The organism is Chitinophaga sp. SVR4-12A (genome assembly GCF_056754765.1).
Window position 1 is genome coordinate 5,858,868 of record NZ_JBPGWP010000001.1, and the last position, 461,373, is coordinate 6,320,240.

At 49.7% G+C, this 461,373-nt stretch carries 332 protein-coding genes, 5 tRNA genes, 3 pseudogenes and 1 riboswitch (2 of these 341 running past the window's edge); of the genes and pseudogenes, 222 read left to right on the forward strand and 118 right to left on the reverse strand.

The window, feature by feature from the left end:
* From ACR9Y8_RS23820 to ACR9Y8_RS23835, 4 genes and pseudogenes are all read left to right on the forward strand, one after another.
* Positions 1-1,438, forward strand: partial view of a T9SS type A sorting domain-containing protein gene (locus ACR9Y8_RS23820; protein WP_481215756.1) — the 3' portion only. 116 nt of this gene lie to the left of the window's left edge; only the last 1,438 of its 1,554 coding nucleotides appear in the window; its start codon lies beyond the left edge, outside the window; its stop codon occupies positions 1,436-1,438.
* Positions 1,439-1,702: 264 nt separating this feature from the next.
* A pseudogene (cmk, locus tag ACR9Y8_RS23825) lies at positions 1,703-2,325 on the forward strand ((d)CMP kinase).
* A gap of 1,036 nt (positions 2,326-3,361) precedes the next feature.
* On the forward strand, positions 3,362-4,897 hold the full coding sequence (locus ACR9Y8_RS23830) for a tetratricopeptide repeat-containing sensor histidine kinase (protein WP_481215757.1): 1,536 nt from the start codon (positions 3,362-3,364) through the stop codon (positions 4,895-4,897).
* Between the two features lie 47 nt (positions 4,898-4,944).
* On the forward strand, positions 4,945-5,712 hold the full coding sequence (locus ACR9Y8_RS23835) for a LytR/AlgR family response regulator transcription factor (protein ID WP_481215758.1): 768 nt from the start codon (positions 4,945-4,947) through the stop codon (positions 5,710-5,712).
* Between the two features lie 268 nt (positions 5,713-5,980).
* Here the strand turns inward: ACR9Y8_RS23835 and ACR9Y8_RS23840 are convergent, their stop codons facing one another.
* Entirely contained in the window at positions 5,981-7,207 is a 1,227-nt protein-coding gene (locus ACR9Y8_RS23840; RefSeq protein WP_481215759.1) for a 4-hydroxy-3-methylbut-2-enyl diphosphate reductase, read from the reverse strand.
* Positions 7,208-7,353: 146 nt separating this feature from the next.
* Positions 7,354-8,244, reverse strand: coding sequence for a rhomboid family intramembrane serine protease (locus ACR9Y8_RS23845; protein WP_481215760.1), 891 nt, complete (start codon positions 8,242-8,244; stop codon positions 7,354-7,356).
* Between the two features lie 175 nt (positions 8,245-8,419).
* On the opposite strand from ACR9Y8_RS23845, the gene rpsA reads away from it, so the two are divergent.
* The gene (gene rpsA, locus ACR9Y8_RS23850; protein WP_481215761.1) at positions 8,420-10,327 is read left to right on the forward strand and encodes a 30S ribosomal protein S1; all 1,908 of its coding nucleotides are present in this window, start codon (positions 8,420-8,422) and stop codon (positions 10,325-10,327) included.
* 82 nt (positions 10,328-10,409) lie between these two features.
* On the opposite strand, the gene ACR9Y8_RS23855 is transcribed toward rpsA, so the two are convergent.
* A complete protein-coding gene (locus ACR9Y8_RS23855; RefSeq protein ID WP_481215762.1) occupies positions 10,410-11,294 on the reverse strand; it encodes a helix-turn-helix domain-containing protein in 885 nt (294 codons plus the stop codon).
* Positions 11,295-11,440: 146 nt separating this feature from the next.
* Here ACR9Y8_RS23855 and ACR9Y8_RS23860 point away from each other — a divergent pair, with 146 nt between their 5' ends.
* From ACR9Y8_RS23860 to ACR9Y8_RS23880, 5 genes are read left to right on the forward strand one after another with little or no spacing between them, the layout of a single operon-like run.
* Complete coding sequence (locus ACR9Y8_RS23860) at positions 11,441-14,575, forward strand: SusC/RagA family TonB-linked outer membrane protein (protein WP_481215763.1); 3,135 nt, start codon at positions 11,441-11,443, stop codon at positions 14,573-14,575.
* Between the two features lie 20 nt (positions 14,576-14,595).
* A complete protein-coding gene (locus ACR9Y8_RS23865; protein ID WP_481215764.1) occupies positions 14,596-16,131 on the forward strand; it encodes a RagB/SusD family nutrient uptake outer membrane protein in 1,536 nt (511 codons plus the stop codon).
* Positions 16,132-16,171: 40 nt separating this feature from the next.
* Positions 16,172-18,871 (forward strand): family 78 glycoside hydrolase catalytic domain, encoded by a 2,700-nt coding sequence (locus ACR9Y8_RS23870; protein ID WP_481215765.1) that lies wholly within the window; start codon positions 16,172-16,174, stop codon positions 18,869-18,871.
* Positions 18,872-18,892: 21 nt separating this feature from the next.
* Positions 18,893-22,024 (forward strand): glycosyl hydrolase, encoded by a 3,132-nt coding sequence (locus tag ACR9Y8_RS23875; protein WP_481215766.1) that lies wholly within the window; start codon positions 18,893-18,895, stop codon positions 22,022-22,024.
* Positions 22,025-22,028: 4 nt separating this feature from the next.
* Positions 22,029-23,441 (forward strand): arabinose isomerase, encoded by a 1,413-nt coding sequence (locus ACR9Y8_RS23880; RefSeq protein ID WP_481215767.1) that lies wholly within the window; start codon positions 22,029-22,031, stop codon positions 23,439-23,441.
* A 3-nt stretch (positions 23,442-23,444) separates the two neighbouring features.
* Here ACR9Y8_RS23880 and hxpB read toward each other — a convergent pair whose 3' ends face one another.
* Positions 23,445-24,101, reverse strand: a complete 657-nt coding sequence (gene hxpB, locus ACR9Y8_RS23885) for a hexitol phosphatase HxpB (RefSeq protein ID WP_481215768.1) — start codon at positions 24,099-24,101, stop codon at positions 23,445-23,447.
* A gap of 189 nt (positions 24,102-24,290) precedes the next feature.
* Between hxpB and ACR9Y8_RS23890 the strand changes: the two genes are divergently transcribed.
* The 5 genes from ACR9Y8_RS23890 to ACR9Y8_RS23910 all read left to right on the forward strand — a co-directional run bounded on the left by ACR9Y8_RS23890 (position 24,291) and on the right by ACR9Y8_RS23910 (position 30,440).
* Positions 24,291-25,148 (forward strand): methylated-DNA--[protein]-cysteine S-methyltransferase, encoded by an 858-nt coding sequence (locus tag ACR9Y8_RS23890; RefSeq protein WP_481215769.1) that lies wholly within the window; start codon positions 24,291-24,293, stop codon positions 25,146-25,148.
* Positions 25,149-25,577: 429 nt separating this feature from the next.
* Entirely contained in the window at positions 25,578-27,695 is a 2,118-nt protein-coding gene (locus ACR9Y8_RS23895; protein ID WP_481215770.1) for a nitrite reductase, read from the forward strand.
* Between the two features lie 22 nt (positions 27,696-27,717).
* Positions 27,718-28,494 (forward strand): uroporphyrinogen-III C-methyltransferase, encoded by a 777-nt coding sequence (cobA, locus tag ACR9Y8_RS23900; RefSeq protein ID WP_481215771.1) that lies wholly within the window; start codon positions 27,718-27,720, stop codon positions 28,492-28,494.
* Positions 28,494-29,084, forward strand: coding sequence for a precorrin-2 dehydrogenase/sirohydrochlorin ferrochelatase family protein (locus ACR9Y8_RS23905; protein ID WP_481215772.1), 591 nt, complete (start codon positions 28,494-28,496; stop codon positions 29,082-29,084). Before cobA ends, ACR9Y8_RS23905 begins: the two co-directional genes overlap by 1 nt.
* Before the next feature lie 690 nt (positions 29,085-29,774).
* On the forward strand, positions 29,775-30,440 hold the full coding sequence (locus ACR9Y8_RS23910; RefSeq protein ID WP_481215773.1) for an HD domain-containing protein: 666 nt from the start codon (positions 29,775-29,777) through the stop codon (positions 30,438-30,440).
* Positions 30,441-30,478: 38 nt separating this feature from the next.
* On the opposite strand, the gene ACR9Y8_RS23915 is transcribed toward ACR9Y8_RS23910, so the two are convergent.
* Positions 30,479-31,009 carry an acyl-CoA thioesterase gene (locus ACR9Y8_RS23915; protein WP_481215774.1) on the reverse strand — a complete coding sequence of 177 codons (531 nt, stop codon included), beginning with the start codon at positions 31,007-31,009 and terminating at the stop codon, positions 30,479-30,481.
* A 313-nt stretch (positions 31,010-31,322) separates the two neighbouring features.
* Between ACR9Y8_RS23915 and ACR9Y8_RS23920 the strand changes: the two genes are divergently transcribed.
* From ACR9Y8_RS23920 to yidC, 3 genes are all read left to right on the forward strand, one after another.
* Positions 31,323-32,414, forward strand: coding sequence for a CTP synthase (locus ACR9Y8_RS23920; RefSeq protein ID WP_481215775.1), 1,092 nt, complete (start codon positions 31,323-31,325; stop codon positions 32,412-32,414).
* Positions 32,398-32,979, forward strand: coding sequence for a glutamine amidotransferase-related protein (locus ACR9Y8_RS23925; RefSeq protein ID WP_481215776.1), 582 nt, complete (start codon positions 32,398-32,400; stop codon positions 32,977-32,979). The genes ACR9Y8_RS23920 and ACR9Y8_RS23925 overlap by 17 nt, the downstream gene beginning before the upstream one ends.
* 137 nt (positions 32,980-33,116) lie before the next feature.
* Entirely contained in the window at positions 33,117-34,943 is a 1,827-nt protein-coding gene (gene yidC, locus ACR9Y8_RS23930; RefSeq protein ID WP_481215777.1) for a membrane protein insertase YidC, read from the forward strand.
* Positions 34,944-35,020: 77 nt separating this feature from the next.
* Here yidC and ACR9Y8_RS23935 read toward each other — a convergent pair whose 3' ends face one another.
* On the reverse strand, positions 35,021-37,402 hold the full coding sequence (locus ACR9Y8_RS23935) for a transglycosylase domain-containing protein (protein WP_481215778.1): 2,382 nt from the start codon (positions 37,400-37,402) through the stop codon (positions 35,021-35,023).
* A 200-nt stretch (positions 37,403-37,602) separates the two neighbouring features.
* Entirely contained in the window at positions 37,603-40,578 is a 2,976-nt protein-coding gene (gene porW / locus ACR9Y8_RS23940; RefSeq protein WP_481215779.1) for a type IX secretion system periplasmic lipoprotein PorW/SprE, read from the reverse strand.
* Positions 40,579-41,087: 509 nt separating this feature from the next.
* On the opposite strand from porW, the gene ACR9Y8_RS23945 reads away from it, so the two are divergent.
* From ACR9Y8_RS23945 to ACR9Y8_RS23965, 5 genes are all read left to right on the forward strand, one after another.
* Complete coding sequence (locus ACR9Y8_RS23945; RefSeq protein WP_481215780.1) at positions 41,088-41,372, forward strand: hypothetical protein; 285 nt, start codon at positions 41,088-41,090, stop codon at positions 41,370-41,372.
* Between the two features lie 72 nt (positions 41,373-41,444).
* Positions 41,445-41,888, forward strand: a complete 444-nt coding sequence (locus tag ACR9Y8_RS23950; protein ID WP_481215781.1) for a bactofilin family protein — start codon at positions 41,445-41,447, stop codon at positions 41,886-41,888.
* Positions 41,839-42,084, forward strand: a complete 246-nt coding sequence (locus tag ACR9Y8_RS23955; protein WP_481215782.1) for an AtpZ/AtpI family protein — start codon at positions 41,839-41,841, stop codon at positions 42,082-42,084. The genes ACR9Y8_RS23950 and ACR9Y8_RS23955 overlap by 50 nt, the downstream gene beginning before the upstream one ends.
* The gene (locus ACR9Y8_RS23960) at positions 42,077-42,463 is read left to right on the forward strand and encodes a hypothetical protein (protein WP_481215783.1); all 387 of its coding nucleotides are present in this window, start codon (positions 42,077-42,079) and stop codon (positions 42,461-42,463) included. The genes ACR9Y8_RS23955 and ACR9Y8_RS23960 overlap by 8 nt, the downstream gene beginning before the upstream one ends.
* A 7-nt stretch (positions 42,464-42,470) precedes the next feature.
* Positions 42,471-43,088 (forward strand): SprT-like domain-containing protein, encoded by a 618-nt coding sequence (locus tag ACR9Y8_RS23965; protein WP_481215784.1) that lies wholly within the window; start codon positions 42,471-42,473, stop codon positions 43,086-43,088.
* 89 nt (positions 43,089-43,177) lie between these two features.
* On the opposite strand, the gene ACR9Y8_RS23970 is transcribed toward ACR9Y8_RS23965, so the two are convergent.
* The 3 genes from ACR9Y8_RS23970 to sucC form a co-directional block, all read right to left on the reverse strand.
* Positions 43,178-43,588 (reverse strand): OsmC family protein, encoded by a 411-nt coding sequence (locus tag ACR9Y8_RS23970; protein WP_481215785.1) that lies wholly within the window; start codon positions 43,586-43,588, stop codon positions 43,178-43,180.
* 53 nt (positions 43,589-43,641) lie between these two features.
* Positions 43,642-44,652 (reverse strand): DUF4407 domain-containing protein, encoded by a 1,011-nt coding sequence (locus tag ACR9Y8_RS23975; RefSeq protein WP_481215786.1) that lies wholly within the window; start codon positions 44,650-44,652, stop codon positions 43,642-43,644.
* Positions 44,653-45,016: 364 nt separating this feature from the next.
* Positions 45,017-46,231: an ADP-forming succinate--CoA ligase subunit beta gene (gene sucC, locus ACR9Y8_RS23980; RefSeq protein ID WP_481215787.1), complete on the reverse strand. Its 1,215-nt coding sequence runs from the start codon at positions 46,229-46,231 to the stop codon at positions 45,017-45,019.
* 201 nt (positions 46,232-46,432) lie between these two features.
* Here sucC and ACR9Y8_RS23985 point away from each other — a divergent pair, with 201 nt between their 5' ends.
* The 5 genes from ACR9Y8_RS23985 to ACR9Y8_RS24005 all read left to right on the forward strand — a co-directional run bounded on the left by ACR9Y8_RS23985 (position 46,433) and on the right by ACR9Y8_RS24005 (position 52,119).
* On the forward strand, positions 46,433-47,260 hold the full coding sequence (locus ACR9Y8_RS23985; RefSeq protein ID WP_481215788.1) for a purine-nucleoside phosphorylase: 828 nt from the start codon (positions 46,433-46,435) through the stop codon (positions 47,258-47,260).
* A 75-nt stretch (positions 47,261-47,335) separates the two neighbouring features.
* Positions 47,336-49,312, forward strand: coding sequence for a putative porin (locus ACR9Y8_RS23990; RefSeq protein ID WP_481215789.1), 1,977 nt, complete (start codon positions 47,336-47,338; stop codon positions 49,310-49,312).
* Positions 49,313-49,401: 89 nt separating this feature from the next.
* The gene (locus ACR9Y8_RS23995; RefSeq protein ID WP_481215790.1) at positions 49,402-49,629 is read left to right on the forward strand and encodes a hypothetical protein; all 228 of its coding nucleotides are present in this window, start codon (positions 49,402-49,404) and stop codon (positions 49,627-49,629) included.
* A gap of 96 nt (positions 49,630-49,725) precedes the next feature.
* Positions 49,726-50,232, forward strand: coding sequence for a helix-turn-helix domain-containing protein (locus ACR9Y8_RS24000; protein WP_481215791.1), 507 nt, complete (start codon positions 49,726-49,728; stop codon positions 50,230-50,232).
* Between the two features lie 228 nt (positions 50,233-50,460).
* Positions 50,461-52,119 carry a L,D-transpeptidase family protein gene (locus tag ACR9Y8_RS24005; RefSeq protein WP_481215792.1) on the forward strand — a complete coding sequence of 553 codons (1,659 nt, stop codon included), beginning with the start codon at positions 50,461-50,463 and terminating at the stop codon, positions 52,117-52,119.
* 99 nt (positions 52,120-52,218) lie between these two features.
* Here ACR9Y8_RS24005 and ACR9Y8_RS24010 read toward each other — a convergent pair whose 3' ends face one another.
* Both ACR9Y8_RS24010 and icd read right to left on the reverse strand, forming a co-directional pair.
* A complete protein-coding gene (locus ACR9Y8_RS24010) occupies positions 52,219-53,451 on the reverse strand; it encodes an NADP-dependent isocitrate dehydrogenase (RefSeq protein ID WP_481215793.1) in 1,233 nt (410 codons plus the stop codon).
* A gap of 164 nt (positions 53,452-53,615) precedes the next feature.
* The gene (gene icd, locus ACR9Y8_RS24015) at positions 53,616-54,881 is read right to left on the reverse strand and encodes an NADP-dependent isocitrate dehydrogenase (RefSeq protein WP_481215794.1); all 1,266 of its coding nucleotides are present in this window, start codon (positions 54,879-54,881) and stop codon (positions 53,616-53,618) included.
* Between the two features lie 163 nt (positions 54,882-55,044).
* Here icd and ACR9Y8_RS24020 point away from each other — a divergent pair, with 163 nt between their 5' ends.
* From ACR9Y8_RS24020 to ACR9Y8_RS24040, 5 genes are all read left to right on the forward strand, one after another.
* The gene (locus ACR9Y8_RS24020; protein ID WP_481215795.1) at positions 55,045-55,824 is read left to right on the forward strand and encodes a LiaF transmembrane domain-containing protein; all 780 of its coding nucleotides are present in this window, start codon (positions 55,045-55,047) and stop codon (positions 55,822-55,824) included.
* 33 nt (positions 55,825-55,857) lie between these two features.
* The gene (locus tag ACR9Y8_RS24025; protein ID WP_481215796.1) at positions 55,858-56,205 is read left to right on the forward strand and encodes a DUF4288 domain-containing protein; all 348 of its coding nucleotides are present in this window, start codon (positions 55,858-55,860) and stop codon (positions 56,203-56,205) included.
* 97 nt (positions 56,206-56,302) lie between these two features.
* Positions 56,303-57,364: a sensor histidine kinase gene (locus tag ACR9Y8_RS24030; protein ID WP_481215797.1), complete on the forward strand. Its 1,062-nt coding sequence runs from the start codon at positions 56,303-56,305 to the stop codon at positions 57,362-57,364.
* Positions 57,342-58,097, forward strand: a complete 756-nt coding sequence (locus tag ACR9Y8_RS24035; protein WP_481215798.1) for a LytR/AlgR family response regulator transcription factor — start codon at positions 57,342-57,344, stop codon at positions 58,095-58,097. Before ACR9Y8_RS24030 ends, ACR9Y8_RS24035 begins: the two co-directional genes overlap by 23 nt.
* Before the next feature lie 125 nt (positions 58,098-58,222).
* Positions 58,223-59,899 carry a cellulase family glycosylhydrolase gene (locus ACR9Y8_RS24040; RefSeq protein WP_481215799.1) on the forward strand — a complete coding sequence of 559 codons (1,677 nt, stop codon included), beginning with the start codon at positions 58,223-58,225 and terminating at the stop codon, positions 59,897-59,899.
* 54 nt (positions 59,900-59,953) lie between these two features.
* Here the strand turns inward: ACR9Y8_RS24040 and ACR9Y8_RS24045 are convergent, their stop codons facing one another.
* From ACR9Y8_RS24045 to ACR9Y8_RS24060, 4 genes are all read right to left on the reverse strand, one after another.
* On the reverse strand, positions 59,954-60,220 hold the full coding sequence (locus tag ACR9Y8_RS24045) for a hypothetical protein (protein ID WP_481215800.1): 267 nt from the start codon (positions 60,218-60,220) through the stop codon (positions 59,954-59,956).
* Between the two features lie 107 nt (positions 60,221-60,327).
* On the reverse strand, positions 60,328-60,717 hold the full coding sequence (locus ACR9Y8_RS24050) for a thioesterase family protein (RefSeq protein WP_481215801.1): 390 nt from the start codon (positions 60,715-60,717) through the stop codon (positions 60,328-60,330).
* A 14-nt stretch (positions 60,718-60,731) separates the two neighbouring features.
* A complete protein-coding gene (locus ACR9Y8_RS24055) occupies positions 60,732-62,600 on the reverse strand; it encodes an Nramp family divalent metal transporter (RefSeq protein ID WP_481215802.1) in 1,869 nt (622 codons plus the stop codon).
* A gap of 12 nt (positions 62,601-62,612) precedes the next feature.
* A complete protein-coding gene (locus ACR9Y8_RS24060) occupies positions 62,613-63,272 on the reverse strand; it encodes a metal-dependent transcriptional regulator (RefSeq protein ID WP_481215803.1) in 660 nt (219 codons plus the stop codon).
* Between the two features lie 216 nt (positions 63,273-63,488).
* Between ACR9Y8_RS24060 and ACR9Y8_RS24065 the strand changes: the two genes are divergently transcribed.
* Positions 63,489-64,436 (forward strand): hypothetical protein, encoded by a 948-nt coding sequence (locus ACR9Y8_RS24065; protein ID WP_481215804.1) that lies wholly within the window; start codon positions 63,489-63,491, stop codon positions 64,434-64,436.
* A gap of 65 nt (positions 64,437-64,501) precedes the next feature.
* Here the strand turns inward: ACR9Y8_RS24065 and ACR9Y8_RS24070 are convergent, their stop codons facing one another.
* The 3 genes from ACR9Y8_RS24070 to ACR9Y8_RS24080 form a co-directional block, all read right to left on the reverse strand.
* Positions 64,502-65,107 carry a DinB family protein gene (locus ACR9Y8_RS24070; RefSeq protein ID WP_481215805.1) on the reverse strand — a complete coding sequence of 202 codons (606 nt, stop codon included), beginning with the start codon at positions 65,105-65,107 and terminating at the stop codon, positions 64,502-64,504.
* Positions 65,108-65,199: 92 nt separating this feature from the next.
* A complete protein-coding gene (aat, locus tag ACR9Y8_RS24075; protein WP_481215806.1) occupies positions 65,200-65,850 on the reverse strand; it encodes a leucyl/phenylalanyl-tRNA--protein transferase in 651 nt (216 codons plus the stop codon).
* 1 nt (position 65,851) lies between these two features.
* The gene (locus tag ACR9Y8_RS24080; RefSeq protein ID WP_298740066.1) at positions 65,852-66,160 is read right to left on the reverse strand and encodes an ATP-dependent Clp protease adaptor ClpS; all 309 of its coding nucleotides are present in this window, start codon (positions 66,158-66,160) and stop codon (positions 65,852-65,854) included.
* Positions 66,161-66,321: 161 nt separating this feature from the next.
* Between ACR9Y8_RS24080 and ACR9Y8_RS24085 the strand changes: the two genes are divergently transcribed.
* Positions 66,322-68,481, forward strand: a complete 2,160-nt coding sequence (locus ACR9Y8_RS24085; protein ID WP_481215807.1) for a cation:proton antiporter — start codon at positions 66,322-66,324, stop codon at positions 68,479-68,481.
* A gap of 8 nt (positions 68,482-68,489) precedes the next feature.
* Positions 68,490-68,843, forward strand: coding sequence for a hypothetical protein (locus tag ACR9Y8_RS24090; RefSeq protein ID WP_481215808.1), 354 nt, complete (start codon positions 68,490-68,492; stop codon positions 68,841-68,843).
* A 143-nt stretch (positions 68,844-68,986) separates the two neighbouring features.
* Here ACR9Y8_RS24090 and ACR9Y8_RS24095 read toward each other — a convergent pair.
* The 4 genes and pseudogenes from ACR9Y8_RS24095 to mtaB all read right to left on the reverse strand — a co-directional run.
* Positions 68,987-69,058, reverse strand: a pseudogene (locus ACR9Y8_RS24095) (hypothetical protein); the annotation flags it as partial.
* An 83-nt stretch (positions 69,059-69,141) separates the two neighbouring features.
* Positions 69,142-69,216 (reverse strand) — tRNA-Val (locus ACR9Y8_RS24100).
* A gap of 23 nt (positions 69,217-69,239) precedes the next feature.
* Positions 69,240-69,317: transfer RNA gene (locus tag ACR9Y8_RS24105), tRNA-Val, on the reverse strand.
* 101 nt (positions 69,318-69,418) lie between these two features.
* Positions 69,419-70,678 (reverse strand): tRNA (N(6)-L-threonylcarbamoyladenosine(37)-C(2))-methylthiotransferase MtaB, encoded by a 1,260-nt coding sequence (gene mtaB / locus ACR9Y8_RS24110; protein ID WP_481215809.1) that lies wholly within the window; start codon positions 70,676-70,678, stop codon positions 69,419-69,421.
* Positions 70,679-70,866: 188 nt separating this feature from the next.
* Here mtaB and ACR9Y8_RS24115 point away from each other — a divergent pair, with 188 nt between their 5' ends.
* From ACR9Y8_RS24115 to priA, 3 genes are read left to right on the forward strand one after another with little or no spacing between them, the layout of a single operon-like run.
* Positions 70,867-71,301, forward strand: coding sequence for a DUF4258 domain-containing protein (locus tag ACR9Y8_RS24115; protein ID WP_481215810.1), 435 nt, complete (start codon positions 70,867-70,869; stop codon positions 71,299-71,301).
* 57 nt (positions 71,302-71,358) lie between these two features.
* Positions 71,359-72,135 (forward strand): lysophospholipid acyltransferase family protein, encoded by a 777-nt coding sequence (locus ACR9Y8_RS24120; protein ID WP_481215811.1) that lies wholly within the window; start codon positions 71,359-71,361, stop codon positions 72,133-72,135.
* A gap of 13 nt (positions 72,136-72,148) precedes the next feature.
* Positions 72,149-74,593: a replication restart helicase PriA gene (gene priA, locus ACR9Y8_RS24125; protein ID WP_481215812.1), complete on the forward strand. Its 2,445-nt coding sequence runs from the start codon at positions 72,149-72,151 to the stop codon at positions 74,591-74,593.
* Between the two features lie 137 nt (positions 74,594-74,730).
* Here the strand turns inward: priA and ACR9Y8_RS24130 are convergent, their stop codons facing one another.
* On the reverse strand, positions 74,731-75,399 hold the full coding sequence (locus ACR9Y8_RS24130; RefSeq protein ID WP_481215813.1) for an NAD(P)H-binding protein: 669 nt from the start codon (positions 75,397-75,399) through the stop codon (positions 74,731-74,733).
* A 132-nt stretch (positions 75,400-75,531) separates the two neighbouring features.
* Here ACR9Y8_RS24130 and murB point away from each other — a divergent pair, with 132 nt between their 5' ends.
* Positions 75,532-76,548, forward strand: a complete 1,017-nt coding sequence (murB, locus tag ACR9Y8_RS24135) for a UDP-N-acetylmuramate dehydrogenase (protein WP_481215814.1) — start codon at positions 75,532-75,534, stop codon at positions 76,546-76,548.
* 98 nt (positions 76,549-76,646) lie between these two features.
* On the opposite strand, the gene ACR9Y8_RS24140 is transcribed toward murB, so the two are convergent.
* From ACR9Y8_RS24140 to ACR9Y8_RS24150, 3 genes are read right to left on the reverse strand one after another with little or no spacing between them, the layout of a single operon-like run.
* Positions 76,647-77,615 (reverse strand): YpdA family putative bacillithiol disulfide reductase, encoded by a 969-nt coding sequence (locus ACR9Y8_RS24140; protein ID WP_481215815.1) that lies wholly within the window; start codon positions 77,613-77,615, stop codon positions 76,647-76,649.
* A gap of 10 nt (positions 77,616-77,625) precedes the next feature.
* Positions 77,626-78,519, reverse strand: a complete 894-nt coding sequence (locus ACR9Y8_RS24145) for a class I SAM-dependent methyltransferase (protein ID WP_481215816.1) — start codon at positions 78,517-78,519, stop codon at positions 77,626-77,628.
* A 17-nt stretch (positions 78,520-78,536) separates the two neighbouring features.
* Positions 78,537-79,064, reverse strand: coding sequence for a DinB family protein (locus tag ACR9Y8_RS24150; protein ID WP_481215817.1), 528 nt, complete (start codon positions 79,062-79,064; stop codon positions 78,537-78,539).
* Positions 79,065-79,245: 181 nt separating this feature from the next.
* Here ACR9Y8_RS24150 and ACR9Y8_RS24155 point away from each other — a divergent pair, with 181 nt between their 5' ends.
* The 13 genes from ACR9Y8_RS24155 to ACR9Y8_RS24215 all read left to right on the forward strand — a co-directional run bounded on the left by ACR9Y8_RS24155 (position 79,246) and on the right by ACR9Y8_RS24215 (position 97,422).
* On the forward strand, positions 79,246-81,426 hold the full coding sequence (locus ACR9Y8_RS24155) for an outer membrane beta-barrel protein (RefSeq protein ID WP_481215818.1): 2,181 nt from the start codon (positions 79,246-79,248) through the stop codon (positions 81,424-81,426).
* A 23-nt stretch (positions 81,427-81,449) separates the two neighbouring features.
* Positions 81,450-84,578, forward strand: coding sequence for a lantibiotic dehydratase (locus ACR9Y8_RS24160; protein ID WP_481215819.1), 3,129 nt, complete (start codon positions 81,450-81,452; stop codon positions 84,576-84,578).
* The gene (locus ACR9Y8_RS24165; RefSeq protein ID WP_481215820.1) at positions 84,571-86,754 is read left to right on the forward strand and encodes a peptidase domain-containing ABC transporter; all 2,184 of its coding nucleotides are present in this window, start codon (positions 84,571-84,573) and stop codon (positions 86,752-86,754) included. Before ACR9Y8_RS24160 ends, ACR9Y8_RS24165 begins: the two co-directional genes overlap by 8 nt.
* A 27-nt stretch (positions 86,755-86,781) precedes the next feature.
* Entirely contained in the window at positions 86,782-87,285 is a 504-nt protein-coding gene (locus ACR9Y8_RS24170) for a hypothetical protein (protein WP_481215821.1), read from the forward strand.
* A gap of 130 nt (positions 87,286-87,415) precedes the next feature.
* Positions 87,416-87,592 (forward strand): class I lanthipeptide, encoded by a 177-nt coding sequence (locus tag ACR9Y8_RS24175; protein WP_481215822.1) that lies wholly within the window; start codon positions 87,416-87,418, stop codon positions 87,590-87,592.
* A 96-nt stretch (positions 87,593-87,688) separates the two neighbouring features.
* Complete coding sequence (locus tag ACR9Y8_RS24180; RefSeq protein ID WP_481215823.1) at positions 87,689-89,104, forward strand: S41 family peptidase; 1,416 nt, start codon at positions 87,689-87,691, stop codon at positions 89,102-89,104.
* A 10-nt stretch (positions 89,105-89,114) separates the two neighbouring features.
* Complete coding sequence (locus ACR9Y8_RS24185) at positions 89,115-90,218, forward strand: sensor histidine kinase (protein ID WP_481215824.1); 1,104 nt, start codon at positions 89,115-89,117, stop codon at positions 90,216-90,218.
* Positions 90,196-90,924: a LytR/AlgR family response regulator transcription factor gene (locus tag ACR9Y8_RS24190; RefSeq protein ID WP_481215825.1), complete on the forward strand. Its 729-nt coding sequence runs from the start codon at positions 90,196-90,198 to the stop codon at positions 90,922-90,924. Before ACR9Y8_RS24185 ends, ACR9Y8_RS24190 begins: the two co-directional genes overlap by 23 nt.
* A 65-nt stretch (positions 90,925-90,989) precedes the next feature.
* Complete coding sequence (locus ACR9Y8_RS24195; protein ID WP_481215826.1) at positions 90,990-92,201, forward strand: lanthionine synthetase LanC family protein; 1,212 nt, start codon at positions 90,990-90,992, stop codon at positions 92,199-92,201.
* 228 nt (positions 92,202-92,429) lie between these two features.
* On the forward strand, positions 92,430-92,612 hold the full coding sequence (locus tag ACR9Y8_RS24200; RefSeq protein ID WP_481215827.1) for a class I lanthipeptide: 183 nt from the start codon (positions 92,430-92,432) through the stop codon (positions 92,610-92,612).
* A gap of 256 nt (positions 92,613-92,868) precedes the next feature.
* On the forward strand, positions 92,869-93,045 hold the full coding sequence (locus ACR9Y8_RS24205; protein ID WP_481215828.1) for a class I lanthipeptide: 177 nt from the start codon (positions 92,869-92,871) through the stop codon (positions 93,043-93,045).
* An 80-nt stretch (positions 93,046-93,125) separates the two neighbouring features.
* Positions 93,126-94,277, forward strand: coding sequence for a lanthionine synthetase C family protein (locus tag ACR9Y8_RS24210; protein WP_481215829.1), 1,152 nt, complete (start codon positions 93,126-93,128; stop codon positions 94,275-94,277).
* A 10-nt stretch (positions 94,278-94,287) separates the two neighbouring features.
* Positions 94,288-97,422, forward strand: a complete 3,135-nt coding sequence (locus ACR9Y8_RS24215; RefSeq protein ID WP_481215830.1) for a lantibiotic dehydratase — start codon at positions 94,288-94,290, stop codon at positions 97,420-97,422.
* A 55-nt stretch (positions 97,423-97,477) separates the two neighbouring features.
* On the opposite strand, the pseudogene nagB reads toward ACR9Y8_RS24215, so the two are convergent.
* From nagB to ACR9Y8_RS24250, 7 genes and pseudogenes are all read right to left on the reverse strand, one after another.
* Positions 97,478-99,406, reverse strand: a pseudogene (gene nagB / locus ACR9Y8_RS24220) (glucosamine-6-phosphate deaminase); the annotation flags it as partial.
* A gap of 180 nt (positions 99,407-99,586) precedes the next feature.
* Positions 99,587-101,908, reverse strand: a complete 2,322-nt coding sequence (locus ACR9Y8_RS24225) for a glycoside hydrolase family 20 protein (protein WP_481215831.1) — start codon at positions 101,906-101,908, stop codon at positions 99,587-99,589.
* 73 nt (positions 101,909-101,981) lie between these two features.
* Complete coding sequence (locus tag ACR9Y8_RS24230) at positions 101,982-102,752, reverse strand: endonuclease/exonuclease/phosphatase family protein (protein WP_481215832.1); 771 nt, start codon at positions 102,750-102,752, stop codon at positions 101,982-101,984.
* 140 nt (positions 102,753-102,892) lie between these two features.
* Positions 102,893-103,645 carry a copper homeostasis protein CutC gene (locus ACR9Y8_RS24235; RefSeq protein ID WP_481215833.1) on the reverse strand — a complete coding sequence of 251 codons (753 nt, stop codon included), beginning with the start codon at positions 103,643-103,645 and terminating at the stop codon, positions 102,893-102,895.
* 149 nt (positions 103,646-103,794) lie between these two features.
* A complete protein-coding gene (locus tag ACR9Y8_RS24240; protein WP_481215834.1) occupies positions 103,795-104,844 on the reverse strand; it encodes a glycosylasparaginase in 1,050 nt (349 codons plus the stop codon).
* A gap of 84 nt (positions 104,845-104,928) precedes the next feature.
* Entirely contained in the window at positions 104,929-105,894 is a 966-nt protein-coding gene (locus tag ACR9Y8_RS24245; protein WP_481215835.1) for an ROK family protein, read from the reverse strand.
* The gene (locus ACR9Y8_RS24250; RefSeq protein WP_481215836.1) at positions 105,866-107,290 is read right to left on the reverse strand and encodes an MFS transporter; all 1,425 of its coding nucleotides are present in this window, start codon (positions 107,288-107,290) and stop codon (positions 105,866-105,868) included. The genes ACR9Y8_RS24245 and ACR9Y8_RS24250 overlap by 29 nt, the downstream gene beginning before the upstream one ends.
* A gap of 269 nt (positions 107,291-107,559) precedes the next feature.
* On the opposite strand from ACR9Y8_RS24250, the gene ACR9Y8_RS24255 reads away from it, so the two are divergent.
* The 3 genes from ACR9Y8_RS24255 (at position 107,560) to galK (ending at position 110,761) form a co-directional block, all read left to right on the forward strand.
* Positions 107,560-108,888, forward strand: coding sequence for a sugar MFS transporter (locus ACR9Y8_RS24255; RefSeq protein ID WP_481215837.1), 1,329 nt, complete (start codon positions 107,560-107,562; stop codon positions 108,886-108,888).
* Between the two features lie 22 nt (positions 108,889-108,910).
* Complete coding sequence (locus ACR9Y8_RS24260; protein ID WP_481215838.1) at positions 108,911-109,180, forward strand: hypothetical protein; 270 nt, start codon at positions 108,911-108,913, stop codon at positions 109,178-109,180.
* Positions 109,181-109,615: 435 nt separating this feature from the next.
* Positions 109,616-110,761 (forward strand): galactokinase, encoded by a 1,146-nt coding sequence (gene galK / locus ACR9Y8_RS24265; RefSeq protein WP_481215839.1) that lies wholly within the window; start codon positions 109,616-109,618, stop codon positions 110,759-110,761.
* Positions 110,762-110,819: 58 nt separating this feature from the next.
* Here the strand turns inward: galK and ACR9Y8_RS24270 are convergent, their stop codons facing one another.
* Together ACR9Y8_RS24270 and ACR9Y8_RS24275 are read right to left on the reverse strand one after the other, a co-directional pair.
* Positions 110,820-112,199, reverse strand: coding sequence for a Gfo/Idh/MocA family protein (locus ACR9Y8_RS24270; protein ID WP_481215840.1), 1,380 nt, complete (start codon positions 112,197-112,199; stop codon positions 110,820-110,822).
* A gap of 14 nt (positions 112,200-112,213) precedes the next feature.
* Positions 112,214-112,591 (reverse strand): four helix bundle protein, encoded by a 378-nt coding sequence (locus ACR9Y8_RS24275; RefSeq protein WP_481215841.1) that lies wholly within the window; start codon positions 112,589-112,591, stop codon positions 112,214-112,216.
* Positions 112,592-112,795: 204 nt separating this feature from the next.
* Here ACR9Y8_RS24275 and ACR9Y8_RS24280 point away from each other — a divergent pair, with 204 nt between their 5' ends.
* The 10 genes from ACR9Y8_RS24280 (at position 112,796) to argH (ending at position 124,405) form a co-directional block, all read left to right on the forward strand.
* Positions 112,796-114,877 carry an alpha-L-fucosidase gene (locus ACR9Y8_RS24280; RefSeq protein ID WP_481215842.1) on the forward strand — a complete coding sequence of 694 codons (2,082 nt, stop codon included), beginning with the start codon at positions 112,796-112,798 and terminating at the stop codon, positions 114,875-114,877.
* A gap of 419 nt (positions 114,878-115,296) precedes the next feature.
* On the forward strand, positions 115,297-116,097 hold the full coding sequence (locus ACR9Y8_RS24285; RefSeq protein ID WP_481215843.1) for a GNAT family N-acetyltransferase: 801 nt from the start codon (positions 115,297-115,299) through the stop codon (positions 116,095-116,097).
* 27 nt (positions 116,098-116,124) lie between these two features.
* Positions 116,125-117,321 carry an argininosuccinate synthase gene (locus tag ACR9Y8_RS24290; protein WP_481215844.1) on the forward strand — a complete coding sequence of 399 codons (1,197 nt, stop codon included), beginning with the start codon at positions 116,125-116,127 and terminating at the stop codon, positions 117,319-117,321.
* A 20-nt stretch (positions 117,322-117,341) separates the two neighbouring features.
* Positions 117,342-118,319 carry an N-acetyl-gamma-glutamyl-phosphate reductase gene (argC, locus tag ACR9Y8_RS24295; RefSeq protein WP_481215845.1) on the forward strand — a complete coding sequence of 326 codons (978 nt, stop codon included), beginning with the start codon at positions 117,342-117,344 and terminating at the stop codon, positions 118,317-118,319.
* A 23-nt stretch (positions 118,320-118,342) separates the two neighbouring features.
* Positions 118,343-119,470 (forward strand): aspartate aminotransferase family protein, encoded by a 1,128-nt coding sequence (locus ACR9Y8_RS24300; protein ID WP_481215846.1) that lies wholly within the window; start codon positions 118,343-118,345, stop codon positions 119,468-119,470.
* A 112-nt stretch (positions 119,471-119,582) separates the two neighbouring features.
* Entirely contained in the window at positions 119,583-120,536 is a 954-nt protein-coding gene (locus tag ACR9Y8_RS24305; protein ID WP_481215847.1) for a Rossmann-fold NAD(P)-binding domain-containing protein, read from the forward strand.
* 5 nt (positions 120,537-120,541) lie between these two features.
* Complete coding sequence (gene argB / locus ACR9Y8_RS24310; RefSeq protein WP_481215848.1) at positions 120,542-121,324, forward strand: acetylglutamate kinase; 783 nt, start codon at positions 120,542-120,544, stop codon at positions 121,322-121,324.
* A 2-nt stretch (positions 121,325-121,326) separates the two neighbouring features.
* Entirely contained in the window at positions 121,327-122,391 is a 1,065-nt protein-coding gene (locus ACR9Y8_RS24315; RefSeq protein WP_481215849.1) for a M20 family metallo-hydrolase, read from the forward strand.
* A gap of 1 nt (position 122,392) precedes the next feature.
* Complete coding sequence (locus tag ACR9Y8_RS24320; RefSeq protein WP_481215850.1) at positions 122,393-122,974, forward strand: GNAT family N-acetyltransferase; 582 nt, start codon at positions 122,393-122,395, stop codon at positions 122,972-122,974.
* A gap of 99 nt (positions 122,975-123,073) precedes the next feature.
* Positions 123,074-124,405, forward strand: a complete 1,332-nt coding sequence (argH, locus tag ACR9Y8_RS24325) for an argininosuccinate lyase (protein WP_481215851.1) — start codon at positions 123,074-123,076, stop codon at positions 124,403-124,405.
* 178 nt (positions 124,406-124,583) lie between these two features.
* Here argH and ACR9Y8_RS24330 read toward each other — a convergent pair whose 3' ends face one another.
* Positions 124,584-126,962, reverse strand: a complete 2,379-nt coding sequence (locus tag ACR9Y8_RS24330) for a TonB-dependent receptor (protein ID WP_481215852.1) — start codon at positions 126,960-126,962, stop codon at positions 124,584-124,586.
* A 231-nt stretch (positions 126,963-127,193) separates the two neighbouring features.
* Here ACR9Y8_RS24330 and ACR9Y8_RS24335 point away from each other — a divergent pair, with 231 nt between their 5' ends.
* The 5 genes from ACR9Y8_RS24335 to ACR9Y8_RS24355 all read left to right on the forward strand — a co-directional run bounded on the left by ACR9Y8_RS24335 (position 127,194) and on the right by ACR9Y8_RS24355 (position 130,637).
* On the forward strand, positions 127,194-127,595 hold the full coding sequence (locus ACR9Y8_RS24335) for a single-stranded DNA-binding protein (protein ID WP_481215853.1): 402 nt from the start codon (positions 127,194-127,196) through the stop codon (positions 127,593-127,595).
* A 185-nt stretch (positions 127,596-127,780) separates the two neighbouring features.
* A tRNA-Met gene (locus ACR9Y8_RS24340) sits at positions 127,781-127,852 on the forward strand.
* A gap of 156 nt (positions 127,853-128,008) precedes the next feature.
* Entirely contained in the window at positions 128,009-128,875 is an 867-nt protein-coding gene (era, locus tag ACR9Y8_RS24345; RefSeq protein ID WP_481215854.1) for a GTPase Era, read from the forward strand.
* A 129-nt stretch (positions 128,876-129,004) separates the two neighbouring features.
* Complete coding sequence (gene der / locus ACR9Y8_RS24350) at positions 129,005-130,321, forward strand: ribosome biogenesis GTPase Der (protein ID WP_481215855.1); 1,317 nt, start codon at positions 129,005-129,007, stop codon at positions 130,319-130,321.
* Positions 130,322-130,433: 112 nt separating this feature from the next.
* Positions 130,434-130,637 (forward strand): hypothetical protein, encoded by a 204-nt coding sequence (locus ACR9Y8_RS24355; RefSeq protein WP_481215856.1) that lies wholly within the window; start codon positions 130,434-130,436, stop codon positions 130,635-130,637.
* Between the two features lie 192 nt (positions 130,638-130,829).
* Here ACR9Y8_RS24355 and ACR9Y8_RS24360 read toward each other — a convergent pair whose 3' ends face one another.
* Entirely contained in the window at positions 130,830-132,428 is a 1,599-nt protein-coding gene (locus ACR9Y8_RS24360) for a S41 family peptidase (protein ID WP_481215857.1), read from the reverse strand.
* Between the two features lie 143 nt (positions 132,429-132,571).
* Here ACR9Y8_RS24360 and ACR9Y8_RS24365 point away from each other — a divergent pair, with 143 nt between their 5' ends.
* From ACR9Y8_RS24365 to ACR9Y8_RS24400, 8 genes are all read left to right on the forward strand, one after another.
* Positions 132,572-133,429, forward strand: a complete 858-nt coding sequence (locus tag ACR9Y8_RS24365; RefSeq protein ID WP_481215858.1) for an N-acetylglucosamine kinase — start codon at positions 132,572-132,574, stop codon at positions 133,427-133,429.
* A 20-nt stretch (positions 133,430-133,449) separates the two neighbouring features.
* The gene (gene murQ / locus ACR9Y8_RS24370) at positions 133,450-134,271 is read left to right on the forward strand and encodes an N-acetylmuramic acid 6-phosphate etherase (protein ID WP_481215859.1); all 822 of its coding nucleotides are present in this window, start codon (positions 133,450-133,452) and stop codon (positions 134,269-134,271) included.
* A gap of 16 nt (positions 134,272-134,287) precedes the next feature.
* Positions 134,288-134,851: a hypothetical protein gene (locus ACR9Y8_RS24375; protein ID WP_481215860.1), complete on the forward strand. Its 564-nt coding sequence runs from the start codon at positions 134,288-134,290 to the stop codon at positions 134,849-134,851.
* 121 nt (positions 134,852-134,972) lie between these two features.
* Complete coding sequence (locus ACR9Y8_RS24380; protein WP_481215861.1) at positions 134,973-135,659, forward strand: succinate dehydrogenase cytochrome b subunit; 687 nt, start codon at positions 134,973-134,975, stop codon at positions 135,657-135,659.
* A 20-nt stretch (positions 135,660-135,679) separates the two neighbouring features.
* Positions 135,680-137,653: a fumarate reductase/succinate dehydrogenase flavoprotein subunit gene (locus tag ACR9Y8_RS24385; protein ID WP_481215862.1), complete on the forward strand. Its 1,974-nt coding sequence runs from the start codon at positions 135,680-135,682 to the stop codon at positions 137,651-137,653.
* Between the two features lie 26 nt (positions 137,654-137,679).
* Positions 137,680-138,444, forward strand: coding sequence for a succinate dehydrogenase/fumarate reductase iron-sulfur subunit (locus ACR9Y8_RS24390; RefSeq protein WP_481215863.1), 765 nt, complete (start codon positions 137,680-137,682; stop codon positions 138,442-138,444).
* Positions 138,445-138,636: 192 nt separating this feature from the next.
* On the forward strand, positions 138,637-140,016 hold the full coding sequence (locus ACR9Y8_RS24395) for a Gfo/Idh/MocA family protein (protein WP_481215864.1): 1,380 nt from the start codon (positions 138,637-138,639) through the stop codon (positions 140,014-140,016).
* Positions 140,017-140,142: 126 nt separating this feature from the next.
* Positions 140,143-142,197, forward strand: coding sequence for a S9 family peptidase (locus tag ACR9Y8_RS24400; protein ID WP_481215865.1), 2,055 nt, complete (start codon positions 140,143-140,145; stop codon positions 142,195-142,197).
* 95 nt (positions 142,198-142,292) lie between these two features.
* Here the strand turns inward: ACR9Y8_RS24400 and murI are convergent, their stop codons facing one another.
* From murI to ACR9Y8_RS24415, 3 genes are read right to left on the reverse strand one after another with little or no spacing between them, the layout of a single operon-like run.
* Entirely contained in the window at positions 142,293-143,114 is an 822-nt protein-coding gene (murI, locus tag ACR9Y8_RS24405; protein WP_481215866.1) for a glutamate racemase, read from the reverse strand.
* A 9-nt stretch (positions 143,115-143,123) separates the two neighbouring features.
* Complete coding sequence (locus ACR9Y8_RS24410) at positions 143,124-143,774, reverse strand: carbonic anhydrase (protein ID WP_481215867.1); 651 nt, start codon at positions 143,772-143,774, stop codon at positions 143,124-143,126.
* 34 nt (positions 143,775-143,808) lie between these two features.
* Positions 143,809-144,528 (reverse strand): EcsC family protein, encoded by a 720-nt coding sequence (locus ACR9Y8_RS24415; protein ID WP_481215868.1) that lies wholly within the window; start codon positions 144,526-144,528, stop codon positions 143,809-143,811.
* 91 nt (positions 144,529-144,619) lie between these two features.
* Between ACR9Y8_RS24415 and ACR9Y8_RS24420 the strand changes: the two genes are divergently transcribed.
* Positions 144,620-146,266 (forward strand): ABC-F family ATP-binding cassette domain-containing protein, encoded by a 1,647-nt coding sequence (locus ACR9Y8_RS24420; RefSeq protein WP_481215869.1) that lies wholly within the window; start codon positions 144,620-144,622, stop codon positions 146,264-146,266.
* Positions 146,267-146,340: 74 nt separating this feature from the next.
* Here ACR9Y8_RS24420 and ACR9Y8_RS24425 read toward each other — a convergent pair whose 3' ends face one another.
* Together ACR9Y8_RS24425 and ACR9Y8_RS24430 are read right to left on the reverse strand one after the other, a co-directional pair.
* Positions 146,341-146,739: a response regulator gene (locus ACR9Y8_RS24425; protein WP_481215870.1), complete on the reverse strand. Its 399-nt coding sequence runs from the start codon at positions 146,737-146,739 to the stop codon at positions 146,341-146,343.
* 297 nt (positions 146,740-147,036) lie between these two features.
* Positions 147,037-147,999 carry a zinc ribbon domain-containing protein gene (locus ACR9Y8_RS24430; protein WP_481215871.1) on the reverse strand — a complete coding sequence of 321 codons (963 nt, stop codon included), beginning with the start codon at positions 147,997-147,999 and terminating at the stop codon, positions 147,037-147,039.
* Between the two features lie 163 nt (positions 148,000-148,162).
* Between ACR9Y8_RS24430 and ACR9Y8_RS24435 the strand changes: the two genes are divergently transcribed.
* Positions 148,163-148,828 carry a ribonuclease H-like domain-containing protein gene (locus ACR9Y8_RS24435; RefSeq protein WP_481215872.1) on the forward strand — a complete coding sequence of 222 codons (666 nt, stop codon included), beginning with the start codon at positions 148,163-148,165 and terminating at the stop codon, positions 148,826-148,828.
* Positions 148,829-148,842: 14 nt separating this feature from the next.
* The gene (gene holA, locus ACR9Y8_RS24440; RefSeq protein ID WP_481215873.1) at positions 148,843-149,838 is read left to right on the forward strand and encodes a DNA polymerase III subunit delta; all 996 of its coding nucleotides are present in this window, start codon (positions 148,843-148,845) and stop codon (positions 149,836-149,838) included.
* Here holA and ACR9Y8_RS24445 read toward each other — a convergent pair.
* Positions 149,835-150,755, reverse strand: a complete 921-nt coding sequence (locus ACR9Y8_RS24445; protein ID WP_481215874.1) for a bifunctional riboflavin kinase/FAD synthetase — start codon at positions 150,753-150,755, stop codon at positions 149,835-149,837. The genes holA and ACR9Y8_RS24445 overlap by 4 nt on opposite strands.
* 102 nt (positions 150,756-150,857) lie before the next feature.
* On the opposite strand from ACR9Y8_RS24445, the gene ACR9Y8_RS24450 reads away from it, so the two are divergent.
* Positions 150,858-152,036, forward strand: a complete 1,179-nt coding sequence (locus ACR9Y8_RS24450) for an AIR synthase related protein (protein ID WP_481215875.1) — start codon at positions 150,858-150,860, stop codon at positions 152,034-152,036.
* A gap of 185 nt (positions 152,037-152,221) precedes the next feature.
* Here the strand turns inward: ACR9Y8_RS24450 and ACR9Y8_RS24455 are convergent, their stop codons facing one another.
* Complete coding sequence (locus tag ACR9Y8_RS24455) at positions 152,222-153,670, reverse strand: TonB family protein (protein WP_481215876.1); 1,449 nt, start codon at positions 153,668-153,670, stop codon at positions 152,222-152,224.
* A 3-nt stretch (positions 153,671-153,673) separates the two neighbouring features.
* Positions 153,674-154,054 carry a BlaI/MecI/CopY family transcriptional regulator gene (locus ACR9Y8_RS24460; protein WP_481215877.1) on the reverse strand — a complete coding sequence of 127 codons (381 nt, stop codon included), beginning with the start codon at positions 154,052-154,054 and terminating at the stop codon, positions 153,674-153,676.
* Positions 154,055-154,300: 246 nt separating this feature from the next.
* Here ACR9Y8_RS24460 and ACR9Y8_RS24465 point away from each other — a divergent pair, with 246 nt between their 5' ends.
* From ACR9Y8_RS24465 to ACR9Y8_RS24495, 7 genes are all read left to right on the forward strand, one after another.
* Entirely contained in the window at positions 154,301-154,921 is a 621-nt protein-coding gene (locus tag ACR9Y8_RS24465) for a cell division ATP-binding protein FtsE (protein ID WP_481216244.1), read from the forward strand.
* Positions 154,922-155,107: 186 nt separating this feature from the next.
* On the forward strand, positions 155,108-155,380 hold the full coding sequence (rpsO, locus tag ACR9Y8_RS24470; protein WP_481215878.1) for a 30S ribosomal protein S15: 273 nt from the start codon (positions 155,108-155,110) through the stop codon (positions 155,378-155,380).
* Positions 155,381-155,466: 86 nt separating this feature from the next.
* Positions 155,467-157,761, forward strand: a complete 2,295-nt coding sequence (locus tag ACR9Y8_RS24475; RefSeq protein WP_481215879.1) for a polyribonucleotide nucleotidyltransferase — start codon at positions 155,467-155,469, stop codon at positions 157,759-157,761.
* A gap of 229 nt (positions 157,762-157,990) precedes the next feature.
* A complete protein-coding gene (locus ACR9Y8_RS24480; RefSeq protein WP_481215880.1) occupies positions 157,991-158,800 on the forward strand; it encodes an NIPSNAP family protein in 810 nt (269 codons plus the stop codon).
* 39 nt (positions 158,801-158,839) lie between these two features.
* Positions 158,840-159,658 carry a 50S ribosomal protein L11 methyltransferase gene (gene prmA, locus ACR9Y8_RS24485; RefSeq protein ID WP_481215881.1) on the forward strand — a complete coding sequence of 273 codons (819 nt, stop codon included), beginning with the start codon at positions 158,840-158,842 and terminating at the stop codon, positions 159,656-159,658.
* A 124-nt stretch (positions 159,659-159,782) separates the two neighbouring features.
* The gene (gene plsY, locus ACR9Y8_RS24490) at positions 159,783-160,433 is read left to right on the forward strand and encodes a glycerol-3-phosphate 1-O-acyltransferase PlsY (protein ID WP_481215882.1); all 651 of its coding nucleotides are present in this window, start codon (positions 159,783-159,785) and stop codon (positions 160,431-160,433) included.
* Positions 160,434-160,586: 153 nt separating this feature from the next.
* Complete coding sequence (locus ACR9Y8_RS24495; RefSeq protein WP_481215883.1) at positions 160,587-161,387, forward strand: M48 family metallopeptidase; 801 nt, start codon at positions 160,587-160,589, stop codon at positions 161,385-161,387.
* Between the two features lie 96 nt (positions 161,388-161,483).
* Here ACR9Y8_RS24495 and ACR9Y8_RS24500 read toward each other — a convergent pair whose 3' ends face one another.
* Both ACR9Y8_RS24500 and ACR9Y8_RS24505 read right to left on the reverse strand, forming a co-directional pair.
* On the reverse strand, positions 161,484-162,431 hold the full coding sequence (locus ACR9Y8_RS24500) for a LysR substrate-binding domain-containing protein (protein ID WP_481215884.1): 948 nt from the start codon (positions 162,429-162,431) through the stop codon (positions 161,484-161,486).
* A gap of 121 nt (positions 162,432-162,552) precedes the next feature.
* Complete coding sequence (locus ACR9Y8_RS24505; RefSeq protein WP_481215885.1) at positions 162,553-163,824, reverse strand: hypothetical protein; 1,272 nt, start codon at positions 163,822-163,824, stop codon at positions 162,553-162,555.
* Between the two features lie 141 nt (positions 163,825-163,965).
* On the opposite strand from ACR9Y8_RS24505, the gene ACR9Y8_RS24510 reads away from it, so the two are divergent.
* The 4 genes from ACR9Y8_RS24510 to ACR9Y8_RS24525 are packed head-to-tail and all read left to right on the forward strand — an operon-like array spanning position 163,966 to position 166,997.
* Positions 163,966-164,703: a glycosyltransferase family 2 protein gene (locus ACR9Y8_RS24510; RefSeq protein WP_481215886.1), complete on the forward strand. Its 738-nt coding sequence runs from the start codon at positions 163,966-163,968 to the stop codon at positions 164,701-164,703.
* A gap of 23 nt (positions 164,704-164,726) precedes the next feature.
* On the forward strand, positions 164,727-165,524 hold the full coding sequence (locus ACR9Y8_RS24515) for an O-methyltransferase (protein ID WP_481215887.1): 798 nt from the start codon (positions 164,727-164,729) through the stop codon (positions 165,522-165,524).
* 54 nt (positions 165,525-165,578) lie between these two features.
* The gene (locus ACR9Y8_RS24520; RefSeq protein ID WP_481215888.1) at positions 165,579-166,364 is read left to right on the forward strand and encodes a carboxylesterase family protein; all 786 of its coding nucleotides are present in this window, start codon (positions 165,579-165,581) and stop codon (positions 166,362-166,364) included.
* Positions 166,365-166,421: 57 nt separating this feature from the next.
* Positions 166,422-166,997: a FecR family protein gene (locus tag ACR9Y8_RS24525; RefSeq protein ID WP_481215889.1), complete on the forward strand. Its 576-nt coding sequence runs from the start codon at positions 166,422-166,424 to the stop codon at positions 166,995-166,997.
* A 74-nt stretch (positions 166,998-167,071) separates the two neighbouring features.
* On the opposite strand, the gene hemL is transcribed toward ACR9Y8_RS24525, so the two are convergent.
* The 7 genes from hemL to hemA are packed head-to-tail and all read right to left on the reverse strand — an operon-like array spanning position 167,072 to position 174,246.
* Entirely contained in the window at positions 167,072-168,364 is a 1,293-nt protein-coding gene (gene hemL, locus ACR9Y8_RS24530) for a glutamate-1-semialdehyde 2,1-aminomutase (protein ID WP_481215890.1), read from the reverse strand.
* A gap of 26 nt (positions 168,365-168,390) precedes the next feature.
* Positions 168,391-169,359 carry a porphobilinogen synthase gene (gene hemB, locus ACR9Y8_RS24535; protein ID WP_481215891.1) on the reverse strand — a complete coding sequence of 323 codons (969 nt, stop codon included), beginning with the start codon at positions 169,357-169,359 and terminating at the stop codon, positions 168,391-168,393.
* Positions 169,360-169,399: 40 nt separating this feature from the next.
* Positions 169,400-170,311, reverse strand: a complete 912-nt coding sequence (gene hemF, locus ACR9Y8_RS24540; protein ID WP_481215892.1) for an oxygen-dependent coproporphyrinogen oxidase — start codon at positions 170,309-170,311, stop codon at positions 169,400-169,402.
* A 5-nt stretch (positions 170,312-170,316) separates the two neighbouring features.
* Positions 170,317-171,342 carry a uroporphyrinogen decarboxylase gene (hemE, locus tag ACR9Y8_RS24545; RefSeq protein ID WP_481215893.1) on the reverse strand — a complete coding sequence of 342 codons (1,026 nt, stop codon included), beginning with the start codon at positions 171,340-171,342 and terminating at the stop codon, positions 170,317-170,319.
* Positions 171,339-172,079 (reverse strand): uroporphyrinogen-III synthase, encoded by a 741-nt coding sequence (locus ACR9Y8_RS24550; RefSeq protein WP_481215894.1) that lies wholly within the window; start codon positions 172,077-172,079, stop codon positions 171,339-171,341. The genes hemE and ACR9Y8_RS24550 overlap by 4 nt, the downstream gene beginning before the upstream one ends.
* Positions 172,069-172,989, reverse strand: coding sequence for a hydroxymethylbilane synthase (gene hemC / locus ACR9Y8_RS24555; protein WP_481215895.1), 921 nt, complete (start codon positions 172,987-172,989; stop codon positions 172,069-172,071). Before hemC ends, ACR9Y8_RS24550 begins: the two co-directional genes overlap by 11 nt.
* A gap of 3 nt (positions 172,990-172,992) precedes the next feature.
* Positions 172,993-174,246: a glutamyl-tRNA reductase gene (hemA, locus tag ACR9Y8_RS24560; protein ID WP_481215896.1), complete on the reverse strand. Its 1,254-nt coding sequence runs from the start codon at positions 174,244-174,246 to the stop codon at positions 172,993-172,995.
* Between the two features lie 224 nt (positions 174,247-174,470).
* Here hemA and hemH point away from each other — a divergent pair, with 224 nt between their 5' ends.
* The 7 genes from hemH (at position 174,471) to ACR9Y8_RS24595 (ending at position 182,660) form a co-directional block, all read left to right on the forward strand.
* Positions 174,471-175,508, forward strand: coding sequence for a ferrochelatase (gene hemH / locus ACR9Y8_RS24565; protein ID WP_481215897.1), 1,038 nt, complete (start codon positions 174,471-174,473; stop codon positions 175,506-175,508).
* A gap of 10 nt (positions 175,509-175,518) precedes the next feature.
* On the forward strand, positions 175,519-176,865 hold the full coding sequence (gene hemG / locus ACR9Y8_RS24570; RefSeq protein WP_481215898.1) for a protoporphyrinogen oxidase: 1,347 nt from the start codon (positions 175,519-175,521) through the stop codon (positions 176,863-176,865).
* A 156-nt stretch (positions 176,866-177,021) separates the two neighbouring features.
* A complete protein-coding gene (locus ACR9Y8_RS24575) occupies positions 177,022-178,164 on the forward strand; it encodes a Re/Si-specific NAD(P)(+) transhydrogenase subunit alpha (RefSeq protein ID WP_481215899.1) in 1,143 nt (380 codons plus the stop codon).
* A 9-nt stretch (positions 178,165-178,173) separates the two neighbouring features.
* Positions 178,174-178,482: an NAD(P) transhydrogenase subunit alpha part 2 gene (locus ACR9Y8_RS24580; protein WP_481215900.1), complete on the forward strand. Its 309-nt coding sequence runs from the start codon at positions 178,174-178,176 to the stop codon at positions 178,480-178,482.
* A gap of 19 nt (positions 178,483-178,501) precedes the next feature.
* The gene (locus ACR9Y8_RS24585) at positions 178,502-180,013 is read left to right on the forward strand and encodes an NAD(P)(+) transhydrogenase (Re/Si-specific) subunit beta (protein ID WP_481215901.1); all 1,512 of its coding nucleotides are present in this window, start codon (positions 178,502-178,504) and stop codon (positions 180,011-180,013) included.
* Between the two features lie 130 nt (positions 180,014-180,143).
* Positions 180,144-181,538 (forward strand): methyltransferase RsmF C-terminal domain-like protein, encoded by a 1,395-nt coding sequence (locus ACR9Y8_RS24590; protein ID WP_481215902.1) that lies wholly within the window; start codon positions 180,144-180,146, stop codon positions 181,536-181,538.
* 90 nt (positions 181,539-181,628) lie between these two features.
* Entirely contained in the window at positions 181,629-182,660 is a 1,032-nt protein-coding gene (locus ACR9Y8_RS24595; protein ID WP_481215903.1) for a DPBB and LysM peptidoglycan-binding domain-containing protein, read from the forward strand.
* A 73-nt stretch (positions 182,661-182,733) separates the two neighbouring features.
* Here the strand turns inward: ACR9Y8_RS24595 and ACR9Y8_RS24600 are convergent, their stop codons facing one another.
* Positions 182,734-183,807, reverse strand: coding sequence for a LacI family DNA-binding transcriptional regulator (locus ACR9Y8_RS24600; protein WP_481215904.1), 1,074 nt, complete (start codon positions 183,805-183,807; stop codon positions 182,734-182,736).
* A 285-nt stretch (positions 183,808-184,092) separates the two neighbouring features.
* On the opposite strand from ACR9Y8_RS24600, the gene ACR9Y8_RS24605 reads away from it, so the two are divergent.
* From ACR9Y8_RS24605 to ACR9Y8_RS24625, 5 genes are read left to right on the forward strand one after another with little or no spacing between them, the layout of a single operon-like run.
* Entirely contained in the window at positions 184,093-185,832 is a 1,740-nt protein-coding gene (locus ACR9Y8_RS24605; protein WP_481215905.1) for a sodium:solute symporter family protein, read from the forward strand.
* A 51-nt stretch (positions 185,833-185,883) separates the two neighbouring features.
* Entirely contained in the window at positions 185,884-188,169 is a 2,286-nt protein-coding gene (locus tag ACR9Y8_RS24610; protein WP_481215906.1) for an FAD-dependent oxidoreductase, read from the forward strand.
* Positions 188,170-188,206: 37 nt separating this feature from the next.
* Complete coding sequence (locus tag ACR9Y8_RS24615) at positions 188,207-191,233, forward strand: SusC/RagA family TonB-linked outer membrane protein (RefSeq protein ID WP_481215907.1); 3,027 nt, start codon at positions 188,207-188,209, stop codon at positions 191,231-191,233.
* A 29-nt stretch (positions 191,234-191,262) separates the two neighbouring features.
* Complete coding sequence (locus ACR9Y8_RS24620) at positions 191,263-192,756, forward strand: RagB/SusD family nutrient uptake outer membrane protein (protein ID WP_481215908.1); 1,494 nt, start codon at positions 191,263-191,265, stop codon at positions 192,754-192,756.
* 5 nt (positions 192,757-192,761) lie between these two features.
* On the forward strand, positions 192,762-197,261 hold the full coding sequence (locus ACR9Y8_RS24625) for a hypothetical protein (protein ID WP_481215909.1): 4,500 nt from the start codon (positions 192,762-192,764) through the stop codon (positions 197,259-197,261).
* A 10-nt stretch (positions 197,262-197,271) separates the two neighbouring features.
* Here the strand turns inward: ACR9Y8_RS24625 and fmt are convergent, their stop codons facing one another.
* Together fmt and ACR9Y8_RS24635 are read right to left on the reverse strand one after the other, a co-directional pair.
* On the reverse strand, positions 197,272-198,189 hold the full coding sequence (fmt, locus tag ACR9Y8_RS24630) for a methionyl-tRNA formyltransferase (protein ID WP_481215910.1): 918 nt from the start codon (positions 198,187-198,189) through the stop codon (positions 197,272-197,274).
* 148 nt (positions 198,190-198,337) lie between these two features.
* Positions 198,338-199,507: an exo-beta-N-acetylmuramidase NamZ family protein gene (locus tag ACR9Y8_RS24635; protein ID WP_481215911.1), complete on the reverse strand. Its 1,170-nt coding sequence runs from the start codon at positions 199,505-199,507 to the stop codon at positions 198,338-198,340.
* 95 nt (positions 199,508-199,602) lie between these two features.
* Here ACR9Y8_RS24635 and ACR9Y8_RS24640 point away from each other — a divergent pair, with 95 nt between their 5' ends.
* On the forward strand, positions 199,603-200,031 hold the full coding sequence (locus ACR9Y8_RS24640) for an FKBP-type peptidyl-prolyl cis-trans isomerase (RefSeq protein ID WP_298732614.1): 429 nt from the start codon (positions 199,603-199,605) through the stop codon (positions 200,029-200,031).
* An 88-nt stretch (positions 200,032-200,119) separates the two neighbouring features.
* Here ACR9Y8_RS24640 and ACR9Y8_RS24645 read toward each other — a convergent pair whose 3' ends face one another.
* The 3 genes from ACR9Y8_RS24645 to metE form a co-directional block, all read right to left on the reverse strand.
* On the reverse strand, positions 200,120-200,527 hold the full coding sequence (locus ACR9Y8_RS24645; protein WP_481215912.1) for an acyl-CoA thioesterase: 408 nt from the start codon (positions 200,525-200,527) through the stop codon (positions 200,120-200,122).
* Positions 200,528-200,529: 2 nt separating this feature from the next.
* Positions 200,530-200,772 carry a cysteine-rich CWC family protein gene (locus ACR9Y8_RS24650; RefSeq protein ID WP_481215913.1) on the reverse strand — a complete coding sequence of 81 codons (243 nt, stop codon included), beginning with the start codon at positions 200,770-200,772 and terminating at the stop codon, positions 200,530-200,532.
* 106 nt (positions 200,773-200,878) lie between these two features.
* Positions 200,879-203,188, reverse strand: coding sequence for a 5-methyltetrahydropteroyltriglutamate--homocysteine S-methyltransferase (gene metE / locus ACR9Y8_RS24655; protein ID WP_481215914.1), 2,310 nt, complete (start codon positions 203,186-203,188; stop codon positions 200,879-200,881).
* Between the two features lie 317 nt (positions 203,189-203,505).
* On the opposite strand from metE, the gene pepT reads away from it, so the two are divergent.
* The 3 genes from pepT to ACR9Y8_RS24670 all read left to right on the forward strand — a co-directional run bounded on the left by pepT (position 203,506) and on the right by ACR9Y8_RS24670 (position 206,052).
* Positions 203,506-204,753, forward strand: a complete 1,248-nt coding sequence (gene pepT, locus ACR9Y8_RS24660; RefSeq protein ID WP_481215915.1) for a peptidase T — start codon at positions 203,506-203,508, stop codon at positions 204,751-204,753.
* A gap of 160 nt (positions 204,754-204,913) precedes the next feature.
* On the forward strand, positions 204,914-205,633 hold the full coding sequence (locus tag ACR9Y8_RS24665) for a MotA/TolQ/ExbB proton channel family protein (protein ID WP_481215916.1): 720 nt from the start codon (positions 204,914-204,916) through the stop codon (positions 205,631-205,633).
* A gap of 8 nt (positions 205,634-205,641) precedes the next feature.
* The gene (locus ACR9Y8_RS24670; protein ID WP_481215917.1) at positions 205,642-206,052 is read left to right on the forward strand and encodes an ExbD/TolR family protein; all 411 of its coding nucleotides are present in this window, start codon (positions 205,642-205,644) and stop codon (positions 206,050-206,052) included.
* Here ACR9Y8_RS24670 and prmC read toward each other — a convergent pair.
* On the reverse strand, positions 206,030-206,905 hold the full coding sequence (gene prmC, locus ACR9Y8_RS24675) for a peptide chain release factor N(5)-glutamine methyltransferase (RefSeq protein ID WP_481215918.1): 876 nt from the start codon (positions 206,903-206,905) through the stop codon (positions 206,030-206,032). The genes ACR9Y8_RS24670 and prmC overlap by 23 nt on opposite strands.
* A 49-nt stretch (positions 206,906-206,954) precedes the next feature.
* Between prmC and ribD the strand changes: the two genes are divergently transcribed.
* The 5 genes from ribD to ACR9Y8_RS24700 all read left to right on the forward strand — a co-directional run bounded on the left by ribD (position 206,955) and on the right by ACR9Y8_RS24700 (position 216,514).
* Entirely contained in the window at positions 206,955-208,004 is a 1,050-nt protein-coding gene (gene ribD, locus ACR9Y8_RS24680) for a bifunctional diaminohydroxyphosphoribosylaminopyrimidine deaminase/5-amino-6-(5-phosphoribosylamino)uracil reductase RibD (RefSeq protein ID WP_481215919.1), read from the forward strand.
* Positions 208,004-208,615 (forward strand): IMPACT family protein, encoded by a 612-nt coding sequence (locus tag ACR9Y8_RS24685; RefSeq protein WP_481215920.1) that lies wholly within the window; start codon positions 208,004-208,006, stop codon positions 208,613-208,615. Before ribD ends, ACR9Y8_RS24685 begins: the two co-directional genes overlap by 1 nt.
* Before the next feature lie 385 nt (positions 208,616-209,000).
* Positions 209,001-212,132: a SusC/RagA family TonB-linked outer membrane protein gene (locus tag ACR9Y8_RS24690; RefSeq protein ID WP_481215921.1), complete on the forward strand. Its 3,132-nt coding sequence runs from the start codon at positions 209,001-209,003 to the stop codon at positions 212,130-212,132.
* A 16-nt stretch (positions 212,133-212,148) separates the two neighbouring features.
* On the forward strand, positions 212,149-213,648 hold the full coding sequence (locus tag ACR9Y8_RS24695; RefSeq protein WP_481215922.1) for a RagB/SusD family nutrient uptake outer membrane protein: 1,500 nt from the start codon (positions 212,149-212,151) through the stop codon (positions 213,646-213,648).
* A 100-nt stretch (positions 213,649-213,748) separates the two neighbouring features.
* Positions 213,749-216,514 carry a glycoside hydrolase family 78 protein gene (locus tag ACR9Y8_RS24700; protein WP_481215923.1) on the forward strand — a complete coding sequence of 922 codons (2,766 nt, stop codon included), beginning with the start codon at positions 213,749-213,751 and terminating at the stop codon, positions 216,512-216,514.
* A gap of 208 nt (positions 216,515-216,722) precedes the next feature.
* Here ACR9Y8_RS24700 and ACR9Y8_RS24705 read toward each other — a convergent pair whose 3' ends face one another.
* Together ACR9Y8_RS24705 and ACR9Y8_RS24710 are read right to left on the reverse strand one after the other, a co-directional pair.
* Positions 216,723-217,613, reverse strand: a complete 891-nt coding sequence (locus tag ACR9Y8_RS24705) for a 3-hydroxyacyl-CoA dehydrogenase family protein (RefSeq protein ID WP_481215924.1) — start codon at positions 217,611-217,613, stop codon at positions 216,723-216,725.
* Positions 217,614-217,712: 99 nt separating this feature from the next.
* Positions 217,713-218,360 carry a carboxypeptidase-like regulatory domain-containing protein gene (locus tag ACR9Y8_RS24710; protein WP_481215925.1) on the reverse strand — a complete coding sequence of 216 codons (648 nt, stop codon included), beginning with the start codon at positions 218,358-218,360 and terminating at the stop codon, positions 217,713-217,715.
* A 133-nt stretch (positions 218,361-218,493) separates the two neighbouring features.
* On the opposite strand from ACR9Y8_RS24710, the gene ACR9Y8_RS24715 reads away from it, so the two are divergent.
* Positions 218,494-219,591, forward strand: a complete 1,098-nt coding sequence (locus ACR9Y8_RS24715) for an Mrp/NBP35 family ATP-binding protein (protein ID WP_481215926.1) — start codon at positions 218,494-218,496, stop codon at positions 219,589-219,591.
* Position 219,592: 1 nt separating this feature from the next.
* On the forward strand, positions 219,593-220,210 hold the full coding sequence (locus ACR9Y8_RS24720; RefSeq protein ID WP_481215927.1) for an FMN-binding negative transcriptional regulator: 618 nt from the start codon (positions 219,593-219,595) through the stop codon (positions 220,208-220,210).
* A gap of 168 nt (positions 220,211-220,378) precedes the next feature.
* On the opposite strand, the gene ACR9Y8_RS24725 is transcribed toward ACR9Y8_RS24720, so the two are convergent.
* Positions 220,379-221,731 (reverse strand): Gfo/Idh/MocA family protein, encoded by a 1,353-nt coding sequence (locus ACR9Y8_RS24725; protein ID WP_481215928.1) that lies wholly within the window; start codon positions 221,729-221,731, stop codon positions 220,379-220,381.
* A 240-nt stretch (positions 221,732-221,971) separates the two neighbouring features.
* Complete coding sequence (locus tag ACR9Y8_RS24730) at positions 221,972-222,673, reverse strand: sugar phosphate isomerase/epimerase family protein (protein ID WP_481215929.1); 702 nt, start codon at positions 222,671-222,673, stop codon at positions 221,972-221,974.
* A gap of 405 nt (positions 222,674-223,078) precedes the next feature.
* On the opposite strand from ACR9Y8_RS24730, the gene pyrF reads away from it, so the two are divergent.
* Positions 223,079-223,897 carry an orotidine-5'-phosphate decarboxylase gene (pyrF, locus tag ACR9Y8_RS24735; protein ID WP_481215930.1) on the forward strand — a complete coding sequence of 273 codons (819 nt, stop codon included), beginning with the start codon at positions 223,079-223,081 and terminating at the stop codon, positions 223,895-223,897.
* Between the two features lie 361 nt (positions 223,898-224,258).
* Here the strand turns inward: pyrF and ACR9Y8_RS24740 are convergent, their stop codons facing one another.
* The 4 genes from ACR9Y8_RS24740 to ACR9Y8_RS24755 all read right to left on the reverse strand — a co-directional run bounded on the left by ACR9Y8_RS24740 (position 224,259) and on the right by ACR9Y8_RS24755 (position 230,092).
* A complete protein-coding gene (locus ACR9Y8_RS24740; protein ID WP_481215931.1) occupies positions 224,259-225,554 on the reverse strand; it encodes a RagB/SusD family nutrient uptake outer membrane protein in 1,296 nt (431 codons plus the stop codon).
* A 17-nt stretch (positions 225,555-225,571) separates the two neighbouring features.
* Positions 225,572-228,673, reverse strand: a complete 3,102-nt coding sequence (locus ACR9Y8_RS24745; protein ID WP_481215932.1) for a SusC/RagA family TonB-linked outer membrane protein — start codon at positions 228,671-228,673, stop codon at positions 225,572-225,574.
* A gap of 41 nt (positions 228,674-228,714) precedes the next feature.
* Positions 228,715-229,461 carry a DeoR/GlpR family DNA-binding transcription regulator gene (locus tag ACR9Y8_RS24750; RefSeq protein WP_481215933.1) on the reverse strand — a complete coding sequence of 249 codons (747 nt, stop codon included), beginning with the start codon at positions 229,459-229,461 and terminating at the stop codon, positions 228,715-228,717.
* A 202-nt stretch (positions 229,462-229,663) separates the two neighbouring features.
* Positions 229,664-230,092: a YciI family protein gene (locus tag ACR9Y8_RS24755; RefSeq protein ID WP_481215934.1), complete on the reverse strand. Its 429-nt coding sequence runs from the start codon at positions 230,090-230,092 to the stop codon at positions 229,664-229,666.
* Positions 230,093-230,166: 74 nt separating this feature from the next.
* On the opposite strand from ACR9Y8_RS24755, the gene ACR9Y8_RS24760 reads away from it, so the two are divergent.
* Together ACR9Y8_RS24760 and ACR9Y8_RS24765 are read left to right on the forward strand one after the other, a co-directional pair.
* A complete protein-coding gene (locus ACR9Y8_RS24760; RefSeq protein WP_481215935.1) occupies positions 230,167-231,345 on the forward strand; it encodes an acyl-CoA dehydrogenase family protein in 1,179 nt (392 codons plus the stop codon).
* A 59-nt stretch (positions 231,346-231,404) separates the two neighbouring features.
* Complete coding sequence (locus ACR9Y8_RS24765; protein ID WP_481215936.1) at positions 231,405-232,397, forward strand: FAD:protein FMN transferase; 993 nt, start codon at positions 231,405-231,407, stop codon at positions 232,395-232,397.
* Between the two features lie 67 nt (positions 232,398-232,464).
* Here ACR9Y8_RS24765 and ACR9Y8_RS24770 read toward each other — a convergent pair whose 3' ends face one another.
* From ACR9Y8_RS24770 to ACR9Y8_RS24790, 5 genes are all read right to left on the reverse strand, one after another.
* Positions 232,465-233,106 (reverse strand): outer membrane beta-barrel protein, encoded by a 642-nt coding sequence (locus tag ACR9Y8_RS24770; RefSeq protein ID WP_481215937.1) that lies wholly within the window; start codon positions 233,104-233,106, stop codon positions 232,465-232,467.
* A gap of 29 nt (positions 233,107-233,135) precedes the next feature.
* Positions 233,136-233,804: a DUF4136 domain-containing protein gene (locus ACR9Y8_RS24775; protein ID WP_481215938.1), complete on the reverse strand. Its 669-nt coding sequence runs from the start codon at positions 233,802-233,804 to the stop codon at positions 233,136-233,138.
* Positions 233,805-234,086: 282 nt separating this feature from the next.
* Positions 234,087-234,701: an HAD family hydrolase gene (locus tag ACR9Y8_RS24780; RefSeq protein ID WP_481215939.1), complete on the reverse strand. Its 615-nt coding sequence runs from the start codon at positions 234,699-234,701 to the stop codon at positions 234,087-234,089.
* Between the two features lie 55 nt (positions 234,702-234,756).
* Positions 234,757-236,052: a DUF2130 domain-containing protein gene (locus tag ACR9Y8_RS24785; protein WP_481215940.1), complete on the reverse strand. Its 1,296-nt coding sequence runs from the start codon at positions 236,050-236,052 to the stop codon at positions 234,757-234,759.
* Positions 236,053-236,230: 178 nt separating this feature from the next.
* A complete protein-coding gene (locus tag ACR9Y8_RS24790) occupies positions 236,231-236,509 on the reverse strand; it encodes a hypothetical protein (protein ID WP_481215941.1) in 279 nt (92 codons plus the stop codon).
* 413 nt (positions 236,510-236,922) lie between these two features.
* Between ACR9Y8_RS24790 and ACR9Y8_RS24795 the strand changes: the two genes are divergently transcribed.
* From ACR9Y8_RS24795 to ACR9Y8_RS24885, 19 genes are all read left to right on the forward strand, one after another.
* Positions 236,923-237,444: a hypothetical protein gene (locus ACR9Y8_RS24795; RefSeq protein WP_481215942.1), complete on the forward strand. Its 522-nt coding sequence runs from the start codon at positions 236,923-236,925 to the stop codon at positions 237,442-237,444.
* Between the two features lie 253 nt (positions 237,445-237,697).
* Positions 237,698-238,063, forward strand: coding sequence for a hypothetical protein (locus tag ACR9Y8_RS24800; protein WP_481215943.1), 366 nt, complete (start codon positions 237,698-237,700; stop codon positions 238,061-238,063).
* 146 nt (positions 238,064-238,209) lie between these two features.
* On the forward strand, positions 238,210-239,877 hold the full coding sequence (locus tag ACR9Y8_RS24805) for an RICIN domain-containing protein (protein WP_481215944.1): 1,668 nt from the start codon (positions 238,210-238,212) through the stop codon (positions 239,875-239,877).
* A 62-nt stretch (positions 239,878-239,939) separates the two neighbouring features.
* The gene (locus tag ACR9Y8_RS24810) at positions 239,940-242,210 is read left to right on the forward strand and encodes a GH92 family glycosyl hydrolase (protein WP_481215945.1); all 2,271 of its coding nucleotides are present in this window, start codon (positions 239,940-239,942) and stop codon (positions 242,208-242,210) included.
* A gap of 94 nt (positions 242,211-242,304) precedes the next feature.
* Positions 242,305-242,925: an RNA polymerase sigma-70 factor gene (locus ACR9Y8_RS24815; RefSeq protein WP_481215946.1), complete on the forward strand. Its 621-nt coding sequence runs from the start codon at positions 242,305-242,307 to the stop codon at positions 242,923-242,925.
* A gap of 47 nt (positions 242,926-242,972) precedes the next feature.
* Positions 242,973-243,959, forward strand: a complete 987-nt coding sequence (locus ACR9Y8_RS24820; protein ID WP_481215947.1) for a FecR domain-containing protein — start codon at positions 242,973-242,975, stop codon at positions 243,957-243,959.
* Positions 243,937-247,260, forward strand: a complete 3,324-nt coding sequence (locus ACR9Y8_RS24825) for a TonB-dependent receptor (protein ID WP_481215948.1) — start codon at positions 243,937-243,939, stop codon at positions 247,258-247,260. The genes ACR9Y8_RS24820 and ACR9Y8_RS24825 overlap by 23 nt, the downstream gene beginning before the upstream one ends.
* Positions 247,261-247,276: 16 nt before the next feature.
* Complete coding sequence (locus tag ACR9Y8_RS24830; RefSeq protein WP_481215949.1) at positions 247,277-248,761, forward strand: RagB/SusD family nutrient uptake outer membrane protein; 1,485 nt, start codon at positions 247,277-247,279, stop codon at positions 248,759-248,761.
* Between the two features lie 7 nt (positions 248,762-248,768).
* On the forward strand, positions 248,769-251,198 hold the full coding sequence (locus ACR9Y8_RS24835; protein ID WP_481215950.1) for a glycoside hydrolase family 38 C-terminal domain-containing protein: 2,430 nt from the start codon (positions 248,769-248,771) through the stop codon (positions 251,196-251,198).
* Positions 251,199-251,208: 10 nt separating this feature from the next.
* Positions 251,209-252,585, forward strand: a complete 1,377-nt coding sequence (locus ACR9Y8_RS24840) for an SGNH/GDSL hydrolase family protein (protein WP_481215951.1) — start codon at positions 251,209-251,211, stop codon at positions 252,583-252,585.
* A gap of 5 nt (positions 252,586-252,590) precedes the next feature.
* Positions 252,591-254,903 carry a GH92 family glycosyl hydrolase gene (locus ACR9Y8_RS24845; protein ID WP_481215952.1) on the forward strand — a complete coding sequence of 771 codons (2,313 nt, stop codon included), beginning with the start codon at positions 252,591-252,593 and terminating at the stop codon, positions 254,901-254,903.
* A gap of 102 nt (positions 254,904-255,005) precedes the next feature.
* The gene (locus tag ACR9Y8_RS24850; RefSeq protein ID WP_481215953.1) at positions 255,006-256,715 is read left to right on the forward strand and encodes a RagB/SusD family nutrient uptake outer membrane protein; all 1,710 of its coding nucleotides are present in this window, start codon (positions 255,006-255,008) and stop codon (positions 256,713-256,715) included.
* Positions 256,716-256,726: 11 nt separating this feature from the next.
* On the forward strand, positions 256,727-257,164 hold the full coding sequence (locus ACR9Y8_RS24855; protein WP_481215954.1) for a DUF5004 domain-containing protein: 438 nt from the start codon (positions 256,727-256,729) through the stop codon (positions 257,162-257,164).
* Between the two features lie 21 nt (positions 257,165-257,185).
* Entirely contained in the window at positions 257,186-258,148 is a 963-nt protein-coding gene (locus ACR9Y8_RS24860) for a DUF4961 domain-containing protein (protein ID WP_481215955.1), read from the forward strand.
* A 10-nt stretch (positions 258,149-258,158) separates the two neighbouring features.
* Complete coding sequence (locus ACR9Y8_RS24865) at positions 258,159-261,068, forward strand: SusC/RagA family TonB-linked outer membrane protein (RefSeq protein ID WP_481215956.1); 2,910 nt, start codon at positions 258,159-258,161, stop codon at positions 261,066-261,068.
* A 22-nt stretch (positions 261,069-261,090) separates the two neighbouring features.
* The gene (locus tag ACR9Y8_RS24870) at positions 261,091-262,800 is read left to right on the forward strand and encodes a RagB/SusD family nutrient uptake outer membrane protein (protein WP_481215957.1); all 1,710 of its coding nucleotides are present in this window, start codon (positions 261,091-261,093) and stop codon (positions 262,798-262,800) included.
* Between the two features lie 32 nt (positions 262,801-262,832).
* Positions 262,833-265,895, forward strand: coding sequence for a SusC/RagA family TonB-linked outer membrane protein (locus ACR9Y8_RS24875; RefSeq protein WP_481215958.1), 3,063 nt, complete (start codon positions 262,833-262,835; stop codon positions 265,893-265,895).
* A gap of 9 nt (positions 265,896-265,904) precedes the next feature.
* The gene (locus ACR9Y8_RS24880; protein WP_481215959.1) at positions 265,905-267,305 is read left to right on the forward strand and encodes a DUF5005 domain-containing protein; all 1,401 of its coding nucleotides are present in this window, start codon (positions 265,905-265,907) and stop codon (positions 267,303-267,305) included.
* Positions 267,306-267,420: 115 nt separating this feature from the next.
* Complete coding sequence (locus ACR9Y8_RS24885; RefSeq protein WP_481215960.1) at positions 267,421-267,855, forward strand: DoxX family protein; 435 nt, start codon at positions 267,421-267,423, stop codon at positions 267,853-267,855.
* A gap of 42 nt (positions 267,856-267,897) precedes the next feature.
* Here ACR9Y8_RS24885 and ACR9Y8_RS24890 read toward each other — a convergent pair.
* Both ACR9Y8_RS24890 and ACR9Y8_RS24895 read right to left on the reverse strand, forming a co-directional pair.
* Positions 267,898-267,981, reverse strand: a tRNA-Leu gene (locus ACR9Y8_RS24890).
* Between the two features lie 60 nt (positions 267,982-268,041).
* Positions 268,042-269,190 (reverse strand): sensor histidine kinase, encoded by a 1,149-nt coding sequence (locus ACR9Y8_RS24895; protein ID WP_481215961.1) that lies wholly within the window; start codon positions 269,188-269,190, stop codon positions 268,042-268,044.
* Positions 269,191-269,370: 180 nt separating this feature from the next.
* Between ACR9Y8_RS24895 and ACR9Y8_RS24900 the strand changes: the two genes are divergently transcribed.
* From ACR9Y8_RS24900 to ACR9Y8_RS24910, 3 genes are all read left to right on the forward strand, one after another.
* Positions 269,371-270,396: a glycosyltransferase family 2 protein gene (locus ACR9Y8_RS24900; protein ID WP_481215962.1), complete on the forward strand. Its 1,026-nt coding sequence runs from the start codon at positions 269,371-269,373 to the stop codon at positions 270,394-270,396.
* Positions 270,397-270,530: 134 nt separating this feature from the next.
* Complete coding sequence (locus ACR9Y8_RS24905) at positions 270,531-270,731, forward strand: hypothetical protein (RefSeq protein ID WP_481215963.1); 201 nt, start codon at positions 270,531-270,533, stop codon at positions 270,729-270,731.
* Between the two features lie 63 nt (positions 270,732-270,794).
* A tRNA-Gly gene (locus tag ACR9Y8_RS24910) sits at positions 270,795-270,867 on the forward strand.
* 66 nt (positions 270,868-270,933) lie between these two features.
* Here ACR9Y8_RS24910 and ACR9Y8_RS24915 read toward each other — a convergent pair.
* Entirely contained in the window at positions 270,934-275,277 is a 4,344-nt protein-coding gene (locus ACR9Y8_RS24915) for a hybrid sensor histidine kinase/response regulator (protein WP_481215964.1), read from the reverse strand.
* Positions 275,278-275,445: 168 nt separating this feature from the next.
* Here ACR9Y8_RS24915 and ACR9Y8_RS24920 point away from each other — a divergent pair, with 168 nt between their 5' ends.
* The 6 genes from ACR9Y8_RS24920 (at position 275,446) to ACR9Y8_RS24945 (ending at position 288,102) form a co-directional block, all read left to right on the forward strand.
* Positions 275,446-277,866 carry a glycoside hydrolase family 31 protein gene (locus ACR9Y8_RS24920; protein ID WP_481215965.1) on the forward strand — a complete coding sequence of 807 codons (2,421 nt, stop codon included), beginning with the start codon at positions 275,446-275,448 and terminating at the stop codon, positions 277,864-277,866.
* 202 nt (positions 277,867-278,068) lie between these two features.
* Positions 278,069-279,397, forward strand: a complete 1,329-nt coding sequence (locus tag ACR9Y8_RS24925; RefSeq protein ID WP_481215966.1) for a glycoside hydrolase family 88/105 protein — start codon at positions 278,069-278,071, stop codon at positions 279,395-279,397.
* Positions 279,398-279,428: 31 nt separating this feature from the next.
* On the forward strand, positions 279,429-282,587 hold the full coding sequence (locus ACR9Y8_RS24930; protein WP_481215967.1) for a SusC/RagA family TonB-linked outer membrane protein: 3,159 nt from the start codon (positions 279,429-279,431) through the stop codon (positions 282,585-282,587).
* A 4-nt stretch (positions 282,588-282,591) separates the two neighbouring features.
* Positions 282,592-284,100, forward strand: coding sequence for a RagB/SusD family nutrient uptake outer membrane protein (locus tag ACR9Y8_RS24935; protein ID WP_481215968.1), 1,509 nt, complete (start codon positions 282,592-282,594; stop codon positions 284,098-284,100).
* A 203-nt stretch (positions 284,101-284,303) separates the two neighbouring features.
* Entirely contained in the window at positions 284,304-285,365 is a 1,062-nt protein-coding gene (locus ACR9Y8_RS24940) for a glycoside hydrolase family protein (protein WP_481215969.1), read from the forward strand.
* 4 nt (positions 285,366-285,369) lie between these two features.
* Positions 285,370-288,102, forward strand: a complete 2,733-nt coding sequence (locus ACR9Y8_RS24945) for a glycosyl hydrolase (protein WP_481215970.1) — start codon at positions 285,370-285,372, stop codon at positions 288,100-288,102.
* 696 nt (positions 288,103-288,798) lie between these two features.
* Here ACR9Y8_RS24945 and ACR9Y8_RS24950 read toward each other — a convergent pair.
* The 7 genes from ACR9Y8_RS24950 to ACR9Y8_RS24980 form a co-directional block, all read right to left on the reverse strand.
* Entirely contained in the window at positions 288,799-289,566 is a 768-nt protein-coding gene (locus ACR9Y8_RS24950) for a hypothetical protein (RefSeq protein WP_481215971.1), read from the reverse strand.
* Between the two features lie 23 nt (positions 289,567-289,589).
* On the reverse strand, positions 289,590-291,149 hold the full coding sequence (locus ACR9Y8_RS24955) for a RagB/SusD family nutrient uptake outer membrane protein (protein WP_481215972.1): 1,560 nt from the start codon (positions 291,147-291,149) through the stop codon (positions 289,590-289,592).
* Positions 291,150-291,186: 37 nt separating this feature from the next.
* Positions 291,187-294,276, reverse strand: a complete 3,090-nt coding sequence (locus ACR9Y8_RS24960; protein ID WP_481215973.1) for a SusC/RagA family TonB-linked outer membrane protein — start codon at positions 294,274-294,276, stop codon at positions 291,187-291,189.
* Between the two features lie 106 nt (positions 294,277-294,382).
* On the reverse strand, positions 294,383-297,232 hold the full coding sequence (locus tag ACR9Y8_RS24965; protein WP_481215974.1) for a TIM-barrel domain-containing protein: 2,850 nt from the start codon (positions 297,230-297,232) through the stop codon (positions 294,383-294,385).
* A 546-nt stretch (positions 297,233-297,778) separates the two neighbouring features.
* On the reverse strand, positions 297,779-299,083 hold the full coding sequence (locus ACR9Y8_RS24970; protein WP_481215975.1) for a hemolysin family protein: 1,305 nt from the start codon (positions 299,081-299,083) through the stop codon (positions 297,779-297,781).
* Positions 299,084-299,296: 213 nt separating this feature from the next.
* Entirely contained in the window at positions 299,297-303,400 is a 4,104-nt protein-coding gene (locus ACR9Y8_RS24975; RefSeq protein WP_481215976.1) for a hybrid sensor histidine kinase/response regulator transcription factor, read from the reverse strand.
* Between the two features lie 711 nt (positions 303,401-304,111).
* Positions 304,112-304,897 carry a hypothetical protein gene (locus tag ACR9Y8_RS24980; RefSeq protein ID WP_481215977.1) on the reverse strand — a complete coding sequence of 262 codons (786 nt, stop codon included), beginning with the start codon at positions 304,895-304,897 and terminating at the stop codon, positions 304,112-304,114.
* Positions 304,898-305,005: 108 nt separating this feature from the next.
* Between ACR9Y8_RS24980 and ACR9Y8_RS24985 the strand changes: the two genes are divergently transcribed.
* The 3 genes from ACR9Y8_RS24985 to ACR9Y8_RS24995 all read left to right on the forward strand — a co-directional run bounded on the left by ACR9Y8_RS24985 (position 305,006) and on the right by ACR9Y8_RS24995 (position 310,313).
* Complete coding sequence (locus ACR9Y8_RS24985; RefSeq protein ID WP_481215978.1) at positions 305,006-305,491, forward strand: DUF6934 family protein; 486 nt, start codon at positions 305,006-305,008, stop codon at positions 305,489-305,491.
* A 121-nt stretch (positions 305,492-305,612) separates the two neighbouring features.
* Positions 305,613-308,087 carry a glycoside hydrolase family 95 protein gene (locus ACR9Y8_RS24990; RefSeq protein ID WP_481215979.1) on the forward strand — a complete coding sequence of 825 codons (2,475 nt, stop codon included), beginning with the start codon at positions 305,613-305,615 and terminating at the stop codon, positions 308,085-308,087.
* Positions 308,088-308,102: 15 nt separating this feature from the next.
* Positions 308,103-310,313, forward strand: coding sequence for a hypothetical protein (locus ACR9Y8_RS24995; protein ID WP_481215980.1), 2,211 nt, complete (start codon positions 308,103-308,105; stop codon positions 310,311-310,313).
* 101 nt (positions 310,314-310,414) lie between these two features.
* On the opposite strand, the gene ACR9Y8_RS25000 is transcribed toward ACR9Y8_RS24995, so the two are convergent.
* Both ACR9Y8_RS25000 and ACR9Y8_RS25005 read right to left on the reverse strand, forming a co-directional pair.
* On the reverse strand, positions 310,415-312,880 hold the full coding sequence (locus tag ACR9Y8_RS25000; protein WP_481215981.1) for an ABC transporter permease: 2,466 nt from the start codon (positions 312,878-312,880) through the stop codon (positions 310,415-310,417).
* Between the two features lie 135 nt (positions 312,881-313,015).
* Positions 313,016-314,038 (reverse strand): LacI family DNA-binding transcriptional regulator, encoded by a 1,023-nt coding sequence (locus ACR9Y8_RS25005; RefSeq protein ID WP_481215982.1) that lies wholly within the window; start codon positions 314,036-314,038, stop codon positions 313,016-313,018.
* Positions 314,039-314,126: 88 nt separating this feature from the next.
* Here ACR9Y8_RS25005 and ACR9Y8_RS25010 point away from each other — a divergent pair, with 88 nt between their 5' ends.
* The 7 genes from ACR9Y8_RS25010 (at position 314,127) to uxaC (ending at position 328,071) form a co-directional block, all read left to right on the forward strand.
* A complete protein-coding gene (locus ACR9Y8_RS25010; protein ID WP_481215983.1) occupies positions 314,127-315,758 on the forward strand; it encodes a glycoside hydrolase family 43 protein in 1,632 nt (543 codons plus the stop codon).
* A gap of 215 nt (positions 315,759-315,973) precedes the next feature.
* Positions 315,974-318,937 (forward strand): SusC/RagA family TonB-linked outer membrane protein, encoded by a 2,964-nt coding sequence (locus ACR9Y8_RS25015; protein WP_481215984.1) that lies wholly within the window; start codon positions 315,974-315,976, stop codon positions 318,935-318,937.
* Positions 318,938-318,954: 17 nt separating this feature from the next.
* Positions 318,955-320,607, forward strand: coding sequence for a RagB/SusD family nutrient uptake outer membrane protein (locus ACR9Y8_RS25020; RefSeq protein WP_481215985.1), 1,653 nt, complete (start codon positions 318,955-318,957; stop codon positions 320,605-320,607).
* 78 nt (positions 320,608-320,685) lie between these two features.
* Positions 320,686-323,022: a glycosyl hydrolase family 28 protein gene (locus ACR9Y8_RS25025; protein ID WP_481215986.1), complete on the forward strand. Its 2,337-nt coding sequence runs from the start codon at positions 320,686-320,688 to the stop codon at positions 323,020-323,022.
* Between the two features lie 29 nt (positions 323,023-323,051).
* Entirely contained in the window at positions 323,052-324,953 is a 1,902-nt protein-coding gene (locus tag ACR9Y8_RS25030) for a glycoside hydrolase family 88 protein (protein WP_481215987.1), read from the forward strand.
* Between the two features lie 117 nt (positions 324,954-325,070).
* Positions 325,071-326,597, forward strand: a complete 1,527-nt coding sequence (locus ACR9Y8_RS25035) for a tagaturonate reductase (RefSeq protein ID WP_481215988.1) — start codon at positions 325,071-325,073, stop codon at positions 326,595-326,597.
* 40 nt (positions 326,598-326,637) lie between these two features.
* Positions 326,638-328,071, forward strand: a complete 1,434-nt coding sequence (gene uxaC / locus ACR9Y8_RS25040; RefSeq protein WP_481215989.1) for a glucuronate isomerase — start codon at positions 326,638-326,640, stop codon at positions 328,069-328,071.
* Between the two features lie 79 nt (positions 328,072-328,150).
* Here the strand turns inward: uxaC and ACR9Y8_RS25045 are convergent, their stop codons facing one another.
* Positions 328,151-329,041, reverse strand: a complete 891-nt coding sequence (locus tag ACR9Y8_RS25045; protein WP_481215990.1) for an EamA family transporter — start codon at positions 329,039-329,041, stop codon at positions 328,151-328,153.
* 286 nt (positions 329,042-329,327) lie between these two features.
* Between ACR9Y8_RS25045 and ACR9Y8_RS25050 the strand changes: the two genes are divergently transcribed.
* From ACR9Y8_RS25050 to ACR9Y8_RS25080, 7 genes are all read left to right on the forward strand, one after another.
* The gene (locus ACR9Y8_RS25050) at positions 329,328-330,329 is read left to right on the forward strand and encodes a LacI family DNA-binding transcriptional regulator (RefSeq protein ID WP_481215991.1); all 1,002 of its coding nucleotides are present in this window, start codon (positions 329,328-329,330) and stop codon (positions 330,327-330,329) included.
* A gap of 262 nt (positions 330,330-330,591) precedes the next feature.
* Complete coding sequence (locus ACR9Y8_RS25055) at positions 330,592-333,579, forward strand: SusC/RagA family TonB-linked outer membrane protein (protein WP_481215992.1); 2,988 nt, start codon at positions 330,592-330,594, stop codon at positions 333,577-333,579.
* A 20-nt stretch (positions 333,580-333,599) separates the two neighbouring features.
* Positions 333,600-335,201, forward strand: coding sequence for a RagB/SusD family nutrient uptake outer membrane protein (locus ACR9Y8_RS25060; protein WP_481215993.1), 1,602 nt, complete (start codon positions 333,600-333,602; stop codon positions 335,199-335,201).
* A 77-nt stretch (positions 335,202-335,278) separates the two neighbouring features.
* Positions 335,279-337,129, forward strand: coding sequence for a glycoside hydrolase family 13 protein (locus tag ACR9Y8_RS25065; RefSeq protein ID WP_481215994.1), 1,851 nt, complete (start codon positions 335,279-335,281; stop codon positions 337,127-337,129).
* A gap of 4 nt (positions 337,130-337,133) precedes the next feature.
* Entirely contained in the window at positions 337,134-337,790 is a 657-nt protein-coding gene (gene pgmB / locus ACR9Y8_RS25070; protein WP_481215995.1) for a beta-phosphoglucomutase, read from the forward strand.
* A 17-nt stretch (positions 337,791-337,807) separates the two neighbouring features.
* Entirely contained in the window at positions 337,808-340,132 is a 2,325-nt protein-coding gene (locus ACR9Y8_RS25075; protein ID WP_481215996.1) for a glycoside hydrolase family 65 protein, read from the forward strand.
* Between the two features lie 45 nt (positions 340,133-340,177).
* Complete coding sequence (locus tag ACR9Y8_RS25080) at positions 340,178-341,554, forward strand: MFS transporter (protein ID WP_481215997.1); 1,377 nt, start codon at positions 340,178-340,180, stop codon at positions 341,552-341,554.
* Between the two features lie 12 nt (positions 341,555-341,566).
* On the opposite strand, the gene ACR9Y8_RS25085 is transcribed toward ACR9Y8_RS25080, so the two are convergent.
* A complete protein-coding gene (locus ACR9Y8_RS25085; RefSeq protein WP_481215998.1) occupies positions 341,567-341,947 on the reverse strand; it encodes a SnoaL-like domain-containing protein in 381 nt (126 codons plus the stop codon).
* 122 nt (positions 341,948-342,069) lie between these two features.
* Here ACR9Y8_RS25085 and ACR9Y8_RS25090 point away from each other — a divergent pair, with 122 nt between their 5' ends.
* Positions 342,070-342,945, forward strand: coding sequence for a carbohydrate kinase family protein (locus tag ACR9Y8_RS25090; RefSeq protein ID WP_481215999.1), 876 nt, complete (start codon positions 342,070-342,072; stop codon positions 342,943-342,945).
* Here ACR9Y8_RS25090 and ACR9Y8_RS25095 read toward each other — a convergent pair.
* Entirely contained in the window at positions 342,942-344,918 is a 1,977-nt protein-coding gene (locus ACR9Y8_RS25095; protein ID WP_481216000.1) for a glycosyl hydrolase family 18 protein, read from the reverse strand. The two genes, ACR9Y8_RS25090 and ACR9Y8_RS25095, sit on opposite strands and share 4 nt — an antisense overlap.
* Before the next feature lie 286 nt (positions 344,919-345,204).
* On the opposite strand from ACR9Y8_RS25095, the gene ACR9Y8_RS25100 reads away from it, so the two are divergent.
* The 17 genes from ACR9Y8_RS25100 (at position 345,205) to ACR9Y8_RS25180 (ending at position 365,869) form a co-directional block, all read left to right on the forward strand.
* A complete protein-coding gene (locus tag ACR9Y8_RS25100) occupies positions 345,205-345,777 on the forward strand; it encodes a Pvc16 family protein (RefSeq protein WP_481216001.1) in 573 nt (190 codons plus the stop codon).
* Positions 345,778-345,805: 28 nt separating this feature from the next.
* Complete coding sequence (locus ACR9Y8_RS25105) at positions 345,806-346,615, forward strand: hypothetical protein (protein WP_481216002.1); 810 nt, start codon at positions 345,806-345,808, stop codon at positions 346,613-346,615.
* An 18-nt stretch (positions 346,616-346,633) separates the two neighbouring features.
* On the forward strand, positions 346,634-348,136 hold the full coding sequence (locus tag ACR9Y8_RS25110) for a phage tail sheath family protein (protein WP_481216003.1): 1,503 nt from the start codon (positions 346,634-346,636) through the stop codon (positions 348,134-348,136).
* A 46-nt stretch (positions 348,137-348,182) separates the two neighbouring features.
* Complete coding sequence (locus tag ACR9Y8_RS25115; protein WP_481216004.1) at positions 348,183-348,662, forward strand: phage tail protein; 480 nt, start codon at positions 348,183-348,185, stop codon at positions 348,660-348,662.
* Between the two features lies 1 nt (position 348,663).
* Positions 348,664-349,116, forward strand: a complete 453-nt coding sequence (locus ACR9Y8_RS25120; RefSeq protein WP_481216005.1) for a phage tail protein — start codon at positions 348,664-348,666, stop codon at positions 349,114-349,116.
* A 2-nt stretch (positions 349,117-349,118) separates the two neighbouring features.
* Entirely contained in the window at positions 349,119-349,286 is a 168-nt protein-coding gene (locus ACR9Y8_RS25125; RefSeq protein ID WP_481216006.1) for a DUF5908 family protein, read from the forward strand.
* 12 nt (positions 349,287-349,298) lie between these two features.
* On the forward strand, positions 349,299-349,979 hold the full coding sequence (locus tag ACR9Y8_RS25130) for a CIS tube protein (RefSeq protein WP_481216007.1): 681 nt from the start codon (positions 349,299-349,301) through the stop codon (positions 349,977-349,979).
* Positions 349,980-349,982: 3 nt separating this feature from the next.
* Complete coding sequence (gene vgrG, locus ACR9Y8_RS25135) at positions 349,983-351,797, forward strand: type VI secretion system tip protein VgrG (RefSeq protein ID WP_481216008.1); 1,815 nt, start codon at positions 349,983-349,985, stop codon at positions 351,795-351,797.
* Between the two features lie 7 nt (positions 351,798-351,804).
* Positions 351,805-352,107, forward strand: a complete 303-nt coding sequence (locus ACR9Y8_RS25140; RefSeq protein ID WP_481216009.1) for a PAAR domain-containing protein — start codon at positions 351,805-351,807, stop codon at positions 352,105-352,107.
* Between the two features lie 3 nt (positions 352,108-352,110).
* Positions 352,111-352,530, forward strand: coding sequence for a GPW/gp25 family protein (locus tag ACR9Y8_RS25145; protein ID WP_029464639.1), 420 nt, complete (start codon positions 352,111-352,113; stop codon positions 352,528-352,530).
* Entirely contained in the window at positions 352,530-356,351 is a 3,822-nt protein-coding gene (locus ACR9Y8_RS25150; RefSeq protein ID WP_481216010.1) for a hypothetical protein, read from the forward strand. Before ACR9Y8_RS25145 ends, ACR9Y8_RS25150 begins: the two co-directional genes overlap by 1 nt.
* Before the next feature lie 12 nt (positions 356,352-356,363).
* A complete protein-coding gene (locus ACR9Y8_RS25155) occupies positions 356,364-357,152 on the forward strand; it encodes a hypothetical protein (RefSeq protein ID WP_481216011.1) in 789 nt (262 codons plus the stop codon).
* A gap of 11 nt (positions 357,153-357,163) precedes the next feature.
* Positions 357,164-359,806 carry a hypothetical protein gene (locus ACR9Y8_RS25160; RefSeq protein WP_481216012.1) on the forward strand — a complete coding sequence of 881 codons (2,643 nt, stop codon included), beginning with the start codon at positions 357,164-357,166 and terminating at the stop codon, positions 359,804-359,806.
* A gap of 9 nt (positions 359,807-359,815) precedes the next feature.
* The gene (locus tag ACR9Y8_RS25165) at positions 359,816-363,760 is read left to right on the forward strand and encodes a contractile injection system tape measure protein (protein WP_481216013.1); all 3,945 of its coding nucleotides are present in this window, start codon (positions 359,816-359,818) and stop codon (positions 363,758-363,760) included.
* Positions 363,745-365,097, forward strand: a complete 1,353-nt coding sequence (locus tag ACR9Y8_RS25170; protein WP_481216014.1) for an ATP-binding protein — start codon at positions 363,745-363,747, stop codon at positions 365,095-365,097. The genes ACR9Y8_RS25165 and ACR9Y8_RS25170 overlap by 16 nt, the downstream gene beginning before the upstream one ends.
* Positions 365,098-365,226: 129 nt before the next feature.
* Positions 365,227-365,682, forward strand: a complete 456-nt coding sequence (locus ACR9Y8_RS25175; RefSeq protein ID WP_481216015.1) for a DUF6934 family protein — start codon at positions 365,227-365,229, stop codon at positions 365,680-365,682.
* 10 nt (positions 365,683-365,692) lie between these two features.
* Positions 365,693-365,869 (forward strand): hypothetical protein, encoded by a 177-nt coding sequence (locus ACR9Y8_RS25180; protein ID WP_481216016.1) that lies wholly within the window; start codon positions 365,693-365,695, stop codon positions 365,867-365,869.
* A 3-nt stretch (positions 365,870-365,872) separates the two neighbouring features.
* Here the strand turns inward: ACR9Y8_RS25180 and ACR9Y8_RS25185 are convergent, their stop codons facing one another.
* Positions 365,873-366,442 carry an eCIS core domain-containing protein gene (locus ACR9Y8_RS25185; RefSeq protein ID WP_481216017.1) on the reverse strand — a complete coding sequence of 190 codons (570 nt, stop codon included), beginning with the start codon at positions 366,440-366,442 and terminating at the stop codon, positions 365,873-365,875.
* Positions 366,443-366,564: 122 nt separating this feature from the next.
* Between ACR9Y8_RS25185 and ACR9Y8_RS25190 the strand changes: the two genes are divergently transcribed.
* The gene (locus tag ACR9Y8_RS25190; protein WP_481216018.1) at positions 366,565-366,966 is read left to right on the forward strand and encodes a hypothetical protein; all 402 of its coding nucleotides are present in this window, start codon (positions 366,565-366,567) and stop codon (positions 366,964-366,966) included.
* Between the two features lie 160 nt (positions 366,967-367,126).
* Here the strand turns inward: ACR9Y8_RS25190 and ACR9Y8_RS25195 are convergent, their stop codons facing one another.
* The 5 genes from ACR9Y8_RS25195 to ACR9Y8_RS25215 are packed head-to-tail and all read right to left on the reverse strand — an operon-like array spanning position 367,127 to position 371,762.
* Positions 367,127-367,666 (reverse strand): DUF1349 domain-containing protein, encoded by a 540-nt coding sequence (locus tag ACR9Y8_RS25195; RefSeq protein WP_481216019.1) that lies wholly within the window; start codon positions 367,664-367,666, stop codon positions 367,127-367,129.
* A gap of 17 nt (positions 367,667-367,683) precedes the next feature.
* Positions 367,684-368,835: an MFS transporter gene (locus ACR9Y8_RS25200; protein ID WP_481216020.1), complete on the reverse strand. Its 1,152-nt coding sequence runs from the start codon at positions 368,833-368,835 to the stop codon at positions 367,684-367,686.
* On the reverse strand, positions 368,798-369,475 hold the full coding sequence (locus ACR9Y8_RS25205; RefSeq protein WP_481216021.1) for an HAD family hydrolase: 678 nt from the start codon (positions 369,473-369,475) through the stop codon (positions 368,798-368,800). Before ACR9Y8_RS25205 ends, ACR9Y8_RS25200 begins: the two co-directional genes overlap by 38 nt.
* Positions 369,472-370,494, reverse strand: coding sequence for a zinc-dependent alcohol dehydrogenase (locus ACR9Y8_RS25210; RefSeq protein WP_481216022.1), 1,023 nt, complete (start codon positions 370,492-370,494; stop codon positions 369,472-369,474). Before ACR9Y8_RS25210 ends, ACR9Y8_RS25205 begins: the two co-directional genes overlap by 4 nt.
* A gap of 32 nt (positions 370,495-370,526) precedes the next feature.
* Entirely contained in the window at positions 370,527-371,762 is a 1,236-nt protein-coding gene (locus ACR9Y8_RS25215; RefSeq protein WP_481216023.1) for an aspartate aminotransferase family protein, read from the reverse strand.
* Positions 371,763-372,158: 396 nt separating this feature from the next.
* Between ACR9Y8_RS25215 and ACR9Y8_RS25220 the strand changes: the two genes are divergently transcribed.
* Positions 372,159-372,836, forward strand: a complete 678-nt coding sequence (locus ACR9Y8_RS25220; protein ID WP_481216024.1) for an immunoglobulin domain-containing protein — start codon at positions 372,159-372,161, stop codon at positions 372,834-372,836.
* A 65-nt stretch (positions 372,837-372,901) separates the two neighbouring features.
* Here ACR9Y8_RS25220 and ACR9Y8_RS25225 read toward each other — a convergent pair whose 3' ends face one another.
* Positions 372,902-375,343 carry a carboxylesterase family protein gene (locus tag ACR9Y8_RS25225; protein WP_481216025.1) on the reverse strand — a complete coding sequence of 814 codons (2,442 nt, stop codon included), beginning with the start codon at positions 375,341-375,343 and terminating at the stop codon, positions 372,902-372,904.
* Positions 375,344-375,628: 285 nt separating this feature from the next.
* Between ACR9Y8_RS25225 and ACR9Y8_RS25230 the strand changes: the two genes are divergently transcribed.
* The 16 genes from ACR9Y8_RS25230 to ACR9Y8_RS25305 all read left to right on the forward strand — a co-directional run bounded on the left by ACR9Y8_RS25230 (position 375,629) and on the right by ACR9Y8_RS25305 (position 405,979).
* A complete protein-coding gene (locus ACR9Y8_RS25230) occupies positions 375,629-376,219 on the forward strand; it encodes an RNA polymerase sigma factor (RefSeq protein ID WP_481216026.1) in 591 nt (196 codons plus the stop codon).
* A gap of 122 nt (positions 376,220-376,341) precedes the next feature.
* Positions 376,342-377,349: a FecR family protein gene (locus ACR9Y8_RS25235; protein ID WP_481216027.1), complete on the forward strand. Its 1,008-nt coding sequence runs from the start codon at positions 376,342-376,344 to the stop codon at positions 377,347-377,349.
* Positions 377,350-377,880: 531 nt separating this feature from the next.
* Positions 377,881-381,501 (forward strand): SusC/RagA family TonB-linked outer membrane protein, encoded by a 3,621-nt coding sequence (locus ACR9Y8_RS25240; protein ID WP_481216028.1) that lies wholly within the window; start codon positions 377,881-377,883, stop codon positions 381,499-381,501.
* A gap of 10 nt (positions 381,502-381,511) precedes the next feature.
* Positions 381,512-382,966: a RagB/SusD family nutrient uptake outer membrane protein gene (locus ACR9Y8_RS25245; protein WP_481216029.1), complete on the forward strand. Its 1,455-nt coding sequence runs from the start codon at positions 381,512-381,514 to the stop codon at positions 382,964-382,966.
* Positions 382,967-383,002: 36 nt separating this feature from the next.
* Positions 383,003-383,911, forward strand: coding sequence for a zinc-binding metallopeptidase (locus ACR9Y8_RS25250; protein ID WP_481216030.1), 909 nt, complete (start codon positions 383,003-383,005; stop codon positions 383,909-383,911).
* Positions 383,912-383,953: 42 nt separating this feature from the next.
* Entirely contained in the window at positions 383,954-385,249 is a 1,296-nt protein-coding gene (locus ACR9Y8_RS25255) for a DUF4302 domain-containing protein (RefSeq protein WP_481216031.1), read from the forward strand.
* Positions 385,250-385,289: 40 nt separating this feature from the next.
* The gene (locus ACR9Y8_RS25260; RefSeq protein ID WP_481216032.1) at positions 385,290-394,229 is read left to right on the forward strand and encodes an Ig-like domain-containing protein; all 8,940 of its coding nucleotides are present in this window, start codon (positions 385,290-385,292) and stop codon (positions 394,227-394,229) included.
* Positions 394,230-394,250: 21 nt separating this feature from the next.
* Positions 394,251-398,348, forward strand: a complete 4,098-nt coding sequence (locus tag ACR9Y8_RS25265; protein WP_481216033.1) for a PKD domain-containing protein — start codon at positions 394,251-394,253, stop codon at positions 398,346-398,348.
* A gap of 20 nt (positions 398,349-398,368) precedes the next feature.
* A complete protein-coding gene (locus tag ACR9Y8_RS25270) occupies positions 398,369-399,376 on the forward strand; it encodes a PorP/SprF family type IX secretion system membrane protein (RefSeq protein ID WP_481216034.1) in 1,008 nt (335 codons plus the stop codon).
* A gap of 13 nt (positions 399,377-399,389) precedes the next feature.
* Entirely contained in the window at positions 399,390-401,159 is a 1,770-nt protein-coding gene (locus ACR9Y8_RS25275; protein ID WP_481216035.1) for an OmpA family protein, read from the forward strand.
* A gap of 171 nt (positions 401,160-401,330) precedes the next feature.
* The gene (locus ACR9Y8_RS25280; RefSeq protein WP_481216036.1) at positions 401,331-402,368 is read left to right on the forward strand and encodes a PorP/SprF family type IX secretion system membrane protein; all 1,038 of its coding nucleotides are present in this window, start codon (positions 401,331-401,333) and stop codon (positions 402,366-402,368) included.
* Between the two features lie 43 nt (positions 402,369-402,411).
* On the forward strand, positions 402,412-402,975 hold the full coding sequence (locus ACR9Y8_RS25285) for a hypothetical protein (RefSeq protein ID WP_481216037.1): 564 nt from the start codon (positions 402,412-402,414) through the stop codon (positions 402,973-402,975).
* A gap of 103 nt (positions 402,976-403,078) precedes the next feature.
* A complete protein-coding gene (locus ACR9Y8_RS25290) occupies positions 403,079-403,669 on the forward strand; it encodes an RNA polymerase sigma factor (RefSeq protein ID WP_481216038.1) in 591 nt (196 codons plus the stop codon).
* Between the two features lie 33 nt (positions 403,670-403,702).
* Positions 403,703-404,104, forward strand: coding sequence for a hypothetical protein (locus ACR9Y8_RS25295; protein WP_481216039.1), 402 nt, complete (start codon positions 403,703-403,705; stop codon positions 404,102-404,104).
* 103 nt (positions 404,105-404,207) lie between these two features.
* Complete coding sequence (locus tag ACR9Y8_RS25300; protein ID WP_481216040.1) at positions 404,208-405,035, forward strand: KilA-N domain-containing protein; 828 nt, start codon at positions 404,208-404,210, stop codon at positions 405,033-405,035.
* Positions 405,036-405,115: 80 nt separating this feature from the next.
* A complete protein-coding gene (locus ACR9Y8_RS25305) occupies positions 405,116-405,979 on the forward strand; it encodes an SDR family NAD(P)-dependent oxidoreductase (protein WP_481216041.1) in 864 nt (287 codons plus the stop codon).
* Positions 405,980-406,045: 66 nt separating this feature from the next.
* Here the strand turns inward: ACR9Y8_RS25305 and ACR9Y8_RS25310 are convergent, their stop codons facing one another.
* Complete coding sequence (locus tag ACR9Y8_RS25310) at positions 406,046-406,324, reverse strand: hypothetical protein (RefSeq protein ID WP_481216042.1); 279 nt, start codon at positions 406,322-406,324, stop codon at positions 406,046-406,048.
* 254 nt (positions 406,325-406,578) lie between these two features.
* Between ACR9Y8_RS25310 and ACR9Y8_RS25315 the strand changes: the two genes are divergently transcribed.
* The 4 genes from ACR9Y8_RS25315 (at position 406,579) to ACR9Y8_RS25330 (ending at position 409,311) form a co-directional block, all read left to right on the forward strand.
* Complete coding sequence (locus tag ACR9Y8_RS25315; RefSeq protein WP_481216043.1) at positions 406,579-407,688, forward strand: DUF2911 domain-containing protein; 1,110 nt, start codon at positions 406,579-406,581, stop codon at positions 407,686-407,688.
* 98 nt (positions 407,689-407,786) lie between these two features.
* Positions 407,787-408,104, forward strand: coding sequence for a thioredoxin (gene trxA / locus ACR9Y8_RS25320; RefSeq protein ID WP_481216044.1), 318 nt, complete (start codon positions 407,787-407,789; stop codon positions 408,102-408,104).
* Between the two features lie 31 nt (positions 408,105-408,135).
* Positions 408,136-409,101: a YheT family hydrolase gene (locus tag ACR9Y8_RS25325; RefSeq protein ID WP_481216045.1), complete on the forward strand. Its 966-nt coding sequence runs from the start codon at positions 408,136-408,138 to the stop codon at positions 409,099-409,101.
* 30 nt (positions 409,102-409,131) lie between these two features.
* A complete protein-coding gene (locus tag ACR9Y8_RS25330) occupies positions 409,132-409,311 on the forward strand; it encodes a hypothetical protein (protein WP_481216046.1) in 180 nt (59 codons plus the stop codon).
* Here the strand turns inward: ACR9Y8_RS25330 and ACR9Y8_RS25335 are convergent.
* From ACR9Y8_RS25335 to ACR9Y8_RS25350, 4 genes are read right to left on the reverse strand one after another with little or no spacing between them, the layout of a single operon-like run.
* Positions 409,301-410,278, reverse strand: a complete 978-nt coding sequence (locus ACR9Y8_RS25335) for a hypothetical protein (RefSeq protein WP_481216047.1) — start codon at positions 410,276-410,278, stop codon at positions 409,301-409,303. The two genes, ACR9Y8_RS25330 and ACR9Y8_RS25335, sit on opposite strands and share 11 nt — an antisense overlap.
* Before the next feature lie 4 nt (positions 410,279-410,282).
* The gene (locus ACR9Y8_RS25340) at positions 410,283-411,401 is read right to left on the reverse strand and encodes a DUF5074 domain-containing protein (RefSeq protein WP_481216048.1); all 1,119 of its coding nucleotides are present in this window, start codon (positions 411,399-411,401) and stop codon (positions 410,283-410,285) included.
* Positions 411,402-411,413: 12 nt separating this feature from the next.
* The gene (locus ACR9Y8_RS25345) at positions 411,414-413,426 is read right to left on the reverse strand and encodes a TonB-dependent receptor (protein ID WP_481216049.1); all 2,013 of its coding nucleotides are present in this window, start codon (positions 413,424-413,426) and stop codon (positions 411,414-411,416) included.
* Positions 413,419-414,537: a DUF5074 domain-containing protein gene (locus ACR9Y8_RS25350; protein WP_481216050.1), complete on the reverse strand. Its 1,119-nt coding sequence runs from the start codon at positions 414,535-414,537 to the stop codon at positions 413,419-413,421. Before ACR9Y8_RS25350 ends, ACR9Y8_RS25345 begins: the two co-directional genes overlap by 8 nt.
* Before the next feature lie 183 nt (positions 414,538-414,720).
* A riboswitch (cobalamin riboswitch) is annotated at positions 414,721-414,936 on the reverse strand.
* Between the two features lie 74 nt (positions 414,937-415,010).
* On the opposite strand from ACR9Y8_RS25350, the gene ACR9Y8_RS25355 reads away from it, so the two are divergent.
* Positions 415,011-415,856: a rhomboid family intramembrane serine protease gene (locus ACR9Y8_RS25355; RefSeq protein WP_481216051.1), complete on the forward strand. Its 846-nt coding sequence runs from the start codon at positions 415,011-415,013 to the stop codon at positions 415,854-415,856.
* A gap of 320 nt (positions 415,857-416,176) precedes the next feature.
* Here ACR9Y8_RS25355 and ACR9Y8_RS25360 read toward each other — a convergent pair whose 3' ends face one another.
* Entirely contained in the window at positions 416,177-417,463 is a 1,287-nt protein-coding gene (locus tag ACR9Y8_RS25360) for a DNA recombination protein RmuC (protein WP_481216052.1), read from the reverse strand.
* 12 nt (positions 417,464-417,475) lie between these two features.
* Complete coding sequence (locus ACR9Y8_RS25365; RefSeq protein WP_481216053.1) at positions 417,476-421,783, reverse strand: AAA domain-containing protein; 4,308 nt, start codon at positions 421,781-421,783, stop codon at positions 417,476-417,478.
* 500 nt (positions 421,784-422,283) lie between these two features.
* Here ACR9Y8_RS25365 and ACR9Y8_RS25370 point away from each other — a divergent pair, with 500 nt between their 5' ends.
* Entirely contained in the window at positions 422,284-423,174 is an 891-nt protein-coding gene (locus ACR9Y8_RS25370) for a polysaccharide lyase (RefSeq protein WP_481216054.1), read from the forward strand.
* Positions 423,175-423,430: 256 nt separating this feature from the next.
* Here the strand turns inward: ACR9Y8_RS25370 and ACR9Y8_RS25375 are convergent, their stop codons facing one another.
* Genes ACR9Y8_RS25375 through ACR9Y8_RS25390 form a run of 4 tightly spaced genes read right to left on the reverse strand, consistent with a single transcriptional unit; the run spans position 423,431 to position 429,473 of the window.
* Positions 423,431-426,379: an FAD-binding and (Fe-S)-binding domain-containing protein gene (locus tag ACR9Y8_RS25375; protein ID WP_481216055.1), complete on the reverse strand. Its 2,949-nt coding sequence runs from the start codon at positions 426,377-426,379 to the stop codon at positions 423,431-423,433.
* An 18-nt stretch (positions 426,380-426,397) separates the two neighbouring features.
* Positions 426,398-427,234, reverse strand: a complete 837-nt coding sequence (murQ, locus tag ACR9Y8_RS25380; protein ID WP_481216056.1) for an N-acetylmuramic acid 6-phosphate etherase — start codon at positions 427,232-427,234, stop codon at positions 426,398-426,400.
* A complete protein-coding gene (locus ACR9Y8_RS25385) occupies positions 427,215-428,696 on the reverse strand; it encodes a sodium:solute symporter (protein WP_481216057.1) in 1,482 nt (493 codons plus the stop codon). Before ACR9Y8_RS25385 ends, murQ (ACR9Y8_RS25380) begins: the two co-directional genes overlap by 20 nt.
* 30 nt (positions 428,697-428,726) lie before the next feature.
* Positions 428,727-429,473, reverse strand: a complete 747-nt coding sequence (locus tag ACR9Y8_RS25390) for a DeoR/GlpR family DNA-binding transcription regulator (RefSeq protein WP_481216058.1) — start codon at positions 429,471-429,473, stop codon at positions 428,727-428,729.
* A 196-nt stretch (positions 429,474-429,669) separates the two neighbouring features.
* On the opposite strand from ACR9Y8_RS25390, the gene ACR9Y8_RS25395 reads away from it, so the two are divergent.
* The 4 genes from ACR9Y8_RS25395 (at position 429,670) to ACR9Y8_RS25410 (ending at position 433,157) form a co-directional block, all read left to right on the forward strand.
* Entirely contained in the window at positions 429,670-430,215 is a 546-nt protein-coding gene (locus tag ACR9Y8_RS25395; RefSeq protein ID WP_481216059.1) for a TetR/AcrR family transcriptional regulator, read from the forward strand.
* A 655-nt stretch (positions 430,216-430,870) separates the two neighbouring features.
* Positions 430,871-431,284: a nuclear transport factor 2 family protein gene (locus ACR9Y8_RS25400; protein ID WP_481216060.1), complete on the forward strand. Its 414-nt coding sequence runs from the start codon at positions 430,871-430,873 to the stop codon at positions 431,282-431,284.
* A gap of 228 nt (positions 431,285-431,512) precedes the next feature.
* A complete protein-coding gene (locus ACR9Y8_RS25405) occupies positions 431,513-431,950 on the forward strand; it encodes a nucleoside deaminase (protein WP_481216061.1) in 438 nt (145 codons plus the stop codon).
* Between the two features lie 172 nt (positions 431,951-432,122).
* Positions 432,123-433,157: an MBL fold metallo-hydrolase gene (locus ACR9Y8_RS25410; protein WP_481216062.1), complete on the forward strand. Its 1,035-nt coding sequence runs from the start codon at positions 432,123-432,125 to the stop codon at positions 433,155-433,157.
* A 2-nt stretch (positions 433,158-433,159) separates the two neighbouring features.
* On the opposite strand, the gene ACR9Y8_RS25415 is transcribed toward ACR9Y8_RS25410, so the two are convergent.
* The 6 genes from ACR9Y8_RS25415 to ACR9Y8_RS25440 all read right to left on the reverse strand — a co-directional run bounded on the left by ACR9Y8_RS25415 (position 433,160) and on the right by ACR9Y8_RS25440 (position 438,884).
* Positions 433,160-434,794: a serine hydrolase domain-containing protein gene (locus ACR9Y8_RS25415; protein WP_481216063.1), complete on the reverse strand. Its 1,635-nt coding sequence runs from the start codon at positions 434,792-434,794 to the stop codon at positions 433,160-433,162.
* Positions 434,795-434,941: 147 nt separating this feature from the next.
* Positions 434,942-435,712, reverse strand: coding sequence for an alpha/beta hydrolase (locus ACR9Y8_RS25420; protein WP_481216064.1), 771 nt, complete (start codon positions 435,710-435,712; stop codon positions 434,942-434,944).
* 117 nt (positions 435,713-435,829) lie between these two features.
* Entirely contained in the window at positions 435,830-436,804 is a 975-nt protein-coding gene (corA, locus tag ACR9Y8_RS25425; RefSeq protein WP_481216065.1) for a magnesium/cobalt transporter CorA, read from the reverse strand.
* 288 nt (positions 436,805-437,092) lie between these two features.
* Positions 437,093-437,632: a YSC84-related protein gene (locus ACR9Y8_RS25430; RefSeq protein WP_481216066.1), complete on the reverse strand. Its 540-nt coding sequence runs from the start codon at positions 437,630-437,632 to the stop codon at positions 437,093-437,095.
* A 163-nt stretch (positions 437,633-437,795) separates the two neighbouring features.
* Positions 437,796-438,245: a carboxymuconolactone decarboxylase family protein gene (locus ACR9Y8_RS25435; RefSeq protein WP_481216067.1), complete on the reverse strand. Its 450-nt coding sequence runs from the start codon at positions 438,243-438,245 to the stop codon at positions 437,796-437,798.
* A gap of 63 nt (positions 438,246-438,308) precedes the next feature.
* A complete protein-coding gene (locus tag ACR9Y8_RS25440) occupies positions 438,309-438,884 on the reverse strand; it encodes a Crp/Fnr family transcriptional regulator (protein WP_481216068.1) in 576 nt (191 codons plus the stop codon).
* Positions 438,885-438,970: 86 nt separating this feature from the next.
* Between ACR9Y8_RS25440 and ACR9Y8_RS25445 the strand changes: the two genes are divergently transcribed.
* From ACR9Y8_RS25445 to ACR9Y8_RS25475, 7 genes are all read left to right on the forward strand, one after another.
* Complete coding sequence (locus ACR9Y8_RS25445; RefSeq protein WP_481216069.1) at positions 438,971-440,602, forward strand: tannase/feruloyl esterase family alpha/beta hydrolase; 1,632 nt, start codon at positions 438,971-438,973, stop codon at positions 440,600-440,602.
* Between the two features lie 113 nt (positions 440,603-440,715).
* Entirely contained in the window at positions 440,716-442,848 is a 2,133-nt protein-coding gene (locus tag ACR9Y8_RS25450) for a T9SS type A sorting domain-containing protein (RefSeq protein WP_481216070.1), read from the forward strand.
* Positions 442,849-442,950: 102 nt separating this feature from the next.
* Entirely contained in the window at positions 442,951-443,250 is a 300-nt protein-coding gene (locus tag ACR9Y8_RS25455) for a hypothetical protein (RefSeq protein WP_481216071.1), read from the forward strand.
* A 150-nt stretch (positions 443,251-443,400) separates the two neighbouring features.
* A complete protein-coding gene (locus tag ACR9Y8_RS25460) occupies positions 443,401-443,847 on the forward strand; it encodes an ORF6N domain-containing protein (protein ID WP_481216072.1) in 447 nt (148 codons plus the stop codon).
* 147 nt (positions 443,848-443,994) lie between these two features.
* Positions 443,995-446,346: a GAF domain-containing protein gene (locus tag ACR9Y8_RS25465; RefSeq protein WP_481216073.1), complete on the forward strand. Its 2,352-nt coding sequence runs from the start codon at positions 443,995-443,997 to the stop codon at positions 446,344-446,346.
* A gap of 203 nt (positions 446,347-446,549) precedes the next feature.
* Positions 446,550-451,775: a HAMP domain-containing protein gene (locus ACR9Y8_RS25470; RefSeq protein WP_481216074.1), complete on the forward strand. Its 5,226-nt coding sequence runs from the start codon at positions 446,550-446,552 to the stop codon at positions 451,773-451,775.
* Between the two features lie 6 nt (positions 451,776-451,781).
* Entirely contained in the window at positions 451,782-453,011 is a 1,230-nt protein-coding gene (locus tag ACR9Y8_RS25475; RefSeq protein WP_481216075.1) for a sensor histidine kinase, read from the forward strand.
* Between the two features lie 108 nt (positions 453,012-453,119).
* Here the strand turns inward: ACR9Y8_RS25475 and ACR9Y8_RS25480 are convergent, their stop codons facing one another.
* Positions 453,120-456,155: a T9SS type A sorting domain-containing protein gene (locus tag ACR9Y8_RS25480; RefSeq protein ID WP_481216076.1), complete on the reverse strand. Its 3,036-nt coding sequence runs from the start codon at positions 456,153-456,155 to the stop codon at positions 453,120-453,122.
* 83 nt (positions 456,156-456,238) lie between these two features.
* Between ACR9Y8_RS25480 and ACR9Y8_RS25485 the strand changes: the two genes are divergently transcribed.
* From ACR9Y8_RS25485 to ACR9Y8_RS25495, 3 genes are all read left to right on the forward strand, one after another.
* Positions 456,239-457,036 carry a HipA family kinase gene (locus tag ACR9Y8_RS25485; protein ID WP_481216077.1) on the forward strand — a complete coding sequence of 266 codons (798 nt, stop codon included), beginning with the start codon at positions 456,239-456,241 and terminating at the stop codon, positions 457,034-457,036.
* Positions 457,014-457,397, forward strand: coding sequence for a DUF3037 domain-containing protein (locus ACR9Y8_RS25490; protein WP_481216078.1), 384 nt, complete (start codon positions 457,014-457,016; stop codon positions 457,395-457,397). Before ACR9Y8_RS25485 ends, ACR9Y8_RS25490 begins: the two co-directional genes overlap by 23 nt.
* Before the next feature lie 204 nt (positions 457,398-457,601).
* Positions 457,602-458,567: a DUF5996 family protein gene (locus tag ACR9Y8_RS25495; protein ID WP_481216079.1), complete on the forward strand. Its 966-nt coding sequence runs from the start codon at positions 457,602-457,604 to the stop codon at positions 458,565-458,567.
* An 83-nt stretch (positions 458,568-458,650) separates the two neighbouring features.
* On the opposite strand, the gene ACR9Y8_RS25500 is transcribed toward ACR9Y8_RS25495, so the two are convergent.
* From ACR9Y8_RS25500 to ACR9Y8_RS25510, 3 genes are all read right to left on the reverse strand, one after another.
* Positions 458,651-459,094 (reverse strand): glycine zipper domain-containing protein, encoded by a 444-nt coding sequence (locus ACR9Y8_RS25500; RefSeq protein WP_481216080.1) that lies wholly within the window; start codon positions 459,092-459,094, stop codon positions 458,651-458,653.
* 151 nt (positions 459,095-459,245) lie between these two features.
* Positions 459,246-459,551: a GNAT family N-acetyltransferase gene (locus ACR9Y8_RS25505; RefSeq protein ID WP_481216081.1), complete on the reverse strand. Its 306-nt coding sequence runs from the start codon at positions 459,549-459,551 to the stop codon at positions 459,246-459,248.
* A 67-nt stretch (positions 459,552-459,618) separates the two neighbouring features.
* Complete coding sequence (locus tag ACR9Y8_RS25510; RefSeq protein ID WP_481216082.1) at positions 459,619-460,005, reverse strand: SPW repeat domain-containing protein; 387 nt, start codon at positions 460,003-460,005, stop codon at positions 459,619-459,621.
* A gap of 263 nt (positions 460,006-460,268) precedes the next feature.
* Here ACR9Y8_RS25510 and ACR9Y8_RS25515 point away from each other — a divergent pair, with 263 nt between their 5' ends.
* Positions 460,269-461,373, forward strand: partial view of a S41 family peptidase gene (locus ACR9Y8_RS25515; protein ID WP_481216083.1) — the beginning only. The gene runs 2,129 nt beyond the window's last position; the window shows 1,105 of its 3,234 coding nt (coding positions 1-1,105); its start codon is at positions 460,269-460,271; the stop codon falls past the right edge of the window.

Here is a 461,373-nt window from a genome sequence, read left to right on the forward strand (position 1 = left end):
CCCTAACGCATTATTTTACTTCCTCGGCAAACGCTGGGTGAACGGCAGTGCCGCCTCCCTGCCCGACGAAAGCGCCGCTGGTCTCAACGGCACCGGTGGTATCTTTCGCTTTTCTTCCAACAACTCATTATACGGTAATACCGGTCAGCAAAGCATCTTCGGCGCTTACAGCGTAGCCGGCGCTACAGGGGCCAGCTTCCCCAACCTGGAGCTGAGCAATTCAGCCGGCCTGATCCTGGAAGACCTGAGTGATCTTAAAATCCGTAATACGCTTAATTTCACCAGCGGACATATCTTCCTGAACGGCTGGAACCTGGCCCTGGGACAGAACGCCCCCGGCAACATCACCGGTTACAGCGATCAGCGCTTTGTGGTGACAGGCACGGGCGCAGCAGGTGGCTATCTCTATCGCGAAGGCCTTACCGGCGCCGCAGGCAGGGTGGTCTTCCCCGTAGGTACATCCGTTGGCAACTATGCCCCGGCAGCGATCGCTACCCAGGGCGCCCCTGACAATTTTAAAGTGCGCGTGTTCGACAACATCTATCAGAACGCCGTTAGCGGTGCCCTCATGCAGGACACCTTCATCTACAAAACCTGGGACATCGGGCATTCCCAGACAGGTAAAGCGCAGACAGACGTGATCCTGCAGCATATGAACGTTGCCGAAATGCCCGTGTATGCAGCTAACCGCGATAGCAGTTATATTACCCATTATACTGGTACTGCCTGGGACAAACTGCCGCAGCTGCCTTACCAGCCGCAAGCAGGTACCCTTACCACACAAACCATGGGAGCGGGCGCTACCATGCACCTCCGCAGCTTTCCCAGTGGTCTTGCCAGCCAGGAATATTTCTCCAAGACCATCGGCTTCCCTGTGCTCCAGCCCCCGGCAGACTTCATCCTGTTCAATGCCTGGCGTATATCTGGCGACCAGGTCCGCCTGGAATGGTCTACCCGCAAAGAAGTTAACAATGCACGCTTTGAGATCGAACGCCGCTTTGAAGGAGAAAGAGACTTTACTACTATCGCCAGGGTACCTACCCGGGCGCCCGGCGGATACAGCAATTACCGTATCGACTATCCTTACCTGGATGATAACAGCTTCGATGACTGGACCTACTACCGCATAAAGGCTGTATCACGCACCGGTCAGTATATCTATACCGAGATCAGGGCCGTACCGCCGCTGATCAAGATAGATGTCTATCCCAATCCTAACATGGGCCAGTTCCATGTACGTATCCGCGGCATCCGCACTCCGCTCGTTATGCAGCTGATGAACACCTGGGGACAGGTACTGCGCGAGTACGATGTGCAGCACGATGCAGATGTGGAGATCCGTGAAGTGCCCGCAGCCATGTATTTCCTGGTACTATATCACAAGGCAACACAACAGGTTGCATACCGCTGCAAGGTAGAAGTGCTGGGACAACAATAGTAGTTTGAGGTTTGAAGTTTGAGGTTTGAAGTTCGTTTGAAGTTACAGGTTAAGGGCAAAGATCTTGCCTGTCTCGGCCTCCTGCGTGAGGCAGGAGAACATGTTTTTAACATCTAACCTTTAACGAACTTCAAACCTCAAACTTCAAACCTCAAACTTTTTCAGCTTTTTACTACATTTGTATAAACAACAACTGTTTTGAAGAAGATCATCATCACGATAGACGGTTATTCCTCCTGCGGAAAAAGCACGCTGGCAAAGCAATTGGCCAGGGAGCTGGACTACATTTACATAGACAGCGGAGCAATGTACCGGGCTATCACCTTCTACTTCATTCAGAACCGTGTGGATTGGTCGGATACAGCAGCTGTAAAAGAAGCGCTGGAAAATATCCACCTGGAGTTTGAGTATAATGAAGAAACATCCCAGTCAGACATTCATCTCAACGGAGAAAATATTGAACATCTCATCCGCGATATGCTCGTAGCGGAGAAAGTGAGCGAAGTGGCTGCTATCCGGGAAGTACGCGAGTTTGCAGTAGCGCAGCAGCAGAAAATGGGAGAGAAAAAGGGCATCGTGATGGACGGGCGCGACATCGGTACCACCGTATTCCCCATGCCGAACTGAAGATCTTCATGACCGCAGATACCGCGGTGCGCGTAGAACGCCGTTTCAGAGAACTGTACGCAAAGAACAAGCATATTACCCTGCAGGAAGTAAAAGAAAATCTCGAACTGCGCGATTATATCGACTCCAACCGCGAGATCAGCCCCCTTCGCCGGGCCGATGATGCTATCATACTGGATAACAGTGAGTTAACTATGGATGATCAGCTCAGGTTAGCCCTGCAATGGGTAGAGGATGTAATGATAGTACAACCTTCATAACTGTTTCGTTCATAAATATTATTTCTGTTTTAGAGAAACGTTTTATACATTTGTTTTGATTCCGTAACCTACGGGAGCCTCAGATAATTTACCACATCCTTCGAATTTCCTTTTACAATTTTTTCCACCTTATCCGTATGTAAAGCCATGCTTTTGGTCTTATTGGTACTCAATAAGTGATAAAGTTTTTGTGCAGACAGTAGAACATAAGCATAACGGGTATTTGTATATAGTCAGTACTTGATCATAATGTGTTGCTTTTGGAAAATTTTTACCCTGGCTGTATCCAAGAAGGACCTCTAAGCTATTAACCGTATATAGAGCATTTGTATATAAAAAACAACGCCGGACAGGTTGCCAGGACGGCTGTTATAAACTTAATGTGGAATAGGATTGGGAAACCGGTCTTATTTCATGTTTTCAGTAGGTGTATTCGGTTAATAGGAAGAAGGGGCGAATTCTTTCGCCCTTTCGCTTTTTTATTATTAATGAATAATTAATAATTAACAATTAGCAGCCGGACACTACCTGCTTAAAGGCAACTAATCCGCTCGCATTCATTAATTATTCATTCTTAATTATTAATTATTTAAATTGTGTTAGTTCTATTACCCTACTGATCCATGTTCAGAAAAGGTGTATGTATCTTATTTAGTTTAGCCGTTTGGGCAATTGGAAGCGTACAGGGGCAGGACTCATTGCTGGTACAACGTACGCTGGATTCTGCCAGAGCATTGCCAAATGACACCAACAAAGTGAAATGGTTCATTGAAAGGGGGAGGGCAATGGCGCATTTTTACGATGTAAAAAAGAGGAGAATACCTTCCTCCAGGAAGCTATCAGCCTCGGACTGCGCCTTAAATATGCGCGGGGTCTTACTAATGCCTATAACGAAGTAGGCACCTCCAAACGGAACAAATCACAATATATACTGGCGGCAGACCTACATGAAAAGGCCATAAAATATGCAGAGGAAACAAAAGATGACCGCCTGATCAGTATTGCCCTGAATAATGCCGGTGTAGATCATCGCCGGATGGATGAGTTACAGAAAGCCTTTGATTTCCACTTCAGGGCCCTCCACGCAGCAGAAAAAGTGAATGACGTCCGCAATATCTGTGTAGCAATCAATAGCATTGGCAATATAGAACTGTCCACCGGAAAATATATGGATGCCCTCGGGCACTTTACCAAAGCCCTGGCGCTGGAAGAACAGAGTAAAAATGACCTCGGCGTGGCCATTAACCTGGGCAATATCGGCTATGCCTACCAGGGCCTTGGCAAAACAGACCTGGCCATTGAGTTCTACAAACGCTCCCTGGAGGTGAATCGGAGGCTGAAGAATCCCACCGGCATGGTGATCTGCTACAACTCCCTGGGCGCTGCCTACCAGGAAAAAAAGGACTATCCTCATGCCATGGACGCCCTGCAAAAAGCCCTGGCGGTAAACGACAACGTGGATGACAAAGTACACACCGCGGAAAGCTACCTGAATATTGGTAAATTGCTAAGTAAAGAAGGCAGGCACGATGAAGCCAACGCCTATTTTCAGAAGTCTATCGACCTGAGCCTTTTCTGGCGGTTCAAATCCATGTTGTACGAGGCCTATAAAGCCCAGGCTGCAGACTATAAAGCCAGCGGGGATTTCGAGAAGTCGCTGTCCTCATTGGATAAATCGCTCTTGTACAAGGATAGCATATTGGATGAAAATTCAGCGCGGGCCCTGGCGCAGACAAGGGCCATCTACGATGTAGACCGTAAAGACAACCAGATCAAATTATTAGAGCATGATAAACAGATAAGCGAACTGCGTACCAGGCGGAATATTGTATATATACTTTCCACTGCAGGCTTTTTATTCATGTTGGCAATAGGCGGATTTTTCTATATCCGTCACCGTAACCTGGAAGCCAACAAACACACCCTGCAGCTGGAACTGCGTTCCCTGCGTGCACAGATGAACCCGCATTTTATCTTTAATTCATTAAGCTCTATCCACCGGTTCATATGGAGCAATAACCAGGAAGAGGCGTCAGACTATCTTACCAAGTTCTCCCGGCTAATGCGTATGATCCTGGATAATACCCAGCATACTTTTATATCGCTGAACAAGGAAGTGGAATCGTTACGCCTCTACCTTGACCTGGAAAGGTTGCGCTGTAACGGGGTCTTTGAATACAACATCACTGTAGCAGATGAGATCAATGATGAAGAAGTGATGATCCCCCCTATGATCATCCAGCCCTATGTGGAAAATGCAATATGGCACGGGTTGGTGCATAAATCAGGCAAGGGGCTGCTGACGATCGATATGATGCTGAAAGGCCGTACCCTCGTATGTATAGTTACTGATAATGGAATCGGTCGCAAAAAGGCCATGGAGATAAAGGCTAAAAAAGGAGTGACCCATCGTTCAATGGGCATGCAGGTAACAGAAGGCCGCATAGATCTGATCAGGAAGATCAATAACAGCAGGGACACTAACGTAACAATTACAGATCTGGAGGATGAGGAAGGCAAGCCTGCAGGCACACAGGTAACAATTACCCTGCCCGTAGAGCTCATTTTTTAGGAAAACTGACGTACAACCAAAACCACTAACCACTAACAATTGAACGCATGAGCGAAATCAAAGCTATCATTGTGGACGATGAGCAACACTGTATAGATGCCCTGCAAACGATGTTACAGAAAAAATGCCCCGAGGTGACCGTCATAGCAGGTGTCAACAGTGTAAGAGAGGCCAAGGCCCTCATCGATGAGGCACAGCCCGACCTGGTGTTCCTGGACGTGGAAATGCCCTACCAAAATGGTTTTGAACTGCTAAAACTGTTTGAACGGATATCCTTTGACGTAATATTCACTACCGCCTTTGAACAATATGCCTTAAAAGCCATTAAATTCAACGCGCTTGATTACCTGTTGAAGCCCTTCAGCGTCCAGGAGCTGCAGGAGGCCGTACAGAAATGCCGCGAGAGAAAAGCCGCCGGCCGCCCGAAAGAGAATGGTATCTCGCCGCTCGATGTGTTCCTGTCCAATATGAAAACACTGCATCAGACCCATCGGAAAATAGCCCTGCCTACCATCAATGGCCTCGTGTTCATGCCCGTGCAGAACATCGTTCGATGCGAGTCTACAGGTAACTATACCAAGATATTCTTTACAGATAAAAAACATCTCCTGGTATCAAGGCCCCTAAAGGAGTTTGAGGAAATGCTGTCTGATATGGATTTCTTTCGGGTGCATAACTCACATCTCATCAATCTTCAGCAAATGCAGTCCTATATACAGGGAGAAGGGGGCTTTGCGCTGATGACAGATGGTACACAGGTAGAGGTATCACGAAGAAGAAAAGCGGAGTTCCTTAAAAGGGCGATGCAATTCTAGCCATCCGGATTTATCCGTTTTTACGCCACTTATTTGGAAATCTCTGCCGGATAATAAATGTCAGTTGTATAGATTTTTGAGAACAGGTATTTTTGTTTCAGTTAGTTACACGATTACAATTATAACCTTATATAAACTCTTTTTTTCTCTGCATTACTAGCATTGAGTAGCCCCAAAGAAAAAAGGCACCTTATAGGTGTCTTTTTTAATTGTATTGTTTGCAACCGATGTCAATCTATTGGATCCCGCAACTGTCAACTGCTAACTGCTAACTCCACTCGTCTGCCAGTTCATCCGCTTTATGTTCCAATCCGTAAAATCCAAGCAGCTTACGGATCACGCCTTCCACCAGTGCATCCGGACAGGAAGCGCCGCTGGTCAGCATAATGGTCACCGGTGTTTGTTCAGGCAGGAAACGGAAACTGTGCAGCTCCTGTTTGTGATGAAAATCCCAATGCATGATCTCATCGGCAGAAAGGATCTTTTCTTCAGAAGAGATAAAGTAAGTAGGCAATTTTTCTTCACACAGCTCCACCAGGTGAGAGGTGTTGGAACTGTTATATCCACCCACCACGATGGCCAGGTCGCCGCTCTCCTGTAAGAGGCCGTTCACAGCGCTTTGGTTGTCATTGGTGGCATAGCATAAGGTATCACGGGTATCGGCAAAGCGTTCTGCTGCATTGTCTTCTGAAGCTGCATACTTGCCTATGATCACGCTGCGGATATAATCGGCAATGGCCTGGGTTTCGGTGGCCAGCATAGTGGTCTGGTTCACCACACCCACTCTTTGCAGGTCGGTTTCCACGTTAAAGCCGGAAGAATACTGCCCCTTGAACAGCTCGGGGAACTCGGCCGCCGGCCGCTCGCCGGTAATAAACTCTCCCAGGATCTTTGCCTCGGCTATGTCCTTTACCACCACGGTAGGCGTGTTATGCCGGCTATGGGAAAAAGTGGCCCGGGTCTCTTCATGCCCAGGCTTGCCATGCACAATAACGGTATAGTCCTTCTGGCCGATCTGTTCTGCCTTATTCCATACCCGCTCCACAAACGGGCAGGTGGTATTGTATTGTAAAGGGGAGATGCCCAGTTCATTCAGCCGGGCTTCTATCTCCAGGGTAGTGCCAAAAGCAGGGATGATCACAATATCATCAGGTTGCAACGCTTCCCAGGGTACCAGCTGTTTGCCCGCAGTATCCATAATGAATTGCACGCCTTTCTCCAGCAGATCATTATTCACGTGCGGGTTATGGATCATCTCACTGAGCAGGAAGATCCGCTTGCCCGGGTTTTCTTCAACCGTTCTGAAAGCGATCTCGATGGCGTTCTCCACACCGTAGCAAAACCCGAAGTGACGGGCCAGCAGTATTTTTAACGTCCCAAAATCAAGCACGGTAGGCTTGAAATCTTTCTTCATCTTGTCCTGCTGCTTGCGCTTGTTCTTGATTGCGGTAATGAGTGGGCTGCGGTATATAATGGGAACGTTAAATGTCTTCATGCTGCAAATTTAGTTAATTCAGTCGTTAGTCGTCAGTCATCAGTCGTCAGCTGTCAGTCGACAGTTGTCAGTCGTCGGCCGTTAGTCGTCAGGGCAGCGCTTTTACTCGCTTCAATCACTGACAACTGACCACTGACGACTGTCAACTATTCCTTACTGTGTTTATCCAGCCATGCCTTCTCTTCCGGGCTCAGGCTACCGATCCCTTTTTCATTGATCTTGTCCAGCAGCTGGTCCAGTCTGAGCTGCCTGTTCTCATCCTGGGCCTTCTTCACCACTTTCAGGGGCGATTTTTTAGGTTTGAACGGGCGCTTCGCCTTGGGTTTGGAGGCATTTGCACCAGAGAGGGCGTCAAACACCCATATCAGCGGGTGGCAAAGGTCTGCCCCGTTCTTCAGGAGGCGGATATATACAAACCCCAGGGCAGCTCCGCCCACATGGGCAATGATGCCGCCCAGGTTTCCCTGGGTGGGGATAGAGATCAGGTCAAGCGCCAGAATGGCGATAGCCAGCCATTTCAGCCGGACGCTTCCCAACAGTAACAGCCCGATCTCGTAATTGGGCATGAGGGTGGCGCAGCCAACCAGCAAACACATCACAGCCGCCGAGGCGCCCAGCATGGTGGTATCTATTTCGGCAGGGTACAGCAGGTTAAAGCTCAGCACATACAGTACGCCGCCCATCAGGCCGCCCAGCAGGTACAGCGGCAGGATCCGCTTATTCCCCAAAAAATCCCGGAACAGGTTGCCAAACCAGTATAGGTTCAGCATATTGAAGAATATGTGGAAAATATTAATGTGTGCGAACATATAGGTGAAGAGTCCCCAGGGTTTCTTTAACAGCACGCCCAGGTTACTGTGCAGCACGATCTGGTCCGAGACAAAGAAATAAATGGTTTCAGACTTACTGAAATAAGCGATCAGGCGCAAAATGCCCAACGCAAGGAAGATGGCGATATTCCAGAAAAGCAGGTGGTTAACTGTGTTTCCTTGTCTCAGCCAGTACCGAATATCCGATTGAAAAGAGGTTCCGTTCATAACTGAAAATTACTACTTACCGGGCAAATGAGTTGGCCAAAAATTTTCACTAATTTAAGGCTTCCGCCCCTTTTTTTTAGTATCTTTGCCGTCCCGTTAAAGGGTAGTGGCCCGTCCCGGTCTTAATCGGTAGGCTAACGCCCTGGGAAATTAAATCAAATGGAGGAACCAAATTTTGGCAGAAAACAACATTATTAACGAACAAAACGCTGAACAACAGGCACCGCAGGCAGCACCTGCCGCGGCAGAAACAGCGACACCAAAGGCCCCTGTTGCCGTTACCGCTCACGATGATTTCGATTGGAGCGTAGACAAACGTAACGTATCTTCTTACAGCAAAGAAGAAAAAACCAAGTACGATCAAACGTACGAAAGCACTTTTAAAGTGATCGAGGAGAATGGCCTGATCAACGGTACAGTGGTTGGCTTAACCAAAACCGACGCTGTCATCAACATCGGCTTTAAATCCGACGGTCTGATCTCCCTCAACGAATTCCGCGACCTGCCCGGCGTTAAAGTGGGCGACGAAGTGGAAGTGCTCGTTGTAGAAAAAGAAGACCGCGACGGTAACCTGCACCTGAGCCGTAAACAGGCTCGCCAGCAACGTGCATGGGAAAAGATCGTGGAAGTTTACAAAACAGGCGAAGTGGTTACTGGTATCGTTACCAGCAAAACCAAAGGCGGCTTGATCGTAGATGTTTACGGAATGGAAACATTCCTGCCCGGTTCTCAGATCGATGTGAAACCGGTTACAGACTACGACCAGTTTGTAGGCAAAACCATGGAGTTCAAGGTGGTGAAAGTGAACGAAGCCATCCGCAACGCCGTAGTTTCCCACAAAGCGCTTATCGAAAGCGATATCGAACAACAGAGAGTGGACATCATCTCCAAACTGGAAAAAGGCCAGGTATTGGAAGGTACCATCAAGAACATCACCGACTTTGGTGCGTTTATCGACCTGGGCGGCCTCGATGGTCTGTTATATATCACCGACATCAGCTGGGGACGTATATCTCACCCGAGCGAAATACTCCAGATGGATCAGAAGATCAATGTGGTGGTACTCGACTTCGACGACGAGAAAAAACGTATCAGCCTCGGTTACAAACAACTGACCCCGCATCCGTGGGATACTTTACCGGCTCACATCACCGAAGGTGCTAAAGTGAAAGGTAAAGTGGTGAACATCGAAGATTACGGCGCGTTCCTCGAGATCCTGCCCGGCGTAGAAGGCCTGGTGCACGTTTCCGAGATCTCCTGGGCTTCTACACCTATCAATGCAAAAGAATTCTTCAAATTAGGCGAAGAGTACGAAGCAGTGGTAGTGACCCTGAGCAAAGACGAGCGTAAGATGAGCCTGTCCATCAAACAACTCACTGAAGATCCCTGGGCCACTATCGAAACCAAATTCCCGCTGGACAGCCGTCACAAAGGTATCGTGAAAAACATCACTCCTTATGGCGTATTCGTAGAGCTGGAAACAGGTATCGGTGGTATGATCCACATCTCCGACCTGAGCTGGATCAAACGCTTTAATCACCCCAGCGAATACACTAAAGTAGGTAACGAAATAGAAGTAGTTATCCTGGGCATCGATAAAGACAACCGCAAGCTGAGCCTTGGTCACAAACAGATCGAGGAAGATCCCTGGAACACTTTCGAAACTATATTCCCCATCGGTTCTATCCATGAAGGTACTGTAGTGAAGAAAGATGAGAAAGGCGCTACCGTTCAGCTGCAGTATGGCCTGGAAGCTTACGCTCCTGCACGCCACCTGAGAACCGAAGATGAGAAACCCATCAACGTGGAAGATGTGAAAGAATTCATGATCATCGAATTCGATCGCAGCGAAAAACGTATCCTGGTATCTCATACAAGGGTTTGGGAACAGGCTAAGGCAGAAGAGAAAGAAGCCGTTGCCAAAGAAAAGAGAGCAGATGCTGACAAAACCCGTAAGGCAGTGAAGAACATCCAGAGCAAAGTAGAAAAAGCTACTCTGGGCGACCTTGGCGCACTGGCCGAACTGAGAGAAAAGCTGAAGCAATCTGAAGGTGGCGAGAAAAAAGAAGGCGACCAGCAATAACCTGTAAGCTTTAAAACACTCATATAAGATCCCTTCCTGGTGAACCCGGGAGGGGATTTTTTTTGCCGCTGCTTTTTATGCACTAATCATTTACCAGCCTGCTCGCCTTCCTGAACTCCTGCGGGGTCATCCCCGTTTTCTGCTTGAAGAATGCATTGAAATAATTCGCCGATTCAAAATTCAGCACATAAGCAATTTCCTTCACCGTTTTATCTGTACTGATCAGCCATTCCCTTGCCTTCTGCAGCTTCAGCTGCTGCTGGTACTGTGCAGGAGCCAGTCCCGTATACTGGCGGAACATCCGCCTGAACCACGAATAGCTCATGTTTAACGACTGCGCGATCGCCTCCGGCTTCACATCTCCACCGGGGTCTTCGCGCATCAGCAGCCGCGCCTTTTCAATTTGCTGCACAATGTCCTTGTCCGCAAACGCATTGTTCCGGATCGTATAATATACCAGCCCCAGTATATGCATCGTAATGCCCGAGATCACCTGCTGAAACCCCGCCCGCTCCTGTACAGCATAGCCGTTCACTTCCCGGAATAAGCCTATCAGCTGCTCATTGAAGCCGATATTGTGCACCGGTGCAGCCGGTGTAAAGAAGTTATGCCGCATGATATTGGCGGCAAAAGCGCCCTTGAAACCGATCCAGTGCGTATGCCAGCCGGTCTCCTGCAAGGGCTCATAAGAATGCCATTCCCCCGGGAAAAGCAGCAGGAACATCCCCGCGCCCACCGTCATATTCTGCTGGTGTTTCGACCGGAACTGCCCACGGCCGCTGGTAATATAGATCAGCTGGTACTCCTGCAATACCCTGCCCGTCTTTGGATGGAACAGGTAGGCAGATGGATGTTCCCGCGAAGGATAGCTGCTGTGCGGCGTAATATGCTGGTATCCCACAGTGGTGACGGTCAGCCCCCAGTTAATGTCATTTTCATTAATGGCCAGATATTTAATAGCTGCCATAGCAGACTGTTTATGCATACTCCCGTTTTTACTGTGTCAGAAATTATACTTTTTCGGTCAAATATCGCAATTACAGTGCTACCGCTTTGACCACATTTGTATCAGTATTCATCATTCCACATTACTCACGGTTAAAATTCTGCGTTATGTTAATACCATTGTCCTATCCGGTCTGCCGGAAACGCTTGTGGCAATTGGGCATAGCCGGGGCGCTCCTGGCACAGCCGTTTCATCTCAAAGCTTCTTCCATCCGCCACCCCCTCGCCAGCTGGCAACAGGCCCCTGCACAAAAGATCAGCGGACAAATCCTGGACGCCGCGGATCACTCCCCGCTGCTGGGCGTTACCATCGCCGTCAAAGGTACCAGCCAGGGAGCCACCAGCGATGCCGAAGGCAAATTCACATTAAATGCGCCCATCGGCAGCACCCTTGTTATCACCTACGTAGGCTATGAAACCAGGGAGCTGCCCGTAACAGATGCCTCCGCACCACTCACCATCCTGCTTTCCAGGAGCAGTAAAAGCCTCAATGAGATCGTGGTGGTGAGCTACGGCACCCAGAAACAACGTAATATCACCGGTGCTATCAGCACGCTGAATGCAAAGGAAGTGGAAGATATGCCCGTCGGACAATTCGCGCAGAAACTACAGGGCAAGGTGCCGGGCGTACAGATCAACCAGAGCACCGGCCGTCCCGGACAAGGCATGAGCTTCCGTATCCGTGGCGCTGCCTCTCTTAACGCGGGTAACGGCCCCCTGTTCGTGGTGGACGGACAACCCATCGTAGGCGGCATCAATAATATCAATCCCGACGAGATAGAAAGCTTCTCTGTGCTGAAAGACGCTTCGGCTACCTCCCTGTATGGCTCCCGTGCAGCCAATGGGGTAGTGCTCATTACCACCAAACAGGCAAAGCCTGGCCAAACCCGCGTGCAGCTCAACGCCAGCTACGGTGCACAACAGGTGCCGCAGCGCGGCCGCCCGGATGTAATGAACGGCCGGGAGTTCGCGGCCTTCAAAAAAGCTTATTATGAAGACAAGATCCGCTATGAGAACTGGACAGACCCTGCTACCGGCCAGGCAGCCGTGCCCGAAGAGTTCCGCAATCCCGAACAGTATGGCGAAGGCACCAACTGGTTCAATAGCCTCATAAGATCCGCCCCCATCCAGAACTATACAGTAAGCGTATCCTCCGGTACGGAGAAGTTCTCCTCCAGCGTGGTGGCCGGTTATTTTAACCAGCAGGGCGTATTGTATAACTCCGGCTATAAACGTTATTCCTTCCGCGCCAATAACGAGTTCCGGCCTAATGACCGCCTGAAGCTCGGCTTCAATATAGCGCCCACCCAGATGCAGGAACATAACACCCGCGTGAACACCGATGGCTATTGGCAGATCATCCAGGCAGCAGTGATGTCTACACCCCTGAAACCAGCGGTAAATCCCGATGGCTCCCTGCCGCTCACCGCTACCTCTATAGGCATGTTCCCTAACCCGAACTGGTACCGTGTATTGCAGGAGAAGCTGGATGATTTCAAGACCAACCGCCTGCTGGGCAATATGTATGCAGAACTGGAACTGCTGCGTGGCCTGAAATTCAGGACCCATGTAGATGTAGACCTGGCCAGTGAAACGCATAACAACTTTGTGCCTTCCACCTCCGTTGGCCGCGTGTTTGTTGCGCCGCCGCAAAAGGCAACCGGTACCTATGGTACGCTGAACTATGACTCCTGGCTAAACGAAAACATGTTCACCTATCATACCGTGATAGGATCGCACTCGATAGAAGCCCTGGCTGGTTATACAGCCCAGCAATACAGGGAAGAGTCCAGCTTTATTAACGGTACCGATTTTCCGGACGATGACATTCCCTGGCTGAGCAACGCCGCTACCAAAACAGACGCCTCCAGCAATACCTTGTCATGGTCACTGGTGTCGATGATAGGCCGCCTGAACTACGCCTTTAAGGATAAATACCTGCTGTCTGCCGCCGTGCGTCGTGATGGATCTTCGCGCTTTGGCAAGGACCGCAAATGGGGATGGTTCCCCTCTGTATCCGCAGGCTGGGTGCTCACGGAAGAGCCTATACTAAAATCGCTTCCTGCCGTGAGCTTTTTGAAGCTGCGCGCCAGCTACGGCTTAACAGGTAATAATAACATCGGTAACTATACTTCCATCTCCGGTATGGATGTTACCAATTACGTCTTTGGCAATACACTGTCTCCCGGTAAGTCCATCACCAGCCTGGGTAACCCAGACCTGAGCTGGGAAACCACCAAACAGTTTGATGGTGGGCTTGACATTGGCTTGTTTGACGACCGTATCTTTTTCACATACGACTATTATCATAAGATAACCGACGGTATGTTATACCCCATAGAGCTGCCACGCGCATCCGGCTTTTCATCCATACAGTACAACGTCGGCAAGTTTAAATTCTGGGGTCATGAGATCGGCATCAGCTCCAGGAACCTCACTGGTGAACTGAAATGGAATACGAATTTCAACATTACGTTTAACCGTAACAGTGTGATGCAGCTCGGAACCAACAACACGCCTATCGGCGGTTATGCAGAACAGGGCGACTACTGGCGTACGGCTGTAGGCAGGCCCATGGGCCAGTTCTACGGCTACGTGTTCGACGGCGTATATATGAACCGCCGCGAGTTTGAGAGCCAGCCTAAACATGCCAGCTCCGACGTAGGTACCGTGCGTATGAAAGATACCAACGGCGATGGCGTGATCGACATCAACGACCGTACCTTTATTGGCGATCCTACACCTAAATTCCTCTTCGGTCTCAGCAACGATCTTAGCTATAAGAACTTTGATTTCAACATCGTTGTTTCCGGCGCCGTAGGCGGTAAGATCATGGACGTGTCTTATGAAATGACGCAAAACCTGGATGCCGTGTTCAATGTGCGGAAGGCGATGGGACATCAATGGCGTTCTGAAGAAGATCCCGGGAATGGCCTCGTACCGCGCACCAAAGACGGCACCACTGCACTGTACCGCTTTACGAATGACAGCTGGATCTTCAGCGGCACCTTCGCTACCATCAAGAATATCACATTGGGATATACCCTTCCGGTCCGTAATCTGCAATACCTCAAAAGCGTTCGCCTGTATGCCAGCGTGCAGCAGGCACTGGTATTGACCAAATACCCGGGCATGAACCCTGAAGTAAGCGCCAACGGCCTGGATGGCCTTCGCCAGGGCGTCGATAATACGGCTTACCCCGTACCAAGAACCTGGTCAGCCGGCCTCAATGTTAATTTCTGAACCACTTAACCGCGACCATCATGAACAAACATATCTGCTATATCCTGATCCTGGCGCTGGGATGGATGTCCTGCCAGAAAGATTTCCTGGAACTGTCTCCGGAAGACAAGCCCAACGCGAACAACTTTTACAAAACAGAAGCCCAGTTCCAGCAAGCCCTCACGGGCGCTTATGCAGGCCTGCGGGGCCTGGTAGCCCAGAGCGGCTACCTGATGGGAGAGATGCGCTCTGATAATACCCACTATGATTTTTATGCAAAGGATCGTGGCATTCACATCATCCGCCGCGAAAATATCGCCAACTTCCTCGATGATGCGCAAAACCAATGGACCAGCCAGTTCTACTTCGACGCTTACACCGGTATAGCGCGCTGCAATACCATTATCACCCGGCTGGAAGGGGCGGATATCGATGAGGGCGCAAAGAAGACTATGACAGGGGAGGTTAGATTTCTGCGTGCTTATTATTACTTTAACCTCGTGAGGTACTATGGCGGCGTGCCATTATATCTCGAAGAAGTGACCCGGCAGGAAGACGCTTTCCTGCCCCGTTCCACGGTAGAGGAAACGTATAATGCGATCATTGCAGACCTGCAGGAAGCGATCGGCAAACTGCCGCCGCCAGCACAGTTCCCGCAATCAGGCAGGGCTACGCTGGGCGCCGCCAAAACGCTGCTTGCAGAAGTATACATGACGCAAAAGAAGTTCGCAGCAGCAGAGCCCCTGCTCCGCGAAGTGACACAAATGGGCTATGCGCTGCTGCCCAGCTACGCCGATGTATTCGCGCTGCAGAATAAGAACAGCACAGAGTCTGTACTGGAAGTACAGTTCCAGATGGGCGACCAGGACCAGCAAAGCCAGTTCATTTACTGGTTCATGCCTAAAACAACAGACGCCAAACCCATTACCGGCGTAACGGCCAATACCCTGCTCACCGGTGGCTGGAACGTACCTACACAGGATCTCCTGGACGCATACGAAGCGGGAGATAAGCGCAAGGACGCCTCCATCGCCGTAGCAGAAGGGGTAATAGACGGGGATGGCGAGTTCAGGGCAGAAGGGGTGAAAAGTATTGTAAATTACCAAACCCCTGCTGGCAAAGCATCCAGGCTATTCATCCGTAAATATCTGCATGCGCATACCCGGGAAGCCAATACAGATGATAACTGGCCGCTGTACCGCTATGCAGACGTATTGCTGCTGCTGGCGGAAAGCCTGAATGAACAGGGAAAAGGGCAGGCCGCACTGCCTTACCTCAACCAGGTAAGGGCCAGGGCAGGATTGAATGCCATCACCACCGGCGACCAGGCAGCGCTGCGAGAAATCATCCTGCATGAAAGGCGCATAGAGCTTGCCTTTGAGAACCATCGCTGGAACGACCTCTTACGCACCGGTAAAGCGATCTCCGTGATGACGGCGCACGGGAACAGGCTGAAACAGATCTACAATTATCTGCCAGCCAATTCCTACCAGGTAACACAGCAACGCCTGGTATACCCGATCCCGTATTCGGAGCTGCAGTTAAACAAACAGTTGGTGCAGAACGATGGTTATTAAACAGGACGATTGACATCAACATATTTTAAGCAACAACAGCATGACACTGAAACACTATTTCCACTTATGTACCCTTTTACTATCGTTATGTTTGCAAAGGGCAGCCGCCCAGTCTGTCACCCTGGAAGACCTGCGCTGCGAAGCGAAACAATCGCCCATAGGTATAGATGTAGCGCAGCCGGTTTTTAGCTGGAAGCTGGCTTCCTCCGCCAAAGACGTGGTACAGACCAGCTACCGCATCCTGGTGGCCAGCTCCCCGCAACTGCTGAACACTCAACCAGATCTGTGGAACTCCGGCAAGATCACCGGTGCCCAAAGCGCCTTCATTCCCTATATGGGAAAGCCCCTGAAGAGCGCTGGTACGGTTTACTGGAAAGTAGAAGTGGAAAGCAACAAAGGCCACGTGCCTGCAGTAAGCGATCGTTTCACCACCGGTATCCTGCATCAGCAGGAATGGTCATCCGCTCAATGGATCGGTTATGAATCCCTGCCGGATAGTATGAAAGTATACCCCGGCGTGCATGGCAACGGTAAAGAATTAGGTAATAAAGCGGTAAAGCGTTCAGTGGCGCCCTATCTGCGCAAGTCCTTCGCTGTGCAGAAAAAAGTGCAGCAGGCCCTGGTGTTTGTCAGCGGCCTCGGACAATATGAACTGTACCTGAACGGCAGCCGCGTAGGCAACGATTTCCTGGCCCCGGGCTGGACCACCTACTCCAAAACCTGTCTCTATAATACGTTTGATGTAACCAACCAGCTGCGGCAGCAGGAAAATGTTATCGGCGCCATCGTTGGTAATGGCTTCCTCAACATCAACCGGGAACGCTATCGTAAACTGGTGATCGCACAAGGCTACCCGATGCTGCGCCTCAAGCTGCTGATCCGTTATGCAGATGGATCTTCTACTGAGATCGTTACAGATAATTCCTGGAAAGCAGCTCCCTCACCCGTAGTGTTCACCAGCATCTATGGCGGAGAAGACTATGATGCGAATCTCGAACAACCCGGATGGTGCAGCGCAGGCTTCAATGATGCAGCCTGGCGCCCGGCTCAGACGGTAAAAAGCCCCGGTGGCGAAATGCGCGCACAACTGGCCTATCCGCTGCAGGTGATGGACTCCTTCGCTGTTAAAACAGCCGCCACTTCCAAAACGGGTAAATACGTGGTCGACTTCGGGCAGAATGCTTCCGGCATCATTCGCCTGAAAGTAAAAGGTACCAAAGGCGCCACTGTGCGCATCACGCCCGCCGAATTGCTCGGCGATAACGGAGAGCCTTACCAGAAAGCAAGTGGCTCGCCTTATTATCTTTCGTATACCCTTAAAGGTGATGGCGTGGAAGAATGGACGCCCCGCTTTACTTACTATGGTCTCCGCTACGCGATGGTAGAAGGTGCAGTGCCCACGAATGCTTACAAACCAGGAGACTCCGCACAACTGCAGGACATTACCTTCCTGCATACCCGTAACAGCGCGCCTGCCGTGGGTTATTTCGAATGTTCAGATACCCTGTTCAACAGGATCCATACACTGATCGATTGGGCCATCCGCAGTAATATGGCGAGCGTATCTACCGATTGCCCGCACCGTGAAAAGCTCGGCTGGCTGGAGCAAACTTACCTGCTCCGTGCCTGTGTAGGATACAACTATGATATCCTGCACCTCTACAATAAAACAGTAGACGACATGATCGCTGCACAAACACCTGATGGCCTGGTGCCGGATATCGCCCCGGAATACGTGGTGTTCGACGGCGGCTTCCGTGATTCACCTGAATGGGGCAGCGCCAGCATACAGATCCCCTGGTTCCTGTACACGTGGTATGGCGACAAACAGGTATTGACCAGGGCCTACGATATGATGCAGCGCTACCTGGTCTATCTTCGCCAGCGCTCAACGGATCATATACTGGATTATGGGCTGGGCGATTGGTTCGACATGGGCCCTGGCCGCCCCGGCTATGCACAGCTTACACCGCTGTCACTAACAGCTACGGCTATATATTTTCAGGACGCCGATGTGATGTCGAAAATAGCGCATGTATTGGGTAAGGCTGGCGACGAACGCCGCTATACCCTGCTGGCCGACAGCATCAAACAGGCTTTTAATAACAAATTCTTCAACCCGGCCACCGGCTTATATTCCACCGGCAGCCAGACAGCATACGCCATGCCCGTGTACACCGGTTTGGTAGACAAGAAATACCGTGCAAAGGTGATCAGTAACCTCGCAGACTCCATCCGCAGCGGTAACTATAAACTCACCGCCGGTGACATTGGCTATCATTATCTCGTAAATGTATTGAGCAATGGCGGACAGTCGCAGCTGTTATACGATATGAACAACCGCGACGATGTGCCAGGTTATGCTTTCCAGCTGAAACACGGCGCCACGGCGCTCACAGAATCCTGGCCCGCCCTGCGTTTCGTATCCAACAACCACATGATGCTCGGGCATCTGATGGAATGGTTGTACAATGGCCTTGCAGGTATCCGCCAGGCTGCTGGCGATATCGGCTTTTCTACACTCGAAATTGCGCCGCAGCCAGTAGAGGGCATGGATTGGGTGAAGGCTGGCTTTGAGACCCTCCATGGCAAGGTGCAGGTACACTGGCGTAAGAACGGTAAACAGTTCACGCTCGATCTCAGTCTGCCAGCCAACACAAGCGCCAGGGTAGTGCTGCCAGGCAGCAACAAGGTGATGAATGTAGGCTCCGGCGAGCATCATTTTACTACACAGCTATAGTTTAAAAAATTAATTCCCGTTATGAGAAAATTCAGGTCCGCCAGGCATTTCATATACATTCAGTTTATCATCCTGCTGTTGGCGCTCATCAGCATATCAGCATGTAAGCAGGATAACAGCACATCAGAAAAAGACGATCTGGCCTATCTGCAGCAACAGTTTGCACAGCCAGACGCTGAATATGGCAGCGCGCCGCTATGGGTATGGAATACCGCCGTCACGCACAACATCATTGATTCCATGCTTGTGCAATTCAAGGACAAAGGTTTCGGCGGCGTCTTCGTACATCCCCGGCCTGGATTGGTAACAGAATACCTGGGCAATGAATGGTTCGATAACTGGCAGTATGCCCTGCAAAAGGCCAAACAGCTGGGACTGCAGATATGGATCTACGATGAGAACTCCTATCCCAGCGGTTTTGCAGGCGGCCATGTGCCTGAACAAATGCCGTCATCCTGGAACCAGGGACAGATGCTGCACCTTACCAAAGTAAACAGCCTGCCTGATACCGCTGCACAGTTCTACTGCGTCCTTAAAGCTACCGGCAATGGGTTTGAGGACATCACTGCCCGCACCGGCGAAGAGAAAAACAAAACAGGCAATTACTATCTTTTCAGCAAGGAAAATTATGGCCGCTCCGACTGGTACGGCGGCTACTCCTATGTAGACCTCATGGTGAAAGGCGTTACAGAAAAGTTCATCGAAGTAACCATGAAAGGCTACGAAAAAGCAGTAGGCAACGAGTTCGGTAAAACACTCAAAGGCGTGTTCTCCGATGAGCCCAATATCGAAACGCAAGGCCCAGGCAATGTACGCTGGACCCCTGCGCTGTTTGACCGTTTTCAGCAAGACCATAGCTATGATCTCAAAACAGTGCTGCCTTCCTTATTTGAAGAAAGCGGCAATTGGAAAAAGATCCGGCATGATTACTACCAGACCCTCCTCCAGCTGTTCATTGACGGATGGTCTAAACCCTGGAACCATTATACCGAAGAAAAAGGCCTGGAGTGGACAGGTCATTATTGGGAACATGCCTGGCCCAACCCCAATCACGGCGGCGATAATATGGCCATGTACGCCTGGCACCAACGCCCTGGCATTGACCTGCTCTTTAACCAGTTCGACGAAAAGAGCCCCAACGCGCAGTTCGGCAACATCAGGGCGGTAAAGGAGCTGGCCAGTGTAGCCAACCAGCTGGGTAAGAAAAGAACGCTCTGCGAGATCTACGGCGGTGGCGGATGGGAGCTGACCTTCATGGATATGAAACGCCTGGGCGATTGGTCCTTTGTGCTGGGTGTGAACACCATGAACCAGCACCTGGCCGACATGACCATCGCAGGAGCACGCAAATATGACTATCCGCAATCTTTCTCTTACCACAACCCATGGTGGCCGCATTACGGGCCTTTGAACCGTTACTTCGCGCGTTTGTCGCTCGCCCTTTCCAGGGGACAGCAGCAGAACAACATCCTCATCCTGGAGCCTACCACCAGCGCCTGGATGTATGTAAGTCCCACAGGTAATAACCCGCGCTTTCAAAACATTGCAGAACAGTTCCAAAGCTTCGTTACACAATTGGAAAGACTCCAGGTGGAGTACGACCTCGGTTCTGAAAACATTATAAAAGACCATGGCAAAACTGCTAATGCTAAGTTTATCATCGGTCAGCGTACATACGCTACCGTTATCATACCGCCCGGTATGGAAAATCTCGACAGCGTCACCTTTGCTTTGCTGCAAAGCTATACCGATAGCGGTGGTAAAGTACTGATGCTCGAAACGCCGCAGTTCGTTGACGGAGCCGCCAGCCCCGCATTGACCAGCTGGTTGCAGCGCGCAAAGTTGCAGGCAGTCAACATAGAACAGGCGATTCCTGCACTGCCCCCGCCTGCTGTATCTTTCTCACAGCTGGATACCGCCAAAGCTAAACTATATCATCATCGCCGAGTATTAGCTGACGGCCAGCTCCTGTTCCTCAGCAATGCCAGTATGACGGAGCAGGCCACAGGAGCAGTGAAGCTGAAAGGGAAAGAAGCGCTCCTCATGGATCTCTCCACTGGCAAGGTGCGGGATTACCCCGCAGCCGCCAATGGCGATACGCTCTCCCTGCATTATGATCTTCCTCCCGCAGGCAGTATGCTGTTCTTCGTATCAGATCGCAGCGTACATACAGGTAATCTGTATAAACCAATGCCTGCCGCTACGCCGGTGAGCGCTTCTACCACCACTTTGCAACGCCTGGAACCCAATGTGCTCACCATTGATTTCTGCGATGTGCAGTTAGGTAAGGAGGTGTATCATGATGAACATGTGTACAATGCAGCAGACAAAGCCTTTAAATATTTCGGCTTCACCAACGGCAATCCCTGGAACACTTCCGTGCAGTATAAACGTAACATCATAGACCGCGATACCTTCAACGCAAACAGTCGTATAACCGCACGTTATTATTTCACACTTGGACAACATGTAAGCCCGCAACAGCTGCAGGCAGTAGTAGAGCGGCCCGATACCTGGAAAGTGAAATTGAACGGACAGCCGCTTACGCCCAAACAAGGCCAGTGGTGGCTCGATAAAACATTCGCCGTTTACGACATTGCTACCGCTGTTAAACCAGGCCAAAACACCATCGAGATCACAGCAGCCCCGATGAGCATCTTTGCAGAAATAGAACCGGTATACATCTTAGGCGACTTCAGCCTGCGCTCCGAAGCCAAAGGCTGGAGCCTGCAAGCTCCGGTGCCCCTGCAACTGGGCAGCTGGAAGGAGCAGGGCTTGCCATTATACGGGCATGAGATAGCTTACCGTAAAACATTCAGCGGCAACAATAATAAGGGTTACTGTGTTAAGTTGGATAGCTGGAAAGGTACCGTGGCCGCTGTAAAAGTAAATGGAAAGAACGCAGGCATTATTGACGTTCCACCCTATACATTAGATATTTCTGAGCAGGTAAAGCCTGGCGACAATACCGTAGAAGTAGTAGTAACAGGCAGCCTGAAGAACACGCTGGGACCGCATCACAATTCGCCTGTCCCCGGGTTGGTATCTCCCTGGCATTGGCGGAACGTGAAAAGCTATCCCGCAGGCAGCGCCTATGATTGCTATGATTATGGGCTCATGTCCGACTTCAGTATTATGAATTATAACAAGTAAGTACATGCAAATCGGTTTATTCGGAATTGGGCTGGAAACATACTGGCATCAATTCAAAGGCTTGAAAGAACGGCTGGAAGGGTATCAACAAACAATTGCTAAGCAACTGGAGCAACCGGGCATCCGGGTGCTGAACCTTGGCCTGGTGGATACGGTAGACAGAGCCCGTGCCGCCGCCGATACATTTAAGCGGGAAGATGTATCGCTCATCTTCCTGTACGTGTCTACCTATGCTTTGTCGGCCACCGTGCTGCCGGTGGTGCAGAAAGCAAAAGTACCCGTGGTGATCCTCAATCTGCAACCTGTAAAAGCCATCGATTATAACTGGTTCAACAGCCTGGGAGATCGTGGCCTCATGACCGGCGAATGGCTGGCGAACTGCCAGGCCTGTGCAGTGCCTGAAATAGCGAATGTGTTTAACCGCAGCGGTATACAATTCTACCAGGTTACCGGTACACTCGATGATATGGAGGCCTGGAATGAGATCAACGAATGGGTATCTGCAGCTGCCGTGGCAGAAGGCATGCGGCAGAACCGCCTCGGTGTGCTGGGGCACTACTACAACGGTATGCTGGATATTTATTCAGATCTCACATTGCAGGCGGCTACCTTCGGCGGCCATATACAACACCTGGAAATGTGCGAGCTGGCAGCATTCAGGAAACAGGTAAGCCCGGAAGAGGCAGCCCAAAAAAAGCAGGATATTTTCGCGTCTTTTGAAGTATTGGCTGAATGCCCGCCGGAAGAAATAGACCGGGCGGCGTTAACCGCCGTAGCGCTGGACAAGCTGGTGGCTCACCATCGCCTGGGATCACTGTGTTATTATTACGAAGGAACGCCAGGCGGCGAGTATGAAGATCTCATCTCTTCCGTGATCACCGGCAATTCCATGTTAACAGCGCGCCATGTGCCGGTAGCCGGCGAGTATGAAGTGAAGAACGCCCAGGCCATGAAGATCATGGATCTCTTTGGTGCAGGTGGCTCTTTCACAGAATTCTATGGACTGGATTTTAATGATGATATCGTCTTGATGGGCCACGATGGCCCCGGCCATATTGCCATTGCAGAAGGGAAAACATTATTGAAGCCCCTGGGCATTTATCATGGTAAACCAGGCAAAGGTTTATCTGTAGAAATGAAAGTGAAATACGGACCGGTTACTTTGTTATCGGTAGTAGAAACAGGTGATGGCCGCCTGAAGCTCCTGGTTGCAGAAGGCGCTTCAGTAGAAGGTCCTATCCTGCAGATCGGCAATACCAACAGCAGGTACCGCTTCCCACTCGATATAAAATCTTTCGTGAACAACTGGTGCAAGGAAGGTCCTGCCCATCACTGTGCAATAGGCGTAGGGCATATCGCCGGAAAGATAGAAAAGCTGGGAGCCTTACTGGGCATGCCCGTGGTAAAGGTATGTTAGCGTTTATATCAGCAGTTTCAGCTGCTCGTCATTGAACTCCCTCAGCGAATCAAGTTTGATATCGGCAAGCGCGTAACGTTTATCACCACGTTTATGCGCTTCCGGTACTACTACCACTTTCATGCGGGCAGCCTTGGCGGCGATCATACCGGTAACAGAATCTTCAAAGGCCAGGCAATGCAGCGGATCGCTGTTCAGCGCTTTGGCGCAGGCCAGGTAAACGGCCGGGTGAGGTTTCCCGTGTGATTCAAATTCAGCGGAAGAAACAGCGTGAAAATAAGGTGTGATATCTAAATGATCCAGCGCAGACTTGATCAAACGCATAGGAGAGGAGGAGGCAAGTCCAATCTTCCAGTCTTTGCCACGGAAGTATTCCAGTATATAATGCAAACCGTCCATCGCAGTACCCTGGGCCAGTATCTTCGCAGTAACAGCATCAATGATCTCTGTGGCCACCTGCTCTTTGCTTTTTCCCGTCCATTTGAAATAGTTATGCCAGTAATCCACTACTTCTACTGTGCGCAGGCCCGTGGTGAGTGAGCTGAGCTCTGAACTGAGCTCCACGCCAACCGTAGCAAATACTTCCCGCATGGCTATTCCCCAAAGAGGTTCGGAATCAATCAATAAGCCATCCATATCAAAAATCACCGTGTTCATCATAAGTTTTGTCTGTTTGCGCCGCAAAGTTACGCTAAAAAGTCGTCAGTCGTTAGTCGTAAGTAATGTCTGGTCTCCCCGTTGATCCTAACGACTTGCGACTAATGACTAACGACTTACGACTTTTCGCAAGAAGCAGGTTGATCCCCCTTCCAATCTGGCCTACTTTTGCGATATTACAATGGCAATACAATGGAAACACAGGAAAAACTGAACTACGAACGGATAGCCAAGGCTATCGAATACCTGTCTGAGCATTTCTTGGAACAGCCAGACCTGGATGAAGTGGCGGCGCAAGTGCACCTGAGCCCTTTCCATTTCCAGCGCCTGTTTACGGCCTGGGCAGGTGTAAGCCCGAAGAAATTCCTGCAATACCTGACCACTTCCTACCTGAAAGGCAGGCTGGCAGAAAGCTCTAACCTGATAGAAGCCGCAGAAATGGCTGGTCTCTCCAGCCAGTCCCGTGTATACGATCTTTTTGTGAACATAGAGGCGGTCACACCCAATGAGTTCCGCAACGCTGGCGCCGGATTGACCATCCAGTACGGCTACCATGATACACCTTTCGGCAAATGCTTCATCGCAGTAACTTCCCGCGGTGTCTGCGGTCTGAGCTTTGTGGAAGAAGGCCAGGAGCAAGCCGCCCTGGAAGACTTTAAGCAGCGCTGGGCCTTTGCCACCATCGTACCCGGACAGGAGGCCACCGCGCCTTATATCCAGCAGATCTTCCCGGAAGGCAATTTACCCGCTGGCAAACTGCACCTCCTGGTACAAGGCACTAATTTCCAGGTAAAAGTATGGCAGGCCCTCCTGCAGATCCCGCCCGGAGCCGTTTCTACCTACCGCCAGATCGCCCGCAGCATCGGCCATCCCAACGCTTCCCGTGCCGTGGGCACCGCCATCGGCCACAACCCCGTTGCCTGGCTGATACCCTGCCACCGCGTGATCCGCCAGGAAGGCATCCCCGGTGAGTACCATTGGGGCGCCATCCGCAAAAAAGCCATCATCGGTTGGGAAATGGCTAAGCTGGAGCTGAAGCAAATAGCATAATTAGTCGTAAGTCGTAAGTCGACAGTTGTCAGTCGTAAGTTGTCAGTCGTAAGTCATTAGTCGTTAGTAATTGAAGCGAACTGATGTGCTGACGACTAACCACTAACGACTTACGACTTACGACTAACGACTAACGACTTACGACTAACGCCTTACGGACTCCGCCCCTCCCCATAACCACCAGTTATCACTCATAATTAATAGTTATCTATCATACCCTCTTTTTACCCCAAAAAAGTTTTGAAATCCTACCTCCACACTCTATCTTTGTAATAGTCCACTAATACTATAGGAATATAGGATGGTAAGGAGGCGAGCTGTATATCACGTACGACCAACGTAATTGAATTTCAATTATATATACAAGCCCTCCATTGCAGGAGGGCTTTTAATTTTTAACAAAATTTACCACCACGTAAATAAATTAGCATGCAAAGCTTCAGAACAGAACTGGAAAATCCCGTTGTAGAAAGAGATATCATCGAACTGGAAAAAAAGATCCGTTTGTTCCGTGAGGGCCAGATCCCTGATGAAAAGTTCCGTAGCCTGCGCCTGGCCAGGGGTATCTACGGACAGCGTCAACCCGGCGTACAGATGGTCCGCATTAAGCTGCCCTACGGTAAGATGACCCTGCAGCAATGGCATCGCATCACCGAAGTGTCTGACGAATATGCTACCGGCAACCTGCACCTCACCACCCGCCAGGATATCCAGATCCACTACGTGAGCCTGGAAAGAACGCCTGAAATGTGGACCAAGCTGGATATGGATGATATCACCATTCGGGAAGCCTGCGGTAATACCGTGCGCAATATCACTGCTTCTGATAAGGCTGGCATCGATCCGGATGAGCCATTTGATGTAGTTCCTTATGCTGATGCTGCTTTCCGCTATTTCCTGCGTAACCCTATCTGCCAGGATATGGGCCGCAAATTCAAGATCGCTTTCTCTTCCAGTGATAAAGACACCGCATGGGCATTCATGCACGATGTTGGCGTAATTCCTAAAGTTCGCCAGGTGGATGGTAAAGAGGTAAGAGGCTTTAAGGTGATGGTAGGCGGCGGCCTCGGTGCGCAGCCTTACCTGGCCCACACCGCTTTTGAGTTCCTGGAAGAAGACCAGCTGATTCCTTATATAGAGAACGTGCTCCGCGTATTTGACCGCTACGGCGAAAGAGCCAGCCGTCATAAAGCGCGCCTGAAATTCCTGATCCAGAAGATAGGCTTCGAAGAGTTTGAAAGACTGGTGAAAGAAGAGCACAAAGCACTGAAGTCAAAGACCTTCGTAGTAGATACCACCGTTCAGCCAACGGAGCTGCCCGATGCAAATCCCACGCTGCCTGCTTTTACCATCAGGGATGCGAAAAAGTATGAAGCCTGGAAAACCACCAACGTATTCCGTCAGAAACAGCAGGAATACTATGCAGCTTACATACGTGTGCCCCTGGGCGATATCAGCAGCGTGATCTCCCGTCAGCTGATCGCAGCGCTGAAACCGGTAATAGCCAACGATGTACGCGTAACCGCTAACCAGGGCCTGCTGCTGAAATATATTCAGCCGGCGCACCTGCCCTATGTATACAGCGTGTTGGAAACGGCAGGCTTCGCAGAACCTGGTTTTGACAGCATCGCCGATATTACGGCCTGCCCTGGTACAGATACCTGTAACCTGGGCATCAGCAGCAGCACCGGTATCGCAGCCAGACTGGAAGAAGTGATCGCAGACGAGTTCCCCGACCTGGTATATAATAAAGACATTAAGATAAAGATCAGCGGCTGTATGAACTCGTGCGGTCAGCATGGTATCGCCTCCATCGGCTTCCATGGCAGCTCCATGAAGAGCGCTGGCAAAACATTGCCTGCCCTGCAGGTACTGCTGGGTGGGGGTATCGTAGGTAACGGCGTAGGCCGTGTAGCCGACAAAGTGATCAAAGTGCCCAGCAAACGTGGTCCCGATGTACTGCGCGCCCTGCTGCACGATTACGAAGCCAACGGACAGGAGAACGAACTGTTCAACGATTATTATGACCGTCAGGGCGAGCGTTATTTCTACGACCTCCTGAAACCGCTGACAGATCTCGCCACCCTGCGCGATGAGGATTTCATAGACTGGGGCAAGGAAGAAAATTATGCGACTGCCATCGGCGTAGGCGAATGCGCTGGCGTGGTGATAGACCTGATAGCCACCCTGCTCTTTGAAGCAGAGGAAAAACTGGCCTGGGCGCTGGAAGCACTCGCTAATAACCAATACGCAGATGGTATCTATCATGTATACTCTTCCTTTGTACAGGGCGCCAAAGCGCTGCTGCTCAGCGAAGGCATCAGCTGCAATACCCAGCATGGCATTATTAATGATTTCGACAAGCATTTTGTAGCCACCGGGAAACTGGTAGTAGCAGGCGGTTTTAAACCCCTGGTACTGCAGATCAACGAGCATGAGCCTACAGAAAGCTTCGCTAAACAATATTACCAGCAGGCAGAAGAGTTTTATAAACAGGCACAGGAATACAGGCAGTCAATAGCTGCCGCAGCACAGGTAAATGGGTGATCGTCACTTTAAAAATTGAATTATGCAGAACATAGTCCCGAAATTAACCCTGGTTGGTGCAGGCCCCGGAGACCCGGACCTGATCACAGTGAAGGGCCTGAAAGCGATCCAGCAGGCCAGGGTCATATTGTACGATGCCCTTGCCAATAACGAACTGCTGGATCACGCCCCCGCAGACTGCCTGAAACGCTTTGTGGGCAAACGCTGCGGCATGCATATCTATAGCCAGGACGAGATCAACCGCATGATCGTGAAATACGCCCTTACCTACGGCAGCGTGGTAAGGCTGAAGGGAGGAGACTCTTTTGTTTTTGGCCGCGGCCAGGAAGAGATTACCTTTGCTCAACAGTTCGGGATAGCCACCGAAGTGGTGCCGGGCATATCCAGCGCCGTGGCGGTACCGGGTATCAATAATATCCCGGTTACCGCACGCAATGTCAGCGAAGGCTTCTGGGTAATAACCGGCCATACACAAACCGGCGCCCTGTCCCGCGACCTGGAGTTTGCCATCCAGGCCAACACCACGGTAGTGATCCTCATGGGAATGAGCAAGCTGGCTGAAATAGCCGGGATCTACACCGCCAGGGATAAGGGCAACATACCTGCTGCCATTATCCAGAACGGTAGCCTGCCCACGCAAAAGGTAGGCATCGGCACCGCCGGAGAACTGGTGCAGATCGCTGAAAGGGAAGAGCTGAAGAACCCTGCCATTATCGTAGTGGGAGAGGTTGTACGCTTCCATGAGGCGTTCAGGGCCATGCAGGCAAAGCTGGCCGACGAGCTTAAATTAGCGGTATAATGGAAGAAAATCATTTATTCCCCGTATTCTTCAAACTGAACCGTTTGCACGTATTGGTAGTAGGCGGCGGCAATGTGGGTCACGAAAAAGTGAACGCCATGCTGCAGAACTGCCCCGACGCCAATATCACGGTAGTGGCCACCTGGTTCTTACCGGAGCTGGAAGCCCTGGCCGCTCAGTATCACACAATTACCCTCATAGAGAAGGAATTTTCCTGTGGCGACCTCCTGGGAAAAGACCTGGTCATCGCCGCCACCAATCTCCCCGATCTCAACAGGTCCGTCTGGGAAAAGGCCAAATGCAGCAAAGTGCTGATCAATGTGGCAGATACCCCCGAGCTCTGCGATTTCTACCTGGGCTCTATCGTACAGAAAGGAAACCTGAAGATCGCCATTTCTACCAATGGTAAATCACCCACCATTGCCAAGCGCCTGAAACAGGTATTGCAGGAAGCTATTCCTGATACCCTCGACGAAGTGCTGAATAAACTACAGATCATCCGCGATAAGCTGAAGGGCGATTTCTCCGAAAAAGTGAAGCAACTGAACGAGATCACGGAGGTATTGGTACAGGAAAAGAACAAACACTGACCCTTTCTTATCCGAAACATTACATTATAAATAATTCAATGTGTTTAAATCCGGAGCAATCCGGGTTTTTCATTTAAAGGCATTTTTACCATAAAATGCTTAGGTATAGCTACTTGTGTGTCTTTTATCACTGGCTACGAATATATTGTAAATAAAAATATATAAACAAATATAGCCTCATACGTTAAAATATTAAGTTTGTGTTGTAAATTTATCATAGAAACGAGGGAAGGGAGATAATAAACTAACAAGGTTTAAAATGAATAATGCCTAACCAACCAATTATCAATTTTCTTTATTGAAAAACCGGGCAACCGGGGGTTACAACACAAATGAATACCGAAAGATCACAAAACCAACCTGAGGAGCAGAACCACTAAACAAAAGTTAACCAGGCAAACGGTTACTGGTTCTGCTCCACCTTTTTTAAAGATCTTAACTTTCAGAGAGATAAAAAAGAACTAGCGGTCATAGGCGGGGGAGCATTGAATATCCGGGCAGCTAAGGCCATGAAAGAAACTTGCCTTGATATTTACCTCCGCTTTATGCCGCGCCAACTAACAGAAAAGGATGCACTTACACATCCCTTACCTTTATCAACCAAGGATTCCCGCTTCCCTATAGTTTACCTTCTACCGGGCCTGAAAGGGGCGCCGGTAAAGGTGTTTTATCGTATCTTTGTACTGACTTATGGACGACTCTACGTTAACTGCAAATTATATCGAAAGGACTGTTACCTATGTCAAACAGGAGTTAATTCACGCTGAAGGTGGGCACGATTGGTGGCATATTCACCGCGTATGGCAGCTGGCCAAGCACATCGCTGCAAAAGAACAGGTGGATCTGCTGGTAGTAGAACTGGGAGCCCTGTTACATGATATTGCTGACTCCAAGTTTCATAACGGGGACGAAAGCATCGGCCCGGAAAAGGCGCGTAGTTTTCTGCAAAGCATGGATACCCCGGACCCTGTAACCCGGCACGTTGTAAATATCATTCAGCACATTTCCTTTAAAGGAGGTAACCACCGGCAGGAATTTTTCTCGCCTGAACTGGCTGTTGTCCAGGATGCTGACCGCCTGGATGCGCTCGGCGCCATCGGCATTGCCCGTACTTTCAACTACGGCGGCTTCAAGAACCGCCCCCTGTACGACCCCACCATCCAGCCCAACCTGCAGATGACCAAAGAGCAGTACAAGCATAGCCTGGGCCCTACTATCAATCACTTTTATGAAAAGCTGCTGCTGCTCAAAGACCGCATGAACACCCCCACCGGGAAGGCCATGGCAGAAGAACGCCATCAGTTCATGGAGCAATTCCTCCGCCAGTTCTATGCAGAATGGGATGGAAAGGCGTAAGATCCGGGTCTTTTCAAGCTTAGTAATAAGTGCATGGGTTATTTTCCGGCTGTTTCAAAAAACAGCGCTTTTAACTCTCCGGCGTCCTCGGGTTTCATCTTACCACTCAGGATCAGGCGTAACTGCCTCCTTCTCAAGGCGCCGTCATATAATTTTTTTTCTTCTTCCGTGTCCGGGATAATAGCCGGTACAGGGCGTGAATTACCATTCGGGTCCAGGGCCACAAAGGTCATAAAGGCTTCGTTCGATTTATAACGGTACTGCTGTACCGGGTCTTCCCCCCACACCCGCATATGTACCTCCATAGAGGTGGTAAAGGCACGGCTCACCCTGGCTTCAATATGCACCACATTGCCCAGTTTGATCGGGGTCTCAAAAGAAATATTATCTACAGAGGCTGTTACCACCGGCGCACTGCAATGTTTCATGCACGCAAGCGCTGCGGCAATGTCCATCCAGTACATCAGCCGGCCCCCCATTAAGTTGCCAAAAGTATTGGTATCATTGGGCAGTACCAGCTCCGTCATCCGGATTACCGAGTCTTGTGCATGTTTGGGCGTCAGTGTCATATGAAGTTGTCAGTTTTCAGTTGTCAGTCGCTGGTTGTCAGTCGTTTGTCATTAAATCGCATTAATCACTGACAACTGATAACTTACAACTGACAACTATTTTTCGGGCGCAAAGATACCGAAATTCCAGGGGGTAATTCACATCATCTGGATAATTAATCAGGGGAATAAAACCCGGTTTGAAGGTTCGTAAAAATTTTGTGTTAACTTTGCCTGACCTTCGGAAGTAATTCTACATGATGACAGGAACAGGTTACACCAAACATCCGGCGCTTCCCTTTTAGGTCATGTATCGTTTCAGAACTTAGTTTTTATGGCAAAATATATCTTCGTTACGGGAGGTGTTACTTCCTCATTGGGTAAAGGAATTATAGCCGCCTCGCTGGCTAAACTATTGCAGGCGCGTGGCTTAAGAGTGACTATTCAGAAATTTGATCCATACATTAACGTGGATCCGGGAACATTAAACCCTTATGAGCACGGGGAATGTTACGTAACCGAAGATGGCGCAGAAACCGATCTGGACCTTGGTCACTATGAGCGCTTCCTCAATACGCCCACCTCTCAGGCCAACAACGTGACCACCGGCCGTATCTATCAGACAGTTATCAACAAGGAAAGGGAAGGAGCCTACCTGGGCAAGACCGTTCAGGTAATCCCCCACATCACCGACGAGATCAAACGCCGCATCTTGCTCCTGGGAAAAGATGGTAAGTATGATATTGTGATCACCGAGCTGGGTGGAACCGTAGGCGATATCGAGTCCCTTCCTTATATAGAGGCAGTTCGTCAGCTGCAATGGGAACTGGGAGAAGAGGACTGCCTGGTGGTGCACCTCACCCTGATACCTTACCTGCGCGCTGCCAAGGAGCTGAAAACCAAACCAACACAGCACTCCGTAAGGCTCCTGAGCGAAAACGGTGTACACCCTGATATTATCGTTTGCCGTACCGAAGAGCCCATGTACCGCGACCTGAAGAAAAAGATCGCCCTCTTCTGTAATGTACAGGTAGACGCCGTTATTGAAGCGAACGACGTAAGCACCATCTACGAAGTGCCCCTGGAAATGATGCGCGAGAAACTGGATGTGATCTGCCTCCGTAAGCTCAACCTTCCAATCGAGAAGGAACCAGAGCTGATCAAATGGCGCGAGTTCCTCGATAAGCTGAAATATCCCAAGTCAAAGGTGACCATCGGCCTGATCGGTAAATACGTAGAACTACAGGATGCTTACAAGTCCATCCTGGAATCATTTATACACGCCGGCGCCGTGAACGAGTGCAAGGTGGTAGTACAAAACCTTCATTCTGAACATATTACTCCTGAGAATGTGGCAGAAAAGCTGAAAAACCTGGACGGCCTCCTGGTAGCTCCAGGTTTCGGCCACCGTGGTATCAGAAGGTAAGATCACCGCTATCCAGTTTGCCCGTGAGAACAACCTGCCTTTCTTTGGCATCTGCCTCGGTATGCAGATGGCCGTGGTAGAATACGCCCGCCACGTAATGAACTGGAACGACGCCCATTCTACCGAAATGAACCCGGAAACCGCTCACCCGGTGATCGGTCTCATGGAAGAACAGAAGAAAATCACCGCCAAAGGCGGCACCATGCGCCTGGGCGCTTACACCTGCGAGCTGCAACCCGGTTCCAGGGCCGCTGAAATATATGGTTCCACCCTCATCAGCGAAAGGCACCGCCACCGCTACGAGTTTAACAGCCAGTTCCAGAATGATTTCGCGAACGCAGGCCTGGTATTATCCGGCCGCAACCCCGAAAGCACCCTGGTGGAAATGATAGAACTGCCTGATCATCCGTTCTTTGTGGGCTGCCAGTTCCACCCTGAGCTGAAAAGCACCGTGGAAAGGCCTGCGCCCCTGTTCGTACACTTCATAGCTGCCGCCAAGCAGTATGCAGAGAGCAAGAACGGGAAGATAAAAGCCGAAGAAAAGAAGATCGTGCATCACGATTGATAAGATATGAGCTATTAGCCTTTAGCTATTAGCTTTTAGCCCGATTAGCCGCCGGTTTATTAACTAAAGGCTAACAGCTAAAGGCTAATAGCTAATTTCTTTTCACTACCTTTGCTGCCTAAATTTTAATTCATTTCATGGACAGAAATTCGGTCATTGGTTTTATCCTGTTAGGCGTTTTGCTGGTGGGGTATATTATCTTCAATCAGAAACAGCAGGTGAAATCCCTGAGAGAAAAAGCCCGGCAGGATTCCATAGCTAACCTTAACAAGCCGAAAATACTTACCGATACCGCGGGAACGGTTGCTACACCCGATTCCGCTCAACTGGCAGGCGAATATGGCGCTTTTGCCAATGCAGCCACCGGTAACGAACAGAATGTCACCCTGGAGAACGAACTGGTGAAGATCACCTTTACCAATAAAGGCGGACAGCCCGAAACCGTACAGCTGAAAGACTTCAAAACCTCCGAGGGTGATCCGCTGATACTGATGAAAGGCTCCTTTAACCGTCTTTCCCTCCAGCTACCGGTAAATAATCATACATTAAATACAGCCGACCTGTTTTTTGCCGCTTCACCCGTACAGAAACAGGCAGACGGTAGCCAGACACTGACTTACCGCGTAGCCGTTACACCGGCAGAATACCTGGAGCTGATCTACACCCTGAAGCCGGGCAATTATACGGTAGACTATACCATCCACGGCGTAGGACTGGAAAATGTGCTGCCTGCTTCGCAGAAAACCCTCTCCCTGCAATGGAACTGGGAACTGCACAAACAGGAGCTGGATATGGACAACGAACGGCTGAACAACCAGGTACATTATAAATATGTAGACGGTAAACACGATTACTTTACCCTGCAGCGCACCAGCCACGAAAAGCTGGAAGGCCAGCAGCAATGGGTGAGCGTAAAACAACAGTTCTTTAATACTTCCCTCATCGCCCGGAAGGCAGCTTTCGCTGGCGTAGAGGTGAATACCAAAGTACCGCAAAGCGGTAATATCGTAGGGCAAAGCTTTGCCACCCTCGAAATTCCGTATACCCGTACACATGATTTCAGCTTCCCGGTAGAGATCTACTATGGTCCTAACCACTATAAAACGCTGAAATCCTTTGACATCGGGCTGGAAAATATCATTCCCCTCGGCTCGGGCATCTTTGCATTCGTAAAGTATGTGAACAAGTGGATCATCATCCCCGTATTCAACTTCCTGAGCGGCTTCATTGGCAACTACGGTATCATCATCATACTGCTTACAGTATTTATCCGTCTGATCATCGCGCCTTTCACCTACCAGAGCTATGTGTCCCAGGCCAAGATGAAAGTGCTGAAGCCTGAGCTGGATGAGCTGCGGAAAAAACACGGCGATGATCAGCAGGCCTTCGGTATGGAACAGATGAAGCTTTTCAAGAGCGCAGGCGTAAACCCCCTGGGTGGATGTTTGCCCGCCTTGCTGCAGCTGCCCATCCTGGTAGCGATGTATAGCTTCTTCCCATCCTCTATCGAACTGAGGCAGGAAAGCTTCCTGTGGGCAAAAGACCTGTCTACCTACGATTCTATCCTGAACCTGCCCTTCACCATCCCGTTCTATGGTAATCACATCAGCCTTTTCACCCTGCTGATGACGGCTACCAGCCTGGTGCTGGCCTTCTACAACCGTGGTATGGCCGATCAGAGCAACCCGGTAATGAAATATATGCCCTACATCTTCCCGATCATGCTGTTGGGCATCTTTAACCGTACGGCAGCAGCCCTGACCTTCTACTACTTCCTGTCAAACCTGATCAGCATCGGCTTACAGTGGGTATTACAAACATTTGTGATCAACCACGATAAGATCCACGCACAGATCCAGGAGAACAAGAAGAAGCCGGTGTCAAAATCCAAATGGCAGGAGCGCCTGGAGGACATGCAGAAACGCCAGCAGGAAATGCAGCAACGCCCCGGAAAGAAAAAGTAAAAAGTAAAAAGGAAGAAATAAAAAAGGACGCGAAGATCAATCGCGTCCTTTTTCTTTTTTATTTTTTCTTTTACTTTTTAATTGTCTCTTTTAGGCGGCGCCGTATAAGTAGCTTTCGGTGCAGGCTGCTCTTGCTTCGGATCTTTCCGCTCATTCTCTTTCTCTTTGTTCTCTTCTTTCTTAGGTTCCGGTGCAGCTTCTTCGCCATACTGTGTTACGTCAATGTAGTCGCTGGCGCTGCCTGATCCTACATCTTCCGCTTCAGCGCCCGGTTGTACGTTGGAATCGTAATTCAGGTAAATGTCGTTATGCAGGGTGGCCGGAATTGGGAATTGTGCCTTGTCGTCTATCTTCAATGTTTTATCTGCATATACTTTCTGCATGAAATACGCCCATATCGGCAGGCCGGTGTTGGCGCCCTGACCAGCGGCAGTGGTGTTAAAGCGCAGGAAGTTGTTTTCGCAACCTACCCAGGCGCCCGCCAGCAGCTGGGGAGTATAGCCCAGGAACCAGCCATCGGTGTTATCATTGGTGGTGCCGGTCTTACCCGCCAGCTCACCTTCTATCTTATAACGGAAACGCATACGCGCACCGGTACCGCCGGGGCCAACCACGCCTTCCATCATCTTCACCATGGTATAAGCTTCGCTTTCGCTGATCACTTCCCGTTTCTCAGGCGCAAATGTTTGCAGTATGTTGCCGTTACGGTCTTCTATACGGGTAATGTAAATAGGTTTGGAGATAAAACCTCTGCCCGGGAACATGGTATAGGCCTGCAGCATTTCATACAGGGATATTTCAGGCGTACCCAGCGCAATAGACGGGTATGGCGGAATATCACTGCTGAAGCCGATCTTGTTCTTGGCGAAATCGGCAAATGCTTTTGCGCCCAGCTGTTTGATCAGGTAAGCAGATACCAGGTTCAGTGAGCGGGCCAGCGCGCCTGCCATCGTAATGCTGCCGCCTACACTGCCCTCTGAGTTACGGGTCAGGGTCCAGTCGCCAATGGTGATCGGCTCATTGGGCAACATAGTATTGGGCGACATACCATTCATGATCGCAAAGCAATACAGGAAGGGTTTAAAGGTAGAGCCTACCTGCCTGCGTGTTTTGGCCACGTGGTCGTTCTTGAAATAACGGAAATCCGGACCACCCACCCAGGCTTTTACTTCACCGCTCTCAGGGTCCATGGCCATAAAGCCGGCCTGTAAGATGGCGCGCATGTACCTGATAGAGTCCAGCGGCGTCATTACCGTGTCTATTTCATTCAGCTCGGCGTCCATCAGGCTTCTCCACGCAAATACCTTCATCCTGGTAGGCGTTCTGAATGCCTTGTCGATCTCTGCATCCGAAGCGTCATCTTCCTTCATGCTCTTATAGCGGTCAGATTCTTTTACGTAACGGTCCAGGTATTTCTGCCAGGGTTTCCAGGCGCTGCCTGTCTTGATGTTATTCTGGGCGGAAAATACCTTCTGCAGGTCTTTCAGATGTTTAGACACGGCTTCCTCGGCATACAGCTGCATCCGGGGATTGATCGTAGTATAGATCTTCAGACCATCGCGGTACAGGTTGTATTCAGTCCCGTCCGCCTTTTTATGTTCTTTACACCAGTCTTTCAGCTCGTCGCGCAATACTTCGCGGAAGTAAGGGGCCGGGCCTTTATTATGGTCTATTTTATTATAGCGCAGTACAATGGGCTTGCTCTTGGCGGCAGCCGCCTCGGCAGCGGTAATGTACCCGTTCTCTTCCATCTGCTCTATCACCGTGTTACGGCGGGCCAGGGAGGCGGCCGGGTTACGGCGCGGGTTGAACACGGTATTACCTTTCAGCATGCCCACCAGGGTGGCGGCTTCTTCTATAGAAAGATGACCGGCATCCTTGCTGAAGAAGGTGCGGGCCCCGTTCTCAATACCATACACGTTATCGCCAAAGGCTACTGTATTCAGGTACAGCGTGATGATTTCCTGCTTGGTGAAATTGCGCTCCAGTTTGATGGCGATCAGCCACTCCTGCAGCTTCTGGAAAGCACGCTTCACCGGGTTGGTGGCGCGCAGGCTGCCGGTGTTGTCTGCCTGCAGGTTCAGGGCCAGCTGCTGGGTAATGGTGCTGGATCCGCGCTTCTTGCCCACCATCAGGTAAAAGGGGATGGCAATAGTACCCCGGGCATCAATGCCGGAGTGCTCATAGAACCGCACGTCTTCCGTAGCGATCAGGGCATTGATCACATTTTTAGAGATCTCGTTATAATCAGAGCTGGAACGGTCTACTGAGTAATATTTTCCCAGTATGGTACCGTCTTCTGCGATCACTTCAGAGGCAAGGGCTGCTCTCGGGTTTTCCAGCTCCTCCATGGAAGGCAGGTTGCCAATGATCCGGAAGTTAATGAGTAACAGTAGTAGCAAAAAGAACCCCAATCCACCCAAAATCACTATCCACAGTATTTTTACGGATCGTTTCATCAGATAATATTAAAAATAAATTAAGTGCAACAATCAGGCAAAACTATGAAAATTTGCCAGGATTTGACCCCTATTTAACAGGGCCTTAGGAATGTTTAATTACGAATTAGTCATTTACGAATTATAAATTGAACTAAAGTCAGCTTTCTCTACGCTTATTAAATGCTAATTTCGTACCAACCCCGGGGTGGCGTAATTGATTATTGGGTAATATAATTTTTGTCAAAGAATTCCCGGTATCCCTGCAGATCTTTGGTGCTGTTCAGTAAAATGAAATTGTCCCTGGATATAACGAACATATTATATTCTGTTGGGGGGATGCGGGGAATGATATCTGTAGGCGCCGCCACCCGTATCTCGTCAAAATAGTCCAGGGCCTTATTCTCATCCGGGAACAGGCGGAACACCAGCATGATCTCCGTGGGCGACAGCACAAAGCTGCCCACCTCTATTTTTTCGTTCGGGTGCTTGCTGGCATTATAGCGGATAAATTTATCCAGGCCTTCATCCAGCAGGGCTTTCGACACTTTCTGGAACGACAGTACCACAAAATGAGGATTAGTGGCGCTCAGCTTATACGGTGTTACCGGTTTAGGCGGCGGGGGAGGCGCCGTTACCGTCATCGGAGGCGGCGGAGCAGCCGTCACATTGTTGGCGATGGCTGGCGCTGCGCCTGGCACGGCTGTTTTCAGCCGGGCAGAGTCCAGCTGCGGTTTGGGCGTTTGCCAGGGGTAGCGGATAGAAACATCCTCATCTACCATGGTGCCGCCGGAATCCCTTTTCTGCAGTTGCAGCTGGGCCAGGTAAGCTACCAGGTCCTTTTTCCGGTTCAGGGCATCCAGCAGGGCCTGGGCCTGGGTATGGATTCCTTCGTCGCCGGGGTATTTATTCATCACTGCTTCTACTGCCTTTTTACCCAGGAAGAGGGAATCGGTCAGCGCATCCGTAGTATCTGTTTTTACAATGATCATGGCCTCCAGCAGGTCAAACTTCGGCGCCAGGTAATTGAAGCCGAAAGTAGAATCTGCCTCGCGCTTACGCTGCAGGGCCAGCTCGTAATTACCCGAGCGGAAAGCCGTATAGGCGGAGTCGTAAGCAGTGGAGATCTGTTTTTTCTTGTTTGCGTCCACATCCTGCAGCGCGCCAAACTTAATGATGTTGGCAAAATTGGTGTTGCCGTATTGGGTCAGCACCATGTTCTTATACTGGTTGGCCTGTGCGGTATGGTCCTTCAGGCTGCTGTGCCATACGTAGAGGGAATACAACACTTCCGGCTTCCGGGGATGGTCAGGGAACTTGAGCAGCAGGGTGTCATACGCTTCGATGGCCTGCTGGGTATCATCCAGTTTATCGTGGTACAGTTTGCCGAGGTCAAACCAGGCGTCCATCTGTACCGTTTTTGAATGCTCCAGCTTTTCTGGTGTAAGCGGCAGGTCTGCACTCAGGCTTTGCGCCGTTACGCTATCCGGTGGTACTGTTTTGGCAGTACTGGCGCCGGTTTGCAGGGAATCGCTTACCTGGTCGGTCAGCGGCTGGTTATTATTGGCCAGGTTCACGGTATTTTGCTGGCTCCGCCGCCAGTTATCGGCAGACTGGCGATTGCCCCAGCGCCGTTTGAACTCTGAATAGCCGGACGCCTTGCTGGCGTTATTATAAAAATACCAATCGCCCTGTTCGTCGTTATTGGCGCCATTACGGGGGCCATTGGCGCCGAAAGGGTTGTTCGTAACCAGCGGGTTATTGTTATCAGCGCTGTTATCGGCTTGTCCGGCCAGCTCTTTTGCCGCTTTTTTCCTGTCTTCTTCCGCAGCCTTGCGGATATTGGCGGCCATCTGCTCCAGGAAGGGCAGGCGGGAGCTCTCCGGCATGGCGGCTATCCGCTGCAGGCTGTCTTCTCTTTGTATGGCGTTCACCCGGTCTGCTACGTCTCCCAGCACGGCCTTGCGCACGTTCACTACGCCTGCATCGGCAAATTCGGGCGGCATAACGGCAGCGGTACTGTCATAAAAGTTCCTGGCCAGCTGGTATTTATGCTGGCTGTAATAAATATCTGCTACGGCTTTAAAGGAAAGCGCTTTCTGTACGGGGTTGTCGCTGGGTTGTTTCAGCGATTGCTGCAGATACCCGAGGGCGGCCTCCGGGTTGGAGGGCGTCGTCAGGGTGGCCATGGTATAATAGATCGCGTCCCGGAAGGGGATAAAGCGTTCTTTCTTCAGCATGTTGCGTAAGGCGGCCAGGCTCTGTTCCAGGGTACCATTACCGCCCTGTACGTTCAGCTTGGCTATCTGGATCCGCGCCTGGAAATCCATCATGGGATCAGGCTTCTGACGGATCACTTTTCTGAACATGGCCATGGCAGAATCGGCTTTCAGCAGGCGGGCGTACAGCTGTCCCAGGATGAACGACATCCTGGCCCGTGACTCGCGGTTATCGCTTTGTTTGATCGCCTCGCGCAGCGGATCGATGGTCTCTGCATAGCGGCCCTGCTTGTAATGGCTGTAGGCGCGCACTTCGGCCAGGTCGCCATCCAGGCGCTTGGGGAAGTTAGGATCAGTAGCCAGCAGGTTCAGCAGGCCCTGCACCTGGTCATATTCTTTTTCTTCCAGCAGCGTTCTGGCGCTCCACAGGAAGGCGTCGTTACGTGCCTTTTTATGTTTCACCCTGCCAAAGAGGCCTTTTCTTTTCTCTTTGGTGGCGATAGAGATCTGGTCATTTTCATTGGAACCTACCACGGTGGTATAGTCCGTTTTTTTCTTGGGAGCAAAAGCGATGTTCATGAACTGGAAGGTCTTCTGCGCATTCTCCCAGTCGCTTTTGTAAAAGTAGGCCCGGCCTATCAGCAGGTAGCAGTCGTCTATCCATTTGCCGCGGGGGTCATGTATCTGGATGCCTACAGAGGCCTTGATGATCACAGAATCGAGGTCGGTCTTGTTCAGGCCCAGATCCTGCAGGCTGTAAGGGTAGAAGGGCAGGAGGTCGTTGTAATTGTCCAGGCCTTGCCTGGCAACGTTCTTTACAACATTGTCCAGCTTCATTTTAGCGTTATAGTAATAGTTATAACGGGTAACCAGGTTCTGCATCAGGCGGCGGTTCCAGGTAAACTTTTTTTCAGCCATCTTTTCAGACGGCGGTCTTCTGTCCTGCACCTTGGGGGCGGCCTGGGCTTTAACAGGCATTCTTCGCTGCTGGACTCTGCTCGAATCTTTGCTCTGGGCGGACACCGCTAATGGACCAGTACTGAGTAACAAGAAACTTACAGCGCGGGGAAGTAGATATAGTAATAATGACCGATAGCGATTCATGGATGCCGGGTGTATAGGCTACTATTATAACTGTTTATGTTAAAAATTATTTTAAAGATAGGACTATTTATTTTACGAATAAGGGAAGAGAGAATTTCCTTTTACACCTGCTAGTTATAATATAATTGTTTAATTTTAGCCGGATTAAATCTTAATAGTTGCCGGTTGTTAGTTGTCAGTTGTCGGTGAATGCAGCGAACAAAGGCTTTTTCGCCTCTGGGCACTCACAACTGACAACTAGCAACTGACAACTTACATGTAAATGTATGGCTAAGCGAAACAAAAAAAAGGGGAGAGATCTGGGGAGAATACATCATAAGTACCGCCTGGTTATAATGAATGATGATACCTATGAAGAAGTCACTTCGTTTAAATTGTCGAGAATGAGCGTATACGTAGCGTTGAGCACGCTGTTCGTACTCCTGGTCACCATTACGGTAGCTACTGTGGTGTTCACGCCTTTACGATATTATATACCGGGCTATGGCGATCTGAAGCAGCGCCGGGAATTCATCAAACTCAAAGTACGTACCGATTCGCTGGAGAATGCAATTATTGCCCGCGACCAGTACCTGAATAATATCAAACAGGTCATTAACGGAGACTTTACCGGTAAAGTTGATACCACGATGTTGAAAGTCCCTAAAGTAGATAATAGTACCTATTAATTAAATTGATAATATTTAATTATTTTTATTAACTTCATCCTATTAATTGAAAAACCAAACACTTGAAAACCTATGTTTAACAACAACCGTAACTCAAAGGGCGAAAGCAAGGCGATACTGCCTTCTTCAAATGTGAATATCATTGGCAGCGGCACCTCTATCCAGGGGGATATTGTTTGCGAGGGTGATATCCGTATCGATGGTCAGGTGAATGGCCTGGTATCTACCAAAGCTAAGATCGTGGTAGGTCCGGAAGGTGAGATCACCGGCGACCTGGTATGTCAGAGCGCCGACATACTGGGAAAAGTAACAGGCATTATTAAAGTAGATGAGCTGCTGTTCCTGAAAGCCAATGCATTCGTAAAAGGTGATGTGTACACCGCTCACTTCGAAATGGAGCCTACAGCTAAGTTCAACGGTCGTTGCTACATGGAGGCAGACGAAACCGAGAACGCGAAAGATAAACATGGAAAGTCCTTCTTCAAAGAAGAAGCCACCACAGGAGAAGAAGCGTAATAGCAACAAGATACTATTACGTTACGCCGGGTTGGCTTTTCAGATGATGGCCACACTGGGTCTGGCAGTATTCGTTGGTTATAAGATAGACCAGCGGACGGGGTGGCGCATCCCTGTATTCATGATCATTTTTTCTTTACTGGGTTTAACACTACTTTTGTGGCAAATTATAAAAGACACCCGGCGGAATGAATGACCGTTTTTTAATTAGACTGATTATTATCTTCTCCATCCTGAATGGAGCGTTCATATTACTAAAACCCCGTTTACTGGACGCAGGTATGCATTATGCCGTGCTGCTGGCCGGAAACGTGGTGCTCGCAGGTATAACGGGGTTATCCTATTTCATGAGCCGTAAGGGACTGGCGGCCGCGAATAATCATGTTTTTATCCGGATGGTATATGCATCTACCTTCAGCAAGCTTTTCCTATGCCTGATAGGGATTACCATCTATGTCCTCGTAACACGCCCCGATGTGAGCAGGGCTACCATTTTTACATTGATGTTCTTGTACCTGGTTTATACCGTGTTCGAAACATTGAGCCTGTACAAGTTGCTTAAAAGAAAAACCTGAAACGGTTGTGAAGCAGGAAGCGCCTTTACATGCATTAGCAGCCTACCTGCCTGATGGCACTTTTGAGCAGGTAATGGCCTATATTGTTGAGTATAAAGTGCATCTCACCCTTACCAGGGAGCGCCAAAGCATCCTGGGCGATTATCGTCACCCCGACCGTAAGGGCGGCCACCGCATCAGCGTGAACGGCAACCTGAATAAGTATGCCTTTCTCATCACCCTGCTGCATGAAATAGCCCATCTCGTCACGTTTAACCATTTTGGCAACAGGGTAGCCTCCCATGGCAAGGAATGGAAGGGCGAATTCTCCAAAATATTAAAGCAGTTTGTAGGCAAGGGCTTTTTGCCGGCAGATGTGGAAGAGGCGGTACGCCAAAGCATGCAGAACCCCGCTGCCAGCTCCTGTGCCGATGATAACCTGATGCGCACCCTCAAACGGTATGACAAACGCAAAGAGAACCACTTCTTCGTAGAGCAGATCCCGTTACACCAGCTGTTCCGCACCAAAGACGGCCGCATTTTCAAAAAAGGCGAGAAGATCCGCAAACGCTACCGCTGCGAAGAAGTAGCCACGAACCGCATTTATCTTTTCAGCCCGATATATGAGGTGGAGCTGGCGAGTTAAGAAGTCGTTAGTCGTTAGTCATTAGTCGTAAGTCGTAAGTAATGCAGAGATAATGAGCTTCGCTTTGATCACTGACGACTAGCGACTAGTCACTGACGACTTAATTCATAATTATTCAGCTTCACTGCCGTGCCGCTTCGTAAGGTAGCCAGCACCTCCGCATGCTGATCGGTGTGTTTCAGCAGGGCCTCGATTTTTTCCCGTGGGGAACCGGAACGTACTTTCACATCATACCGCAGGTTCTGTGCATGCAGCGGCTCTCCGCCCCAGTCTCCGTTTACGATAATTTCTACCTGGTCCAGCTGTACGTCAAACGCCGCGGCGTCCCGGAAAAGATCATTACAGTAGCTGGCCCCGATGGCCATCAGCAACAGCTCTCCGCCATTAAAGCCAATGCCCAGGCCTCCGCTGCGCGGAGTACGGTCTACCACTACGGTACGGGGGCCCGACCAGGCTACTGCTGCACTGCTGTCATGTATAGTTTTAAGATGGACCTGCATAGACATGGATTTTGCGCTACTTTAAGTTAAGCAAAATCCGTCTTAATGGGATGTTATTCTGTCAGCATCCTGGCATCGGCGATCCGTTTTTCGTAGGCCATTTCCCGTAGCGCTATTTTCTGTTTGCGGTGGATCTCAAATGCATGTTCATGCTCATGCAGCAGATCATCATACGGCCCCCTCGGAGAGATCAGCTTCACAAATACCGGTGCGCATTCTATGGCGATGAACAGCAGTATAATGAACCAGTTGGCCCAGCGTATGGGCGTGCTGCGGTCTGTGATCCGGCCCAGTGCATCCAGGCGGGAGGCTAAGCCATCCAGGCGGCTGCGGCCCGCTGCGGGTAGATCGGCCTTCATGGAGGAGTCGATGGATTGCAGCTCCTGGCGGTACTGGCTGATTAGTTGCTGGTTTTGGTCAGTGGTGGCCCGCAGCTCTTCGGCGGCCCGGTCAGCATCTGCTTTTTTGGCTTTGTAGATAGGGCCCAGGTTCCGTCTCATGGAACCGCCGGTGCCATCAGCTTCCTGCTGGGCTATCAGGGCCAGGGTGTCCCGCCGGGCGGCCTGCTCCTGTATACCGGCGTTCAGCCGGGCAATGGTGGCATTCAGCTCATTGATACGGGCCTGGTAGCGCTCTTTTACTTTATCCTCCTGCGTTTTGTATATTTGCTGTTCCATCGTCACCAGCTCGGCTTTGATCTCTTTGTTGAATACCTGCAGCTCCAGCGGTTTGGATATGACCACGGCAATAAGCACGGCCAGCACCAGGCGGGGAGTGGCCATACCGGCCTCCTGCAGGAAGCGGTCCCGCTTTTTCATACTGGCCACAATGTAACGGTCCAGGTTAAAGATCATCAGGCCCCAGATCAGCCCGAACAGCAGGGCCGCCCACAGCTCGTTAAAAACGGTCCACAGGGCGTATCCCCCGGATATGGCAGCCAGCAGGCCGGTAAAAAAAATAGTGCCCCCGATACCGGCGTACTTGTTGGTTTCAGTGGGCGCCCGTTTTAACAAAGGTGCATGCGCCCCCGAGCAGAATAAGAAGAAAGATCGTAAACGTTGCATTACTCAGACTTTAGAATGGTAGGTAAATAAGTCTGCTCCCCACGGAAAGCAGGGTATATAGAAGGATGGATAACGAAGGTACGATCATTCAGTGAATTTAGCACGCAAACCCTATAAAGGTGCCCTTAGTATTGCACTCACCTTCCCGGATATAGTAACGATAAAGTAACGATATAGTAATGATATAGTAACTCTTTAAAGAGATACTATATCATTATTATAGCTAGACGTTATTTACACGATGTCCTGGCGAGCAAGCGCAATGTGAGTGAGGAAAAGATGCAGGAAGAGGCTCTATTTAAATAACAAAGGGCGTATCAAAAGTTGACACGCCCTCTGCATTTATTTTATGCTGATAGCTTGCTTACGCGCTTACTGCCTTGTTTACCAGTGCAGCCGCCTCGCTCAGCAGGATCGCAGACTGTACTTTCAGGCCGCTCTGCTCGATCAGCTTTTTGGCTTCTTCCGCATTGGTACCCTGCAGGCGTACAATGATCGGTACGGTGATGTTGCCGATAGACTGGTAAGCATCAATAACACCCTGGGCTACACGGTCGCAACGTACGATACCGCCGAAGATATTGATCAGGATGGCCTTCACCTTCGGATCTTTCAGGATGATACGGAAACCCGCTTCTACGGTCTGGGCATTGGCAGTACCGCCTACGTCCAGGAAGTTGGCAGGTTCGCCGCCGCTTAATTTGATCATGTCCATGGTAGCCATGGCCAGCCCGGCGCCATTCACCATACAGCCCACGTTACCGTCCAGTTTCACAAAGTTCAGGTTATATTTGCCAGCTTCTACTTCTGTAGGATCTTCTTCGGTGATGTCGCGCAGCGCTTCCAGGTCAGGATGGCGCATCAGGGCGTTATCATCGAGGATCATCTTACAGTCCACTGCAATGATCTTTTCGTCGGAAGTTTTAAACAGGGGGTTGATCTCCACCTGGCTGGCGTCCAGTCCAACGTATGCATTATACAGGTTGGTCACGAATTTCACCATATTCTTGAAAGCTTCGCCGCTCAGGCCAAAGTTGAAAGCGATCTTCCTGGCCTGGAAGGGTTGCAGCGGTCCACCGGGGAATACCCACTCTTTGAATATTTTATCAGGCGTTTTGTGCGCTACTTCTTCAATGTCCATACCGCCTTCTGTGGAGTAAATGATCACATTCTGGCCTTTGGCGCGGTCCAGCAGGATAGACAGGTACAATTCCTTGACAGGGTTGGGGCCGGGATAGTAAACATCCTGCGCCACCAGCACTTTATTTACAAGCTTACCGGCAGGACCAGTCTGTATGGTCACCAGCACACCGCCTAATATATTACCGGCGATGGTCTTTACATCCTCTGCGTTCTTGCCTACCTTCACACCGTTCTGCTCCGTACCGCGGATCTTTCCCTTACCGCGTCCACCCGCATGGATCTGGGCTTTCACCACCGCAAACTCGTTACCGAACTGCACTTTCAGCTGTTTGTACGCTTCAGCGGCTGCTTCGGGAGTATCCACCGGAATACCTTCCTGTACCGGTACGTTATATTTTTTTAACAGTTCTTTCGCCTGGTATTCATGTAAATTCATCAGTCAAAAAATTTGACCGCTAAAATAGGGCATTAATGTTTAAATATAAAACCACAGGGTTTGTGAATTTAAAAATAACTTTGCGCGAACAAAAAACAGTTGTTAGTTGTCAGTTGCAAGTTGTCAGTGATCACTGCGACTGTTTATATTCGTTTAGATCACTGACAACTAACGACTAACAACTGTCAACTTTTTTCATAAATGAGCGACTTATTAAAGAAAATAGCCGATGCCACTGATTATATCAGCGGCCAGTGTAACATCCAGCCGGCTGTAGGCATCATCCTGGGCAGCGGCTTAGGCGGCCTGGTAGCCGATATCACAGACCGGACAGAGATTCCCTACGGGGATATTCCCCACTTCCCTGTTTCTACGGTGGAAGGGCATCATGGCAGGCTCATTCTGGGCCGGATGCAGGGCAGACCGGTGGTGGCGATGGCAGGGAGGTTCCACTACTACGAAGGCTTTTCCATGCAGCAGGTTACCTTCCCCATCCGGGTCATGAAGGCCCTGGGCATTCATACCCTGCTCATTTCCAATGCCGCCGGAGGCATGAACGCCGCCTTCAGCGTTGGAGACCTGATGATCATCCGCGACCATATTAACCTGCAGCCCGAGCACCCCTTGCGCGGGCAAAACGATGATACCCTGGGCCCCCGCTTCCCGGATATGAGCGAACCCTATTCCAAAACACTGATAGCGGAGGCCAAAAAAATTGCTACTGCCGCCAATATAGCAGTACATACAGGCGTATATGTAGGCGTACAGGGGCCTACCTTCGAGACCCGCGCGGAATATAAGTTCATGCATATCATCGGCGGCGACGCCGTGGGCATGAGCACCGTGCCCGAAGTGATCGTAGCGGTGCATGCAGGATTGAAGGTGTTTGCCATGAGCGTAATAACGGACATCGGCATACGGGAAGAGGAAAATGTGATCACCCACGAAGAAGTGCTGCAGGCAGCCAGCGCAGCAGAACCTAAATTAACGCGTATTTTCAGGGAATTGATACAAACAGTTAGCCATTAGCACTTAGCTATTAGCTTTCAGCAGCAGCATGCTAAAGCTAATGGCCAGTAGCTAGCAGCTAAAAGCACAATACTAATGAGGCATTTTTTCATCATGCTGGGTTTGCTGGTAATGGTTGGCAGCCAGGCAATGGCGCAGTTCAATACAGGCAGTTTCGGTAACTATGGCGGTGGTGGCGGCCGTTTGCAGCGGGATACCTCCCAGCGTAACCTGGGGCCGGATACCATCACCCTTAAATATTACTACCAGGGAGACCCGGTAGCGCATCACTTGGATTCTTCCGTAGTTGATTTTTATAACAATTACCTGCGGGTACCCGCCAATTATACCACCCTGGGTAATACCGGCGCCGCCGCCCGCAATATTATCTTCAGTCCCCGTATGCAGGCCGGCTTTGATGAAGGTTTTCATGCATACGACGTCTATACCTACAACCACGAGAACGCACGCTATTATAATACCACCCGTCCCTATTCAGAGCTGCAGTACCTGATCGGGCCCAAACAGGAACAGGTGATCGGGGTATCACATACCCAGAACCGTAATGAGAACTTCAATTTTGCATTCGATTACCGGAAGGTGAACGCCCCCGGCTATTTCCGTACGCAGAACACCAACCATGACAGTTACCGGGTAACCGCCAATTACCAGAGCCAGAATAAACGCGCCCACACCTATTTCAGCTATTATTATAATAAGATCAACGGGGGTGAGAACGGCGGCCTGCGAAAGCCTGAACAGCTCACTAACAGCGACTACAGCGAAAGAAGGACACTGGATGTGAACCTCGGTAATACGGATGTTCCCACCTATGCGTTCTTCGGTACTACCATTGCCGTAAAATCACAGTACGCCATGCGCGGTATCCAGCTGATCCAGCAATATGACTGGGGCAAAGGCGATACCGTTAAAGTGAACGATACCACGCAGTACTACAAGTTTGATCCGGTGTTCAGGGTACAATATACCTTCCGTTCACAGGCCAACAGCTTCGGTTTTGTGGATAATGACCCGGATACCTTCTACTATACCAAACATTACGACATTGTTTACAGGGGCGCAGGCGACACCATCAGGGCTAACCAGCGCTGGCGCACCCTCTCTAACGACCTGTCGCTGATGCAGTTTCCCGTAAGGGGTAACCTGGCGCACTTTATCAGTGTGGGCGCCCGCTTTGACCATACCAAGGGTGATTTTATAGACAATGCCAGCCTACAGTTTAATAATTTGGCCTTGCACGGAGAGTACCGGAATAAAACGAAGAACGACCTATGGGACTTCTCCGCTAAAGGCGAGTTCTATGTGCTGGGGCGCAATATAGGAGATTACAGTGTGAGCGGCATGCTAAGCCGGTACTTCAATCCCACCCTGGGTAATGTAAGCCTGATGTTCCGCAACGTGAACCGCGAGCCCTCCTTTGTATATAAGTTCTTCAGCTATAGTCGCGATAGCTGGTATAACACCGATCTGGCAAAAGAAAATATAACCCAGCTGCAGTTCGCGGCAGACAATAAACAACTGAGATATAACCTGGTGGCTAATTACTATATCTATAGCAATTACACTTATTTCAGTGATTACATGCACAGCGCGCAGTCTACCGGCATTTTTAACGTGCTGGAAGTGATCTTCAGCAAGCATTTCAAGGTGAAGCACTGGAACTGGTATGCCGATATCGCCTTCCAGCAGGTACATGGCAACGGCCCTGTAAATGTGCCCACCATCTGGACCCGCCACCGCATTGCCTACGAGAATCGTATATTCAATAACCTGAATATGATGGTAGGCCTGGAAGGCAAGTATAACACGGATTACTATGCGGACGACTATTCGCCACTTCCCGGCCAGTTTGTGTATCAGCGTACACAGCGGGTGGCTTATAACCTGCCTGATGTGGCAGGCTTTCTGCATTTCCGCATTAAGTCCCTTTCTGCCTACATCCGGGCAGAAAATCTCAATACTTTCCTGAAAACCAATAATTATTTAGCCCCCCTTTACCCGAATAACGGCTTTGGCCTGCGGGTAGGCCTTCGTTGGTGGTTCGTCAATTAACTACTAAATAAAGTGATGGTTATGTTAGCTGAATGGCGTAACTTTTGTTAAGATTTTTGTTGAAAGTGGTTAAAGCAAAATTCTATAACATGAAGGCATTTACGATAAAGCTGAACGCTAACAGGTATGATGTACAATTGTTGAATGGTCATACTCAACGGTATAGGGTGAATGTGAACGGACTGGACGTTTACTACGAACCTGATCTGGATGGTTATCTGCGTCCCGAGGTAACCGGCGGAATGGGCATGAATATATCCCTTTTACTTGACCTGGCCGATCGTATACAGGAAACAGCGGCTGAGGCGGTCGAGTAGGTAGCGAAATATGTGCTACCTTTGTACCCCATGCAAACTTTTGAATTGCACATAAAAAATATGGTTTGTCCCCGCTGTATTAAAACAGTGAGGACAGTGCTTGAAAATGAGGGTATGTCCATACAGGATGTGCAGCTGGGTAAAGCCGTGCTTAACAGCCAGCCCGACCGCGAGCGCCTGGAGGCAATCTCCCTTGCCCTGCAGCACGAAGGCCTGCCCCTGGTAGACGACAGAAAGCAGCAGCTGGTGGAGGCTATCAAGAATATCATTATAGCCACCATTCATCACTCTCCGTTATACGAAATGAAGGAGAATTTCTCCACCCTCCTGGCCAGCCGTTTGCATAAAGATTATCATTACCTGAGCAACCTGTTTTCCGAACTGGAGCAGATTACCATCGAACAATATATCATTCAGCAAAAAATAGAACGGGTAAAAGAGCTGCTTGTTTACGACGAGCTGAATCTCAGTGAAATAGCCTACCAGTTAGGCTATAGCAGCGTTGCGCATTTATCCGGCCAGTTTAAAAAAGTGACCGGCCTTACACCCAGCCAGTTCAAACAGTTAAAAGAGCACAAGCGCCGCCCGCTGGACGCGATCTGAATATGATGAAACATGTATTGATAGGTATATTACGGTTTGTACGATCTTTATTCGTAAAGAAGAACTGCTGCCAATAACAGCTGCTGGCGGTTAGCTGCTGGCTTTTAGCAATCGCGCGGCCAGCGGCTAAAACCTAATAGCTGATAGCTCCCATGTTAACCTGCCTTTGACAAAACCAGCACAGTATTTGTAAACATTTAACTTTTAAGCAAGAGTACCTGGTATTAAATGAGTCGTAAGTTTATCACCCAACATTTATTGTTATTAGCAGGAGTGTGTCTGATGGTAGCCTGCAGGCATAAAAAGCCGCCCAGGCAGCAGGTGATCGTAAAGAATGTGAAAGAGCTGCACGAAGCTATCCCGGAGAATATCGCAGAACGGCTATCCTATATGTCCGATAATAACGGCGTTATGGAAGATAGTGTGCCTGCTGCCTCCGCCGCCTTACAGTTTTTCTACGGGCAGCAAAAAAATGCGCCGCAATGGTCAGACAACGGAGTAGCCAGCAGCAATGCCGATACCATGCTTTACCTGGTGCAGCATGCCATGGATGCGGGCCTGCTGCCGGAGCGCTATCATGGCGGCGCCCTCACTGCGGCCATGTACCAGATCAAGACAGATAGCAATGCCCGTAAAGATGCCGCCCTCTGGGCGAAGGTAGATGTGATGCTCTCTGACGCTTTTATGAAGATGGCATCGCACCTGCATTTTGGCGTTGCGCCCAGGGATAGCATTACACTCCGTCCGGACTCCGTCTTTACGGATATTACACTCGCCGGTATGCTGCAACAGGCATTACAGCAAAAGAATATATCTGAAACACTGCACAAGCTGGAGCCCACCCAGCGCGCTTACCTTACATTAAAACAGCAATTGCTGGCTTTCCGCGAAAAATACCAGGGCCTCCGCTGGGATACCATCCCGGAGAATTATACTGATACCCTGGCTTTCAAACAACAATTGCTGAACAGGTTAGTGCAGGGCGCCTATGTAGATACTACCGGCAGGCCCGGTGATACCACGCTGCTGAAAGAGGGCGTCAAGGCCTTTCAGCGTGAGTTCAACCTTTATCCCGATGGAGTAGCGGGTAAAAAGACCCGGCAAATGTTGAACCGCTCACTGTATGATTGGCAGGTACAGGTGGCCCTTAACCTGGATCGCTGGCGTAAAATGCCGGATTCCATGCCCAATCGCTTTATCCTGGTAAATGTACCGGCTTATCAGCTGGTGGTAGTAGACAGCGGAGAGGTGGTATTGCAATCGCGCGTGATCGTGGGTACTCCCCGTACCCGTACGCCCCTGCTCAATTCCAGGATGGCCAATTTCATGATGTTCCCTTACTGGCGGGTGCCCTACAGTATTGTGTTCAAGGAAATGCTGCCCGCTATCCGGAAGGATATTAATTACCTCGCAGAAAAGAACCTGGAAGTAATAGACCGCGACGGCAACGCCGTTGATCCCGCCACGATAGACTGGAACAAACTGCACAAAGGGTATTTTCCTTACGTGCTGCGCCAGATGGACGGCGTAGATAATTCACTCGGCATTATGAAGTTCAACTTCATGAACAAGTACAGTGTATACCTTCACGATACCAATAGCCGCGGCCTGTTCAAAAATAATTACCGCGCCCTCAGCCACGGCTGTGTAAGGGTACAGGAATGGGATAGCCTGGCCATGTACCTGATCCAGGACGATACGCTGCGCCATACGCGCGACAGCGTGCGCCTCTGGCTGGCCATGCAGGAAAAGAAACAGGTAAATTTTTCCCGCCGCGTACCTATTTACATCCGTTACTTTTCAGCCGATGTGCAGGATGATCACCTGCTGTTCTATGAAGATATTTATGGGGAAGATAAGCGTCTTCGTAAGATCATAGGCTATTAAAAGCCCTTAAAAGCCGCAAGCTACAAGCTACAAGCGCTCGTCGCCTGTAACCTGTAGCTTGCAGTGTATTACTTGTAGCTTGCAGCTTGGCGCTTGCAGCTATTTCTTCAGTTTTGCTTTCAGCGCATTGTCCAGTTCCTGCAGGAATTCTTCTGTGTACAGGAAGTGTTTGCCGTGCTCCACTTTGTTGCCATGGATACATACGGCGAGGTCTTTGGTCATCTTGCCGCTTTCTACTACTTCAACGCAAACATTCTCCAATGCCTGGCAGAAGTTGATCAGCTCCTGGTTGTTGTCCAGGCGTCCGCGGAACTCAAGACCACGGGTCCAGGCAAAGATAGAAGCGATCGGGTTGGTAGAAGTAGGCTTGCCTGCCTGGTGATCGCGGTAGTGACGGGTAACGGTACCGTGTGCAGCTTCTGCTTCCATTACCTTACCATCAGGCGTGATCAGGGTGGAGGTCATCAGGCCCAGTGAGCCGAAACCTTGCGCTACGGTATCAGATTGTACGTCGCCATCGTAGTTCTTACAAGCCCATACAAAGTTACCGTTCCATTTCAGTGCGCTGGCCACCATGTCGTCGATCAGGCGGTGCTCATACACCAGTTTGTGTTTGTCAAACTCGGCTTTGAACTCGTTCTTGTATATTTCTTCGAAGATGTCCTTGAAGCGGCCATCGTATTTTTTCAGGATGGTGTTCTTGGTGCTCAGGTACAGCGGCCATTTCTTCATCAGTGCCTGGTTAAAGCAGGCGCGTGCAAAGCCTTTGATAGACTCGTCTGTATTGTACATCGCCAGGGCCACGCCGTCTCCTTTGAAATTGTATACTTCATGCTGGATCTTTTCGCCGTTCTCACCTTCAAAAGTGATGGTCAGCTTGCCTTTGCCTTTGGTTACAAAGTCGGTAGCGCGGTACTGGTCGCCGAAAGCGTGACGGCCTATACAGATAGGCGCAGTCCAGTTGGGCACCAGGCGGGGAACGTTCGCAGTTACGATCGGCTCACGGAATACGGTACCGTCCAGGATGTTACGGATAGTGCCGTTGGGCGACTTCCACATCTGTTTCAGGTTGAACTCTTTTACGCGTTCTTCATCAGGCGTAATGGTAGCGCATTTGATGCCTACGCCGATCTCTCTGATGGCATTGGCTGCATCTACAGTTACCTGGTCGTTGGTAGCATCACGGTGCTCGATGCCCAGGTCGTAGTATTTGATATCAACATCCAGGTAGGGGAGTATCAGTTTGTCTTTAATGAATTTCCAGATGATCCGTGTCATCTCATCTCCGTCCAGTTCTACAACCGGATTAGCGACTTTGATCTTTTCTGCCATTTCAGGTGAGTTTTTTAGATTAATAAGGTTATCTACAACTATTCAAGCAAGATAAACCCGAAATATACTATAACATGGAACTAAATCCAAATTACGGATTACTAATAATATAGGCGTCATACCTTCCTGTTAGTAACCCGTAAATGGACGCACTATAGCGAAGATTAGAGTTGTTTGATGATCTCGTCTGCAAACTCGCTTGTAGATACCAGGGTGGCATCATCCATCAGTTTATAGAAGTCTATGGTCACCCGTTTACGCATGATGGCAGTGCTCAGGCCATGCACAATGATATCGGCAGCTTCTTTCCAGCCCATGTATTCCAACATCATTACGCCGCTCAGTATCACAGAAGAAGGGTTCATAGAATTGGTATTGGCAAAGCGGGGCGCTGTGCCGTGGGTAGCTTCAAAAACCGCATGTCCGGTGATGTAGTTGATATTACCGCCGGGGGCAATACCAATACCGCCTACCGCAGCCGCTGCCGCATCGGAGATATAATCACCGTTCAGGTTCAGGGTGGCTACCACGCTGAAGTCTTGCGGGGCCAGCAGGATCTGCTGCAGGAAGTTGTCGGCTATCACGTCTTTGATCAGGATCTTCTTATGCGCCAGGGCAATGTTCATCTCCTTGTTGGCGGCATCTTCGCCCTGGTCTTTCTTGGTGTTTTCCCATTCTTCCCAGGTGTATACCTGCTCGCCGAATTCCTGTTTGGCCAGCGCATAGCCCCAGTTCTTGAAGCCGCCTTCGGTGAACTTCATGATGTTGCCTTTGTGCACCAGGGTTACAGACGGCAGCTTGTGCTCAATAGCGTAGCGGATAGCTGAACGGATCAGCCTTTCAGAACCTTCTTTAGACACCGGTTTAATGCCCAGGGAAGAAGTTTCGGGGAAACGTATCTTTTTCACGCCCAGCTCGTTCTGCAGGAAGTGCAGCAGTTTCTGCGCCTCGGGGGTACCGTACATATATTCAATACCAGCGTAGATGTCTTCGGTGTTCTCACGGAATATCACCATATTCACGTGCTCCGGATGCCGCAGGGGAGAGGGTACCTTATTGAACCAGCGTACGGGCCTTACACAGGCGTAGAGGTCCAGTTCCTGGCGCATGGCCACGTTCAGTGAGCGGATCCCGCCGCCTACCGGGGTGGTCAGCGGGCCTTTGATAGATACCAGGTACTCCTTTAATGCCGCCAGGGTGGCTGCCGGCAGCCATTCTCCGGTTTGCTGGAAGGCCTTTTCGCCCGCCAGTACTTCTTTCCATTCAATCCTGCGTTTACCGCCATATGCTTTTTCCACTGCGGCGTCAAATACACGTACACTGGCCCGCCAGATGTCGGGTCCTATACCGTCGCCTTCAATAAATGGAATAATAGCATGGTCGGGAACTTTTAACTGCCCATTGGTCATTAAGATCTTTTCTGCCGGCATAATACAATTACTTTATGTGATGTAATCGGGGGCAAAGGTAAAGCATTCTGATTTTTTTTACCGGCCTTTTCCCGCCGTTTACCGGAACCCGGGTATTTTTAACCTAAATGGGGTTGAAGGGAGAGGATCCTCCCCGTAGTTTTGTATCACAATCATAAAAACAATGGAAGATCAGAATATTATACAAAAACGAAATAAAGGCACATGGGGAGGTATGATACTCATTCTGATAGGTGTATTTCTCTTTCTGCAGAACCTGCACCTGGATATTCCTCACTGGATCTTTTCCTGGAAAACAATGCTGGTTGCGCTGGGTTTGCTGGTAGGCATCAAGCATAGGTTCAGGGGAGGCGCCTGGTTTGTGATGATGCTGGTGGGAGGTATTTTCCTGGCAGAAGAAATCATTCCCTTTGACTTCAACCTTCACCGTTACGGCTGGCCCCTGGTGCTGGTGGTGATAGGGGTTTATATGCTCACCAAACGTCCTTACAGCAGGCACTGGGAACGTTCCGGTAATAAGTGGTCAGACACCAGGTACCCCGAGCGTTCCAGCCATGGATGGACTGCCGGTTCTTATCGGGAAACCATCCAGGGAGCCAGCTCAGACGACTACCTGAACTGTACCGCCATCTTTGGCAGCGATAACCGGGTAATATTGTCCAAAAACTTCCAGGGCGGTGATGTTAGCGCCATCTTCGGCGGCTCTGAAATAAACTTCTCCCAGGCCGACTTCAACGGTAAGGTGGTGATAGAGGCTACCGCTATATTCGGCGGCGTAGAGCTGATCGTACCGGCTAACTGGGAGGTAAAGCTCGAAGTAAATACCATCTTTGGCGGCGTAGAAGAGAAACGCCCCCCTGAACTGATGACGCAGAACCCGGAAAAAGTGCTGGTAATCAGAGGCACCTGTGTGTTTGGCGGCATCGATATTAAAAGTTATTGATCAAACCTGTATTGAACCCTTAAAATTATTTGTATGCGTTGGTATGTAGCGAAAATAGTTTACCAGATCATTTGCGGAACGGGAGATCACATGCCTCAGTTCGATGAGCAGCTGCGGCTGATCAGCGCCCAGAGTAAACAGGAAGCAGCGCAAAAGGCGCGTGAAATAGGCCAGCAGGAACAATATGCATTCAAAAACCAACGCCAGGAACTGGTAGAGTGGAAATTTATCAATGTACCGGAGCTGTACACACTGGATCAGCTGTCAGACGGTATGGAACTGTACTCCCGGATCGAGGAGCCTGCAGATGCCAACGCCTATGTGGCCTGGCTGCAGATGAAATCGTCCCAGTTGCAGGAGCAGCAGGTAATTGAAATCTAATGAATAATTAAGAATTAATAATCTTAAGGCATGTACCAGGACAGATCACATGTACTAAAGCTATTATTAATTCTTAATTATTAATTCTTAATTATTAATGGCGCAAAGACCTTTATCAGATAAGTACTTCCGCTGGGTCATGGTAGTGACCACCTACATCTCTATACTGGTGTACGGTGTGCTGCTGATACAGTGGTTCCACCTCAGCCCTGCCACCGCCTGGGTAGACAGCGCCGTGCATATCCTGCTGCTGTCTGCCAAGGTAAGCATGATCACACAGAACCTGGCTTACTATCGCCCGGCCAGGGGCAAATACATCTTTGTGCTCTCTTACAGTACGGTGCTGTCTGCTATCTGGCTGGCCATTACTTACTGGCTGCTGAAATATATCTTCCCTCATGAGCGGGCCTATATCGAATGGCTGAACGCCGCTGTACCGGTACATTTCATCATAGCCTGGCTGGTAATCACCGCCATGGCGGTGAAAGCCCTGGTGTGGTATGATATAGCCGAACAACGGGAAGAAGGTCAACGCCGTGAAGCTTCCGAAAGACTGTCACGAGAAGCGGAACTGTACAAGCTTCGACAGCAATTGCAGCCGCACTTCCTCTTCAACAGCCTGAACTCTATCAATGCGCTGATCGCCATCCGCCCGCAGCAGGCCCGTGAAATGGTGCTGAAGCTGTCTGATTTTCTGCGCGGCACCCTCAAGCGGGAAGACCAGCACTGGATACCGCTGCCCGAAGAGTTGCAATACCTGCAATGGTACCTCGATATAGAAAAGGTGCGCTTCGGCCACCGGCTTTCTACCGAGGTAACGTCAACGCCTGAATCAGAACTGCTGCAGATGCCGCCCATGCTGTTGCAACCCGTGGTGGAGAACGCTATTAAGTTCGGCTTGTATGATACCACAGATGCGATCACTATTACCATAAAAGCATGGCAGCAGGATGATATGCTTTATGTACAGGTGCAGAATCCGTACGACAGCGCCCTGCAGCAGCCTAACCGCGGCACGGGCTTCGGGCTCAGCTCTATCCGCCGCAGGCTCTATCTGCTGTTTGCCCGTCACGATCTGCTGGAGACCAGCAGCGATCAGTTCATTTTCACCACCTTAATTAAAGTTCCTCAGACGTATGATAAAAGCCATAATAATTGATGACGAGCCGCTGGCCCGGGAAGTCGTAAAAGAATACCTGCTGTCCTTTCCGCAGGTGCAGGTGCTGCAGGAGTGTAACGACGGCTTTGAAGGGCTGAAAGCTATTCAGCAGCATCAGCCCGATATCCTGTTCCTCGACATCCAGATGCCTAAGATCAACGGCTTTGAAATGCTGGAACTGGTAGAGGAACTGCCGGCCGTTATATTCACCACTGCTTTTGAAGAACATGCCATCCGCGCTTTTGAAGTGAACGCGGTAGATTACCTGCTGAAACCTTTCTCAAAAGACCGCTTTGAAAAAGCGCTGCAGAAATGGCTGGGCAGCCGCACCGCCGCTACCCCTGCTGTTGTGCCCCAGCAAACAGCACAGTTGCTGGACACGGCATCTGCTTCTATGCCTGCACAAAGCAACCGCATTGTGGTAAAGATCAATGGCAAGATCAAGATCATCCCCGTGCAGGATGTGCATTACCTGGAAGCAGCAGATGACTATGTAAAGATCATTACCCAGGAAGGCGCTTTCCTGAAGAACAAGACCATGGCCTTCTTTGAGCAAACGCTGGACCCGCAGCAGTTTGCCCGGGTGCACCGTTCGTATATACTGAACGTGAACCAGGTAACCCGTATAGAGCCCTACGAAAAAGAGAACCACCTTGCTATCCTTAGAACCGGGGCCAAGGTGCCGGTGAGCAAAACAGGATATCCCCGGCTGAAAACAGCGCTTGGGTTGTAAATAATTATTACCATTTAATCCTTCTATAAGGGGGCTGTCTCAATTTCCTGGGGCAGCCCTCGTTTTTTTTGGCTTTTATTATTATTTTAACCCTCCCGCAGGCTTATCCTGCTTACCACGTCATCATGAAGAAAAATATTTTCATGGCCGGTATCATCACCGCCGGCCTGCTATCGCACGCTATCAGTTATGCGCAGGGTTTTCTCAAAGCTTCCGGAACCCGCATCGTCAACGAGAAAAATGAAAATGTCCTGCTCAGGGGAATGGGTCTCGGCGGATGGATGCTGCAGGAAGGCTACATGCTGCGCGTTAATGGTCCGGGGCAGCAGCACAAGATCCGTGAACGGATCCAGGAGCTGACAGATCCTGCAACAACACAGGCCTTCTACGATGCCTGGCTGGCGAATCATACGCGCAAACAGGATATTGACTCGCTCAAAGCATGGGGCTTCAATTCCGTCAGGCTGCCTATGCACTATCAGCTGTACACGCTGCCTATAGAGAAAGAGCCGGTGGCAGGGCAAAACACCTGGCTCGAAAAAGGCTTCGCGCTCACAGACAGCTTGCTGGCCTGGTGCAAGGCGAACCACATGTACCTGATCCTGGACCTGCATGCTGCACCGGGCGGACAAGGCAATGATCTCAACATCAGCGACCGCGATACCGCACAGCCTTCGCTATGGGACAGCCGCGCGCAGCAGGAGAAGACCATCGCCCTGTGGCGCAGGCTGGCAGACCGCTACAAGAATGAGCCCTGGATAGGCGCTTACGATATCCTCAATGAACCTAACTGGGGATTCGATGATCCTGCAAATGACAGGAACGGCACCAAAGAAAAAAACAATGCACCGCTGAAAAAGCTGATGCAGGAGATCACGGCCGCTATTCGTGAAGTGGATAAAAAACACATTGTCATTATTGAAGGCAATGGCTGGGGAAATAATTATAACGGCATACTGCCGCCCTGGGACAATAACATGGTGCTCAGCTACCACAAATACTGGAACTTCAACGATGAAGCATCTATCCGGCATATCCTCAAAGCCAGAACGGAATATAATATACCGGTGTGGCTGGGAGAGACCGGTGAGAATTCCAATGTATGGTTCACTTCTGCTATCCGCCTGCTCGAAAGCAATAACATCGGCTGGTCATGGTGGCCGCTGAAAAAACTTGGTAATAATAACCCATTGCAGATCCCTATGAACCCGCAGTACCAGCAGATCGTGGATTACTGGGCAGGTAAAGGGCCTAAGCCTTCAAAAGAAGATGCTACCAAGGGCCTGATGCAGCTGGTAGAAGATACCAAAACAGAACATAATATCTTTCACCGCGATGTGGTAGATGCGATGATCCGTCAGCCTTTTCATCCTACAGCGCTGCCTTATAAGCCGAATATCATCGCAGGCAATACTACATTAGCCGCTGTAGATTATGATCTCGGGCCCAATGGCGTGGCTTATTTTGATAAGGACAGCGCTAATTACCGTGTGTCAGATCCGAAGATACAGGGCGGCAATCGTGGCCATGCATATCGCAATGATGGTGTAGACATCCGGGAGGAGAATGGGTATATTGTCAGCAATTTTGAAAGCGGAGAATGGCTGCAGTATACGCTGGGGGTACAGCGGGAAGGCAACTATACTATTTCGCTCAGCCCTGCTGCAGATGGAGTAAGCATATGGATAGACGGAAAAAAGATCAGTGCTGCAACGCCGCTCAAAAAAGGTACACATATTTTGCGCGTGCAGGTAGAGGAAGGGGAGATCAGCCTGAAAGCGATTAGTTTTACAAGGGAATAAAAACAAAAAGGGGCCGTCAGTAGATCGGCCCCTTTTTTATGGCAAGTGTATGGGCTAGTTCAGTGTATCGGCGTGTTGCTGAGTGAATTCCAGGAAGGCGTCTTTTGTCCAGGTGATATAGTCTTCCAGGTTTATACCCAGTTTCTCGTCGCGTTGTATCTCTTTCATATCACGAACATCCCAATATCCTTTCGCAAGGGATTGGATATTATATTCAGTTTCCCGCTTTGCAGGACTGTAATCTTCCGGATAGCTGAAGTAATTACCAGTAGCTAATTCCTGAATGCTGTTCTTTACATATTCCTTACTATTCTTAGACATGGTTAAAACGTTTGGTTCGCTTAACATAGTCCAAACATTGTTCCGGTTTGGCACGGATCAGGAATTTATTAAGAAAGCTTTATATTAATATTTTGTTAAAAAATGGCTTAAGCCCCGCCTAATAAGCGTTTCAGCTTCTCTTTTTTCAGTATTTTCTGTCCCTGTTCCCCTGTAGCGATGAGCTGCTGCCCTATTCTGGCCTCGAAACTGCAAATGATCTCATGGCCCTGTAACTTTGTGATAGTGGCTGTAAAATCCACACTGCTACCCACTTTTGCTGGTGCAAGATGTTGTACGCTGATCATCGTGCCCATTCCTTCTTCATCTGCATCTTTCATTTCCAGTACAAACAGGCGGCAACACCATTCCGCATCTCTTGCCAGCGCGAAGGTGCTGTACACCGGGTGCACCATCCCGTCGTCAAAAGTGGCGCAGTCCTCGTCGCGGACTACGCGTGTAAAATATTGCTGATCGCCTGTCTGAAAGCTGTGTTGCATAGTTTGAAACTAATTTACTGAACCACCAGCACAGGCACTTTCACCTGGTGCCTTACTTCATTGGCAGTGGCCCCGAATATCCAGTCTTTGATGCCCCTGTGGCCGTGGCCGCCCATTACCAGGAAGTCTATTTTTTCCTGCTTTACAATGCGCACGATCTCTTTGGCCGGGTGCCGGTATCCCAGTATGCCCCTGGCATTGATATTATGTTCGCGCAGCAGTGCGAGATAGGTGTCTAATTGTTCCTGGTCTTTCCGCGTCTCAAAATCATCAGAGTCTTTTCCAAAATATTTGGCGGAAGCACTTTCTACGACGTGTATCAGGAGAAATTCCGTTTGTTCGTTGCCGTGAGCCACTGCATTGGTGATCACTTTTTCATCATGCTTGCTGAAATCCAGGGCCAGGGCAATGCGGAAGTACTCCGGTTTTTTCATAGTGCCTAAAGACAGCTGTGACGGGTGGATGCGCACCGAAGCTGTTTGGCGGTATTTGTTCAGGAGAGGGTATACAATGGTGATGACCAGCAATACGATAAAGCCGATCCCGCCTGCTATGATCAGGGCGTCTATCCAGCCGTTGCCGTCGTGGCTGATGTAATCAAATGCGCCGGTGAACACCATACGGAGGTTAAGGTACACCAATATGCCGGTGATCAGCCAGCTGACCAGCTTTGTAAGCGGCTTAACGGCGTAAGGGCCCATGGTGTTTTTGTCGCTGACAAAATGGATGAGGGGGATGATGGCAAAGCCTAGTTGCAGGCTGAGTAATACCTGGCTGAATACCAGGAGTTCACCTACCTTATCATCACCTGCTATCAGGATGGTTAGCAGGGCTGGTACGATGGCCAGCAGGCGCGTCAGCAGGCGGCGCAGCCAGGGGTTGATACGCAACTGCAGGTAGCCTTCCATTACTATTTGTCCGGCCAGCGTACCGGTAACGGTAGAGCTTTGTCCGGCAGCTATCAGCGCCACGGCAAACAGGACAGGCGCCAGCTTACTGCCGAGCAATTGTTCCAGCAGCTGGTGCGCATCCTGGATCTCTGCTATATCCGTGCGGCCGGTCTTAAAGAACACGGTAGCCGCCAGGATCAGTATGGCTGCGTTCACAAAGAAGGCCAGGTTCAGCGCAACGGTGCTGTCTATAAAGTTCAGCTTCAGCGCCTGTTTAATACCAGCCTCATCGCGTTGGATCTTGCGGGTTTGCACCAGGGCGGAATGCAGGTAAAGGTTATGCGGCATCACAGTGGCCCCGATGATGCCGATGGCAATGTAGAGCGCTGTATTATCGGGGATGGCAGGCACAAAGCCGGTCACCACTTCAGACATCTGCGGCCTGGCCATGACCAGTTCTGCCAGGAAGGAGATACCTACGATGGCTACCAGGCTGATAATAAATGCCTCCATTTTGCGGATGCCATAGCGCTGTAATATCAGCAGCAGGAAGGTATCCAGCACGGTAATGCTTACGCCATAGGCCAGGGGCAGCCCTGTCAGCAGCTGTATACCGATGGCCATGCCCAGCACTTCTGCCAGGTCGCAGGCGGCGATGGCAATCTCAGCTAGCACATACAGTATGAAGTTGATGGTAGGAGGGTAGGTTTCGCGGTTGGCCTGTGCGAGGTCGCGGCCCCTGACGATGCCCAGGCGGGCGCTCAGGCTCTGCAGCAATAATGCCATGAGGTTGCTCATCAGCAGTACCCATAGCAGCTGGTAGCCGTATTGGCTGCCGCCGGCCAGATCCGTGGCCCAGTTGCCGGGATCCATATAGCCTACGCTTACCAGGTAGGCAGGCCCGAAAAAGGATAATAATTTTCTCCAGCGCGAACGTGCGGTTGTGTCTATACTCTGATGTACTTCACTCAGCGATGTAGCGGTATGGTCCATAAACGTATGAGCTTACACCGGTCTTACCATGATGTTTTTGCTTACCTGTTCACTGATGGTAAAAGCCGGTTGATTCCTGATCTTTATTTCAATTGAGTTATCGAATTCGTAGCGTTCTATTATTTCCAGCTGGGTGCCAAGGCGTATGCCTTTGGCGGTGAGGAATTCCAGCAGGGCATTAGACTTATCGGATACGGCCGTTACCTCCAGGCGTTTGGTGCGTGCCAGGTCCAGCGATATCTGCGTGCGTTGCTTGCTCATTTTACCCTGTGCATCGGGTATGGGATCGCCATGGGGGTCGATGGTAGGATTGCCCAGGAAATCGCTGAGGCGGTTGGTGAGTTTCTCGCTCCTGACATGTTCCAGTTCCTCTGCCAGTTCATGCACTTCTTCCCAGCTGAAAGCCAGTTTTTCTACCAGGAAGCATTCCCAGAGCCGGTGGCGCCGTATAATGTGCAGCGCGGCTTTTTTGCCCTCGGCAGTAAGGCTGATGCCCTGGTATTTTTCATAATCTATCAGTTTCTTTTCTTTCAGCTTCTTCGCCATATCCGTTACAGAAGCGGGCTTAGTGTCCAGCTCATAGGCTAGTCCGGTGGTGGTCACGCCGTCTGTAGTTTCTTCCAGCTTGTAAATAGATTTGATGTAATTCTCCTCAGCTACCGATAAATTCATAAGGTCTAAAATAAAATTTAGACAAATCTAATTTAGAAATGCCAAATTCCAAAATACCAATCCAAACATTGCTATCCAAAAAATCTGGCATATAGGTTGGTGATCTGATCACCGGAGGTACTTCAGATTGGAATTCGAGACTTGGGATTTGGAATTTTTCCACTTATATATCAAAATTATCTTTAACTTTTCGGCTGTATTAATCCTATCATGCGCATGAACAGGTTGTTGGCACTATTACTGGCAGTCGTTTTGCTGGCAGGTTGTAAGTCTAAGCAGCAGCAAACGGCGGGCGATCGTCCGCTCACTTTCGCTGATTTCAAAGCCTTATTTCCCGAGCGGCAGGTACCTTACAGGCTGTCTGGAGATTCCCTTGGACAGCAACGGCCTGCTGATTCCCTGGCCCTGAAGCCGGAAATATTGCAGCAGTTTCTTAGCGACACCCTCGCTAAGGCGGATTTCCCTAAGGCCGCAGCTGTTCGTTTTTTCCCCCTGGCCCACCTGGAGGGAAATAACCTGCACTATTTTGTAGTGTTGGCAGCGGATAAGGTAAATTCCGCGGCTTATCTCTGCCTGGCAGAGCGCAAGGGCAAGTACCTGAACCGGGTGCTGGTAGCAAAAAAGAGCGGCAACAGCAAAGAAAGCAGCAGTTTTACACTGGATAGCAGGTACCTGGTGAAGATCAGCACTGAAAAGGAACTGAGCCCCTCGCACAGCGCTTTAAAAGAAGATTTTTACACGGCCGGCGCCGATGGGAAGCTAACGCTGATCATGACCAATTCAAACGAGCCTACCACACCGGGGCAGATCTTCAATCCCATTGATACCCTGCCGCGCAAACATAAATATTCTGCAGATTATAGCTCCGGCGATATGAGCATTGTATCCATCCGCGACGGACAGGACCCTAAAACATTCCAGTTCTTTATCACGTTCTCGAAAGATAATGGCAACTGTAAAGGAGAGCTAAACGGTGTGGGGCATTTTACCGGCGCTAACAAAGGGGAGTTCAAGGATAAGGAAAGCTCCTGCGGTATTGCCTTCCAGTTCTCATCCAGCCGGGTGAACATCCGGGAGATCGGCGGTTGCGGGGCTTACAGGGGGATTAAATGTTTTTTTGAGGGGAGTTTTGCCAAGAAGGCAAAGAAGGATAAGGACAAGTAAAAGATAATAAAATGCCCGCAACGCTGATGTTTTGATATGAGCGTTGCGGGCATTTTGCTTTTTTACTACTGCTTGGGAAATCCCGGATCAGCCTTTACTTCCTGGATCTGTTGTGTATGCCTTCCGCTATGGGTGGCCACCAGGATCAGTATCTGGTAAGCATCCATGGGTGAGCCCATCGGCATATCTGCCACGTGACTACGCAGATCATCATTGGTGGTCTTTACATAATCAATGATCTTGTCGCGTTGTTCGGTAAAAGCCTGAACGGCTTCTGCGGTAGTGGCAAAGGTGCCTTTGGGTTGTATCTGCTCGGGCGCCTTGGCTTTCTTGCTGCGGTCGGAGATCCTTTGTGCAAGGGCTTCGTCCGTCACTTTAATTTCTTTTCTTTTGTCGGGGTTGGCAGGTTGCGACATGGCCTGCTGCTCCATACCAAAAAGCCCTTTTTCCGCCAGGGTAATGTGTTCCAGGCAGTCTGCCACAGACCAGCGGTCGGGCGCCGGTTTGAACTTCATCTGGGCATCGCTTAACCCGTTTACCTCCTTTAACAGGTTGGCCTTGGTATCCTCAAATTGTTTGACAATGGCTGACCGCTCTTCCTGGGTCATGCCCTGCCCTTTGACCATAAAGGCAGAAAGGACGATTGTTGCGAGTAACAGTGCTTTTTTCATGGTGGTAAATTTTAGAAGCCGTGGGAATTATGGGGATTTAAAGTACTGATATAATTTACGGCTTTTATTTGAGCTGCGAATATAATATCATTTTAACGTCCATCAAGATGCGTCGCCAGCAGGTCCATAAAGGAGGCCCGGCTGATAAAGCGGGCGCCCAGGGAGGCCAGGTGATCTGTATATACCTGGCAGTCTATTAAAGCCAGGCCTTTGGCCTGTTCCGACTGTACAAAGGTGATAAAAGCCGCTTTGGATGCATTGCTGACATGCGAGAACATGGACTCGCCAAAGAAAACATGGCCCATCCGTACCCCGTACAGGCCGCCCACCAGCTTGTCGTCCAGCCAGCATTCAACAGAAACGGCGTAGCCTTCCCGGTGCAGCTGGGTATAGGCTTCCTGCATAGGGTCGGTGATCCAGGTGCCGTCTTGTCCGTGGCGGTAGGTATAACGGCAATGCCCGATTACGGCTTCAAAGTTTTGATTCACCGTGATACGGAACAGCTGTTTCTTTGATATTTGCTTCATGCTGGCAGATACCCTCAGCTCCTCCGGGAATAGTACAAACCGGGGATCAGGGCTCCACCACAGTACGGGGGGCTTGCTGTACCAGGGAAATATGCCGGAGCGGTAGGCCAGGATCAGCCTGGCAACAGAAAGATCGCCTCCTGTGGCCAGCAGCCCGTCGGGCTCGGCCAGATGTACCGGGGGAAATTTGAGGTGCTGTGTAAGAGAAAATATCATTTTAACCTTCCACTGCTTCTTCTATGGTGGCGCTGATGCCCCTGTCAAGGAGCGCTTCGCACATGGGGCGTAGTTTAGTGTATTCGCCGTGCTTTACAGCGTATTTGCCATTGTAATGTATAAAAAGGGCGCATTGTTCGGCCTGTTCAGGACTATGATCACAAACCTCTATCAGCGATTGTATCACCCAGTCAAAGGTGTTAACGTCATCATTCCACACAATAAGGCTAAAGGGAAATTGCTCATCTTCTGCAACGAGTATATCCTCCCATTCTTTAGTAACAGTGCCTGTTTCTGTACGCTGACTCATGATAATTTACATGGCTTTTCGCAAAATTACAGTTATTATCGTGAAAAGGTAGTAGTTGACCTATAAACAATATTATGGGCTCGCTATTAGTCCTTAACGATTAATAATTAATTTGTAAGTTGCAAAGTGAACGTCTCTGGAGGAGTTGAAAATTGAAAGTTATGATGCATGCTTTGAAAGGCACGGTTTTTTTGTTGGATATCAGTCTACCGTTGAAGGATCCTATCCCTATTTTTTCGCTGGTATTGTTCATTATCCTGTTGGCTCCTATTATCCTGCGCAAATTCCGGATACCCAGCATCATCGGCCTCATTCTGGCCGGTATGGCTATTGGCGACCATGGCTTCAAGATCATTGAGAAAGGCAGTATCGACCTGTTTGGAAAGGCGGGCCTGCTGTATATCATGTTCCTGGCGGGCCTGGAGCTGGATATGACGGAGTTCCGCAAGAACCGCCACCGCAGCCTGGGGTTCGGGGCCTTTACCTTTTTCATTCCTTTAGTGTTGGGCTATGTGGTCTGCGTTTATTTTCTGCATTTCAACTTTATGGCCTCCCTGCTGGTGTCCAGCATGTTTGCCACCCATACGCTGGTGGCCTACCCGCTGGCCAGCCGTCTGGGTATTACCAAGAACGAGGCGGTAACGGTGGCGGTAGGAGGGACCATCATCACAGATACGGCTGTACTGCTGATACTGGCCGTTATTACCGGAGCGGCCTCCGGCCACCTGGACACGTATTTCTGGATCCGCCTGGGGGTATCACTGGCTGTCTTCACGGCCATTATCCTCTGGATCTTTCCCATGATAGGCCGCTGGTTCTTTAAAAAGATCAAGGACGATAAAACCTCTCACTTCATATTTGTGCTGGCCCTGGTGTTCCTGTCCGGTTTCCTGGCAGAACTGGCGGGGGTAGAAGGTATCATTGGCGCCTTCCTGGCTGGTCTGGCGCTGAACCAGCTGATTCCGCATACCTCTGCTTTAATGAACCGTATCGCGTTTGTAGGTAATGCGCTGTTCATTCCTTTCTTCCTGATCAGTGTGGGTATGCTGGTAGACCTGCGCGTGCTGCTGAAGGGGCCTGAAGCCCTGATCATTGCCGGCTCACTGACAGCCATGGCCCTGTTGAGCAAATGGCTGGCGGCTTTCTTTACCCAGGTTTCTTTCCGCTATACTGCTCCACAGCGTAACGTAATATTCGGCCTTAGCTGCGCACATGCTGCGGCTACCATCGCTGTTATACTGATCGGTTATAACATGGGCATTATTAATGAGAGCGTATTGAACGGCACCGTGCTGCTGATCCTTGTTACCTGCCTGGTAGGTTCTTTTGTTACCGAAAATGCAGGACGTAAGCTGGCTATCGAAGAAGCAGACCGTCAACCCACGCCCGACGATACGCCGGAACGTATACTCGTGCCCGTATCCAACCCGGCCCGTATGGAATCACTGCTTGATCTGGCATTGATGATCAAAGACCCGAAAGCCGGTACGCCTATCTATCCGCTGGCCGTAGTGCAGGATGACGAAGAGGCTAAAGAAAAGATCCATGTTACTAATAAAATGATGGAAGCGGCTACCATTCATGCTGCCGCTACGGAAAGTCATGTACAGTCCATCACCCGGGTAGACCTGAACGTGGCCGATGGTATTGGCCGGGCGGCCAAAGAGCTGATGATCACAGACGTGATCCTGGGCTGGACAGACAAGACCAGCACTACCGACCGCCTGTTTGGTTCTATCTTCGGTACTACGCTCGATAACGTGCTGCAAAGTGTATGGGAGACGGTATATGTATGCGATTTCAGTCATCCCATGAACACCGCTAAAAGACTGGTGCTCGTGCTGCCGCGAAACGCCGAATACGAAATAGGCTTTTTACATTATCTGCAGAAGATGATGATGCTGGCTAAACAGATAGGCGCCCGCCTGCTGATCTATTGCCAGGATAAAACAAAAGCTGCTGTAGACGCATTTATCCAGCACAGCAAGATCAGCACGGAAGTGACCTTTAAACAGCTGGAGCAGCTGGAAGACTTCCTGGTGCTTTCCCGGGAGATCACCCGTGATGACCTGCTGGTAGTAGCAGCCGCCCGTAAAGGTACGCTGTCTTACAGTCCGTATATGGAGCATATCCCCGCTAAGCTGAGCAGGCATTTCCGGGACAATAACATTGTCCTGATCTTCCCGGAACAAACGGAGATGGAGTTCATCGAGGCAGGCGTACAGCCGGAGGATCTTACGCTGGCGCCCATACAGGAACAGCTGGCTAACCTGAACAGGCTGGGTAAAGCAGTAAAACGGATCTTTAAAGGGAAAAAATAAGCCTTCATATGTTTTTTGAACACCGCTCGCAGCCCTTGCTGCCACGCCGTTTGTTTGTACGGCGTTTGTTCCGCTATGGAGCCTATGCGTTAATAGTGATCGTTTTCTCCATGTTACTGGGCATGATAGGTTACCATTATCTTGGCGGGCAGGATTGGATAGATGCTTATTTGAATGCGGCTATGATATTGACGGGCATGGGCCCGGTAAATCCAATGCCTGGTACGGCTGCTAAGTTGTTCTCAGGATTGTATGCTATTTACAGCGGGGTAATATTTTTGTCGGTGGTAGCGATGATGCTGACGCCGATAGCGCACAGGTTGTTGCATATTTTTCATTTGGAGCAGGGGAGGGAGAAGTAGGTGGATTATCGGAGTTTGTAGAGGGAACTAAATTTTCAATCATCTTCCGGCTTTTCCAAGCTTTAATTCACGTTCTCTTTGGTAAGCATCTTTCTTCGATGTAAATATTTCTGTATAAACAATTGGCCAGTCGCCTGTTTTGTCTATAAAGCCTTATGATTAGAGTTATGTCTTCGAAGACGCTGGTTCAGTTCATCTTCTGTATGCCCGATATAGTGGGAATTGGAACACGGTAACTATTTTCGGTTAACAATATTGATATAAACAAAAAAGGCCTCCATTAAATGGAGACCTTTCGTGGGAGTTGACGGGGTCGAACCGCCGACCCTCTGCTTGTAAGGCAGATGCTCTGAACCAACTGAGCTAAACTCCCTTAAAAATTTTAGGCTTTGAAAATGGTGGGAGTTGACGGGGTCGAACCGCCGACCCTCTGCTTGTAAGGCAGATGCTCTGAACCAACTGAGCTAAACTCCCATTTTCTTTGTCAACCATCAACCTTTCGTCTGACGGGATTGCAAAGGTAAAAACTATTTTTATTTCACCAAATTTTTCCTGGTATCTTCTTTATTTTTCTTTTACCTCAACTCCCAATCCACCAATCCATTCACCCACTCTTCCCTGTACGGCGTAACTACCTTAATATAATTATCCGTATACCCCTCCATCATACCATCCTTATTATGCCCTTCAAACAACACTTTACGGGTTTGGCCAATATGTTGCTCCGTGAAATACTGCAATTTTTTATGACTGAGATTGCGCAGCATTTTATTCCTCTCATGACGCTGCCCCATCGGCACTACCGGCTCAATATCCAGCGCCAGTGTATTGGCCCTTTCTGAATAAGTGAACACGTGCAGGTAAGAAACTTCCAGCCCATGCAGAAAATCATAGGTCTCTTTGAAATGCGCATCGCTTTCGGAAGGGAAACCAACGATCACATCTACCCCGATGGCGCAGTGCGGCATGAACTGTTTGATCAGTCCTACTTTCTCTGCATACAGCTCACGGCGATAGCGGCGGCGCATCAATCCCAATATATCATTGCTGCCGCTTTGGAGCGGTATATGGAAATGCGGCATGAACTTGCGGCTGTTGGCTACAAACTCAATGATCTCGTTGCTTAGCAGGTTAGGCTCGATGGAAGAGATGCGGTACCGCTCAATACCTTCCAGCTGGTCCAGTGCCTGGATCAGTTCAAAGAAGGTCTCTTCACGCTTTTTGCCTCCCTGCAGTCCTTTACCGAAATCACCCAGGTTCACGCCGGTGAGCACGATCTCTTTCACGCCGTTCTCAGCCAGTGTTCTTGCATTTTGCAGCACATTCTCCACACTGTCGCTGCGGCTTTTGCCGCGGGCCATGGGTATGGTGCAGAAGCTGCAGTTATAATCGCATCCGTCCTGCACCTTCAGGAAGGTACGGGTACGGTCGTGCAGGGAATAAGAGGAGTGGAAAGAGTTGACATCTTCAATATCGCAGGAGCAGATACGGGCGCTGTCTCCTTTGGTGAGCGTTTTCAGGTGATCTACGATATTGAACTTTTCAGCGGCGCCCAGTACCAGGTCTACCCCTTCGATGGAGGCGATCTCCTGGGGCTTCAGCTGGGCATAGCAGCCCGTGATCACTACCATGCTTTCCGGGGCACGGCGCTGGATACGCCTCACCAGCTGGCGGCATTCCTTGTCTGCATTGTCGGTAACAGAGCAGGTGTTGATCACATAAACATCTGCCTGGCCTTCAAAATCCGTTTTAACAAACCCATCCTGTTCCAGTAACCTGCTGATGCTGGAGGTCTCTGAAAAGTTCAGCTTACAGCCGAGAGTATGAAATGCCACTGTTTTTGCCGGAGTCATAAGGAGGGCAAAGGTACTAAAAAAAGCAGCACGCTGAATGCGTAAGGCAGAACGCCTTAGCCAGTCTCCCAGGGCTGCCATCTGACAGGCAGCGTTCAGCGTTTGCTTTAAGCATTCAGCTTTTTTACGTAAGTTTAACCCGATATAACCTCGTGATAACTAACTGTTAAATGAAACCTGCGACAACGCACAAATATCTCCCTGTTTTAATCCTGGCCATAGTACTGCTCCTGGCCTGGAGCTGGAACAGGAAAAGTAAGGATAAGCCCGCCAGCCGGCCAACAGAAACCATCTTACCCGCACCTGAAACGGCGGATGACATACCCGGATTTGACCGCAGCACCCGACTGGTGTATACCGTACATGCCCGCTGCCGGATGGACTGCCGCCAGGTAACCGAGGCCGAAGTAGAGGAAATACTGGCCAATGGCCATGTGGACCTTACAAAATCCAACCTGCACGACAAACCCTGTCCTACTTATGCCCTGGAAGGCTATTCACATGAAGGCCAGCACTTAAGGGTCATTTTTGCCCCCTGCCGGGAGGCAACCAGGGTGGTGACCTGTATAGATCTGGATAAGAAATGGACCTGTAACTGCGACTAATTATCAATTATTAACTAATTTTCAGGTTTGGTGTTCACCTAAACGGGTTTTGTGTTTATGAATATTTTACTGAAGCCGCTACATGCGATATATATGTTATATGCACTGGTATTGTGGCTGGCCATTATGTTTCTCATTCTTCCCCCTATTGCCCTGGCTTCGCTCCTGGGAAAGGTTAGAGGAGGCAATATTACGTTCTATTTCCTTCGCCTCTGGGCCCACCTGTGGTTTCCCCTGGTAGGGATATGGGTTAGAAAGATCCATAAGGATGATAACGAAAAAGGAGACTTCCTCTTCGTGGTGAACCACCGCTCTTACCTGGACGCCGCTATTGCCGTTAAGGTGATGCCCCTGCCGTTCCGTCCCCTGGGCAAGATCGAGATGAAAAAGATACCCTTCTTCGGGTTTATATACAAACAATCTGTAGTGCTGGTAGACCGGTCTTCCGCCGTTGGCCGCTCTAACAGCGTACGCGAAATGATCTACATGATCAAGCAGGGCGTTTCCATCCTGATCTTCCCCGAAGGCACTACTAATGAATCAGAAAAATTGCTCACTCCTTTCCATAACGGCGCTTTTCGTATAGCCATCGAGACACAGACACCTCTAAAGCCGGTGCTGTACCTGGATAGTGGCACCCGTTTTCCGCATCATCATAAAAAAATGAGCCTCACGCCAGGCCGCTGCCGGGTGTTGTTCCTGCCTTCTGTTCCTGTTGACGGACTTACCATGGAAGACCTGCCTGCCCTTAAGCAGCGGGTGTTCAATATCATGGAAGATGCCCTGAAACAGTATACGCAGCAGCCCGGCGCAGTATTGGAACAGGCATCATAATCAAGGAGCCCGGATGAAGTATGCAGATGTAATATTACCGCTGGCACTGCCTAAAAACTATACCTATGCTATACCCGATAGTATGGATGGTATCATACAGGCAGGCAGTCGCGTGGCAGTACAACTGGGACGGCAGAAGAAATATGCCGGTATCGTAAAAGCCGTGCACGGACAGGCTCCGCTGGACTATAAGACCAAGCCCCTGCTCGACCTGCTGGATAAAGACCCCGTGGTATATCAGGCCCAGCTCGACTTCTGGAACTGGATCGCCAACTATTACATGTGCACGGAAGGAGAGGTGTTGAACGCCGCCCTGCCAGCCCATCTGAAGCTTTCCAGCGAAACGATCCTTTTATACAATGAAGAATTCGGCGATGATCTTTCCGCCCTCGATGAGGACGAATACCTCGTTGCCGAGGCACTGCATATACGAAAAGAGCTGCGCATCGAGGAAGTGCAGATGATCCTTGATAAAGCAGATGTGTACACTACCATCAAACGCCTCATCGAAAAGAAAGTATGCCTGATCTACGAAGAGCTGAAAGAAGTATACAAGGAGAAGAAGGAGAATTACGTACAGCTGCATCCTACCTATGAACAGGAAGAGCAGCTGGCCGCCCTCTTTAATGAGCTGGGCCGTGCGCCTAAACAGATGGAGCTGCTGCTGGCCTATCTGCACCTGCTGAAAACACAAGGGTCTGTATTGCAAAGCGAGCTGCTGAAGAAATCAGGTGCTACTGCCGCCCAGCTGAAAGGCCTGGTGGACAAGAATATCGTATGGATAGAAAAACGTGTGGTAGACCGTGTGCCTGGCGGCAAGGCAGAAGCGCAGATAGATTTTAGCTTAAGCCCTGCCCAGGCAACTGCACTGCAGGCCCTGCGCCAGAGCTTTGAACATAAGCCGGTGACCCTGCTGCACGGCGTTACCTCCAGCGGTAAGACCCAGCTGTATGTAAAGCTGATAGAGGAATATATCGCCAATGGCAAACAGGTGCTGTACCTGCTGCCGGAGATTGCGCTTACCGCACAGATCATCCGTCGTTTACAAAAACATTTCGGTAATAAGATAGGGATCTACCACTCCCGCTTTAACAATAACGAAAGAGTGGAGATCTGGAACAAGGTAAAGAGCGGTGAGCTGCAGATCGTACTGGGCGCACGTTCCAGCCTGTTGTTGCCGTTCAGGGACATCGGCCTGATCATCCTCGACGAAGAGCACGACGCTTCCTACAAACAGCAGGACCCTGCTCCCCGTTATCACGCGCGCGACGCTGCTATCTATTACGCCAACCTCTTTGGCGCCAAGGTGCTGTTAGGTTCCGCCACGCCTTCGCTGGAATCCTATTTCAACGCCCGCCAGGGTAAATATGGATTGGTAGAGCTGCAGGAAAGGTTCGGTGGCCTGGAAATGCCTTCCATAGAAATAGTGGATGTTAAACAGCTGATGGCAGAAAAGCGCATGCAGGAGAACTTCACCCCTGCGCTGGTAGAGGGTGTTAACCAAAGCCTGGCGGCCGGCAAACAGGTGATCCTGTTCCAGAACCGGCGCGGCTATGCGCCTTTCCTGCTCTGCACTACCTGCGGATGGATCCCTCACTGTAAACAGTGCGATGTATCCCTTACCTGGCACCGTAATTCAGATAAGCTGCATTGCCACTACTGCGGTACGCAATACCCTTACTTTTATACCTGCGCCGCCTGTGGCAGCCAGACATTGATACCTAAAAGCTTCGGCACCGAAAAGATCGAAGAAGACCTGCAGCAACTGTTTCCCAATGCCCGTATCGCCCGCATGGACGTAGATGCCGTGCGCAATAAGGACAGCCATAATAAGATGATCCAGATGCTGGAACAGCAGCGTATAGACATCCTGGTGGGTACACAGATGGTAGTGAAAGGACTTGATTTTGACAACGTGAATTTGGTAGGGATCCTCAGTGCCGACAGCCTGCTGAGCTATCCTGATTTTCGCGTTAATGAAAGGGCCTTTCAGCTGATGGAGCAGGTGAGCGGACGAGCCGGCCGCAAGTTTGATAAGGGCCGCGTGATCATCCAGGCCAGCAATACCCGTCACCCCGTATTGCATTATGTAACCGAACACGATTATAAAGCCATGTATGAATCGGAGATCGCCGAACGGCAGCGCTTCGGGTACCCGCCCTTCATCAGGTTACTGAAGATCACGGTTAAACATAAAAAGCAACAGGTAGTAGAACAGGCGGCCAATGTATTGGGGAACTGGCTGCATCCGCACCTGGGCCCGCAGCTGGTGGGTCCGGCTGCGCCTTTGGTAGGCCGTGTGCGTAATAATTATTTGCAGGAAATGTTAGTGAAACTGCCCCGCGAAGCAAAAGTGATCGCCCAGATAAAACAACTGTTAAAAGAACACTTCATTAAACTACAGGCGGAAAAGAAGTTCCGCTCCGTTGTCATTGTTGCTGATGTAGATTGTGTGTGAAAAGTCGTCAGTCGTCAGTCGTCAGTTGTCAGTTGTCAGTGATTGAAGCGAAGAATTGCATTTAATCCATGTTAGTCACTGACAACCGACAACTAACAACTGACAACTAACGACTGACAACTGACAACTAACAACTATTACAACGGTTCTCCCGCCATTTCCTTAATCGCATCCGACTCATAAATATGTGTGCCGGGCTCTCCTTTAACGGCCGCCGCTATCATCGCTTTTGCCACGGTAGAGGCCTTGATGGCCCTGTATTTTTTCCAGCGTCCCTGTAAGAGGTAATAGAACACCATGACCAGCCACTGTCCCAGCATCTCGCCCAGCCGTTTTTTACGCCGTTTTCCCAGCAGCGCCGAAGGGCGGAAGATATGCAGCGCGGGGAAGCTCAGCCTCGTAACGGCCTGTTCTGTTTCTCCTTTGGTGCGCAGATAAAAAAATCGGGAATGTATATTGGCGCCGATGGACGACATCAGCAGGAACTGGCCCATGCCCTGGCGTTTGGCCAGGGTGGCGCATCGTACCGGGATGTCAAAATCTACCTGCCGGAATTCTTCCTTGCCGCCGGCTTTTTTGCGGGTAGTGCCAATACAGCAGAATAAAGCGTCGCCCCGGAGCGCCGCTGCCAGACCTGCCTCGTCCTCAAAATTCACAATAGCGATCTCAAGCCCTTCCCGTGGTTTCAGTGAAGGACTACGCAGCAGTACCTTTACCTTATCAAAAGCAGGGTTGTGCAGGAGCAGGTTTACCAGGTGGCTGCCGGTTAATCCGGTGGCGCCAATTACTACAGCTGTTTGAGGCATTGTTCTGTTAGGTTATATTTGTGGATTAGCAGTTAGCTATTGGCTATTAGCAGTTAGCATACCGCGTTGCTAATAGCTAACAGCTAGCGGCTAATAGCCCGAATATAAAGTTAAATCATTGAATACTTAATTATGCTGGTATCTGAAAATGTTTTGCTACGGCCTTATAATACATTCGGCATCAATGCACAAGCCCGTTACTTTTCCTCTTTCGCTGATCTGCAGCAGCTGCAGACCGTATTGCAGGATACCCGCTGGCAGTCTTCTCCCCACATGATCCTGGGCGGAGGCAGCAATATACTGTTCACAAAGAATTTTGACGGCCTGGTGCTGAAGAACGAGCTGAAAGGCATTACCGTGTTAAGGGAAGATGATGATTACATCTACGTAAAGGCCGGGGCAGGAGAGAACTGGCACCGCTTTGTGATGTATTGTATTGATCACAACTACGCCGGACTGGAAAACCTTTCCCTCATACCCGGCAATGTAGGGGCCAGCCCTATGCAGAATATCGGCGCTTATGGCGTGGAAATAAAAGACCATTTCCATGAACTGGAAGCCTGGCACCTGGAAGACAATGCCCTGGTCACTTTCAACAATGCCGACTGTGCTTTCGGCTACCGCGAAAGCGTGTTCAAGAGAAAGTATAAAGATCAGTTCGTGATCCTCTCTGTTACCTACCGCTTATTAAAGCAGCCACATTTCAATACCAGCTACGGCGCCATCGAACAGGAACTGCAGCGTATGGGCGTTCACGATCTGTCGATCCAGGCTATCAGCCAGGCGGTCATCAATATACGCAGCTCTAAACTGCCCGACCCTGCCGTGATCGGTAACGCAGGCAGCTTCTTCAAAAACCCTACGATTGATGGCGCGCAATACGAGTTGTTAAAAACGGCGCATCCCAACATCGTGGCTTACCCTGTAGACAATGGCCACTATAAACTGGCCGCCGGCTGGCTCATAGAGCAATGCGGCTGGAAAGGCTACCGCCAGAACGACGCCGGTGTGCACGCCAAGCAGGCATTGGTGTTAGTAAACTATGGCAATGCCAGCGGACAGGAGATCTATCAGCTTTCCCAGCAGGTGCTGGACAGCGTAAAGGAAAAATTTGGCGTTGAGCTGGAAAGGGAAGTGAATATTATTTAAGTCGTAAGTCATTAGTCATTAGTCATTAGTCGTTAGTTATTAGTCATTAGTCGTAAGTCATTAGTCGCTTCAATCACTAACGACTAACGACTAACGACTTACGACTTACGACTAATATGGCCTATTATTTTATCCGCATGCTCCCTCGAATTCTCAATAAACCACACATGCGTATCCATACCGCCGCACACTACACCTGCCAGGTATAGCCTGGGCATATTGGTCTCCATGGTGTCCGGGTTATAGGTGGGATGCCGCTTTTCATCGGCAGATAAGGTAACGCCTGCTTTTTCCAGGAAGCTGAAATCAGGCTGGTAGCCCGTCATAGCCAGCACATAGTCGTTGGGGATGGTGACTGGCCCACCTGGGGTCTGTACATCCACTGCATCGGGACGGATGGCGGTGATGGCGGAACGGAAATGCGCTTTGATGGAGCCTTCCTTGATGCGGTTCTCAATATCCGGTCTTACCCAGTATTTTACCCGGTTGCCGATGCCTTCTTCACGTACCACCATCGTTACATCAGCGCCTTTGCGCCATGTTTCCAGGGCGGCATCTACGGCAGAGTTATGTGCCCCTACCACGATCACCCGCTGCATGGCGTAGAAATGAGGGTCTTTATAATAGTGCTTTACTTTAGGCAATTCTTCGCCCGGTACGCGCATCAGGTTGGGAATATCATAAAAGCCGGTGGCAATGATCACATGGCGGGCCTCATAGCTTTGCCTGCTTGTCTCCACCGTGTACAGTTCCCCCTTGGGCGTAATGGACGATACCTCTTCAAATAATCTGAGATGCAGGTGTTTGGAAGTGGCTACCCGCCTGTAATATTCCAGTGCTTCAGGGCGTGTAGGCTTGGCGTTGATAGACATGAAAGGGATGCCGCCTACCTCCAGCCGCTCTGAAGTGGAAAAGAAAGTCATATTCAGGGGATAGTTGTAGAGTGAGTTCACCAGGCAGCCTTTTTCCAGAATAATATAGCTCAGTCCTGCCTTTTGTGCTGCCAGCCCGCAGGCAATGCCTATAGGGCCTCCGCCTACGATTACAATGTCGAATGTTGTGTCCATGGAAATAAAATTACGAATTATGCCTTACAACAGCCATGGCTACGCGATAGAACTCATATCCTTTCATTTTACCGGCTTTGGCGCCAAAGTAGCGTTGGCGATACTCTGCGGCGCCTTCATCAAAGACCAGTTCCATATTGTACTCAGCAAGAAACAGCGGCAGGTAGGAGGGGTCCAGCCCTATATTCCAGGGCTCTTTGATCTTTTTCAGCAGGCGGTTCACACGGGTGGCGCCGTAAAAAGCCCTGGGGTCTTCCAGCACTTTCTTGTCTACATAGTTGAAGATGAGCCGCGTGCCCGGCGGAAAGCCCTGGAAGTACCGGAACAGGGTATTGCCAAGATGACCGGTCAGGTTGTTGGTGGCGCCTTCCCAGATGAAAAGGGTTTTATAGTGTGTGCCGCGCATGAGTCCTGTAATGTGGGCTTCCGGTTTTTGTGTACTGAAATCCATGGCCACATAATCCACCGGCATAAAGGGTTTATGCTCCTGTTCGGACAATACGGTCTGTTTATGAAGCTGGGTATCGGGCCGGTCTACTTCCACAAACTGTACCCGCTCCCGCATCTGCAGCCGGTGTGCCCGGGTATCAAAACCTGCGCCCAGTATGATCACCTGGTTGATGCCATAGTCGCGGATGGTGTTCACGGTCATCACGTCTATCAGGCGCGTTCTGGCTACCACGGCTGTGTGCGAGCCGGGCCAGCGCGCATCGATACACCAGGGCACAAACCACCGAAAGAAAGGGTAAGCCGTGAGCGTTGCCCACATTTTCAGGAAGGGGGGCAGGAAGAGCGCGGCATAAGGATCATGGAACAGCCGTTGTTTGGGCGGCCGGTTGGATTCTACTGCGCGAAAGAAAGCAATTAGTATGGTGGATCTGCTGGCTAAGGCCCGGAGGCGCATATATAGGGCGGATTTGGTTATTTCATGTTTTCAAGGCCCGCTTCGATCCGGTTGATCTGTTGCAGGTGTCTTTCTGTATGATAGATGAGATAATATACCCATTCCATCCTCGTCATAAATCCAAATATAGGATGTTCCATGCCTTTGCACAACCAGTCGGTGGGTTCTTTGTGCAATACGGCTTTAATATCTTCCCTGTTCTGCCGGAAGGTCTTGCTGAAATCCGCCACGCTGGTATAACCGCCCCCCAGGGTGTCTGCATCCCCGGTAACCCTAAGTCGCTTCTCAAAATCGAAGAAGGAATGGCTGATATCGTTCACCTTACTGTTGGGCTCCCTGTCTGTAACCGGCTCCGCTTCTCCCTGCAGCACCTTTACCACCTGCTGCTCATAGATCAGGACGTGTTCTGCGCAATCCATGATACACCAGGCGGTTTCGTCCTTTACCACATGCAGCTTCTCAGGCGGTACTGTATCCAGGATGTCCAGGAAAAGCCGGGTATTATTGTCCAGATCGGTACATAGCTTATTTACATCCGGTACCATACTCATTACTTTTTTCAATAATCGTGTCATACTGAAAGCCCCAAGAAACATGCCCGGATTTTAGTGGCAGGAACCAGGTGCAGGAAGGGAGTGGTTTGTCCCTATCAATTCCTTTTTGGTGTATCGCTTTTCAGGCAGTCTCGCCTGCAGGATAAATTTGTCTCAATTAAAATCGGATCGTATGCAGCGAATAATCATACTGGTGACTATTACCCTGATGTCGGTTGTATCACAGCATATTAAGGCGCAGACTACCGCGGGCCAGACAGCCGATAGTATGCGTAAACAAAACCTGAAAGCCGTTACGGTAACAGGCAATAAACCCTTTATCATCATGAAGGCGGATAAAGTGGTGGTAAACGTATCAGAAAGCCCCCTGGCAGCCGGCAGTGATGCCGCCCAGGTGCTCAGCAACGCCCCCGGTGTGGTAGAACAGAGCGGCGGCAATTTTGAGCTGCGGGGAAAGAAAGTGATCGTACTGATAGACGGCAAGGATAGCCGGCTCTCAGGAGAGGAGCTGAAAGAATGGTTGAGCGCAATGCCCAGCAACAGCATAGACAGGATAGAACTGATCGCCAATCCTCCCGCCAGGTACGACGCCAGGGGAGCAGCCGTTATTAATATCATCTCTGCCAGGAATAAGAACTTCGGCACCAACGGCACCTTCACTGCAGGCCTGGGCACCGGGCGCTACGGCAGGTACAACGGCGGTTTTGGCCTGAACTACCGGGAAAAGAATATTAATATCTACGGTAATTATGACTACCAGCATAACAAACAATATTACGAGCTGTACTCCAACCGTAGCCTGGCTAACAACACCGCTATCGTAGAGCGGACCAGTGATGTGCGTACCCGGGATAATCACTCCATCAAAGCCGGACTGGATTACGACATCAACCGCAACAGCGCTGTTGGCGTACTGGTAAAAGGCATGCTGAATTATCGCGACAGGGAGGTATTTACCCGCTCTGTCAAAGATCAGGGCACCGCTGCTGCAGACTCTTTCTCTACCGTGAACACGAATGGCAAAGCGAGGATCCTCAACCCTTCCGTGAATATCTATTACAAAACCAAACTCGATACCAGCGGCAAACAGCTGGTCCTGAATGCCGACTATTTCAGGTATAATAAAACCTGGAAGGATGACCTGGTCACCAATTTCTATGATCCTGCAGGCATGCAGTTCCAGGCGCCTTACCTGCTTATGAACAATTCTCCCGCAGATAATGAGATCAGGTCACTCTCTGCCGATTATTCACAGCCATTGGGAAAAGGCAGGCTGGAAGCAGGTCTTAAAGCTACGCTCACTACTACAGACAATGATATCAACTGGCAGCAGCAACTGGAAAAGCAATGGGTAACCGATAAAGGCAAAACCAATCACTTCATCTACGATGAAAATATCTATGCAGCTTATGCCACCTATAGCAGAACCATTAAAAAGTTCGATCTGCAGGCGGGCTTGCGTGCAGAACAGACCTATACGAAAGGCACTTCGCTTACCCTCAACCAGGTGAACAAAAGAGACCAGCTCAATTTCTTTCCCAGCTTTGTAGTGATGTATAATCATTCACAAAAACACCAGTACGGCTTTTCTTACCGTAAAAGTATAGACCGTTACAGCTTTGACGTGGTAAACCCTTTCATCACTTATGTTAGCCAATACCAGTATAACCAGGGTAATCCCAATATCAGGCCCTCCATCGGCCATAGCTTTGAATTGTCCTATACCTACAACAACGAATTATTTATAAGCGTCAATTACCAGCGCTTTACCGATGTTCCTGCTGAGATCTTCCGGAAAGACACCGGCAACGTGGTGATCAGCACAGAAGTGAACCTGAGAAGCGCAGATGCGGTGAACGCGAGCATTACCTGGTCAAAAAGCCTGTTGAATAACAAGTGGACCAGCACCAACTCCGCCATGCTCACGTACGCAAAATACAATGAGCCTGGCCGCGATAACCTGGACAATGCGCTGACGGGCGCTTTTGTAAAGACCAATAACATCTTCACAATAGCAAAAGGCCTGTCCGCAGAGCTTTCCGGCTATTACTTTTCATCCATTGTTTTTGGTGTTTACAAATATAAACCACGATACGCGCTGAGCGCCGGTATCTCTAAAAGTATCCTGAACAATGCCGGGAAGCTGACCCTTAACGTAAGCGACCTGTTTAATACACTGAGTACCGACTATAACATCGCATCCTTTGGCGTCAGCTCCTATAATGAGAATAAGATAGAATCCCGCTTTGCCAGGCTGGTATTCAGCTATAAGTTCGGTAACCTGAAAGTGAAAGCTGCACGCAACAGAACATCCGGTATTGAAGATCAGCAGTACAGGATGGGTGGAAATTAATATACGGAAAAAAACCAGTGCCCATGAACGCTCCATTTACTTTTGACCAACGCCTTGTATTAAGAACGCCCCGGTATCCGTGGACAGGCTATCTCAGCGAGACTGCACTCAAAGCCCTGCTGGATGATAATGCCTTCCTCGAGGCGATCTACCTGGCTTCCCCCGTGCTGTATGAGGAGTGTATCAAATGGAAAGCGAACCTGCTCACAGACCGCAAAGCGATTGAAAAGATCAGCCGTTCACTGGGCAAATACTTTATACGGATGAGCAGCCGCTGCACGCCCTTCGGGCTTTTCTCCGGCTGCGCGGTGGTGAACTGGAATGATGGACAAACCAGCCTCACCGTCAATGATCAGAAAATAGGCAGGCATACGCGGCTGGATATGCATTATCTCTGCACCCTTTCGCAGGAGCTGGCGCTGCTGCCGGAGATCAAAAACCATCTCTGCTATTTTCCTAACAACAGCATCTACAGCATCGGTGATGAGCTGCGTTATGTGGAATACCAGTATGTGAACGAGCGCCGCATTCACCAGATCAGTGCTGTTACCTCCGCTGAATATCTTGAGCAGGCCATCAGTGCTGCCCGCAATGGCGCTACCATACAACAGCTCTGCGAGCTGCTTACAAGCCCGGATGTTGCTGCGGACGATGCTATGCAGTTCATCGATGAGCTGATCAGCAGCCAGTTATTGGTCAGTGAAATAGAACCTGCCATCACAGGCCAGGAATTTTTGCAACAGCTGTTAACAGTGCTGCAGAAGATAAACAGTGAAACAAGCTCCCTTACTTTCATCCTCTCCATATTACACGAAGTAGAACGCTGCCTGCAACAAATAGACGAAGGCGAAGGCAACAGCATTGCACAATACCGGCATATCATGCAGCTCCTGGATCAGCTGGGCGTTAGCTATGATGAAAGTCGCCTGTTCCAGACAGATAGCATTCAACAGGTTTCCGGCAACGGTCTCCACGTATCCCTGCAGGATCAGCTATACGCTGCGCTGGAAGCTATGAACAAGATGGGCGCTTATAGAGAGAATACTAACCTGCAGACCTTCATCCGCCGCTTTGCTGAAAGATATGAGGAAAGAGAAATGCCCCTGCTGGAAGTGCTGGATGGTGAAACAGGCATTGGTTATACCGGGGCAGCATGCAGAGACATTACACCCCTGATAGATGATATCATACTGCCCGACAAAGAGCAGGCCCCGCGTTACACCTGGAACCGCCTGGAAACAATGCTGACTGGCAAGATGATCGATATGTATGATCGTGGCCAGCGTTCCATTGAAATAACAGATCAGGACCTGGAAGGCTTCACCCCCTGCTGGGATGAAATGCCGCCTTCCTTCTCCGTAATGTTCCGCTTAGTGAAAGATGCCCCCCATACTTTGTACCTTGAAAGCGCCGGCGGCTCCAGCGCCGCCAACCTGCTGGGGCGCTTTGCCCATACAGATCCCGAAGTGAACCGCCTGGTAGGCGATATTACGGCCAGGGAACAGGCGCAGGACCCGGAGATCATCTTCGCAGAAGTGATCCACCTTCCCGAAAGCCGTACCGGTAATATTTTACTGCACCCGGTGTTCCGCAGCTATGAGATCCCTTACCTTGCCCAGTCTTCGTTAAGCAAAGAGCAACAGATAGACCTGCAGGATCTCTATATATCAGTAAAACACAACCGCATTATATTACGCTCTGCCAGGCTGGGCAAACAGATCATTCCCCGTTTGAGCACTGCGCATAACTATACTACCAATGCTTTGCCGGTGTATCGTTTTTTATGTGATCTGCAGTGCCAGGATAAAAGACCCGCGCTGTCTTTCGACTGGGGCAGCCTGCGCGCCCAGCACCGCTTCCTGCCAAGAGTAACATTTAAACACACCATACTGCACCTGGCCAGCTGGAACTTTACCCAACAGGATCTGAAGCAATTCACCGGTCTTAAAGAAGCAACGCTGCAGCAGGCCTTGCATACATTCCGGCAGCAATGGCATTTGCCCCGCTACGTGGTGTTAACAGAAGGAGATAATGAACTGCTGATAGACTTTGATAACCCGGCCATGGTACGCATCTGGCTGGATGCCGTGAAGAACAGGCCCTCCTTCATCATGCGGGAGTTCATTAATGATCAGCAACTGGTAACAGACGGCAACGGCGGCGCTTATGTAAATCAGCTGATCGCTGTACTGTATAAGCACACGCCTTCCTATGCACATCTGCATACACCCGGGCAGGGCGCATCCTTTGCCGCAGCTGTGCAGCGTCAGTTTATCCCCGGTAGTGAATGGGTGTATTACAAATTGTATTGCGGCCCACGCTCTGCTGATAAGATATTGAACCTGGCCATCAAACCTCTCAGCGAGGCCCTGGCCGCAGCAGGCCTTACGGATAAATGGTTCTTCATCCGCTATAATGACCCCGACTTCCACCTGAGAGTACGTTTCCATTTAAAGGATGTGAGCCGCATAGGCGATGTGATGAACAGCGTACATGCCCATCTCCATGAATTTAAGACAGCGGGTTATATCTGGAAGATGCAGCTGGATGCTTACAGCCGCGAAATAGAACGTTATGGCAATGCCACCATGGAGCTGGCAGAAACACTCTTCTGTTACGACAGCATCGCCTGCGTAGACATGCTGGATAATACCTGGGGCGATGAAAGAGATCAGCTGCGCTGGCTCTGGGCCCTGCGTTCCGTAGAAGAGCTGCTGGAATGCTTTGGTTTTTCTACGACTGAAAAACATGCGCTGATGCTGCGCCTCAGCACTGCCTTTGGTACGGAGTTCAATATGGACAGGGCTTTGAAACTACAATTGAACGATAAGTATCGCGCCAATAAGCAGCTGATCACACAGATCATGGACAAGTCGGAACAACAGCAGCACGAAACGCTGATAGCCATACTGCAAGCACGCTCACAGCATATTGTACCACTTGCTGAACAAATCATGCACCTGCAGCAGCAGGGCACACTGGAGGTGCCGCTCTTAAGTTTGCTGGGCAGCTATATACACATGATGATCAACCGCATTGCGGCGGCGGACGCCCGTATGCAGGAAATGGTGATCTACAGCCTCCTGGAAAGTTATTACCGGAGCATGATCGCCCGCACAAAGCATGACCTCAAAACTGTAGCGTATGTTTAACAGATTTCCCCACTATAAGCAGTATGATGAGATGGATTGCGGGCCCGCCTGCCTCCGCATCATCAGTAAGTATTACGGCAAAGCGTTTTCACAGGAGTACCTGCGCAGGTTATGCAATACCACCAGGGCAGGGTCCAGCCTGTTGAACGTTAGCGAGGCAGCAGAGCAGCTGGGCTTTCGCACCATAGGGGCCAGGATCGGGTATGAAGACCTGGCAGAAGAATCGCCCTTTCCCTGCATTGCCCTCTGGGAGCAGAAGCATTTTATAGTGGTCTATAAAATAAAGCGCGACAAGGTCTATGTATCTGATCCTGCGCACGGCCTGCTGGTGTATACAAAAGAAGAATTCCTGAAAAGCTGGGCCGTGGTAGGAACATCCGGCATCATACTCAGTCTTGAGGTATCGCCTGAATTTGAACAGGCCGAAGATGTGGCGCAGCAAAAGCCCGGTGGCCTGCGCTTCATCTACAAATATTTGATACGCTATCGTCAGCTGATGGGGCAACTGCTGATCGGCCTCCTGGCAGGAAGCTTGTTGCAGCTCATCTTTCCCTTCCTCACACAAAGTATCGTGGATGTTGGCATCCGGCACAACGACCTGGGATTTATCTATCTCATATTACTGGCACAGCTCCTGCTTTTTGCAGGTAAGACCAGCGTAGAGATCATCCGCGGCTACATCCTGATGCACCTGAGCAGCCGCGTGAACATCAACCTGCTCTCTGATTTTTTCAGGAAGCTGATGAAACTGCCGCTGGGATATTTTGATGTAAAGATGACGGGCGATATCCTGCAGCGTATAGCCGATCACCAGCGCGTGGAAACATTCCTTACCTCCGGTACCCTGAATGTTGTTTTCTCCCTCATCAACCTGCTGGTGTTCAGCATTGTGCTGATCATCTATAGTCCGCTGATCTTCTCTGTATTTGCCGTAGTGAGCGTGGTCTATTTTGCCTGGATCTCTTTCTTCATGAAAAAGCGAGCTACGCTGGATTACAAGAAATTCAGCCAGCTGTCAAGATACAATGAAAAGAACCTGGAACTGATCGGCGGTATGCAGGAGATCAAGCTTCATAATGCAGAACGGAAAAAGAGATGGCAGTGGGAACACCAGCAGGTAAAGCTCTTCAAGATCAACCTTAAAAGCCTCGCCCTGAACCAGGCACAATCCGGCGGCGCCTCCCTGATCAATGAGCTGAAGAACATTATTATCTCTTTCCTGGCCGCGCGACTGGTGTTAGACGGACAGATCAGCCTGGGTGTGATGCTTTCCATCTCTTATATCATCGGGCAATTAAATGCGCCCATCCTGCAGCTGGTAGAGTTCATTAAATCCTGGCAGGATGCCCGTCTCAGCATCAACCGTATCGACGAGATCCATAACCGCCCCGATGAAGAACGGCCGGAAGACGAAACCGTGACCGAAATACCGGAAGGCGATATCCGGATCAGCAACCTTGCCTTCAAGTATGAAAAAGGGTCTATGTCGCCACAGGTGCTCAGGAATATCAGCTTGCAGATAGAGCACAGGAAAGTGACCGCTATTGTCGGCGCCAGCGGCAGTGGTAAAACCACTCTGCTGAAATTATTGCTCCGCTTTTATGAGCCCGATGGCGGCACGGTCACTGTCGGCAATACCTTGCTGTCTGCCATCCGGCACAGCGCCTGGAGGGAAGTGTGCGGAGTGGTGATGCAGGAGGGCTACATCTTCAATGATACCGTTGCCAATAACATTGCCGTAGGGGCAGAAGAGGTAGACCGTAAGCGCCTGCGCCAGGCCGCCAGGATCGCCAATATCCATGACTTTATCGAAACGCTGCCCCTCTCATACAATACCAAGATAGGGCCGAACGGTATGGGACTGAGCACTGGTCAGAAACAACGGATCCTCATTGCCCGTGCTGTATATAAAGATCCCGCCGTGCTGTTCTTTGATGAAGCTACCAGTGCGCTGGACGCAAAGAATGAACGGGTGATCATCGAGAACCTGAACCAGTTCTTTGAAGGAAAGACTGTCGTAGTCATTGCCCACCGTTTAAGCACGGTAAAGAATGCGGATAAGATCATCGTTTTGGATAAAGGAGAGATCGTGGAAACAGGCACACACGAAGAGCTGATCCTGGAGAAGGGATATTATTTCAACCTTGTAAAAAACCAGCTGGAATTGGGCGAATAAGGCCCGCCATCTTAAAATAATACAGCTATGCCCGAAAGAACATTACATGCAGACCTCTCACTGGTAAGCGACGAAATGAATGAGGTGCTGGGCGCTACGCCGCACTGGATCACGCGCTGGGGCAGCCTGCTGCTCTTCGGGGCCGTGGTGCTGCTGCTCCTGGTGTCTGCATTTATCAGGTACCCTGACGTGATCAACGGCACCATCCAGATCGTTCCCGGGCAGGGGCAAAGCTATACAGCAACCATGCTGGTGCCCGCCGCAGGCTCTGGCAGGATCCAGGCCGGGCAGCCGGTGATCATTAGCCTGGACAGCTATCCGCAGTCCGAGTTTGGCAGCATCAGCGGTAAAGTAGCTTCCCGCCCATTGCCTGCAGCTGCTAATAGCGTAAAACTTTTGATACAGCTGGATAACAGCCTTGTCACCAGTCATCATAAAAAGCTGGATCTCTACAAGCAGGAGCAGGGCAGGGCAGAGATCATCACCGCACGTAAACGGCTCATCCAGCGCATCTTTAGTTTCTTCAGATAAGGAGCGTTGGTACTTGTAATGTGCCTTTTGGTGTAACGCTTTTCCCATAAAATCAGTATCTTTTTACTTTTAGGTCGTTAAAACAACTAACAGAAAACCCTTAATCCTTCACCCGTAAAACCTTTGCTCCATGAAAAAAGTTGCAGTACCCGCCGACAAAAAGCTGAAGCTGAATAAGACCACTATTATTAAACTGAATGCTGCGAACCTGGGTAAAATATGGGGCGGTAATCCGGGCCCCGGCTCTACTACGCCCAATTGCAATACTACGCAGGGCGAGACAGAGCAGCTGCTGAATACCCTGTAATGTGCCCGATGCAAAAGAATTTTCAGGGGAGCCCCGCGGTTCCCCTCTTATTGTTTAACTTCCATCATAGAAAACCCGAAAAATTCAGTGCCTGTTATGAAATATTTCCTGCTGTTGTGCTTATGCCTGCTCGCTGTGAATATCAATGCCCAGCCTTGTAACTGCCCTGCCTACTTTAAGGATATGGTGAAGAAGATCGAAACAAACTATGTAGGGTTTAATTTTAAAGTAACGGCTGCTAACAGGGATGAGTTCAGGCATTTTACAGACAGCCTCGCAAAAAGCGCCACAGCAGCAGATGTTCCTGCCTGCCTATCTGTGATGGCAAAATGGCTGAGCTTTTTTAAAGACTATCACGTGGGTATTTCCATCAATGAAGATTCCACCAACTTTCATAAGATCAGGCAGGCTTTCGCCCATACAGAACGGCATGCCATGTCTGAACAGGCATTCATCAGCTATCTTGACAGGAACCGCCAGGGGCTGGACTCCCTGGAAGGCATCTGGGAAGATGAAGCAAAAACCTATCGTATAGGTATTATCCGAGATGAACAGGCGCCGGATACCTTTATTGGCTTTGTGTTAGACGCCGACAGCCTTTTCTGGATGCCCGGGCAGGTTAAAATGAAGATCAGGAAGTCTGCCGGGGACTATCAATATATTGCCTTCTACTCCCGTAATCACCAAACATCTGTTCCTCCCCTGAAAGTGAGCAACGGCAGGCTGGAGAACGGCGGCTTTGGCAGCTGGTACCGTTCCTATCCTGCTTCGCAGCTGGAAAAGCCGATAGTGAAGCCTGGCGGAGGTTTGGCGCCTTACTTTAAGGTGCTTGACCGGAAAACCTGCCTCATAGCGATTCCAAGGGCTATGCTGGAATACAAGGACGAAATCGACAGCATGCTGACAGTGAACGACGCCCTGCTGAAGAGCACGGAGCACTTTATTATCGACCTGCGCAACAACAGGGGAGGCTCCGTATTATGCTTCCAGAAGCTGCTGCCGCTGATCTATACCAATCCCATGATCACCGGTGGTTCATCCGTGCTGGCAACAGAAGAGAATATTAAAAGCTATGAGGACTGGAACTATCCCAATATCTCCGACAGTATGAAAGCCGTCTTTCAGAAAGAAGCGACTGCGCTGCGGGCGCATAAGGGCACGCTGTATAACCTCTGGCCGGATGATACCCTGCGGATGGCGGTCGTATACCCTTATCCCAAACGGGTATCCGTGCTTATCAACGAAACCTGCGCCAGCAGCACAGAGATCTTCCTGCTGAAAGCAAAACAGAGCACGAAAGTGAAATTATACGGCAGGAATACCATGGGCGCAGTGGATTATTCAGATGCAGCTTCGCTTACACTGGACGGCGGGCTGTTCCAGTTAAGATATTCTACATCGAGGGCCAACCACCTGCCTAAAGACCCGATAGACTACATCGGCATCCGGCCCGATGAAGTGATACCAGATAACGTAGACGACTGGGTGGGATATGTAAAAAAGAAAAATTAGTATCTTCAGGATGATGGCTTTTTCAGACACCCTCAGGAAGAACAGTAAAACAGTAGCTATACATATCATTGTATGGCTGATCTACATGACGATAGGCACCATGAGAAAATTCCTTACGCCCGGTTACCGCATCGATGTACTGGATATTATCGTAACGGAATTGCCGATGATCACCGTGTTTTACCTGAACTACCTGATCCTGATGACATTCTTCAGCAGGAAAAAATATTTCTTGCTGATCCTTGCTGAGGTGCTGTTATTCGTTTGGTGCCTGGTATTGTACTACATTACCGGTTATATTATAGGTCCCATCATTAACAGCGGAGATCCCGTTCCCAAATTCATACTCACTGAGCATGTGGTATACTCGCTCTGGCTCTTTATGATCTATGAATTCTATTCTTTCGGGTACTATTATGCAAGGCAGTCCATCAGGAGAGAAAAGCAATTGCGTACCATGGACCTGGATAAACTGAAGATAGAAAAGAACCGCCTGCAGGCGGAATACGCTTTTTTACGGGCACAGATCAATCCTCACTTCCTGCATAATACACTGAACTTCTTTTACGCAAAATCATTGCCCTATTCAAAAGAGCTTTCCGAAGGGATCCTTACTTTATGCGAGATCATGCGCTATTCACTGAACAGCGGAGAAGATGAGCAGGGAACCGTACTGCTGGGCAAAGAAGTAGAGCACCTCAATAATGTTATTAAGATCAACCAGCTGCGTTTCAGTAACCGGCTGCAAATAGCATTCACCATTAAAGGAGATGTGGACAGTGTACGTATCATTCCGCTGGTGCTGATCACACTGGTGGAGAACGCTTTCAAGCACGGAGAGCTCACCAAGGAAGAGTATCCGCTGCAGATAAAACTGGAAGTAGCAGAAGATAGTGGCCATATTTATTTTTCAATACATAACAGGAAAAAGACCGGGCCTAAAGAATTATCACACGGCATCGGTATGGACAATATCCGTAAAAGGCTCCATGCCTCTTATAAAGAACATTGTTCACTGGTAGTAAAGGATGAGGCAGACTACTATACGGTAGAGTTGTCTGTCAACTTGAACCTGAAAAAACCCGTAATTTATGATCAGCTGTTTAGTAGTTGACGATGAGCAACACGCACTGGATGTCCTGAGTCTTTACATTAATCAGACGCCTTTCCTTCAGCTGGTGAAGGCGGTCACCAGCCCGATAGAAGCCCTGGAAATAGTGAACACCAGGAAGATCGACCTCGTCTTCCTGGATATACAGATGCCAGAAATATCAGGCCTGGATTTTGCCCGCACCATCCAGGGCAAAAGCAAAGTGATCCTCACCACTGCCTACAGCGAATTTGCCGCAGAAGGCTTTGACCTCGAGGTGGTGGATTACCTGCTGAAACCTATTCCGCTGCCGCGATTTTTTAAAGCCGTGCAGAAAGTGCTGAATGCGGTTACCTCCGCCGTACCTGCCGCCGTTAGCGGCGATGAAGGTATAGATGATGATTACATTTTCGTAAAAACCGAGATCAAGGGCAAAATGCTCAAGATCAACCTGAAGGAAATAGATTATATCGAGGGCATGAAGAACTATGTGGCCATTCACCACGGTGGTCTCAGAACCATGGCCCTGCTGAATATGAAAGACCTCGAAGAAAGATTGCCCAGGAAACATTTTTTCCGGGTACATAAATCATTTATTGTTTCCGTTAATAAGATCATTGCCATTGAAGGCAATATGATCCAGCTAAAGAATGTAAAAGCCGAAATTCTTCTCGGCGATACCTACAAAAGCGGCTTCCATGATATGATGAAGCATAAGCTGATGGATTAAAACACCCACCCTTTTTTGTACTTACAATCGGTCTGTTCGTGTAGCAAACTGCCATAATCCTGGCTATGGGGCTACTTTTGTGCCTGATCAAGAAAGTAATGATGCAACAAATTGCGCAAAAGCAGTTAGACAGGCTTAACAGATTGCTGGACGTTTCTTCAAGCGCCGATGATACCTTTCTCAGGGGCCGCCTTGGCATGATCTTCTATTACTATCACCTTTATAAAGTAACAGAGATACCAGCACTGAAGCATAGAACAAAAGCTATGCTGGAGCAGGTATTTGATAATATTAATGCGGCCAGGCCCAGCCTGGTAGGCGCTGCATTGGGAACAGGAGGCGCAGGCTTTGGCTACATTGTTAATTTCATGTGCCGGGAAGCTTTCCTGGAGCTGGAAGTGGATAATGAATTCGAAGAGCTGGACAAATACCTGTACCAGGCAGCATGTGGGTTAATAGAAGCGGATAATATAGACCTGCTCCATGGGGCACTGGGTGTGATCCACTACTTTTCAGAAAAGGAGCAGAGAGGCCCGCGCAGCAATGAGTACCTGGATGCTTTAATAGAGAAGATCTGCCACCAGGCAGTGGAAGAAGACGGGGGCTACTGGTATCGTAATCACCTGCTGAAGATAGACGGTAAGCAGATGATCAATTTCAGCCTTTCTCACGGCCTTTCAGGGGTATTACTGGTATTGCTCAATGCCTATGAAAGATCATCGCATAAAGCGCTGATCGAAAAGGTAGTGAAGGGCGGTATCCGTTTTATGCTGAAGCATAAGATAGATGTTGATTTCTCCCGTCATGAATATTCATTCTTTCCCCTTGTCATCGCACGCAATGCCAATGAAATATATGCAGCCAACCGTATGGCGTGGGAAAGCGGCGATCTTAACCAGGTATTGCTGTTTTACCGTGCCGCCCGCGTGTTCAATGACGAAGCGCTGAAACGCCAGGCAGACCTCATAGGTATGCAAAGCATGATGCGCCGTGATGAGCAGTCCACACACGTGAATACAGCTGGTTTCTGTACCGGTGCTGCGGGCCTTGCACAATACTGTAAAACCTTATACCGCGAAAGCGGCCTGGATGTATACCAGGACGGCTACCTGTACTGGATGGAAAAAACGATCCTGCTCCTCGAAGAGGACCTGGAAAAAGGAAGATATACAGGCAAAGAGCAGGAGCTGCTGGATGGTGCGCTCGGCGTTGCCTTTGTACTGCTGTCCTATATTTCAAATACAGACTTGCACTGGAGTACAGTCCTATTATTGTGACCCCAATTCAGGCAGTCGCCTAAGGCTATCCTGCAAAAGGCAGGGTAGCCTTTTTTCTTCCCTGTTGTCGCGACATTAACAGGTTTCGTACCTACCTAAGCTAACATGAACACACTTCGTACCTAAAAAATAGTCATTAGTGTAACGGATTTCAACTGCCCTCAAAGCCGCGCTATTTTTGTATCAACAAGTTCAGAACAACACAAGAGTAAAACAAAAACAAAGATCATGAAAAAGAAAAAAGCAATTAATAATTCAAAGCTGCAGCTCGCGAAAGAGAAGATCGCAGTACTGAGCGACAAACAGATCGCCAATATCCAGGGCGGTAACGAAGCGCCGGGCAGGAGCACAAATTGGGATTTCACATGCACCTGGTGCACTACGGTTCTCCCCGCACCCCAGGATCAATGATCAAAAAAATGAGCCCGCTCTGGGTAGAACGGGCTCACTTAATAACTGAAAATCTTTTCTGTAAACAATATAAAGATAATAATTACCGGCGACAAGTACAAAACTATTTTCTCCGGTGATCAACGAAGCTGCCAGCGTCTTTGAGGCGCCCAAAGACAGGCACACTGGTACTGCACCCAGGATAAACAGGCAGCGTTAAAGGTCTGTTTACGTTAAAACAACCAAATCTTTTCTTAATAACTTAAAATCTAACAAAATGAAAAATCAAATTTCTGTAAACGCAAACCTGGAAATCGTAAAAGAAAAAGTTGCTAACCTGTCTGATGCCGACATGAACCTGATCGTTGGCGGCGACGAAGCTGCAGCCAGCACTCGTACTAACTTTACCTGCAGCTGGTGCACCAGCACAACTTCCATCGAAGAAAATGCTTAATTGATATAGCATCTAATGCATACAGGGTTCTTTCCCGTTAAAGAACCCTGTATTTCTCTTACTCCTCCAAGCATCCGCATATGAATACCATCACTGCAGCCGGTAAGAAACTCGCCGAGATCGAACAACAGCTCTTCGATACCTGCCTGGATAATACTCCCCTGTCACTGTTCAACGGTAAGGGCGGATTGCTGCTGCTGTATCACAACCTGTATACCGTGCTGGGCGACGATGATTACAGCAGAAAGAGCCAGCTGATCACAGAACAGCTGATGAGTGACATCACCAAAGGAATACCTTCCTTTACCTACTGCGATGGGCTTACAGGCATTGCTGCCCTGTTCAGCTACCTGCGGGAGAAACAGTTTTTTGACAGCAGCATAGACAGTCTCCTGGAACAATGCGACCAGGTATTACATAACGCTCTGCAGGTAACGCTGGATAATGCCAACTGGGATTACCTGCACGGCGCAATAGGTATCATCCTGTATTTCATTGAAAGGAACAAGACCGGCCGCGATGGAAATGCACTGGACCCGATAATAGAAAAAGTGGTGCAGGGACAGCTGGAGCAGTGCAGGGAATATACGAACTGCGGAATGGCCCACGGCCTGGTATCGCTCCTCATGCTGCTCATTAAACACGTACGCTTTGCAGCAGATCCCCTTAATATGAGATCCCATATAAAAACAATCGCCGAAAAGCTGCTGACCTTCAGGTCTGCAGATCCCGGCTCATTGTCCGTTTTTCCATCCATTGTAAAACTTGCCAGCCCCGATGAATGGAACTATGAAGTGCCCCTGGGCTGGTGCTATGGCGACACTACCATCTCTATCGGTTTATACCATGCAGGTAAAACGCTGCATAGCAGCTACCTGGTAAAAGAGGCCACTGAGCTGGCCCTGCGCACTACCCGGCGGGTGAACCGGCAGGATTCCCGCGTGTTTGATGCGGGCTTTTGCCATGGAGGCGCCAGCGTAGCGCATATTTATCGCAAGTGGTATCAATATACCCTGAACCCCATTTTCCTTGACAGCTATCATAGCTGGATAGATCAAACCATTGCCATGTGCAGTTTTGAAGACGGCATCGGCGGTTATAAAAAGTTCACAGGCAAAACTTATTCTCCTGAATGTGGAGTGCTGAGCGGCGCCGCAGGCGTGGCTTTGGTGCTCTCTGACTTTATCGGCGACGGCCCCAGCGACTGGGATCGTTTCATTTTATTATCCTAAAGCAATTGTTATGTTTGATAAGGCCTTCACCAAAGCGGCAATGCGTTTGCCGCTGTATGGAATAGATTTCTACAGGGATTTTTTTAAGGATGAAGAGAGCAACCTTAAACGCATGCTTTCAGATAAAGTATTCCTGAATGCCCTGTACCTTGCCTCTCCGCAATTGTACTATGCTGTAATCGCTACAGATGAGACAAGCCTCTTTGAAGACAGCCGGAAGGCGCGCAAACTGCGGCTCTCCCTGTTAAGATATATTTACAGGATCTCTACCCGGTGCACACCATTCGGCCTCTTTGCAGGGTGCTCCGTTGCCGCATTGGGGCCTGCCACCAATGTAGTGATGAATGATATTACCGCCTACCGCCAGCATACCCGGCTGGATATGCAATACCTCTTTTCCCTGGTAGATAAGATCCGGCGGCACCCCGGCATCAAGCCCCATCTGCAGTATTTTGTCAATACATCGCTGTATCGCCTGGGTGATGCCTATCGCTATGTAGAATGCAGTTATATTGAGGGCGTAAGAAAGTTTGAGCTCGTATCCATCGCCGTTACGCCCTACCTTACGCGGGTAATAGATGCAGTGGCGGCCGCTGATGGGATGAGCCTCACCCAGATCGCCTCCGGCTTAACAGGAGGCGATATCGACCTGAAAGCGGCGCTTGCATTTGTAAACCATCTTGTAGATGAACAGGTGTTGGTCAGCAACCTGGATCCCGGCACCACCGGTGAAGAAATGGAAGAATATGTGATCAGGGCGCTATCAGCAACAGGCGGCGATAACCCCGTGCTGCAATACCTGCAGGAAATAAAAGAAGGTACCGCTGTTATAGATAATACGACGCTGGGCCTTAAGATGCCGCAATACCAGCTGCTGAAGGAAAAGGCCTCCGCATTTGAGCTGCCCTATGATGAAAAATCTTTTATCCAGACAGACCTCATTCCTACCAGCAAACAGGCCGAGGTAGACCAGGATATTGTCAACATCCTGCAAAAAGGCGTAGACATAGTAACCCGCCTTTCCGGTCGTCCCAGCGCCAAAAGAATGGAGAAATTCAAAGCTGCTTTTGAACAGCGTTATGAATCACGCGTGGTTCCCCTGGTAGAAGCATTGGATGTGGAAGCAGGCATCGGTTACGGCGATCATATGGAAGATAGCAGCGGAGACTTTTCCGCCCTGGTATCTGATGTGCTTTTCAGGCCCGCTACTAACAGGAGTGAGCAAATCACGCTGGACAATAAACGCAGCGCTTTCTGGAGCGATAAGATCACTGCCGCATTGGTGAACCGTTCATCCGTCATCGAGATCACCGATGAAGATATGGCTGCCTTCCCCGAGAACAGGGGCCGCTTATCGGATACCTACACCGTTATGGCTTCGCTCTATAAAGATGACAACGCCCGGGATGTTATTTATTTCCAGGGTATCTCCGGGCAAACAGCGCCCACCTGGGTAGGCCGCTTCTGCAACGGCGATCCGGAGATGAAAGATGTGGTGGAAGAGATCATACGCACCGAAGAAGAGATGCACAAAGACAAGCTGGTAGCTGAGATCACACACCTCCCTGCTGCACGTTTAGGCAATGTGCTGCAACGCCCGGCAATGAGAAAATACGAGATCCCTTATCTCGCAGGTTCTCCTTTACCAAGAGAGCAGCGCCTGTCTATCAATGACCTGATGCTCTGTATCAGGGATGGCAGGATGGTCATGTACTCCAAAGCGCATAACAAGCCGGTGCTGCCTTTCCTGACCAACTCACATTTTTACAGCAATGGCACCAGCCTGCCCTTATATCATTTCCTTTGCGATATGCAGGAGCCCGAAGGCCAGACGGGCGCAGTGCTGGATCTCCGTTCCATGCAAAAGTTCTTCAGGCATATTCCCCGTATCGTATATAAGAACATGATCCTTAAAAGGGCTACCTGGCTGTTTTCAAGGCATGAATATGAGCACTTAATCCATGCAAAGGATCATGAGCTACAGTTGGCATTTGCGACCTTTGCTGCGCAGCATGGCCTACCGGCCTTATTCTGCATTGCCCAGGGCGACAATGAGCTGGTAATAAACAAAGACAGCCTGTATTCGCTGCAGGTGATGGTGAATGAAATAAAGGATATGGAGACCGTGGCCATACATGAAGTGCTGTTTGCGGAATACACATCGCCTGTTCGCAACGAAAGCGGGGAAAGCTTCAATAATGAGTTCCTTTTCTTCTTCAGAAAGGAAACACCCGTACAAGGCGCTGTTCCATCAAAAAAGTACCTGCGCTCCGGTAATAGCACCGTGCAGCGCGAGTTCCTGCCTGGCAGTGAATGGATCTATTTCAACCTGTACACCGGCTTCAATAGTGCCGACAAGATTCTGCTGAAACTGCAGCCGGTGATCCGGCAATGTTTAACGCAGCACATCATCGATAAAAGCTTTTTCATCCGCTATCATGATCCCAAATTCCATCTGCGCCTGCGCTTTCACCTGGCGGAGGGAGCAGGGCACGATCGCTTCTACAAAGAATTTTATCCCGTGGTGGAGGCACTGAAAGAGGCGAAGATCATCTGGAAAGTAACCGCGGAAACCTACCAGCGGGAACTGGAGCGATACGGTTTTGACACCATCGGCTATATGGAATCCATATTCAGCTTCGATAGTATGATGTGCACAGAGCTGATCCGGAAAACCGCACAGACAGGCAATGAAGAGCTCAGGTGGTTGTCTGCTTTGTACGCCGCCAATGGCTTCCTCGGTTCGTTCGGCTTAAACCTCGAAGAGAAAAGGAATTACGCTGAATATATGGCGGGACAGTTTGCAAGGGAATTTGGCGATCTGAAAGAGAATACCGTAGTGCTGGACCGCAAGTTCAGGAGATATAAGAACGAGATCTTTTCCTTTATGGATAACGGGCATGAGGGTACGCTGGCTGATGAATTAAAGGCCGTGATCAATATGCGCGACCAGGCCATTGCGCCGCTCATTGCCGATATAAGCGCCCAGGAAGGTTTTCACAAGACCCTTTATGTAGATAGCCTGATCCACATGAGTATCAACAGACTGTTCAGGTCCAGGCAGCGGATCTATGAATGCGTGATATACAACCTCCTCAAAAAATATTACGCATCATTACTGGCGCGCCAACCCGCGTTGGTATAAATGAAAAGAGGCTGTTCCGGTATACCAGAACAGCCTCTTTATGTTTACAGTTGATCTACATAAAATGATAACGCACAAAAGCCTCCATCGCTGCATACTTCTGTAAGCCCAGCTGGTCATACAGGTCTGCCGTGTTGGCATTGCGGTCTTCTGCCCTTTGCCAGAACTCGCGCAGGTCAGTACCCTGGAAGGGCACCACGTCTTTCTGGCTCTGGTGGATGAAGATGCCCAGGCGTTTCTGCACTATCTGGTCAGGGCTCATGGGCACTGCCATTTCTATCTCATGGATATCCCATTCCTGCCATGCGCCTTTGTACAGCCATACCCAGCAATCCTTCATGAAATCTTCGTGCTTCAGCCTTTCCAGTGCAGCAAAGATGATGTCCAGGCAAACCTTGTGCGTACCATGCGGATCGGCCAGGTCACCGGCGCAGAAGATCTGGTGCGGCTTGATCTTGCGGAGCAGGTCTACCGTCAGCTGGATATCTTCTTCGCCCATCGGTTTTTTCTCTACCAGCCCTGTTTCATAGAAAGGCAGGTTCTGGAAGTGCGCGTTCTCGTCCTTGATGCCTACGTAACGGCAGGTAGCCCTTGCTTCGCAGCGGCGGATCAAACCTTTGATAGCGCGGATCTCGGGAGTATCTTTCTGGCTGGGCTTCTTGATCTTCAGGAAAGCTTTGGCCTCATCCAGGATCTGTGAGCTCTTGCTTCTGTCGATATCGAACATGCCTTCGAAACCTACTGCAAAGTCGATAAAGCGCAGTACGAATTCGTCTGTAACGGCGATGTTGCCGGAGGTTTGATAGGCCACGTGCACGTCATGTCCCTGCTCATGAAGGCGGATAAAGGTACCGCCCATGGAGATGATGTCATCATCCGGGTGAGGGGAGAAGATCAGCACACGTTTGCTGGCGGGTTCAGAACGTTCCGGGTGTTTGGGCAGGGGAGCGCCGGGTTTGCCACCGGGCCATCCTGTGATGGTGTCGCGTATGCCGTTGAACTCTTCGATGTTCAGCTCATAAGCGGAACCGTATTGTACGATCAGGTCATTTAAACCATTCTCATTGTAGTCTTTGTCGGTCAGCATCAGGATGGGCTTGTTCAGCTTCAGTGCCAGGCTGGTAACGGCCTTGCGCCTGAGCTGGGGCGTCCATTCGCAGTCGCCGGTGAGCCAGGGCTCTTTAAAGCGGGTCAGTTCTGCAGCTGCCTGCTCATCTATCACAAACTTGGTGTTGGGATGCTGTTGCAGCAGGCTGGCAGGCACCTGGTCGGTGCTGTGGCCTTCTACCGCCCTGCGCACGATCTTGGCTTTATGAGAGCCCCATGCCATCAGCACAACGCGTCTGGCCTTCATGATGGTGCCGATACCAGCAGTAATAGCGAGCCTGGGCACCTGGCTCATGTTAGGGAACTCATAACCGTTGGCCAGGCGGGTACTGTTGTCCAGCGTGATCAGACGGGTATGGGAGTTTACACTGGAACCGGGCTCATTGAAGCCGATATGGCCGTTATTACCGATACCCAGGATTTGCAGGTCGATACCGCCTGCCGCTTCTATTTTGCGCTCATATTCCTCACAATAGGCCTTGATCCTTTCTTTCGGGATCGTACCATCCGGCACAAAGTAATTGCCTTCCGGGATGTCTACGTGATTAAATAACTGCTCTTTCATGAAGCGGTTGTAGCTCTGTAAAGCATCCGGTTCAATCGGGTAATACTCGTCGAGGTTGAAAGTCACCACGTTTTTAAAGCTGAGACCTTCTTCCCGGTGCATGCGCACCAGCTCGGCGTATAAGTATTTGGGGGTAGAGCCGGTTGCCAGGCCTAAAACGCAGGTTTCTTTGGCGGCCTGTTTTGATTTGATGAGTGCTGCTATTTCCTGCGCAACCGCGCGGGATCCGTCCTTAGCCGTGGGGTATATATCCACGGCAATCTGTTCAAAACTGTCAATCAGTTCGATCTCCTGATGATTAAGCGTCATGGTAAATGTTTTGGATTGAAGGCGTTTTAAAAGCGAGCCCGAAAATTAAACAAAAATGCGCTAATATGCTAATGTGCTGGTGTACTGACACCAGGAATTGTGATTTTTTTAGATAATCTTTATCTATATATATCAGTTTTATACCCATATGCAGCATCTGCCAGCTGTCGGAAAATCAGCACATTAATTAATTATTATCTCGTCTACAAACAGCCAGGCCGGGCTCCCTGCGCCCTGTGCGCCTGCAGGAATTTTTCCTGCATTCTGCGCCACCACTTTCACATACCGGCCTCTTACCTGTTGTAATTGCCCGCGTACCTGGTTAATGCCCTCTTGGTTAAAGGTGTTCTGCTTATACACTTCTTTGAAATGCTGGCCATCGTCAGACACCAGGAAGCTTACCTGCTTGGGAGGGTAGATGCCTGGCCCCTTGAAGTTCAGGGTGTTCAGGCCTACGCTGTGTATATCCTGCACGCTGTCCAGGTCTACAGTAGCTTCCAGGTTGTTGCCGCTGTAGCCGAACCACTGGTTGTCGTTATATTCCTTTACCCCTGCAATACCGTTCACCAGCCCGAAAGCACTGCCAGGATTGTAGCTTGGGTTGGGAGGCTGCGCCAGGGTCACCTTTCTGCCAATAGCCTTATGATAGATGAACGCCTGCGTATACTCATTGCCGTAAGGCTTGCCATCAAGGAATAATCCCGCACGGATGGTGCCTGTAGCAGTCACGGGGATGGGCCCTGTGTAAGGGGTAGACTGCGTGGTAGGAGCGCTGCTGTCGGTAGTATAGAAGATCTTGCCGCCATCCAGCTTGCTGTCCAGCTTCACCGTTACACCGCCTTTGCCATTGCTTTCAACGGCGCCGCGGATCTCCAGCACATGCTTGGCATAGTTCACTTTTTTCAGGTCCAGGCGGTGGAAGTGTACTTTTAACCTTTCTACAAAATCGTCATAGTTCCTTTTGCTGGCAGGGCTCCACAATACTTCTGCCAGGGCGGTAGCGCGGGGATACACCATGTATTCTACGTGAGCCGAATTGAGAATGTACTCTGTCCATACATTGCCCTGCGCGCCTTTGATATAGGTAGCTTCTTCCTTGCTCAGCTCTTCAGGGATGGGTTCATAGCTATACACTTCGCTTACGGGGGTATAACCACCGATAGCTACCGGTTCACTCTTGCCCTGGGATTGATAGTGATCAAAATAGCAATAGTTGCCCGGCGTCATGATCACATCATGCTTTTGTTTAGCGGCGGCTATGCCACCTTCTGTACCGCGCCAGCTCATTACCGTAGCGTCAGGGGCCAGTCCGCCTTCCAGGATCTCATCCCATCCGATAATACGACGGCCTTTGCTGTTCAGGTATTTCTCCATGCGCTGGATGAAATAGCTCTGTAAGGCATGTTCGTCTTTAAGGCCTTCTGCTTTCATTCTCCGCTGGCATTTCGGACATTTCTCCCAGCGTGTTTTGGGAGATTCGTCGCCGCCGATGTGAATGTATTTGCTGGGGAAGAGGGTCATCACTTCGTCCAGCACATCCTGCAGGAAGAGGAATACGCTGTCGTTGCCTGCGCAATAGATATCGTCATACACGCCCCATTTGGTGCCTACTTCATAAGGTCCGCCGGTGCAGCCCAGGTTAGGATATGCGGTCAGCGCTGCCAGCGAGTGACCCGGCATTTCTATTTCAGGGATCACGGTAACATGGCGTTCGGTGGCGTATTTCACTACGTCTTTCACTTCGTCCTGTGTATAGAAACCGCCATAAGGTTTGCCGTCAAATTTCTGATCGTTGTAGTGCCCCACCATAGACTCTTTACGTTTGGAGGCCACTTCCTGGAGGCGCGGATATTTTTTGATCTCTATACGCCAGCCCTGGTCTTCTGTAAGATGCCAGTGAAAGGTATTGAGCTTATGCATTGCCAGGAGGTCGATATATTTTTTGATGAAGTCTACAGGGAAGAAATGCCGTCCTACATCCAGGTGCAATCCCCTGTACGAAAAGCGGGGATAGTCGGTGATCGCTACGGCAGGGATGTAAAGGCTGTTGGCCTTTTCCGCAGGCAGCAGCTGTATCAGTGTTTGTATGCCGTAGAAGGTGCCGCTGGCATCATTGCCTGCAATATCGATACGGTCTTTGCCAACGGTAAGGGTATAGCCTTCTTTGGCGTTGGTAGCGCTGGTATCTGTATTGGTGTGCAGCTGGATGGCGTTTCGTTCGCCTTTGTCGGTAATGGTCAGTTCATAACCTGTCAGTTCTTTCAGCCAGGCATTGAACAAGCCTGCTGTCTGCTGTTCTTCCGGCGTGGTAGCTACCAGCACGGTTTGTTTGTCCAGCAGGAAAGAATCAGGAGCTTCTTGTACGCTTACCGGTATAGGAATGATACTTACTTTGCCTTTGGGAGCATGTCCCTGTTGAGCGCTGTTGCAGGCCGCCAGGCCAGCCACCGCCAGTACTACAAGAGCGTGTAGTACGGCACGGGTACGGTTCATTGTACTGTTCATAATATTGTATATTTCAGCCAGTTGATGTAGTGGTAACAAAGATGGCTTCTAAGATACAATATTCGGCAAAACGTTATTCTTTAATTTTCACTTCGCAAACCACCGGGCGATGGTCTGACGCGACGGTTTCCTCGATCACCCTGGCAAAAACGCTTTCATGGCGCTGCCTTGGAAATATCATGATATAATCCAGTTTTGTGGTAGGCGTATCTGCAGGATAGGTAGGTCCGGAGCTCTGCGTAAGATCAGTGAACAGCTGCTTCAGGATCCCCATTTCTTTGGCCGCAGGCGCAGCGTTCAGGTCTCCCGCCAGGATCACCATTGTTTTAGCAGGCGTGAAAAACTGCACCAGTGCATTGGCCTGGTTGATACGGTCTGCAGGATCATTGCCCGCGTCCAGGTGTGTGCTTACAAATTGCAGCAGGCTATCGCCCGGTAGCTGGATAGTAGCCACCCCCGCGATCCGCGGCTCTTTGCCTGTACTCCCGGGCAAGCTTATACGTTCGCTGGAGGCAATAGGCAGGCGGGATAATATACCGGTGCCATAGGCGCCACCATCATAGTCCATTGCTTTGGCAAAATAAGTATACATACCGGTGAGGGAAGCCAGCTCACGCAGCTGATCTGCTTTTTGTGCGCGTCCTGTTGCGCTGTCTACTTCCTGTAAAGCTACAAGGTCAGGATTGGTGGCAAGAATTACGTTGGCAATACTCTGCAGGTCAATTTCCCCTTTCACATTTTCGCCGTGGTGAATGTTGTAGGTCAGCACTTTAAGGCTTTGAGCAGAGAGTAGTAACGGTCCGCCGCTACAAAGCAATGCTGTCAGAATAAGGACTCTTTTCATAGTATATGGTAGTTGCAGGGATCCTAATATACAAAAAAGTCGTTAGTCGTTAATCATTAGTCGTTAGTAATTAACGGCGATATAACACAGTATTTTTCTTGTCCCTTGAAAACTAACGACTAATGACTGGCGACTAACGACTAACGGCTAAGCACTTTTTCCGCTTCTTCCCTGATCTTTTTTACCTCGCTCACCTGCGAAACCGAAATACCGTATTCCGGTAGTCCCGGTATACCGCCCATGCTTACATTCGGGTTGCGGTACTGCATGCCGCTTTCTATGTAAGCCCTGGCGGTGGTATGATATTCTGTTGCCCCTGTTTCTTTTACCAGGGTGGCGATATTGGTCGATCTTACGCCTGATCCCACCATGATGGCAATGCGCCCGTCTGCACGCTCTACCAGTGTTTTCAGCAGCGGAATGCCTTCTACTGCGGTGTTGCGTTGCCCGGAAGTGAGTATGCGCTCACAGCCGATGTCAATGATATCTTCCAGCGCCTGCAGCGGATCATCCGTCATATCAAATGCGCGGTGAAAGGTAACGCCCATAGGCCAGGCCAGTTCTACCAGTACTTTGCAACGCTCCTTATCCACTTTGCCGTCTGCTGTAAGCATGCCGATTACCACGCCATCGCAGCCTATTTGTTTGCACAGCGCGATATCCCGTTTCATCACTTCAAACTCCAGCGCATCATACAGGAAATCGCCGCCGCGCGGCCGTATGATAGGGTAGAGGGCCAGCTGTACTTTTTCCCTTGCTAAGGCGATGGTAGCGTAGCTGGGAGTAGTGCCGCCTTCCAGCAGGTTATCACACAGTTCTATCCGTTGCGCTCCTCCTTCCTGTGCGGCAAGGCAGGAGGCCACGGAAGCGGCGCATATTTCTAAGGTGAACATCTCTCGAATAATTTAAACGTTTGAGGTTTGAGGTTTGAGGTTTGAGGTTGGTTGAATGTTGGAAGTTCAGGAAGAATTTCCTGGCCTGGTACTTTTTATGAACCTTCAACTTTTAACGAACCTCAAACCTCAAACATCAAACCTCAAACTTAAAAGTAATGTTTCCCATCATACAGCTTATTGCTGCTATCCCCCGTACACACTGCATAGCTAAACCCTTTCTGCAAGCAATACGCACCATATTCCCCCTTCTTATTCAGCGCCAGGAATCCCACTTGTATTTCCTTCGCTTTTTGCGGGCTTTTCTTCACAATCCTCGTTACTGCCTCTTTACAGGCTGCTTCAGGAGAATAGCCCTGCCGCATCAGCTCTACTACCAGGTGGCTGCCTACTATGCGGATCACTTCTTCGCCTACACCGGTAGAGGTGGCAGCGCCTACTTCATTGTCCACATAAAGCCCTGCGCCGATAATGGGAGAATCTCCTACGCGGCCGCGTAGTTTAAACGCCATACCGCTGGTAGTGCAGGCGCCTGACAGGTTGCCCTGGGCGTCCAGCGCCACCATACCAATGGTGTCGTGGTTGTATACGTTACCGGGTAAACGCAGCGGGTTGAATGCGGTCGTAGTATCGTTTCCGTTATAGGTCTTATTCTCGATATTGATCTGCGGTTTATACTCCGATTTTTTCAGCCATTCTTTCCAGGCTTTTTCGGATTCAGGTGTCAGCAGGTTTTCTTTTTTGAAGCCGTTGGCCAGTGCAAATTGCAGTGCACCTTCACCTACCAGCATTACGTGCGGGGTTTTTTCCATCACAGCGCGCGCTACGGAGATGGCATGTACTACATGCTCCAGCGCAGCTACAGAGCCGCAGTTGCCCAGTTCGTCCATGATGCAGGCGTCCAGTGTAACATGGCCGTCCCGGTCGGGGAAACCGCCCAGGCCTACTGTCTGGATCTTAGGGTCGGCTTCGGGGATGTTTACCCCTGCCTCTACGGCGTCCAGTGCCCGTCCGCCCTGTTTAAGCACTTCCCAGGCTGCCAGGTTGGCCGGTAAGCCGAAGTCCCAGGTGGAGATCACAATAGGTTTACCCTTCACGGCTTTTCCTGCCGTTTGAGCCGCTGTGGGCTTCATGCCATCTAAAGAGAAAGCAGCGGCGCTGAGGGCCGCTGCTTTTAAAAAATGTCTACGATCTTGCATAAGCAGTTATATGAACCGAAAGTGATTTTTGTTGCCCGGGAGTGAAAATACAGTGAATTTTCATTCCATGCATTCAACTTTCGTTTAATCTTTCATTTCCCATGCTAATGCGCTGGCGCCCAGGATGGCGGCATCGCTTTCTTTCAGTTCGGAGAATACCAGCTTCACCTTGTTCTGGAAGATGGGTAAAAGGTTCATTTCCATATGCTCGCGTACCGGTTTCATGATAAGGTCTCCTGCCTTCGTAAGGCCGCCGAAGAGGATGATTGCCTCAGGGCTGCTGAACATAACGAAGTTGGCGAGGGCTTCGCCCAGGATCTTACCGGTGAACTCGTACACTTCCCTGGCCAGCGGATCGCCTGCCATGGCAGCTTCGAATACCAGTTTAGAGTTGATCTCTTCTTTGGGATGATCGCGGAGAATGCTCTTGGTATCGGGGCGGTCGGCCAGGAATTCCAGGGCAGTATTGGTAACGCCGGTGGCGGAAGCATAGGCTTCCAGTGATCCGTGCGCACCGGTTCCGGGATGGAGTCTGCCGCCGGGGATCACGATACAGTGACCCAGTTCGCCTGCAAAACCATCGTGACCATAGATCAGCTGACCGTTGGCAACAATACCGCTGCCTACACCGGTTCCCAGGGTGATCACGATAAAGTCTTTCATGCCTTTGGCTGCGCCGTAGATCAGTTCTCCCAGCGCTGCGGCATTGGCGTCATTGGTCAGCACAGTAGGCAGGCCGAATCTTTCGCCCAGCAGGTTGGCTAAAGGAATAACACCCTTCCAGCGAAGGTTTGGTGCATATTCTACGTTGCCTGTATAGAAGTTACCATTGGGGGCGCCTACGCCGATACCCTTGATTTTATCTATACCGCCTGCCTGCTCTATCAGTTTGGAGAGATGCCCGTGCAGCTCTTCGATGAAGTCTTTTACTTCTGCGTGTTGATTGCTCAGCATACGTCCATCGCATAATATATTTCCCCTGCGATCTACGATGCCGAATTTTGTATTGGTACCGCCAATATCAATGCCCACTACTAATTGCTGACTCATAATCGATTCCCTGAGATTTTAATATGTTTTTAACTCGAAATGCAAAGAATGTCAGATAGGCGAAACAGAATACCGGTAACCAGTAAGACTGGTGAATGCCTACTGAAGTACTGGCTATTACGCCTTGTAATAAGGGGAGCAGTGCGCCGCCCAGGATCATCATTACCAGGAAGGCTGACGCCTGGCTGGTGTATTTTCCGAGACCAGCAGTAGCCAGGGTGAATATACAAGGCCACATCACGGAGCAGAACAAACCACCGCTGATAAAGGAGAACAGCGCTACTTTACCGGTGGTGAACAAGCCGATCAGCATGGCGATCATACCGCATATAGCGAAGATGCCTAACTGTCTGGCCGGTTGATCTTTACTCAGGAAGAACGCAATGATCAGGGCAATGATGCAAACGCCGTAGATATACAGGTCGGTTACATCGCTGCCTCTCAGGTAGTTGATCAGCAGGTACACGCCAAAGGCCAGGTAAGGCACGATAACAGTGAGGATGCGTTTCAGCTGTCTGCTGGGGTTCAGTGCCGCGGTGCCTGCTGTCCAGCGTCCCATCATCATACTTGCCCAGAAAAGGGATACGTAGTGAGAGATATGGGAAGAGTCCAGGTTCTCGGTTCTTTTCAGATACTCGCCGATGTTGCTGGCAATGGTCACTTCCACGCCTACATACACGAAGATGGCCAGCATACCCAGTTGTACCTGCGGGTATTTCAGTGCGCCCAAACCGCCTTCTACTTTCTCATCGTTGGTGATGGCAGGCAGCTTCGAAAATTTGAAGAAGATAGCCACCAGGATGAACAACACGCCCACTACCAGGTAAGGTAATTTTACAGAGTTGATGGTGGCGTTGGCTGCCGCATTCGGGCTGATAGCGCCGAAGATCGCGAAGCTAACCAGTACAGGCCCCAGGGTAGTACCGAAGTTGTTGATGCCTCCTGCCAGGTTCAGGCGCTTGGCGCCGTCTGCAGGATCACCCAGTGCAATCGCAAATGGGTTGGCGGCGATCTGCTGTAAGGAGAAGCCCAGCCCTACTACGAACAAGCCGGTGAGCAGCAGGAAGTAGGAATGCAGTTCTGCAGCAGGATAGAAGATCAGCGTGCCTATACCCGAAAATATAAGCCCGTAAATGATCCCGTTCTTATAGCCGATCTTGTTCAACGGATCTGTTTTCAGCGCTTTGCCTACTATGAAATAAATAATGGATCCGACGAAATAAGCTACATAAAACGCAAATCCCACTAACTGTGATTGCCATTGCTGTAAGTGGAACTTTTCCTTAAAGAGAGGGATAAGGATGTCATTGGAGGCGGCGACGAAACCCCAGAAGAAAAAAACTGTGATTAACACAAAGAACTGTGGGTTTGTGCCGCGCTTAGTTTGTTCAGCCATAAACGTGTTAGTTACTGTAGTTGTTTGCCCGATAAATGTATAAATATTTTTTTAAGATTTTCTAAATAAAAAATAAATTGTTGCAATTTTATATTATGCAAAAACGTTTTAGCTCGATGATTATAGAAAATTATCTAAAATTGATAGCGATTGCATAATCACACGAAATAGGCTTTGCAGGATTAGAAAATACAAGAATAGTTATTTAAGTTCGTGCTAGTGTAAACCAAGATCTATATATATTATTTTTTAATCTTTAAGAAGTCACTATGTCATCTAACACCGCTGCAGCGCTAACAGGGGGGAAAAAAGCAGCCAGTTATGCGCAGTCCATTACCATCATCGGTATCTTGTTTTTTGTGTTTGGTTTCGTGACCTGGTTAAATGGTACGCTGATCCCTTTCCTGCGGATCGCCTGTGAACTGAATGTTTCCCAGGCCCTGCTGGTGACCTTCGCCTTTTATATGGCCTACTTTTTCCTGTCTATCCCTTCTTCTTTTATCCTTACCAAAACAGGGTTCAAGAACGGGATGGCGCTGGGACTGGTGGTAATGGCGGTAGGCTCCCTGATCTTTATACCCGCCGCCAACACCCGGAACTTTGCCCTCTTCCTCACAGGATTGTTTGTACAGGGTGCAGGCCTTTCACTGCTGCAAACGGCTTCCAACCCGTATATCAGCGTGATCGGGCCCATTGAGAGCGCGGCTAAGCGTATCAGTATCATGGGGATCTGTAATAAGGTGGCTGGCGCTATCAGTCCGCTGGTGCTCAGCACCATCGTACTGAAGAATGCTGAATCGCTTGAAAAACAGATCGCTACCGCTACTGATCCTGCGCAGAAAGCGCTGCTGCTTGACAGCCTCGCCTCCCGCGTGGTAGGCCCTTACATCGTGATCGCCATCGTGCTGGTGCTCCTGGCCTTTATGATCAAACGTTCCTCGCTGCCTGAAATTGATACAGACGGTGAAGAGGTGAAAACAGAGGGCACAGCCACCCGTACCAGCGTGTTTCAGTATCCTTACCTGCTGCTGGGCGTACTCTGTATCTTCCTCTATGTAGGTGTGGAAGTAATGGCCGGCGATGTGATCGGTACCTACGGCAGCCAGCTGGGCATGAGCCTGGACAAGACCAAATACTTTACCTCCTTCACCTTAGCCGCCATGCTGGTGGGCTATGTAGTAGGTATCCTCACCATACCAAAGATCATGTCGCAGGATAAAGCCCTCCGGATCTCCGCCATACTGGGCATTCTCTTTACGCTTGGCGCCTTCCTGACCGACGGCAACCTGGCGGTTACCTTCATCGCCCTCCTGGGATTGGCCAACGCCCTGATGTGGCCTGCCATCTTCCCCCTGGCGATCGACAAGCTGGGTAAATTTACCAAGATAGGTTCCGCTTTACTGGTAATGGGTATTGCCGGTGGCGCAGTAGTGCCGCAGATCTATAGTGGCCTCTTTAACAAAGACGGTTTGCTGGGTTTCCTGCATTCAAACAGCATCGATTTCCGGGAAGCGTTCCTGTATTGTATGCTGCCTTGTTACCTGTATATACTTTACTTCGCTTTAGCGGGGCATAAAGTGGGTAAAGCGAGCGCGTAGATATTAAGCTGGATGTAAAATAGTGAAAGGCCGTCCGCCAGCTGGTGGACGGCCTTTTGCATGCTTAAATCATACCTTCCATATACCCTGCACATACCTTCCACATACCCTCCATATACCCCCCGGGGTACCCTGCATACCCTCACCCAACAAACAGCTCTCCATTGCCATGGGCAAACCGGTTTTCATCGCCATGGGCAAACGGGTCTCCATCGCCACAGGCAAACAGGTATCCATCGCCATGGGCAAAGAGGTCTCCATCGCCGTCATTGCGAGGCGCAGCCCGGACTAGTGCGTGGCGCGACGAAGCAATCTCACAAACGACAAACCGCAGGCAGCAAACGTAATTATCACCATTTGGAGATTGCTTCGCCCCCGGTACCCCTTCGGGCCTCGCAATGACGAGGATGGGAAGCCTTCCTGGATAAGCCCTGCGCCACCCAAACCGATACAATTTAAACCTGCATCAAGTCCGCCTCAAGTCCACCTCATATCCAGCTCACCTTCAGTTCTACATAGGGTTTCCTGGCCGTTTACACGCCGAATGCCCTTAGTGTTAATTTAGTATTAGCTTAGTAAGTGCTTAGTAGGAGCTTACTAAGTGCTTACTAAGTGCTTACTAAGTGCTTAGTCAGCCCTTACTCTGCGCCTGCTCATCCCTTCCTCCCTTCCCCAAGTTTGATCTTTCATCTCCGCTCGTTATTTTTAACCCCTTTAAATCATCTTCATGATAGCACAAGCAAAGGAGCAGTTCGTAAAATTGTTCGGAAAAACACCGCTGATAGTCAGCTCTCCCGGAAGGATCAACCTCATTGGCGAGCACACGGATTACAATAATGGCTTTGTATTACCCGCCGCTATCGACAAACAGATTATATACGCCATCGCCCTCAACGGCACCGGTTATTGTAACGCCTACGCGGCCTTCAACGGTGAAAAGACCGGTTTCAGCCTGGATGCTGTACATCCCACCCCGGGATGGATCAACTACCTCATGGGCGTGGTAGACCAGCTGCAGAAACGGGGCTACAAAGTACCCGGCTTCGACTGTGTCATCGCAGGCGATGTACCTGTAGGCGCAGGCCTCTCGTCCTCCGCTGCCGTAGAAGGCGGCCTGGTAGCAGCCCTCGATCACCTCATGGGCTATTCCCTCTCCCGTATGGATATGGCCCTCATCGGCCAGAAGGCGGAACATACCTTTCCTGGTGTACAATGCGGCATCATGGACCAGTTCGCGAACCTCCATGGTAAAAAAGACCAGGTGATGTTGCTGGACTGCCGCGATCTTTCCTACACCTATTATCCTTTCAACTTCCCCGACCAGAAAATAGTGCTGTGCAACTCCATGGTGCACCACTCGCTGGCCTCTTCAGAATATAATGTACGCCGCAGCCAATGTGAAAGCGGTGTAAAAGTATTACAGGAAATCTACCCACAGGTGCAATCCCTCCGCGATGCCGATTTGCAGATGCTCGACGCCGTTAAAGACCGCCTGGACGAGCTGGTATACAAACGCTGCGCTTATGTAATAGCAGAAATTGCCCGCGTACAGCAGGCCTGTATCTACCTGCAGCAAGGTAAGCTGCCCGAATTCGGTAAACTGATGTATGAAACCCACGATGGCCTGAGCCGTCTTTATGAAGTAAGCTGTCCGGAACTGGATTTTCTCGTTGAACTGGCACGTCAGCGACCCGAAGTAGCAGGCGCCCGTGTAATGGGTGGTGGTTTTGGCGGTTGTACCATCAACCTGGTAAAAGCAGATAAGGTCGAAGAGTATACGGCGTTTATCCAGGAACGTTATCAACAGCAATTCGGGAAATTGCCGGAGGTGTATGTGACTACTATTGAAAACGGTGTATCTGTATTCCAATAAATAAATTAGCCTTTAGCTGTTAACACTAACAGCTAAAGGCTAAAAGCTAATCGCTATCTCAATACTCCCCACCCAACGCAAACACCGGCTGCCTATTGATCCACTTTCCCCTCGTAAAATCCGGTATATACTGCACATTCCCACCTTCTGCAACAGACTGCTCACTCAGCGGCGTGATCGCATACCACGTTGCCAGGTCATATACATCCAGCGCATACGGTGTTCCGCGCTTATTACTTTCAATAAAGGAATTGATCACAAACCAATCCATCCCTCCGTGCCCTGCACCTGATGCATCGTTGGCATAGCGTTTCCACAGCGGATGATCATAGCGGTTCATATAACTCTCTGCCTGATCCGGCTGACCTGCTTTCTCCCACTGATCAAACGGGCTTTTGCCTTCCACATAAATGGAATCCATATCATCCATCCACAAGCCATTCGTTCCCTGTACACGGAAATTCAGCGAGTAGGGACGGGGCGAATTTGTATCATGCGATAACATGATCGTTTCTCCATTATTGGTTTTGATCAGCGTGCTCACAATATCTCCCAGCTTAAATTCCACTTTCGCATTAGGATGGTCCTTACCTCCTTTGTCTACAATATATTTATGCAGGCCTCTTGATTTAGTGGCCACAGAAGTCAATGATATTAAACGATTGCCCCGGTTGATGTTGATCATATTTGCCACCGGTCCTAATCCATGTGTAGGATAGAGGTCACCGTTGCGATGCACGGAATGGTTGGTTCTCCACTTTGCTTCCGACAAGCCTTTCTCTCCAAACTCTACGCCAACGCCATACGGCGTCTTGCCGTCGTTAAACTTCACCCCGCGCAGGTCATGCTGGTAGCCGCCCTGCAGGTGTATCAGTTCGCCGAACAATCCCTGGCGTACCATATTCAGTACTGCCATTACATCCCTGCGGTAACATACATTCTCCATCCCGAATACCGGTATACCGGTTTCCTCGCTGGTGTTCACCAGCTCCCAGCATTCCTGTATATCGCTGGCGCCACACACTTCTACTGCCGGGGTTTTACCGGCTTTCATGGCAGCTACTGCCTGGATGGTATGCCATTCCCAGGGAGTGGCAATGATCACGGCATCGATATCATCACGCTTCAGCATGTTCCGGAAATCCTCATCGCCATTGGTGTACTCCGCTACTTTCTTTTTTCCGCCATAGGCTTTGCTGATCAGATCTCTTGATTTCGGAATGGCCCATTTGGTATCCGGGTCGCAGATTGCTATTACGTCCACATCCTGGCGGTGCAAGCAAAGGCTCAGGTGACCTTGTCCGCGTGCGCCTACGCCTATCAGGCCTACTCTTACCTTTTCTTTCTTTGCCTGTGCAAATAACCTGGCTGGTGTGTCTAGCAGTGATAGGCCTATCCCAGCCGCTGCGGTGTTTTTGATAAATGTTCTACGGATCATAAAGTTGTCAGTTGTCAGTTGTCAGTTGTCAGTAATGATGCGTGTTTTAATAAATACTTTTGTAGCCCGTTGATTGTTTTCGAGATTTCTACTGATAGACTTATACATTCATCCCTTTGTTCCTTATTGATATACTTTAGTCTTAACGCCAGGTAAAGCATTGATTTAACCTCACTGCAAGAGCCTCTGGCGATATCAAGGAATCTTGCAAATTCTTTGTTTGTGCGCCTGTCAAATCCCTCAGCGATGTTATTAGATATCGATACTACAGCTCTGCATATCTGATCCTTGAATGAAAAGTCTCTTATATCCTTAAATAGTTCATAGATGCCTACAGCCAGATCTTGTGCTTTTTGCCATGAAATAAGATCTTCAAACTTTACGACTTTCATAAAGTGGTGGGTTACAAAATATAACAATGGTGCTCAATTTACAACTTTCTTAATCACCAAATTCACGCACTCACTATATCTCAGCAACTTTTCCTATCCTACTTGAATCCTGACAACTGACCACTGACAACTTTTTCTCTATTTCTGATTCGATTTTACCTGCACGGTTACATTACCTTTATCCCACCTTATTTTTAATGCTCTATGAGAAAGATCGCATTATTGGTAGCAGGCCTGATGGCCGGCCTGACAGCCGCCCGGGCACAGCCCACCATCAAGCCCTATGGCGCACTGCCCTCTAAGGCCCAGCAGAACTGGCAGGATATGGAGTATTACATGTTCATCCACTTCGGTCCCAATACCTTTACAGACCGCGAATGGGGACATGGAGATGAAGACCCGCAGGTCTTCAATCCTACACAGCTGGACGCCCGTCAATGGGCGCGTACCGCTAAACTGGCCGGTATGAAGGCCATCATCATCACCGCTAAACACCACGACGGTTTCTGCCTCTGGCCCAGTAAATTCAGTACCCATACCGTGCGCGAAAGCAAATGGAAGAACGGTAAAGGCGATGTGCTAAAGGAGCTGTCCGCTGCCTGTAAGGAGTACGGACTGAAGTTCGGCGTATATCTTTCTCCCTGGGACCGTAACCATCCGGCCTATGGCACGCCTGAATACAACCAGGTGTTCAGCAATACCCTCAACGAAGTATTATCCAGTTATGGCCCCGTGTTCGAACAATGGTTCGATGGCGCTAACGGCGAAGGCCCTAATGGCAAGAAACAGGTGTACGACTGGCCGCTGTTCCATAGCGTAGTATATCGCAACCAGCCCAATGCAGTGATCTTCAGTGATGTGGGCCCGGGCTGCCGCTGGGTAGGCAACGAGAACGGCTTTGCAGGCCCTACCAACTGGAGTACGCTGAACGTGAAAGGCTTTGAGCCCGGTAAGAATGCGCCGTCCACCACGATACTGAACCATGGTGATGAAGATGGAGAGAAATGGGTCCCTGCCGAGAGTGATGTATCTATCCGCCCGGGATGGTTTTACAGCGCAACAACAGACGATAAGGTGAAAAGCCTGGCGCACCTGCTGGAGATCTATTACGCTTCCGTAGGCCGTAACAGTAACCTGCTGCTGAACGTACCGGTAGACCGCCGCGGTCTCATACACGCTAACGACTCTACCCGCCTGATGGAGTTCCGCCGCCTGCTCAACGAAACCTTTAAAACGAACCTGGCGCGTACGGCGAAGGTAACTGTAACTGATATACGTAAAAACAATACAGCAGTCAGCACCCAACACCTGGCGGATGGTAATGCGAAAACTTATTGGGCTACGCCCGATGACGTGCTGCAGGCCGGTATCACGCTGAGCTTTCCGAAAGCAGTTACTTTCAACCGCCTGGTGCTGCAGGAGTATATTCCCCTTGGTCAGCGCGTAAAAGCCTTCACCGTAGAAGTATGGGAGAACGGCGCCTTTAAGGAAATAGCCAGCGAAACCACCATCGGGTACAAACGCATCCTGCGGCTGCCCAATACCACCACTACCCGGGTGCGCGTACAGATCAAAGATGCCAAAGCTTGTCCGGTGATCAGTGAAGTACAGCTGTACAAAGCGCCCGATCTGCTGGCTACCCCTGAGATCAGCCGCAACAGGGAAGGTCTGGTGAGCATCCAATGCGCATCCCCCGATCCGGAGCTGCACTATACACTGGACGGCAGCGAACCTGCTTTCACTTCTCCCCGGTATACAGCGCCCTTTGCACTGCCCAGGGGCGGTGTGATCAAGGTAAAAGCTTTCATTAACAAGGGTAAAACAGCCGGACCGGTAGTAACATCCGACCTGGACATTGCGCCCGCCAAGTGGAAAGTGATCTATGCCGATGATGAACAGGAGCAGGCAGACAGGGCTATAGACGAGAACCCAGGTAGCAGCTGGGTAGCAGGAGCAGGGCAGCAGGGCAAATATCCCCACGAACTGCAGATAGACCTGGGCGAAAGCCTGAACCTGCACGGCTTTACCTACACTCCCCGCCAGAGCGATCACGGCCCAGCTGGGATCTTCTCTAAATACGCTTTCTATGTGAGCGCAGACGGGAAGGATTGGGGACAACCCGTATCCACTGGCAGCTTCGACAACATTAAAAATAACCCGGTGAAGCAGACCATCCGCTTTGCCCAGCCTGTCAACACCCGTTACATTCGGCTGGTAGCCCTGGAACCGGCTGATGAGTCAGACCATTCCTCCGGGGTGACAGAACTAGGGATATTGACAAAATAAAATACTTATCATATTAATTATAAACGGATTACATTAGTTATTAACAACTGATGTGATCCGTTTCGTTTTTGTGTTAAAGTATTTATAACAGAAAAAAATTTGACAGTTTTTATTGAATAAGTTATAATTTTGCGTTGAATTTAAATCAAAGACAGTTTTAACAATTTAAGCTGAACTGAAGTTGGAAAACTTTTTGACCCATACCAACATCTCTGCATATCATCCTTCTCTGATGGAAGGCATGTATTCTATTGGGTTTAATGTCTTTAGATATCTCTCCCGACGACCTCGTATTTGATAGCGTTCGTCTTACATACAGGCACGCTATCGCAATGATTCCCCCATCATTGATTTATCCTATTCCTGCAACAGGAAGCTCATTTTAATATTATTGATTCACTTTTTTCAATTTACGTAAGTTGGAAAATCAACATATCATCGTTAGGGTAGCCACTCCCGACGATGCGCATTATGCAAAAACCATCACAGACGAGATGGAATCCTCCGCTAAAGCACGTGGAACCGGTATAGCAAAACGGAGCCCGGAATACGTGCAGCTGAAAATGGAAGAAGGTAAGGCCGTGATTGCCACTACCGACAGCGGAGACTGGGTGGGCTTTTGCTACATTGAGGCATGGGGCCATGGAAAATTCGTAGCTAACTCCGGTTTGATCGTAAACCCTGCCTTCAGGGGGCATGGCGTGGCCAAATCTATCAAGGAGCGCATCTTTCAACTGTCCAGGGAAAAATATCCTGATTCCAAGATCTTTGGTCTGACCACCGGCCTGGCCGTGATGAAGATCAACTCCGACCTGGGCTATGAGCCGGTTACCTATTCAGAGCTCACTGATGACGAAGAGTTCTGGAAAGGATGCCGCAGCTGTGTGAACTTCGATATCCTCACCGCCAAGAACCGCAAGAACTGCCTCTGCACTGCTATGCTGTACGATCCTGTACAGAAACAGAAAGATGAGGAAGAGCGGATCGCCCGGGAAAAGGCCGCGGCAGAAGCCGTGACGGAAAACGAAGAAGCCCTGAAGCCCCAGGTAATGGTGGCCGCCAACGGCGATATTCAGCAGCAGAAAAAGCAAAGGGCTTTTAAAGACAATTTCAAGCTGTTCGAAAGGTGGCTGCGGTATAAAAGGTATGTGCTCCTGAAAGGCAACGCTGGTGCTGCAGGCAATAACCGCAAGAAATTCTTTTTATTCAACCTGTTCTAACATTCAAACATTCCAAAAACCGTCATAATGAGCAAAAAAGTAGTACTGGGATTTAGCGGAGGCCTCGATACTTCCTACTGTGTAAAATATCTTACCGAAGAGAAAGGCTATGAAGTACATTCTGTGATCGTGAACACCGGCGGTTTCACCGACGAGGAATTACAGGAAATAGAAAAACGTGCTTACAGCCTGGGAGTAAAGAGCCATAAAACGGTAAATGCCATTCGCTCTTATTATGACAAGGTGATAAAATACCTGGTGTTCGGCAATGTGCTGAAGAATAACACCTATCCCCTGAGCGTGTCTGCTGAACGTATGAGCCAGGCGCTCGCCATCGCAGAATATGTGAAGGAAACAGGCGCTACCGCTGTTGCCCATGGCAGCACCGGCGCGGGTAACGACCAGGTACGCTTCGATATGATCTTTCATATCATGATCCCCGGTGTGGAGATTATCACACCTATACGGGATATGAAACTGAGCCGTGAAGAGGAGATCGCTTACCTCCAGTCAAAAGGAGTAGCGATGAACTTCGAGAAAGCCATGTACTCCATCAACAAGGGTATCTGGGGTACTTCCGTAGGTGGTAAGGAAACACTCACCTCCAACGGCATGCTGCCTGAATCTGCTTTCCCTACACAGTTGAGCAAGCAGGATCCGGAGCAGGTTTCACTGAAATTCGAAAAAGGAGAGCTGGTGGGCGTGAACGATAAAACATTCGCACACCCCACAGAAGCCATTCAATATTTACAGTCTGTTGCAGGTCCTTTTGCCATTGGCCGCGATATTCACGTAGGTGATACCATCATCGGCATTAAAGGCCGCGTAGGCTTTGAAGCAGCCGCCCCGGTGGTGATCCTCAAAGCGCACCATGCCCTCGAAAAGCATGTGCTCACAAAATGGCAGCTGAGCTGGAAAGACCAGCTGGCGCAGTTCTACGGCAACTGGCTGCACGAAGGCCAGATCCTCGATCCGGTGATGCGCGATATCGAGGCTTACCTCGAAAGCTCCCAGCAGCACGTAAGTGGCCAGGTATTTGTTACGCTGATGCCTTACCGTTTCCAGGTGACAGGTATCGAATCGCCTTACGATCTGATGAGCAGCAAGTTTGGTAAATACGGCGAAATGAACAGCGGCTGGAGCGGTGAAGATGTAAGAGGCTTCAGCAAGATCTTTGGTAACCAGACAATGATCTGGCACCAGGTTAATAATTCAAACTTATAAAGGCAGTAATATAGGACGTCATGGCACAAAGTATTAAAGCAGGCATTATAGGCGGCGCCGGTTACACCGGTGGAGAGCTGATCAGGGTACTACTCAATCATCCCAACGTGGAAATTGCATTCGTGCACAGCCGCAGTAATGCCGGTAATCCTTTGTATGCCGTTCATAACGATCTCTTAGGCGAAACAGAACTGACCTTCACGGGGGAACTGGACAACAACATTGATGTGTTGTTCCTTTGTCTTGGTCACGGCGAAGCAAAGAAGTTTCTCGAAGCCAATGCCATTGCCCCCGCTGTAAAGATCATCGATCTCAGCCAGGACTTCCGTCTCGGCGAAAGCCTGCCCGGCCGTGAGTTTGTATACGGCCTGCCTGAAATGCAGCGGGATAAGATCAAAACCGCGCAGAACATCGCCAACCCAGGCTGTTTTGCTACAGGTATACAATTGGGCCTGCTGCCCCTTGCACAGGCAGGGCTGCTGCAGGAAGTACATACCACCGGCATTACCGGTTCTACGGGCGCCGGGCAAAGCCTCCAATCCACCACGCATTTCACCTGGCGTGCTAACAACGTCTCCACTTATAAAGTGCTGACCCACCAGCACCTGAAAGAGATACGACGAAGCTTACAGCTGTTGCAGCCTTCCTTTAGCGGTAACGTGAACTTCGTACCGGTAAGGGGCGATTACCCCAGGGGCATCTGGGTAACTTCCTACCTGGATAGTGACCTTAGCCTGGAACAGGCCGTACAGCTGTATAAAACATACTATGCTGCCCATCCGTTTACGCAGGTAAGCCAGGACCAGATAGACCTGAAACAGGTGGTGAACACCAACAAATGCTTCATACAGCTGGAAAAGGTCGGTAATAAACTGGTGATCCACTCCATAGAGGACAACCTGCTGAAAGGCGCATCCGGACAGGCAGTACAGAATATGAACATCATGTTCGGACTGGATGAAACCGCCGGGCTGAAGCTGAAATCCATAGTGTTTTAGTATCTAAAATCTCTTTCATTATTATGAAACTATTTGACGTATATCCGATCAACGATATCACGATAGAAAAAGCTGCAGGCTCCATTGTTTGGGACGATAAAGGCACGCAATACCTGGACCTCTACGGCGGACATGCCGTAATTTCCATCGGGCACACACACCCGCATTACGTACAACGTTTAACAGATCAACTACATAAAGTCGGTTTTTATTCCAATTCTATCAAGATCCCGTTACAGCAGCAGCTGGCGGAAAAGCTGGGTAAAGTGTCTGGCAAGGAAGATTATCAGCTCTTCCTTTGCAACTCCGGCGCAGAAGCCAATGAGAACGCATTGAAGCTGGCTTCTTTCCATAACGGCAAAAAGAAAGTAATTGCTTTTAAAAAAGCATTTCATGGCCGTACCTCTCTCGCAGTGGCTGCTACAGACAACCCGAAGATCGTAGCGCCGGTGAACGAAACAGATAACGTGGTGTTCCTGCCCTGGGAAGATCAGCAGGCGCTGGAAGCAGCTTTCCAGCAGCACGCCGTTTCTTCTGTGATCATAGAAGGTATCCAGGGTGTAGGCGGCATTAATGTAGCCAGCGAATCCTTCCTCCAAAAGATCAGAAGCCTTTGTGACGCGCATAACGCCGTGTTCATTGCAGACTCCGTACAGTGTGGCTACGGCCGGAGTGGTAAGTTCTATTCTCATGACTACGCGGGCGTAAATGCAGACATCTACACCATGGCGAAAGGCATGGGCAATGGCTTCCCCGTAGGCGGCATTATCATTGCCCCGCATATCCAGGCTTCTTACGGCCTGCTGGGCACCACTTTTGGTGGTAATCACCTGGCTTGTGCCGCTGCACTGGCAGTACTGGAAGTAATTGAGCAGGACAAGCTGATACAGAATGCCCAGCAGGTAGGCAACTACCTGATGACGCAACTGAGCACGCTGCCCCACGTCAGGGAAGTAAGAGGACGCGGTTTGATGATCGGCATCGAGCTGCCCGAAGAACTGAACCACATCAGGAAGGAATTGTTATTCAAACATAAGATCTTCACCGGCGAAGCCAAACCGAACGTGATCCGTTTGCTGCCGTCACTGGCCCTCACGCAGGCCCAGGCAGATCAGTTCCTGGCCGCTTTCGAAGAAGAATTGAAGAAATGATATAAAGTTGTCAGTTGTTAGTTGTCAGTTGTCAGGGCTTGGCTCGATTGCCTTATTCCTTTCAATCACTGATAACTGACAACTGATAACTGACAACTAACAACTAACAAAGATGAAACAATTTATTTCCGTAGACGATGTTCCAGGTGTCCCGCGTTTGGTGGAGACCGCTCTGGGCTACAAGAAAGACCCGTTCAAAGACAGAACATTAGGGGCCGATAAAACATTGGGAATGATCTTCCTGAACCCTAGTCTGCGAACACGGTTAAGTACACAGGTAGCCGCAAAGAACCTGGGAATGGAAGTAGTGGTATTTAACATCGATAAAGAAGGTTGGGCGCTGGAGATGACCGACGGCGCTATCATGAGCGGTAACACCACAGAGCACGTGAAAGAAGCAGCAGCTGTGATGGGACAATATTTTGACATCATGGCCATACGCACTTTCCCCGGACTGAAGAATAAAGAGGAAGACTATACGGAGAAATATATCAACCAGTTCATTAAATACGCCGGCGTTCCCATCGTAAGCCTGGAGAGCGCTACCCTGCACCCGCTGCAGAGCCTTACGGATGTAATTACCATCCGCGAGAACTGGCAGGAGAAACGTAAGCCGAAGGTGGTAATGACCTGGGCCCCGCACGTAAAAGCGCTGCCACAGGCCGTGCCCAACTCCTTTGCACAATGGATCAACGCCTGGGGAGAAGCAGACTTTGTGATCACACATCCCAAAGGTTATGAACTGGATCCTAAGTTCAGCGGCAATGCGCCTATTGAGTACAACCAGGACAAAGCCCTGGAAGATGCAGACTTTGTGTATGTGAAGAACTGGTCTTCCTACAGCGACTATGGCAAGATCACCTGTACAGATAGCAGCTGGATGATCAGCAATGAGAAACTGTCGAAGGCGCCTAACGCTAAAGTAATGCACTGCCTGCCTGTAAGAAGGAATGTGGTGATTGCTGATGAAGTGCTGGACGGGCCACAGTCTATTGTAATACCACAGGCAGGTAACCGTGTATGGGCCGCACAGGCAGTGTTGAGCGAGATCTTAAAAAATAGCTGATCAATATGCTGTTCGTAATAAAAGTAGGCGGTAATGTGATTGATAATCCAGCGCTGCTGCAATCTTTCCTGTCAGACTTTGCACAGATCTCCGGACCGAAGATCCTGATCCACGGCGGCGGTAAGGTCGCTACCCGTATAGGAGACCAGCTGGGCATCGAATCAAAGTATGTGAACGGCCGCCGCATTACCGACGCTGCTACCATCGACGTAGTGACCATGGTTTACGGCGGACTGGTAAACAAGCAGCTGGTAGCTAAACTGCAGGCCCTGGGCTGTAACGCCATCGGTATGACCGGTGCTGACGCCAATGTGATCCCTGCTGTTAAACGCCCGGTAAAGGAAATAGATTACGGCTTTGTAGGAGATGTAGATACCGCAAAGCTGAATGTAGGTCCGCTGAAAGCCATGCTGGACGCTGGTCTTACACCGGTGTTCGCGCCGCTTACGCACGATACGCAGGGCAGCATGCTGAATACCAATGCAGATACCATTGCGGCTTCACTGGCCATTGCATTGTCTGCTCATTATGAAGTAAGGCTGATCTACTGCTTCGAGAAGAAGGGTGTGCTCAGTGATCCGCAGGATGATAATGCAGTGATCCACCTGATCAACCGGACGATCCACGCACAGCTGCTGGAAGAGAAGGTACTCACAGAAGGTATCCTGCCCAAGCTCGAAAATGCGTTCGCTGCCATCGAAAGCGGCGTGAAGGAGGTCCTGATAGGCCATGCGGCCGATGTGAGGAGCAATACGACCGGTAATGTAGCCGGTACACTAATATGCTAACTATGTGGAACCAACAGTTATACCAGGATGCCGTTAAATTGTTACAAGAGCTGATCGCAACGCCTTCCCTCAGCAGGGAAGAACAGGGCACCGCTCAGCTGATAGGCAACCTGCTGGCTGAAAAGGGAGTGCCTTATCAACGGCACCTCAATAACGTCTGGGCGCAGAACAAGCATTTTGATCCTGCTAAGCCTACTATCCTCCTGAATTCCCATCACGATACAGTAAAACCGAATCCACAATATACCCGCGATCCTTTCAGTCCGGATGTGGTGGATGATAAATTATACGGCCTTGGCAGCAACGACGCGGGTGGCTGTCTGGTAAGTCTGATCGCTGCTTTCCTGCATTTTTATGACCGTCCCGATCTGAAATGCAACCTGATGATAGCAGCTACGGCAGAAGAAGAGATCAGCGGCGTGAATGGTATAGAAAGCATCCTGGACCGCTTGCCTGCTATTGAACTGGCGATCGTGGGAGAGCCCACGCAAACACAGCTGGCCATTGCAGAAAAAGGACTGATGGTGCTGGATTGTGTGAGTCATGGCAAAGCTGGTCACGCCGCCCGTAATGAAGGAGAGAATGCCATCTACAAAGCGCTGCAGGATATCAGCTGGTTCCGTGAGTACCAGTTCCCGGAAGTATCTGAAACACTGGGGCCCGTCAAAATGAGCGTAACGGTGATCAACACTTCCAATAAAGCGCATAACGTAGTGCCTGCAGATTGTTCTTTTGTAGTGGATGTCCGTGTAACGGACAAGTATACACTGGAAGAGGTGCTGGCTACTATTCAGCAGCACGTTAGCTGTGATGTAAAGCCGCGCTCTATGCGTATGCGGCCTTCCGGTATCCCGCTGGATCATCCGATCGTGCAGGCAGGCATCCGTATGGGTAAAACCTGGTATGGATCACCTACCACATCAGATCAGGCGCTGATACCCGCTACTTCCATCAAGATAGGTCCTGGCGATTCAGCGCGTTCTCATACGGCAGATGAGTACATCTATCTGGATGAGATCAGGCAGGGGATTGACACTTATATTAAATTACTGCAAGAAATTTTATAAGATGGATTTCTACCCGGTATTGGAAAACAAACGCGTGCTGTTACGGCCATTGCAGCCGGAAGATGCAGATGCCCTGCAGTCCGTAGCCGCGCAGCCTGCATTGTGGGCAGTAGGTACAGTGGATCTTACACAGCGTAGTGCACTGGAAAAATATATCAGCCAGGCCATGCAGGAACGGGAGCGAAAGGAAGGCATTCCCTTTGTGATCATCGACAAACAGGAGAACAGGGTAGCAGGCAGTACACGCTTTACTGCGGTAGTACCTGCACATAAACGCGCTGAAATAGGATTTACCTGGATAGATACCGCGCTGCAGGGCACAGGCCTTAACAAAGCCATGAAGTATGCCATGCTGCAGCATGCGTTTGAAGTGGAAGGCCTCAACAGGGTAGAGCTGAAAACAGACGAGCTGAATACGCAATCAAGAAATGCGATCCTGAGCATCGGCGCTAAGCAGGAAGGCATTTTCCGCCATCACATGATAGTGGTCAACGGACGCCTGCGCAACAGCGTTTATTTCAGTATACTGAAAGAAGAATGGCCGGAGATCAAAGAACGAATTTTTTCTAAGTATAATTTTTAGTTGTCAGTTGACAGTTATCAGTTGTCAGTGATCGATCACTACGGATAACTGTCAACCGAGAACTGTCAACTGATAACTGTCAACTAACAACTAATTGCTATGAAATTATGGCAAAAAGATAGATCAGCCCTGGATGCAGTAGAGAAATTCACTGTAGGCAGGGACCGTGAAATGGATGCTTACCTCGCGCCTTTTGACGTGCTGGGCTCTCTCGCGCATATCACCATGCTGGAAACCATCGGCCTCTTAACAGCAGAAGAGCTGGCGGTATTGCAGCAGGAGCTGAAGAAGATTTATAAAGAGATCCAGGCTGGTAATTTCACCCTGGAAGAAGGCGTGGAGGACATTCACTCACAGGTGGAGCTGCTGCTTACCCGCCGCCTGGGAGAAGTAGGGAAGAAGATCCACAGCGGTCGTTCCCGTAACGACCAGGTGCTGGTAGATCTGAAGCTCTTCCTGCGCCATGAGCTGCAGACACTGGTGAACGACGTAAAAGGATTATTTGACCTGCTGCAGCAAAAAAGCGTACAATACAGGGATCACCTGTTACCCGGATACACACACCTTCAAATCGCCATGCCATCCTCTTTCGGGCTCTGGCTGGGCGCCTATGCAGAAAGCCTGGTGGACGACCTCACCATATTGCATGGAGCATATGCAGTGGTGAACAAAAATCCACTTGGCTCTGCAGCAGGATACGGCTCTTCTTTCCCCCTGGATCGTGAGCTGACCACCAAATTGCTGGGTTTCGAAGCCCTCAACTACAACGTGGTATACGCACAGATGGGCCGCGGTAAAACGGAAAAAATAGTAGCGTTTGCACTGGCGGGATTAGGCGCCACTCTTGCCAAACTGGCTATGGACGCGTGCCTGTACATGAACCAGAACTTTGGCTTCATCAGCTTCCCGGATGAATTGACCACGGGATCCAGCATCATGCCGCATAAAAAGAACCCGGATGTATGGGAACTGATCCGCTCTTATGGCAATAAGCTGCAGGCATTGCCCAACGAGATCGCCATGATGACCACCAACCTGCCGTCCGGCTACCACCGTGATCTGCAGCTGTTGAAAGAAAATCTCTTTCCCGCATTTCAGGTATTACGCAACTGTATCCAGATGACCAGCCTGATGCTGGAGAACATGAAAGTGAAAGAGAACATCCTGGATGATGAGAAGTATCGCTACCTGTTCAGCGTGGAAGTGGTGAACAAACTGGTGCTGGAAGGCGTGCCTTTCCGTGAGGCTTACAGGCAGGTGGGCATGGATATAGAGAAAGGTACTTTTGTTCCGGAGAAAACGGTGCAGCATACTCACGCTGGTAGCATCGGCAACCTGTGTACAGAGCAGGTGAACCAGTTGATGGATGGCGTGTTAAAAGCATTTCCTTTTGAGAAGGTAGAGAAGGCAATAGAGGCTTTGTTGCAATAAAATATTTTAAGCGCTGAAGGGTTGAATGCTGTTCCTCCCCGTCATTGCGAGACCATATAAGGCTTGCGGGAAGCAATCTTTTAATACAATCTTCGCGGAGATCAATTAAAAGATTGCTTCGTCGTCCCACGCTCCGGTCTTCACTACTCCTCGCAATGACGTAGGATGAAGGCCTTCTTTAGAAGCCCACCGTTAACCCTACCATATAAGTAGTTCCCGCCATCGGGTAATAATAGTTATCAGAAACTAATTTACCATCAGCAATCCACGTATAGGTGGCGCCGTTAGGCTCATATTTCTTGTTGAAAACGTTGTTCACCATCACCTGCAGCCCCAGTTCCCTGAACAGGTTTTGCGGTACGGAATAAGACAGGCGCACATCGCTGGTGTAATAAGCGTTCAGGCTGCGCTCCTTGCTCCCGGTGTTGTCCAGGTACTGACGGCTTACATATTTACCCAGCAGGTCTACCTGCAGGTTTTTAAGCGGTTGTATAGTCAGCGTATAACCTGCCACCAGGTTGGGCGAAAAGGCAATGTCCTTATTACCGTAGGAAACAGTATCCTGCTTGCCTGCATCATAGTTGTCGATAAACGCACTATAATCTTTCACTTTATTCTGGCTGAATGCTGCATTTACGGCCAGGGAGAATACGTTGTTCAAACGTGCGCTGCCCTGCAGCTCAATACCTGCCCGGTAACTTTTCGGGATATTGGTACGGGTATAGGCGCCTACATCATTCAGCTTGCCTGTCTGCACCAGCTGGTTCTTGTAATCCATGTAATACACGTTTGCCTGCAGGTTGATGTGGTTGTTGCGCAGCACGTATCCGGCTTCAATATTCCGCAGCGTTTCGTGTTTGGGCGTCTGGTTGGCGCCTGCTTCAAAATCGTCGCGATTAGGCTCTTTATTGCCGATAGCGAAGGATGCATACACCTGGCTGCGTTCATCCAGGTAGTAGTAGATGCCCGCTTTAGGATTAAAGAAATGGTAAGTATTGTGCTGGAACAGCGTAGGGTTATCCCTGAAGCCGTCAATATTGTAGCGTACGTTGCGGTATTGCAGATCTGCGAACAGGTGGAGGGCCGTTGTCAGGGTTAGCTCTCCCTTCCAGTATACATTGAGGTCTGTTTTGAAAGCGTCGAGGTCATAGTATTTATGATCTTTCTCAATATCGTACTGTGCCCAGATGATCTTGCCATAATGGTTGCCGTCATAGCGGTTCCAGCCGCCGCCCAGGCTCCAGTTCAGTTTCTTATGCGTGCTGTTGATGGAGAAGATGGCGCCGTAGAAATAATTATCCAGCCACAGCTGACGTACCAGGTCAGTGGTATCCACCGGTCTTCCGTTAATCACGGGCGAGGTGAGGCCATAATCCGCAAATGTCTGCTGCGCCTTGTATTGCTCATAGTATCCGCGGCCGCGGGTATAGTGCACGGCTACGTTGAAGTTAAGCCCGGAATTGATCTCCTGGTTCAGGAACAGCTGATAGTGATCCTGCTGGTAATTATCAGTTTCATTATCGTAAGGTGTGCCTGGCTTCTCCGTACCGGCGGAGTTGTAGGTCCTGTCTGTTTTCAGCAGGGCTTCCGGTACCCCGTTCCATGCCTGGTAAGTTTTTTCCTTACCAGAGAACACGTTCAGGCGGATCGCGGTCTTCTTGGAGATGTAAGCTGCCGAGGTATAGAACGATTTCAGGTCTGAGCTGGCGCGGTCTATGTAGCCGTCTGACGATATTTTGGAAAGGCGTGCGTCAATAGTGAAATGGTCTTTGATCAGGCCAGAACCTGCTTTAACGGTGTGTTTCCAACTGTTGAAAGAGCCGTAGCTGTTGCTGATCTCACCATAGGCTTTGTCGCGGAATTCATTCGTGCTCAGGTTCAGCGTGGCGCCGAAAGCGCCCGCGCCGTTGGTAGAGGTACCTACGCCGCGTTGCAGCTGTATGCTGTTCACGGAAGAGGCGAAATCGGGCATGTTTACAAAGAAGGTGCCCTGAGATTCTGCATCATTGATAGGAATACCGTTTACGGTCACATTGATGCGGGTAATATCTGAACCGCGCACGCGTAATCCCGTATAACCAATGCCGTTACCTGCGTCGGAGTTGGTCACTACACCGGGCAACTGGTTCAGCAGGATGGGCAGGTCTTGTCCCAGGTTTTGTTTTTTGATGTCCTCTGTGCTCAGCGTAGAGCTGGTAAAGGGTGCATTTTTACCAGCGCGCAGGCTGCTGATCTCCACAGGTTGTACGAACAAGCCTGTTTCTTCCAGCTGAATGTTCAGTTCTCCCGGAGCAGCGCCGGCGGCAAGGGAAGTGGTAAAGGTGCGGAAACCCAGGTAGCTGGCTTGTAAGCGGTAGCTGCCCCTGGAAGGTACGGGAAGTTGATAGCGGCCCTTGGCATCTGTTTGTGTTCCGTTGGTGGTGTTGCCCTGGATAACAACGGAAACACCCGCCAGGGGCTGGCCATTGGTTTTGTCTGTCACCACACCGGTGATAGATTGCTGTGCATACAGCGCGCTGCTGCAGCAAAGCAGCAACAAAAGCATTAAATGTCTCATCTGTTTAGTTTTTTCCTAACCAGCATTACCTGGTCACAGGTTCAACGGGTGTGATCTCAGCCTGACAGTAAGGCACCCCGAGGTGATAAAATGATACGGCAAAGTTAGGTCCATGGGGATTAAAAAAAGAAAATATTTTTTGGGAATATAATTTTGTCCTACCTTCCGTTTGCACTTCTCTCTCTATTTTCAGAACATCTATTCGTTAACCAACCGTTTAAATTGTACCTGATGATCAAACTTCAGCTCATCGGCTATTTGGGCAAAGATGCCATCCAAAGGGAAGTGAATGACAAAATAGTGCTCCGCTTCCATGTTGCCCACACAGAACGTTTCAGGAACCAGCAAGGCGTACAGCAGGAAAAGACCACCTGGGTGGATTGTGCGCTGTGGGAAAGAGAGAACCTGGCGCCCTATCTTTTGCAGGGCACGCAGGTGTATGTAGAAGGCTTTCCCACAGTGGACGTGTTCACTAACCGGGCGAACGAAACTGTTGGCCAGCTGCAGCTGAAAGTAATGAACATCCAGCTGCTGAGCCCGGGCCGCCGCGATGATGATCGCCAGCGACAGGCCGCCGCAGCAGGCGATGAAGATGATGCGCTGAACCAGCCATCGGATGAACTGCCGTTTTAGGCACGTAAACCTGCAACTGCAAAAGGCCGGTCGTACGCAACACGACCGGCCTTTTGCCTGTTGATAAAGCAGGAAATTCTGGTGTTGTTTTTGCAGCATTCATCACAGGGTTTTTAAAAGAAATTGAAAATCATTCAAAAAAGATTTGGTGGAATAAAAACCACAACATACCTTTGCACCCACATTGCGAGGTAGAGCAGAGGTAGCTCGTCGGGCTCATAACCCGAAGGTCAGAGGTTCGAATCCTCTCCTCGCTACAGGAAACAAAAAAAGAGCCGAAGTAATTCGGCTTTTTTTATTTTATTTCATCATAGTAGAGCCTTATGCAGGGCCTGGGTATAGCACAAACACATTGAAGTTGCTTCATACGCTCTGCTTATTAAATGGCTCCCTGGAGGGAAACACTAGTCATTATGCACAAAGCGGGATTTGTAAACATCTTCGGTAAGCCCAACGCAGGTAAAAGCACCCTGTTGAACGCCCTGGTAGGCGAAAAGCTTGCTATTATCTCCCCGAAGGTGCAAACCACCCGCCACCGCATTACCGGCATTGTTACTGATCCCGGTTACCAGATCGTCTTTTCAGACACACCCGGTATTATCGACCCAAAGTACCGCCTGCACGAAAAGATGATGGGCGCTGTAAAATCAGCCCTGGAAGACGCAGATGTAGCGCTGCTCATCATGGATGCAAAAGATAACGTGGAAGAAAATCTTCAGTTATTCGATTCCCTGAAGCTGAAGGTTCACTGCATCCTGGTGCTGAATAAATCAGACCTGCTCAAAAAAGAAGAGCTGGCAGCAGTGAAAGCCCGCTGCGAGGCCTGGGGCAAAGCAGCCGTAGTAACCATCTCTGCCATGCAGAAGGTGGGCATCAAAGACCTGCTTGAGCGTATAGTAGCCTTCCTGCCCGAAAGCGAGCCCTTCTACCCGGAAGACACCTTAACGGATAAGTCTACCCGCTTTTTTGTGGCCGAGATGATCCGCGAAAAGATCTTCCAGCTGTTTGAAGAAGAAATTCCTTACCATACAACCGTAGTAGTTTCCCAGTTCCAGGAAAAGCAAACCCTCGTGAAGATCTCAGCAGAAATTGTTGTGACACGCGAAACACAGAAGGCCATTATCCTGGGAGAGAAAGGAAAATCCATCCGCCAGCTGGGTACGCTGGCCCGTCAGGACATCGAAAAGTTCCTCGGCCAAAAAGTATTTTTGGAGCTGTTTGTCAAGGTAAGGAACAAGTGGCGTGATAACGATACGTATTTGAGGGAATACGGATATTAATAGCCTCAAGCTGCAAGCTTCAAGCCACAAGCAATGTAGCATTGAAAGGACTAAAAATAGAATTTTATAATAAAATGCAGGTGGCTTGCCGCTTGTGGCTAGCAGCTTGCAGCTCTATAATTCAAGTGTATGTCAGGATTTACAGTTGCCATCGTCGGCCGTCCCAATGTGGGGAAATCCACATTGTTCAACCGTTTGCTGGAACAACGCAAAGCCATCGTGGATGATGTGAGCGGGGTGACCCGCGACCGCCAATATGGTATTGCAGAATGGAATGGAAAGACCTTTAACGTGATAGACACTGGCGGTTTCGTAGCCAACAGTGAAGACGTCTTTGAGCGTGAGATCCGCAAACAGGTAAAGATCGCCATGGAAGAAGCAAACGTGCTGCTGTTCATGTGCGATGTAACCACCGGTATTACAGACCTCGACGCGGATGTAGCAGATCTGCTGCGCAGGTCTTCCAAACCCGTGTTCCTGGTGGTCAATAAAGTAGACAACAGCGAACGCCTGCTGGAAGCCACAGAGTTCTACAGCCTCGGCTTCGAGCGTATCTTCTTCCTCTCCTCTATCACAGGCAGTGGCACCGGCGAACTGCTCGACGATGTAGCTGCCCTCATCACAGAAGACCTGCAGCAGGCAGAACCGAAAGACGGCGATCTTCCCAAGATAGCTATCATCGGCCAGCCTAACGTAGGTAAATCCTCCCTGCTCAACGCGCTGGTAGGAGAGGAGCGTAACATCGTATCAGACATCGCAGGCACTACCCGCGATACCATTCATACCCATTACAAATTATTCCAGAAAGAATTTGTGCTGATAGATACAGCTGGTATACGCCGTAAAGCCAAGGTGCATGAAGACCTGGAATTCTACTCCGTCATCCGTGCCATTAAAGCGATGGATGAGGCGGATATCTGCCTCCTGCTGCTGGATGCTGAAAAAGGCATTACAGCGCAAGACCTGAGCATCTTCAGCCTGGCGGTACGTAAAGGAAAGGGAATAGTCATCCTGGTAAATAAATGGGACCTGATCGAAAAGGAAACCAATACCGCCCGCGATTACGAGAAGGAGCTGAAACAAAGACTGGCGCCTTTTACAGACGTGCCCATCATCTTTACATCCGTTCCGGATAAACAGCGTATTTTCAAAGCCATTGAGGAAGCGCTGCGCGTATATGAGAACCGCGAGCGTAAGATCCCCACCTCAAAGCTCAATGATGTCATGCTGAAGGCTATTGAAGCTTACCATCCCCCGGTGGTGAGAGGCACGCCTATTCGTATCAAATACGTGACCCAGCTGCCCACACATACCCCGGCTTTCGCCTTTTTCTGTAACCTGCCGGATGATGTGAAACAGCCCTATAAGAATTACCTGGAGAATCAGCTGCGTGCGAATTTTGATTTTCAGGGGGTTCCGGTGAGATTATTCTTCAGGAAGAAGTAGTCAATTGATATGAAAACCGGTAAAAAATAACGTATTACAGAAAGATATATTTTATATTCGAAAATATTTATATAAATTTGCACGATCTTAAAACTAATCACTTATCTAGAGTATGAAAAAATTATTCGTGTTCGCCATCGCTGCAGGTCTGTTTTTCGTTGCCTGCAACAGCGGAGCTTCTGAAGCTACTACTGATTCTACTGCTACTACTGCTGTAGACACACTGGCAGCTCCTACCGTTGACACTACTGCTGTAGCTGATTCTACTGCAACTGATTCAACTGCTGCTCCCGCTGATAGCGCTGCGCACCACTAATCGTAAGATAAGTTATCCTTAAATAGCTTTCTTGCAAGAAGTTAAGAAAAAGGCCGTTCACCAATTGGTGAATGGCCTTTTTTAGTTGTCAGTTGTCAGTTGTTAGTTGTCAGTGGTCAGTTGTCAGTAAATGCAGCGAATACAAGCTCCGCATTGATCACTGACAACTGACGACTAACCACTGACGACTTTTTATTTCAACTCTTCTACCGCCTTTCTTACCAGCGGATCAAACGAGTTGGATACTTCATAGTAACCCTCCGTACGCCACAATTGCCTTGCTATCACCGCTTTGATACGGTTCCGTACCTCTACTTCGTCTTTGGCGGTCAGTCGGTCAATATGCGAGATGCTGTCTTTGCGCGCAAACTCTTTGAACTCAGCATACAGGTCATTGCTTACCTGGAACTGTTGGTTAAAGGCACTGGCGTCTTTATACCGTTTCAGCTCATCCTGGTGATTGTTATAGTAGCTGTAGGCAAAATCACTGAAGGTATTGCGTGTGTACAGCTCCGTTAATGCGGGAGAAAAACGGCTGGTATCAAAAGGAATGAAAATATCGGGAGTAATGCCGCCACCGCCATATACGATCCTGCCTTTGGCTGTTCTGTAAGGTACGGTGTCGGTGGGTTTGATGCTGTCCCTGTTCAGGAACTCGCCATGGTTGAAGCGGTTCACAATATCCTCGTCATAAGCGTCCCGTCCGTTGCTGTAATCCTTCTGGATACTTCTGCCGGAGGGTATATAGTAGCGGGCTACTGTTAAGCGCAGGGCGCCGCCATTGCTGAGGTCAAATTGTTCCTGTACCAGGCCTTTACCGAAGGTGCGGCGGCCGATGATCATACCGCGGTCCCAATCCTGTATGGCGCCGGCCAGTATTTCACTGGCAGAGGCAGAACCCTCATCGGTCAGTATGGCGAGCTGGCCGTGTTCAAACAGGCCGGGCTTCTCACACTTATAATCCGTGCGGGGATAACTTTTGCCTTTGGTATACAGGATCAGCTTATTGCCATCCAGCAGCTCGTCTGCGATACGGGTAGCGGCATCCAGGAAACCGCCGGGGTTCTGGCGCAGGTCTATCACCAGCTTTTCTATCCCCTGCCGTTGCAGTTTGCGCAGCGACTCCATAAACTCCTGGTAGGTGGTGGCCGAAAACTTGCTGATCTTGATATAGCCCGTTTTAGGCGCAATAAGATAGCTGGCGTCAACGCTGTACAGGGGTATTACGCCGCGCTTGATCCGGATGTCTACCGGCTGCCGCTTACGCAGCATAGTCACCTTTACTTCTGAATCTTTAGGGCCGCGCAGCAGTTTACGGATCTTGTCCGGTGTAATATCGCCGCCCGCCACCAGGCTGTCGTTCACTTTGATGATTTTATCGCCGGTGAGCACGCCTGCCGCTTCCGAGGGGCCGCCTGCCAGTACAGATACCACGTTTACCGTATCTGCGATGATATTGAATTCCACGCCAATGCCTTCAAAGTTCCCTTCCAGGTCTTCATTTACTTCTGTAAGGCTGGTAGGTGGAATATAGATGGAGTGTGGGTCCAGGTGGCTTAACAGGCCTTCTATGGCCTCCTGCTGCAGGTCGCCTACTTTAAGGGTGTCCACATATTTTACCCTGATAAGGTCCATGGTTTCCTGTAAGGCGCTGCGGCTGCCGCGGTTAAAAAGCACAGTGGCTACGCTGTTCTGCGCTCCTGGCATTTTATGCCCGAGGTACATTCCCAATGCCAGTACAGCCGCAAATAAGAGAGGTAAAAAAACATTCAGCTTTCTGTTCTTCGACATATGTTTCTATATTGTATCAGCTTGTAGCTTGTGGGCCTGGAGCTAATTTTCTCAGCATTTGTATATGTAGTTCCGATTTGTTTAAATTGTGACAAAAATAGCATATTTATATTGCGCTTCATTAATTTCATAAATCAACGGATATGCCTGTAAAGGTTAAGCTGATAGCAGATAGTGGTTCTACCAAGGCAGATTGGAGCTTGTTGACAGCTGTGGATCATTTCCGTTATCAAACGCAGGGTATAAGCCCTTATTTTCTAACGGCGCCCCAGGTACGCGAAATACTGGAAAAAGAATTACGTCCTAACCTGCCGCCTGATATTGAGGTAGAGGAGATCTATTATTATGGCACCGGCTGTTCGCAGCCCAAGAGTATACAGATCATGGAGGAGGCGCTGCGGGGGGTATTTCCCGCTGCAAAGATCGCTGTATCGCACGATCTGATGGCAGCGGCGCACGCACTTTGTCAGCACAGCCCCGGTATCGCCAGCATCCTGGGCACCGGCTCCAATAGCTGCTATTACGACGGCGCCACGATCGTCCGTAATAACCCGGGCCTCGGCTTTATCCTGGGAGATGAAGGCAGCGGCGCCTATATGGGCCGTAAGCTGCTGCAGTATTACTGCTACAATTCTTTTGACGAAGAGCTGAGAGCACGCTTCGACGCCAAGTATAATACCAATAAAGACGAGATCCTGGAGAATGTGTACCGCAGGCCCATGGCCAACCGTTACCTGGCGGGCTTCACCGTTTTCCTCAGTGAGAACCGCGGGCATTTTATCGTGGAGAACATATTGGAAGACGGCCTGAATGATTTTTTCTTTAATCATATCTATAAGTACCGCGAAAGCTGGACCCATCCCCTGCATTTCACCGGCAGCGTCGCCTGGCACTTCAGGGATGTGCTGCAGGCCCTCTGCGAACTCTATGAGCTGCAACTGGGATCCGTGCTGCGTAACCCCATGGATGGTCTCATCAGGTTTCATGAGGAGATAAAGTAGATCTAAGTAAAATTGAAATAATGTCTTTCGTAAAAGTAACTGAACAAACCTCCCACTACCGTCATCTCGAGCAAATGAGCATAACGGAGTTATTGACCAATATAAACAAGGAAGACCAGACCGTGCCCCAGGCGGTTGCAAAGGTTATTCCGCAGATCGAGAAGCTGGTAGCGGCCATAGCAGATAAGATGCTGGCCGGTGGGCGTTTGTTCTACCTGGGCGCAGGCACCAGCGGCAGATTGGGCATTGTGGATGCTTCGGAATGCCCGCCCACCTTCGGTGTGCCGCACGGCCTGGTAATAGGCATTATTGCCGGTGGCGACGGCGCTATCCGTAAAGCAGTGGAGTTTGCAGAAGACGATCGCGAGCAGGGATGGAAAGATCTCCTGGAATTTAATATCACCGAAAAAGATGTAGTAGTGGGCATAGCGGCCAGCGGCACCACGCCCTATGTAATAGGCGCGCTCCTGAAATGCCGTGAGGAAAACATCATCACCGGCAGCATCTGCTGTAACCCGGATGCGCCGCTTTCGGCAGCAGCAGACTATCCCGTAGAGGTAGTGGTGGGCCCTGAGTTCATCACCGGCAGCACCCGCATGAAGAGTGGAACAGCGCAAAAACTGGTATTAAATATGATCTCTACCGCTGTAATGATCCAGCTGGGCAGGGTAGAAGACAATAAAATGGTGAACATGCAGCTCAGCAACGATAAGCTGGTAGACCGCGGCGTGAAAATGCTGATGGAAAGGCTGCAGCTCAAAGATTATGACACCGCCAAAGAATGGCTGCTCAAAGCAGGCAGCGTCAGAAAGGCGGTGGAGGAATATGGTAAGATGACTTAACTTTGCCAGGAAACCCATGCACGATATAGAACCATATTATAACTGGCGGCATTTGTATACAGCAGAGGATGACGAGCTCTCCCCGTTCTATGGCAGGGAATACAGCGAATTTGAATTCACTAACACGGTATACAATTATTACGTGCATCCCCAATGGGATGAATTCGGGTCACGTACGCTGTATATGAAGATCCTGTTTGCAGACTACCAGTTCAACTTCGCCATTATCGAACTGCTGGGAGAATGGAATGACGCTATCGAGAATGATATTATGACCCTTAAACGGGAAGTGATCGACGTCATGACCTCCCAGGGTATCAAAAAATTCATCCTCATCACCGAAAATGTCATGAATTTCCACTCTTCAGACGATTGCTACTATGAAGAATGGTGGGAAGATATCCGCGACGATGGCGGCTGGCTCGTCAGCCTTAATATGCCCGAGCAAACCCGCCAGGAATTTACAAAAGCTCACCTGGACAACTATGTTCACCTGCTGGAGAACGATAAATGGCGGACCTATCAGCCGCAACATTTATATAATATGATTGATAATGTGATGATGAGGCGCCTCGAGTAGGGCCCTCTCCGAAAACTGAGAAATATCATTTGGATTTAATTTTTCCTGCGTTAAATTTGCCCGACGTTTCGAGATATTATCATTTTTATCATATAACTTATAAGGAAGCTCAGAATTTTATATGAAGTGGTCACAATTCTTTAACACCTCCATTGGCAAGAAATTATTAGTAGGCGCTACCGGTTTTTTCCTTTGCAGCTTTGTGCTGGTGCACCTGGCGGGTAACATCCAGCTGCTGTATAAAGACGGCGGTAAGGCCTTTAATTCTTATGCCGCATTCATGGGGCACAACAGCCTGATCCAGTTCATAGCCTGGGGCCTGAAAATAGTGATCGTATTGCATGCGTTCATTGCCTTGCAGCTTACTTTTAGTAACCGCAGGGCGCGCCCGGTAAAATACGCTATCAACGCCGGTAACCAAACCTCTTCCTGGTACAGCCGCCAGATGGCCATCATGGGCAGTATCCTGCTGATCTTCATTGTTATTCACCTGGCCGACTTCTGGGCAAAATTCCATTACGCCGAGCTGCCTACCGTAAGCTATGAAGCGAACGGAGAGCCTATCAAAGACCTGTACACCATTGTATGGCAGGTATTTGCAAACCCGGTATGGGTGATCATCTACGTGATCGGGATGATCGGCCTGTCTTTTCACCTGATCCATGGCTTCAAAAGCGCCTTCCAGACCTTTGGCCTGAATCACGTGAAGTACAACGGTTTGATCAGCTTCGTTGGGATATGGCTGTTCGGAATACTGATCCCCATCGGTTTTGCCATTATTCCTGTGTATATATTATTCAATCATTAATTCAGTAAAGCACGATATATATGTTGGATGCAAAAATTCCTGCAGGCCCTTTAGATAAGAAATGGGAGAATTATAAAGGTCATTGTAAGCTGGTGAACCCTGCAAACAAGCGTTCACTGGAAGTGATCATAGTGGGTACCGGCCTGGCAGGCGCTTCAGCAGCGGCTTCCTTGGGCGAACTGGGTTATAAGGTTAAAGCTTTCTGCTTTCAGGATAGCCCCCGCCGTGCGCATAGTATTGCCGCACAGGGTGGTATCAACGCTGCCAAGAACTACCAGAACGATGGTGACTCTGTATACCGTCTGTTTTATGATACCGTAAAAGGCGGCGACTACCGCGCCCGCGAAGCCAACGTACACCGGCTGGCTGAAGTGAGCGGCAACATCATTGACCAATGCGTGGCGCAGGGCGTTCCCTTTGCCCGCGAATATGGCGGCCTGCTGAGTAACCGTTCTTTCGGCGGTACACAGGTACAGCGTACCTTCTATGCAGCCGGCCAGACAGGCCAGCAGCTGTTGCTGGGCGCTTACTCTGCACTGGAGCGCCAGGTGGCCCTGGGTAACGTTACCCTCTACAGCCGCCACGAAATGCTGGAGATCGTAAAGATCGACGGTAAAGCCCGCGGCATCATCGCCCGCGACCTGATCTCCGGTAAGCTGGAACGTCACTTCGGTCATGCAGTATTGCTGGCCAGCGGCGGTTACGGCAACGTGTTCTTCCTCTCTACCAACGCGATGGGCTCCAACGTAACAGCCGCCTGGAAAGCAACCAAACAGGGCGCTTACTTTGGCAACCCTTGCTATACACAGATCCACCCTACCTGTATCCCCGTTTCGGGCGAACATCAGTCCAAACTGACCCTGATGTCCGAATCGCTGCGTAACGACGGCCGCATATGGGTGCCCAAGAAAAAAGACGATAACCGCAAGCCGGCTGATATACCCGAAGAAGAAAGGGATTACTACCTGGAAAGAAGGTACCCTGCATTCGGTAACCTGGTACCGCGCGACGTGGCTTCCAGGGCCGCTAAGGAAAGATGCGACGCCGGTTACGGTGTAGGCAGCTCCAAACAGGCGGTATACCTGGACTATGCTGCAGCTATCCAGCGTTACGGTAAGATCGAAGCAGGTAAACGCGGCCTGCATTCACCTACCGCCGAGCAGGTAAGACAGCTGGGTGTGGAAGTGGTGGCCGAGAAATACGGTAACCTCTTCGAAATGTATGAAAAGATCACCGGTGAAAATCCTTACGAAGTACCAATGCGGATCTATCCCGCCGTACACTATACCATGGGCGGCCTTTGGGTAGATTATGAGCTGATGACCACCGTTCCCGGCCTGTACGCACTGGGTGAAGCCAACTTCTCTGATCACGGCGCTAACCGCCTGGGCGCTTCTGCGCTGATGCAGGGCCTGGCAGACGGCTACTTCGTGATCCCTTATACCATCGGTAACTATCTCGCAGATGAGATCCGCACCAAAGCCATTCCTACAGATCATCCGGCTTTTGTAGAAGCAGAGAAACAGGTGCAGGCCAACATCGATCGTATGATGAACATCAAGGGCACCAAATCAGTAGACTCTTTCCATAAAAGGCTGGGCAAGATCATGTGGGATAAGTGCGGTATGGCCCGTAACGAACAAGGCCTGAAAGAAGCCATCGAAGAGATCAAAGCGCTCCGCGCTGAGTTCTGGAAAGATGTGCGTATACCCGGCACCGCAGATGAGTTCAATCCTGAACTGGAAAAAGCAGGCCGCGTGGCCGACTTCCTGGAGCTGGGTGAGCTGATGTGCCTCGACGCCCTGAACCGCCGTGAATCCTGCGGTGGTCACTTCCGCGAAGAATCACAAACAGAAGAAGGTGAAGCGCTGCGCGACGATAATAATTTCGCCTACGTAGCTGCCTGGGAGTACAAAGGAGACAGCTCATACGAACTGCATAAAGAACCTTTGCTCTTCGAAGAAGCTAAACCTACTCAACGCTCCTACAAATAATTAGTAACGATAATACAGCCATAACAATGGAACATTATACTATGAACCTCACATTAAAAGTGTGGAGGCAAAAAAATAAAAATGATCAGGGCAGGTTTGAGACTTACCAGGTACAAGATATTTCTTCCGAAATGTCCTTCCTGGAAATGTTCGATGTGCTGAATGAACGCCTGATCAACGAGGGAAAAGAACCGATAGCATTCGATCATGACTGCCGTGAAGGTATTTGCGGTATGTGTTCCATGCATATTAACGGCCGTGCGCACGGTCCCTGGGCTGGTACTACTACCTGCCAGCTGCACATGCGCGCCTTCAAGAATGGCGACACCATTACCGTAGAGCCCTGGAGGGCAGGCGCTTTCCCGGTGCTGAAAGACCTGACGGTAGATCGTGGCGCTTTTGACCGCATCATTGAAGCCGGCGGTTACATCTCCGTAAACACCGGTAATGCCGTAGACGCCAACGCGATACCCATCCCGAAAGATAAAGCGGATGCTGCTTTTGCTGCTGCTGCCTGTATCGGTTGCGGCGCCTGCGTAGCAGCCTGTAAGAACTCTTCAGCGATGCTCTTCGTTTCTGCCAAGGTATCCCAGCTGGCGCTGCTGCCACAGGGTGATCCTGAAAGAAGCACCAGGGCGCTGAACATGGTGGCCCAGATGGATAAGGAAGGCTTCGGCAGCTGTACCAACACAGGCGCCTGCGAAGCGGAATGTCCCAAAGAGATCTCGCTCACCAATATCGCCCGCCTGAACCGCGAATTTATCAGGTCCGGCTTTACCTACGAGAAATAAAGTATTTCCAATAGATGGTTTGAGGGTTTGAGAACTGTTATCAGTGCTCAAACCCTTTGATTTTTTTAGACCAATAACCAGATTCCACGTCTTACAGCATTCCGTTTTTGCCGCCTTTCAACAACAAATTGGCTATCTTCCAAATTCTTTTTATTATTATAATTCATCTATCCACGTGTAAAAATTAGGCTTATGTCAGGTAATTCCCGTAGAAAATTCATCAGGCAGCTGGGCAGTACAGCCGCGATACTGGGGGTTGGTCCCTTAGCGGCGCTGGGCAAAGAACAGGTACATCTCTTACAACCCGAAACCCGTATATCTGCTAACGATAAGATACGCATTGCCTGCGTAGGAATGGGCATCATGGGCTTTGGCGACGTAGATACCGCATTGAAAGTGCCCGGCGTGGAATTTGTAGCTGCGGCAGACCTGTATGACGGGCATTTGCAGAAAGTAAAAGAAGTATATGGCGCCAACGTTTTCACCACTCGCGACTACCGCGAGCTATTGGAGCGAAAGGATATAGACGCCGTTATCGTGGCTACGCCCGATCATTGGCATGATACCATTTCCATTCACGCTATGGAAAAAGGAAAGGCCGTGTATTGTGAAAAGCCAATGGTACAGCAGATAGAAGAAGGGCACAAAGTGATAGCCACCCAGCAAAAAACAAAGGCCGTGTTCCAGGTAGGCAGCCAGCGGGTAAGCAGTATTGCGCTTGCTGAGGCGCGTAAAAGATACCTGGCAGGCGAAATAGGTCAGCTCAATGTGGTGGAGGCCCGTTACGACCGTCATGATGCACTCGGCGCCTGGCAATATTCCATCCCGCCGGACGCCAGTCCAAAGAATATTGACTTTGACACCTTCCTGAAAGATACCGCCAAAGTGCCCTTTGATCCGGTGCGCTTTTTCCGCTGGCGTAACTACCAGGCCTATGGCACCGGCATACCGGGAGACCTCTTTGTGCACCTTATTTCAGGCCTGCATTTTATCACCGGTGCATTAGGCCCCAACCGCGTTTTTGCCAGTGGTAACCTGGTGCAATGGAAAGACGGCCGCGATGTGCCGGATGTAGTAGTGGCCATCTTTGATTATCCCGAAACCAAAGAGCATCCTGCCTTCCAGGCAACGCTCCGCGTGAACTTTGCAGATGGCAGCGGCGGTGGGGAACAAACCCGTTTCATCGGTACCGAAGGGGTGCTGGATATGGGCTGGAATGATTTCCGTATCAAAAAACATAAACTGCCTGTAGCCCCCGGTTACGGAGGATGGGATACCTATAATACCTTTACAAAGGAGCAGCAGGCTGCATTTGAAAAGCAATACAATGCCAAATATCCTCCCAATACCCGCAAGGGAGATACCTCCGAAAGCAAATTTGCGGCTCCCGCAGGTTATGACGACAGGTATGACCACTTCGTGAATTTCTTTGAAGCCATGCGCTCAGGTAAAACAGTAGTGGAAGATGCTACCTTTGGCCTGCGAGCGGCAGGCCCTGCGCTGCTTACCAATGAAAGCTACTTTAAAAAACAGGCGATCAACTGGGACGCAGAAAAGATGAAGATCATTTAATGAATAATTGATGATTAATAATTAATACCCGCAATACCAATGTCAAACGCAGCACAGCTCCTTCGCTTCTTAATTATTAATTGTTCATTATTAATTATGTGGGGCTGCCAGGAGAAAAAGAAAACTATGTCAGAACAGATCAGCATTGCGCCGCCGGTAGCGCCTAAAATACCCAAAAACCTTACGATCCACGGAGATACCCGTACAGACAATTATTTCTGGATGAACGACCGCAAGGATCCCAAAGTGATTGCATACCTGCAGGCAGAGAACGCCTACCTCGATACGATCATGAAACCGGAGGAGAAACTACGTGAAAGCCTGTATGAAGAAATGCGTGGCCGCATTATGGAAGCAGATGCCACGGCCCCTTACTTCAAAAATGGCTACTATTACTTTACCCGTTATGAAACCGGTAAGGAATATCCCATCTATTGCCGTAGGAAAGGGAATCTCAAGGCCCCGGAAGAAGTGATCCTGGATGTAAATGAGATGGCCAAAGGGCATGCCTATTACCAGGTTACAGGGCTCTCAGTAAGCCCTGATAATAGCCTGCTGGCTTTTGGTGTAGACACGGTAAGCCGCCGCAAATACACCATTCACGTGAAGGAGCTGGCAACAGGCAAAATACTGCCCGATGCCATCCCCGAAACCACGGGTGGCGCGGCATGGGCCAATGATAACCAGACCTTCTTCTATACCCGCAAACATCCTGAAACCCTGCGTGCCGAGCGTGTCCTGCGACACAAATTGGGATCGGAGGCTGCCAAAGATCACCAGGTGTATGTAGAAAATGACGAAACCTACGATGTGGATGTAAGCCGCAGCAAATCCGGTAAATACATCATGATCGCCTCGTCCAGCACACTCTCTTCAGAGTACAGGATCCTGGAGGCCGATAAGCCCGAAGGTGCTTTCCGCATTTTTCAGCCAAGGCAGAAAGAGGTGCTGTACGACATTGACCACCTTGATGATCGCTTTTATATCCGCACCAACTGGCAGGCCACTAATTTCAGGTTAATGGAAAGCCCGCTGGACAAAACCGGGATGGATCACTGGAAAGATGTAGTGCCCCATCGCGCGGATGTATTGCTGGAGAACTTCGAAGTGTTCAGGGACTATCTCGTGCTGGGCGAACGTAAGAACGGCCTCTCCCAATTGCATATCATGAACCTGCGTAACAACCAGGACCATTACCTGCAATTCGACGAGCCCGCCTATGTGGCCGGTATCAGCATCAACCCCGAGCTGGACACCAAAGAGCTGCGCTATACGTACACCTCCATGACCACACCAAACTCTGTGTATGATTATAACATGGAAACACGTAAAAGCGAGCTAAAGAAAAGGCAGGAAGTATTGGGTGGCTATGATCCCGCCAACTATGTAACAGAACGTGTATACGCCACTGCTAAAGACGGCGTGAAAGTGCCTATATCCCTGGTATACAAGAAAGGATTTGAAAAGAAAGGAGAGAGCCCGCTGCTGCTGTACGGCTATGGTTCTTACGGCTTCAGTATGGAACCTGCTTTTGGCAGTAGCCGTTTAAGCCTGCTGGATCGCGGCTTCGTATATGCTATCGCGCATATCAGGGGAGGAGAAGAGATGGGCCGCCAATGGTATGAAGACGGAAAGATGTTCAAAAAGATGAACACTTTTACTGATTTCATTGCCTGTGCAGAATACCTGGTAGCCCAGAAATATACATCCCCTGCACATTTGTACGCCCAGGGCGGCAGCGCCGGCGGATTGCTGATGGGCGCCGTTGTTAACCTGCGGCCCGACCTCTGGCACGGCGTCATTGCCGGTGTTCCCTTTGTAGATGTGCTCACCACCATGCTGGATGAAAGTATCCCGCTTACTACCGGCGAATTTGATGAATGGGGAAATCCCAAGAACAAAGATTCGTATGAATACATGAAGAGCTATTCTCCCTACGATAACGTTACCAGTAAAGCCTATCCCAATATGCTGGTCACCACAGGCCTGCATGATTCACAGGTGCAATACTGGGAACCGGCCAAATGGGTGGCCAAACTGCGGGAGCTGAAAACGGATCATCACCTGCTGTTACTGCAAACAGATATGGAAGCCGGTCATGGTGGCGCTTCCGGACGGTTCAAATCATTGCACAAAACAGCTTTGGAATATGCTTTCCTGTTAAAGCTGGAAGGGAAATAAATTCCAAAATCCCAAATCCCAATAGCCAAATTCCAAACCTTGTAAAGCATGCTTATATGCGAAACGTTTGGAATTTGACTATTGGGATTTGGATTTTACAACGCCAGGTGCTGCGACTGTACTGTTTTCCCAAAGAAGGTCGCAGCCATCCTGTCAAATATCTGCGTATCATCCGTAGTAAAGAACTGGTGGCTCCTGTTCTTGCTTAAACGTACTTCCATTTCAGGATGGCGGCGCAGGTAGTCTTTCAGGCTGTGCGCCACTATCTTTCCCTGGGATAGTACGGTAATACCACCCGGAAGGTATTCCTTGATCCTGCCCATCAGCAGCGGGTAATGGGTGCAGCCCAGCACCAGGGTATCGATATTCGGTGATTCGCCCAGGATATGATCCAGGTGTTTCTTCACAAAATAGTCTGCTCCCGGTCCTTCATGTTCGTTATTCTCCACCAGCGGCACCCACATGGGACAGGCTTCCTGGTGTACCCTCACATGCGGAAAGAATTTATTGATCTCGATAGGGTACGACTCCGAGGCCACAGTGCCGTTGGTAGCCAGTATGCCTACTTCGCCGGTTTGCGTTAAGGTGCCTACCAGTTCTGTAGTAGGCCTGATAACGCCCAGCACACGGCGGTCAGGCGCTATCTGCGGCAGATCTTTTTGCTGTATGGTGCGCAGCGCCTTGGCAGATGCGGTGTTACAGGCCAGTATCACCAGGGGACAGCCCATCCGGAAAAGATGCTGCACACATTCCAGCGTATAGGCATGTATGGTATCAAAGCCGCGGTTGCCATAAGGCGTACGGGCATTGTCTCCCAGGTACAGATAATCGTATTCCGGTAGTTCTGCTATGATTTCTTTCAACACGGTCAAGCCGCCATAGCCGGAGTCAAAAACACCGATAGGTCCCTGTGTCATTCGTAATAATTAAAACTGTATTCCTTTACCGGTGAGGTCATAGATCCGCTGTATCTCGTGCAGCAGGCCTTCAAAGTCGATCTTCAGGTCTACCAGCAGGCCATTATGCAGGTCATACACCCAGCCATGTACGGTAGGATATCCTTTGGCCAGGTAGGATTGTTGTACCACCGCGGTTTTGATCACGTTCAGGCATTGTTCCTGTACGTTCAGTTCTACCAGGCGGTTGGTACGTTGGGTGGTGTCAGGAATGGCATCCAGCTCTTCCTGGTGAAGGCGGTATACGTCGCGGATATTCCGCAGCCAGGGATTCAGCAGGCCCAGGTCCTGTGGCGCCATGGCAGCCTTAACGCCCCCGCAGTTGTAATGTCCGCAAACGATGATATGTTTTACCCCCAGGTGCCGCACCGCGTAGTTGATCACTGACATCACGTTCAGGTCTATATTGTTCACCAGGTTGGCAATATTGCGGTGAACAAACACTTCACCTGCATCCAGGCCCATGATCTCATTGGCGGGTACCCGGCTGTCGCTGCAGCCGATATACAGGTAGTCCGGTTGTTGTTCTTTGGCCAGCCGTTCAAAGAATTGTTCATCAGTAGCCAGTTTGGAGGCTACCCACTGCTTGTTGTTCTCAAATATCTGCTCGTAGGAGGTCATAACATGACAGATTAGAAGTGAGCGGTAAAGATAGTTAAACCTTCAATAAGCGCATACGGTAAGCATTCATTGCGCTGCTGCCCAGCTTGTCAGTAAGGCGGTGGTTTACCACTGCACCTACTACTGCGCCGATGCCCGGCATCAGCTGCAGCATCTTGGCAATATCAATGTAGTCGCGATATTCCTGTTGGAAGCGCCGCCAGTCAAAGGCATTGATATCCTCGGGCAGCTCCTGGCTGTAGGTGTCCCAGTGGGCCATCAGCGGGTAGGTTTTATTGCGGAGATGCTGACTGGAAAAGGTGAGCTGGAAGATATACAGCATGTATACACGCTCTTTATAGGTATTGGCGTCAAAGCCATAGAGAGCGGCTATATCAAACAGCATTTTCATTTTAAGCGTGAGGAAGAGGGGAAAATCGGCCAGTCCCAGTAAAATTCCCCCCGCTCCGGTAATGGCGCCTTCGGTGGCCGTGGCCGTTTTGTAGAACGTTATACGTTCCCGTACCTTCTCTTCCGTTAAGATCAGCTCCTTTACCGGCTGCGGTTCTTTAGCCGTAAAGCCTGCCCCGTAAAGCACAGCCCGGGTCATTTGCTTGATGGCCACCGTAAAGGCCTGGTGCACTTTTTCGGGAATGATGCGGTTGATGCGGTCCTGCACCCGTTTGGCAAGCCGGCCCGGCAGGGAGGGATCACGCTGCATATCCCGTTGCCAGCGCTTTACTTCCTTAAGTATCAGCTTTTCATATGTTTCCATATCAGGTTTTTTAACATATCCCGTACCAATTTAAACAATCCTCAAACTGAAACTATTTCGTAACTTTGCGCCTTAAATTTCATTAGCCAGCATGATCAGTGTTAGAAACATATCGCTTTCCTACGGCAAACGGGTATTGTTTGATGAAGTAAACCTCAATTTCACCAAAGGTAACTGTTATGGGGTGATCGGGGCCAACGGCGCCGGTAAATCCACCTTCCTCAAAATACTCTCCGGCGAAATAGAGCCGAATAAAGGTACTGTGGAGATCACTCCCGGAGAACGCATGAGCGTTCTGAAACAGAACCACTTTGAATTTGATGAGATTACGGTGCTCAATACGGTGCTCATGGGCAATAAACGCCTGTGGGAGATCGCCAAGGAAAGAGACGCCATTTACGCCAAGGCTGATTTCACCGAAGAGGATGGCATCAGGGCCGGCGAACTGGAAGGAGAATACGGCGAAATGGGCGGTTATACTGCCGAAAGTGATGCCGGTTCCCTGCTGGGCGACCTGGGCGTAAAAGAAGAGCTGCATAATGTGCTGATGAAAGAACTGGCAGGTAGCCAAAAAGTGCGCGTGCTGTTGGCACAGGCGCTGTTTGGCAACCCTGATATCCTGCTGCTGGATGAGCCCACGAACGACCTGGACGTAGAGACCATCGGCTGGCTGGAGAACTTCCTGGCAGACTATGAGAACATCGTGATCGTGGTATCCCACGACCGTCACTTCCTCGACGCCGTTTGTACCCATGTGGCCGATGTAGACCGCAGCAAGATCCAGATCTTTACCGGTAACTACTCTTTCTGGTACGAGTCTTCCCAGTTGATCGCAAGACAGCAGTCTGACAAGAACAAGAAGATGGAAGAAAAGCGGAAAGACCTTATGGACTTCATCGCCCGCTTTAGCGCCAACGCTTCTAAGAGCAAGCAGGCTACCTCCCGTAAGAAAGCCCTGGAAAAGCTGGTGATAGAAGAGATCCAGCCTTCCAACCGTAAATATCCCGGTATCATCTTCAAGCAGCTGCGTGAAGTGGGCAACCAGATACTGAACATCGAGAAGCTCGAAAAAGCAGTAGACGGCCGTACCCTCTTCAGCAATGTAAGCTTTACCGTAAATAAAGGCGATAAGATCGCTTTCCTGTCTAAAGACCACCTGGCCCTGACCACCTTCTTTGAGATCATCAACGGTGAGCAGGCTGCAGACGGCGGTAAATTTGAATGGGGCACCACCGTTACCAAAGCTTATCTGCCCAATGATAACGCGAAGTATTTCCAGGATACTACCCTGAACCTGATGGATTGGCTGCGCCAGTTCGTGCCTCCCCATGTTACCGATGTGGATGAGCCCTTCCTGCGCGGTTTCCTGGGTAAGATGCTCTTCAGCGGGGACGATATTTTGAAAAAGACCAGTGTACTGAGCGGAGGAGAAAAAGTACGTTGTATGATCAGCCGTATGATGCTGCAGGATCCCAACGTAGTAGTGCTCGACGAGCCTACCAACCACCTCGACCTGGAATCTATACAGTCATTCAACGAAAGCATGAACAACTTCAAAGGTATTGTGCTCTTAACCACGCACGACCATACCTTCATGCAATCTGTGGCCAACCGTATCATTGAGATCACGCCCAGGGGTGTTATTGACAGGCTTACTACCTTCGATGAATACCTGGAAGATGCAAGGGTAAAAGCCCTCCGTGAGGAAATGTATGGTGAGTTAGCAGTGAGCCGCTAGCAACTGGCTTTTAGCTATTAGCTATCGGCTAAACGCTGATGGCTAATAGCTAAAAGCTAGCAGCTAGCAGCTATTCAAAGGTATCCTTCTATTATTTTCAGCTTACTGTTATCCAGGGGTTTTGTGATATAGGCCGCCAGCTCCGGTGTTGCCTCCACTTTCTGAATATCCCGTACATCCATCGAAGAAGAGCACATGATAATGGGAATACTAAGGCCTGAACGGGCCTGCATGCTGCGATAACCCTCAATAAAACCCCAGCCATCCATACTATGCATATTCATATCCAGTATTATCAGGGAAGGGTAGGGGCACGCGGGTTGGTGTAGCTGCTCCAGGGCATCTTCTGCGGATAGAAAAGAAACAATGGTCAGGTTTTGACGGTATTTGTCCTGCTGTCCTAGCAGCCGTTTGATGATAAAATGAAAGATCTCATCATCATCCACTACATACAATAATTTAGTCGTTCCCATTCTTTATGTTTTATGGCGGTTCAGGGCGTATTAGCAGAACAGTTGCCCAGTATGTAGGTAAAACAGCGTGTAGTAAATAGGATTTACTTTATTCACATTACTTTGTAAGTAAGGGTTTTTCCGAGCAGCAAATAACGTTAAATTATAGATATTTTCATGTCCCGGGATTTGTCAATAACCAATCGTTAACAATTGATGAGGTATTGTAAAAATGATAACGCTCCAAGGGTTCCCAACCCCTGGAGCGTTACTGGAATATTATTGAATAAACGGAGAACTATTATCTCTTTTATCTCTTTAGAACAAGCCGCCTTTTCTCAGGTTTACTTTACCCTGACCGATGCGGAAGCCGTTGTGATAGATCTCAACGCTGTAATCACCGGGTTTGAAATCGGAGTTCTGTTTCCAGTCCATGCTTACGGTCTGTTTTTCGCCTTTTACATAGGCTACAGTTTTCTTGGCAGTATAGAGCTTTTCAGTACCGTCTTCCAGTGAGAAACGGCCGGATCCCAGTGCTTCAACTGCCAGCGGTGAACCGTCGGGAGCAGTGATGGCCACGTAGATCTCTTTATCCCCTGTAGGAGCGATCCTGTTCTCATCCAGGTCAAAGATCACACGCATCATGTCTGCGCGTTTAGCCTTGGACGTTTCTACTTCTTTACCGTTCCTTTTTACCTGGATAGGTTGCAGCTTAATATTGCTGGCATGCAGTACGGAGCCCAGGTTTACCTCTTTATTCAGGCTGTCTTTTACAACGCCTACAGAGTCTCTTTCTTTGCGGGCTACATCCCTTTCACCGGCCAGCACCAATTTTTCGCCTTCCAGGCGTTCAATGGTTTCCTGATAACCAGCTATATTTGTTTTAAGCTGTTCGATCAGCCTGCGGGCCTCAGCCAGTTCTGCCTGGGTAGCATTTTTGTTGGTCAGGATGCTCTGGATGCGGGCTTTCACATCAGCCAGTTCTTTATCCTTGGTTTTCACCAGGCTGTCCATACGGCTGTTCTGTGAGATCAGGTCATCCAGGCGTGCGTTGGCAGCGTTATATTCCTGTTGCAAAGCATCGCGTGAAGATGAAATAGAATCTATCTGAGTGCCTTGTTGTACGATGGTCTCGTTAGTCTTATTTTTGTCGTACAACATGTATATCCAGGTACCTGCTAAAGCTGCAATCAGAATACCGTATATCAATCCGTTACGGCTACGCGGTTTTTCAGAACCGGAAGATCCCGGGGCAGGCGTGTTGAATGTGTTCTCAGTCATAGAATGTTTGTTTTATGTTTAATTGTTATATGGTTAAAAAACGTTATACAAAAATAACTTTTTTAATTCTGTAATTCACAAACTTTTAAATAGGATTATTTCAGTGCTACCTAACGTTGCTTTAGATCAATTACTGTTGCTGGATATAGAAACAACCCCTGGCATGGCCACTTTCGACGACCTGCCCCAGCAGCTCCAAAGTCTCTGGCTGGAAAAAATAACAAAAACTGCGCCAGATTCAGCAAATGGCGCCGAAGACTATGCCAATAAGGCGGGTATATATGCGGAATTTGGTAAAGTGATCTGTATTTCGGTTGGATATTTCTGCCTGGAGAATAACCGTTATCACCTGCGGCTCAAATCATTTTATGATGATGATGAAGGGGTTGTATTAAGCGGTTTTTTAGAATTGGTGAATAAGTTTCATAACAAGTACCCGCGTTTCCAGTTTGCCGGGCATAATATCCGGGAGTTCGATATCCCATATATCTGTAGGCGTTCTATTATCCATCAGCTATCTTTGCCCCAGCCTTTGCAGCTGCACGGATTTAAACCCTGGGAGGTGCCCATGCTGGACACCCTTCACCTCTGGCGTTTTGGAGATTATAAGAACTATACCTCCCTGAAACTGCTGACCGCCATCCTGGGCATCCCTACGCCCAAAGATGATATAGACGGCAGCATGGTGGGAAAAGTATACTGGCAGGAACATGACCTGCCCCGTATTGCCACCTATTGCCAGAAGGATGTAGCAGCCGTGGCCCAGCTGGTGCTGCGCTTCAAAGGTGTACCCCTTCTGAAGGAGGACGAGGTGGTGATTGTTAAATAGCATTATTGGTCATTATGGAATATCAGGATATTATAAAAGATTGGAAGCAAAAGAAGTTCCGGCCCCTGTACTGGCTGGAAGGAGAAGAGGATTTTTTTATTGACCAGGTGAGTAATTATGCGGAGCGCCATTTACTGGACGAAGCCGAAAAAGGCTTTAACCTCACCATATTGTATGGAAAAGATACCGACTGGAGCACCGTGATCAATGCCTGCCGCCGCTATCCAATGTTTGCAGAAAGACAGGTGGTGATCCTGAAAGAGGCACAGGCCATGAGAGACCTGCTGAAACTGGAGCCCTATATCGACAATCCGCTCGGATCCACCGTATTTGTGGTAGCCCATAAACAGGGTAAAATAGATGGGCGGAGCAAGCTGGCCAAACTGATAAAAGAAAAAGGCGTGCTGCTCAGCACCAAAAAATTATATGATAACCAGCTGCCAGGCTGGGTGGAGGTGTATGTAAAGGAACTCGGGCGCGCAATTTCCCAGAAAGCAGGCATCCTGCTGGTAGATCATATCGGTAATGATCTCTCCCGTATTGCCAACGAGATAGACAAACTGCTGGTAAACCTGCCGGATGGTAAAAAGATCGATGAAGGCGATATTGAGAAATACGTGGGCATCAGCAAGGAATACAATGTATTTGAGCTGCAGAATGCCGTTGGCCAGAAAGATTTTACAAAGGTGATGCGCATCATCCAGTACTTTGCCGCCAACCCCAAAGCCGGGCCTGTGCAAATGGTGATCCCCGCTTTATACAATTTCTTCAGTAAGGTGAACCTGGTTTTCGGCGTAAAGGGAGGAGAGAAGGAAATTGCAGCTACCCTTGGCGTACATCCCTTTTTCGTAAAGGATTATATGGCCGCCGCCCGCCAGTACGGCGCAGAAGGTACCGAAAAAGCGATCCTGCTGCTGCATAACTATAACCTGCGGAGCATTGGTATCAACGACAGCGGCGTAGAAGACGGAGAACTGATGAAGGAGCTGATGTATAAAATGATGAGTTAAGCAGACAGGATCGCCCGCGCCTTTTCACTGTCCTGGTTCATCTGTGCCACCAGGGCTTCCACACTGTCAAACTTCTGGCTGTGACGGATGAAGTCAATGAACTCCACCTGCAGGTGCTCCCCATAGATCTCCCGGTTAAAATCAAAAAGATGTACTTCCAGCCGCAGATCGGTGCCGTTAAAGGTAGGCCGGGTGCCGATGCTCATCACTGCATTTAGCGTCATGTTTACTTTTACCGCATAGATCCCTTCGGAGGGTATCAGCTTGCGCTCATCGGGTAATTGCAGGTTCGCCGTAGGATAGCCCAGCTGCCTGCCCATTTTATCCCCGTGTACCACCGTTCCCTCAAGGAAATAATGGTAGCCCAGCAGCTCATTGGCCAGGGTGATATTGCCTTCCAGCAGGCTATTCCTGATCTTGGTGGAGCTTACCGCCAGGTCATGCACCACCTGCTGGGGTATTTCGATCAGTTCAAAACCATACTGGTGCTGTTCTGCTTCCAGCAGCTCCAGTCCGCCTTCGCGGTTATGCCCGAAACGGTGGTCGTACCCGATGATAATAGTGTGCGGTTTGAAACGGGCTATCAGGAAGTCCTCCAGGTAGGCCCGGGCCGACAGCTCGGAAAATGCCCTGGTAAAGGGTACCACTACCAGGTGGTCGATCCCTTCGCGGGTCAGCAATGCGATCTTTTCATCCAGGGTGGTCAGCAGGCGTATCTTTTTATCGCCCGGGGCAAGCACCTCCCGCGGGTGCGGGTCAAAAGTGACGATCACGGTTTCTCCGTTCACTGCCCTGGCAGCCTGTTGCAGCTGCTGCAGGATATACCGGTGACCGGTATGCACACCATCGAAAGTACCAATCGTGATAACTGCGTTACGAAAAGCCGGCAATTGTGATAGTTCCCTGTGAACCTGCATAAAACTGAATAACGGGTCTAAAATGCCGTGCAAATCTAACCCAGATTTTTTGTATTTGTATGATCGCCGTGAGAACTGGGCAGAATCTATTACTTTTGCGGCATGAATCAGGATCTATACGCCAAACGGGGTGTTTCTGCCGATAAAGAAGATGTGCACAACGCCATTAAGCATATTGACAAAGGCCTTTTTCCCAAAGCTTTCTGTAAAATAGTACCTGATATACTGGGCGGCGACGAGGCCTGGTGCAACATCATGCATGCCGACGGCGCGGGTACCAAATCGTCCCTGGCTTACGCCTACTGGAAAAAAACGGGCGACCTGGGCGTTTGGAAAGGCATCGCGCAGGATGCCATCATTATGAACATTGACGACCTGCTGTGTGTAGGCGCTACAGAGAATATACTCCTCTCTTCTACCATCGGGCGTAACAAACAGCTGATCCCCGGTGAGGTGATCGCCGCCATTATCAACGGCACCGAAGAGATCCTGGAAGAGCTTCGCAGCTATGGTATCAGCATTTACTCTACCGGTGGCGAGACCGCCGATGTGGGCGACCTGGTACGCACCATTATCGTAGACTCTACCGTTACCTGCCGTATGAAACGGTCTGAAGTGATCTCGAACCACAGGATCCGGGCAGGAAATGTGGTAGTAGGACTGGCCTCATTTGGCCAGGCCACTTACGAAAAGGAATATAACGGTGGTATGGGCAGCAATGGCCTCACTTCTGCCCGTCATGATGTATTCAATAAATCCGTGGCCGAAGCATATCCCGAAACCTTTGACCCCGGCATTCCCTACGAACTGGTGTTCAGCGGTAAAAAAGCATTGACCGATAAAATAGAGATACCCGGCTTTGGCCAGGTAGACGCCGCTAAACTGGTATTATCTCCTACACGTACATACGGCCCCGTTATAAAGCAGGTTTTGTCAAAATACCGTTCGCAGATAGACGGAATAGTGCATTGCAGCGGCGGCGCCCAAACCAAAGTGTTGCATTTTATTGATAAGGTGCATGTGATCAAGGATAACCTGTTTTCCGCTCCTCCCTTATTCCGCCTGATCCAGGAGCAGTCAGGTACCAGCTGGCAGGAAATGTATAAAGTATTCAATATGGGGCACCGTATGGAACTGTACGTACCGGAAAGTATTGCCCAGGATATTATTGAGATCTCGAAAAGCTTTAATATAGACGCACAGGTGATAGGTAGGGTAGAAGAGGCGCCTGCTAAAAAGGTGACCGTGAAGAGCGAATACGGAACGTTTGTCTATGAGTAGGCAAATGTCCGGGGTTTAACTATAGCAAATGTAGGGCTGACCAAAAGGTGAACGGCATACTTATACTATCTTAACAGTGTTCTCCATGCTTTCTATATGCTTTCACCATGCTTTCTCTATGCTTTCAGTATGCTTCGGGCATTTTTGTTAAAATAGTATTATCCTTTTGGTCAGCCCGGCTTTTATTAGCAATCTTTTCCTTTTTTGAAGAGCATGAAGGGCTCCAGCAGCGAGAGTTTGCGATCCTCCTCCAAAGTATATCTTATCGGCAGGTTGAACATTACGGCTACTTTACTGCCTTTCTGCTTGCCGGGTACCCATTTTGGCATAGCGTTTATTACGCGCAGTGATTCTTCTTCAAGGCCGCCGCCTTTAGGTCCGCCTACTATTTTTGCATCCTTTATTGTACCGTCAGCATCCACTACGAATTGTACAAAAACAGTTCCTTTAATTTTCTTTTCGACGGCCTCTTTGGGGTAACGGATATTCCTGCTGAGATAAACAGCAAGCGCCTGTTCTCCGCCCGGGAAGGTAGGCGGCTCGTCCACAAAGGTGTATACGTCACCTTTAATGTCAACTTTCTCCTGGTGCAGCTTTCGGAGATCAAATTTGCTCCCCTCCAGGTTCACCCGGTACTTTTTACCGTCCGCAGTTGCCAGGATGGCGATATTATCGTTCATGCTGATGGATTTGATATCCTCTCCTTTCATAGATTCCAGCTGGTCAACGGTAATATCGGTGATATCTGATTTGGGCACTGCATCCTGCTGCTGTTTACAGCTGATGAAGATAACCAGGGCCGTTATGATAGGTAATGCAATGAGCTTTTTCATGATAGTGAAGTTTGATTTTTGAAGTAGCAGCATATTGATCCTGCGTTTAATGGGGGGATGAAAGAAATTGTTGGTAAAGGATAGCTGCCTGCTTTGCAGGCTTACCTGCAGGATCACCTGTGCATAGTCAGCCTCCTTTCCGGCTGCCGCTTGTCGGTCGGCAATAAATTCATGCACTACTGCCAGTTCCCTTTTAAAGAGATGGAAAAAGGGGTTTACCCAGCAGATGGCGCATATCAGCTCCATCAAAAGCTTATCAATACTGTGCTGCTCTCTTACGTGCGCCAGTTCATGCTGCAGTATCTGCCGCCCATCTGCACTATCCGGGCTCATATCCCGCGTCCAGAATATGTACCTGAAAAAGGAGAAGGGCGCCTTTACCTGGTCGCTCTGTATAAAGCGGTAAGGTCGCAGCTGCTGTACAGGATTGTTCCTGATCAGCCGCCTGATCTTCCAGCAGCCGTAAGCCATCCGGGCCAGTAGCAGGAGCACCACCGCACCATAGCCGTACCACATCAGCTCCAGGTAGTTCACTGCAGGAGCGGCCGAAGGCGCCCTCAGTATAAATTCCCGCAGGGTGATGATACGTGTAGTATAGGCAGTGATCACCGGCGTTTCCCTGCCCGAAAAAGGCATAGGCAGCTGCAGCAGTGGCAGTACCAGTGACAGCAGCGTGGCCAGCAGCAGGTAATAGCGGTTCCATTGGTGAAAACGGTTATTACGCAGTGCTGCATGATAGTAGGCATACAGGATGCCGGAGCACAGCAGTATTTTCAGCAGATAAAAGATCACAGGTGACATCGCTTACTTGTTTTGAGCGTCCTTGATTTGTTTGAGCAGTTTTTCCAGGTCGTTTACGCTCAGGTCCTTTTCCTGTACGAAGAAGGAGATGAGGTTGCTGTAAGAGCCTTCAAAATAGCCTTTTACCAATTGCCTGACCGTTTTGCGGCTATATTCTTCTTTACTGATCAGGGCATAATACTGATGGGATTTGCCAAAGGCCTTGAAATCTACAAAGCCTTTTTCCACCAGTATCTTAATCAGCGTTGAAATGGTATTGTAATGTGGCTTGGGCTCCGGCAGCTCGTCAATCACCTCTTTTACAAAAGAGGGGCCTTTCTGCCATAGTACCTGCATGATCTGTTCTTCTGCCTTAGTAAGCGTTTTTGATGGAGATGTTGACATGTTGTTACAATTAAAAGTTCCCCCGGCCGGGGAGGTGGATGATCGATCTTCCAATTCAAATATATAACTAACTAATTAGTTTGACAACTATTTTTTTAGTTTTTCTATAAAAAGATGGCTTAACCCCGATATTCATTTATTTTTGCTGGCATTATTATAAACGCAGGACTTACAATGGAGGAGCAACCCATCTTACAACTATCCAATGCTAGTATATACCAGGGAAATTCTTTGATTTTGTCGGATGTGAATATCACTGTGAACAAAGGAGAATTTGTTTACCTGATCGGTAAAACCGGTACCGGTAAGTCCAGTTTGCTGAAAACCCTGTATGGCGACCTGCCCCTCCGGGATGGCGCTGGCCAGGTAGTAGGCTTTGACCTGAAGAAAATGGACTGGAAAAAGGTGCCTTATTTGCGCCGTAACCTGGGCGTGGTGTTCCAGGACTTCCAGCTGCTGACAGACCGTAACGTGCATAATAACCTGAAGTTTGTGCTGAAGGCCACTGGCTGGCAGGATAATAAGCTGATGGAAGACAAGATCTCTGATGTGCTGGATAAGGTAGGGCTGGGTACCAAAGGCTTCAAAATGCCTTATGAGCTGAGCGGCGGTGAGCAGCAGAGGGTGGATATCGCCCGTGCCCTGTTGAATTCGCCTAAACTGATCCTGGCAGATGAGCCCACCGGTAACCTCGATCCTGAGACCTCCGATGGGATTATGCAGCTGCTTTTCCGTATTTGCCGCGAAGATGGGGCCGCCATCGTAATGGCTACCCACGATTATATCGTGCTGCAGAAATTCCCTTCCCGGGTGCTCCGCACCGAAAACGGGCAGGTAATAGACAATGCCGCTATAAATTTTGCCTAAATTATTAATAATGAATAATTAAAGAATAACCATAATATCTGTTGGAAAGCAGGCTATTATAATTATTAACTATTCGCTATTAATTCTTAATTAAAAGGGGAAATTGTTAAATCCAAATATTCATTTTACCTTTGCACCGGAAAAATAGCGACGAAAAAACTTTATCATTTTATTATTTTATCTAAGATGTCTTACTTAACTGTTGAAAAGAAAGCCAATATTTTCAAGGAATTTGGCGGAAGTGAGAAAAACACAGGTTCTGTTGAAGCCCAGATAGCTCTGCTGACAGAGCGGATCACCAGCATTTCCGATCACCTGAAGAAAAACAAAAAGGATTTCTCTACAAATCGTGGTTTGATGAAAATGGTAGGTCAAAGGAAGCGTCTGCTTTCTTACCTCTCTAAAACTAACCTCACTGGCTACAGGGCCCTGATTGAGAAGTTAGGTATCAGAAAATAACGATGTTCATGTTATAGCGCTATTCCCAACTTCGAAAGGTTGGGAATAGTTTTTTTTAGGTATTACCTTTTAATCCTCACTTTTTTATGAATCTAGCGCCTATTTCAGTAAAATTCGATATAGGAAACGGCCGTATCGTTACGATCGAGACCGGCAAACTGGCCCGGCAGGCCGATGGCGCCGTTACCGTACGTTTGGGTGACTGTATCTTACTCGCTACCGTTGTAGCAAATAAAGAACCTAAACCGGGACAAAGCTTTTTCCCCCTTACTGTTGACTACCAGGAAAAATTTGCCTCCGCTGGGCGTATCCCCGGCTCTTTCTTTAAACGCGAAGGAAAATTATCTGATTACGAAGTACTCATTTCCCGTTTGATAGACCGCGCCCTGCGCCCCCTGTTCCCTGATGATTATTTTTGCGAAGTACAGGTACTGGTGACCCTCATTTCTTCCGATAAGGAAGTAATGCCGGATGCCCTGGCTTGCCTGGCCGCTTCTGCTGCCCTCGCTGTATCTGATGTGCCCATCCAGGAAATCATCTCTGAAGTAAGAGTGGCCCGTGTAGAGGGAGCGATGGTGATCAATCCTACCCGTACCGAGCTTGAGAAAGCCGATATGGACTTCATCATCGGCGCCACCGAAAAGAACATCATGATGGTGGAAGGCGAGAGCAAGGAATGTAGCGAAGAAGACCTGATCAAAGCGATCGAGGTTGCCCATGAAGCCATTAAGATCCAGGTAAAGGCACAGGAAGAGCTGCGCCAGCTGGCCGGTGTAACAGGCAAGCGTGAATACGCCAAGCCGCATACCAACGAAGAGCTGAAAGCGAAAATAATTGCATTTGCAAAAGACCGTATATACCAGGTAGCCAAATCTGCTTCCAGCAAGCATGACCGCAGCGATGCATTCGACAAGATCGAGGAAGAGCTGGTAGAATTCCTGGGAGAGCTGCCTGAAGAAGATCAGCCGCTGGTAGGAAGCTACTTCCACGACCTCGAAAAAGAAGTGGTACGTAACATGATCCTGGATGAATCTGTGCGCCTTGACGGCCGTAGCCTTGACCAGGTACGTCCGCTGGCAATGGAAGTAGACCTGCTGCCTTCTCCCCACGGTGCTGCCCTGTTCACCCGCGGTGAAACTCAGTCGCTCACTACCGTTACCCTGGGTACACCGGATGACGAGCTGCTGATCGAGAATGCTGCTACCTCTAAATATTCAAAATTCATACTGCACTATAACTTCCCTCCGTTCTCTACCGGTGAAGTAAAGCCTATGCGCGGCCCCGGCCGTCGAGAAGTAGGGCACGGTAACCTGGCCATGCGTTCATTGAAACAGATGGTGCCTGGCAGCGATTATGCCTACACGATAAGGGTGGTATCTGATATCCTGGAATCGAACGGTTCCTCCTCCATGGCTACGGTATGTGCTGGTTCACTGGCCCTGCATGATGCAGGTGTGCCCATGCCCAAGCATGTTTCCGGTGTGGCAATGGGCCTGATCTCCCGTGCTACTGACGGTAAATGGGCCGTGTTGACGGATATCCTTGGCGATGAAGATCACCTGGGTGATATGGACTTTAAAGTAACCGGTACCCGTGATGGCATCACCGGTATCCAGATGGATATCAAGGTAGATGGTTTGAGCATGGACGTAATGCGCCAGGCACTGGCACAGGCTTTACGCGGACGTTTACACATCCTGGAAGCCATGTATGCCTGCATACCAACGCCCCGTCTTGAACCTAAACCGCATGCACCACGCATGGAAAAACTGATCATCGACCGCGAATTTATCGGTGCTGTGATAGGCCCCGGTGGTAAAGTGATACAGGAGATCCAGCGCGAAACAGGTACTACTATCAACATCGAGGAAGTAGGAGAAACCGGTGAAGTAAGCATCTTCTCTGCACAGAAAGAAGGCCTGGAAAAAGCGCTTGCCTGGGTGAAAGGCATCGTAGCTGTTCCGGAAGTAGGCGAAGTATACGAGTCTACCGTAAAATCAGTAATGCCTTACGGTGCATTCGTGGAGTTCCTGCCTGGCAAACAAGGCTTGCTGCATATCTCCGAAATATCCTGGAAACGCCTCGAAACAATGGAAGGCGTACTCACAGAAGGCGAAAAGGTGAAAGTAAAACTCACCGGCACCGATCCCAAAACCGGCAAGTTCAAACTGAGCCGCAGGGTATTGATGCCGAAGCCGGAAGGATACGTGGAAAGGCCCGAAAGACCTGACAGGCCGGATCGTTCCGACAGGCCAGGTGGTGGTGGCGGACGTCCGCCCCGCGGTGGAGACAGGGACCGTGATCGCGATCGTGGTGACCGCGACAGAGGACCCAGGCCTCCTAGAACAGATGTGCCTTTCATTTCAGATGACGAACAATAAGAAATAAGCCGTTAGCTATTGGCAGTTAGCTTTTAGCCGATGCAGCATATAGTTGGCAGCCGTCCCCCAGGGGCGGCTGTTTTTTTTATGCTAACAGCTAACAGCTAACTGCCAATAGCTAACGGCTAATGGCTATTTTTCCCGCCGCTCATAAAATTTATTCATGAAAGTTGATCTTTCCTGTTAAATTGAGCATCCGTTTGCCACTCACTCAATTTTTATAAATTTCATGTTAAAGCTGATACAAGAAAAACCGTTGAACGGAAGCCTGGCCTTATGTTTCATGGCCGTCATGCTATTATGCTCGTTAAACGCTGCTGCCAAACCGCCGCAACGGGAGTATTATGAGATCAGGGTATACCATGTAAAAGATGCCGCACAGGAAGGCATCGTAGATCAATACCTGCAGCAGGCTTTTATACCTGCTCTTCACAAAGCAGGTATCAGCAAAGTAGGCGTTTTTAAACCGGTAGGAAATGATACTGCTGCAGACAGGCGTGTGTATGTGCTGGTGCCTTACCGCTCCCTGGATCAGTTTGTGCAGCTGCCCCGCCAGCTGGAAGGGGATAAGCAATATGCTACCGCCGGCGCTGCTTATATAGACGCCGCCTATAACGCTGCCCCTTATACGAGAATGGAGACGATCCTGCTGCAGGCCTTTACGGGCCAGCCGCAATCGCAGTTGCCCGCCCTGACAGGCCCTAAAGCAGAACGTATATACGAACTGCGGAGCTACGAAGGCCCTACTGAAAAACTCTACCGTAATAAAGTGCAGATGTTCAATAAAGGCGACGAAGTAGGACTTTTCAAACGCCTGGGCTTTAATGCCGTGTTCTATGGAGAAGTGCTGAGCGGCAGCCGCATGCCCAACCTGATGTACATGACCACCTTTGACAACAAGGCTTCCCGCGATGAGCACTGGAAAGCATTCAGCAGTGATCCCGCCTGGAAACAGCTCCTCGCTATGCCCGAATATCAGCACAATGTTTCCCGATCAGAGATCATTTTCTTATACCCGGCAGAATACTCAGATATTTAATTGCGGAGGAATTGACCTCCCGTAATATATCTTTGCGCCATGTCACACATTGCTATTACCATTCAATGTACCAGCGAACAGGCAGATGTGCTCATTGCGCAGCTTAGCGCAGCTGCTTACGAAGGATTTGAAGAAAGGACCGGGCAGCTGATCGCATATATTCCCCTTGCAGATTTTGACCAGGCAGCCCTTGAAGCCCTGTTGCAACCACATGGTCTTGAGTATACCAAAGAAGAGATCCGGCAGGAGAACTGGAATGCAGTATGGGAAAGCAATTTTGAACCGGTGCTGGTAGGCTCCTTCTGTGGTATACGCGCAGGCTTTCATCCTCCCTTTGAACAGCATTTACAGCACGAGATCGTGATCACGCCTAAAATGTCTTTTGGCACCGGTCACCACGCCACTACTTTTTCCATGATCCGCTTAATGCAGCAGCTGGAATTCTCAGGAAAAAAGGTGTTCGACTTCGGCACCGGTACAGGTATTCTTGCCATACTGGCCAAAAAAATGGGCGCCGGCCAGACAGACGCCATCGATATAGATGAATGGGCAGTAGAGAACAGTAAAGAGAATGCGGCAGAGAACCGCGCTGCAGATATTCGTATATGGCAGGCAGATAGCCTGAAAGATATCTCCGGCCCTTATGATATTATCCTGGCAAATATTAACCGCAATATCCTTTTGCAGTACATGGCAGATATGCGCAGGCTGCTGGTAAAGGGCGGATTTTTACTGCTGAGCGGCATAATGACCCAGGATGAACCTGCTATCCTGAAATCCGCGTCCCTGCAGGGTCTGGTGAGACTGGAGCAGGAAGAGAAAGATAACTGGCTGGCAATGAAATTTATAGTCAATTAAAAAAAATAGATTTATCTATACCTATAATTAACAATTATTTTCCCTCTTTCGTGTTAAATAAAAACTTAATATTTTATTAATTTTGGCGTAGATTTTTGTTATCTTAGCATTCCAACTTATTGTGATGATAGAATTGTTATTTCTTATATGTGCCTATTTAATAGGTTCGATACCAACTGCAGTATGGGTGAGCAAAGGTGTTTTCGGCATGGATATCCGGGAGTATGGCAGCGGTAATGCCGGCGCCACCAATACTTTCCGCGTGCTGGGCCCTAAAGCCGGTACTTTCGTGATGGTAGTCGACATGCTAAAGGGCGTGATCGCAGTAAGGCTTTCTTATCTGTTACCATACTATCAATCCTCAGAACATCTTACCCAGCTGGTGAACTTCCAGATCGGTTTAGGACTTGCCGCTGTAGTGGGCCATATCTTCCCTATTTGGGCAGGTTTCAAGGGCGGTAAGGGTATCGCTACCCTTTTTGGTCTGGTGCTCGCTATTCAGCCTATTGTGGCCGTTTGCTGCGTAGGGGTATTCCTGATGATCCTTTTCCTCACCAGGTATGTATCACTCAGCTCTATCATAGCCAGTATCGCATTTCCCATTCTCATCTTATACATCTTCAATGAACCGGAAGTGTTTTACCGCATATTTGCCATTGCGGTAGCATTGATGGTAGTCCTCACCCATCAGAAGAACATTGCGCGCCTGCTTACAGGTAATGAGAACAAAGTGCCGCTGTTCCGGAACAAAAGAGGATTTCGTCGTAAGGACTAAAATTCCCGGTTAATTTTACGATTTGGCATTTCCCTTGCTCTAAGTATTTTTGTCGCTGAACCAACTTATATCAGCCGTCAGTTGTTATAACGTGTATATGCGAATAGCGTGGATGTTGGTACAGTTTGGACAAAAAATCAAATCATTTTACCCATGAAAAAGACTGTTTTATTAGTAACTGCCGGCCTGGGGCTATTAGCGGCCTGTTCGCGCGTGCCCATTACCGGCCGTAGTCAATTGAACCTGATTCCTGAAAGCCAGATGCAGTCCATGGCACTGCAGGAGTACAAAACCTTTTTATCAGAAAATAAGGCTGTTTCTCCTACTGTCAGCAAAGATGCTGAAATGGTTAAAAGGGTAGGGAACCGTATCGCTAACGCGGTAACCCGTTATATGACAGAGCACAAATTGGGTAACGAGGTAGCGAACTACCAATGGGAATTCAATCTCGTGAATAACAAAGAGGTGAACGCCTGGTGTATGCCCGGCGGTAAGGTAGTGGTGTATACTGGTCTTTTACCGGTAACGCAGAATGAAACAGCATTGTCCTGTGTAATGGGCCATGAAATTGCCCACGCTATTGCACGCCATGGTAATGAGCGTATGAGCCAGGGCCTGATTGCCCAGGGCATACAGGTAGCCGGCGCAGTGGCCCTCAACCGTAATCCCCAGGCGCAGAATGTCTTTTTGCAATCGTTTGGTATAGGCGGTAACCTGGGCCTTTCAGCCTTTTCCCGCCAGAATGAGCTGGAAGCAGACCACCTGGGCCTGATATTTATGGCGATGGCAGGTTATAATCCTCAGGAAGCCGTTCCTTTCTGGCAACGTATGGCCAACACAGGTGGACAAAAACCTCCGGAACTGCTCAGCACCCACCCCAGCGATGCCCGCCGTGTAGCACAGCTGCAGCAGCTGATGCCGGAAGCAATGAAATACTATCAGCCGGTGAAATAGTCGTTAGTCATTAGTCGTTAGTGATTGAAGGGAAGATGTTGTCTGCTCCAATCACTAACGACTAACCACTAACGACTAACGACTATCCCCTGCCAACTATTTCTCCGGCAAAATATCTACCACTCTCTTTTGTTTCTGCACTTTCATTTTGTCAGGCACCTGTGTCAGTATCTCTTTCTTAAAAGCACCTATCAGTGCCTGTTTGATAAAGAAGCGGTGTGTAACGAGGCTGATTTCCCGTACGGGTTCGGGCGACTTGAAATACCGCACCATGTTCATCTGGCGGGCAGAAAGGTCCTGCAGGGAAAGCTCAGGTAAGATAGTATAACCGTCATTCAGGTCTACCATCCTTTTCAGCGTTTCCACGCTGCCGGTGTTATATTCCAGGTTCTTGTACTCACCCATGGTAAACTTATCCTTGCAGATGTTCAGCACCTGGTTGCGCATGCAATGCCCTTCATTCAGCAGCCATACTTCCCGTACATCCAGGTCATCCGGCTTAATGAATTTTTTAGTGAAAAGCTCATTGTTCTTGGCGGCATACACTACAAACGACTCATAAAAAAGCGGATGCTCCTCCAGGGTGGCATTATGCAGGGGAGTAGCCAGCAGGCCGCAATCCAGCAGCTCCTGTTTAAGCTGTTGGATGATCTGCTCAGTAGGGTATTCCCATATCTCCAGCTTTACTTTGGGATATTTTTTCATAAACCCGGTGAGGATCCGGGGCAGCAGGTAAGGCGCCAGCGTAGGGATGATACCTACTTTCAGGTTACCCTGGATCTCTTTTTTATGGCCTGCAATGATCTCCTTGATGCGGGAACTTTCCTTCAGGATCACCCGCGATTGCGCTATGACCGATACGCCTATTTCTGTAGGTACTACCGGTAATTTGCTCCTGTCAAATATTTTAACCCCCAGCTCGTCTTCCAGTTTCTGTATCTGCATGCTCAGTGTCGGCTGCGTCACAAAACACTTTTCTGCGGCTACTACAAAGCTTCTGTAAGTATCTACCGCTACAATGTATTCCAGTTGGACAGTAGTCATGGCCCCCAAATTTATAGGGCTAAGTTATCGATAAAATCTATTGAATGCGTCAGGTACATAATGCAAAAACGCTGAACGCTCAATTAAGAAGCGTTCAGCGTTCAATACATTTTGCTTATCCCTAGAATATCCTGTAGCGGTATTTTATCTTGTCGGCATTGTTATACAGTTCCTTGATATTGATGGAGGCCTGTATATCTGTCACAGCTTCATTTTTCAGGTTCCTGAACTCCGTCTGCTTGTTAGTGATCATATTCTGGTCTGCAAGGCCATTATCCTGTGCGATCTTCAGGGAGTTGTTCACCTTGTTGTAATAAGAATCCAGCAGGGTGAAGTACTCGTTATACAGGTTCTCGAAACGTTTGGTTTGCAGGATCAGGTCTTCCAGCTGGTTGTTCACCTCTTTCAGGTTGGGATTTTCCCTTAGCAGCACCTCATAATCAATGCGTTTGCCTTTGGAATATTTCACTTCCAGGTCGTTAAAGAACTGCACCACTTTTTCCTTCTTAAAATCAAAGAAGAAATCATTCATGGTTTCTCCAATGGTTTTATTGCCACGCTGCGGCAGCTGGAATTTAAGGGCGCTGGCGGTGAACATCAGGTGATCATACAGGTTGTCCTGCAACAGGTTCAGCTGATCTTTGTTAAAGTTCAGCCCGAACTCAAATTTCTGGTTGGCGTCATTCAGCGCTGTATAATACACCACGTATTTGTTCAGTTCTTTTTCGAAGTCCTGCAGCGTTTTCTGGCTGATCTGCTTATTGTTCACACTTACGCTGTGCAGGAAGTTCATTACAGAATTCGCAATGGCCAGCGGCGGCGTAAGCGAGGTAAAGCTCTGGAAGATAGGGCTGTTGATAATGGATTTGGTAGACTCCACTATTTTGCCGTTACGTTCGCCTTTATCAACCTTTCCTTTGAGCACGATCTTCTCCACCAGCTCAACAATGCGGTCGCTGAATGAAAAGCCCAGCTCTTTACTTTCCGGGTTATTCAGCGCAGTGATGAACACGTCCAGGTTATTGGTGGTGGTACGTGATTTCAGGTCAATGATCTTTTTATTCAGCAGATAATAGGTCTCACTGGCATTGATCAGGTTATTCTTGATCAGCTCATATTTAGTAAGATTATCGATCTCCTTTCCCTGCAATAAACCCTGTATGGCATTTGAATTCTGTTTATCGCTATCAGAGATCTTCTGCAATTCGTCCAGTATTTTCTTGATAGTGGTATCGGCAGTCCGGATAGGTGCGGGCCGGATTTCGGTGCGGTTCTCGGGTATCACTGTGTCGCCAACTGGTCTTTCCTGCGCCCTTGAAGAAAAAAAGCAGCTCAGCATTAAGAAAAATAGGGTTACATATCTTACATAATTTTTCATATAAAGTATGTTCATGCTGTGTTTGCGTTTTATTAACAAATCCTTAAGAAAATATAGTGCCAAAAAATTTTCAAGGTACAAAGATAGTAGGATTTTATTTGATAGGTAGGATTGACATGATTCCTGTTATCTTTGCAGCCAAATTCGCCACTTTTCATGCTGAACAACAAGAAGATTGTAGTGGTGTTACCGGCCTACAACGCAGCGCTAACACTCGAGAAAACCTACCGTGAAATCCCTTTTGATATAGTGGACGAAGTAGTGCTGGTAGACGACGCCAGCAGGGACGATACGGTGGAAGTGGGTAAAACGCTGGGTATCAACCATATTATCCGCCACGACAACAACAAGGGCTATGGTGGTAATCAGAAAAGCTGTTATAATAAAGCCCTGGAACTGGGAGCCGACATTGTGGTCATGGTACACCCTGATTATCAGTACACTCCAAAACTGATCCCGGCCATGTGCAGTATTATTGCAAATGATGTGTACCCCGTAGTGCTGGGCTCGCGCATCCTGGGCAAAGGGGCCCTGAAAGGGGGAATGCCGGTGTATAAGTACATATTTAACCGTTTTTTAACGCTTTCGCAAAACCTCCTGATCAATGAAAAGCTCAGTGAATACCACACAGGTTACCGGGCTTTCTCGAGGGAGGTGCTGCTGGGCATCCGTTATATGGAGAACAGCGACGATTTCATTTTCGATAATGAGATGCTGTCGCAGATATTTATGAAAGGATTTGAAATCGGAGAGGTAACCTGTCCTACCAAATATTTTGACGATGCTTCCAGCATCAATTTTAAAAGAAGCGCCATTTATGGAATGGGAGTACTGCGGGTTTCCTGCCAGCATCTGCTCCATAAACTGGGAGTGATCAAAGCGAAAATATATTAAATAGCCTCGGGCTTTCAACAAAAATGGGTTTTCAACACCAAACACAATTTGCTAAAAAATACCTGCACTATTATTTTACCGCAGGCAACCGGCACGATGTACACTCGCCATTCGTATATGCATTAATAGAAGAAGTGTTGCGGGATAAGAAGCAGCCCTCGGCTTTCAAGGAAGTAGAGGCCTTGCGCAGGGAACTGTTACAGACAAAAGAGACGATCCAGGTAACAGACCTGGGCGCCGGTTCCCTCACCGGAGCAGGCACCTCACGCAGGGTAAGGGATATTGCCCGCCATGCCGCCAAGCCGCCTAAATTCGGGCAGCTGTTTTACCGCCTGGTGCAATATCTTCAGCCGCAATACCTGCTGGAGCTGGGCACTTCACTGGGCCTGTCTGCCTCCTATATGGCGCTGGCCAGGCCGGAAGCGGAGCTGATCACCATAGAAGGCTGCCCTAATATCGCGGCCCGTGCGCACCGTAACTTTGAAGTGCTGGATATACACAATGTAAAACAGCTCACCGGCAATTTTGACAACGTATTGCCAGCCCTGCTGCAGCAACAGCCCAGGCTCGACTGGGTATTTATAGACGGCAACCACCGCAAGGAACCCACTTTATCTTATTTTCAGCAGTGTCTTACCCGGTCTCACGGCGATTCCATTTTTATCTTTGACGATATTCACTGGACGCCCGGCATGGAAGAGGCCTGGCACACTATCCAGCAGCACCCCTCAGTAACGATGACCATTGATCTGTTCTTTATCGGGCTGGTGTTCTTTAAACCGGAGTTCAAGATAAAACAGCATTTTGTGCTGAAATACTGACAGCAGTTCCCTCGTCCGCGCATTATTTTGTATATTCAGACAAACATTACAATAATGCGATACCTGCTGTTACTTGCGATAACGTTCACGAATATATTCAACATGCACGCCCAGGATATGAGCGCCTATAGTCATGAATCCTTTATAAAGGATGGCGACACACTGCGTTACCGGCTGTTAAAACCGGTAAATGGCGATATCCATAAAGCCTATCCGCTGATCATTTTTCTGCATGGCTCAGGAGAACGGGGCACTGATAACGCGGCGCAACTGCTGCATGGAGGCGCGCTGTTCCTGAACGATACGCTGCGACATGATTTCCCGGCCTATGTATTGTTCCCGCAATGCCCTCCTGATAAATCCTGGTCTCCCTTCCGGATGAAACGCGATACTTCAGGCAAAGTGATCGGCGCCGACTTCCTGACAGATGCCCCGCCCACCGCTCCCGGCGCCCTGGTAAAGGCACTGCTGGATAGCCTGCTGGCTTCCGGAAAAGTAGACGCTAAGCGTGTATACATTGGCGGTTTATCACTGGGCGGTATAGGTACATATGACATGCTGGCCCGCTATCCGCAGCTGTTTGCAGCGGCTTTCCCCATTTGCGGCGCAGGCAATGTAAAAACAGCCGCTAATTTTGCCAACAAGGTTCCTTTATGGATCTTCCACGGATCTGACGACAATGCAGTACCGGTCGATTTCTCCCGTGCATACTATGCTGAACTGCAAAAACTGGGATCGGAAGTAAAATATACCGAGTACCCAGGGGTAGGGCACAACAGCTGGGATAGCGCCTTTGCAGAACGGGACCTGCTTCCCTGGCTCTTCCGCCATCATAAATAAACAGCACTTTTCCTGATTTATGTATATTTACCTTAGCAAAAGGTAAGGGAAACCTTTATGGATCATCATCAAACGCTGGAAACATATTCCGGTTCCTTCTTCCGCAACCTGCGCCGTAAGCTCTGGCGCGGACAGTGGATGTGGCCGGCCGCCATCATCCTCTTCCTCCTCTCATTTGCATTATGGCAGTGGTTTGGCAGGCATATGATACAGATCAGCGCCTCGCGCAATGGTGCTGATAAAGCCACGAACATACGGCTGCCCGATCAGTCCTATATCGTATTGAACCCTGGTGCCACCCTCCGGTATCATAAAAACTTTACAAAAACTGCCCAACGGGAAGTATGGCTGAGCGGAGGAGGAAATTTCTTTGTGCCGCCCAATAGCCCGGAGCATCCTAAACAGCAGCCTTTTACCGTACATACTACAGCACTGGATGCAATGGTGGATGGGAGCCATTTTCGCATAACAGCGCAGGGCCCTGCCACCGCGATTGTATTGTACAATGGGAAGATCAGTGTTCATTTCAAGAATAAAGACCTAAAGGATATAGTGTTACTAACAGGGGAGATGTTGGAATATCCCGGCTCGGGACAACCAGCCGTACAAAAAATACCTGAAGCAGCTCCTTAGCCCGACAACTAACTACAAAAAAAATGTCCCGGCACTTAGGGCCGGGACTTTCCACTCAGCACAGGATTGAATTGTTAACTATTTGTAACAGCCTTCATGGCTGTTTTCGTTGCTTGTATGGTAAGATCAAGATCTTCCGTCGTCAGCGCATTGCTGAGGAACCAGCTTTCAAAAGCAGACGGCGGCAGGTATACGCCACGTTCCAGCATCGCATGGAAGAATCGCTTGAACAGCTCATTGGCAGCGCCGGATGCCGCGCTGAAATCGATGATAGGATACTCCGCGAAGTGCACGCTCACCATAGAACCAATGTGGTTGATCTGGTGCACCACGCCGGCCGCGCCTAAAGCTTCTTTCAAACCTTTCACCAGGTAATCCTTTTTCTCTTCCAGCTGTTTATAGATCACCGGGTTGTCCTGCAGTGTTTTGAGCATGGTATAACCGGATATCATCGCGATAGGGTTGCCGCTCAATGTACCTGCCTGGTATACTTTACCAGCCGGCGCCACCCACTGCATGATCTCTTTAGATCCTGCAAAAGCGCCTACAGGCATACCTCCTCCAATGATCTTGCCAAAAGTTACAAGGTCTGCTTTAATATTGAAAAGCTCCTGCGCTCCTCCACGTGCCAGCCTGAAACCGGTCATCACCTCATCAAAAATGAGCAATATGCCATTGGCATCGCACAGCTGGCGCAAACCTTCCAGGAACCCCGGCTGCGGCAGTATACAACCCATATTACCGGCAACCGGCTCAACTATAATGGCCGCTATCTGGTCAGGATGCGCGGCTATCAGCTGCTCTACCGCAGGCAGGTTGTTGTAAGGCGCCGTTAAAGTATCTCCCGCTACAGTAGCGGTAACACCCGGTACAGATTGTATCTCCAGTGTAGCCACGCCGCTGCCTGCGCTCACCAAAAAGGCGTCTGCATGGCCATGATAATTGCCTTCAAATTTGATGAACTTGTTGCGCCCGGTGTAGCCGCGTGCCACCCGCAGGGCAGACATACAGGCTTCTGTACCGGAGTTTACCATGCGTACCTGGTCTATATTAGGCACCATGCTTACGATCAGCTCTGCTACCTTTATTTCCAGCTCTGTTGGCGCGCCAAAAGAAGTAGAGTAAGTAGCATACTCCTGTATAGCTCTTACTACCGGCTCATAGGCATGCCCCAGAATCATCGGCCCCCAGGAATTGATATAATCAATATACCGGTTGCCATCTACATCATAGAGGTAAGCGCCGCGTGCGCTTTTCATGAATATGGGCGTACCGCCTACGCTTTTGAAAGCGCGTACGGGGGAGTTCACTCCGCCCGGAATAAACTGTTGCGCTTTCTCAAATAATAGTTTGCTTTGCGAATACATGGTGCAAAATTCGTATAAATTATGTTTTATCCTAACAGCTTTACTGCATCTTTTGCAAAATAAGTAGCGATCAGGTCTGCACCTGCACGTTTAATGCTGGTAAGCGTTTCCAGTATCGCCTTTTCTTCATTCAGCCATCCCATTTTTGCAGCTGCTTTGATCATCGCATATTCGCCGCTCACATGATAGGCACTAACAGGTAAGCTTACACGTTCCTTTATGATGCGGATAATATCCAGGTATGCAAGTGCTGGTTTTACCATCACGATATCTGCGCCTTCTTCCACATCCATCAGTGTTTCTTTGATAGCCTCCCTTGAATTGGCATAATCCATCTGGTAGGTTTTTTTGTCTCCAAAGCCAGGAGCAGAATCCAGCGCATCACGGAAGGGACCATAAAAGCAGGATGCATATTTGGCACTGTAAGACATAATGCCTACTTTATCAAAATTGTTTGCTTCGAGTATGTTACGGATCGCCAGTATACGGCCATCCATCATATCGCTGGGCGCTACAAAATCGGCCCCGGCTGCTGCATGGCTAAGGCTCATGCGGGCCAATACTTCCACTGTGGCGTCATTAACGATCTCCTGTCCGCTTACAATGCCGTCATGACCGTAAGAAGAGTAAGGGTCCAGCGCCACATCCGTCATCACTACCATTTCCGGCACGGCCTGTTTAATGCTTTTAATGGCGCGCTGCATCAGGCCTTCAGGATTTACAGCTTCCGTGCCTTTATTATCTTTCAGTTCATCTGCACATTTCACGAACAGCAATACGCTTTTAATGCCCATGCTCCACAGTTCCTTCGCTTCTTTTACAGTATTGTCCAGTGAATACCGGAAATAACCTGGCATAGAGGAGATCTCTTCCTTCACCTGCTCACCTTCAGTAATGAACAGGGGGGCAATAAAATCGCTTGGCTTCAGTATTGTTTCTGTTACCATAGCGCGTATTGCCGGAGAGGTCCTCAATATTCTGTTACGTCTCAACATCTTGTTATTGATTTATATTCATTTAATAATCATCCGCACATCACTTCGCCCATTCCCTTGGTTTCAGGTACTCCAGCAGCTGTGCTTCCGGGCTTCCCGGCGCAGGATGGTAGTCATATTCCCAGCGCGCACGGGGCGGAAGGCTCATGAGAATGGATTCTATACGCCCGTTGGTTTTCAGGCCAAACAGGGTGCCGCGGTCATGGATCAGGTTAAACTCCACGTAACGCCCCCGGCGGTATTCCTGCCAATCTTTATGGGCGGAAGTATAGGGAAGCTCCTTCCGCTGCTTTACAATAGGCAGGTAGGCTTCGAGGAAAGCCTGCCCATTTGCACGGGAGAATTCAAACAATTGATTGGCGTCCCTGTTGGCGTCTGGCCGCAGGTAATCATAGAAGATGCCGCCAATGCCCCTTGCCTCGTTATTGCGGTGTTTATTCACAAAATACTCATCGCAATGTTTTTTATAGAGCGGATAGAGTTCTTTGCCAAATGGGTCGCAGGCGTTTTTAAATGCCTGATGAAAATGCTGGCCGTCCTCTTCAAATAGATAGTAGGGGGTAAGGTCGGCGCCACCGCCAAACCAGCTGTCCTTTAAAGCGCCATCCTTATCATACAGCTCAAAATAACGGAAATTGGCGTGCACCGTGGGTACAAAAGGGTTCAGCGGATGTATCACCAATGAAATACCACAGGCCATAAACTGGCTGTCGTTTACTTTAAATTGCTGGGCCATCGCTTCCGGCAATGCGCCGTGTACAACAGAGGTATTTACACCGCCTTTTTCAAATACGGCGCCATCAGCGATTACCCGGGTTTTACCGCCACCGCCTCCGGGACGCTCCCAGCGGTCCTCCCTGAAGACTGCCTTCCCGTCTATTGCCTCCAGCGCCCCGCAGATCTCATCCTGCAGTCCGTGTATGAATGATATGAATGATTCCTTTACGCTCATAAGGCTTAATTGCTTTTTACCGTATTCACAAATGCCTTTGCATGATCTACCGGTATATTGGGTAAAATACCATGGCCCAGGTTGGCGATATAGCGTTGTTTCCCAAAGCTCTGCAGCATGGCCTTTACTGCTTTTTCGATCTCGGGGACAGGCAGCAGCAGCTTGGCCGGATCAAAATTGCCCTGAAGGGTCACATTATTGCCTGCAAAAGCCCGGGCCCTTTGCGCCTGTATACACCAGTCGATACCCAATCCATGAGCGCCGGTAGCAGCCATTTCTTCCAGGGCAAACCAGGCGCCTTTGGCGAATACGATCACCGGACAAACGTCTTTCAGCGCTGCCACTATCTGGCGGATATATTGTAAAGAGAATGCTTCAAAATCTTCCGGGCTCAGTAAACCGCCCCATGAATCGAACAGCTGCACACAATCAGCGCCCGCTGCCACCTGTTCTTTCAGGTAAGCGATGGTGGTATCTGTCAGCATCTGCAGCAGCTGATGCGCTACCGCTGGTTGCTGAAAGCAGAACCCTTTTGCTTCGTCGAACGTTTTAGAGCCTTTGCCCTGCACCATGTAGCATAGCAGTGTCCAGGGCGCCCCTGCAAAACCGATCAGCGGCACACGGCCTGCCAGGGTTTGTTTGGTAAGGCGCAGCGCATCAAATACATAATGCAGCGTGTCCTTTACATCTGGAACATGCACCCTTTTCAGGTCTTCAGCGCTTTTAATGGGAGCGGGTAAAAAGGGGCCTGTCTTTTCTATCAGCTGCACTTCCAGTCCCATGGCCTGCGGCACAACCAGTATATCCGAAAATATGATAGCAGCGTCCACACCCACCTGGTCTACCGGCATAACGGTAATCTCTGTGGCCAGTTCAGGGTTCTGGCAGCGTTCAAAGAAGGAGTATTGCTCCCGCAGTTTAATATAATCAGGCAGGTAGCGCCCCGCCTGGCGCATCATCCATACAGGTGTACGCTCTGTTGATTCTCCGCGTAAAGCTCTCAGCAAAAGGTCGTTCTTCAATGCGCTCATTCGTAGCAGTTAATGTTGTTAAAGTAAAATATAGCTGTTTGCACCATGCTTTCCGCACGCGGAGCGGTGCTGATAATAACTTTGTTGTCGGTAAAATTTGCTACCGTGTCGGCCGTTGTGGCGCCGATGGCAAAACAGACAGTAGTTTCCGGCAGCCTGTTCGCGGAAAAAAAGCTGGTCACAGCACTGGGACTGAAAAAGAATATGCCATCGTAATCCGCCCCTGTAATCACGGGCGTAGGCACATTTTCATACAACACGATCTCGTGTACCCTTACACCGTGTGTGCTAAGTATGGATGGTAATTCTTCCCGGCGCTGCCGCCCGCAGAAGAAATAAACATCCCTCACATCTACCAGCTTCAGTATGGCATTGGCCAGTGCGGTAGCATTGGCCGCGGTAGCCTTCACCGGGCTGGCTGGCAATGCTTCCTGGATGGCTTGTAAGGTAGCTGCTTCCAGGCAGCATACCTGCCAGTGGCCGCCTACAGCATCATAAGGGCCTGCCTGCGGCAGGTAATGCTGTTCCAGCGTTCTAACCGCATGGGCGCTGGTGAACACGGCTATGATATTCCGGGATAGTAATGGCTGTATAGTGGCCCATAGTTCTTTCGTTACCAGGGGCTGTATATCTGTGAAGGCCTGTACACTGATGTCCAGTCCTTGTGCTGCTGCTTCCTGCAGGAGGTGCTCAGACAGCGGCCTGGTACATAATATGCGTGGGCGTTCATTTGGCATTTTTGATCTCCGCTACAATTTTAGCTCCGCCTTTGGACAACACCTCTTCCGCAGCTTTCCTGCCCAGGTCTGTTGCCTGGTCCGGTGGTGCCTGTTTGGCTGCTTCCAGGAAGGTCTGCCCATCCAGGCTGCTAAGCTCTCCTGAAAAGAACAGGGTGTTATCCCTGATATACGCATATGCGCTTATGGGAGTGGTGCAACCGCCCAGCAGGGTACGCAGAAAATCTCTTTCTATATGAGTGCAGAGTGCAGTAATGGCATGGTGAAGGGGGGCACAGGCTTCCCGGCAAAAAGCGTCATCTTCCCGGCATACGGCTACCACGGCGCCCTGGGCAGGGGCAGGCAGCATCCAGTCCAGTTCTACAGATCTTTCGGGGCGCAGGTGGATCCTTTCCAGTCCGGCTGCTGCAAAAATAGCAGCATCCCAGGGCTCGGCTGCCAGCTTCTGTAAGCGGGTGTTCACATTGCCCCGCAGGTTATGGATCTGGTGTTGCGGAAACCTGCGCAGCCATTGGGCTTTGCGCCGCAGGCTGCTGGTAGCTACATGGGCCACGCCATTGGGCTGTTCCAGGAAGGCGGTGTCCTGCTTATATACAAGCAGGTCTCTCACGGGACCTCTTTCCAGCACGGCCGCCTGTACAATATTTTTTGGTAGTTGAGTAGGAACGTCTTTAAGAGAGTGAACGGCAATATCAATACGGCCGTTCAGCAGGGCAGCATCCAGCGTCTTGGTGAAAATGCCCTGTACGCCTATTTCGTACAGCGGTGTCACCAAATCTATATCGCCTTCGCTTTTTATCAGCACCAGCCTGGCGTCATAGCCCTGTTGGGTAAGCAAATCTTTTACCAGGTTAGCCTGCCATAAGGCCAGCTGGCTTTCCCGGGTGCCTATCCTGATTTCTTTTTGCATGAATTAATCCTGGTTAATGCCTGTCTCAAAAATGTCGTTGATCATGGCTATGTACAGATCGCTTTTGTCGGTTTCCTTGCGTACTTTACCTGCCATCAGGTTGATCATTTTCTGTATAATGCGGGAAGAGACTTCCTCAATATCCTCCAGGTCGTAATGAGCGCCGTTCTTCTGCTGCTGTATCTCGCGGGTATGGATTTCGTGCAGCTTATCTTTCACTGCCTTCAATACAACGGCATGTTTACGCATTTTGTACCAGTACAGGAATTCCGCCATGTGCTCTTCGATGAGGGAGAGGGCCTTGGGCACCTCTTTCAGTCGCATTTGCAGGGTCTCATCCTGTACTTTGGACAGCTGGTCTACGTTCACCAGCTCGATCTGCGGCAGCGCACATACAGCCGGTTCCACGTTAAAAGGTATAGAAAGGTCAATGACCAGTTTAGGGCCACTGTTTTTCAGATGAGAAGCCAGAACGGTAGGCTGTGGCGCATTGGAGGCCACCAGTATCACATCGGCCGCCTGCATGGTAGGGATCAGCTCCTCGTACGGCGCAAACTTTAATCCGTGCAGGCCTGCAAATTCTTCCGCCACGGATGCAGTACGGTTAATGAGGGTAATATCTTTTACGCCCAGGTACTCCATCATATTCTTGCAGGTGTTACGCCCTATCTTTCCAACGCCCAGCAGTACGATCTTTTTATGTTGAATATCCGGTACTTTCTTTTCCAGGAGCCGTACCGCTGCAAAGGCTACAGATACGGTGCCGGCGCTTAATCCGGTCTCATTCTTGACCAACTTGGACACCTGGAGCACGCTGTTCACCAGCCTTTCCAGGAAGCCGCCCAGGCAGCCGTTTGATTTAGCAAAGCGGGAGGCCGTTCTGAGCTGCCCTATGATCTCATAGTCGCCCAGTATCTGTGAGTCCAGCCCTGTGCCCACCTGATACAAGTGTTTCACGGCATCTTCTCCGGAGCGGATGTAAGCCAGTTGTGCAAAAAGATTGCAATCCCCGTTGGTTTCATGGCAGATCAGCTCCATGAGCTGTTGCGCACTTGGAGCAAAACCGTAGATCTCTGTTCTGTTACAGGTAGAAAGTACGAAAAGGTCATCCAGTTGCGTCGCCTTCGCCTGCTCCAGCAGGTGTTGATATTGCTCCTGATTCAGAGCAAATAACCCCCTGATAGCAGCATCCGTCTTTTTGTAGTTGATACCAATACTGTGAAAATTGGTAATATCTTTTGAATAGGTGACCTGCATTGTAGAGTATAAGCTTCCGGCTGCAAAAATACTTGCATACAGGCAAACAAAGGCCTCAGGCTGTCATTAGTATGTCATTTGTGGCGTTTATGACACAGCTAAGACAATGGTCACAAAAAAGATGATTTTTATCAGTTCTTCTATATTGTGATTCTAACAATTGTATGACATTTTATAAAAGATTGACGAAATAGAACCGTTACTTTTGCAACAATTTCTGAATAATGGAAGCTAGATCTGATGTAGGGATAGTGTTGATGAACCTGGGATCGCCCGATTCCACAGCGGTTCCCGACGTGCAGCGCTATCTGAATGAATTCCTGATGGACAAACGGGTGATAGATTATCCATATTTATTACGATGGTTGCTGGTAACACGTATCATCGTACCCAAACGTGCGCCCAAATCCGCCGAAGCATACCGTTCTATCTGGTGGGAAGAAGGATCTCCGCTGATCGTGTTGACCAAACAGTTGCAAAAAGCGGTGCAACATGATCTGCAATTACCGGTAGAGATTGCCATGCGCTATGGCAACCCTTCTCCGGCAGCAGCCTATGATAAACTGCTGCAGCAAAACCCTCAGCTGAAAGAAGTGATACTGCTGCCCTTATACCCGCATTACGCCATGTCTTCTTATGAAACGGCAGCGGAGTATGCAAAACAGGTCCATCAGAAAAAGAACTACCCTTTCAAATTAACGGTCATACCGGCGTATTATGATGCGCCTGATTATATTGAAGCAGTGGCGGAAAGTATGCGCCCTTACCTGCAGCAGGATTATGATCATGTGTTGTTCAGCTATCACGGAGTACCGGTAAGGCACATACGAAAGGGCGACGTTACCGGTAAACACTGCCTGCAGATCAATGATTGCTGCCATGCAAAATCAGCTGCGCATGAATTTTGCTACCGTCATCAGGTATATATCACTTCAGAGCTGGTGGCCGCTAAACTGGGCCTGCCGGCCGATAAATGGAGTGTTTCGTTCCAGTCAAGGCTGGGCCGTGAAGAATGGTTAAAGCCCTACACGGCAGAACAGTTCGAAGAGCTGCCCAAACAGGGTAAAAAGAAACTGCTGGTAGCATGTCCCGCTTTTGTATCAGATTGCCTGGAAACACTGGAAGAAATAGCGGTAGAAGGAAAACATACCTTTATCAGCAACGGCGGAGACAGCTTTACCATGATCCCTTGTCTTAATGTGCACCCGCTTTGGGTACAGGCAGTGGTGAAATGGTGTAGCCAACTGGCTGCTAAAGGCTAAAAATATCCTCATGAACAATATCACCCTTATTGCCGGCGGAGGTATCGCCGGCTTAAGCCTTGCTTACGAACTGCAAAAACGGAGTATTCCTTATGTGATATTGGAAGCCGGCCATGAGCCCGGCGGAGTAGTACATTCTTTTGTGAAAGATGGTTTCGAGCTGGATGCAGGCCCTAACTCAATAGGCGCCACACCTGCCACCATTGCATTTATAAGGGAGATCGGCCTGGAGCCCGAAATGATGGAAGCATCCGCCGCCAGCAGGAACCGTTTCCTGGTGCGTGGCAACCGCCTGCATCCTATCTCTCCCAATCCTGCTAAAATATTATCTTCCCCCTATCTCAGCGGCGCCGCCAAGTGGCGTTTGTTCACAGAGCGTTTCAGGGCCGCACAGCCAGCTGCAGAAGAAGAGTCGGTGGCTAGTTTCATACAGCGCCGCTTTAACCGCGAAATATGCGATTACCTGTTTGATCCGATCCTTTCAGGCATTTATGCAGGAGACCCTGCACGCCTGTCCATACAGGAAGTATTGCCTTTTCTCCCCCGCTGGGAGAAGGAATACGGCAGCGTAACCAAAGGCCTTTTCAAGAATAAAGCTGCCATGGGAGGCCGTAAGATCGTCGCGTTTAAAGGCGGTAACAGCAGGCTGATAAAACATTTACAGTCGCTGTTAACAACACCGATACGGTTTAATAGCCGCATCACCGGGGTGGAACGTAGCGCCGCGGGTTATAATGTGCAGTATAATGTGAATGGGCAAACGGAAATGATCCAGGCGGCGCGTTTGGTGTTTACCACGCCCGCCTACGCTACAGCAGCCATTTTACAGGGATTGGATCCGGCCCTCGCTCAGTTGTTGAACGGCATCATCTATCCGCGTATGGGCGTATTGCACCTGGGCTTTGAGCGGGATGCCGTACAGCATATGCCCGAAGGTTTTGGTTTCCTGGTGCCTAAGGCTGCCGGTTTGCATTTCCTGGGCGCCATCTGCAATTCCGAGATCTTTCCCTCCAGGGCGCCGCAGGGTAAAGCATTGTTCACAGTGTTCACCGGTGGCGTGCAACAGGAACATTACTTCGACGAAATGAGCGACGAAGCCCTGCAACAAAAGATCCTCAGCGAGCTGGGAACATTACTGCAATTGAACCGGCCACCCCTCATGCAGCACTTCAGCCGCTGGGAGAAAGCCATTCCGCAGCTCAACATCGGTCACCGCCAGGTACGTTCAGCCGTGCAGGCTTTCGAAGAACGTTTCCCCGGTATTTTCATCAGCGGCAATTACATGAGCGGAGTGGCAGTGCCGGCTATCCTGCAACATGCAGGCGGACTGGCAGAGAAAATAGCTATTGGCATGTAGCTTTTGGCTATTGGCGATCGCCGCGACCAGGATCAATTTTTCAGCTCTTCCATAGCTAACAGCTAATAGCCAAATGCTAATAGCTGAAATAATTTATTCCCCTTCTATTCAATTCTTGCCGTTTTTTCTTTAAATTCCATTATAAAATTCCACCAGATGATTGCAGGAGTCCTCAAAGAAAAAACAGGCGAACAGCGGGTGTCTTTGGTACCGGAAGTCGTAAAACAGCTCGTCCAGCAATCTGTCACCGTGTGGGTGGAACCCAATGCAGGCGCTGCCGCTTTCTACCCCGATGAGGCCTATGCGGCCGCCGGCGCGCTGATAAAGCCGGCAGCAGAGATCCTGCAGCAGGCAGACCTGATCCTGGCGATACAGTTGCCTGACGCCGCTACCTGGAATGCCATCCCCAATGGTAAAACACTGGCAGGTATTTACCAGCCCTTATATAACGCGGCCCTCATGGAGGAGGCAGCCGCGCGTAAACTCACCCTTTTCAGTCTTGACAGTATTCCCCGCACCACCCGGGCCCAGAGTATGGATGTGCTCAGCTCCCAGGCCAATATAGCCGGATATAAGGCGGTATTGCTCGCAGCGTACACCTATGGCCGTTATTTTCCCATGTTCATGACTGCAGCAGGCAGTATAGCGCCCGCCAAAGTGCTGGTACTGGGTGCAGGCGTGGCCGGTTTGCAGGCAATTGCTACCGCCCGGCGCTTAGGCGCTGTGGTAGAGGTATTTGATACCCGACCGGCTGTTAAAGAAGAAGTGATGAGCTTAGGCGCGCGCTTCGTAGAAGTGGATGGCGCTGCAGACGCCAGTAAAGCCGGCGGTTATGCAGTGGAACAAACTGACGCGTATAAACGTAAGCAGGAAGAGAAAATAGCGGAAAGCATTGCCAAAGCAGATATTGTGATCACTACTGCGCAGATCCCGGGCAAAAAGGCGCCGGTGCTGGTCACCACCACCATGCTGGAGCGGATGCGCACGGGTGCGGTAATAATAGACCTTGCAGCCGCTACCGGCGGAAACACTGAACTGACAAAAGATAACAGCACCATACACCACAAAGGAGTCACCATTATCGGTAACTCCAACCTGGCGGCAACGATGCCTTCAGATGCCAGTAAGCTATATGCCCGCAACCTGTATAATTTCCTGCAGCTGGTGATCCACGGCGGACAGCTGTCGCCAGACTTCCAGGATGATATTGTGCAGGGCGGCTGTATCACACACAACGGAGCCATCGTGAACGAAAGAGTGAAAGCCCTCCGCACATCTTCTACCATTATTAATTCTTAATACCATACTATGATCCTCTCCTTTGTACAACAGCATATTGAGCTGATCTACATCGTGATCCTTTCCATATTCCTGGGCATCGAAGTCATATCCCGGGTGCCTTCCGTACTGCATACGCCTTTGATGAGCGGCGCCAATGCCATTCACGGCGTGGTGATCATCGGCGCTATCATTGTGATGGGAGAGGCCGATGCAGAGAATTACCTGGCGCTCATCCTGGGCTTCCTGGCCGTGATATTGGGTACGCTGAATGTAGTAGGCGGCTTTGTGGTGACAGACAGGATGCTGGAAATGTTCAAATCCAGGAAATCAAGATAAGTACTCTAAAAATTGAGATATGTCCCTTAGCGTGTTATCTATCATCTACCTGATCGGCTCTGTTACATTCATTATCGGCCTGAAGATGCTCAGCCACCCGGCCACTGCCCGTAAGGGCAACCTCATTGCCGCCGGCGGTATGACGCTTGCCATACTGGGCACTATCTTCCTGTATGAAAATAACGGGGAGCGCCTGCACAACCATGGATGGATCTTCGCCGGCCTGCTGATAGGCGGCGTAGTAGGCGTGCTGGCCGCCAGGAAGGTGAAGATGACCGCTATGCCGGAAATGGTAAGCCTGTTCAATGGTATGGGCGGCGCTTGTGCCGCCCTGATATCGGTGGTGGAATTTAACCATATGGTCACCACGCCTTCCGCAGGCATTGCTACCGCTCTTCTTCCGCAGCTGCGTGAGCTGTCCGGTCTGGAGCATGCTTCACTGGGTGGCCGCCTGCTCATCATCCTGCTGGGGCTGATCATTGGCACCGTCTCTTTTGCCGGCAGCATGATCGCCTGGGGAAAACTGAACGGGCGGATAAAAGATTTTGCTTTCAAAGGACAGCATATCGTGAACCTCGTGGTACTGGGCGTTTCCCTGCTTTCTGCGCTCTACCTGGTAGCTACGATCGACCAACACGTGGGCGTTGAGCTTTCCATCGGCAACGGCGGTGGCCTGACCATACGTGTAGCCGGTATTGTGAAATTCCTTTTCTATCTCATCCTATTGCTTTCAATCGCCTACGGCGTCTTATTTGTAATGCCCATCGGCGGCGCGGATATGCCGGTAGTGATCTCCCTGCTGAACTCTTTCACAGGCGTAGCCGCTGCCTGTGGAGGATTTTTATATAACAACCAGGTAATGCTTACCGGTGGTATCCTCGTCGGTTCTGCAGGTACCATCCTCACTATACTGATGTGCAAGGCCATGAACCGCTCGCTGAAGAACGTGCTGATCGGCTCTTTCGGCGGCGCCAAAGCCGGAGCAGCCAAAGAGCAGGGACAGTATAAATCCATTGCTGTTGCCGATGCAGCCGTGGTGCTGGCCTACGCGCAAAAAGTAATGATCGTGCCGGGGTACGGACTGGCAGTAGCGCAGGCCCAGCACGCCTGTCATGAGCTGGAGAAACTGCTGGAAGATAAAGGCGTGACCGTATTATACGCCATTCATCCGGTAGCAGGCCGAATGCCCGGGCACATGAATGTACTGCTGGCAGAGGCAGACGTGCCCTATGAAAAGCTGCTTGAAATGGAACAGGCCAACGAAGCTTTTCCCACCACAGATGCCGTGCTGGTATTGGGCGCAAACGATGTGGTGAACCCCGCTGCAAAAACAGACCCGGATAGCCCTATTTATGGCATGCCTATCCTCGAAGTGGAAAAAGCCAAAATGGTGATCGTCAATAAGCGCAGCATGAAACCCGGCTACGCAGGCATCGAAAATGACCTCTTTTTTCAACCCAAAACATCTATGCTGTTCGGCGATGCCAAGCAGGTATTGCAGCAACTGATCGCTGAGATCAAGCAAGTGTAACGATAGTTGTCAGTCGTAAGTTGTCAGTTGACAGTAACTGGTGCAACTTTCTATCCGCTTAGATCACTGACAACTTACGACTGACAACTGACAACTTTTTATACCTTAATTTTGCCCCAAAGTTTTTTCATTGTCTTACTTACCACCCGCATTATTATCAAGTTTGGCCGGCCTTCCCGGTTTTGACGAAGCAGCGTTTGTACAGGTACATACCAGCGGAGAACGGGTGACCTCCCTGCGTGTCAACCCGGCCAAGCTGCAGGATCCGGCCCTGCAGGAAAAAGTGCTGCAGTCCTTAAGCCCTGCGCCGCTCAGCCCCGTACCCTGGTCGCAATACGGGTTTTACCTGCCGCAGCGCCCTTCTTTTACCTTCGATCCCTTTTTTCACGCTGGCGCTTATTACGTACAGGAAGCTTCTTCCATGTTCGTGGAATTTGCCATGCGCCAGACCTGCGACCTGGAGCAGCCTTTGAAAGTGCTGGACCTCTGCGCCGCGCCTGGCGGTAAAAGCACTTTACTGCAGGCTATTATCAGCCCGGATAGCTTACTGGTATCTAATGAAGTGATCCGCGCAAGAGCAGGACTGCTGGCCGACAATATCAGCCGCTGGGGCGCCGTTAATGTAGTAGTGACCAACAACGATCCCAGGGATATGGCGCGCCTGTCCGGCTTTTTTGATGTAATGGTGGTAGATGCGCCCTGCTCGGGTTCAGGGCTCTTCCGACGCGATCCGGAAGCAGTGGCGGAATGGTCGCTCGAGAATGTGACTCTCTGCGCCCAGCGCCAGCAGCGTATTCTGGCAGATGCCTGGCCTGCTTTGAAAGAGAATGGTATCCTCATCTACTCTACCTGCTCTTATTCCAGGGAAGAAGATGAAGCTATCCTGGACTGGCTTTCAGCCGAACTGGACGCTGATAATATACCGCTTACAGTACCAGCCTCCTGGAACATTATTACCACTGTATCGGACAAACGAAAGAGTGAAGGCTACCGCTTCTATCCCGATAAAATAAAAGGCGAAGGGTTCTTTATAGCCTGCTTCCGTAAAAGGAATGGGGATAACTGGCAGCCCAGGAAACAGAAAGATACGCTGCCCGCACTCGCCAAAAAAGACCGTGAAAAATTACAGCCCTGGATCAGCAATGTGGATCAGCTGTTCTGCATGGAGCACCAGGGAGATGTGCTCCTGTTGCCGGAAGCCGTCACTCCTGCAGTGGCGGTATTGCAACAACAACTATATTTGCGCAAAGCAGGCGTGAAGGCAGGGCAGCTGGCGGCGAAGGAATTAGTGCCTGATCACCAGCTGGCCATGAGCAGGCTGCTGGCGCCGCAGGTGCAGAAAGTAGCGCTCACAAAAGATCAGGCCTTGCAGTACCTCCGCAAGGAAGACCCGGCACTGCAGCTCAGCACAAAAGGCTGGGCGTTGATGGAATATGAAAATATGCCGCTCGGATGGGCGAAAATATTACCGAACCGCATCAATAATTATTATCCTAAAGAGCTCCGTATTTTAAAAGAGATCTAAGGTTTTCACACAAGGGATATTCCAGAATTTTTCAATTTTAACGCATATATTCGTTGCCTGAAAATGCGTTAGCATATAAAATGAGTTAGTATGGTAAGATCAATTTTGATAATAGGGGCAATTATCTTGGGGGCGGCGCGCGTGCAGGCACAGGACACCCTGGAAATACAGGGTACAGCGCCTGATCTGTACGTAACGCACACAGTGAAAAAGGGTGAGACTTTTTATAGCCTGTCCCGTGCTTACAGTGTTCCTCCCAAAGAAATCGCAGCACAGAATAACCTTTCTTTTGAAGGCGGATTGCAATTGGGCCAGAGCGTGAAGATCCCCCTGACACAGAGCAATTTCCTCCAGGGCGGCGACGCCGGCGGGCACCCGGTATATCATAAGGTATCAGAAAAAGAAACATTGTACCGTATCAGTGTTAACTACAATAAGGTGCCGCTGGATAATATCCGCCACTGGAATAATTTCACGGGTGATGGTGTAAAGAAAGATGGCTACCTGATAGTGGGCTACCTGAAAGGCGGCGCTAACGGCGCAGCTGCAGCGCCTCCCGTTTCACACCCTGCTCCGGCCACGCCGCCGCCTGCCACTGAAACCACTACAGTAGTGAAGAAAGAGCAGGCGCCTCCTCCTGCATCCGTAACACCTGCGCCCCCCGTGATCACACCGGCGCCGCCTGTGCAAACCAATACCGAGCCAGCAAAGGAAACAGTGAAGAAGGAAACGCCTCCGCCTGCAACACCCAAGAAAGAACAGGCGCCTCCTCCGGCAGCTAACCCGCCGGCATCGGCTTCATCTTCCGGCGCCAGCTTTGAGTCGATCTACGAACAGCAAACCGCAGGCAAGAAGGTGACCACCGAGAAAGGCCCTGGTTCCTGGTTCAAGAGCAATGCCGGTGCAGGTAAGTATTATGCGCTGCATAACACTGCTTCCCGCGGCACGATCATCAAAGTAACCAATCCGCTGAATGGTAAATCTATCTACGCCAAGGTGCTGGAAGCCATTCCACAGATGAAACAGAACGCCGGTCTTATTATCAAGCTGAGTGATTCTGCCATCGAGGCACTGGGTACTAATGAGACGAAGTTTTACTGTGAGCTGAGCTACGAAAACTAGCGAATTAACACTTAATATAAGAGAACGCTTAACAGGGAATGCTGACTGCATTACTTGTTAAGCGTTCCTGTTTTCAACGCCTGGAGCCCTGCGTTTTGCGCCTGGCCTGTTGGGTAGACGGAACGGTAGATTCCCGGATGATCAGTTTTGTTTTGAGCAATACGGCCGGCGCTTTTTTGATCGTATAATCATTCTTCACCACGGCGTTTATATCCTGCAACAGCAGCCGGGCAGCTTCCCGCCCCAGGTCGAAAGTAGGTTGCGCCACAGTGGTAAGCCCCGGTGATACCAGCTGCGCCGAAAGATCGTTACTGAAACCTACTACCGCAATATCTTTCGGGATAGACAATCCCTTTTGTTTGATCACTTCCATCGCAGCAATGGCAGTGGGATCGTTGATGGTGAACAGCGCATCCGGCGGCTCCGGAAGATCCAGGAAATGTTTGATGTAGATCCTTACCTTCTCCAGTGTAAGGTCGTAGCTGATGATCAGCTCCGGGTCTACAGGGATCTTATGCTTCTTTAATGCATCCAGGTAGCCCTGCTGCCGCAGCCGCGTATTGATCAGTGAATCTGGTCCGGCCAGGTGGGCAATCCTTCTGCGCCCGATCTTTATCAGGTGCTCTACGGCATGAAAGGCCGCTTCATAATCATCTACTACTACATGCGGTACATTCAGATCGTCGCTGGTACGGTTAAAAAACACCAGCGGAATGCCCCTGCGCTGTATCATCTGGAAATGATCAAAGTTCCGGGTCTCTTTGGTATGCGAAACAATAATGCCGTCTACATGATACGACAATAGCAGTTTGGTGTTGAGCACCTCTGCATTATACGATTCATTGTTATGGCAGATGATGGAATTATACCCGGCGGCATGCAATACTTCCTGTGCGCCGATGATTACGGAAGGGAAATAGGTAGACATAAACTCGGGCACCATGATCCCGATAATGTTGGTGCTGTTTTGCGCGAGCCCTAGTGCCAGCGGGTTACGCTGGTAATCCAGTTTCTGGGCCAGTTCCAGCACGGCAGTGCGTGTTTCCGCATTTACATTCGGATGCCCTGTCAGCGCCCGTGATACCGTTGATTTGGATATATTTAACTGCCTGGCAATATCAATGATGGAGATATACTTCGATTTCATAACGTGGATTTTAACCCCTTGCACGCAAATGTAATAAATTGGGAACATTCCCAATAAAATGGGAACGTTCCCACGAAAAAAAGATGCCCGCTTATTTGTTTAATCGGTTTTGTTTAACAAAATTTGATGCAGGAAGAAAGTTCGATAGCGCTTTGATGTAATGCTGTAGCGCTTTCTATGTAACAGCCAGATCTAATAATTTAAATTCCACGGTATGCCCGCATGCCGTTTTCTTAAACGGGGTATCTATTGGGAAATTTCCCATAATCAGTTTCAATTGTTCGTATGACTACTGCCATCGATACGGGGGTTATTTTTATCTTCTCATTATTTGTGCTCTTCATCGGGATCCTGTTCGCCCGCACCGGCAGAAATATGAAATCTTTTTTTGCAGGAGGAGAAGCAGTACCCTGGTTCATCGGCGGCTTGTCATTGTTCATGAGCTTTTTCTCTGCCGGTACTTTCGTAGCCTGGGGCTCTATTGCTTATAAATATGGGTGGGTGTCTGTAACCATCCAATGGACCATGTGCCTCGGCGGCCTGGTAACAGCCCTGTTCCTCGCCCCACGATGGAAACGTACCGGCGCCTTAACAGCTGCCGCCTTCATCAAAGAGCGTTTGGGAGTGCCTGTTCAGCAGTTCTATATCTTCATTTTTATGCTGGTGTCGCTGGTCAATAAAGGCGCTGTATTATACCCCGTTGCCAAACTGGTAAGCGTTTCCCTCGGCTTTCCGCTGGAAGCCTGTACCCTGGTGCTGGGTGTGATGATGATTGCTTATACCGCAATAGGAGGCTTGTGGGCAGTAATGGTAACAGATATCCTCCAGTTTGTGATCCTGACGGCGGCTGTATTGATCGTGCTGCCCCTCTCTTTAAATGCGGCCGGCGGCTGGCAATCCTTCACTGCAAAAGTGCCTCCTGATTTCTTCCAGGCTTTGAACGGAGAATACACCATTGGTTTCATGCTTGCCTTCACTTTATATCACATCTGCTATATCGGTGGCAACTGGACCTTTGTACAGCGTTATACCAGCGTGGATTCGCCCAGGTCCGCAAAAAAAGTGGCCTTTCTGTTTGCGGCGCTGTATATCATCAGCCCTGTTATATGGATGCTGCCACCCATGATTTATAAGAGCATTAACCCTTCGCTGCAGGGATTGGATGCAGAGAATGCCTACCTGCAGGTGTGCAGGCTGGTACTGCCCTCTGGCTTAATGGGCCTCATGCTTACCGGCATGTATTTCTCTACCTCTGCCACCGCTAATACTACCTTGAATGTAACCGCTGCCGTGTTCACCAACGATATTTATAAGGGATGGATCAATCCCGCAGCCAGTCAGCAACAGCTGATCCGCATGGCCCGCCTGTCTTCTTTCATGCTCGGCGCTGGCATGATCGGCATCGCACTATTGGTGCCCGCTGCAGGAGGAATGATAGAAGTAGTACTGACCATTGCCGCCATTACCGGTGGGCCGCTGCTGCTGCCACCCGTGTGGGCCTTGTTCTTCAAACGCCTTAGCGGAAAGGCGGCATACATCATTACTGCCGCCTGTCTGCTGATGAACCTCTGTTTTAAATTCATCACGCCCTGGTTAATGAACTTGCGCTTAAGCCGGGCAGCAGAGATGGTATTGGGCGTAGCGCTGCCACTGATCATGCTGGCCGTATATGAGTTCATCATCGCATCCCGCAAAGCAGCATCCCAGGATTACCTGCAGTACCAGGCATACCGCAGGCAACAACAGCAACGTGCTGCAGAAGATGTGGCAGAGATGGCAGCTATCCATCGTCAAAACCTTTTCGGCTTACGCGTGATCGCCTTTGCATTAGGCTTTACCGCATTACTGCTCTACGTACTGGGTATGATTGCCGCTAGCGGTAATGCATTGGTAGCCGGTATTGCCACCGCCATATTATTTGCCGCCTTGATTCCGCTGCAGGCAGCCAATCGTTTGAAGCGGCGATTAATAGCGCAAACAGCTGGCAAAACTCCATCGCCGCCTGTTGTCACCAACGCAGGTTAATCCTGCTTGTATTTACTGAGTTTTATTTTATCAATATAAACAGGATTATTTATGATAATCAGAGAGGAGCGTACTGCCCAGACGAGAAGTAACCGCCTGATCAACCTGCAGGCAGATCTCATCATTACCGGTGGAGGTATATCCGGTGTTTGTGCCGCCATTACAGCTGCCAGAAGCGGTATACGCGTAGTGCTCGTACAGGACAGGCCCGTGCTGGGAGGCAATGCTTCCAGCGAAGTACGGTTATGGATCCTGGGCGCTACTTCCCACCTGGGAAATAACAACCGCTGGTCAAGAGAAGGCGGCGTGATCGATGAGATCCTGATCGAGAACCTGTATCGTAACAAAGAAGGCAACCCCCTGATACTGGATACTATCTTACTGGAGAAAGTAACAAAGGAACCAAACATCACCCTGCTGCTGAATGCTGTAGTATACGAGGTGCATAAATCATCAGAACGGCGCATAGATCATTTGCGCGCCTTCTGCAGCCAGAACTCCACAGCATATGAGTTAAAAGCACCCCTGTTTTGCGATGCCTCCGGGGATGGTATTGTAAGCTTCCTGGCAGGCGCCGCCTTCAGAATGGGCGCTGAAAGCAGGGACGAATTCGGTGAATCGCTGGCGCCGGATACCAACTATGGTGAGCTGCTGGGCCATTCGCTCTATTTCTACAGCAAAGAGGCCCCGCAGCCGGTTAAATACGTAGCGCCGGATTATGCGTTGAAAGACATCAAACAGATTCCGCGTTACAAACAGCTAAGCCCGGGCCTCAACGGTTGCCGCTTATGGTGGATAGAATATGGCGGACGTGCAGACACCGTCCATGATACAGAACAGATCAAATGGGAGCTCTGGCGCATTGTATACGGCGTGTGGGATTATATCAAGAACTCCGGCAATTTCAAAGATGTAGACAACCTTACGCTGGAATGGGTGGGCGCTATTCCCGGCAAGCGGGAAAGCAGGCGCTTTGAAGGCTATTACATGCTGAACCAGCAGGATGTTATCCAGCAACGCTCCTTTGACGACGCGGTAGCATTTGGCGGCTGGGCCCTTGATCTGCATCCTGCAGATGGTGTGTACAGTGAACTGCCCGGTTGCAACCAGTGGCACACCAAAGGCGTTTACCAGATCCCTTACCGCTCTTATATCAGCAGGGATATTGACAACCTTTTCTTTGCAGGTCGTATCATCAGCGTTAGCCATGTAGCCTTCGGATCATCACGCGTAATGGCTACCTGCGGCCTGGGAGCACAGGTAGTAGGCGCTGCCGCAGCGTTATGTATACAGCATGGATTGATGCCGCAGCAGCTCACGGAAAAGCCCTGCCTCCGCCGCCTGCAACAGCACCTGAACCGTATGGGCCAGAGCATTCCGGGTATCGCCATCAGCAGGGATGATAAGGATCCGATGAATACTGTCGATATCACTGCATCTTCTACTTTCGCTTTAGCAGAAATACCTTTTAATGGTCCCTGGATGGCCCTGGAAGAAGGCGCCGGACAACTGCTGCCCTTCAGTAAAAATGAACGCTACCAGTTTAAAGTAAAAGTAAAAGCAGCAACAGCTACTGTGTTGCGCGCTGCATTGAAGATAGGGGAGAAGCCCTCCAATTACACACCTGAGATTACATTAGAAACGCTGGAAATACCCGTGCAGGCCGGGGAACAGTGGGTGACCCTTGCTTTTACAGCGCCCATTCCCGGCACGCAATATGGCTTCCTGATCTTTGACGCCAATCCTGCACTAGCCCTGCAGGGCAGCCAATGGCGCTACAGCGGTATCGTATCTGTTTTTAATGGTAAGAATAAAGCCGTGTCTAACGATGGCAAACAGCTGGCGCCTGAAAATTCAGGAGTCGACAGCTTCGAATTCTGGTGCCCGCGCAGAAGACCGGAAGGGCATAATATAGCCATGACCGTAACACCGGCATTGGCGCCTTATGATGCCGTACACCTTACCAACGGCTTCACACGCCCTTACCTGGGCGCTAATGCATGGGTAGCAGATCCGTTGGATGCGCAGCCTTTCCTGCAGCTGCAATGGGATACGCCCAAAGACTTGCATACACTCACGCTTCATTTCGATACGGATTTTGATCATCCGCTGGAGTCCTCTCTCATGGGGCATCCGGAAGATGTAATACCTTTTTGCGTAAGGCACTACCGCATTTATGATGAAAGGGGGGCATTAATTCACGAGCAACGGGACAATTATCAAACTATCAATCACATTGTATGGGACAAGCCCATCAGCACATCCGCACTGCGCATTGAAATGGCGCATCCTGCCGATCATGTACCGGCAGCCATTTTTGAAATACAGTGCTCCTGAACCGGGTGCTGTTCTGTCTTTATTTAATACCACGGTTATGAAAAAACATCTATCAGATCTGTTCATGCAAGTATGGATACTGTTTGCCATACTATTTATCCCGCTGTCGCTTGCTGCGCAGGAAGCGGTGGTGAAAGGGAAGGTGGTGTCTTCCGAAAAAGGAGAGCCACTGGCCGGCGTTACCGTAAGGCTGAAAAATGCCAACGCTGGTACGGTCACCGATGCCAACGGCTGGTTCAGCCTTGCCGTAAAACAGGCGTCACCGGTACTGGTGTTTTCTTTCACCGGTTACCTGGTGCAGGAAATACCGGTGAACGGGCAGCGCGAGATCAATGTTACATTGTCGCCCGATCCCAAGGCATTAGGCGAAGTAGTGGTGGTGGGTTACGGCACGCAGCAGAAAAGTAATATAGCTGGCGCTATTGCTTCTGTAAAGTCGGCAGAATTGAAGCAAACGCCGGTGGCCAACGTTGTACAGGGCTTGCAGGGCCGTGTGGCCGGCGTACAGGTTACGCAGAACTCCGCTGCTCCCGGTGGTAGTGTAAGTATGCGCATCCGTGGTAACAACTCTATCAACGGCAGCTCCGAGCCCTTGTACGTGGTAGATGGTGTACAGCTGTCCAACTCCGGTGGTATCAATGATATCAGCAGTCTTTCAATTGTCAATCCCAATGATATCGAATCCGTAGAAGTATTGAAGGATGCCTCCTCCACCGCTATTTATGGTGCGCGGGGCGCTAACGGCGTAGTGTTGATCACCACCCGCCGCGGTAAATCCGGTAAAACACGTGTGAGCTATGATGCCTACTACGGCGTGCAGCAGGTCACTAAAAAGATGAAGATGATGAACGCTGCCGAATTTGCACAGCTGGAAAACGAGGTCTATCATACCAACATTTATGAGAACCCTGCCTCCCTGGGCGAAGGCGTCGACTGGCAGGACCTGATCTTCCGCGATGCGCCTATTCAAAGCCACCAGATCTCCGTATCAGGCGGCAGTGAGAAAACACAGTTCGCGTTGTCTGGTAACTATTTTAACCAGCAGGGAGTGATGATCAGCTCCAACTTTAAACGCTATTCTTTCCGCCTGAATTTCGATCACCGCGTGAACGACCTGCTGAAGATAGGGACCAGCCTGTATACCAGCTACGTGATCAATAACGCAGTGCCTACCGGCTCCACCAATATAGATGCAGGCGCCGTTACCGGCAGCATACTGGGGGCCGCCTTAGGCGCACCGCCTACCATGCAGCCTTATAAAGAGGATGGCAGTATCCTGCCCTTCGGAGATCAGTTCAACGGGCGTTACCGCGAAGTGGTGAATCCGCTCGGATTGGCGCAGATCCTGAACCGCGATAAGACCAGCAGAACATTTGCCAATATTTATGCAGAGTTCACACCGCTGAAAGGCTTGACCTACCGGGCTAATTTTAACCCGATCATCTCTTCCGGGTTGGGAGATTATTATTCTCCGCGTTCCATCATGAATACCGGAGACCTGGTGTCTGGCGGTGGAACAGCCCGGAAGGAGAACTCCAATAACGTGGTGTTGCTGCATGAAAGTGTGCTTACTTATCAAACGCGTTTTGATCAGCACTCGCTGAAATTCACCGGCGTGTTTGCCACACAAAGCAATAACAGCAACAGCAATACCATCAATGCATCCAACTTCCCCAACGATGCTACTGCGAATGAAGCCCTGCAGCTGGCAGTAGATAAAACCGTATCCAGCACCCGCAGTAAAGACAGGCTGGATTCCTATATGGGAAGGATCAACTATGCTTTCAGGGATAAGTACCTGTTAGACCTGATCGCCCGCGTAGACGGCGCCAGCAAGTTCGGCGCCAATAATAAGTATGGCTTCTTTCCTGCAGCTGCTGTTGCATGGAGGGTATCAGAAGAACCTTTCCTTAAAAGCATCCAGGCCATCAGCAACCTGAAATTACGTTTCAGCTATGGCATAACAGGTAATGCAGGCGCTATCGGTCCTTACCAGTCGCTCGCCACTGTTGGCAGTACCAGCAACTACTATTTTAATCACTCGCCAATGAATGGCATCAGCCCCACAGGCATACCCAATCCGGATCTTAAATGGGAACGCTCCCGTCAGGCAGATCTCGGTATTGACCTCAGCCTCTGGAACGATCGTCTGAATATCACCGCAGACCTGTACAACAAGAAGACCAACGATCTCTTGTTTGTAATGGCCCTGCCCAATTCATCCGGCTACAGTTCAATCACCGGCAACTTTGCCAACCTGGAGAACAAAGGCCTGGAAGTAGCAGTAGATGCAGCTATCCTGGATGGCCCGCTGAAATGGAATGTAGCAGGCAATATCACTGTAAACCGGAACAAGCTCTTACACCTGAACAGCAGCACCAATGAATACGTGGTCAATAACTTTAGCGTACTGAAAGTGGGAGAACCGCTGGGCCTCTTCAAAACCTACATCTTTGACGGTATTTATCAGACCGGTGAAGCCATCGAGCCAGGCGGCAGCCGCACCGGTGGTATCAGGGTAAAAGACCTTAATAAAGATGGCGCCATCACTGCCGACGATCAGAAGATCATCGGCAACGCTAATCCCTCTTTCATCTACGGCTTTTCTACCAATTTGAGCTACAAACGTTTTGATTTCAGCGCTTTCTTCTCAGGCTCCCAGGGCAATAAGGTGTACAACCTGATCAGGTATACTTTCGAGAATCCCTTAGGCTCGCGCAATGTGTACAAAGGACTAGTGAACCGCTGGTCGCCCGATAATCCCGGCAATGAGTATGTGAGCGGTTTTCAGGGTGGTCGCTTACCGTTAACAGACCGTTTCATGGAAGATGGCTCTTACCTGCGCTGCAAGAACATTACACTGGGTTATACATTCCCTGCCATGAAATGGATCTCTTCTATCCGCGTATATGGTAGCGCCAACAACCTTTTCACGGTCTCCAATTACAGCGGCTTCGACCCGGAAGTGAATTCCTTCGGTAATTCCAATACGGTATTGGGGGTAGACAACCTGGTGTATCCTATTGCAAGGTCCTTCCTGCTGGGCCTGCAGGTATCTTTCTAAGCATATAACTAAACTTAAAATATTGATCCATGGCAGTCAAAATCATTGTAAAGTTTGCAGCTATCACCTGCCTGCTGGCAACATCGCTGTTATCCTGCAAACTGGATGAAACGCCTTATTCTAATATCTATACTGAAACCTTCTATAAAACGCAGCAGGATGCAGAAGCCGCATTGGCCGCTGTTTATACGGCAATGGCAGATATGTACAATGGCCCGTCTCCGCTGCTGATCGCTGACCTCAGTGCAGACCAGGTATATCCGCGCCCCGTGGTAGGCAGAGATACGTATACCCTTTTCAGTTATGACCAGGACTATACCGCTGTCAGAAGCTACAACCGCACCATGGAATCGCCGGTTGATCTCTGGAATAACTGCTACAAAGGCATTGAAGCAGCTAACTGGGTGCTGGAAAAAATACCGGGCACTAAGATGGATGCGGAGCGCAAAAAGCAGATCATCGGCGAAGCACAATACATGCGCGCCTGGTTTCACTGGATGCTGGCAAAGAACTTCAGGGACATCGTAGTGCGTACTCACCCCAGCAAAGTGCTGGAAGACGCTTATGAGCCCAAGACAGAACGCAAAGGCGTATATCAGCAGATCTATAAAGACCTGGACAGCGCCATTGCCGGGTTGCCAGACTATAGTGCTTCCTGGCCTAAAGGCCGTCCTTCTAAACAGGTGGCGCAGGCCTTGTATGCAAAGGCCGCCTTGTATAATGAAGACTGGGCCACTTCCCTGCAAAAGGCGAATGAAGTGTTGAGCAGCGGTAAATACCAGCTGATGCCTGATGTGCTGGACGTATTCAATGTGGCTAAAGAAGATGTAGCCCGCCAGGAAAACATGTGGGCTTTCGAAGCAGAATCCTCACTGCCTTCCCGCGCTTCGCAGATCATGGCATTATATGGTCCGCCCAACAGTAATGGCCCTGCCTATGGTAAATCTTCATTTGGTTCTATCTTCGCTTACCAGGCTTTTTTTGATTCCTTTGACCCGGCAGACAAGCGCCGTCAGCTCCTGGATACGTTTTATGTAGATCGTCAGGGGAAAGTGGTGAACCAGGCTAACATTACGCCTGTTACAAAAAAAGGAGTGCTGGTGAAGAAATACATGGATCCGAATTCTATTGTTGGTGCGCATGCCGTAAACATTCCACTGATGCGCCTGGCCGATGTGTATCTGGTAGCAGCAGAGGCAGCCGCCCGCCTCGCCGGGCCGGATGCCCAGGCATATGGCTATATTAACACGGTACGTGCAAGGGCTGGCTTACCCGCACTGGCAGGCCTCAGTAAGGATGCTTTTATCAGCGCCGTACTGCAGGAACGCAGCTGGGAACTGTTTGCAGAAGCCGACCGCTGGTATGATCTGACCCGTACCAACACCTTTATGCAGGTAATACCTAAAGCTGTGAATGATGTATTTCCAACCCGCAGCCCGCAGCCAAAACATCGCTATTTTCCCATACCGCTGAGTGAAATAAACGCTAATCAGAAACTCGAACAGAATCCTGACTGGAAATAAAGATCATGCTCACAATGAATTGTAAATATCTCTACCAGGTCTTTTGCGCTTGCGTATTGGCAGCTGCTCATAGCAACGCACAGCAAAAGCTGACCTTGCATAATGATCAGCTGGAACTGGAATGGAAGAAAGGCCATAAAGGCTACCAGCTGGTAAAGGCAGGTGCTAAGCAAACAACATTACCACAACCTTCGGGTGAATATACTGTACTGTACAGCGCCAATAAACCTGATACCGCTGCTTTACGGCAACAGGTAGATCAACGTGCTGCCAGCTTTCCGGAACCTATTTACAAATACCTCATCAAAAGATGGAGTGAGAACCTGGCGCCGGTGGCTATGAACACCGCAGGCAAGGCCATTCATTTTTATCCCGCTGCAGCCAAACAGCTCAACGCATCCGGTATAGCGTTCACTTACGCATCAGACACCCTGCAGCTCAGTGCCAACTGGCAGCTCGATCCCGCCTATCCGCAGGATATCACCGTAACGCTTACACTGAAAGCAAAGAAACCAGGCTATTATGCGATAGCTAGTCCCTCGCTGGCAGTGTTGCCGGAACAGGACCTGGATTGGGGCATGATCCCCGGCTATTTCCAGGGAAAGAAGCTGGCAACAGATTTGGTGAATAGCTACGCTTACGGCCAGGGCATTCCCAACCGGCCCATCATCGTAAGAGAGCGTACCGCCAGTACGCTCTGTCCCCTGCTGCGCAGCCGCAACGGCCTTACCCTCGCGGTAATACCTGCACCTGGTACAGGCCGCGATCCCTGGGAACAGGATCATAACACACATTCCGACTGGCAGCTGGGCCTCTCCCTAATGAACAGGAAAGGCGAACTAACGCCTACGGCCTATCACCCGGTATTGGGCCAACAGGATTCCTATATGAAGGAAGGAGAGGAGCGCACTTTCAGCTTCCGGTATTCGCTGCAGGCAGCCGATTGGTATAGCGTATACAAACATGCGATCTATGATGTCTACCGTTTCAAGGATTTCCTGGCGCTGAAACAAACGCAGCAGTCCTTAACAGACCGTGTGATGGAGATGCTGCATTATGTAAAGGCCGATAGTACTTCCCGCTGGCGCACCTTCTCTTATAAGGGTCTCGAAATGGGTGCGCAGGATTACCTGGGCGGCGTAGTAGGATCAGATAAAGATGCGATGAAGAATTCCGATTACGGCGCCATGTGGATGCTGGCCAGCATTACCGGCGATACTTTACTGGAACGCCGCCGCCTGCCCTATGTGCTTAATTTTAAACTGGCGCAGCAACAGGAGGAGCCCGGCTTTTTCCAGGGCGCTGTTACCGGGCAGTATTATCTTCGGAAAGGACGCCGTTTCACAGAAGAGTGGGGCCCTTATGTAGAGCCGATCGCGCTCACCTATTACGCCCTGGCAGATATGGGCAACGTGCTGCTGTTTGAGCCGGGTAACCAACCTTTGCGTGAACGCCTGCGCATGGGCGCCGATAAGCTGATGGAATGGCAACATGCAGATGGCCACTGGGAAGTAGCTTATGACCATAACAGTTCAAAGACCCTGTTTGAGGATTTGGAAGACCTGCGTCCTACCTTTTACGGACTGGTAGTAGCTTATCGCATACTCGGTGATAAGAAATACCTGGAAGCAGCACGGAAAGGCGCCGACTGGTTCATAAAAGCCGCTACTGCAAGAGGATATTTCCTCGGTGTATGCGGTGATGCAAGGTTCGTAGCTGATTTCGCCACCGGGCAAAGCGTACAGGCATTGCTGGATCTGCATGATTTAACCGGACAACAGAAATACCGGGAAGCAGCTATTACCACCGCCCGTATTTATACGGCCTCCGTTTATACACACCCGATCCCTTCACGTAAGCAAAAAACAGTGAAGGGCGAAACCAGGCAGGACTGGGAGATCAGCCAGGTAGGCCTCAGCTTTGAGCACGGCGGCAGCATAGGCTCTGCTACCGGGCAGGGGCCTATCTTACTGGCCAGCCATGCAGGCATGTTTGTACGTCTTTTTAAGCTCACACAGGATTCCCTGTTCCTCGATATGGCCCGGGCAGCCGCATGGGGCCGCGATGCTTTTGTTCACCAGCCCACCGGTGTAGCCTCTTACTACTGGAACACCATGAACGCTGGTGCAGGTCCTTACCCGCATCATGCCTGGTGGCAGATAGGCTGGATCACTGATTACCTGCTCTCAGAAGCAGAGCTGCGCAGCAAAGGTAATATCACTTTCCCCCGTGGCTTCATCACACCTAAGGTAGGCCCGCACCAATGTTACGGCTTTGCATCCGGCAAAATTTTCGGACGTATGGCAAAACTGTATATGCCCGACAGCATGCTGCAGGTGAGCGATCCGCAGGTGGACTATATCAGCATTGCCGATGATTTTACAAAGCAGTTATATGTAGTCTTACTGAATGATGATGACGAATCCCGGCAGACAGTAGTGCGCCTGAATACCCATAAAGTGATGCCCGGGGAACAGGTACGCGTTACCAGGAGCGTTATAAAGGATGAATCGGGAAAGCAGCAGGGATATGACCTGCCCTCCGGTAATACACAGGAGATCACTATTCCTGCTTACGGACTGCGGGTGCTGGCCATCGACTATGCGCGGATAGATACACAATATGTTGCCCGCCAGCATTGGGTATGCGTGAACCAGTCTGCTTACAATATCAATGCGCCCAAGCGCTTTACCGTACCTACTGCCGCCAATGAGCAGCTGCGCTTCTGGATCACGGAGAAGGACGGTACTAAGAAGTTGTTTGAAGGCGTAGCCGATCATGGTACCGGTGATTTCACCGCATTTCGTCCGGCTAAGGGGGGCACTTATGAGATCCATGTGGCTGATAGTAAACTGCCGGGTGCAACATCCTACCCATTTGAAATAGGGCCCTTTGCCATAGAAAAAGCGGCATTGCGGCCTTCTGTTGAATTTATGAACGATGCGCGCAGCATCGTAGCCACGCATCCTTCTGCCTATGGTGGATGTCCCTGGCGCGATGGTACTTTCTACTCTTACGAGATCCCTTCCCTGGTACTCATGTACCTTTCCAATCCCCTGAAGTACGAGGAGATGCCGGCTACTATTGATTATGCCGCTATGAAGCGTAAAGTGCTGGACACCGCCTTCCACCTGGTAAAGGCGCCTAATGATGAGGCTGCGCTGGCTACCGCACGCCGTTACTTCAATGAGATACCGCCCTTAACTGGAACGAATATACCTGATGTGATGTGGAACATTCACTGGGGCCTGGGATACTACCTGCTGAACCCGAAGACAGCCGATCCCAGTGATGTAAAGAAGGCACCGGAGCTGCATCCGCAAACCCTATCGCAGTTTGCCTACTTCCTGTATGCTTATCCTTACCTGAAAAAATGGTTCCCGGAAAGCTTATATAAACAGGCCCTGGAGTTCACCTTATCTCATTGGAAAGAAGCCGGACTGCTGGATATACGCCGCGAGATAGGCAACTCCAAAGGACGTTACGCGCCCGGCTTTTCTGTATTGCCTAACCTGCTGCTCTACGAAGTATGCAAACGTGAAGGCCTCCCTCATCCTGATGCATACATGCAGGCAGCTAAACAACAGGCAGGCTGGATCATTGATTCCCTGAACCTGCAGGATCCGCTCACAACAAAAGGCCAGCGCATGAGCGAACATGTACTGATGACAGGCCTTTCCTTCTACTGGCTGCATTATCGTGATAATGCACCACGTGGCTTACAGCAGAAGATCAACGAATGGGCGGATGTGGTGATCAAACGTTCTGATAACATGTGGGATTTCAGGCGCTATGATCTTGACAGCAACTGGACAGTGCCCGGTTATAATGAAGTAGGCAATGTAGCCGGCTTCCCTGCATCTGCCTTACAGGCCGCCGCTGTAGTGACGGATACCGCCGTGAAGCAGCGGCTCTTACAAATCGCCTTTGCACACTTTGATAACCTCTATGGGCGTAATCCCCTCAATGCGCATGCGGCGCATCATCCCGAGAAAGGCTTCCCCGAAGTGGAACAGGCTTTCCCTAAAGGCTTTCCCAATGATATATGCGCAAGGCTGGAACTGGCAAGAGGTGCGTTGAATTGTGTGCCGGGAACGGAAATGTATCCCTTTAACCCTTCAGGCAGCTATCGTCACCTGGAAGGATGGGTAAACCATAATACTGCCTGGAACGTGAGCCTGGCCATGCTGAACTGGTTTGACAACCAGCCCTTGCAGGCGGAACGGCAAAAAGGTTCCCTGCTCATACGCTGGCAGGCGCCTGTGAACTACAATGCCGCAGCGAAAGACAGTTTGCCGCTTACTGTATATGTGAATGGCGATGCCGTAGGTACGGTAATGTTAATGGAAGAAGGCAGTAACAGCCTTGCCTTTACTGGCAGCTTACCTATAGCAGGAGATGCTTTACAGATCAATCACGGTGTTGTTCCGCTTAAAAAAGGAGATACTATTAAACTGGGATACGGTTATGGCATCCTGGAAAAGGCTTTGATAATGCGCTTTTAAATAAAGCGCATTATTCAAACCTGTATCCTCTCAGGAATGATTCTACATCCATTTTCTTTTTGCCTTCCAGTTGTATTTCCTGCAATACCAGGTAGCCGTCCGGGGCGGCTATCTTCAGGAAGCTCTTCTGATCAGTCAGAGGCTGGCCGGGCGCTACAGATGGCGTTGTATATTCTTTATCAGCTTTGAAGATCTTCAGCTGTTTATCCTGCAGTGTGGTCCATGCAGTAGGATAGGGGCTAAGCCCTCTTACCAGGTTATAGATCTTCTCCAGTGGCTGTTCCCAGTTGATGCGGCAATCCTCTTTGAAGATCTTGGGTGCATGCTTGATCTGTGCCGGATCCAGCTCCGGTTGCGGTTTCTCTTCGGCAGTGCCCGTAGCAAGCGCGTTCACTGTCTTAAGCAATACCTGCGCGCCTGTTTGCATCAGGTCGTCATGCAGCTCGCCGGCCGTTTCATCTTCGCGTATATTCACTTGCGCATTGTAAAGAATATTACCGGTATCAATAGCATGCTGCAGCTTAAAGGTGGTCACGCCGCTTATTTTTTCGCCATTGATAATAGCCCAGTTAATAGGCGCTGCGCCGCGATAGTCGGGCAGCAGCGATGCGTGTACATTGATGGTGCCTAAAGGCGGCATATCCCACACTACTTCAGGCAGCATGCGGAATGCTACCACTACCTGCAGGTCTGCTTTCAGCGCCCGCAGCTCCTCCAGGAATTCAGGATTTTTGAGCTTTTCAGGCTGCAATACTTTCAGTCCTTTAGACACCGCATATTTCTTTACGGCGCTTTCCTGCAGCTGTAATCCCCGGCCTGCAGGCTTATCCGGAGCTGTGATCACGCCCACAACATCATAGCCATGCTGTACAAGTATATCCAGTGAAGCAACTGCAAAATCGGGCGTTCCCATGAACACAATACGCATCGGTAAAGAATTAATAATTAATGATTAAAAATTAATAATTAATTAAACGAATAAATAAAATAACAGAGCACAAATGTATGACTACGATATTACTTTCCGGCTATTATTGCTTGCTGGTATTATTAATTATTCACTATTCATTATTAATTTAAAGGGGGTAAAGTAAATATTTTTTTCGGAGCGTTTTAAAGCGGCTCAATGCTGGTTCCCAGCTTTGTCTTATTTCCTGCTCGCTTTTTCCCTCTTTTATCTGCTGCATCAGCGTACTGTTGCCAGCCAGTTTATTAAAGAAGGGCGTAAAAAATTTATCTTTCTCCGGGTACAGCCGATAAGCCTGAATCACCCATTTCAGCTGCAGGTGGTTTCCTGTTTGCTGCAATACGCTTTTGGCATCGCCGGAAAGGTCATAGCCATAACACTGCTGGTCTTTCAGGGGCGGCTCTTTGGCGCCAGGCATGCTACGCGGCGTGAATGTATAAAGGTCTTTCGGAAAAAGCGGGCTGCCAAACACCTGGAAAGGCTTATCTGTTCCACGGCCCAGGCTCAGCGCCGTGCCTTCAAACAGGCAGATGGAAGGATACAGGTAAATGGAAGCCATATTCGGCAGGTTCGGTGAAGGCCTTACCGGCAGCTCATAAAAGGTATGATGGTTGTATCGCAGACATGGGATCACGGTTAATTCGCAGCGCAGGCCATTGCTCAGCCATTTTTCACCATTCAGCATACGGGCATATTCACCTACGGTCATGCCATGCACCAACGGAACAGGCTGCATGCCTACAAAGGAACGGAACGCGGTATCCAGCACCGGCCCATCTACATAATGCCCGTTGGGATTCGGACGGTCCAGTACGATCAATGGTTTGTTGTTCTCCGCGGCAGACTCCATCAGCTCCTGCAGGGATGAGATGTAGGTGTAGAAACGTGTGCCTACATCCTGTATATCATAGATCAATATATCTACATCGTGGAGGTCGGCGGCATCTGCTTTACGATGTTTGCCATAAAGAGAAACAATAGGCAGCCCGGTACGTTCATCCACACTGTTGCCTATTTTTTCGCCGGCGTCGGCATTACCACGGAAGCCATGCTCGGGGCTGAATATCTTTTGGATCTTTATGTGCAGCTTTAGCAGGGAATCTACCAGGTGCGTTGTTCCAATAGTGGCGGTTTGATTCACCAGCAGCGCCACTCTTTTATTTTTTAACAAAGGCAGATATGTTTCGGTCCTGGCCGCTCCTGTGATCACAGGCGTTTGTCCGTAAGCAAGTTGTAAAGAGAGCAGAAACACGCTCAGCAATTGAATAAACCGGTACATGGCCGTAAAAATACGGATTGCTGAGTTTGTGCGCCTTGATCTTTTTTCCTTACTTTGCAGTAGACATCTAATGTTAACAATTAACAATTTTTATTATGCAAACAGTTAAAAACGGGGATACAGTGCGCGTGCATTATCACGGCCGTTTGACCAACGGGAACACTTTCGACTCCTCTGAAGGAAGAGAGCCGCTCGAGTTCCAGGTGGGCGCCGGTATGGTGATCAAAGGCTTCGATAACGGCGTACTGGACATGCAGGTGGGTGATAAAAAGACGGTGCAAATCCCTGTGGATCAGGCATATGGTCCCAAAAACGAAGAGCTGATCATGGACTTCCCCAAAGCGAATATCCCTGCTGATCTGAACCCTGAAGTGGGTATGGACCTGCAGATGAGCAATGCCCAGGGCCAGGTATTCCCCGTAAAGGTGGCAGCCGTTGGCACCGAGTTTATCACGCTGGACGCTAACCATCCGCTGGCAGGCGAAGAGCTGGTATTTGACATCGAGCTGGTGGAAATCAAATAATTAATAATGAAGAATGAATAATTAATAATCCCAATACAAGTGTCAGGAAAGATACAAGTATTGGGATTATTAATTATTCATTTTTAATTCACGCCCCCTCCTCCGGCGGCAATACAATCGCTGTTGGCCGCTTCTGATCATCAATAGCCACAAAGGCAAAAGTGCCCTCGATTGCTTTCTCGCGATGATTGGAATACATCTGCTCCACATATACTGTTACCCTCACTTTTAAACTGGTCGTTCCTACCTGTGTCACTTCCCCAATAAGCTCTATGATAGTACCGTGAGGAATAGGCTTCTTAAAATCTATACGGTCGCTGGATACCGTCACCACGCGCATACGGCTGAAACGGGTAGCGGTAATAAAAGCCACTTCATCCATCAGCTGCATGGCGGTGCCGCCAAACATGGTATCGTAATGATTAACGGTATTGGGAAATACGGCTTTATAGATGCGGGTAACGGACCTCGCAATTTGCTTTTCGTAGCTCATCATACTTATCGCTTTCCAAATAAAGAGAATATCTGCTGCAGGCGTTGCTTGAATTGATCCTGCCTGTAAATTGATTTCATGTGCTGCAGGCAATCTGCACAAAGGCAGCCGCTGAAGCGTTCGTTTATATATTGCCGTTCGTCCTCCGAGAGCGATACTGCCTGGCACTGGCATTGCAGCACATTGCCCACACGGCATTCAAATATGGTTTTGCAACGGGGGCAGTGTACTGTTTCGTGAGAAGGCATGTTAATAGCTTTTAGCTGTCAGCAATTGGCTTTTAGCATTGACGATTCACGAAGTTAAGAAAAAGGGAGATGATCAGATGATCTCCCCCTGTGGTTGTCTATATGGTCAGGATACGGTAGTCTTGGCCGTGGCCCGCAGCTGTTGGGCAGCAGCCACCATGTTACGCAGGGCCTGTTCTGTTTCCGGCCATTTGCGGGTTTTAAGGCCGCAATCCGGGTTCACCCAGATGTTGCGCGCTGGCAGCAGCTGCACCGCTTTTTCCAGCAGAGCCGTCATTTCATCAATAGTGGGTACCCGCGGTGAATGAATATCGTATACACCGGGTCCCGTTTCATTGGGATAACGGAAAGCAGCAAACGCTTCCAGCAGCTCCATCTGCGAACGGGAGGTTTCGATGGTAATCACATCTGCATCCATAGCGGCAATGCTGTCAATGATGTCATTGAATTCTGCATAGCACATATGTGTGTGGATCTGTGTTTGGTCTTTTACACAGCATACGGCTACACGAAAAGCCCGCACGGCCCAGTCAAGATACTCCTGCCATTGCGCTTTGCGCAGGGGCAGCCCTTCACGTACCGCAGGCTCATCCACCTGTATTACTTTAATCCCCGCCTTTTCCAGGTCCTGTACCTCATCCCGGATAGCGAGCGCTATCTGCAGGGCAGTAGCTGAACGGGGCTGGTCATCCCGTACAAAAGACCATTGCAGGATGGTTACCGGCCCGGTAAGCATGCCCTTCATGGGCTTGCGGGTAAGCGATTGCGCAAAGCTGCTCCAGTCTACCGTCATCGGCTGGCTGCGCTGTACATCGCCATAGATCACCGGCGGCTTCACACAGCGGGAGCCATAGCTCTGTACCCAACCATTCTGCGTGAACACAAAACCTTCCAGCTGTTCACCGAAATATTCCACCATATCATTGCGCTCAAACTCTCCATGTACCAATACGTCCAGGCCCAGGCCTTCCTGCCATTTCACAGCTTCCGCAATGGCTTTGCGGATCGCGGTATCATACTGGCCATTGGTGATGATACCCTTTTTCAGATCGGCACGCAGTTTCCTGATCTCTTCTGTCTGTGGGAAGGAACCGATCGTAGTGGTGGGGAACAAGGGTAACTGCAACAGGGCTTCCTGCGCCTGTTGGCGGATGGGAAATGGATGAAGGCGGCTGGCATCGGCTTCGGTCAGTGCTTTTACCCTGGCTTTTACAGCGGGTTTGTGCACGATCGACGCAGTACTTTTTTCGTGCAGGCATGCACGGTTGGCGTCCAGTAAGGCCTTATTACCGGCCAGGATCTCTTTTAGTTCGGTCAGTTCCTGTACTTTCTGCCGGGCAAAGGCCATCCAGCTTTTGATCTGTGGTGTCAGTACCTGCTCGTCTGTTTCCAGGGCAAGATCATAGGGGGAGTGCAGCAGGGAACAGGAGGTAGCCAGCAGCACACGCTCTTCTCCAATGGCGTCTACAGCTTTTTGTACCAGCTGGAGTGATTGTTCATAATTATTCTTCCAGATGTTACGGCCATTGATCACGCCAAGCGACAGCTGCAGGTGTTGGGGCAGCGCAGCCAGTATGGCGTCCAGCTGCTCTGGCGCGCGTACCAGGTCTATATGCAGGGCTTGCACCGGTAGTTCCAGCGTCAGCATGGCATTTTCCTGCAGGCTACCGAAATAAGTGGCCAGCAATAGCTGCAGGCCGGGTACGGCGGCATGGATCTTCGTATAGGCATATTGGTAAAGCCGCAGTTGTTCAGGCGTAAGGTCCAGCACCAGGCAGGGCTCATCCAGCTGTACCCAGGTGGCGCCTGCCTGCTGCAGGTTTTTCAGCAGTTGTATGTATACAGGCAGCAGCTGGTTAAGCAGCTCGCCGGGACGCAGGCGCTCCTCCTTGATTTTGCCCAGCAGCAGGAAGCTCATAGGGCCTACTAGCACCGGTTTGGTATGTATGCCCAGTGAAAGGGCCTCTTTAAATTCCTCGGTGCATTTATCATGCAACACCCTGAACTGCTGGCTGCCGTCAAATTCAGGCACCAGGTAGTGATAGTTGGTATCAAACCATTTGGTCATTTCCATGGCGGTAATATCCAGCCCGTTCTTCTGGTAACCGCGGGCCATCGCGAAATACAGTTCGGGGCTTGCAGCGCTGGCCAGCTTGTCTTTCAGCGCCTGAAAACGTGCAGGAATAGCGCCGGTCATCAGGCACATATCCAATACCTGGTCGTACAGCGAGAAGTCATTGGAAGGAATCAGGTCAATACCTGCCTGCTGAAGGGTTTCCCAGTGCTGGCGGCGCAGCTGCCTGGCGGTGAGCTGTAATTTTTCGAGCGACATTTTGCCTGCCCAATAGGCTTCGCAGGCTTTCTTCAGTTCACGGTGGCTACCAATACGCGGGTAACCAAGAACATTGGTTTGCATACTTGCAATGTTTTAGAAGTGAAAAATGTAGCGCGGAAAAGGAGCTCACAGTTGTCAGTTGTCAGTTGTCAGTTGATAGTTGTTGAAGACCAATGTCAATCACTGGCAACCGTCAACTGACAACTAATTGTATTTCCTTTTTCCGCGAAGGCATACATCTCAGGTGTATTTTCCTATGCAAACCTAGAATGATAGAAAGAATAAATAGCCAAATTGAAATTATTTGGATTTTTATATCAAAAATGAGCTGTAAAACGGAATGATATTCTATTTTTATTAGCATAGGGACAGCAAAAAAGAAAATCTTACGTTTGCAGATGTTTTCAAATTATCAATATACTGTCACTGAACGCTTTCTGCGTTACGCTCAGATCGATACACAATCGGATCCGCTGAGCGATTCCTTTCCATCCACCGCCAAACAAAAAGACCTGGGCCGCTTATTGGTACAGGAATTGCAGGCCATAGGCATCGCCGATGCGGAGCTGGATGAACATGGATATGTATATGCCACCATTCCGGCCAATACAGACAAGCCGGTACCAGTGATCTGCCTTTGTGCGCACATGGACACTTCCAGTGATTGCAGCGGCGCCAACGTAAAACCGCTCATTCACCATAAATATGATGGAAGCGATATTGTGCTGCCGGATGATCCTTCACAGGTGATACGTGCTGCAGAACATCCCTACCTGCAGGGAAAGATAGGGGACGATATCATTACCGCCAGCGGTACTACCTTGCTGGGCGCCGATAACAAGGCCGGTGTAGCAGCCATTATGGATGCGGCCCATTTCCTGCTAAAACATCCCAACATCAGGCATGGCGCTATCCGCATCCTGTTTACGCCCGATGAAGAAGTAGGACGGGGCGTGGAAAAGCTGGATATGCAAAAACTGGGCGCGCAGTATGGTTATACACTCGATGGGGGAGAACTGGGCTCGCTGGAGGATGAGACCTTTTCTGCAGACGCAGCAAGGATCACCATCCAGGGAGTAGGCATACACCCGGGCACCGCAAAAGGTAAACTGGTGAGCGCCATCAAGATAGCTGCGGAGATAGTAGCGGCCTTGCCCGCCAACAGCCTGTCGCCCGAAACTACTGAAGGGCGCGAAGGTTTTGTTCACCCCGTACGCATACAGGGAACCGTGGAAAGCGCGGAGATCGATTTTATCGTTCGCGATTTTGTTACCGCACAACTGGAAGCGCATGAACAAGTGCTGCGCAGCATCATGCAAACAGTGCTGCAGCGCCATCCGCAGGCCAGCGCCGCTATGAAGGTAACGCCGCAGTACCGTAACATGAAAGAGATCCTGGATCAACACCCACAGGTATGCGCCTATGCAGAAGAAGCTATCCGCCGCGCCGGTGTGGAACCGCTGAAAATGATTATTCGCGGCGGTACAGACGGATCACGCCTGTCCTTTATGGGCCTGCCCTGCCCCAACGTCTTTACCGGCGAAATGGCCCTGCACAGCAAGCACGAATATGTGAGCATCCAGGACATGCAAAAGGCTGTTCAAACGATTGTACACCTGGTGCAGGTATGGGAAGAGAAGTCATAAGTCGTAAGTCATAAGTCATAAGTCGGGGAAATATTCGCGTAAATCACTTACGACTTACGACTAATGACTTACGACAATAATAAATATTAGTTCCTTTCCGTTTTTACATTAACTTATTGTACCTTAATTTAATACTTTTGCAAGGTTTAAAATTTTAGACATGCTATTCGGACTTGTTACATTACTGCAGGATTCCTTGTTGTTGCCAAAGGCGGATACCGTGGCTGCGGGCGTCAATGCTGCCGCCACTGCCGCTGATCAGCACATTAACCTGCTGGACCTGTTGATGAAAGGCGGTGTGTTAATGATTCCACTGGGTATTCTTTCCGTGATAGCGGTATTTGTGTTTGTAGAGCGATATATTACGGTAGCGAAAGCAGGCAACCTGCCGGATAACTTCATGCCGATGATCCGTGACTACATCACCATCGGTAATATCGCCGCTGCCCGCTCCATTGCGAAGAACACCAACAACCCCGCTGCCCGCATGATCGATAAGGGCATTCAACGCATAGGCAAGCCGATCGAGAATATAGAAAAGTCCATGGAGAATGTAGGTAAGCTGGAAATATACAAGATGGAGAAGAACCTCACCATTCTCTCTATTATCTCCGGTATCGCGCCGATGTTCGGCTTCCTGGGTACCATCGCCGGTATGATCCAGACCTTCTTCAACATCTCCATCACGTCTGATATTACCCTGGGCACCATTGCCGGCGGTATCTATGTAAAGATGATCACTTCTGCCAGCGGCCTTATTATCGGTATCGTGGCTTATATCGGCTATAGCTTCCTGAACGCGCAGATAGATAAGGTGATCAATAAAATGGAAGGAGCCTCCGCAGAGTTTATTGATATTTTACAGGAGCCTACTAAATAGAGCATCTCATGAATTTGCGCAACAGAAGAGGCAAACGCCAGGTAGAGCTGCATAACTCAGCATTGAATGACATCCTGTTCATCCTGCTGCTGTTCTTCCTCATTGTATCCACCCTGGCCAATCCTAATGTAATAAAGCTTACCCTGCCCAAAGCCAAAAGCAATACCAAGGCTAAACAAACAGTAGTAGTAAGCATCAATGATAAACGGGAATTCTTCATCGGCACCAACAAAGTGCCCTTTGAAAGCCTGAAAGCGAAGCTGGCGCCATCCATCGCCCGCGAAAATGTAGATCCTACCATCGTGATCAACGCAGAGAAATCAGTACCTGTAGAAGATATTGTGCGGGTAATGGAACTGGCGCGCGAGATAGGTGCCAAGGTGGTACTGGCAACGGCTAATCCGCAGCGGAAGGGATAAACGCCGCCTTCACCATCCTGTCTTTTCCAAATATATCCTGCTTCAGCGTTACATCTTTGTATCCTGCTGTTTTCAACAATTCCACCACCTCATTGCCTAAAGCCTCATTGATCTCGAAATACAGGTAGCCGCCTTTCACCAGCTTATGCTTTGCCAACACCGCTATCACCCGGTAGAACAATAAGGCATCTTCATCCGGTACAAACAAGGCCAAGGACGGCTCATACGCCAATACCTGCTGCTGCATCGCGGTACGCTCGCTTTGCTTGATATAAGGGGGATTGCTCACTATAATATCAAAAAAAGGCAATACAGCTGTCGCCCCTTCATCCAGCACATTCACCTGTTCAAAGCGCACCTCCAGCTCCTGCCGCAATGCATTCGCCTTTGCAGTTTCCAGCGCCCCAACGCTTACGTCAATGCCCCACACACTGGCCGCCGGTAATTCCTTCTTCAGCGCCAGCGGAATGCACCCGCTGCCCGTTCCGATATCCAGCATTCTCATATCTGAGGATCCATCCATCCGCACATCATTCACGATCCACTCCACCAGCTCCTCCGTTTCCGGGCGGGGTATCAGCACCTGCGGGTTCACCATCAGCTCCATGCCATAGAACCAGGCAGTGCCCGTTACATATTGTACCGGTTGCTGTTCCAGTAAGGCCGCTACGGCCTGTTCCAGCTGCGCCTGTTGACTGGGTTCCAGCGTCCTGTCCTTGTAAATAATGCGGTCCAGCTTACTGAGCCCGGTAATGTGCTCCACCACCAAATGAGCGATGTTAGCAGCCTCCCGGGGCTCATACAAGGGGGCTATGGCCTGGGTAATATAGGTAAATGCGGATTGTATGTTCATGCAATGATCTGAAAATGATATTTTTGCAAAACTATATAACGTTCCTCGCATGAACAGTATCCAGGATGAATTTTTTATGCAACGCTGTCTGCAGCTGGCGCAGCTGGGCGCCGGGCGCGTAGCGCCTAACCCCATGGTGGGCGCTGTGCTGGTGCACCAGGGCCGTATCATAGGAGAGGGCTACCACCGCCAGTACGGCCAGGCGCATGCAGAAGTGGACTGTGTACAGCGGGTGGCGGAAGAAGATCGTCCGCTGATCCCCAGGGCTACCATGTATGTAAGCCTGGAGCCCTGCGCACATTACGGCAAAACGCCGCCCTGCGCAGATATGATCGTGCAGCAGCAGATCCCCAAAGTGGTGATAGGCTGTACCGACAGCTTCTCCGAAGTAAGCGGCAAAGGCATTGAAAAACTGCAGAAGGCGGGTGTAGATGTAAGCGTCGGCATGCTGGAAAGGGCGTCCCGTGAGCTCAACAGGCGTTTCTTTACCTTCCATGAAAAGAAACGGCCTTATATTGTGCTCAAATGGGCGCAGTGCCCTGCAGGCTTTATGGCTACGCTCACCGGTGAGCCGGTACGCCTGTCTAACCAATACAGCGACCGGCTGGTACACCGCTGGCGCAGCGAAGAAATGTCAATTTTGGTAGGCACCAATACAGCGCTGACAGATGATCCGCAGCTGACCACCCGCCTCTGGCCGGGCAAAAGTCCCCTGCGGCTGGTAATAGACCGTGAGCTGAAAACGCCCCGCCACTATCGCCTCTGGGACAATAGCGTGCCCACCTGGTTCTTTACAGAAAAAGAGGCGACGGTAGATGGACAAACGGAGACCGTGCAGCTAGACTTCAGGCAGCCCTTGCTGCCCCAGTTAATGGAACGCTTATACGAAAGGAATATCACCAGCGTAATGGTAGAAGGCGGCGCCTATGTACTGCAGCGTTTTATAGAAGCGGGCCTCTGGGACGAAGCCCGGGTAATTAACGGTACTACCACCATCCTCCCCGAAGGACAAAAAGCACCGGTACTGCCCCGCGCATTATTAATTGACGAAACAACCCTGGAAGGGGACAGAATATCATATTACAGGAACATTACATAATGGAAGTATACTTTACTATTGAAAAGACAGCTACTGCAGAATACAAGGACAGAGGAAGTAAATTCCTGGCATATGCCTTTCCTGTTAAAACTACAGACGAAGTAAAAGAACGTCTGCAGGAAGTGAAGAAAGAGCACCCCAAAGCCACCCACCATTGCCTGGCTTACCGCCTGGGCACAGACGGCCTGCAATTCCGCGCCAGCGACGATGGAGAGCCTTCCGGTACTGCAGGTAAACCTATACTTGGACAAATAGACAGCAAACAGCTCACCGATGTACTGGTAATAGTGGTCCGCTATTTTGGCGGCACCCTGCTCGGAGCGCCGGGCCTTATCAACGCCTATAAAACAGCTACCGCCCTGGTGCTGCAGCTGATCCCCGCCGTGCAAAAGAATATAGAAGCAAAATATACCCTCTCCTTTGATTATACCATCCTGAATGAAGTGATGATGGTAGTGAAACAGCACAACTGTACCGTGCTTTCTCAGGAGCTGCAGCTGTTCTGCAATATGCAGATCGGGATCCCCAAAGCAGGCAGCGAACTTTGCCTGTTGCGGCTGAAAGAGATCTATGGACTCGAGATCCGGGAGCTTAAAAAAGCCGTAAAGTAAAGAACAGATATATAGCCCTTACCGTGGTTTTCCAATTCCCGCACGCAGTATTGATGTGTCGCCGGGATGGATAAGGCTTCACATGCTTATACACAGATTGAGATAGTATAGGACAGTTGCCCTGATATTTTATGCTAATTTAACTTCATCTTCGATAGGACGTACTCAGAAGGAGCGCCACCTCCTGTTATTATTGAACAAAAACTTATTCCTCGTTATGTTGAAAAGGTATCACCACTATCATAATCATCATGCATACCGCTAGCATCCGTGCGTAGCTGATATAATATTACTGAATGTCTGCGTGCTGCCTCCGTTCGTATAACGGAAGGCCCGGATAGTGCTTTGCATTTATCCATTACTCATTGCTAAATCCACTCCCGTTATGTACTCAAGTCCTACCAAAAAACAACCCTGGTGCTGGCCGCCATTGCTATGTCAATTGCTGTTATTATTTTGCTGCTTATCTGCTACCGCACAGCAAAAGAGCACAGTGAGCGGACAAGTCACCGACTCTTCCGGCAATCCGCTGCCGGGTGTTACCGTGCAGATAGCCGGTAGATCACAAGGCACACAAACCAATGCCGGCGGACAGTTCAGCATCGCTGCCAATGCAGGCGATGTACTTTCCTTTCATTATATAGGCTTTGATGAAAAGCGCGTAACAGTCGGCAGCCAGTCTGTGATCAATGTACAGCTGACCTCCGCTACCGCAGGGCTCAATGAAGTCGTAGTGATCGGTTACGGAACCCAACAAAAGAAAGATCTCACCGGCGCAGTGGCCAATGTCAGCGGTAAACAGCTGCAGGATCTGCCCGTAGCTGGTATGGATCAGAAACTCAGCGGGCAGGTGCCCGGTGTGCAGGTTGCCAGTGTGACCGGTACGCCCGGTGGCGGCGCTGCCGTCAGGATCAGGGGATCCGGCTCTATCGGCGCAGGCAGCGATCCGCTCTATGTGGTGGATGGTTTCCCGCTGTCTTCCGGTTTCGGACAGCAGGCCAGTCCACTGAACATCATCAACCCTGATGACATCGAATCCATTACCGTGCTGAAAGATGCATCTTCCACCGCCATCTATGGTTCACGCGGTTCTAATGGCGTTGTAGTGGTGACCACCAAACATGGTAAAAGCGGTACGCCCAAAGTAAGCCTCAATACCAATACCGGCTTCCAGGAAGTGCCGCAGAAAGGCCGTCCGCAAATGCTGAATGCGCGCGAGTTTGCACAGTTCAGGAAGGATATTATCATAGACGATTTCGCGTCACGTGGTCAAACGCCTACAGATGCCGACATCCCCGAAGAATACCGCCACCCGGAACAATACGGCGAAGGCACCAACTGGTATAATACTGTACTGAGAAAAGCGCTGCAGCACAATACCACGCTTAGCGTGAGCGGTGGCTCTGAGAACACGAAGTACAATTTTTCTGCAGGCTATTACACACAAGACGGCGTATTGCGCTACACTGGCTACGATCGTTACAGCGTGCGTGCCAACATTGAAAGCCGCATCGGCCGCAAGGTGAAGATAGGCCTCATCCTGGCGCCTACCTACAGCACGCAGCAGGTGAATGATTTTGAGAACAGCTTTACGGATGTGCTCACGCGCAGCCTCTGGCTTAGTCCGCTGATACCTGTGTATGATAACGCAGGGCAACGCACCCCTTATATCAGCTCTCCGGGTATGTTCAGCGCGGCTAATCCCCTGAATTCACTGGAGTTTGGCGTTACTAATGTAAAAAGCTTCAGCGGCCTGGGAGGTCTCTATGGAGAATACGAGATCATCAACGGCCTCAAGGCAAAAGCGAGCTTCAATGTGAATTACGGTAACGGCTCTACTTTTGTATTCAATCCTTCTTTCCTGGGAGGTGTGAACAATCCGCCGCCCAGCATTCCCAACTCTTCGCAGTCCAAATCCAGCGCTATGAACTGGCTGTCTGAAGTACTGCTGTCTTACGATAAAACATTCGGTAAAGATCATGCGCTGAATGTGGTATTAGGTTATACGGCGCAAAAGGAAAGGATGGATTACCTGCAGATCAATGCTTCCAATTACCCTGATGATAAGATCCAGCCCATCGGCGCTGCTGCCACCATTCCTTCCTATTCGCAGGATGTGCAGAAATGGGCAGTACTGTCTTACCTGGGCAGGATCAACTACTCGCTGATGGATAAATACCTCTTCACCGTCACCGTGCGTTCAGATGGTTCTTCCCGCTTCGGTTACAACAACCGTTACGGTACATTCCCTTCCGGCGCTATTGCCTGGCGTGCTTCCCAGGAGCAGTTCATGCAGGGCATCACCTGGCTCAGCGACCTGAAACTACGTGCCAGCTATGGTCTTTCCGGTAATTATAACATCGGCAACTACACGTACATGTCCAACATTGCTGCTTATAATTACGCCTTCGGCGGACAGATTGCCAACGGCAGAAGTGCCTCTTCCTTGAGCAACTATGATCTTACCTGGGAAGAATCTTCCCAGCTGGATTTGGGCATGGACATGGGATTGTTCAACAACCGCCTGAACCTGACCGTAGATTATTACAGGCGCATCACCAAAGGCATGCTGTATAATTCAGAGATACCATTGTCTTCCGGTTATACCAACGTGATCATCAACTCTGGTAAAATAAAGAACCAGGGCATTGAAATAGGCATCAGCAGCGATAACCTGGACGGCGCCTTTAAATGGACCACCAATGCCAATATCGCCTTCAACCGTAACAAGGTGCTGGCCCTGAATGCCAAGAATGATCCTATCTACAGTGGCCGCAGCGGCGAAGGTTCTTTCCAGCATATTACAGAAGTAGGTAAGCCGGTAGGCCTTTTCTTTGGCTACGTGGTAGAAGGCATCTACAAAGACCAGGATGACCTGAACAGGTCTCCCAAACATGTTACCTCTGTAGTAGGTTCCATCAAATACAAAGATGTGGATGGCAACGGCATCATAGAACCGGTAAATGATTTTGCCATCATCGGTGATCCTAATCCTGACTTCATCTGGGGCCTCACCAACAATTTCAGCTATAAGAATTTTGATCTGGGCGTGGTGCTGGTAGGCTCGCAGGGCGGACAGGTAATGAAAACCGGCAACCAGTACCTGCTGAATATAGATGGCATCTTCAATGTAGACCGTAAGGTGCTGAACCGCTGGCGCTCACCACAACAGCCGGGCGATGGTGTTACGCCTACCACCAACGGCGCAAGGGTGATCTATCGCGATGTGAATTCCTCCTGGATAGAAAGTGCTTCCTTTATGCGCATCCAGAATATTACACTGGGCTATAATTTCAAAAGAAGATGGCTGGAGCATACTAAGTTCATCAGCGGCGCCAGGATCTACGCCGGGGTGCAGAACCTGCACACCTTTACAGGATACAGCGGCGCCAACCCGGAAGTGAGCCGCAAAACAGTGTCTGGTAATGCTACCAGCACAGCCCTTACACCGGGTGAAGATTTTACCAATTATCCCATTGCGCGTACGTTCACACTGGGCCTTAACCTGTCTTTTTAAATGCTAAATCTCCGTTATGAAACGAATCACCATCCATCAATATATCATGATCCTGGTAGCAACGGCGCTGCTGGGTGTAGGCTGCGGAAAAGATTTCCTCGACCTGAACCCGGAGGCTACCATCAACGGTAATGTTTTCTACAAAAGCGAAGACGAGATCAAACAGGCTGTGAACGCGGCCTACAACGTCCTGCAGGACCTGGGCCGCGAAAGCTACTGGATCTTCGGCGAGATGAGATCAGACAATACCGCCTTCCAGTATAACAATGCTGACAGGGGAAGAGAGCAGTGGGAGTTTGTAGATGAATTCCTGGTAGGCGCTACTGCAGAATGTATCAGTAATTTCTGGCGCAACAGCTTCATAGGTATTTCCCGCTGTAACGATGTGCTGTCTCATATAGATGATGTCAGCATGTCTGATGCCGCACGTAACCAGTACACCGGTGAAGTGCAGTTCCTGCGCGCCTTTCACTATTTCAACCTCGTACGGCAATTTGGCGGCGTACCCTTAAGGCTAAGCTCCGTGCAGTCGCCGGATTCTTCTCTTTCAAAAGGACGCGCCAGTATCGACCAGGTATACGCCGTGATTATTTCTGATCTGACGGCAGCAGCGGCAAAACTGCCCGCCAATTATACAGGCGCCGATGTAGGCCGCGCCACCACTGGTACCGCCAACACCCTCTTAGGCAAAGTATACCTGACACAAAAGAAATATGCAGAGGCACTGGCAGCACTGCGCAAGGTAACCACCATGAGCTATCAGCTGCTGCCCAACTATGCAGATATCTTTGATCCTGTAAAAAAGAACGGGCCGGAATCAATTTTCGAGATCCAGTACCTGGGTTCACAAACAGGATTGTTCAGCAACTTCATGTATACCTTTGCGCCCTATACATCGGGCAGCGCGGTTACCGGCGATACCAAGACCGGTATCAATGGCAGCGGCTCCGGGTGGAATATTCCCACGCAGGACATGATCGCTGCATATGAAGCAGGGGATAAGCGCAAAGCCGTTTCCATGGCAGACGGCTTTACCCTCAACGGTGTGTTTGTAAATATTCCCTGGGTGAAAAAGTATAACCACGGCTTTACGGAAGTGGGCCGTACCAATGATAATTTTCCGGTGCTGCGTTATGCAGATGTGTTGCTGATGATAGCAGAATGCCTGAATGAGCAGGGCTTTGTGGCCAACGGCGAAGCATTCAATCTCCTCAACCAGGTAAGAGCACGTGCAGGTCTGCCCGCTAGAACAGCTGCCACGGTGAACAGCCAGGCGGCTTTCAGAGACGCGATCTTCCATGAAAGGCAATGCGAGCTGGCATTTGAGAACCACCGCTGGTACGACTTGCTCCGTACCAATAATATTATTACATTGATGAACGCCCACGGTGTGAAAGAAAAACAACAGCATACCTACATCCCGGCTAATGCTTACCAGCTAACGCAGAACCGTCTGCTGCTGCCCATACCGCAAACGGATGTGAATCTTGACAACCTGGAACAGAACCCGCAGTAGGGGCTTCCCCTCCCGTCATTGCGAGGAGCAGCGAAGGGAAATGAAGGAGGCGCGACGAAGCAATTTCCCAACATTAATTATTTAGTCTAAATACAACAGCATGATAAAACGGATTCTTCTTTTTCTCCTGCCGGTAGTACTGGTCTGGTCCTGTAAACAGGCAGGCGCTGACCTTACGCTGGCGCATCTGCGTTGCGAATTCCGCGATAACCCTTTAGGTATTGATGTTACTACACCCAGGCTAAGCTGGGAGATCGAAAGCAGCGCGAGGGGCCTGGAACAGGCGGCCTACCAGGTGATGGTGGCTTCTTCGGAAGAAGCGCTGAACAAAGACGAGGCTGATCTCTGGAACTCCGGCAAAGTGACAGCCGGCGAGTCTATTAACGTAGCCTACGCAGGCAAGCCACTGGCCAGCGGCACGCAATGCTACTGGAAAGTGAAAGTGTGGACAGCAGACGGCAAAGCATCTGGCTGGAGCGAGCCCGCCCGCTGGAGCATGGGCCTTTTACAGCCGGGCGACTGGCAGGCTAAATGGATAGGACTGGATTCCGCCTTTGCCTGGGAAAAGCCGAAAGATACCTTCACCCGCGTAGCTGCACGCTATCTCCGCAAAGAGTTCCAGGTGGAGAAGAAAGTGAAACGCGCTACCGTATACATCAGCGGCCTTGGGCTCTATGAACTGTATATCAACGGTAAAAAGATAGGCGACCAGGTACTGGCGCCCGGTCCTACAGAATATAACAAACGTGTATTCTACAACACCTTCGATGTAACCAATGACCTGAAAGAAGGCGGTAACGCAATAGGCACGATCCTGGGCAATGGCCGCTTCTTCCAGATGCGCTATTCTCCCAAAGGCTTGCCCGGTATCACGCATTACGGTTACCCCAAAATGATCCTGCAGCTCAACCTCGTGTACGATGACGGCAGCACTGCCAGCGTGATCAGCGACGGAAGCTGGAAAGTAACGGCAGCAGGGCCCATCATCGCCAATAACGAATACGATGGCGAAGAGTACGACGCCACCAAGGAGCTGACTGGCTGGGGCCAGACCGGCTACAATGCCGCCAATTGGCTGCCCGCACAACTGGTAGAGAAACCAGCTGAATTACTGGTAGCACAACCCAACAACAACATCAAGGTAATGGACACCGTGAAAGCCGTTAGCGTGAAAGAGATCAAGCCCGGCATGTTCATCTACGATATGGGACAGAACTTTGTAGGTTGGGTGCATCTTAAAGTGAAAGGCGATAAAGGCGCCAAAGTGAAAATGCGTTTTGCCGAGCGCCTGAAAGATGACAGCACCCTGTATATGGATAACCTGCGCTCCGCTAAAGTAACGGATATCTATACACTGAAAGGTGATGGTGCAGAAGAATGGGAGCCTCGTTTCACCTACCACGGTTTCCGTTATGTAGAAGTGACCGGCTACCCCGGAAAGCCCGGGCTGTCTGCCATTGAAGGCAGGGTAGTGTATGATGAGATGGAAACCACGGGGCAGTTTGAAACTTCCAATGATGTGATCAACAAGGTTTATAAAAACGCTTACTGGGGTATCCGTGGTAACTATCGCGGCATGCCTACCGATTGTCCGCAGCGCGATGAACGTATGGGCTGGCTGGGCGACCGCGCCGTCGGCGCCAGGGGAGAGAGCTTCATCTTCGATAACCACCAGCTCTACGCCAAGTGGCTGCAAGACATTGAGGATGCACAATCGCCGGAAGGCAGCGTGCCCGATGTAGCGCCTACCTACTGGAAAATATATTCCGACAATATGACCTGGCCTGCGGCTTACCTGATCATTGCCAACCTGCTGTATGAGCAATATGGAGATGATCAGCCGCTGCGCAAACATTATCCTTCCATGAAAAAATGGATGACTTACATGAAGGATAAATACATGAAGGATTACATTCTCACCAAGGACACTTATGGCGATTGGTGCATGCCGCCTGAATCGCCGGAGCTCATTCACTCCAAAGACCCCGCGCGTAAAACAGCCGGCGATTACCTGGGCACTGCCTTCTATTATCACCTGCTCACGGTGATGGAACGTTTTGCCACCATCACCGGTAATACGGCCGATGTTGCGGCTTATAAAGAGCTGGGAGAAAAAGTAAAGACGGCTTTCAATGACAAGTTCCTGAACAAGCAGGATGGTTATTACGCTAACAATACGCCTACAGCCAACATCTTCTCACTGGCTTACGGCCTTACGCCTCCTGAGCGCCAGGATACGGTATTCCGCCATGTAGTAGATAAAACGCTGCAGGATTACAAAGGACACATCAGCACCGGACTGGTAGGCGCAGAATGGCTGATGCGTGTGCTCACCAACTACGGCCGTGGCGATCTGGCTTACCAGCTGGCCACCAATACCACTTATCCCAGCTGGGGATATATGGCTGAACATGGCGCTACCACCATTTGGGAGCTTTGGAACGGCAATACTGCGGACCCGGCCATGAATTCAGGCAACCACGTGATGTTGCTGGGCGACCTGGTAGTATGGTATTATGAGAACCTGGCAGGCATCAGACCTGATCCTTCCGCGCCGGGATTCAAAAAGATCATCATGAAACCGCTGCCGGTGAAAGACCTGAATAAAGTGACCGCCAGTTATCACTCTGTACATGGCTGGATCCGCAGCGCCTGGGAAAAGCAGGGAAATACTTTTAACTGGAAGATCACGGTGCCCGCCAACACCCGTGCGTCGGTGTATGTACCAGCTGCCTCTGAGCAAACGGTGAAAGAAGGTAATGCAGCGATTTCCGGTGATAATGGAGTGAAGTTTGTTAAGATGGATGGAAAGTATGCGGTGTATGAAGTAGGTTCAGGTGAATATAATTTTAGTGCAGGGGAGTAACACGGAATAGTGTAGTCGGGTCTTCATCACCCGTCATTGCGAGGCCGTGTGCACAGCCCTCGCGGGGAGCGAGGTCGAAGCAATCTCACAAACGGCAAAACGCACAAACGGCAAACGGTATTAATTACCATTTGCCGTTTGTGAGATTGCTTCGTCGCCCCACCCACTATGCTTTACTGCTCCTCGCAGTGACGGGGATGAGTGAACCTTAGTGCTTAAATCGTTCACTCACTACCAAATCCTTACTTCCCTTCGTGTACTTATAAAACCCTTCTCCGCTTTTCGCCCCCAGGTAGCCGGCAGTCACCATATTCACCAGCAGGGGACAGGGAGCATATTTCGGGTTGCCAAAGCCATCATGCAGTACCTGCAAAATAGACAGGCATACATCCAGGCCAATAAAATCCGCTAATTGTAAAGGGCCCATCGGATGCGCCATGCCCAGCTTCATCACAGTATCTATTTCATTCACACCGGCCACGCCTTCATACAGGGAGTAGATCGCCTCATTGATCATCGGCATCAGGATGCGGTTGGCAATAAACCCGGGATAGTCATTTACCACGCAGGGCACTTTCTCCAGCTTTTCGCTCAGGGCTACGATGGTGCTGGTCACTTCCTTCGCAGTAGCATAACCGTTGATGATCTCTACCAGCTTCATCACCGGCACCGGGTTCATAAAATGCATGCCGATCACTTTCTCCGGCCGTTTGGTGGCGGCAGCGATGCGGGTAATGGAGATAGAAGAAGTATTAGTGGCTAAGATAGCATCCGCAGGAGCGTGTTGATCCAGCTCTGCAAATATTTTCAGCTTCAGGTTAATGTTCTCTGTAGCCGCTTCCACTATCAATGAAGCATCTTTTACGCCTTCAGACAGGATAGTGAAGGTGCGGATGCGCTGCAGCGTTTGTGTTTTCACATCTTCGGTGATAGTGCCTTTTGCCAGCTGCCGCTCCAGGTTTTGTTGTATGGTGACCAGTGCTTTTTCCAGGGCAGGGGCCGACACATCTATCAGGTTCACCTGGTGCTGGTGCTGTGCAAATACATGCGCGATGCCGTTACCCATGGTGCCGGCGCCAATAACTGCAATTTGTTGCATAATGCAAATAAGTTTACGACTGAGATACTAGATTGAATTGGTGTAAAAATTCCTCAAATAAACGGGAATTATACCAAATAACCTGAAGCGGTCAAACGCTTATTCTTTATTCTTGAAGTCGCCCCGTTTCCAGGCCTGTATGAAATTCGCCCAGGCCAGGGGATTGAAGATATTCTGTGGAGCCTGCTGACCTGCATAGTAGAGGGATTGCGCCTGCCGTTTCATGTACATATTCGTGCCTTCACGCCCGTCGATGGGGGTATAGCGGGCCAGCGCACGCATTTTAGCAGCATCGGTGTTTTTGCGGGCAACCTCGTAAGCGTCGTCAGGTATATCGTCGCTGATAAATGCTTTGTCGAATTCCTCTTTGGAAGGATAGGGTTTAATGATGGTCACGGGCAGATAGGTAGTATCTTCCACCATCAGCTGGATCATCGAGAAATTATTGCCCCTGAGCTCGGGTGGAATACGGTACACTTTCTTTTTGAAACCTACTGCGGTAAAAGTAAGGGTATCGCCTTTAAACGCTACGATGGAAAATACGCCCTGGCTGTTGGAGATAGTACCTCTTCCCTGGCCTTTGATCACAACACTCACGGCCGGTATAGCGCGCAGGCTGTCTGCCGTCATGGTGATACCGGAAATCTGTATAAGGCTGTCCTTAAACTGCGTGAATTGAGCTTTCAGCAGGACGGGTGACAATACCATTATTGTAGCCAACAGTATGTAGGGACGAATCTTTCGCATGCGGTCCTAAGATAAACGATTTGTCAGAATGTTCAAAAGCATTGACAGATTGACAAAAATCTATATTTAAACGCCCAAATTAACCACCGATTAGGTTAACTTTGCTTTCTGGAATCAAATTTAACAACATTTTATGATCACAAAAGAGCAGGTTTTACAGGCCTTGAGTCACGTTGAAGAACCGGATCTGGGAAAGGACCTGGTAACGCTGAACATGGTGAAAGACATAGAGATAGACGGCAATAAAGTTAAATTTACCGTGGTGCTGACCACACCCGCCTGCCCCCTGAAAGATATGATCCGCAATGCCTGCGTAAACGCCATCCAGCTGATGGTAAGCAAGGAAGCGGAAGTGCAGGTGAACATGACCGCTAACGTAAATTCGAATCGCAAAGACGGCAAATCTACACTGCCGAAAGTGAAGAATATCATCGTAGTAGCGTCTGGCAAAGGAGGGGTAGGAAAGTCAACCGTAGCGGCCAACCTGGCCCTGGCCCTTGCAGAGGGCGGCGCCAGTGTAGGTCTCATGGATGCGGATATTTACGGTCCTTCTGTGCCTATCATGTTCGGTGTAAGGGGAGAAAGGCCCATGATGGTGAATATAGACGGCAAAGGCATGATAGCGCCCATGGAAAAATACGGTATCAAGCTCATGTCTATCGGGCTGCTGATAGATGAGAAGCAAGCCGTAGTATGGCGTGGGCCCATGGCCAGCAGCGCGCTGCGCCAGTTCATCACGGACGTGTATTGGGATGAGCTGGACTACCTCGTGATAGATATGCCGCCCGGCACTGGTGATATCCATCTTACCCTCGTGCAGACCGTACCCGTTACCGGCGCGGTGATCGTGACCACTCCGCAGGATGTAGCCCTGGCCGATGCGAAGAAAGGGATCATGATGTTTGCAGGTCAGCAGGTGAATGTGCCCATTATCGGCCTGGTGGAAAACATGTCTTATTTCACGCCCGCAGAGCTGCCAGATAACAAGTATTACATCTTTGGTAAAGACGGTGGTAAACGCCTCGCAGAAGATATGGAAATACCCTTCCTGGGCCAGATACCCCTGGTACAGAGCATCCGTGAAGGTGGCGACGAAGGCGTGCCTGTAATGGTAAGCGGTGATGACATAACAAAGAATGCCTTCATCGAGTTTGCCGGTAACGCTGCGCGCAGCATTGCTATGCGGAACGCTAATATGGCGCCTACCAAGATCGTGGAAATAGCGCTGTAATATGCACATCCCTAAATACAACCAGGAAAAGGATTGGCAGCAGATCTCCGCGTTCATTAGGGAAAACAGCTTCGGTATACTGGTAAACGTATCTTCCGGTGTTCCGCTGGCTACGCACATCCCGATTGCGCTGGATGAAAAGCCTGATGGCACTGCGGTGCTGCGCGGCCATATAGCCAAACAGAACCCGCAGTGGGAAGCTTTTACCAGCGGTACCGCACTGGCCATCTTTACGGCTCCGCATGCCTATATCTCTTCTTCCTGGTATGAAAAGGAAAAGATACCCACCTGGAATTACATCGCAGTACACGTATACGGACAGCTACGCCTGCTCTCTGAAGCAGAGCTGCTGGATTCGCTGTCAAAGCTGATGGATCATTACGAATCAGCATCGGCAAGGCCTGTCAGCATAAATGATATCCCGGAAAAAGAACTGCACAATAATTTAAAAGCGATCGTTGGCTTTGAGATGAATATCTCCGATGTACAGGCCCGTTTCAAACTGAGCCAGAACAGGAATGCGCATGATTACGAAAGCGTGATCACGCATCTGAAGGAGCGGGGAGATGAAGGGTCGAGGAAGATTGCGGAGGAAATGGAAAAAAGAAGAAAGGTTTGAGGTTTGAAGTTTGAGGTTTGAAGTTTGAAGTTCGTTAAAGGTTAGAAGTTCAATACATGGCGTCTGGCCTTACCAGGCAACTTGCTTATTAGGCAGACGATTGCATTGAACCTGCAACTTGCAACGAACTTCAAACTTCAAACCTCAAACCTCAAACCTCAAACTGTTTTATAGCGTAAACACTTTCCCCCCTACCATCACATTCTGCGTGGCCTCATCAAACGTCGCTTTCATTCCTGTTCTATACGCTGCCGTTCCCATGATCAATGCTATAGAGTGAGAATACGCTGCTTCGATCGGCGCATTAGTTGTCTTACGTGATCGCACACATTCCATCCAGTTACGCACGTGTGAATTTGTTAAAGGATCACCACCGGTATTGGCGCTGGTTTCCGCTTTGTTTCCTTCCAGGCTCATGGCAGGCAAGAGGTTGGCATGCATGCCCATTTCCTGTGCTTCTCTTTCTCTCAGGCCGCCGGTAGGACTGATCTTGTTATCCGCCATATCGATGGTGCCGCCGTTGGAGAAATACACTTCTTTGGTACCGCCGGCAGAGTTATGGAAGCGGGAGCTGTACATCACCTGGAACCCGCTCTTGGGATCATCTTCCGGTCCGTATTCAAATACGGCGGTCAGTGTATCAGGATTGGCGCGTCCGTCTTTCCAAACATAGATGCCGCCGTTGGCCACTGCCGTACGCGGATGTTTCAGGCCGCTGAACCAGTGAACGGTATCTATCTGGTGGGTCATCCACTGGCCGAAGATGCCGCTGGAATAAGGCCAGAAAAGGCGGTATTCCAGGTATTTGCGGGGATCCCAGTTATCATGCGGACGACCGGCCAGGAAGCGTTTCCAGTCGGTATCAGATTCGCGGATGCTCTTCACCAGGTCTGGGCGGCGCCAGCGTCCGGGCTGGTTCACGTTCCAGGTCATTTCCACCATGGTGATAGGTCCGAATTTTCCTTCCTGTATAAATTTAGCGGCTGCATGATAGCTGTCGCCGCTGCGGCGCTGGGTGCCTACCTGGAAGATCTTACCGGATCCCTTCACGGCTTTCAGCGCGTTGCGGGCTTCTTCCATCGTTTCTGCGAAAGGTTTTTCACAGTACACATCCATTTTATGGCCTACGGCTTCTATGGTATGAAAAGCATGCTGGAAATCGGCAGTAGCGATGATCACCGCGTCCAGGTCTTTGTTCTTGTACAGCTCATCATTATTCAGACAGGCTTGTACGTTATGCCCGGTCTTTTGCTCCAGGAAAGCCTTACCTTCTTCACGGCGGCGGTTCCAGATATCGGATACGGCAATAAGGTCGAAGTTCAGTTCCTTGTTATTGGCAAAAAAGCAGGGCAGCAGCGCCTGGCGGGCCCTGTCGGAAAAGCCCACCAATCCAACATTTACCCGGTCATTGGCGCCGAGGATACGGGCATAGCTGCTGGCGGGCATGCCCATGGCAGTAAGTGTAATACCGGCGCCACCCATTAATGATTGTTTCAGGAATTCACGACGTGATTTTTTCATATATCTTTTTTTAGCGATTAGCGTTTAGCTTTTAGTGTCTAGCCGTTACGGCTGTTGCTATATGCTAACAGCCAACAGCTAACAGCTAATTTTTATAGGCTTCCTCCAGCTGACCTTTCAGATAATTATAGGTAGGCTTGCTTTGTGCCGCCATATCATCCCAGCGGCATTCTACCATGATACGGCCGTGAAAACCGATCTTGTGGAGGGCGGTAAAATAAGGGCGGAAATCCTGTTTCGCTACGCCGGGGCGGCTCTTTTCTCTCTTTCAGCAATGTGGCAGTGTACCAGGTTGCTGCCTGCCTTTTCAATAGCGGCGGCAGATTCATTTTCCTTGAGCATGTGATAGATGTCTGCAGTCAGCTTAAAATTGGGATGGTTGATAGCATTCACTACTTCGTTCGCTTCTTCAAGGGTATTGATAAAATTGGTTTCGGTGCTGTTCAGGTTTTCCATGGCAATGATACGGCCGTAGCGGGCGGCTACTTCTGCCATCTTGCGGCATAAAGCGATGAACTGTGGTTTCACCTGGGCGTGGTCTACGCCCTCGGGGATCTTGCGGGCTTCGCCGCTGCCCAGTACAATCAGCTCGATGCCTGCCTGTTTGGCGCGCCGCATTACCGTGTCTACATAGCCTAATACGCGGGCTTCATCTACCTGGGGGCCTACTATCTTGATAGTGCCGGGAATAAAGCCGTTGCAGCTCTGTACGTGACAATGGGTTCGCTGCAGCTCACTCACCTGGGAGGCGAATTGCTGGTCGTTTACCGTAGGCGCCAGGATCCTGGAAACGCCTTCTTCTATATATTCATATCCTGCTTTGGAGAACAGGCTGTCGTTCTTATAGGTACTACAAACTCCTATGGACGGTAACTTTTGTGCATTCGATTGCAAAAAGAGGCATAAAAGGAGGGAAAAAAGAAAGAAACAGTGTTTTTGCATGGGTTGTTTTTTCAGTTAACGTGGCATGAAACAGGGCATGGATCAGTTCATAAATAGTTGTAAATCAGATCACGCAAAGCTTCATTGACTCCGGGAATGTAAAATAAAGTTTCTGTGGAAAAGTTAATAAGTTAATCGCTAAGATCAAAATATAAATATTTGAGCGGTCGGTCGCCCGGCTTTGCAAAGCGTTAACTAAAAGAATGCAGGAATTTGCTAAAAATAGCGGAACTTTAGAGAGTGGTCTTTTAGGATTGCCAACAGACAGTAACCATTTGTTGTATCATCACCAACCCGGTGCACGCTGTGACCCAAGATAAAACGACCAATTCTCTATGTTAATATAATTCAATCACTTGCATTGATTAAGTTTTACTTAACTTTGCGCCCCAAATTAAACTGACTATGAACCGACAGGAATTAGTGGGCCTGATCAAGGAAAGGCAATCTTATCTGTGTGTAGGGCTGGATACGGACATACACAAGATACCCAAACACCTGCTTTCTCATGCCGACCCGGTATTTGCATTCAACAAGGCTATTATCGACGCTACAAAGGACCTCTGCGTGGCTTATAAGATCAATACCGCCTTTTATGAATGCATGGGCATCCGTGGCTGGGAAACATTACAACGCACGGTAGAATACATTCCTTCCGGTATTTTTACCATTGCCGACGCCAAACGGGGCGATATCGGCAATACCGCTACTCAGTACGCCAAAACATTCTTCGACACGTATAATTTCGATGCGGTGACCGTGGCGCCGTATATGGGCAAAGACAGCATCACCCCCTTCCTCTCGTTCTCAGAGAAATGGGCCATCGTGCTGGGGCTTACTTCCAACGAAGGCAGCCAGGATTTCCAGCTGCAGCGCATAGGGGATGAGTACCTTTACGAAAAGGTGATCAGGACCACCATGGAATGGGGCAGCCCCGACCACCTGATGTTCGTGGTAGGCGCTACGCAGACCGCTCAGCTGGCAGCCATCCGGCAGCTGGCCCCGGATCACTTCTTCCTGGTGCCTGGTGTAGGCGCCCAGGGCGGCAGCCTGCAGGAGATCTCTTCTATGGCCATGAATAAGGACTGCGGGTTATTGGTGAATGCCAGCCGCGCCATTATTTACGCCGGTAACGGGGAGGATTTTGCGGTAGATGCACGTCATGCGGCCATGCAATACCAGCAGGAAATGGCGGGATACCTGGAGGCAGCAGTTAGCCTTTAGCACTTAGCGATTAGCAATAATAAAAAAAGGGTGTAGCAATACACCCTTTTTTTATTTAGGTACGGCCCGTTTCCCGGTGAAATGGGCTGTTTCCTCTGGTTTCCCCTGAGGAAACCCGCTACCATTGCGGCCAAGGCCCAGGATGTCCGGTATTTGTCCGGTAGTTCCCCGGTAGTTGTCGGGTATATGTTGGGTATCTTTTAAAGATACAGGACATCTACCCCTTATCTACACGAATCTTACCTGGATTATACCGGAAGCATCGTAGTTTCCATAGTCCTGGGACGTAAAAAAAGCCCGTCCGCCAGCTGGCGGACGGGCTTTTTATTGCTAACAGTTAAAGGCTGCCAGCCAGCAGCTGTTAAAAATCCGGATCTGCCGGTGTATTTGGATTGTTGTCCTTTTCAGCAAATGGATAAGGATAGAAATTTCGTTTACGCTCGGTGTTCGGGCGATTGAAGCGGCGCATATCTTCCAGCTTGAGGCCAGACATATACAGCTCAATGCAACGATGCTTGTAAATAGCGGTCAGCAATGCCTCCTGTGAAAGCGGGCCGATGATAGGAGGCAGGTCTGCGCCCAGACCGAGGGTATCCTGGGCAGGTGTTTTGGTAACCACCTTATTCAATTCTATCAAACCGTTCACGAGATCGTTTTTACGGGCATAAGCTTCTGCCTTGATCAATGTGAGCTCGCCCATTGTATATACGGGAATAGGCGACGTATTGGTCAGGAAATAGCCTTTAATGCGAAACCGGGGAGTGCTGGTACGGAAGGTATCTATCATGTAAAAATCCACCCGTTTATCAGCATCGTCCGGTTGCAGTCCTACAGGAAGGCCCATGGAGGAATCGATCACCTGGAACACGTTATTGGTGGAGGTGGCCGTTTCCCAGATAGGGTTCGGGAATGTAGGATCATATTTGAACAGTACGGCCTTACGTGTTACGCTTTGTGCTGTACTGAGGGCCAGGTCATATTTTCCGGTGAAAAGCGCATAACGTGCTTTCAGCGCCAGCAACACGGCAGAAATATCCATTCCGTCCGGGATGTTGGATTTGAACGCTCCGCTGGGAGGATTGGCGTTAACGGCCGCCAGCGCCTGATCTATCCAGCCGATGGCTTTATTAAAACCCATCATGCGGTCTACAAAGGGAACGCTGGTGCTCAGGTTGCCGGTAGTATCGGGTACGCCAGTCCAGCACATAGACATATTGCCCATAGCCAGCGCCTTAAAGATGGTGGCGTATGCTATCAGGCCGCTGGCATATGCCTTGTCGTCCATTGTTTTTGCGTAGGTGATCACCCGGTTGGCGTCAAAGATGATCTTGTTACTGTTCGTCCAGAGGTTGCCGAGGATGGTATTGGTTCCATCTACAGAGCCGCCGCCGGTGCTGAGCTGCAGCTCAGGTATATTACCCTGGTTACGAAGCAGCAGTTCCTTTGTTGAAAAACCATTGGCGGTTACCAGGTTATAAGTCGAGCCGGAGCGACCGGAAGAGTAGATACGCTGCAGACCAACGGCTACTGCTGTTACGGCCTGTGTAGAAGTAAATACATCATCTTCATTGGCTGCAGAAGGATTGATATAATCTTTTTTGCAGGATGCACTTAATAAAGTGCTGAAAATACAAATGCCTGCTATTATTTTTTTCATGCGCTACTTTTTAAAGGTTAGAATTTTGCGGACAGGCCTACACTGAATGTTCGTGGCACCGGTACTGCGCCAAAGTCAATCCCGCGCAGGATGGTGCTTTGTCCGGCTGCATTCACTTCCGGGTCATAGCCTTTGTATTTGTCCCATGAGATCAGGTTACGGCCGCTCAGGCTAACCGTCAGGTCCCTGAAACCTTTGATGCGGCCTACGTTATAACCCAGGTACACTTCGCGCAGCTTCACGAAGGAGCCGTCGTCTATACGCCATTGGTCCACTGCATACACGCCTGAAATATATCCGCGGGGCAGTTTTCCCAGATATTCCTGTTCTGCCACTTTGCCGTTGCCAACACCCTGGCGGGTACGCCAGTCCGCATTCCATACGTCATTACCTTGCACCGCATCCAGCTGCACACGAAGGTTGAATTTCTTATAAGAGAATTCGTTCACAAGCGAGGCAGTATAATCCGGGTTGGGATCGCCTATCACTTTCCGCAGGGTGGTACCGGTGGGCAGGCCATTGGCATCACGCTGAGGGGTATACGCCAGGGGGCCGTTCTGTGTGCCTCTTTCCTGTTGCGGGATGCCCGTCGCATTCTTAACGTCATTACCGCTTGCGTCTTTGGCAAAGAAGGTACCATAGAATACGCCGATGGGTTGTCCTTCGAGTATTGCTACAGGGGCGCCGCCATTGGTGTTATAGAGAATGAGCGACTGCCCGATCTTCACCGCTTTGTTACGGTTGCGGTTAAAGATACCGGTCAGGTCCCAGCGGAAGTCTTTTGTTTGTACAGGCACCAGGTTCAGCACGATCTCTATCCCTTTATTTTCCAGTGAGCCCACGTTGTTACGATAACCGCCATAACCTGTGGTAGGCGCTATTACGCGATCCAGCAGCAGGTCGTTCACTTTCTTGATATAATAGTTTGCCTGTAACCCGATACGGTTGTTCAGGAAGGCAAGGTCTGCGCCAAACTCAGTTTCCTGCTGGCGTTCGGGCGCTATGTTCTCATTGGCCAATGTATTGGCGCCAGCAAGCGACGTTTTGTTGTTGAATGCATTCGGCGTATAAGAATTGAAGCGGTCGTAAGCGCCGATACCGGTAAGATTGCCTGATTGTCCATAGGCAGCTCTTATCTTTAATAAGTTCCACCAGTTGCTTACGGCGGCATTTTTCCAGAACTCAGCTTCTGAGATCACGTAGCTGCCGCTGCCTTTTACGTATAGCTGGCTGCGTTCGTCCTCGCCGAATACAGAAGAGCCGTCCATACGCAATGCACCGGTCAGGAACAGCTGGTTCTTATAGCTGAAGCTCTGCTGCAGGTACACCCCTGAAATAGAGATCTCGCTGCGGCTGTCAACCGGGGGCAGGGGAGTAGCGGCGCTGTTGGCTGCTTCCACAAAGGGCGCCAGGCCTCTGCCTTGTGTAAGGAGGTAGTTATTCCTTTCATATTGTACGGAATAACCCAGCTGCGTGGTAGCGCCAAAGTTACCGCCCAGGTCCCATTTGTAGTTGGCGTTCAGATCGTGATTGATCTGGAAAAAATTATTGGTGGCCGCGCTGGCATACCCATTCTGGGTGGCATTGTTATCGGTTCCGCCGCCATAGAAGCCCGTGCTCACCATATATGCATAAGGCGGCATAAAGGTGTTACCGCGCTGGCTGTAGTTATCAATACCCAGGTTATAGCTGATGGTAAGATTCTTTACCGGGTAAAGCTTCAGTCCTGCATTCGCCAGTATACGGCTGGTTTGCTGCTGTTGTTTGAAGTCTTCGATAACAGATACCGGGTTCACCCTTCCTCTTTCTCCTACTGCCTGCAGATTGCCTGCAGCGTCGCGGGTAAAGATGTCGTGTATATTACCAATGATGGTAACAGAGTTCATCGGGGAGAAGAAGGAGTTGCCATCCGGTTTTTCGTCTGCAGAACTGTTCACATAATTGATCCCGGCACTGAAGCTAAGCCAGTCTGTCATTTGCTGGTCAAGGTTCATGCGAAAGCTGTAGCGCTGAAAATCGGTATTTTTTATGATCCCCTGGTTATAGAAATAGGAGGCGGATGCATAGTATTTGGTCTTGTCTTTACCACCGCTGACAGACACATTATTATCCGTACCGATACCGGTATGGAAGATGTAATCCTGGTAATTGTAGCGTTGCACGGGAGTAGTGGCGGTCAGCGTAGGGTCCAATATATCCTGCGTTACGTTGAGCGGTCCGAATTTAACCGGCGCTTCGTTCACTTCTACTTTTTTCCTTACCTGGCTTACCATGAAATTAGTGGAGAAGTTCACCACCGGTGTGCCTGCGCTGCCTCTTTTGGTAAAGATCTGCACAACGCCCGCATTAGCACGGGAACCGTAGATAGCAGCAGCGGCTGCGCCGTTCAGCACTTCGATACGTTCGATATCTGCGGGGTTGATATCCACCATCCTGTTCTGTCCGATGGTGCCGATGAAGTTTGTGCCATCATAAGTACCGGCGGTATTGGTAACGCGGTTGGTGGCGTTGTTCACGATAATGCCATCCACGATATACAGCGGGTCTGAAGAACCGGAGATGGTGCTGATACCTCTCAGTCTTACGGAGATACCGCCGGCCGGATCGCCGGAGTTCTGCGAGATCTGGGCGCCTGCAGTTTTACCCTGCAGGGCGGCCAGCGCATTGCCGGTAGCGCCTTTGGTCAGCTGGTCGGCTTTTACCGTGCTGATATAGTTACCCAGCTGTTTACGTGTAGTGCCTTCCGTGGTGCCGGTCACCACTACTTCGTCCAGGCCCAGGGCGTCTTCTGTGAGTTGTGTAATAACGGAGTACGTACCCGCGTCGCCTATTTGCAGCGACTGTTCGCGGGCGGCAAAGCCTACACCGGAAAACTTGATGGTATAAGGGCCTGGCTTCAGTGTGGCGTTAAAGCTATAGTTGCCGTCTGCATCGGTGACGGCGCCATAGGTAGTATTTTTTACCTGGACGGTGATACCGGGTATACCGTTACCCTCCGGGCTGGTAACTTTACCGGCTATACGTACTTGCCCCATCGCGCTGGAAACGCCAAGTCCCGTAAGCAGGAACAGGAAAAGCAAAGGCCATTTCCTGCAAGTTAATAATAACGTGTTGATCATAAACAAGTTTTTAATGTGAAAGAACAGTACAGTGAAAACCCTTATAAAACCTCCAGCCCTTCCTTTATATAGTTTTTTAACAGCTGGTCGTTAGGAGACAATTCAGTGATCAGCGTATGGATCTGATGGATATCGCATACCTGTATACGCTGAGCGGTGTTTACTTTTTCTGCAATGGTGAGCGATACCACTTTTTGCGCAGTGCTGACCATCGCCTTTTTGATCTGCATTACTTCCCAGTCATTTTCGGTAAGGCCATGCGTAGTATCAATAGCGTTAGTGCCTAAAAAGCAGATGTCTGCCTTGATCTGCCGGATCTTTGCCTGGGCTTCCCCGCCTACGGTGATCTGTGCATTTTTTGACAGCTTATCGCCGATGAGGATGATCTCAATGTTGGGATGCCGCATGTATTCCATGGCAGCAGTAAGGCTGACGGTAAAGAAGGTGGCTTTGAGATCGGGCGGCAGTGCTTTTGCCAGCTCGATGATAGTAGTCCCCCCGGTAGTAAGCACAAACATGCCGTCCTCGATCAGGGATGCGGCTTTTTGCGCGATCGTGCGTTTTTCATCCTGTGAATATATTTGTTGTGCATTCAGGGAATAATGATAGCCCTGTGATAAAGCGCCCCCATGCACTTTAATAATCTTCCCCATATCTGCCAGCTCTGCCAGATCGCGCCGGATGGTGTCTTCCGACACTTTTATCTCCTGGCTCAGGTCGGCCGATAATACCCGGTTATGCAAGTTCACCTGGCGTAAGATATAGGCTTGCCGTTCTTTTTTTAGCATGACAAAAAACGATATAGAAATTGGTTGCTACTGTTAATGTCGGCAGAAACCCGCAAATAAACAAGCAAAAAAATGCATCTTATAGAAAAAAGCCTGCAAAGACCTGCAAATTGATCTTGTGAAGGCAAGAAAGTATAGGGTGGGGGGGTATGTGGAGGGTATGTGGAGGGTATGTGGAAGGTATATGGAGGGTATAGAGCACCTACTTAAACACGCAATTCTTGGCGGTCCACCAGGCTTTGATCTCATAATTCAGGCGGCCGGTAATAACAGCGGTATCGGTTCTCACAAGGTCATCTGCCTCGGCGCTGTCAGCACAATCCAGTATAAAGATGCCCCGCAGCTCGCCATCATCTTCAAAGGGGCCGGCTACCAGCATTTTGCCTGATTTTGCCAGGCGTTCTATATTGGCGATGTGTTTTTTCTGTATCAGCGCTGCAAGGGCTTCGTTCTGGTCGCGGTTGGGACCTTTCTTCAGCAATACCATCCAGTATTTTTTCATCATCACCTTTGCGGTATCTGCAGTGGCTGCAGTGGCGGTGGCAGAACGGGTACGTGTAGGTTTGAACGACACGATCAGAAGAATAAGGAATCCCACTAACAACAGTGCCGGGAATACTTTACTTGACATGCTCCCTTATTTTCCGCCCAAGGTACATCTAATAAAATTGTAAATCATTATATTGCTGATAAAACGTGACCAACATGGGGAAAGACCTTTTCCAGTCACCAGATTATTTTTCATTGGATGAACTGTTAACCGAAGAGCACCGGCTGATACGGGATGCCGTACGTCAGTGGGTAAAAAAAGAGATCTCACCGGTCATAGAAGACCACTGCCAGCGGGCCACCTTTCCCTCCCACATTATCCGCGGACTGGGAGAACTGGGCTGTTTCGGGCCTACCATCCCCACTGAATATGGCGGCGGTGGTATGGACCACATTGCTTACGGGCTCATGATGCAGGAGCTGGAAAGGGGAGACAGCGGAGTACGGTCTACCGCTTCCGTACAGGGCTCCCTGGTAATGTACCCGATCTTCATTTTCGGTAGTGAAGAGCAGAAACGTAAATATCTGCCCAAACTTGCCACCGGCGAGTTCATGGGATGCTTCGGGCTGACGGAGCCCGACCATGGTTCTAACCCTGCGGGAATGTTGACCCATTTCAAAGCATCCGGCGATGACGTGATCCTGAACGGCTCCAAAATGTGGATCTCCAATGCGCCTTTCGCGGATATTGCCGTGGTATGGGCCAAGAACGAGGAGGGGGAGATCAGGGGCCTGATCGTGGAACGCGGCATGGAAGGCTTCAGTACCCCCGAAACGAAAGGCAAATGGAGCCTGAGGGCCAGCGCCACCGGCGAGCTGGTATTTGATAATGTACGGGTGCCTAAAGCCAATATATTGCCGGGCGTAAAAGGGCTGAAGGGCCCCTTAAGCTGCCTCTCGTCTGCCCGTTATGGGATTGCCTGGGGCGTGATAGGCGCCGCGATGGATTGTTACGATACAGCCCTCCGTTATGCCAAGGAAAGAATCCAGTTTGACCGCCCGATAGCCGGCTTTCAGCTCACGCAGAAGAAGCTGGCAGAAATGATCACAGAGATCACCAAGGCGCAGCTGCTTAATTGGCGGTTGGGCGTGTTAAAGAACGAAGGCAAAGCCAGCCCGGCGCAGATCTCCATGGCCAAACGCAATGCCTGCGAGATCGCTACCCAGATTGCCAGAGACGCGCGCCAGATCCTGGGTGGTATGGGCATTACGGGAGAATATCCCATTATGCGACATATGATGAACCTGGAAAGCGTGATCACCTATGAGGGCACACATGAGATCCACCTGCTGATCACCGGCATGGATATTACCGGGATAGATGCATTTCATTGAAAGCTGCTGGCTGTTGGCTTTTAGCTTTTAGCTGATTGTGTTTTTTATTAGATTGGTGGATGAAGAAACATTCAGGACTTATTTTAGTTGCTATATTCTTTATTACCTGTGCGCATGCCCAGCGCTTACAGGTGTGTGAAGGGAAAGCGCAGGGCACTTATTATATCGTCAAGTACCTGTGCAATGATACTGCTTCTCTTCAGCGGCAAATAGATTCCATTTTCGGGGTGATCGATCAGTCTCTGTCTTTATACAGGCAGGGATCATTGATCAACCGGTTCAATGCCGGTGATAGCATCCATATGGACAGCCATATGCAGGCGGTAATTAAAAAAGCGTTGCAGGTCAGTAAGGCTACGAACGGCGCTTTTGATATCACGATCAAACCGCTGGCGGCTGCCTGGGGCTTTGGTGTAGTGAAGCCTGCCTGGAAAGGCGTTCCTCCGGAAGATACGCTGCGGCAGCTGTTAAAACGCACAGGGTACCGTTATCTGCAGGTAAAAGGTGAATGGCTGTTAAAGTTAAAACCAGGCGTGGAAATAGACTGTAACGGTATCGCGCAGGGCTATACGGTAGATGTGCTGGCGCGATTTCTTGAGGAGCAGGGCATTCATGATTACCTGGTAGATGTAGGAGGGGAGCTGCGCGCAAAAGGGAATAATGCCACCCGGCATACCTGGACGGTAGGCGTTGAAGGCCCTGCAGCGGAGGGAGAAGAGCACCCGGTACAAACCTTATTGGCTTTGCAGGATAAAGCCATTGCCACCAGCGGTAATTACCGCCGTTTCTTTGACCAGGGCGGCACCCGCTTTGCGCACACCATTGATCCCCATTGCGGAGTAGCGCTGCACAATAACATCATCAGTGTAACCGTATTGGCGAAAGATTGTATAACGGCAGATGGTTTTGATAATGCGCTGATATTAATGGGAGTGGATAAAGCCCTGGCTTTTATCAGGAAACACCCCGAATACGGACTGGAAGCGTATTTTATTTACAAGGATACAGCAGGGAAGACCAGCACCTCGTTCAGCAAAGGTTTTCCTCATTAAAAAGCCCCGGAACAGGTTTATGCCCCGGGGCGTCACTCTCACAGCTTCCCTAGAATATGGACTAACTTTAGTTGATATGCCATCTCAACCCAATATTTCCTTGTACAGTACTAAAGTTGGTGATCTCGGCTAATTTGTAAGGAGAGTAGTTATATTGTACACTCGCGTTAAATAATAACGGAGAAGCCTTGCCAAATGGTATATTGATACCGATTTCCGGGCTTGCCATGAATTGCCAGCTATTGTCCTTATCGACAAACATGCCCCAGTATTTTTCGTAATTCATATTGGCAACACCTACACCCAGTGATGCATAGGGAATTACAATTGCATCAGGTTTACTGAACTGGTATTGTACGGTGGCCAGTACAGGAATTACCTGCAAGGTACGTGTTTGCACTGCAGAAATATCGCCGGTCTTCGAAGGATAGACAGCGCGCGGCGCTCTGTAATAAAAATCCTGGAAGCCTGATTTGAGGCCTACTCCCAGCTGGTCGTTCAGCATGTATTGTAAACCAGCCTGCCAGCCCCTGAAACTTGTCTTGTCGCTATAATCTTTTACGGATCCCAGCGGCTGTGCTATAGAATAGTTAAAATTAAAGGACAGCGGGGGGCGCACCTGGGCGGATGCTGCCTGTACGGCCAGGCATGCGGCAATGGCCAGGATCCAGGTCTTCACGTTTATCAGTTTGATTATGTTCCGTTTCATCGTCTTCTTTTTTTTGGTGAACCACAGATTTATTTCTTCAGGTAAGGTGACTGGCTGAATGCGCCGTTGACCATATTGCTGATGTAGGAGCCGTTCCATACGCCGGAGCCCCTGAACATGGCGTTCCATACTACCTTCACTTCCTTGTCGGCCGCTGCGTGCTGCAGGTCAAGCAGGTCAATGGATACCGCTCTTTCTCTTGAGTAAACGGTATAGTAGCTTGGCCAGTAGTAACCCAGGCCGGGATATCCCCAGTAGAAAGGATCCCAGTAACCGCCCCATCCGGACCAGTAGCCGGGATCATAATAGGTGCTGGCGAAGGTCTCGTCGATGCGGGTGAGGTTAATGGCCAGGTTAGGTTTTGCATTCTTATCCACCAATGTATACCCTCGTGATTGCATGGCCGATTTTACAGCGGCGATCAGTTGTTTGTCGTAATCTGTCAGCGCTCTTCTTGCCGTATCGCCATTGCTTGCTACGGCAACAGAATCCACTATGCTGAAGGTGGTGTAGGAGGAGAAATTCGCAGTCGTATCCCGGTTGGTGATGTAGATCTGCGATTCTTCGTCTGTCATGTCGTTCAGCGGATCTTTATGGCAGCTACCGAGGGAGAGTATGGCTGCAGCGGCTACTATCGCGCCCATAAAGAACATTGTTCTCGCGCTAACAATTGTAAAGTTTGTCTTGCCCGTTTTCATATTACACACGTATTTAATTCATAAATGCTAATGCCATTTAGTGAGTGCTCACTTAGATTCGTCGTACACTAAGTATGCCAATAGTAGATCGCGTACAGATCGACAGAAAGTTTATTGAAGTGCCTGCATCATGTTACGTTAATCATGCGGGTTAAGCATTTAACGTTCAACGAATTAGAGGGTGAGTTGTTACAGAAGTTTACAGGCAAAATGTTAATGTATTCCTAAAGTTTTGTTAAAGGAACAGTAGCTCAGTAGCTTATATATGGATGTGAAAACGGATTAGCGCAACACAGCTTTCTCAGTAAGGATCTGTTTTAGCTGGTCAGGAGAGGTGAAATGGATGCTTTCAATGCCGCAGGCTTCGGCGCCGCTAACATTGCGCAGGTTATCATCTATGAACAATGCTTCTGCGGCATTTATGGCATAGCGATCCAGCAGCAGCTGATAAATGGAGGCGTAGGGTTTGCGCATTTTTTCGCGGCCGGATACTACGATGCCATCAAACCATTGGAGGAAAGGATAGGTGACGAGTGCGATAGGGAATGTTTCGTTGGACCAGTTCGTGAGTGCATAGAGTTTATAACGCCGGCTGTCTTTCAGTTTTTGAAGGATCTCAACCGTTCCGGCTATGACGCCGCCCAGCATTTCTTTCCAGCGGCCGTAATAGGCGCGGATCTGCGCTTCATATTGCGGGTGTGCTGTTACAAGCAGTTCCGTTGCTTCGGCCAGCGCTCTGCCTGCGTCCTGTTCTTCATTCCAGTCGGAAGTACAGATATGCTGCAAAAAATGTTCGGTTTCACTTTCCGTGGAGAAGATCTTGTTATACAGGTAGCGCGGGTTCCAGTCTATGAGCACTGCGCCAAGGTCAAAGATGATGGTTGTATATTGCTTCATTGTTGCATATCTGTTTGTAGGCTAAAGGTAAAACAAATTTAATAAAAACATAATGTTACTCGACGGGCGTTGCACCATTGCCCATCAGCAGTTCATCCGCCGCGTCTTCCAGGAGCTTGAGGTCAACAGAATCGCTGCCTGCGATGCCTTCTACAGAGCCTTTGATATGGGCGGCGTTGAGCAGTACCTTTTCCAGTTGTTTTTCGCGGGCCTTCCAAAGTTTTTCCATGGCTTCGCGTTCTTTCTGTATGGAGAGCTTCATGGCGAGGAATCCTTCGCGGATGGCTTTCCATTGTTCTGCAAACTCGCTGCTGGTAAGATAATTATACAGCATGTGCATTTTATCGCCTTTATTCTCCTGGCTTTTGAGGGCGCCGGCGATCCTGATCACGCCATCGCGCAATACCAGCGCCAGGGCTTTTACTTCTGTAAAGGAGCAGATCCAAACACCTTCGCGTTCGCCAAAGCGTTCCATGTCTTTAGGCATGGCCTGGGTAACGAGTATGGCTACGTCGGCGCCCAGGCTGCGCATATCGGCTTTCAGTTTTTCCACCCAGTCTTTTGAGAAATCTTTGGTGCGTTTGCTTTCGTAGATAATGCGGCCGCAGTCCTGCCCATATTGGTTGCGGATGGTTTGTATACAGTCTGCGCCTTTTACGCCTTTGCCTACTTCTGATATTTCGTCGAAGGGGAATGCCTGTCTTAACAGTTCTTCGAGGGCCAGTTCCTGGATCTCTCCCTGCAGCTGCATAGAGCCCTGTTCTGCCTTGCGTTTCATCTCATCGGCCAGTTTGCGCTGATCTTCCAGTTGCTTCTCCATTTCGCGGAGGCGCAGCTGGAATTCTGTTTCCCGGAGCTGGCTGCGTTCTGATTCCTCTTTGCGGATCACTTCTGAGAGCTGGTTGCGGGCTTCCAGGATCTTTTTCTGCATGGCTATTTCCAGTTCTTCTTCCTTGTTGCGCAGTTCCTGTTCCCTGCGCAGGAATTCCAGTTCCTGGCGGCGGGCTTCCCTCAGGCGCTCTTCCTGCTCCTGGTTGGTTTGCTGCAGCATCCGTAGCTGGTTCTCAAAATCGGCGCTGAGGGTTTTACGTATGTTCTCCGATAGGGAAGCGTGCAGCTTCTCTTTTTCTGATAAGAGGCGTTTATTCAGCTCTTCCTCCTGTATTTGCCTTTGCTGTTCTACCTGCTGGCGTTGCTGCGCCAGCTGTTGTTTTTCTGCCTGCAATACTTCCATTCGCTTACGCCATTCCGATTCCAGTTTTCCACGCATTTCCTTTTCTATATCAGCGGCAAACGCATCCTCCATTACAAACTGGTGTTTGCAATTAGGACAGGTAATTGATGTTCCCATAATTCACAAGACTAGTATCGATGATTGTAAACTAACAATTTACTACGCAGTGTATCGGCGTAGCAAGGTGTAAAGGTAGGATAAAAAGAAAAAAGGAAGGAGAACCTTCCCTTCCTGGTTAACATAGCAAAAAACAAACAAAAAGGGGCACGGGAACGGAGGCAACGAGGCATAGGTATTATTCCTCCTCCTGCTCTTCCTCCAGTTGAAGCTCGCTGTCGTCAGCAGCTTCGGGCATATCGTACAACAGTTCGTCGGTCAGGATAAATAACAGTGTCACACTTCCATTGGCGGCATTGGCGCTCAGGTTCTCCCATTCTTCTATTACCCAGCCTTCTTCCAGCCACTGGTTCAGTTCGGGCACTTCAGCGGCAAAGGACACTGCCTGTGTATCTTCCTGCTGACCGGCTGCCTGTAGCCTGTCAAGGTCTATCGTAACGGTGATAACTTTCTGCATGGGGACGATGGGTTTTGTATATCGAATATCGTCAGCAGATGTTAGGCGGAGGTTAAGGGGGGATTAAGGGAATGTTAAGGATTGGATGGGAAGAGTTAACACCGGATTAACCGCTGTAGTAGTGCAGTAAGTGTAAATTGCAAAATTTTTGTTATAAGTTTCAAAAATGATACCTTTTAATACTAATTGATCTTTAGTATGAAACCGGAAGTAATTATCGAAAAGAGTGACAACATGCTCTAAAGAAGCTGGAACATGCCATAAGATGTGTGGCTGAAGAATTGAGAAAAGTAAAGGTCTACGCAGAATAATACCAAAACATGCGAAATAGCAAAGGGCTGTCTCCAAACGGCCCTTTGCTATTTCTATTTAAAACAATGTCATACTTTCATATGCAAATAAGTTAAACTAAGATGAGCCTGTTTATCCGTTGCCTGACCATTATACTACTACTGATAGTAGTGCCTGGATTAAAAACCAATGCCCAGCAAAATGATCCCGCGCTGGAACAAAGTATTCTCTCTATCCGGATGGAGTTCAAAAAGATAAATACCACTTCCCTTGCCTCCGAGAAATTTCAATATGATTCCGCCGGGTGTGTGGATCAGGGCGTAGTGACGTACTTTTTAGATAAGCAGGAGATCGTGAAGATCGTGGAATCCGGCGCCATCGGTGACGGCAGCTGGACCCGCGAATTTTACTACCAGACGGGCAAAATCATTTTCTGTTATGAAGAGATCATTGGCGGGCCGGCGGAAGGTCCTGAGACAAAAACATTGTACCGCACTTATGTGAAAGATGATAGGGTAATACGATATATGGAGGATAAGAAAACCCTACCGGCCAATAGCAAAGCAACTGGACAGGTGAGCACCGCCTATAAATTGCTGAAGGCATACCGCACAAAAGATTTTGCGAAAGTATTGTGTGAGTAAAGAAGCATGTGAATGCCTCTACAATATGTTCTATCAACCAGGATCTTCAAGGGTTGTTGTTGTATGTTGATCAGCAATTTTCTCATTAGGAATAATATCCGTAGTAAAGTTTTCACAGATTGTAGCCGGTCTATATCCTATGCGCCCCAGCCGGCTCTGCCATTGGTTTTCGTAAGTATTTAAAAATGCTTTAATGCTGTATTTGGCACAGTGCTTGTTTTAGCAGAGTGAAAATAAGGTTATGAAAAAGAGCATGAAACTTTTAGGAATCTTTTTTATTGCTATGCTGGTTTTTGCAGTGGGATGCAGTAAGGATGATGATCCTGCTGACAACGATTTTTTTGTAGGAACATACAATGGGACGATTACCTACAACGATGGAACCGAGTCTCATAACGATGAAGACGGGCGGGTAACTGTAGTGAAAGTAGACAACTCTTACACCTTTGATTTCGGAAGCGGTATTCCGAATATAACAGGGGTGCAATTTCAGAAGCAGGGCGACAATACCTACATCAGTGTAGGTGACGGTGTTACCGGTATTACCATTACAGCAAGTACGCTGAAGATGCTGGTATCTAACAACAAAGGCACATGGACAGCAGATTGTAAAAGATAGATAGTAATCGGATAAAAGCCTACTGGAGAAATAGAACCCGTGCGGTACGGGTTCTATTTTTTTTAGGCATAATGGCGGTTGAACCTTTTCAAGGTGTCTGATAATAGTGAGAACACCCTAAATATTCACCAGAAAATTCCACTATTATGAAGAAACGGCTCATTTTCTTAGGCATCTATTTGCTATCCATGACCGCCTGCAAACAACAGCTGGTAGACTCCGATCGAACAAAAGAAACCCTTAGCAATGCAAAAATGGGCGCCTTGCTGCTGGCGCTTCCCGATTACGCTACCGTCACTATTAAAAATGTTAAAAGCAGCAAATTCCTGGAAGTAAGCGGCAATCCCTCCCTGAATGAAAAGTTTAAAGACAATGCTACCCTGCAGCAGTGGCAAACCTCGCTGTCAGGCACCCGGCAGGACAGCTGGCAGAAATGGCATTTGATCTATCAGACAACAGTGAACGGCGCCCGGTATTACCAGATCAGGAACCTTTACAGCGGCAAGCTGCTGGATGTGCCGTCAGGCACTAATGTGAGTGGTACGGTGCTGCAGCAGTATGCAGCATTCCCTTTATTGGCCGATCAGCAGTTATGGAGGCTGGACGACCTGGGCGGCGGGCAGTACAAGATCGTTAACAAGGGGAATGGTTTATCGCTGTCTGTTCAAAACGGTGCTACCAGCAATGGCGCCAGCGTAATACAGGAAACTGCTGCGAGTGATAATAAACAATACTGGACCATCAGCGTCATTGCTAATGATACCTACCGTGACGATGCAGTGGTGCGTTTCTTCAACCGCAATAATACTACACAGGGCTCTGCCGCTTTTGATCAGGGAAACAGCATCCCCTTGACCTGGGGCGCCAACAATGGAAAAGTATTGTGGGTAACACAGGATGCCTGGGATGGTTCTCAGGTACAGCCCAATAATATGTTTAACTGCGGCGCATTTCATAGCTACAGTAATTCAGTGCTGATCCAGCCATCCAAAACGGATTGGAGCCCCGATAACACGCCCAATATGACGATTAATAACAGCACGTCCGGTAAGCCTAAACAGATCTTTAATATACAGCCGGGTACTGCCTGGACCTGGTCTGGCCCTGGTATTGAGATCGGCGACAAAGTATATGTGCATTGTGCGGAAGGTAATGACCTGAATGCCACTGCCCAGTCGTTCTATCGCTTAACGCAGAGCGCAGGTACGCAATGGGTGGCAGAGCGTACCCTGCCTAATGGGCTTAACCAGACCGCTGTGAACTATTCCTCCGGCATGGTGAAACCAGGAGATGGCTACGTATATGTCTTTGGCAGTGAGGCGGTGAGCTTTGGTTACGGCAGCTATCTGCATGTGGCCCGCTTTCCGGAAAGCAATCCGCAGCAATGGCAGTATTATAACGGATCCTCCTGGACCAGCAGCGTTAGCCCGGGCGCAGCTTCCAAGATAGCTGATGGCAGAGGCTCCAATAGTATCGCTTACCTGAATGGTAAGTATATCCTGATGACCATGGACCAGGGTTTCAACTGTGACCCCGACAGGAATATTTATATTGCCACTTCCACTTCACCCACGGGCCCCTTCTCCGCACAAACCCTCGTATACACGATCAGGGAATATTTTAAAGGCCAGTATGCCCGTTATTATACGCCGGTTGTTCATCCTGAATTCAATAACGGCAGGAATGAATTGCTGCTGACCTATTGCCTGAATTTTTCTGCCTGTGGTCTGGATGGATGTGAAGGCGCTTACCTGGATCCTTACTATTACCGGGTAAAAGGGATCAGAGTGCCTTATGCAATGATCGGGCTTTAATTTTTTTGCAGAATGGCGGTTGTGCTGTTCCGGGGTGTCTAATCTGAAAGTCGCCACGTGTAATGAAGATCCGGAACTTAATCATCCTTTTACTGTGCGGCGTGCTCACCGCATCAGCACAACAGCAAGACCTGGTAGCCTATGCCAATACTTTGCAGGGCACCAATTCTGAATTTGCGCTTAGCAACGGTAATACCTATCCCACCACGGCACTGCCTTTTGGCATGCATGCATGGTCAGCCCAAACAGGTAAGAATGGCGAGGGTTGGAAGTACCAGTACAAGGCTAACACGATCCGCGGATTTCAGCAGGCCCACCAATGCAGTCCCTGGGTAGGCGACTATGCCGTATTCAGCCTGATGCCGGTAGCAGGTGAGCTGAAAGTTAGTGAGGAGGAGCGGGCCTCCGTATTCAGCCATGCGGATGAAGTGACGCGGCCGGATTACTATAAGGTAAGCTTTACCAATAAGATCACTACAGAAATATCACCTACTGAAAGAGGCGCGCACCTGCGCTTTTCTTTCCCGGCTAAAACACCGGCCTACCTGGTGCTGGATGGCTACAATGGTATGAGCGGCATCAAAATATTCCCGGCAGCACGGAAGATCACCGGTTATGTGACCAATGGCAGGTTCATACCGGGGAATTTCAGGAATTATTTTGTGATCGTGTTCGATCAGCCTTTTGAGGGGGTGGGCACCTGGGAGAATGTACATAACGAAGTGTGGGCAGATAGCCTGGTTGCTGAAGGAAAGGGCGCAGGGGCGTATATCCGTTTTCGTAATGGTGCAAAAGTGCAGGCCCGGGTGGCATCTTCATATATCAGCCCGGAGCAGGCAGCGCAAACGTGGCAGCAGGAATTAGGCAACTTTACGACGTTGGAGCAAACAAGGGCCGCTGCCAACAAAACCTGGAACACGCTTTTTAACCGGGTACTGGCAACGGGAGGTTCGGAAAAAGACAGGGCTACTTTCTATTCCTGTCTTTTCCGGGCCAATCTTTTTTCGCACAGTTTCTTTGAATACAACAGCAAGGGCGAGCCGTATTATTTCAGTCCCTATGATGGAAAGGTGCATCCCGGTTATATGTATACAGACAATGGTTTCTGGGATACTTTTCGCGCGCAGTTCCCGTTGAACACTATCCTGCATCCCATTATGGAGGGCCGCTATATGCAGGCGCTGCTGGATGCTCAGCAACAATGCGGCTGGTTTCCTGCCTGGTCTTTCCCGAGCGAAACAGGCGGTATGCTGGGCAACCATGCCATTTCCCTTTTAACAGATGCCTGGGTAAAAGGCATCCGTACCTTTGACCCGAAAAAAGCACTGGATGCTTATTACCATGAAGCCATGAACAAAGGCCCCTGGGGAGGCGCTAATGGAAGAGCGGGGTGGAAAGAATATTACCAGCTGGGCTATGTAAGCTTCCCTGAATCGCATGGAAGTACCTCACAAACCCTGGAATATGCTTATGATGATTTTTGTGGGTACCAGCTGGCAAAGCTGACTGGCAATAGTTTCTATCAATACGTCTTTGGGCGTACGATGCACAACTATAAAAACCAGTACGACAGCGTCACCGGTTTTATGCGCGGCCGTAAGCTGGATGGCAGCTGGGTGGAAGGATTTGATCCCTATGAATGGGGCGGCCCTTATACAGAGGGCAATGCCTGGCACTGGCAATGGTCGGTGTTTCATGATGTGCAGGGACTGATCAACCTGATGGGGGGCGAAGACCGTTTTATTGCTAAGCTGGACTCGGTATTCAGCGTGCCCAATAAGGTGAACGTGGGTTATTACAAGCAGATGATCCACGAGATGACGGAAATGGTCAATGCCAATATGGGCCAATACGCACATGGCAACCAGCCGGTGCAGCACATGGTCTATTTGTATAATTACGCGGGGCAGCCCTGGAAAGCGCAGCAGCATGCGCGGGAGGTAATGGAAAAATTGTATAACGCCGGAGAGAATGGCTACCCCGGCGATGAAGACCAGGGGCAGATGTCGTCCTGGTACGTGATGAGCGCAATGGGTTTTTATAGTGTTTGTCCGGGTACAGACCAATATGTGATGGGCAGCCCGCTATTCCCGAAAATGACGCTGACCCTTGAAAACGGGAAACAATTCGTGGTGGAATCGCGTAATAATAGTCCGGAGAATGTGTACATACAATCGGCCACGCTGAACGGAAAACCTTATCCGCATAACTGGCTGCGGCATGCAGATATCGTTAATGGCGGCGTGCTGGTGCTCGAAATGGGCAGCCGGCCAGCCACCAGTCGGGGTACAGGAGCTGCCGACCAGCCATTTTCACTGAGCGGGGGAAAATAATATAGCGGGGAAATTGCGTCGCGGGCAATTTTACGGGAAGATTAAGAAAATACTGCTAAATCGATTAAATTAGTCGGTAGTTTGAATTCCCGTGATGCGACAAGACCTTTCCACGTACGCTGATGAAGCATTATTCCTGCAGGTAAAGCAGGGAAATAAAGAAGCATTTGAAGAGATCTTCAGGCGTTTCTGGCAGGAGCTGCTGGATGCGGCCTACCGGCGGGTAAAAGAACGGGAAACAGCCATGGAGCTGGTACAAAGCCTGCTGGTGAACCTGTACCTGAAGCGGGAAACGATCGTGCTGCACAGCTCTCTCCGCAATTACCTGCATATCTCCCTGAAAAATAAAGTGCTGAATACCATTCGTGCAGAGCTGGTACGCAATACTTATCAGCAACGCATGCAGAAAGGCGCGGAGCCTTATCAGCCCGATGCGGCCAGCAGTCTGCAACTCAAGGAGCTGCAGCAACGGATCGACGAATCATGCGCCAGTATGCCGGAGAAATGCCGCGAGGTATTTTACCTGAGCCGTAAAGAGCATCTGTCGTATCAGCATATTGCGGAGCAGCTGGGCATCTCAGTGAACACGGTAGAGAAACACATGGGCAAAGCCCTGAAAATACTACGTTCGCGCCTGAAGGAATACAATTTTACCTTGTTCTGGTTGCTGGTTGCTGCACTGCTTTTAACGGAAAGATTTTTCAAACTATTTTGAACCACAGTGGCGGTAGGCCATTTTTCAGGTGTCTAATGTTAGAGATTATGGACATGAACAACGACCGGTTAAAAGCACTATTGGGTAAATACCTGGATGGAGCCGCCACGGAAGCAGAGATCCGGGAGGTAGACGACTGGTACCGGTCTTTTGAAGGGCATGCGGGTTTAACGGAACAGCTCAGCGCCGAAGAGCGCATTGCGCTGGAACAGCTGCTCTTCCTGCGCATCAGCCATGAAATAGCAGAGGCCTCACCGGCAGCCAGAATCATTAAAGCGCCGTTCCGCTATTGGTGGGCTGCTGCCAGTATTGTGGTCTTATTGCTTGCCGGAGGGATCTACTTTGCAAACAAGCGCGGAGCAGTATCGGATACAGCGCCCGTTACCCTCACCGCGCAGGCAGACAGGAGCGGGATCAAAAAAATCGCATTGCCCGATGGCACCCTTATCTGGCTGAACTTCGATAGCAAGCTACGCTATACGCAGGCGGAAAACCGTGAGCTGTGGCTGGAAGGCGAAGGCTATTTTGAGGTGGCGCCGCAGCAGGGCAAAGCCTTCCTGGTACATGCAGGAAAGCTGGATGTAAAGGTGCTTGGCACCAGCTTTAATATTGATGCCTACACGCCGGAAGCATCCATAACGGTAACGGTGTCCAGCGGTAAGGTAGCGGTGGGCAATGACCAGGCCACTGGTATTGCGCTCAGCGCCGATCAGCAGGCAATATATCGTACCGAAGGGAATAAGATAGATACAACAGCGATCAACGCGGCCGACTTCGACGCCTGGAGAGAAGGGCAGCTGGTGTTCAGGAATCTTACGTTTGGCAATATCGCACAAAGACTGGAACGCGCTTATCAGGTACGTATCCGCTTTGCTGAAACATCTATTGCCAACTTGCTGCTCACGGCCCGGTTTGACAGGAACACAGCTTTGAAGGATATTTTGAAGATGCTATGCGATATTTACGGATTCAGCTACAGGGAGACGTCCGGTGGCAATGAATACCTGATATATGATGATCAACCAAAGCGCTAAGCGGATAGTATGGCTGGCCTGCCTTGTACTGGCGTTGTGTTGCGGGATCATAAAACAAACAGCTGCACAAACCGGGACGGAGGGAGAGCTGCAGCGTACCCTGGTGAACATACAGGTGCTGAACCAGGGATTTGATAAAGTATTTGAACAGATAGAAGCCAGTACGCGGTTCAGGTTTGTATATAATCCTGCGGAGATCGCAGGTAGCGGAAAGATAACGATCAGCAAAAAACATATCTCCCTGGAGCAGGTCCTGAAGCTGCTGCCAGCTGCCCTGCAGTACGAGCTGAGAGGCAGGAACATCCTGATCACACGGCAGGAAAAAACTTTGCCTGATCCGGCCCTGATACCGGAACTGAGCGGCCGTGTAACGGATGAGCAGGGAAATCCGCTGCCAGGGGTAAATGTGTTCGTAAAAGGCAGGCAGCGACGTGTGGTGACCGACCAGGCGGGCGGATTCAATATCCGCGCAGGCCCGGGAGATACGCTACGGTTCCGCTTAATGGGTTTCTACGAAGAAGAATTGCCGGTGGCAGGTCCTATATCCCTATACATTACCTTGCTGCCAAAACCCTCTCCCCTGGGAGAGGTGGTTGTGATCGGCTACGGCACTTCCAGTAAAGAGAACCTGACCACGGCGGTGGGCACCGTGAAAGGAGAAGACCTGAATGAACGGGCCAGCACCATGAACGTGATGCAGGGCCTGGCAGGTAAAGTGGCAGGAGTAAGCGTGATGATGAACTCCGGTAAACCCGGCGGCAATCCCATTGTAAAGATCAGGGGCACTGGTTCCATCAATGCCTATAACGGCCCGCTGTACGTGATCGATGGAATAGTAGGGGCGGATCCCCAGGTCATCGATCCTAATATTGTTGCCGCGGTAGACGTGCTGAAAGATGCCGCTGCTTCGGCAATTTACGGTTCAAGAGGATCCAACGGCGTGATCGTGATCACTACCAAAAGGGGCGGGAAGAACAGTCCGGGCATTTCGTTCCGCAACACGCTCAGCTTCGGCACCCTGGCCCGTAAAGTAGACCTGATGGATGCCAGCGAGGCATTGGACATGTTCAAACGCCAGTATGAATACCTGCCGGGCCGCACGGCGCCGCATCTTGATCCTGCGCGGAAGTTTCCGCGCAAGGAAGAGCTGTTCAATGCCGATGGCACGCCCAGGTACAATACCGACTGGCAGGACGCTGCGAGCCGCCTGGCTATATCGCATGAGCATGCGCTCTCCTTCTCTTTGGGAAAGGACGATATTACCGCGCTGGCAAGCCTTTCGTATAATGATCAGCAAGGGATCCTGATCAACAGTTATTCCCGGCAGGTGAACGGGTTTCTCAGTCTCGGCTGGGATGTGAAGAAGTGGCTGCATGTACAGGCGGTGATCAACAGCGGCGCCTTCAAACAGAATAATGTAGACATCAATACTTTCGGCCTGAATGCCGTAAGGCAGATCTATGAGTTCCTGCCTTTTCTCCCGGTGAAGTATGCCGACGGCACTTATTCCCGCAAAGGCGATTACCCGGGCGCAGAAGATTCAGAGAACCCGGTGCGGCTGATGAAAGAAGTACAGTCGGTAGCAGGCCGCAACTATACAATGGGCAACCTGCTGGCCACATTTTATCTCAGCAGCAAGCTGCATTTCACCGCCAGCTTCAGCGGACAAACCGGGGCTACTTATGACCTGTATTATTCGGGCCGTGACATACGCGGTTATTCTGATACACAACAGGGCGTGGCCACGCGCGGGCATGGTAATTCAGCCTCCTGGACAACGGAGGATTACCTGACCTGGAATGAGCAGTTGGGTAAACATAAGCTCACCGGCGTAGCGGGCGCCAGCTGGTACTATTTCGCAAACATGAATACCAAAGCTGGCAGCGAAGGATTCTTTGATGATTTCTTTTCGTACAACAGCCTGCAGACAGGCCTGGTGCCGCAACGCCCGGAATCCGGATCCAGCAATACCGCGATGAACTCGTACTACATGCGGTTCAACTATGATTATGATAACCGTTACCTGTTCGGCTTTTCTTTCCGGGCAGACGGCTCATCGCGTTTCGGCGCCAATAACAGGTACGGCTATTTTCCAAGTTTCTCAGCTGCCTGGCGCTTATCCTCAGAACCTTTCCTGCGCAATGTGCGTAAGCTCAATGACCTGAAGCTGCGTGTCAGCTATGGCATCGTGGGAAATGCAGACATCGGCGATTATGTAACGCAGGACAAGATCAACAGCGGTCAGGCTGCATTTGGCGGCCAGGTAGCACCTTCGGCTACCTTAGCAGGATTGGGTAACAAGAACCTGAAATGGGAGAAGGCCCACCAGTTCAATTTCGGTATAGACGCCTTGCTGCTGGACGGCAAGCTGCAGTTCACGGGCGACATCTATAACCGGGTAACAAAAGATCTGCTGTATTATAAGCTATTGCCTGCTACAACAGGGTATGCAGGCGCGTTTGACAATATCGGTTCTATCCGCAACAGGGGCCTGGAACTATCATTGGTGACAAACAATATCCGGCGCAGGCACTTTTCATGGAATACTTCACTGATCTATTCCATGAACCGCTCCCGCGTACTGGAGCTGAACGGCGACATCATGTATCCATGGGCAGGCCGTATCATGGAAGGCCGTCCCCTGAACGAGTTTTACGGTTACCTGCGCCTCGGCACCTGGGGCACGGACGAAGCCGCGGAAGCCGCGGTATATGGTAAAAAGCCCGGCGATCTGAAATATGCAGACCTGAACAACAACAAGGTAAAAGATGCGAACGACCGTACAGTGCTGGGCAACGGCATGCCCGATTTCGAGGCAAGTATGGTAAACACTTTCAACTACCGCAACTTTTCCCTGGCGGTGGATCTGCAGGTGATCTATGGTCATAGCCTGGCAAACCTGACCCGGCTGATCATGGAGAGCGCAGCGCCTACCACCAACAGCTACCGCAGTTTGCTGGATGCCTGGACACCGCAGCACCAAGGTGTAATGAATGCTGCATTGCGCCTGCCCGGTGACGGGCTCACTAACGAGATCGATAGTTACAATGTGGAGAAAGGCTCTTTTCTGCGGGTACGGAATATTATGCTGGGCTACCGCCTCCCGGCAGAATGGCTGAAGCGTTTGCATGTAAACACCGCAGTGCTGGGTATCAGCGCGGAAAATTATTTCCTGTTCACCAAATATAAAGGTTATGATCCGGAGGCATCATCGTTTGATGGCGACTTTAACCAGGGCGTAGACCTGTACCAGTACCCGAAGGCGAAAACGCTGGCCTTCACATTAAACATTACACTCTGAATAAAGAGATTGATATATGAAACGAATGATCGTGCTGCTGATCCTGGCAGCCCTTACGTCCTGCAGTAAGTTCCTGGAAGAGGAACCTTCAGGTTCACTTAGCATGGCGCATTATTACAAAACGCCGGAGCAGGTGAGCGCAGCGGTGAATGGCTGCTATGAAGGGCTGGCTACTCCCTTTGTAGAGAACATCGGCGTATCGGTAAGCCCGGTATACTCGCTGGAGTACATCACTGGTTACAGCCGCAGGCCACGGCCCTCGGGCTTTGAAGACGACCAGTTCCTGCGGCTGGAAAAGCTGGATGATGCTAATTCGAGATTACAGGGATGGTGGGTGGCCACGTATTACCCGGTGGAGAACTGCAACAGTGTGATCGAGCATGTAAGCGTTACCACACTGGTAGATGAAGTGACCAAACAACGTTACCTGGGGCAGGCGTACTTCCTGCGTGCATGGTACTATTTCCAGGCGGTGCGCTTATTTGGAGATATCCCTTTGAAGCTGACCACCACCAAAGACCTGAACGATGTGAAGATCCGCCGTTCGCCGAAAGAAGCTGTATATGAGCAGATCGTGAAGGATCTTACCATGGCCGAAAACAGTGGACTGCCCTGGATAGATCCCAGCGGGCATGTGAGCCTTGGCGCTGTAAAATCGCTGCTGGCAAAAGTATATATCACTATGGCAGGTTATCCTTTGCAGAAGGGCATGCCTTATTACGGGAAAGCATATGCCAAGGCGATGGAAGTGATCGACAGCCACCAGTTCTCTTTGTTCGAGCAGTATAGCGATCTGCGCAACCCGGCCGTACAGAATTCCCGGGAACACATTTTTATGATCCAGCATCATCCTACGGTGGCGGTAAGCAATATACACGGCGCTTATCTGCCATACCCGGTGGAGCCTATCTCCATACAGCCCGCCTATGGCGGCGCCATGGCGCCAACACAGGCATTCTATGATGCTTATGCAGATGATGACGGACGCAAACAGGAACAGGCGTTTTTCTATACCAAATACCCGCGTTATGGATACCCGGCAGAAATGATCTATTTCCCTGCGCCTTACATCTTCAAGTTCTGGGATAGCGATGCAGAGAAGACAGGGCGCTCAGGGGCCAACTTCCCGCTGATCCGTTATGCGGACGTATTGCTGCTATGCGCGGAGGCCAGAAGCCATCTTGATGGCGGTACTACATCAGACGCTGCTGCTATTGACGCTTACTATGCAGTGCATCACCGGGCTTTTCCCACTGCCGCCAAACCGGCTGCCTTAACTACAGATGATATTCTCAAGGAAAGATATTGGGAGCTATGCTTTGAGTTTCAGACCTGGTATGATATGCTGCGCACCCGCAGGGCTTTTGATGTAAGCAGCGGTCAGATGACCGATCTGCTAGGATACAAAGCCCCCAATCATACCCGGGCATTTATTGAAAGTGATCTACAATTTCCATTACCATTAGCTGAAGTTCAGAAGAACCCGGACTTGGCGCTTTAACAACAGCATGAAAAGAATTTTTATTGGCCTGACGGTGTTGCTCACCGTTGTGGCACAGCGATCTTTTGCGCAGCACTATTTTATTGACGGTTACCATGGCGGCAGGTATGGGCATTACCCGGAAGGCTATACGGGGTTTATAACCCAACAGCTGCAGGCTCACCCTTACTGGAAGATCAACCTGGAACTGGAGCCGGAAACCTGGGACCTGGTGCGCGTTATCGAGCCGGAAGCTTATGCCGCTTTTAAGAACCTGTTTGCAGACCAGTCGGATACCGGCCGTATCGAGTATGTGAACCCGGGCTATGGCCAGAGCTATCTTTATACGAGCTCCGGTGAGAGTATGATCAGGCAGCTCAGTTACGGTATTCAAAAAGTGAGAGCACATTTCCCGCAGGCAGTATTCACTACTTACTCCAGCGAAGAGCCTTGCTTTACCAGCGCTTTGCCGCAGGTACTGCTGTCTTTCGGGTTTAAATATGCGTCGCTCAAGAATCCGAATACCTGTTGGGGAGGCTATACGCGCGCTTTTGGCGGCGAGCTGGTGCAGTGGCAGGGACCGGATGGAAGCAGGCTGCTCACTGTGCCGCGTTATAGTTCCGAAGAACTGGCCGCCAATTCAACCTGGCAAACCACTGCATGGAATAACGGTAAAGCATATATACAATCTGCATTGGCAGCGGGAATTCAACATCCTGTGGGAATGTGCCTGCAGGATGCTGGTTGGCGCGGAGGTCCCTGGCTACAGGAGAAAGCGCAGTATGAAACCTGGCGAGGGTATATTGGCCGTATTGCGAACAAACAGCATACAGGCTTGTGGCAGCTGAGCCAGGAAGATATACAGGTAAGCCTGGTCTGGGGTGCGCAGGTGTTACAGCGCATTGCACAGCAGGTAAGAAACGCGGAGAACAAACTGGCTGCTGCTGAAAAGTATGCCGCCATCCGCACGCTGTATGAGCATCAGCCCTGGCCACAGCAGGCCCTGGATACTGCCTGGAAATCCCTGCTGCTGGCGCAGCATCATGATTGCTGGATCGTTCCCTATAATGGCCGCAAGGGCGATCAGTGGATCGATAAAGTAAAGCGCTGGACAGATATGACCCTCGCGGTAAGCGATAGCATACTGCAGCAGCAAGGTATTCCGGAGAAGCGCATACGCATAGTGAACACTACCGGGCATCACCGTGAAGAGTGGGTTACTGTCCAAAACCCCAATGGCAGCCCGTTGATCTTCAAAGCGAGCGTGCCACCCATGGGATACAAGATTTATCACCTGCAGGAAACAGGTAAGGAGGCGGTTCCAGCCAGGCAGCACAAACAATTGCCTGACGGCCGTTATTATATTGAAACTGACCTGTACCGCTTGATAATAGACCCTGCGAGGGGTGGCATAATCACCAGCCTGATTGATAAAAAGCAGGGCAAGCGGGAGATTGTAGACACAAAGAACGCCCGTGGCTTTAACGAGCTGAGGGGATACTTTTATAAAGAAACCGCCTGGCGTTCCAGTACGGATACGGCGGCTACCGTACGCATAATAGCAGATAACCAGGGGCAGGTAGTGGTGGAGATCAATGGCTTTATCGCGGGACATCCTTTTACACAGCTGCTTACACTGGCTAATGGACGGCGGAGGATTGATATGCAGGTACGGATCAACTGGCAGGGCGATCCGGGGATAGGCGCTCCACAGGCAGCGCACTACCGTGCAGAAGACTATCACAAGGCATTTTATAACGACAGCTTTAAGCTGCAGGTATTGTTCCCGCTTAACTTACCGCAGCAAAAGCTTAGTAAGGATGCACCATACGATGTCACAGAAAGCCATCTGCCTAATACCTTCTTTAACACTTGGGATAGTATCAGGAACAATGTGATCCTGCACTGGGCAGATGTAACAGATGGTAATGCCGGGATGGCGTTATTCACTGACCATACCACCAGCTATGTGCACGGAGAGCATTACCCGCTGGGTTTTACTTTACAATATGCCGGTACTGCTTTATGGGGCCGTAATTATAACATTGAAGGCCCTACAGAAGTAAAGTATGCCATTGTGCCGCACCGCGGCAAATGGGATGCGGCCGGTATCAGCAAAGAAGCCGCCAACTGGTGCGAACCGCTGCTGTTAATGCGAGATCCCGGGAGCAATGATTTTTCGCTGTTATCCCTGCAGGACGAACGTTGGCAGATACCAGCTTTGCTGATGGATGGAAAAGACCTGATTGTCAGGATCTACAATGCTGCGGGTGACAACCGTGAACGCGAGCTGTACTTTTCCGGATCGGCTGAACAGGCAATACTGGAAGAACTGGATGGCAGGCCGCGGCAAATACTGGTACCCCGGAAAGTAGCCGGGAAGACAGTTATCCGGCTGTCTATGCCACGGTTCGGGATCCGCACTCTCCGTTTAAAAAATGTAAATGTTCATCAATAATCAGTACGATATGAAAAAACTATTTTATTCCATTACACTAGGTTTGGTATCGCTATCGGCACATGGGCAGGTAAAGCCTTTTCAGCAGAACGACCGCGTGATCTTTGTAGGCAACAGTATTACGGAGCAGGGCGCATATGTGTCTTATGTGTATCTCTATTACATGACGCATTTCCCTGCCAGGAAGCTGCTTATTATGAACGGTGGTATCGGTGGCGATAAGGCGTCTGATATTTACAGGCGGCTGAACTATGATATCCTGGCCAAGAAACCGAATGTGCTGGTACTGACTTTCGGCATGAATGATACCGGTTATTTCGAGTTCAATGGTGATAATGCAGACAAGACAGCAAGTGAGCGTATAGCAGCTTCCCGCCAGAGTTACGGGCAAATAGAGCAAAAGCTGCTGCAGGTTCCGGGGATCCAGAAAATACTCATGTCATCCCCGCCTTATGATGAAACAGCGAAGATCGGAGGGAATGTTTTCCGTGGTAAACACAAGGCAATGCAGCAGATAGTGAAGTTCCAGCAAGACGCTGCAGAAAAAAATAAGTGGCCCTTTGTTGACCTGTTCTACCCGATGACGGAGCTGAATACCCGCCTGCAGCAAAAAGATTCCGCGTTTACACTCATCGGGCCAGACAGGGTGCATCCAGGCAATGGAGGTCACCTGGTGATGGCTTCGCTGTTCCTGAAGAGCCAGGGCCTGAGCGGCCAGCCGGTGGCAGATGTACGCATTGATGCAGGCGCCGCTAAAGTACAGTCAGCAGTTAATTGCAAAGTGAGCAATCTGGCGGCTACTACAGGTAAAGTAAGTTTCGACTATCTTGCAGCGTCCTTGCCTTTCCCGGTGGATACGGTAGCCCGGATCTGGGGTAATAACCAGAAGCAATCCGACGCCCTGAACTGGATCCCTTTTACCGAGGATTTTAACCGGGAAATGCTGCAGGTAGCGGGTTTGCAAGCCGGCGAATATGCTTTGCAGATAGACGGGCATACAATCGGCCAATGGGCAGCCAGCGTTTTTGCCAACGGTATCAACCTGGCGACACAGCCGGAAACACCGCAGTACAAACAAGCTACCTCCATTATGCAGCTCAATATCCGCCGTGCAGAAGTGGAGTCACGCCTGCGCCGTTATTACTGGGTACAGGGTAATTTCTTTGACAAAAGGAACCTGCTGATGAAGGATAATGCTGCGGCACTGGACAGCATCCGTAAGTATGCAAAGACTGACGGTATGCTGCGTTATCATGAAGAGAATTACGAAACGGCCATGTACAAAGAACTGCGCGGCCTCTGGCAGCAGGAGATCGATACGATCATTCAACTGATCTATCAATTGAACAAACCCGTTTCGCATAAAATTGAGATCGTTAAAATTTAATCATTGTGAAGACCATCGCTCAATTATTCCTGATTATTGTTTTAAGTGTTCCGGCCATTTGCATCGCACAGGAACCGGCTGATTATGTGAATCCCTTCATTGGCGCGAGCACGAGTGTAGGCGCAGCCGGTGTTTATCATGGTCTTGGGAAAACCTTTCCGGGGGCAGCCACGCCATTCGGTATGGTACAGCTTAGTCCAAATACCATCACCGGCGGCGACAATGGTTCCGGTTACAGTTATGAACACACCACGATAGAAGGCTTTGCCTTTACGCAAATGAGCGGAGTAGGGTGGTATGGCGACCTGGGAAATTTCCTGGTCATGCCAACTACCGGCCCGCTGCAAACCGCTGCTGGCAGGGCGGCACATCCTGAAGAAGGATACCGTTCTGCTTATTCCAGGCAGGATGAAAAAGCCGCTGCAGGATATTACGCCGTAAAGCTAACAGAACATAGTATCAATGCAGAGATGGCAGCTGCTCCGCACAGCGGTATCATGCGCTTCACGTTTCCAGCCAGCCAGCAGTCGCGTATACAAATAGATCTTGCCCGCAGGGTAGGAGGCACTTCCACCTGGCAGGAAGTGAAAGTGATAGATGATCATACTATCGCAGGATCTATGCAATGTACTCCCGAAGGCGGCGGCTGGGGTAATGGCGATGGCAAGGCTAATTACACGGTGTATTTCTATGCGCAGTTCAGCAAACCGCTTTCAAAATATGGTGTATGGAGCGCCGACATTCCCGATGGATGGACGCGTAAGCGGGAGGATATAGAAAGTGAGCGTTACCAGCAACAGATCGCCCATGCGGCGGTATTGCCGGGGATCAAAGAGAAGGCAGGGAAGCACCTGGGTTTCTATACAGAATTTGCTACTACTGACCAGGAAGCGGTGCTGATGAAAGCGGGTATCTCATTCGTCAGCATAGCCGGCGCGCAGGCCAACCTGGAAGCAGAGATAAAAGACTGGGACTTTGACGGTGTGCAGCGGGATGCCTGGGTGCTATGGAACCAGGCGCTGGGAAAAATGACTGTTACAGGAGGCACTGAGGAACAAAAGGCCGTGTTCTACACCGCCTTGTATCACACAATGATAGATCCCCGCAATTTTTCAGATCTGGATGGTAAATATATAGGCGGTGATGGCAAAGTGCATACTGCCCAGGGCTTTCATAAACGCACCATCTTCAGCGGATGGGATGTGTTCAGAAGCCAGATGCCGTTACAGACAATCGTCAATCCTGCAGTAGTGAATGATATGATCAACTCATTGGTGAGCCTGGCGGATGAAAGCGGCCAGCACTACCTGGAGCGTTGGGAATTCCTGAATGCTTACAGCGGCTGTATGATCGGTAACCCGGCCGTTTCCGTTATTACTGATGCCTACGCCAAAGGCATCCGTGGATTTGATGCGCCGAAGGCTTATACTTATGCCAAAAATTCCGTAGAGAAATTTGGGAACGGCAGTAAAGGATACTCCACCGGCGGATTGAGCATATCGCTCACCCTGGAATACGCGTACTTTGACTGGTGTTTAGGCCAGCTGGCGGGTATGCTGGGCAAGGGAGAAGATGAAAAAAAATACACAGCACGCGGCAGTAATTACCGCCATGTATTTGATACGGCAAAGGGCTGGTTCCGTCCGCGTAATGACGACGGTACCTGGCAAGCCTGGCCGGAGAACGGCCGTATGCGGCAGGGCTATGGCACCATTGAAAGCAGCCCTTATCAGCAGGGTTGGTTTGTGCCGCAGGATGTACCAGGCATGGTAAGCCTGATGGGAGGAAAGGAAAAAGTGCTGGCTGATCTGAGCGCCTTCTTTGAGAAAGTGCCGGCGAATATGATGTGGAATGATTATTACAATCACGCCAATGAGCCGGTGCACCATGTTCCCTTTTTATTCAACCGCCTGGGGGCGCCCTGGCTTACCCAGCGGTGGACACGGGAGATCTGCGCACGCGCCTATCACAATTCCGTAGAAGGATTGGTAGGCAATGAAGATGTGGGCCAGATGTCTGCCTGGTATGTATTGGCTGCCAGCGGCCTGCATCCTGTTTGTCCGGGCAGTACCCGGTATGAGATCACCAGCCCGGTATTTGATACGGTGGCTATTCAACTGGACCCGGCCTATACCAAAGGCAGTCAATTCAGCATCATTACCCGCAAAAATTCGCCTGACAACCTATATATACAACGTGCGTGGTTGAATGGCAAACCTTATACCCATTGTTATATTGATCATGCCAGCATTGCCGCAGGGGGAACACTCATCCTGGAAATGGGCAATAAGCCAAATAAAAGCTGGGGGATCCAATAAAAATTTTAACAGGAATGGCGGTACGGGTTTTTTCACGTGTCATAACAGGTAGGGACAGCAAATTTTATCACCAAAAGCTGAACGCTACCACGTATGTACGTTATGAGACTGAAAAGCATGTTCGCTATTCCTGTCTGCCTATGCCTGGGGATCCTTACCCTGCTTTCCTGCGGTAAGAAGAACTTCCTGGACCAGACGGAAACTACTAACCTGAACGAGCAAACCGTATTTTCTGACAGTGCCCGTACGGTGGCATTCCTTACCAACATTTACGTTGACATTGGCTTTACCGAAAACGCTACCCGCTTCGGTAACGGCGGACTGGATGCTGCCTGCGATGAGGCAGAACCGCAGAAATCGGCCTCGATCACTACCTCTGTGCAATTTGCCACGGGCACGGTGAATCCTTCCATTATCAGCAAAGATGCCTGGGACCTGCCTTACACCAACATCCGCCGGGTAAACCTCTTATTGAAGCACCTGCCGCAAACGCCTATTCCATCGCATGTCCGTAATGTAATGAAAGCAGAAGCCCGTTTCCTGAGAGCGTGGTACTATGCTATCCTGCTGAAGCATTACGGCGGTATTCCGCTGCTCGGCGACTCCGTGTTTAACACAACGGATAAGATCCCGGCTGTTCGTAATACCTATAAGGAATGCGTGGATTACATCGTTTCGGAATGTGATGCGGCAGCCGGAGCCCTGCCCCTGGAACGGATACGGGAAGACTATGGCCGGGCCAGTGGCGGCGCTGCAATGGCGCTAAAAGCAAGGGTACTGTTGTATGCTGCCAGTCCGCTCTTTAATGGCGGAAACATTGCTCCGCAGAACCCGGTTACCGGTTATACGGATAATGTAGCAGAGCGCTGGAAACTGGCTGCGGATGCTGCTGCCGCCGTGATGCACAGCAATGCCTACTCCTTGTACGAAGACAATACAACGGCGCCTGGTTATGGCTTTTACAAGGTGTTTACCATGCGGGTGAACCCCGAGTATATCCTGGCCAGGATGCAGGGAGGCAATCGCGAGCTGGAAACAGCCTGGCAGCCACCCTCCCGTGATGGCGCGCATGGCGGTTTTCCCTATCAGAATTTTGTAGATGCTTTTGGCATGGCTAATGGTAAGCCGATCACGGATCCGGCCGCTGGTTATAATCCCAATGATCCTTATAAAGACCGGGATCCACGCCTGGCTTATTCTATTATACGCGATCAGACATTGCTGATACAGAATAACGGTTTGAAGGAGCCGGTGAATATTTACCTCGGCAGCGATGGCAAAGGCGTGAGCCAGGATGCTGTGTATGCAGGTACTCCTACCGGTTACTATACCAATAAAATGCTGGATGAAAATATCGCGGCCAATTTTATCCATGGCAGTCAGCGTTGTTTTCCGCTGATCCGGTATGCTGAAGTGCTGCTGAATTTTGCGGAGGCTACTAACGAGTATACAGGGCCTGTGCAGGAAGTATATGATGCGGTAGAACTGGTACGTAAACGTGCGGGGCTATCGCCTTACCAGCTGCCCGCAGGCCTTAGCCGGGAGCAGATGCGGGAAGCCATCCGCGCAGAAAGGAGAGTGGAGCTGGCCTTTGAAGGCCATCGTTTTTGGGATGTGAGAAGATGGAAGATCGCCGAACAAACAGAAACGAAGATGATGAATGGAATGGAAGTAAGGCGCGCCGGAAGTACTGTAAGCTATACCATCTTCCCGGTACGCAAGCACAATTTCCGGACGGCCATGTATCTCTGGGCTATCCCGCAAAGCGAAACGGCAAAATCACCTGAGTTAACACAAAACCCTTCCTGGTAAAACATTCAAGCATGCAATCAAGATTTCCGATATGTTTAACGATGATGGTGCTCTTGCTGATCATCCACGCGTGCAAACGCGATGAAATACGGGTGCCTGAGCAGCCGAAAGACATTTCCGGCGCCTGGCGCATTACCAAAGCCATGCGTAATGGTGTAGACATCACCGCACTAACAGACTTTACACAATTCAGGATCCACTTTAATCCGGATGGGCAATACACCATAGAAAACCCGCTGCCTTTCGTGGTGAGCAGGAATGGCAGCTATAAGCTGGATGATCCGAAATACCCGTTCCGCCTGAGCTTTCAGCAAACGGGCGTGAACGCGGAAACAAGCACCAGCTTTACTTACCCGGTAGTGAACGGAAAGCGTAACCTGAACCTGACCTTCAGTCCGGGTTGCGCTGCCAACACTTATCTGTACACGCTTGAAAAAGTAGCACCCTAATCCAATCCAACACACCACGAAATGAAAAAATATTCATACGGCCTTAGCCTGATCCTGCTTTTACTGGCTAGCTGCGTATTCCTTGACGGCGTGGATCAGCCCTCATCCGCGAAGGCAGGAGAGGACCTGACCATTGTCATGCATAACCGCATTGATGTGGCAGACGGCGGGCGCTCAAACGTGCGGCTGATCATCGGTTTCCTTGCGCCTAAAAGCTGGCAGGCAGCCATTAATTCAACGATCACTTATACTACCACCACCTATGGCGATGGTAAAATGGTGCCGGTGCCATCGACCATAGAACCTTCCAACGGAAAGAACTGGCCTGCAGCCCTGAAAGAGCGTTTTGGTATGGGCGGCAATTTTATGACGGACGACCTGGAGTGGGTGGTGTTCTGGACTGAGCAGGCTTACAATGTGCCGCAAGGCGTAAAGGAAACGATCGATGTTACGATCGTGACCAAAGCGGGTCCGGAGAACACGCAATTTAAGACCGGCTACTTCCTGGGCACCAGCTCTGAGGGGCTCAGCGATGTATTTGGTTCCAATAATGTTTACAAGTGTCAGTTTAAGGATTGTTTTATGATCACAGATGGTCAGGGCGATCTGATAGACTTCTGTAACCCGCAGATAGCAGCGGTTACGCCCGGTACGGCTACCGACAATGACTTTATTACCGTGGCCTTTGACCCGGATGTAGTGCAAACCCCCCTGAGTGGTGTGGGCAGCATTTACTTCTGCGCGAAGGCTTACACCAGTGATGGACAGGTGCTGGAAGCCTGTACACAAACGGACGCTTCAAAGCTGAAAAAATGTACCGGTAATAAATCCGCCATCACCTTCTGGCCACGTTCATTCTTCAAGGTGCAGGATGGGCAGGTATTGCAAAAGATCGAATACTTCTTTACAGATGCTACCGGTACCGTAAAGGTTGGGTTTAGCAATACCGCTAATCCTTTTGTGTACACATTCAAATGCCAATAAAACTGATACAATGGCTTACCGCTACATGCAACGATATATTTTTATTCTTAGCTGCCTGACGCTTCCGTTTTATGTGCAGGCGCAGGGTCAACAGCCCGGCGCGGTTACCAGCGATACAAGCACGCTGATGCTCCGTACGGACGATCTGTTCATCCCTTCCCCTCAACGTATACCCGTGCTGTATGGAGAGGTTTCGCGTAGAAGTATAGTGGGCTCCATCGCTACGGTATATACCAACCAATTGTCTACCACACCGGCCACCTTATATGCCTATGCATTGCCGGGACGCCTGGCGGGGCTGTATACGCAGCAGACCAGCGGCTTCCGCAATCCCGGTACAGGCAATAACTTTGATGTAGACATATTTGTAGGTAATATTCCGAAGCCCGGCGCTATGGAGCCGAGCGACAATACGGAAATGAATTTATGGCTGAGAGGACAGGTGCCGGTAACGATTGTGGATGGTGTACAGCGGGATGTGTTTTCCATCGATCCGGAGAATATTGAATCTATCTCTGTGCTGAAAGATGGCTTGTCCACCATCCTGCTGGGCCAGCGCAGCTCGCGCGGTGTTTTACTTGTGACCACCAAACGCGCCCGCCCGGGTAAGCCGCGTTTATCGTTTACCGCACAAACAGGTATACAGCAATCATTAAATTTGCCCAAACCATTGCATGCCTGGGAGTATGCTTACCTGCTGAATGAAGCATTGCAGAATGATGGCAAGGCGCCGCTTTACAAGGAAGCGGACTTTCTTGCCTTCCGTGATCAGACAAGCCCGGCTACGCACCCGGACGTAAACTGGTACGATGCGATATTACGCGATAATGCACCCCTGTCGCGCTACAATCTGAATATTAACGGTGGCGGCAATGTAGCCCGTTATTCTGTATCCCTGAACTATACCGATCAGCAGGGCATCTTCAAAACCTCGCCTGCTAATAGCTACAATACCAATGCTGGTTTAAAGCGCTACCTCATTAATACGGATGTGAATATTGATGTAAGCGCTCATCTGAACGTAGGTATGCAGATCTTTGGCCGCCTGCAGGAAGGCACACAACCTGGCGCAGGTATTAATAGCCTGCTGTCAGACCTGTTGGCAACACCCAATGTAGCATATCCTATCCATAATCCCAATGGCAGCTGGGGAGGCACGGGTAACCTGACGACCAATCTGCTGTCGCAAACCATCAACAGTGGCTATATACAGGACAACAGTAAAGACGTGATGGCGAATATAGACCTGCGCTATGATATGGGCGACTGGCTGCCGGGGCTCTCTGTAAAAGGTAAGGGCAACCTGTCCATACAATCGGCGAACGCCTTTGATCGCAGCAAGCGCGAGCTGGTATACCGCATGACGGTTGCACAAGGTGATACCTCATATACCAAGTATGGTCAGGCGATCACACAGAAGAATGATTTCATTACTGTTTTTAATGCACAATACTTTTTCGGGCAATTATCACTGAACTATGACAGGCAGTTTGGCTTGCATGGAGTAAATGCCGTAGTGCTGGCCGACAGGCGGCAAACGATCTATAACTATGACCTGCCCGGCAAGTCAACGAATCTCTCGGGTAAAATAGCCTACAATTATGCCGACAAATATTTTATTGAAGGAGCACTGAACAGGAGCGGCTTCAACCGCTATATGCCCGGTAAACAATACGGGACTTTCTTTGCCGGTGGTGTTGGCTGGGATATGGCGCAGGAGCACTTTATCAAGGGCCATGCAAACTGGCTGAACCAATTGAAGCTGAGAGCTACCTATGCACATACGGGAAACGGTATTGATAATTCGGGCTATTACATCTGGCGCCAGGATTTCAGCGAGAACAACGGCGTAGGTGGCGGTATCTATGAACAGGGCACTGCCCGTTCTCCTGCATCCGGCTTCCAGGAAAATGGACTGGCTAATGTGAACATCTCCTGGGAAACGGCGCGTAAGCTCGATATAGGGATCGATGTATCGCTGTTCGATAACCAGCTGCAGATAACGGGAGATTATTATCATGACCGTTATGCGGACCTCTTGCAAATAAGAGGAAAGAGCATTGCCTTATCGGGCGCCAGCTATCCCCCGGAAAATATCGGCGTTAATCTATACTATGGCGGAGAACTCACGCTCACCTACCAGGGCCGGGTGGATGATCTTAATTATTTCATTACCGCCAATGGCAGCATAGAGCAAAGCAAAGTAGTGTTCATGGATGAGCAGCGCCGCGATTATGACTGGAACAAAAGAACCGGGATGCCGGTGGGCATGCGCTTCGGATATATAGCAGACGGCTTTTTCCAGTCGGCTGAAGAAGCTGCAGGCAGCGCCACCATTGCCGGTTATAAACCGATACCCGGGGATATCAGATATAAGGACCTGAATGGTGATGGCACGATCAACCAGTTTGATGAAGCTCCCATCGGTACATTCAAGCCCCGCATTTACTATGGTATCTCTGCTGGTCTTTCCTGGAAAGGGTTTGAAATAAGCGCCTTGCTGCAAGGGGTGGGCAACCGGACAAATTATGTAGCCAATTTTGCGACAGAGATGGGCTTCCAGTTCGTGAACTTCACTTATGGCCAGGCCTATGAGCAGATCACCGGCCGCTGGACACCTGAAACAGCTACTACGGCAACTTATCCGCGCCTGACGGCTGATGCTAATCATAACTACAATAAGGCCAGCTCCTCTTTCTGGGTGCGCAATGGCAGTTATTTCCGTTTGAAGAACCTGAGCATTGCCTATAACCTGCCTTATGCGTGGATGCACCGCCTGCGGCTGAGCAACGTAAAGGTATTTGCAAATGCCCAGAACCTGTTCACCCATGCTGCATATGATTTTGTAGATCCCGAAGTGGGAGTGGGCGCCTATCCCATTCAGCGGGTGTTGAACACCGGTATCAATATTAAATTCTAGTCAGCCATCTAAATAAAGCACAATGAAGCAATCCCGCATAATGTTCCTACTGGCCGGCTGCCTTATTTCGCTGTTGGCCTGCAGAAAGGATTATGAAGCAATCCCGCTTGAAAAAGTGACCATAGAATATGTATTTGACAAAGATGATTCCCTGGGTACTTACGCCAATAAATTCCTGAATACTATTTATTCGAAGTTGCCAGGCGGCTATAACCGCGTAGGGGGTGATCTGCTGGACGCTGCATCAGACGATGCGATCTCCGGTCTTAGCGGCACCTCGAGCGTATCGCAGCTGGCTACAGGGGCATTTACCTCCTATGCTACTATTGCTGATGAAACGCCCTGGAACAACGCCTATGCTGCTATCCGGGCTGCCAGTATTTTTGTTTCCAATATAGATGTATCACCGGTGAAGGAGAAGCTGCCTAACGGCAGTTCTATCCGCTATGCCTGGAAGGCAGAAGCGCGTTTTATACGGGCCCTGTTCTACTTTGAATTGCTGAAGCGTTATGGCGGTATCCCGCTGATGGGCGATAAGGTAAGAGAACTGGGAGATGATGTGCAGGTGCCGCGTAGTTCCTTTGCAGATTGTGTGCAATACATCGTAGGCGAATGTGATGCGATCAAAGACAGCCTGCGGCCTAATCCTGTAGTAGCGCCGGAGCTGAACAGCCACCGTGTTACCAGGGGGGCTGCTTTGGCCTTAAAAGCACGGGTGCTCTTGTATGCTGCCAGTCCGCTGTTCAATGGGCAGAATATAGAGCCCGGCAATGTGCTTACAGGGTATACCAACTATGACAAAGAGCGCTGGAAGCTGGCTGCTGATGCAGCGCGGGATCTGATCAATGAAAATACTTTTTCACTGTTGCCCAATTTCAAGCACATCTTTACTACGCAGCAAAACAGCGAAGTGATCTTCTTCAGACAAGGTGGGGGCAACAATACCGGTGTTGAAACTACCAACGGGCCTATTGGTTTTGCACAGGTGGCACGCGGCCGTACTAATCCTACGCAGGAATTAGTGGATGCCTTTCCTACTGATGCTGGTTTGCCGATCACAGATCCTTTATCTGGCTATAATTCCAATGATCCTTATGCGCACCGCGATCCGCGCCTGAGCATGAGCGTGCTGTATAATGGTGCACGCTGGCTGAATACGGAGATACAAACCTTCCAGGGTGGGCAGCACATTTCCAGCGGTGCAGAACCGGGCACTAAAACAGCTTATTATATGCGCAAGTTCATGGGGGATTTTGAGAACGCTACACAGTACAGCAATATCAGTCATGACTGGATCATGTTTCGCTATGCCGAAGTGTTGCTGAATTTCGCGGAGGCGGAGAATGAATATAACGGGCCTGCTGCAGCAGTGTACCAGGTGCTGAAAGACCTGCGTGCCCGCGCAGGCATTGCTGCCGGCGATAATGGCATGTACGGCTTAAAGGAAGGTATGAGCACGGAAGAAATGCGTAATACGATCCGAAATGAACGGCGGATAGAGCTGGCCTTTGAAGAGCATCGCTTCTGGGATATCCGCCGCTGGAAGATTGCGGCGCAGGTATACGGAAAGCCGCTGCATGGAATGAGTATCCAGAAAGAATCAGCGGTATTCAACTACAACATAGTGGAAGTGTTCAAACCTGTGTTCATTGCACCGAAAATGTATCTCTATCCTATTCCTTACGATGAAGTAGTGAAGAATGATAACATGCGCCAGAATCCCGGATGGTGAGTTTTATTCCTTACAAGAAATCAAAGAAGAAGATGAAAAATATTATACTGTTTTTACTGCTGCTGGCTGTTGCGCCATTGTCGTTAATGGCTCAGCAGAAGACTATCAGTGGCACTGTAAAGGACCTGAATGGTGTGCTGCCCGGTGCTGCTATTTCGGAGAAGGGCATGCCTGCCAACGGGGTGATCGCCGACTCAGACGGCAGGTTCAAACTGACGCTGAAGGGCCGTTCCCATACCGTGATCGTAAAGCTGATCGGCTTTACCGGACAGGAGGTCGATGTTAGCGGCGAGTCTTCCATTGACGTAGTGCTGCAGCCTTCTACGCAGGGACTGGACGAAGTGGTAGTAGTTGGCTTTAACCAGGCAAGGCGTATCACCAACACCGGTGCGGTGAGCGCCATTACCGGATCGGAGATCAGGAATGTTCCTACGGCCAATGTACAGAATACCCTGATGGGTAAGCTACCGGGCTTTGTATCGCAACAACGTTCCGGTCAGCCGGGAAGGGATGCATCAGATTTCTTTATCCGAGGAGTGAGCTCATTGAACAGCGATGGTAACAGGCCGCTCATTATCGTGGATGATATTGAGTACTCCTATGACCAGTTACAGCAAATCAATGTGAACGAGATAGAAAGTATTTCCATCCTGAAAGATGCATCTACTACCGCAATATATGGTATCAAAGGCGCCAACGGCGTATTGGTAGTTACTACCCGGCGCGGAAAGAACGGACGGCCGCAGGTCAATCTCCGCCTGGAATCCGGGCAACAATCCCCCGTAAAGACACCGAAGTTCCTGGATGCCTACAATACGGCCTTACTGGTGAATGAGGCCTATAAGAATGATGGCTTAGCGCCGATGTTCACCGCAGCAGACCTGGAGCTATTTCAGAACGGTAAAGATCCTTATGGTCATCCTAACATCAACTGGTATGACGCTATCTTCAAAAAACATGCTTACCAGGCGAATACCAATATAGATATCTCCGGCGGCACAGAAGCGGTGAAGTACTTTATATCCGGTGGCTTCCTGACACAGAACGGCCTGGTAAAAGACTTCTCTGATCCGAGAAATGAAGTGAACACGAATTATTTCTTCCGCCGGTATAATGTGCGCTCCAACTTTGATATGCGGGCCACTAAGACACTGACCTTACGGGTAGACCTTACTGCGCGTTTTGGCGACATCAACCAGCCGTATGCCGCCAATGTGGTGTCAGAAGTGTATAATTTTGAAAAGATCCATCCGTATTCGGCCCCGATGATGAACCCGAATGGCAGCTATGCTTTCGCCGCAGATACGAAAGATAAATTGCCCACTATCAATGCCAGGCTGGCTAATGGAGGTTATAGCCGCAGCAAGCGAACAGACTTTAATGTGCTGGTTGGCGCTACACAACAGCTCGACTTCATGACCAAAGGATTGTCTTTCACTGCGCGCGTAGCTTACGCGGGTATAGAGCAATACTCAAGAAATCTCTTCCGCCCCGAAGAGCCGCCGTCCTTTCATTATAACCCTATTGACGAATCTTATACCCTGGACCCCCGCGGCAATTACCGTTTGCAGGCATACCGGGTAACAGGCACTACCGATCTTTACAGCCGCAATGTAAACACGCAGGCCTTTCTGAGCTATGACCGTACTTTTGGCGATCATGCCGTAAATGGGCTGGCCTTGTATAACAGGCAGAGCTATGCTTTTAAATCAGACATCCCTGCTAATTTCAGGGGCTTTTCTTTCAAGGCAGGCTATAATTATAAACAGAAATATTTGCTGGACATCAACGGTGCTTTCAATGGTTCGGACCGCTTCCAGGCAAAGAAAAGGAATGGCTTCTTCCCTGCGGTGGGAGTGGGCTGGAGCATATCGCAGGAGCCGTTTTTTAAGGATCATATAAAATCTGTAAGCCTGCTGAAACTGCGTGCATCCTATGGCGTGGTGGGATCGGATGTTACATCGGGTAACCGCTACCTATACCGCCAGGAGTATTTTTACGGCGGCGGTTATTCCTTCGGCGAGAACGATACGCAACAAGAATCTATCTATGAAGGAGAGCTGGGCAACCTGGACGTGACCTGGGAGAAGGCGAGGAAAGCAGATGTGGGCATTGATGTGAACCTGTTCAATGACCGGCTTTCTTTTACGGTGGATTATTTCCACGATATCCGCTATGATCAGCTGGTACGTAAAGGCTCTGTGCCTGATATGCTGGGTATTGGCTTTAGTCCGACCAATGTAGCCAAGACCAGCAACAAAGGTTTTGACGGACAGATCAACTACCGCACCAGCATCCGCCAGGTGAATATTAATACCAGTTTAGTGTTCCAGTACTTTAAGAACAAGGTGCTGTTCAGAGATGAAGCACAACCAGCTTATCCCTGGCTACGGGAAACGGGCTTGCCGATCGATCAGCCTTTTGGCTATACTTTTATCGGTTACTACACACCGGAAGATATAGACAAGATACAGGCCAATGCGCATGATAAACCTGCCACGCCGCTCAGCGAATATCCCATACAGGCGGGCGATCTCAAATACAAGGACATCAATGGTGATGGTGTGATCGACAACAATGACCGTGGTCCTATCGGCAGGCCTAACCTGGCTAATACCGTATTGGGGCTTAACCTGGGGGCTAATTACAAAGGCTTCAGCGTTAACCTGCTTTTCCAGGGGGCCTTCGGCTATAGCTTCAGCGTGGTGGGCACTGGTATTGAAACTTTCCAGAGCCAGTTCCAGCCTATTCACCAGGAAAGATGGACGCCGGAGCATGCTGCCAATGCAGCGTTTCCGCGCCTCACCAGCAATCCAACGACGGTTAACAGCGCACGTACCTATATGTCGGATTTCTGGCTGATTGATGCGCGGTATGTACGCCTGAAAACCATCGACCTGGGATACCAGCTACCCAGCCGCTGGCTGCCGCGACGTTTGAACAATGCACGCCTTTACCTGAGCGCGTACAACCTTTTAACCTGGACCAATTATGATAAATACCAGCAGGACCCCGAAGTAGCAAGTAACAGCGCCGGTGATGCTTATATCAACCAACGTGTGGTAAACCTCGGTATCCAAATCGGTTTTAAATAAAACAGCATAATGAGCAAAGTATTATTGCTGCTGACAAGCAGCCTGTTCTCCTTTTGTGTAAAAGATCCGCTGGAAGGATATAAGAGCCAGGAGCGCGCTATTCTTTCTTTCAGGCTGCCCACAGGGCAGATAGGCGAAGCGGAGATTGTGAACGAAACGGATTCGGCAACCATCACCGTATGGGCGGAAGATGAGCTGGACCTGCAGGCTATCAGCCCCATGGTAAGCGTTTCCAAAGGAGCTAAAGTATTACCGGCGCCCGGCGTGAAAGTAGATTTTGCTGCTAACGGCAACCGCTATACGTATAAGGTCACCTCTGAAGCAGGCATTACCAAGAGCTGGTATGTGCGCATCCGGAAAGAAAGCGAAATGGCCAAAGGGCCGCGCCTGCAGCTGTTGCCCAATAACGGCAGGTGGGACCCGCGGGTTACTGTATACAGTGACCTGGATTACAATGATTACCTTACCCGTTACCAGCACTGGAATGGCGGTGACGGCTGCTATTCGGCGCTGTTGCCGGATGGCCGTTTGCTCTGGTCTTTCCAGGACAGCTTTTTTGGACAGGTGAGCACGGACAGGAACCGTACTAATAATGTGATGCGCCGCAATGCTGCACATCTGCAGCTGGATACTTCTTTACAGAGCTTTATTCCTTTGAACCCTGGTTCAGCCAACCAGAGCGAGACCTGGATCAAATATGGTGACGCGCCTGAAGACCAGGACTGGTACTGGCCCGGGGCAGGACAGGTACATAATGGCCAGTTTCAAATGTTATTGAGCCATGTGAAGAAGACCGGTAACGGTACCTGGGATTTTGCACATGTGAGCACTGACCTGGCGGTGTTTGATCTGCCATCTATGCGGCTGAATCATATTGTGAAAGACAAGGACATTTCCAGCAATTACAGTGCTGGCAGCATGTGGGGGCAGGATGGGTATACGTATATGTACAGCACGGAGAACGGCTATCTTACCTCATTTATGTATGTGGCGCGTGCGGCAGGTCATGACCTGAGCGGAGCCTGGGAATATTACGGGCCGAACGGATGGAGCAGTACTCCTGTGAAATACAATGTTTGTAATGATATTACACAGCCGAATGTGTTCTACAAAGATGGTAAATATTATCTCGTATCACAGCAGATGCTGTTTGGACTGGACATTTACATCCTGGAATCCGTCACGCCTGTAGGGCCCTGGACCAACAAACGCACGCTGTATCATATCCCGGATCAATATAGTGGCGATATCATCAGCTATAATGCTTTTGTGCATCATGCACTGAGCAGGGAAGGGGAGCTGGTGATCTCGTATAATATCAATCCAACAGATTTTAACAGCAATTTTAATAAGCCTGGTAGTGCGGATAGGTACCGGCCGTATTTTGTGCGGGTATATAATTGGAAATGATGACATGTCGCAATCACCCCCTCAAATAGTCGTATTTAGACATTATCTCATTCATGGAAGCGATATAGTTTTGCATTAAACAAACAGACAAACAAAACCTAAAAATCTTAAAGCCATGAAAAAGAATAAAGTTATCTTCTGGATTGCCACTATCATTATCGTATTGTGGGATGGCGTGATACCTGGCCTTACTTCTCATACCGCGCTTGCCGTGGAAGCTATCAGGAAACTGGGTTATCCCGATTATTTCAGGGTAATGCTGACCGTATTTAAAGTGATCGGCGCTATCATCCTGGTGTTTCCTTTTGTTCCTGCCCGCCTGAAGGAATGGGCCTATGCAGGATTTGGTATCAGCCTGATCTGCGCTGCGGTAAGCAATGCAGCGGTGTATGGTTTCGGGAGCTTTGCCATTTTTCCGCTGGTGATCATGGCGATATTGGTGGTGTCTTATGTGTATTATCATAAGTTGTTGAGTGCTGGGGCCTTTGGCCGTGGTGGCAGCCGTGTGGTGGATGGTGATTTTGGGAATGCAAGGGCAGTACTGCAATAAAAAAAACAAAACCCGCCACATCGGCGGGTTTTGTTTTTTCTGTGCGGAGGAAGAGATTCGAACTCTCAAGCCCTTTCAGGCACTACCACCTCAAAGTAGCGCGTCTACCAATTTCGCCACCTCCGCTGGTCTGGGGTGCAAAAATAGAATGTTTTTCAAAATGTACAAATTTATTATGCATTCCGGCTATTTTCTTAGCACGATCCTGAAGGTGGTACCCTTTGTCAGCTCGGAGGATTTCACATATAAACGGCCTTTGTGATAATCTTCAATAATACGTTTGGCCAGTGAAAGGCCCAGCCCCCAGCCCCTTTTTTTGGTACTGAAGCCAGGCTTGAACACTTTCTCGTAATAGGCTTTAGGGATCCCCTTTCCCGTATCAGCAATATCTACAATAATATCTGCCGGATGACTTTCTATATAAACATCGATGGCGCCTTTGCCTTCCATGGCGTCGAGGGCGTTCTTCAGCAGGTTTTCCACTACCCAGTCGAACAGGGGAGGGGAGATCATCGCCGGGATATCTGTATCCCTGGCGTGAACAGTAAATACCACTTTCTGGGGCGCCCTTTTGCGAATGTAGGTCACCATGTGCTGGATCTGTTCCACCAGGTTCTTTTCTTCCAGCTTGGGCACGCTGCCGATCTTGGAAAAGCGGTCGGTGATCAGTTTAAGGCGGTCTACATCCTTGCCCAGTTCTGTTACCATGTTGGTATTATCCGGGTTATCCTTTAAGATCTCCAGCCAGGCCTCTATGGAGGAGAGGGGAGTGCCGAGCTGATGAGCGGTCTCTTTGGCCAGTCCTACCCATACCAGGTTTTGGGTGGCCCGGTTGGTGGAGGAAAGGGCAAACAGCACCACGCCGATGAAGAGGGTCACCACCAGCAGCTGGATATAGGGGTAGTACCGCACCTGTTTCAGGATGAGGGAGTCACCATAATATATATAATTATAGATCTTCTGTTTGGCGTCCACCTCCATGATAAAGGGAGGGTGTTTCTTTTTAAAGATGTTCAGCTGTTCCTGCAGGTATTTGGGGTTGCTGGCAATTTTGGCAGTATCCAGGTTGCGGCTGTCTTTGATCTCGCCGAATTCATTGGTCAGGATCAGTGGGATGGTGGTATTGGTCGTCACTATTTCTACGGCCAGGTTCAGGTTGGCATCTGGGGAGGCTTGCAACAGTTCGCGGTTAGCCTCCACCCATGTCGCCACTTTTTTAGTCTCTTCTTCCTGTATGCGCTGGGACAAACTGCTCACAAACCAGATGGTGGCTACAATGATGACCACCGCCATGGAAACCAGTACGAACTTCCAGCCTATGTATTGTTTAAACATTTACGCCTAAGTTAATATTTTAAGTCCATAGTCCGGAGCCGACGGTCCATGGCACGGTTCCTGCGTTGTGCTGGCGGCCTGTCCCCGTAGCAGGGAGTATGGACTATGCGCCATGGACTATGGACTTTTACGCTATATTTGCTACGCAAAAATATTTATCACGCATAAACGAAATATCTTTTGTCGGTATTGCCATCGGTAGCTGTCGTTATTTTAAACTGGAATGGAAAAAGCTTCCTGGAGAAGTTCCTGCCTTCGGTATGCAAGTCTACTTATGGTAATTTACAGCTATATGTGGCGGACAATGCATCTACAGACGATAGTGTTGCTTTTACAAGAACACAGTTTCCGCAGATAAAGATCATCCAGAACCCCTCCAACAACGGTTTTGCGGGTGGGTACAATGAGGCCCTGCAGCAGGTGCACGCGGATATCTATGTATTGCTGAACCAGGACGTGGAAGTAGAGCCGGACTGGATAGAGCCTGTCATCGCCATGATGGAGCGGCAGCCGGATATTGTTGCCTGCCAGCCCAAGCTGAGGGCCTACGCCGACCCGGAAGAATTTGAATACGCAGGCGCCGCCGGCGGGTGGATGGATATCCTGGGATATACCTTTTGCCGGGGCCGTATCCTCTACACCACAGAGAAGGACACCGGCCAGTATGATGATGCCCAGGATGTTTTCTGGGCTACCGGTGCTGCGCTCTTCATCCGTTCCAGCTGTTTCCATGAGGTAGGAGGCTTTGATGCCGACTTCTTTGCGCATATGGAAGAGGTGGACCTCTGCTGGCGCCTCCAGCGTGCGGGCTACCGCATTGCCTACTGCCCGGATTCCCGGGTGTATCACGTGGGCGGAGGCAGCCTGCCACAAGGCAATCCACGCAAATTGTACCTCAACTTCCGGAACAACCTGATGATGTTATGGAAGAACCTGCATCCCGCAGACCGCTGGATCATCCTGGCGCAGCGGTTCTTTCTTGACGTGCTGGCAGGGGTGAAAAGCCTGGTGGCCGGTAAGCCGAAGGATATGGCGGCTATTTTCCGGGCCTATCGTGATTATTTACGCTGGAAAAAACGTTACGATCCAAGTGGCGATACACTGCCGCGGAAGAAACTGCTGCATATGAAAGGCGTGTTCCATGGTATTATGATCTGGCGTTACTATTTTCTGGGGCGTAAAAAATTCTCTGAATTAGAGCGCTGAATGCTTAAAGCAGAGCACTTAACGCATAATACAATAGCGTTCAGCGTTCTGCATAGTGCTTTCAGCTTTTTATAAATATTGCTTTGATTATTATCTGACATAATGTAAGTTTGCAACGCGAAAAGAAAAAATCTATGGAACAAAACACGATAGAAAATAAGAGAGACTTTTCCAGCAACTGGGTATCCTCTTCCCGTTTCCTGTTTTATGTGTATGTATTTTGTGCACTGGCTTTTGTGTTAGGTGGTTGCTACAACCTGTACAAACATCGTTATAAAGGAAAGCCCGAAGTAGCTGTGCCCGAAAGCACCCTTTATAATCCTAAGTATAAATAATTTGGATATTTCGGACACTTTCTTATTTTTGCAGTCCGAAATCAAAAAAGATAGTTCTTATCAGCGGAAGTAGCTCATTTGGTAGAGCACGACCTTGCCAAGGTCGGGGTGGCCGGTTCGAGCCCGGTCTTCCGCTCAGCATAGAAAAAGGCCTTACAAGGGCCTTTTTTCATTTATACCATTCTGTACTGCAGACAGTTCGTTATCCTGCTTTTACCCTTTTAAGATAAGCAGACGGCGGTATGCCGAATTGCGCTTTAAAACATTTACTGAAATAGAAAGGATCGTTCATACCCACTTTATAAGTCACTTCTGATACCGTATAATCTCCCGTGTTTAATAGTGTCGCCGCCTGCTTCAATCTCACCAGCCGGATATATTCATTGGGCGAATAACCGGTAAGGCCTTTTACCTTCTTATAGAATAAAGTTCTTCCCAGCTTAACGGCTGCCGCAAATTCATCTACAGAGAACTGCGTATTGTCCAGGTTCTTTTCGATAATAAAGTGTAGTCTGTCCAGGAACTTGCGGTCTGCTTCATTCTCTGCGATGTTCACTTCAAAGAAGCCCGGATCATTGGAGAAACGTTTCCTGATCTTTTCTCTTTGTTCGATGATGCGAATGATATTTGTGAGCAGGAAGCGTGTGCTGAAAGGTTTGGGTATATAAGCATCTGCGCCTGCGTCTATGCCCTGCAGCTGATGTTCTCCGGAAGAGAGCGCAGTAAGCAGCACTACCGGAATATGACAGGTCTGGAATTCTGCACGGATGCGGCGGGTGATGTCAAAGCCGTTCATCTCCGGCAGCATCACATCGCACACCACCAGGTCGGGCGCCAGCTCAATAGCCTGTGCCAAACCATCGCGGCCGTTGTTGGCCGTATGTACATGGAAATAGTGGCCCAGCTGTTCTGCCAGGTAATCGCAGATATCGGGATTGTCTTCAATGACGAGGATCTTGTAACGGGAAGAGGGCTCCGGTAGTTCCAGTCCGTCTGCATCTGCGATGTAGGCGGATGAAACATTAGTGGTATGGGTACTTGTGCCGCTGAGGGCTTCCGGCGTGGCCAGCTCCTCTGCCGGGTATACATCACGGGAGAGCGGCAGATTGATGATGAAGGTAACGCCTGCACCGGGATTGTTCTGGAAACTGATGTTGCCATGATGCAGCTCTACCAGTTCTTTGGTTAGTGATAATCCTATGCCCGTTCCCGTAGGAGAGAAGCTTAGCTGTGTAAAGCGCTGGAAGATCTGTTCCCGTTTGCTTTCCGGAATGGCAATGCCAGAGTCGGATACCTGGATCTGCAGCGTACCAGCGCTTTCATCTATCACGGCGCGTATGGTAATGTTGCCGTTGGCGGGCGTGAATTTATGGGCGTTGGACAACAGGTTGTACAACATCTTATCCAGTTTATTATCATCCAGCCACATGGTATACTCGGGCAGGTTACTGGAAAACTGCAGACGGATCTGCTTCTGTTCAGCGAGATCATTGAAGCTGTCGCAGAGTTCCTGCAGGAGGGAGATGACTTCCACTTCGCGCAACTGTAATTTCATGCGCTGATGCTGGATCTTGCGGAAGTCCAGCAGCTGGTCGGCCAGGCGCATCAGGCGTTGTACATTCTTCTGCATGATGTGAAGATGCCTGCCGGTATGCAGTGCGCCCTGGCGGCTGCCCAGCAGGTTTTCCATCGCGCTGACGATCAGCGAAAGCGGAGTGCGGAATTCGTGAGATACATTGGTGAAGAAGTTCAGCTTATATTCTGTAAGCTCTTTTTCCAGTGCAACGGCGTGCTGTAAGCGGAAGATACGCTTCCGTACAAAGGTGATGGCCGCGATTAATCCCGTGATCACGCAGAAGTACAATATAAAGGCAGGCGTGGAGCGCCAGAAAGACGGCAGCACCGTGATATGTATGGTGGCTTCCTGTTTACTCCAGCTGCCGTCGTTGTTAGTGCCTTTTACCCGGAAGGTGTATTCGCCGGGAGGCAGGTTACGGTAGGTAGCTACGTTATAGCCGGCTGGCGGGTTCCATTCGTCCTCATAATTCTCCAGTATATAGGTGTATTTATTCTGTTGCGGATTGCGATAGGCCAGTGTGGCAAATTCGATGCTGAACACTTTTTGGTTGGGCTCCAGGGTGATCGTTTGCGCGGTATTCAGCGCCTGCTGTTGGCGGCTGCTACGCTTCAGCGGGTTACCGGCAATACTGAAGCCGGTGAGCACTACCGGTGCGTCGCGGCTGTCTGTACGCATCAGTGCGGGATGACAGCTGTAGAAGCCATCCAGGCTGCCCCAGAGGTGCTGGCCATTCTTTCTTTTACAGCAGGCTGCTTCTGCAAAGAGATTGCCGAGGGTGGTATTGGAAAAATAAAAGATCTCAAAAGTGTTCTTGTCGGGATTAAAACGGGTGAGACCATTCTCTGTGCTGATCCACAGGTCGCCCTGCTCATCTTCCAGCATACCGTTTACAATATCATGCGAAAGTCCCTGCTGGGTAGTAAAGGTTTCAAAGCAGGCGGCATGGTTCCTGCCTGCTGGAACAAAGCGGCTGATACCGCCGCCGGAAGTACCTGCCCAGATACGGCCTTTATGATCCTCGCAGAGCACCTTGATCACATTGCTGGTAAGGCCATTGGGCTGGCCGGGATCGGAGCGGTACAGGGTGAATGCACTACCGTTCTGCAGCAGCGCATCCGGCTTGAAGGTCAGCAGGCCATTGTTGGTGCCCGCCCATATATTGCCGTTGCGGTCCTGCTGCATACAGCGTATATCCTTTAAAGTTTCATGTGTGCCGAAAAAGTTGCGGAATGATATATGATGACCACCACCGTAAACAGCGAGGTTCATGCCTCCACCGAAAGTACCGATCCACATGCGCTGCTGGCGGTCTTGCAGGATGGTGTACACCTGGTTATTTTTACTGGTGCCGGGAACGGGTTCCGGCAGCTCAAAATGGCGGGCTGGTAGCTGTAGTGAATCCAGGTGTGTGATATATAATCCCTGACCTTTAGCGCCCAGCCAGATGTACCCTCTGTTGTCTTCCTGTATGCAATATATATTCGGACTTTCTCCATGGAAGAGATGATGGAGGGAACGTATCTTTTCCAGTTTACGATTGTACAGGTACAGTGCGCCATTCTTGGTGGCTACCCAGATATTACCGCGGCTGTCCTCGAAGAGTGTTTTTACAATATTGGCGCTGTATGGCCGGGGATTTTGGATATCCGGATAGATATGCGATATGGAGAATGATTGCGGTACCAGTTTGTTAAGCCCCGTATGTTCTGCGCCTACCCATATCAAGCCGGAGCGGTCTGCCAGTACGCTTAAGAGATAATTAGAGCTCAGGCCATTGGCATTATCTCCGTTATGGCTGAAATGCTGCAGTGTATCCCTGAGGCGATTATAGCAATACAGGCCGCCGCCATAGGTGGTGAGCCAGGTATTCTCTTTATTGTCGGTTTGGATGCTGAGGCGATCATCATCCACCTGGTGCATCACCTCTTTAGACACAAGGGTAAAGCGGCGTGATTGCTGTCTGCGTATATCATAATACCATACAACGCCCGAGTGGTTGTTGATCCAGATGCCCTTTGCTGCGCCGGTTATTACATCTGTGCGACCGCTTATGTTCTCTTTAAAGATGGTGTGTGCGGATTGTACCTGGCCGCTTTTCAACTGCAGTATCCAGGCGCCCGACTGTTGCGTACCCAGCAGCAGTTGTTCATGATTGAGAAGGGCGCCGCTGCTGAGTTGCAATGAACGGTCCATAGCCAGCCTGCTGAACTGCTGATGCTGCAGGTGATAGGTGAATACGCCATTATTGCGCGTAATAAAATAAAGCCGGCCATTGGCAGGCAGCGCCTGTATGAAGTCATGTTGGGCCCTTTCCTTGTAAGCGGCTGTAATACTACCGTCTGATCTCAGGCGGTAGAGCCCATTGGCCGTACCTATCCATAGATTGCGGACAGCATCCTGGAACATAAAATTTACCTGGTTTCCCGCCGGGAGATCATAATGTCGCGTAATGAAGGCGCCTTTCTCCCGCCGGATGCGCAGGCATCCGCTTTGTCGGCCATATAGCCAGGTATCGCCGGAGGAAGTCTCAAACCATTGTTCGTAGGTCAGCTGTTCATTGCCCTTACCGTATTCGATAAAATCTTCCCTTACCGGGTCAAAGCAGTGAAAACGCCCTTCAAAGGTTTTCACCCAGATGAAGCCGTGGCGGTCCTCATGCAGTTCCCGGATACGGGTATCGCTGATGGAATGAGGGTTCCCGTACTCGGGCCGGTATATCACAAACTTTTTCCCATCATAGCGGTTCAGGCCATTCAGGGTACCGATCCAGATGAAACCTTTTTTGTCCTGCAGGAGGCAGCGCACCGTGTTCTGGGAAAGTCCGTCGCGCGTGGTAAGTTGTTCCAGGCATATGTTATTATTCAGGCGTGCGGGCACAGTAGGTTCGCTGTTGGCAATGGCAGCTGTGAAGGGTAATAACAGGAATGCGCAGCTGCAAATGTTGGATAGACATTTGGGTAATATCATAACGGAATCTATAATAAGGCTACCTGAATATGCTATTAATTAAGCGGAAATGCATCCCATGCTTTCCTAGTGGGCAAGCTGCTGCGTACATTTTTACAGCATAAAGTCAATTTCTCCATGTTGCCGGCTGCTGTTTCCTGTCATCTTTACACTTTTAACGACGGGCTTATGCGGAAGACACTTTTTATATTATGTACGACAGTCATTTGTGCATGGCAGGTTTTTGCACAGGCAGGCGATTATCAGCAAGGTTTTAACAGGGAAGGCAACATTTTCCATTTTACCACCACAGCGGCAAAAGTGCAGCTGGAATTCTGTACACCCTCCCTGTTCAGGGTAAGGATGGGCCGTAATGGCAGCTTTACGCCCAATGAGCCCTGGATGGTAGTACAATATCAATGGAGCCAGGTACCTGTACAGGTATCTGAAACAGCAGATCAGTTCCGGCTGCAGACACAGGACCTTCGTATCCTCATACAGAAAAAACCTTTTGCCATCGATGTGTGGAGCGCTGATGGAAAATTGCTGTCGGCTGAATCCGGAAAGGCAGGTAACGGCGCATTTTTAACAGCCGATACGGTAGCCTGCCGTAAGACGCTGCAAGCGGATGAGCATTTCTTTGGGTTCGGGGAGCGGATGGATTTCCTGGACAGACGTGGTAAAAAAGTAAAGCTGGACGTAGGGCGCGGCGCAGGCATGCCGCATATCACGGGGGCTTACAATATACTGGCCGCTAATTACAGCCCCGTGCCCTTTTTTATGAGCACGCGCGGCTATGGTATTTTCCTGCACACCCCTGTTGCTTCCTCCTGGGATATGGGCCAGGGCCTCGCGGACCAATATAGTTTCAGCGCGCATGAAAGCAATGGTGAGCTGGACTACTATTTTATTTATGGTCCCCGTTTTGCCGAAATACTGGAACAGTACACCAGCCTTACGGGGCGCTCTCCCCTGATGCCTTTGTTCGCTATGGGATTACACATAGGCACTTACAGCGGCGGTACCTGGGGGCATGAGAGTGAAACTTCAGATGCCTATGTACTGGCGCTGGCCCGACGTTTCCGCGAGCTGGGTATACCGGTGGATATTCTCTTCCTGGATTCTACCTGGCGGCTCTTTGGCAAGAACGGCGGCAAAGGCGCTACCAGTTATGAATGGCGGGAAACCTTCCGCAATCCGCGTGCAATGATGGATAGCCTCTATGCCCTCCATTTTAATATGGTAGGCTTGCATATCAGGCCGCGGCTGGACAACGGACTGCATAACCGGATACTGGATAGCGCCGCTGCGCTCGGATATACTTACCCCGAAGCCAACGGCCCGGGAGAATTTGTGAACTTTTTTGATACTGCAGCGGTGAACTGGTGGTGGCAACATGCCGCCATGAAAGTGGCTGGTATCGGTGCCCGTTTCTTTAAAACAGATGAAGGCAGTGCATTTGGTCACCTGGCGAATGAAAGTAACAAGACTGGTCCCACAGATGCCAAAGCGCGGCAGCTGCACAATATATTTCCTATCGCATATGCCAAAGCTGCGTACGAAAAGTTTGCACAATACAATGGCATCCGCGGCATGAACCACACACGTGAAGGTTATGCAGGCATCCAGCGTTATCCCTTCATTTTTGCAGGCGACTGGCCCAGCGAATGGCAATATTTTGAACCGGTGATACGCGGAGGCCTGAACATTGGCCTTTCAGGGGTAGGTTATTGGGCGCATTGCATGGGCGGTTTTGAACATCCGGCAGATCCGGAGCTGTATATACGCTGGTGCCAGTTCGGGATGCTGAGCCCTGTGGCGATGTTATTCGGAATGGATCACCCGGGATATAAAGAGCCCTGGAACTATGGAAAAGAAGCGCTGGATATTTTTATTCAATATGCCCGTTTACGCTACCAGCTGATGCCTTACCTGTACCAGCATGCTTACGAAATGTACGCTACCGGTATGCCATTGATGCGCGCATTGGTACTGGAATACCACGATGATCCGAATGTGTACAATATCACTGATCAATACCTGCTGGGCAGCAGCATCATGGTTTGCCCGGTAACGCAGAAGGGCGCCGCCACACGGGTGGTATACCTGCCGGAAGGCGGCTGGATAGATTACTGGACGGGGAAACGCTATGAAGGCAAACAATACCTGAATGTGCTGACGCCCCTGGATAAAATGCCGCTGTTCATCAAAGCTGGTAGCATCATTCCCACACAACCCGTATTGCAATATACCGGAGAGAAAACGATAGATACCCTTACGCTGGACATTTACGCCGGTGGCGATGGTGCTTGCCGCTTATATGAAGATGATGGTAAGAGCCTGCAGTACCAGCAGGGACAATTTTCTATTACAAACATCAGTAGTAAAACGACGCCAGGAGAAATAAGCATTCACCTGCTGCCTGCCAGTGGCAAATATCGCAGTGCGCTGAAGGCTTACCAGCTGAAAGTACACATGCCTGCCCGGCCTTCGGCCGTGATCACTGCTAATAACAGCCGCTGGGATTATGACGTCGCATCGCAGGTATTGCACATTGCGGGCATACCCGCGGGGCGGGAAAATCGTGTGACTGTCAGATTTTCCATGTAATTGTATGATCCTCCATTGCTGCAGGACTTGCCTGCCGGTAATTTAGGCGATGAGTTTATGCAGATGGAGCATCCATATAACCAGCAGGAAAATATGAAGCGCATTGCGAAGCTGAAAAGGCTGGAGCGGCTATTGATACTGGCCTTCGTCCTTGTTTGTGCCCTATTAACCTATTTTCTGACAACCGGATAAATATTAAACTATGGATCGGATAAGCAGCCAAGGCCTGTGCCGTTTATTATTCCTTTGCTGTTTGCTGACAGCTGCAGCGGATGTTGTACGCGCCCAGCAACCGGCTTCAACGGAAGCTGTATTAAGGAAGATCGCCAACCGTATTGTGCAAAGCACGCCTTACCAGTTCATTGACCCCAATACACAGCAAACCTATCACAACCTGGCCGGTGTGCCCTTCTCTATGGACATGAAGGTAAAAAGCCAGTATAACGACTGGCATTATACCAACGGGCTTTTGCAGATCGCGATGATGGAGCTGTCAGACCAGCTGAAGGATACACAGTATCTCCGTTATGTGCAGCGTAATATGGAATTTGTATTTGACTCCGCCAACCTTTCTTATTTCCGCAGGCAATACAATACCTGTATGCAGCGACCTGACGGGGACGAAAAGGCGCGCCGGTATTCCTGGCATATGTTCTTCCGGATGGTACGCCTGGATGATTGTGGCGTGATAGGCGCCAGCCTTATTGACCTGTACCGCCGTGACAAACGGGCTGCCTATAAAGCGTATGTCGATAAAATAGCGGCGCATCTGCTGCAGCGCGAGCCCCGTTTGAAAGATGGTACCATTGCACGTTTATGGCCGCATGAAATGACGATATGGGCAGACGACCTGTATATGAGCGTGTGCTTCCTGGCACGTATGGGCCGTTTGACCGGCGACCGGCGCTACTTTGATGATGCCGCCAAACAGGTGATCCAGTTCAGCCGCTATCTATGGGATGCTGAGAAGCAGCTGTATTACCATTGTTATCATTCCGATGTACAGCAGCATGGTGTGGCTTACTGGTCGAGAGCAAACGGTTGGGTGATGATGGCGCAGGCCGATCTGTTGTCGGTACTACCGGCTACTCATCCGCAACGGGCAGCACTGCTGAAGATCTTTCAACAGCAGGCGGCGGGCATTGTACGTTACCAGGGACCATCGGGCCTGTGGCGCCAGCTGCTTGATAAAGCAGACGCTTATGAGGAAGTAACGGGAACGGCTATGTTCACTTATGCCCTGGCTACCGGTGTTAAACAGGGATGGTTGCATCGCGACTATGCCTATGCTGCGGAGCAGGGCTGGAAAGGAATATTGACCAGGATCAGTGAAACGGGAGATGTCAGCGGTATCTGCACTGGCACCGGTATTATGCCTTCGCTGGTATTTTATTATAACAGGCCCGTAGAAACTAATACCCCTATGGGAGAAGCGCCGGTATTACGGGCAGGCATCGCTATGATGGACTTGCAACCCTTCAGGGACCCGCCGGCGCATTTGCAATATCCACGTATTCGCTCGGGGAATTAATTAGTAATTAAGAATTAATAATAGATTCCACATGAAAAATGATACAAACCGTTACCGGCGGCCAATCTTCCTTTGGCTGTTATGTTTAGTATTTGCATTACAACATCTTCCCGGCTATGCCTTCCAGGACAAGGGACGTATAGCTGGCCGCGTTACAGACCAGCTGGATCATACCCCGCTGCCCGGCGTAAATGTGCGCATAAAGGGCGGCAATAAAGGAACTGTCACAGATGGAGCGGGGCAGTTCTTTGTTCCTGCCAAATTAGGTGATGTGCTGGTGTTCACCTATGTCGGCTACGAAAGTAAAGAAGTAACACTAACAGGCGCTGGGGAGCTCTCTGTGAGCATGAGCAAAGGCAACCAGGACCTGAATGAAGTACTGGTAGTAGGTTATGGTACACAGAAGAAAGCCAATGTTACCGGTGCTATTGCCACCTTGAATGCACAACACCTGGATGAGCGTCCTATTGCGCGGGTAGACCAGGCGCTGGTAGGACAGATGGCCGGTGTGCAGGTAAAGCAGATCAGCGGCGCACCGGGTAAGGGTTTCCAGATAAAGGTAAGAGGCACAGGTTCTATCAATGCAGGCACTGAACCGCTTTATGTAATAGACGGTTTCCCGCTGGATGTTTCCAGCGCCAGTGCCAGCGGCGGCTTTGCCCAGGGCTCTGCACTGGATAATATCAACCCCAATGATATTGCTGCTATACAGGTATTGAAAGATGCATCTGCAGCCGCTATCTACGGTTCGCGTGCGGCGAATGGTGTGGTGATCATTACTACTAAATCAGGTAAGTCAGGTAAGAACCGGATGGAGTTCAACACCTATGTAGGCTGGCAGGAAACGGTGAAGAAGCTGGATATGCTTTCCGCAGAAGACTGGATAGACCGTACGCGGGAGATCATTGATTATAACTATGTAAATCCTGCCCTGGGCAGATTGGCCACTGATAACCCTGCAGTAAGGAAACAAAAGCTGGGAGGATTTGATTTTAACAAAATTTATGATGAACGTTGGTATCAGCCAGGGCATCCGGGATTACGGTATGTAGACTGGCAGGATGAGCTGTTTCGTAAAGGCATGGTGCAAAGCTACCAGCTGGCGGCTTCCGGGGGAACGGATAAGGTGACCTACCGCATCTCCGGCGATTACCTGAACCAGGATGGAATCGTTATCTATACCGGGTATAAAAGATATGCTTTCCGCTCGAATGTAAACCTGAAGGTAAATGAGCGCATTAACCTGGGACTGAACATCGCGCCTTCTTACAGCGTGGTGACTGATCCCGGTGCAGAGGGAAAAGACCAGCAGCTGCATAAAGCGCTGAGCGCTACGCCTGTTGTAGAAGAAAGCGTAGGCCTGGAAACCGGTGTAGTGCCCAACCCCCGTTATGCCTGGGCCAGTTCTACCGTAAGCCCGGTAGCCGTGCTGCGTGAGCAGATGGGAGAGGAGCGCACCTTGCGCACACTGGGCAGCATCTATGGAGATTACAAGCTGCTGGATGGACTGGTATTCAAAAGCACGCTGAACCTGGATAATGCAGATTATCGCCGTAAAGCTTTTTCGCCCAGTGTGATCAGAAACGGCAACCCGGGAACAGGCTCTTCCCGCACTTACCGTAAGACCACCCTGGTAAATGAAAATACCTTATCCTATAACAAGCGTTTAGGCCATCACGATATAGCGGCGGTGGCTGGTTATTCTTTCAATCAAACCAATTTCGAGGAAGCCAGGATAGGCGGTTCCAATTTCAGCACGGATGATATTTATACCCTGAATGGCGCTACTACCCTGACACTGTCAGATACTTACACACGGGAAACCAAGAATGTGCTGATCTCTTATTTTGGCAGGCTGCAATATGGTTTCCGAGATAAATACCTCTTGTCTGCTTCGCTGCGCAGGGACGGTTCTTCCCGCTTTGGCGCCAATACCAAATGGGGCATCTTCCCGGCAGTATCTGCTGGATGGCGGGTACTGGAAGAGCCGTTCATGAAAGCGCTGCCCAATGTAAGCGAATTGAAATTGCGCGCCAGCTGGGGCGTGTCTGGTAATAACAACATTGGCGACTTCAGCCAGACTGCCCTGCTGGAATTCTCCAATTATGTGCTGGGCACCGGAGAAGGTGCACTGGTAAAAGGGCAGAAGCCATCCAACATCCCGAATCCTGACCTGGGCTGGGAGAAATCAGAGACGATAGATGCGGGGCTTGACCTGGGGTTGTTTGATAACCGCATCTTTGCTTCTTTCGATTATTACCGCAAGCTGAACACGGACCTGTTATTGAGCGTGCCTGTGGCAGCTGTTACAGGTTTTAATACGGCTATCACCAACATTGGTAAGGTAGAGAACAAAGGATGGGAACTGGAGCTTTCCACCCGCAACCTTAGCGGCGCATTGGAGTGGAGCACAAACCTGAATCTCAGTCATAATACCAATAAAGTGCTGCAGCTGGGACCGAATAACACGCCGATCATATTCGGCAATTTTGATAACATGGGGCATCATATCACTACTGTTGGCCAGCCCATTGGCGCTTTCTATGTAATAGAGACCATCGGCGTGCTGAAGACAGCAGGGGAAGCAGCTTCCAGTCCTATTATTGCCGGTGAGGAAGCAGGCGATCCAAAATACCGGGATGCGAACAACGATAAGGTGATCGATGTAAAGGATGCGGTGATATCTGGTCAGCCGGATCCTACCTATGTTTGGGGCATCACCAATAATTTCAGCTATAAAGGTGTTGACCTCAGCTTCCTGTTCCAGGGGCAGTGGGGCAATAAGATCTACTCCACATTTGGACGGGCGATAGATCGAATGGGCAGCGGCATTGTAGATAACTCACTGGGCATCTGGCGTGACCGCTGGCGTTCTGAAGCAGATCCTGGTAATGGTATTGTGCCGAAGGCCTGGCCTATTAAATACGGGCGGCTAAAGGATTCTCGCTGGCTGTACAATGCCAGTTACTGGCGATTGAGAACGGTTACGCTGGGATATAACCTGTCGAAGGTATTGAAACATATCCCGGGTGTGAATGGCGGCAGGATCTATGTATCTGCTGAAAACGTATGGGGGAAAGATCATTATACCGGTGGCTTTAACCCCGAAGCCATCAATGATTCCGGCGACGACTACGGCGCTTTCCCACTGGCAAAATCATTCATCTTAGGTGTTAACATTTCATTCTGATCGTATGCAAGAGAAAAAAGCTACAAGCTGTCAGTTGCAAGCCACGAGCTGGATGCTGCTGATCATCATAATACTAAGCAGCTGCACCAGCAAGCTGGATGTAAAGCCGATCTCTGATCCCAGCGTGGCGAACTTTTATCGTAACCAGCAGGATTTTGAGCAGGCGGTGAATGGTGCGTATAACGGGCTTTCCTCTTATCCCACCCGTCATTTATTTTTATCGGAGATCCGGTCTGATAATATGTATGTGCCCGGGGATGGCGGCACCTACGATTGGAACCCGGTGAATAATTTTACAGTGAACTCTTCCAATAACCTGATGGCCAGCGCCTGGAATGATTGTTATAATACCATCATGCGTTGTAATGCAGTATTGGAGCATATCAATGAAGAGAAAGTACCAGGTGAAGCTATCCGTAATCAATTGAGCGGTGAGGCAAAGTTTATCCGTGCGCTGATGTATTTTGACCTGGTGCGCTTCTTTGGCGCCGTGCCGAAGATTACAAAGCCGGTAGGAGCTACGGAGGCACAGGAGATAGGCCGATCTCCGGTACGGGAGATCTATGAGCTGATTATTGCCGACCTGGAAGCTGCCCGGGAGCTGTTGCCGGATTCCTATAGTGGTGCAAGTAAAGGTCGGGCTACCAGCTATGCGGCTAAAGGGTTACTGGCCCGCGTATACCTTACGCGTTCAGGACCGGTGCTGCTGGAAAAAGGTCCGGTGTTGAATTCCAATGAGTATGTAAAAGCGCGTGATCTGCTGAAAGAGATCATGAATAGTGGTAAGTATGCTTTCATTAATAATTATGCACAGATCTTCAGTTATGATAATGAGAATAATTCAGAGTCAGTATTTGAAGTGCAGTTTAAAAGCGGAGGCACGGGTACAGGCACGGTGATACCCGCTGAAATGCTGCCTGCGAGCTATATGCGTGCGAATAAGATACCGGTAGCAGGCGGTAATGATTTTAAGTTCGTATCTAATGATCTGTTGCAAAGCTATCCTGCAGGTGATCTGCGTTTAGCGTTTAATGTGATACAGGGCTTTACAGATGAGAATGGCAATTTTGTAAACCAGTATTATTTTAAGAAGTTTCTTGATCCTAAACGCTATGGCGTAGACTTGCGGGATTGGGGCATTAACCAGCCTGTGCTGCGGTATACAGATGTGTTGATGATGTATGCGGAGACACTGCTGCATACGGGTGGTAGCCAGGCGGAGGTGGATAGTATTGTGAACATGGTTCGTACGCGTGCGGGATTGCCCGGCCTTAGCGGTGTAAACGCAGATACATTGCTGGAAGAACGGCGGCGCGAGTTTGCAGCTGAAGGACTGCGTTGGCATGACCTGGTGCGTACGGGTAAGGTGGTGACGGTAATGAATGCATGGATAGCGAAGGAGGATGAAAGGCATGTGATGAAGCCGATGCAGAACGCGTATATTTTGTACCCGGTTCCGCAGGCGGAGATGAATATTAAGCCGGGATTGTATGAGCAGAATGAAGGATATTGATTGAAGGACTGTTATTATGAGGAGCATGTGGAGAACGCGCGGGGTCTTCCCTGCCTGTCATTGCCAACATGCGGGTCTTCCCACACCGTGGGATGAAGACCCTTGCTTCGTTGCCCGAATGACGGGGAAGAAGCCCTTAACTTGAATGACGGGGAAGGGAGACCCTTACTTACCAATTAATTTGTATTTTAAACGGACCACTTATGAAAAGACGAACCTTTATTACTGGCCTGGGCGCTTCCCTCATATACGGGAAACTCACTGCTGCCATGGCGCGAAGCGAAGACCCGGTGTCTGAGTTCGCCAGGCACCTGCAGCCGGTAGGGCGGGCGCTGGAGATGAAAGATTATTACGTATGGTGCAATAGCCCGATAGAAGGCCCTGATGGAAAGATCCACGTTTTCTTTTCCCGCTGGCCTGCGGCACGCGGTATGGGGGGCTGGATCAACTGTTCTGAGATCGCGCATGCGGTGGCGCCTGACCCGGAATCGCCTTTTGAGTATGTAGATACTGTATTGTCGCCGAGAGGACCAGGCTACTGGGACGCTACTACCTGTCATAATCCGCATATACAAAAGCTGAATGGCCGTTATCATCTCTTTTATATGGGCAATTCCAATGGCAAGACAAATACTAAACGTATAGGCCTGGCGGTGGCTGACTCGCTGTATGGCCCGTGGTCGCGCAGTGATCAGCCGATACTGGAGGCCGGTGAGCCCGGCGACTGGGATGACCATTGTACCACTAATCCGTCACTGGTGGTACATCCTAATGGTGAATACTGGCTGTACTATAAATCCTGGAATACGGCGGAATATGAGCAGGCAACGGGGCCTATCAGGGGTAATCGTAAGTATGGGCTGGCTATCGCGCAAAAGCCCGAAGGGCCTTATCGCAAATATGCACAGAACCCGCTGATAGATTTTTCGAAACTGGGAGATAACAAGCAGCTGGAAGATGCATTTGCCTGGTATGACAACGGCCGTTTTAACATGCTGGCCAGGGATATGGGGGTGTATAATCAAAAGGTGGGATTGTACATGGAAGCAAAGGATGGATTGAAATGGTCTTTTCCTGCAATTGCTTATTACGATGTACCGCATTATATACAGGAGCCTGTTCCTGCGCCACATCTGAAAAGATATGGCAGGTTTGAAAGGCCGCAGCTCCTGATGCACGAAAGAAAGCCTGCCTATCTTTTTACTGCCGCACAGGGCGGTCAGTATATGACTGCTTCTGCTTTTATATTCAGGATAAAATCATGATACCATGCGTATGTACAGGAAAGGATTACTGACCGGATGTTTACTGACCGCCTGCCTGATGGCTAAGAGTCAGTTGCATTGGCCGCGTGTTACAAAGGAAGCACAACCCTGGACGCGCTGGTGGTGGCTGGGCAATGCGGTTGACAGCGCTAACCTGTCCTACAGCCTGCAGCAATTCCGGCAGGCGGGTATAGGTGGTGTAGAAATAACACCGATCTATGGCGCAAAAGGTTTTGAAAAGCAGTTTATCAACTTTTTATCGCCGCGTTGGATGCATATGCTGGGCTATACCATTAGCGAAGGGAAGCGCCTTGGCATTACCGTGGACATGAACACAGGTACCGGCTGGCCCTTTGGTGGGCCCGGCATTCCCCTGAAAGATGCAGCAGGCAAAGTATATTTCAGGGAGTTCACATTGCAGGGTGGAGAATCGCTCAAAGCGCCGGTGCGTTATGAAGGCCGTAGCCAGCAACCGGCTCCTTTGCAGGCATTGATGGCTTATGGACCGGGTAATCAGAAACTAAATCTTACGAATAAAGTAGATGGGGAAGGTTCATTGCGCTGGACAGCGCCTCCAGGCAGGTGGCAGTTAGTTGCGCTCTTTAATGGCAAGACAGGGCAGAAAGTAAAAAGAGCTTCGCCCGGGGGTGAAGGATGGGTAATGGATCATTTTTCAAAGCGCGTGGTTAGCGGGTATCTGCAGGGCTTTGCAAAGGCATTTGCACAAACACATACACCGGCGCCGCATGCTTTCTTTAATGACTCTTATGAGGTGTTTGGCGCTGACTGGTCTGCTGATCTGCTGCAGGAGTTTGCCAAACGCCGGGGATACCGGCTGGAAGATTACCTGCCTGCATTCCTGGGACAGGGTGATCCTGATACGGTACGGCGGGTAGTGAATGATTATCGCCTTACGCAGTCTGATATGCTGCTGGAGAATTTCACGCATAACTGGGTGAACTGGGCGCATCAGATGGGAAGCACTACCCGCAACCAGGCACACGGTTCGCCGGCTAATTTGCTGGACCTGTATGCAGCAGTAGATGTGCCGGAATGTGAATCGTTTGGTACTACACATTTCGATATACCGGGATTACGTGTGGACAGTAATGAGATCCGGCATACGGAATCTAATCCGATGATGCTGCGCTTTGCAGCTTCGGCGGCGCATGTTACCGGGAAGAAGTATGTATCTGCAGAGAGCTTTACCTGGCTGACAGAGCATTTTAAAACGGCTTTGTCGCAATGTAAGCCCGAGCTGGATAACCTCTTGTTGTCTGGTGTGAACCACGTGTTGTTCCATGGTACGCCATATTCTCCGAAAGATGCACCCTGGCCCGGTTGGTTGTTCTATGCTTCCGTGGAGTTCTCACCGGCGAATACTTTCTGGCGTTACATGCCAGCTTTCTGTGGTTATATTACGCGGGTACAGTCCTTTTTGCAGGATGGGCAGGCAGATAATAACGTGTTGTTATATTGGCCAGTGTATGATGTGTGGCAGTCGCCGATGGAAAACCAGTATTACCAGTTTGTGATCGGTAAGACTTCGGAGTGGATGAAGCCTTTTCCTTTTTATGATGCGGCTACAGCGCTGGTGAATAAAGGGTATGGGGTTGATTTTATATCGGATAGGCAATTGCAGCAAACCAAAGTGAATAAAGGGCAGATACAAACGACCGGGAATCATTATAAAACCATTGTGGTACCTGCTTGTAAGTATATTCCGCTGGAAACGATGCAACAGCTGGTAAATCTTGGTAAAGCGGGTGCTAGGGTGATATTCCTGGAACGTATGCCGGAAGATGTGCCGGGGCTTTATCAATTAAAGCAACGCAGGCAGGCCTTTGAACAGTTAAAGCAATCAGCTAAAGGCAGTACCATCACAGCTAATACAGCGGAGGAAGCAATGTCTCTGGCGAAAATATCAAGAGAGCCGATGGTGGATGAAGGATTGCGTTACGTACGCCGCAGGCACGGGGCAGGTTACTATTATTTTATTGCCAATCAGCAGGCAAGAGATATAGATGGATGGATAGCATTGGGGACTGCTGCACGATCTGCTGCCTTGTTTGATGCATATACCGGGCATAGCGGAGTGGCGCATACCAGGCAACAGGAGGGGCATACGGCCGTGTACGTACAGCTAAAGGCGGGTGAATCGGTGATCATAAAAACGGATACTGCAAAGGAATTACAGGGCACTGCGTGGGCTTACAGGCAGTCAGTAGGAGCGCCGCAGACCATTAACGGGAAATGGGAGCTGTCGTTTACGGATGGCGTGCCAGCTATTGACCGGAGGTTTACATTGGATAGTTTACAATCATGGACATTGTTGCCGGATAGTGCGGCTAAAATATATGCAGGTGCTGTGAGGTATCGTATCAGTTTTGATAAGCCGTCTGATGCGGCGGATCACTGGGAGTTAGATCTGGGAACGGTGCGGGAAAGCGCGGTAGTGCGTTTGAATGGGCATATAGTGGATACTTTGTGGGCATTGCCTTTTAGCACCCGTATAGGGAAGTTTTTGAAGGAAGGTAAGAATGAGCTGGAAGTGGACGTGATCAATTTACCGGCTAACAGGATAGCAGATTATGACAGGAAAGGGAAGGAGTGGCAGATCTTTTATGAGATCAATTTTGTGAACGTGTTTTACAAGCCGTTTTCGGCAAAGGAATGGCCGCCGGTAGCATCAGGGTTGTTAGGACCGGTAAGGTTGAGGAAGTTGAAGGGAATGTGAGGTTGACCGCGGGAAGTAAGGGCCTCCTATCCGTCATACAAAGTAGGGGCTTCCTATCCCGTCATACAAAGCAAGGGCTTCCTATCCCGTCATACAAAGTAAGGGCTTCCAGCGCCGTCACACAAAGTGAGGGCTTCCTATCCCGTCATACAAAGCAAGGGCCTCCAGCGCCGTCATACAAAGTAAGGGCTTCCTATCCCGTCATACAAAGCAAGGGCCTCCAGCGCCGTCATTGCGAGGAACAGCAGGGGAAATGAGGGTGGGGTGACGAAGCAATCTTTTAACGTAATATTCGCGGGTTATGCACGAGATTGTGAAAAGATTGCTTCGTCGCCCCGCGCACAAAAGGCTTTATTGCTCCTCGCAATGACGGCGGCTGAAGACCCGGTTGCTCGAGACCCGCAGCTCTGCAATGACGGCGAGGGAGGCCGGCAGCCCTGCAATGACGGCGAGGAGACCTGCAGCTCCCAGCAATAAGGGGAGGTGAAAATAAAAAGCCCGCTGGCAATTGCCGCGGGCTTTCGTTTATCCACTCGTAACGTGCTAAATGTGTTCTTAACGTGTTAAATGTACTTGTCGTGTTAAATGTACTTAACGTATTAAATGTACTTGTCGTGTTAAATGTAGTACCGGGGCTAGACAACCCCGGTGATTGCATTATTCATATTTAAACTAAAACCTGTGTTGATAACGATCTCAGTAATTAAATCCTTTGCGTTTGAACATCCAGAGATTGCGCCAGCCGTCGCCTTGTTGAGCGAGGGTGAGCTCGTTCTGGTTCAGCGTTACCACTACGTAGGTGATACCGGCGCCATAGCTGATGTCTGAGCCTAATATTTTGATCGTCTTGTTTAAAGTGTCTAGTACAAACAATCCTTTTGTAGTGCCTTTGGGCGTTACCTTGGTAAAGTTGGCGGCGCCTTTCAGGTCAAGGATCATTTCGTCGTTGGCTACTCCCCAGCCGGTGACATCGGCGGGGGTGGGCTTCCACCACTCAGGAGCCGTAGCGCCGCCGGAGCCGTTGCCGTAGGGCGCGCCGCCGGGCGTATCCATAGCCCATACCCAGGTTTTTCCCTGATCGCCGTTGGTAAGCAGGTTCCACATCGGGCTGCTGAAATACTGGGGATCGTTCTCTGTTACCGTGATCTTGGCGGAATCTTGTACGGGGCCGCCGCCAGCGTAGGCAGTGAACTTGATATAGTAGGTACCTGCAAAGGGGATGTTGATAGTATCTTTTGCTTTGTTGGAAATGCCCGTGCCATAGTCCCAAAAGGGAATTACGCCTTTTGTTTTATTCTCCAGGTAGACCACGTTGTCATAACCCTGTTTCTGGGTAACGGAGAATGAGAGCTCGGATGACTGCATCGGCTGAGGCAGATCGTCGCGGTCTTCTCTTGGATCGCAGGCTGCCAGTGCACAAAGCGCGAGGCAGGAGGTCAATATATGTTTTATGTTTGATTTCATTACGTGTTGTTTTTGCTTGGTCATTATTGATTCCATCCATCATTCTGTTTCAGGGTACCATTGGAGAGGTTCAGCTCCTGCTGTGGTATCTGGAACAGTCCTTTTGTTTCAGGCCTGAAGTTTACTTTGAATTGCGGGTCAGGGTTATTGTCGCTGATGGCTTGCTGGGCCACCGGAATGCCCTGGCGCAGCAGGTCCCAGTAACGATGGCCTTCCAGTGCCAGCTCACAACGACGTTCGTCCATGATCAGCTTTTTGCCCGCAGCGCCGGCTGACAGCGTTCTGCGGTGTGTCTGATCCAGGAAGGCACGGTCGCGCACCATGTCGTAATAGCGCTGCGCTTTACCCAGATCGCCATCCAGGTTCAGCTCTGCACCCATCAGCAATACATCGGCAAAGCGGATAACTACATAGTCGTAAAAGTTATCTATCTGGAAATTGCCGTTATGATCTTCTGCTTTCATATCTACCATAGGCATATACTTTTTCCACATAAAGTTGGTCTTCTGCGGGTATGTTTTGGTATAGCTGAGGTTTTCCCCGGCAACAGAGATAATAGAGCCTGCACGGCGGGTATCGCCTACTTCATAGGCTTCCCACAATTTCGGGTTTACCGGTCCTGCGCCCCATCCCATGTAGTAAGGGCCTACTGCGCCATCACGGAAGCCGATCATTACCTGCATGCGGTTGCCATCGTGTTTGTCCCAGTTGCCCAGCCCTTTCCAGGTAAACTTGATGGCAAATACGGTTTCCTTATTATCCTCGCCAACAAAGCGGGAGAGTGAGGCCTGCCAAAGGCGGGGGAAGGAATCTACGAGGCCGTAACCACTGGCGTTGATCACGTCATCGATGTAAGTGCGTACATCCTGTTTGGTAACAACGCCGGGAATGTCTGCCTGGCCGTAGTAGCCGGTGTAATACAGGAACACTCTTCCCAGTAATGCCTCAGCCGCCCATTTTGTTACGCGGCCGTATTCTGCACTGGGAATGGCATTGTAGGGTGTATTAGCCAGGTTGTCTGCAGCAAAGCGCAGATCGCCGGCGATGAGTTTGTATACGTCTTCCGGTTTGGCCTGGGGAACGTTGTATTCGCCGGGCACTAATGGTGTTGTTACCAGGGGCACATTACCGAACATGCGCACCAGGTCGAAATAGAAATAGGCGCGGAGAAAACGTGCTTCTGCCTCATAGCGGGTTTTCAGGGCAGCGTTACTTCCCCAGTTCACGCCTTCCAGTTTGGACAGCAGGATGTTGGCCCTGTAAATCCCTGTGTAATACTTGGTCCAGTTACCGAGATTGGTATTGTTATCGTTCTCGAAACGGTCCCACCTCTTCCAGGCAATATCTGTTTCGCTACCACCACCGAAGCAATCGTCGCTGGCTATTTCAGATACTAACTGTATGTTATCATAGTCGCCGTACTGCAGCTCGTCATAAGCTGCTACCAAGCCTTCAAGGGCATCCTGCGGCGTTTTGTAAAAGGTTTCTTCCACCTTCCGGTCTATCGGCTCCCTGTCGAGGAAGCTTTTTGTACAGGAGAGCGCGGTGGTTAATATGATGGCGGATACAATGATCTTCTTCATCCCGAAATAATTTGATGTGTTGCGTAATTGTTTATGATCAGAACTTCGCATTTAACCCTACAATGAATGTACGGGGCTGCGGATAGGTACCTACGTCTATACCGGAAGCCCAGCTAACCGGACCGTAGCCTATCTCAGGATCCATGCCTTTGTATTTGGTAAACGTGAACAGGTTGGTGCCCGAAACGTACAGGCGTAGCTGTTGCAGGGGCACATTACGCAGTAATATCTTTTTGAAGTCGTAACCCAGGTTAATGCTTCTTACCCGCAGGAAAGAGGCATCATGCACAAACAGGTCGGAAGAGCGGCTCCAGTTTTGGTTAAGGTCATCGTTGAGGGTCACGCGGGGCAGCCTGTTGGAAGTGCCTTCGCCGTGCCAGCGGCCCAGTATTTCGGTAGAATAATTGCTTAAAGGTGATCCGAAATCACGGGCGCCATCGTGCACCTGGTTGCCGCTTACACCGTACAGCGATACTCCCAGATCGAAACCTTTATAGCCCAGGTTCAGGTTCAGGCCATAGGTGAAGTCGGGATTAGGTTTGCCGATCATGGTCTTGTCGCGGCTGTCGATCACACCGTCGCCATTCAGGTCTACGAAGCGTACATCGCCGGGGAGGGCGTTCGGCTGTATCATCCCGCCGTTCTTGTCACGGTAGTTTTGTACTTCTGCTTCGTTCTGGAAGATTCCGGCTGTTTTCAGACCGTAGAAATAACCGATGGGATAGCCAACCTGTGCCCTGTATATTTCATCGATCGCAACGAATGTAACGTTCGCATCGCCTACGATGATCTTTTCAGCATTGGGAATGTTGGTTACTTTATTGTCATTCTTCGCCAGGTTCGCATTGATGCCAACGCTAAGATCACCGAAGGTATGGTTATAGCCCAGTGACAGCTCTATACCTTTGTTGGTAACGTCGCCACCGTTCACATAAGGCGCCGGCGCACCGCCGATAGCGGGTATGGGCACGATCAGGATCCAGTCTTTCGTGGTTTTGTGGTACCAGTCGAAATTGATGCTGAAGTCTTTGAACACATTTGCGTCGAAACCAATGTTCAGCTGTTCGGATGTTTCCCATTTCAGGTTGGGGTTAGGGATCCTGTCAGGAGAAGAGCCGGTGAACAGGGTCTCGTCGCCGCCAAAATAGTAGTCCTTGTTCAGGGAACTGATGGTAGCCATATAGGCAAAGCGGTCTTGCGGTATGTTACCGTTGCGTCCCCAGCTGGCGCGTACTTTCAGGAAGTCGAGCCAGTTGGTTTTCATGAACTGCTCATTACTGGCCACCCAGCCTGCGGAGAGAGACGGGAAATTACCGAAGCGGTTATTGCCGCCAAAGCGGGAAGAACCGTCGCGGCGGAAGATGGCAGTGAACAGGTATTTATCATCATAGCTGTAGTTCACACGGCCAAAGTAGGAGAGCAGCGCAGATTCGTTGCGGTTGCCGAAAATGTTCTGTGTGCTCGCGTTGGTACCGTTGTCTATGATAGCATGATCCAGGTCCGGTATGGTGAGGTCTTCCTTGTAGCCGTTCACGTACCAGGTATTGTCTTCCCAGGCAGTGGTACCCAGCAGCACGGTGGCGTTGTGCTTACCGAAGGCGTGCTGGTAGGAGATGGTATTATCCCAGTTCCAGGCGGTGTAACGGTTAAAGCCCATGGTGGCGCGTGAGTGCAGGTTGGAGATATTGGCGGAAAGATTGTATACCGGTAGGAAGCTATTGTTGGTGGTGTTGTTCAGGTCCAGCCCGAAATCACTACGCAGTGTCAGTCCTTTGATGGGCGCCAGCTCCAGGTAAACGTTGCCGAGGATGCGGTCTGTTTTGGTCTTGTTCTGGTTCTGGTAATCCATCAGCGCTACAGGGTTGGCTTCGTTGGTATTGAAGGTAGACCTGGCATAAGCGCCGGTAGAATCATATATCGGGTACAGCGGGTTGGCGTTCAGCGCAGCGCGCATAGTATTGCTGTAGATATTACCTACGCCTACTCCTCTTTTGTTGGAAAGCGTATAGGTAAAATTCTGGCCGAATTTCAGGACATCCTTGTAAACGTTATGGGAGGAGCTCATCCTGAAAGAGACCCTGTTGTACTGTGATTGATCTTTCAACCCGAGCGTACCATCCTGTTTCATGAAGGAGATCGAGGAAGAATATACTGAACGGTCATTGCCGCCGGAGATGTTCAGTGTATGGCTTTGCGTAGGCGCGTTCTTGTTATACAGCGCTTCCTGCCAGTCGGTACCTTTGCCAAGGCTGTTGATCTCGCTTACCGGGATCCTGGGCGCCTGGCCGGAGTTGATATAGGCTTCGTTCATAATGATGGCGTATTCCTGCGCATTGAGCACGGGCAGTTTGCGGGCCGGGTTCTGGATGCCATAGAAACCATCATAGGAGATCTGCGTTTTGCCTTTGGTGCCTTTCTTGGTGGTGATGAACACCACGCCGTTCGCAGCCCTTGTACCGTAGATAGCCAGGGAAGCAGCGTCTTTCACCACATCCATGCTGGCCACATCTGCCGAGTTCAGGTAGCCGATATCATTGGTGGGCACGCCATCCACTACAAACAGCGGATCTGCGTTGCCGATAGTACCGGTACCGCGCATACGGATCTTCGGGCTTTCACCGGGTTGGGCAGACATGGAAGTTACCTGTACGCCGGGGATCTGGCCCTGTAAGGCCTGGTCTACACGCAGGGTATGGTTCTCTTCCAGGCTGGCGCCTTTTACCTGGCCGATAGCGCCGGTGGTAAGACGTTTCTTAGCGGTGCCGAAGCCCACTACCACTACTTCATCCAGACCGGTGGTGGCGTCTTGCAGTGCAATGCTGATGGTGGACTGACCATTTACCTGGAATGCTTGTTTCGTGAAGCCGATGAGTGACACCTCAATGACGTCCGTATCTGTTACCTGCAGGGAAAATTTACCGGAGGCATCGGTGAGCATACCGGTAGTAGAGCCTTTGATCACCACGGCGGCGCCGGGTAAAGGGCTGTTGTCTTTTGCAGATGTAACAGTACTGGAAAGGTTGTGCTTGTTTGCCTGGGCGGCGGCGCTGTTCATGGCCAATAGCGGAGCCAGGAACAGGAGGCCATAGGTAGCCCATGCGAATAGTTTTTTGTACGCGTTTTGCATGTGAAATTTGTTTGTCTACGAGTTGATTTTGTTGGACAGGTCTTAGTTATAGTATTTTCATATTTGTCGTGGCACGTTTACAGGGTATTCATGGTAAACGGCGCTGCTATTGCAGCAGCACCGTTTGTTCCTTACCGTTATATTGCACCGTTTGATCTGGCTGTTGATTAAAATCCAGTCCCTTGGCTTTATCCTTGCTTACTTTTATAATGTTGAATGTTCTCTGCTGCAGCATACCGGGGAACTTGCCTTCGGTGGCGCCGATGCTGAGCGTTTGTTTCGCTTCGTTCCAGGAGAGCGCGATCCTGCTGAACTGCCCTTTCTCGTAGTTATAATTCAACCCTTCATCTTCATAGAGCGTGAACTGCGCGTCTTTGCCTGTATATACATAGAGTGTGATGGTATCTGCTGCTTTTTCACCGGTATATTGCAGTGCAGGGCCAAAAGGCAGGATGCTGCCTTCCTTCACGTAAAGGGGCATACGCTCTAAGGGCGCAGCTGCTGTAATATGCTGGCCGCCTGCTGTGTACTGCCCGTTGTAGAGGTCATACCAGCCGGTGTTGGTGGGGAGGTACAGTTCCCTGCTGCGGGCCTGGTAATTATATACCGGGTTTACCAGCAGCGCAGGCCCGAACATGAACTGGTCTTTGATATTGCGTACGGCAGTATCTGCGCCGAAATCCATGATCAGGCCGCGCATGATCGTGTAGTCATGGTGGTAGGTTGCACCTGCCAGTGAATAGATATAGGGCATAAGACGGTAGCGAAGCTGGTTGTAATACAGCATAGACTGGTATTCTGTGCTGTTCTCCGGCGCGATGTTAAACACTTCGCGGTAGGGGAACTGACCATGGCTGCGGAACAGCGGGCAGAAAGCGCCGTACTGGAACCAGCGGGTGTTCAGTTCTCTCCACTCCTGCAGGGCAGCGCCCTGTGGAGCGGGTTGATCGTATTTATCTTCTACATAGAAGCCGCCGATGTCGGTGGTCCAGTAGGGCAGGCCGGAGAGGGAAAAGTTGATACCGGCGGGAATCTGGCGGGCCAGCTCGTCGAAGCGGGAAGCAATATCGCCGCTCCAGGTAGCAGCCGCATAACGCTGGATACCAGCGTAAGCGGAACGGGTGAGGATGAACACACGCTGATCCGGTTTGGACTTCCTTTGTCCTTCATAGATGCCGCTGGCATTCATCAGCGCATAGCCATTGAAATATTGTGTGGCAGGTCCCAGGGCGGTAGGATTCATCAGCTCCTTACGGTGTTCGATGGTGGCGTTAGAGAGCACATCCGGCTCGGTGGCATCTAACCACCAGGCATCTACGCCCTGGCTGAACAGGTGTTTATCTAAAAGGTTCCAGAACAGCTTACGGGCATCTGCATTATAGGCGTCGTAGAAAGTGGATACGTAGCCTTTGCCGATCCAGTCGCGCTGACGGTCTTTGATATTCTGTTTGTACAGCCATCCCTTTTCATCAAAGAGACGGTAGTTGTCAATGCCCTCATAGAACTTGGGCCATACGGAGATCATGAAATGAGCATTGTACTGCTTGTGCAGCTTGCTGATCATCCCGGAGGGATCAGGGAAACGGGTGGAGTCAAAGTCCTGGCTGCCCCAGGCGTCTTCTTTCCAGTAAGACCAGTCCAGCACGATATTATCCAGGGGGATCTTCCGCTTCCGGAACTCGTCTACTGTCTGCTCAATTTCCTGTTGTGTTTTATATCGCTCGCGGCTTTGCCAGAAACCGAGCGCCCAACGTGGGAGCATGGTAGCGCGGCCCGTGATGTTGCGGTAGCCGCTGATCACTTCATCCGTATTCTTGCCGTATACAAAGTAGTAGTCGATCTTTTCACCTGCTTCGGAAGTAAGGGCCCATTTGTTCTGCAGTGCTTCCGGTGTAGGACTTAACCATTTCAGCGATACAAAGGCCTGGGTAGACTCCGGGATCCACTGTACTTTCAGGGCATGCTGCTTTCCTTTGTACAGCTGATGCCGGAACACACTCGGACCAGGGTTCCATCCTTCCCGCCATTTATCCAGCACCAGGGTGCTGTCTATCCAAACTTTAACATAGCCGGAGGTGGTCATAAAGAATTTATGGATACCATCTGCCGAAGGCGTAATAAAACCTTCCCAGGTCACCTGGCCTTTGTCCATCGGGAAGGCGGCCGGGATCTTTTTCAGATCAGGCAGGAAGCTGTAATCAATCTTGTTCTCGTCCTGCTCCAGGAATACTTTCTCCGGTTGCTGACGGGAAGCATAGGTGGCGGTCAGTCCGCCGGCTTTATGTGCTTTATTATATAAGGTGAGGCTGCCCAGTTGCTCGTACGGGCGCTCGTCGCCGAAGCGGGTAATGGAATAGTTGTCCCATAAGATGCCATAGTTACGGCTGGAAACCAGGAAGGGCACCACGGCTACGGAATTATATTGGGTAAGGTCTATATCCTGGCCTTTATAGTTCATTAAGCCGGTCTGGTGTTGGCCCAGGCCGTAGAAAGCTTCGTCTGCAGGTGATTCAAATACCTGGTGAAGGCGGTAGAGTGATTTACCGTCGATAGTAAGGGGGGTGAATGTTTTGCTGTCTGCCGCTTCCTGCAGTATGGGCTTACCTGCTGCATCGGTAAAGCTAATGCGGCCGGTGCTGAGCAGTACGCGTGCCGTAACGGCAGCTGTCTTTAACAGTACGGTGTCTCCTTTCTCTTCGGAGGTCCATTGTACGGCGGGATGATCGCCGGCGGCAGCCATCAGGCTGGGAGTGGAAGAGATCTCGTTCCCCGGACCGGCTGACACGTGGATTACCTTGTCGGTTACTACCTGGAGCTTGAGCTGCCGGGCGCCGTTTTCAGCGGGCTGTTTTAATTTAATAAGCAAACCGTCATTCAGCCTGTCGACATTACCGGTGTTACAGCTCAGGACGAATAGTGTGAGCAGCATAACCGGAATTGTCCTCTTTTTGATCATATACATGGATTTAAATACGCGATGGAACATTGTTTTTCGTGTCCGTGGAACAGTTATCCCAGGTTTGGTTGAATTAGTTTTAGTTTAAACGTGTGGAGACAAATCTAACAGGAGGGATCGAATGGCAGGGTACGGTATTGTTTATGATTAGGGGTGGGAATGTTAACCGGAGGGGGTAAAATGATGTGGAAAAGGGTAGGGAATGTTAAGGGAGAGAGGCAGATAGGATTGAAAATCAGTGATTTCTGTTGTTGCGAGGGAGCATCCTTGGTGTGGGCCCATTCCGTCATTGCGCATTCTTAGTGTGGGTCCATTCGCGTCATTGCGAAGGGAGCATCCTTTGGTGTGGGTCAATTCCCGTCATTGCGTGAGTGCGAAAGCCACGAAGTAAGGGTCTTCCTCGCCGTCATTGCGAGGAGCCGCGAAGGTGGGAGCGCAGGGCGACGAAGCAATCTTTTAAGGCAATCTTATGTGTAAAAGATTGCTTCGTCGCAGCCAACCCGCCATGCCCTGGGCTCCTCGCAATGACGGCGATACCGGGAAAAATTATTCTTCTTCTGCTTCGCGGGTGATGAGCACTTTATCAATCCTTCTATCGTCCATATCCACGATCTCGAAGGTGAAATCATGCCATTTCAGTTTTTCGCCTGCCTGGGGGATGTGGTGCAGGTGTTCCAGCAGGAAGCCTGCCAGGGTGTTAAAGTTCCCTGCGTCATCTTCCTGTTCGGGCAGTTCGAAGTAGTTCAGGAACTCAAAATAAGGGTATTGGCCATCAGCCAGCCAGGAGTACTCGTCGCGTTTTATGATCTGGTATTCATCCTGGTTGTATTCTGTGGTATCGCCTACCAGCGCATCCACCACATCGTCCATAGCGATCATGCCCTGTATGGAGCCGTATTCATCTACCACGATGGCATAATGGAGCCGGTTGCCCTTGAAATGTTCCAGCGCGCGGTAAGCCGGCGTGCTTTCATGAAGAATGAGGGGCTTGCGGATATAGTGTTCCAGCTTAAAGTCGTTGTTGTTCAGGTTCTCGGGGAAGAGGTCTTTTACGGAGATCACGCCCAGCAGGTCGTCCAGGTTGCCATTAGCCACCGGGTATACCGAGTGCAGCTCTTTGGCTGCTTTTTGTTTGATGGTTTGCAGGCTGTCTTTGATGTCGAACCATACCAGGCCGGTGCGGTGGGTCATCAGCTCGCCTACTTTGCGGTCGCCGAGGGCGAAGACCCGCTCTACGATGTCTTGTTCTATCTCCTGTATGGCGCCGCTTTCAGCGCTTTCCTGTATGATGATGCGCAGTTCTTCTTCTGAGTGGATCTCACCGGTGCTGTGGATCGGGCGGATGCCCAGCATTCGCAGGATGCTGTTGGCGAAACCGTTGAGCAGCCATATGAAGGGCTTGAAAACATAGTAGAAGATGCGCAAAGGCAGGGCTACGGTGAAAGTAGTGCTGGAAGGGAAGCGGATGGCCAGCGATTTGGGCGCCAGTTCACCGAAAACGATATGCAGGATGGTGATCACAATAAAGGCGGCGGGCAGGGCCAGGTTGTGAGCGGCTTTTTCTGTGAGCGGCAGGTTAAACGCGTTAAAAAGCTTCAGCATCATAGTAGTTACAACGTCTTCTCCTATCCAGCCGAGGCCCAGACTGGCCAGTGTAATACCCAGCTGGGTAGCGGCCAGGTAAGCATCAAGATTGTTAACGATCTGTTTGGCGAGTTTTGACAGCCTTTTGCTGACTCCCTCTTTTATATCAATCTGGGACGATCGGACTTTTACAATGGCAAACTCGGCAGCCACGAAGAAGCCATTCAGCAAGACGAGTAATAATGTTAGAAATATATCGAGGACCATGCAGGCAAATATAATTAAATAAGTATTCCCGTCATTGCGAGGAGCAGTAGAGAAAAAGTACGTGGGGCGACGAAGCAATCTCGCAAACGGCAAATGTTAAGTGATTGATTAGTAGTTTTTACGTTTATCGTTTGTGAGATTGCTTCGGCCTCGCTGCCCGCAAACGCCTGTGCACACGGCCTCGCAATGACGGGAATGGAGACCATGGCTTGCTCAATTGTCTGTATCGTGTTGTTGCCTGCCATACGCCGATGGCAGTACATTATACTCCATCTTGAAATATTTGGAGAAATATTTAGGATTGTTAAAGCCCACCTCATAAGCTACTTCTGCTACGGTGAGCTGGCTTTTCTCCAGCAGATGGGCTGCCCGTTTAAGGCGGATGGAGCGAATAAATTCTATGGGCGTTTTACCGGTGAGTGTGGATATCTTTTTATAAGCGGATACCCGGCTCATATGTAAAGCGCGGCTGAGCTCTTCCACGGAGAAATCAGGATCAGCAATGTGCTGCTCCACTACCTGCAAGGCCTGTTGTATGAATTGTTCATCGGCAGAAGACACCGCTATTTCGCTGGGATTGGCTTCAATATGCTTACGGAAGGACTTTTTCAGCTGGTCCTGCTGGGAGATAAGGTTCCGGATGCGGGACAGCAGCACTTCGAAGTTAAAAGGCTTGGTGATGAAATCAGTAGCGCCACGGTCCAGTGCTTCCAACTGATCAGCTTCTGTGGTACGGGCGGTAAGCAGGATAATTGGAATGTGCGCCGTAGGTTGATGGGCCCTGATACGGCGGCATAGTTCCAGTCCATCTACCACTGGCATGCTCACATCGCTGACCACCAGGTCTGGAGCTTGCTGCTGCAGGATATTCCAGGCGCTTTGCCCGTTCTCTGCAGTAATGATATGATAGTAGAGGCTGAGGTTATCTTTCAGGTAGAAGCGGAAATCTTCATTGTCCTCTACCAGCAGGACAACCGGCTTTTTACCATTGTAGCGTATATCCGTCTGTTTTATACCGGTAGCTTGCGGCGTATTGATGGCGGTATGGGTTGGAGTATCGGCGGGCAGCATGACACCGGTCATCTTCAAGGGCAGGAGGATGGTGAAGCAGCTACCCATCTCAGGAGCGCTGTCTACCGTGATCACACCACCATGGAGCTTTACGAACTCTTTGGTAATGCTTAGCCCGATGCCGCTGCCCTGGTTCAGCAGGGAGCCTTGTCCCTCGTGCTGGAAGAAGCGGTCAAAGATGCGGTCTTGTTGTTCCAGCGGGATGCCGATGCCCGTATCTTTTACCATGATGGCCAGCGTATTGCCTTCCTGCAGCTGCAACTCTACGGAGATGCTGCCATGCTCCGGTGTGAATTTGAAGGCGTTGCCCAGCAGGTTGAAGATGATCTTCTCGATCTTGTCTGCATCATAATGCATCTGCAGGTGGGCGATGTTTGTGCGGAAGTCCAGCCGTACCTGCTTCTTTTCAGAAAGGTCTGAGAAGGAGGCGGTCAGCTCCTTAATATATTGTATAATGTCTCCTTCGGTGGTATGCAGCTTTATTTCCTGCACTTCCATTTTCCGGAAGTCGAGCAGCTGGTTTACGAGGTTGAGCAGGCGTTTTGCATTGCGCTGCACCAGTTCCAGCTGGCTTTTTATATTGACTTCGCCCGTGCTTTTGATGATCTTCTCCAGCGGGGTGATGATCAGGCTGAGCGGTGTTCTGAATTCATGAGAGATGTTGGTAAAGAAGCGGATCTTGAGGGCGTCCAGCTCATGCATTCGCTGCGCTTCTGTTCTTTCCTGTTCTATACGGAAGCGAAGCCGCTCTCTTTCCCGTATCACGCGTCTCCAGAGGAGCAGGGCGCCTATGATCAGCAATGCGTAAAGTGCAAAGGCGAGGGGTGTTCTCCAGAATGGCGGCAGTATACGGATGTGCAGCTCCAGTGGCTGCTGTGTCCATACGCCATCGTTGTTGGAAGCTTTTACGCGGAAGATGTATTTGCCCGGGTTCAGGTTGGTGTAGGTGGCGGTACGTTGTCCGGCGCCTGTGGTGAGCCATCCTTCATTAAAGCCTTCCAGCTTGTAGGCATAGCCGCTTTTTTCCGGGTGGAAATAGCTGAGGGCTGCGAAGGTGATGGAGAAGACGTTCTCTTTATATTTTAAGGTGATCTCTTTGGTGGTGCTGATATCCTGCTGCAGCAGCGTGCGGCCGTTGATCGTTTCGCCGGCCTTCATGCTTTTGTTGAAGATCTGGAAATCGGTGAACACCAGTGGAGGCACGTTTTTATTTTGTGCGATGGTATGCGGGTAAAAAAGGTTGAAGCCGTTGCCGCCGCCAAAGATGAGCTCTCCCTGCCGGGTGCGGAGGGCGGCGTTCTCATTGAAGGCAGCGCCCTGCAGGCCGTCTGATGCATCGTAGTTGCGGAAGCTGAACGTATATTCCTGGCTGTTAGCCGGCTTTGCTATGCTGAGATTGGAAAGGCCATTGGTGGTGCTCATCCACAATGTATGGGCCTGATCTTCCAGGATGTTCAGTACGGTATTATCGGGCAGGCCTTGTTCTTTACGGAAGATGCGGAACTGCTGCTTTTGCGGATCAAAAAGATTAAGGCCTTCGCGGGTGCCGATCCAGATCCAGCCGCGGCTGTCTTCAAACAGGCACATCACGTTGTTATTGCTCAGGCTTGCGGGCTGGCGGGGATCATTGGCATAGAAGGTAAAGCGGCCTGTTTGCGGATGCCTTACATCCACACCATTATCGGTACCGATCCATAGGTTGCCTTGTTTATCTTCCAGCAGGGCGGCGATATAGTTAGAATGGATGGAATTGGCTTGTTCGCGGCGGAAAGCGCGGAAGCTTTGGGTAGCGCGATCGTAGAGATCCAGTCCGGCGCCGAGCGTACCTACCCATAGCTGTTGGCGGCTGTCCTCAAATATTTCCCAGATGCTGTTATTGCTGATGGAGCCGGGTTTATCTGGATCGTGTGTATAATGTATAAAGCGGCCTCCTTCAAAACGGTCTAGTCCGCCGAAGTAAGTGCCCACCCACAGCTGCTGCCGGTGATCGATGAAGAGGCTGACCACTACATCGCTGGCGAGGCTGTTGGGATTACGGGGATCGTGCCGGTATTGGGTGAAGGTATGATCGTTGCGATTGAAATAAATGAGCCCGCCACCGTTGGTACCGATCCAAAGGTTGCCGGCGGCATCTTCCACAAAGCGGTTCACATCGTCGTAGGGGAGGCTGCCGGGCGTAAAGGCCTGGTGCTGGTACAACGGGAATTTTACGATGTTCTCGTGGTAATAGCTGACGCCTTTTTTATAAGTGCCTACCCAGATGATGCCGGTATTGTCTTTATATAAGGAGGTGATACTGTTCTGGCTCAGGCTTTTGGGGTTTTCCGGCATGTTGGTAATATAGTATATGCGCTGCCGTTGTTTGTCGATGATGTTCACGCCGCCGTGATCGGTTCCTACCCATATCAGTCCCTGGTTATCCTGTACCACGCCCCGTACGATGTTATTATTCAGCTTTACCGGACTGCTGTTCTGATCATAATGTACAAAGGCTTTGGTGGCGGGATTGAAGTACCAGATGCCCTGGGCTTCTTTGGTGCTGTAGATCCAGAGGCCGCCATCGCGGTCGGCTGTGAAGGCGTATCCAGGCTGGCTGCCTTTATTTTGCTGATAGAGATAATCATTGCGGTCTGTTATCCGGCGGGTATGGGCGTCCATTTTTTCCAGTACGCCGTTATTGTGCAGGATCCAGTTAATGTTGTTGCTGCCGGGGGTGAAGGCGGCAATGTCATTACCCGCGTCTTCCACGTGCGTGGCAGGGCGTGTGCCTGGCGTGTAACAATATAGCCCCGTGGTGGGGTGAATGAGCCATAATTGTCCCTGGTCATCCTTCACAATATCTGTTACCGCGTTACCCGGGATACCGAGTTGTTGCAACAAAGGTTGAGGATCGCGACGGAAGCTGTTGGTGGCAGGGTCGAAGATATGCTGGCCGTCCCGGGCATAGATCCAGAGGAGCTTATCCGGTCCTTCGGTGATGCGTTCGATGTAATTATCGGGTAGGGAGGTGGAGTCATGCAGGTCGTTCCGGAAAACGCGGAAGGAGTAGCCGTCATAGCGGTTCAGGCCCGACATGGTGCCGAACCAGATAAATCCTTTGTTGTCCTTATATATACAGTTGATCTGGCTGTTAGACAGTCCCTGGTCTACATCGATGCGGGTAAACTGGTATTGCGGCGTTTGCGCGGTAATGCGCAAGGCAGTCAACAGGCATAACAGGAAAAATATAACGGCTTTTAGTTTCATCCGTTCCCTATCTCTTTTACATCCACAGATTGTACGGCCGTAAATTAAACTAAAAAGGTCGAAAGAATTCGACCTTTTGTGCTAAATTCCACGTTATGGTACTCAGGTCCATAATATAAGTAAAAATAAGTTGTGCTAAACCGCTGTCCAAATTTTAGCATGGCTTTTTTACGCAAACGATTGCATTAAGGAGAAAATTGGGGAGATAAGGGGCAATTATTCCCTCTGAAATTATGTTTTTAATATTTTAAGCGCTGAAATAACCCCTGAACCAGGCAAAATATCAACCACTCCAGGTACGCAAATTACATTGTTGAAGAAGGTAGGAGCGGTAATCACTTTGATTACAGGTTAGCTGCATGTAGCTTGCAGGTAGCGTTCAGGTAGCTTGCAGGTAAGGACAAGGTTACTGTCCCCCTACGAAAAGGCTATGAGAGCTAAACGGTTAGCAGAGGTGAGGTGGACTTGATCAGGACTTGATGCCGGGAAGAGGCGAAAGGGAAGAAAAACGAAGGTTTGGTGTTTGAAGTCTGAGGTTTGAGGTTCCTTGGAGGTGGAAAGTTGAGCAATAAGTGTTAGCGGGGATGATAAGTGGCTCATTTTTGGGCCGGAAATAGGAGAATTGAGGGGAATGGGGCATAGATTTTCCAGGAGCATGACGCCCGGGGTATAAAAAGAGATAATAAAAAGAACATTGCAATACGGGATCACTCATTCCAGCTGATAGTTGGAAACCGGTTGCGGTACGTCTTCTTTAAAAAAGGCACGGTGTTGTGCAGGTGACGGGTATGGGGGCCGTCTGCCCCGTGCATGTTTTCGGGCAGCTGGTTGCAGCGGCATAGCAGGAGGAACGACAGCGATGATATTAGCTGCTGAATACCTGCGGCCGCCTATCGGGTATAGCTTCCCGTTGCAGGTGCTGCAGGTGCGTGCCTGTATGATCACTATCAGCGTTCCTTTGCCGGGAACAGGAGCATGAAGGTCGGCGCCATTGAAGGGCTCATCCAGCTCAAATACTTTCAGATCGGTATTCACCTCCACTACTCTTTTTTCTGCGAAATTGACCCTCGCGGTGATCAGCGTGATCTCCAGGTGAGTAGCTTTTCCGAGTAGGGGCAGCTCCTGTGCAGGAATATGCACGTGGCCGTCTTCCCTGAGCTGCGGCGGCAGGGTGAGGATCTTTTCCAATCCGGTAACGCGGTTGAACCCGAAGCCCTGAATGCCCTGGAGATTGTTAATCCCCGCCTGGATCAGCGCCCGGTTCAGGCGGTTCACGAAGGTACCGTCGTAGTGTGTGTCCAGGTAAGGACGGACAGCCCTTCTGATAAGTTTTCCTTTGCGGCTGGCCATGCCGAAGCGTTGGGCCGCCCGCCGGGTAGCGGAGGATTGTTGTACTTTTTCCGGCATGGAGCGAACGCACCAGACGCCTTTACGGCGATAGCCGATCACGTTATCGAGCTTGCCGGTGAATTTGAATAAACTACATTGCTTTGCCATGATCTTTTCTTATGAAATTAGCAAGGAAAAATGAGTAAAATGATGATCTGAATCAACGTTTTATTTATTGGGCTACCTTAATTTTGCGTTTCTTAAAATCCATTGTGAATGAACCTGGACAGGTACCCCGTAGTTGCAGATAGCAATCATCTTACGTATAAGTTTTTAAGCGAAGGGCCGAATGGCATCATCAGGAAAATTGTTTTTTATAGGGAGATTGATGTTAATTTTTTTAACCTCGAATTTGGTGATTGGGATGTAGGTAAACAAGAAATTAATGACCAAGCCAGAAGTAATAATAATGACCGTAACAAAGTGATAGCTACTGTTGCATTGACGGTTGTTGATTTCGTTAAGTATTATCCGCAAACCGTGATTGTTGAAAGTCAGAGAGAAATTTTAAATTTGTTTAAATTAAAACGGGACATTATGCCTAAAACAGCGTCCAAAAAGAAGATTACTACCCCTGGTATAACCGTAGTAAAAAACATGAGAGATTATAGTAACGACCCTGTTTTCAAAAGAAAAGCGGAGGAGACTAAAGCATTTATAGAGAAGCACGGCCTTCCCGAATCATTTAAAAAAAGAAGTTAATAGCTATATTACTTTACCTTATTAAGCCTGCATGTTCATACCGAATATGCGGGCTTTCTTTTTATACCATATGAAAATCCCCGCGAATTAGTATTTTGTACGTTTGAATTCCATGTACACAATGCAATTAAGAATAAAAATACTACCCGGCCTGCTGCTGCTTGCAGGCATCGCTACCGCACAACAACACCGGGAACACATCCTGGGACTGTCCTATAACAAACCTGCCAAAGAATGGACAGAAGCCCTGCCAGTTGGAAACGGCCGCCTGGGCGCCATGGTATTTGGCGGGGTGAATGAAGAGCTCCTCCAACTGAATGAAGCCACTTTATGGTCCGGCGGGCCCGTGAACAACCAGGTAAATCCCCATGCTGCCAGCCATTTACCGGCGGTAAGGGAAGCGCTTCGTAAAGGCGACTATAACGCCGCGGCAAAGGAAGTGCAGCAGATGCAGGGGGTGTACAGCCAATCCTATTTACCGCTGGGCGATCTGAAGATCACGCAGGTGCTGCCAAAGGGCGCCGTGCCAAAGAACTATCGCCGGGAACTGGATCTTTCCAGGGCCATCACCAGCACCAGCTTTTCAATTGATCAAACTAAATATTCCCGGGAGGTCTTTGCCTCCGGCCGCGACCAGGTGATCGTTATTAAACTAAGCGCCAGCGGGAAGCAGCTGAATTGCAAGATCAGCGCTGGCAGCCAGCTACGCTACCACCCGGAAGTAACGGGTAAACAGGAGTTCAGCCTGAAAGGGAAAGCCCCTGCACAGGTAGATCCCAGTTATGTGAGCTCCGCTAAGCCGATCATTTATGAAGATGTGAGCGGCTGCAAAGGCATGCGCTTTGAACTGAAGATAAGGGTTAGCAGCACAGATGGTACTGTCAGCACAGACACCAGCGGTATCACCATCAAGGGCGCTTCTGAAGCAGTATTGCTGCTGTCTGCCGCAACCAGCTTTAATGGATTTGATAAATGTCCTGACAGTGAAGGAAAAGATGAACACAAACTTGCTACAGAGTATATAGAAAGCGCCGCGCACCATAGTTTCGGGGAACTGCGCGCCCGCCACCAGGAAGATTATGCCCGGTATTTTAACAGGGTGGAATTAAACCTGGGCGGAGATTCCAAAACAACGCCCGCATATACGGATGAGCGGCTGCGTAAGTATGCTGCAGGTGCAGACGACCAGGAACTGGAGATGATCTATTTCCAGTTTGGCCGTTACCTGCTCATTTCCAGCTCCCGCCTGAAAGGCGTGCCTGCCAACCTGCAGGGCATCTGGAACAAAGAGCTGCGCGCGCCCTGGAGCTCTAACTATACGATCAATATCAATACGCAGATGAACTACTGGGCGGCGGAAGCGGTGAACCTGTCTGAAATGCATGCATCACTGCTGACATTGATACCCGAGGTGGCCAGTACAGGGCGTTACACCGCACAGCATTTTTACGGCACGAGAGGATGGGCCGCGAATCATAATACTGACATCTGGGCTTTGTCTAACCCCGTGGGAGATATGGGCAAAGGCGACCCGCAATGGGCCAACTGGCCGATGGGCGGTAACTGGCTGTGCCAGCACCTGTGGGAACATTACCGCTTTAGCGGAAATAAAACCTTCCTGCGTGATACGGCTTACCCTATTATGAAAGCAGCGGCGCAATTCACACTGGACTGGCTGGTGGAAGACAGCAGCGGCTACCTGGTAACAGCGCCGTCTACCTCACCGGAGAATGTGTTCATTACAGAGAATGGCGCAAAAGGAGACGTGTCTATCGCAACTACCATGGATATGTCTATCATCCGTGATCTGTTCAGCAATTTGATAGATGCATCGGAAGCGCTGCAAACAGATGAAGCTTTCCGCGATACCCTACAGCGTGCAAAAAGCAAACTGTATCCATTGCATGTAGGTAAGAAAGGTAATCTGCAGGAATGGTATAAAGACTGGGAAGATGAAGATCCGCAACATCGTCATATCTCGCATCTCTTTGGATTATTCCCCGGCAGGGAAATATCCCCGCTCATCGATCCGAAATTTGCAGACGCCTGTAAACGTACCCTGGAGATCAGGGGAGATGGTGGTACGGGCTGGAGCAAGGCCTGGAAGATCAATGTATGGGCACGCCTGCTGGATGGCAATCATGCCTATAAGCTCTTAAGGGAACTGATGAAGCTGACCGGTGACGGATCTACCGACTACCATAATGCCGGTGGTACTTATCCTAACCTGTTCTGTGCGCATCCTCCTTTCCAGATAGATGGTAACTTTGGAGGTATTTCCGGGATCACTGAAATGCTGCTGCAAAGTCAGCAGGATGCTATACAACTACTACCTGCCCTGCCAGACAAGTGGAAGCTTGGAACAGTGAGGGGACTGGTAGCCAGAGGTGGTTTTGAAATTGATATGGACTGGACAAAAGATAAACTCAAAGCGGTGATCAAATCCAGGAATGGCGGCGCCTGCCGTGTGCGTACGCTGCAGCCCATGAAAGGTATGGGCGACCTGCAGCTGACCGCCTTGCAAAGCGATGGCCACGGTTACCTGTATACGTTTAATACCAGTCCCGGAAAAACCTATGTATTGATCAAAGAATAGGAGAGACAACGCACTATGCAAAACCAGCTTACTGTACTTGCCTGCATATTATTACTGGCATGCCCTTTTCTGGCGTTTGCCCAAACCACTGCTACTACCGGGAAGATTGACCGGCACGCCCTGGTTACCCGTCATAACGTGATCGTGCAAAGCTTTGATTCACTGTCATCCCTTTCTGTAGGGAACGGTGAATTTGCTTTTACCGTAGATCCTACCGGTCTGCAAACTTTCCCGGAACATTATGAGAAGGGCGTACCCCTGGGCACACAGTCGCAATGGGGCTGGCACAGCTTCCCGAATCCATATAACTATCAACGGGTAGAAGTATGGAAGACCTATAACATGCATGACCGCCAGGTGCCTTACCTGTATGCGCACAATAGTCCGCCGCGCAAGAAAGACGCTTCAGACTGGTTAAGGGCAAACCCTCATCGCCTGCACCTGGGCATTATCGGTTTTAACATACTAAAGAAAGATGGTACGCCTGCGCAGATGAAAGACATCCAGCGCATCCGACAGGAGCTGAACCTGTGGACCGGCGAGATCACCAGTTATTTTGAAGTGGAGAATGTACCGGTGACCGTACGCACAGTATGTCATCCGCAGCTGGATATGGTGGCCGCCACGGTACAGTCCCCGCTGGTGGCGCAGCACAAGCTGAGCATCCATATCCGTTTCCCTTATCCGAAAGGCGATTGGGAAGGTGGTATCGACTTTCAGCAGCCGGACAAGCATAAGACCAATGCACAATACCTGAACGATAAACAGGTGTTGTTTGAACGGGAGCTGGATAACAGCAATTACAATGTAATGCTGCAATGGATCGGTGAAGAGTCCTTATACAGGAAGGCGGCGCATGATTATTACCTGCAGCATCTCAGCGATGAAGATCAGCTTTCTTTCAGCTGTCATTTTTCCAAGGCTGGGCCCAGGCAGCCGGCCGGTGGAGCAGGAGGACCTTCTCCTGTAGATGCGATGAGCAAGCATTTGCGTCCGTTCACGTATAAGCAGATCACCATGATCAACCGTACGTTCTGGCAGGATTTCTGGGAAAGCGGCGGAGCAGTTGATCTCTCGGGCAGCACCGATCCACGCGCCAAAGAACTGGAGCGTCGTATTGTACTGTCGCAATACCTTACCCGTATACAATGCGCAGGCACCACACCACCGCAGGAAACAGGGCTCACCTATAACAGCTGGTATGGTAAATTCCATATGGAAATGCACTGGTGGCATGCTGCGCATTTTGCATTGTGGAACCGCCCCGCGCTGCTGGAAAGAAGCATGCCCTGGTATGCCGCTATCGTGAACAAAGCCCGGGAAACTGCGCAATTCCAGGGCTTTAAAGGGGTGCGCTGGCCCAAGATGACGGACCCTTCGGGCAATGAAAGCCCTTCGCCTGTAGGGCCTTTCCTGATCTGGCAACAGCCGCATTTCATTTACCTGGCAGAGCTGTGCTACCGCGATCATCCTGATAAGCAAACACTGGAACAATATAAAGACCTGGTATTCGCCACAGCTGATTTTATGGCTTCCTATCCCTGGTATGATACTACGAAGCATCAGTATATGCTGGGTCCCGGACTGATACCTGCACAAGAACGTTTCGATCCCGCCACTACCGTCAATCCTTCCTTTGAGCTGGCATACTGGCGATGGGCTTTACGCACGGCCCTGCAATGGCGGCAACGCCTCGGTATGTCGCCAGAGCCGGAGTGGGAGAAGGTACTGGCGCAGTTAGCGCCTTATCCGACAAAAGACGGTCTTTACCTGGCGGCTGAATCCGCACCCGATTCGTATACTAATCCCCGTTATATGACGGATCACCCTACCGTATTGGGCATTAATGGTTTTGTTCCCGGTGATACACTGGTGGATAAAGCTACGCTGCTGCGGACCTTTAACAAGATATGGACCTCCTGGAGCTGGGACGACACCTGGGGATGGGATTATCCGCTGGTGGCCATGACAGCTACCCGGCTGGGCGAACCTACTGCTGCTGTTGATGTTTTAATGAAGCAGGTGCCAAAGAATACTTTCCTGCCTAACGGGCATAATTACCAGCGGGATAATTTGCGGATCTATCTGCCGGGTAATGGCGCGTTGTTGTCTGCGATAGCAATGATGTGCGCAGGCTGGGATGGATATACAGGGCCGGATGCGCCGGGTTTCCCGAAGAACGGGAAATGGCAGGTGAAGTGGGAGGGGTTACAAAGAATGCCGTGATAATTAATAATTAAGAATGAATAATTAATAATCTTAGGACTTGTATCTAGCCCGGTACGCGTGTTGCCGGTATTATTAATTATTCATTCTTAATTATTAATTTATTCTGTTCGTAAGCTTTTTATCGGATTCACCACCGCTGCTTTAATAGCCTGAAAACTCACGGTAAGCAATGCGATCAGCATAGCCAGCACCCCGGCCAGTACAAAGATCCACCAGGAAATTGCTGTGCGGTAAGCAAAGTTCTCCAGCCATTTGTGCATGAAATACCATGTCAGCGGGGCGGATGCAACAATAGAGATAGCCACCAGGATCACAAAATCTTTACTCAGCATGGTGGCGATATTGGCTATGCTGGCGCCCAATACTTTGCGGATTCCTATTTCGCGGGTACGCTGTTTGGCGGTAAAGGCGGCCAATCCAAACAATCCCATACAGGAAATGAAGATGGCAATAGCCATGGCGGTGTTCATCAGCAATGCCGTTTGCCGCTCTTTTACATAGAAGCGGGCGATGGTTTCTTCAAAGAAAGTATAAGTGAACTTTTCAGTGGGATACACCGCTTTCCACTGTTTTTCGATGTTGGCCAGTGCGGCGGTAAAGTGCCCGGCTTCCTTACCGTTGGTATGAAGTTTAACGTTGATGGAAGTGGTCACTCTTTTCGATGTTGAGAAGAATACCGGTTTGATCGGTTCGTGTAATGATTTTGTGTGAAAGTCTGCCACCACGCCTACGATAGGATATGGCTTATGGGCGGAACCTTCGCTCACGCCCCCCTGTACAAATTTACCGATAGCATCCCCGGGATGCCGGAATCCCAGGGCCTTTGCACAGCTGGCATTGACCAGGTATTCATTCATGGTGTCGGAAGGCAGCACATTACGGCCGGCAATGATCTTTAGCTGGTATAAGGGAACAAAGTTCTCATCGATCCATTCCAGTTGGCAGGGTATGGTGATCTCGTTCTTTCCCTGGTATTGCAATGAAGTGGTCCAGTGTTGATTGGCGGCGGGTGTGCCGTTGCTCAGGCTCACCTTGTCGACACCCGGCAGCTGGCGGATGGCCGCAGCCAGCATTTCTTTTTTCTGGTAAGGATATTCGCGGTTGGTGGGGATATTAATGATCGCATCTTTGTTAAAGCCCATATCCTTATGCAGCATGAACCTGATCTGGTTGCCGATCACCAGGGTGCCGGTGATGAATACCAATGAAACAATGAACTGGAACACGATAAGCCCTTTGCGTAAATATCCGCGTTTGTTGCCCGTTTGCATGCTGCTTCCTTTCAGGTTGAGCAGCGGTAAGCCGGCGGATAATACGATGGCCGGATACAGGCCTGCCAGCAAGGTAGTGAATGCCGTAATGCCCAGCAGGAACAGCAGGATGGAAGAACTGAAGATCTGCAGGCTTGCCCCGCCGGGAATGAAAGACTGGAAGAATGCCAGCAGCGGGCGCGCCAGGAATAAAGAAAGCACAATAGCCATCAGCGTTAGTATAAAGGTTTCGCTGAGGAACTGGAAGATAAGATGACGCCTGTTGCTGCCCAGGACTTTACGGATACCGGTTTCCTTGGCCCTTTCAATAGATTGGGCGGTAGACAGGTTGATGAAATTAATGGCTGCAATGATCAAAATAAAAAGCGCAATGCCCATTAAACCGTACAAGGTAGGCAGGTGTGCCTTGCGCGTAAAATTGTCGTCGTAGGTGAGGTTAAAATGCACATCGGACAATGGTTGCAGGTGAAAATCTGCACGGTCGCCTTCGTTTACTGACACATGTTTTTTAATAAATGCAGGGAATTGCGCATTGATCTGTGCAGGATTACCACCCGGAGGCAGTTTGACAAATGTCTGCGAAGCCTTTCTGAAATTACCCCATCCCTCCAGGCTGAAATCATTGCGGAGAAAGCTTTGCCGCACGGTGGCAAACGAGATAAAATCATTGAAAGTAAAATCGGTGTTACGGGGAAGATCTTCTACGATCCCTGAAATGCTGAGGCGCAGGGAGTCTTTATAGATGAGGGCTTTGCCGATGATATCGCTCAGGGGGAGCTTTCCAAAATACTTATGCGCTTTGCTTTCTGTCAGCACCACTTTGAAAGGCTCCGCCAGGGCAGTAGCAGGATTGCCTGCCAGCCACTTGTAGCGGAAGATGTTAAAGTACTGTGGTTCTGCAATGACGATATCCGTTTTTTCCTCTCTTTGCCCGGCGGCATCAAATTTCTTTGCAGGCGCATTGTTTTCCGGCACTATTACGCTGGCATCATAAGTACTGAACATGGCTACGCTCTCAAAACCGGACAGCTCTTCACGGATCGCTGCGGGGGCAGGATCAGGTACGGAACCTACGTATCCGTGTCCATATATCGGAGAGCTCATATCGCAGACTATCCTGTAAATCCTGTCTTTATCGGGGTGGAAGTTTTCATAGCTCAGCTCAAAGCTGGCCGCGAGGTAGATGATCAGGCAGGCGCTGATGCCTAATGCAAGGCCTGCAACATTGATGATGGCGTATACTTTGTTCCTGGCAAGATTGCGCCAGGCGATCTTAAAGTAATTCCTGATCATAGGGGAAGATATTATGCTTATGTTACAAATAAGCATGCCAGTCGCTGAGGAGACTGATAATAAGCATTTCTATATATTATTATATGTTTTTAATTGTCCGTTTTTGGCGGAGTGATCGTCCGCTTCCGGACAGCCTTATGTAGACTGCTGTACAATGAGGTTGGTGGCCAGGATCTTTCTTTCGAAGTCCTTGACAGGCCTTTTGCTTTCGATCAGCTGCAGCAGCAGTTCTGTGGCTACCTGCCCCATTTCAAAGGCGGGTTGCCTTACCACGGTAATGGGAGGGTCCAGCAGTTCGATGATATCGGAATTCGAGAAGCCCACTACGGCAATATCGTCTGGAATGCGGATGCCTTTGCTTTTGAGCACGCGCATACAGCCGGTGGTCAGCTTATCGGAGGAAGTGAAAATAGCATCCGGCCGGGGCCTTGTTTTCATCAGCTGTGTAATGGCCTCTTCTACTTCGGAGAGGATCATGCCGCCATGAAAACAGTATTTGATCATTGGTTTGCGTGCTTTGATATTTTTCTGCGCCAGTGCTTCCACATAACCAGCCACTCTTTCGCGGGTGATGGAAAGGTTCTCTGAATTGGTGATGGTGGCGATGTTTTTATAGCCCTGTTTGATCAAATGCATGGTAGCATCATAGGCGCCGCGGAAATTATCCACCATTACCTTGTGGGTATTAATATCTTCTACAATACGGTCAAAGAATACAATGGGGAAGCCTCTTTCGTGCAGGGCGCGCAGATGCTGGAGGTCTTTAGTGGCGGTAGATACTGATATCAGTAGCCCGTCGATAGAGCGGGAGGCAAGGTATTGCAGGGTCATCACCTCTTTATCATACGATTCATGGCTTTGTGAGATGATCACGTTATAGCCTTTATCGTATGCTACTGATTCAATGCCGTTAATGGCCTGTGAGAAAAAACTGTTGGCAATTTCCGCTACGATCACCCCGATGGAGCGGCTTCTTTTTTCTTTCAGGCTCAGCGCGATCGGGTTGGGATGGTAATTGATACGGGTGGCGTATTCCAGTACCAGTTGCTTGGTTTCCGTACTGATCTCATGGCTGTCGCGCAATGCGCGCGATACCGTGGACGTTGACAAGCCGAGGGCTTTGGCAATATCTTTTATTGTTGCAGCTTCAAATTTCATAACGTGATCTAAAAATAAGGATTTTTAATAGTTTTGTCTAATCGTGTAGCAATTACACTTAATAACACGTTTTGAAAAGCCACATAGCATGGGAAAAAGTTTATGGGTAGCGGCAGCCTGCTGCCTGTCGCTATCCACACAGGCGCAACAGCCATTACAGACAGGATCACACGAAATTTCGAAAGTTTGGGCGCCCGACCTGGGGAACGGGCAGTATAAGAACCCGGTACTGTATGCAGATTATTCTGACCCTGATGTTTGCCGCGCAGGCAATGATTATTACCTGACCGCTTCCAGTTTTAATGCGATACCCGGCCTTCCTATACTGCATTCAAAGGACCTGGTGAACTGGCGCATCGTTGGCTATGCGCTCTTACGGCAGCCGCCTTTTGAGCATTTTGAACGTCCGCAGCATGGCAATGGTGTTTGGGCGCCTTCCATCCGCTACCACCAGGGAGCATTTTATATCTACTATCCGGACCCGGATTTCGGCATCTACATGATAAAAGCGAAACAGGCCACTGGTCCCTGGTCGGAACCGGTGATGGTGAAAGCAGGCAAAGGCTTGATTGATCCCTGTCCGCTCTGGGATGATAATGGCGATGTGTATTTAGTGCATGCCTATGCGGGGAGCCGGGCAGGTATCAAGAGCGTGCTTACCATCAACCGGATGAATCCTGCGGGCACGGCGGTAACAGATGAAGGCGTGCTGGTGTTTGACGGGCACGATGCACATCCAACACTGGAAGGCCCCAAGCTGTACAAGCGTAACGGGTACTACTATATTTTCGCGCCGGCGGGCGGTGTGAGCACGGGGTATCAGCTGGTGTTGCGCTCGCGTAACATCTACGGCCCCTACGAAGAGAAGATTGTGATGGACCAGGGCAGCACGCCTGTGAACGGGCCTCACCAGGGCGCCTGGGTGGAACTGCCGTCTGGCGAGCATTGGTTCCTGCATTTCCAGGATAAGGAAGCTTATGGGCGTGTGGTGCATCTGCAGCCGATGCGCTGGATCAATGACTGGCCGGTAATAGGAGCCGATAAAGATGGAGATGGAAAAGGAGAGCCGGTGTTGACGTACAGGAAACCAAATGTAGGAAAGCTTTGGCCGCCGGCTACCCCGCAGGAGTCTGATGAGTGTAATACAAATGCGTTAGGACTGCAATGGCAATGGCATGCAAATCCGAAGGCTACGTGGATGATGCGCGCAGGCAACCTGGGTTATATGCGCTTGTTTGCGGCTAAAGTACCGGATAGTGCAAAGAATTATTGGGAGGTACCGGGCTTATTGCTGCAGAAGTTTCCGGCGGAACGATTTACGGTAACGACGAAGTTGAAATTTAAACCGAGACTGGAAGGAGACAGGACTGGCCTGATCATTATGGGAGCGAGTTATGCTTATTTAAGCCTGGTTAAAAAAGGCGATGGAATAGAGATCGATTACCGCGTGTGTAAGCAGGCGGATAAGGGGAATCCGGAGACATCGCAGGTGTTGGGGAAGTTGAGCGAAGCGGATATTTATCTGCGCGTAGCGGTGGATGAAGGAGGGGTGTGCAGGTTTAGTTATAGTGAGGATGGGAAGCAGTTTAATACCATTGAAAGCAATTTTACCGCGGTGGCGGGTAGATGGATAGGGGCGAAGGTAGGCTTGTTCTGTACACGGGTGCAGCAAACGAATGATTCGGGGTTTGCGGATGTGGATTGGTTTAGGGTGGAGTAGTTACTAATTGCCAGCAGCTGGCTGCCAGCTGCTGTTTGTCATCGTTCCCGGTAACGTTTGCGTAAATAAATACTTTCAAACACTTCTGCTTTACCGAATATATCATTAGACTTGCCATATCAGATACCGGTATTGAAAACCTGATACAAGTTGCCGTGCCACTAAAGGGGGGTGCTGCATAACATCCATTCATATCACCAATTTCACCCTACGTTATGAACAGAATTTTATTTATCTGCTGGCTGCTCATGGGCAGTGCCGGATGGTGTCTGGCGCAAACTCAAACCATAAAAGGAAAGGTGACCGATGCTGCTACCGGTCAGCCGTTGCCTTTTGTGAACGTGCAGCTTAAAGGAACCAGTACCGGCGCTCAAACAGATGCTTCCGGTAATTTCACCTTCTCTGTACCTGCAGGAAAAAACGCTGAACTGTTGTTCAGCTACATGGGCTATCAATCTGTAACGCACACTGCTAACGGTAACGGCCCTGTGAACATTCAATTACAAAAAGATAACAAAAACCTGGATGAAGTGATCGTAGTTGGTTACGGACAAGTGAAGAAAAGAGATCTTACAGGAGCCGTGGCTTCTGTAAAAGGAGACGAGCTGAAAAAAGTGCCCGTTACCAACGTCATGGAATCTGCACAGGGCAAACTGCCCGGCGTTGACATTACCCGCAGCAGCGGAGCGTCCGGCGCCAAAGTAAATGTAACGGTAAGGGGTAACCGCTCTATCACCGCCAATAACGGTCCGCTGTACATTGTAGACGGCGTCCAGTATGGCAGCATAGAAGACATCAGCCCCAATGACATACAATCTATGGAAGTGCTGAAAGACGCTTCCTCTACTGCTATTTATGGTTCAAGAGGCGCTAACGGCGTTATCATCGTTACCACCAAACGCGGTACCAGCGGCAAGCCTAAAGTGAATGTAAGCTCCTATTTCGGCGTTTCACAGGTAGCCGGTTATCCCGCGGTGAGCACAGGTCCGCAGTATGTAGCGCAGAAAAGAGAAGCCAATCGTACCACTGGTACCTGGAACAGCGTAGCTGATGATCCGAAGATCTTCAACGCCTTTGAGCTGAACGCTATCCAGAATAATCTCTGGACCAATTATGCAGATGAGCTGATCCATGACGGCCTGCAGCAGGATTACCAGGTAGGCGTGTCAGGTGGTTCAGAAAAGACGAAAGTGTATCTCTCGCTCGATTATTTTGACGAGAAGGGCCTGTTCAAACTGGACCGTCTTAAACGTTATTCCGGTCGTTTGAATATTGATCAGACCATCAACGATGTGCTGAAGGTGGGCATGCAAAGCCAGATCACCTACTATGATCAGAGCAGCCGCCGCGATCCGCTGAACCAGGCTAACAAGATCATTCCACTGAGCCTGCCTTATGACTCAGCGGGCAACCTGGTGATGTTCCCTAACAGCGGGTCGGCCATCAACCCGCTGGCAGATGAGCAGCCGGATGCCTACCAGAACCAGAGCCGTATTACACGTACTTTCGCTAATGCCTATGTTGAGCTTACGCCCGTCAAAGGCCTTACCTTTCGCTCTAACTTCGGCGTTACGCTGGAGAACCTGCGCATAGGTATTTTTTCATCCAGGTATACAATAGACCGCGCTACTTCTTCTACTTCAAGAGCGCAGTATAATACGGGCTCCATCCGTAATTTAAACTGGGAGAATGTATTGACCTACCAGCATACAGCCGGCGATCATTCCTTTGGCATTACCGGCGTAACCAGCTACCTGTCTGACAGCCGCGACTCCAGCTTCCTGCAGGGGGAAGGCCAGCTGCTGCCAAAACAGCTGTACTATGCCATGCAGAACAATTCCAGCGGCATTGCCGTCAGGAGCGCGTACCAGTCGAGCAAACTGATCTCCTTCACAGGCCGTATCAATTACGCTTACAAAGGAAGGTACCTGTTATCACTGACAGGCCGTTCAGACGGTTCTTCCAAACTGGCGCCGGGTAACCAGTGGGCTTTCTTCCCCTCTGTAGCAGGCGCCTGGCGTGTGAGCGATGAAAAGTTCATGCAGTCGCAACGTGTTTTCAGCGATCTGAAACTAAGGGCTAGCTGGGGGATAGCGGGTAATGACGCTATCCGTCCGTATTCCACCCAAACCTATGTGTCCAAGATCCCCTTCTCATTTGACGATACCAATGCGGCGATGGCCTATGGCATCAGCGACCAGGTGGGCAACAAGCAGCTCAAATGGGAATTGTCGGCCACCACAGATATAGGATTGGACATAGGCTTGTTTGATGGCCGTATCAGCGCTGCTATTGATTATTACGATACACATACCAAAGACCTGCTGCTGCAACGTACGCTGCCTACTTCCAGTGGTGTGAGCACGGTAGTGCAGAACATTGGTAAGACCAGGAACAGGGGTATCGAAATAGGCATCAATACGACCAATATCAGTACAAAAGATCTTTCCTGGACTTCCGGTATCGTCTTCTCCCGCAATAAGGAGGAAATTGTTGCGCTCGCGGATGCCAATACCAATGATGTAGCCAACAAATGGTTCATCGGTTCTCCTGTTAAAGTGTATTATGACTACGAGAAGGTAGGAATCTGGCAGCAGAAGGAGGCAGAGCAGGCAGCCGGCTATGGCCCTTATAAACCAGGCGATATCAAGGTACGGGATGTGAACAACGATGGTAAGCTCACCACTGCAGACCGTGTGGTGCTGGGCGCCCAGGTACCTAAGTGGAGCGGTGGTTTCAACAACGATATCCGTTACCGCAATTTTGATCTCAACATCTATGTGTATGCCCGTATCGGTCAGTGGATCCTGTCTGAATACGATGCCAAGTTTGATCCGCAGGGCCTGGAGAACAGCGCGCACCTGAATTACTGGACGCCGGAGAATCCTACCAATGACTACCCGCGTCCCAATGCCAGCCGTTCAAAAGCCAGCACGCCTTTCATCAGCTCACTGGGTTTCAGGGACGAATCTTTTGTGAAGATCAGGAACATTTCACTGGGCTACACTTTCCCGGCTGACATGCTGAAGCATATACATATCAGCGGACTGCGTGTATATATAACCGGTAAGAACCTGTTCACCTTCAGCAAGGTGAAGGACTATGACCCGGAAAGAGGCGGAGACCTGAGCAACCCGATGACCAAACTGTATGTGGCAGGTTTAAATGTTGAGTTTTAACAGCTAAAAATGGATGTATGCAACTGAATATAAAAAAAGCATTTGTATTACTCGCTCTTTCAGCCACCGGCCTTGCTGCCTGTAATAAACAGCTGGAAGAGTATAACCCTTCGGGTCTAACGGTGGACGCTATACTGTCTACTCCGGACGGCATGGAAACACTGGTAAATGCTGCCTATACTTATACCCGCTGGTGGTATGGCAAAGAGCAGGGATACAGTATTTCTGAAATGGGCACTGATATCTGGACCAGCGGCACCGGCGATGTCTATCCAGATCTCACCCGTTATGATAACCTGCAGGGCAGCAATGCCGTGGTAAGCCTGGAATGGAAGCAGCTGTATGCTGCAGTGAACGTGTGCAATACCGGTCTTTCGAAGATCGCTGATGTAGGCTTCCCGGATGACAAGCGTAAACAAAGAGAAGCGGAGCTGCGTTTTCTTCGCGCCTTCTACTACTGGCATATCGTGGAAACATGGGGTGGGGTTCACTTCAGCCTGGAGCCTACAACAGATATCACCACCACTGCCAACCGTACACCGGTAGATACTTTCTATGCACAGATCTTCCGTGATCTTGAGTTTGCTACCGCCAACCTGGCGCCCACTAACACAGATTACGGCAGGGTTACCAAACCTGCGGCAGAGGCGTTCCTGGCCCGTGTATGCCTTACCCGGGGTAGAAACCAGGAGGCAGCGGATCTGGCAGAAAAGGTGATCAGCCAATACGGATATGATCTCCTGGCTAATTATGCAGACTTGTGGAGAATGGATAACCTGAAGAACAAAGAGATCATCTGGGCGGTGGACTATATGAAGAACCTGGTGTTCAACGACCGTATAGATGCTACCCTGTTTCCCAATGGTCACTCACGCGGGGCCAATAACGGTCACCTGATGTTCTGGATGAAATATGATGATCTGCCCGGTATGCAACGCGATATTGCCAATGGCCGTCCGTTTAACCGCTATATGCCTTCACGTTTCCTGCTCGATCTTTTTGATGAGACGGTGGATGCGCGGTACAGCGCCAGCTTTAAGCAGGTATGGTATTGCAATAATGAGAAAACTGCCCCGGCCGGGATGAAGATCGGCGATAGCGCCATTGTGATCACCAAGCAGGTGGTATCTGCCGAAGAAAGAGCCAAACACCGGTACCGCATCTATGACAGAAACGATATCTATAATACAGACGGAACAGGGAAAGACCGTACCCGTTATATCTCCCTGCAGAAGTTTGCCGATCCTACCCGTGGCGGTAAGGATGAAGAGCAGAGCGCCCGAGATGCCTACGTGATCCGCCTGGCAGAAATGTACCTGATCGCAGCGGAAGCACAGCTAAAGCTGGGCAATACAGGCAGTGCAGCCACCTACCTGAATAAATTACGCAAACGTGCAGCTATCCCCGGGCATGAAACAGCCATTGAGATCACTGCCGCTGATGTAACACTGGACTTTATACTGGATGAAAGGGCCCGGGAACTGGCAGGTGAACAGCTGCGCTGGTTTGACCTGAAGCGCAGCGGCAAGCTGATCGAACGCATCACCCTGCACAACCCGGATGCAAAGAATAATATCCTGCCTTATCACCTGGTACGGCCTATTCCGCAAGACCAGGTAGATGCGGTGACCAATAAGAATGAGTTTAAGCAGAATGAAGGTTATCAATAACCAACATATTAATTTGTTAAAGGCACACAGGAACGCATTGCGTTTCGTATTTTGTAAGTAGTAATCTAAGGGAACCGGATGAAAATATATCTTACCATACTGCTATCGCTGTTAGGACTTGTTGATAAAGGGCCAAAGCCCCGTATATTCATGATCGGCGATTCCACCATGGCTGACAAACCATTGATCGATAACCCGGAAAGGGGCTGGGGGCAGCTGTTCCCCGTGTTCTTTGAGCCCGGCGTGGAAATAAAGAACTACGCCATGAACGGGCGGAGTACCAAAAGCTTTATTAACGAGCACCGCTGGGACAGTGTGCTGACCCAGTTAAAGCCCGGCGACTGGGTGATGATCCAGTTTGGCCACAACGATCAGAAAGTAACTGACAGCAACCGGTATGCGGCTCCTCATACTACTTACAAGCAAAACCTGGTACGCTTCGTACAGGAGGCCAGGGCACGCGGCGCTAACCCTGTGCTGCTCACGCCTGTGATGCGCCGTAAGTTTGATGAGAAAGGCAATTTTGTAGACCAGCACGGTGAATACCCGGATGTGGTAAGGGAAGTAGCCGCTGCCAATAAAGTGCCGCTGATAGACCTGCATAAGAGCACAACAACGCTGCTGGTACAGCATGGCGTGGAAGGCTCTGTGAAACTGTTCAAGACCACTCCGGCCGGACATTACAGCACACTGCCCAATGGCGTGGAGGATAACACACATTTTAACACATATGGCGCTACGCTGGTAGCCGGGCTCGCGGCAAAAGCGATCTATGACCAACAGCTGCCGCTGGCTCAATACCTGGCTAAAACACCGTTTGAAGGTAAATACCGTTTTGACCTACCGGAGATCTATGAGCCGCATTTCAGAAAAGACACCTTCAATATACAGGACTTCGGCGCAAAGGCTGATGGCTTTACACTCAATACCCAATCCATCAACAAGGCCATTGCAACCTGCAGTGAGAAGGGCGGCGGCGTAGTGCTGGTACCGGGAGGCATGTGGCTGACGGGGCCTGTTACCATGAAGAGCAATGTGAACCTGCACCTGGTGGCAGGCGCGGTACTACAGTTCACCGAAGATCACAGCCAGTATCCCATGGTGGAGACCACTTATGAGGGCTTGCGTGCTTATCGCTGCCAGGCGCCTATCTGGGGCCTTAACCTGGAAAATATAGCCATTACAGGTAAAGGTATTATTGATGGGAATGGCGACAGCTGGCGTGCTGTGAAAAAGGATAAGCTCACAGAAACACAGTGGAAGAAACTGGTGGCTTCCGGCGGCCTGATAGGAGAAGGGAAGGACAGCACTACCTGGTATCCTTCAGAAGGCTCTTATAAAGGCGCTAAGGTGAAGCTGGCGGGTGTAATCATGCCGGATAAAACAGCAGCCGATTATGCAGCAATAAAAGATTTCCTGCGGCCTAACCTGATCAGCTTAACCGGCTGTAAGAATGTGCTGCTGGAAGATGTTACTTTCCAGAACTCGCCCGCCTGGTGCCTGCACCCGCTCTTATGCGAGCATATCACCCTGCGGAATGTATACGCCAAGAATCCCTGGTATGCACAAAACGGAGATGGCGTAGACCTGGAATCCTGCAGCAATGCACGCATCACCGGCTGCACCTTTGATGTAGGCGATGATGGGATCTGTATCAAATCAGGCAGGGATGAGCAGGGACGTAAAAGAGGTAAGCCTACTGAGAACACGATCGTAAATAATTGTACCGTGTATCATGCCCATGGCGGTTTTGTGATAGGGAGCGAAATGTCTGGCGGCGCACGTAATATCTTTGTATCCAACTGTACCTTCATGGGTACGGATATAGGCCTCCGCTTTAAAACCACCCGCGGCCGCGGTGGAGTAGTGGAGAAGATCTATATTTCCAACATCGCTATGAAGGACATCCCTGGCGAAGCCATCCTGTTTGACATGTATTACATGGCAAAAGACCCGGTACCGCTGGCAGGCGAGAAAAGGGAAGCGCCCAGGGTGGAAGTGTTCCCGGTAACAGAAGCCACGCCGCAGTTCAGGGATTTCCACATCAGTAACGTAGTGTGCAGGGGCGCAGCTAAAGCGGTGTTCATCCGCGGCCTGCCCGAAATGCCTATCAGCGGTATACACATGGATCACCTGGCTATCAGCGCCGGTAAAGGAATTGAGTGCATGGAAGCAAAAGACATTCACCTGACGGACGTACAGCTGTTCACTAAAGATGAAGGGCCGCTGGTGACGGTACGCGGCAGCCAGGATATTAGTCTGAACAATATCCGGTATGATCAGGCACAGACTTTCATGTCTGTTCAGGGAGGAAATTCCCGCAATATCCTTGTTACGGGAACAGACGTACGTAAGTCGAAAGAGAGCACACAATTCAGCGCAGGCGCTACGTCCAAATCCCTGCAGGTACGTTAAAGAAAGTATAAGCCAACACTTAAATTAATATGCGGAAACAAAAAGCACTGTTCATTACCACACTGGCGCTGGTTCTAAGTACTGCGATCGTTCATGCTCAATCGGCCGAAATGGCTACTACTATTATGCGTACCTGGAAGGATTCGGCTTCCGGTCCGCCGCGGTGGACCTATGACCAGGGCGTTGTGCTGGAAGGCATCGCCGGCCTCTGGAAAAATACCGGCGACGGCAAATACTTTGAATATATACGCCAGAGCATGGATGCCTTCGTGGATGAGCAGGGGAATATACGCACTTACAAAGAAGACGATTACAACATAGATAATGTAAAGAACGGCCGCGCATTGTTATTGCTCTACCAGGTTACCAACCAGGAGAAATATAAAAAGGCGGCTGATCAGCTGCGTCAGCAGCTGAAGAACCAGCCCCGCACCAACGACGGCGGCTTCTGGCATAAGAAACGTTATCCTTACCAGATGTGGCTGGACGGTCTGTATATGGGCGAGCCTTTTTATGCAGAGTATGCACAGCTGTTTCATGAAGATGCAGCGTTCAATGATATCACCCGTCAGTTTGTGCTGATGGAAACACATGCACGCGATGCCCATACCGGGTTGTTGTATCACGGATGGGATGAATCACGGCAGCAGCGCTGGGCAGATAAAAGCACCGGCCGTTCTCCCAATTTCTGGGGCAGGGCTATGGGCTGGTATGCCATGGCACTGGTAGATGTGCTGGATCATTTTCCCGCTAAACATAAAGGAAGGGACAGCCTGATCGCCATACTCAACCGCCTGGCAGTAGCTGTTAAGAAATACCAGGATCCTGCTACCGGCTTATGGTACCAGGTACTGGATAAGGGCAGTGCAAAAGGTAATTACCTGGAAGCATCTGCCTCCTGCATGTTCGTATATGCCTTGCAGAAGGGCGTGCGTAAAGGATACCTGCCGGAAAGCTATCACCAGGTAGCGCAGAAGGGTTTTGAGGGCATCAATAAAAAGTTCATCAGGAAAGCACCTGAAGGCGGCGTGAACCTGGAAGGCACAGTGAGTGTAGCCGGGCTTGGGGGTGACCCTTACAGGGATGGCAGCTATGAATACTACCTCAGCGAAAAAGTGGTGACCAACGATCCGAAAGGAGCAGGCGCCTACCTGCTGGCTGCCAATGAAATGGAGATTGCACCTACCCTGCATATGGGTAAAGGCCTGACGATAAAACTGGATCAATACTTCAATAATGAATGGAGGAAAGACGCCACCGGCCGCATGGTGCGCTGGCACTATGTATGGGATGAGCTGGATAACGGCGGCTTCTCGCTCTGGGGGCATATCTTCCACCGTTATGGCATAAAGACAGATACCTTGTCTGTAGCGCCTACTGCTGCTGGTTTGAAAGGCGCAGATATTTACCTGATCGTTGATCCTGATACAGACAAAGAGACCGCTAAACCAAATTATATGACGGCTGCCGATGCAGACCAGCTGTATAACTGGGTAAAGGCAGGCGGTGTGCTGATCCTGATGGAGAACGATTCTATGAATGCAGAGTTCAGGCATTTCAACATACTGGCAGAACGCTTTGGCATGCACTTCAACCAGGACAGCCGTAACCGGGTACAGGGACGGCAGTTTGAACAGGGCGCGTTTATCATCCCCGAAGGGAATCCTGTTTTCAGTCATCCGGGCAAGGTGCATATCAAAGAGCTGAGCAGCCTGGAGGTGAAATTGCCTGCGATACCGATGTATAAAGACGGTGATCATGTGATCATGGCCGCGGCGCGTGTTGGCAAAGGCGCTGTATTTGCAGTAGGCGACCCCTGGTTCTATAATGAATACCTGGATGGCCGCAGGCTGCCGGTTGAGTATCAAAATTACCAGGCGGCTTCCGACCTGGTGAACTGGATGATTGGGGTAGCGAAAAGAGGGAATTAAGAATTAAGAATTAAGAATTAATAATTAATAATGCCTGCACCACGAGTATCTGGCCTGGTACAAGTTCTGAGATTATTAATTATTCATTATTAATTATTAATTAATTAAAAGAATGCAATGAAATTATCAAAAGATCTGTTAGCCGCGTTAAACGGAAAAAAGAATATACAAGCACCAGCAGCTAAGCATTTGCAGCTGCCTGAAAAAGTACTGCAGTTTGGCACCGGTGTGTTATTACGCGGACTGCCGGGATATTTTATAGATAAAGCCAATAAAGCCGGCTTATTCAATGGCCGTATTGTGGTAGTGAAATCCACCGGCAAGGGCACTACCGATGCTTTTGCAGAACAGGATGGACTGTACACCCTCTGCGTGCGGGGCATAGAAGGCGGGCAGGCGATACAGGAGAATATACTGAATGCCGCCATCAGCCGGGTACTGAGCGCCGCCGCACAATGGCCTGAGATATTGCAATGCGCAGAGAACCCGGCGCTGGAGATCGTGATCTCCAATACAACAGAAGTAGGCATTACTTTAACAGATGATGATGTACATGCGGTACCGCCTGCGTCTTACCCCGGTAAGCTGCTGGCATTCCTGTACAGGCGATATCAATATTTTGATGGCAGCGCGGATAAAGGGATGGTGATCATCCCCACGGAGCTGATACCGGACAATGGGAAGAAGCTGAAGGATATTGTGCTGGAGCTGGCCTCCCGCAATAACCTGCCTGCAGAATTCATCCAGTGGCTGACCCATGCTAATCATTTCTGCAATTCACTGGTAGACCGTATTGTGCCCGGTGCATTACCGGCAGCAGAGCAGCAGGCGATGGAAGCGGCCCTGGGCTATGAGGATGAGCTGATGATCATGTCTGAAGTGTATCGCCTCTGGGCCATAGAAACGGCAGATGCTACGGTAAAAGAGCGCCTGAGTTTCGCTGCGGCAGATAAAGGGGTGGTGATCGCGCCGGATATCAATGTGTTCCGTGAGTTGAAGCTGCGCCTGCTGAATGGTACGCATACACTGAGCTGCGGACTGGCTTTCCTGGCCGGTTTTGAGACCGTGCGCCAGGCCATGGAAGACAGCGATATGGAAGCTTGTATTGCTACGCTGATGCTGGAAGAAATGGTGCCTGCCATTACAGATATCTATATCACAGCAGCTGTTGCTACGCAGTTTGCCAACAGTGTGCTGGACCGTTTCCGTAATCCGCATATCGCGCACCAGTGGATCAGCATTACGATGCAGTATACGTCCAAAATGAAGATGCGTAATGTGCCCGTGCTGCTGCGTCATTATCAGCGTTCGCAGGAGGCGCCATACTGGATCTCGCTGGGCTTTGCCGCTTACCTGCTGTTCATGCGCAGCGAGCGTAGTGCAGACGGCGCCTATCAAGGTACTGTCAATGGTAAAACATATACCATACAGGATGATCATGCCGCCTGGTTCCATGAACAGTGGAAACGCCTGGAGCCTTCTGTGCTTGTAAAAGAAGTATTAGCCAATACCGCATTGTGGGGCGCTGATCTTACATCACTGAAAGGCTTTGCACCTGCCGTGAACAACATGCTGCAGCTGCTGCTGCAGCAAGGGGCAAAGGCGGTAGTAAAAAATTTTAATCACGCTAGGGTGGGTAAGTGAAACGGGCTTACCCCTTTGTAATATTTAATCATCGTAAATTATGAAAAGGTTCCTCGACGAGCATTTCCTGCTGAATACGGCCACTGCTCAACGTTTATATCACGAATACGCGAAAGAAATGCCGGTGATAGATTATCATTGTCATCTGCCGCCCGCTCAAATAGCGGCAGATGTGCAATTTGAGAATCTGACCCAGGCGTGGCTGTATGGAGATCACTACAAATGGAGGGCCATGCGCACCAATGGAGTGCCGGAGAGCTATTGCACCGGTAACAAATCCGATTGGGAGAAATTTGAGAAATGGGCTGCTACCGTCCCTTACACCTTGCGGAACCCGCTGTACCACTGGACGCATATGGAGCTGCAGCGCTATTTTGATGTGAACGATATACTGAGCCCTTCCACTGCTGCTAACATATACGGCGTTTGCACAGAGAAGCTGCAGTCGCCTGATTACAGTGTGCGCAATCTCTTGCGTAAAATGAAAGTGGCGCTGGTATGTACTACGGACGATCCCGTGGATTCACTGGAATACCATGTACAGTTAAAACAGGAAGGCTTTGAGATCCCGATCCTGCCTGCATTCCGGCCTGATCATGCCATGAATGCAGACGATCCCGTGAAATACAACCAATACCTCAATAAGCTGGAAAAGGCAGCGGACGTATCCATCAGCACTTACCCCGACCTGCTGCGGGCACTGAGGAACCGACATGATTTCTTTGCTGCCATGGGCTGTTCTGTTTCCGATCATGGTATAGAGGAGATCTATGCAGATGAGTTTACCGAAGCAGACATCAAGGCTATTTTTGCGAAGGCAAGGGGAGGAAATGTATTGTCTCCCCTGGAGAGCAGGAAACTAAAATCTGCACTGCTGCTGGAACTGGCAGAATGGGATTGGGAAAAAGGCTGGGTGCAGCAGTATCACCTGGGCGCCCTGCGTAATAACAATGCCCGTATGCTGCGCCAGCTGGGGCCTGACACGGGTTGGGATTCTATCGGTGATTTCCCCCAGGCAAAGGCGCTGGCTAAATTCCTTGACAGGCTGGATAGCCAGGATAAGCTGGCGAAGACTATCCTCTATAATCTCAATCCTGCAGACAATGAGCTGATGGCCACTATGATTGGTAACTTCAACGACGGATCTATCGCAGGCAAGGTGCAATTCGGCTCTGCCTGGTGGTTCCTGGATCAGAAGGATGGCATGGTGAAGCAACTGAATGCATTATCCAATATGAGCTTGCTGAGCCGCTTTGTAGGTATGCTCACCGATTCAAGGAGTTTCCTTTCCTATCCGCGCCACGAGTATTTTCGCCGTATTGTTTGCGATCTGTTCGGGCAGGAGATAGAGCAGGGCGAGTTGCCCGGCGATATTGACTGGGTAGGAAAAGTGATACAGGACATCTGCTATTTTAATGCACAGCAGTATTTTAACTGGCAGTTCCTGGAACAGCAGACGGCAGCTGTTTCTTAATGACAAGGCCACATTGGTTGAATTGAATAGAACGGCACGGACATACATTTGTATGTCCGTTGCCGTTTTTTAATATAGCTTATTGCCGTCTGGCTGCCAGTTGTTGTAAGGGCGGCAAGGCCATGGCAAACAGCATTAAGCATACACCACCCCATTGCAGTAGTGAGATATGCTCATGCAGTACCAGCCGGGCGGTGATCACAGCCACGGGCAATTCTACCGTCATGAGCAGCGCGCTGAGAATTACGCCGGTTTTAGGTATGCCAGCGGCGAACAACAGCGGTGGAATGATAGTGCCGAAAAGGCCCAGGAAGATGGTCCATTTGGCCAGCCCGCTGATGATCTGTGGCATGAACAGGAAACCCGGCATGGCCACCAGGAAGATGGCGGCAGTGGAGCCGGTCATGATCAATGCACTTTTCTTGAGTGCAGGAAGGTCGTTGCCGATGCGGCCGCTGGCCACTACATACACACCGTATACGGTGGCGGAGGCCATTGCCAGCAGCACGCCTTTTACAGGCAGCATGATATTGTGCCGGGCAGATAGGCCGCTGGCCATGATGGTGCCGCTCATGATCAGGAAGGCGGCTATACTTTGCAGTAAGGAAGGACGTTTGTCATAGATCAGCCATTCCAGCAGCAGCCCGATCCAGGTGAATTGCATCAGGAAGATGATGGCCACGGAAGCAGGGATCCATTGAACGGATAAGTAATAGAGGTGGGTACAAAGCCCGATGGAAGTGCCTGCCAGCATTACTTTCCAGGAGGCGGTCTGTGGCTGCTTAGTAGCAGTTGGCTTTGTCCTCTGCTGGAGCAGGTACAGCGCCCATAGCACCATCATGCCGAAGCAGGCCTGGGAGCCGGAGATATCGCCGGTGGAATATCCTTCCAGGTAGGCCACCTTTACAAAAGTGGATAGAATGCCGAAGCAGCAGGCCCCGGTAAAGACCATGATAATATATCTTGTCATTGAACAATCAAACTGGGTAAAGAGTAAGGGTGAAAATCAAAGTGGGAGGCAGGGGCAAAACAATACCATGCAGTAACGCGCGAGGTCGCTGCTGATCACTGATAAAGGCAAAATGCCGTGATCAATTACCTGCCTTGTGTGTAAGGCGGGGGAGGGGGAGTGGACAAACCGCCGTTTGCACGGATGGCGATCGGGCGGTAATATGTGCCGGGTAAGGTCATAATGGATCGTTCTAGGCTGTAAATATAATTATTTTAATTTTACACAAGTATTTAGTCCCCCCTACATGGAGAAGATCGATATAAAGCAATTGGCCAAGGACCTTAACTTGTCAACTTCCACGGTGTCACGGGCCTTCCGTGGCAATAGTGATATTAATGCACAGACCAAAGAACGCATCCTGGCCAGGGCCAGGGAGCTGAACTACCAGCCGAACCTGTATGCCAGCAGTTTACGCGAAAAGAAGAGTGATACCATTGCCATCATTGTGCCGGAGCTGGCCAATAATTTCTTTGCGCAGGCTATCAGGGGCATTGAGCAGGTGGCCCGTGAAAAGGGTTACCATACGCTTATTTACGTAACAGATGATGAGTACCAGAAGGAGGTATCCTTTATCGATAACTTATCGAATGGGCGGGTGGACGGTATTATCATGTCTGCTTCCGGAGAAGCGAAGGATCATGCTTACCTGAATAAGCTGAAGCCGAAGCATATGCCACTGGTGTTCTTTGACCGGGTGTATGATGATATAGATGTGGCGAAGGTGACCACGAATGATTATGATGCCAGCTTTAATGCCACGCGGCATCTGATAGAGGCGGGCTGCAGCAAGATTGCTTTCCTGGTGATCAACAAGAGCCTGTCTATCGGGAAGATGCGCACGCAGGGATATATAGATGCACTGGAAGCAGAAGGCATCCCTTACGATAAAGAGCTGATCATTGATTGCAGTAACGATCACAAGAAGAATTATAATATCCTTTCCAAGGTGATGAAGACGCTTAAGCCTGACGGGCTTTTCGCTTCTGTGGAGCGTTTGGCGATCGCCAGTTATTATGTATGTCATGATCTGGGTATTGCTATTCCGCGCAAAGTGAAGATCATCAGCTTTTCCAGTTTGGAGATCGCGCCGCTGCTGAACCCCTCCTTATCTACTATTACACAGCCGGCAAGGGAGATGGGGGTACATGCTGCACAGTTGTTGTTTAAGACGCTGGAGAGTGATCATCCTGTGCGTGATCATGTGGTGCTTAAATCGAAGATCATTCCGCGAAAATCAACGAGTTAGCCCCTGCTAATTGGTTTTAGCAAAAAGCGGAGGATTCACTATGTCATATTCAGGTTGTTAAAGCATTGCTTTAGCCGCTACCCGCGCGGCTTTTAAAGGGCTTCGCAATGCCAGTTGCTGAAGACCCGGTTAAAATTTTTTTGGAGCTTTCAAATTTTCCTTACTTTAGCTGCACGTTATGTAATATTTTTTTACCACGTATCGGGAACGTTCCCGGCATCGTTCCCGAGCCGAACTAAAACTGAACAAAAATTTCACAGAGATGCAAAAACTTCGCCTTATCAGGTATCTATTACTGTTGTGCTTTACGGCCTTATCCCTTGCCACGTTTGCACAGACAGGAAGCATCAGCGGAAAGGTGACCGACGAAACCGGACAACCGCTACCTGGCGCCACCGTATTCATTAAGGGAACCAACCAAAACGCAGTAGCCGGAATAGACGGCAGCTTTAAGCTGCAGCCTGTGAGCGGCACAGCAACAATCGTGATCAGGATGATCGGTTACCAGCAGGTGGAAAGGGAGCTGACCGTTAACGGCGCCCTGCAACAGGATTTCCAGCTGACAGCAGATGCGAAGGGCCTGAATGAAGTAGTGGTAGTAGGTTACGGCACGCAGAAGAAAAGCGACCTGACGGGTTCTATCACTGCTATTTCTTCGAAAGACTTTAACAAGGGGGTGGTTACTACTCCTGAGCAACTGATAACCGGTAAGGTGGCCGGTGTGCAGATCACCAGCAATAGCGGTGCGCCGGGAGCCGGCAGCAAGATCCGCATCCGTGGCGGCTCATCACTGAACGCCAGCAATGATCCGCTCATCGTAATAGACGGTGTGCCATTGGACAACGCAGAATTAAAAGGCTCTTCTAACCCGCTGAGCTTTATCAATCCCAACGATATCGAATCCTTTAACATATTGAAAGATGCTTCTGCCACCGCTATTTACGGTTCACGTGCATCGAACGGTGTGATCATCATCACTACCAAGAAAGGAAAAGCAGGAGATCAGCTGCGCTTCGGTTTCAGCACCCTCAATTCTATCTCGCAGAAAACAGGCACCGTGCCTGTATTAACCGCCGATGAGTTCAGGAAAGTGGTAAATGAAAAGGGTACGGACGATCAAAAGAAGTTGATGGGCACTGCCAATACCAACTGGCAGGAGGAGCTTTACCGTACTGCTTTCAGTACTGATAATAACCTGAGCATAAGCGGCGCCCTGAAGCAATTGCCCTTCCGCCTTTCTGTAGGGTTTACCAACCAGGGCGGGATCCTGAAAACCTCCAGCATGCGCCGTACATCTGCAGGACTGAATTTGAGTCCCCGTCTGCTGGATGATCATCTGAAAATAGATGTGAACGTAAGAGGCGCTATCACTAATAGCCGTTTTGCAGACCAGGACGCGATCAATGCCGCGATGAACTTTGATCCTACACAGCCGGTGCGCAACGGCAGCAAATTCGGCGGCTACTTCGAGTGGGTGGATCCTACTTCAGGAGGCCCCTACACGCTGGCTACGCGTAATCCGCTGGCTATGCTGGAATTGAAGAATGACAAAGGCGAAGTAAAAAGGAGCTTAGGCAACATTCAATTCGATTATAAATTTCATTTCCTACCCGAGCTGAGGGCCAATCTAAACCTGGGATACGATGTATCCAAAAGCGAAGGCCGTACACTGGTACCTTCGTATGCTGGTAATGCTTATAACCGCGGTGGTATTGATAAGTCTTATTCTCAAACAAAGAATAACAAGCTGCTGGACTTTTATCTCAACTATGCAAAAGACTTAAAAGGCATCAGCAGCCGTATCGATGTTACCGGCGGTTATTCTTACCAGGATTTTATCCGTACAGAACCCGCTTATGCTGACCTGAATGAAAAAGGTGATACGATCAATGCAGCAGCACCTTTTCCATTCAAAACACAGAATACGCTGGTATCTTTCTTCGGCAGGTTGAATTATACACTGCTGGACAAATACCTGCTGACGGTTAACGTCCGCAGGGATGGTTCTTCCCGTTTCCGTGAGCACTGGGGCACATTCCCCTCTGTGGCGCTGGCATGGCGCATTAACCAGGAGAACTTCCTGAAAAACTCGGACCTGTTCTCTGAACTGAAGTTGCGTGCAGGTTATGGTGTCACCGGTCAGCAGGACTTTGGAGGACTGTTGTCTGACTATCCCTATCTGCCGCGTTATACCAATGGCGATGCCAATGCGCAGTACCAGTTTGGCAGCACCTACTACATGACTTTACGCCCGGAAGGATACGACGCCAACATCAAATGGGAAGAAACAGAAACCTATAACGTTGGTCTGGACTTCGGCTTCCTGAATAACCGGATCTCCGGTAGCATAGACTACTACAAAAAGAAAACAAAAGACCTGCTGAGCGTGATACCCGTAGCAGCAGGATCTAACCTCACCAACCAGCTGCTGACCAATGTTGGCAATATCGAAACCAAGGGCCTGGAATTCACCTTGAATGCCACTCCTGTGCGCACGAAGGACTTTAACTGGGACGCGGGATTCAACTTTACCTATAACACCATCGAGATCACCAATCTTACCCGGGTAAAAGACCCGAATGCGATAGGTATCGAAGTGGGCACCATCTCGGGTGGTACGGGTAATACCATACAGGTGCACACCGTTGGATATGCCCCTTATACCTTCTTTGTGTATAAGCAGCTTTACAAAGACGGCAAACCGCTTGACGGCCAGTATGAAGACCTGAATAAAGATGGGAAGATCGATAAGGAAGACCGCTACCGGTATAAATCACCTAACCCGAAGTTCCTGCTGGGCTTTAATTCACAGTTCTCTTATAAGCACTGGAATGCCGGTTTCTCCATGCGCGGCAGCTTTGGAAATTATGTATATAACAACCCCAGCTCTGATCTGGGCTCTTACCGCAACATCACTTTCCCGAACTACCTGGCAAACATGCACAGCAGCGTGCTGGAAACCAATTTCACCAACCAGCAGTTCTTCTCTGACTACTTTGTAGAGAACGCCTCTTTTGTGCGCATGGATAACATCAGCCTGGGATACAATTTCGGCCGTGTGCTGAAGGATAAGGTGAACCTGCGTGTATCTGCTACCGTGCAGAACGCATTTGTGATCACCGGCTACAAAGGCCTTGATCCTGAATTAGGAAATGACAAAGTCGGTACGAACTACATAGGGGAAGGCATAGACAACAAGCTTTATCCGCGTCCGCGTATCTACTCCCTGGGCCTGAATCTCGATTTTTAATTTGACCAAAACCGGAAAAAATGATCAAGCAATATATCAATAAATGGATGCTGGCAGGCTGTATGGGATTGACCGTGATGATCTCCTCCTGTACAAAAGACCTGGACCGTGTGCCTTTCTATGACCAGACATCCGCCAGCGTATACAACGATTTTAAGAACTATAAACCCATACTGGCAAAAATATATGCCGCTTATGCGATCAGCGGTCAGCAGGGACCAGCTGGTAAACCAGACCTGACAGGTATAGACGAAGGTTTTTCCAACTATATCCGTCAATACTGGCAGGCACAGGAGCTGTCTACCGATGAAGCCGTGATCGCCTGGAATGACGGCAACCTGAAGGACTATCATTTCATGACCTGGACCTCCGGTAATGAGTTCATCAAAGCCATATACGACCGTATTTTCTACGTGATAGCCGTTTCTAACGAGTTTATCCGGGAAACAACCGATGATAAGCTGGGCACACATGGTATCAGCGGCAGTGACCTGGAAGAAGCAAAGCATTTCCGTGCAGAGGCCCGCTTCCTGAGAGCATTGGCTTATTATCATGCGCTGGACCTTTTTGGTAATGTGCCCTTTTCTACAGAGAATGATCCCGTGAGCGCCTCCTTCCTGCCTAAACAGATCAGCCGTGCAGACCTCTTCACCTATATAGAGTCTGAACTGAAAGCAATAGAAAGTGAACTGGTAGAAGCCCGTCAGAATGAATACGGCCGTGCAGATAAAGCAGCTGCATGGACCGTGCTGGCTAAACTTTACCTGAATGCAAAAGTGTATATCAACCAGGATAAGAACACAGATGCGATCACTTACTGCAATAAGATCATAGGAGCCGGTTATGGGTTGTCTGATGAATACCGCAAATTATTCCTGGCAGATAATAACACCTCTCCGGAAATGATTTTTACCATCACTTATGATGGTCTGCGTACCAAAACTTACGGCGGCATGACCTACCTGGTGCATGCGCCTGTGGGTGGCAACATGAGTGCTGCCAGCTTCGGCATCAACGGGGGATGGGCCGGATTGCGTACCACCAGCGCCTTTGTCAACCAGTTTGCGGATATTACCGGCAATACCGATAAACGCGCCATGTTCTATACCAATGGCCAGAGCCTGGAGATCAATGATGTGTTCAACTTCCCCAGTGGTTATGCCATCGCCAAGTTCAGGAACGTAACCGCTGCGGGTGTGCAGGGCTCAGACAAGACCGGTGATTTCCCGGACACTGACTATCCCATGTTCCGCCTGGCAGATGTATACCTGATGTATGCAGAAGCAGTATTGCGCGGTGGTACAGGCGGCAGTGCAGCCACCGCCCTGCAATATGTGAACCAGCTGCGTCAGCGTGCATATGGCAATACCAGCGGTAATATCACCGGCACGCAGCTTACACTGGATTTCATACTGGCGGAAAGAGGGCGTGAGCTGTTCTGGGAAGGACATCGCAGAACAGACCTGATCCGCTTTGGCAAATTTACCGGCAGCACTTATATCTGGCCCTGGAAAGGCGGTGTCAAGGAGGGAAAGGCAGTGGAAGATTTCCGCTCACTCTACCCCATACCTTCTGCAGACAGAACGGCCAACCCGAACCTGGAACAGAACAACGGATATTAAACATCACTAAACGCTGAACGCTAAAAGCTTAAGGCTTGAGCGTTCAGCGTTTGGCTTTTAGCTCTTAGTATAAAAAGATGAAATTGAGACACTATCTATTGGTATTCGCTTTTATTTGTATTACGGGCTCGCTCGCGGCACAGGTACCTGCGCTGGAACGCATTGAACCGGCCAATTGGTGGACAGGCATGAAGAACCCCTTCCTGCAGCTGATCGTACATGGTAATAATATTGCACAGCGGGATGTAGCGCTGCAGTACCCGGGCGTAACGCTGAAAGCCGTGCATAAGGTGGAGAACCCTAACTATTTGTTCCTCGACCTGGAGATCAGCGCGGGCACAGCGCCGGGAACTTTTCCCATCCGCTTTACCAAAAAAGGAGAGAAGGAGCTGCGATACACTTATGAGCTGAAAGCACGGGATCATGCCGCAAGAGCACAGGGCGTTACCAATGCAGACCTGATCTACCTTATTATGCCCGACCGTTTTGCGAATGGCGATCAGCGCAATGATATTGTAAAAGGCATGCAGCAGACCACGTTGAACCGTGATTCCATGTACTATCGTCATGGCGGCGATATACAAGGGATCATTGATCACCTGGACTATCTGAAGGACCTGGGCGTTACTGCCCTGTGGCTGAACCCCGTACTGGAGAATGACCAGCCTTCTGCTTCCTATCACGGATATGCGGCTACGGAGAATTACAAAATAGACCGCCGTTATGGCACGAATGAGCTGTACAAACAGTTGGTGGATGAGCTGCACAAGCGCGGCATGAAAATGATCAAAGACCTGGTGCATAACCATATCGGCAGCCAGCACTGGACCATGCGCGATATGCCTTCCAAAGACTGGGTACATCAATGGCCCGTGTTCACCAAATCCAATTTTAAGGAACAAACCGTGTTCGACCCCTATGCCGCCGCGGCAGACAAGCAATTAATGACAGACGGATGGTTCGATACCCACATGCCAGACATGAACCAGGCCAATCCTTATGTACGCAATTATTTTACACAAAGTCATATCTGGTGGATAGAGTATGCAGGCGTGGATGGTTTTCGCCTCGATACTTATGGCTATAACGATGCGGGGTATATGAAGGAATGGGGCGAAGCGGTAAAAGCCGAATACCCCCAGCTGTCTTTCTTTGGTGAAACATTTGTGCACGGCACAGTGAACCAGGCCGTGTTTACACAGGGCAATACCATGAATCATGGCTTTGATACACAGTTGCCGGGCGTAACGGATTTCCAGTACCTCTGGGCAATCACGGACCTGGTGAATGGTAAAACGCCCGGACAGGATGGAGTGACGAACCTGTATAATACCCTGGCTAAGGACTTTGTGTACCAGGACCCTGGCCGTAATGTAGTTTTTCTTGATAATCATGACCTGAGTCGTTTTTTTTCCGTAACAGGAGAGAACGTCGCTAAATATAAAATGGCCCTGGCCGGATTGCTGACCACGCGCGGCATTCCGCAGCTGTACTATGGCGCAGAGATTCTGATGAAGAATTTCTGCAATCCTGACGGCCTGGTAAGAGAAGATTTTAAAGGCGGCTGGCCCGGCGACAAGGTCGATAAATTTACTGCCGCTGGTCGCAGCGCCCAGGAGAATGAAGTATTTGACTACCTCCGTAAGCTGGCTAACTATCGCAGGCAAAATACGGTGCTGCAAAATGGCCATGTAATGCAATATGTGCCAGAGAACGGGGTATATGTATACTTCCGCTATAATGAAACAAAGACAGTGATGGTGATCATGAATGGCAATGATAAAGCACAAGAGCTGCCCACCAAACGATTCAGGGAAAGGACCGCTTCTTTCAGCAAAGGACTGGATGTTGTCAGCGGTAAAGAACAATCTATTACAGACACCATAACAGTACCTGCCTTCACCACGCTGGTGCTGGAATTAAAATAAGTGAATGATCCAAGCATGCATTTTTGACCTGGACGGTGTGATCGTGGATACGGCCGTGTATCATTACCAGGCCTGGAAACGGCTGGCGAACGAGCTGGGATTTGATTTTACCGAAGCACAGAATGAGCGCTTAAAAGGGATCAGCAGGATGCGGTCCCTGGAGCTGATCCTCGAATGGGGCGGCATCCATAAAACAACTGCAGAGCAGCAGGCGCTCGCAACCCGCAAGAACGAATGGTATGTGGAGATGATCAACCAGATGACGCCGCGGGAAATACTGCCCGGAGCAAAAGGATTTCTCGAAGCCGTAAGAAACGCCGGGCTTAAAACAGCCCTGGGCTCTGCCAGTAAAAATTCGTCTACCATCCTGGAGCGCACCGGCTTATTGCCATTATTTGATGTAATAGTAGACGGCAATACCGTTACGGCCTCCAAGCCTGATCCGGAAGTGTTTCTGAAAGGCGCTGCTGCATTGGGTGTTACACCTCCCCATTGCGTGGTGTTCGAGGATGCTATTGCAGGTATCGAAGCTGCCAAAGCCGCCGGAATGAAGGCAGTCGGCATCGGCGAGAGGGAAACACTCAAAGGAGCAGATGCCGTAGTGCCCGGCTTACAATTTATGTCTATTGAAAAACTAAATAAGCTGGCAGCTAACAGCTGACAGCTGCATGAATGCATATGAAGCAGTACATTAAAGTTGATGAGTGGAACATCATCGAAGAAGGATTTGACCCCCATCTTAATAAGATCTCTGAAAGCCTTTTCAGTATTGGTAACGGCAGGATGGGCCAGCGCGCCAATTTTGAAGAAGCTTATTCCGGAGAAAGCCTGCAGGGAAATTATGTGGCGGGTGTTTATTACCCCGATAAAACAAGAGTGGGCTGGTGGAAGAACGGTTACCCTGAATATTTTGCCAAAGTGCTGAATGCCGCCAACTGGATCGGCATCGATATACGGATCAATGATGAAGTGCTGGACCTGCACGCCTGTACCGTGAATGACTTCAGACGTGTGCTGAATATGAAGGCCGGTTACCTGGAGCGTTCCTTCACCGCTACACTTGCCAGCGGCAGACAGGTGAAGGTAGTGTCGCGCCGCCTTTGCAGCATTGTGGATGATGAAGCAGGCGCCATCCGTTACAGCATTACGCCGCTGAACTTTGACGGACAGCTCACTATCACACCTTTTATAGACGGAGATGTGAAGAACCAGGATGCGAACTATGATGAGAAATTCTGGGAAGAGCTATACCGGGAAGTAAGCGAAGGCAGCGCCTATCTTACTTTGCGCACCAGGAAAACCGGCTTTGATGTTTGTACTGGTATGAAGTTCCAGGTATACAAAGACGGTTTGGCAGCAGAAGCGCCTTTCATGACGGTAGAGGCGGAGAAGTATGTGGCAGGCCGTATCACCATGCCGGTGAGATCAGGGCAGGAAGTGCTGATCATGAAGTATGCAGCTAATGTCTCTTCTGAGAACCACCCGCGTGAAAGCCTGCAAAGTGCCTGCAGCGAGGTGTTGGAGAAAGTGCTGGCAAAAGGTTTTGACCGTATGCTGGAAGAACAGGCAGCTGCCTGGGCAGCTAAATGGGAAGAAAGCGACATCATTATCACTGGAGACGCCGCTGCGCAGCAGGGCATCCGCTTTAATATTTTCCAGCTGAACCAAACCTACACCGGTGAAGATGCACGATTGAATATAGGCCCTAAAGGGTTTACCGGTGAAAAGTACGGCGGTGCAGCTTATTGGGACACGGAAGCATATTGCATTCCTTTTTACCTGGCCACTGCTGATCCGCAGGTAGCGCGCAACTTATTACTGTACCGTTACAAACACCTGCAGAAAGCCATTGAGAATGCAGCGAAGCTGGGCTTCAAAGGCGGCGCCGCGCTCTATCCCATGGTAACCATGAACGGGGAAGAATGCCATAATGAATGGGAGATCACTTTTGAAGAGATCCACCGTAATGCAGCCATTGCTTTCGCCATCTTTAACTATACGCGTTATACCGGGGATACCAGCTACCTGGTGGAATACGGACTGGAAGTGCTGATCGCCATTGCACGCTTCTGGGCGCAGCGGGTTAACTGGAGCGATGCCCGCAAGCAGTATGTAATGCTGGGCGTAACAGGTCCCAATGAGTATGAGAACAACGTGAACAATAACTGGTATACCAATACTATGGCCAGTTGGTGCCTGGAATATGCATTGGAAGTAATAGACCATGTAAAGCAACAGGATCCGGCGCAATATCAATCACTTGTTGCGCGCATACAATTCCGCGAGCAGGAAGAGCGCAGCCAGTGGCAGCATATCATCCAACACCTGTATTTCCCGGTGGATGAGGCATCCGGTGTGTTCCTGCAACAGGATGGCTACCTGGATAAAGAGCAGGTCCTGGCAAAGGACCTTGATCCTGCACAGCGGCCGCTTAACCAGCATTGGAGCTGGGACCGCATCCTGCGTTCCTGCTTTATTAAACAGGCAGATGTATTGCAGGGTTGCTACTTCCTGGAAGATCGTTTTGATGAAGACACCCTGCGCAGGAATTTTGATTTTTATGAACCGCGTACGGTGCATGAAAGTTCCTTATCTCCTTGTGTGCATGCTATTCTTGCCGCTAAGCTGGGCGACGGGCAGCGCGCCTATGAATTCTACCTGCGCACTTCACGCCTTGACCTGGACGATTATAACAATGATACGGAAGATGGTCTGCACATCACTTCCATGGCTGGTACCTGGATGAGCGTAGTAGAAGGCTTTGCCGGTATGCGGGTCAGGGATGGACGTTTAAAGTTTGCGCCCTTCCTGCCGGCTGAATGGCAGTCTTTCGCCTTCAAGATACGTTTCAGAGGCGCACTGCTGAAAGTGGAAATAAATAAGAAAGGTGTGCAGATACATAATTATTCAGACAAGGCATTAGAAGTATACCTCTATGATCAGGCGCATGCAGTAAAAGCACGGGCGCAGCTGTTTGTAGGCAGTGAAGGAATAAAAGTATAAGTTTGAGGTTTGAAACCTCAGACCTCAAACTTCAAATATTTTTTTATGGACAAGCCAGGGATGAGTTTCCGGCAAATATTGAACATGAGCTTCGGCTTCCTGGGCATCCAGTTTGGTTTTGCCCTGCAGAACGGAAACGCTTCGCGCATCCTGCAGACCTTCGGCGCAGATGTGGAGCATTTGTCCCTTTTCTGGCTGGCCGCTCCGCTCACCGGTATGATCGTGCAGCCGATCATCGGGCATTACAGTGATCGTACCTGGAACCGGCTGGGAAGGCGGAAGCCTTATTTCCTGGTAGGCGCGCTGGCTACTGCGTTGGCGCTGATATTACTGCCAAATGCAGGTGTGATCACCGTGTTGCTGCCGCCTGTATTGATAGGCGCGGGCATACTGATGATCATGGATGCTTCCATCAATGTGGCCATGGAACCTTTCCGGGCGCTGGTGGCGGATAATCTTCCGGATGCACAACGCAGTACCGGCTTTTCTGTACAGACCTTCCTGATAGGGATAGGGGCCGTAGCGGGCTCCTGGCTGCCTTACCTGCTGGCAGCCTATGGTAATGTGCCTAAAACAGCTCCTCCCGGGCAGGTCCCGGCTAATGTAAGCTATTCGTTCTATATCGGCGCAGCGGTACTGGCGGGCTCTATTTTGTGGACGATCATCAGCACGAAAGAATATTCTCCACAAGAGCGTGCTGCTTTCCATCCCGCAGAAGCGGAAACGGCGGAACAGCACAGGGGGATAAGCGCCATTTTCAAAGACTTTTCCCGGATGCCTTCAGCCATGCGGCAACTGGGCGTGGTACAGTTCTTTTCCTGGTTTGCCCTGTTCTCTATGTGGGTATTCACTACACCCGCTATTGCGCATCATGTCTATCACGTGCTGCCCGGTGATACTTCTTCTGAAAAATTTGCGGACGCCGGTAACCAGGTGGGTGTACTCTTTGGCATTTATAATGGGGTGTCTGCTGTTTATGCTTTGTTACTCCCTGCATTGGCAAGGGCCACCAGTCGTAAGACAGCGCATGCCTTATCGCTGACTGCGGGCGGCGTCAGTTTGTTATGGATCTATTTTATCCAGTCTCCTTCCATGCTGATCTATCCTATGATCGGTATTGGCCTTGCCTGGGCCAGTATCCTGTCTATGCCCTATGCGATGCTCTCCAGTGTGTTGCCGGTGAAGAAGATGGGTGTTTATATGGGGATCTTCAATTTCTTTATCACTTTCCCGCAGATCGTGAACGGCTTGTTTGGTGGCCTGATCGTAAAGTATTGTTTTGGTGGTCAGGCGGTGTATGCATTATCAATGGCCGGTGTGTTTATGTTGCTGGCGGCAGTAGCAGTGATGTTTGTAAAGGAAGGGGATAAAAAAACAAGGCTGACTAAAACGGTTCATTTTAGTCAGCCCGATCAGGTGTAATGTTTCCACCAATCACATAAAGAACTGCTCGGAGATAACTTTCCCGTCCTTTACCTGGTACACACAAAGCTCGCTCATATTCATGCGGCCCTTACCCTTCATGGTCATATCCATGCTCATCACAAATGCGAAGGTGTTTTCTGCAACCAAAGGTTCAGATACGCTGCCTCCATGCATTTCTTCCACCATAGATTCAAATTTGTGACCTTTTTCGATGATGGCGTCCAGGCCCTTTGTTTCTTTGGCAAACTCCGGCGTTTCATAAGGCTCTATGCTGATGGCATCGTCAGCATACAACTCTTTCTGAGCGGCTTCAAACTGACCTGTGCGGCAAAGTTCAGCCAGGCGGTTGGCAATTTGCTGGGTGGTCATTGTCATTTGTTGTGTGGTCATGATGGTAAATTTTTTGGAGTGAGTACAATAAAGATAGATCATAAAGATACAGTCATTAGACAAACCAGACAAAACGGATCTGTTATGATTTAAGACATGATAATTTTTCATATCTTCAAAACATGTACAACATTGTTTGCTTCGGAGAAATGTTATGGGATGTGCTGCCCGATAAAGAATTACCCGGCGGCGCCCCTATGAATGCAGCCTATCATCTGCAGAAACAGTCCCAGCAGGTGGCGGTCATATCAAAAGTAGGTAAGGACGATTATGGTGAGCGGCTGTTGAACCTGCTGCACAGGAACGGCCTGAACACTGCCTGCGTACAGCTGGACACGATACATGGTACCGGTAAGGTATTGGCGCAGCCGATCAGTGACCATGATGTGCAATATAACATCCTGTTCCCGGCAGCCTGGGATTTCATTACATGGGATCCGGTATGGGAGAAGCTTTTAAGGCAGGCGGAATATTTTGTGTTCGGCAGCCTGGCGGCCCGGCATGATGTATCGCGTGAAGCGCTGTACAAGGTCCTGCAGCACAATGTGAAAAAAGTGCTGGACATTAACCTGCGGCCTCCCCATTATACACAGGAAGGCGTGAACTATTTGCTGGAGCGATGTGATATCCTTAAGCTTAACCAGGCGGAGCTTGAACTGATCAGCAGCTGGCTGGGTGATTATGCCACAAAGGAAGACAAGGTGAAGGCAATCTCAAAAAAGTATAATATCAAGACCATTGTTGTGACGATGGGAGGAGAGGGCGCCCTCTTATATATGTATGAGCGTTTTTACTATCACCACGGCTTTCGCGTACAGGTAGCTGATACCATTGGCAGCGGCGATGCGTTCCTGGCAGGTTTTCTCAGCAGTCTGATCCATGGGCGTACAGCAGAGCAGTGTCTGGCCTATGCCAATGCAACCGGTGCATTGATCGCTACACGTCCGGGCGCTTGTCCGGATTATGATGTATGGGAGATCGACACGCTGCTGGATTAAGGTACTTCATCCCTTTTCAGCAAAGGCAGTAAGATAAAGCGCGTTGCAATGATTCCCACTAAAAAGCCTACGGCTAAAATTACCAGCAGGGAATTCAACGGTATACTGTGGCACTGCGCCGGATTATCGCTAATGCCCAGCCAGGGCAGGTGTTTGCTCAGGAAGATGGCCATGGCGCTGGTGACGACCATCAGATGCACCTGGATCATCAGCACGATCAGTGTTTTCTTCTTCAATTTCCATTCATCGCCTTTCCCGCGGATACCTGAAACATAAAAGATGGCGGTCGCCAGGGTAAGGCATGCCAGCACGATAGCGGCGATGGAGAAGTATTTGTTGCCCGCATAATCTGTGGTCTTAACACTGCAGGGATCCTTGAACATCTTATGGTAGGCGTTCAGTTCTCTTTTCACCTTTTGCCAGAAGGTAAGGTGAATGCGGGGAGGAGGAATAAGTCGGATGGTGTCAAGAAAGACGGTGTCTGTTACTACAAATTTATCTACCAGTTCATCCCACAGATCGCCATAGCCGTCATCTGCTCCCAGGGTCCAGATAGCCACGCCTCCCAGCTCATTATTCAGCACATAATCATATTTAGGCCCGAGGGTGCTGGCATCATCAAACCATATTTCTTCTGTTACCTGGCCGGCATCATTCTTTACTTCAATAAACGCAGATTCTGCCGTTTCATCATAGAGCGCCACCGTATCTACAGGGTAACGTGCTTTTATTTCCCGGTAGGAGATATAATTGTTAAAGCCATCCGGCTGTCCATACTGTCCTTTTTTCCATACAGCTCCATAGTAGGGCAGCATCAGCACAAATTTAGCGGGGGGAATATCCCGTTGCAGGTAGCGTGAAACGGCAGCGTCAATGGATTGTGCGGGACTTCCTTTCAGTGGGGCCAGTGCGCCTGCTGTATGTCCGGAGGCCCGGCTGAAATCGATCATAAAAAAGGTGACGGAAGCGTTCATTGCCTTCAGGTCGTAGGCCAGGTCCCTGTCAAAGGAAGGGATCACCACATTCACGGAATAATTTGCATTGTAATTATGCAGGTGGCTGCTCAGGGTAGAAATGAAATGGCTGAATGCCTGTCTTTGTTTACCGGGCAGCTGTTGAAAATAGATCGTGACGGCAGTGGCGTTCTGTTGCGCTAACACACGCGCCAGTGTGTCTGCAAAGATCAGCTGTACTTCGGCGTGCTGCAACAGCGCGTTGATGTTAGCGGTATTTTTGTCGGATATGATCAGTTGAATATTACAGCCGGCAGTGCTGGCTGCCTGCACTGCTTTAAGGTCGCCCTCTTTGAATGCCGGTTTAACAAGCCCTGTTTTACCATCCATTGTATAGCCCAGGAAGCCGAAGGTGGTGAGCGCGATGAAATTATAGTTCAGAAATTTATCGCCCATCCAGTAAGGATGGATGCCTGTTACATTCACCTTTTGCGTAAGGTCCACCGTGTATCGCACTCCCGTGCTGTCGCTGATGGAAAGCGTATCTACCTGGTCGCCGGGGCGGCCATATACGGCTCTGACCTGTTTCAGTTTTTCCTGTTTGGCTTTTGCTGCTTGCGCGAGATCGGTTTTCTGCTGCAGAATGGGCAGCATTTTATTCACCAGTGCATTGACATCATTTTCCGGACCGGCTGCTTTGCTGGAATCTATTGCAGCTTTGGGCGTATCTTTTGGAGGCGGCGGCTGTACGCGGCAGCAGCCGAATGTGTTGAGCAATGCCACCAGTGAATCGAAGTGCAGGTTCTCTGTTTTGGATAGTTCTTCATTCAGCAGTTGGATATCTTTGCTGGTCACTACCAGTGAATCTGACAGGATCTGGTTAATGATGGCGATGATACGTTCCTGTTCGCGTGCTCTTGCATTTTTCCGGAACTTGAAAGCATTGAGTATTTTACTGATCAATTTAGTTTTTGCTTCAGCATCCTCCGGCAGTTTAGGAGCAGCAACCTTTTCGGGCATTTTTAATTTTTGACCATAGGCCGTAGTGATACAGGTACTCAGTGAAAGGAATAGGAAAAGACAACAGGTTATTTTTCGGGAGGGACTCATAGGTCGTGCTTAATATATATAGAAGATAGAAAATTAAATTTTAAATAAAAATTTTTAAATTAATTTTTAACCGACTATATTGTGAGCGATAATAGGACTGCAGCCATTACTCAAATTAACCAAAGAATTTCAAACTAACAGACAGTAACAACCACCTTTACCTAGCGTCTGTCATAAGACAGCAAATTAAAATTTAATGATCTATGAAACCTTGATCTGCATTACAGACGAGATTAATAGCAATTTTAAGAGAAAGCTCCAAACTAACGAAGAGAAAGCTATCTTATCAGGTATTGTCAACCAGGATGGAACGGTTGCCATACAGGGTGAGAATAAGATCATAGTAACATTGTTGAATGTAGAGAAGGATACAATTGGTAGGAACACAAACGGGCTCCCTATTGGTGTTACATCTCCAAACACTGCGCCCGCAGTTAATATCAATCTATACGTCTTATTCTCTGCCTATTTCAGCAGCACTAACTATCATGAAGCCCTTAGATTCCTTTCCTTTGTAGTTGCCTACTTTCAGTCTAAAAATGTTTTCACCAGTGCTAATACACCTTCGATGGATCCGAGGATAGGGAAACTCATTTTCGAACTGGAAAGCCTTGGAGCAGATAAGCTGAATAACATATGGACTACGCTGGGAGCTAAATATATGCCTTCGGTGGTGTACAAGGTGCGTATGCTTACGTTTGATGATTCCATTATCAGGGAATACAGGCCGGTTATAGATGACACATCAGGAAATGTAAGGCCTGCGTGACCACAACACGTTTTCAATTGAATATAAGGTGAAATATGAAATACTGACCGCAGTATTTTACCGTCATACTTTTTCTCCGGCTCACGGTTACGAAGGAATAAGCGTAAGTGTCCCTGCGCATACGGCAAAACGTATGTCTCAGCACGGTTTATTATTGAAGCCGGTGCACGATGGTTTTTTACTGTTATACAATACCAAAGCAAGGGACCTTTTGCTAAAGGAGAAGATACGCCTGGTATTTGATCTGGCATTGAAAGATGCTCTGTTCTATAATTATACCCAGTTAAGTGCCGGCAATATTGCCGGTAGCTTTTTTCGTTTTAATAATGAACAGGAACGTGCATTGGCAGAGACGCTGCACAGGGAAGCATTTGTAAATGAAGCAGACTTCCGTCCACTGTCTGACCTGGCTGAAAAATATTTCGTCAAGCCTTTCGGGCAGGTAACGCTGTTGCTGGACGAACAGCTGTTATCTTCTTACTACATCCGCTTTCAGGCGAGGGCTACCCGCTGGTGTTATTTCTTAATGGGCGAAGATCTGAAGGCGCTATCCCATCCCGCTATATTAGGCACTAACGGGAATAGGTACTTTGATGCGCCGGTAAGTGTCACACTGCCGGATAATACAAATGCCCCGGTATTGATATCAAAAACGCCTGTACCGCTGGGAGCTACTGCTATGCACGCTTTTCAGCTGGTGAATTATACCGACGCAGCTGCGGGCCGTTACAAGGTGATCATACCATCGCTACCGGCGCCTGATGTGAGCAGGGTTTCCAATGCGGGCGCCACCCTATATGAACAAGGAAATAATTACTCCGAAATATTTTTATACTAATCTCAAAACTTATAAGATATGGCTTCAACATTAATGACCCCTGGGGTATATATTGAAGAGAAGAACGCCTTCCCAAGTTCGATCACGGCCGTGGCGACGGCAGTTCCTGTATTTATCGGCTACACGCAGAAAGCCGAACGAAACGGTAAATCACTGGTGCACAAACCCACCAGGATCACTTCCTTTGCCGAATACCTGGAGAATTTCGGCAGCAGCTTCCGGCCGAAATTCACATTGGCAGAACCTGATCCCAAAGTGAAACAGGAAACCTTCCGTTTGAACGGCAAGGCTACTATTGTAAAGCTGAATGATAAGAACATTGCTTATATGTATAACAGCATCCGCCTGTTCTATACCAATGGCGGCAGCGTTTGTTATATTCTTTCAGTAGGCACTTATGAAGAAACCCCGGATGGTTTTGAGATCGCTGCTGATGATTTTATCGGTTCTGATTCAAAGCCCAACGTATTTTCTATTCTTGAAAAAGAACCGGAGCCTACCCTGATCGTAATGCCGGATGCGATCGCATTGGGGGAAGATTGTTATACCAGCGTTTACACCCAGGTACTCAATCACTGTGCAGCTATGCAGAGCCGTTTCGGCATCTTCGACCTGGTGAAACAGGAACCTGCAGATACCACTGATACCATCGTAAGCGCATTCCGCGATAAGATAGGCATCAATTTCCTGAACTATGGCGCAGCTTACTATCCCTGGCTGAAGACCGCTATCGTGCAGCCTGATGAGATCTCCTTCGAGAACCTGGATGCATCCGTAGATCTTGAAACACTGCTGCCGGAACCCGCTGCAGGACTGATCGTGAAAAAGTTCAAGGAGAACGCTACACCGGATGAGCATGCGAAGAAGAATTATCATCAATCGCTGAAGGCAGCCAGTCCTACTTATGTTCATATACTGGACGAGATCCGTTCCTTATTGAATGAAATGCCGCCCAGCGCCGCTATGGCAGGTATCTATACGCTGGTAGACAGTTCCCGCGGGGTATGGAAAGCCCCGGCCAACGTATCACTGGCTGCGGTGAATGCCCCGACCGTGAATATATCCAACGAGGAGCAGAAGACTCTGAACGTGGATATCATGGCAGGCAAATCCATCAATGTGATCCGGCCTTTCCCTGGTGTAGGCACACTGGTGTGGGGCGCCAGAACGCTGGATGGGAATAGTCTTGACTGGCGTTATATCAATGTAAGGCGTACACTGATCATGATAGAGCAGTCTGTGAAACTGGCCAGCCGTTCCTTTGTATTTGAACCGAATGACAACTCTACCTGGATCTCACTGCGCACAATGATCAACAACTTCCTGGAGAATATGTGGAAGCAGGGCGCTCTTGCAGGGTCTGCACCCGCACAGGCATTTGATGTGCAGGTAGGCCTTGGCGCCACCATGACGCCCCAGGATATCCTGGACGGCCTGATGCTGGTAACCGTGAAGGTAGCGCTGACCCGCCCGGCAGAGTTCATCCTGATCACTTTCCAGCAACAAATGCAGCAAGCATAACAAACGATACATTCACCTCATTTCTAACCATAAAAATTTTTAAGTCATGCCAGCAACAGACGGCTCAGCCCAATCAGCTAATATATGGCCATTGGTCCGGTTCTCATTTAAAGTGACCTGGGACGGCAACGAGATCATCTTCCAGGAAGTAACCGGACTTACTTCTGAAACACAGGTAATTGAATACCGCGGTGGCAGCGCCAAGATCTACTCCACGGTAAAAATGCCCGGTATTCCCAAGTTCAGTAACGTAACGTTTAAGAAGGGCACTTTTGTGGGCGATACCACGATATGGAAATTGTATACCGGTAACACCGGCATCAAGATGAATACCATTAAGCGCGCCACCATTGTGGTAAGCCTGCTGGACGAGACCCAGGCTATTGTGATGAGCTGGACGCTCACGAATGCTTTCCCTGTAAAGGTGCAGGTAACCGATATGAAATCAGATGCCAATGAGGCGGCCATTGAAACAATGGAGGTAGCCCATGAGGGCCTGATGATCACCGAGCCTAAAGTAAGCTGATATGCCTGAACCTACTGCTGCTTATTATCCGCCGTATTCGTTTTACTTCAGCGTAACAGTGGAAGGATTCACCGGCGCGAACGAAGGAAGCTTCCAGGAAGTAAGTGGCATTTCAGTCAAGATGAGCCCTATGGAGGTCAAGGAGGGAGGGGAGAACCGTTTTGTACGGCGCCTGCCCGTCCCTCCCAAATATGACAACCTGGTGTTGAAACGGGGCATGCTGGTAGGGTCTGCACTTACACAATGGGTACAGAACAGCCTTACCTTGTTCACCTTCACTCCCAAAACGGTATTGGTGAAGCTGCTGGATGGTGATGATTCTATTATAGCTGCCTGGTCATTCAGCAATGCCTACCCGGTATCGCTGAAGGTATCTGATTTTAAGGCGATGGATAACAGCCTCGCCATTGAAACGCTGGAGCTGACCTATGATTACTTTCAACAAACACAATAGCGATGCCACTTGAAATAAGGGAGCTGGTGATCAGGGTCAATATAGAGGAGCATACTGCTGCACCGGAGCATAATATCAGCGCCAAAGAATTACAGGCGCTGAAAGACAAGATCATACGGGAATGTATGGACAAGCTCCTGAGCAATATGGAGAACTTATCAGTAAGGTAAACCTTAAAAGACATGCCGCTATCACCACCGGCCCAGCCAGTCAAATTATTGATCCAGGGTTATTCAGACCCGAACGCCACTTCCGGATTGATGGGGTCTGTAACGGCAGCCATCAACCCGGAAAGCTATTCGCTAAGTTACAACATTGCATATAAGCAGGCCGAAACATTGGGCGGCGCTGCGCCTACCGAAATATTCACCCGTATGGACTCCGGCGATTTTGAGCTGGAGCTGCTGGCAGATGGAACAGGTGTTACGCAATTGTCCGGCGCTGCTAACGTAGACGAATATATTACCAATGTAAAAGGCATTGTGTATAATTACCAGGGCACAGTGCACCGCCCCAACTATCTGCGGATCACCTGGGGCAAAACGGTGTTCACCGGTGTTTGTAAGAATATCACGGTAAAGTACACACTGTTCAACCCGGATGGTTCGGCCCTAAGGGCGCTGATCAAACTGAAGCTCTCAGAGTCGGTACCGCTGACCACACAGGGACAGAAGGCGCAAAAGTCCTCTCCGGATCTTACGCATATGCGTACGGTAAAAGCAGGAGATACGCTGCCTTTGATGACCTACCGCATATACGGAGAGCCCTTTCACTATATGGAGGTGGCGCGGGTAAATGGTCTGAACAGTATTCATGATATTAAACCGGGAGATGAGCTTTATTTCCCTCCACTAAAAAGATGATCCATGGCGGCTGCCATCCCTACAAACGTACAGGACCCTACATTGCGGGTGACCGTTATTGCTAACGGTACCGCCATACAAGACCTGTTCTCACTGGTGTCGGTACACGTGCATCACGAGATCAATAAAATATCCACTGCGGAGATAGTGATCACCGATGGCACCACTTCTGAAGCTTCGGGCGGTGTGGTAGGCGACTACCCTGCCAGTGACAGCACTTATTTTATACCAGGCACTACCATCGTTATTTCTGCCGGTTATGGTGTGCTGCCTGCGCAGCAGCTGTTCACCGGGATCGTAGTGAAGCAGGCCATACAGGCAAATGAAGATGGAAAGTTCAGCCTCATTGTGACCTGTAAGCACACTGCGGTGAAAATGACCATCAGCAGGAAAGACGCGGTGTTCGCCAACCAGACAGACAGCGCGATCATGAGCACCCTGGCAGGTAATTATGGTTTATCTGCAACGGTAACGGCTACATCGAACGTCAACGAGGTAATGTTCCAGAAGTTTTCAACTGACTGGGATTTCATGCTGGCGCGTGCAGAGTTTAACGGCTATATTGTTAAGCTAACGGATGCAGGGATCAGCGTAGGGCCACCTGCAGTATCCGGTTCGGCAGTGTTGCTGGTGGCCTTCGGACAGTCTATCAACAGCTTTCATGCCGAGCTGAATGCGGAACGGCAGATGCCTTCCTTATCAGCTGCGGCCTGGGATCCGCAGACACAGACCATGCTTACTTCCAGCGCTACGGAGCCTACCCTGAACACACAAGGCGTGCCTGCACCCAAAGCGCTGGCATCTGTTTTAAGCCAGACCGCCATGGAGATGGTCACTACATCGCCCATGACGCAGGCAGAGCTGCAAACCTGGGCCAATAGCAGCCTCTTGCGAATGCGTTTGCAGGCCGTGAAAGGTAAAGTATCTTTTATGGGGAGCGCCCTGGTATTGCCTGACACTATTATTGAATTATCCGGTGTGGGCTCCCGCTTTGACGGCAATGCCTATGTAACGGCGGTTACACATGTGATGAAAGAAGGGCATTGGCATTCGCACGTGAAGTTTGGACTGGAGAGTAAACCGATCTATGAAAGGGAGAACTTTTCCTATCATCCGGCCAATGCGCAGTTGCCGGCTATCCGTGGCCTGCAGCTGGGAGAGGTGGTGAGCATCTCACAGGACCCCGGGGCAGAATACCGGGTACAGGTGAAGCTGGCTTCTACGGCAGCCGGACAAACAGGCACCTGGGCCCGCCTGTCCAACTTTTACGCTACTGCCAATGCAGGGGATATCTTTTATCCCGAGATAGGAGATGAAGTGGTAGTAGGCTTCCTGGAAAATGATCCACGCTTCCCGGTGATCCTGGGAAGTTTGTACAGCAAGGGCAAAACACCACCTGTAGTACAGGCAGATAATAATAACTATACGAAAGGGCTGTATACCAAAAGCCAGCTGAAGGTTACATTTGACGATCAGAATAAGGTGATCACGATCGCCACGCCGGGGGGTAATACTATTACCATGAGCGATACCGACCAGGGCATCACAATTACGGATATGAACCAGAACAGTATCAAGATGTCGTCTTCCGGCATTAACATCAACAGCATGTCAGATATTTCGATACAGGCTACCGGTAACTTGTCACTCACCGGTAACACCGCTGTCAAGGTATCATTGCCGGTTGATGTAACAGTCAGCGGCGCCAATGTTTCTGTGAGCGGTACTATGGGCTTCTCGGCATCGGGCGCCAGCTCGGTATCTTTAAGCTCAGGCGGTATGATGACATTGACAGGCGCCACCGTGATGATAAATTAATTAAACAATGGGACAACCCGCAGCGAGACTAACAGATATGCATACCTGCCCCATGGTGACGCCTGGTTTGCCGCCCGTTCCGCATGTAGGCGGGCCTATTATAGGACCGGGCGTACCTACCGTGCTGATAGGTATGTTACCTGCGGCTGTGCTGGGCGATATGGTTACCTGTGTGGGGCCTCCGGACGCTATTGTCAAAGGCTCTGCCACGGTATTTATTGGTGGCCGTCCGGCTGCGCGCATGGGCGATTCGACCGCACATGGCGGCGTGATAGTAACCGGTTATCCCACCGTATTGATAGGAGGATGAATTATGGCAAAAGAAATTCAATCATTTTTAGGAACGGGATGGAGTTTTCCTCCTTCCTTTGATAAACTGGACGCCAGCGTACAAATGGTATCTGATGTTGCGGATATTGAAGAAAGCATCCGCATCATACTGAGCACCATACCGGGCGAACGGCTGATGCAGCCTGATTTTGGCTGCGATATAAAAAAGCTGGTCTTTGAGATAGCAGATACCTGGCTCGTGAGCGAGCTGAATCACATTATCTACCACGCGCTGCTGCAGTATGAGCCCAGGATCAATTTTATCGGATTGACGGTGGCCGACAGAAGCCAGCAGGCCGGCGTGCTTTACGTACAACTTACCTACACCATTATTGCCACTAATACCAGGCACAATATGGTATATCCCTTCTATTACCAGGAAGGTACCAATATCAGTGACTGATGAGCAATTTCTTTGAACATATACAGGATGGTATCAGTCAGTTAGAAAGGCAGCTGGAATCGTTGATGCCAGAGTATGTAAAGGTGGATGAAAGATCATCGAATGAATTGTTACAGTTGCTCGCCCGCCTTTCTTCCCAGTTTAACTACTACGATTTCCAGGACCGCATAGACGGCACCTGGGAAGAGTTTTTTCATGCAGATCTCCTGGTGATGCTCATTGCCACCGGCAACCTGGATTTTACCCGTTATGAGGCCGATTTTCTGCGGATCCGGAATAACCTTCACCAGGCAGAAAATGATGACGAGCTGTTTAATCATACACGTGCCTTGTTCCTCCTGCTGTATGATATTGGCATTGTGCTGATGGACCTGATGTATAAGCTGCAGGGCGCAGACAGATCCTTCCAGATCGGCCAGTACTTGCTACAGGTAATGGATAGCCTGGAAGAAGACATGCTGCGCTTACACCGTTTTGAGTACCAGGTGACCCGTTTGTTCCCGCGGCAGATAGCGTTGCATGAGCACCGCGTACGGCCCCTGGAAATGACCCATCAGCTGCGCCGTTTATACCGCAAAGCATTTGATAACCCCGGCGAAGGAACGGAGATCTTTGAAGGCTTCTTTTCCCTCAATGCGCTTTATGATTCCCTTCGTTCAAAATTCTACCAGGTCTCCAGCTCTGCTTCCTACTACCTGCGTACGCAATTGCAGGAAGTGCAGCACAGCCCGCATATGGGGCTGCTGGTCACTTTTATCGAGCTCTATAAGCATCTGCAGGAGCAGATCAATAAAATGCCCAAGAGGCATCTTGACTTTTATTACCGGCAGATCTTAGGTGTGCAGGTACTGCCGGCCGTACCGGATAAAGTCCATGTTTTCCTGGAGCCGGTGCCGCATATCTTTAGCTTTACGGTTGAAAAAGGCCAGGTGCTGCTGGCCACCGTGCATGCAAGAAAAGAACCGCTGCAGTATATTCTCCAGGATGCGGTAAAGGTGAACAATACCAGGATCATGTCCTTGCATACCTTGTTTGTAAGCGACTACCTGCAGATCAGTTCTCCCACACTCGGGCACCAGGATATCAGGGAAGCACAAGCCTACCTGGCCGTGCACCCGGTAATCCAGCCGGCAGACCTTGAAAAGGAAGGCACTGTGATCCGTCCCTGGCCGCTGCTGGGAGAAGACCAGCATGATCTTTCTCCTTCCCGGCGTACGATGGAGGATACGGATATCGGCTTTATCGTAGGCTCGCCGGTGTTATACCTGCAGGAAGGCAGCCGGCAGGTAGCTGTGAGGCTTTATTTTGAGCCTTCCACTTTCAACGCGTTTTTGGCCTATGTAAAGAACTTTGCTGCAGTGTCTAACCGCAGCGAGGCAGTGATGATGACCCAACTGCTCTCAGGCGCTTTTCATTTATACTACACAACAGAAGAAGGATGGGAAGCAGTATCCCGTTTCAGCGTCCGGAGTTCCCAGGAGGCGCCTTATGAGAACAGTGTTGAGATCAGCTTTTTGCTGGACGTTGCCGATAAGCCCTGGCACACCTATGATGAAACGGTGCACAATTGCGGGATAGATGCCAGCAGTCCTTTGCTGAAAGTGCTGCTGAATAATGCCTGCTTCCATCATCCTTATTCCTTTCTGCGCAACCTGGAACTGGAACGGGTGAGTATGAACGTGAAGGTGGAAGGGCATCGTTTTGTTAAAATACAGAACAACATCGGGCTGTTAAGCCCCGCAGGCGCCTTTCTCCTGTTTGGGCCACAGCCTTATGTAGGGGCTTTCCTCGACATTAACAACAGCAATATCTTTAACAGGTTTACACGCAGCTTCAGTATAAAACTGGATTGGCTCAACCTGCCAAGGGATGAAAATGGCTTTGAGGCCTATTACCAGGGGTACGATGCAGACTTTCGCAATGATTCTTTTAAAGTGGGCATCAGCAGCCTGAATCATGGATCCTATTTCCCTGAACGCGATAGCCAGCAGCTGCTGAGGCTTTTCCAGACCACGCGCGACAGGGAAGGAAATATTTATCTCGCAGAAGAGACCCTGCTGGAAGATATAGATATTTCCAAGCTCTCTTTTTCCAATGACATGCTACTGGAAAAAGAACAGGGACAGAAAGTGCCTTTGTACATGGAAGGAGGGGTACGATTGTACCTGGCAGCGCCGGATGAAGCATTCGGGCATCGCCTGTTTGAACAGATCTATCCGGGTGTGGTAATGTATAATTCGCAGCATACGCTGCTGCCCAGGAAGAAGAAGCCCGTGCCCGGCCTGCCATATGCCCCAAGAGTAAAGGCCCTCTCGCTCAACTATGCCCTGGAACATACCGAAGCGCTGAAATCGGTGCAGTCGGTACAACAGGGCGATGGCCTGGAAGTATATCATGCCATGCCATCCGGGTTCCGCAAAATATATCCCCAGGCGGGAGGAAGCACCTTTTCATTATTGCCGCAGGCGCCTGATATGGCCAATCTTTGTATCGGTTTTAACAGGCTGAATAGCAACGAAGAACTGTCCTTACTCTTCCAGCTGGAAGAAAAGTATTACAGTGATACGGCGTCCGGTACTGCTCCGCTAAAATGGAGCTACCTGGATAACAATACCTGGGTGCCCTTTGCAAGAACGCATATCCTTTCTGATGATACCAACAATCTGCTAAGGAGCGGTATCGTGAAGATCCGGATACCGGCGGGCATCCGTAACGGTAATACCATGCTGGATCCTGCATTGTACTGGATCAGGATATCCTCAGAAAAGGCCCTGAGTGCCAATCCCAGGGTAGTGGGCATATTTCCCAATGCGGTGGTAGCCCAGCGGCAAACGGAAGACATTACGCAAACGCTGGACGATGCGCTGTCGATCTCTCCCTTTTCCATTAAAAAATTTAAGACCGATATCAAGCCGCTGCAGCATGTGTGGCAGCCCTTTCCTTCTTTTGGCGGCCGGCGACAGGAAACGGAAGCGCAGTACTATACCCGGGTAAGTGAACGCCTGCGGCACAAAGCACGGCCCTCATTCGGCTATGATATCTCGCAGGTACTGCTGCAGGAATTCCCTGAACTGCTGATCGTAAAATGCCTGAGCATAGAAGATCAGCAACATCATATGCCGGAGATGCCAGACATCAAGATCATTGTAGTGCCCTGCCAAGCATCCAACGGGTTATTCAATACACTGGAACCTAAAGTAGACCTGGCTACACTATACCGGATCCAGGCCTTTGTACAGCAGATCATCTCTTCTTTTGTGAAGGCGGAGATCCGCAACCCGGTGTACGAACGGGTGAAGGTAGTCTGTAAAATACGGTTCAACGGCGGCCATGACAACCATAACGAGAACCTGTACCTCCAGATGCTCTATGATGACATTAAGCGCTACCTGTGCCCATGGCTCTTTGGCGAGGCGGCAAACTTTAAGGTGGGCAGTGTTTTATACCGGTCGGAGATATTGAATTTTATTAACCGGCTCCCTTATGTGGCTTATGTGACCGGTTTTTCCCTCGTGCATTTTTATTATGAGAAGCATCCGCGCACGGGACAGATCACTGCCTGTATCACAGACACCGCGCTGGATGACAGGCCTTTCATACGTGTGTCTGTTCCGGAAGGCGTATTTATTCCTTCTTCCGAGCACCTGATCAGCATATTGCCTGAACCGGGGTATGAAGATCCCGCGGCGCTGGGTATACAAGGCCTGGAAGTTGGAGATGAGCTGCTGGTAGGCAAAGACCAGGATACTGGTTCACCGCCCCAGCCGCCACCGGATCCCTTTGATGAAGAAGTGTTAACAATCACCATTCACCCAAAATAAAATTCCGCTGATATGGAACCTAAACAAAATAAAAAGGTCTACGGCCGTGAAGAGCTTAAACAGTATTTCCGGAATGGAAGGATGCCGTCCGAGAACCATTTCGGCTACCTGATAGATTCTACCATCAATAAACAGGAGGACGGCTTTTCTAAAGACGAAGAGAACGGCCTGCAGATAGCTGCCCTGGGCTCTTCCAAAAGGCTGCTTTCTTTTTACAAAGCCACAGATGACCTGGAACCATTCTTCTTTGTAGAGAAAGATGAATATGAGTATCCGGCCCTGCGCCTGCAACCCTACCTGAGCGCACCGGATGGCAAGGATGAAAAGGATGCCAATGGTTTTTTCTTTCATACAGATGGTAAGCTGGGCATCGGTAAAAAATGTGATCCTGATTTTAAGGTAGATATTAAGGGCTTTGCCGCGATGGAAGGGCGTACGGGCAGCTATAAGGTAGGAACGGTGCCGGCGGATGGGAAGTGGCACGCTGTGCTGCAGGAGCTGGACAACTGCCATGCTTTTGAAGTAGTGGCAAGAACAGGTTTAAAACATGCCGGCCGTCATGCCATGATGCATGCCTATGCGGTGAGCACCTTTGGCAGCTCACGGAATAAAATCCGTCAGACATGTGCCTATTACGGCTTCTGCTGGAACAAGATCAAAGCACGCTGGAAAGGAAGTACACATAACTATGAGCTGCAGATCCGCACCAACAGCAACTACGGTTTGGGCGTAGAGATCTATTACCGTATTACAAGGCTCTGGGCCGATGAAGTGTTCATGCCCGAAAGTTATTACTATTAAAATATACCATTATGCCCGATACCCACATTGTTATTGAACGGGATAAGCGCCGGGAGCCGGGATTTGATTATGAGCAGCTGCGCCGTGAAGCGATCGAGCATGTGCAGCGCTTGTCAGGCAAGACGTGGACAGACTACAACCTGCATGATCCGGGGATAACCATCCTGGAGCAGCTGTGTTACGCGATCACTGATCTGGCGTACCGTACTGATTTCCCTATCGATGAAATACTGGCCGATAGAAAAGGAGATATCGACCCGCTCTTACATGCGTTCTTCTCCAAAGGAGCGATCATGAGCAGCTCCGCCGTTACGATCAATGACTACCGTAAGCTGGTACTGGATGAAGTGGATGAAGTGGAGAATATCTGGATAGAACCGGTAAAAGGTCTGCAGCCTTATGCATGTACAAAAGGGATCTACAGGGTGTTCCTGCAGATGGAGGACGCGTTGGTAGATGCAAAGGATGAAGTGAAAAAGTCTGTGATGGATGCCGTTTGCAATTGCCTGATGTCTCACCGGAATATTGGAGAAGACGTGGAAGAGATCATTGTGCTGCAGCCCCAGTTGATGGCGGTGCAGGCGGAGATCCTGGTAGACGGCCGCTACGATGCCCAGGAGATAGCTGCGCATGTATGCAATGCATTTGAGTTTGCCATGCATCCGCCGGTACGCTATTTTACCGAAGAAGAGCTGCTCAGTAAAGGATATGCAGTGGAGGATATTTACAGTGGCCCCCTGTTAAAGAAAGGCTTTATTGTTGACAGCGACCTGACCGGGCGTAAAACGATGATAGACCCGGCAGATCTGATGAAAGCAGTGTCCGAAGTGCCGGGTGTATTGAAAGTAAAGAACCTGAATATTGCCGGTGAAGATGGGGTGTTTACTTCACGGCCTATCATGGTGAAAGAAGGACATTATCCCTTTTTACAGGTGCCAGGCGAAAAGAATGACATCAGGATCTTCAGCGACAAATACGAATATCTTTTAAGGGATGTAGTGTTCTGGAATGCGTACCAGAAGGCGAAGATCATTACCCGGCGCAGGTTTGTAGGACAGAAGACGGGAGAGGCTTATCCCCGCTTAAAGGCAGATTACCGCAGCATCAGCCGTTATTATTCACTGCAACATCATTTTCCAGGTATATACGGAATAGGGGCGGAGGGGCTGGACCCGGCATCGCCCGACAGGCGTAAAGCACAGGCGAAACAGCTGAAAGCCTATCTTTTATTCTTTGAACAACTGCTGGCCAATTACCTGGCGCAATTGGGCAACCTGGGGAGCTTTTTCTCTCCGCTGGCGGGTAATACACCACCTTATACTTATGCTGTACAACCACTTTACAATGTGCCGCATGTGCGGCCGCTGATCAGGGCATTCACTGACGAGGCGGTACCTGCGGGCCAAAGCTGGGAGCAATTTATACAGGACAGCGGTAACGGCTATATGAAGGCGTTGCTCGAAGAAAATGAAACAGACAAGGTGTACCAGGAAAGAAAGAACCGCATCCTGGATCACCTGATGGCACGGTTTAACCTTTTCCTGATCACTTACCCCGTTACCTTATACCATCAGGTGTATGATGAGCCGGGCACTCATCCCAGGCTGAGCCCAGAGCTGGAATGGAAGGCCGATATAATACGCCGGGTAGTACGGCTTACCGGGAACCGCCTGCGATCTTTCAATTACCGGGAAGACCTATTAGAACCCGGCGATCTGTCAGGTTATGAAAGATGGTTGTACAAGCTGTTGTATATACCCGATGAAAAGAAAAAACGGCTCAGTGCTGTTTTTGACGCGCCGCATCTCAACGTAAATGTTGGCAAACGGCCGGCAGGTCAATCACAATTTCACTTTGTCAAAGAATACCATTTGAAGGATGAAGTGCTGAAGGTGGCGATAGAAGACGCGCCTGCTGTTACAGACCAGTCTTCAGCATATAATTTTGCCGGACAGCCGCTGGCCTTTCTCAGAACAGGTTTAAGCATGGATAATTACCGTATTATCCATGACGAAGCAAGCAGGGAATACCTGGTAGTGTACCGGCACGTCCATCATGAATCCTGGAAGATCGTGCTCCGGGCGGGCGCCCGTGACCGTGCGGCTGCAGGCCTGAAAGATATGATCCGGCGCCTGCGGCAAATCAGTACGGATTCAGAAGGCTTTTACGTGGTGGAGCACTTGTTGCTGAAACCCAAGCTTAATGAACCTTCTTTCGGTTTCCGTATGTATGACCGCGACGGTAAGCTCTTACATCAGCATCCCTGGTGGTCTACTTTTGAGGAAAGAGAAGCGCAGCTGCGTGCCTTGCAGGAAGAAGCGGTAAAACAGCAGGCCTATTTCGAATACTATGTCAAACACGAATCCGGGAAGATGTTGCGGGAAGATTTCTTCCGTTTCGGGCTTACAGTAGTATTTCCTGCGTGGCCTGCGCGTTTCCAGCTGCCTGAATTCAGGGATTTTGCGGATGGCTTGTTCCGCGAACGGACACCGGTACAGCTTCGCCTGCAGTTTAAATGGCTGGGCATTGCTGCCATGCGCACTTTTGAAGAACATTATTTTAAATGGTTAAAGGCCATGCAGGATAACCGCGATGTACAGGCGGCTGCACAGCCTTTGATCAGTTACCTGGCCAATGACCAGCTCTCCTGGTAAAGTATCCGCATGAGCGCCTCTCATCATATTATCCGCCGTTATACATTTGATGTGCAGTTCAGTGCAAAGACAAAGGCCATTGCTTTGCAGGACAGCATCAGCAGCCTTTTCCGCCGGAGACTGAAAGGCGATATGGAGGAGCTGTTACAACAGCTGTTACCGGAAGATATGGTGGCAGTACTGGATACGTTGGAATTGGACCTCGGTACGGTGCTGTACAGGGATATGGAAACGCAGCTGCCCCTTAAATTACTGGAAGCCCTGGAAAAGGCGCTGAACAGCATTTTACGTACGGGCGCTCGGGGCTCACAGCATCACCTGAGCGGCATGGTAAAGGTAAAAACCGGCGGCGAACGTCTTTGCGAGCTACTGGAATATTACCTGCTCAGTGGGGCTATGCCCTGGTGGGCGACTGCTGCAGAACGGGAGCAACCGGACCAGGTCATCTTTCAGTTGGTTACGAATGCCCCGGCATTGCTGGCAGCGCTGATACGCAAACTGGGACAGGTACAGTATGTACGTAAACGTATTGCCTGGCAATTCTCCATTGCAGCCATACAACAAATAGTAACGGTACTGGAGCCTGCCGAAGCCGAATTTATCCTGGAATATAGCAGGGAAGTACTGCATATACAACAACAGCAAGCCGTATTGCAAACAGAAAGCAAAGCGCTGGAAAGAGCGGTATGGCTGTTTGTGCTGACCTACCTGCTAACAGATGGTGGTTCCAATTTTAACCGCAGGGAGTTTGTACGCAGTCATCTCACGCAGATGGCGCATCATTTTAACGTAGATTATGATACGCTGCTGCAGCTGTTCTATGATGCATTGGTCTTTTACAGGCAGGAGATACAAACCGCTACTATAGGTAGTTTTATCAGGGCGCTGTATAGCGAAACGCATCCTGCAGGTAATATTAAGGCACGCACTTTCTCTTCGGGAAAGCATGATGAACAAGGGGCAGCGCCCATCAACGTATTGCGTTATTACCTGCAATTTGGATCTTTTCCCTGGTGGGCGGAGGTCTCTTCGCCAGCCATGTTGTATGAGGTCCTGCTATTATCTGCCCGGCAATCACCTGCGCTACTAAAGGAAATGCTGACCCTTAGCTTACAAGAGGAAGCTGCCTGGAAAAGATGGACAACGTTGTTTGCACCTGATCAGCGTACAGCGGTGATCACACAATTGAATGATAACTGGCTGCTGCAGGCCAATGAGCAGTTCTTCGCCAGGCCCTCCGCAACGATGGCCGGCAGGATGTCTGGTACGATACCCGGTATGGCCTCATCCGAAGATCCTGCGCATATCCTGCTGCGCGATGTGATCCTGTATCGCTTGTTGTATGGCAGCGTTCCATGGTGGGGAAAAATCTATGCACATTTTTCTGTTCAGAGCCTGTTACAGCAGCTGATGGAGCAATCTGTAGCAGAAGTGGCAATGGTCTTTAAATATGCGGGCACATTGGCTTATGCCGTGGAACGCTTTCTATCGGGCATCACATCCGAGCAATTCTTTACAATTGCCCGCGCTTCAGGCCTGACAGACACGGCCCGGAATGCATATGAACAAGTGTATGCCTTATTGCAGCTCGTGCACCGCTACCTGATATCGGGCGTAAAACCCACGGTACTGCAGCAGCAGATCATCAAGGCCTTCTGGCGCGTATGGGCAGATGCAGGGTATGGGCATTTTAGTACGACCAGCTTTACGGAAGAAGCAATACGCTATTGGGCTGAAGTGACAGGCCTTAGCTCAGGCAGCCTGGTAATGCTGATGAAAAGCGCATTGCCTGCAATCATTGCTGAAGAGGAAGGCCGACATCATTGGTTAATCAACCATCTGCAGCAGCTTGCAGCAGTGTGGCAAACGGAAGGGACAGCATGGTATCATGCCTTTGGAACCGGCCGGGCGGCAGACGTTTCGCAAGATGCTCATCCGCTGATCTACTTTGTCCGTAATAACCGGGCGCCGGCTACGGCAGAGGAAAAGGAATTGACCGGTTCTACCATTACCGGTTGGCTGCGGCATTTCCTCGAGGCAGGATCGCTGCCCTCACAGGCAGGGTCTTTTACTACAAACGAGACGATCTGGCTGGGCGCGCGAATGGTGGAATGGTTGTATATTAATTATAAGGAGAAGCTGGGGGATATAAGCGCTGTTATGCAGCGACTGCCTGTTATGCTGAACCGTGTATATAGTCTTTGGCAGGTAAGCACCACGCTTACCCCCGTACGCGAATTGTTGCTGTCCTGGATGGAGCATGTACTGTCACCACCCGAGGCAGGAACTATGATTGTGATGGACGGGCTCTGGCAGGAGCTGCCGCAACAACAGGGAGCACCTGCAAGGGAACAGCGTTCTATCCTGCCTGCAGCAGTATCCCGTTTGCTGCACAGGTTCAGCCAGTACGATACCATTACCAGTGCAACGGAAAAGCAGGAATGGCTGGAACAGGCAATTGGATTGCTGACATATTTCCTTGCCCATAAACGTCTGCCAGATCACCTGTACGGTGTAGAAGGCGGAACCGTTCAGGCATTGCTGAAGCTGTCTGTTATATTGCTGTTCCGCGAAAAGCCTGCAGTATTAAAGGCCATGTTCAGTGACGGTAAAGGCTTGCTGTCTGCAAGGATGGAGATCTACCAGGTATTCACGCCGCCAACAGGTGGCCTGCAGGAAAATAGTATCCGCCAAAGCCTGGAAGCCTATGCCATAGAAGACAGCCTGCTGATGTTGCAGGAAACAGTTATGCCTTCTGCGAAAAGCGCTGTTAACAGCTTCAGGGATGCGGTACGTTTTTATAAACAGCAGAGCAGGCAGGAGAGACAGTCTTTTCACAAACGGATCTTCCATTACCCGGTGCTGGTGCAATATGCGGCACAGCAGCTGGATGATGATACCTTCCTGGAAATGATGGAGGATATTGAGATAGGATGGGGGCACCCCGCCACAGCCGCCTTACGCGAGCTGCAACAGCTTTTTGACAGGATCATCACCGGCAGCGGCGAAAGAGAAAAGCTGAGGGTATTGTTCCGGCAATTTCATATTATGCTGCTGACAGGGCAGTTTACTTTACCTAATGCAACGGCGTACGCGGGCCGCTTTCTTGAATTTGTGATGAATAATGGCGCCGGTATTGCACGCAATTTTATTGAACAGCTGGTGGGGGTAGACGAGAAGATCATCATTTCTTCCTATAATCATTTACGCAACATCCTGCCCGCTTTGCAGCAGCGCGCAATGAAATATGCCCGGACGCATCTGCACATGGATAATATCCGTAGCAGGATGTATGAGAAAGATATGCAGCTGTTATCCTCCAGGCAAGCGCCTGGTGCTGAAGTACCTGCTATAAAGCAGTCCCCTGCGGCAGAGAAAAAACGCGCGCTTCCTTCGACACCGGAACAGTTTAACAAAGAGTATGATAAACTACAAATGCCGGAGCCCGATACGGTCTATGTGGGCAATGCAGGGCTGGTATTGCTGTATCCTTTCCTCACCTTCGCTTTCCAGCGTCTGGGGTACGTAGTTGCAGGGCAGTTCACCAGTCCCGAAGCCCAGATCAGGGCGATACATTTTTTGCAGTATACCGTGAACCTGAAGGAGGAGCATGCTGAACATGAGCTGGTACTGAATAAAGTGTTGTGTAATTTCCCGCTGGAAGAACCGGTGCCCGCAGAGCTGACATTGAAAGACGAGGAAAAGCAACTGTCGCATGAGATGCTACAGGTAGTGCTGCAGCAGTGGGAGCGGATGAAGCATACTTCAGTGGAAGGCTTCCGGGAAGCTTTCCTGTCGAGAGATGGCGCCTTATGGGAAACAGAAGAAGCCTGGTATATGCGGGTAGAGCAGCGGGGATACGATATGATATTACAAACCCTTCCCTGGAGTTTCGCCATGCTGAAAACTTCCTGGATGGATAAAATGTTATATACAGAATGGGTATTCCAATGATACAGGACAATGTTGCCGTGTTAAACCGCGAGCTGAGCTGGTTTCAGCAGCTGTCAGACCTGCGGATGAAAAGGTATTTTGCAGGAGATGAAACGGGTGAGGAACGGGAAGAACCGCAGCCGCCTGATCTTAGTGGAGAGCCGGCTGTTTATGCGCAGATCGTGCTGCATTACAAGATGAACACTATGGAAAGGCTGGTCTTACTGCTGGCATTGATCCCTCATATCCGTCCGCAATTACTGGACGTGTTCTTTATCAAAAATGCTACTTACGATCGTGGCTTTACTGAATTCGGCGGTATTAAAGGCCTTCACCATGGAGGCTTTCTGCCTACCGGTGAAACGGCGGCATTTCTGCTGGCCGCCAATAGCCTGCAGCAACGCTTCCAGCTGATAGAGCTTTTCGGGCCGGATCATTTCTTTGCCAAGCATGCGATACTGAAACTGATCCCTGCCAATGCGGAAGAGCCGTTCTTAAGTGGTACGCTTAGCTTGTATCCTGAATATCTCAGTTATTTTACACTGGGCACTGCTCACAAACCGGATTACAGCATACACTTCCCCGCCAAACGGATCCATACCGGTTTGGAATGGAGCGACCTGGTACTGGAAGATCATACGATGGACGAAGTAGATGAGATCCGCGCGTGGATAGAGCATGGCGATACATTGATGAATGAATGGGGCATGAGCCGTAAGATCAAGCCGGGTTACCGCAGTTTGTTCTATGGCCCTCCGGGCACCGGTAAGTCGCTGACGGCCTGTTTGCTGGGGAAGAGTTTTGATATGGATGTTTATCGCATCGACCTTTCCATGATCGTGTCTAAATACATCGGCGAAACAGAAAAGAACCTGGCACAGGTATTTGACAGGGCGGCGCATCAGCACTGGATCCTGTTCTTTGATGAAGCGGATGCGCTGTTTGGCAAACGCACACAAACATCTTCTTCCAACGACCGTTATGCCAACCAGGAAGTAGCTTATTTGTTGCAGCGTATAGAAGATTTTCCGGGCATGGTGATCCTAGCTACCAATCTCAAAGCAAATATTGACGAAGCTTTCAGCCGGCGTTTCCAGTCGATGATCTATTTTTCCATGCCGGGGCCAGAACACCGTTTGCGTTTGTGGCAGCAGGCCTTTCCTTCGCATCTGCAGCTGGAAGAAAAGCTGGACCTGGAAGATATTGCAAAGAAGTACGAGATGGCGGGAGGATCTATTATCAACATCAGCCGTTATACGTGTTTAATGGCATTGAAGCGGGGCAGTCAGACGATCCTGCACAAAGACGTAATGGCGGGTATTAGAAAGGAGTTTGGAAAGGAGGGGAAGACGGTGTAGGAGGTGTCATTTTGATATAAATATTCCTGGTAGTGTTAACTAGCTATTAACTTATTTTACGTTCGTGGGCTTTATTATTGCGCATATTTAATGAGAGTGATTAATAAAGCAATAAGAGCAATAGAATAAATGAATCATCCATCTTATTTGTTTACCCGGGTTAGTTCTGAACGATATGTATTTATCAGTTCAGGGAAGCAGGAGATAAAGAAAGCCGTTGAATTTACAGCAAGTGACAGGCCAAATCTTTATAACATTGCCTTTGGCGATCAGCTGAGGGACGGAACAATCGATGATACTGTAAAATCAAATAATGGTGATATAGTAAAGGTACTTGCCACTGTTGTTAACATATTAAGAGCCTTCATAGCAGAATATCCTCAAGCTACAATAGTCTTTGTTGGGAGTTCAAATGAGCGAACCAGATTATACGGGCGTATCTTGCGAACCTATTATTTAAATTTTAGTACAGAGTATATTATTTCTGCATTCAGATTATCAGAGAAAGTTTTTGAAGAAGTGCCTTTTGATCCAACAGAAATAACTATTGATTATCATGCTTTTTTTGTTAAAAAAATAACCTAACTTCATTTATATGTCTATTCTTAAGAAAAATAACACTAAAGGGCCTAAGCGCATCCTCACGTTTCAACATCCTGACGGAGAAGTAGTAGTTGTTACTCAAACCACCGTTAAGGGCACACTTTTTCCTGAGAAGCTTGAAAAAGTAAATGCAATGCTGAAAAACGCCAGGTTTATGGATGATAAATGATCGTCATCCCTCCACTGCCTTTTGCCCCATCGTATCCGCTTCGCGTTCCAATCCCGGATCATCATTCACCGGTACGCTCTCTTTCATTTGCATGGTAGGCTGTACCCGCCCCTGGCGTTGTTGTACTACATGCCAGGCTTCATGCGGCAGATGCTTTTCCTGCCCGGGGCCTACATGTATATCATTCCCCTGTGCATAAGCCAGTGCGCTTAGCTGGGCCGGCTGGCTGGAATTATAATGTACTTTAACATCTGACATATCCATACCCGAAAGGTTCTCTATCCCTGACTTCAGGTTATCCGGCATACCGGTTTTATTCTCCTTCAACTGGGCTGGAAATTTACCTTGTAAAAGTTTCTCCTCCTCTTTGCCAGCTTTCTGCAGCACGAATTTTCCCTGAACAGGCGCCTTTTCTTCTTCCAGGGGCCCTTGCAGCTGTGCAACGAATTTTCCCTGCAGCAGCTCATCTTCTTTTGGCGCTTTCATTTGTAGGGCGGATGAGGAAGCAGTTTGCTCCGCTATAGCACGGGAACCGGCAGAAGAGGTATCTTTTGAGGATGTTTGTGTAAACATAAGTAACAGGGTTTACCAGGTGTGATATAAATATAGGAAAAAATCAGGTAAGTGGCATTGTCTTTGTTATATAAGCGGTATATCTAATATTCCGCGCACCGGTATATCAAAACCTTCACAGCATGAAAACGTTTTTATTTTTACCAGTTCTTTTAATGGCCGTTTTATTTACGGGTTGCACAAAAAAATATGAGTATGTTACACCCAACCAGACCATCTTCTTTGATGTTGACTCAGGAGATTGGACACGCGCCAGCGATGGTTCAACTTATCTGGTGGATCTCCCGATACCGGAGCTGGACGGACAGGTAAACCAGGATTTCGGTATAGTGGTATCCATTTCCGGCGATAATGGAACTACCTATGAAGCGCTGCCTGAAGTTTATGGTGGCTACTCTTACTCTTACACCCATCATGTAGGACATCTTATACTGGAAAGGCAGATTGCAGACGGTTCCAACTCCGGCCCCCAGCCTGAAGCGAACATCAGGGTAAAGATCGTGTTGGTTGAGTCCCAACAGTAACTAAAACCTGGTTAAAGTCCAGTGTATATCGTAAGGTATTTCTATCACATTCATGAAGTATATATATCGATAACGTATCTCTTAAAAGAGTTACGTTATCGATACTATATCGTTACTATATCGTTACTTTATCCAGGGGTGTGAAAGCAATGTGGCACCGCTAATCTATCGCAGAAATGACAAAATCCTCGAACATCGCCTGAAAAGATTGCTCCCCCGGCGCTGCGGCGAATAATCCTATCTGTACATCGGCCCCAGGCGGGAAATAAGCCAGCCGCAATAACAGGAAATCTGCATTGTTAAAAGAGTAGCTGATCTGCACATGATCCCCTTTCCGCAATAACTTAAGCCATACTGAAGCCGGATTGTCATTACGTGGCGCCACAGACCAGTCAGACACCACCCGCGTAACCACCGCGCTTACCTGTTGTACGCCATCCACATATTCTATTCCTGTTTTTATCCAGTTCTCTTCATCTATCCTGATCATCAGCCCCGCCTGATGGTACAGCTCACGGTACTCTCCGCTTACTTTCACCGAGGCTTCAAAGTTACCGGGTATCGCTGTGAAATAGAAGGGACCTGAATCCCGGATAAAGCTGTAATGGGTGATCCTCCAGAAATCTGTGCCGGGGCCCGCGGTCATCTTTAGTTGCTTTGCATTGCCCGACCAGGTTGCCGGTTCATTATACCATTCCATAGAGAAAATTTAAGACATTATTTGATCTTCGAAGCCAGCAATGTGGTAAGCAGTCCAAGTATGGAGACCAGTGCAAAAGACCAGCGCAAACTGGCTGCCTGTGCGATGAAGCCAATCAGCGGCGGCCCTACCAGGAAACCGAGGAACCCGATGGTGGATACCGCTGCGATGGCAATGCCAGGGGCCATGGTTTGCGACTTGCCTGCCAGCGCCAATACCAGCGGCACTACTGAACATACGCCGATGCCTACCAGTAAAAAGCCCAGGGTGGCGGTATAGACATTGGGAAACATCACCGCCAGCTGTAGTCCGGCTGTACTGGTGATCCCGCTCAGCTGTAAGATCCTGGTTACGCCAAAACGTGTTACCAGGCGATCGGCAGTGAACCTGCCGGCCGCCATCGTGCCCATAAAGGCAAGATACCCCAGCGTAGTGTAAGACTCCGGTACGCTCACTATCTGCTTGAAATATACGCCGCTCCAGTCAAACATCGTTCCCTCTGTTATCAGGCTGGCAAAGGCGATCAATCCGAGTTTTAAAAGGCTGCTGTCCGGCCACGCGAAAATAGGCTGGTTTTCTGTCGCCTGATCAGCCGGTAAGAGGCGCCTGTATGAAATGATCAATAATACCCAGGAAACGGCGCAGATCAGGCAGAAATGCACCCATACGGGCCAGCCCAGGGAGATCATCCAGGTGCCGATACATACCCCTGTAAAGCCTGCCAGGCTCCAGAGACCATGAAAAGAGGCCATGATCGACCGTCCGTATAAGGCCTCGATACCTACCGCCTGTGTATTCATCGCTACTTCAAAGAGGTTGTTCAGAAAACCGAAGCAAAACAATACCATTACCAGCTGCCAGATCTCCGTTACAAAACCGATCACGCAAAGTGTGAGCGGAAATAGCAGACCGGCCGTGATCAATACCCTGCGGCTGCCCAGGCGGGTCACCAGCAGGCCGGAAACCGGCAGGCTTACAAGTAAGCCTACCGGTAACGAAAACAATATACTGCCAAGCCCTGCATTGTTCAGGTGAAAATATTCCTTGATATCATGGATCCGGCATGCCCAGCTCACATAGGTTAAACCGATGATGAAGAAAAAAACGCCGGTAGCAATGCGGTAGGTCCTTTTATGATCCATACTGAACAAGGTGGTCTTGTAGCTCATCGTAATCAGAGATTTTCAGGATGTCGTTTAAATGAGACAATTTTTTATTGGCGATGCCGATAAATCCTATGCCCAGCTGCTGTGTGGCTTTATAGTCCCACAGCCCATCGCCTACATAGATAATGCTTGAGAGCGGAGCCGAATGCTGCAGGCGGGTATTCATCTGGTGGATAGTGTTGTGGATGATATCCCTTCTGGCCACGGCGTCTTGTGCAAACGAAGCAGCACTGCAAGCCTCAATATTGATGCCAGCACAACGGAGCTTGAACAAGGCCGATTCCCGCCAGCCACCGGTGGCCAGCCCTACCTTCACATCATCACGTTTACATAAGGTTTCCAGGATCTTTCCGGCTTTGGGCACTTCCTGTATGCTGTTGGTCTGCTGCTGGTATTCTTCTTTCAGCAGGCTGCAGAAATGCTGAATGAAACGGCTGATTTCCTCAGCGGAGCAGTCACGCTGTTCCCGCTCCCGGAAGAGCTGTTGAATAATGCCGGAATCCGTGGTGTGCTCATAATTACCCCAGTTGGTATCAATATCACTAAAGTGAAAAGTATCTTCCAGTGCCTGGGTAAAGCATCTGTCGTCAATGTCTGTTGTATTGGTCAGCGTGCCGTCTATATCAAAAATAATGTACTTCATATGCTGATCACTGATTTTAAGCTGGAGATATTGTTATTGCGTTGCCGGCTGTCCACATGGACACCCAGGTCGGAGAGGGCCTGCGGAAAATCATCCAGGCTGTAAGCCCTGGTAATGATCTTTTCCAATCCAAGGCGACGGCTGTTGATCAGCGCTACAGCATGCTGGAAGGTGTCCATGGAATCAATGGAGCCGACAATGGAAATGCTGCGGTCTGCGATCTCCCGCGGGTTAATGGTTTGGCGGTTATTGCGCAGGCCGATCAACGCGATCTTACCGCCTTCCGTGATAGCCTGCATGGATGTTTCCAGCAGGCTGCCGGTGGTATCGATGATCAGATCATACTGGTTTTTTTGCGGGATGAAGGACGGCTGTAGCTGCCATTGCCTGGATAATACATTGCTTTTTTCGATCAGGCTGATCCTGTTGGGAGATGATTCATAGATGACGCCTTCCTGGATGCCATGTTGCCTGAGCGCCAAACAAAACAGCAGTCCGATAGGGCCGCCGCCCAGCACGGCGGTTCGCAGGAAGGGCGTTACTTCCAGTTTCTTTATGGCCGTCAGCACACAGCTGAGTGGTTCTGAGAGCGCGCCTTCCTCAAAAGGCACCTCATCATGCAAGGCATAAATGAAATTCCGTGTGGTCTTATAGTATCTGGTGAAGGTGCCATCTATTGAAACACCCGCTTCCGTGCTGGCTTTCATATAGCAATGGTTGCGCAGTCCCCTGCGGCAGTTCTCACAATAGCCGCAGTAATAGGTAGGATCGATAATTACACGGTCGCCTACATTAAAATTATCGACGGCGCTGCCTTTGGCCACTACGACGCCCGCAGATTCATGACCGATGATCACCTGCTGCCTGGCGGAGTATTCGCCGGAAACAATGCTCAGGTCTGTACCACAGATGCCGGTGCTGTGGATCTCTACGATCACTTCTTCTGCCTGGGTAATAACGGGTTCTTCTTTTTCTTCGACCCTGATATTCCAGGGCCCCTTATAAACAATAGCTTTCATTGTCGCGTGGTTTTTTGTTGAGGGAATGTGCTTTACAACTGGAGGAATAATTTATTCAGCCGGTAATAGATCTCTTCCACATCGCTTTGTGTGGCGGTTAATGCAGGCCTTACTTTTACTACGTTGCCAAATCCGTAACGGGAGCCTCTCAGGATCAGTTTATGATCCGCCAGTGCGGTATCAATGATCTTATTGGTGAGCGCAACATCCGGGTTGCCGTCTTTGTCTACTATCTCAAGGCCCCACATATATCCTGTGCCGCGTACATCGCCGATCACGTGACCGTAGTCTTCTTTGAGCCTGTGCAACAAACCACCCAGGAAACGGCCGTTCACTCTTACATTTTCGAGGAAGCCTTCCCTGGATACTACTTCCATGGTTTTCTGCGCAGCGCGCAGGGTCAGCAGGTTACCACCCGAAGTATAGGAGTGCTCAAACTTTTCAAGCACAGCAAATTCCGAGCGGTACAGGATAGCTGCCGCAGGTATGCCAATGCCGCCTAGTCCTTTGGCGAGGGTGATAATATCCGGTTTGATGTCAAAGTGCTCGCTGGCAAACATGTAGCCGGTTCTGCCAATGCCCGTCTGCACTTCGTCGGCAATCAGCACGATGTTCAGCTCATCGCAGATCTTGCGGAGCCTTTCGAAGTAACCTTCCGGTGGGATGATATTCCCTCCGTTGCCGAGAATGGGCTCGATAATGATACAGGAAACGTTGCCGGAGCTGCCGTATTGCACATGGTCATAAATGGCTTCCGTGCAGAGATAACCACAGCCGGGATATTTGGCATGGTAAGGGCAGCGGTAACAATAGGGCGCAGGGACAACAGCATTTGCTGACGAGATGGTGTGGGAGAAAGACTTCCTCCTGAAAGCATTGCCGGAGATCTGCGTGGTGAACAGTGTTTGCCCGTGATGGGAGAGGGACAGGCTGATCACCTCGTTCTTTCCGTTGTACTTGTTCGCAATTTTTACAGCGCCTTCGTTGGCCGTGGACCCTATGATATCTCTCATCCAGCCGTCTGTAATATGCTCAGGGGCATAGGCCAGTATATCCTGCAGTACGCGTTCTGCAAGATCTGCTGTAAATGAGGAAGATACATGCACCAGGTCTTCTACCTGTGCTTTGAGAATCTGGACAATTTCAGGATGGCTGTAGCCCAGGGAGAGATTAAAAGTACCTGAAACGGCATCCAGGTATTCTTCGTTTTCGGGCGTATAAAGGCGTATGCCTTTTCCCTTCGTGAAATGGACGTGGGTCACTGACATGGTTACGGGTTTTAAATAACAATTGATAATGTGTGCATCAGCACATGGATAATTGGCTCGTTCTTGGTGTCTGTGGAATTTAAAATCGGGTTTAAGGTTTAAACAATAAAATAGGGTTATTGAAAGTTTTCCATGGTTAACTACCTTACTAAGATAAAATGCATTCGCGGTAATTTTTATTTTTTGTTTTGAAAAAACATCGTTATCGGCTACCCCATCAATATGTAGTTGGCCAGATTATAAATATCCGTACCTTCGTCTTCCGTTTCCGTTATACAGTGTAGAACCGTCATTAGCATTAGTCAAAATAACTTTAGATACGAACGACACCAAGGCCGGAATATCTGATACAGCAAGATCATTTTAGCAAACCCCGTTAAAACCTGTTTTTAAACTATGTTCAGGAAAATCCCACTTAATCGCAGCAGTGTGCACAACTATGCCGTATTGTTACTGTCCATGTTTTGCCCTTTAGTTGTAGTGGCCCAGGGCCCTCAAGCCTTTTCAAAAACCTATGCACAATGGACGGGTAATTCCAGGCTTAGCATCCTTTATGAGCAGGTAAGCATCTGCCAGGGCGATAGCGCTACCCTCACTGCTACTACCAGTACACCTTTCCCGGAAACCCTGTGGTATGACGCTCCTTCAGGCGGCAACCTGTTGCATGTTGGCAGCCAGTACACCGTTAGTCCGGGCTTTACTTCCGTGTATTATGTTGTTTCCGAATTATTTGCGGACGACAGGATCCGCGATTCCATTACCGTAACGGTAAGTCCTTGCCAGCGCCATCAGGCAGTAGGAGATGAATCGGGATTTGTAACAGTGCCCCCAAAAGCAGTTAAGCTGCAGTTATCATCCAATACATCAACAGGAGAGCTGTTGCTGGAGGGTAATGAACAATGGGCCGGCAGCCGTCTTACCATTCGTGATATCAAGGGCCGGGAATTACAGCGTGAACTGCTGGAAGGCCAGCGTTTCCGTTTATCTGGCCAGTACACAGACGGTGTGTATATAGTAAGTGTGATAACGCCGGAAGGAAAGGTGATGATAGGGAAGGTGAGACTGTATCAGTAGCTACTGGCATTTAGCTATTAGCTGCCAGCTGCAATTACTAACCGCTAATAGCTAAATGCTGTTCTTTATTCCATCTGCCACTTATTATCATAAAACCCTGCTGTCTTTACCGCGTTGATATCTCCTTTGAGCAGCTCAGCGGTGAAGATCATATAATCCGGGAAGCCGCTGCCGCCTGCAAAGTATTGATTGGCTTCTGCTGCACGGAGGCCCGTTAAGCCTGTGCCGCTGATCACTGCTATTGAAGCGGTTTTGCTGTCTTCCCTGGGCCAAACGAAATAAGCGGCCAGGTCATCGCCGTTAAATTGTTTATTGCCTGCCTGCAGCTTTCCTCTTGTTACCTGGATGGGACAATGCTGCAGTAAAGCGCTCCATGCTTTATTGCTGCCTGCGTGTCCGTATAGAATAACGCCTCTGTCGGGATAGGCGGCTGCATTGAAATCTTTATCTGCAACCAGGTCTACTGCGCCGTTGCCCCTGTAATACCATGTTTCCGCATCATAGCGGGCTTTGTTATAGGCCCATTCATTCTCTTCTTTTGTTCCTGTTGTACCATACACAAATACCATCCTGTTGTTGAAAGCTTCTTTCAGCGTACCGTTGCGTTGTGTGCCTTTTTCGTTGGCAGGCGGTAATGTACCGGTGGTCCATGCGGATGCTTTGTGCAGGTAGATGGTATCGGCGTTTTGTTTGGTAAAGGCGATGGGCGTTCCTCCGTCAAGCTGTATATTGACGGTAGTGCCGGGCGCCATGTCAGACAGTACTAATGCGAGCGTTTGTACGTTGGTGGTAGTGCCGCTGATGGTTTGCCTGTCGGCGCTTCTGCTCAGCTGTATACGGCTGAACTCCAGTGATTGCTGTTGCTGTAATATATGCGCCCAGCGAAGGCCTGAAGAGATAGCCGGGTTAGCGGTGGTGAAGTCGATATCATTGTAAGTGCTGTCTGGTGTGATGGTATGCCACTTGAAATAGTTAAACAAGGGCGCCCAGTCCACGCACTGATTGCCATACCAATGCTCTCCGCCGGGGTATTCATAATAGCTGTAATCGGGATGAAAGCCTGCCAGCACCTGTTTCATCTGCCGGGCATAGTTTACAGACACTACCTTGTCGCTATCACCATGCAGTATATACACACCGGCTGCTTTATAGTTGGTGGCCAGCTTCAATACATTGCTTGGGTTGCTGGCCCTGAGCAATACTTTCTCTGTATTGTTACGCGGCGAATCGGGGATCAGGCCGTCTGCTGATCCGTAACCCATTAAGGTAGGATAGCCGGAGCATGGAGCGATGGCGGCCCATTTACCCGGGTAGGTGGCGCCCAGGTACCAGCTGCCATGTCCACCCATGGAGTGGCCCGTAAGATAGATGCGTTCAGGGTCTGGTGAAAAAGTTTTTTTAGCGATCGCCAGCACCTCCAAAGCATCCAGCCTGCCCCAGTCTTCCCAGTTAAAGCCTCTTGGCCTGCGGTTGGTAGGCGCTACCAGCACGCCCCAGTCTTTCTGTTCATAAGCGCGGGCCTGGTTGATAGCCTGCACTTCAGCGCCATGTACAGACAGGAAAAGGGCAGGAGCCTTCGCAGTATCAGCCGCTGCAGGCACCTGAGGAGACACACTGTAATACTGTACGCTGCCGTCTATATTACTTACAAAGGTGCTGCTGTAATGATCGCCGGGGCTCACCACCTGCAGCGCCAATGTCTTTTCATCGAGGGATTGTTTGCCGTTGATGAGCGACAGCTTGCAGTTGGCATCCCCTTTCTGGCGGATGTTGCCGGCGTTCATACGGAAACCTGCTTTGCGGGTGGTCATAGGCGCAATGTCAGGCACCGCCGTTGTGATCTCCTTGCCTGCAACAGTAGCTTTTAACTGCAATCCCTTCAATGGCCTGGTAGTAGTGTTAACGATCACTACCGCGCCCCAGAGTGCGTCATTTTGCTGACCTGTAACTATAAAGGGCATGGTAGAATCAGCCTTACTGATGTACACGGCCTGCTGAGGAAAGATCAGCTGCGCCTGTATACCTTGTCTGCCCCAGCTTCTGGCCGTACGCACAAAGAATTCGTTCAGGCCTTTTTTAAGCTGTATAGGGAAATACATCCAGCCGTAACGGTATATATCTCCCGCGTGCGGTACGCCGTTCACATACACCATCTGGTGACCGGTGATATTCAATACCGCTGTTTGCGCGCTGGCTGATTCATAAGTAAGATAGAGGTACCCGTTATTGATGGCCCGTCCTTTGAACATGCCTGCGCTGTCTGCGCTGATAGCTTGCCAGGCGCTGGTGTCTTTTTCATTAGCGGGCGCCTTGGCGCCTTCCACTGGTGTTGGCAGCTGACGGGCATTCAGCATCCAGGCCAGCTGATCGGTGAAGAGGGCCTGTCTGCCATATTGATGACATGGCCCGCTGATCAGGCCTTTGGTGAAAACATAGGGCGTCTGGGCATGCAGTATGGTATGCGCCAGCAACAAGATCCATAGTAACAGGGTTCGTCTGAGCTTCATGATTTGATATTATCGGTTTACCGGTCAAAATAAAAAATAGGCAAATTAAATGGAAAGGAATAGGGGAAAGCGGTCATTTACAGGTTTGAGCGTATTGCCACCGATACCAACTTTAGTGTTATAAGGCAAATAAAAGAGTGTACTTATCAACGTAAAGCACATTTGCAAATATTTTAATTTAAATTTTTGTTATAAAGTCATAAGAAATGTCAGTATTTTATAGTTCAAAAAAAGGGAACTTTTGCTTTGGGGGAAGCGGGACTGCTTTTACAACCAAATGCCAACATGAACACACTAGATGCTGTATTAGTAGAAAGGTTGCATAAAAATGATGTAACCGCCTTTGATACCCTATACTGGAAGTATCACGAAGTAGTTTACCGCAATATCCTCAAATTTGTGAAGGAAGCAACGGTAGCCGAAGATATCTTACAGGAGGTATTTATAAAGCTTTGGGAAAAGAGACAGGAGATCAAAGCCTCTCAATCTGTGGCTGGCTGGTTGTTTGTGATCAGTTTTAACCTGTCTGTGAACTATACCCGGAAGAAGCTGCGCGAACAAAACCTGCATAAGAAGCTATTGGCGCAGGAGTTGGGAGATGAACTGTCGCTGGATTATAAGACCATGCAGGAAGGACAGTACCACCTGCTGGAAAAGGCCATTGCTGAATTATCCCCGCAAAGGCGCAAGATTGTTACCCGTTGTAAGCTGGAAGGCAAAACCTATGATGAAGTAGCCAGCGAGCTTAATATTTCCCGTAACACTGTGAAAGAACACCTTTCTGCCGCCATGGTGAAGCTCAATGATTACATCCAGAAGAATGCGGAGCATAAGTTTATAGTGCTTTTCCTGCTGTTCCTCCATAACGACCTATAAGGCGGAAAATGCATAACTTGCTTCACGATGTATATTACTGTTAAATATATGTGATTTTTTTTGGGGAATACACCCACCCTTTTTTATCACCTCATTGTATTTAATTTAAACAACCGAACAGCGTGCACAATAGGAAGGAATATCTCAGGCATTTATTACATACCGAGGAGTGGACGATTGCTGAAAGGGAATGGATGCTGCAATATCTGGATGGGAATGATCTTTCGGAGCTGGAGGAAATAGCAGCGGAGGAATTTGATGCAGACCTATTATCTGTCAAGCATACCCTGGACAGGAAACTGTCAGAGAAGCTCTTAAAGAGAATTCATAAGGATATACCTGTTCCCACCGTTTCCGGCGGAAGGAAGATACGGGTATACAGCTTACGGATGGCAGCTGCGGCAGCCATCTTGCTGGCCGTAGGAATAGGATACTACCGTTTTAGCAGGCAGGCGCCTCCCCAACAGGTGGTGAGCACCACCAGGGAGCGTAAAGTGATCACGCTGCCTGACGGATCGCTGGTATCCCTGGAGCCGGGCTCTAAGCTCGAGTATCCGGAACAGTTTAACAAGGAAAAAAGGGAAGTGAACCTGAGCGGTGAAGCGTTTTTTGAAGTGGCCCATAATGAAAAACAGCCTTTTGTGATTCATTCGTCACTGATCAATACCACTGTACTGGCTACTTCCTTTAATATAGAGGCCCGTAATGCAAAAGAGGCAAGAGTGGTGGTGGTAACAGGCCGGGTACAGGTGCTCGCAAAAGGCGAAGCTGACAGCAATGCGCAGGCGATGATCGTAACCGCCAATAAAAGCGCCGTATATAATAAGATGACAGACCAGCTGGAGATGAAGGACGCTGCTGATGATGCGCGCTTCTATGCACAGAAACGTAATGGCAGGTTTATGTACAAAGGAGTGCCGCTTGAAAAAGTAGTGAACGACCTGGAGCGGTATTATAACATCACGATCGAGACGGAGAAGAGGATCAGGTCCTGCGCCTTTAATGGAGATTTTGACACAGATGATGACCTGGACAAAGCGCTTACGCTCATTGCAATATCTTTAAATGCGAATATTCATAAGGACAGCAGTACCAACAGCTATCGCATCACCGGAGGTAGCTGTCAGTAAGTAATCTAAACTAAAACCTAGTAGAAAACCAAAAGTTCAATCGCTATTATGAACAGTCCCTATTTGACCCAGCCAAAGTAGCCTTTCAGTTACAAGGAGGGTAAGGTTAATCCAGCAAACATAGCATTTGCAGAGAATCTATTGGTGTTTCTGGTGTCGGAAAACGACCGGAACGGGCTCCTATGCCCCTGTACTAAGTAGCATTGTGCATAATAAAGTAATACAACAAATTAAGAGTCAACCAAACTGAATCAAATGATGGAAAGTTACCAATTACCGCCAACCGGTTAGTCAATCATTTACAGGTTTATCCCATGTAAAAATCACCGCGCTGTATAACAGCTGCTGAACTATTGCCTGTTCCTGCCAAAGAACAGGGCCGGCACTCTATTTCCTTAACTGTACAAGGCATCCCGTAAAACACATGCAGGATGCTAATGGCACCCTATTGCCCTATACCTTGTACTTAACGCTAATTAAATGATGCGCATTAAAAAGAGGCTTTTTTTAAAACTATCAACACTGGTGCTGATGCTCTTACTAAGCACGATGAAAAGCCCGGAGGCCGCAGGTATGAGCACACAGAACGCGCTCGACAAAAAGATCACCGTCGAACTGAAGGACGTGCTGCTGAAAGATGCATTGGAGAGAATAGGCGACCTGGCGGATATATCATTTGTGTATGTAAATAACGAAGCACTGGACATTAACAAAGTGACCGTTCATGCGCATGATGAAAAAGTAGGCGCACTGCTTGATAAGCTGCTCACGCCCTATTCCCTTTCTTACTCACTGGTATATGACCGTATTGTTATCCGTAAGGTGGAGAAGAAAGCCGCACGCACTGCAGAGGCGCTCAGCATCGAACCGGTGATCATACCACAGCAAAAAGGCATTATCGATGTAAAGGGAGTCGTTACTTCTGAAAAGAGAGAGCCCTTACCCGGCATCACCGTTGGTGTGAAAGGAGTTGCACGCGGCGCTATCACCAATGAGAAAGGGGAGTTTGAGCTGAAGCGTATCAGCAGCGACGCCGTACTGGTGTTCAGTGGTACGGGCTACCGGATGGAGGAAGTGAACCTCAGCACTTTTAAAGGAGGCCTGCTGGCGGTACAGCTGAGAGAGAAGCCCACAAGTTTACAGGAAGTGGTGGTGACCGGTTTCCAGAATATCGATAAGAACAAATTCTCCGGCGCCGCTACCCGCCTGAAGATGGAAGACGCCAAAATAGAAGGGGTGGCTGATGTCAGCCGCATGCTGGAAGGACGTGTGGCCGGTGTGGCGATACAAAACGTTTCCGGCACTTTTGGTACCGCTCCTAAAGTGCGTATCCGCGGTGCTACTTCCATTAACGGTGATAACAAACCTTTATGGGTGGTAGATGGTGTAGTACTCGAAGATGTGGTGAACATATCCAATGATCAGTTGTCCAGCGGTGATCCTACCACCTTGCTGGGTTCTGCGGTGGCAGGTCTTAACTCCAACGATATTGAAAGCTTCGACATCCTGAAGGATGCCGCCGCTACTGCATTATATGGCGCCCGCGCGATGAACGGGGTAGTGGTGATCACTACAAAAAAGGGACGTGTAGGCAAGGCAGTTGTAACCTACACCGGTAACTTCAGCACCCAGCTAAAACCTTCATACAGCAATTACAACATTATGAACTCCGCCCAGCAGATGTCTGTACTGGGAGAACTGGAGCGTAAAGGCATCCTTACCTCCGACATCCTTTCCCGCGGAGATATAGGCGTATACGGCAAAATGTACGAGCGCCTGAACGGAGACGATAATGGCAATTTTCCACTGGAAAACACGCCTGCCGCCAGGAAGGAGTTCCTGATGCGTTATGCCAGAGCCAACACTGACTGGTTTGATATTCTTTTTCGTAACAATTTTATCCAGGAGCATTCTTTAAGCATCTCCACCGGAACTGAAAGATCGCAATCTTATTTCTCCACCAGCTATTATGGTGATAACGGCTGGACGATAGGCGATAAGGTGAACCGGTACACCGTTAATTATCGCAATAATTATAAATTCTCTGACCGGCTCTCTACCGGTTTTTCTACATTGGGATCTGTAAGGCAGCAAAGGGCGCCGGGCGCTTTAACACGTACCAGCAACCCCGTGGAAGGTAAGTATGACCGTGATTTCGATATCAATCCATTCAGCTATTCGCTCAATACCAGCCGCACTTTAACAGCTTTTGACGAGAATGGTAACCTTGAATACTTCAGAAGAAATTTTGCGCCCTTCAACATCATCAATGAACTGCAGAACAATTACCTGAACCTGAATATGATCGACCTGCGCCTGCAGGGAGATCTCTCCTTTAAGCTCACCGACCACCTGCGTTACGAGTTTGTAGGCGCCCTGCGTTATGTGAAATCTTCCCGCGAGCACCAGATCACGGAGAACGCCAATATGGCGAATGCTTATCGTGCAAACGGCAACGCTACTATTGCAGAGAATAATAAATTCCTTTACAGGGATCCGAATAATCCCGACGGGCAGCCTATTGTGGTATTGCCCTACGGCGGATTCTACAACCGCTCAGAAGACCAATTGGTGAACTATGACTTCCGCAACAGCCTTACCTATACCAACACTTTTCGCGGGAAGCATAACCTGAACCTACTGGTAGGTCAGCAGGTGAAATACGCCGACCGCCAGGCAGCTTCCAATACAGGGTATGGATACCAGTATGAAAATGGCGGCGTACCCTTTATTGATTACCGTATCCTTAAACAAACCATCGAAGGCAATTTTCCTTACTACGGCATGAGCAAAGATTACGATCGCTTTGCCGCTTTTTACGCAACCTCCACCTATGCTTACGATAGTAAGTATAATCTGACCGGTACGGCCCGTTATGACGGCTCTAATCGGTTAGGGCAGTCCCGCAAGGCCCGGTGGTTGCCTACATGGAGCGTGGCAGGTTCCTGGAATGTGGACAGAGCGCCTTTTATGCAACGGGTAAACGTGGTTGACTACCTGACGCTGAGGGCCAGTTACGGACTAACGGCCAGTATGGGGCCTGCCACCAACTCCAACATTGTGTATCAAACCATCAACACCAATCGTCCTCATCTCAATGAAGTGGAGTCGGTTATTAAACTGGCCCATTTGCAGAATGAGGATCTCACATGGGAAAAATTATATACTACCAACCTGGGTATAGATGCAGGCTTCTTTGACAGAAGGCTGACTCTCAACATGGACCTCTACACCCGCAAGAGCTTTGACCTGATCAGCATTATCAAGACTTCCGGCATCGGCGGTGAGATCTATAAAGCCGCCAACTATGCCGATATGCAATCCAAAGGCGTGGAAGTAATGATCGGCGGTCAGATCATACGACGGAAGGACTGGGGCTGGAGAAGCAACCTTACCTTCGGTTATAACACCAACAAGATCACCAATGCCAAGAACATCCCATCCATATTTGACCTGGTGGTGGCAGAAGGTGGTAACAAACAAGGATACCCCGTACGGGGCCTCTTCTCTATCCAGTATAAAGGTCTCGATGGCCGCACCGGTCTTCCCCTGTTTGTAGACCAGAATGGAAACAATAAGTCTGATGTATACCTGCAGGATAATCAGACCGCGCACCTGGTATATGAAGGACCGGTAGACCCGCCCGTAACAGGCGGTTTCTCCAACACCTTTAACTACAAGGCATTTTCATTGAATGTGTTCTTCACTTACCAGTGGGGCAACAAGATCCGTTTGTACCCGGCTTTCAAAACAGATTACTCTGACCTGGACGCCATGCCTAAAGAGTTCTATGACCGCTGGATGATGCCGGGCGAAGAGAAGCTGACAAAGGTGCCTTCCATTGTGGATGCCTTTGAACAGATCCTGTTTGGCGGCGCCTATCCTTATAACAATTACAACTTTTCAACAGAAAGGGTGGCAAAGGGGGACTTTATCCGCTTAAAAACCGTATCGCTCACTTACCAGATGCCGCCGGCGCTCATCAAGCGGGCAGGCCTGAGCACGATGTCGGTTACCGCGGCAGCTATTAACCCCTGGCTGATCTATGCAGACAAGAAATTAAAGGGACAGGACCCGGAGTTCTTCAATTCGGGCGGTGTTGCACAGCCTATCCAGAAACAATTCACGCTCTCATTAAAAGTAGGTATTTAAAAAAGACAGTATGATAAAACAACGTATCATAATCTTCTCTGTGTTTTTAGGAACGATGATATTGGCCGGTTGCAACAAATACCTGGACCAGGTGCCAGACAGCACCTGGACAGATCTCAGCACACCGGAAAAGGTTTCCCGCTTACTGGGAACTGCTTATCCTAAATCCAACTACATCACCTTCTGCGAAGCGATGACGGATAATGTGACCGATAAGGGCACAGGTGTGATAGAACGGGTGAACCAGGACCCCTTTCTATTCAATGATGTGCAGAACGATAAGGAAGACTCACCGGAAGCGTATTGGCATGCCTGTTATAATGCCATCTCTGCCGCTAACCATGCATTGCAGGCCTGCGATAAGGCCGGTAATACGCAGGCCTACAGCCGTCAGCGCGGAGAGGCGCTGGTGGCAAGGGCCTATGCCCACTTCATGCTGGTGAGCTTCTTCTCCAAATTTTATGATCCCGCCACTGCCGCTTCAGACCCCGGTATACCTTATGTAACGGAGCCGGAAACGGTGGTGATCAAACAATACGAGCGTAAGACAGTGGCCTATGTTTATGATATGGTGGAAAAAGATCTCTTGGAAGGCTTGCCATTGATCAGTGATGACATTTATGCAGTTCCACGTTATCACTTTAACAGGGCCGCTGCTTATGCTTTTGCTACCCGTTACTACCTTTTCAAAAAGGATTATGCCAAGGTGCTGGAATATGCCAACCAGGTGTTTGGCAATAATGACCTGGCGGCCAACATGCGGCCCTGGAACACGACCTATGCTAATATGTCGCCGGCACAGATCTGGAATACCTACGCCAACGCTACTGAAAATGCGAACCTGCTGCTGGCGGAAACTGCTTCCCTCTATGGAAGGAATGGTTCCCGTTACCGTTATGGTATGGACTACGCGCGGCAGTCGGCCATACTTGCCTATAACGTAACAGGTGGTAAATGGGCGTATCCTGTATACTATTACGGCAACCAGGATTATTTCGTGCCCAAGCTTACAGAATACTTTGTAAAGGCATCTGTAAACGCCACCATCGGTGATCCTTATGTGATGGTCCCCTTGTTCACTACGGAAGAGGTGCTGTTTAGCCGGGCAGAGGCCAATGCCTACCTGGGTAACACCGCCGCGGTGTTACAGGATCTTAACCTCTTTGCCAGCAAAAGGATCAGCAACTACGATGCATCCCAGCATGCGGTTACCAGTGGCAAGATCCGGTCTTATTACGGTACCAATGATATACAGGCAGGATTGATCGCCACGATACTTGATTTCAAACGCGCTGAGTTTGTGCAGGAAGGTATGCGCTGGTTTGATCTGCAACGCTACAAGGTAAAGATTACCCACGGCACAAGGACCGGCCAGGTGTACGTGCTGACTGCCGATGATAAACGCAGGGTGTTACAGATCCCGCAATCGGCCACCACTTCCGGTATCGCATTAAACCCAAGATAAATATCATTTGCCCGGCGCAAAATAAAATAACCAAGTATGAAGACTATAAAAACGCTTTTGTTCTGCTTATCACTGGCACTGCTGGCGGCCTGCTCCAAAGAAGATGACCTGGGTGAGATAGAAGACATTCCCGGACTGGGTGGCGATACCTGGGCGCCAGGCCCCCTGGACCGCTGGCTGTATGATACGCTGACTATGCCTTTTAATATCGCAGTGAAATATAAATGGGACCAGTTTGAATTTGAGCTTAATAAAGTATTGGTGCCTCCTAAAGAAGAAAAGGTTATACCGGTGATGTCTGCTATCAAAAAGGTGTGGATCAACAACTACATCGAAGAGGCAGGACTAACCTTCTTTAAAAAATACAGCCCCAAGTTCTTTATCCTGTCTGGCAGCGCCAGCTGGAATGAGAACGGCACCATTACACTGGGTACAGCAGAAGGTGGCCGCAAGGTAGTGCTCTACCTGTTGAATGATTTCCGCACGAAGGATATGCCGGGTTATGTGCCTTCCGATTCTTCCAATGTAAAACAGCTATTCCATGTAATAGAACATGAGTTCGGGCATATCCTGCATCAGACAATTATGTACCCCCAGGAGTTTAAGCAGATCAGCACGGGTTATTACACCGGTAACTGGAATAATATCTCCGATGCTGCGGCCAGGCAGGACGGCTTTGTCACTGCTTACGCCATGTCTGCCTACGATGAGGATTTTGTGGAGATGATCTCTATGATGCTGGTAGAAGGCAAGGGTGGTTTTGATAAGATCGTGAACAGCATTCCCCCGGGCACCAGTATCAACGGCATGAGCCAGGCAGACGCCAAAGCACGCCTGCGGAGGAAGGAGACCATGGTAGTGGACTACTTTAAAACGGTCTGGAAAATAGATTTCTACAGCCTGCAGGCTAAAACCCGTAAAACAATAGATCAACTGCTGTATTGAGTACAAACGTGCGGCACACGTCATACAACATAAACCAACACTATGAGAAAATATTTATTATGCCTGGTCCTTATCATCACCGTTTTCACCGCTTGTAAAAAAGAGGATGACCCGGTCTTTGACCAATCGCCGGATGCGAGGATCACTGCCACCTTAAACAAATACCAACAGGAGCTCGTGAAGGCGCCTTACGGCTGGAAAGGGCTGATCTTCCCCAAGGGAATCCCCCGCAGCGTGTTCGGATTCTATTTCAAGTTCAATGACGCCAACAGGGTGACCATGTTCTCTGATTTTGATGCAAGTACCGCTACCACCCTGAAGGAGAGCAGCTATCGCCTAAAAGCATTGCAGCAGCCCTGTTTATTGTTCGATACTTATTCTTATGTGCATTTGTTATCCGATCCGGATGCGGGCGTGAATGGCGGCGCTTACGGCTCCGGCCTCAGTTCTGACTTCGAATTTTCGCTGGACAGCATATCCGGCGATACCATCAAGCTGACCGGCAGGTTCAATAAATGCGAAGCTTATCTCGTAAAGGCTACCCAGCAGGAACAGGCTGATTACATAAGCCTGCAGCGTAACCGGGAGTTTGATCATATCACGGACTTCATCACTTACTGGAAAAGGCTAACGGCCGGCGGTAAGCAATATGATATTATTATCAACAAGCCCGGCCATTTCATCATGTTCATATGGCTGGATGAGAGCGGTGTAAGGCATGAGTTTGTGACAGGATTTTATTACACGCCCAAAGGAGTGGCATTTGCGCCTGCCATGACAGATGGCCAGCAGACCATCGCCGGCATTGAGAACATTAGCTGGGACGCGGGCAGCCAGGTAATAAAAGGCACTGCAAATGGAGAGAACGTTACCATCACCGGCTTCACCAAACCGCTGGCGCCTGAGATAGAAGGTCCCCGGCGCTGGTGGGAACAAGGCAAAGGCCTTACTTATTGGATAGGCCCCGCCGGCTTTCATTCCAACGGCGTAGATGATGCATTTGGTGTCAGCGATCTCCCTGGTTATTATTTCATGGGCTTCTGGCCTCAGTATGACGGCAGCCCTTATGAGCTCCTGGGCTTTGTAACAGTAGAGGATAATGAGGCTGCGTTGAGATACGGCCCTGCTTTCAGGGAACCCGCATTCAGCGCCGATGGAAGAGTGAATTTTTCCTATTACGGTTACCTCGGAGAATTTCCTGCAGATCAAACCCCTATTACAAGAACACGGTTACAGCTGACCGATGCAGCAGGCTACTACCTGGTACAGATAGCACCGCTGGCCTGGGACATGGTCAGCGCCAGGGATGGTAAAACCTGGATAACCTGGTTCAAGTGATCTATATAAAGCTATATCAATGATTGAAAAAAGTACTGTTATGCGAAATATTTTTACTGTACTATTCAGAAAAACCCTCATCCCCGGCCTGATGCTCCTGTTGCTGGCTTCCAGCGCGCTGGCGCAGACAGATATCAGCATCGGCACAGGCACCACCGGTAACGGGAACAGTTCGTTTCCCGCTCCATTACAGGACTATTGGGAAGGCAGCCGCGCCCAATATCTATTCAGAGCATCTGAGCTGACTGCCGCAGGCATGGGCCCCGGCATGATCAGTGCTGTAAAGTTCAATGTAGTAGCTCTGAACAGCATGGAAGTAATTGAACAATATTCCATCAAGATGGCTACTACTTCCCTGAACAGCCTTACCACTACCGGCTGGGAGAATACCGGCGCAGCGCGCTACGGCCCCATAGATTACACGCCTGTAATGGGTATCAACGCGTTCCCGTTTGCCGGAGGATCTTTTTTCTGGAATGGTACGGACAATATTATAGTAGAGGTGTGCAACGGCGGCGACGACTGGAGCGGCAATGCCACCGTGCCCTGGACCACCGGTCTTCCATTCAATGCCTCCCGCGGTTATGCGGCGGACGGACAGGGAAGCCTTTGTGGCTATACGGGCGCCACTACCAATGGTACTGCATCCACCCGCCCCAATATTATCTTTACCTGGCAGGCAGCTCCACCCTGTACCGGAACGCCTAACGGCGGTACCGCTGTTAGCAGCATGGGCAGCGTTTGCCTGGGCGGTACTTTTTCACTCAGCCTGACCGGCGCCACAGTGGCTTCCGGTTTAAGCTATCAATGGCAATCATCTCCCAATAATAGTACCTGGACCAATATACCGGGCGCCACTACGCTCGGTTATACCACTACACAGGCTACCAGCACGTATTACCGTTGTATCGTTACCTGTACCAGCGGTGGCGCTGCTGCGCCATCTGCCAGCGTGCAGGTATCATCTCCCACATTGGTATCCGGTGTTTTCACCATCAATAAGGGAGCGCCTACAGACCCTGTGGTGGCCCGCAACTTTAACTCCTTCAATGATGCGTATAACTATATTAAGTGCGGCATCAGTAATGCAGTTGTCTTCAATGTATTAGCCGGAAGCGGCGTTTACAACGAGCAGCTGGTGATGGCGCCCGTACCAGGCGCGTCTGCCACTAATACGGTGACGTTTAACGGTAATGGTCAGACCATCTCTTATAAAGCTACTAACGGTTCTGAAAGGGCTACTATTAAACTGGACGGTGCACATCACATCATTTTTAATGGCCTGGTGATCGAGGCAACTGGTTCCACGTCTTCAGAATATGGTTACGGTGTACAGTTGATGAACGATGCGGATTCCAACGTCGTTAATAATTGTACCATTAATATAAATACTACTGCTACCTCCACCAACTTTGCGGGTATTGTGATCAGCTCTTCCGCCACTTCGGCAACGAGCAGTGGTGATGCGAAATGCGATGCCAACGTCTTTAGCGGTAACAATATTACCGGCGGCTATTATGGTATTACCGTGGTAGGAAGCGATAATTTTGCAAATGGAAGTAACAAGATCCTGAACAACCAGGTGAAAGACTTCTACACCTACGGTCTGTACCTGAGCTATACCTTTAATACATCGATCACGGGAAATACGATCAGCCGTCCGACGCGGACTACGGTCGATGATTTCTACGGCGTTTATCTTACCCAGCTGAATACCAAAGACAGTATCTACCGCAACAGGATCACTGATCCCTTTGGCGGTTCGCTCACCAATACGAATGATTTTTACGGGGTGTATTTCACCGGTGTGGATGCATTGGTAAGCCTGGAGAATATTGTCGCCAATAACCTCATTTATAATATTACCGGCGCAGGAGCTGCGTATGCTTTCTATAACAGCAGTTCAGACAACGTGTATTATTACCATAATACGATTGCGCTGGATGGCAGCACTACCAGCGCTTCCTACGCTACCCGCGGCCTGAACATCACTACCAGCCAGGTGGATGGTGTGGCTTTCGTAAATAACATTGTCGCCATTACCCGCACTGGTCCTGGTCCCAAGCATGCGCTGTACATTGGCACCACCACCAGCAGTATTATTTCAGACAGGAACGTATTGTTCATTGCGCCTAATGCAGGTAATGCCTTTATCGGTTATTATACTGCCAACCAGCCTACTTTGTCTAACTGGCAAACAGCTACTGGCGGATACGATACTACTTCTCTGACATCTAACCCGATGTTTACTTCAACGTCTACAGGTAATTACAGCCCGGTGAACGCTTCTATTGATAACCGCGGTATAGCGGCCGGTTATCCTATCGATATTAACGGCGCAGCCCGCAGCGCTACCACACCGGATATCGGCGCTTATGAATTCACCCCTCCGCCTTGTACCGTACCTCCTACACCCGGTACAGCCACCGTGGCCCTTAGCCCGGTGTGTGTGAATGTGCGGGTGCCTTTTAGTCTCACCGGCAATACGGTGGGCTTAACGCAGACCTACCAGTGGCAGGTGTCGGCTAGCGCAGCAGGTCCATACACTAACCTGGGCAGCCCGCTAACCAACCCGGATACAATCATTACTGCCGCTGTTACCTCCTGGTACAGGGTAGCGGTGACCTGTAGCGGTAACACGGCTTATTCTGCACCTGTACAATTAACGGTTACACAGGCGCTGCCGGGCGATACTTATACCATTGATAAAAATGCAGCCCCGGGAACGCCTAAGACCTATAACAGCTTTAATGCTGCCAAGGCTGCATTGGAATGCGGTATTGCCGGCCCCGTGATCTTCGACGTGAAGACAGGCGGTACGCCTTACCTGGAGCAGCTGATCCTGGATTCCATTCCCGGCGCAAGCGCTGTTAATACCATTACATTCAGGGGCAACGGCAACACGATTAAGTTCAGCTCTACCGATACAGACGAACGCGCCGTGATCAAGCTGCGCCGCACAGATCATGTGACCTTTGACAGCCTGGTAATAGATGCCACCGGTAGCGGCGACTATGGATTTGGCGTGCACCTGATCAACAATGCAGACAGCAATACCATCCGCAAATGCCGGATCATTACTTCCACTACGGAAACCTATACAGAATATGCAGGTATCGTTGTAAGCGCTTCTGATAACAGTGCGACCAGCTCTGGCGCTACCTTGTGCGATGGCAATACTTTTGACCGTAATACCGTCATCGGTGGCTACTATGGTATTACTTTGTATGGTGATGACGACAAGATGCTGAAGAATAACCGTGTTACCAATAACGATGTACGCGAATTCTATGCAACGGGTATCAGCATCAGCTATTCTGCCAACGGCGTGGTAGAGGGAAATACGATCAGCCGTCCTACCCGTGCTAACAGCAGTTACACGGTGACCGGTATCAGTGTATACTATGAAAGCAATAAGCTGCTGGTATCCCGCAATACCATTACCAATCCCTTTGGCGGTGAACCGAACAGTACCAATGATTTCTACGGTATCTATGTGCAGTATGCCAATGCAGAAGAAGGACAGGAAAACCTGGTCGTGAACAACCTGGTGTATCACATCAATGGTAAGAGCTACCAGTACGGTATCACCAACTATTACGCAGATAATAACTATTACTATCATAACACCGTGTCCCTGGATGATGCCTCCTATACAGGAACGGATTATACCAGGGCGTACTATGTAGAAGGCGAAGTGGCTGGTATACGGATCTTCAATAACATCGGCACCGTTACACGTACAGGTACCGGCCGTAAGCATGGTCTTTATATCGGTAACACCAATAGCGATATCACGTCTGACTACAACGACTTCTATGTGAGCGGCACGCAGAGCTATTTTGGTTACTACGGCGCCGACATTGCTACGCTGCAGGCCTGGCAGGCTACCGCCTTCCAGGATGCGAACAGCATCAGCACAGATCCTATCTACGCAGATCTTGCCGGAGGCAACCTGTCGCCGGTGATCTCTCCGCTGGATAATACCGGTACCCCGCTGAATGTGCCCATTGATATACGAGGCATTACGAGAAGCACTACTACACCTGATATCGGCGCATTCGAGATCAGCATACCGCCCTGCGTGGCGCCACCGGTAGCTGGTACAGCAGTGGCCAATCCTGCTTCCAATGTGTGCCTGGGCGCTAATATCGCGCTCACGCTGAATGGCAATACAACAGGCGGTGGGCAGGTGTACCAGTGGTTTGCAGGGAAAACAGCTGCAGGTCCCTGGAGAGCGATCAGTGAAACCCGCTACGTGAAAGAATTCAAAACAGAGCTTACAATGGAGAACTATTTCCGTTGTATGATCATCTGCGGCGGAACAGATACGGCCTACTCAACGCCCGCATTTGTGAACATGAACGCCCCGCTGCCTGCTGGCTTCTATACCATCAACCCGGCCGCTCCGGTAGGTAACAGGAACTACCAATCCTTTACACAGGCAGTGGCCGCCCTGGAATGCGGTATTGCAGGATGGGTGACCTTTAACGTGTTCCCCGGTACCTATACAGAGCAGGTAAGGATGCACCGGGTATACGGCGCTTCTGATACGAGCCGCATCACCTTCCAGAGCCGCGATCATGATGCTGCTTCTGTAACACTGGCATTTACGAATACCAGCGTCGCTAATTATGTGCTGAAGCTCGATAGTGCCAGCTATGTGACCTATAAAGAGATCACCATCAAATCAAACGGCACCAGCAATGGCAGGGTAGTGGAACTGGCCAATACGGCTGCTGCTGACAGCCTGCTGAATAATATCATTAATGCGCCGGTGTCTTCCAGCAGCACGACCAGTGTGGTGGGTATCTATGCAGATGATCTGAAGGGCGCGAATAACGTGATCAAAGGTAACACCGTTAATAACGGCAGCAGTGGTATCAATATATCCGGTACGGCTACAGATGACCTGTTGCCTAAACTGGTGATAGACAGCAACACCGTTACCGGATCTTACCAGTATAACATCTATACTTACTACACCAACCGCGTCAGGATCAGCAGGAACACCCTGAACGTAAACGCTCCGCGCAGCACTACCACCTACGGTCTCTATGCAGGTTACAGTGATACGGCCTACCAGGTAATTGGCAATACGGTAAATATCAGGAACACTACCAGCACCGTGTATGGTATCTATGTGTACTATAGCGATGCTACACAGCTGCTGCCTGGCAGGATCGCCAATAACAGGATCAAAGCCTTCAGCAACAATACCGGCAGCCTGTATGGTTTGGCTAACTATTATTCCAGCTATAACGACGTGGTGAATAACGTTATCAGCATTAAAACATCCGGCAGCACCGCTTATGGTTTGTACAGCTACCAGGATGAGTTCACCAACTATTACAATAACTCCGTATTGAGCACGGCTACCTCCGCTACCAACAATGCGGCGGCTTACTTCAATCCCGACGGTTTTGTGAAGCTGCGTAATAACATCTTCTCTCACCAGGCAGGTGGTAATGCCCTGTATGCAAACGACCCGGATGTGCTTAACAGCGATTACAATACCTTCTATACAACAGGCGACAACCTGGTACGCAGAGGCACGCCCGCAGAGAGCTATGCCAACCTGCAATTATGGAGAGATACCAGCAACCTGGATCTCAGCTCTATTGTATATAAACCCGCATTTGAGAATGACTCTACCCTGGAACCTGCAGTGAACGTACCGGATGTATGGGCGATCCATGGCCGTGGTGTACAGGTGCCTGGTAACGACCGTGACATTAAAGACAGCATCAGGCCCACTACGCTGATTGCAGGGGTACCTGATATGGGCGCCTATGAATTCCTGCCAACCGTATTGCCGCCTGCATTACCGGGCACACCGGCTCAACCGGCGCCTGGCATCACGCAGACGTTTATGTTCGGTACTGATACGGTGACCAAGATCACCTGGGGGCCCTCCGCACCTGATACCGTAGGCGTAAGGCGCTACTCCGGTGTAATACCGCCCAATGTAGATCAGAGCAAAGAGTTCATGTACTTCTATACAGATGTAGACGCCAGCGCGCCTGCCAGCGGCTTCTCTGTGCAGCAATATTTCGTGGATTCATGGCAGGGTGCTTTCAAAAAGCAAACGGATATCAGGCTGGGCAGAACAGACGCGAACAACGCATGGAAAGTGAACGACAGCAGCATGATAGACGATATAGAAAACATCATTGCAGATACCAGCCTGCCTAACCTGGATAAATACACCGGCCTGAAAGGCAATATGGTGACACCACCCATTACCCTGCAGCCGGCAGACAGCTCCAACAGGGGCACCCGCTTCTGGGTAGGTTACGGCCATCACCAGTTCTTTGATCCCAACTACAGCTCTTACAATGAGCAAGGTATGGTGCTGTATCTCAGCGCAGAAGATTCTGCGAATGTAACAGTGCGTATCAATGGTACTTCCTATGCGAAGCGTTACCATATACCTGCCAACACGGTGATCACCAGTGAGGAATTACCGAAGACCGGCCTGTTTGACGCACGCCTGCTGCAGGAAGGCGCTTCTGAAAGAGGTATCAGTATTGAAAGCGATATACCGATCGTAGCCTATGCGCACATCTATGGTAATACCTCTTCAGGCGCTACCATGTTGTTGCCAGTAGGTACCTACGGCTATGAATATTACACGCTTTCTACCAAACAAAGCTATTCATCCAATACCTATTCCTGGTTCTATGTAGTAGCCGCGTATGACAACACCGAGGTAGAGATCATACCCAGTCAGCGCACATTGGCAGGCCGTCCTGCAGAAGTGCCTTTCAAAGTAACACTGAACAGGGGAGAAGTATACCAGGTGCTGGGCGCTTTATTGAGCGAGGGCTCCAGCTCAGGATTTGACCTCTCCGGCAGCCGGGTAAGATCTGTACAGAACTCCGCTGGTAAATGTTACCCGATCGCGGTATTCTCCGGTAGTAGCCGTACATCTATCAATTGCGACGGCGGCACCGGTGGTAATGGTGATAACCTCATCCAGCAGAACTTCCCTTCACAGGCATGGGGTAAGCGCTACCTGACAGCGCCTACTTCCATCGATGTTGATCCATCTTCTTTGATGACCAATATTTACCGCGTACTGGTAAAAGATACCGCTACCAAGGTAACGAGGAATGGTAAGCTCTTAACGAACCTGATCAACAAACGCTACTACCAGTTTGAAAGCGATAGTGCAGACCGTATTGAGGCAGATCAGCCGGTAATGGTGGCGCAGTATATGGCTTCCTATAGCGGTTGTCCGAACACCCTGAGCGATGGCGATCCTGAAATGATCTATCTCAGTCCGCTGGAGCAGGGTATTAAGAAGATGGGATTATACCGCAATACAGAGGAAGGCATCGTGGTGAACTATCTCACCGTGATCATTCCTACTGCCGGTGTGCCTTCATTGCTCATAGACGGTACGAACTCCTTTGATTTTGTATACCAGCATCACAATATGCCCGGCTACACCGTAGTGGTAAAACGCTGGGATGCAGACAAGGCACAATGTATTGTGACCAGTGATTCTGCCTTTACCGCCATTACCTACGGCGAGGGCAGTGCAGAAAGCTATGGCTATAATGCCGGTACGCTGGTGAAGAACCTGAACGCCCTGCCATCCTTCAATAACATTTACAATGGCAGTGGCCAGGCCAATAAATACACCTGCGCCAAAACACCGTTCCGCTTCTCTATGCTGATCTCTGTGAAGCCTACCATGCTAACATGGAAGTTCAGCGAAGTGAGCAACCTGGCATCCCATATAGATGTAACTCAGACCAATCCTGTACCGGTTGATTCCGTTGAGGTGAACGGCCGGAAATACTTCGAGTTCACCGTAGATTCCAACTACGTGTTCTCTGCGCCGGGTACCTACTACGTGCCCATTGTGATGACGCACCCTGATATAGAAAGCTGCGGCAACAGCCTGGAAACAATCCTGCCTGTAACGGTGATACCGGCGCCTGTGGTTGACTTTGACGTGTCTTACTCCGGTTGTATCGGCGATACCGCGCGGTTCAACGGAATAGTGACCACTGCAAACGGGGTAGGAGTAGACCAGTGGAAATGGAATTTCGGAGATACAGATACTTCCATCATACAAAACCCGGCTAAGAAATTCAATGCAGCAGGCGTATACAATGTGAAGCTGAGCATCATTGCAGAAGAAGGTTGTATCGGAGATACCACCATCCCTGTAACCGTGAATGCCGCTCCGCAGGTATCGCTGGTGAAAGACTCGCTGATGGTGTGCGCAGGGTCTGATGCCACATTCGAGGTACAAAATCCTGACCCGGATGTAACCTACAACTGGTACAGTACAATTACCGGCGGCACGGTGATCGGCAGCGGCAGCAGCTTCACCATACCTGGTATCACCAACACATCCACTTACTATGTAGAAGCAGTGAAAGCAGGTTGCGCAGGCGAAGCACGCACAAAAGCAGTGGTGACTGTCTTCCCGCTGCTGGTAACGCCTGTAGCTGAAGTAGATTCCGTAGGCGTGAACCTGATCCGGTTCAAATGGGCCGCAGTACCGAATGCAACAGGTTACGAAGTGTCTATTGACGACGGCAGCACCTGGAACATTCCCACTTCCGGTGAAACAGGCCTCACACATACGGTTACCGGTCTGCAACCTGTACAAAGCGTTACGCTGATCGTAAAAGCCAAAGGATGTGAAGATAAATTGTCAGCCCCGGTTACAGGCAAAACCTTGCCGGACGGAGTTTTCATCCCCAATGCTTTCTCGCCGAACGGCGACGGTTTGAATGATGTGCTGAAAGTGTATGGCTATATCATTAAGAGCGTGCACTTCATGATCTTCAACCAGTGGGGTGAAAAAGTGTTCGAGACCAATACTCAGTCAAGAGGCTGGGATGGTATCTACAAAGGAAAGGAACAACCTTCCGGCGTGTATATCTATGTGTGCAGGCTGCAGTTGACGGATGGAACGGTAGTAGACAAAAAGGGCGCTATCAACCTGATCCGGTAATGTAAAACCTAATTAGCTATTATGAACAGCACATATCGCGCGATCGCCCTGCTAACGGGCCTGCTGTTGCAAAGCATGTTGTCTGGGGCCCAGAACTTATCCAACAGGGGTAAAGAGTTCTGGGTGGCCTACGGGCACCACCAGTTCATGGAGCCGGGTATGGGCAACAGCCAGGAAATGGTTCTGTATCTCAGTGCGGAACAACCGGCCAACGTAACTGTAAGGATCTACGGCACCACCTGGGTACGCAACTACAGCATTCCCGCCAATACGGTGATCGCTACAGAAAATATTCCCAAAGCGGGATTCTATGATGCCCGTTTGTACTCGCCGCCCCCCTCTTTTGGGGGGACCGGCGGGGAAGGAGTCTTCGCGAACAAGGTTATCCAGATCACCAGTGATGTGCCGATCGTAGCATATGCCCACATTTATGGCAGCGCTTCATCCGGTGCTACCATGCTGATGCCGATAGAAACATGGGGATATTCCTATGTGTCGCTGAATAGCCAGCAGTACTACCAGGATAACTGTTTCTCCTGGATGTATGTGATCGCCAGCGAAGATAATACGGTGATTGAGATTACGCCCTCAAAGCCCAGCCGTAATGGCCGTGTAGCGGGTGTTCCGTTTACGCAGACCTTGCAACGCGGACAGGTGTATCAGCTGATCGGCGCTTCCCTGGGTGGCGGTTACGGTAATGAGCTCACGGGTACCAAGGTCCGGTCTATCGGTAATGCAAGCGGCACCTGTTCTCCTATAGCGGTATTTTCGGGTAGTAGCCGTACCTATATTTCCTGTCCGGCTGGGAGCCCTGGTGGCGGAGACAACAACATGCAGCAGATCTTTCCTTCACAGGCCTGGGGTAAACTGTATCTGACAGCGCCCTTGTCTAACAGTAATTCAGCCAGCAGCTTCCGTACGGATATATATAAAGTGCTGGTGAAAGACCCGACAACAAAAGTGTACAGGAATGGCACGCAGTTAACGGGAATAATAGATAACGCTTATTATGAATTCACCAGCAACGCCACCAATTTCATTGAATCGGATAAGCCGGTGCTGGTGGCGCAGTTTATGTCGTCTACCGGTGGTTGTAATAACACCAATGGCGATGGTGATCCTGAGATGATCTATCTCAGCCCGGTGGCGCAGGCTATTAAGCATATCGGTTTTTACCGCAACACAAGAGAAAGCATCAACTACAATTATCTTACATTGATCGTGCCCGACAGTGGTCTCAATTCCCTGCTGATCGATGGACTGCCCAATGCCTGGACCTATAAATACGCACATAACAAGCCCGGTTATACGGTGGTCATAAAAAGGTGGAATGCTGCGCAGGCACAGTGTATTGTATCGAGCGATTCCGCCTTTACCGCTGTCACGTATGGCGAGGGTAGTGTAGAAAGCTATGGTTATAATGCCGGTACCCTGATCAATAACCTGAACGTAGTGGGCGCTATCCACAATACTTTGGATTCAGCGTCTGTTACCAACGATTTTACCTGCACCAATACACCGGTAGAGCTCTCGGTATTGATTGCCTATCAACCTACAAAAATGGTGTGGAAGCTCAGTCAGCTGGGCAACGTGGTAACACCCAATGCAGACGTGACGGATAATGCGCCGGTAAGTAAGGGCACTGTGGTTGTGGACGGCGCTACCTATTACAAATACACGCTACCACAAACCTATACCTTTAACACAATAGACACTTTTGAGATACCGATCCTTTCTACGCATCCCAGTATCGAGAACTGTACCAATACGGAGGAAGTGAAATTCTCCGTGATCGTAAAAGGTAAACCGCAACCCAACTTCTCCTGGACGCATAGCGGTTGTACGCTGGATACGGTTTACCTGAAAGGCGACACCAGCAGCACCAACGGCTTCCTGATAGATCGCTGGAAATGGCAGTTTGCCGGTCCTGCGCTGGATAGCGGGCAAAACGTATGGCGGCTCTTTCCCGCTGGTGCACAGAGCGTAAAGCTGCAGGGCATATCCAAAGAAGGCTGTGTGGGTGATACTACCAAAACGATCACTATTTATCCCAAACCGGTAGCTGGCTTTACTGCTTCTGCTACAGCCATCTGTGATGGCGGAAGCGTAACGCTGACGGACAATTCTACCTTCGGCGGATCAGCGCCTATCAAGACCTGGTACTGGAACTTCGGCAACGATACTATTCGCATAGATACCAGTGCCAGGCAGCAAACGATCGTTTACAAGGGTTATAATACCTACACAATTAAGCATGTGGTAAAAGTGAGCGATCGCTGTATCAGTGATACGGCTGTCAGAACAGTGAACGTATACGCCAGGCCCATACCCGGCTTTACCTACCCGCAGAACTGTTTACCGGTGAATGGAATTGTGCAGTTCAACAATACTACTACCGTGCCAGACGGGCAGGCGATCAGTACGCATGCCTGGAACTTCGGCGATGCCAATGCCACGCCAGCGAACCCGAATACATCTAACCAGGCCAGTCCGACACATGCTTATACTAAGTTTGGTACCTACAATATCAAATACACAGCAACAACGGCTAACGGTTGTTCAAAGGATACCACCATATCCGCCACCTTTAACCTGAAACCACAGCTGGTATTTGCAGCCTTGACGCCTGTTTGCGAGAATGTGAAGGTGCCTGTATCCGTAGCAAAGGGCAGTGTAACGAATGGCGTAACAGGCAGTGGCACTTACCGCGGACCAGGCACCGATGCCATGGGTAATTTTTTGCCTTCCCAGGCTGGTGCAGGTACACATACTATCTGGTATGTATTTACGACTACTGCGGGCTGTAAGGACTCTATATCCAATAACATTACTGTGTATCCTAAGCCTGCTGCAGCCTTTACTGCAAGTCCGGATGTATGCTTAGGCCAGGCGGCTGCTATTACCGACCAATCGCAGATCGCCTCCGGCAGCATCAGCAGCTGGAAATGGAATTTCGGTGATGGCAGTAGTGCTACCTACACCAATGGCAATGCATTCACCAAAACATATACTACCCATAATACCTACCCTGTTAAGTTGATGGCTATCAGTGATAACGGCTGTATAAGCGATACCGTAACACATACGGTGGCCGTACATCCGAAACCGGTGGCGGATTTTACCCTGCCTGCTGCTTTGTGTTTGCCGCAAGCGAATGCAGTCTTTACCAATGCTTCCAAAGTTGCCGATAATTCATCGCTTAGCTACCGCTGGAACTTTGGTGATGGCTCTGCAGTAGCCACTACGCCCAATCCTTCACATATCTATGCGGCAGCAGGTACTTACAATGTACAGTTGAGAGCCACTTCTGCTTTTGGTTGTGTGCACGATACCGCTAAAGTGCTGGATAAGTTCTATAATAAACCCATTGCCAGCTTTAGCGTAGAGCCGGACACCTTATGCCAGGGAGCGGATAATGTGTTCACTGATGCGAGTACATCGCCTAACAGCAGCATTACCAAATGGAGCTGGGATTTTGGCGATGGCAGCACGGCCACTACGCGTAACCCGGTAAAACGCTACACTGCCCCTGGTAATTATGATGTAACCTTGACTGTGACCAACAGCGTTGGTTGTGTATCCAATATCTTCAGCGACAAAGTAATTGTATACCTGCAGCCTGTGATAGACGCCGGTCCTTCCTTTACCGTAACACAGGGTTCGCTGGTACAGTTCAGGCCCACTGCGAACGATTCATCTGTGCTGACCTTCCGCTGGACGCCAGCCGGCGACTTAACCAATCCAACACTGTTAAGTCCAGCACTGATCGCCAAGCATGATCAGACATACACCCTCACTGCCACCGGGCAGGGTAACTGTACTGCCAGCGATGCGCTGACGGTGACGGTGCTCAAACCGGTGAATGTGCCTAATGCATTTTCTCCCAACGGAGACGGTATTAACGATAACTGGACCATTCCCAACCTGGGCGATTATCCCGGCGCCACCATGGAAGTATATAACCGCTACGGACAGCGTGTATTCTCTTCCACCGGGTATGGCAACCCCTGGGATGGTACCTGGAACGGCAGGATGCTGCCGCTGGCCACCTACTATTACGTGATTAAACTCCAGAACGGATTTCCTCCGCTGACGGGATATGTAACCATTTTAAGATAACGATAAAACTGTTTTTCAAGATGAAAACTATCTTTATAACATCGTTCTTCCTGATCATCACAACGCTCTTCGCCTTCGAGTCAAGGGCGCAGATCGATCCGCACTTCTCCCAGTATTATGTGTACCCTGCATGGCTCAATCCTGCATTAACAGGCGCATTTGACGGCGACTACCGTTTGTCTGCCATTTACCGCACGCAGTGGGGCAACGTGACCAGTCCCTTCTCCACCTTCGGCGCCGCGGCAGATATCAGAACAGACAGGAACTTCAATTTTGGTGCGAGCTTGTTGAACCAGAGCGCGGGAGATGGTGGTTATAACTATACTACCGGCTATGCCAACTTTGCTTATACAGGCGTAAAGTTTGGCGCGCAGCAAACACACCAGCTGTCCTTTGGTATGCAGCTGGGCTTTATCCAGCGGAAATTCGATCCTTCCAAGCTTACCTTCGGAGATCAGTGGAACCCTATTACCGGTTACAATCCCGGCGCTCCTTCTGCCGATGTGCTGACACGTACTTCCGCCATGTCATTTGATGCGGGTGGGGGCGTGCTCTATTATGATGCACAACCCGGAAAGCTGGCGAATGTGTTCGGTGGCTTTTCTGTATCGCACCTCACCCGGCCTAAAGACCAGTTCAGCAGCAAGGGCGATGCCCGTTTCCCCATGCGTTATATCGGCCATGCAGGTGTAAGGCTGGCGCTTTCAGACAAGATGAGCCTTACGCCCAACGTCATGTACATGCGCCAGGGCACTGCCTCTGAAAAGATGGTAGGCGCTTATGCACAGATGAATGCTGCTATGAACACCGACTTTTTACTGGGCGCTAACTATCGCCTGAAAGACGCTGTTTCTGCCTACGCGGGTTTCATTTATAAAACCCTTACCCTGGGTGCCAGCTATGATATCAATACTTCTGACCTGGGTAAGATGGTAAATGGCTCCAACAGTTTTGAGATCTCACTCACATTCATCGGCAGAAAAAAAAGCAAAACACCGGAGGTGGAATTTGTTTGTCCAAGATTATAAAAGCACGACGATCATGCAAAAGATATTCCTTACTGCTGCTATTGTTCTGGCAGCGATGGTTGCCAGGGCGCAGTTTACCTACGACTACCTGAAAGCGGCCGATCACTACTATAAAAAAGCAGACTATAATTCTGCCGCTGAGTATTATGAAAAATACCTGGCCTCCCGTAAGACGATCATTCGTCCGGCGGCCTATAATCCCTATACGGCGCAAACCCTGAGCAGGAAGCCGGTGGCGGTGGTGAGCAGCGAACAACAGGCTATTTACTACCTGGCTGAAAGCTACCGCCTGTTAAATAATTACAAGAAGGCGGCGCCTTATTATGAAGAAGCGCTGGAATTTGATAAAGCACAATTCCCGCTGGCAGCATTTCACTATGCCACCGCATTGCGTGCCCTGGAAAAATATGAAGCCGCAGAAAAAGCTTTCAGCTATTTCCTGGGCATTCATGAAACGCAGGATGAATGGCGTAGCGCTGCAGAAAGAGAAGTGAAGAACCTGCGCTTTATCGTGGAGCAGCTGAATAAAAAAGACTTACATCTCTATTCCCTGCAGAAAGGCGCTTCCGGCATCAATGCTACCGGCGCCAGCTATGCACCGGTATGGCTGAACGATAACACGCTGGCCTTTACGTCTACCCGTCCGGACAGCGGCAGCAGCAAGAACTATGTGCACCTGAACCGCATATACCAGGCGGCTGTCAACGGTGGCAGCGCCAGCAACATCAGCCGGCTAAGGATCCCTCAACCTAAAGAAGAGCACCAGGGCGTGATCAGTGTTACGCCGGATGGTAATACCCTGTTCCTGACCCGCTGGAAAATACTGGATGGAAAGAAGACCTCTGCTATATATGCGAGCAGGAAGATCGGTGAAGCATGGAGTGAACCGGTGGCATTGGATGAACAGGTGAATGCTTCCGGCTTTAATGCACAGCAGCCCTTTGTGATGCCTGATGGCAGATACCTGCTGTATGCTAGCGACCGTAAAGGCGGTTATGGCGGCTTTGACCTCTGGTATGCTGAACTGGATCCACAGGGAAAACCGATGAACAGCAGGAACCTGGGTAGCACCGTGAACACCACCTACGATGAACAGGCGCCCTTCTTCCATGCCCCATCCGGCGTACTGGTATTCTCCAGCAATGGCGGTGTTGGCATGGGCGGATATGATTTCTTCTATAGTAAAGGCGGTTTTGACAGCTGGGAAACACCGGTGAACTTTGGTTATCCCGTCAATTCTGTAAAAGACGATATCTATTTCACCAGTCATGGTACGGCGAACAACATCCTGCAGGATGCCTGGCTGGCTTCCGACCGCTCTGCGGACTGCTGCCTGGAGCTGTTCTCACTTAATAAGACCGTTCCGGTGCCACCACCACCTCCTCCGGCGCCTGAAGTAGTGAAAGAAGTACCGCCGGTGGAAACACCCAAAGTACTGGAGAATGTGTACTACGATTTCAACAAGGCCACCCTGAAACCCGAATCTTTCCCTGCGCTGGACAACCTGGTAGAGATGCTGAACAAGCACCCTGAAATAAAGATCGAGATCAGCGCGCATACCGATAGTAAAGGCACGGACAAATTCAACCAGCGTCTCTCTGATGCCAGGGCGAAGAGTGTAGTAGAATATCTCTTAAGTAAAGGTATCGATGCGGCCCGCCTGCAATCCAAAGGATATGGCGCCAGCCAGCCGATTGCGCCTAACCAGCATGAAGATGGAACAGATGACCCGGAAGGAAGACAAAAGAACCGGAGAACGGAGTTTAAAGTGTTAAAAGATTAAAGTTTGAAGTTTGAGGTTTGAAGTTTGAGGTTCGTTGGATGTTGCAGGTTCGCGGCTACCATCCGTCCTTAAGCAATGTTCGAATAAAGCTAATTACATGTTTTAGACTTGTAACGGCTAATGAACCTCAAACTTCAAACTTCAAACCTCAAACCACTAAAATTAACGGTTATGAGTTATAAAAAATGCCTGGCGCTTGCCCTGATCTGTATAAGCACCCATGCTGCCAATGCACAGCAACAGCCCCATTATACGCAGTACATCATGAACCCTTTCATTATTAACCCGGCTGTTGCAGGTATTGAGAACTACTGGGATGTAAAGGCGAGTCACCGGCATCAGTGGGCTGGTCTGAACGGCTCGCCGGTAACCACTTACCTGACGGTGCACGGGCCACTTCGTAAAAACGATTACCCGCAGGCTTCGCCTACCGGTTTCGATATAGAAGGGGAGAACCCGCGCGGCAGGGCATACTGGAAGCAGTGGGAAGCGCCCGCATCACATCCCGGTGTAGGGCTCACTATTCTTAATGACAAAACAGGGCCGCTGAACCGTTTCTCTTTCAGCGGTACCTATGCCCATCATATCGGCCTGGCGCCAAGAACCAGTTTAAGTGCAGGCATCTCCGTTGGTATGCAATCTATCACACTGGATGCCGGTAAGCTGCAGCTGCAGGATCCCAATGATCCGGTGATAGCTGGCAGCAGCGCCTTGCTGAACCGCTGGAAGCCCGACGTGAGCGCTGGTTTATGGTTATACTCTGCAGATTATTTCATTGGTGCATCTGCGCAGAATATCATACCCATGAACTTAGGTTTTGATGATGGCAAGGTGATAGGCGATTCTGTTTACCGTGGTAAGCTGATACCGCATCTGTTCTTCACCACCGGTTACCGTTTGTGGCTCACAGATGATCTGACCCTGTTGCCTTCTATCATGGTAAAGTTCATTACAGCTGCGCCGGTAGGTTTTGATATCAATGCCAAAGTGCAGTTCCGGGACCGTGTATGGGCAGGCGCATCTTACCGGCTCAACGACGGTGTGGCGGGTATGCTGGGTATCAATATCAGCTCCACTTTCAATATCGGGTATTCCTATGACTACACCAGCTCTTCCCTGAATACGGTGAGCAAGGGATCACATGAGATCATGATCGGTTTCCTGCTGGGCAACAAGTTTGGAGATCTGTGTCCCCGTAATGTGTGGTAAAATATGTTTTTTCATTTTTCAACCTAAATACAAACAAGAGTTTATGAAACGTTTTTTCCAGATGTCATGCGGCATTTCCTATGCATTGCTGTTAACAGTTTTATTCGCCATGGTATCCTGTTCCAAGGATGGTGATCCCGGACCTGCGGGTCCTGCTGGCCCTGCAGGCCCGAAAGGCGATGCAGGTCCTAAAGGTGATGCCGGTACTGCAAATGTGATCTATTCCGATTGGCTGGATGCCACTTATGAAACAGATGCCGATTCTGCTACCTGGATAGCCCAGATCAGCGCAACGAAATTAACCGCCGACATACTGTCAAAAGGTGAAGTAAAAGTTTATGTGAACCTGGGCCTTGCAACTGATCCGCTGATTGCGCCGCTGCCTTATTTCGATGGCAGGTTTATCATCAATGTACGCCTGGCTGCATCGACCATTGCTTTGGTCAGCAATGCCAACCTGTCCACATTTGTTGATGAGGAATCAGGCGCCAAAGCGCAGCAGGTAAGATATGTGCTGATCCCCGGCGGTACCGCTGCGCGCCAGTCCGCCGGTATTGATTGGAACGATTACCAGCAGGTAAAGAAGTATCTCAACTTGAAAGACTAGGTATACTAATAACTCCATCACAGATTAGATTATAGGATAAACGGCTGCCTTTTTTAAGGCAGCTTATTCTTAACCTTAATTTTTGGAACTCCATATAGTTATTATGAACAGATATTGTGATTTTACCGACGAAGAATTGATCCGGCTCTATTTATCGGGGGATAGCGCCGCTTTCTCCTGGCTGGTTCACCGGCATAAGGATAAGATCTTTACCACGATCGTACTGCTGGTAAAGGACCGGAGCCTGGCAGAAGATATTTTCCAGGAAACCTTCATTAAGATCGTCAATGCATTGAAGAAAGGGCATTATACGGATAATCGCCGCTTCCTTGCATGGGCCGCCAGGATAGCGCACAACTGTTGCATCAACCATTTCCGGAAACAACATGTTTCTCCGGCAATAGTACTGGGATATAAAGATGGCGTGTTGTCTGTTATAGAAGATCAGATGGAGCAAAGTGAAGAACAGCGCCTGATAGCCAGGGAATGGGCGCATGAGCTGCATGGGATGCTGGACAAACTTCCGGAATCACAACGGGAGGCCCTGATATTACGCTATTACGCCGATATGAGTTACAAGGAAATAGCGCAGGTGGTCAATATCGGTATCAATACGGCTTTAGGCCGGGTGCGTTATGCCATCATGAACCTCCGCAGGATCATGGAGCGGGAACAGGCGAATGCTATTGTCTGAATAAAATATTTTAACCCAACAATCAACTAAACCATGAGAAAATTAACCATTCAATTAACCGCAACGTTCACTGTATTGTTAATGGCTGCTTTTGCCTTGCAGTCATTCAAACCTTATGAAAAGGCCGCTAAAACGGCAGGTGTAAATTTCCTGGTAACCACTTCCGGTGGCTGTACCGTTAATATCCTGGGTAATGCAACCTATAGCACGCCGCCTTTGGTAGTAAGCTGGGCCAGTGGCCGGGTAAGCCTTAGCGGGAAATGTGCGCCTGGCGCCCGTACAGCAGACCTGATCTTTGATGTTGTTACAGATGGTAATGGACAGATCATCGACATCAAATGGAATGTACCGGAATCACGGGATGTGGAAAATTTCCTGGCAGATCCGGAGGTGGAGGATGCGTTCAAGGCATATTTGCAGCAGTTGTTGATATGAGTAGAGGTAGTAGAGAAGTTGCTAACTTCTGATTAACGGTTTGCAGTTACAATTGGGCATAAATTCGCCTCTCTGAATTTAATCCATGTAACTGCAAATACATATGAGTAAAGTAAAAAATTCAACCATTATTGTACAGGGAACTGAAATCACCATTATCAGGGAACAAGAGTTTGATTATATTTCTTTAACGGATATGGTTAGGTCTTTCGAGGATGGTTCCGTACTTATTGAAAAGTGGCTCCGTAATAAAAATACAATCGAGTTCTTAGGTATTTGGGAGAAAATAAATAATCCCGATTTTAATTCCCCCGAATTCGGGGGAATTATGCTTGAAGCGGGCCTGAACAGGTTCTCCCTGTCTGTTAAAAAATGGACGGAACGAACTAATGCCGTAGGGCTTTTGGCAAGAACTGGAAGATTTAATAGCGGCACTTACGCCCAAAAGGATATTGCCTTTGAATTCGGTTCCTGGCTCAGTGCCGAATTTAAGTTATATCTGATCAAGGAGTTTCAGCGGTTAAAAGAAGAGGAAAGCAGCCGTCAACATCAGGGATGGGATATCCAACGTACGCTTGCTAAAGTAAATTACCGTATACATACAGATGCAGTTAAGGAAAATTTAATACCTGCTGAAATAGACAGAAGCCAAAGCGGCCGCATATACGCATCGGAAGCAGATGTACTGAATATGGCCTTATTCGGGAGGACGGCTGCGGAGTGGCGGCGAAATCATCCTGACAAAACTGGTAACATCAGGGATGCTGCAACCTTGGAACAACTGGTGATATTAAGTAATCTGGAGAGTCTTAACGCTGTGCTGATACATCAGCAAGTCCCTCAGCAGGAAAGGCTTCTGCAATTGAACAAGATAGCAATAACCCAAATGAAGTCACTGCTGCACAGCACTTCGCTGCGAAATTTAAAGTAACGGCTCCCTTTTCTCTCTCTTGGCAGAGCCCGTCCCCCTTAGCACACTATTTGTTGCCCTCTCTCAAAAAGCAACAAATTATGATAGCAAACAGATTAACCGGCAAAGTAGCCATCGTCACAGGCGGTGGCACCGGCATTGGAGAGGCCGTATGTAAGAAATTTGCTGCAGAAGGCGCTAGTGTACTCGTGGTTGGTTTCGCAGACGACCCGGTAGAAGCAGTAGTGGCAGAGATCATTGCCAATGGTGGTGAAGCCCGTTCCTACATGGGCGATGTATCAAAAGAAATAGAAGCCCAGGCTGCTGTAAAGGCCGCGGTTGAATACTGGGGCGTGCTGGATATATTGGTGAACTGTGCAGGTGTTTACCCGGCTACCGCAGAAACACAGGACCTGGATGTGGAAATTTTTGACCTGCTGATGAAGAACAACCTGCGCAATACCTTCCTGATGACCAGGGCAGCACTTCCCTTCTTACAGAAGACACGTGGCTGTGTGATCAATACCGGTTCGGAAGCAGGCTTCCTTGGACAGGCAATGCTCACCCCGTATGGCGGCACCAAAGCGTTTATTCATGCCTTTACAAGAGGCGTTGCGCTGGAGCAGGCGAAGTATGGTGTAAGGGCCAACTGCGTTTGCCCCGGACCGGTAGATACTTCCTGGACGCACAAGGAAACAGGTCCGATGAACGCAAAAATGGAACAGTCCATACTGGAAACCGTTGCCATGGGCAGAAGAGGTACTACAGAAGAAATAGCAAATGTATTCCTCTTCCTTGCTTCCGATGAGGCGTCCTATGTAACAGGATCTACCTATAGCGTAGATGGCGGTATTATCGGCAGTAAGGGCACAGGTAAAGACGCCCCTGAAAGTATTAAACAGGAACCTGAACCGGAGTTGGCATTACAGCATGAGCACGATGGAAAAACAGGCAGGCGGAATTGACAGGTAAACACAGACGGAATAATTACATAAAAGGGCTGGCCTTAGAAGCCGGCCCTTTTTATAATGTTATGCGGTGGTCTCTTTGGTAGCTGCATCCTTTTTCGCAACCTTTGCTTTCTTCACTTTCACAGCTGTCGTTTTTTTCTTGGCAGCAGGCGCTTCTTTCTTCTTAGCCGGCAGACCTTTGCTCAACAGTTTAGCAGCCTTCTTGATCCGGTTTTTGAATTTCTTTTCACCTAATTGCTCTTTCCACCCGGTCAGCAGTATGAATAACTGCTGCTCAATATTTTTACGGGTATCCTTACCGGATAGTTTCCCGTTTTCCTGATCGTTATGCGTTGACATCGATAAATAATATTTAATGTTTATGGTAACATAAAATTAACGATAAGTTAATACAGTCAATGTTAAGTTTTTAAATTGGCGGCTTAAAGTTGTGTTAATGTGCCTGTTATCAATATAACTTGCATGATATTTCAGTTAATGTGCATGTAAAAAAGCGATCAGTGCGCTCCTTTTATCCTCGCTTTTTCTCATCCCTCATAATTCCATTGGCCGGCTGACCACGCTTTGGTAGATTCCCTTTAAATATCCCCAATATGAAACGACTTTTTTACCTTGTTATCTGCCTCGCCTTTATTCCATTTACAGTCAATGCCCAGTTCCTCACGAGCCTGCCTTCAGGCGGCAATAAGAAAGCCTCCGTTACGGAGCGCATCGGCCTTACGGATGTAAGCGTTCACTATGACCGTCCCGGCGTAAAAGGCCGTGAAGGAAAGATCTGGGGGCAGCTGGTCCCCGTAGGCTTTACTGACCTTGGTTTTGGCAGCAGCAAATCGGCTCCCTGGAGGGCTGGCGCCAATGAGAATACTACCATTGAATTCAGCAATGATGTAAAGATCGAAGGGCAAAGCCTGCCCGCTGGAAAGTACGGTTTCTTCGTGGCCTATGACCCGCAGGAATGCACCCTGATCTTCTCCAAAAATTCCCATTCCTGGGGCGCCTATTATTACGACCCCAGGGAAGATGCGCTAAGAGTGAAAGTAAAGCCTGCCGCCCTTGATAAAAGCGTGGAATGGCTGAAATATGAGTTCCTCGATCAAACGGAGAACGCGGCCACCCTTGCCCTGGAATGGGAAAAATTAACGATCCCCTTTAAGATAGAAACAGATTATACAAAAGATCAGCTGGCCTCCTTCCGCCAGGAGCTGAGAACAGACAAGGGCTTTACCTGGGAAAGCTGGAATCAGGCCGCCCACTGGTGCGCCGACCATAAAGTGAACCTGGATGAGGCGTTGCTCTGGGCAGATTCTGCCACCAGCGCAGGCTTTGGCGGAGATCGCAGCTTCGCCGCCTGGAGCACAAAAGCGTTGGTATTACAGCAGCTTGGACGCGGGGCCGATGGAGATGCGCTCATTAAAAAGGCCCTGCCCCTGGCTTCCATGATAGAGCTGCACCAGTATGGCCGCCAGCTGATCGGGCAGAAAAAGCAGAAAGAAGCCCTGGAGATCTTTAAACAGAACTACCAGCAGCATCCCGGGCAGTTCACTACCCTGATGGGCTTAACCAGGGGGTATTCCGCCAACGGCGACTATAAATCAGCCGTGAAATATGCCAACCAGGCATTGGCGCTTGCTCCGGATCCCGCTAATAAAGCCTTCATACAGCGCATGATAGGTCAGCTGAACGAAGGGAAAGACATTAACTGATCAACAGGGGCCGCTGCCATACTGGCGCGGCAAACCGGAAGAGGCTGCCGTATGTTTAACAGGCCTTATTTTTGAGGTATTGTCTGGAAAAACACGCAATGGAAACACAAAGTGAAAAAAGATCATTCCAGGATATCATCAATGGTAATAAACCGGTATTGGTCGACTTCTCGGCAGAATGGTGCGGCCCCTGTAAAATGATGCCTCCTATCCTCAAAGAACTGAAAGGAATGACCGGTGATGATGTGATCATCCTGAAAATGGATGTGGACAGGAACCCTGCTATTGCTAATGCCTACCAGATCCAGAGTGTGCCTACGATGATCGTTTTCATGAACGGGGAAGTGAAATGGCGGCAGAGCGGCGTAATGAATGCCCGTGCACTGAAAAGCGCTATTGATCAGGCTACCCGATAAATTCCGGTATCCATTGTACCTTGCGGTCAATATGCCGCTTATTCAACATTCAGACTATAAGGCTCCTTTCTTCCTGAAGAACCGTCATCTGCTGACGATCTATCCCACCCTGTTCCGTAAGGTCAGCAACGCGAACTACCAGCGCGTACGAATATCGACGGCGGATGAGGATTTCCTGGACCTTGACTTCAGCTATGCCAACAGCAACCGGATCGTGATCATCCTGCACGGCCTGGAAGGAAGCGCCGACCGCAAATATGTACTGGGAATGGTGCACATTTTCAATGGCGGCGGCTACGACACCGTATCGCTCAACTTCCGCGGCTGTAGCGGCGAGCCCAATAAGAACCTGCGTTTCTATCATAGCGGGGAAACCGGCGACCTGGCCCAGGTGGTGGAATACCTGGCTGCCACCGGACGCTATCAATCCATACACATCGTGGGCTTCTCCCTGGGCGGCAATGTGACCCTTAAATACCTGGGAGAGCAAGGCGCAAATGTTCATCCCCTGGTCCAATCGGCAGTAGCCCTGTCTGTACCCTGTGACCTGAAGACCAGCTCGCAGGAGCTGGAAAAAAGGCATAACACCATCTACATGCAGCGCTTTATCCGGCACCTGGGATATAAGCTGGAATTAAAAGCGAAACGTTTCCCGGATCTGATCCGCCTGGAGAATTACCGGGATATCAGGACCTTCAAACAATTTGACGACCGTTATACCGCCCCCATACACGGCTTCGCGGATGCCCTGACCTACTGGGCGGCTTGCAGCTCAAAGCCCTTCCTCGAAAAGATCAGCATACCTACGCTGCTGATCAATGCCCTTGACGATCCTTTCCTGTCCCCTGAATGCTTTCCCTATGAAGAGGCAGCGCAAAGCCGGTATTTTTACCTGGAAACGCCCCGTTACGGCGGACATGTTGGTTTTGTAACATTTGGACAGCAATGCTACTGGTCTGAGAAAAGGGCCTTTGCATTTATCAATGAGCATCATTAATTTTAAGGAATGCTCCGATAATCCCTGTCTATGTCAGAAACGATCACCTGTCAATATACCAGCCCCTCGCTGCTGGATAAAACAAAAGACCAGGAAGAATTATTCCTCTCCCGGTTCAGTGAAGTACTGCAAAAGCAGCAGCTGAAAGCCTGGAGTGTTAGCACCGGGCTGAATAAGACCATTAAGAATATTCACCCCGCTACTTTTTAATGTGCAGGTCTGCTGCCCCTGAGATCTCTGTAGAGATCTCTCCCAGCCAGCGGTCGGGATTGGCAGGGTCACCGGAGAGGTCTCCGTTGCTGTTTTGCCCGGTGTATACTTTGATGAAGTCAATATATTTCAGTGTTACAGCATTGCCTTTGCTGTCAACTGCTTTGGAGATATCCAGCCCGTTATACCCACGTCCTTCCTTATCAATCGCATCCAGCAGTTCGGATGATCCGCTGTCGGCATATCCCCAGCTGAAAGGCAGGTTGGTTACCAGTTCGGTCTGGTACACCGGGTCAAACTTTTTCTGGATGGTATTGGCCAGCAGTGTGCCTTCAAAAGTGATGGAATCCGGGTTAGCGGCAAAGGAAGGGTAGTAGGGTTGTGTATGGAAATAGTTGGCCAGTACATAGCCGGATCTTCCCTGGTTATCTTTCCACAGCACATCCGCTGCTTCTTCTTTTTTGGGATTGTAATAGGTAATGCGGTATTGTTTGATAGTAGTGGCTTTTGCGTACTCGCTGCCTGCCAGCTCATACCATGCGCCGTCGTCTGGTTGACCGTTACCATTCTTGTCCTGCATGACCAGTACAATACCAGGCTCTGACCATTCCTGTCCGGGGTTGGTCAGCGGGTTGCCATAAAGGCCAATATCATTGCCTTCCTTGTTCTCAATGGAGTGATCAAATCCGAAGATAACATACCCGCCGTATGCGCCTAATGAAAGCAGTCCGTCGCTACCGCCAATGATGGCTTTTGCTCCATCTGGTGTACCGGTAGCGCCATCGTTCACAAACTGTCCGGGTGCAGGCAGGTATTCAAATATTTGGCTGATGTAAGCGCTGCTGGAGCTGGTAGCAGGGCGGAAATGATCCGGTTCGGGTGTTGACGGCGCATCATCTTTGGAGCAAGCTGCTAAGCATACCAGCACGCTGAATAAAAGAATACGCTTGATTCCTGTGAATGCCATTGTACTATTGATTTTTTTTAAGAAATACAAAGTGAGCGGGGATGTCCCCTGTTTCTACAGACCACTTCTTCCTGCCTGTTTTGTCGAAGCAGTAGAGTATGCCGGGTGATACATAATCCAGCGCATCTGTTACAAAAACATCTTCTGTATCCGGGTCTACTGCAATACCGTAGGGAATATTTATCTGTTGATCGGTGCCATCGGTAATGAAGGAACGATGGAGAATCGTTTCATCCTTTACGTTGATCAGGGTATAGGAAATGGTGTTGGAATGTGTGATATAGCTCCATGCAACGCTGTAGATGTAAGCAAGGTCTTTGTAGATGCAGATATTGCTGGCGGCAATATCAAACTGCTTTTTGACCTGGTCGGTGTGCGTATCGATCACGTACAGGCGCGAAGGCACGTTGTAATAATCGCCCCGGGAAGTGACATACAGGTCGCCATACTGGTCTAATGCAAGGCGGTGCAGATTGATAGCAACATCTATGCGTTTGATCTCGTGCTGTGTTTGCAGGTCGATGACTGAAACCGTGCGTTCGTAATTAGGCGGACTGTAGCCGCCGGAGTTGGCCACATACAGTTTATTGTTGGTAATAAGCAGCTGTTCAGGGTTACGGCCCGTCGGGATCCTGGCGGTTTCTGTAAGCGTAGCGGTATCTATTACGGATACATAACCATCGTTAGAAGTAATGTAAGCGTAACCTTTGTCAAATGCTGCATATCGGCACTGGCGGATATTCAGCTGTTTGATGCGGGTTACGGTGGCGGCATCCACTACTTCTACTTTATTGGAATTGTTCACCACGATATACATTTTGCTGCCGTAGATCCTGATATCATTGCCAACGTCTCCCAGGCCTTTTGTTATTTCCGGGTTATAGGCCTCGAACAAGCGGCGGTTGTAACGGCCTGTAGTTAAATCCAGGTAATCCAGCGAGGCCTTGTTCATATTCATATTGCCTTCATTCAGCAGGTATACACCTTGTACAGCAGGCTGTTCTACCTGGCTGCGGCTGTAACCGGCTATCTGCACGGTATCCATCCGCGGAGGGACGGTATCCTTCCGGCAGGCGGCCAGCAGTAGTATAATGAGCGTATATACGGTCCTGTTATATCGCATATCCTTGATTTATTAGCGGCTGATGCTCCAGTTGATCCTGTAGTTGCGGCCGGGCATGGGAAAATTCAATATCACGTCGTAATACTGGTTTAAGAGATTGTTTACTTCCAGCGACAAGCGGGTGGTATAGCGGCTCAGCTTACAGGACCATGCCGCAGAAAGATCGCTGGTATACCAGGGCTGCACATAATTGACCGGGATATTCCGCTTCTGGCTGTAACGTTCTCCTGTATAAATAAAACTGTAGTTCAGCGTGAATGTGCGCCAGTCGATACCCGCTGTCAGCGAGCCGCTGTGCCAGGGTGTATAGGGGATCTGTTGACCGTAGTTATATCCTCCTTTACCTGCGGTTACATCCTGCGCCTCCTGCCAGGTATAGTTAAGGCCGATATTCAGCAACAAAGATGGCAGCGCCTGATATGCGGTACGTATCACCACATCTGTTCCTTTGATCTCTACACGGCCCAGGTTCATCATAGACCAGCCGAAGAGATTATCAGACGGAACGGCCACGATCTTATCTTTTACGCGGTTATAATATCCGTCTGCCTGCAGGGAGATATACAGCCAGCGCCCACGTAATACCTGCCGCCACGTAAAGCCTGCATCGTATTGTTTTACATACTCGGGCGCCAGGTTGTTATTACCGATGAAGGTGTAGTATAGGTCATTGAAAGTAGGCATGCGGAAGATGTTCTTGTAAAAGGCCCGCAGCCAAAGATCTTTTTGGGGAAAGGCCTGCCAGGCAACGGAAAATGCAGGTGTCAATTCTCTTTTCGGGCCTGCAGCCTGGTAAGCTTTTACAGATTCGTTCACAAGGGTGGCCAGCAGGTTGCCCTGCAGTTCCAACCGTTTAAAATGTGTGCGACTGGCCAACGCCAATAGCGTGGTATAGCGGCTGGGGTAGGGGAAGCGGTAAAGGTTGGCATCCATCGTATTCACAATAAGGTCTGCTGCCAGCGAGCTTTCCCACCAGGAGCTGATAGTATACTGGTTAGCCAGTGAGACATAGGTTTCACGCTGGTGATAGTAATTATCCAGCAGGTGTTGTTCATTGGGATATTCCGGGTCAATATACCGGCTGTACAGGTCTGTATATTTCGCATTGGCAACAATGCTGTAACGAGGCCCGATATTTTTACGGAAAGAAGCCTGTACAAACTGGTCCCTGCCTTCCAGGTGCTGTCCGTAATTAAAATGGTTCGCTACGATCGCGCCGGGCAATCCACGGGAGGATTGATAGATATAGTATTTGACAGACCAGCTGCTGCTATCCGCCAGCCAGCCGTTCAAACCTGCCTCTGCGCGGAGGGCGTTCACATTCCCATTCTGCCGGGTGGCGGTAGTGTCGTACACACCATTGGTATAGCGGAATTTGTAGCGGCCGTTGGCATTGATCCATTCTGTACTAACAGTACCGTATACACGGTTGCTGATCTTTTGCTGCCATAACAATGAAGGATTGACCAACCCGGACGAGCCGGTCCTGATACTGGCCTTGCCGTGCCAGTGTTCTCCCTCTGTAAAATGCGGCGTACGCGATTGCAGGGCCAGCACATTGCCTGCCGAAAAGGCCCTCGCAGGCTGCAGTATGGTGTTTTGCTGGCCGTTATAAAGGGCAATGGTCTCGATATTATCCAGCGAGAACTTGCCCAGGTCTACCTGGCCGTTCTGTGCATTACCGATCGTCAATCCATCATAAGACACGGCAGTATGGTTAGTGCCCATGCTGCGTACGTTGATGGTTTTCAGTCCGCCGATGCCGCCATAGTCTTTCAGCTGTACGCCGGAAAAGTAACGTACGGCATCTGCAACAGACAGGCTGTTCAGCCGTTCCAGCTGTTTGCCTGTCAGTACTTGTGCAGCATTAATGGGCTGGATGCTTGTGGGGATCCGTTTGGCGTCTACCCTTACTTCCTGCAAGGTATCCTTTACCTGTGAAAGGGCAGCGCTGCCTGTAAACAGGCAAGCGCCGCCCATGATCAGCATAGGACTGGAATACCGTTTGCGTAATGCACTATTCATGGAATACAGGCATAGCGGGGAAATACCAACCGGTATAAGTAAGTGTTTTCTTCAGTGTAGCGGTGGTGGCATCGTAGATCAGCACGCGGTTAATGTCGCCGGTGAACTGGCCATTAAGGGTGGTGATCACCAGCTCGTTCTTGTGCTTGTTATATGCCACGCCTGCGCCGTAGAAATACTGTCCGGAAGGCAGTGTAATGAACGGTGTAGCCAGCGAAGCAGTGTTACCGATCACATAACGATACAGCTGCGTACCACCTGCGAAATTGTTGTTACGCGCAATGTAGATGGCATTCTCCTGTGTGGAAGCCGTAATGCAGGCATGACGCCATGCGCCCCAGGGAGAGGGTACTGTAAAGGGCAGCTTGATAGCCGTGCGTGCCAGTGTAGCCGGGTCGATCCTGATCAGGGAATCTGCAGTGGCAGCATATACGCCGCCGTCTTTACCGGCTGCAAATGCAAGGTTGGCAGCGCCGAATGTTTTCACTACTGCATAAGTGCTGCTGTTGAGTGCCACAATACCATCAGTAGCAGACAACACGAATACATAGCTGCCCGCTTTCAGCATATCGCCGGTATAACCGCTGACGCCTGCAACTTTTGTACCTACTGTCAAAGCAGGTAGTGCGACGGGATATACGCCATCTTTTGCGCTTAGCAAGCCGCGGCTGGCATCCAGACCGATGAAGGCATGTCCGTCGTTACCGGGTAATGTAGTGATACGGCCGCTTTCTACCAGTGTACCTGCATCTGTCACCACCATGGGGCCACCTGCTTTTACCACGATATACATCTTACCATTAAAGATGGTGGCATACTGCAGGGTGTTGGAAGCGCCGCCTAATGTTTTCGTGGGATTTTCTTTCTGGTAAATGTTGAGCACGAGGCTGTCGCCTGTATTGGAATAAAAATGCAGATCGCCGCTGCCGTGGCCAAACCAGCCTTCATTGGCAATAAAGAAACCGTCTGCATATTTACCGGTCACTAACTCGGTATGTGCCCTGCGCACATTGTTTGGCTGCTGCGCAGGCAGCGCCGCGTCCTCCTTCTGACAGGAGGCAATAAACAGGGCCAGTGTTACAAACAGTGGGGAGAGTAGATGCTTTTTCATTATATCGTTTTTTGAATGAACAATACAGGACATAGCTTTCCCGCCAGGCTTTCAGCCCGGAAAAAAAACAACATTGACGACGCCGGTGATAAACGGCGCAATACGCGCAAGGGTAAACGATACGAACAAAAAGAATATATGCCTGGCAGGCTTACATTCCTGGCCTTTCACCCGAAAGCGCTGAATGATAGATCACATCTGGCAGGTCTTCTGGCTTTCCTGCTTTCCCGGGAACCTTCCCATCCGTCAGCTGACGGACAGTGGTATGGAGTATTATCCGGAAAATCGCTTCACGATGAGGTGAAGGCAGGATCACAGCTACGGGGATAGCTCCGGTATTACACCGGATTCCCTTTTAATCCCGATTTGACATCGGGAACCAGTTGCGGATGCAAACGTACATTAACTATTAGTAAAATCCAATTAAATTAGCGTTACGTAATACCTGTACCAAGTATAATATCCTTAGCCTGATGGGACCAATTGGCATTATTAATATCGTACTGATTATCACTAACATTGTTTTTACCTACAGAGGGCTGAAAGACCATGATTTTTTTGATAGGTATGCCTTCGAAGTAGAAAAGATCCTGCTGCACAGGCAGTATAAGCGCCTGATCACTTCCGGTTTTCTGCATGTAAGCTGGATGCACCTCATTTTCAATATGATGTCGCTGTATGTTTTCAGTGATACTGTGGAATTGTACCTGGGCAGCACTAAATTCCTCGTAATCTACTTTGGAAGTTTGTTGGGCGGTAACCTGCTGTCACTGCTTATACATCGCCGTCACGGGGACTATAGCTCTGTGGGAGCTTCCGGCGCAGTGTGCGGGATCATCTTTGCTTCCATTGCGCTCTTCCCGGGAATAGGAGTGGGCTTCTTTTTCCTTCCTCTTTATATTCCAGGCTGGCTGTATGGATTGGGCTATGTGTTGTACTCCATTTACAGCATCCGTTCAAAAAGGGATAACATCGGGCATGAAGCGCATTTGGGAGGTGCATTGGTAGGACTAACGGTGGCTGTGATCATGCATCCTGCTTCGTTGCTGGAAAATTATGTTCCTATACTGGCCATCGCGGTACCGGCTATATTCTTTATTTACATGATTACTACGAGGCCACATTTTTTACTGATTGATAACTATTATTTTAAAAAGCATCATCAGTACATAGATATCGATCATAAGTATAATGCCGACAGAGCTAATAAACAACGGCAGATAGATTTGATACTGGAGAAGATCCACCGGCATGGTATGAACAGTTTAACGAAGAAAGAGAAGGAGATATTGGAAGAGTATTCTCAGACGATGAGCTGAATGCTGAATACTAAACGCCGAACGTCTCTTGCGTTATGCGTTTAGCATTCAGCGTTCAGCATGTTACTAGAATTTTTTGTAGTAGATCAGTTCACCTGCTTCGCCCGAAGCGGATTGTTCGCTGGGCACAAATAAAGTAACCACCAAAGCCCTCTTTCACGTCATTGGATATCCTTGAGGTTGGCTGCCTGTAAGTGTTCGTCATTGCGTAAGTGTTCGTCATTGCGAAGGGAGTATCTTCCACATACCCTCCACATACCCCCCAAAACCGCAGTAACCTGGGAACTTAGTGAGCGCTTAGTCTGAGCCGTGTCGGGGGCTTACTGCTCCTGCTGTCCGGGCAACTCCCCGGCTTCGGGGCCTCCCAGCAATGCATTTGCCTGGTCGGCGGGCAGTTCCTGTACATCCCGCAGCTTCCTTTCAATAGAACGGGACCTGCGGCCTGCTTCGTCTATTACATTACTGGCCTCCTGCAGTTTCTTCTGCGTCTTTTCCAGGATGGTACCGAAATTCCCGAACTCGGTCTTAACGGCGCCCAGCAGCTGCCAAACCTCACTGGAGCGTTTTTCTATCGCCAGGGTGCGGAAGCCCATTTGCAGGCTGTTAAGTAAGGCAGAGAGGGTAGTAGGGCCGGTGATGATCACCCGGCATTCCCTTTGGATGCTTTCAAACAAACCGGGGGTACGCAGCACCTCTGCATAAAGGCTCTCAAAAGGCAGGAAAAGGATGGCAAAATCCGTGGTATTGGGTGGGTCGATGTATTTGCTGTAAATATCCGTTGCGTTCTTTTTAATGCCTTTAATGAAGCTTTTCCGGTATTCCTCTACCAGTTCAGGCAGGGCTTTATCATAGGCATCCATCAGCAGCTCAAAATCCTCTTTAGGGAATTTGGCGTCGATGGGTAGCCAGACGATCTTGTCATTATCTTCCTTACCGGGCAGTTTCACTGCAAATTCCACTAAGGCATTGGAGCCGGGCCTGGTCTTAACGTTCTTTGCGTACTGGTCTGGCGTCAGCAGCTGTTCCAGCACGTTTTCGAGCTGGTATTCGCCGAGTACGCCCCTTGTTTTTACATTGGTCAATACCCGTTTCAGGTCGCCTACGCCGCTGGCCAGCTGTTGCATATCGCCGAGGCCTTTATGTACGGCTTCCAGGCGCTCGCTGACCAGTTTGAAGGATTCTCCCAACCGGGTTTCCAGTGTTTTCTGCAGCTTTTCATTTACTGTCGCCCTCATTTCTTCCAGCTTCTTTTCATTGCCGGTCTGCATGTCGGCAATCTTCTTTTCCAGCGAGCCGGTAAGGAAATGCAGTTTCTCTTCTACAGACCTGGTAAGCATGTAAAGGTTGGTGGAAAAAGTTTCGCCATACAGCCGTAACGACTCTGTAAGCGCTGCCCTGGCATGGTTGGCAGCTTCACTGGCCTCTGCCCGGTTAGTAACGATCTCGTTCTTAACAGAAGCTTCCAGGCGGTCTATGGCATTGGCCAGCGATTCCAGCCGGTATTGCAGCTGCGCCTGCGATGCGTTGCGGGCTGCTTTGTTTACCAATACGAGTAAGATCACTATTAAAACCAGGATAAGGCCCAGTAATACATATAATATTTCCATCGGTGGGTGCTTTTAATGTTCATCATGCAGGTTGGCCAGCAGCATCTCCATTACGCGGTTACGATCCTCCAGCCAGTCCTTTGCATATACATGTGCTATCTTCCAGCCAAAGGCCTGGAGGATAGCGGGGCGTTGATAATATTGTTCTACCAGGTTATTGTTCCGGTAATGCTGTTCATCATCTATTAGTATGCCAAGACGGTACTGGCTGTCAGCTGCATGGCGTTTAACCGCCAGCGTGCATCGGAAGCTGCTTTGTCCCACGGCTTCATCTACCGTGAATCCCGCTTGCTGTAAGGCGCTTTTTACCTGCTGTATGGTAACGGACAATTGCTCCGTATCCTGTCGCATGGCAGTATGGTCGGGAGGCAGGAGGCTGTCCAGTATATTACGCGCTTCTTCCATGCGGCCCGTGCTCACCATCTCCGCATAATGCAGGAAACGTTTGAAGTAACGCGCCCCATCGTTATGCTCGTTGGTAATATGATGATGTTTGATGCTGCTGATCACCGCCATATGTTTCTTAGCCCGGCTGAAAATCACATTCAGTCTTTTCTCTCCGCCGCGGCGGTTCACCGGGCCAAAGTTCATCAGCATTTTACCCTGGCGGTTATGGCCATAGCAGATACTGATGATGATGATATCCCTTTCATCTCCCTGTACGTTCTCCAGGTTCTTTACAAACAGGCCCGTGTATTGTCCTTCTTCGGTGCGGCTAACGGCAAGATCCAGCGCGGCTTCAAAAGCGCGGTCTGTTGCTGCCAGGGAGGTGATGGCATCTTCAATAGCGTTCTGTTGTTCCTGGCTGAAGGCGACGATGCCGATGCTGTCTTTTACATTGTCCAGCAGCAGCTGCTTTACCATTTGTGCAATATAGGCGGCTTCCTGTTGGTTGCTGCGTTCCTCGTAAATGCTGTTGGGCAGGTAATGGAAGCTGATGCTGTTCTGCAGCAGGCGCTGCGCAGTATCAACGCCTTCTTCGGGCGATTGCACGATAATCTCCGGCTGGTGGTGATGTTGTATCACCCTGTCGGGGATGGTCAGCAGTCCGCCGCCGTAGAAAGCGTGATTGGAATAACTGATCAACGTTTCATAGCGGCTGCGGTAATGCCAGCTGAGCATAGTGCTGTGCAGCTTGCGGGAACCCTGGGCGAGGAGGCTATCGGCATCTTCGCCTAATATATCGGCTTCACTTTCTCCTTCAAACGTATCCAGGTCGTCGGGATCGGAGGCGCTGTTACCGAAGAAATTGGCAGGAGGCATTTGTTTATCATCCCCAACAATGATCGCCTGCGGCGCACGGAAGAGGGCGGGAATGCCTTCTTCGAGCGGTATCTGGCTGGCTTCGTCAAAGATCACTACATCGAAGGAGTGGAGATCCAGCGGAAGGCTGTCGCTTACGCTTAAAGGGCTCATGAGCCATACGGGCTTGATATCCCTCAATACCACACCGCTTTCGTTGGAAGCCATCTCACGGATGCTGCGGAAGCGCATGGTCTTGCTCATTTCATGCTCCAGCACCCGTCTTCCTTCCGTATATATTTTCTTTAATTGTTTTTGTTCTGCGGATAGTTGTCCGGCGGCTATATTGCCCAATGCATAACGTTTCAGGAACTGTTGCCTGCGGGTGGCCCTGATATAATCACTGTTCAGGTGCAGGAGCTGCGCATAGGTTTGCGCGATCTCCTTTACTGCCTGTTGCAGGCTGGCCTGGTTGGTGGCTGCAAAACCAGGATGGCTGTTAAATACGGATTGTAAAGTTTTATGCGCCATTGCTGCTTCCGCCTGTTGAGGCGTAAGGGGAAGGGTACGGAGCATTTCCTGTATGGCAAGCGGTAGCCCGGCAAATTGTTGCAAGGCAGGTAAGAGCGCTTTTAATAAAGGCGCCTGGCGGCTGATAGCAGTCAGTTCCTCATGTACCTGCTGCAAAGATTTTTCTGCATAACCGTACAGCGCCTGCTGTAATTGTAATTCCAGCTGATGCAGGATGTTATTTAATTTACTCAGCTGCATCACCAGTTCATTGGCAGCCGGATGTTGCAGCAGGTAGGTAACAGGCCCATCGCCCAGCTTGCGGCGTAGTACTTCAAGGCCTACATAGATGGTAGTGATGTTATCTATGCCATATTGTTCCTGTATAGCATGTTGATGTTGCTGTACTTTGTCCTTCGCATCATATTCGTCGCGCAGCTGTTCTAAGATCTCACTGAATGCAGGAGGCAGCTGGTGGGCTGAAAAATCATACGACTTTTTCAGCTGTTGCTTCAAACGTCGCCAGTCTCCGCTTAAGAATTTAAAGAAGGAATGTTCATACCTCTTTGCGATACGCAAGCCCTGCAGTACTTCCTGCTCACTGAATTTGTGCAGCCAGTGTTTATTGAGAGCGGTAGCCTTCTTTACGCCTTTTTGCAGCTGACGGTATTTGCGATAGGCCTTTTCAAAACGGCGGGCAGCTTTACCTGATTGATCTACCAGCTGCAGGTTACCACTGGCGGCCAGTGGTTCCAGTACCGCTGCGTTTTTGACCAGCGTCATGATGTCCGTCAGCTTGCCGGTGAATTCGGGAGGGATATTATTCCGCACAATGATATGCGCGATATGATCGATCGTTGATTGCGCATGGCTGCTGATGCTCTCCATAAGTGTAAGCGGCCGCGCATCCTGTATGAGCCCTTTGCCCAAGTGTCGGAAAGGATGCTGCGCAAATATGGGAACAGCGCCTGTTTGTTCCAGTGCATGGCCAAGGGCTTTGATGGTATCCCCAAAATCCAGCCATTGTTTGTAGCCCGGCAGCGATGCTTCCTGCTGTGAGCTGATAGCCGGTAAATGCATTTGCAGCCGGATCAGTGTTTCAATCAGGCGGCGGGTGGAGATGCCCGCTTCTTCGTGAACACTGCGTTGTTGTTCGTGGTAGGCCTGTAACAGCTGTAGCTGTCGTTGCAGATGATCCAAAGCAATCTTACGCCGTAATGTGATATGGGTAAGGTCCATCTTTGTTCTCAGGAAATCATCGTACACGGTTTTCAGTTCCCTTACAAACTCTTTTTTATCTGCCTGGCTATCGTGTATGTAGCAGCAAAGCTCTGCCAGTTTATTTTGCTGCAGGCGATGGTATACTACATCCAGTGCGGCTCTTTTCTCACAGACGAACAGTACGCTTTTGCCCCTGGCTACAAAATCAGCTATCAGGTTGGTGATGGTCTGACTTTTGCCTGTACCCGGCGGCCCCTGGATGATGTAGCTTTGTCCGCTGCTGCCGTGCAGGATAGCATTGGTTTGCGCAGGATCTGCAGCGATCACGTGGTACCATTCCCGGGGGGAGTGATCACTTACAGCTGGCGCGGGCGCCTTGGGCGCATTATTGAAAAGTCCTGTGAACACCGGATGTTCGATGCCCTGTGCGCTTACCTGGTTATAATCACTTACCAGGCTCATTTTCTTGTAGTTGAAATTGCCGAGCACCAGGTTAGTGCTATCCAGTTCCCATTGCAGGGGCTGAGCAGGCAGCTTGGCTGCTTGGTCTGTATCTGCTACCTGTAACAGGTGTGCAGGCAGGGCATCTTTGTTACGCAGCTTCTTCACATACTGCCGGATGGTGTAACGGGCGGACTGCTGTAATAATGCTGCATCCGGCTGATGGATATGCTTTAATGCAACACCTTGTTCTGCAGCGTCAATACGGGTTTTCAGCGCCTGGAAAAATTCCTCCATGCTGGTCTTATCCAGCGGGATGCTTTCGGGCAGAATGATACCGAAAAGATCTTTCCAGCTATTGGCCAGTACCGGGTTTACGATCGCCTCATTATCCAGTATTTCGAGCGTAAAATGTTCCTCTTTAAGGGCTTTGCTGCGTTTCAGCTTAACGGGCAGCAGCAGCAGCGGACTTTGTATACGTTGCTCGCTATCCTCCTTCAAATTATACCAGTGCAGGAAAGCCACCACCAGCTGCAATTGGCTGAAGCCATATTCCTTTTCATCATTCTCCGCCTTTTTGCGTACGGTATTGAGCTGTGTTTGCAGGTAAGGATGATCTGCAAAATACAGGTGTTTGTTCAGCTGCAGGTCTTTCATGCTGCTGACCAGTTTAGACATGGCGGCATTCCAGGTAAGGAGGCCTTCCGGCAGTTTGGCGCTGTCAGATGGGAGTATGGGCAAGCTGCCTGCGGTCAGGTTTACAAAGCGGCTGTTAGGCTTATAGTAGAGCAGCCGGTTACGCCGGCTGGTATCAAAGAGCCGGTTGCGCAGCCTCGAGAGGATGAACGCATTTCTGTCTGCAGGCTGTTTAGCTTGCAGCATGGCATCTTTGGATAGGTCGGACATAGCGGGTACGGTGATTTTGCATGCAATTGAAGGCAAAAAAAGGCTATTGGAAGCGATTAAACAAATTTGAAGTTTGAGGGATGAGATTTTGAGGTTTGAAGTTTGAGGTTTGAGGTTTGAGGTTCGTTACAGGTTAAAGGTTTATGGCCAGTGTCAGGCCTGCCAAATAGTGCTGAACGTTTAACGTCCAACTAACCTCAAACCTCAAACTTCAAACCTCAAACTTTCAAACTTTCAAACTTTTAACGTATATTACATATCACACGTCATCAATAAATTCCAAAATTCCAGTTATGAATCAATTGAAAACTATCTCCCACGGCCCTCCTTCAGCATAAAATGTGCAATCGTTTGCAATTTTATCGGGAGTACCCGCGTTAAATGCGTAGAAATTATAGTTTATCAACCAAAAAAGCGTCAATTAAACACGTCATTTAAACACGTCCTTATTGAGTATAAGGCCTTTGCTTTTATTTTCTAATCATTAAACACAAACCGGAATGAAAACCAGTGTGATTCTCACCACACCGGCATGCCTGCTGGCATTGCTGGGTGTAATGGCTGTCTCTTGCACTAAAGAAGCCACTCAAGACTCCTTATTAAAAGCTGACAAAGCAGCAGCAGCAAAAGATGTAGCAGCAGCTGCGGATGTTTCCATCAGCGCAATTAACAGCAACTTGTCCGTGAACTGGGACAACTACACGCACGGCGTTACCTATACCCGTGCCAATGCAGAAGCCGACTTCGGCAACATCAGCGCCTGGGTAGACAGCCGCGCCATGATCTCTAACGGCAACCTGCGTATCACCCTGCTGAAGAATGCCTTGTCTGGCGCCGGCGGTGTGATCGGCAACATCGACGTTTCAGATGGCAGCGCTTATGAAATGGATTATGATATCCGCTTCCACAGCCAGTTTGACTGGAGCCGTGGCGGCAAGGTAGGATTTGGTTTCTCTGTGGGTGATGGAAACACCGGCGGAGACCCCGGTTGGGACGGCAACGGTGGTTCTTTACGTTTGATGTGGTATCAGACAGACGCGGGCCGCGTGTTCTTTCAGCCCTACATCTATTACAAGGATCAACCGGGCGAGTACGGTGATACCTTCGGTAAGTCTTATCCTTCTTCAGGCAGCATTACCAAAGGCACCACCTATCACGTGCATATGTATATCAAGAGCAATACCGGCAGCAACACCGATGGTCATGTGCAGATCGTGATCAACGGCACGGTGGTGCTGGACAGGGATATCCGCTGGACTACGAATGATAGCAAGCGCCTGATCAGGAATGTAACCTTCCACACTTTCCGTGGCGGCAGCCAGACCTACTGGCAGTCTACTACAGACGGTTACATTTATTATGACAACTTAGTGGTTCATAAGATTCAGTAGTAGTTTGAGGGCTGCCTCCTCGCTGTGGTGAGTAGAGAGTCTTCAACTTACGTCCTTACAAGACATGGAGACCGGCGCCCCATCCCCGTCATTGCGAGGCTGTATGCACAGCTTTTGCGGGGAGCGCGGCCGAAGCAATCTTTTAACGATTAGAAGAGTGTTTTAAAAGATTGCTTCGTCGCTCAACGCACAAGGCTTTACTGCTCCTCGCAATGACGGGGGATGGGGCGCCGGATGCTCCTCGCAATGACGCGATTTAAACCAGCGCTTCATACAGCACTTCTGCTGGATGGAGCGCTGCTCTTTTCGTTCCATCCAGTATCTGGTGACGACAACTGGTGCCTGGTGCTGCAATGATCACTTCTTCGCCCTGTGATCTTACCGTTGGAAAGAGCACCAGTTCCCCGATCTTCATCGAGGTAGCATAATGTTCCTTATCAAAGCCAAAGGAACCGGCCATACCACAACAGCCGGAGGCAATCACTGTTGCCTCATAATTAGCTGGCCAGGATAATACTTTCTTAATAAAGCTGACGGACGATAAAGCTTTCTGGTGGCAATGCCCGTGGATCACTACTTTCTTTTTATCAGATCTGAAAGATTCTTTCCGGATATTGCCTTTGTCAATCTCTGCTGCCATAAACTCTTCAAAGAGCATTACCTTATGAGAGAGCGCCGTTGTCTTTGCTCTTAGCTCCTCCGGAACAAGGTCTATATATTCATCCCTGAAAGTAAGAATAGCAGAAGGTTCCAGCCCGATGAGCGGATAAGGGCTGTCTGCAATAAAAGCCAGCAGCTCGATGTTCTTCTGTGCGATCTGTTTGGCGCGTTTCACCAATCCTTTTGATAAATGCGTGCGTCCGCTTTCTATGTGCTCAGGGATGATCACTTCGTATCCCAAGGCCGTCAGCAGGCTGATACAGCGGATACCGATGTTGACATCATTGTAGTTAGTGAACTCGTCACAGAAGAAATATACCTTGCTGAAGAACTGTTTATCCTGTTGTTCCCGTTTAAATTTCTTATACCAGCTTTTCAGCGTGTAGGGATGCATGGCGGGCACTTCACGCTCGGGCGCCATATGCATCATGCCTTTCATTATCCTGGAAAGGAATTTATTCGAGAACACGAAGTTGTACAATCCTGGCGCTATGGCCGCCAATTTGCTCAGCCTGGGGAATTCAGCTATTAAACGTGCGTTGACAGGAACGCCGTGTATATCATAATACTGTTGCAGGAATTCTGCTTTCAGTTTTGATACATCCACGCTGGAAGGGCATTCTGTTTTACAGCCTTTACAAGAGAGGCAGAGATCCATGGCGTGATGGATCTCTTCATGATTGAAAGCTTGCGGGGTGTTGTCCTGCGCCAGGAATTGCCGCAGCACGTTGGCCCTGGCCCTGGTAGTGTCTTTTTCAAAACGGGTGGCCATATAGCTGGGGCACATAGTGCCACCGGCGAAATGCGTTTTGCGGCAATCCCCTGAGCCGGAGCATTTTTCTGCGAGCTGCAAAATGCCACCTTCCCTGCTAAAGTCAAGATGAGTTTTAATAGCAGGGCCTTTGGCGGCTTCCTTGTAGCGGAAGAAGGCATCCATGGGCGGCGTGTCAACGATCTTGCCGGGGTTAAACAGGTTGGCGGGATCATAGATCTGCTTCACCTGTTTGCAGAGCTCATAGCATTTCTCGCCCAGCATGAAGGGGATGAACTCGCCGCGCAGGCGGCCGTCCCCATGTTCTCCACTCAGTGAGCCTTTATATTTTTTAACAAGTGCGGTGGTCTTCGCCAGTAAAGCACGGAAAGCGATCTTGCCTTCGGGGCTCTTCAGGTTAATGATCGGCTCCACGTGAATTTCACCAGCCCCTGCATGGGCGTAATAAGAAGCCTGCAGTTGCATATCCTTTAGCACGCCTTGCAATTCTTCAATATAATCAGGCAGGTTTTCAGGCGCTACGGCACAGTCTTCAATGAGGTTTACCGGCTGTGCATCTCCTTTGATATTGCGGAGCAGTCCGAGTCCCGCCTTGCGAAGATTCCAGGCCTTATTGATCTCCACCCCACGCAATACGGGATAGGCGTAACCGAGTCCGCCTGCTTTTATTTCATTGATAAAGGCAGTGGTTTGTGCCTGCAGCACTTCTTCAGAAGGGCACATAAACTCTACCATCAGGATAGCGGCCGGATCTCCTTCTACAAAGAAGCGGTTCAGTGAATGCTCCGGGTGTTCTTTCGTGAAATTCATGATCACATCATCCACCAGCTCTGCCGCGGTTACCGGATGTTTCACCGCCACAAGATTTACCAGCAAAGATTCTTTGAGCGTGCTGCAATGCACGCACACCAGCGCATTATGTGCGGGCGGCAGGTCCATCAGCTTGAGCTTTGCTTCGGTGATGAAGGCGAGCGTGCCTTCAGAACCGGCGATCAGCCGCGACATGTTGAAAGGTGCTTTACCGCCGTAAGGTTGTGTATCCAGCAAGGCGTCCAGTGCATAACCCGTGTTCCTTCTTTTTACAGTGGGAGCCGGGTAGCCGTCTTGTATGGCCTGTTGATTTCCTTTATCAGATAATATGGCATGGATGGAGCGGTAGATATTACCTTCGAGGTTATCCTGTGCCAGCTTGTTGTTCAATGCAGCTTCGTCCAGTGCGGCGAATGTCACTTCATCGCCGTTGCCCAGTACTGCGTTTACAGACAGCAGGTTATCGCGCGTAGCGCCCCATACCATAGAATGTAATCCGCAGGAATTATTCCCGATCATGCCGCCTATCATGGCGCGGTTGGAAGTAGAGGTTTCGGGGCCGAAGAAGAGTTGATAAGGAAGGAGCCATTCATTGAGCACATCCCTTTCAACACCGGGTTGCACCCGTACCCATTTTTCTTCCGTATTTACTTCGAGCATTTTATTCAGGTAGCGGGAAGTATCTACTACCAGTCCGGTGCCTACCACCTGTCCGGCCAGCGAAGTGCCCGCCGTACGGGGGATCAGCGGTATCTTGTGCGCCTGGCTCATTTTTATAAGCAGGCTGATATCTTCTTTGTTTTTTGGAAGCGCTACTGCCAGCGGATGTTCCTGGTATACGGATGCATCGGTGGCATAGGCCATGAGCACTGTTTTGCTCAGTGAGTCGTCGCCAAAGTAAAGATCGCCGGCCAGTTGTTGCCTGATATCGCTAAAGATCTGATGTAATTGTGCCTTGTCCATAACCATATTTTTTGCCTGTTAGCGGGCGCTGATCGCTGTAAGCGCTTTCTTAACGGAACCGTGCTGTAAGAGCAGGGCTTTTGCATCTTCATAGCTGCTGATAGCGGCTTTTTCCATCAGCATTTTCACGCCTCTGTCTACCAGCTTGTCATTGCTTAGCTGCATATTCACCATCTTGTTATCTTCTACGCGGCCCAGTTGGATCATGAGGGAAGTAGAGATCATATTCAGTACCAGTTTCTGTGCGGTGCCGCTTTTCATGCGGGTGCTGCCGGTTACGAATTCTGGTCCTACCACCACTTCGATGGGATAGTCTGCTGCATCGCTCACCGGGCTATCCGGATTACAGGAGATGCTGCCGGTGATGATACCATGTTTGCGGCATTCGTTCAGCGCGCCTATTACATAAGGGGTGGTACCGCTGGCGGCGATGCCTACTACTACGTCTTTATCAGATATCTCCCATTGCTGCAGGTCTTTCCAGCCTTGTGTGGCATCGTCTTCTGCCTTTTCAACAGATTTACGGATGGCCTTATCTCCACCGGCAATGAGCCCTATCACCAGGTGGTGTGGTACGCCGTAAGTGGGCGGGCATTCGGAAGCATCAAGGATACCGAGGCGTCCGCTGGTGCCTGCGCCCAGGTAGAAGAGACGGCCGCCGGCCAGCATTTTATCAGCTGCAGCTGTTATAAAGGCCTCTATGGCAGGGATGGCGTTGCGCACAGCGGCAGGAACGCCTGCGTCTTCTTCATTGATGCTGGTCAGCAGTTCCCGAACACTCATCTTTTCCAGGTGGCGATGGCGGGAGGCTTGCTCCGTTACTTTAATAAACTGTTTATTTTTCGAAAGGTTCATAGTTTAATTTGTTGACGCGGTTTTTTTTGCCGGGTACCAGGCATAATCCGAGGAAGGTAAGCAGCCCGTTGATGAAAAGCAGTTCCAGTCCGATGCCGAAGTTGCCGAAAATAGATTGCTGGTAATGGTCAATGATAAAACAAATGATCGGTGAGATGATCACTACCAATGGTACCAGCTTGTCGTTCACGGTTCTTTTGGTAAGGATGCCGAAGGCAAAGAGCCCCAGTAAAGGCCCGTAGGTATAACCGGCTATCTTCAGGATAAGACCGATCATGCTCGGGTTGTCCATCCACTTAAATCCCATTACAAAGAGCAGGAAGATCGCTGCAACGGAGAGGTGCACGATCTGGCGGATGCGTTTCTTTTTCTTGTCGTCCAGCTGTTCGTTTCGTTGTATGCCCAGTATGTCTATACAGAAAGAAGAAGTGAGCGCGGTGATAGCGCCGTCTGCACTTGGGAAGAGGGCAGAGATCAATGCAATGATAAAGATGATGGATACGATGCCCGGCATGTATTGCAATGCGATGGTGGGAAACAGTTCATCGCCTTTGGCGTTGATACCTTTGGCTTCAGCAAACAAGTAGAGGAGGCCGCCCAGGAAGAGGAAGAGCAGCACTACCAGCATGAAGATGAAGGCGAAGGTCATCATGTTCTTCTGGGAATCTTTGAGTGTTTTTACGCTGATGTTCTTCTGCATCATTTCCTGGTCCATACCTGTCATAGTGATGGAGATGAATGCACCGGCCACGATTTGTTTCAGGAAATAATCCTTACCAGCGGGATCGGTAACGAAGATCTTTGAATAGCCTTTTTGTGCAAGTACCTGTGCGCTTTGCAGCAGATCAAGGTCCAGCTGGTTCAGGATATAGAACACGCATACGATCAATCCGATGAGCATGCAGGCGGTTTGCAGGGTGTCTGTCCACACGATGGTTTTAACGCCGCCTTCAAAAGTATACAGCAATATCATCAGCAGGATGATCAGGGAGCCCAGCCAGAAAGGCATATTAAAATTCTGTAGGATGGTATGGTGCAGGATATTCACTACCAGGTAGAGCCTGGCGGTGGCGCCCAGTGTGCGCGAGAGGATAAAGAAAGATGCGCCGGCTTTGTAGGAGTGGACGCCCAGCCGGTCCTTCAGGTAATTGTAAATGGAGGTGAGATGCATCTTATAATAGATAGGCAGCAGCACATAGGCCACCACGGCATAACCAATGAAGTTGCCGATGATCACCTGGAAGTAAGAGTAGGCGCTGAACCCAACGGTGCCGGGCACACTCACGAAGGTAACTCCACTGAGGGAGGTGCCGATCATCCCGAAGGCTACCAGCATCCAGTTGGAGCCACGATTGCCAATGAAGAAGGAATCATTGGTGGCGTTACGGGAAGTGAACCAGGCCACAACCAGCAGCAGAACGAAGTACGTGATAACAAGCGAAAATAATAAGACTGGTGACATGCGCTAATGATGTATTGTTTTGACTTATGACTATAAAATCCTGATGCCGGTTTGCCGGTATGGTTTAAGGGCTGGATCGCCCGGGTTCAGTTCTGTGATCAATGTGTTGATGCCGGATAGGTCGCATACTTTGATACGCTGTACGGTGTTCAGTTTTTCTGTGATGGAAAGTGATACCACGTGGGAGGAGGCCTCGATCATGGCTTTCTTCACTTCTGCCACTTCCCAGTCGTTATCCGTAATGCCTTTTTTCACGTCAATGGCATTAGTGCCGAGGAAGCAGAGGTCTGCTTTAATGCCGTTCAGGCGGGATATGACGCTGCCGCCAACAGCGATCTGGGAATTCTTGGAGATCCTGTCGCCCAGGAATACCAGGTCGATATTAGGATGGTGACTGTATTCGTATGCTGCGGGAAGGCTCACCGTGATAAAGGTGGCGCTGAGTTCCGGAGGCAGCGATTTGGCGAGCTCAATAATGGTCGTGCCACCGGTGGTGAGCACAAACATGCCGTCTTTGATCAGGCGGCAGGCTTTGGTGGCGATGAGCTTTTTACTGTCCAGCGCGTATACATTCTCTGAGGCTACGGAGAGGTGGAATGATTTGGAGAGCGCGCCGCCGTGGACTTTGATCAGCTTATCCTGCTCTGCCATCTGGTTGAGGTCTCTGCGGATGGTATCTTCCGAAACGCCCATTTGCTGGCTCAGATCTACTGACAGCACCTTGTTGTGCAGGTTTACCTGGCGCAGGATAAATGACTGACGTTCCTTCTTTAGCATGACCCGGGACGGATTTTGATTCCGACTAAAATAATGTAATAATTTAATAAACATGCAGGAAAACGCAGTTTTTTGGTTCAAATCCAGAAAATAGCTGCAAAAAATGCAGGTATGATAGGCTGAACATGCAGGTTTTGGATGTTGGCCTGAGATAGACCAATCTGTCTGTTTAAGGGATATTTCTTACCTTTGTGGTATGAAACAGAAAGCAAATGACCCAAAGCAGCGGATCCTGGAAACGGCGACTGAGTTGTTTTACAGGCAGGGGTATCATGCTACGGGCATTAACCAGGTGATACAGGAGGCAGAAGTGGCGAGGGCTAGTTTATATCAGCATTATGAGTCGAAAGAGGCTTTGCTGGCGGCTTTTCTGAATCATCGGCATGATTACTGGTTTGCGAAATTAAAGGAGGCCACGGCACATACTAACCAGCCTAAGAAGAAGATCCTGGCGGCGTTTGATTTTCTGCAGATGATGAATGAGCAGGAGGATTTTCGTGGTTGTGCTTTTTTGAATATCCTGTCTGAGGTGACGGATAAGGATGCCGAGGCGCTGGGTATTATCCAGCATCATAAAAAGGAATTACGTACTTATTTGGGTAATATCCTGGCAGGGGAGCCGCAGGCTCTGAAAGACCAGGTGTATTTACTGTTTGAGTCTGCGATGGTAGAGAGCCAACTTTTCAGGAATCAGTGGCCGGTAGTGGAGGCGAGGAAGATGGTGAGTGCGTTGTTGGGTTGATCTGTTGGCTTACGCGGAAATTCTGTCAGGCGGAGAGGCACATCTGTTATCTTACATTGAATACTTTCGATCTGCATAGAATTCCCTCGATCTGACGACAATCATGTCAGCTGACGATAGCGGTAAGGAATATGGTTGATGGTGCCCATCTCACGTTAATCGCAATATTACGACTGAAATAGGGGGGTGGGGTTTCACCGGTGTTTCACCGGGGTTTCAGTGGGAGAAAAGGGGCTTTTATAGGGGTATTGATGGAGCAGCAGGGGGTAAAAAAGCCGACTGTTTGCTGTTAATCGCTCATCAACAGCGGGTCATTTTCGCCATTTCCGCCAAAACCGCCATCTTATTTTTTTCGATTTGTGCTTCGATCTAATATTGCAATGCGATGGCCTTTACCGGGAAAATGAGAAAAGGGATTCTTCTCCATCCGTTTATTCTTTTCAACAATTGGGTTAGTTCTGCTGTTTGGAAGTCTTATCCTGGATTTTGGTAAGGGGAATAGATAAAATAAACAGACCGATCTGTCTGTTTATTGAAAATAGTTTCCTACCTTTATTGAGGAATCAGGAATAGATCACCGAAATAGTACTGATTTTTACAGACAGATCGGTCTGTATTGTAAAATGAAATTCATCACTTTTAAAAATCAGATTTTATGGAACAGAGACATCCTTTACCGCCTTTTACATTAGAAACAGCCTTGCAGAAGGTACAGATGGCCGAAGATGCCTGGAATACCCGTGATCCGCAGAAGGTGGCCATGGCTTATACCGTTGATACGGAATGGCGTAACCGCGATCAGTTTGTGAATGGCCGCCAGGAAGTGATTGCTTTCCTGACGAAGAAATGGGAGAAGGAGCTGGATTATAAGCTGAAGAAAGAGTTATGGGCGTATACGGATAACCGTATCAGTGTGAGGTTTGAGTATGAGTGGCATGATAAAGCGGGGAATTGGTTCAGGTCATATGGAAATGAGCAATGGGAGTTTGATGCGAATGGGTTGATGCAGAGGAGGTATGCTTCTATTAATGACCTGGCGATTGAGGCGAAGGATAGGAAGTTTTTGTAAAAAGTATACTTAGAGCTAAATATAATGTTATAATCGGCTTTAGGTGGCGAAATGAAACAGGTTAGCGCTGAATTAGAATAGAGCTTAATTAATTTGTAGCTCATCAAGGGTCTAATTAGAGCTCGAAAAGCCGCCTTTAAGCTCTATTTGATAAGCTAATGAGCTTTAACAACCTATCCGTTGCCACTAACATGCTTTTTGGATATATTTGAATCTAAACATTTTACCATGACCGATTTCATGACCGCCGCCATCGAAGAAGCACTAACCGGCCTTAAAGAAGGCGGTATTCCCATCGGCTCTGTACTGGTATACAAAGGAAATATCATCGGACGCGGACATAACCGAAGAGTACAAAAGAACAGCGTTATCCTGCACGCAGAAATGGACGCGCTCGAAAATGCAGGCAGGCTCACCGCAGCAACCTATAAAGATTGTACATTGTACACAACATTATCTCCGTGTCCGATGTGCTCGGGAGCTATATTATTATATGGCATTCCAAAGATTGTGATTGGTGAAAATCAAACGTTCATGGGTGCAGAAACTTTGCTTAAAGCAAATAATCTCGAAGTGATAGTAGAAAACCGAAAGGAATGTATTGAGATAATGCAACAGTTCATCCTGCAGCATCCGCACCTTTGGAATGAAGATATTGGTAGGTAGGCTGTGGTACCCCACGCAAGCTGCTCCGGCAAAATATTTTTATCCTGTTAAAATATCCCCGCAGCTGATTCGTCAATAACCTGGTATGAAGACATTAGTCAGGATAATTGTAAAATGCCTGAAAGTAGCACTGGTGATACTAGTGTTATTGATAATCACTGTATTAATATATATGAGACATCCACTATTCGGTAAAAAGCCCGCAGGAAAGAGATTAGAACTGATCAGGCAATCACCACATTACAAAGATGGGCAGTTCCGGAACATCCATAACACGCCTTCACTTTCAGAGGGATACAGCATGGGAGGCGTTATATATGATTTTATATTCAAAAAGCATCCGCGTTTACGCCCGATAGATTCGTTGCCGTCTGTAAAAACAGATCTGCTGGCGCTTGCGCCGCAGCAGGATGTGCTGGTCTGGTTTGGCCACTCCTCTTACTTTATACAGGCAGGAGGGAAGCGCTTCCTGGCAGATCCCGTGTTTTCAGGCAGTGCCTCACCTATACCCGGAGGAACCAGGGCATTCAATGGGGCTGATATTTATACTGTTGACGATTTCCCGGCAATAGATTACCTTTTTATATCGCATGATCATTACGATCACCTCGATTATAAGACCATATTAGCACTCAAGGGCAAGGTTGGTAAAGTGATCTGCGGATTGGGAGTAGGAGAGCACCTGGAAAGCTGGGGCTATACGCCTGATCAGATCATAGAAACCGATTGGTGGCAGGATGTGGATCTTGGGGATGGCTTTGTAGTACATACAGCTCCTACCCGCCATTTTTCCGGCAGAACCCTTTCCCGGAATAATACACTTTGGCAGTCCTATGTATTGCAAACGCCTGCTATGAGGATCTATATAGGAGGTGATAGCGGTTATGATACTCACTTTGCGGAAATTGGAAAGAGATTCGGCCCGATGGATTTTGCCATTCTTGAAAATGGTCAGTATGGTCTTGCATGGAAGTATATTCACATGCAGCCCGAAGAGGTATTGCAGGCGGCAAAAGACCTTGGGGCAAAAAGACTGCTGCCGGTGCATTCTTCCAAGTTCACATTGGGCACTCATCCCTGGGATGAACCTTTACAAAGGATAAAGGCCATAGCAGACATTCCGCTGGCTACCCCTATGATAGGCCAATTGGTCGATCTGCGGGATGATAAACAGGTATTTAAAGAATGGTGGAAAGGCGTGAAGTAATGTCAGTTCGCTGCCAGTTGTTTTAACATTTCCTGTGCTTCCTTATACTGCTGATCCTTTGCGCTGGTATATTCTTTAAAGCGGACCAGGTTTTGAAGTATTTCCCTGGAGCGCTGATTGTGGCCGTTCCCATATCGTTTAACAAGTTCCATCATTGCATCGAATTTGCAACCCTGTTCGCAATATTGATCGCCCCTGGCAAGCGATTCAAAAGAGGCTTCCGCCTGTTGGGATTTCCCGTTTTTCTGATAAATAAGACCTGCATACCAGGCTTTTATGGGGTGTAATTTTTTAGACCTGGCATATTCATCCGCCATCTTTAATCCAAATTGTAAAATCTGTGGATCAGATGATCTGCCCACGAGCTCAAATGCTGTTGGTGTTTGCCAGATTGGATCTGTTGGGGATTCCTTCATCAGCCTTTGCAAAAGATTATCAGCTTCTAAGGTATCCGGGTGTAATGAAGCGGGTAAAAAGGCCAGGGTTGTTGCTTTCGCAAACTTTTCCTCTATAGTAAGCCGCGATTTGCTGTGCTCTTTTTGGATGTAATTTTTATAGAAGGAGCATACCAGCATCGCGTTAAAAGGGTTGCCATAGCCTAGCCTTGTTGCGGCTGATGGGAGGGAGCAGGGCGAGAGCATGATCAGCGTGAGGTCTTTGGAAGGCACCCGCAGCAAAAGAGCCGCATCATTATTACCGTATCCATAGGCCCAGTGAAGCTCCGTTCCTTCAAAACTGGTTGTGAACCATCCCTCGCCATAAGGGCTACCCGGATAGAAAGGGGAAGTGATTTGCTGGTATTGCGAAGCAGTTAGCAACTTATTTTGGCCAAGCGCTGCTGCGTATCTTACAAGGTCATTTACACAGCTCATCATCCCAAAACCTGGTCCGCTTTGCATGTTACTAAGGTTAACATCAATGGCCGTAAACTTTCCATCAGCTTCATTCAGGCTATAAATTGGCGCCATCCATTTTTTTAAAGACCCGTGCTCATTTTCCGAAAACCGTAACAAGGTGTGCTCCATCTTCAACGGCGTTAGTATCCGTTTCTGTATCTCTTCGGTGAACGGGCGCGAGATATCATTGGGGACCCTTGTTTTATTAATGGCGCAAAAAGCGTTGAACACTATATTGTATTTACTGCCATTATAAATAAACTGCGACCCGGGAGGGCTGCTTTCAGAAGTATGGCTTATTAGCTGCCCGAGCGTAGTTTGCTGGTTCCACCTGGCAGGGGTGAAGTATTGATTGGGATATTTCGAAATGGGATCATTCAAGGATAATTTTCCTTCTCCTTCCATTTGTTTGAGCGCAACAGCTGTGAACGATTTGGTAAGCGAGGCAATAGGGAAAATATGATCCGCGGTAAGTGGCTCATTGGTCGAAGGATTAGTTGTTCCCAAACTTTTGAAAAAGATAAGGCTATCGCCCTGGGCGACTCCAACAACTAATCCGGGAAGGTGCAACAACTGATAGTAATCTTCTATGCTTCTGCTGAATGCGCCCGTGTCATTTAAAGGTTGCAGAGGCGCTGTAGCCCAATCCTTCGTGTAAGGGACCGCGCTTAGGCGCTGCATGTATATGGCAGATACCAGTAATATTGTTGCGAATAATGCAGACTTTATTTTTCTTGACATATGAGCCGTCGGATTTAACGATGCTGATTATGCCAAATAGTTTGCCAATGCGGTAACTTGATTGTAGTGTGTTAATAAATAATAAGTTACGTGGTTTGCGAACAACAAGATGCTGTCCGATTATGAACACCAATGTCCGGGTTTAATCTATAGGTTTTCATACCATTGCAGGATATAATCAGCTACATTTTCCCAGCCCTTTTCTCCGCAGATGAAATGGCTTTTCCCTGCAAAGATCTTAATATCGACTTTACTATTGGGGTCTTTGTATCTTCCGGCAATGGTTTTAGTAAGACCAGGCGGAAATATATGATCCTTGGCCCCACCTATAAATAATATGGGCACATGAGGCTTTTTGAAATCTATATTTGAATAAGCATTCAGAACCAATTGGCGGCTTACTTTATAGCTTTCCGGTACAGCATATTTTTCAAAGGCAGTTGCTTTTTCGGCATCTGGAATTGTATTGAAGAATGCATAGTCGTACCATTTACGGCTGCCCATAAAGTATTTGTTAGATGAAAAGAAGCCAAAGGCGGGAAGAACGGTTTTAAGAGTCTGAAATGGCGGGAAAACGTTTTTAGGAGGCGCCCCGTCTATGCTTACCCCAGCCACGGCTTTCCCTAATTCAACAAGTTTCATCACAGCCATCCCGGCCATAGAATGCCCGATGATCAATGGCTTTTCATGCAAGCTGTCGATCAGGGCGGCAATATTGTTTACAACGTCTATAAATCCTGTTTTTGTTAAGTCAGGATGTACATTTTTTCTCAATTCCGATGGAGTGCCTTTGTGCCCCGGATTTACAGGGGTATAAACTTTATACCCTTTTTGTTCATAATATTGTTTCCATTCCGTCCAGGTGCTGTCGTTCACAAAATTTCCGTGAATGAGTATAATAGTTCTTGATTTTGTCATGTAGCTTTTGGGGGTTTAAGGGTGTTTGATCAGTTGTCTGTATCAAACATACTGATTTTCACCTTCTTTTTTCATGTCTAAAGAATGGCTTTTCTTGTACATATTACTGTAAACGCCTTACAACCAGCCGGAGCGCCTGAAGTAATAATAAACAACTGCGCAGATAGTGAGTGTGGATATTACTACCAGCGGATAGCCCCAGTGCCATTCCAGCTCCGGCATAAATTTGAAATTCATTCCATAGAACCCGGCCACCATGGTAGGCACTGCAATGATCGCCGCCCAGGCTGCAAATTTCTTGGAAGTGTCGTTCTGCGATATGGAGATCAAAGAGAAGTTGGCGTCCAGCGCAGTATTTAATAACTCCCTGGTGTTGTCCACCATTTCATTGATCCGCAGCACATGATCATAAATGTCACGGAAATAGGGTTGTGTTTCCTGTGAGATGCCTTTGATGTCAAATTTCATCAGGCGGTTGCAGATGTCTATTAACGGTGATACTGCCCGCTTCACTTCCAGCAAGTCTTTCTTTAGATTATATATCAATTCCGTTGTTTCACGGCTGGGTCTTTCTTTGAAGATCTTGTCTTCAATTTTTTCTAATTCAATTTCCAGTTCTTCTACTACCGGGAAATACATGTCTACAATAAAGTCCATAATCGCATAGAGCACGAAGCCTTGTCCTTTGCATAACATATCGGGTGCTGTTTCACAACGAACCCTGACATCGGTGTAAGGTATGGAAGAGCCATGCCGGACCACTACAATGAAATTGGCCCCGACGAAAAAATGGGTTTCTCCAAACTCAATAGCATGGGCTTTGCTTATCTGCGCCGTGCGCATGACGATAAAAAGCGAGTCGCCATAAAGCTCTATTTTGGGGCGTTGGTGCGCTCTGTGAGCATCTTCAACTGCGAGGTCATGCAGGCGGAATTCATTTTGTACACGTTCGAGCAGTTCTTCCGATGGTTCATAGAGCCCTATCCATACAAACTGGCTGGTATCTTTTAAGATCTCATGGATGTCGTTCAGCTCAACATCGGCGACCCGGTGTCCGGATGAGTAGGCGGCGCAATTGACAATCTCTTTCATAGATGCGCTTTTGAGGTCAGGGTAGCATACGCTCTTGGAAGTTCGCGAAAAAATATGAAATATGGAAAATAAAGAGATGCATCACTTAGCGCCTGCGAGCTCCTTGCTAAACCATCGCCTGGTACAAAGTACAGGGGCGGATGCGACTTAATAAAGAGGAAATGACGCGGGCAACAAACGGAACAATATGATTATGCAATAACGAGCTGTTGCTGATCAAGGAACTGATCGCTCTGATAGATCAGCAACAGCACGTCATACCGGGACTGGAAAAAATGAGCGTCACGCTCACTTTCCGCTCGCTTCGTAAGTAAACTTTTGTCCACCAATTGCGGCTTCAAGCATCAAGCCGCCTTTTCCCTGACTGAAGACGAGCACGCCTTCCCGGTATTTCACATTTGCAGCTGCTCCTTCTTTAGCAGCAATCGCCGAAACCTGGCCGGAGAACTTAAGGTTGTTGTTTCTAAAGTTTTCCAGCGCTGCTTCGTTCTCAAAAAATATTACTTCACGGTATGCCTGACCGCCAAACTGGAAACCAGCGGTTACCTGTATCATCTTCGCGAGGCCAATAAATTTTCCTTTCTCATAAACAACGCCATTACCAGCGGCGCCGCCAACACCAACAGCGCCTTTACCCACGTTCGGAAAGATGGCATATCCGTAACTATGGTCAAAAAGGTTTTGCATTAATTTGTCCGTTTTAATAAAAGCAGCTTTCGCTTCTTTGCCGTCACCGATGAGCCTTTCTTTGTTCTGTGCTCTAAGCATCACCGGAAGTAAGGAACCCGCCATTAGAATGATGGCAAGGCTTATCAGATACTTTTTCATAGCGATACCTTTTGGTTAGATCTACCATAGCACAAGTAATATGCCATACCGCTTCCGACTAGTGGTGAAAATCAGGATGAGACTGCTACTTATACACCCAAACACTGCCGGCGCCCCATAGTGATCTTTCTGGGGATAGCGGAGCCTGAATAGGTACCAGCTTTTAAGCTGGTACCGTTTTCGTTGAAATGCCGATACGGTTCAGGAAATTAATAAGACAGGCACATACGATGATGTCTGTTATCTGCTTCGTGTCGAAGTAGTTCTTCAGCTTTTCGTAAGCCTCATCAGAAATACCATGAGCGGAAATATGTGTTACTTCTTCGGCTACGTGTAAAGCGGCTTTTTCGCTATCGCTAAAGAATGGGCTTTCCTGCCAGGCGGAAAGGGCGAAGATCCTGCTCGCTGTTTCTCCACGCTGCAGGGCTTCCTGCGAATGGTACTCGATACAATAAACACATTTATTGATCTGTGAGACGCGCACCCTGATCAGCTCCAGGAGGCTCCGGGGCACGGAGGAACCTGCCAGGCGTTTGTCTATTGCTGCTATGGCATCCCAGTACAAAGGTTCTTCTGCCCAAATGTCTAAGCGATGTTTAATTGATTTAACCATGATTTGAATGCTTTATTTACGCTGCAAATTGCATCGGAAAAAAGCCCTATCGCTTAAACTGGTTTAAGAAATGTATTTCTTCCGGATCTCGCTCAGGTATTCGGGCGTAAATCCAAGGAAAGAGGCCAGCAAATATTGAGGGACGCGCTGAATAAAGGCAGGGAACTTTTTTTGAAAATCACGGTATAACTCTTCCTTCGGAAGCTCGTTTATCAGCTTCATTCTCACCTGGGAGGCCGCATAGGCTTTCTGGAATACGAGGTGAAAATATTCATTTATTTCGGGTATTTTGGTCAGCAGGACCCGCTGGCTGTCAGCGCTGATACTCAATACTTCTGTGGTTTCTATTGCTCGAATGGAGAATTGTGCCGGTGATCCGTTGGAGAAAGCCATAAAATCAGAGATCCACCAGTTTTCCATTGCGAAATCGATGGTCTGTTCGACCCCGTTCTGTTTCAGGTAGTAAATGTTCACGCATCCTTTAACAATGAAAAATTTTTCATAGCATCGCTGTCCCTCATCCAGTAATAGCTGCTTTTTTTTATATACCCGCTGTTCAAAGAACGGCTCTATTAAACCTGATCTTTCCGGTGCTATCGTGCAGAATTTACCAATATGGGTAATAAGCTGTTGTATCACATCTTCTTTATTTGGTGGCACTGGCAAAATTACAGGAAGGATAGATTATATTTAAATCACTTTTGCAACAATTATTCATCCTTTTTGTGAGAATAAGACAAGGAACATTTTTAAGCACCTGCGTATGGCTGGCTTTCTTTTCAACGTGTGTGAATGCTTACGCGCAGGAAAGCAGCGTTACTGCTGGCAGCTTGCGGGAGAAAATACTCGCTTTGAAAATACCCGGGCTAACTGTAACAGACATCCAATGCCTGCGTGCCGGCGTATATCAACCAACTGCATCAAAAACGGTATTTGAGGAATTACCTGCCTTTTGCCTGGTGGCGCTAACGCTTAAACCCACACCCGCCTCGAACATAAGAATAGAGCTTTGGATGCCCCAAAATACCTGGAATGGCAGGTTCCTGGGAACAGGTAATGGCGGCAGTGCCGGAAATATTCTTTATGACAGGCTGGCCAACGGGTTGAAAAAGGGCTATGCCACTGCCAATACGGATATGGGCACATCGCCGCATCCTGATTCAGCTATCCATCATCCTGAACGCCGGGCTGATTTTGGGTACCGGTCCACCCACCTGATGACCATCGTATCCAAACAGATCATCGCCTTATATTATGGTAAAACGGCGCATCACGCTTATTTTGTTGGTTGTTCTACAGGCGGCCAGCAGGCTTTGATGGAAGCACAGCGGTACCCGGAAGACTACAATGGTATCATCGCAGGTGCACCTGCCAATAACCGCACACATTTACACACCGGGTTTATATTAAACCGTACAGCCACCAGTGAAGGGAAGGATACTTTGTTTTCACCGGCAGACCTTACTTACATCAGCAAAACGATCGTTTCCAGCTTTGCAGGTAAAGATGGCGGGGCGCCGTCCGACAGCTTTCTCACAGATCCGAGGATGGTAAAATTTGATATTGATTCGCTTTTTAAATGCGGAAACGGCAAACAGTGTCTTACCGATATTCAGATAAGGGCATTAAAAAAGATCTATGCAGGACCCATCAACCCGCGCACCGGCGAACAGATCTATTGTTCTCCACCACCCGGGAGTGAAGATGCAAAGGGCGGCCTGGAATACCAGCAAACAGACAAAGGCGCTGCCGGCTTGTTTTACTTATATCGCTGGGCGTTTGGAGCGGACTTTGACTATCACCGTTTTGATTTTGACAAGCAACAGGCTGTCGTAGACTCAGTGCTGGCGCCTATATTAAATGCCAATAGCCCTGATTTAAATAACTATAAAGCTGCCGGTGGAAAATTGATCATGTACACTGGTACCGCCGATGCACTGGTCCCTTTCCAGGACGCTATCAATTATTATGAGCGGGTAGTGCAGCAGCAAGGCAGCCTGGAAGCAACACAAGGTTTTTTCAGGTATTTTTTGATACCTGGCATGGGGCATTGCAACGGAGGGCCTGGCGTTAACGACTTTGGTCAAAATCTCAGTCCTGTGATACACCAGGATAGCGAGCATGATATTTTGCTCGCCCTTGTGAACTGGGTGGAACAAGGCAAGGCTCCGGGGAAAATGGTCGCCAGCGCGTTGAGCTGCTGCGGTGCCAGTGGTACCAGGTTTCAAAGGCCTGTCTATCCCTATCCGGCATTCCCGGAATACAAGGGTGGAGACCCCCGGTTGCCTTCCAGCTATAAAGCGGTCATTCATCAACGGGGCGGAGTGGTGATCCCTGCCGAAAAATATTTACGATAAAGATACCAGGAACGGGCATATTTATCAGCCATTCTCCCGGCAATTAGTGCTTTATTAGTCCTCCTGTTAAGCGTGTAACACTATCTTAGGGTCTCACCAAACTTCCACGTCCTATGATCAGGAAATTGACCCGTTTTGTACTGTTCACTGCCCAGCTCTGCGGTAGTGCCTTTATCCTCCACGCCCAGGTGGCCCCTCCTGCACAATCAGTAACCGGTAAAGTGATCTGCGGCTACCAGGGGTGGTTTAACTGTTATGGCGACGGCTCGCCGGTAGCCCGTTGGCGGCACTGGTCGTCCGGGCCCTACAACTCTCCCGCCGGTAGCCCGGCGCCGGGGGCTGTTACCTTTGAAGCCTACCCGGATGTTACGGAATATCCCTCCGGCGTGATGTTCCAGACCAACCTGGGCAACCTTAGTGACGGACGGCCAGCCCAATTGTTCTCTTCTTATCCTGCCGCTACCATAGACCTGCATTTTAAATGGATGCAGCAGTCGGGCATAGACGGGGTAGCCCTCCAGCGATTTCTTGGAGAAACCCGTGACGGGGTTTTCAAGGACAACCGCGACAGCATCACCGTTCGCATGCGCCGCGCTGCTGAGAAATACCAGCGGATCTTCTATATCATGTATGATATGGCGGCAGATGATACCACCTTCTTTAAAAATGACTGGCTGCACATAGAAAATGACCTGGGCGTGGTGAACAGCCCTTATTACGCTCACCAGGATGGCAAGCCGGTGATCTGTATCTGGGGCTTCGGGTTTAATCACCGACTGAACGCACCCGCCGCCAGCCTGGCCATTATCAACTGGTTAAAGGCAAAAGGATATTACGTGATCGGTGGAGTGCCTACCTACTGGCGTACAGAGACCAATGACTCCTATACTGGCTATAGCCAGGTTTACAATGCTTTTGACATGCTCTCCCCCTGGTCTGTAGGCCGTTTCGGCGACAATGCCGGTGCGGATAATTTCAAAACCAATTTACTGCAGCCAGACCTTGCATACTGTAACGCCAACGGTATCGATTACCAGCCGGTGATCTTTTCCGGCTTTGCCTGGAGTAACTGGAACGGTGGAACGCGTAACCAGATTCCCCGTAACAAGGGTGAATTCTATTGGCGGCAGCTCTACAATATTAAGAACCTGGGCATGAACACTGCTTACGTGGCCATGTTCGATGAATATGATGAAGCCACTAACATCATGAAAATGGCGGACAGCTATTTTGCGGTCCCCAACAACCAGTACTTCCTGACCAGCAGTGCAGATGGTACCTATTTGTCCGGCGATTTCTACCTGCGCCTCACCGGGCAGGCTACCAAAGTGCTGAAGGGCACTGCGCCGCTTACTACTAATGTCACCATTCCCTATTCAACGGCGCCGCTCTGGTTTCGCACCAGCGTAGAAACGGATTATGATGCGGTTCCTACCTGGACCAACAGTGCAGATCCAAGTTCCATTCCCAGGAATGTGAGCAATCCCTTATGCGGGGTAGTAACAGGGGAAACCAGTCACCTGGGCACGTCGGCTATTCGTATATCCGGTACAGATAATGCGGCCACCGGCGGTTCTTATTATTATTTCCGTGTGTTCGATGTGAACATCCCGGTAAACGCCGCTACCAGGCTAAGCTTCTGGACATTCCCCACCAACGCCATCTCCCGCTATGCCACAGTAGACCTGCTCATGACAGATGGTACCACCCTGCGGGATATAGGAGCCGTAGACCAGAACGGTACTTCCATGCATCCCGGCGCAGGGCATGGTACGGTGAACACCTGGCAGCGTATTGTCTGCAATATCGGCAACTGGCTAAACGGGAAAACTATTGACCGGATCATGATCGCCTATGATCATGGCGCCGAAACGGGCAACTTCAAAACATATTTTGATGATATCATCATCAGCGATACTGCTTCATCGTTGCGTACGGGGCATAAAGTGGGCGATACGCTTATGCGGATCCTGGCAGACGGGAAATACCAGTTATCAAAACAGGTAAAGGTATTTCCCCAGCCTGCCAGTAATACGGCTACTATCCAGTTTGGCAATACGCTGAAAGGAATGGGCTATTTAACCGTCCTGAGCGCAGGCGGTGAAGCCGTGGGGCATCAGCTGATCAACCTGGACGGCGGCAGGGCCACTATTCCTGTCAGCCATCTGCCGGGCGGATTGTATTTTCTGCGTATTAATACAGGTCGCGAGACGCTTACGCAAAAGCTGATGATCGTACGGGAGTGACCATTTACTGTCTATCATATATCAAAAGCCCGCTTGAAAGGAGCGGGCTTTCCTGTTTGCATAAGATGCTAAAAAACATATCTTTGAGTAAAACAGCTTCATATGGGTAAAGTACATTACGACACCGTTTCCAATGCAATTGATGCTTTACGGAAACAAGGATTTACTGTAGACTTTAATATAGTGGGTGACCACCTGGCGCATGGTGAAGAGAAGATCCACCTGGATGATTTTTCAATTGTGGATGTTTACAGGTATGAGGGAAATTCTGATCCGGGAGATGAAGCAGCTGTGTATGCGATCGCATCAAAAGGTGGCTTGAAAGGCGTGTTGGTGACCGGGTATGGAAGCGCGTCGGATGAGGTCTCGGAAGCGATGTTGGAGAAGTTGAAGGTGAGATGACGGCTGATTGCCCTGATTGTTTGTGCCCCTTAGCTTTCTCTCACATATCTCACTATAATAATTCTATGGTTTGGAATGATACTGTGCTTGCAGTATGATTCTCCCAGTCCATTGTTACAACCATTTTAATATTCTTAAAATTTATTATTCATGAATAAAGAGGGCAAAGAAATACCTTTATCGAATGAGATGCTGATCAGCAAAATATATAACGTTCGAGGACATAAAGTAATGTTGGACAAGGATCTTGCAGAGCTGTATAACGTAAAGCCAATACGATTGAGAGAACAGGTAAAACGAAATATTGAAAGATTCCCGGAAAATTTTATGTTCCAGCTTAGCAATGAGGAAGTTGAGATTATGGTATCGCATTTTGCGATACCTTCTAAAAAGCATCTGGGAGGTCATCTTCCTTACGCTTTCACGGAGCACGGAGTGCTGATGTTGGCAAATGTATTGCGTAGTGAAAGGGCTATCCAGGTAAGTATTCGTTCTCATCGAGATTTTCGTAAAGATGCGGGAGATGCTTTCTACGCACAAGGATATTTTATTAAAAATCGAGCAATTAGAAAAAAACGTAACGGCTCACGACGGTGACATACAATTAATCTTCGAATATCTCAAGCAACTGCTTAACCCCGTACATGAAGAGCGGAGAACGATCGGTTTTAACAAGCAGGCTGAGAACGGCTAACAACTTCTCCCCTCAATTCCCTACCTTTGACCCACAGAGAACAACCCGCCATGAAAAGTTCCATATTTGACGTCTCCGGCAACCGGGCCTATTCCTTACCCATTGATGCGGAGATTTCCTTTCAGCCAGTTATAGACCGTATCAGGAAAATGGCTGACATCGAGCAGACCGTTAAAGGTGCATTCTATAAAAACGTACTGCAGCGATTTGAAGAACAGGGGATCTACGACCAGGAGATACCACTTGATAAGATACATGAATACGAGCCTTTACTGGAGCTTTTATATGCCTGCTTCACACCGGCCCTGCAATCAGAGCAGGAACTGGCCTGGGGGCTCAGCTTTCCCTTCCGGAAGCCCATCATCTTTTATGGAACCGAGTTACTGTATGAGCTGCTGGGAAGACGCAAAGGAGGACAGGAAGTGTATGTAACGGAAAAAGGGCCTGCAGATTATCATCGTGAAAGGCTGCAGCTGGTGTATTCCTATATCCTGAAAAGATTGTACAATTTTGAAGTGCCTGTAAAGACAGGCCTCGTTCATGCGGGTGTCAATACGGAAACCGGTTTGCTGGAATACTACGCCGTAAATATCGATACTGACTTTATAGACGTAACCGTTAACGGAGAACTGCCTGAACTGGATTGCAGCGCGCTCTATACCCACCTCAGTGCAGGCGCCAGCTATGAGATACTGGAAAACATGCTGCCTTTGAATCTTTTCCGCTTCAGGGGCATCGCCATGTTAAAGGTAGTGGATATCACCCAGCAGATGGCAGTAAAGAATATACTGCAGGTACGCCTGAACCGTAGTGCCAATGATGAGGGAGAAAGCCAGAAAAGCGTGATCCGTTCCCTCAAAACCCTGGTCAGGAGTAATAAAATTGAGTTCGACCTTTTCCCCTTTGTAAGAGTGAACAACGAACCGGTGTATGGCTTTGTAAAAGGAGGCACCGGGGTACTGTTCGCTGTGTGGGGCGAGAATAACCTTACACCAAAAGAGTTCAGCGAAGAAGCAAAATACTATGCGGAACATCCTGAATTCTTTTTCTCCCAGGATATTTTTAAGACTACGGAAAAAGAATACGACAACGATCCCTATCTCAAACAGTTCCAGGACCTCGGCGTGAGATCACTGGCCCTGATGCCGGTATTGCAGAACAATGTGCTCGTAGGCGTGCTGGGTGTTCATACCTGGGGCGACGATACCTTCGACGAAAAAACGCTGGCCCTGCTGGAACCCGCCATGGGGCCTATCACACAGCTATTGCAGGTGTATATTGATGAATTTAACCTGGAGATCGACAACATCGTAAAAGAGAAGTATACCGCCATACAGCCCGCTGTACAATGGAAATTCAACGAGGCTGCCTGGCATTACATGATGCAGCAAAAGAAAAATGTGCCCGCGAAAGTGGAAAGTATCCTCTTTAGCGACGTATACCCGCTTTACGGATCCATTGATATCAGGAATTCTACCATAGAAAGGAACACGGCTGTAAAGGCCGATCTGGATGTGCATTTAAACCTGCTGTCAGACATGCTCCAGGGACTGCAGCAACATCACCATTCTTCCCTGATGGAAGAAACCATCTTTAACTGTAAGAAATGGCAACAGGTATTGGCCCAGGAACAGCTGAACCCAACAGAAGAGACCAACCTGAACTTCTTCCTGACGGAGGGAACTGTGCCCTACCTGCGGCATCTGGCCCACCAGGAGCCGGCTACCCGTGAGATCATCGAAAAATATATACAGCTCATCCATAGCGGTAATGGCGCTATCCATGAGAACCGGCAGGCATTGGAAACCTCCATGCAGATGATCAACAGCGCCGTAAACAGCTATTTTGAAACGGAGAAGCATACACTGCAACAATCCTATCCCTGTTATTTTGAGAAATTCAGAACAGACGGGATAGAATATGATATTTACATTGGCCAGTCCATTGCACCAGACAAACCTTTTGATCATTTCCATCTCAAGAACCTTCGCCTGTGGCAGCTGTCATCCATGGCGGCTATTGCCAAACTGACCCGCTCACTGATACCGGATCTGCCAAGGGAACTGCATACTACGCAACTGATCTTTGCCCATAACCACACGATAGACATCAGCTTCCGTGCAGACGAAAAACGCTTTGATGTGGAAGGTACCTACAATATCCGTTACCAGATGATCAAGAAACGGATCGATAAGGTACATATCCGCAATACGAACGAGCGTCTTACCCAACCCGGGAAGATCGCGCTGATCTATTTCAGCAGTAAAGATGTGGACGACTATCTGCCTTATATGCGCTACCTGCAGGAAAGCGGCGTACTGCATAATGACCTGGAAGAGCTGGAGCTGGAAGATCTGCAGGGCCTGAGTGGCCTGAAGGCCCTGAGGGTAGGGGTGGTTTAGTGCCCCGGTTACATCAAATATTTCCCCAAGCCCCTTCAAACCCCAACAAAGCTTATTGCTGAGTCGGCTCATAAGAACAGCAAAATGAAAAGATTGCGAAGACTTAACAAAGTAGCACAAAAAGAGGAGGGAAATTTACTTTAAAGTGAGGTAAAGATGAGCTAACTTACGCATACAAATTTCTTATTCTAACAATCTGGGGAATGGCAACTAGAAAAAAAATTGTGGCGCCGGAATCCACGCCGGTGGCTGAGATAGTATCGAACGATGAGCTGAATCCGCATCAGCTCTTACAGGTGCTTTCAGAAGTGAAAAACGGAAATTTCAGTGCGCGTATGCCCGTAGATAATCTCGGGCTCACGGGAAAGATCTGTGATACGATGAACGAGATCATCACGCTGAATGAAATGCTGGTGGAAGAATTGCTGCTGGCGCGGAACACTATCGGCAAAATGGGAAAGCTCAATCACCGTGTATCCATGCCCCGTACGGCAAAAGGATCGTGGAATGAAGCCGTGCTTTCTATTAATACATTAATATCTGACCTTGTTCACCCTACGATAGAAATCGCGAATGTGATCAGTTCTGTGGCAAAAGGCGACCTCTCAAAAGAGATGCCGCTGCAGATCGAGGATCACATCCTGCAGGGGGAGTTTGCCCGTATCGCCAAAGAAGTGAACGGGATGGTGAAGCAGCTGAACCTCTTCTCCCGTGAGGTGACCCGTGTGGCCCTGGAAGTGGGTTCTGAGGGTAAGCTGGGCGGCCAGGCCAAAGTAAAGGATGTGGCCGGTGTGTGGAAAGACCTGACAGACTCCGTGAACCAGATGGCGGATAACCTTACCGCCCAGGTGCGTAACATCGCGGACGTGACAACAGCAGTGGCCAGGGGTGACCTCTCCAAGAAGATCACGGTGGATGTAAAAGGAGAAATCCTGGAGCTGAAAGATACGATCAACACGATGGTGGACCAGCTGAACTCCTTCTCCTCAGAAGTGACGCGTGTGGCGCGTGAGGTGGGTACGGAAGGTAAGCTGGGCGGCCAGGCCACAGTAAAAGGCGTGGGAGGTGTGTGGAAAGATCTGACAGATTCCGTGAACCAGATGGCCGGTAACCTTACCGCACAGGTGCGTAACATCGCAGACGTGACCACGGCGGTGGCCCTGGGCGACCTTTCGCGTAAGATCACCGTGGACGTGCGTGGAGAGATCCTGGAATTGAAGAACACGATCAACACGATGGTGGACCAGCTGAACTCCTTCGCTTCGGAAGTGACCCGTGTGGCGCTGGAAGTAGGTACGGAAGGTAAGCTGGGCGGCCAGGCCAAGGTGCAGGGTGTGGGCGGTACCTGGAAGGACCTGACGGATTCTGTGAACCAGATGGCCTCCAACCTGACGGCCCAGGTACGTAACATCGCGGAAGTGACGACGGCAGTGGCCAAGGGCGACCTGTCGCGCAAGATCACGGTGGACGTAAAAGGAGAGATCCTCGAGCTGAAGAACACGATCAATACGATGGTGGACCAGCTGAACGCCTTCGGTTCGGAAGTGTTCCGTGTGGCGCGTGAGGTGGGTTCTGAAGGTAAGCTGGGCGGACAGGCAGATGTGCCGGGAGTAAAAGGCCTGTGGAAAGACCTGACGGATTCCGTGAACATCATGGCCTCCAACCTGACCTCCCAGGTGCGTAACATCGCGGAGGTAACCACGGCCGTGGCCAACGGTGACCTTTCCCGTAAAATTGAAGTGGACGTAAGAGGAGAGATCCTCAAACTGAAGAATACGATCAATACGATGGTGGACCAGCTGCGCGCATTCGCTTCGGAAGTGACCCGCGTGGCGCGTGAGGTAGGTACGGACGGTAAGCTGGGCGGACAGGCATTTGTGCCCGGTGTGGCGGGTACCTGGAAAGACCTGACGGACTCCGTGAACTCGATGACGGGTAACCTTACCTCCCAGGTGCGTAACATCGCGGAAGTAACGAAAGCGGTGGCCTCCGGTGACCTGTCTAAAAAAGTAACCATCGACGTAAAAGGAGAGATCCTCGATCTGAAGAATACCATCAACACGATGGTGGACCAGCTGAACTCCTTCGCCTTCGAGGTAACGCGTGTGGCGCGTGAAGTTGGTACGGAAGGTAAGCTGGGCGGCCAGGCAGAAGTGCAGGGCGTGGGCGGTACCTGGAAAGACCTGACAGACTCTGTGAACATGATGGCCTTCAACCTGACCAACCAGGTGCGCGGTATCGCCAAGGTGGTGACCGCCGTGGCCACCGGTAACCTGAAACAGAAGCTGTCCATCGTTTCACGCGGTGAGGTGGCACAGCTGACAGAGACCATCAATGAAATGATCGACACTCTGGCCGTGTTTGCCGACCAGGTAACCAACGTAGCCCGTGAAGTGGGTGTAGAAGGACGTTTGGGCGGCCAGGCAAGTGTGCCCGGCGCATCCGGTATCTGGAAGAACCTGACGGAGAACGTGAACCAGCTGGCAGAAAACCTGACCACACAGGTGCGCGCCATCTCGGCGGTGGCATCAGCGGTAACGAAAGGTGATCTTACCCAGATGATCCGCGTAGAGGCAAAAGGTGAGGTGGAAGAGCTGAAAGATACCATCAACCAGATGATCGCCAACCTGAAGACGACCACGCTGCTGAACCAGGAACAGGACTGGCTGAAATCCAACCTGGCTACCTTTACGCAGATGCTGCAGGGACAAAAAGACCTGAACACGGTAACCCGCCGTATCCTTTCAGAGCTGGCCCAGGTGGTGAATGCACAGAAGGGTATGTTCTATATACTGGAACAGGAAGATGAATGGTCTAACCCCAAGCTGAAACTTTTTGCGGCTTATGCCTATGGCGAAGAAGAGAGCCTGTCAAGGGAATTTGCGTTAGGACAGGGCCTGGTAGGGCAGTGTGCTGTTGAAAAGAAACAGATCCTGCTGACCAATGTACCCGGCGATTATATCAAGATCAGCTCAGGTCTGGGCCAGGCGCCGCCGCTGAACCTGGTAGTGCTGCCGGTGTTGTTTGAAACACAGATCAAGGCGGTAATCGAGCTGGCTTCATTCGAGAATTTCAACCAAACTCACCTGGACTTCCTCAGCCAGCTGACGGAAAGTATCGGTATCGTACTGAACACGATCGAGGCTAACTCCAGGACAGAAGCTCTGCTGGAGCAGTCGCAATCACTGGCCGATGAGCTGAGAAGAACCAACGAAGAGCTGCAGGATAAAGCTCACCTGCTGGTGAAACAGAAAGAGGAAGTGGAAGGCAAGAACAAGGAAGTGGAAGAGGCGAGAAGATCGCTGGAAGAAAAAGCCGAACAGCTGCAGCTGACTTCTAAATATAAATCGGAGTTCCTGGCTAACATGTCGCATGAGCTCAGGACCCCGCTGAACTCCCTGCTGATCCTGGCGCAGCAGCTGTATGAGAATCATGAAGGCAACCTGAGCGAAAAACAGGTACGCTACGCTAAAACCATCCACAGCTGCGGTGATGACCTTATCCAGCTGATCAATGATATATTGGACCTTTCGAAGATCGAATCCGGCTATATCTCTACAGACTTTATCACGGTACGTTTCAGCGAGGTGATCTCCTTCGTGGAAACTACCTTCAAGCATATCTCAGAGAACAAGAACCTGCGCTTCAGCATCTCTATTGAAGAGCAGCTGCCGCAAACCATAGAAACAGACGTGCAGCGCCTGAACCAGATCCTGAAGAACCTCCTCTCCAATGCCTTCAAGTTTACAGACAAAGGCGAGGTACGCTTACGCATCTACGAGGCCAGGCACAACTGGAAGACTGCCAACACCAGCCTGGATAATGCAGATCGTGTAGTGGCCTTCGAGATCAGGGACACCGGTATCGGTATCTCTAAGGACAAACAGAACATCATATTTGAAGCGTTCCAGCAGGCAGAAGGTTCTACCAGCCGCAAATACGGCGGCACCGGTCTGGGGCTTTCCATCAGCCGCGGCCTGGCCGATCTGCTCGGCGGGTCTATCGAGCTGGAGAGCGAAGTGGGCAGAGGTAGCGCCTTTACACTTTTCCTGCCACTGGGTTACAATGCGGCTGGCATCATAAAGGAAAAGCCCAGCACATTGAAGGCGGGAGAATATAAACTGGAAGAAAGCGATGATACATCAGCCATCAGATCCGTACCCACTATCCGGGCTGCCGAACTCAGGGACCTGGAAGGCCTGAACGAGATCATCAATGAAACGGGAGATGACAGAACGCATATCGTAGATAATGATAAGGTGATCCTGATCGTGGAAGACGACGTGCGCTTTGCCAAGATCATGCAGGAAAAGGCCCATGAAATGGATTTGAAAGTGGTAGTAGCTACCAGCTTCGGAGAGGTGCTGGACCTTACCAATAAGTACAGCCCCATTGCCGTAACCCTGGACGTGAAGTTGCCAGATGCCAGCGGATGGCGGGTGCTCGACATTTTCAAGAATGATGTAAACCTGCGGCATATTCCCATTCACCTGATCTCCGGTGAAGAGAACCGGCAGCTGGCATTACAGCGCGGGGCCCGCAGCTTCAACCTGAAACCGATGAAGACGGAAGCGCTGACCGAACTGTTCAAGGCTATCCTGGAGCAGGATAACCGCAAGCATAAGAAGGTATTGGTGGTAGAGGATAATGAAACAGACGCTGGCCAGATCACCCGTATACTTGATAATGACGACCTCATCGAAATCGAAGTGACAGCGGATGGAAGATCTGCGCTTGAACAAATCAAAAATAATTTGTATGATTGCATTATTGCCGACTACACCCTACCTGATATTGAAGGGACAGAGTTTATATCCTCGATATATACCATGAATAAACATAACGGTACCCCTGTTATCGTCTATTCAGCAAGAGATTTCTCCAACATGGAGAAGTCTAAGCTTAAACAATACACAAACAAGATTCTGACAAAGGGCAGTAGCTCCCTTGAATTGCTGCTGGAGGAAACAGTGATGCAACTGCATCTGAACCACCAGGTATTGCCGCAGGAGAAGCGTAAGATCATCGAAGACCTCCGTTCTAAAAAGGATGTGTTGCTCCATAAGAACGTGCTGGTAGTGGATGATGACGTGAGAAACCTGTTTGCGCTGACCACCGCGTTTGAAAGGTACCAGATCAATACCATCACTGCGGAAAGTGGTAAGGAAGCTATCAACATCATGACCGAGAACAACCAGATTGACATTGTACTGATGGATATCATGATGCCGGAGATGGACGGTTATGAAACGATGCAGAAAATACGCAGGGAGCACAAGAACAGCGCGCTTCCTATTATCGCGGTAACTGCAAAGGCAATGAAAGGCGACCGGGAGAAATGCCTGGAAGCAGGAGCATCGGATTATATCACCAAGCCTGTGAAAATTGATCAACTGCTATCGCTGATGCGTATCTGGCTATACAGATGATCTGCTATGAATATTATTTTAAAAATAGACGGTGTGCACGAAAAAGATCAAATTAAAATATTGGTGGTAGACGACCGGCAGGATAATCTACTGTCTATATCCTCTATACTGGAACGCGAGAACTATACTACCGTCAAAGCCAGTTCCGGGAGAGCAGCATTGAAAATACTGCTCCAGGAAACCGATTTTTCCCTTATACTGATGGATGTGCAAATGCCGGATATGAACGGCTTTGAAACTGCCTCCATGATCTATCAGCGTGAAAAGCTGAAGAATATCCCGATTATCTTTATTACAGCTTTCAGCCATGGCGAAGAAGACATGTTCAAAGGATACAAGGCAGGGGCGGTTGATTTCCTTTATAAGCCGGTGAACCCCGAATTGTTACGGGTAAAGGTGGGCCTGTTCGTAGAGCTGTACCGTAAAACGCAATCCCTGGAACGGGAGATAGAAGAACGGCAAGCTTCCGAGCTGAGGGTAAGACAACTGAACAGCCAGCTGATGCAGAACAATATGCAGCTGAAAGCCGCTAACGAAGAGCTGGACCGTTTTGCTTATATCGCCTCGCACGACCTGCAGGAGCCCTTACGCAAGATCCGTATGTTCAGTGATCTTATCCTGCAGAAAAAGCCGAATGTAGACGAAGTAGATAAGCATATCCTGAAGATCACCAATGCCACCGAACGGATGCAGCAGCTGGTGAACGACCTCTTGCGCTTCTCCCGGCATTCGGTAAGTAAAGGCGATTTCACCGAGGTGAACCTGAACGGTGTTGTGCAGGAAGCGGTGAAGGAGCTGGATCACCAGATACAGCAAACAAACACACAGGTAATGATAGACCCACTGCCCGCCGTATATGCCATTCCTACACTAATGCAGCAGGTGTTCTATAACCTTATCGGCAACGCTATCAAGTTCCGCAAAAAGGACGGTGTACCGCAGGTACATATCTATGCCAAACAGGAAGCGGCGCCAAAGGAAATGATCAATGGGAACGGAGACACCAGCTATTACAACATCTATATAAAGGATAATGGTATCGGGTTTGAGACGAAATACCTGGAAGACATTTTCATTGTTTTCAAACGCCTGCACAGCTATCATGAAATAGAAGGATCCGGTATAGGTTTGTCTATCTGCAAGAAGATCATGGAACAGCACAATGGCTTTATTACAGCCGAGAGCGAGTTGAATAACGGCGCCACCTTTATTATCGGTCTGCCGCGGGTTAAATGATAAAAGTCGTAAGTCGTAAGTCGTTAGTCGTAAGTCGTAAGTCGTTAGGGATCGTAGCGAAGATATACCCGCTGCATTCCCTAACGACTTACGACTTATGACTAACGACTAGAATATATGTAGTTTCTTCGTCTCTGTTGCCCCATTCGCACTGATCCTTACCAGGTACATGCCCGGTTGCAGGTCTGCTACAGAAATATTCATGCGCTGTGCACCTGCAGCGGAGATCTTCTTCACTGTTTTTACCGTTGCTCCCTGCAAATTGAAGATATCAATGCTTACCTGCGCGCGTTCTTTCAGCTCATAGTCGATGATCACATTTTCAGTAGCGGGATTGGGATAGAGCCTGAAAGAGGGGATAGGTGTAACGGTGGCTTTTACCATTACCGGCTCCATGGTTTTAGCAGCACTATTCATCGTTCCCCAGTTAAAGGTTTCCCAGCCTCCGATAGCGTTGCGGTTACAGTTCATGGCGGTGGCGCCATTCTCAGAGCAGACATACTGGCCGGAGGGGCTTTGTAATGCTACGCTGTTCTCTCCCAGTTTGATCCACCTGAATTTTGTGTTGCTGTTAATGGTAACGTTGGTGCAATACATCGGGCTGGCGGAGGTAACGTAAGAGCCGTTGCTGCCCTTCAATGCAATCAGTCCATCGCCTGCGTCTACTACTTCAAACTGTTCCCAGGGGCCTAAGGCAGCACGATTACAGTTCATAGGGCCGGCGCCGTTCTCAGAGCAAACATATTTGCCGCTGTTTGTCAGCCAGATCAGGCTGCCGATAGGAGCGACGGTGGTAGTACCGGTGTCTGATTCGATGGCGTCTTCAATGATGATGTCATCAAAATAGGCGCTGAAATTACCGCTGGCAGAAGTACGGCTGTAAGCGATGATGATGCCGCTGATCTCATCGCCCACCAGTTCTCCTTTACCGATCTGGCAGCTGAATTTCTGCCATGTGCCGATGGAACCCCGGCCTGCGTTGGGATGCATCACTGTGCCATTATTATCGCGGTAAGCGCTCAGATCACGCAACACTTTGCCTGATTTGAAAGCAAGATCTACGGAGGTGTACCTGCCCGCTTCGTTCACGGTATATTTCCAGAAGCTCAGCTGCATATTGGCTTTCACCGGTATTTTAGTGGCAGCTATCTTATAATAATAATCAGCTGCGCCGTTAGCAGTACCATCGATCTTAACTGCGTAAGCGCCGCTTTTGGCAGACTGTCCCTTTACGATGGTAGTGCTGGTATTGCTGACCCCACGGCTCGATAGCAGCGCGTTCTGATAGAAGCAGGCGTCAATAGGCGTTACAATATCCTGTGGAGTGCCATTGATAACGCAATTGGCTACACGGCTTTCGAAACTGTTCCGGTAGTATACAGGACCATTTGAATATGGCACCGGTATTTCCATGGGAGCAGTGGCACTGGTCAGCATCCTGGCGGCAGCTCCGGCCAGGCGTAGATAGTAATCGGAAGAGGTCCAGATACCATCCTGCGCCAGTGTGCCGAAGTACTGGTCTGTGGGAATATCGAAGTAGTCTACCGCGGAGGAGATGATGTTGGTGGATTCTTCAAACTCGTCCAGCATGGCAAAATACATAGAGGTAGCGCCGATGCTCTTGATGTTGCGGGCCTGGTTCCAGAGGAATTGTCCGCCGTTCCTTTTGGTATCATTCGGATACCCGGAAACATGTTGAGACCAGGCGCTACCTGGAAAAATCACAGGATAGTAATCGAGACCGTTCTGGTTACAATAAGTTTTATCAGGAACCATGTAATTGGCCCTGTAGTTATCTGCTCCGGCAGCATCGCTGTAAGCGCCTACTGTCCAGGGAGAGATCATGTTATAAGCTTTGTATACTTCTTCAAAATCAGTGCGGGAGCCTTCGTTCCTGAGGCGCCAGTCGCGCGGTACGCCAGCTATTACATAACAGCCGCGATCCCTGAAGAACTTAGCCAGTTCAAGCGCCTGTGGTTTATTTACCAGGATGGTGCTGTAGCCCAATCCCCAAAGCTCTACTACGGGTTTACCGTTCACCGTGGCATAGGAAGGAGAGGAAGTCAGCGCATAGATCTGTTCCATCTGGTACACCCAATCGCGTTTAATGCCTTCTACCAGCTCGTCTAATGATTGTGAGCCGTTGTTGACATCGGGCATGCAATACATCACATAGAAATAACGGCGGTTGTTTTCACAGGCATTTTTGATATGGATATAATAATCGTCTGTGGCCGTATATTTCATATCCCTGCCTACCGGTGCATTACGCTGGATGGCAACGCCATCGAAACCGGCCTTCTGCAGCAGCGATAGCTGGACGTCTATTACTCCTTTATCAGTTGAGTTATACAGTTTTGCAGGACTGCCATTGCCCAGGTTAGCGAAATTGGTAGGGTAGAGGGCCACGCCGGATTTGTCCTGGTAGTCTGCCAGGTAGGGAAATGTTTCTGTATTATGATTACCCCTGCCTGCTGCGGGTAGTTTGCCGTAAGCCCAGTGGCGCCAGTCTTCCGGCTTGCTGCCGGCCTCATGCCAGAGCTGGTAACCGGCAAATGATTTGCCTTTGAACTCTGAGCCCGGGTTGTTGGGCTTTGCAGGGATGGGCTGTGTTTCAGGGCTTAATGCACCGATGTATACAGAGATATCGGCAATGTAGTTATCCTCGCTGCCGAAGCCCATACGTATATCGCCGCCGTAACCCATAGAGCCATCCAGTCCTGCATCGTTCAGCACAATGATACGGGTGATCCATTTTTTGGTGTTCGTCTTCTTGAAGTCGGCGCCACCCCAGCCTGCGCCTGAGCGGGTGTAATTCATCCACAGGTAGTTCATGCTGTTGTCATAATAAGTGACAGTCAGGATGAGCTGCCTGGCGGTAGAGGGTACGGCATTGCGGTTACAGGTGACATACATAAATTTGCCTGCAGGGATCTTCCTGCACGGTACGCCGTCTATAACAGCCGTTTGCGTATAGCCTTCCCCGGAAGGGTTGTTTTCGGCTGCTAAAGTCAATCCCAGTGATTGTACCGGGGTAGTGAACTTTATCCAGTCGGCTACCGGGGGAAGCGTAATGTCGCCCGCGATCGCAGCAATGTGAATGAATAACAATAAGATAAGGGAAATGAAAACAGGTTTTTTCATAGATAGGTTTTTCTTCATAGTGTAAAGGTTCGCAGATATGGTACGGAAAGGTACAAAAATTTGATTTATATTTCCCGGAATTTATGGAAAATCATCAACCCGAAATAAGGTCTGTGAATGTAACCCGCTATGTAACACCATTGCGGGAAGGTGGTTCAATGCCTGCTATTGCGGAAGCGGATGACGGCTTCTTATATGTGCTGAAATTCCGCGGAGCGGGGCAAGGTGTTAAAGCATTGACAGCCGAGCTGATAGGAGGAGAGATCGCACGCGCACTGGGTATGAAAGTGCCGGAGATCGTATTTGCGCAACTGGATACCGCCTTCGGGCGTACGGAGCCCGATGAGGAGATCCAGGATCTGCTCAAGGCCAGTGTAGGGCTTAACCTTGCGGTGCATTACCTGCAGGGATCCATTACCTATGATCCTGCAGTTACTAAGATCGAGCCGGAGCTGGCTTCGCGCATTGTATGGCTGGATTGCCTGCTCACCAATGTGGACCGCACGCCGCGCAATACCAATATGCTGATGTGGCATAAAGCGTTATGGCTGATAGATCATGGCGCATCCTTATACTTCCATCATACCTGGCATAACTGGAAAGAACATGCACAAAGGCCTTTTGTACAGGTAAAGGATCATGTACTGTTGCCGCAGGCTTCAGCACTGGAGCAGGCAGATACCTTGTTCCGCGGGATACTGACAGAAGAACGGATCCGCGCGATCGTATCACTGGTGCCGGATGAATGGTTCAACGACGCCTCGCAGGCAGCCACACCGGAAGAGGGCAGGGAAGTATATACACAATTTTTATTAACACGGATCGCATCATCCGCAGTTTTTGTAAATGAAGCACAACATGCAAGGAAAGTTCTTATTTGAGTACGCTGTTATCCGCATAGTACCCCGCGTGGAACGCGAAGAATTCCTGAATGTGGGTGTGATCCTTTATTGTAAGGACAAGAAATTCCTGCAATGCATCTTCACGCTGGATGAAGAGCGGTTGCGCGCTTTTTGCCCGCATACAGATCTTGGCGAAGTGAGGGCTTACCTCTGCGCTTTTGAGCTGATCTGCCAGGGAAGTAAAGAAGGCGGGCCTATCGCACAACTTGATCTCTCGTTACGTTTCCGCTGGCTGACAGCCACCCGGAGCACTATTTTGCAAACCTCCAAGGTCCATTCGGGACTCAGCGATAACCCGGAAGAAACATTGAAAAAACTGCATACGCAGTTGGTATTGTAGCAGATAGGGTCAGTTTAATGATACTATTTTAACAAAAAGGTCCCGGAGCAAGGATAAAGCAAGGATAGAGCAAGGATACTGCAAGGATAAAGCAAGGAGAAAGCTGCTAAAATAATATTAAAAAAAGGCAGGGGGTATGTGGAGGGTATATTTTCAGTAAATTACCATGTAAAGACTAATCTCCTCATTCTTAATGGTTAAGCTATGCAAGGTGTATCTTTAAAGCAGGACAAATGGCCCGTGTTGAAATTTGACGAACTGAAAGGCACACTGGCAGGGGTTCATTTGTGGACGCAGATAGTAGGAAAGATCCGCCTTCGGAAGATGCCCTGGTTAAATCATTCCTGGCATGTTACCTTGTATGTTACGGCCCAGGGATTGAGCTCAGGAAGTATGCCTTATGAGCATGGGATCTTCCAGATGGATTTCGATTTCCAGCACCATCAGCTGCTGATCACTACCAGCAACGGCGGAAGGGAAATAGTGGAGTTAACCGCGCGGACAGTAGCAGACTTTTACAGGGAGGTGACCGGGAAATTAAAGGCAGCAGGAGTATCTGTCTCCATCTACAACATGCCCAGCGAAATAGAAGGAGCCGTTCCTTTTGAGGAAGATCATGTACAGCGTCCATACGACAGGCAGAAAATGGAGGATTACTGGCAGGCGCTTGTGAAGGTCCACAATGTACTCACCCGTTTCAGATCCCGTTTTATCGGTAAATGCAGTCCTGTTCATTTCTTTTGGGGCGGCTTTGACCTGGCGGTTACCAGGTTTTCTGGCAGAGATGCACCATTGCACCCCGGGCAGGCGCCCAATATGCCAGCGGAGGTAATGCAGGAGTCTTATTCCAAAGAGGTAAGCTCCTGCGGATTCTGGCCTGGCAGTGAGCAGTATCCGCATGTGGCTTTCTATGCTTATTGTTACCCGGGTAACGAGGCATTTGGTGAACAGGCTGTTCAACCTGCGGAAGCTTTCTATAGTAAAGAAATGGGTGAGTACCTGCTTCACTACGATGTGGTACAACAGGCAGATAACCCCGAAGAAACATTGCTGGCCTTTTTGCAATCTACTTATGAGGCTTGCGCCAATACAGGTAATTGGGACCGTAAGCACCTGGAATGCGATTTATCCTGGTTTGATCAGCAATACGGATGTTTTAAGCAGGTATAATACAATACAGCTCACAGCACCATACAATAAAAAAGGGTATCTCATAGAGACACCCTTTTTATATATCAGACGGTTAATATTGCTTATTGCTTAGCCGCTTCTTTTTTCTTCTTCTCGTGGTCAACAATCGCACCTATGCCTGCGCCCATACCTGCACCTACGATAGTACCGATAGCAGCGCCTTTAACACGGTCGTTCTTGTTCACAACAGCGCCGGTGATAGCGCCTGCACCTGCGCCTACTACAGCGCCTTTAGCGGTATGGCTCCATCCTTTCTTCTTTGCAGGGGCAGCAGTACCTGCAGATGATGTGCTGGCAGTGCTATTGTCGCTGCTGGCAGGAGCTGCAGCAGTACTTCTTTTTTTGCTGGCGGCCTTTGTTTCATGTTCTGTTTTTACTTTCTCCGCTGTTACTACGGAGTCAATGGCGGCTTGTTTTGCGCTTTCAATAGCTGCTGCGTTATCAGCGTTATTATGGCAGGAAGCGAATACCGCTGTTGCAGCAAGTGCTATCAATAACTTTTTCATGGTAAAAATTTTTGCTGTGTGTTTACGATTAGCCCACAAATATCGAAAATTATGCCAGTCGTCAAAGCGTGCAGGCGGTGACGATAGCCAAAATATGCTATTATAGGTTGATAAATAGTAGATTAGAAATTCTGTTTTTTTTAAATTTTACTTAGCCGTGACGATGATATTCCGGGTCTAATTGCTGGCGGTATTCCGGGTGATTTTTAACAAACCCCGCTACGAAGGGACAGTATACCATTACCTTTTTATGATGGGCTGCTGCATAGCTAAAAGCCTCCCTTGCCAATGCGCTGGCAATACCCCTGCCTTCCAGCGCTTTAGGTACGGTGGTATGCATGAAGGCGATATCCTTTTTATAGAAACGGTAAGTGAGGTAAGCTTTTTCCCCTTCCAATGCAATTTCGAACTGCATCTCTTTTTCGTTGTTGACGATGGTGTATGGATGCGCTGACATGGTTGTGAAATTACAAAATAAAAAAAGAAGCATTGTATGAAAACAGTGCTTCTTTTTTTATAAATGCTTAGTGTGCCGGTCCCACATGATGAACATGTTTGCTTTGCGTATGAGGTCTCCTTTCAGTCATCAGGGCTACGCCTATTTCAACAAGGCCCACAATAACATGCGGCGCCCAGATATAGTCAGCAAAACCGAACAGCCATGGAGAAATCAACAGTAACAGACCGCTGATCATATCAAGGGCCAGGTGGATACGCATGGAGATCATCCGCCATACACCCAGCTCATAATCTGTTAGCAGGCTGTATAAAATAGTGCCTGCGCCAAGGATGACCGGCAGCCAGGTTTCAACGCCCCCGTTGGCAAAGCCGAGCACCCAAGGGGCAATGATTAACAGGATGCCAACGATATAGTCAAGGCACCCGTGTGTTTTAGTTCCTATCACTCTCATAGTCCAATAATTTTATTTATAAATCAAATACATAAGTTATGCCAGTGTAGACCTGAACCCTGTACCATAGCGGGTTTAGTAGTGATCAGTGTAGAGACGGACCCCCGTTTTGGGCAAAGGAAGCGGGATTTCATCCGCTGAAAACGCCACTTGTCATTATGCTTTCCTTTAAACCCCCGTTTTTCATATTTTGCGATCAACCAATACAAGGGTGCAGCCGGTAACCCCGCTGCTTTTAACAAAATCTGAACGCTTACATTTTTATGAAAAGATTACTTACTGCCTGTGCGGCCTGCCTCCTGGCCGCAGCTACCTATGCCCAGGACAACGCTTTATGGCTCAGGTACCCGGCGATCTCACCAGATGGCAAGACCATTGCCTTCGGTTACAGGGGAGATATTTACCGGGTAGATGCCAATGGGGGAGTGGCCGTTCCGCTCACCATCCACGAAGCGCAGGATATGATGCCTGTGTGGAGCCATGATGGCAAGTACCTGGCATTCGCCAGCGACCGTTACGGCAATTTCGACGTGTTTGTGATGCCTGCAGAAGGCGGAACACCGGTAAGGCTTACCTCCAACAGCGCTGCTGACTATCCTTATGATTTTACACCGGACAACAAGCAGGTATTGTTTGGCAGCGGACGTAATGCACCTGCCGCCAGCGTGCGTTTTGCTTCACCGCGCTTGTTCAATAACCTGTATACGGTACCGCTCACAGGCGGCCGGGCAGTGTTGCTGAGCGCAGCGGGTGCAGAGTCTGCACACTATAATACAAAAGGAGACCAGCTGGTGTTCCAGGACCGTAAAGGCTATGAAGACCCCTGGCGCAAGCATCATGTATCTGCTGTTACCCGGGACATATGGGTATTTGATATTGCAAAAGGCACTTACCAGCAGGTATCTGATTATGTAGGAGAAGACCGCGAGCCGGTGTTTGGTGATGATAACACCATTTATTTCCTGAGCGAAAGCGGAGGCGTTTCCCAGAACCTGTTCAAAGCCTCGCTGGCAGAGAAAGGGAAAGCACAGCAGCTCACCCGTTTTGATAAGCATCCTGTAAGGCATTTATCCAGGTCTGCGAACAATACATTATGCTTTACCTATAACGGCGAGATCTATACGCTGAAAGAAGGAGAGCAGCCTAAGAAAATAGGCGTGAAGATCTTCAACGACGGCCGCGCAGGTATCGAGAAATACTTTCCTATCAGCGGCAATATTACAGAATTCGCCATGAGCCCTAGTGGAAAGGAAATGGCCTTCATCGCCCGCGGGGAAGTATTTGTAAGCAGCGTAGAAGGTAATATGACCAAGCGGGTAACCAGTACGCCGCAGCAGGAAAGAATGGTGGAATGGTCGCCGGATGGCA

Coding starts and splice junctions, on each gene's coding strand:
- ACR9Y8_RS24160 (WP_481215819.1), top strand. CDS start 81,450: ATGAACGCTCCATTTACTTTTGACCAACGCCTTGTATTAAGAACGCCC.
- ACR9Y8_RS25200 (WP_481216020.1), bottom strand. CDS start 368,835: ATGAGCTACAAGACCACCTTGTTCAGTATGGATCATAAAAGGACCTAC.
- ACR9Y8_RS24035 (WP_481215798.1), top strand. CDS start 57,342: ATGATAAAAGCCATAATAATTGATGACGAGCCGCTGGCCCGGGAAGTC.
- ACR9Y8_RS24045 (WP_481215800.1), bottom strand. CDS start 60,220: ATGTCTAAGAATAGTAAGGAATATGTAAAGAACAGCATTCAGGAATTA.
- ACR9Y8_RS24745 (WP_481215932.1), bottom strand. CDS start 228,673: ATGATCAACACGTTATTATTAACTTGCAGGAAATGGCCTTTGCTTTTC.
- hxpB (WP_481215768.1), bottom strand. CDS start 24,101: ATGATGAACACGGTGATTTTTGATATGGATGGCTTATTGATTGATTCC.
- ACR9Y8_RS24750 (WP_481215933.1), bottom strand. CDS start 229,461: ATGCTAAAAAAAGAACGGCAAGCCTATATCTTACGCCAGGTGAACTTG.
- ACR9Y8_RS25480 (WP_481216076.1), bottom strand. CDS start 456,155: ATGAAAAAACCTGTTTTCATTTCCCTTATCTTATTGTTATTCATTCAC.
- argH (WP_481215851.1), top strand. CDS start 123,074: ATGAAATTATGGCAAAAAGATAGATCAGCCCTGGATGCAGTAGAGAAA.
- cobA (WP_481215771.1), top strand. CDS start 27,718: ATGCAGAACATAGTCCCGAAATTAACCCTGGTTGGTGCAGGCCCCGGA.
- ACR9Y8_RS23975 (WP_481215786.1), bottom strand. CDS start 44,652: ATGCAACGTTTACGATCTTTCTTCTTATTCTGCTCGGGGGCGCATGCA.
- ACR9Y8_RS24305 (WP_481215847.1), top strand. CDS start 119,583: ATGAAACAATTTATTTCCGTAGACGATGTTCCAGGTGTCCCGCGTTTG.
- murB (WP_481215814.1), top strand. CDS start 75,532: ATGCTGGTATCTGAAAATGTTTTGCTACGGCCTTATAATACATTCGGC.
- ACR9Y8_RS25340 (WP_481216048.1), bottom strand. CDS start 411,401: ATGCGATATAACAGGACCGTATATACGCTCATTATACTACTGCTGGCC.
- ACR9Y8_RS23830 (WP_481215757.1), top strand. CDS start 3,362: ATGGATGAGTTACAGAAAGCCTTTGATTTCCACTTCAGGGCCCTCCAC.
- ACR9Y8_RS25305 (WP_481216041.1), top strand. CDS start 405,116: ATGATAGCAAACAGATTAACCGGCAAAGTAGCCATCGTCACAGGCGGT.
- ACR9Y8_RS23905 (WP_481215772.1), top strand. CDS start 28,494: ATGGAAGAAAATCATTTATTCCCCGTATTCTTCAAACTGAACCGTTTG.
- ACR9Y8_RS25375 (WP_481216055.1), bottom strand. CDS start 426,379: ATGGACAAGGCACAATTACATCAGATCTTTAGCGATATCAGGCAACAA.
- ACR9Y8_RS24810 (WP_481215945.1), top strand. CDS start 239,940: ATGAAGATCCGGAACTTAATCATCCTTTTACTGTGCGGCGTGCTCACC.
- ACR9Y8_RS25125 (WP_481216006.1), top strand. CDS start 349,119: ATGCCACTTGAAATAAGGGAGCTGGTGATCAGGGTCAATATAGAGGAG.
- ACR9Y8_RS24585 (WP_481215901.1), top strand. CDS start 178,502: ATGTCCCTTAGCGTGTTATCTATCATCTACCTGATCGGCTCTGTTACA.
- hemB (WP_481215891.1), bottom strand. CDS start 169,359: ATGTTGAGACGTAACAGAATATTGAGGACCTCTCCGGCAATACGCGCT.
- ACR9Y8_RS24400 (WP_481215865.1), top strand. CDS start 140,143: ATGTCAGAACAGATCAGCATTGCGCCGCCGGTAGCGCCTAAAATACCC.
- ACR9Y8_RS25045 (WP_481215990.1), bottom strand. CDS start 329,041: ATGACAAGATATATTATCATGGTCTTTACCGGGGCCTGCTGCTTCGGC.
- ACR9Y8_RS25330 (WP_481216046.1), top strand. CDS start 409,132: ATGTCAGAAACGATCACCTGTCAATATACCAGCCCCTCGCTGCTGGAT.
- pgmB (WP_481215995.1), top strand. CDS start 337,134: ATGATCCAAGCATGCATTTTTGACCTGGACGGTGTGATCGTGGATACG.
- ACR9Y8_RS25470 (WP_481216074.1), top strand. CDS start 446,550: ATGGCAACTAGAAAAAAAATTGTGGCGCCGGAATCCACGCCGGTGGCT.
- ACR9Y8_RS24315 (WP_481215849.1), top strand. CDS start 121,327: ATGTGGAACCAACAGTTATACCAGGATGCCGTTAAATTGTTACAAGAG.
- ACR9Y8_RS24335 (WP_481215853.1), top strand. CDS start 127,194: ATGATCAAACTTCAGCTCATCGGCTATTTGGGCAAAGATGCCATCCAA.
- ACR9Y8_RS25270 (WP_481216034.1), top strand. CDS start 398,369: ATGAAAACTATCTTTATAACATCGTTCTTCCTGATCATCACAACGCTC.
- ACR9Y8_RS24575 (WP_481215899.1), top strand. CDS start 177,022: ATGATTGCAGGAGTCCTCAAAGAAAAAACAGGCGAACAGCGGGTGTCT.
- ACR9Y8_RS24855 (WP_481215954.1), top strand. CDS start 256,727: ATGCAATCAAGATTTCCGATATGTTTAACGATGATGGTGCTCTTGCTG.
- murI (WP_481215866.1), bottom strand. CDS start 143,114: ATGACACAGGGACCTATCGGTGTTTTTGACTCCGGCTATGGCGGCTTG.
- ACR9Y8_RS24715 (WP_481215926.1), top strand. CDS start 218,494: ATGATCACAAAAGAGCAGGTTTTACAGGCCTTGAGTCACGTTGAAGAA.
- ACR9Y8_RS25295 (WP_481216039.1), top strand. CDS start 403,703: ATGAGAAAATTAACCATTCAATTAACCGCAACGTTCACTGTATTGTTA.
- ACR9Y8_RS24815 (WP_481215946.1), top strand. CDS start 242,305: ATGCGACAAGACCTTTCCACGTACGCTGATGAAGCATTATTCCTGCAG.
- ACR9Y8_RS25400 (WP_481216060.1), top strand. CDS start 430,871: ATGGAACAGAGACATCCTTTACCGCCTTTTACATTAGAAACAGCCTTG.
- ACR9Y8_RS25225 (WP_481216025.1), bottom strand. CDS start 375,343: ATGAAGCTCAGACGAACCCTGTTACTATGGATCTTGTTGCTGGCGCAT.
- ACR9Y8_RS24410 (WP_481215867.1), bottom strand. CDS start 143,774: ATGACCTCCTACGAGCAGATATTTGAGAACAACAAGCAGTGGGTAGCC.
- ACR9Y8_RS24635 (WP_481215911.1), bottom strand. CDS start 199,507: ATGTACCGGTTTATTCAATTGCTGAGCGTGTTTCTGCTCTCTTTACAA.
- ACR9Y8_RS24380 (WP_481215861.1), top strand. CDS start 134,973: ATGAAGTGGTCACAATTCTTTAACACCTCCATTGGCAAGAAATTATTA.
- ACR9Y8_RS23990 (WP_481215789.1), top strand. CDS start 47,336: ATGAGGCATTTTTTCATCATGCTGGGTTTGCTGGTAATGGTTGGCAGC.
- pyrF (WP_481215930.1), top strand. CDS start 223,079: ATGAACCGACAGGAATTAGTGGGCCTGATCAAGGAAAGGCAATCTTAT.
- yidC (WP_481215777.1), top strand. CDS start 33,117: ATGGACAGAAATTCGGTCATTGGTTTTATCCTGTTAGGCGTTTTGCTG.
- ACR9Y8_RS24785 (WP_481215940.1), bottom strand. CDS start 236,052: ATGGGAACATCAATTACCTGTCCTAATTGCAAACACCAGTTTGTAATG.
- ACR9Y8_RS24120 (WP_481215811.1), top strand. CDS start 71,359: ATGAATATTTTACTGAAGCCGCTACATGCGATATATATGTTATATGCA.
- ACR9Y8_RS25285 (WP_481216037.1), top strand. CDS start 402,412: ATGAAACGTTTTTTCCAGATGTCATGCGGCATTTCCTATGCATTGCTG.
- prmC (WP_481215918.1), bottom strand. CDS start 206,905: ATGAACATACAATCCGCATTTACCTATATTACCCAGGCCATAGCCCCC.
- ACR9Y8_RS24505 (WP_481215885.1), bottom strand. CDS start 163,824: ATGAACATACTTTATATGAAAAATTATGTAAGATATGTAACCCTATTT.
- ACR9Y8_RS24790 (WP_481215941.1), bottom strand. CDS start 236,509: ATGCAGAAAGTTATCACCGTTACGATAGACCTTGACAGGCTACAGGCA.
- ACR9Y8_RS24765 (WP_481215936.1), top strand. CDS start 231,405: ATGAAGAAACATTCAGGACTTATTTTAGTTGCTATATTCTTTATTACC.
- argC (WP_481215845.1), top strand. CDS start 117,342: ATGGCACAAAGTATTAAAGCAGGCATTATAGGCGGCGCCGGTTACACC.
- ACR9Y8_RS24520 (WP_481215888.1), top strand. CDS start 165,579: ATGCGATACCTGCTGTTACTTGCGATAACGTTCACGAATATATTCAAC.
- aat (WP_481215806.1), bottom strand. CDS start 65,850: ATGATATTTTCTCTTACACAGCACCTCAAATTTCCCCCGGTACATCTG.
- ACR9Y8_RS24835 (WP_481215950.1), top strand. CDS start 248,769: ATGAAAAGAATTTTTATTGGCCTGACGGTGTTGCTCACCGTTGTGGCA.
- ACR9Y8_RS25190 (WP_481216018.1), top strand. CDS start 366,565: ATGAAAACGTTTTTATTTTTACCAGTTCTTTTAATGGCCGTTTTATTT.
- ACR9Y8_RS24130 (WP_481215813.1), bottom strand. CDS start 75,399: ATGCCTCAAACAGCTGTAGTAATTGGCGCCACCGGATTAACCGGCAGC.
- ACR9Y8_RS24280 (WP_481215842.1), top strand. CDS start 112,796: ATGAGAAAGATCGCATTATTGGTAGCAGGCCTGATGGCCGGCCTGACA.
- icd (WP_481215794.1), bottom strand. CDS start 54,881: ATGCCGGCAGAAAAGATCTTAATGACCAATGGGCAGTTAAAAGTTCCC.
- ACR9Y8_RS24670 (WP_481215917.1), top strand. CDS start 205,642: ATGAATTTGCGCAACAGAAGAGGCAAACGCCAGGTAGAGCTGCATAAC.
- ACR9Y8_RS25510 (WP_481216082.1), bottom strand. CDS start 460,005: ATGAGAGTGATAGGAACTAAAACACACGGGTGCCTTGACTATATCGTT.
- trxA (WP_481216044.1), top strand. CDS start 407,787: ATGGAAACACAAAGTGAAAAAAGATCATTCCAGGATATCATCAATGGT.
- ACR9Y8_RS24685 (WP_481215920.1), top strand. CDS start 208,004: ATGGAAGTATACTTTACTATTGAAAAGACAGCTACTGCAGAATACAAG.
- ACR9Y8_RS24090 (WP_481215808.1), top strand. CDS start 68,490: ATGTTTTTTGAACACCGCTCGCAGCCCTTGCTGCCACGCCGTTTGTTT.
- hemH (WP_481215897.1), top strand. CDS start 174,471: ATGGAAGCTAGATCTGATGTAGGGATAGTGTTGATGAACCTGGGATCG.
- ACR9Y8_RS24985 (WP_481215978.1), top strand. CDS start 305,006: ATGAACCTGGACAGGTACCCCGTAGTTGCAGATAGCAATCATCTTACG.
- ACR9Y8_RS25025 (WP_481215986.1), top strand. CDS start 320,686: ATGAAAATATATCTTACCATACTGCTATCGCTGTTAGGACTTGTTGAT.
- ACR9Y8_RS24915 (WP_481215964.1), bottom strand. CDS start 275,277: ATGATATTACCCAAATGTCTATCCAACATTTGCAGCTGCGCATTCCTG.
- ACR9Y8_RS24375 (WP_481215860.1), top strand. CDS start 134,288: ATGCACGATATAGAACCATATTATAACTGGCGGCATTTGTATACAGCA.
- ACR9Y8_RS24775 (WP_481215938.1), bottom strand. CDS start 233,804: ATGAAAACGGGCAAGACAAACTTTACAATTGTTAGCGCGAGAACAATG.
- ACR9Y8_RS24760 (WP_481215935.1), top strand. CDS start 230,167: ATGGGGAAAGACCTTTTCCAGTCACCAGATTATTTTTCATTGGATGAA.
- priA (WP_481215812.1), top strand. CDS start 72,149: ATGAAGTATGCAGATGTAATATTACCGCTGGCACTGCCTAAAAACTAT.
- ACR9Y8_RS24355 (WP_481215856.1), top strand. CDS start 130,434: ATGAAAAAATTATTCGTGTTCGCCATCGCTGCAGGTCTGTTTTTCGTT.
- ACR9Y8_RS24840 (WP_481215951.1), top strand. CDS start 251,209: ATGAAAAAACTATTTTATTCCATTACACTAGGTTTGGTATCGCTATCG.
- ACR9Y8_RS24150 (WP_481215817.1), bottom strand. CDS start 79,064: ATGGTACCGGATGTAAATAAGCTATGTACCGATCTGGACAATAATACC.
- ACR9Y8_RS24945 (WP_481215970.1), top strand. CDS start 285,370: ATGCGTATGTACAGGAAAGGATTACTGACCGGATGTTTACTGACCGCC.
- ACR9Y8_RS25310 (WP_481216042.1), bottom strand. CDS start 406,324: ATGTCAACGCATAACGATCAGGAAAACGGGAAACTATCCGGTAAGGAT.
- ACR9Y8_RS25130 (WP_481216007.1), top strand. CDS start 349,299: ATGCCGCTATCACCACCGGCCCAGCCAGTCAAATTATTGATCCAGGGT.
- ACR9Y8_RS24155 (WP_481215818.1), top strand. CDS start 79,246: ATGCAGCGAATAATCATACTGGTGACTATTACCCTGATGTCGGTTGTA.
- ACR9Y8_RS24800 (WP_481215943.1), top strand. CDS start 237,698: ATGAAACTTTTAGGAATCTTTTTTATTGCTATGCTGGTTTTTGCAGTG.
- ACR9Y8_RS24460 (WP_481215877.1), bottom strand. CDS start 154,054: ATGTCAACATCTCCATCAAAAACGCTTACTAAGGCAGAAGAACAGATC.
- ACR9Y8_RS25345 (WP_481216049.1), bottom strand. CDS start 413,426: ATGAATAGTGCATTACGCAAACGGTATTCCAGTCCTATGCTGATCATG.
- ACR9Y8_RS25035 (WP_481215988.1), top strand. CDS start 325,071: ATGAAATTATCAAAAGATCTGTTAGCCGCGTTAAACGGAAAAAAGAAT.
- ACR9Y8_RS23945 (WP_481215780.1), top strand. CDS start 41,088: ATGAGCGTATACGTAGCGTTGAGCACGCTGTTCGTACTCCTGGTCACC.
- ACR9Y8_RS24690 (WP_481215921.1), top strand. CDS start 209,001: ATGTACTCAAGTCCTACCAAAAAACAACCCTGGTGCTGGCCGCCATTG.
- ACR9Y8_RS24865 (WP_481215956.1), top strand. CDS start 258,159: ATGGCTTACCGCTACATGCAACGATATATTTTTATTCTTAGCTGCCTG.
- ACR9Y8_RS25010 (WP_481215983.1), top strand. CDS start 314,127: ATGGGAAAAAGTTTATGGGTAGCGGCAGCCTGCTGCCTGTCGCTATCC.
- ACR9Y8_RS25410 (WP_481216062.1), top strand. CDS start 432,123: ATGAGACATCCACTATTCGGTAAAAAGCCCGCAGGAAAGAGATTAGAA.
- ACR9Y8_RS24145 (WP_481215816.1), bottom strand. CDS start 78,519: ATGCGCCTCCGGGCCTTAGCCAGCAGATCCACCATACTAATTGCTTTC.
- ACR9Y8_RS25160 (WP_481216012.1), top strand. CDS start 357,164: ATGCCCGATACCCACATTGTTATTGAACGGGATAAGCGCCGGGAGCCG.
- ACR9Y8_RS24875 (WP_481215958.1), top strand. CDS start 262,833: ATGAAAAATATTATACTGTTTTTACTGCTGCTGGCTGTTGCGCCATTG.
- ACR9Y8_RS24050 (WP_481215801.1), bottom strand. CDS start 60,717: ATGCAACACAGCTTTCAGACAGGCGATCAGCAATATTTTACACGCGTA.
- vgrG (WP_481216008.1), top strand. CDS start 349,983: ATGGCGGCTGCCATCCCTACAAACGTACAGGACCCTACATTGCGGGTG.
- ACR9Y8_RS24525 (WP_481215889.1), top strand. CDS start 166,422: ATGGATCATCATCAAACGCTGGAAACATATTCCGGTTCCTTCTTCCGC.
- ACR9Y8_RS25505 (WP_481216081.1), bottom strand. CDS start 459,551: ATGTCAGCGCATCCATACACCATCGTCAACAACGAAAAAGAGATGCAG.
- ACR9Y8_RS24610 (WP_481215906.1), top strand. CDS start 185,884: ATGATAATCAGAGAGGAGCGTACTGCCCAGACGAGAAGTAACCGCCTG.
- ACR9Y8_RS25280 (WP_481216036.1), top strand. CDS start 401,331: ATGAGTTATAAAAAATGCCTGGCGCTTGCCCTGATCTGTATAAGCACC.
- ACR9Y8_RS24620 (WP_481215908.1), top strand. CDS start 191,263: ATGGCAGTCAAAATCATTGTAAAGTTTGCAGCTATCACCTGCCTGCTG.
- ACR9Y8_RS25390 (WP_481216058.1), bottom strand. CDS start 429,473: ATGCTAAAGAAGGAACGTCAGTCATTTATCCTGCGCCAGGTAAACCTG.
- hemE (WP_481215893.1), bottom strand. CDS start 171,342: ATGAGCGCATTGAAGAACGACCTTTTGCTGAGAGCTTTACGCGGAGAA.
- ACR9Y8_RS24270 (WP_481215840.1), bottom strand. CDS start 112,199: ATGATCCGTAGAACATTTATCAAAAACACCGCAGCGGCTGGGATAGGC.
- ACR9Y8_RS23865 (WP_481215764.1), top strand. CDS start 14,596: ATGAACAAACATATCTGCTATATCCTGATCCTGGCGCTGGGATGGATG.
- holA (WP_481215873.1), top strand. CDS start 148,843: ATGGAATATCAGGATATTATAAAAGATTGGAAGCAAAAGAAGTTCCGG.
- ACR9Y8_RS24175 (WP_481215822.1), top strand. CDS start 87,416: ATGAAAAAAGTTGCAGTACCCGCCGACAAAAAGCTGAAGCTGAATAAG.
- ACR9Y8_RS24115 (WP_481215810.1), top strand. CDS start 70,867: ATGAAACCTGCGACAACGCACAAATATCTCCCTGTTTTAATCCTGGCC.
- ACR9Y8_RS25455 (WP_481216071.1), top strand. CDS start 442,951: ATGGGTAAAGTACATTACGACACCGTTTCCAATGCAATTGATGCTTTA.
- prmA (WP_481215881.1), top strand. CDS start 158,840: ATGTCACACATTGCTATTACCATTCAATGTACCAGCGAACAGGCAGAT.
- ACR9Y8_RS24665 (WP_481215916.1), top strand. CDS start 204,914: ATGCTATTCGGACTTGTTACATTACTGCAGGATTCCTTGTTGTTGCCA.
- ACR9Y8_RS24830 (WP_481215949.1), top strand. CDS start 247,277: ATGAAACGAATGATCGTGCTGCTGATCCTGGCAGCCCTTACGTCCTGC.
- fmt (WP_481215910.1), bottom strand. CDS start 198,189: ATGCGTATTGTGTTCATGGGAACGCCCGATTTTGCAGTTGCTTCACTG.
- ACR9Y8_RS25475 (WP_481216075.1), top strand. CDS start 451,782: ATGAATATTATTTTAAAAATAGACGGTGTGCACGAAAAAGATCAAATT.
- ACR9Y8_RS24705 (WP_481215924.1), bottom strand. CDS start 217,613: ATGCAACAAATTGCAGTTATTGGCGCCGGCACCATGGGTAACGGCATC.
- ACR9Y8_RS24195 (WP_481215826.1), top strand. CDS start 90,990: ATGGGGCTACTTTTGTGCCTGATCAAGAAAGTAATGATGCAACAAATT.
- ACR9Y8_RS25300 (WP_481216040.1), top strand. CDS start 404,208: ATGAGTAAAGTAAAAAATTCAACCATTATTGTACAGGGAACTGAAATC.
- ACR9Y8_RS25490 (WP_481216078.1), top strand. CDS start 457,014: ATGCAAGGAAAGTTCTTATTTGAGTACGCTGTTATCCGCATAGTACCC.
- ACR9Y8_RS24020 (WP_481215795.1), top strand. CDS start 55,045: ATGGAAGATCAGAATATTATACAAAAACGAAATAAAGGCACATGGGGA.
- ACR9Y8_RS24580 (WP_481215900.1), top strand. CDS start 178,174: ATGATCCTCTCCTTTGTACAACAGCATATTGAGCTGATCTACATCGTG.
- ACR9Y8_RS24230 (WP_481215832.1), bottom strand. CDS start 102,752: ATGAAAAGAGTCCTTATTCTGACAGCATTGCTTTGTAGCGGCGGACCG.
- ACR9Y8_RS25495 (WP_481216079.1), top strand. CDS start 457,602: ATGCAAGGTGTATCTTTAAAGCAGGACAAATGGCCCGTGTTGAAATTT.
- ACR9Y8_RS24450 (WP_481215875.1), top strand. CDS start 150,858: ATGAATCAGGATCTATACGCCAAACGGGGTGTTTCTGCCGATAAAGAA.
- ACR9Y8_RS25055 (WP_481215992.1), top strand. CDS start 330,592: ATGCAAAAACTTCGCCTTATCAGGTATCTATTACTGTTGTGCTTTACG.
- ACR9Y8_RS24960 (WP_481215973.1), bottom strand. CDS start 294,276: ATGCAAAACGCGTACAAAAAACTATTCGCATGGGCTACCTATGGCCTC.
- der (WP_481215855.1), top strand. CDS start 129,005: ATGTCAGGATTTACAGTTGCCATCGTCGGCCGTCCCAATGTGGGGAAA.
- ACR9Y8_RS25005 (WP_481215982.1), bottom strand. CDS start 314,038: ATGAAATTTGAAGCTGCAACAATAAAAGATATTGCCAAAGCCCTCGGC.
- ACR9Y8_RS25250 (WP_481216030.1), top strand. CDS start 383,003: ATGAAGACTATAAAAACGCTTTTGTTCTGCTTATCACTGGCACTGCTG.
- ACR9Y8_RS24650 (WP_481215913.1), bottom strand. CDS start 200,772: ATGCCTTCTCACGAAACAGTACACTGCCCCCGTTGCAAAACCATATTT.
- ACR9Y8_RS25150 (WP_481216010.1), top strand. CDS start 352,530: ATGAGCAATTTCTTTGAACATATACAGGATGGTATCAGTCAGTTAGAA.
- ACR9Y8_RS25050 (WP_481215991.1), top strand. CDS start 329,328: ATGGAGAAGATCGATATAAAGCAATTGGCCAAGGACCTTAACTTGTCA.
- ACR9Y8_RS24980 (WP_481215977.1), bottom strand. CDS start 304,897: ATGGCAAAGCAATGTAGTTTATTCAAATTCACCGGCAAGCTCGATAAC.
- ACR9Y8_RS25155 (WP_481216011.1), top strand. CDS start 356,364: ATGGAACCTAAACAAAATAAAAAGGTCTACGGCCGTGAAGAGCTTAAA.
- ACR9Y8_RS25145 (WP_029464639.1), top strand. CDS start 352,111: ATGGCAAAAGAAATTCAATCATTTTTAGGAACGGGATGGAGTTTTCCT.
- ACR9Y8_RS24180 (WP_481215823.1), top strand. CDS start 87,689: ATGAAATATTTCCTGCTGTTGTGCTTATGCCTGCTCGCTGTGAATATC.
- ACR9Y8_RS25435 (WP_481216067.1), bottom strand. CDS start 438,245: ATGGTTAAATCAATTAAACATCGCTTAGACATTTGGGCAGAAGAACCT.
- ACR9Y8_RS24515 (WP_481215887.1), top strand. CDS start 164,727: ATGGGTTTTCAACACCAAACACAATTTGCTAAAAAATACCTGCACTAT.
- ACR9Y8_RS25215 (WP_481216023.1), bottom strand. CDS start 371,762: ATGTCAGTGACCCACGTCCATTTCACGAAGGGAAAAGGCATACGCCTT.
- ACR9Y8_RS24905 (WP_481215963.1), top strand. CDS start 270,531: ATGGAACAAAACACGATAGAAAATAAGAGAGACTTTTCCAGCAACTGG.
- ACR9Y8_RS24780 (WP_481215939.1), bottom strand. CDS start 234,701: ATGAAGCAATATACAACCATCATCTTTGACCTTGGCGCAGTGCTCATA.
- ACR9Y8_RS25230 (WP_481216026.1), top strand. CDS start 375,629: ATGAACACACTAGATGCTGTATTAGTAGAAAGGTTGCATAAAAATGAT.
- ACR9Y8_RS24935 (WP_481215968.1), top strand. CDS start 282,592: ATGCAAGAGAAAAAAGCTACAAGCTGTCAGTTGCAAGCCACGAGCTGG.
- ACR9Y8_RS24040 (WP_481215799.1), top strand. CDS start 58,223: ATGAAGAAAAATATTTTCATGGCCGGTATCATCACCGCCGGCCTGCTA.
- ACR9Y8_RS24070 (WP_481215805.1), bottom strand. CDS start 65,107: ATGAAAAAAGCACTGTTACTCGCAACAATCGTCCTTTCTGCCTTTATG.
- ACR9Y8_RS24925 (WP_481215966.1), top strand. CDS start 278,069: ATGGATCGGATAAGCAGCCAAGGCCTGTGCCGTTTATTATTCCTTTGC.
- ACR9Y8_RS25140 (WP_481216009.1), top strand. CDS start 351,805: ATGGGACAACCCGCAGCGAGACTAACAGATATGCATACCTGCCCCATG.
- ACR9Y8_RS24215 (WP_481215830.1), top strand. CDS start 94,288: ATGTTTGATAAGGCCTTCACCAAAGCGGCAATGCGTTTGCCGCTGTAT.
- argB (WP_481215848.1), top strand. CDS start 120,542: ATGCTGTTCGTAATAAAAGTAGGCGGTAATGTGATTGATAATCCAGCG.
- ACR9Y8_RS24010 (WP_481215793.1), bottom strand. CDS start 53,451: ATGGCAGAAAAGATCAAAGTCGCTAATCCGGTTGTAGAACTGGACGGA.
- sucC (WP_481215787.1), bottom strand. CDS start 46,231: ATGAATTTACATGAATACCAGGCGAAAGAACTGTTAAAAAAATATAAC.
- ACR9Y8_RS24170 (WP_481215821.1), top strand. CDS start 86,782: ATGCCCGAAAGAACATTACATGCAGACCTCTCACTGGTAAGCGACGAA.
- ACR9Y8_RS24245 (WP_481215835.1), bottom strand. CDS start 105,894: ATGAGTCAGCAATTAGTAGTGGGCATTGATATTGGCGGTACCAATACA.
- ACR9Y8_RS24385 (WP_481215862.1), top strand. CDS start 135,680: ATGTTGGATGCAAAAATTCCTGCAGGCCCTTTAGATAAGAAATGGGAG.
- ACR9Y8_RS24140 (WP_481215815.1), bottom strand. CDS start 77,615: ATGGACACAACATTCGACATTGTAATCGTAGGCGGAGGCCCTATAGGC.
- ACR9Y8_RS24940 (WP_481215969.1), top strand. CDS start 284,304: ATGAAAAGACGAACCTTTATTACTGGCCTGGGCGCTTCCCTCATATAC.
- ACR9Y8_RS25245 (WP_481216029.1), top strand. CDS start 381,512: ATGATAAAACAACGTATCATAATCTTCTCTGTGTTTTTAGGAACGATG.
- ACR9Y8_RS24995 (WP_481215980.1), top strand. CDS start 308,103: ATGCAAAACCAGCTTACTGTACTTGCCTGCATATTATTACTGGCATGC.
- ACR9Y8_RS24420 (WP_481215869.1), top strand. CDS start 144,620: ATGATCAGTGTTAGAAACATATCGCTTTCCTACGGCAAACGGGTATTG.
- ACR9Y8_RS23935 (WP_481215778.1), bottom strand. CDS start 37,402: ATGAAACGATCCGTAAAAATACTGTGGATAGTGATTTTGGGTGGATTG.
- ACR9Y8_RS24415 (WP_481215868.1), bottom strand. CDS start 144,528: ATGGAAACATATGAAAAGCTGATACTTAAGGAAGTAAAGCGCTGGCAA.
- ACR9Y8_RS25100 (WP_481216001.1), top strand. CDS start 345,205: ATGATCTATGAAACCTTGATCTGCATTACAGACGAGATTAATAGCAAT.
- ACR9Y8_RS24550 (WP_481215894.1), bottom strand. CDS start 172,079: ATGCCAAATGAACGCCCACGCATATTATGTACCAGGCCGCTGTCTGAG.
- rpsO (WP_481215878.1), top strand. CDS start 155,108: ATGTCTTACTTAACTGTTGAAAAGAAAGCCAATATTTTCAAGGAATTT.
- ACR9Y8_RS25095 (WP_481216000.1), bottom strand. CDS start 344,918: ATGCCCGAAAAGGTTGCTGCTCCTAAACTGCCGGAGGATGCTGAAGCA.
- ACR9Y8_RS23840 (WP_481215759.1), bottom strand. CDS start 7,207: ATGAAGACATTTAACGTTCCCATTATATACCGCAGCCCACTCATTACC.
- ACR9Y8_RS25370 (WP_481216054.1), top strand. CDS start 422,284: ATGAAAACCAGTGTGATTCTCACCACACCGGCATGCCTGCTGGCATTG.
- ACR9Y8_RS25315 (WP_481216043.1), top strand. CDS start 406,579: ATGAAACGACTTTTTTACCTTGTTATCTGCCTCGCCTTTATTCCATTT.
- ACR9Y8_RS23920 (WP_481215775.1), top strand. CDS start 31,323: ATGGCAAAATATATCTTCGTTACGGGAGGTGTTACTTCCTCATTGGGT.
- ACR9Y8_RS24445 (WP_481215874.1), bottom strand. CDS start 150,755: ATGCAGGTTCACAGGGAACTATCACAATTGCCGGCTTTTCGTAACGCA.
- murQ (WP_481216056.1), bottom strand. CDS start 427,234: ATGAACCTTTCGAAAAATAAACAGTTTATTAAAGTAACGGAGCAAGCC.
- ACR9Y8_RS24990 (WP_481215979.1), top strand. CDS start 305,613: ATGCAATTAAGAATAAAAATACTACCCGGCCTGCTGCTGCTTGCAGGC.
- ACR9Y8_RS25395 (WP_481216059.1), top strand. CDS start 429,670: ATGAAACAGAAAGCAAATGACCCAAAGCAGCGGATCCTGGAAACGGCG.
- ACR9Y8_RS25485 (WP_481216077.1), top strand. CDS start 456,239: ATGGAAAATCATCAACCCGAAATAAGGTCTGTGAATGTAACCCGCTAT.
- era (WP_481215854.1), top strand. CDS start 128,009: ATGCACAAAGCGGGATTTGTAAACATCTTCGGTAAGCCCAACGCAGGT.
- ACR9Y8_RS25460 (WP_481216072.1), top strand. CDS start 443,401: ATGAATAAAGAGGGCAAAGAAATACCTTTATCGAATGAGATGCTGATC.
- ACR9Y8_RS24030 (WP_481215797.1), top strand. CDS start 56,303: ATGGCGCAAAGACCTTTATCAGATAAGTACTTCCGCTGGGTCATGGTA.
- ACR9Y8_RS25175 (WP_481216015.1), top strand. CDS start 365,227: ATGAATCATCCATCTTATTTGTTTACCCGGGTTAGTTCTGAACGATAT.
- ACR9Y8_RS24330 (WP_481215852.1), bottom strand. CDS start 126,962: ATGAGACATTTAATGCTTTTGTTGCTGCTTTGCTGCAGCAGCGCGCTG.
- ACR9Y8_RS23890 (WP_481215769.1), top strand. CDS start 24,291: ATGGAAACACAGGAAAAACTGAACTACGAACGGATAGCCAAGGCTATC.
- ACR9Y8_RS24880 (WP_481215959.1), top strand. CDS start 265,905: ATGAGCAAAGTATTATTGCTGCTGACAAGCAGCCTGTTCTCCTTTTGT.
- ACR9Y8_RS24275 (WP_481215841.1), bottom strand. CDS start 112,591: ATGAAAGTCGTAAAGTTTGAAGATCTTATTTCATGGCAAAAAGCACAA.
- ACR9Y8_RS23950 (WP_481215781.1), top strand. CDS start 41,445: ATGTTTAACAACAACCGTAACTCAAAGGGCGAAAGCAAGGCGATACTG.
- ACR9Y8_RS23835 (WP_481215758.1), top strand. CDS start 4,945: ATGAGCGAAATCAAAGCTATCATTGTGGACGATGAGCAACACTGTATA.
- ACR9Y8_RS24870 (WP_481215957.1), top strand. CDS start 261,091: ATGAAGCAATCCCGCATAATGTTCCTACTGGCCGGCTGCCTTATTTCG.
- ACR9Y8_RS23985 (WP_481215788.1), top strand. CDS start 46,433: ATGAGCGACTTATTAAAGAAAATAGCCGATGCCACTGATTATATCAGC.
- ACR9Y8_RS25120 (WP_481216005.1), top strand. CDS start 348,664: ATGCCTGAACCTACTGCTGCTTATTATCCGCCGTATTCGTTTTACTTC.
- ribD (WP_481215919.1), top strand. CDS start 206,955: ATGAACAGTATCCAGGATGAATTTTTTATGCAACGCTGTCTGCAGCTG.
- ACR9Y8_RS24085 (WP_481215807.1), top strand. CDS start 66,322: ATGATGCATGCTTTGAAAGGCACGGTTTTTTTGTTGGATATCAGTCTA.
- metE (WP_481215914.1), bottom strand. CDS start 203,188: ATGCAAACCAATGTTCTTGGTTACCCGCGTATTGGTAGCCACCGTGAA.
- ACR9Y8_RS24770 (WP_481215937.1), bottom strand. CDS start 233,106: ATGAAACGGAACATAATCAAACTGATAAACGTGAAGACCTGGATCCTG.
- ACR9Y8_RS24595 (WP_481215903.1), top strand. CDS start 181,629: ATGGTAAGATCAATTTTGATAATAGGGGCAATTATCTTGGGGGCGGCG.
- ACR9Y8_RS24185 (WP_481215824.1), top strand. CDS start 89,115: ATGATGGCTTTTTCAGACACCCTCAGGAAGAACAGTAAAACAGTAGCT.
- ACR9Y8_RS24860 (WP_481215955.1), top strand. CDS start 257,186: ATGAAAAAATATTCATACGGCCTTAGCCTGATCCTGCTTTTACTGGCT.
- ACR9Y8_RS25090 (WP_481215999.1), top strand. CDS start 342,070: ATGTACAACATTGTTTGCTTCGGAGAAATGTTATGGGATGTGCTGCCC.
- ACR9Y8_RS24025 (WP_481215796.1), top strand. CDS start 55,858: ATGCGTTGGTATGTAGCGAAAATAGTTTACCAGATCATTTGCGGAACG.
- ACR9Y8_RS24005 (WP_481215792.1), top strand. CDS start 50,461: ATGAGTCGTAAGTTTATCACCCAACATTTATTGTTATTAGCAGGAGTG.
- ACR9Y8_RS24825 (WP_481215948.1), top strand. CDS start 243,937: ATGATGATCAACCAAAGCGCTAAGCGGATAGTATGGCTGGCCTGCCTT.
- ACR9Y8_RS25385 (WP_481216057.1), bottom strand. CDS start 428,696: ATGTCACCAGTCTTATTATTTTCGCTTGTTATCACGTACTTCGTTCTG.
- ACR9Y8_RS24885 (WP_481215960.1), top strand. CDS start 267,421: ATGAAAAAGAATAAAGTTATCTTCTGGATTGCCACTATCATTATCGTA.
- ACR9Y8_RS25165 (WP_481216013.1), top strand. CDS start 359,816: ATGAGCGCCTCTCATCATATTATCCGCCGTTATACATTTGATGTGCAG.
- ACR9Y8_RS25210 (WP_481216022.1), bottom strand. CDS start 370,494: ATGAAAGCTATTGTTTATAAGGGGCCCTGGAATATCAGGGTCGAAGAA.
- hemL (WP_481215890.1), bottom strand. CDS start 168,364: ATGTATTCGCAAAGCAAACTATTATTTGAGAAAGCGCAACAGTTTATT.
- ACR9Y8_RS25265 (WP_481216033.1), top strand. CDS start 394,251: ATGAACAGCACATATCGCGCGATCGCCCTGCTAACGGGCCTGCTGTTG.
- ACR9Y8_RS25180 (WP_481216016.1), top strand. CDS start 365,693: ATGTCTATTCTTAAGAAAAATAACACTAAAGGGCCTAAGCGCATCCTC.
- ACR9Y8_RS24975 (WP_481215976.1), bottom strand. CDS start 303,400: ATGAAACTAAAAGCCGTTATATTTTTCCTGTTATGCCTGTTGACTGCC.
- ACR9Y8_RS25015 (WP_481215984.1), top strand. CDS start 315,974: ATGAACAGAATTTTATTTATCTGCTGGCTGCTCATGGGCAGTGCCGGA.
- ACR9Y8_RS25075 (WP_481215996.1), top strand. CDS start 337,808: ATGAAGCAGTACATTAAAGTTGATGAGTGGAACATCATCGAAGAAGGA.
- ACR9Y8_RS23845 (WP_481215760.1), bottom strand. CDS start 8,244: ATGAACGGAACCTCTTTTCAATCGGATATTCGGTACTGGCTGAGACAA.
- ACR9Y8_RS24240 (WP_481215834.1), bottom strand. CDS start 104,844: ATGCAAGATCGTAGACATTTTTTAAAAGCAGCGGCCCTCAGCGCCGCT.
- ACR9Y8_RS24365 (WP_481215858.1), top strand. CDS start 132,572: ATGCCTGTAAAGGTTAAGCTGATAGCAGATAGTGGTTCTACCAAGGCA.
- hemA (WP_481215896.1), bottom strand. CDS start 174,246: ATGCAGGTCACCTATTCAAAAGATATTACCAATTTTCACAGTATTGGT.
- ACR9Y8_RS25350 (WP_481216050.1), bottom strand. CDS start 414,537: ATGAAAAAGCATCTACTCTCCCCACTGTTTGTAACACTGGCCCTGTTT.
- ACR9Y8_RS24755 (WP_481215934.1), bottom strand. CDS start 230,092: ATGTCAAGTAAAGTATTCCCGGCACTGTTGTTAGTGGGATTCCTTATT.
- hemG (WP_481215898.1), top strand. CDS start 175,519: ATGAACAATATCACCCTTATTGCCGGCGGAGGTATCGCCGGCTTAAGC.
- ACR9Y8_RS24320 (WP_481215850.1), top strand. CDS start 122,393: ATGGATTTCTACCCGGTATTGGAAAACAAACGCGTGCTGTTACGGCCA.
- ACR9Y8_RS24060 (WP_481215803.1), bottom strand. CDS start 63,272: ATGAATTTATCGGTAGCTGAGGAGAATTACATCAAATCTATTTACAAG.
- pepT (WP_481215915.1), top strand. CDS start 203,506: ATGTTTTCAAATTATCAATATACTGTCACTGAACGCTTTCTGCGTTAC.
- ACR9Y8_RS24970 (WP_481215975.1), bottom strand. CDS start 299,083: ATGGTCCTCGATATATTTCTAACATTATTACTCGTCTTGCTGAATGGC.
- ACR9Y8_RS24930 (WP_481215967.1), top strand. CDS start 279,429: ATGAAAAATGATACAAACCGTTACCGGCGGCCAATCTTCCTTTGGCTG.
- ACR9Y8_RS24425 (WP_481215870.1), bottom strand. CDS start 146,739: ATGGGAACGACTAAATTATTGTATGTAGTGGATGATGATGAGATCTTT.
- ACR9Y8_RS23870 (WP_481215765.1), top strand. CDS start 16,172: ATGACACTGAAACACTATTTCCACTTATGTACCCTTTTACTATCGTTA.
- ACR9Y8_RS24725 (WP_481215928.1), bottom strand. CDS start 221,731: ATGAAAAAATCACGTCGTGAATTCCTGAAACAATCATTAATGGGTGGC.
- ACR9Y8_RS23860 (WP_481215763.1), top strand. CDS start 11,441: ATGTTAATACCATTGTCCTATCCGGTCTGCCGGAAACGCTTGTGGCAA.
- ACR9Y8_RS24235 (WP_481215833.1), bottom strand. CDS start 103,645: ATGTTCACCTTAGAAATATGCGCCGCTTCCGTGGCCTCCTGCCTTGCC.
- ACR9Y8_RS24600 (WP_481215904.1), bottom strand. CDS start 183,807: ATGAAATCGAAGTATATCTCCATCATTGATATTGCCAGGCAGTTAAAT.
- ACR9Y8_RS25335 (WP_481216047.1), bottom strand. CDS start 410,278: ATGGCATTCACAGGAATCAAGCGTATTCTTTTATTCAGCGTGCTGGTA.
- murQ (WP_481215859.1), top strand. CDS start 133,450: ATGTCTTTCGTAAAAGTAACTGAACAAACCTCCCACTACCGTCATCTC.
- ACR9Y8_RS25450 (WP_481216070.1), top strand. CDS start 440,716: ATGATCAGGAAATTGACCCGTTTTGTACTGTTCACTGCCCAGCTCTGC.
- ACR9Y8_RS23880 (WP_481215767.1), top strand. CDS start 22,029: ATGCAAATCGGTTTATTCGGAATTGGGCTGGAAACATACTGGCATCAA.
- ACR9Y8_RS24920 (WP_481215965.1), top strand. CDS start 275,446: ATGCGGAAGACACTTTTTATATTATGTACGACAGTCATTTGTGCATGG.
- ACR9Y8_RS24250 (WP_481215836.1), bottom strand. CDS start 107,290: ATGGCTGAACAAACTAAGCGCGGCACAAACCCACAGTTCTTTGTGTTA.
- ACR9Y8_RS24455 (WP_481215876.1), bottom strand. CDS start 153,670: ATGTCACCTGTGATCTTTTATCTGCTGAAAATACTGCTGTGCTCCGGC.
- ACR9Y8_RS25220 (WP_481216024.1), top strand. CDS start 372,159: ATGTTCAGGAAAATCCCACTTAATCGCAGCAGTGTGCACAACTATGCC.
- ACR9Y8_RS24950 (WP_481215971.1), bottom strand. CDS start 289,566: ATGAAATCAAACATAAAACATATATTGACCTCCTGCCTCGCGCTTTGT.
- ACR9Y8_RS24795 (WP_481215942.1), top strand. CDS start 236,923: ATGAGCCTGTTTATCCGTTGCCTGACCATTATACTACTACTGATAGTA.
- ACR9Y8_RS24605 (WP_481215905.1), top strand. CDS start 184,093: ATGACTACTGCCATCGATACGGGGGTTATTTTTATCTTCTCATTATTT.
- ACR9Y8_RS24205 (WP_481215828.1), top strand. CDS start 92,869: ATGAAAAATCAAATTTCTGTAAACGCAAACCTGGAAATCGTAAAAGAA.
- ACR9Y8_RS24730 (WP_481215929.1), bottom strand. CDS start 222,673: ATGCAAAAACACTGTTTCTTTCTTTTTTCCCTCCTTTTATGCCTCTTT.
- ACR9Y8_RS25205 (WP_481216021.1), bottom strand. CDS start 369,475: ATGAAGTACATTATTTTTGATATAGACGGCACGCTGACCAATACAACA.
- ACR9Y8_RS24430 (WP_481215871.1), bottom strand. CDS start 147,999: ATGACTGAGAACACATTCAACACGCCTGCCCCGGGATCTTCCGGTTCT.
- plsY (WP_481215882.1), top strand. CDS start 159,783: ATGATAGAATTGTTATTTCTTATATGTGCCTATTTAATAGGTTCGATA.
- ACR9Y8_RS24700 (WP_481215923.1), top strand. CDS start 213,749: ATGATAAAACGGATTCTTCTTTTTCTCCTGCCGGTAGTACTGGTCTGG.
- ACR9Y8_RS24475 (WP_481215879.1), top strand. CDS start 155,467: ATGAATCTAGCGCCTATTTCAGTAAAATTCGATATAGGAAACGGCCGT.
- ACR9Y8_RS25420 (WP_481216064.1), bottom strand. CDS start 435,712: ATGACAAAATCAAGAACTATTATACTCATTCACGGAAATTTTGTGAAC.
- ACR9Y8_RS24850 (WP_481215953.1), top strand. CDS start 255,006: ATGAGACTGAAAAGCATGTTCGCTATTCCTGTCTGCCTATGCCTGGGG.
- ACR9Y8_RS24435 (WP_481215872.1), top strand. CDS start 148,163: ATGGCCACTTTCGACGACCTGCCCCAGCAGCTCCAAAGTCTCTGGCTG.
- ACR9Y8_RS24290 (WP_481215844.1), top strand. CDS start 116,125: ATGAGCAAAAAAGTAGTACTGGGATTTAGCGGAGGCCTCGATACTTCC.
- ACR9Y8_RS24495 (WP_481215883.1), top strand. CDS start 160,587: ATGAAAAAGACTGTTTTATTAGTAACTGCCGGCCTGGGGCTATTAGCG.
- ACR9Y8_RS25260 (WP_481216032.1), top strand. CDS start 385,290: ATGCGAAATATTTTTACTGTACTATTCAGAAAAACCCTCATCCCCGGC.
- uxaC (WP_481215989.1), top strand. CDS start 326,638: ATGAAAAGGTTCCTCGACGAGCATTTCCTGCTGAATACGGCCACTGCT.
- ACR9Y8_RS25115 (WP_481216004.1), top strand. CDS start 348,183: ATGCCAGCAACAGACGGCTCAGCCCAATCAGCTAATATATGGCCATTG.
- ACR9Y8_RS25110 (WP_481216003.1), top strand. CDS start 346,634: ATGGCTTCAACATTAATGACCCCTGGGGTATATATTGAAGAGAAGAAC.
- ACR9Y8_RS24360 (WP_481215857.1), bottom strand. CDS start 132,428: ATGTCGAAGAACAGAAAGCTGAATGTTTTTTTACCTCTCTTATTTGCG.
- ACR9Y8_RS23960 (WP_481215783.1), top strand. CDS start 42,077: ATGAATGACCGTTTTTTAATTAGACTGATTATTATCTTCTCCATCCTG.
- ACR9Y8_RS25185 (WP_481216017.1), bottom strand. CDS start 366,442: ATGTTTACACAAACATCCTCAAAAGATACCTCTTCTGCCGGTTCCCGT.
- ACR9Y8_RS24065 (WP_481215804.1), top strand. CDS start 63,489: ATGAACAGGTTGTTGGCACTATTACTGGCAGTCGTTTTGCTGGCAGGT.
- ACR9Y8_RS24895 (WP_481215961.1), bottom strand. CDS start 269,190: ATGTTTAAACAATACATAGGCTGGAAGTTCGTACTGGTTTCCATGGCG.
- galK (WP_481215839.1), top strand. CDS start 109,616: ATGATAGCACAAGCAAAGGAGCAGTTCGTAAAATTGTTCGGAAAAACA.
- porW (WP_481215779.1), bottom strand. CDS start 40,578: ATGCCTGTTAAAGCCCAGGCCGCCCCCAAGGTGCAGGACAGAAGACCG.
- ACR9Y8_RS25065 (WP_481215994.1), top strand. CDS start 335,279: ATGAAATTGAGACACTATCTATTGGTATTCGCTTTTATTTGTATTACG.
- ACR9Y8_RS25275 (WP_481216035.1), top strand. CDS start 399,390: ATGCAAAAGATATTCCTTACTGCTGCTATTGTTCTGGCAGCGATGGTT.
- ACR9Y8_RS24390 (WP_481215863.1), top strand. CDS start 137,680: ATGGAACATTATACTATGAACCTCACATTAAAAGTGTGGAGGCAAAAA.
- ACR9Y8_RS24080 (WP_298740066.1), bottom strand. CDS start 66,160: ATGAGTCAGCGTACAGAAACAGGCACTGTTACTAAAGAATGGGAGGAT.
- ACR9Y8_RS24820 (WP_481215947.1), top strand. CDS start 242,973: ATGGACATGAACAACGACCGGTTAAAAGCACTATTGGGTAAATACCTG.
- ACR9Y8_RS25365 (WP_481216053.1), bottom strand. CDS start 421,783: ATGTCCGACCTATCCAAAGATGCCATGCTGCAAGCTAAACAGCCTGCA.
- ACR9Y8_RS25325 (WP_481216045.1), top strand. CDS start 408,136: ATGCCGCTTATTCAACATTCAGACTATAAGGCTCCTTTCTTCCTGAAG.
- ACR9Y8_RS23955 (WP_481215782.1), top strand. CDS start 41,839: ATGGAAAGTCCTTCTTCAAAGAAGAAGCCACCACAGGAGAAGAAGCGT.
- ACR9Y8_RS25405 (WP_481216061.1), top strand. CDS start 431,513: ATGACCGATTTCATGACCGCCGCCATCGAAGAAGCACTAACCGGCCTT.
- ACR9Y8_RS24805 (WP_481215944.1), top strand. CDS start 238,210: ATGAAGAAACGGCTCATTTTCTTAGGCATCTATTTGCTATCCATGACC.
- ACR9Y8_RS24510 (WP_481215886.1), top strand. CDS start 163,966: ATGCTGAACAACAAGAAGATTGTAGTGGTGTTACCGGCCTACAACGCA.
- ACR9Y8_RS24480 (WP_481215880.1), top strand. CDS start 157,991: ATGTTAAAGCTGATACAAGAAAAACCGTTGAACGGAAGCCTGGCCTTA.
- ACR9Y8_RS23910 (WP_481215773.1), top strand. CDS start 29,775: ATGGACGACTCTACGTTAACTGCAAATTATATCGAAAGGACTGTTACC.
- ACR9Y8_RS23895 (WP_481215770.1), top strand. CDS start 25,578: ATGCAAAGCTTCAGAACAGAACTGGAAAATCCCGTTGTAGAAAGAGAT.
- ACR9Y8_RS24640 (WP_298732614.1), top strand. CDS start 199,603: ATGCAAACAGTTAAAAACGGGGATACAGTGCGCGTGCATTATCACGGC.
- ACR9Y8_RS24645 (WP_481215912.1), bottom strand. CDS start 200,527: ATGATGAGCTACGAAAAGCAAATTGCGAGGTCCGTTACCCGCATCTAT.
- ACR9Y8_RS25020 (WP_481215985.1), top strand. CDS start 318,955: ATGCAACTGAATATAAAAAAAGCATTTGTATTACTCGCTCTTTCAGCC.
- ACR9Y8_RS25355 (WP_481216051.1), top strand. CDS start 415,011: ATGGGACCAATTGGCATTATTAATATCGTACTGATTATCACTAACATT.
- ACR9Y8_RS24720 (WP_481215927.1), top strand. CDS start 219,593: ATGCACATCCCTAAATACAACCAGGAAAAGGATTGGCAGCAGATCTCC.
- ACR9Y8_RS24165 (WP_481215820.1), top strand. CDS start 84,571: ATGTTTAACAGATTTCCCCACTATAAGCAGTATGATGAGATGGATTGC.
- ACR9Y8_RS24955 (WP_481215972.1), bottom strand. CDS start 291,149: ATGAAGAAGATCATTGTATCCGCCATCATATTAACCACCGCGCTCTCC.
- ACR9Y8_RS25170 (WP_481216014.1), top strand. CDS start 363,745: ATGGGTATTCCAATGATACAGGACAATGTTGCCGTGTTAAACCGCGAG.
- ACR9Y8_RS23875 (WP_481215766.1), top strand. CDS start 18,893: ATGAGAAAATTCAGGTCCGCCAGGCATTTCATATACATTCAGTTTATC.
- ACR9Y8_RS25465 (WP_481216073.1), top strand. CDS start 443,995: ATGAAAAGTTCCATATTTGACGTCTCCGGCAACCGGGCCTATTCCTTA.
- hemC (WP_481215895.1), bottom strand. CDS start 172,989: ATGCAAAAAGAAATCAGGATAGGCACCCGGGAAAGCCAGCTGGCCTTA.
- ACR9Y8_RS24625 (WP_481215909.1), top strand. CDS start 192,762: ATGCTCACAATGAATTGTAAATATCTCTACCAGGTCTTTTGCGCTTGC.
- ACR9Y8_RS25430 (WP_481216066.1), bottom strand. CDS start 437,632: ATGAAAAAGTATCTGATAAGCCTTGCCATCATTCTAATGGCGGGTTCC.
- ACR9Y8_RS23915 (WP_481215774.1), bottom strand. CDS start 31,009: ATGACACTGACGCCCAAACATGCACAAGACTCGGTAATCCGGATGACG.
- ACR9Y8_RS25085 (WP_481215998.1), bottom strand. CDS start 341,947: ATGACCACACAACAAATGACAATGACCACCCAGCAAATTGCCAACCGC.
- ACR9Y8_RS24055 (WP_481215802.1), bottom strand. CDS start 62,600: ATGGACCATACCGCTACATCGCTGAGTGAAGTACATCAGAGTATAGAC.
- ACR9Y8_RS25000 (WP_481215981.1), bottom strand. CDS start 312,880: ATGATCAGGAATTACTTTAAGATCGCCTGGCGCAATCTTGCCAGGAAC.
- ACR9Y8_RS24740 (WP_481215931.1), bottom strand. CDS start 225,554: ATGAAAAAAATAATAGCAGGCATTTGTATTTTCAGCACTTTATTAAGT.
- ACR9Y8_RS23995 (WP_481215790.1), top strand. CDS start 49,402: ATGAAGGCATTTACGATAAAGCTGAACGCTAACAGGTATGATGTACAA.
- ACR9Y8_RS25080 (WP_481215997.1), top strand. CDS start 340,178: ATGGACAAGCCAGGGATGAGTTTCCGGCAAATATTGAACATGAGCTTC.
- corA (WP_481216065.1), bottom strand. CDS start 436,804: ATGAAAGAGATTGTCAATTGCGCCGCCTACTCATCCGGACACCGGGTC.
- ACR9Y8_RS24695 (WP_481215922.1), top strand. CDS start 212,149: ATGAAACGAATCACCATCCATCAATATATCATGATCCTGGTAGCAACG.
- ACR9Y8_RS24395 (WP_481215864.1), top strand. CDS start 138,637: ATGTCAGGTAATTCCCGTAGAAAATTCATCAGGCAGCTGGGCAGTACA.
- ACR9Y8_RS23970 (WP_481215785.1), bottom strand. CDS start 43,588: ATGCAGGTCCATCTTAAAACTATACATGACAGCAGTGCAGCAGTAGCC.
- ACR9Y8_RS25255 (WP_481216031.1), top strand. CDS start 383,954: ATGAGAAAATATTTATTATGCCTGGTCCTTATCATCACCGTTTTCACC.
- ACR9Y8_RS24500 (WP_481215884.1), bottom strand. CDS start 162,431: ATGACTACTGTCCAACTGGAATACATTGTAGCGGTAGATACTTACAGA.
- ACR9Y8_RS25060 (WP_481215993.1), top strand. CDS start 333,600: ATGATCAAGCAATATATCAATAAATGGATGCTGGCAGGCTGTATGGGA.
- ACR9Y8_RS24190 (WP_481215825.1), top strand. CDS start 90,196: ATGATCAGCTGTTTAGTAGTTGACGATGAGCAACACGCACTGGATGTC.
- ACR9Y8_RS25290 (WP_481216038.1), top strand. CDS start 403,079: ATGAACAGATATTGTGATTTTACCGACGAAGAATTGATCCGGCTCTAT.
- ACR9Y8_RS24210 (WP_481215829.1), top strand. CDS start 93,126: ATGAATACCATCACTGCAGCCGGTAAGAAACTCGCCGAGATCGAACAA.
- ACR9Y8_RS24300 (WP_481215846.1), top strand. CDS start 118,343: ATGAAACTATTTGACGTATATCCGATCAACGATATCACGATAGAAAAA.
- ACR9Y8_RS24615 (WP_481215907.1), top strand. CDS start 188,207: ATGAAAAAACATCTATCAGATCTGTTCATGCAAGTATGGATACTGTTT.
- ACR9Y8_RS24200 (WP_481215827.1), top strand. CDS start 92,430: ATGAAAAAGAAAAAAGCAATTAATAATTCAAAGCTGCAGCTCGCGAAA.
- ACR9Y8_RS24225 (WP_481215831.1), bottom strand. CDS start 101,908: ATGAACAGTACAATGAACCGTACCCGTGCCGTACTACACGCTCTTGTA.
- ACR9Y8_RS25240 (WP_481216028.1), top strand. CDS start 377,881: ATGCTCTTACTAAGCACGATGAAAAGCCCGGAGGCCGCAGGTATGAGC.
- hemF (WP_481215892.1), bottom strand. CDS start 170,311: ATGAGCGTAAAGGAATCATTCATATCATTCATACACGGACTGCAGGAT.
- ACR9Y8_RS23855 (WP_481215762.1), bottom strand. CDS start 11,294: ATGGCAGCTATTAAATATCTGGCCATTAATGAAAATGACATTAACTGG.
- ACR9Y8_RS24710 (WP_481215925.1), bottom strand. CDS start 218,360: ATGCGAAAGATTCGTCCCTACATACTGTTGGCTACAATAATGGTATTG.
- ACR9Y8_RS24255 (WP_481215837.1), top strand. CDS start 107,560: ATGTCATCTAACACCGCTGCAGCGCTAACAGGGGGGAAAAAAGCAGCC.
- ACR9Y8_RS25415 (WP_481216063.1), bottom strand. CDS start 434,794: ATGTCAAGAAAAATAAAGTCTGCATTATTCGCAACAATATTACTGGTA.
- ACR9Y8_RS25195 (WP_481216019.1), bottom strand. CDS start 367,666: ATGGAATGGTATAATGAACCGGCAACCTGGTCGGGCAATGCAAAGCAA.
- ACR9Y8_RS25360 (WP_481216052.1), bottom strand. CDS start 417,463: ATGGAAATATTATATGTATTACTGGGCCTTATCCTGGTTTTAATAGTG.
- ACR9Y8_RS25500 (WP_481216080.1), bottom strand. CDS start 459,094: ATGAAAAAGTTATTGATAGCACTTGCTGCAACAGCGGTATTCGCTTCC.
- ACR9Y8_RS25030 (WP_481215987.1), top strand. CDS start 323,052: ATGCGGAAACAAAAAGCACTGTTCATTACCACACTGGCGCTGGTTCTA.
- ACR9Y8_RS24965 (WP_481215974.1), bottom strand. CDS start 297,232: ATGATCAAAAAGAGGACAATTCCGGTTATGCTGCTCACACTATTCGTC.